Genomic DNA, 461,373 nt, shown 5'->3' with positions numbered 1-461,373 from the left:
ATGCGTGATCGACAAAATGGGCTGAAACGCGCTGTCGAGCGTATAGCCGTGCCAGTGGGCGCTGAAGCCGTCCTGGTGCGGGCGCAGTTGCGCGAGCAGGCCCGTGATGGGAGTCGGCTCGGGAAGTAACTCGCTTGCCTTCGCGGGGGAGTTCGACATGGCGCGGCGCGGCGGTGAGGGTTGTCTTCCAGTGTACGCAACCTGGCGCGGGACCGACTATCGGCTATTACCTTGGGGCGATGACTCGCGGCGATCGCCGCGCCGCGTCCTTTGCCCGCTGGGGCCGGGCGGGTTTCAGTTACGCATGCGATATGCCCGTTGTGAGGTCATGCTGCGCCAGATCGACGGGAAAAGGTGTGCGGAGGCCCACGGAGTGCGCCCGGATGGCGCTTCGAGCAAGGCGGCGCGAGGCTGGCCGGCGCTCGAGGTGCGCACGGCGCTTTCGTGCGGCGAAGGAATGGCGGGAGGGGTGCGTGAAGACGACGGGCGTGGCCGTGCACCGGCCCCTTGCGCCCGCTCGCTTGCGGAGGAGCGGGCACTGGGCGAGGACGCCCGGTTAGGGACGCCCGGTCAGGGACGCCCGGCGAGGACGCCCCTGGCTGCGATCAGTGACGCGTGTCGGGCACGTCGAGGATCAGGATGATGGTCCAGTCGGCGTCGCCTTCATGGTGATACTGGCGTTCCGCGACGATGAACGGCTGCTGCTTGCCGGCCGGGCCGAGAAACAGCACGTCGCCTTCCATCGGCAGGCATTCGACGGGCGGCAGCGCGAGATACGCTTCCTGACTGCCGCCACGCGGCATCAGCTTTTCGATCTTGCGGGAAGCCGCTTCGGTCCATTCGATATCGAGCTGGATATTGCTCATAGAGGTTCTCCGCGCGTGGCGCGCACAAAAGTTGGGACGCGACGTTGAGTCATTTCGAGGTGCGCGACTTTAGCATACCGCGTCTCGGGCGCCTTACCGCAGCCGGGCGCGGGTCCCGCGACGGCGCGAACGGGCGGCGCAAGCTTCGCTACGGTCGATGGGAAACGGGCGACGCAGGCTCAACCAGCAGTGGGCGGCAAGCAGGCGCGGCAAAGGGCCGGCAAGCTGGCGACGATAAAAAAGCCGACGCGGGCAAGATCCCGGCATCGGCTTTTTCGTGCTGACGCGAACCGCGCCACGATGGGCGCGACGGTCGGTTGCGTGACTCGGCTGCGTGACTTATTGCGCAGCTTTCTTGTGATGCGGGTGGCCCTTGTGATGCTTCATGGGCGCTTCCTGCGGTGCCGACATGGACGCTTGCTGGCGCTGCTGCAGGTCCTGCGCGCGCTGCTCGACGTCGGCGGCGCGGGCCGGGTCGGTGCTCATCTGGATGCCGTTGTCCGACTGCGCGTAGGCCGCGCCTGTCAGTGCGGAAAGTGAAATCAGGACTGCGAGGGACACTTTTTTCATCACTACCTCCGAAGGAGCGGTTTATGGACCCAGCCGGTACCTGTCCAAGCAGGATGGACACCTCATTCTAACGATCAAATAGTTGCGTCAGATGACATCGGGTAAGACCGACGACGGTCTGTTACACACGCTTACATCTGCTGTCGCGTATCTGTCACGCTAGAACCATCCAATCATTCGATAGACATAAAACTGCGCGATACCGATCAACTCATGCAGCGCCGTCTCCGCGGCCACGAGATTTCGCCAACGCGGCAACAGGCCACGCCGAACACTGCGCACATTTGATACCGCGGGCAGCGGGTTCATGTCGAATCGGTGAAAATCGAGCATGGCGCGCGGCATGTGGTACGCCGACGTCACCAGCAGAATGATTTCGTTGTGCCGACGATGCACGAGCGCAGCCACGTTGCGGGCGTTTTGCCACGTCGTCAGGCTCTCGTTTTCGAGCACGAGCGCATCGCGCGGCACGCCGTCGCGCAGCAGGTAGGGGCCGTAGGTATCGGCTTCGGAACTGCGGTGGTGCTGCGGATTGCCGCCGCTCACGATCACGCGGCAGGTTCCGCCCGCCTGCGCGCACTGCGCGTAAAGCCGCGCCACGAGGGCGATGCGCGCATAGACGTCGTCTTTCGGCACGAGCTGGCCGTCGTGATACTCGGTGCCGCCGCCCAGCAGGACGATGGCCGTGTGGGCCCCGAAAGGCGCGGGGGAGTTCGTGCGCGCGAGATCGTAGGGAGTGCGATAGATCGGCGGCTGAGCCAGGTCGAGCAGCACGCCGCTCAGCCAGCCGGCCGCGAGCAGCCAGAACACGACGACCGTGGCCCCTGCGACACGCCAACGCGCACTGCGCCACAGCACACCAAGCGCAATAAATAGCGCAAACAAAACGATTAGAATCAATTTGAATGAGGTAACGTATTGTTTTCGGGAAGATGCGCGACTAACCGCACTTTGCGCCGCGAGCGTGGCGCCGCGGTGGCCGCGCGGGAAGCGGCCAGGCTCGCGCTTCTCACGGGGCCCGGATATCACCTGCCGTTTCGCACTGCACAATCTGCGGGCAGAACGTGCAGGCCCGCCGTTGGAAGCTTTACGGCATGTGCCTGTGTTGCGCCCGCGTAAGTGGTGTCAGTGCGGTCAGGCGCAACGATAGCAGGTCTGCATTTAAAGAAAGAAGTGAGATGACCACGTATTCCAACGAAGCAGTACTCGAAGCGCTGCGGCGCGTGCAGTATCGTCAGGTGCCGTGGGCGCGTGTTCCCAAAGTGTTCCCTTATTTACGCGATCTCGGTCTCATGGATATCGTGAGGCAACGCACGGTCGCACCCGCACCGGGCTTTCATGCGCCCGTGGATATCGCCGTACTCACCGATCGCGGTCGCGCCGAATTCAACCGGCTTTCGCGCGACGAGCGCGCGGTGGAATGGAGCACGCTGCGTGTCGCCGACTACGTGGTCGAGGGTGTCACGCAAGCGGGGCTGGAAGCCAGCTAGCGCGTCAACCGCCCGGTTGCCGGGTTCCGCTATACGCGGCGCGGCGCTGTCGCCCGCGCAATGTCCTGCAACTTATTTCCCGATCGACGAAAACCCGGCAAAGGAAGAGCAGGCCAAAAAAAAGCCCGTATCGAGATACGGGCTTACCGGAATTACTGCTGCCACGCTGTGCTTAATGGCAAAGATGTAGACCGCACAGTCACCGGAGTGGTTCCCGGAAGCAGCGTAACTGCGGAGGTCTCCTCACGATCAAACGGCATTCGGCTGGAATCGTGGTGAATCCGCGGTTCATTGAGTCCGCGCGGTGCGGCCATAGGCCTTGGGAACGACACGGACCGCAAGGGCCCATTGGCTCACCGGCGCTGCGATTCCGGGCGCGACGGCGCGCTACGACGGGCATTGTCGGCAATATCGCCCCGCAGGTCGCCTCGCGGCACGGGCTGATTGCCCGCGTCGGCGGACTCGGTGGTCGGCGGCCAGGCTCGGGCGCCGGTACGGGACATCGACCAGTTCGGCACGCTTGCATGCGGCGGTTGTGCCGCGGCGCTAAACGAGACAAACGACGCCGTCGGCGCGAAAAGAAGAAGGGCGGACAGCGAAACCATGATGCCCCGAATGAGCAGGTTCATGGATTTCATGGCGGCTTCCCGTCAATTACGAACATTGACGTTTATGGACATGCCTCTAAGCTAATCGCGACCGCGAAAGCACGCTGTAAATATTCGTAAAGAGATGTATCGCCGCTGGGCGGGACACTCGTTGCGTGCGCAGACAATCGGTGCTCGAATCCCGCCCGCAAATTGCCCACCAATCGTCCCGAAACCGCACTCAGATGGTGCTTCTCCGGTCATGGGCAGCATGCGGCCGCCACTGCTGCGTGGCAGAGGCAAGACGGAATAGACCGAAAGGTGATCCGGCTGCATTGGGCGCCGAACTGGGTCGGAACCTGCTTGTCGCGCCTGACAACGCCGTGGATGGCAAAGCGGGCGAAAAGTCGACGAAGCTCGCTTGACCGGGAGGGAGGTTGCCGCCGGGCGCGCGGCGCCCGGCAGGCAGGGTCAGTCAGGATAGCCGGCGAATGCGCGGCCCGGTCCGGGCCGCACGGGGAACGCTCAGGCCATCTTGACCGGCGCGCGCCACGATTCCGGATTGGTCCAGAACGCGCCGCGCAGGCGGTCACGGCTCGGCGGTGCGGGCGGCTTGGTCGCCGTCGCGCCAATGCGGCCGCGCAGGGAGATTTCGCGGCCGCTCGTGCCGAGTCGCTTGACGATCTCGGCGAGCGTGCCGTCAGCCTGCCATTCGTCGAAACGGCGGCGGCAGGTCGGCGGCGACGGATAGCGGCCCGGCAGCTTGGACCAGCCTTCACCCGTCGAAAGCACCCAGAGCACCGCGTTGACCACAGCACGCGCTTCGACGCGAGGCCGTCCGCGCCGCTCGCTCCGTGCCGGTTCGGCACAGAACAACGCCTCGACCAGCGCCCATTCGTTGTCTCTCAAATCGTCGAACAGCATCATGTTTCACCTCAGCGAAGCTATCTCCGGTGCGCTGCCCCGCGCTGCGCACTCTTCATGGACTCGCGGCCGGATGCCGGTGGTCCAGGCGGGATCGGAAGGGACGCCGGCGTTGCCTGATTCCGGAGCGTCCACCGAACCTGTACGTGCTGTAATGCGAGAACCGTGCCAGCACGCATCTCGTCGTCTTGAAGCCGCGTGGCGCCAAGCCCGCGCGGGAGATTGCCAGGGGCGTATGAGACTCGAAAAGTGACGTCAGGAGAATCGGGAGAATCACCAATCTTGTGCAAACAGGCCCGTCCGGCGTGCGTTTGCGCCTTATTGCTGCATTGCGGCGAACAATCTAAACGGTGATTCACACGGATGTAACGCCAAAAAATCGTCATACAATCCGTCATGAAATGAACGGATTCATGAGGGAACCGGATGAATGTGACGCTGCGGCAGTTGCGGGTCTTCATCGAAGTCGCGCGGCTGCAGAGCTTCAGCCGCGCGGGCGATGAAATCGGTCTCACGCAGTCGGCCGTGAGCCGTTGCGTGCGCGAGCTGGAGGCCGAGATCGGCGTGAAACTGGTCGACCGGACCACGCGCGAAGTGCAACTCACGGATGTCGGTGCGAATCTGATCGCGAGCATTCCGCGCCTGATCGGCGATCTCGACGACGCGCTGCGCGAGATTCGCGAGATCGGCGAGCAGCGGCGCGGGCGCGTGGTCGTCGCGGCGAGCCCGACGGTCGCGTGCCGCCTGATGCCGGAGGTCGTGGCCGCGTGCGGACGGCAGTTTCCCTACATCACGCTCGGCCTGCGCGACGACGTGCAGAGCGACGTGGTGCGCAAGATCCGCTCGGGCGAGGTGGACTTCGGCGTGATCATCGGGCCCTTTGCGGCCGAGGATCTCGAAACGCACTGCCTGACGACCGACTCGTTCTGCGTGGTGGTGCGCGGCGATCATCCGCTCGCCGCGCAGGAGCAGATCGCGTGGAAGGCGCTCGACGGCGAACGGCTCGTGATGCTCGACTACGCCTCGGGCAGCCGTCCGCTGATCGACGCCGTGATGGCCGAGCAGGGCGTGCGCGCGCGCGTGGTGCAGGAGTTGGGGCATCCGGCCACGGTGTTCGGGCTGGTGGAGGCCGGCGTGGGTATCAGCGTGCTGCCGTGGCTCGCGTTGCCGGTGCCCGCGGGCGCGTCGCTGTTGGCGCGGCCGCTCGTGCCGCGCGCCGAGCGCACCGTGGAACTGGTGCGGCGGCGCGACCGTTCGCTCTCGCCGGCCGCCGAGGCTGTCTGGGCGCTGATCCGCCAGCTTGCCGGGCGTCCCGAACCGGTGCACCAGGGCGCCTGGTAAAGCACGGCGGTAAACGAGCGGTCGCTGTAAACTTCGATTTCGGGTCAGAGTCCCGCGCGCTACACTTCACGCTTTCCCACATTTTGCGTCGCGCGCGAATCCCGATGAGCGATCTCGAAACGTCGTCCTCCGCAGTTCAGTCGCATGTCCCACCGCATGAAGCCGTCGATGGCGGCGCGCGTGCCGCCGTGCGTGCGCTGCGCGCCTCGCAGATCCGCGAAGTCGCCAATGCGGGCTTCGGCGTGCCCGACGTGCTGCCGTTCTGGTTCGGCGAGTCGGACCGCGTGACGCCGCCGTTCATCCGCGAAGCCGCCGCCGACGCGCTCGGCCGCGGCGACACGTTCTACACCCACAACCTCGGCATCGCGCCGCTGCGCGAGGCGCTCGCGCGTTACGTGAGCGATTTGCACGGCGCCACGCCCGTCGACCATCTCGCGGTGACGAGCGCGGGCGTGAACGCGCTGATGCTGGCGGCGCAGCTCGTGGTGGGCGCGGGCGACCGCGCGGTGGCGGTCACGCCGCTGTGGCCCAATCTCGTCGAAATTCCGAAGATCCTGGGCGCGAGCGTCGAAACGGTGGCGCTCGAATACGGCGAGCGCGGCTGGACGCTCGATCTCGATCGCCTGCTCGCGGCGCTCACGCCGGGCACGAAGCTGCTCATGATCAACTCGCCGAACAACCCGACCGGCTGGGTGATGACGCGCGACGAGCAGCGCGCGGTGCTCGAGCATTGCCGCCGCCACGGCATCTGGATCGTTGCCGACGAAGTCTACGAGCGGCTTTACTACGGCGCGGCCGGCGAGCGCACGGCGCCGTCGTTTCTCGACATCGCCACGCGCGACGAGCGGCTGATCTGCGTGAATTCGTTCTCGAAGGCGTGGCTCATGACCGGCTGGCGGCTCGGCTGGATGGTCGTGCCGCGCGCGCTCACCGACGATCTCGGCAAGCTGGTCGAGTACAACACCTCGTGCGCGCCGTCGTTCGTGCAGCAGGCGGGCATTGCCGCGCTCGAGCGCGGCGAAACGTTCACGCGCGAACTCGTCGCGGACTTGCGCGCGTCGCGCGACCATCTCGCGGCGGCGCTCGCGAAGCTGCCGGGCGTCGACGTCAAGGTGCCGCACGGCGCGATGTATCTCTTTTTCCGGCTCGCGGGCGCGCAGCACAGCCTCGAACTGTGCAAGGCGCTGGTGCGCGACGTGGGGCTCGGGCTCGCGCCCGGCAGCGCGTTCGGCCCGGAGGGCGAGGGTTACGTGCGCTGGTGCTACGCCTGCGATCCGGCGCGGCTCGACGCCGGCGTGGCGCGGCTGGCGCGCTTTCTGGACGCGACCGGTGCGCGTTAGCCGCGCTTGCGGGCAGCCATGAGCGGGGCGCGGCCGCCGTGGGCCGCCCGCTTGAGGTGAAGCGCGGACGTGCTGCTTTACGCACCCCGCGTTTTTGCGTAATATGGCGCTCAGTCACGCGAATCCCTACGGGATCTTTCGCTGCTCCGTCCGGCTGGGTCTGGCTCTGTGCCTGCATTTCGGCCCCCCGGTGCGTGCTCCCATCAATATGACCGATCAGAATCGGGCGAGCGCGTCTCCAGTTCCATTTCGTCTTTCGTCTGTCTGATCCGGTTCCTTGAACCTGATTTACCTTAACTAGGTCTGACCTGGCTGCATGAATACCCAAGAGGCGAAGATCGTCCTCGAGACTGCATTGATCTGCACGCAGGAGCCGCTGAAGATCGGTGATCTGAGAAAGCTGTTCGCCGACGATATTTCGGCCGATACGGTTCGTAACCTGCTCGAAGACCTCCGCAGCGAATGGTCCGGGCGTGGTGTGGAACTGGTCGGGCTCGCGTCGGGCTGGCGCTTCCAGAGCAAACCGGCCATGCGGACTTACCTCGACCGCCTGCACCCCGAAAAACCGCCGCGTTATTCGCGCGCGGTGCTCGAAACGCTCGCCATCATCGCGTACCGGCAGCCGGTCACGCGCGGCGACATCGAGGAAATTCGCGGCGTCACGGTCAACACGCAGGTCGTCAAGCAGCTCGAAGACCGCAACTGGATCGAAGTGATCGGTCATCGCGACGTGCCGGGGCGTCCGGCGCTTTATGCGACCACGCGGCAGTTTCTCGACGATCTGGGGCTGAAGTCGCTCGACGAACTGCCGCCGCTCGACGATCCGTCGAACCAGCTGGGCGAGCAACTGCTGGCGCAGCACGCGATCGAGTTTCCCGACAGCGAAGTGGCGCAGCTGATCGCGCAGGAGCCGGCGGTCGTGATCGCGGAAACGGTTGCCGATGCCGCGCAGACCGTCGAGGCGCAGGTCGCGATTGAATCGCAAGAAGTAGCAGGCGCGCACGTTGCGGAGAATGTCGACGGCGAGCTCGGCGCGTCGCAGCCGCGAGCGCCGGAAGACGCGCAGCGCGATTCAGCGCAAGCGTCACAGCAGGACACGCAGCAAGCGCATGCGGACCACGCCGAGCGCGGTCCCGATGCCGGCACGCATGCCACCGCGCACGCGGCCGAGGCGTCTGGCGCATTGCATGCAGAAAACGCAGAACACGAAGACCGCCGCGACGCGGCGCAGGACGACCCCGTCTCGACGACGGACGACGAAGCCGCTCCGCGCGGCCTCTGACGCAACACGCATTTTTGACGCGCCCCGCAAGCGGGCGCGCAACCTGACATTTTGAGGTTGTTTTGACTGATATCCACGATACCGATTCGACCGACGCGTCCGAATCCTCGCGCCGCGCTTCCGCGCGCGACGACGAACCGCGCGCTTCGCAGGTCGAAGGTGGCGAAGCCCAGGGTGGCGAGGGCGAGGACCGTCCGCGCCGCGGCCTGCGCCGTGGCCCGCGCAGCCTTATCGCGCGTCGCCGTGCGGGCGCGAAGGCGAAGACCGAGGGTGCCGAAGGCGCCGACTCCGCAGCGGCCGAAGCGCCGCAGGACGGCGTGGCCGCCGCGCCGGCGCGCGCGCCGCGCAAGGACGCGGGCGCGAACGCCAAGAAGGGCCGCCGCCAGAATGCGGCGCAGGGCGACACGCCCGGTGAAACGCGCGGTACGCGACAAGCGGGCGAAGCGCAAGGCGAGCGCCGCGGCGCTCGCCAGCAAGGCGCGGGCAAGCGTCAGAAGCCGCAGCAAGGCCGTGGCGAAGTGCGAGCACGCGGCGAAGCCCCCGCGGCCGCCGGCGAGTCGGCGGAAGATCTGTTCCTCTACGTCACGTCGCCGGCCTTCGACGCCGACAACGGTACCGGCTCGGGCGTAAACGCGCCGATGCTGCGCCGTGGCCGCGCCCCGCAGCCCAAGCGCGTGCTGAGCCCGGACGACGACGCGCCGAAGCTCCACAAGGTGCTCGCGGATGCGGGCATGGGTTCGCGCCGCGACATGGAAGAGCTGATCATCGCCGGCCGCGTGTCGGTTAACGGCGAGCCCGCGCACATCGGCCAGCGCATTCTGCCGACCGACCAGGTCCGCATCAACGGCAAGCCGATCAAGCGCAAGCTGCAGAACAAGCCGCCGCGCGTGCTGATCTATCACAAGCCGACCGGCGAAATCGTGAGCCACGCCGATCCGGAAGGCCGCCCCTCGGTGTTCGACGGCCTGCCGTCGATGAAAACGGCGAAGTGGCTCGCAGTGGGCCGTCTCGACTTCAATACCGAAGGTCTGCTGATGCTGACGACCTCGGGCGACCTCGCGAACCGCTTCATGCATCCGCGTTATAGCGTCGAGCGCGAGTACGCGGTGCGTGTGGTCGGCGAACTGAGCGAGGGCATGCGCCAGAAACTGCTCAAGGGCGTCGAGCTGGAAGACGGCCCCGCGAGCTTCCTGCGCATCCGCGACGGCGGCGGCGAAGGCACGAACCACTGGTATCACGTTGCGCTGGCCGAAGGCCGCAACCGCGAAGTGCGCCGTATGTTCGAGGCCGCCGGTCTGATGGTGAGCCGCCTGATTCGTACGCGCCACGGTCCGATCGCGCTGCCCAAGGGTCTCAAGCGCGGCCGCTGGGAAGAGCTCGAAGACAACGAGGTGCGCGGCCTCATGGCGGCCGTGGGCCTGAAGGCGCCGGCCGAAGAGAAGGGCGGTCGTGGCGGCAAGGAGCAGGAGCGTCGCCAGCCGGATCCCATGCAAACGTCGATGGGCTTCATCAACCGCGAGCCGGTGCTGAGCTCGCACGGCGCGATGGGTCAGCCGCGTCAAGGCGGCCGTCGCGGTGCGGCGGGCGGTTTTGGCGCGGGTAGCGGCGGCTTCGGCGGCGGTGCGGGTCTGGGCGGCGGCCGTGGCGGCAATCGCACGGGTGGCCGTGATGTCGACGGCAATCGCGCGCCCGCGGGTGGCAAGCGCGCCGGCGGCAACGCCAACGGTGGCGGCAATCGCGCCGGTGGCGCGGGCGGCCGTAATGGCGGCGGCAAGAACGCGGGCGGCAACGCCAACGGCAATCGCGCGGGCGGCGGCAACGCCGGCAACAGCCGCGGCGGCCCGCGCGGCGCGCCGCGCAACCGTACGCGCGGTCACTGAGTCTCTCGCGCTCGCGCGATTAGGTTAGAGCGGCGCCGGTTCGCTTCCTCGTGGGGCGGACCGGCGCCGTTTTGCATCGGGCGGCGGCAGTCTCGCGCGGCGATTGGCGCCGTAGCCGCGTTGACATTGGTCGTGCGTATCGCCGCGGCGCATGGAAATCGGCATGAAAACTGGAAATCCGGCCCGGAAGCGTCCAAATACCGGCAGATGGCCGCGCGTACCCGTCTCGCGATTGCGTTAATGTCCAAAAAAGGCTAGAATCACGGAGTCGCTGGGCGTGCGGCTTTTATCGCGCTCCCGATGCGGCCACCCGGTGAGAATGGGCAAGATGGGCGTCTAGCCCATTTTTTTTTGGTTCGACCGATTTGACTGATTTGCTGTGTCTGGTGCAGATCGCTGCGCTTTATGCAAATCGCTGCGCTGTGTGCGGCGGCAGTCCGGTTCGGTGCCAAAACGGTCCCGTGGGTGGTGCGTCGTCGTGGAGCCATGTGCAAGTAGTTGAAGCAGGGTGAAAGCGCGCGCGCTCACCTGGCGCGCGGCCCGCGAAAACCCAAGGCATTGGTGGTTGCTGGCCCGCTGCGCAAATTTTGGAGTGGGCATTGTGCAACTGACGGAACTGATTGAAACCACGGTCACCGGGCTCGGTTACGAGCTGGTCGACCTCGAGCGCACCGGGCGCGGCATGCTGGCCATCTACATCGATCAGCCCGCGGGTATCGCGATCGAGGACTGCGAGAAGGTCACGCGTCAGCTGCAGCACGTTCTGACGGTCGAGAACATCGACTACGAGCGCCTCGAGGTCTCGTCGCCCGGCCTCGACCGTCCGCTGAAGAAACTGGCGGACTTCGAACGCTTCGCAGGCTGCGAAGCGGTCATCACGTTGAAAAAGCCATTGGACGGACGGAAATCGTACCGGGGTATCGTGCATGCTCCCGAAGGCGAAACCATCGGTCTGGAATTCGAAGGGAAGGCGGGGCCCGCGATGCTGGATTTCACGCTCGCGGATATCGACAAAGCACGCCTGATCCCCAAAGTTGACTTTAGGAGCCGCAAACAATGAGTCGCGAAGTGTTGATGCTGGTGGACGCGCTGGCACGCGAGAAGAATGTCGACAAGGACGTGGTGTTCGCCGCCCTTGAAGCGGCGCTTGCGTCAGCCTCCAAGAAACTCTTCGACGAGGATGCGGATATCCGCGTGCACATCGACCGCGAAAGCGGCGAGCACGAAACCTTCCGTCGCTGGCGCGTGGTGCCGGACGAGGCGGGCCTGCAGGAGCCGGATCAGGAAATCCTCCTGTTCGAAGCGCGCGAGCAGGATCCCGAAGCGCAGATCGACAGTTTCGTAGAGCAGCCGGTGCCTTCGGTGGAATTCGGCCGCATTGGCGCGCAGGCCGCCAAGCAGGTCATTCTGCAGAAGGTGCGCGACGCCGAACGCGAGCAGATCCTCAACGACTTCCTCGAGCGCGGCGAAAGCATCATGACCGGTACGGTCAAGCGCATGGACAAGGGTAACTTCATCGTCGAGTCGGGCCGTGTCGAAGCGCTGCTGCGCCGCGACCAGCTGATTCCGAAGGAGAACCTGCGCGTGGGCGACCGCGTGCGCGCCTGGATCGGCAAGGTCGACCGCACCGCGCGCGGCCCGCAGATCGAACTCTCGCGCACGGCGCCCGAGTTCCTGATGAAGCTGTTCGAGATGGAAGTGCCGGAAATCGAGCAAGGCCTGCTCGAGATCAAGGCTGCGGCGCGCGATCCGGGCGTGCGCGCCAAGATCGGCGTGGTGGCTTACGACAAGCGCATCGATCCGATCGGCACCTGCGTCGGCATTCGCGGCTCGCGCGTGCAGGCCGTGCGTAACGAGCTCGGTGGCGAAAACGTCGACATCGTGCTATGGTCGGAGGATCCCGCCCAGTTCGTGATCGGCGCGCTCGCGCCGGCAGCCGTGCAGTCGATCGTTGTCGACGAAGAAAAGCATTCGATGGACGTGGTCGTCGACGAAAGCGAGCTCGCGGTCGCGATCGGCCGCAGCGGCCAGAACGTGCGTCTCGCCGGCGAACTGACCGGCTGGCAGATCAACATCATGACGCCGGACGAATCCGCGCAGAAGCAGAATCAGGAGCGCACGGTGCTGCGCGACCTGTTCATGGCGCGTCTCGACGTGGACGAAGAAGTCGCCGACATCCTGATCGACGAAGGCTTCACGAGCCTCGAAGAGATCGCCTACGTGCCGCTCAACGAAATGCTGGAAATCGAGGCGTTCGACGAGGACACCGTGCACGAGTTGCGCAATCGCGCTCGCGACGCACTGCTCACGCAGGCTATCGCGAACGAGGAAAAGGTGGAAAGCGCCGCGCTGGACCTGAAGAGTCTGGACGGCATGGACCCGGACCTGCTGGCGAAACTCGCTCAGCACGAAGTTCACACCCGCGACGAGCTCGCCGAGCTGGCCGTGGACGAACTTACCGAAATGACGGGAATGGAAGAGGACGCCGCCAAGGCGTTGATCATGAAGGCACGCGAGCACTGGTTCGAATAAGCCTTTCGAGGCACGAACCGGGGCGCGACGAGCAGGAAGCGACCATGACCCACTGAACTGATCGCGGCGGGGCCTTGCAATAGCCGGGCACCCACGGCCGCATGAACCGATGTCAACCGCAAGGAATCGGTCCTTGCATTAAGAGGAATGAATGGCGAGTAACAACGTAGCCCAATTTGCCGCGGAACTGAAGATGCCTGCTGGCGTGCTGCTCGAGCAGCTGCAAGCGGCGGGCGTCACGAAAGCGAGCGAAGCCGACTCCTTGTCCGAAACGGACAAGGCGCGTCTGCTCGACCACTTGCGCAAGTCTCACGGCTCGACTGATGCAGACAAGCGCAAGATCACGCTGACGAAACGGCATACGTCGGAAATCAAGCAGTCCGATGCGACGGGCAAAGCTCGCACCATTCAGGTCGAGGTGCGCAAGAAGCGTACTTTCGTCCGCCGCGACGAGAACGCCGACGAGGCGCAGGCACCGGATCATGCCGCCGACGCAGCAGCTGCCGCTGAAGAAGCGGAACTGCAGCGCCGCGAGGAAGAAGCACGCCGCGAGGCGGAGCTGCTCGAGCGTCAGGCTCAAGAACTGAAGGAGCGTCAGGAACTTCTGGCGCGTGAAGAGTCCGAGCGCCGTGCGCGCGAAGAGGCTGCCGAAGCCGAGCGCCGCCGCGCCGAGGAAGACGCAGCGAAGAAGAAGGCAGCGGCCGATACCGCTGCTCGCGAGCTTGCCGCCCAGGCCGTGGCAGCGCAGCGCAACGCCGAAGCGGAAGCGAAAGAAGTGAAGCAACAGCAGGACCAGCAAGACGAACAGCGCGCCGCCGCCGAGCGCGCCGCGCAACGCGAAGCGGCCCAGAAGGCCGAAGCCGCCGCGCGCGAAGCCGCCGACAAGGCGCAGAAGGAACAAGACGAAATCGCTCGTCGCCGTGCGGCCGCCGAGGCCGAAGCGCGCGCGATTCGCGAAATGATGAACACGCCGCGCAAGGCGCAGGTGAAGGCGCCTGAACCGCCCAAGCCGGTGGAAGCGCCGAAGCCCGCGGAAGCGAAGGGCACGCTGCACAAGCCGGCGCGTCCGGAAGGCGCAGCGGCACGTCCGGCGGCAGCCGGCGCGGCGGCGAAGAAGCCGGCCACGGCGGCGGCACCCTCGGCGCCGGGCGCCGGTGCCGGCGCGGGCGACCGCAACAAGAAGCCGGGCGCAGGCAAGGGCGGCTGGCAGGACGACGCCGCCAAGCGTCGCGGCATCAAGACGCGCGGCGACTCGTCGGGCGGCGTGGACCGCGGCTGGCGCGGCGGCCCGAAGGGCCGTGGCCGTCACCAGGACGCATCGACGTTCCAGGCGCCGACCGAGCCGATCGTGCGTGAAGTGCACGTGCCGGAAACCATCACGGTGGCCGACCTCGCGCACAAGATGTCCGTGAAGGCGTCGGAAGTCATCAAGGTGATGATGAAGATGGGCCAGATGGTCACCATCAACCAGATGCTCGACCAGGAAACGGCGATGATCATCGTCGAGGAACTCGGCCACAGTGCAGTGGCCGCGAAGCTCGACGATCCGGAAGCGCTGCTGGTCGAAGGCCAGACGTCGGCCACGGACGCCGAGCAACTGCCGCGTCCGCCGGTCGTCACGGTCATGGGTCACGTCGACCACGGCAAGACCTCGCTGCTCGACTACATCCGCCGCGCCAAGGTCGCAGCGGGCGAAGCCGGCGGCATTACGCAGCACATCGGCGCGTATCACGTCGAAACGCCGCGTGGCGTCATCACGTTCCTCGACACGCCGGGTCACGAGGCCTTCACGGCCATGCGTGCCCGCGGTGCGAAGGCCACCGACATCGTCATTCTGGTGGTGGCGGCGGACGACGGCGTGATGCCGCAGACGAAGGAAGCCATCGCTCACGCGAAGGCCGCGGGCGTGCCGCTCGTCGTCGCGATCAACAAGATCGACAAGCCGGATGCGAACCTCGACCGCGTCAAGCAGGAACTGGTCGCGGAAGGCGTGGTGCCGGAAGAGTACGGCGGCGACTCGCCGTTCGTGCCGGTGTCGGCGAAGACCGGCGCGGGTATCGACGACCTGCTCGAAAACGTGCTGCTGCAAGCCGAAGTGCTGGAACTGAAGGCACCGGTCGAAGCACCGGCCAAGGGCATCGTGATCGAAGCGAAGCTCGACAAGGGTAAGGGCCCGGTTGCCACGATCCTCGTCCAGTCGGGTACGCTCAATCGCGGCGACGTGGTCCTCGCAGGCAGTGCCTACGGCCGCGTGCGCGCCATGCTCGACGAAACGGGCAAGCCCACGAAGGAAGCGGGTCCGTCGATCCCGGTCGAAATCCAGGGTCTCTCGGAAGTGCCGGGCGCGGGCGAAGAAGTCATCGTGCTGCCGGACGAGCGCAAGGCGCGTGAAATCGCCATGTTCCGTCAAGGCAAGTTCCGCGACGTCAAGCTGGCGAAGCAACAGGCCGCGAAGCTCGAAAACATGCTCGAGCAGATGGCGGAAGGCGAAGTGCAAAACCTGCCGCTCATCGTCAAGGCCGACGTGCAAGGTTCGCAGGAAGCGCTGGTGCAATCGCTGCTCAAGCTCTCGACCAGCGAAGTGCGCGTGCAGATCGTGCACAGCGCGGTCGGTGCGATCAGCGAGTCGGACGTCAACCTGGCCACGGCTTCGAAGGCGGTCATCATCGGCTTCAACACGCGTGCGGATGCGCAGGCGCGTAAGGTGGCCGAGGCGAACGGCATCGACATCCGTTACTACAACATCATCTATGACGCAGTGGATGAGGTGAAGGCGGCCATGTCGGGCATGCTGGCGCCGGAGAAGCGCGAAACGGTCACGGGTATGGCGGAAGTGCGCCAGGTGATCCGCGTGCCGAAGGTCGGCCTGATCGCGGGCTGTATGGTCACGGACGGTTTCGTCAAGCGTTCGTCGTCGGTGCGCGTGATCCGCAACAACGTGGTGATCCATACCGGCGAACTCGACTCGCTCAAGCGCTTCAAGGACGACGTCAAGGAAGTCAAGCAAGGCTTCGAGTGCGGTATGTCGATCAAGAACTTCAGCGACATCGTCGAAGGCGATCAGTTCGAAGTGTTCGAGATCACCGAAGTCGCGCGTACGCTGTAAGTTTTCAGCGCATACGCAAGACGGGCGGGGCGGGCGCTGGCCAGCCCCGCCCGTTTGTTTTTATGCGGCCGCTTTTCGTTCGTTGCGATCCGTCGCACGGCAAGGCGCGCCGCCCTGAATGCCGCCTCAAGAGGTGGAACCATCATGCCGAAAAAACGTTCTTCTCCGAATCGCAACGTGCAGATCGCCGATCAGATCCAGCGCGATCTGTCCGAACTGATGCGTGAAGTGAAAGATCCGCGCGTGGGTCTCGTCACGATCCAGAGCGTCGAACTGACGCCCGACTACGCGCACGCGAAGGTCTACTTCACGACGCTCACGGGCGACCCCCAGGCCACCCAGGAGGCGCTCAATCACGCCGCCGGCCATCTGCACAATCAACTCTTCAAGCGCTTGCACATCCACACGGTGCCGACGCTGCATTTCCATTACGACGTATCGGTCGAGAAGGGCGTGGCGATGTCGCGTCTGATCGACGAGGCGAATGCCTCGCGTGCGAAGGACGACGAGTGACGCCGTTCGCATGACCGATTCCCCCCGTAAGTCTCAAGGCGCGAAAGACGCCGCGCGTCCCAAGGTGCCGCGCCGTCTGCTCGACGGCGTGCTGCTGCTGGACAAGCCGCTTGGCCTTTCCAGCAACGACGCGCTGATTCGCGCCAAGCGTTTGTATCGCGTGAAGAAGGCGGGCCATACGGGCACGCTCGATCCGCTCGCGACCGGCTTGCTGCCGCTGTGCTTCGGCGAGGCGACCAAGTTCTCGCAGGACTTGCTCGAGGCCGACAAGACCTATGAGGCCACCATGCGCCTCGGCATACGCACGACGACGGGCGACGCCGAAGGCGAGGCCGTCGAGACCCGCGCCGTGGCCTGCGACGAAGCCGCGGTGCGCGAGGCGATGGCGCGTTTTCTCGGCGACATCGTGCAGGTGCCGCCCATGTACTCGGCGCTCAAGCGCGACGGCAAACCGCTCTACGAATACGCTCGCGCGGGCCAGACGGTCGAGCGCGAAGGCCGCGAGGTCAAAATCCTCGCGCTGGACCTGCTCGCGTGCGCGCTGCCCGACGTGACGTTTCGCGTGACGTGCAGCAAGGGCACCTACGTGCGCACGCTCGCCGAGGATATCGGCGAGACGCTCGGCTGCGGCGCGCATCTCGTGATGCTGCGGCGCACGGGCGTGGGTGCGCTCACGCTCGAACACGCGGTGACGCTCGATGCGCTCACGGCCGTTGACGAAGCCGCGCGCGACGTGTGGCTGCAACCCGTCGACGCGCTGCTCTCCACCTTCCCCGCGGTCACGCTCGACGCCGAAGCCGCGCGCCGCTTCACGCACGGGCAGCGTTTGCCGCTCAACGCGCTCACGCTCGATCGCACGGCCTGCGAAGCGGCCGAACGCGTACGCGTGTACGACGCGGCAGGGCGTCTGCTCGGCGTGGCGAAGGCGGGCGTGGGCGTGCTCGCGCCGGAGCGGCTGCTGGTGAGCGGCTCGGAGTGAGCGGCGAAGGCTGAATGCGCGGCAGTGAGTCGAGCGCGGCGGCCGGTTCGCATCGTTCGCATCGACATGAAAAAACGGCACGCCGGTGATGAACCGGACGTGCCGTTTTTGTTGGGTCGCGTGTTTCGGGCGGGGTTAGTGCGCCGCCGAAGCCGCCGCGCCGGCATCCGCACTGCCCGCGCGCTCGGGGCGCGTGATCCAGATCAGCACGATCAGCACGATGAAGATCGCCGACGAGATGAAGAACAGATCGTTCACGCCGAGCTGCGCGGCCTGCTGCGAAAGCATGCGGTCGAACAGCCCGTGCGCCTGCGATGTATCCAGGCCCGCGGCGTTCTGCATCTGCTGGATCGACTGGTTGAAGATCGGGTTGGTCGGCGTGGCCACTTCGGTCAGGCGCGCGTGGTGATACGTGGTGCGGTGATCCCACGCGGTTTCGAAGATCGACGTGCCGATACCGCCGCACATGATCCGCACGAAGTTCGACAAACCCGACGCCGCCGGAATGCGATGCCCCGGCAAACCCGAGAGCGTGATCGAGACGAGCGGAATGAAGAGGCCCGCCATGCCGATGCCCTGGATCAGCGTGGGCAGCGTGAGCGACCACGTGTCGACGCCGGTGGTGTACTGCGAGCGCATCCAGAAGCACAGCGCGAACACGACGAACGCCGTGGTCGCGATGTAGCGCGGGTCGGTGCGCGGCAGCATCTTGCCCGTGATGGGCGAGAGCAGGACCGCGAAGAGCCCCACGGGCGCCATCACGAGGCCCGCGTCCGTGGCCGTGTAGCCGAGGTCGGTTTGCAGCCAGAGCGGCAGCAGCACGAGGTTGCCGAAGTAGAGTCCGTAACCGATCGAGAGCGCAATCGTGCCGCCCGTGAAATTGCGCCGCGCGAACAGCGAGAGATCGACCACGGGGTGCTCGGCGGTCAGCTCCCACACTACGAAGAACGCGAATGCGATGATGGCCGTGAGCGCGAGCACGATGATGGTCGTGGACGAGAACCAGTCGAGGTCCTTGCCCTTGTCGAGCATCACCTGGAGCGAGCCGACCCAGACGATCAGGAGCCCGAGGCCCACGCCGTCGATAGGCGCCTTGCGAATGGCCGAGTCGCGGTTGCGGAAGATCGCCCACGTGGCCCCGGCCGCCACGATGCCGACCGGAATGTTCACGTAGAAGATCCACGGCCACGAGATGTTGTCGGAGATCCAGCCGCCCAGAATGGGCCCCGCGACCGGCGCGATCAGCGTGGTCATCGACCACATCGAAAGCGCCATGGGCGCCTTCGCGCGCGGGTAGCTCGCGAGCAGCAGCGTTTGCGAGAGCGGGATCATGGGGCCGGCCACGGCGCCCTGCAGCACGCGCGAGGCGAGCAGGAAGGGCAGCGTGGGCGCGAGACCGCACATCCACGACGAGATCACGAACAGAATGATCGACGCCATGAACAGGCGCACCTGGCCGAAGCGCTGCGTGAGCCAGCCGGTGAGCGGCACGGAGATCGCGTTCGCCACGGCGAACGAGGTGATGACCCACGTGCCCTGATCCGACGAGACGCCGAGGTCGCCCGAGATCGACGGGATCGAGACGTTCGCGATCGACGTGTCGAGCACGTTCATGAACACCGCGAGCGACACCGCGATGGTGCCGATCACGAGTTGCGCGCCCTGTAGCGGCGGATGGACGTCGGGTTGTTGTGCTGCTGCCATTACATGCTTTGTGTGGTGTCGCTCGGGCGCGCGTTAGCTCTTCGCGCCGGTCTTGGCCGAATGCGCGTTCGACGAAACCTGCGCGTTCTTGTTGACGTTCGGGCCGGCGTTTTCGGAGATGATGCGCGCGATTTCCGCGTTGGCTTCGTCGCCGTACTTCGCGAACACGTCGGTCTGGTACACGGTGTTCTGTGCGTTGCCGAGCTGGCTGCCGCCATCGTCCTTGATGTTCACGTCGACCTGCATCGACAGGCCGATGCGCAGCGGGTTCTTCTGCAGTTCGTTCGGGTCGAGCGAGATCCGCACCGGCAGACGCTGCACGACCTTGATCCAGTTACCCGTGGCGTTCTGCGCGGGCAGCAGCGAGAACGCCGAACCCGTGCCCGCCGAGAAGCCGATCACCTTGCCGTGGTACGTCACCGACGAACCGTACACGTCGGCCGTCATTTCCACCGGCTGGCCGATGCGCATGTGCTTCAGCTGCACTTCCTTGAAGTTGGCGTCGACCCACACGGCGTTCAGCGGCACCACCGACATCAGCGGCGTGCCCGGCGAGACGCGCTGGCCGACCTGCACCGAGCGCTTCGCCACGTAGCCCGTGACCGGCGCGGGCAGCGTGTTGCGCGCGTTGTTGAGGTAGGCGTCGCGCACCTTGGCGGCGGCGGCTTCGACGTTCGGGTGATTCGCGATCGTCGTGTTGGCCGTGAGCGCGCGGTTCGCGTTGAGCTGTTGCTGCGCGGCGTCGAGCGCGGCCTGAGCGCTGCGCACGGTGTCGCGGGCGTGCGAGATTTCTTCCTGCGAGACGGCGCCCGTTTGCGCGACCTGCATGCGGCGGCGCAGGTCGTCCTGCGCGCGCGAGAGGTCGGCCTGACGCACGGCCACTTGCGCTTCGTACTGGCTGTCGTCGGCGAAGAGGCCGCGCACCTGGCGCACGGTCTGCGCGAGATTCGCTTCGGCCTGTTCCAGCGCGACGCGCGCGTCGGCCGGGTCGAGCAGCACCAGCGGGTCGCCGATGTTGACCGTTTGCGTGTCGTCGGCCTTCACCGAGATCACGGTGCCCGTGACCTGCGGCGTGATTTGCACGACGTTGCCGTTCACGTAGGCGTCGTCGGTGCCTTCGGTGAAGCGCGCGACGAGGAAGTAGTAAAGGCCGTAGGCGATCGCGGCAATCACGATCACGAGAACAAGCAGCGTCATCATGCGCTTGCGCTTGCCGTTGTTCGCGTTCGGCTGCGGATTGGCGGCCGGCTGCTGGGGGGTGCTCATGGAAGGATCTCCGGGTTCTTGCGTGCTGTTGCTTTGATTGGCGATGCTTATCGATTATTCGCGCGGTTCAGCGCGTGATTCAGTTCGCGGCGGCTTGCGAGGCGCCCGGCGTCGCGGTCGGCACGTAAGCGCCGTGCCACGGCGCGCCGTTCACGTCGCTCTGACCTTGCTGCGGGTGCTGCGCGGCGGTATTGGCCGCTGCGTTGCCTGCTTCGCTGCCCACCGCGACCGGCGGCACGAGGCCCGCGGTCTGCGCGTCGAAACCGCCGCCGAGCGCCTTGATCAGCGCCATCTGCTGGTCGGTGCGTTGCGACTTGAGCATCGTCACCGACTGTTCGGCGGCGAGGCGGTTCTGGTCCGCGCTCAACACCTGCAGTTGCGGCGAGAGGCCGGCCTTGTAGCGGATCACGGCGAGCTGGTACGCCTTCGTCGACGCGTCGAGCGCGTGCTGCGCGTCCACCATCTGCTTGTCGGACGAACGGATCGACGAGACTTGCGTGGCCACGTCCTGGAACGCGCCGATGAGCGTCTGGTTGTACGACGCGACGTCGCCTTCGAAGTCGGCGTAACGGCCCTTCAACTGCGCGCGCAGGGCGCCCGCGTCGAAGATCGGCAGATGCACGGCCGGCCCGATGTTCGCCTGACGGCTCGTGAAGTTGAGGAATTTGCCCCAGCCGAACGCGTCGAAGCCGAAGCCCGCCGCGAGGTTCACGTCCGGATAGAACTCGGCCTTCGCTTCCTTCACGTCGTGCATCGCGCCTTCGACCTGCCAGCGCGCGGCGACGATGTCCGGGCGACGCGCGACGAGGTCGGCGGGCAGGTTGTCGGGCAACGTGACGTTGACGTTGGGGTTGATGACGGGATTCGCGATCTGCAAGCCGCGATCCGGGCCCTTGCCGAGCAGCGCGCCCAGCTGGTAACGCACGCTTTCGATCTGGCCGTCGAGCTGCGAGAGGGTTGCCTGGCTCGTCGCGATGTTGCCGTTCGCGGTCTGGCGCTCGACGTTGGTGTCGAGGCCCGCCACCACGCGGCCGTTCGTGATCGTGCCGATGGTCTGGCGATTCTGGATCTCGCGCGAGGCGATGTCGCGCAGCGCGTACAGCTGCGCGAGCTGGTTGTAGGTGCGTGCGACCGAGGCGGCGAGCGTGATGCGCGCCTGCTGCATGTCGGCTTCGGCGGCGCGCTGCTGCGAGACCGCCTGCGCGAGACGCTGGCGATTCTTGCCCCACAGGTCGAGATCCCACGAGGCGCTCGCGAGCGCGTTGTTCTCGCTGTACCAGCTGCCGCCGTACGGCGGCGGGAACAGGCCGTTCGCCGAGTACAGCTCGCGCGTCCACGAGTAGCTCGCGTTGACCTTCGGTGCGAGCGCGGACTTCGAGGTGTCGATATACGACGAGGCCTTGGCGATACGCGCCTGCGCCTGCGCGATGGTCGGATTGCCGTCGAGCGCTTCGTCGATCAGCTTCGGCAGTTGCGGGTCGCCGAACTGCGTGGCCCAGTCGAGCGTCGGCCACTGGCCGCCTTGCGACGGCACGCTCTGCGAGGATTCGAATTGCTGCGGCTGCGCGATGGTCTTGTCGCTATGAATGCCGATGTAGTTCGCGCACCCCGAAAGGGCGAGCGCCGCGACCGCGGCAGCCAACGCCGCCCGGCCGGACAGCGCCCGCGCCGCCGGCGCAAACTCGGTTTGGGATGTCATTGCTCGTCTCGTTGCGTGAGAAGGTGATGTGATGCTGGACGATGCAGCTATTTTTTTGTCCGACGCTTTCAAATTTGCTTGTCCCGTCATGAATTGGCGGGCGGATTCTGGCTCGCGCTTTGCATAGCTTCGCAGCTATTGGCGAGAACCCGCCGCAACATGCTCTTCAGGAAGCCGATCTCTTCGGGTGAGAGACCCGCGCTGAGTTGTTCCGTCACGCTCTGGAAGATGGCCGGCATGCGGGCGGCGATCGCCGAGCCTTCGGGCGTGAGCGCGAGACGCACCGCGCGGCGGTCTTCCGAGCAGCGCACGCGCCTGAGCAGGCCGCGTTTCTCGAGCCGGTCCACGAGTCGCGTGACTGCGCTCGCGTCGATACCGTATTCGCGCGCCAGTTCGGCCGCGAGCAGGCATTTGCCGCTGCCGACCATGAACAGCACGCTGGCCTGCTGGCTCGTCACGCCCAGTTCCGCAACCGTGCGCTGCGTGATGAGGTTCGACAGCGTCGATTTCACCCGCGAAATCAGGTAGCCGACGCTTTCGCCAAAGTCGTAATCGAGCACTTCGGGAGGAAGCGGAGGAGTCGGATCCGTCATGATTCAGCTGCGACTGCAATGGTTGACCAGGCAGGAATTATAGGGTGCGGTAGTTGCCGCGACAAGGTTTTATTCTGCCTCCGCCGAGAAACCTTTGCAGCGTAGGGGCTTAATTCCGGGGCAGGGGGATGAGAAAATTCCGCGTGGCAGACGCGGCTGAAGGGCCTCTGATGGCCTGGCGTGACCTCGAATCGGCCATATGAACCGGCTATGTGAAGGCATGGATCGTGCGCGCCGGATGGCCGTGTCGCCTTCCTTCATCAGAACCCGTATTGTCTCGCGTAGGATCATTTCACCGACGCGTGCTATAATTTCAGGTTCCCAAAAGTGCGTCATGAAACTTGCTCGCCCGGATGGCCCGAAAGCCCTGTCATACAGGGCTGAACACAGGGCTCAGGCCGGTACCGAGGCGAGGAGTCCTGGCGCACTCAACTGTACCCAGGTTCCTATGTCCCGCGCCCTTCGCAATATCGCCATCATCGCCCACGTCGACCACGGCAAGACCACGCTCGTCGACCAACTGCTGCGCCAGACCGCAACGTTCCGCGACAACCAGCAGATCGCCGAACGCGTCATGGACTCGAACGACATCGAAAAAGAGCGCGGGATCACGATTCTCTCGAAGAATTGCGCCGTCGAGTACGAAGGCACCCACATCAACATCGTCGACACGCCGGGCCACGCCGACTTCGGCGGCGAAGTGGAGCGCGTGCTCTCGATGGTCGACTCGGTGCTGCTGCTGGTCGACGCCGTGGAAGGCCCGATGCCGCAAACGCGCTTCGTGACCAAGAAGGCGCTCGCGCTCGGTCTCAAGCCGATCGTCGTCATCAACAAGATCGACCGCCCGGGCGCGCGTATCGACTGGGTGATCAACCAGACCTTCGACCTGTTCGACAAGCTCGGCGCGACCGAAGAGCAGCTCGACTTCCCGATCGTCTACGCGTCGGGCCTGAATGGCTATGCCTCGCTCTCGCCGGACGCGCGCGAAGGCGACATGCGCCCGCTGTTCGACGCCGTGCTCGAACACGTGCCGGTGCGCGACGCCGACCCGGAAGGCGGCCTGCAGCTGCAAATCACGTCGCTCGACTACTCGGCCTACGTGGGCCGTATCGGCGTGGGCCGTATCAAGCGCGGTCGCATCAAGCCGGGTCAGCCGGTGGCGCTGCGCTTCGGTCCGGAAGGCCAGGTCATGAACCGCAAGATCAACCAGGTGCTGGCGTTCAGCGGCCTGGAGCGCGTGCAGGTCGAGTCGGCTGAAGCCGGCGACATCGTGCTGATCAACGGTATCGACGACATCGGTATTGGCGCGACCATCTGCGCGGTGGACAACCCCGAAGCGCTGCCGATGATCACGGTGGACGAGCCGACCCTCACGATGAACTTCCTCGTGAATTCGTCGCCGCTCGCCGGCAAGGAAGGCAAGTTCGTGACGAGCCGCCAGATCCGCGACCGTCTCACGAAGGAACTGAACCACAACGTGGCGCTGCGCGTGAAAGACACGGGCGACGAAACCACGTTCGAAGTGTCGGGCCGTGGCGAACTGCACCTGACCATCCTGATCGAAAACATGCGCCGCGAAGGCTACGAGCTGGCCGTGTCGCGTCCGCGCGTGGTGCTGCACGAAGTCGACGGCGTGAAGCAGGAGCCGTACGAAATGCTGACCGTTGACGTCGAAGACGCCAACCAGGGCGGCGTGATGGAAGAACTGGGCCGCCGCAAGGGCGAAATGCTCGACATGGCGTCGGATGGCCAGGGCCGTACGCGTCTCGAGTACCGCATTCCGGCGCGTGGCCTGATCGGCTTCCAGGGCGAATTCATGACGCTCACGCGCGGCACGGGCCTGATGAGCCACGTGTTCGACGCCTACGGTCCCGTCAAGGAAGGTACGCTCGGCGAGCGCCGTAACGGCGTGCTGATCTCGCAGGACGACGGCGCGGCCGTGGCCTACGCACTGTGGAAGCTGCAGGATCGCGGCCGCATGTTCGTGAAGCCGGGCGACGCGCTGTACGAAGGCATGATCATCGGTATCCATAGCCGCGACAACGACCTCGTCGTGAACCCGATCAAGGGCAAGCAGCTCACCAACGTGCGCGCCTCGGGCACCGACGAAGCCGTGCGTCTCGTTCCGCCGATCCAGATGTCGCTCGAATACGCCGTGGAATTCATCGACGACGACGAACTCGTGGAAGTCACGCCGCAGTCGATCCGTCTGCGCAAGCGTCACCTGAAGGAACACGAGCGTCGCCGCGCAAGCCGCGAAGCCGAGTAAGTCGTTTTTTGCTCTCTTTTGCGCGCTGCAATGCAAACAGATCAACAGGAAAGCCGCCGCTTGATGGGCGGCTTTTTTGCGTCTGGCGGGGATTGCACTGCGGTGCGGAAAGAGAGTGTTACGAATGCCGCAAAGGCCCGGTTTGAAAGGCTTTCGTGCGGTATTCGGCCGCATTGCGTCCTATGGGGAGTTGCGCATATGCGCTATACTCCGCGGATGCATGATTTAGGTCCTTCCAAGCAGACTTGATTCGCAATCCGCTAAACGGTCAGGCCGTGGCGCGGAAGGTTGAGTAACCCGCTATTTCTCGCGAAGCGCGAAGAAAGGTGAGCGTAAATGTCGGAAACAATGAAGCAATTCCAGCTGAACTCGTATTTGTTCGGCGGCAATGCTCCGTATGTCGAAGAGCTATACGAAGCATATCTTGACAACCCTGCGTCCGTTCCGGACACCTGGCGCGAGTACTTCGACGCACTGCAAAACGTGCCGTCGTCGAGCGGCACGGCTGACAACGACATCGCCCACGGGCCGATCGTCGAGTCGTTTGCCCAGCGCGCGAAAGCCAACGCATTCGTTCCCAAGGGCGGCGGTGAAGACCTCGCCACGGCACGCAAGCAGGTCTACGTTCAGTCCCTGATTGGCGCGTATCGCTTCCTCGGCTCGCAATGGGCCAACCTCGACCCGCTGAAGCGTCGTGAGCGTCCGGCTATCCCCGAACTCGAACCTGGTTTCTACGACTTCACCGAAGCCGACATGGACCAGACGTTCAGCGCCACGAACCTGTACTTCGGTTTCGAGCGCGCCACGCTGCGTGAGATCGTCAAGGCACTGCGCGACACGTACTGCGGCACCATCGGCGCCGAGTACATGTACATCAGCGACCCGGAACAGAAGCGCTGGTGGAAGGAGCGTCTCGAGTCGATCCGCTCGACGCCCAACTTCTCGAACGACAAGAAAAAGCACATTCTGCAGCGCCTGACGGCCTCCGAAGGCCTCGAGCGCTTCCTGCACACCAAGTACGTCGGCCAGAAGCGTTTCTCGCTCGAAGGCGGCGAGTCCTTCATCGCCGCGATGGACGAAGTCGTCCGTCACGCAGGCGCGAAGGGCGTGCAGGAAATCGTCATCGGCATGGCCCACCGCGGCCGTCTGAATGTGCTGGTCAACACGCTCGGCAAGATGCCGGCGGACCTGTTCGCCGAATTCGAAGGCAAGCACGTCGACGACCTGCCGGCCGGCGACGTGAAGTACCACAAGGGCTTCTCGTCGGACGTCGCAACCGAAGGCGGCCCGGTCCACCTGTCGCTCGCGTTCAACCCGTCGCACCTCGAAATCGTCAACCCGGTGGTCGAAGGTTCGGCGAAGGCCCGTATGGATCGCCGCGGCGACGAAAACGGCCTGCAGGTGCTGCCGGTGCAGATCCACGGCGACGCGGCCTTCGCAGGCCAGGGCGTCGTGATGGAAACGCTGAACCTCGCGCAGACGCGCGGTTACGGCACGCACGGCACGCTGCACATCGTCATCAACAACCAGATCGGCTTCACGACGTCGGACCCGCGCGATGCGCGCTCGACGCTGTATTGCACGGACGTGGTCAAGATGATCGAAGCGCCGGTGCTGCACGTGAACGGCGACGATCCGGAAGCGGTCGTGCTGGCCATCCAGCTCGCAGTGGAATTCCGCATGCAGTTCCACAAGGATGTCGTGGTCGACATCATCTGCTTCCGCAAGCTGGGTCACAACGAGCAGGACACGCCGGCGGTCACGCAGCCGCTGATGTACAAGACCATCGCCAAGCACCCGGGCACGCGCGCGCTGTACGCTGAAAAGCTCGTGCAGCAGGGCGTCATCACGGCGGAAGACGCGGACAACTACGTCAAGGCGTATCGTGCCGCGATGGACGAAGGCCACCACACGGTCGACCCGGTGCTCTCGAACTACAAGAGCAAGTACGCGGTGGACTGGGTGCCGTTCCTGAACCGCAAGTGGACCGACGCCGCCGATACGGCCGTGCCGCTCGCGGAACTCAAGCGCCTCGCCGAACGCATCACCACGATCCCCGAGAACTTCAAGGTTCACCCGCTGGTCGAGCGCGTCATCAACGACCGCCGCGCGATGGGCAAGGGCGAAGCGAAGCTCGACTGGGGCATGGGCGAGCATCTGGCGTACGCATCGCTGGCCGCTTCGGGCTACGCGGTTCGTCTGACGGGTCAGGACTCGGGCCGCGGCACGTTCACGCACCGCCACGCCGTGCTGCACGATCAGAACCGTGAGCGCTGGAACGACGGCACGTACATTCCGCTGCAAAACGTGGCCGAGAACCAGGCGCAGTTCACGGTGATCGACTCGGTGCTGTCGGAAGAAGCGGTGCTGGGCTTCGAATACGGTTACTCGACGGCCGAGCCGAACACGCTCGTCGCGTGGGAAGGCCAGTTCGGCGACTTCGTCAACGGTGCGCAGGTCGTGATCGACCAGTTCATCTCGTCGGGCGAAGTGAAGTGGGGCCGCGTTTCGGGTCTCACGATGCTGCTGCCGCACGGCTACGAAGGTCAAGGTCCGGAGCACTCGTCGGCGCGTATCGAGCGTTTCCTGCAACTGTGCGCCGAGCACAACATGCAGGTCGTTCAGCCGACCACGCCGGCACAGATCTTCCACGTGCTGCGCCGCCAGATGATCCGTCTGTTCCGCAAGCCGCTGATCATCTTCACGCCGAAGTCGCTGCTCCGCCACAAGGAAGCCGTGTCGGATCTGTCGGAACTCGCGAAGGGTTCGTTCCAGCCGGTCATCGGCGAAGTGGACGAAGCCATCGACGCGAAGAAGGTCAAGCGCGTGGTCGCCTGCTCGGGCCGCGTGTACTTCGACCTCGTCGCGCATCGCCGCGAAACCAAGGCGAACGACATCGCGATCATCCGTATCGAACAGCTCTATCCGTTCGCGCACAAGCAGTTCGAAGCGGAGCTGAAGAAGTACGACAACGCGACCGAAGTGGTCTGGGTGCAGGACGAGCCGCAGAATCAGGGCCCGTGGTTCTACATCGAGCACCATCTGCGCGAAGGCATGAAGGAAGGCATGAAGCTCGCGTACAGCGGCCGTCCTGCTTCGGCTTCGCCGGCAGTCGGTTACTACGCGAAGCACTACGAGCAGCAGAAGGCGCTGATCGAAGGTGCATTCGGCCGCCTGAAGGGCGCGCAGGTCGCGAAGTAAGCACAACGAGCAATCGAACCGGGAAAGCGGGTGACATAACCACGCGCTTTCCCGCGCTCAGGTGCGCGACCGGTTCGCTATAGATACGTATTCAGGAAAATCACATGGCTATTGTTGAAGTCAAGGTCCCCCAGCTTTCGGAGTCGGTTTCGGAAGCCACGATGCTCCAGTGGAAGAAGAAGCCGGGCGAAGCAATCGCTCAGGACGAAATCCTGATCGAGCTGGAAACGGATAAGGTCGTTCTCGAAGTGCCCGCACCGGCCGCCGGCGTGCTGGCCGAGATCGTCGCCAACGACGGCGACACCGTCGTCGCGGATCAGGTGATCGCACGCATCGACACGGAAGCCAAGGCTGGCGCCGCCGCCGCTCCGGCCGCCGCCGCCGCGCCGGCTGCCGCTCCCGCCGCTGCCCCGGCTGCCGCACCGGCCGCTGCCGCCGCCGCATCGACGTCGAGCAGCAACGTTGCTTCGCCCGCCGCCACCAAGCTGATGGCCGAGAAGGGCCTGTCGGGCGGCGACGTCGCCGGCACGGGCCGCGACGGCCGCATCACGAAGCAGGACGTGCTGGGCGCAGGCGCGCCGAAGGCCGCTCCGGCCGCCGCACCGGCGGGCAAGCCGGCCGCCGCCAAGCCGTCGCTGCCGCAAGTCAGCGCACCGGCTTCGGCTGCGAACTGGCTCAACGACCGTCCGGAACAGCGCGTGCCGATGTCGCGTCTGCGTGCGCGTATCGCCGAACGTCTGCTCGAGTCGCAGCAAACCAACGCCATCCTCACGACGTTCAACGAAGTGAACATGGCGCCGGTCATGGATCTGCGCAACAAGTACAAGGACAAGTTCGAGAAGGAACACGGCGTGAAGCTCGGCTTCATGTCGTTCTTCGTGAAGGCCGCGGTTCACGCCCTCAAGAAGTTCCCGCTCGTGAACGCCTCGATCGACGGCAACGACATCGTCTATCACGGCTACTTCGACATCGGTATCGCCGTCGGTTCGCCGCGCGGTCTCGTGGTGCCCATCCTGCGTAATGCAGACCAGATGAGCCTCGCCGACATCGAGAAGAAGATCGCCGAGTTCGGTCAGAAGGCCAAGGACGGCAAGCTCTCGATCGAAGAAATGACGGGCGGCACGTTCTCGATCTCGAACGGCGGCGTGTTCGGCTCGATGCTGTCGACGCCGATCATCAACCCGCCGCAGTCGGCGATCCTCGGCGTGCACGCGACCAAGGAACGCGCCGTGGTGGAAAACGGCCAGATCGTGATCCGCCCGATGAACTACCTCGCCATGTCGTACGACCACCGCATCATCGACGGCCGCGAAGCCGTGCTGTCGCTGGTCGCGATGAAGGACGCGCTGGAAGATCCGGCTCGCCTGCTGCTCGACCTGTAATGGTCCTCGCGTGATGGCGCGCGCGGCTTGAAAGCGCGCGCCGCCGTCACGATATAGGCATTACGTCGAGACAGTCTTTCGAGGCAGTCCGTCTGTTGCATTTCCGCAGTACCGAAGCCACGCGCGCCGCGAAGCGCGGCCGCGTGGCTTAGCCATCAAAGGGATAGTCATGTCCAAAGAATTCGACGTCGTCGTGATCGGCGCCGGCCCCGGCGGCTACATCGCGGCGATCCGCGCGGCCCAGCTCGGCAAGTCGGTTGCCTGTATCGAAAAGTGGAAGAACCCGGCCGGCGCGCTCAAGCTCGGCGGCACCTGCCTGAACGTGGGCTGCATTCCGTCGAAGGCGCTGCTCGCCTCGTCGGAAGAGTTCGAAAACGCGTCGCATCACCTGGCCGACCACGGCATCAGCGTGAACGACGTGAAGATCGACGTCACGAAGATGCTCGCCCGCAAGGAAGGCATCGTCGAGAAGATGACGAAGGGTATCGAGTTCCTGTTCCGCAAGAACAAGATCACGTGGCTCAAGGGCCATGGCAAGTTCACCGGCAAGAACGAAGCCGGCGTGCAGATCGAAGTCTCGGGCGAAGGCGAAACCGAAGTCGTCACGGCGAAGAACGTGATCATCGCGACGGGCTCGAAGGCGCGTCATCTGCCGGGCATGCCGGTCGACAACAAGATCATCGCCGACAACGAAGGCGCGCTCTCGTTCGACACCGTGCCGAAGAAGCTGGCCGTGATCGGCGCCGGCGTGATCGGTCTCGAACTCGGTTCGGTGTGGCGCCGTCTGGGCGCTGAAGTCACCGTGCTCGAAGCGCTGCCGGAATTCCTCGGCGCCGCTGACCAGGCGCTCGCGAAGGAAGCCGCCAAGCTCTTCAAGAAGCAGGGTCTCGACATTCACGTCGGCGTGAAGGTCGGCGAAGTGAAGGCCACGGACAAGAACGTCACGATCAACTACACGGACAAGGACGGCAACGCGCAAGTGCTCGAAGCCGACCGCCTGATCGTGTCGGTTGGCCGCGTGCCGAACACCGACAACCTCGGTCTCGAAGCAATCGGTCTGAAGACCAACGAGCGTGGCTTCATCGACATCGACGACCACTGCGCCACGGCAGTGCCGAACGTGTACGCGATCGGCGACGTGGTGCGCGGCCCGATGCTCGCGCACAAGGCCGAAGACGAAGGCGTGCTGGTGGCCGAAATCATCGACGGTCAGAAGCCGCACATCGACTACAACTGCATTCCGTGGGTGATCTACACCGAACCGGAAATCGCATGGGTCGGCAAGACGGAGCAGCAGCTCAAGTCGGAAGGCCGCGAGATCAAGACGGGCCAGTTCCCGTTCATGGCGAACGGCCGCGCGCTCGGCATCAACAAGGCCGACGGCTTTGTGAAGATGATCGCCGACGCGAAGACCGACGAACTGCTCGGCGTGCACATCATCTCGGCGAACGCATCGGACCTGATCGCGGAAGCCGTGGTGGCGATGGAGTTCAAGGCGGCCGCCGAAGACATCGGCCGCATCTGCCATCCGCACCCGTCGCTCTCCGAAGTCATGCGCGAAGCCGCACTCGCTGTCGACAAGCGCGCGCTGAATATGTAAGCGCACGCGGGCAGGGCGCCGGATCTCGATGGTCCGCGCCCGGCCTCGTTTGATCCGGCATCACCGGGAGGCGGGTGGGTTCGATCCCACCCGCCTTTCTTTTTTCCGCTCGCATCGACCGCCTGGCGGCCCACGAAATGAACGTCACCGAATACTACGAAAAAGAACTGCAGAACCGCGGATACAAGCCCGACGCGGCGCAACGCGTCGCGATCGAGCGGCTGCAACGGTGCTACGACGAATGGGTCGAATACAAGTCGCGCCGTACGAACGCGTTCTGGAAGCTCATCAACCGGCCCGAGCTGCCGCGCGGCGTGTACATGTGGGGCGGCGTGGGCCGCGGCAAGAGCTTCCTGATGGACAGCTTCTACGCGGTCGTGCCGGTGCAGCGCAAGACGCGCCTGCACTTTCACGAGTTCATGCGCGAAGTGCACCGCGAACTCGAAGAACTGAAGGGGCAGGCCGATCCGCTCGACGAGCTGGCGCGCCGCATCGCGAAGCGTTACCGCCTGATCTGTTTCGACGAGTTCCACGTCTCCGACATCGCCGACGCGATGATCCTGTACCGCCTGCTCGACGGTCTCTTCAAGAACGGCGTGCAGTTCGTGATGACGTCGAACTACGATCCCGACCTGCTGTATCCCGACGGTTTGCATCGCGACCGCATGCTGCCCGCGATCGAACTCATCAAGAGCAAGCTCGACGTGCTGAACGTGGACGCGGGCATCGATTATCGCCAGCGCACGCTCGCGCAGGTCGAGGTCTATCACACGCCGCTGGGGGCCGACGCCGACCGCAAGCTGCGCCACTCGTTCGCGCAGCTCGCCGCTGTGCCCGACGAGAGCCCGATCCTGCATATCGAGAAGCGCGAGCTCAAGGCGTTGCGCAAGGCCGACGGCGTCGTCTGGTTCGATTTTGCGACACTGTGCGGCGGTCCGCGCTCGCAAAACGACTATCTCGAACTGGCGAGCCGCTTCCACGCGGTGATCCTTTCCGAGGTGCCGCAGATGACGCCGCGCATGCAGTCGGAGGCGCGCCGCTTCACGTGGCTCATCGACGTGTTCTACGACCACAAGGTCAAGTTGCTGATGTCGGCTGCGGTGCCGCCGGAGCAGCTGTACACGGAAGGGCCGATGGCGAACGAGTTCACGCGCACGGTGTCGCGTATCGTCGAAATGCAGTCGAAGGAGTATCTGGAAACGCCGCGCCGGATCGTCGACACGGCGTTGACCTGAGCGCGGAGAAGGGGCTCGAGCAGGGCTCGGGCGCCGAAGTTCGATCGCTCATATCGCGACGCAATATCGCAAAAATAGCGTCGCAAGCGCTTTTTCAAGATTCGGACTCGTCTGATATGGACGGCGAAAGCAAGGGGATATCGTTTGTCAGACCCCCCTCTGACAAAGGAATATCCCATGACTCCGCATCGCGATATCACCGACGAAGAATGGCAGCGCGTGATGCTGCTCCTGCCTGAACTGCGGCCGCGTTCCGAACTGCGCGGCCGGCCGCTCGCCAACACGCGCTCGGTGCTCAACGGCGTGTTGTGGGTCATGTATAGCGGTGCCACGTGGTCGGCCATGCCGCGCCGCTACCCTTCGTATCAGACCTGTCATCGCCGCTTCAAGACCTGGCACGACAACGGCGTGCTCAAGCGCATCATGGCGGAACTGTTCGGGGAAGAGGGCGCCGCGCTGTGCGACACCATCGAGTCGCGCATGCGCAAGCACGCGAGCCGTGCGGAAAAGGCCGCGCGCCGTCAGGAAGCGCCGCGCAGCGTGCCGCGCAATTCGCCGTTCGCGCCGCAACCGGCCACGCCTTCGGCGGCGCAGCCGTTCAACTATCCGGTGTTTCGCCATACGGCGTAAGACCGCCGGAACTCGACTCACTCAAACGCCACCGGCCGAAGCGAACGAAATCCGCTTCGGCCGGTGGCGTTTGAGCTTCGATTTTTATCGAATACGTCGAGCGGTCACGCTCATTGCTGGCGCACCCAGGTCTGCGAACGCCCAAGCAGCGAAATGCCCAGGTAGCCGCGCACCTCGAGCTTCTGGCCGCCGTCTTCGAGCCGCATCTTGCAGCGGTACACCTTGCCGTTTTCGGGGTCGAGAATGTGGCCGTCGTCCCAGCCTTCGCCCGACTTCTTCATGCCGTCGATGATCGTCATGCCAAGGATCAGTTGATCCTTGCGCGCGTCGGTGCAGGCCGAGCAGCGCCGGTCGGGCTGGTCGTTCGCGCCCAGACCCTTGATGACCTTGCCGTCCAGGCTGCCGCTGCCGTCGTCGGTGATCTTCACGAGCGCCTTGGGCTGGCCCGTGTGGTCGTCGACCGTTTGCCATACGCCCACGGGCGAATCCGTTTGTGCGTGCGCCGCGACCGCGCCGGCGAGCAGCGCGCTCGCGAGCGCGGCATGGCGTGCCGCCCGGCTCAAGAAACCGTTCATGTCGTCCTCCACTGATGTTGTTTGTGATGGCGATGCAGACCGCGCGGCACGCCTGGCGTGTCGCATGGTCAGGGCAGGATACTGGAAAGCACCGCGCGCGTTTGGGAGAAGGGACTCTAGTCAGGCGCGCGCGGGCGAGGGTATCCGGGCATGTCAATTGAGCTGATACGAGAACGTCGCGTTCACGCGCGGGCTGCGCGAGGGGCTTTCGACGGGCGCGTCGGCGAGGGCTTTGGCAACCGACAGATCGAGGCTGTAGTACTTGCCGTCCGTGATACGAAAGCCGATGGACGCCGAAGACAGCCGCGAAGGCGCGGGCGTGCCTGCATGCAGATACACGCGCGCCATGTCGAACGAGACGTACGGCGTGAGCGTTTGCAGCCACGCACGGCCGATCGCGAACGGGTGATTGAGTTCGAGCGAAGCGCCCCAGCCCGAGTCGCCCGACGCCTCGCCCGGCTGATAGCCGTTCGCGAAACGCTGCGCGCCGAACGCGATCTGCTCCGAGGTGGGCAGCGAGTTGGGGCTGAACTGGCCCGTCATCGCGATCGCCGTGCCGAAGCCGAACGGCCAGTCGTTGGTCTGCGAGAACGACGCGTTGGTGCGCACGAAATTCAGCGAGACGGGGTTAGTCAGCGTCAGCCCCGCAATATTCGTGTCCGCACCTTTCGACGCGCCGAGGATGTTGAAGGCCTTCGCCACCGCGACGCTGGCTTTGCGCACCTGTCCCGGCTTGACTTCGGCGTAATCGGCCTGTAACTGCAGGACGCGCACCTGTGATGTCTCGCCATACTCGAGCCCGTTGAGGTTGTTGTGGTAGTGGTCCTCGTCGTGCGCCGCATACGCGCTCACCGTGCCCACCACGCTGCGCGTGTTGTTCAGCAGCAGCGGATACGACAGCGCGCCCGTGATCTTGTCGCTGATGACGGTGCGCCCGACGTAGGAGGGCAGTCCCGGGTTATCGACGGGATTGCCGCGGTAGTGCGTCGCATCGACCTTCGCGACGAGACCGTCGCTCGCGATCGGCACGGCCGCGTGCGCCGCGAGATACGTGACGTTGTCGCGACCCTTCGGCAACAGCGCCGAAAAGCTCAACTGCTCGCCGAACGGCGTGAGGCCGTTCTCGGTGAGCGTGAGCAGACCCTGCACGCCCGGATGATTGAAGTCGATGCCCGTGCTCACGTCGTAAGCCTTGTGCTGCGCGTCGAGTTCGAGCGTGGTCGCGCCGTCGGTGCTGGTGGGCGGCGGCACGTTCGCCGAAACCTTCAGGCCCGGCAGCAGGCCCAGCACGTTGATGTAGCGCTGGAACGTGGCCGTGCGCAGCGGCCGGTCCGCGACGATATGGGCGGCAACCGCGCGGATCTTGTCCTCGAGCGCGCCCGGCTTGCCCGTGATCTTCACGTTCGACACGTAGCCTTCCACCACCGTGATGCGCACGACGCCATCGGCGAAATCCTGCGCGGGCACGAACGCGAACGAGAGCGCGTAGCCGCGTTCCTGATACAGCTTCGTCACGCCGTTCGCCGTTTCGATCAGCTCGCCGATGGTGATGTCGCGATGCGCGAGCGGGGCGAAGCGCCTGGCGACATCGTCGAATGGAATGGACTTCACGCCTTCCACCTTGAACGTCGATGGCGTGATATGCGTGGCCAGCAGTTGTTGCAGCTGCGGCGCCTGTTGCTGCACCTGAACACTGACGCTCGGCGCTTTTTGCGGCGCATTGATCTGCGGCAGGGCGTCCAGCGGATTCCCGCTCGATGCCGGCCGGCTCTGCGCGCAAGCCACCCCCGTCAACCCAGCGCCCGCAACCAACCCCGTCGCAGCGAGCGCGACCCAACCTGCGTATCCGCGTTTCATGGGACTACCCTCGGACTGATTGGGCGATGCGCGCCGGCGCCCTCTCACGCGCCGGCGCGACCACCTCTCGTGCCGCCTTTTCGGCGGTCTGTGGGCTCCCTGATTGCCCGTCGTTTCACTTGCCTGGTACTGCGAATTCTCTACCGTGGTGCCCCGCGCGGGCGACGAATCGTGTCGTCGCGATGCGCGTCGTGGGCTTTGCCTCTCACTGCTCTCGCTGCTCCTGCCGGTACCGCCTGTGCGCAAGCGCTGCCGCGCGAAGGTTACTTGTGCAACAGGCCGCTCAGCAGTCCTCCCGAACTCGTCGTGCCGCCCGATTGCGCGCTGCCGCCCAGCGCGCCCGTGACCGAGCTGACGAGTCCCGTGACGGGTTGCAGCAGGCCGCCCGCGGCGCTGCTGGTGAGCGGCGTGGCGGACGCCGTGGTGGTGGTCGCGCCGTTCGACGCGGTGGTGGCGGCCGGTGCGGCGCCGCCGATCGTGACGGCGCCCGACAGCAGCACGCCGATCACGGGCACGCCGTTGAGCGCGCCGCCGGACGAACCCGTGGTGCCGCCCGCGGCGCCCGTCAGGCCGCCCAGGCCGAGGCTGGAGAGCGTCGACGTGAGCGGCGCGAGCGGATTGGTCGAGCCCGTGGGCGGCCCGTTCGCCACCGAGACGTTGTTGCTGCCGACGAGGCTCGTGATCAGGCCGGGTATCGGCGCGGCGCCGTTGGGGCCGTTCGGATTGACGAGGCCGCCCGCGTTGGTGACGGTGTTGCCGAGCGAGCTCACGAGCGTGCCGACATCGGTGCCCAGCGGGGCGAGGGCCGTGGTCGCGCCGCCGAGACCGGTGGTGCCCGGCAGGGAGACCGGCAACAGCGAGGTGAGGCCGCCGAGCGCGCTGCCCGTGCCGCTGCTGGCCGAGCCGCTGGTCGCCGAGGCGACCTGCGCGCCGGCCGACGACAGCGCGCCGCCCACCTGCGAGAGCAGACCCGAGACGGGCGTGCCGAGGCCCGTCGCGGTGCCCACTTGCTGCGTGACGAGACCGGCCGTGGTGACGATCGGCGTGATCGCGCTGCTCAAGGGCTGCGTGACCTGCTGCACCGGCGCCGAGGCGAGGGCGGTGCCGAGCGCCTGGCCGCCGGCGTCGACGGCTTGCGCGGTCTGGTTCAGCAGGGAGGCCACGGGGGTGGTGACGGGCGCGAGCGCCGAAAGCTGGCCGGCGCCGAGACCGCCGACCGTGGTCGAGAGTCCGCCCACCACGCCGCTCGTCGCGCTCACGACGCTGCCGAGGCCGGCCACCGTGGTACCGACGGGATTCGCGGTCGTGCCGGTCTGGCCGAGGCCGCTCGCCACGGCGTTCGAGAGCGCGTTGACCACGCCGCCCGTGCTCGTGACCGTGCTGCCGAGCCCTTGCGTGACCGTGCCGTCGACGCCCGGCACCGAGGTCGAGCCGATCGCGGTGCCCAGGTCGCTGGCCGTCTTCGCCACGCTGCTGACGACGCCCGTGGTGCCGGTGGTGGTGGTGCCGGTGCTGCCGTTGCCGCCGGTGTCGCCCGTGGTCGTCGTGCCGGTGCCGCCGCCCGTGCCCGTGCCGGTGCCGGTGGTCGAGCCGCTCGTGCCGGTGCCGCCGCCCGTGGAGGCGGACGGCGGGGTGTAGCCGCTACCGCCGCAGGCGGCGAGCGTGCAGGCGACGGCGGCTGCGAGCGCCGTGAGGCGCAGGCCGCGTACGAGTGCGCCGGAGCGCGCGGGGACTTGCGCGCAAGATGCGCTGGAGGGGGTATTCATGGTGATGGCTCCCAAAATGTCGATCGGAAGGGTCACTGGGTGGTCACTGGATAATCACTGCGGGATCACTTCTTGAGGCCGCCGAGCAGGCCGCCGACGAGCGAGGTGACGCCCGCGAGCGGGCCCGTCGCGCCGCCGCCGCTCGTGCCGCCGCTCGACGAGGCGAGCGCGAGGCCCGGCGTCGCCGTGCCGGCGGTCGAAGGGGTCGCGGCGGGCGTCGAAGTCTTGCTGGCCGTGACGGTGGCGCCCGCGCCAACCGAGGCGCCGAGGCCCGTCACGCTGCCCACGGCATTGGTGGCGCCGCCGACCACGCTCGAGACGAGGCCGGTGACGGGGGCGAGCGGGCCGGTGCTGCCGCCCGTTGCCGAGGTGAGGGAGCTGGTCACCGAGTTCAGCGCCGTGGTGACCGGGGCGAGCGGGCTCGTGCCGCTGGTCGTGCCGGCGCCCGCCGTCAGGCCGAGCACCGCGCCGAGGCCGACGCCAGCCGTGCCGGTCGTGCCCGTGCCGCTGGAGCCCGTGGTGCCGCCCGCGGCGCCAGTGAGGCTGCCCAGCACGCCCGTGAGCGGTGCGAGCGGATTGGTGCCGCTGGCCGTGCCGCCCGTGAGCAGGTTGCCCGCGGTGGCGACGGTCGTGCCGGTGTCGGAGACGAGGTTGCCCACGCCGGCGGTGACGGGGTTGCTGCCGCCGCTTTGCGAGACGAGCGCGCCGCCTTTCTGCAGGCCGCCGCCGAGCGTCTGGAGCAGGCCCGCGACGGGCGCGCCGATGCCGGTCGTGTTGCCGATGGTTTGCGTGGTGGACGCGAGCGTGGAGGTGATCGGCGTGATGGCCGTGCTGAGCTGCTGCGTGACTTGCTGAACCGGCCCCGTGCTGAGTGCCGTGGTGAGCGAGTTACCCGCGTTGGTGACCGCGCCGCCGACCGTGCCGACCGCCGCGCCGAGCGGCGTGGTAAGCGGGGCGAGCGGCGAGAGCGAGCCGGTGCCGAGACTCGTCACAAGCGCGCCGGTGCTGGTCACCGCCTTGCCCGCGTCGCTCACGACGCCGCCCGTGCTGGAAAGCGTGGTGCCCACGGGGTCGCTGCTCGAGCCGAGTTGGCCAAGGCCTTGCGACACGCCGCTGCCGAGCGTCGAAACCGCGGCGCCGACGTTTTGCACGATGCCGCCTGCGGCTTGCGTGGTTTGCGCGCTCACGCCCGGTACGGACTGCGAAGCAATCACGCTGCCGATGCCGGAAACCGTTGAGCCGGTATCGCCGACGACGGTACCCGCGCTGTTCGCGACCTGACCCACGGCGTTCGCCGCGACAACGGGGCCAGTACCCGTGCCGGTGCCCGTACCCGTACCCGTTCCCGTGCCGGTGCCCGTTCCGGTACCCGTGCCGGTCGAACCGGTGGTGGTGGTGCCGCCGTTGCCGGAGCCGTCGCTGCCCGTGGTCGTGCTGCCGCTGGTGCCCGTGCCCGTGTCGCCCGAGGTGCCGCTGCCGGAGCCCGTGGTGCCGCCGCTCGTTTGCAGCGCGCCGCCGCTGCCCGTACCGCTGCTCAGCGATCCTGAGCCCCCGCAGGCGCTCAGTGCCAATGCGGTGGCGACGCTGGCCGCGATCAGCGTGAGTCGTGTGACGTCCTTGAATTGCGCGTGTTTCATGATGCCCTCGTCTCGTATGCTCTGTTGTGTATGTTTTGATGACCTGCGCACTCATAACTGCAACAGGTGTGCCAATTCGAAACGAGAGGTCCGAAGACGCGGCCAAACTATGCCAATGCGATACGCCGAGCGCGTGCTGGCGTGTGTTTGAGGCGGAAGGGCTTCGCATCGATTCGAGGTTCGCGCGATGGGACGTCACGAGCGCGAGTGCGTGACGTCACGTAACGCGCCCTGCGTGACGTTACGCAGCCCTGCGTAACGACGCATTCGTCACTCATCCGCGAAATTCACTCGGCAAACTCACTCTGAAAAAGTCACTCCATTCACTACGTATTGACGACGAATGACTGCAACTCACTTGCACTTGCATGCGGAATGAATCGATGCGGAAAGGGAAATCGAAAATAGCGCGAGTGTTACTAAACAAACTATGGTTTTCCCGAATAAACGGCGGGAGCAGGATGTCGATAATGCGAGTACAGATGCGGCGATTGCGTAAGAAGTTTGGTACGCTATCGACCACACAGATGAGTCGGACGTATGCATCGCGAGGGGATCGCATGCGATTCGACCAGTTCGTAGGCGGGCTGTCATGGCAGCCCCGCGCGGATGGACCGGATACGTTAGCGCTCATGCGTGCAGCATGGACGCATGAAGAGCGCCGGCGTAAATCAGCGTTAATGCGAAATAAAGAGAGAGAGGGCCGAAAAATGAACAAGCTGTTCCATCACTTCGTGAAGTCGGAAGACGGCGTCACCGCACTCGAATACGGGCTCATCGCGGGGGTCATCGCACTCGCTATCGGCTCAACGGTGCTGACGTTGGGCACTCAACTTACGTCCGTGTTCTCGGACATATCCAGCACGCTTTCCACGGCGCTTCCCAAGACGACGGGCACGGGCGGCAGTACCTGAACATCCGCCATCCGCCAATTCGTTACCTGGGACTACCAGGCGATTCACTGCCGCTGTAGGCCGCGCAAGCGGGCTACGCGGCGTGATCGCTCGCGTCTGACTGCGATGACTCTCTACGTCCTTGGTTGCCTCGCGTTCGGCGCATGGGCGGCGGCCGTTGCCGTGTGCGACGTCCGCTCGCGCCGTGTGCCCAACGCGCTCGTGCTGGCAGGCTTCGTTGCGGCGCTCGCCGCGGCGTGCGCTCGCGCCGGCCCTTTGCATATCGATCTCGGCGCGGCGCTGGTTGCGGCCGCGCTGGGCTTCGTCGCGCTCCTGCCGTTTTATTTGCTGCGTGTCATGGGCGCCGCCGACGTAAAGGTATTCGCCGTGCTCGGCGCATGGTGCGGCAAGGAAGCGCTCATCGCGCTGTGGCTCGTGGCGAGCGTCGCGGCGCTCGTGCACGTGCTGGCCTTGTTGATCGCCACGCGTGCACGGCGTGCGCATACTTCCAGCGATGGCCGGCGCGCGCGCGTGATCGCCGTGGGCGCGCGACGCGGCACGCCGTTCGCCACCTGTCTCACGGCGCCCGCGCTGGCGTGGCTGGTGTTGCAGCTCGTTGCCGGAGGTGTGCGATGAGCCGCCACGCAACCCGCTCGCGAGCGCTTCCGCGAACGTACCTGCGCAGACGCCGGCAACGCGGCAATGCGGCCATTGAATTCGCGCTCGTGTTCCCCGTGTTCTTCCTGATTCTCTATGCGATCGTCACGTACAGCATGGTGTTTCTCGTGCAGCAGAGCCTGACGGCCGCGGCGGGCGAGGGCGCGCGCGCCGCGCTCGCGTATCGCAGCAACACCGACCCGCTCGCCGCGCTCAACGACCGCGCCTCGCAGGCGTGCCTGCGTGCGCTTGCCGTGGTGAGCTGGCTGCCGGGCGCGGGCAGCGCCACCGGCGGTCCCACGAGCTGCACGCCGGCCGTGAACATGGCGCCCGCGGGCTGCACCAACAATGCGAGCATGGACTGCATCCAGATCACGCTGAGTTACGCGTACGCCAACAAGCCGCTCGTTCCCACCTTGCCTCTGCTCGACATTGCGATTCCGCCGTCGTTGACGGGGCAGGCCACGGTCCAGATCGATCCGGAGAACCTGTTGTGACGCGCATCGTCGGCTCCTTCGTGTCGTTTTTTGCCATCGTCTCGATGGCGCATTCCAGCGGCGACTGCTCATGGCCAATCTGACCAAAGTGTTTGCAGGACTCCTGATCGCCGGGGCGTTGCTGCTCGGGCTGTTCGCGTTGATGCTCGCGCGCCGCGAGCCGCCCGCGGCCGTGGTCGCGCAACCCGTGGCGGGCGAGACCCAGGCGCTCACGCCCGTCGTCGTCGCAACGCGCACGCTCGCGGCCGGCCAGCCCATTCCCGCCGACGCGCTGCACGTGAAGCCCCTGCCGATTCATCCGGCGGGTTCGTACAGCGACTCGGCCATGGTCGCCGGCCGCGTGCCGCTCACGGACGTCGCCGCCGACACACCCGTGCTCGACACGCAACTCACTTCGAGCCTCGCCGCGAGCCTCGCGCCGGGCGAGCGCGCGGTGGCCGTGCGGGTCGACGAAACCAACGCCGTGGGCAATCAGTTGCGCGCGGGCAACGTCGTCGACGTGTTCTTCACGCTGCACCGCGATGGCACGGCGCAAAGCGGCGAGATCGGGCGCACGCAAACGCGGCTTTTGATCTCGAAGGCGCGCGTGCTGGTATTCGGGAATCCTGACGATGCCGCGAAAGTGGGCGCGCCGCGCACCAGCACGTTCGGCGCGCAGGCAGCGGCGCCGCGCACGGCTGTGATCGCCGTGCCGCTCGCCGATGTCGATACGCTCGCGCTCGCGCAAAGCCAGGGCCAGCTGCTGTTCGCGCTGCGCAATCCCACCGACCCCGACACGCTCGACCCCGCCGCATTCGGGCCGCAGCCGGGCGTACTCAAGGTGGTGGCGCGCGACGGCGCGCAAGCCTCCACCTCCACGCACGCGGCGGCGGGCATCGCGCTCGATCAACTGGCGGGCGGCACCGCGCCGCATGCGGCGAGCGTCGCGCCGTCGCGCGCGCCGGGATCGACGCTGCAGGCGTCGCGGGGCGGTCTGGAAGTGATACGGGGCGGACAAGCCGAACGCGTGGCCTGGTGAGCGCGCGATGCGGCGGCGCGACCACGCAGGCGCTGCTGCAAACGCAAACGCAGACGCAAACGCAGGCGAATCGCAGCCGCGCGGGAAGCGGTTCGATCAATCGGCAACGACAACAACAGCAAGCATGCAAAACCACATGACCAAAACGAGGATTGTTGCCATCACCGTCGCCGTGGCGATGTGCGTGGGCGTGCCGGGCAGCGGCGCCGTCGCACTCGCGTGGGCCGCGCCGCCGGTGACGCAGCAGACGCAAGCGGGGAATCCGGAGGCGGCGGCCTTGCCGTCGAGCATCGACATCGCCGTGGGCGAGCAGCGCACGCTCGCGGTGCCCGGCACGCTCACGCGCGTCGCCGTGGGCGACCCGGCCGTGGCCGACGTGCTCGTGGTGCGCGGCGACCGGCGCGGCGGCCTGCTGCTCGTGGGCAAGGGCGCGGGCACGACCAACGTGATGCTGTGGGCGGGCGGCGGCGAGCCGCGCACGCTCACCGTCAACGTGACGACGCCCGCCGCGCGCGCCTTGCTCGACGGCGACACGCCCGGCGTCAAGGTGCTCGGCGACACGGCGCTTATCACGGGCAGCGCGCCGACGATGGAAAGCCACCAGCGCGCCGTGGCGGCGGCGCGCGGTTCCGTCGGCAAGAACGGCAAAGGCGGCACCGGCGGCAAGAGCGCCAATGTGCTCGATACCTCGACGATCGCGACGCGCTCCGTCGTGCAGGTCGACGTGCGCGTGGTCGAATTCAGCCGCTCGGTGCTCAAGCAGGTCGGCTTCAACTTCTTCCGCCAGAACAACGGTTTTTCGTTCGGCTCGTTCGGGCCCACCTCGCTGGCCTCGGGCGCCAACAACACCAATGCCTCGACGGCGCTCAACGGCATCACGCCGATTTCGTCGGCGTTCAATCTCGTGTTCTCTTCGGTGTCGCACGGTTTGTTCGCCGACCTGAGCCTGATGGAGACCAACAATCTCGCGCGCGTGCTCGCCGAACCCACGCTGGTCGCGTTGTCGGGGCAGAGCGCGAGCTTCCTCGCGGGCGGCGAGATTCCCGTGCCGGTGCCCGAAGGCCTCGGCACCACGTCGATCGAATACAAGCCTTACGGTATTGGCCTGTCGCTCACGCCGACCGTGCTCTCGCCGCAGCGCATCGCGCTCAAGGTCGCGCCCGAGGCGAGCCAGCTCGACTTCACCAACGCGGTGACGATCAGCGGCGTGTCGGTGCCCGCGATCACCACGCGCCGCGCCGAGACGACCGTCGAACTCGGCGATGGCGAGAGTTTCGTGATCGGCGGCCTGATCGACCGCGAGACGGCGTCGAACGTCAACAAGGTGCCGCTGCTCGGCGATCTGCCCGTGATCGGCGCGTTCTTCAAGCAGCTCTCGTATCAGCAGAACGACAAGGAACTCGTGATCATCGTCACGCCGCATCTCGTTTCGCCGCTCGCGAAGGACGCCAGGCTGCCCAGCACGCCCGGCGAGCAGGCCGAGCAGCGCAATGCGCCGGTGTGGCGGTCGTTTCTGGGCGGTGCGGCGTCGCACGACGCGGTGCCGGGGTTTTCGCAGTGAGCGCGCGCAAGCAGGCCGGTGGGCCGGGCGAGCGCGCAGGCAAGTTAGTGCAGCAGAAGGAGAAGCAGGATGAACGCGAGAACGCACAGCGCGCCGCCATCGACGGTCATGTCCGGTGAGCGCGCGGCGGCAGGCGCCGCCGATTCGTTCGTGTTCGCTTCGGCGAGCGAGGCCAACGCGCGCTGGCTCGCGCGCGCGCTCGCGGCGGCGGGCCGGGTCGAGACGGTCGGTCTCGAAGCGCCGCTCGTCGCGCAGCGCATTGCCGCGAACATCGCGCAGCAGATGCCCTCGCTGCTGCTGGTCGACTTTTCGCACGGCCACGCGGCGGGCGCGAGCGCCGTGGCGGCCGCCGCGCATGCGAGCTTCGCGGGCCTGCAGGTGATCGCCGTGGGCACGCTCGCCGAGCCCGAAAGCGCGCTCGCGGCGTTGCGCGCGGGCGTGCGCGATTTCATCGACGTGGCGGGCGACGCCGGCGAGGCGCTGCGCATCGTGCGCCAGGTGCTCGACAACCGTATCGAACCGGTGAGCCGTCACGGTCGTCTCACGGCGCTCGTGGGCGCGCGCGCCGGCGTGGGCGTGACGACGCTCGCCGTGCATCTGGGCGCGCTGCTCGCGCGCGGCGGCGCGGCGCACAACCGCCACACGGCGCTACTCGATCTCGGTCTGCCCGCGGGCGACGGCGCGCTCATGCTCAACGCGCAGGAAGGCTTCGGTTTCGTCGATGCGGTGCGCAATCTGCGCCGCTTCGATCAGACCTTCGTGCACACGGCGCTCGCGCGCCACGCGAGCGGTCTCGCGCTCACGACCTTGCCCGCCGATCTCGGCGCGCTGCGCGAAGTCTCGTATCAGGCCGCGGTCGCGCTGCTCGCGCGGCTGCGGGCGTTTTTCGATCAGCAGATCGTCGATCTCGGCGGCTTTTCGAACGCCGAGTTCGTCGCGCAAATCGCGCAGTCCGCCGACCGTGTGTGGCTCGTCTGCGACCAGAACGTGGCGTCCATCGTCGCGGCGGCGCGTCAGCTCGACGCGCTGCGCGATGGCGGCGTGGAGACCGCCAACATCCGGCTCGTGCTCAACCAGCACGAAGCCGGGCTCGACCCCGCGCCCGCGCAGATCGCCGGGCGTCTCGAACTCGAGCTGGCGGCGGTGCTGCCCGCGCGGCGCCTCGCGCTGTGCCAGGCCGCGAACCGCGCCGAACTGCTGATCGACACCGCGCCGCGCGACCCGTACGTGCGCGCGCTCGAGGCGCTGGCCGCGCAGCTCGACGGCGAGCACGCGGCCGCGCGCGTTCACAAAGGGCCCAAGCCGCTCGACGCGCTCAAGCGTTTTTTCCCACCTTCATCGAAGCGTTCGTAGACCATGGCGGATAACATCGAGTTTGCCGACGACGCGCCGCTGTTCGCGCATAGCCAGCAATTCCAGGACATCAAGAACGCGGCGCACGAACATCTGCTCACGCGCATCGAGGAACTGGGCGCCGAATTCGGCCGCTGGTCGCGTCAGGCGATCAACCAGTTCGTCGATCTGGAAATGGACAGCTTCGTGCGGCTGCGCCACATCCCGATCAACGAGAGCGAAGTGCGCGCGATTGCCGAAGCGCTCACGAAAGAACTCGCGGGCTTCGGGCCGATCGAGGACCTGCTTTCGGACCCGGCCGTCGAGGACATCCTCATCAACGGCTTCAGCGACGTGTACGTGTCGCGTCACGGCATCCTCGCGCGCATTCCCGTGCGCTTTTCCGACAACGGTCATTTGCTGCGCATCGTGCGGCGCATTCTCGCGCCCATCGGCCGGCGTCTCGACGAATCGAATCCGATGGTCGATGCGCGCCTGCCCGACGGTGGGCGCATCAACGTGGTGATCGAGCCGCTGTCGCTCGCGGGCCCGATCGTGTCGATCCGCAAGTTCCGCAAGGACCCGCTGCGCCCCGACGACCTGCTCGGCAACGGCACCTTCGGCGCGGAGATCGGCGCGCTGTTCGAAGCGGCGGTGCAGTCGCGCTGCAATATCCTGGTGTCGGGCGGCACGAGTTCGGGCAAGACCTCGCTGCTCAACGCGCTCGCGTTCCACATTCCCGAAGTCGAGCGCGTGGTGACGATCGAAGATACCGCCGAACTCTCGCTCAACCACCCGCACGTGGTGCGCCTCGAAAGCCGGCCGGGCGGCTTCGACGGCACGGGCGTGGTGTCGATTCGCGACCTCCTGCGCAACACGCTGCGGATGCGGCCCGACCGCATCATCGTCGGCGAAGTGCGCGGCGGCGAAGTGCTCGAAATGCTGCAGGCGATGAACACGGGCCACGACGGCTCGATGGCCACGGTGCACGCGAGTTCGCCGCGCGAATGCCTGTATCGCCTCGAAATGCTCGCGGGCTTCGCGGGGTTTCAGGGCACCGAGAACAGCTTGCGCCGCCAGATCGCCAATGCCATCGACTTCATCGTGCAGATCGGCCGGCTCTCGAACGGGCGCCGCCGCATCATGTCGGTGACCGAGGTCACGGGTCTCTCGGACAACATCATCGCGACGCAGGAGCTGTACCGCTACGAGCCGGTAATGACGCCCGAGGGCGAAGAACTCGACCGCTGGGAGTCGCTCGGCATTCATCCGCATTCGCCCAAGCTCGCGCGCTTCCGGCAGGCGCTGGCCGCCTCGATGAACACGTCGACGAACTTCGGCTTCGGCGGCGGCGGGCGTGACGGAGGCTTCAATGTCTAGCGTCGGCGCGCCCGCGCTGTGGCTGGCCGCGCTTGCCATGCTGCTGGCCGCGGGCGGCCTCGTGCTGTGGCGGCGGGCGCAGGTGCGCGCCGCGCGCTCGCGGGTGGCGAAAGTGGTGGATCAGCGGCTGGGCGGTGCGGCGGCGGCCGCGATGCCGGGTCAGCCGCAGGTTGCGCTGGCGGCGGCGGGCGCGCTGCGCGCGGGCGCGGCACCGATGCCTTCGCCCACGCGCGGCGCGTCCGCGGCGCCTTCGGCAGCGTCGGCGGGGACGACATCGGCCGCGGCTTCGGCCGCACCCCCGGCTGGCCGCGCCGCCGAGCCGGCTGCGCGCGCGTCTCACGCTCGTCATGCAGCACACCATGAGCCGCACCGGCATCGACGACTTGCGCAAGCCCGCGCTGATCGTCGGCATGCTCGCCTGCGCCGCGTCGCTGTGGGCATGGCGGCTCGGCGGCGTGCTCGCGGTGTTCGTCGTGCTCGCGACGCTGCTGTGCGCGGCCGCCTTCCTCTTGTCGTTGCGCGCGCAACGACGTCGCGCGAAGCTCGTCGCGCAACTGCCTTCGTTTCTCGACGGCATCGTGCGGCTCATCGTGCTCGGCAACAGCGTGCCGGCCGCGTTCCAGGCCGCGCTGCTCACGACCGAGGCGCCGCTGCGCGAATGTCTCGATCACGTCTCGCACATGCTGCGCACGGGCGTGGAGATCGACCGCGCGCTGCATCAGGTGTCGCTCGTCTATCGCGCGCGCGAGCTCGAACTCGTGGGCGCCGTGCTGCGGCTTTCGGTGCGTTACGGCGGCCGCGCCGACGTGATGCTCGAACGCATGGCCACCTTCATGCGCGATCTCGAACAGGCGCAGCGCGAACTCACGGCAATGTCGGCGGAAACGCGGCTCTCGGCGTGGGTGCTCGCCTTGCTGCCGTTTCTGATCGGCGGCTTTCTGATCGTGACGAATCCCGATTATTTCGCGTCGATGTGGAACGACGTCACGGGCCGCAAGCTCGTCTGGCTCGCGCTCGTATTGCAGGCGACGGGCGCGTTCCTGCTGTATCGGCTCACCCGTTTGCGGAGCGTGCTATGAACCCCGCGCAACTCGGCGCACTCGCGTTGCTGCTCGGCGCGCTCGGCTGCGCGCTGTTCGCGGCGCTCGCGTGCCTGCGGGTCGCGGCGCAGCGGCGCAGTGCGCGCACGCTCGAAGGCGCGCTGGCGGTGCAGGCGGCGGCGAGCGAAGCGCGCGCGGCGGCCATGCGAACGGCGATGGCTTCGGCGGCGGCCTCGGGGCCGTCCGCGGCCTCCATGGCCGCGCCGGCCGGCCAGGCGCGCGCGCCCGGCGCGTTCGACGGTCTCGCGCGCCTCGGCACGCGCTGGCTCGACACGTCGTTCGGCAAGATGGCCGTGGCGGAGGAAGACCGGCGCCTGCTCGACCAGTGCGGTTACACCGACGCGCGTTCGCGCAGTCTGTTCCTCGTCGCGCGGCTCGTGCTCGCGTGCGTGCTGGCCGCCGTGGTGGCGTGGATCGCGGGCACGCGGGCGAGCGCGCATCCGTTCGTGTGGGCGTGCGCGGGACTCGTGGCCGGCTTCCTCGTGCCCAAGTTCGTGCTGCGCCGGCGCGCGGCCGCGCGGCTCGAAGCGGTCGCCGACGAACTGCCGATGCTCGTCGATCTGCTGCGGCTGCTGCAAGGCGTGGGTTTGTCGCTCGATCAAAGCGTGCAGGTGCTGCTCAACGAATTCCGCAACGTGCTGCCGGTGCTCGGCAGCGAGCTCGAAATCGCGCAGCGCCAGTTCGTGACGGGACGCACGCGCGAGCAGTCGCTGCAGCGCATGGCGACCATCTACGAAAACGAGGACCTGCGCGCCGTGATCCGCCTGCTGGTGCAGGTCGACCGGCACGGCGGCGCCGTGCAGGAGCCGCTACGGCAATTCGGCGACCGGCTGCGCGAGTTGCGGCGCGCGACGCTGCGCGAGCGCATTGGCCGCGTGACCGTGAAGATGACCGGCGTGATGGTGCTCACGCTGCTGCCCGCGTTGCTGATCGCCACGGCCGGTCCCGGCGCCGTCGCCGTGATGCATTCGCTTTCCTCGATCCATTCGCTCCACCATCGGCCATGAAGATGCGCACACGACACACGCTCGCGCCGCACGCGCGCCGGCTCGCCAGAACGGCGTTGCTCGCGGCCGCCTGCCTTGCGCTGCTGGCGCTCGGCGCCTGCGCGACGAAAACCGGCTACGGCGTCGGCCCGCAGGCGGAAGCCGAACAGCAGATGCGCGCCGCCGTGCAGGACCCCGCGCCCGACACGCCCGGCATGTATCTCGGCTTGATCGAGCGCATGCAGGGCGAAGGGCTCTATTACGCCTCGCTCGCGCATATCGACGCCTACGAGCATCAGTACGGCACGAGCCCGCAGTCGATCCTGCTGCGCGCCGACGCGTTGCGCTCCACTGGCCAGAGCGTCGCGAGCGCGGCGGCCTACGCGCAGCTGATCGGCACGCCGCTCGAAGGGCGCGGCCATCGCGGGCTCGGCTTGCTGGCGGGCGGCGCGGGCGACTTCCACAAGGCGGCGCAGGAACTCGCCGCGGCTTCGGCGCTCGCGCCCACGGACGCCGCGACGCTCTCGGACCTCGGCTACGCGCTCCTGCGTGACGGCGACGTGGCCGGTGCGCGCGTGCCGCTCCTCAAGGCGATCGAACTCGATGCGCACAATCCGCGCATCGCGGCCAACGTCGCGCTGTATCTCGTCGCGAGCGGCAACGCCGACGGCGCGCGCAACCTGATGGCGCAACAGAATCTGCCGCCCGAAGCGCGCGCGGCCATCGCGCGCGATGCGCGCAAGGTCGAGCAGGCGCAGCGCACGCGCGAAGTGTCCGATGCCCCGGTGCCCGTGCCGAAGTCCGCCGCCGCGTTGCTGCCCGCGCCGCATGCGTTGGCCGATGCGGCTGGCGCGAACGCGAATGCACCGGGCGCGTGGGGCGGCGAGGGGCAAGGGCGCCTCGTCGGGCGGCTGATGCAATAGCGGCGCGCGCGGCCGGCCGCGCTGCCGTCGCGCTGCGTCGCAAGCCGCCGGGCCATCATCGAACGCCATCGACACGACACGACACGACATCGACATCGAAAAGAAAAGGGGAACGTCATGAAACCGCCGATTTTTACCGCCGCGCGCCCCACGCGCGCCGCGCAACCGCTGGGCCGCTCGCGCAGTCCGCGCCGCCATGCGCCGCGGGCCGCCGTGCTTGCCGCCTTTCTCGCCGCCTTGTTCGCCGGCGCGGCGCACGCGCAGCAAGACGCCGCGCCCGCTTCGCCACAGGAGGCCGCCATGACCGCGAGCGAAGTCGGCCATTCGACGCATGCGTGGCTCGCGCTGCAGGCCAGCAATCGCGAGGCGGCGCCCGCGCTGCCCACGCTCGGCGCGGAAGCCGGCTACGCCTACGACCGTTATCTCGATTCGTTCAAGACGGCGATTCCCGCGAGCTTCGGCTCTTCGGTGCAGTCGAGCAGTTCGGGCGGCGCGAGCGGCTCGGGCGGTGCGCCGGGCGGCGCGCCCGGCATGAGCCCCGGCGCGCCCGCGGGCGGCGCGTACTGAGATGCGCGCTCGCTCACGCGCCACGCTCTCGCGCTTGCGCCGCGCCGCTGCGCGTCGCCGCGCGCGCGGTTCGATCGCCGTGATGGCGACGCTCGCGATCGCTTTCGCGGTTGCGGCGCTGGGCGTGCTCGATCTCGCGAATCTCTACAGCGCGCGGCGCTCGCTGCAAAACGTCGCCGATTTCGCGGCGCTCGCGGGCGCGCAGCAAATGGACGACAGTTGCGCGCAACCTACGGCCACGGCCACGGCCAACGCGGCGACCAACGGTTTCGTCGCGCAGGCGGGTACGAGTTCGCTCACGGTGGTGTGCGGGCGCTGGGATCAAACCGGCCAGCAAGCGACCACGCCGCCCACGATGAGCTTCACGCCCAACGGCTCGACGCCCTGGAACGGCGTGGCCGTGACGGTCACGAACACGGTGCCGTACTTCTTCGTCGGACCGGCGCGCGAGATCAGCGTGAGCGCGACGGCGCAGGCGACCGTGGTGGGCGCGTTCTCGCTCGCGACCACGCTCGTGCAGGCGAATCTGCTCAACGGCATGCTCGGCTCGCTGCTCGGCGGCACGGCGGTCAATCTCGATCTGGTGTCGTGGAACGGCATCGCCAACGCCAACATCAAGGTCGCCGATCTGGCCGCCGTGGCCACCGACGCGGGCACCGTCGACGGCTTGCTCAACACGCAGGTCACCGTGGGCCAGCTCGCGAACCTGATCGCGCAAGCCGTGCAGAAGGACGGTCTGTTGACCGCCAACGTGCAGACCGCGCTCAACGGCCTCAATCTGGTCGCGAGCGCGGCCGCGCAGAACACGACGATCAATCTCGCGAGCCAGACGGGCGCGCCCGCGCTGCTCTCGCTCGGGCTCGCGAACGCGCAGTCGGCGGCCAATGCGACCGTCAACGCGCTGCAGATGCTGATTGTCGCGGCCGAAATCGCGCAGACGGGCAAGCCGCCCGTGAGCGTGCAGCTCAATCTGTCGCAGGTGCCGGCGCTGAGCAGCGTGCTCTCGGCGGGCGTCTCGCTCGGCGTGAACGTGCTCGCGCCGCCGACGATCGCGGTGGGCGAGGCCGGGCCGAATCCGCCCAACCCGCCGCCATGGCGCACCGAGGCGCACAACGCGCAGATCGTCGTGCAACTCGCGCTCGATCTCGGCAGCCAGTCGCTCGTGGGCCTCTTGGGCGACGTGCAACTGCCGCTCTACGTGGAAGTCGCGCAGGCAACGGCCGGTCTCGACGCGGCGCAGTGCGCGCCCACGCGCGAGGACAGCCGCATGGCGATCAGCGTCCAGCCGGGTATCGCCAATCTCTGCGTGGGCACGCCGGGCACGACGCCGGGCACGCTCAAGCAAGGCCAGTGCAGCGGCTCGACCGCGGCGCTGGTGAAACTGCTGCCGAACCCGAATACGGCGCAGGGCGGCAGCCTGCTGTCGATCAACGGCTCGCTGTCCGTGCCGCTCGTGAGCCCGACGACGACCCAACTGACCTTCGACGGCAACGGCACGCCGCTCGCGGGCAACTCCGCCAATACCAACCAGGTCGGCGGCGCGCTCGCGAACGCGCTTTCCTCGGTCGTGAGCCAGCTCGGCAACGGCACGCTGCAAGTGAGCCTGCTCGGGCAGAACGTGCCGCTCGGCCAGAACACGCTCGTGAGCGGGCTGCTGAATTCGCTCGGGCTGAACGCGCTCGGGCTGGGTTCGCTGCTCAACCTGCTCGGGCTCGCGCCCACCGTGGACCAGCTCGTGAGCAGCCTGCTCAAGCTCGTCACCACCACGCTTACCGCCAACACGCTCAACGTGCTCGACCAGGCACTCCTCGGCCCGCTGCTGCAACTGCTCGGCGTTCAGGTCGGTGTCGCCAATGTCAGCGCGTTCCCGCTTACCTGCGGCGTCTCGCAACTCGTTCAATAGCAATAACCGAAAGTCACACGATGCGAACCACTACCCCCATCGAGGAACTCGACCTCTACGTCTGGGAAGGCAAAGCCGATATCGTCGAGCGAGTCGCGCGCTGCATGGCGAGCCTCGATGTCGAAGTGATCCGCGCCGACGACACGCCCGTCAATCCGCAACGCCTCGCCGCGCGCGCGTCGATCGCCGTGGTGAGCGTGAGCGCCATCGACACCAGCGCGCTCGTGCTGCGCGACTGGCAGGCCACCCACGGCATGCCCGTGATCTGGGTGGGCGCCGCGCCGCGCGACAACGATCCGGCCATGTATCCCGCCGAATATTCGTACATCCTGCCGCTCGATTTCACCTGCGCGGAACTACGCGGGCTGGTCTCGAAGCTCGTGCTCCAGTTGCGCGCGCACTCGGCGCAGACGGCGGGCGCCGACGCGCTGGTGGCCGAATCCGAGCCGATGCGCGCGCTCATGCGCGAGATCGAAACGTTCGCCGACTGCGACACGAGCGTGCTCGTGCACGGCGAAACCGGCACGGGCAAGGAGCGCATCGCCGAGCTCCTGCACCGCAAGCACAGCCGCTATGGCGGCGGCCCGTTCGTGGCCGTGAACTGCGGCGCGATCCCCGACGGCCTGTTCGAGTCGCTTTTTTTCGGCCACGCGAAGGGGTCGTTCACGGGCGCCGCGCTCGCGCACAAAGGCTACTTCGAGCAGGCCGACGGCGGCACGCTGTTTCTCGACGAAATCGGCGATCTGCCGCTCTATCAGCAGGTCAAGCTGCTGCGCGTACTGGAAGACGGCACGGTCACGCGGATCGGCTCCGCCACGCCGATGAAGGTCGACTTCCGGCTCGTGGCCGCGACCAACCGGCAACTGCCGAACCTCGTGAAGGAGGGCAGCTTTCGCGCCGACCTCTATTACCGGCTCGCCGTGATCGAGTTGATCGTGCCCTCGCTGGAGGAGCGCGGCGCCATCGACAAGATCGCGCTCTTCAAGGCGTTCATTGCGACCGTGGTGGGCGCGGAGCGGCTCGACGGGCTGCCGGAACTGCCATACTGGCTCGCCGATTCGGTCGCGGCTATGCGCTTTCCCGGCAACGTGCGCGAACTGCGCAATCTCGCGGAGCGTATCGGCGTGACGGTGCGCCAGACCGGCACGTGGGACGCGACGCGCCTGCGGCGTCTCTTGGCGGGCGCGCTGGGCGCGCAGGCGAGCGCGCCGGCGGATAGCGCGCTGCAGCCCGTGGTGGATCGCAGCAAATGGGACATGGCCGAGCGCAGCCGGCTGCTTGCCGCGCTGGACCAAAATGGCTGGCGGCGCAAGGACACCGCGCAATTTCTGGGCATCAGCCGCAAAGTGTTGTGGGAAAAGATACGCAAATACCAAATTTTTGATGAAGAGCCCGAAACGCGCGAAAGTGAGTAATAATTGTGCCGATTTGTAAAAATAGAACGGTTCTAGCCAGATACTCATGAGCGATAAGTGGAGAGTTCGTCGGACCGCCCTGGCGTGTCTGATGGTGATCGGGGGGATGGGTACGGGTTGCGCGCAGCCTCTGCCGGCCAACATGAAGCCCGCGGCAGCGAGCACGGCCAATGCCGGCGCGGCGCAATCGACCGGAGCCCCCGCCGTACAGGATGCGCCTGGCGCGGCGGCACAGCCGTTGCCGGCGAGCCAGGCGAACGCCGGCGCGAGCGCGCTCACGCCCGACGAAGCGAAGCAGAACGCGGCCGGCAACGTCGCGGAACTGCAGCGCATGATTCGCGGTTCCGAGCTGAACGAGCTGCGCACGACCTACAACGGTACGTACGGCGCGAGCTTGCTGTTCTATGGCAAGGAAATGACGTATTACGTCGCGCTGTTCCAGAACAAGACGTTCTGGCGTGTGATCAAGACCGTCGACGAAACCCGTGCCGAGGCGATCTACCGCGACTTCGCGGCCAAGACCGGTCAACTGGCCGAGGTCGAGATTCGCCGCACGCGTCTCGAGGCGCAGAAGGCGTACACGCAGCACCTGATCGAGCTGACGCAGGAGCATGCGGACCGTCTCCAGGCCGACCTCGCCGTGGCGCGTCAGCAGCAGGCCGTCGTCGCGAATCAGCAGAAGCAGACGAGCGATCAGGCCAACGCGCTGCAAGCCGAGAAGACCGCGGCGCAGAACCAGTTGCGCGACATGCAGCGTCAGGTCACGGAACTGCAACGCCAGGTGGAAGGCGGCTTGCCGACCCGTTGACCGGTGCCGCGATCGCTGCCGCTACGCGGCGCGCGTCGAAAATAGCCAAGGCGGAACGTCGCGAGACGTTCCGCCTTTTTTCATGCCGATGCAAAACCGGTGGCGGCGCGCGAGCGTGGGTGGCGCTCAGTGCTTGCCGTGGCGATGCGTTTCGCCGTGCTTGCGGTGTTCGTCGGCGGGGAGGGGCGGGGGCGTGGACGGCGACGGATCGATGGCGATCGGGTCGCTGGCCGGGAAGGTTTCCTCGAGGGCCTCGTCGAGCGAGTCTTCCTGCGGGGCTTGCGGTGCGGGCGGCTTGGATGCGCTCATGGCGTTCTCCCGTGGCGTAGATGACCTGTCAGCGGTGTCTGTATGCGAGTGACTCGACATCAGAATAACGCAAAGGCCGGGCCCACGATCGCAACGCGTTGACGGGTGCCCGGCCGGCCACGCGGCACATTCGGACACATTTCCGCGATCCAGACGAAAAGGCGCGCCGAAGCGCGCCTGTCTCGACGTTGCCGGCCGGGTTGTGACCCGGCCCGGCACACGGCTGGGCTTAATGGTTGCCCGAGCCGTCGTTGCCGTTGCCGCCGTTGTTCACGGCGCCGTACAGACGGCGGCGGCGCGTGACCACGACCGGACCGTCCGCGGACTGCGATGACGAAGGCGACGACGTGCGCTCCGGGCGATCGCCCGACGGCGCCGACCAGGACTCGCGCGGTTCGCGCGGTTCTCTCGACTCGCGCGGGCCGTGATTGCCGTAGGAGCCATGACCGCCACCACCGTGGCTGCCGTGCGGGCCGCGGCTCGTGTGCTCGCCATGCGGGCGGCCGCCGCCCGGACGCGGACCGGGACGCGTGCCCGTGTCGAGCTGGATGGTCGAAATGGCGCGTTTGTAGATGCCTTGCAGGCCGACGGGCGTGCGCAGCATCACCAGGTACTGATCGAACGACTCGATGCAACCGGTCAGGCGAATGCCGTTGACCAGATAGATCTCGACGCGCTTTCTTTCCTTTCGCGCGGCGTTCATGAAGTCGTTTTGCGGGTGCGATTCTGCGGAAGGCATGGACTAGATTTGGCCAGGCGGCGCAATGCCGCAATCAGTTGGAAACGTTTGCTCGCCGCGATTCTACCTTGTGTGGTCGAACCACGCGTGCGGCAAGCTGCTGGAACTAGCACTATACCGGGTCGCGACCGCGGTCGCAGTTTGGCGAAAAACAAAGCGGCGTTGCGTCCCTTGTCGGTGGCCGGGCTTCACGGCCCGCACCGCAGCCAATACTTCGGCACCTGCGACGCGGCTCGACGATGCGCGCCCGCCGATGCAGCCCGTGACGCTTTGCCTCACTCGCTTCGCCGCTTGCCGCGATCCGTTCTCTACAGCGTAGCGCATGAAGACGCGCCGTGCCGAGCCGATTTGCGTATCTCCGCCATTCGGCCAGGTCTTTCGCCGTGTCGGTCCCGCGCGGCGGGCTTGCCAAAACGCACGGCTTGCTTCGATTGTCGCGGCTCGCGTGCGCGTCGTTCCGTGCGGCGGCGCACGCGTTTGCCGTGCGACGTGGCGTGAACCGGTTCGTAGCGGCGCAAAAATGCCGGTCGCGCGGAATAAGCACAGCAGGGGCAACGTTAATGACATCAGGACATCGCACCCAGCGATGCGCGTGGTGCTGGACGTTTGCAAAGCCTGTTTGAATGCGCGGGTTCGCGCACGCCTGTCGATCAAAACAATCGGGTCATGGCGGTGTTCGGGCGATCGCGCGGGCGTTTGCCAGCGCATGTTCCGGCGGATCGGCCGGTTGAGCGAGCCTTATCGGAGGAGACCATGAAGCGATATCGCAAAGGACTGGCGGGTTTCGCGTATGCGGGACTCGCGGCATGCGGCGGCATGAACGCGTGCGACGCGATTCGATATGACGCGACCCGGTCTGGCCCGACCCGCTCAGGCGCGACCCGCTCGGGCTCGACCCGTTCCGGTGCTCCGGCTAGCGGCCGCGGCCACTGAGCGCGCCGCGTGTTCCGTCGTCCGTCGAAGGAGTTCGAAGCGCAGGTCGTGGCGCAGCTCGCGACGATGCGCCGCTACGCGCGCGCGCTCACGGGCGACGCCGCGTGGGCCGACGACCTCGTCCAGGACGCCGCCGAGCGCGCGTTGTCGCGCTGGTCCTCGTTCAAGCCCGAGAGCAATCTGCGCGCGTGGCTGCTCACGATCCTGCGTCATCTGTATATCGATCAATTGCGCGGGCGCCGCGAGATCGCCGTCGACGACGATGCCGCGCCGTGGCGCACGCTCGAGGCGCCGCGCGGCGAAGTGGATGGCCTCGTGCTGCGCGATCTGCAGCGCGCGCTCTACCGGTTGCCCGCCGCGCAACGCGAAGTGCTGCTGCTGGTCTGCGTGGAGGAACTGAGTTATCACGAGGCATCGGCCGTGCTCGGCGTGCCGAGCGGCACGGTGATGTCGCGTTTGTCGCGGGCGCGCGAGCATTTGCGCGCGCTGCTCGACAGCGATCCGGCGCAGGATCCGGCGCGGCGCACCGCGCCGCTCAAGGTGGTGGGGACGATGCGATGAACGACGACGATCTCGACCGCACGGGCAAGCCAGATGCCGACGCCCGTGCCGATGCGCCGGATCCGCGCCTCGAGCGCATCGAGCGCACCGGCGATCGGCAAGACGGCGCGCGAAGCGCGGAACCGCGCGCAACACCGCGCAACCCGCAGCGCGACGCACCGGGGAGCGCTCCCGATGGCGCCGCCGATCTCCCGCACGCGCCGGCCGAGGATCTCGCGATGCTCGGCGCCTACGTGGACGACGAACTGCCGCCGCCCGAACGAGCCGCCGTCTACGCGCGCCTCGCGGCCGATCCGCAGGCGGCGGCACGCGTCGCCGCGTGGCGCACGCAGAAAGCCGCGTTGCAGATGCTCTGCGAAGGGTTGCGCGTGCCCGGCGATTCGTCGCCCGGCGGGCCGTCGCGCGAGCCAGACGAGCCGCCCGCCGTACTCGTGTTGCGTGCGCGCGAGCCGTGGTGGTGGCGCGCGGGCGTGGCGGCCTCGTGGATGGCGGCGGGCGCGGGCGTGGTGGTGCTGGCGGCCGCGCTGCTGCCGCGTCTCGCGCCGGACGCGGCGCAGGGATTGCTCGCGCGCGCGCCGCATTCGACGCCTGGCCGCACGCCGTTGGCCGAAATGGCTGCCGCGCCCGATACGCCCGATACGCCCGAGGCGTTCGCGCGGCGCGCCGACGTGGCCTATGCCGTGTATTCGCCGGAGCAGCGTCATCCCGTGGAGGTCGCCGCCTCCGACGAAACGCACCTCGTCGCCTGGCTCTCGAAGCGGCTCGGCAAACCGCTCTCGGTGCCGTCGCTGGCGGAGTACGGCTATGCGCTCGTGGGCGGGCGGCTGCTGCCCGGCAACGCCGAACCGGCCGCGCAGTTCATGTACGAAAACGACGCGGGCGAGCGCCTCACGCTCTACGTGGGGCGTTCGGGCAGCGATCGCGACGCCGTGCGCCTCCTGCGCGACGGCACGCGCCGCACGTTCTACTGGAGCACCCAACGGACCGGCTACGCGCTCTCGGGCCCGCAAACCGAGCCGAAGCTGCGCGAGATCGCGCTCGACGTGTGCAGCGCGCTCGGCGGCCAACCCGGCCAGTGGTGAGGCGTGGCCGGTCTAGAACCGATAGTCGGGATTGCGCGCGTCGAAGGTGAGGATGCCGAAGCGTTTGGGCTCGATGTGCTCGATCACCACGTCTTCGAGCGGGCGGCCCGCGCCGTCGTACGACTGCACGGTACGAAACCAGGCGTGCCGCAGGTCGAGGCCGAGCGTTTCGCGGGCCGCCGTTGGGCCGTTCGCGTTGCCGCGCGTTTCGTCGCTCGCGTTGCCGCTCGCGTTGTCGTCCGTTTCGCTGGGCGTGACCCACGTGAGCGCGACCACGCGCACGCCGTCGCGCGTCTGCACGGCGATGCGCGACGGTTTTGCCGCGCCCGCCGCCGCCAGACGCGGGAAGCCGTCGAGAAACCGGCGCGCGATCGCCTCGGTGCCGAGATCGGTAAGCCGGTGATGCGATTGCGAACGTGCGAACGCGCCGTCGAGCGGCGTCCATATCGACATCAGACCGAACACGCCGCCCGCGTGGCCGTACAGGGCGTCGGGGCGAGACGCCGCGTCGTAGAGCACTTCCTGCCCCGCATGGGCGCCGTCGGGCAGCCAGCGCGCGTAGAGCCGCAGCGGATCGTGCGCGAGCCGCACGAGCAGATGGTCGGCGGTTGCCGGCCAGCGCATGCCCACGCGTTCGCGATGCCGCAGCGTGAATTCGTATTCGCCGTAGCCGTTCGGGCCCACCGCGATATAGCGTTCGAGCGTGCGCGGATCGAGCGCGGCGAACAGGGCGACGAGTTGCGCGTCGTCGAGTCGCGCGAGGGCGCCGTCGCGCGCGGCATGCTGGAGCCAGTGCAGTTGCGCCTGGAGGTCGAGCGCGCCGACACTCGAGGGCGGTGCCGCGTCGGCGTCTTGCGCATGCGCGGGTATCGCCGACATCGTCAGGATGCCGAACAGAATTGGCGTGACGGCACGCAGACCGGCAGGCGCGCATGCCGCGAGCCAGGCGCCACACGATAGCGAATCTCGCGTGAAGCGAAACGTCATCGGCAACATCTCCCGCGTGAGCCGAGCCAAGGCGAAGCGCGGCGCGCGACCCTTGACGGTCGCGCACCGCCGTATCGCATCAACGGATCACGAGGGCGTTTTCTTCCCTTCCTGCGCGTGAAGTTTGGCGATTTCCTCGTCGCGCAACTCGCGCCGCAGGATCTTGCCGATGTTGGTTTGCGGCAGCGCCGCGCGAAACTCGACGAGGCGCGGCACCTTGTAAGCCGTGAGATGCTCGCGGCAAAAGGCGATCACGGCGTCTTCGGTGAGCGCCGGATCGCGCTTCACGACGAACACCTTCACGCGCTCGCCCTGGCGCGCGTCGGGCACGCCCACAGCGGCGGCTTCGCGCACGCCGGGGTGCATCGTCAGCACGTCTTCGATCTCGTTCGGATAGACGTTGAAGCCCGAGACCAGGATCATGTCCTTTTTGCGGTCGATCAGCCGAATGAAGCCGCGCGCATCCATCACGCCGATGTCGCCCGTCGCGAACCAGCCGCCGTTCACGAACGCCCCGGCGGTTTCGTCGGGGCGGTTCCAGTAGCCGCGCATCACCTGCGGTCCCTGCACGCAGACTTCGCCGGTTTCGCCAATGTTGGCCCACGTGCCGTCGTCGCGGCGCAGACGCACGCGCGTGGAGGGCGCGGGCAAGCCGATCGAGCCCGCGAATTCGGCGAGATGCGCGACATCGACGGGATTCATCGCGACGATCGGCGAGCATTCCGTGAGGCCGTAACCTTCGACGATGGGCTTGCCCGTGACCGCGCGAAAGCGTTCGGCCACGGCATGCTGCGTGGCCATGCCGCCCGCCATCGCGAGCTTGAGGCCGGAGAAGTCGCGCGCGCGAAACGTGTCGTTGTCGAGCAGCGCGGCATAGAGCGTGTTGACCGCGCTGATGCAACTGAAGCTCTCGTGGCGCAGGATCTTCATCACGCGCGGCACGTCGCGCGGGTTGGCGATCAGGATATTGCGGCCGCCGAGCGCCATGAAAATGAAGGCGTTCACGGTGAGCGAATAGATGTGATAAAGCGGCAGCGGCGTGAGCACGGTTTCGGCGCGCGCGGCGGGATCGTTCGGGTCGGCGTCGAACTGCGTGCCGACCCACGCCTTCGCCTGCTGCACGTTGGCGAGCACGTTGCCGTGCGTGAGCATCGCGCCCTTGGCCACGCCCGTGGTGCCGCCGGTGTACTGGAGAAACGCGAGGTCGTCGGCTTGCGTCGTGACGGGCGCACGCGGCTCGCGCACGCCGCGTTCGAGTGCGTCGAGCAGCGCCACGGCGTGCGGCAGATGGTAGGGCGGCACCATTTTCTTCACGTGGCGCAGCATGAAGTTGATGAAGCGGCCCTTGAGGTTGAGGCCTTCGCCCAGCAGGTCGCCGAGCGCGGTCACGACCACGTGCTCGACCTGCGTACCAGGCAGCGCCTTTTCGAGCGTGGCCGCGAAATTCTCGAACACGACGATCAAGCGCGCGCCGCTGTCCTGCAACTGATGCGCGAGTTCGCGCGCGGTATAGAGCGGATTCACGTTGACAACGACAGCGCCCGCCTTGAGCGCGCCGAACAGCGCCACCGGATACTGGAGCGTATTCGGCAGCATGATCGCGACGCGTTCGCCAGGCGCGATACCCGTGTTCTGCAGCCACGAGGCGAACGCGGTGGCCTGGCGCGCGAGCGTGCCGTAGGTCATCGGCGAACCGGCACTCACGTAAGCCACACGGTCGCGAAAGCGCGTGGTGCAGTCGTCGAAGAAGCGCGCGAGCGAGGCGGTGGCGGCCGGGGCGCCGTCGCCCGTGCCGAAATGCGCGTCGATCTCGTGCGGGACGCCGGGCGGGTAGGAGGCGTACCAGATGCCGTCGGTGTCGGGCGCGCGGGTGGCGTCGGCGGGGACCCCCGCGGCGGAATGGAGCGCGGGATCGGCGGACTGGGTCGGATCAGGCAGCGGCGTGTCGCTCATTCCGGTCCTCCTGGCAAGGAATGATCGTCATCATGCCGCTTTGCGCGCCGTGCCCGCAACCGGTGTTATCCGCAACGCCGCGCGGCGCGGGCAACCCGCCATCGGCATGAAAAAAGGCCGTGCGGGCGAGCCCGGCACGGCCTTGTGTCACGACGTCAGTGCGTCATGAGCGGGTCGCAACCCACGCGCCTCACGCGTTGGCCGAGACCTCTTTCGCGGTCTGCGTCATGTCGATCCCGCGGCGCTCGCGGCTGAACAGGATCAGCACGGCGATCACCACGGCCACGGTGCCGGCGACGATCGCCATGGCCATGCCGTAGTTGTTGTCGTGCGACTCGGCGAGCGACGCCTGCATGGTGGCGTTGACCGAGGCGAACAGGTTGCCGAGCTGGTACACGAGACCGGGGAAGGTCGCGCGAATTTCGTCGGGCGAGATTTCGTTGAGGTGCACGGGAATCACGCCCCACGCGCCTTGCACCGAGATCTGCATGAGGAACGCGCCCAGCGCGAGCAGCACGGGACCTTGCGAGAACGCCCACAGCGGCAGCACCGGCAGCGCGATCAGCGCGGCGATGAAGATGGCGCGGCGGCGGCCGATCTTCTCCGACATCGAGCCGAAGAACAGACCGCCCACGATAGCGCCGATGTTCAGCACGATCGTGATGAGCGAAACCGTATGCGGGTCGAAGTGGTGCTGCTCGCGCAGGAAGGTCGGATACAGATCCTGCGTGCCGTGCGAGAAGAAGTTGAACGCCGTCATCAGCACGATGGCGTAGATGGACAGCGCGGCGTTGTGCTTGAGCGTGGCGAGCAGGCTCGGGCGCTGGCGCTTTTCCATTTCCTTCCAGGCCGGCGACTCGGGCACGTGCGCGCGCACATAGAGCACCAGCAGCGCGGGCAGCACACCGACGAAGAACATGCCGCGCCAGCCAATGTACTGATACAGCACGCCGAACACGATCGATGCGAGCAGATAACCGCTCGGATAACCGGCCTGCAACAGACCCGAGACGAGGCCGCGTGCCTTGGGCGGAATGGTTTCCATCGTGAGCGCCGAACCCACGCCCCATTCGCCACCCATGGCGATGCCGAACAGCGCGCGCAGCGTGATGAAGGTCGTGAGATTGGGCGAGAAACCCGAGAGCAATTCGAGCAGCGAATAACACGCGATATTGACCATCAGCGTGGGACGGCGGCCGTATTTATCGGCGAGCCGGCCGAATATCAGCGCGCCGAGCGGACGCATGGCGAGCGTCAGCGTAATGGCGAATGCCACGGCGGGAATCTTCGTGTTGAATTCGGTGGCAATGTCTTTCAGAACGAAAACCGTCAGAAAGAAATCAAAGGCATCCAGCGTCCACCCCAAATACGCCGCGATCGTGACGTTTTTCTGTTCTCGCGTCCAGCTCATGTTGTTTGTTCTCCTTGGATACGGGGCAATGCCTTGTCTCCCGGCATTGCTTCGTGTGGCTTGGCAGACCCCGCTGCGGGCCTGCCCGGAGTGTACGCCCGGCATTAAACATTTGCATGCATGACGGCTGCAACCCGGTACTAATCCCTGGAGAACGCGTGTATGGATTGAAAGTATTTTGTTTTAATCGTAATTAAAATGTAATTATATTGAAGGAGTCGGGTCGGTTTGAAATCGCTTTAAAAGAAAACTAACGTCGGAATGGCGAATCGATTATGCGCGCGTAAGCGTGGGCGTATTAAGCGCCCGGTCCTGGCGCGAGTAACCAACCCGTGGCCTGCGAAATGACGTCACGCCAGTCGCCCATTTCGGTCTGGCGCAGCACCGTGACGCCGGTCATCCACGGCGAGCGCGCGCCGCTGGTCGCCGCATGGCCCCAACGCCATTCGCCCGTGGGGTTCGCCAGCACGGCGGTGGGTTTGCCGGACATCGCGCCGAGATTGGCGAGCGCCGCGTCCACGCTGATAACGGCGTCGAGCTGTTCGAGACACGCGGCGGTGTCGGCGAATGTCGCGATGCCGGGGCCGTAGTGCGAAATCGCGCCGCGTGGCGTGCCGCTCTGCATCTCGGCGGCCGGATGGTGGAGACTCACGAATTCCACCTCACGTGCGAGTGCCGGGTCCAGCGTGAGCCGCTCGATTTGCGCGAGCGGCACGCTGCGCAAGCCCGCCCAGCAGCGCTCCTTGCTGCCGTTGCTGGCGACGCGATGCTGCGCGCAGTCCCAGAAGAGCCCGGCGAGCCGCTTGCCCGGACGGCGCGCGCGCAGCGCTTGCGCCCATGTGGCGGCGCGAGCGCGCGCATCTTCGGGGGCGCGCAGATACGCGGGGAAAAAGGGCGTGGGCGGCGTGCTGTCGTGTTGGGTGAGCAAAGGCAGATGCAGCAGCGTGGCCTGCAATGTAGGCGCGAAAGCACGCGCGGCCGCGAGTGCTTCGGGCGGCAAGGTCGTGGCGACCGCGAGCGGACGTTCCGTCGGCACCACTGTGCAGTCAGGCCACGATGCCTGCAGCAAGCCGTGAATGGGCGGGTCGCAGGTGAACATGACGGTCGCGCCCGCGTCGAGCCAATGACGCAGGCTCGCGTACAGCAGGAACTGGTCGCCGTAACCCATCTGATGCGTGACGAGCACGCGTTCGCCGCGCAGGTCGCGCTGGCCGTTCCACATGGGCGCTTCGGCGTAGCGGTAGCTGCCGCTGTCGCCGCGATTGCGCGCGAGCCAATGCGTGAAGCCCGCGGGGTCGCCGGTCGCGAGCAGCGCTTCGGCAAGCCACTTGCGCGCCTTCTGCGCGTCGCGTTCCTCGCTGTCGCCCGCGGTACGCACGGCCTCGCTCAGGAGTTCGATCGCGCTCGCGATCTCACCGCTGAGATAGAGGTCGCGGCCAAGCCGCGTTTCGCAATAGAGCGGCGGCCAGGCGAGCGAGCGATGCGCGCGCCAGCTTGCCGCGGCTTCGGCGTGACGGCCGAGCAGGCGCAGTGCGTGAGCGCGTGCGTAAAGCAGCCCACAATGCGTGGGTTCGAGCGCGAGACCCTTGTCGGCCCATGGCAGCATTTGTTCGTTGCGGCGCACGTGGATCAGCGCGTTGCAGATTTCGACGAGGCGATCGACGTTTTCAGGCGCGTGGGCGTGCGCTTGCAAGGCGGCGAGCAGCCGCTGTTCGGAAGAGGCGGGCATGGGAGAGGGTCATCGGCGAACAAAGGATGAGGAAAATTCTTACAGCCGTGCTCCCGTAAATGAATCGGACAATTCTGAGATGTATCGACCTCCAGCCCGCCGCGCGCGGCCGGGCGATGCATGGCGCGTTTTATGGAACGATCGTGCTTTTCCTTATTGTCCTCGGCGAAGCAGGTCGCTAGAATCGTTTGTCCATCGACGAATTTCGCATCATGAAATTCCGCGATCAACGAGACAATGGAGACGAGAACATGCGGGTCAGGGAATTGTTCGATCTGGACGGGCAGGTGGCGCTCATCACGGGCGGCTCGCGCGGGCTGGGTTTGCAGATGGCGCAGGCGCTCGGCGAGATGGGCTGCCGCGTCGTCATCACGGCGCGCAAGGCCGACGAACTCGCGCAGGCATCGAGCCAGTTGCGCGAACTCGGCGTGGACGCCACCACGATCGTGAGCGACCTGCAAAACCCGGCCGCCGTTGCGCCGCTGGTGGACGCCACGCTCGCCGCGCGCGGCCAGATCGACATACTCGTGAACAACGCGGGCGCCACGTGGGGCGCGCCCGCCGAGGACTATCCCGACGAGGCGTGGCACAAGGTCATGAACCTCAACGTGAACGCACCGTTCTTTCTCGCGCGCGAGGTGGGCAAGCGCAGCATGATCGCGCGGCGCCACGGCAAGATCATCAACGTGGCGTCCATCGCCGGTCTCAAAGGCTCGCTCGGGCCCATGCAGACGATCGCCTACAACACCTCGAAGGCGGCGGCCATCAATTTCACGCGCGCGCTGGCGGCCGAATGGGGCAAGTACGACATCAACGTGAATGCGATCTGCCCGGGTTTCTTTCCCTCGAAGATGACGGCGGGGTTGCTCGACAAGCTCGGCCAGACCGTCGTCGAGCAGACGCCGCTGCATCGTCTCGGTGACGACGACGATCTCAAGGGCGCCGTGGTGTTTCTCGCGAGCCGCGCGTCGCGGCACGTGACGGGGCAGTATCTGGCCGTCGACGGCGGCGCGAGCGTCGTTTGAGCGATATCGCCGTGCGAGACGCGGGCGCATGCGGTGGCGTGCCCGCGCCGCGTGATTCACGCAAGATTCCGGAGACGAGAAGCTGCCATGTTCAGGTCCACTCATACGCATTCCGAACTATCGACGGCGCATGTTTCGCCACATTGGCCGCCGCAGCTCTCACGGCACCTGAGCATTCCGCAAACGAACCTGTTCTATAACGCCGAAGTCTCGGCGGCGCGCTATCCCGACAAGCCCTTTCTGGTGTTCTACGACACGCCGGTGACGTTCGCGCAGTTCAAGGACGAAGCGGAGCGCGTGGCCGGTTATCTGCAGCAGCAGTGCGGCGTGAAGGCGGGCGATCGCGTGCTGCTCTATCTGCAGAACAGTCCGCAATGGGTCATTGCCTACTACGGCATTCTGCGGGCGAACGCCGTGGTCGTGCCCGTGAACCCGATGAATCTCACCGACGAACTCGCGCACTACGTGGCAGACAGCGGCGCGACGACGGCCTTCGTCGCGCAGGATCTCTATGCGCGTATCGCGCCGCTCGTGCGCACGCGGGACGAGGCGGGCGAGGGGTTGCGCCACCTGATCGTCGCGACGTACCGCGACTATTTGCAGCGCGAGCCGTTCGCGCCGCCGCCCGAATTCGTGAGCGCGCCGCGCAGTGTGAACGGTCCGGGCGTCGCGCACTGGGCCGACGTGCTCGAGGCGCGTCATGCGCCCGGCGCGCTCACGGCCGGCCCCGACGACCTGTGCGTGATGCCTTACACCTCGGGCACCACGGGCAAGCCGAAGGGGTGCATGCATACGCATCGCAGCGTGATGTGCACGGCCGTGGGCGGCTGCAACTGGTTCGGCACCCAGCAGGACGCGGTGCAGTTGTCGGTGCTGCCGCTCTTTCACGTGACAGGCATGCAGGGTGGCATGAACAGCCCGCTCTACAACGGCTCGACCGTGGTGCTGATGCCGCGCTGGGACCGCGACGCGGCTGCGCGCGCGATCGAGCATTACCGCATTACGGGCTGGCAGGCGATCTCGACGATGGTGGTCGACTTCATTTCGAATCCGCGCATTGACGAATACGATCTGTCGAGTCTCAAGGGCATGCGCGGCGGCGGCGCGACCATGCCGGACGCCGTCGTGAAGAAGCTCAAGGATCTGACCGGCCTCGACTTCGTGGAAGGCTATGGCATGTCGGAGACAATGGCAGCCACGCACATCAATCCGCCGCAGCGGCCCAAGCCGCAATGTCTCGGCATTCCGGTATTCGACGTCGACGCGCGGGTGGTCGATCCCATCACGCTCGAAGCGGTCGCGCCCGGCGAGTCCGGCGAACTCATCATGCATGCGCCGCAAGTGATGCAAGGCTATTGGCGCAATCCCGCCGCCACGCACGAAGCGTTCGTCGAACGCGACGGCAAGCGCTTTCTGCGCACCGGCGACCTCGTGCGCCGCGACGAAGAAGGCTATTACTTCATGACCGACCGCCTCAAGCGCATGATCAATGCGTCGGGCTTCAAGGTCTGGCCCGCGGAGGTCGAGGCGTTGATGTATCGCCATCCGGCCATCAAGGAGGTGTGCATCATCGGCGCACAGGACGCGCGGCGCGGCGAGACCGTCAAGGCCGTGGTCGTGCTCGATCCCCAGCACCCCGGCGGTGTGACCGAGGCGGACATCGTCGCGTGGGCGCACGAGAACATGGCGAGCTACAAGGCGCCGCGCATCGTGCAGTTCGTCGAGCAATTGCCGAAGTCGGGCAGCGGCAAGATTCTCTGGCGCAAGCTTCAGGAAGACGAAGCCGAGGCGCGCGGCGGCGCATAAGCGTTGCGCGGATCGACCCTTTGCATCGACCCCTCGCATCCACCCTTCGCATCGATCGATAGCTAACGCGTCTGGATCGCACGTTTCGCGCGCCGATCCAGACGGGCTTCGTCTTCATGCGCCCGCGAGTGCGGGCAGTCCGGCTTCGTGCCAGCCCTGGGTGGCGTTCGCCGCGTAAGTGGTGCCGCGCGCGAGCGGCCATTCGCCAGGCGCTTGCGCATTCTTGCGCGCGAGAATCGCCTCGCACAAAAACTCCATCGTGTAAGCCTTCAACAGATGCGCGTGATGCATCTCGATGTAAGCGGCCACGCGCGCCTGTTCGCCGTGGAGCGACGCGAGCGCGTTGAGCGTCTGCGCGTCCCAGCGAAAGCGCAACCCCAGTTCGGCGAAAGCGCTGTTGAAGGCGCACAGTTGCGCGTCGAGTTGCGGGTCGTGCGCGGCGATCGAGTGGCTCATGGCGGTCTCCTGTCGATGAAGGGGAGTGACATGAGGACAGCGTAGAAGTCGCGAACGATAAACGATAGTTAAAGTTTTTTTCGATAAAAATAAATCATCATTTATGGATTGGAGGGGATGCGTGGTTGCGCGTAAACCCGGCGTAGCGCTTCTCGAATCACTGATATATTGTATTTGAAATAAGAAATTTTCTAGCGCAGCGACGGCTACACAGAACGTTGGAGACACACGACCGATGTCCGCCGAAAACCACGAAGTTGCCGGAGCCCTTCCCATCACGTTGGCGCTCGAACCGATCAACGCGAGCGCGTCGCTGCGCGATCAGGCTTATGCACGGCTCAAGCAGGCGATTGCGGAAACCGACATCTATCGCTCGCGAGACGAAATTCGTCTCGATGAGAAAGAGTTGACCGAGAAGCTCGGCGTGAGCCGCACGCCGGTGCGCGAGGCCATGACGCTGCTGGAACAGGAAGGGTTTCTGCGCACGGTGCCGCGGCGCGGCGTGTACATCCTGCGCAAGACGCGCAAGGAGATCGTGGAGATGATCTATATGTGGGCGGCGCTCGAGAGTATCGCGGCACGCCTCGCCACGCAGCGTGCCTCCGACGACGACATTGCGAATCTGCGCTACATGTTCGCCACTTTCGACGATGCCACGCCTTCCGAGCATATCGAGGAGTACTCCGAAGCGAACATCATGTTCCACCAGTCGCTCGTGGAGTTGTCGAAGTCGCCCATCATCGTCGACACCATCAAGAACATCTTCATGCATGTGCGCGCGATCCGGCGCATGACGATCGCGCAGAGCGATCGGGCGTCGCGTTCGATCGTCGATCACATGCGCATTATCGAGGCGCTCGAAGCACGCGATACCGAGCGGGTCGAGCGGCTCGTGCGACAGCACTCGATCGACCTGGCGCTGTTCGTGGAAGCGAACTGCGACTTCCTCGATTGAGCGGCATTCAGACCTCGTACGCATGAGCGAGGTGCATCGATAGCGTGGTCGTCTGAATCGCTTCGGCAAGACGAAAGGAATATTACGGAGTCCGTATCAAAAAGTGTCGGGACGTCATGTGAAGCGGGAAAAAACGTCTTGACTAATATTGTGTGTGGAATATTGTATATCACGACTCGCTAGCCCAGATCGAGTACTCACAAACGCCCCGCCAAAGAGGAGACGTCATGGCAGAAGCAGGCATCAACGAGGCGCAGCAGGACGCGCCGCAAGCGCAGCAAACGACCGATGGTTTTCACCTCGTCATCGACGCGCTGAAACTCAACGATATCGACACGATCTTCGGTCTCGTCGGTATTCCCATCACCGACCTCGCGCGGCTCGCGCAAGCGGAAGGCATGCGCTTCATCGGGTTCCGTCACGAGCAGAACGCCGGCAACGCGGCGGCGGTGGCGGGCTATATGACGAAAAAGCCGGGCATCTGCCTGACGGTCTCGGCACCGGGCTTTCTCAACGGCCTGACCGCGCTCGCCAACGCGACCACGAACTGCTTCCCGATGATTCTCATCAGCGGCTCGAGCGAGCGCGAGATCGTCGACCTGCAGCAGGGCGATTACGAAGAGATGGACCAGCTCAATGCCGCGAAGCCGTATGCGAAGGCCGCGTATCGCGTGCTGCATGCGGAGGACATCGGCATCGGTGTGGCGCGTGCGATTCGCGCGGCGGTTTCGGGGCGCCCGGGCGGCGTGTATCTCGACTTGCCCGCGAAGCTGCTCGCGCAGACGATCGACGCCGTGAAGGCCCAGCAGTCGCTCGTCAAGGTCGTGGATGCCGCGCCGCGTCAGCTGCCCGCGCCCGACTCGGTGCAGCGTGCGCTCAATGTCATCAGGAGTGCGAAGCGTCCGCTGATCCTGCTCGGCAAGGGCGCGGCCTACGCCCAGGCCGACGCGCAGATTCGCGAACTGATCGAAAAGACCGGCGTGCCGTATCTGCCCATGTCGATGGCGAAGGGTCTGCTGCCCGATACGCACGAGCAGTCGGCGTCCGCCGCGCGCTCGTTCGTGCTCGCGGAGGCCGACGCCGTGGTGCTGATCGGTGCGCGCCTGAACTGGCTGCTCTCGCACGGCAAGGGCAAGACGTGGGGCGCGGCGGCCGGGCCGAAGCAGTTCGTGCAGATCGATATCGCGCCTACCGAGATCGACAGCAATGTGGCGATCGAAGCACCCGTGATCGGCGATATCGGCTCGTGCGTGGAAGCGCTCGTCGCGGGACTGGGCGCGAACTTCCCGCAGCCGCCCGCTGAATGGATCGCGGCCATCGCCGAGCGCAAGAACAAGAATCTCGAGAAGATGGCCGCAACGCTGGCGAAGAATCCCTCGCCGATGAACTTCCACAGTGCGCTGCGCGCGATACGCGACGTGCTCAAGACGCGCCCCGACATCAATGTGGTCAACGAAGGCGCCAACACGCTCGACTACGCGCGCAGCATCATCGACATGTATCAGCCGCGCAAACGCTTCGACTCGGGCACGTGGGGGATCATGGGGATCGGCATGGGCTTCGCGATCGGCGCGGCGGTCACGAGCGGGACACAGGTTGTGGCGATCGAGGGCGACAGCGCGTTCGGCTTCTCGGGCATGGAACTCGAGACGATCTGCCGCTACGACCTGCCGGTGTGCACGATCGTGTTCAACAACAACGGTGTGTATCGCGGCACCGACGTGAATCCGACCGGCGGCGCGGACGTCGCGCCCACGGTATTCGTGAAGGGCGCGCGCTACGACAAGATGATCGAGGCGTTCGGCGGCATCGGGCACAACGTCAGTACGCCTGAAGAATTGACCGAAGCGCTGCTTGGCGCGATCGCCTCGGGCAAGCCGACCTTGATCAACGCCGTCATCGACGAGTCGGCCGGGACGGAGAGCGGCCGGCTCACGAACCTCAATCCGCAAAGCGCGGCCATGAAGAAATAAGTCCGATCGATCAGACCAATCCAGACAGACCAGGAGATACGAGAATGAGCAAGCCCCTCGAAGGTATCAAGATCATCGACTTCACCCACGTTCAGGCAGGCCCGGCGTGCACGCAGATGCTCGCGTGGTTCGGCGCGGACGTGATCAAGGTGGAGCGTCCCGGCGCCGGTGACGTGACGCGCTCGCAACTGCGCGACATCCCCGAGGTCGACGCGCTGTACTTCACGATGCTCAATAGCAACAAGCGCTCGATCACGCTCGACACGAAGAAGCCCGAAGGCAAGGAAGTGCTCGAAAAGCTGATTCGCGAGTCGGACGTGATGGTGGAAAACTTCGGCCCCGGCGCGCTCGACCGCATGGGCTTCACGTGGGAACGCATCAAGGAACTGAATCCGAAGATGATCGTGGCCTCGGTGAAAGGCTTCAGCGAAGGTCACCATTACGACGACCTCAAGGTCTACGAAAACGTCGCGCAATGCGCGGGCGGCGCGGCCTCGACCACCGGCTTCTGGGACGGCCCGCCGACGGTGAGCGCGGCCGCGCTCGGCGACAGCAACACGGGCATGCACCTCGCCATCGGCATCCTCACGGCGCTGATCGGCCGCGACAAGACCGGCAAGGGGCAGAAGGTGGCCGTGTCGATGCAGGACAGCGTGATCAACCTGTGCCGCGTGAAGTTGCGCGACCAGCAGCGCCTCGATCGCGTGGGTTATCTGGAGGAGTACCCGCAGTATCCGCACGGCGAATTCAGCGACGTCGTGCCGCGTGGCGGCAACGCGGGCGGCGGCGGTCAGCCGGGTTGGGTGCTCAAGTGCAAGGGCTGGGAAACCGATCCGAACGCGTATATCTACTTCACGGTGCAGGGGCATGCGTGGGAGCCGATCTGCCGCGCGATCGGCAAGCCGGAGTGGATCGACGATCCCGACTACATGACGGCGCAGGCGCGCCAGCCGCATATCTTCGAGATCTTCAACACGATCGAAGCGTGGCTGTCCGACAAGACCAAGTTCGAAGCCATCGACATCCTGCGCAAGTTCGATATTCCTTGCGCACCGGTGCTCAGCATGAAGGAGATCGCCGACGATCCTTCGCTGCGCGCGAGCGGCACCATTGTGGAAGTGCCGCACAAGGAACGCGGCTCGTATCTCACGGTGGGCAGCCCGATCAAGTTCTCGGACCTGAAGCCGGAAATCACGGGTTCGCCGCTGCTGGGCGAGCATACGGACGAAGTGCTGGCGGATCTCGGCTATACGCCGCAGCAGATCGCGGCGCTGCATGAAACGCGCGCGGTTTGACGTTCAGCGCTAACGCCAGGGCGGACGCGCGATGCGGCGCGTCCGCGGCAAAACAATAATTGGTTGTTCTTCCCACGATCACGCCCATGTCATCCGCCATCGATTTCGAGCAGCTGGTCAACGCCATTGGCGACGCCGTCGTTATCTCCGATGCCGCTGGCGACATCACCTTATGGAATCCCGCGGCGGCACGCATGTTCGGCTATACGCAGGAAGAAGCGCTCGGCAAGACGCTCGATCTGATCATTCCGGAGCGCTTGCGCGGGCGTCACTGGGAGGGGTATCACAAGACCATGGCGACTGGCCAGACGCGCTACGGTAATGACGTGCTGCGCGTGCCGGCCGTCGATAAGGCGGGCCGTGCGCTCTCGATCGCGTTCACGGTCGCGTTATTGCATGCGCCGCAAGGCGAGATCACCGGCATCGTGGCCGTGATCCGCGACGAAACCGCGCGCTTCCAGGAAGAGCGCGCGCTCAAGAAACGCATCACCGAACTCGAAGCTCAAGCCCAGCAATCCTGATCTGCGGAGATGTCGATGCACACCGAAACTCTCGGGCATTACGAGGTCGAACTCTCGGCCCGGCAATTGATCCACAACGGCGGCTGGGCGGCCTTCGCGGCAATTCATGCTCGCGCGGAACCCACGGACGATGGCGCGAGCACGCCGTTTTCGCGCGAATGGAGAGTCGACGAAACGGTATTCGCGAGCGAAGCGGCGGCAATCGAAGGCGCGCGTGTGGCCGCGCTGGCCTTTCTCAAGAGCGGCAATGCTTTTGTTGTCTAATTTAATCAGGATATCGAATTAAATCGGCAGCGATAAAAATTCAAACACGAGGTGGGCGGAGGGCGCTGAAGCGTCGAGGCCTGCCGGCACAGGAGACGTTTCATGATGTCGTGGCCACGCTTACGGCGCACCAGCTTGCTGGGTGCGCCGCCGCTCCCGTTTTGTCGTTTGCACGATGCGCCTGCGACCGCGCGGGGAGACGTCGCATGCCGATGACCATTGGTGTTCCGCGCGAGACGTTCGCGGGCGAACGGCGCGTCGCGGCGACGCCCGAAAGCGTCGCGCAATTGATCAAGCTGGGTTATGCCGTCGACGTGGAGGCCGCGGCGGGCGTGCAGGCATCGTGCGCCGACGACGCGTATCGTGCTGCCGGCGCATGTATCGTGGAAGATGCCGCCGCACTGTGGCGCGAGGCGGATATCGTCGTGAAGGTGCGGCCGCCTTCGCTCGACGAAGCGGCATCGCTCAAGCGCGGTGCCACCTTGATCGGCTTCGTGTGGCCCGCGCAAAACGCGGCGTTGCTCGAGGCGCTCGCCGCGCGCGAGGCGACCGTCCTCGCCATGGATTGCGTGCCGCGCATCTCGCGGGCGCAAAAACTCGACGCGCTGAGTTCGATGGCGAATATGGCGGGCTACCGCGCCGTGATCGAGGCCGCGCAGCATTTCGGCCGTCTCTTCACCGGCCAGATCACGGCGGCGGGCAAGATGCCGCCCGCGAAAGTGCTGGTGATCGGCGCGGGCGTCGCGGGCCTTGCGGCGATCGGCGCGGCGCGCGGACTCGGCGCGATCGTGCGCGCGTTCGACACGCGTCCCGAAGTCGGGCAGCAAGTCGAGAGCATGGGCGCGGAATTCCTGAGCGTGGATATCGAAGAGGAAGGCGGCGGCTCGGGCGGCTACGCGAAGCAGATGAGCGCGAAGTTCATCGAAGCGGAAATGGCGCTGTTCGAGGCGCAGGCGCGCGAAGTCGACATCATCATCACGACCGCGCTGATTCCGGGCAAACCGGCGCCGCGCCTCATCGACGCGAAGACGGTCGCGTGTATGCGCGCAGGCAGCGTCATTGTCGACATGGCGGCGGAGCAGGGCGGCAATTGCGAACTCACGCGGCCGAACGAGGTGGTGAACGCGAACGGCGTGACGGTGATCGGCTACACGGATCTGCCGAGCCGCATGGCGAACCAGTCGAGCCAGCTTTACGCGACCAATGTGCGGCATCTGCTCACCGATCTCACGGCGGCGAAAGACGGCGAACTCAGGCTCGACATGGACGACGTCGTGCAGCGCGGCACCACGGTGATGCAACGCGGCACGCTGTGCTGGCCGCCGCCGCCCGTGCAGGTCTCGGTTGCGCCGCAAACCGTGGCGCCTTTGCAGGCCGCGATCGTTAAGGATGCCGAAGCGAAGCACGAGCGCCGGAGCGGGAAGGGATCGCTGGTGGCGCTCGTGATCATCGCGGTGGCGTTGCTCGCGCTCGGTGCGGTCGCGCCGCCTTCGTTCGTTGCGCACTTCACCGTGTTCGTGCTGGCGGTGTTCGTCGGTTATCAGGTGGTCTGGAACGTGACCCCCGCGCTGCACACGCCGCTCATGAGCGTGACCAATGCCATCAGCGGAATCATCGTGATCGGCGCGCTGCTGCATCCGGCCAATGCGGGGGTGATGGTGAGCGTACTCGCGGGCATTGCGCTCGTGGTCGCGACCATCAACATCGCGGGTGGCTTTCTCGTCACGCAGCGCATGCTGAAGATGTTTCAACGGACCTGAGGAGACGTCATGCTCAACGGAATCGGCAACATGGCGTGGCTCGGCGCGGCGACGCTCTTCATCCTCAGCCTGCGCGGGCTGAGTCATCCGGCCAGCGCGCGGCGCGGCAATCTCTACGGCGTGTGCGGCATGATCGTCGCGGTGCTCGCCACGCTGCTCGTCACGGGCGGTTCGGGCTTGCAGGTCGCGTTGCTCGCGGCGCTCGTGGGCGGTGGACTCGGCGCGTTGCTCGCGAAGCGCGTGGAGATGACGCAGATGCCGCAACTCGTGGCGGTCCTGCACAGCTTCGTGGGTCTCGCCGCCACGTTGATCAGCTTTGCTAACTATCTTTCTCCCGCTGCGGCGATGAGCGGCGTGGAACGCGCGATTCACGAGACGGAAATCTACGCGGGCGCGTTCATCGGCACGGTTACGTTCAGCGGTTCGATCGTCGCGTTCCTGAAGCTGCAGGGCACGCTGAGCGGCAAGCCGCTCGTGCTGCCCGCGCGCCACTGGCTCAATGCGGTCGTGCTGGGCGCGTGTATCGCGCTGGGCTATCGTTTCGTGAGCGCGCCCGACGGCGCCGACGCGCTCTACGCGCTGATCGTGATGTGCGTTCTCGCGGCGGCGCTGGGCGTGCATCTCGTGATGGCGATCGGCGGCGCGGACATGCCGGTGGTGGTCTCGATGCTCAACAGCTATTCGGGCTGGGCCGCGGCCGCGACGGGCTTCATGCTCGACAACGATCTGCTGGTTACGACGGGCGCCCTGGTGGGATCGAGCGGCGCGATTCTGAGCTACATCATGTGCCGCGCGATGAACCGCAGCTTCGTTTCCGTGATCCTGGGCGGCTTTGGCGCGACCAGCGGCACGGCGAGCGCGGCGCCGCAAGGCGAGGTCGTGGCGACCACCGTCGACGAAGTGGGGTCGTTGTTGCGCGATGCCACCGAGGTGGTGATCGTGCCGGGCTACGGCATGGCCGTCGCGCAGGCGCAGAGCACCATCAGCGAAATCACGCGGCGGCTGCGGGCGCTAGGCGTGCGGGTGCGCTTCGGCATTCACCCGGTGGCGGGGCGGCTGCCCGGTCACATGAACGTGCTGCTCGCCGAGGCGAAAGTGCCGTACGACATCGTGCTCGAGATGGACGAGATCAACGACGACTTCACGAGCACCGACGTCGTCCTGGTGATCGGCGCGAACGATATCGTGAATCCGGGCGCGCAGGAAGACGCGGGGAGCCCGATCGCGGGAATGCCGGTGCTGGAGGTGTGGAAGGCGCGGACGGTCGTCGTGTCGAAACGCAGTATGGCGACCGGCTACGCGGGCGTCGACAATCCGCTCTTCTACAAAGACAACACGCGGATGCTGTTCGGCGATGCGAAGGGCAGCGTCGACGCGTTGCTGAGGCAACTCGAAGCGGCCTGACGGCGGGGGTTCATGCGATGCGGATTGATGCTCAGGAGCCCGAATCACTGGATCGGGTCATATCCATGACTCAAGCGCGGCGCTTGTCCTGGCGCTCGAGCGCGCAGTCGGCGGCCGTCTGCGCGCCATGGCGCTGGCGCAGCGTTCGCATCATCTGCGCGGCGCGCTGAATCTGGCGGCGTGCATTGGCCCGGCGTACGCGGCGTGCGTCGGTGCGCGCCTGCATGCGGGGCGGCTCGGCCTCGTCGGGTTGCGTTTCGTCGATGCCGAGGTGCGCGTAGCGGCCTTCGCTGGCGCTACGTTCGAGCCAGCTCTCGGGCAGGCGCGTCGCCAACAGCCAGGTCGCGGCGGCGCCAAAGCTGACGGCGACGATCGCGGTGACGACGACGAATTCCATCTGGTCTCCTTGCTTCCTGTGTCTTGATGCGCAAACGCATGCCGCGTGCCTCGATGAAAGGCAGCGGCTAACCGCTCCTGCAAAAGCAATGTATACCACGAAACATATCGCCGGGCAGGGCGGTGAAAGCGTGATGCGTGCGGCATTTGCGGTGGTCTTGCGCGCGTTCGTCGCTAAACTCGATGGATGGCCGTGCGAGCAGACGGCGCCAACCTTCAGGAGAGACGCAGCGCATGACCTACGCGGATATTGGCGGGCGACGTCTGGCGTACCGGGCGAGCGGCGCGGGCAGCCCGAGCGTGGTGCTGGAAACCGGCCTCGGTGCGGAAAGCGCCGGGTGGCAGGCCGTGCAGACCGCGCTCGAGGGCGCGCATCGCGTGTTTCGCTACGATCGCGCCGGGCGCGGTCAAAGCGAACCGGCGCCCACGCCGCGCAACCTCGCGCAGATCGTCGATGACCTGAGCGCGCTGCTCGACGCGGCGCACATTCCGGCGCCGTATCTGCTCGTGGGGCACTCGTTCGGCGCGTTGATCGTGCGCTCGTTTGCGCATCGATATCCGCAAACGGTGTGCGGCATGGTGCTCGTCGAGCCCATGCACGAGGTCCAGTTCGAGCGGCTCGGTCCGGCTTTTCCCGCTGCGTCCGCCGACGATTCCGCCGCGCTCAGCCGCATGCGTGATCTCTGGACGACGGGCTGGCGCGATCCCGCCACGACGCCCGAGTCGATCGATTTTCCGGCCAGCTTTCGCATGGCGCGCGAAGCGGCATTGCCGGAAGGGCTGCCGCTCACGGTGTTGACGGCGGGGTCGTTTCGCAATGCGTCGATGTTTGCGCAGGAGCAGCGGCTGGCGATGCAGGAAACGTGGGAGCAGATGCACGCCGAATGGCTGACGCTGTCTGCTTGTTCGAAGGCGGTGAGTGTGCCTGGGAGCGAACACTTCGTGCAGCGCGACGCGCCCGAGGCGATCGTCGAAGAGATCGAGGCGATGGTGCGCTTGCTGCCGCGCTCGTTGCGAGTAGCGAGCGCGACGCCGATGCAGCGCGGTTAAGGAGAAAGCGCGCCGGAAAACAAAAAAGCCCGCGATTGCGGGCTTTTTCGATGAATCATTTAGCAGGAAGAGCGTGGTGCCCAAGAGAGGACTCGAACCTCCACAGTGTTGCCACCGCCAGGACCTGAACCTGGTGCGTCTACCAATTTCGCCACCTGGGCACGTCTTCAAGCTAGAAAGAAATTATGGCGCGAATTTGAAAACGTGTCAACAGATGTTTTCGAAGTCTCAGCGTTTCGAGGGAGAATGATGCGAAGCGGGGCGATCGATCCGCGCAGGCGCTTTGCTTCTCAGACCGGGAAAGGGAGGCGTAGATATGAAAAAAGGCCGACTAAAAGCCGGCCTTTTCTTTGAATCTTGGTGCCCAAGAGAGGACTCGGTCACACGGGCGCGACCCCGACATCGCTTGCAAGCGATGTCCTTCGAGTCCCCACGCAAAGCGCGCAGGCGCTCTGCTTCCTGGGCAAAGAAATGAGAAAAGGCCGACTAAAAGCCGGCCTTTTCTTTAAATCTTGGTGCCCAAGAGAGGACTCGAACCTCCACAGTGTTGCCACCGCCAGGACCTGAACCTGGTGCGTCTACCAATTCCGCCACCTGGGCAAGGTGTCGTTTGCTGCCAACTGCGTCGAGCAGCAAAGACCGAAATTATAGCGGGCCGATCGAGCCTGTCAAGCGCTTTCTGAAAAAGCGTGAACGCATCCCGCCGGCGTGCAGCCGAAGCCCGGCCAACCCGCGCCCGAAGCTTGCCGGGGGCCGCGCAGGCGGGTATTTCTGTGGGGTACGAATGTTAGAATGCCTGGCAGTAGTCCCGCCGGTGTAAGCCCGCCAGGCGCGGCAGTGCGAGCGAGCGCGGAGGCAATCCGCGCAGTCCTTGCGGGCCGGCAGGTTGCAGCACTCGAAGACCGGGCGCCGCCCGCATGCATTGCACGTGCCGAACCGGGCATGCAGCAGTCCATACGAGCCGCGCGAAATCCGACGACCACGCAACGAGAACCACCATCGACAAGCCCTTGAGCAAATACCCGTACCCGATTCCCAGCCGCGAAGAAATCCTCGGCGTGCTGCGGACCAGCGACTCGCCCTGCACCGCGAACGATATCGCCGAAGCGCTTTCGATCAAGCGTCAGGAGCGCGAAGGGTTCTTCCGGCGACTCGCCGCGATGGAGCGCGACGGGCAGATCCGGCTCGACTCGCGCGGTCACTATCAGCTGGCGCACCCGTCGAACTTCGTGGCGGGCCGCGTGCAGGGACATCGCGACGGCTACGGCTTCCTGATTCGCGACGACGGCCAGGACGATCTCTTCTTGCCGCAAGGCGAGATGCAGAAAGTCATGCACAACGACCGCGTACTCGCACGTATCGTCGGCTATGACCGGCGCGGCCGTCCGGAAGGCCATATCGTCGAGGTCACGGACCGCGCGAACCGCAGCGTGATCGGGCGCCTGCTGAACGAAAACGGCGCGCTGATCGTGGCGCCCGAAGACAAGCGCATCGGTCACGACATTCTCGTCACGCAGAACACGAAGAAGGCGAAGGTCGGCCAGGTGGTCGTGGTCGAACTGACCGACTTCCCGAGCCGCCATTCGCAGCCCACCGGGCGCGTGCTCGAAGTGCTCGGCGATATCGACGACCCCGGCATGGAGATCGAAATCGCCGTGCGCAAGTACGGCGTGCCGCACGAGTTCAGCAAGCCCGCGCTCGACGAAGCCGCGAAGCTGCCCGACGCCGTGCGTCCCACCGACATCCGCTATCGCGTGGATCTGCGCGACGTGCCGCTCGTCACCATCGACGGCGAAGATGCGCGCGACTTCGACGACGCCGTGTATTGCGAGCCCATGCAGGTGGGCAAGGGCGAGGGCTTCCGCCTGATCGTCGCGATCGCCGACGTCTCGCACTACGTGCTGCCGGGTTCGGGGCTCGACGTGGACGCCATCGAGCGCAGCACCTCGGTGTACTTCCCGCGCCGGGTGATCCCGATGCTGCCGGAGAAGCTGTCGAACGGGCTGTGCTCGCTCAATCCGCACGTGGACCGCTGCGTGCTCGTCTGCGACATGGTGATTACCGCGCGCGGCGAGATCAAGGCGTATCAGTTCTATCCGGGCGTGATGCACTCGGCGGCGCGGCTCACCTATACCGAAGTCGCGGCCGTGCTCACCAATACCAAGGGTCCGGAAGCCACGCGCCGTGCGGCGCTGCTGCCGCAGCTGCAAAACCTCTACGGCGTGTACAAGTCGCTGTTCGCGGCGCGCCAGAAGCGCGGCGCGATCGACTTCGACACCACCGAAACGTATATCGTCTGCAATGCGCAGGGCAAGATTGAGCAGATCGTGCCGCGCCAGCGCAACGACGCGCACAAACTGATCGAGGAGTGCATGCTCGCGGCCAACGTGTGCGCCGCCGACTTCATGAAGCGCCACAAGCATCCGGGCCTGTATCGCGTGCACGCGGGCCCGAGCGCCGAGAAGCTCGAAAACCTGCGCACCTTCCTGCGCGGCATGGGGCTTTCGCTCGGCGGCGGCGACACGCCTCACGCGAGCGATTACGCCGCGTTGATGGCGCACATTCGCGACCGGCCCGACGCGCAGATGCTGCAAACCATGCTGCTGCGCTCGATGCAGCAGGCCGTGTACAGCCCGGACAACATCGGTCACTTCGGTCTCGCGTACGAGGCGTATGCGCACTTCACGAGTCCGATCCGCCGCTATCCCGACCTGCTCACGCACCGCGCGATCTACGCGATCCTGCAAGGCAAGAAGTATCAGCCGGCCGCGCCCGAGGGCGTCGAGCTGAACACGGCGCTCTCGCCGCGCGCGCGTGCGATGCAGGCCGAGGACGAAGAGAAGCGCGGCCCGCGCAGCAAGCGTGGCGGCAACACGGCGATCTGGGAAGAACTGGGCCTGCATTGCTCGGCGAACGAGCGCCGCGCCGACGAAGCCTCGCGCGACGTCGAAGCCTGGCTCAAGTGCTATTTCATGCGCGACAAGCTCGGCGAGGAATACGGCGGCATGGTGAGCGGCGTGACCTCGTTCGGCATTTTCGTGCAGCTCGACGCGCTCTTCATCGAAGGTCTCGTGCACGTGACCGAACTGGGCTCGGATTATTTCCAGTACGACGACATCAAGAACGAGCTGCGCGGCGAGCGTACCGGCATTCGCTACCGTCTCTCGGACCGCGTGCGCGTGCAGGTGAGCCGTGTCGATCTCGACGCGCGCAAGATCGATTTCCGTCTCGTGCGCGATACGCCCGTGAAGCCGGGCGGCGCTCGTCCGATGCCGGCCGACAAGGGCGTGACCGAAGGCGGTCCGCGTCTGCGTCCGCTGCCGGGCGGCGAGGATCCGCGCCGCAAGAAGGCGGCGGCGGCGCCGAGCGCGTCGGTGAAGGAAGCGCGCGCGGCGCGCGGCGCGGCCAAGACCGCGAAGAAGCGTCCGGCCGCGAAGGCGCCGGCGAGGAAGCAACCGGCCGCGCGCAAGAAGCGCTAGGCGCCGGCACGGCTCGCGGCGCGCATCGGCGGGATCGAGCGCGTGCCGCGAACATCATCATCCGGGCGGCGCCTTCGTGCGCGCGCCCGGTTTTTCACATTGGCGCGCGAGCATGCGCGCAACGGCCGCGGCGGCCGACGGGTGATCGACGGATCGCCGGGCGGTCGTCGGCATCGGGCCGGTACCAGGTTGGAAGCGGCGCAGCGTGTGCGCCGCCAACCGTTTATCAGGGGTTGTCTCAGTCATGTCACGTCTTAAGGTTCTTTACGGGTTTCATGCGGTGACCGCACGTATGCGGCACGACGCGTCCACGGTCGAGGATGTCTATTACGACACGACGCGGCGCGATCGCCGCATGCAGGAATTCCTGCACGCCGCGAAAGAAGCGGGCGTGCGCATCATCGCCGCCGACGAGACGCGCCTCTGGGGTCTCGCGCACACCGAGCGCCATCAGGGCGTGGTCGCGCGCGTGCACGACGTGCCGCTCGCGCAGAATCTCGCGGAACTGCTCGACGGCATTCAGGGCGCGCCGCTCCTGCTCGTGCTCGACGGCGTGACCGATCCGCATAATCTCGGCGCGTGCCTGCGCGTGGCCGACGCCGCCGGCGCGCACGCCGTGATCGCGCCGCGCGACCGCGCCGTGGGTCTGAACGCCACGGCCGCGAAGGTCGCGAGCGGCGCCGCCGACACCGTGCCGTACATCACCGTGACGAATCTGGCGCGCGCGCTGCGCGAACTGAAGGACGCGGGCGTGTGGGTCGTGGGCACGTCCGGCGACGCCAAGGCGGGCCTCTACGAAACGAAGCTCGACGGTCCCGTGGCGCTCGTGATGGGCGCCGAAGGCGAGGGCATGCGCCGCCTCACGGGCGAGACCTGCGACGAAATCATGCGGATCCCGATGGCGGGCACGGTGGAAAGCCTGAACGTGTCGGTGGCGTCGGGCGTGTGCCTGTTCGAAGCGGTGCGCCAGCGCGCCGTGAAGCGCTAAGCGCGCCTCGCTTATCGAGCGTCTTCGCTTCAATGCAGTGAATCGTTTTTCGCGCGGCGCGCCCAGACGGGCGGCCGCGCGGGACGCGCCGGCAACTCCGGTAAACTGGCGTCTTCCCAGATATTTCCGCGTTTTCTCCTCCTCGGGCAGTACTCCCATGACTCAAGACGAACTCAAGCAACTAGTCGGCCAGGCCGCCGCCGACTATGTCAACGCGAACGTGCCGGAAGGCGCCGTGATCGGCGTCGGCACCGGCTCCACCGCGAACTGTTTCATCGACGCACTCGCGGCGAGCAAGGCCCGCTATCGCGGCGCCGTGTCCAGCTCGGTGGCCACCACGGCGCGGCTCGAGTCGCATGGTTTCAAGATTTTCGATCTCAACGAAATCGAATCGCTGCCCGTGTATGTCGACGGCGCCGATGAAATCGACGGCGAAGGCGCGATGATCAAGGGCGGCGGCGGCGCGCTCACGCGCGAGAAGATCGTCGCTTCGGTGTCGGACGTGTTCGTCTGCATCGCCGACGCGAGCAAGCGCGTGGATGTGCTCGGCAACTTCCCGCTGCCGATCGAAGTCGTGCCGATGGCGCGCACGGCCATCGGCCGCCGCGTGACGGCGCTCGGCGGCGTGCCGGTGCTGCGCGTGACGAAGGACGGCGCGCCGTTCATCACCGACAACGGCAACGAGATTCTCGACGTCAAGGGCCTGCGCATCAGCGATCCGCGCACGCTCGAAGCGCACGTGAACGCCTGGCCGGGCGTGGTCACGGTCGGTCTGTTCGCCACGCGCGGCGCGGACCTGTGCCTGATCGGCGGTGAGGCGGGCGTCGAGCGCGTCGAGTACCGCAAGGCGTAAGCGCTTAAGCGCCTTCTCGCGTCGATCACCACGCGGGACCCGAAAACGGCAGTGCCAGCACGCGAATGCGTGCGGCGCTGCCGTTTTTTTTCGTCCGTATGCGGCGCGCGCGGGGCTTGCCCGACGGACTTACGCGACCGTTTCGGCCTGACGCAGCCGCGGCAGCAGGCGGTCGAACTCGCTGCGCACGAGACCGTAGCATTCGCAGGCGCGCGCTTCGAGACCGGCGCGATCGAGCACGCGGATCCGCCCGCGGCTGTGGTGGATCAGGCCGTCGTTGTGCAGCTTGCCCGCCGCCTCGGTCACGCCTTCGCGGCGCACGCCCAGCATGTCGGCGATCAGCTGTTGCGTGACGGCCAGATCGTTCGACGCCACGCGATCCACTTCGATCAGCAGCCAGCGGCACAACTGCTTGTTGAGCGAATGATGGCGATTGCACGCGGCGGTCTGCGCCACCTGCGTGAGCAACGCGTGCATGTACAGCATCATCAGGCGACGCAGGAAGTCGGAGCGCGCGAACTGCTGGCGCAGGCTCTGCGCGCTCATGCGATACGCGAAGCCGGCGCATTGCACCTGCACGCGGTTCGGCATGGTTTCCCCGCCCGTGATGACGGGCACGCCCGTCATGCCTTCGCGGCCCACCGCGGCGATCTCCACCGAGCTGCCGTCTTCCATCGTCGAGAGCAGCGAGATGATGGCCGTGGTCGGAAAGTACACGTGGTGAATGCGCTGGCCGGAATCGCAGATGAGCTGTTCGGTACGCAGATGCACGAGTTCGAGATGCGGGGCGAGTGCTTGCCACTCGCTCGCCGGCAATGCGCCGAGCAGGTGGTTGCCGTGCAGATCGGATTGAAGGGTAAGCATGACTGGTCCTCGGTGGAGGCGGCGTAAGCCGCCCCTTGTTCTTCGATTCCGACTGCCGAACTATGGTTGTGCGCCGTTTCCCGTACGGCTTTGTTGTTCGTCGCGCCGGCCCCATGGTCGCGTTGCGTGTGCGCCGGTTGTCTTCCGTGCGCATACACGCATGTGTGGCGCGCTTTTCTTAGCAGGGTGTGTGCCAGCGCACACCAAAACGAGCACCGATGCGGCTTCCCGGCGACCTCGCACGGATCGAGCTTGCCGCAGTGCGGCGAGACCGCGCGTTTTTGTTTCACTTTTGTACGCCGCGCGACGTGCTCCAGCCTGAAAACGGCCAATTCGTATCGGTCTAGATCGTTGAAATGAATACGAATTTCATCGATTGAAAGGACTTTGTCAGAAATGAATCCAGCCTGAAACATCGGCGCGACAAGGCGCGGGCGCGGGCGCGTGCGCAGCGCTTCCCAGGCGCGTTTTGATTCATTTTTGTTGCGCTGCTTTTAGCGCGCGTGCGAGGCGCGCGAAAAAGCGTTCGGCGGTGAAACATCGCCGCGCGGCCCGTCGGCGTGGGGTCGCGCATCGTTATGAAAGGTGCGGCGGCCAGTGTGGGTGTGCGTACAGAGCGATGCGCCGCGGTTTGTTTCAATGGGGCATCAACGAAACGTTCGGACGAATCCGTACGCGCGCATCCGACAGATCAGCGCGAGGTGTGTGCCGAACCCCACCACAACAAATGCACACACGGATAGCCATCGGGGAGTGAACCGCATGAATCAGCTCGTGACGTCTGCGCGCCCGCGGGCCGCAGCGAACGAAGGCGAAGCCGCGTTCGCCGTTCATCAATCCGGAGCCCGACACTGACATGAGCCACCCGAACGATTTCGACAGCATGCCGACGTCCAACGCCGGTAACGCAGGCGCCTCTGAGAGCGGCGCGCCTTCCCTGCATTTGACTTACGAAAATGGCGGCAACGTACCGTCATCGAAGCAAGCCATGGCGAATTCCAGAGAATCGAATGAGAACAGTTCGCTTGCCACGCAAAGATCACGTCAGGAGATATCCTGGCTGGCGACTTATGCAAACAGCATGGCAACGTACGATATCAATTCGACGACGCACGAGGGCCCAGGTAGCAACCGGCAAACAGGGGCGATTTCGCCGCATCGGGGGAGTAGGGTCATGGAACTGGGTAACAAGGAACGCTCGCTCGTCAGTAAGGTCATGGACGGGCTGATTTCGGGCATCGTCGAGGAACGTTACGGGGCGATTCTGCCGCCGCAGGACGTGTTGTCGAAGGAATTCGACGTCAGCCGCACGGTGATGCGCGAAGCGCTCTCCATGCTGCTCGCGCGCCACATGCTGGACGTACGGCCGAAGATCGGCACGCGTATCCGGCCCATGCGCGACTGGCGCATGATCGACGAAGACGTGGTGAACTGGCGTTTTCGCGCGAAGCCCGACAACACGTTTTTGCGTGACGTGATCGAGTTTCGCGGCTCGATCGAACCGGCCGCGTGCGCGTTGGCCGCCGAACGCGCGAACGCGGCGGATATCGCCGGCATCCGCGATGCGTTCGAGGCGCTGCGCCAGATCGACGTCAACGATCCGGGCTTCCAGACCGCGGACGCGCTGTTGCATACGCGCATCCTCGCGGCGAGCGGCAATCAGTTTTATCAGCAGATGGCGGCCATCATGCGCGGCGCGCTCTCGCTCGTGAATCCGATCATCAACGCCCGCGAGGGCGGCTGGGAGAACGTGCTGGCCGCGCACGAGCGCGTGGTCGACGCGATCGAGCGGCGCGCGCCGAAGGAAGCCGAGGCGGCCGCGCGCGCGATGATCGAGTTCACGGCCGAGGAGTTGAGCCACGCGTTCGCGCCGAACGCGCTGCCGCATCACGAGCAACCGCTCGAACAGCGTTAGCGAACGTCGCGCGCGACGTGCGCGCGAGATGCGCACGAGAGGCGCAATTTCGTTGCCGGGGATCGCCGGGCGGCCTCGCCCGGCGCGGGTGGAGAGAATCAAAGACACTCGACTTGAACCGGCGAGCTTCAGCGAGCTTCGGCGAGTCGATTGCTAACGTCGATCAAACCATCGGGCATGATCGCGCGCCTGCCGATTGCGGCGCGGCGCGGCCACCGGTATCGTGCGTGTCTTTGGGCGCGCCGTGCGCGACGTCTTGCCGATGTGGCGTCGATATTGCATCGGCGATCAGGCGATCCGACGATCAGGCGACTCGCGCCGAGGTCTAGCCGGTCGCGCGGATCTCGCAGCACGGCGCCCCGGACCCTCACGCCGGAGCGCGCAACCCATGAACTCAGCTTCCCCCGACTCGCACGACGCACCCGGCACGATCCGCTGGGGCGTGATCGGCGCGGGCCGCATCGCCCATCGTTTCGTGCAGGGCGTCGCGCACGTGCCCGGCGCGCGCGTGGCGGCCGTCTGGTCGCGCCGCGCGGAACCGGCGCAAGCGCTCGCGCAAACCTGCGGCGCACAGACCTGCGAAAGTGTGGAGGCGTTGTTCGCGAGCGGCATCGACGCCGTCTATATCGCGACGATGCAGGACAGCCACGCGCACTACGCGATCGCCGCGCTCGACGCCGGCGTGCCCGTGCTGTGCGAAAAGCCCGCCACCGTGAACGGCGCGCAACTGGAGCGCGTGCTCGACGCCGCGCAGCGCAACGAGCGTCTGTTCATGGAGGCGATGAAGCCGCCGTTCTATCCGCTCTACCGTGCCTTGCGCGCGCATCTGGCCGCCGACCCGATCGGCCCGGTCGGGCTCGTGCGCGCGGGTTGTTCCGTGGCGAGCGTGCCGGCCGATCACCCGTCGCTGTCGTTCGAGCACGCGGGCGGGGCACTGCTCGACATCGGCGTGTACGAGATGTTTCTGGCCGTGGACTGGCTCGGCGCGCCGCGCGAAGTGCAGACGTTCGGCCGCCTCGGCGCGACCGGCGTCGACACGTTCGCGAGCCTGAACTGCGAGCACGAGCACGGCATCGCGCAGCTATTTTGCGGGCTCGATCTGCACGGTTTCGGCGACGCGCTGCTGGCGGGCCCGCTCGGCAACGTCACGATTCACGCGAACTGGTGGAATCCGGCGCGCGCGACGATCCGCTACGTGGATGGCCGCGTGGTGGAACTGGACGAACCGTTCGAGGGCGGCGGCCTCAATTACGAAACCGCGCATTTCTGCGAGCTGCTGCGCGCGGGCGAACTGGAAAGCCCGCTGATGACGCACGACACTTCGCGCCAGATGCTGGAGATGGCCGACGCGGCGCGCGCGGCGCTCGGTTTGCGCTTTCCCTGCGAGTTTTGATCCGCGCAGTCTCGTTGCGTTACCGATGCGACGCAACGTCGACGCAACCTCAGCGCAACTTCAACGCAACTTCAATGCCGCGAAGGCAGGGCGAGCTTCTTTTCGTACCAGTGCTGGACCCATTCGAGCACCTGGCACAGTACCCAGTAGATAGCGGCCGCCGCGAGATAGAGCGGCAGCGGCTGATAGGTCGACGCGATGATTTCCTGCGCGCTGCGCAGCAGCTCCGTCACCGTGATAACCGACACCAGCGAGGTGTCCTTGATCAGGCTGATGAGACTGTTCGAGAGGCTCGGCACGGCAATGCGCAGCGCCTGCGGGGCGATCACGTAGCGCAGCGTCTGGCTGCGCGAGAGCCCGAGGCTGTAGGCCGCGAGCCATTGGCCGCTGTGGATGCCGAGAATCGCGCCGCGCATGCTTTCCGAGAGATACGCCGCCACGTTCGCGGAGAGCGCGATCACGCCCGCGGGCGTGGGGTCGAGCGAAATGCCGAGGCTCGGCAAACCGTAATAGATCACGAAGATCTGCACGAGCAGCGGCGTGCCGCGCATCAGGCTCACGTACACGCGCGCGATGGCCACGAGCGGGCGGTTCGAGCTGATGCCCATGAGCGCGAGCACGGCGCCGCCCACGAGCCCGAAGATCATCGAAAGCACGGCGAACTTGATCGTCAGCACCGCGCCCTGCGCGAGCACCGGCAGCGACTGGATGATGAGCGTGTAGATGGGCATGGGCGTGAGGACGTGGTTAGCGGTTGAGCGTGGGGCGAGCGGTTGCGTTGCAAGCACTGGCCGCCGCGCAAAAACGAAGGGCGGCATCGTGCGATGCCGCCCCGTGCGTCATGCGGGCCGCGCGAGAATCGAGGCCGTCACGAGCGTTGCGATCATTGCGAAATCGGCTTGGACACGTCGATGCCGAACCATTTGTCCGAGATCTTCGCGAAGGTGCCGTCGGCTTCGAGTTGCGTCATGGCGTCGTCGATGGCCTTCGCGAACTTCGGATTGCCCTTCTTGAACGGAATGCCCGACGGGTTGCCCGCGCCGACGTTCGAACCCGTGCGCAGCGGCAACTGCGAGTTCTTGAGCAGATAGGCGAGCATCAGGCGGTCGTTGAGCGCGGCGTCCAGACGGCCGGCGGCGAGATCGCGCAGATATTCGGGGGCGCCCGGGTACGTCTTCACGTCGATACCCGGCACCGACTTCGCCATGTCCATGTAGTTCGTGCCGAGACCCACGCCGAGCTTCTTGCCCTTGAGGTCGTCGAGCGTCTTGAACTGGCGCGTGTCGTCCTTGCGCTGGATCAGCTGTGCGGCCGAGTACGTGTACGCCGGCGAGAAGTCGAGCACGGCCTTGCGCTGGTCGGTGATGCCGACCTGGTTCACGATCACGTCGAACTTGCCGGCTTGCAGACCGGCGATGATGCCGCTCCATTCGGTCGTGACGAACTCGGGCTTCAGGCCCATTTTCGCGGCGACGGCCTTGGCGATGTCGACGTCATAGCCGACCAGTTCGCCGTTGGGCGCCTTCGAATTGAACGGGGGGAAGGTGCCTTCCAAGCCGATGCGCAGCGTGCCGCGCGCCTTGACCTGGTCGAGCAGGTCTTCGGCGTGCGCGCTGGCGGCGACGAACGATGCGCCGACGAGCGCGAGTGCGAAGAGTTTTTTCAGCAAGCCGGATTTCATGTTTTCCTCTTGTTCAGCTGCGATTTGTCTACCGTAGCCACGGCGCCTCCGATGCGCCATGACTAGCCCGTGACTATAGCTTTACGCGCGGCCCGAAGCCAGCGCCCGCGCGCAGTCGGCGACCAGCGCTGGGCCGCGATAGATGAAGCCCGTGTAGATCTGCACGAGCGCGGCGCCTGCCGCGATCTTTTCGCGCGCGTCCTCGCCCGAGAAGATGCCGCCCACGCCGATGATCGGCACCTGCTCGCCGAGTTCGGCGCGCAGCTTGCGGATCACGTTGTTCGAGGCTTCGAAGACCGGGCGCCCCGAGAGGCCGCCGGTTTCATTGGCGTTCGGCAGGCCTTCCACGGCGGCGCGCGAGAGCGTGGTGTTGGTCGCGATCACGCCTTCGATCTGGTGGCGCAGCAGCGTGTCGGCGATTTCCTTGATCTGTTCGTCGTCGAGATCGGGCGCGATCTTGAGCGCGAGCGGCACGAGCTTGCCGTGCAGGTCGGCGAGACGCTGCTGCTTGTCCTTGAGCGCGGCGAGCAGGGCGTCGAGTTCGCCGCCGCCTTGCAATTGACGCAAGTTCTTCGTATTCGGCGACGAGATGTTGATCGTCACGTAGCTCGCGAACGGATAGACGCGCTCGAGGCAGAAGAGGTAGTCGTCGGCGGCGCGCTCGATCGGCGTATCGGCGTTCTTGCCGATGTTCAGGCCGAGAATGCCGCGATAGCGCGCGGCCTGCACGTTCTTCACGAACTGCTCGACGCCGTGATTGTTGAAGCCCATGCGATTGATGATGCCGCCCGCCTGCGGCAGCCGGAAGATCCGCGGACGCGGGTTGCCGGGCTGCGGACGCGGCGTGACCGTGCCTACTTCGATAAAGCCGAAACCGAGCGCGGCGAAGCCGTCGATGGCGGCGCCTTCCTTGTCGAGACCCGCGGCGAGACCCACCGGATTGCGGAACGTCAGGCCCATGACGGTGCGCGGCGAATCGGGCACGCGCGGCGCAAGCAGGCTGGCCATGCCGGTGCGGCCGGCCGCGCCGATCATGCGCAATGAGAGATGGTGGGCGTCTTCGGCGTCCATGCGAAAGAGCTGATCGCGGACGAACGGATAAAGGGTGCTGAACACGGGAGGAAGGCGCGGGCGCCGGGAAAAATGGGAACCCGCTATTTTAGCGGCAACGGGCGCGGCGGGCGACGCGACGAAAATCGGATGCGCTCACGCGGCGATGCGCAATGGATGCGCCGACGGGCCGAGAGCGAGTGCCAGCGCGGCTTCGCGCGTGCGGCAAGCCGTGGCAAGCCGCGTTAGCCTTCGGTTTCGAGCGCCGTCCAGGCGCCGTCGAACAGGCCTTCGAGCGGCTGGAAGCGCGCCTTGTACGCCATTTTCGGGCTTTCGCGGATCCAGTAGCCGAGATAGACGTAGGGCAATTGCAGACTGCGCGCCTGCTCGATCTGCCAGAGGATGTTGTAGGTGCCGTAGCTCGTATGCGGCGCGTCGGGCTCGAAGAACGTGTACACCGACGACAAACCGTCGCCGAGGATGTCGATCATGCTCACCATGCGCAGCACGCCGGGCGCGCCGGCTTGATCGGCCGGCTCGCGAAACTCCACGAGCCGTGAATTGATCCGGCTCTGCAGCAGGAATTGTTCGTACTGGTCACGGCTGTCGCGGTCCATGCCGCCGCCCGCATGACGCGCCGACTGGTAGCGCATGTAGAGCGCGTAGTGCGTTTCGTCGTAGTGGAGCGGCGCGACCGTCGCGACGAGATCGCCGTGCTGCTTCCAGGCGCGCCGCTGCGTGCGGTTCGGCGTGAAGCGCTCCACGGGCACGCGCACCGGCACGCACGCGCGGCAGCCGTCGCAATACGGGCGGTACGTGAATACACCCGAGCGGCGAAAGCCCGCTTTCACGAGGTCGGTATACACGTCGGAATTGATGAGGTGACTGGGCGTGGCCACCTGCGAGCGCGCGATGCGCCCCTCCAGATAACTGCAGGGGTAGGGCGCCGTTGCATAGAATTGCAGCGCGGAAAGCGGTGAAAGCGGCAGCTCGTTGGGATGCGTCACGTTGGCAGCTCTCGTAGCAGTTCGGATCGTCGCGAGGTGCGAGGCGTGGTGCGCAGGCGCGAATGGCAAGCGCCACGGTCGCTTGCGGCGCGGCGTTCTGGTCGCCGCATGCCGCGTGCCAGCGCGGGCGCGACGGCTTCTGACTTGAGTCTAACATTGACGCCGAGCAGGTATCCATCGAATTGAACCCGCCTCGGCGGCGCAGTCGCGAACCCGCGACACGCCCGCCGCGCGAGGCTCCGGCCGCTCAGGCCGCCGGCAACACGGCGCCCGGCGCGCCGTGGCCGCCGGTCCAGTCGGCGAGCACCTGCTTGTCGAAGCGCCATGCGATGGGCGCGCCGCGCACATGCGTACGCACGTGCGCGATGAAGGCTTTGCGCGCGATTTCGCGACCGCCGAGCGATGCGAGATGCGCCGTGTTCTGCTGACAGTCGATCAGCTCGACGTGATGGCGGCGCAAATGCGCGACGAGCGCGGCGAGCGCGATTTTCGAGGCGTCGGTCATGGAGGCGAACATCGATTCGCCGAAAAACATCGTGCCGAGCGCCACGCCGTAGAGGCCGCCCACGCGCTGGCCGTCGTGCCAGGCTTCGACGCTGTGCGCGTCGCCCACGCGATGCAGCGCCGAATAGGCGTCGATCACGTCGGCGGTGATCCAGGTGCCGCGCTGGCCGTGGCGCGGCGCGCTCGCGCACGCGCGCATGACGGCGGCGAAGTTATCGTCGACACGGATTTCCCAGGCGTCGTCGCGCAACACGCGTTTGAGCGTTTTTTTCAGCGATGGCGAGACCTTGAACTCGGCGGGACGCAGGATCATGCGCGGGTCGGGACTCCACCAGAGCACGGGCTGGCCGTCGGAGTACCACGGGAAGATGCCGTGCCGGTAGGCGTCCAGCAGACGCGAGGGCAGCAGGTCGGCGCTGGCGGCGAGCAGGCCCGGCGCGCCGCTCGCTATGCCAAGGGCGCGTTCGACCGGCGGAAACGGGTCGTCGGGCGCGAGCCAGGGAACCATCGCGGCGCGCGAGCCCGGTCAGCCTTCGCGCAGCGGGCGCAGCACGTCGCCCGTGTGTAGCCCGAAGCTGCCCGATTCGCGATCGGCAAAGAAAAAGCGCAGCGTTTGTCCGACCGTGGGAAACGCGATGTCGTCCCACGGAATTTCGTGCTCCTCGAAAAGGCGCACTTCGAGGCTTTCCTCGCCGGCTTCGATGTCGAGATCGAGCATTCGCGCGAGGTAGAACATATGCACCTGATGCACACGCGGCACGTTCAGCAGCGAGTAGAGATTTTGCACTTCGACGCGCGCGCCGGCTTCTTCCAGCGTTTCGCGTGCGGCGGCCTCGGCCGTGGTTTCGCCCATTTCCATGAAGCCGGCGGGCAGCGTCCAGTAGCCGTAGCGCGGCTCGATGGCGCGGCGGCAGAGCAGGACCTTGTCCTCCCAGACGGGAACAGTGCCCACCACATTACGCGGATTCTGATAATGGATGGCGCCGCAACTCGCGCAGACGTAGCGTTCGCGATTGTCGCCGGGCGGAACGAGCAGGCTGACCGCCTGACCGCAAGTCGAGCAGAATTTCATGGGCACGCCAGGGAAATGGGTGTTGCGAGTTTATCACCGGACGGGCGGCTGTCGGAGTCGTCCGATCGGGTTAGGAAATGACGATACGCGCATAAGCGCGGCAGGATGGTGACGGGCTGGCGGTTCGTTGAGCGGTTCGCCGGGGGCGGCTGCAATGGTTCTTTCGGCTGATTCGCGAACGGTTCGGCATCGCCGCTTTGGGGTGTTCGGACGCCGGGAGAACGGTGGGCCACCGCGGCATACCCCGAAGTCGCTCGTGCCAGCGGGATGGATTGCCGTGCCCCATCTGGTGCGGCAATCGGCCAGGGTTGCGGCCTGCTCCCTCTGCACTGGCCTCAGCGAGTGCTTTTACGGCTTGCCAGCCCGGGCAACGCTGGATTGCCTGGCAGCGCGTGGGCGAAGCGCTACGTTTCGATTTATCGCGCATGAAATTGTTCAGACGTTTCCGAAACGCCGGCGCGCTAACGTTCTTTGACACCTATTTTTCGGGCCCCGCAAGAATCGCGAGCTAAATTCTTGCGGGGTGGGTTCGATGCATCGGGGTGACCGGCTGGTCTATAGCCGTTCGCGGAACATGCTCGTGGCTATCGGGGAAACGGCGACGGCATCGGGCCAATCCGGGGAGGCACGCGGGGCGCGACGGTCGGGCAATAGTCGCTTACTGCAGTGTCTTGTCCCTGCTGCATTGCTGGCACTCGCGCCGATGCTCGCGTTTGCGCAGATCGTGGCAGGCGGTGCGCACGCGCCTTGTCATCCAGACGCCGACCTGACGGCGACGGGCGCGGACATCAATCTCGCAGGCGGTGGCACTCTCGCCGCAAACGGAAATGTGACCTTGCAGGCTGCAAAGGCTACGTCGACCACGGACAGCAACAGTTCGGGAAGCGACAGCCACGGCAGTTACTCGGAGTCCTTGCACCGGTCGGACGACGCGCTCACGGCAACCACGCTTAACGCGGGCAATTCGCTGACCGTGGCATCGGACAAGGACATCAACGTCACGGGCAGCGCAATCAGTCTCGACAAGGGCACCGCTACGCTCGCGGCGACGGGTAACGTCAACGTCGGCGCGGCGACGGAAGCGCACCGGGAACGGACAGGAGCAGCACAGGCACAGCAACGTCGTAAGCGGCAAGGAAGTCGCGAGTTCGAGCAACACCACGGCCACGCTCTCACAGGGCAGCATGGTTTCGGCCGATGCCGTGACCATCGCCAGCGGCAACGCATCAACGTGAAAGGCAGCACGATTGTCGGCACGAATGACGTCGCGCTTCCGCGGTTACGAGCGGCTGAATGAATGACCTTTGCGAAGAGTTGGGGGCGGCGGCCGTACTCACATTTTCGGCTGTCATATGCATCAGGTCACTCTTGTAATTCCGCCCGTATTGCGTCGTCACATTCGAAACGGTGTGAGCGTGTCGAATCATTTGCCACGCTCACCCGTTCTTCCCATACTTCCCAATCCAATATGCGCACTGTTGCGGCCGGCTCAATTGCCCAAGCTTGGTTCGGCTCGACCAGTGGTGGCCGCGAATAGCTCACAAGCAACTCTCTTTATATTAATAAGAGACGCACCCGGTCGTTCGTACAGTCAGATGGATAGCCGTCGACGCCTCATTGTGGTCAGGTAAGCCCGATCTTCGTTTGCCTCTCAACAGTAAGAGCTTGCAAACGAGACGCCACGCGCTTTATTACTGACTGCCAGTCGCCTGGTTTAGGCTGTCGAACCATCGTCACGCTGTCATACCATCGCTGCGATTCGCCGGTTCCCCACGCCCATTGCGAAACGTGATCTAACATGCCGATGACCGGTACGCCGAGCGCGCCACCGAGATGCAAAGGAGCACTGTCGATCGTGACGACCGCATCAAGCGCGGTCATATGGGCCGCTACGTCTTCGAAGCCGTCGTTGTAAAGTCCTGTCAAGTCACACTGCGGCACGGTGCTGGGCAGCGACTCGGAGCCCGGTGTTAGCGGATGAAAAGTCACGCCGGGTCCTGTGCATCCTGCTGATGCGGCGTTTCTCTTTTGTTCATCGCTCAGCCCGCGGTCCACGCCATGTTACGATCCGCAGCATTCAAACGAGCGTGCGAGAGGCGAGCGGTCGTGACTGACAAGAAGATTGACGAGAAGGATCTCAAGGAAAAGAAGAGCTGGAAGAACAACCTGTTGTCCTCCAGCGTGCCAATGGAATTCGAGGTATCCAAAATATTGGTGAAGCATGGCTTTTCCACCAGTGCCGACTATTCCTATACCCGGCACGGTGCTCAGGGTAGAGATGACTTTTCGGTTGACCTTCACGCGTCGACCTACCTGCCGTATCGCCGGCCGAACGAGATCACAACAGAATTCCATCTGTTGATAGAGTGCAAGCATAGGCATCGGAACAACAAGTGGTTGTTCTTTCCAGACCCGAACCTCGGCGAATTCTCCTCATTTACCTTGGGCCATACACTGCGGGTCGTAGATGATTTTGCTCCCGTGATGCTGGAAGACCAGCCTTCTACCTCTTTTGACAGTAAGGCGAATTTCTGTCTGAAGGGTGTGGAGATCGACCTGAACAACGGAACGGTGCATGACGCCGAAATAAGAAGAGGCTTAGCGCAACTTCAATACGCTCTGCCGCGCCTGCTTACGGAAGCGATTGAGTGGAACTTGGGCATGTTCCAGGAAGAGTGCTATCCCTTCCTCTTCTGTCCTATCCTGCTGACGACATCGGAAATACTGGTCGCAAAAGCCGACACTACAATTGCAAGCGTGGAGAGTGCAGACGCGCTTGCGGACCTTGCAACACCCGCCCCTTGGGTTGTGGTCCACTGCGAGCAGACGCAGGACTTTCAGCGGCATCGTCAGATCGCTTGCGACGCATTGTCCGGGCTGGTCGAGTCGGGTGCTACTGACTGGGTAGACGCAGTGAGGAAAGAGGCCGGAGTTCACGAGTACGGTCTTCCTTCTGCCGCTTGTGAAGAACTGACCGACGGATATTCACGCGGAAGACTCGGCAAATACTTCGGACAGTTCATCGTCTGCTCATTGCCGCACTTCGAGTCGCTGCTAAGCAAGCTGAAGGCAGTCGCCGGCAAGACTGACAAGAGTCGAAAGTTACTCTGGGCAAACCCTCCGGCAGAAGCGGCGGAATGATGCCCGTTGCCCACTCCGAGCGGCCTGGGAGGGGCGGGGCGAAAGTCGGATTTGAAACAAACGAAACACCCTTCCCTTCGTTTCTTTCGCAAAAAGTCGACTTTTCGCGTGGGGTTCCCCCCGCAACCTTTAGGGGCGTGATCGTCTAAATAGGCATGTTCGGGTCAAGCTCTGGGTTCGAACTAGCGTCTGGTTCCCGCAGGAGTGATCCAGTTTCGAGCAGGTGCTTCGAGCGCCGGTCAAGGTCGTTCGGAAAGTAGCGCATCCGCAGCCCAAAAGCCCAGTTCGGCCACCGTCTAAATACGAACCTGTCGAGGTAATAGTTCGCAAGCGTTGCGTGCTCCACGCTGCGTTCCCATGCCCACGTTGTTTTTGCAACCTGAAGGTCCAGCTTAAACTCGGCTGCTTCAGCGTCGTCTGGCGAGGCGTGCGGGGCTCGGGCTTCATTGCGCGCTTCGCGGTAACGCTCAAGAGCTGGCTCAAATTGCTCATGCATCCAATGTGCATGAAAGAGATGGCTGTAGACCCGCGCGTCAATATCGTAGAGTTGGGTGATGACCGGACTATGCAGAGTGGTGAGAGTTGGGCGCGCCCTGAGAAGCATGTCACAGACGAGACGTGCTTTGCCACGCCTGTCTCGGCGGCTGACCTTCTTGGCCTTATCAATCTCATCGTTGCAGGCTCGGAGGCTCATAACTTCGGGAAGCACCGTACTTGCCGCTATGCGCCGCTCTCTTCGCGTAGCGCGTGCCGCCACGATGAGCGCGCCGGTAACACCCATCAGGCCACCGATTACGGCGCCAGCCAAGTCTTGCCAGTCGTGAAGTGTGGCGATGAAGTCAAAGCTTTGGGGAATTGGCAGCTGCGAGCAGATGAGTGCGGCCGCTTGAGTGATCTGGAACACATGCGCATCTGTGGCCAAGGTCTGCCCCTCTTGTTTTCTTCCCGCTAGTCTACCAACCCTTTTTCACACGGATAGTCGCGAACCAGTGCGGGTGCACAGGCCTGATTCGACCCGTGGGCAGGCTGGAGAGGGGTGGCAGGTGTGAGAGAAGAGACAAGGACGGGAAGCCCTCAGAGGCCCAGAAACACAAAAACCCGCCTAAGCGGGTTCTTTGTTGCTGACTGTTTGCTGCCGAATTCTTGCCAGTTTTGCCCACCTATTGCGCAAATCCGGGAAAGGCAAGAACTGCCCAAAACTTCAGAATTCCTGCAAAGCCTTACTAGGCTTTGGTTGCGGGGGTAGGATTTGAACCTACGACCTTCGGGTTATGAGCCCGACGAGCTGCCAGACTGCTCCACCCCGCGTCCGTCGAAGAAAAGATTATAGGACACTTCTCGCCGCATTGCAACAGTGAAGTGACAAATGCCTTTCCGACCGGTTGCAACGCGCGGCCACCCGGTGCTCCAGGCGCGCACGCAGGCCAAACGCAAGAAATCGCCAGGATAGAATCGGGCACTGAATCGGCTGAACAACCCGGCTCGTTAATCCGACTCAAGCCTGACTCAAGCCCGACTCAAGCTCTGACTCGAGCAGGCCATCAGCGAGCCCCCGGCGGCCTCAAAAAGCGCAAGCACTGCCGCGCAACGCCGCGCCGCCCACGCTCCACCTCCGCAAACTTTCTCGCACGCCCATCCATGGACATCACTCTCGATCTGCAGTCGATTGCCGCGCAGGAACATGCGCTCGTGTTTCCCCGTTTCGACGCCGATCGCGCCTGGCAACTCGGCTCGCATCTGCATGAACTCGCGCGGGCGCGCTCGCTGCCGATCGCCATCGACATTCGCACGTTCGGCCAGCAACTCTTTGCGTGCGCACTGGAAGGCGCCACGCCCGACAACGCCGACTGGGTGCGTCGCAAGTCGCGCGTGGTCGAGCATTTCCGCCGCAGCTCGTACGCGATTGGCCTGCGCATGCAGCAAACGGGGAGTTCGCTCGCCGAAAAGCACGGTCTGCCGATCGGCGATTACGCGCCGCACGGCGGTTCGTTTCCGCTGACGGTGGCGGGCGCGGGTGTGATCGGGTCGATCACGGTGTCGGGCATGCCGCAGCGCGCCGATCATGAACTCGTGGTCGAGGCGCTCTGCGCGCAACTCGACGCCGACTACGGTCAACTCGCCCTTGCGAAGGCCTGAGGCGATGCGGCTGTCTCCCTGGACCTGGCTCGCCCTTTCCATCGTCGCCGAGGTCATCGCCACCTCGGCGTTGCGCGCGTCGGACGGCTTCACGCGTCTCGTGCCGTCGGCCATCGTGATCGCGGGCTACGGAATCGCGTTTTACGGGCTCTCGCTCACGTTGCGCAGCTTGCCCGTCGGCATCGTCTATGCGGTGTGGTCGGGCGTCGGTATCGTGCTCATCACGCTCGTCGCGATCGTGCTCTATAAACAGGTGCCTGACCTGGCCGCGGTGTGCGGGCTCGGGCTGATCGTCGCCGGTGTGCTCGTGCTCAATCTGTTTTCGAAAATGCAGGCGCACTGAAAGCGCCTGGCGCGAGCCGCGCGACGCCAGCGTGTTGTTCGGCCGCCGCAAGACTCAAGGTCGGCAAGCATCGGCCGCGCGCGGTCTCAGCAATCCGGCGGCAGGATGCGTATGCCGGCTGCCGCCACCGTTTCGCGGCTGCGTTCGCCTTCGAGCGTCGCCGCGTCCTCCCACACGCTGATCGCGCGCGAGACGTCGACGTCATGTTCCTGCGCGTAGCGGAACCAGCGGCTCGCGGCCTGCTGTTCCGTGATTTCCTTGTCGGCCACGTAGTAGCGGCCGTTGAGCCGGGTCGTCGTTGTCATGGGATGAATGTCGGTAGAAGTCGGGAGAAAAGGGCACGTATCGCGCAGCGTGTAGCAGTTTTCGTGCGCGCACAGGTTCGCGTCAGCGCTAATGCGTCGCGCGTAACATGTGCGGGCAATCCCGCCGTCCGCCGGTGAGACTTTCATTCTGCTGAATTTGCCAACGGGGCTGCCATGATTATCCGCTTTCCCGCCGATGCGCCGCTGTACCGCGACGCGAACCTGACCGTGGTGTTTCCGGCCCTCGTCGACGGCGCGCGCGTGCCGTGCGCGATTTCCGTCGAGGCGCTCGAGGATCACTTCGGCGCGTTGCCCGCGAGCCGCGATGCGTGGATGCAGGCGTTCGACGAAGGCCGCGCGCGCATCGAAGCGGTGGCGCGCGCGCATCTCGAGCTGAGCAACGGCACGCCGGTGCTGCTCAAGAGCGGCCATTTTCCGCCAGGCCGGCTGGCGTCCTGACATCGCCGGGCTGCCAGCCGCCGATGTCGTTTTTTGTCGATGTGTGCTGTTGCGAGCGATTTTGCGTGTGACGTTGCGCGTCAAGTCGCGCTTCATGTCGACGGGCATCGCCGCCCACCCAGGTCACGAGCATTGCCTTCATGAGTCTCGCCGAACGCAAAGCGCGTCGCGCATCGAAGCCGCCCGAGTCGCATGCCATGCCCGCGCGGCACGATGAACACGCGCGCGACGCGCACGCGCAGCAGCAACGCGAGCGCATTCTCGACGCCGCGCGCCGCATCGTCTTGCGCGAGGGGATCGACGCGCTTTCGATGCGCAAGATCGCCGATGCGATCGGTTATTCGGCCGCGTCGCTCTACCTGTATTTCGAGGGCCGCGACGAGATCGCGCGTGCGCTCGGTCGCGACGGGCTCGCGCAATTGCTCGCGCATCTCGCCGGTCCGGCGCAAGTCGCCGAGGCGCGTGCGCGACTGCACGCGCTCGCGCACGCCTATGTGGCGTTTGGCTGCGAGCACGCGCAAACCTACGCGCTGATCTTTGCGGCGCCGCCTGCACCGGCAACGCCGTCGAAGCGCCCACGCGCGCGCGCAGAGCGGGAAGGCCGTGAGGCGGCACCCTGCGCCGAATGCGTCGCGGCGATCGCGGAAACCTGCGGCGCCGAGTTGTTCGCCCCCACGCTCGCGCAACTGGATGCCAGCTTCGACGCCGTGGTCTGCGAGACGCTCGCGCACGCGTTATGGGCCACGCTGCACGGCGTCGTCATGCTGTGCCATGCGCATGCCACCGGTTTCGATCGCGAGGCACGCGGTCCGCTGATCGATGCGGCGCTCGACGCGTGGTTCGGCGCGCACGCGTCTCACGCTGCCCGCGCCGGCGACGCCGCCCGCAGCGACGTGATAGCCTCGTAAGCCTTGACTTTGCGCGCCACGCCGCCGATCGCCATGTCAAATCCTCGCCAGCCCGACCTGCAGCCCGACTCGCAGCCCCAGGCTCAGCCCGAACCCCAACCGCCCGCCGCCGATCCCGAAACGCACGTGCTCACCCGCGTCGCCAACGGCATCGGCTATCTCGAACTCGATCGTCCGCAGGCGCTCAACGCGTTGACCACCGCAATGGTGCGCGCGCTGCGCACGGCGCTCGAACGCTGGCGCGACGATCCGGCCGTGCTGGCGGTGATCGTGCGCACGCCGCATCCGCGCGCGTTTTGCGCGGGCGGCGACGTACGCTATCTCTACGCGTCGTATCGCGCGGGCGACCAGGCCGCCGTCGACACCTTTTTCACCGACGAATATCGCCTCAATCACGCGATCGCCACGTATCCCAAGCCGTATCTCGCGTTTCTCAACGGCGTGGTGATGGGCGGCGGCATGGGCATTTCGCAGGGCGCGCATCGCACGGGCGGCCTGCGCGTGGTGGGAGCGAGCGCGCGGCTGGCGATGCCGGAGACGCGCATCGGCCTCTTTCCCGACGTCGGCATGGGCTGGTATCTCGCGCGCACGCCGGGCGCGCTGGGCCGTTATCTCGCGGTGACGGGCGAAACCATCGACGCGGCCAGTGCGCTTTACGCCGGTCTCGCCGACGTGTCGCTCGACGAAGCCGCGTGGCCCGAACTGTTCGCCGCGCTCGAACGCGAGCGTTTCGCCTCGGGCGCACAGGTCGTCGAATTCGTGCGCGACGCCGCGCGTTCCGCCGACGACACCCGGCGTCTCGCCGACGCCTCCGCGCTCGCACTCGCGCGCGCATGGATCGACACGCACTTTTCTCTGGACGATGTGAATGCGGTACTCGCTTCGCTCGAAGCGGCGCAGCGCGCGGGGCAGGGTAGCGAAGCCGAATGGGCCGGGCAGACGGTCGGGGTGCTACGCGAGCGCTCGCCGTTGTCGATGGCGGTATCGCTCGACGTGGTGTCGCGCGCGGAAAGCACGATCTCGGACTGCCTGCGCCGCGACCTCGATCTGACGCGTTCGAGCTTCGCGACCGGCGACGTGATGGAAGGCATTCGCGCGCGCCTCATCGACAAGGACAATCGTCCGCACTGGCGTATCGCGCGGATCGAAGACGTGCGCCGCGACGAGGTGGACGCCATGTTCGCGAGCCCGTGGCGTCCCGCGGAGCATCCGTTGCGCGGGCTCAATGGCTGAACAACCCGGAGGCTGGGCCACGCGGCGGCCAGGCGTCTGAAGCGGAAGCGGCCGCCGCGCCAACCCGAACGCGCGGGGTTTCAGTCTTCGTCGGTTTCGTTCATGAAGGCGCGCATGAAGACGAGCGCGCCCCAGCCCCACATGGCGTTCGAGCCGAAGCCCATGGCGAGGCGCGGCAGCATGTTGCCGCTCGGCCAGATACCGCGCAGCGGATCGACGACGAACACGGTGGCCGCCGTCAGCACGAGGCCGCCGAACACGAATGCCTGCACCCACGGCGCGGGCCGCGAGGGCGACACGCGCAACAGCCACGCCATCAGCACCGCCCAGAACGCGCTCCAGATCGCATTGACGAGAAACTCGGGCAGGCCGAGCGGTTGAAACGGATCGGTCGAGAAGCCCGCCGCGTCGATGACCTGCGCGGCGTGCAGGAGGGCGAGCGTCGCTTCGCGAAAGAACAGCGACGCGAGAAAGCCGGAGACGAACGGCAGAATGATCTTTTGCATGTAGAGCGAGAGTGCGAGGCTTCGGCGCGAGGGGCAGTGCGGCGAGCCGGAAGGGTTGTGGTGCGTGCGCCATTATATCGGCGGCTGCGGCGCATGGGCGCGGCTGTGCGGGGCGTTTCTCGCGTCGCGCGCGCCCGGATCGCGTGCGAGGCCAACGTGCGCTTCGTATGCTAAAGCGTCGGGCAAAGCACGAAAGTGGAAAACCTAAGCTCAAAAAAATCGTTCTAAAGGCCTGAGGCCATCCCTAGACTGATTCCCCATGCAGACGGCGCGGTCGCGCCGCTTTGGTTCGGCGCAACACGTGCGCCGCCGACATCCCGACAAACCCTTCATGAACGGTGCGCCCGCGCGCCGGGCACGAACACGCCTGTTTCAACGGGGTTTGCTCGATACGCGTGTCGAGCCGCATTCGCGCATCCCAACAAAATCGCAGGCAGGAGCAACGCATGAATGTGTTCTGGTTCATTCCGACCCACGGCGACAGCCGTTATCTGGGCACCACGGCAGGCGCGCGCGCCACGGACCTCGCGTATTTCCAGCAGATCGCCGTCGCCGCCGACACGCTCGGCTACGAGGGCGTGCTGCTGCCCACGGGCCGGTCGTGCGAGGACGCCTGGGTGGTCGCGTCGAGCCTGATCGCGGCTACGCGGCGCCTGAAGTTTCTGGTGGCGATTCGCCCCGGTCTGTCATCGCCGGCATTGTCCGCGCGGATGGCCGCGACCTTCGACCGGCTGTCGAACGGGCGCCTGCTCATCAACGTCGTGACGGGGGGCGACACGACCGAACTCGAAGGCGATGGTTTGTTCGTCGATCACGACACGCGCTACGAGATCACCGACGAATTCCTGCACATCTGGCGCAAGCTGCTCGCGGCCTCGCACACCAACGAGGCAATCGACTTCGAAGGCCAGCATTTGCGTTCGGTGGGCGGCAAGGCGCTGTATCCACCGGTGCAGAATCCGCATCCGCCGCTGTGGTTCGGCGGGTCGTCGCCGGCCGCGCACGCCATGGCGGGCGAGCACATCGACACCTATCTCACGTGGGGCGAACCGCCCGAAGCCGTTGCGAAGAAGATCGCCGACATTCGCGCGCGCGCCGCCGGGCATGGCCGCACGATTCGCTTCGGCATACGCCTGCACGTGATCGTGCGCGAGACGGAAGACGAGGCGTGGGCCGCCGCCGACAAGCTCATCAGCCATCTCGACGACGCCACCGTGGCGCGCGCCCAGGCGGCGTTCGGCAAGATGGACTCGGAAGGCCAGCGCCGCATGGCCGCGCTGCACGGCGGCAAGCTGGGCTCGCGCCAGGATCTGGAGGTGTATCCGCACCTGTGGGCGGGCGTGGGTCTCGTGCGCGGCGGCGCGGGCACGGCGCTCGTGGGCAATCCCCAGCAGGTCGCGGCGCTCATGCAGGAATACGCCGCTCTCGGCATCGAGACGTTCATTCTCTCGGGCTATCCGCATCTTGAGGAATCCTACCGTTTTGCCGAACTCGTGTTTCCGCTGCTGCCGGGGCGCGGCGCGAAGGGCGTGAACGGCGCGAACGTCGGAAGCGTGCCGCTCTCGGGGCCGTTCGGCGAGGTGGTCGGCAATCACTATTTGCCGAAAGTCAGCCAGAGCTAAGACGCGGGAGGACGCAAACGATGACTCAATCCGCACTTTCCACGGCGCGTTCGACCACGGCGGCGGCAGCGAGCGTGCCCCAACCCGTTGCCCGGCCGCGTTCGGCTCGCGCCATCGCACGCAAGCGTTTCGCGCGCCTCGCGCCGTGGCTCGTGCCGCTCGCGATTCTTGCGCTGTGGGAGATCGGCGCGCGCATCGGCGTGATCTCGACGCGCGTGCTGCCCGAACCGGTCGCGGTGTTGCGCGCGGCGTGGACGCTGATCGAATCGGGCGAAATGTGGCAGGACGTGCGCGTGAGCACGTGGCGCGCGCTTTCGGGCTTCGCGATCGGCGGGGCGGTCGGGCTCGTGCTTGGGCTCGGCACGGGCCTCTTCAAGCCAGTCGAAACCGCGCTCGATTCGACCGTGCAGATGGTGCGCAACATTCCCGCGCTCGCGATGATTCCGCTCGTGATTCTGTGGTTCGGCATCGGGGAGGAAGCAAAGGTGTTCCTCGTCGCGCTCGGCGTGTTTTTTCCCATCTACGTGAACACGTTTCACGGCATTCGCTCGGTCGACGCCAATCTCGTCGAGATGGCGCGCAGCTACGGGCTCAAGGGTTTCGCGCTGTATCGCGAGGTGATTTTGCCGGGGGCGTTGCCGTCGATTCTCGTCGGCGTGCGCTTCGCGCTCGGGCTGATGTGGGTGACGCTGATCGTCGCCGAAACGATTTCCGCGCAATCGGGCATCGGCTACATGACGATGAACGCGCGCGAGTTCTTGCAAACCGATGTGGTGGTGGTCGGCATTCTGCTCTATGCCGCGCTCGGCAAACTCGCCGACTGGCTCGCGAAGCGGCTCGAACGCGCCGCGCTGCGCTGGCACCCCGCGTATCAACAGGAGGGCGACGCATGAGTGCGAGCCAACTGGCGCCGGCGTACGGCGAAGGGCTGAAGGGCTTCGAGCGCGCGCCGTCGCGCGAACGCGGTGATGTCGCGCTAACGCGCGACGCCGCTGCGTTGCGCACGCACGAGCGTGCCGGCGACGCCGCGGTGGCATTGCACGGCGTGGGCAAGCGCTTCGGCGAGCGTACCGTGCTGAGCGACTTCGATCTGTCGATCGAGCGGGGCAGCTTCGTGTCGATCGTCGGCCGCAGCGGCTGCGGCAAGTCCACGCTGCTGCGTCTGATCGCGGGCCTGGAGACGCCCGATGCGGGCGCGGTGGAGCGTCGCGGCGTGGGCGGCGCGGCGCTAGAGACGCGCATCATGTTTCAGGACGCGCGCCTGCTGCCGTGGAAAACGGTGCTGCAAAACGTGATGCTGGGCCTGCCGCGCCATGCTCGCGACGACGCGCGCGCGGTGCTCGACGAAGTGGGCCTGCTCGCACGCGCCGACGACTGGCCCGCGCAACTCTCGGGCGGTCAGCGTCAACGCGTGGCACTCGCGCGTGCGCTCGTGCATCGGCCGAGCCTCCTGCTGCTCGACGAACCGCTCGGTGCACTGGACGCGCTCACGCGCATCGAAATGCACGCGCTCATCGAACGGCTGTGGCGCGAGCACCGCTTCACGGCACTGCTCGTCACGCACGATGTGCACGAAGCCGTGGCGCTCGGCGATCGCATTCTGCTCGTGGAGGCCGGGCAGATCGCGCTCGATCAGGCGGTGCCGCTGGCGCGGCCACGTGCCCGCGTGGACGCGCGTTTCGCCGAGCTCGAAGAGCGCGTGTTGCAGCGCGTGCTTGGCAACGGCGCGGCCGCCGCGGTCTGAGCTTCGACACTTCTTCAGTACCCGTACTCAGTACACCTCATTTCAACATTCGAATCGTGGAGCAAGAACCATGGGCATTACTGCTATCAATGTGCGCAACCAGTTTCGCGGCAAGATCAAGGAGATCATTCGCGGTCCCGTGGTATCGGAAGTCGATGTGGATACCTCGTTCGGTATCGTCACCTCGGTGATCACCACGCGCTCCGTCGACGAACTCGAACTGAAGGTGGGTTCGGAAGTGGTCGCGCTGGTCAAGTCGACGGAGGTGTCGATCGCGCGCCTTTGACGCGGTAAGCGTGCTTGCGCCGTTTAGCCGTGTCGCGCGCGAATGTGCCAGGATGGATCGTCAGGCTAGAGCGAAGAGGGCGATCATGGAGCCGAAGGGCATCGACATGGGCGACTACGAGGAGCGCTACAAGGACTGCGACATCGAAGTCGCAGTCGAGCAGGTGCTCACGGGTGTGAAGGCGCATTGGCGCGTACAGCGCGGGGGCACCTTGCTCGTCGACTGGCAACTGGTGCATATCGACCGGTTATGGTCGACGGAGCGCGCGGCGGCCGAGGCGGGTTTCGAGGCAGCGCGCAGGTGGATTGATGAGAGGGAGAATTGAGCGAAGCGGTGAGAGCGCTCGAAATGCAAAAAGCCCAGTCGGAAGACTGGGCTTTTTGTTCGAAAACGTTTATTGAACTGTCAGGGTGATTCTCTTTTGATAGCTGCATCGCTATTGAACTGCTTTGACACGACAAAGACATCCACGCTACCCATCGAACATTCTTTTGACGACGCCTGACTGTTCGTTACCACCTCGATGGATTGCCCGCCTTTTTCGTGGAATGTGATTCGATAGATCTGTTGATAGAGGTCCCTGCCGATCTGTTCCGACGCAAGCCGTACTGCCGTCGTCTTGGCGTCGTCGAGCTTTTCGGACGCGGTGAGGCCGGCTTCCGTGAGCACCGCTTCGGCCATTTTCATTGGCCAATGCGAACAGGGCGGCGACTTTGCGAAACACAGCGCGGGGGCGGTGAGTGAGAGGGCGAGGAGGACGCGCTTCATCGCGTGACCTCAAGCGTGTGATCGCCGCTTGACCATATCTGGTCGCGCAAGTGGCGATTCAAGATGACGCAGCCTTGCGATGCGGTGCCTGGGCGCGCAATGCTGTCGCCGTGGATCATCAGGCCGTTTCGACCGTGCGTGTTCGTTCCTTCGGCCGGCGTCAGGCGCATCGTGTTGCTGCCCGAATGCGGGTGGGTGAACGGTGCGCCAATCGTATAAGTTCCGACCGGGATGGGTCCGGTGTTGGGTGTGCGCTCCATTGCCGGGTTGTCGCGGCCTGTGCCGTGGCCGGAATAGCCCCGCCCGTAAAGCGCACCGTCGCGGCTGAGTTGGCCCGTTCGCTGGTTATAGCTCCATGGCATTGATTTGGCTTCCTTAGTGGTTTAGGAACGCCGATCGTAGTGCCGTGTGAATCTTGAAATTGTTGGACGACGGGTGGGTTTGCGTTACGTCTAAACCAGTGGCGAAAATTCTTATTCGATTTTGCCGGTGTTTTCAGGGGGGATCGCTGTGTTTCGCGAAGAAGGAATGTAGCCGCACTGCGGCTCGCTTGGCGGTTGATCAGAGCGCGCTTCCCGATAGTGCCGTGTTGGCATAAGTGTTTGCCGTTGGTGGCCAGCAGCAGCGCGTTGATCGACTCGTCGTCGCCGCCCACGGCCGTCATTCCGCCGCAAGCCCGTCATGGGCCGACCTCGATCTGCTTGCCGAGGTGCTCGGGCGGCCTGACGAGCGTGCGGGAGAGTTGGCAAAAATGGCTGACGATGCCCGCATCGCCAGCGAGCAGTGTGAGCGCGACTACGACGCGCTAGTGCGAAGACAGTCAGACGCCGACTGAGTGGGCCAGTCACGCTTGGCGTGGGTTCGGCTGCACGCCTATCCTGACAACGCCGTCGATAGTGTAGGAGGAAGTGTGGATCTCAAGAAGCCCGCTTATACGTATCTGCACGGCCTCGTTTTCGGCGACTGTCTCTCGCCACTCATCGACTGCTCGGATCATGTCGTTGCAGAAGTCCGCTACGACGAGGACAAGATGATCCCGACCGTTCACGTTAACACGGCCTCTATGTGGACCAGCGGATGCAAACGAGACGCGATGAAGAACGTCTTTCACCTCGTCGGCACGTAGCTGCGCACTGCCGTCGTGAACGATTGCGTTTCTCAACTTCCACGCGTCGTTTGCATTTAGAAACACGGTGCGCTGCGGAGGGTGACCGATCTCCTGCGTGTAGATCGGGCTTAGAAACCTGCTACACCAGCGCATGTAGCGCGGCCCGTTCCTCTCTTCTGGTTGCTCAAGCGCGCCGCAGATATCCGGCAGAGTCAGCGCCAGAACCAGAGCGCCGTACCAGTTTTCTTCGCGGACTGCGGCGCGCACCGCGTCTGTTAAATGTTCCACTTGGCCCCCGAATTTGCGTCCGCTTAATTTGCGATCAATTCCGCGTGGTCAACAACTAGGTTGGAGTCGAAATGCAATACGACGTGGACGTGGTTGAAGCTGGTCGCGGTACCGAACGTAACTCCGCCGCCTTTGTGTTCGATGCGAATTTTTCCAGCAAGCGGACCGGCGATACTTTGCCGCCACTTCTCAGCTTCTGACGATTCGATGTTGGGCAGTTCCAAGGCAAAGGATGGGTTGGGTTTGGCGGCTGCGCTTCGACATGCCGTCACCAACGTGAAGCGCTGCTCCTTCGTCATGCATGCCGCAAATCGTTCGCGCAGGACTTCGCCTAGCGTGTATTTGGCTTCAAATTTTCGGATCTCTTCCGCAAGTTCATTGAAATCCGTTCGGAGGTCCGCGTTGACTCCTAATGCTTTCTGTAGCGAACGAAACGCGAATTCAAGCCCGGACGCTTCGTTTGCGCGTATGCCGTTAAGAACGTTCAGCGGCGCGGGTAGAGCCGATGGTTTCGCGCCGGAATGACAGACCGGAAGGGCGGTGAGCCGCGCTCCGCCGTTGGCCTTGCTGACCGCACCTCTGATCCACATCGCGCCCAGCTCGAAGTTAACCCAAGGTCTGGTAACGGATTTGGGGCTGATCAAATACAGTGCGCCGACGCACCGGGTAAGCGCACCTTCAACGGCCTCTAGAAAATGCGCGCCTGCGTTGATGCTTGCTCCGTCGGATGAAACGAACACCTCCACAAACCCGCTGAACTCTTTTCTGAGAGCCGTTTGCAGTATCACTGCGAGCTCCGATTCTTCATGAATGTGCGAAACAAAAAGCAGCGGCTGTGAGGACATCTGTACTCCGCGATGAACAGGCAATGGCAAGGATGAACGCAAAAAAGCCCGCAACAAAGTGCGGGCTTGATTCCGAAATTTCGATCTTCGTTCCGAATTTCTCTATGTGAAATCTTCGGTAGCGGCTAAGCGCTTGATACTGCTGAATTCTTTGGGGTGGCTGATGGGACTCGAACCCACGACGACAGGAATCACAATCCTGGACTCTACCAACTGAGCTACAGCCACCGCTGTTTTTCTCAATCAACTTAGCTGCGAGAGCGGCGTCAATCAAGAAGCAAGATTATATACATACCTTTGCGGACTTGCCTAGTCCCTTATTCAAAAATATCGGCCGGAACGCGCAGATGTTCGCGTGCCGTCTCGAAAATGGAGAGATCGCCCTTGGCCAGTTCGCGGCTGTCCGACAGCACACGACGCCAGCCGCGTGCGCCGGCCACGCCGCGATAAAGCCCCAGCGCGTGACGCACGATCGACCCGAGATACGTGCCGCGCGCGATTTCGCTCGCGCAATAGTCGATGAGTTTGGCTTCCACTTCCTCGCGCGTGAGCGCGGCGCCGGTTGCGCCGTAGAAGCGCGCGTCGACATCGGCGAGCACGTAGGGGTTGTGATAAGCCTCGCGGCCGAGCATCACGCCATCCACGTGCTGAAGGTGCTGCTCGACTTCGTCGAGCGTCTTGATGCCACCGTTGATATGGATCTCGAGTTGCGGGAAATCGCGCTTAAGACGGTACGCGTAGTCGTACTTGAGCGGCGGAATCTCGCGATTTTCCTTCGGGCTCAAGCCTTTGAGGATCGCGTTGCGCGCGTGCACGATGAACACCTCGCAACCCGCCTCCGCGATCGTGCCGACGAAGTCGCGCACGAATTCGTATTCCTCGACCGCGTCGACGCCAATGCGGTGCTTCACCGTCACCGGCACGGACACCGCGTCGCGCATCGCCTTCACGCAATCGGCAACGAGCTGCGGCTCCTTCATCAGACACGCGCCGAACGCGCCGCGCTGCACGCGCTCGGAAGGGCAACCGCAGTTCAGATTGATCTCGTCGTAACCCCATTGCTCGCCGAGTTTCGCGGCGCGCGCGAGGTCGTCGGGTTCGCTGCCGCCGAGTTGCAGCGCGACCGGGGCTTCGGCGGGCGAAAACGCCAGATGGCGCGGCACGTCGCCGTGCAGGAGCGCGCCCGTCGTGACCATCTCCGTATACAGCCAGGTGTGCTTCGAAATGAAGCGATGCAGCGAACGGCAATGCCGATCGGTCCAGTCCATCATGGGCGCGACGGAAACGCGGCGCGGGCTGATGGGGCGGTCGGGCAGGGCGGTAACAGACATGGTTTCGGCGATGAATGCGGGAATCAACCTTCAATTTTACCGTATCGGCCTCGCTCCCATGTGGCCCCTTGCGCAGCGCGGCAACTGGCGCGCAACACGTGCGGAAGCGCTTCCAGCCGGTTTCCTCGCCCGAAAGACCCTTCCGGCGTTATGTAATCCCCATCCAATTTTTGTGCGTCGCGCAAATATTTTTGGAGCGCTTTTTAGGGTCTGTTCGTCGCTCAGGCAGGCCAGCTATGGCTCAGCGGATTGTTTCCGATCGCGGAATAGTAAATTCGGATTATCGCGATTATTTTCCGATAGTAGGTGTATACACTAGGTTTCGTTGACGGCGCACTTGGGCATGACCTCCCAGTCGCGGCGCCAAACCGAACCGCAGTTGAACCTCACATTGGAGTCCACCATGAAGACCAAACTGATCGCAGCGCTGCTGGTCGCAGCTTCCGCTTCTGTTGCCGCTCCGGCGTTCGCCAGCGGCTACGGCCCGGCACCGTTCTATCGCCCGAGCGTCGGCGCACCGGCATCGCAGCAAGGCCAGAACGCCCACACCGTGGCCGTCGAGCGCGCCCAGGAACAAGCCAACACCGCCTACGGCGGCGTGAACTCGGGTTCGCAGTCGGGCAGCCACGCCAAGACGACCGGCCCGCAATCGGTCTACTTCGGCAACTAAGCGGCCGAAGGGCGCCGGCCCTCATTCAGGGCGCGGCAAGCACCGGAAAACGCCGGATGTCCACGAGACATCCGGCGTTTTGCATTTCTGCGCCGGCGATCGACAGATCGAGGCCGACAAGTCAGCGAGCTTTCAAGGCGTGTCGCTGATGCCCGCGCGCTTGTCGATGAATTCGCGCATGCAGTCGAACGCGGCGTCGAACGCGTTGTCCTGCGCCGGGAAACGGCCGGCGGCAACGCCGTCGACGGGCACGCTGCCGTGATCGCCGTCGGTCAGGCTCTGCACGAGTTGCGTCGAAACGAAAAACCCGGCCGTGTGATCGCCATCCACGCCCGCGGTCATGTTGAAGCCCATGTATTCGTAGCTGCGTCGGTTTTCCATGCGGATCTCTCCTCGCGTCCTGTGCCCGATTCTGGCATGACTGCGGGACGGCGCGGCGCCGGCGTGTCACGGGCGCTTACCTGGCGCTCACGGGCGCGCCGAACCGGCGTTTCGATCTCCTGTACTACCATGATTGGCGCAGGAAGCGTCGTGGCTTCCTCGCGTAACGGCTTCCCAGGAGATGAAGAATGAAGAAACGCTTCGTGCTTCTCGCCGCGCTCGCCTTGCCCGCGATGCTCTCGGCGCCCGCCTTCGCGCAACAGCCGCCGCCGCGTCCCGGACCGAACGAGTATCGCGGCGGTCCGCCGCCGGATCGTCCGCCGCCGCCCGACATGCCACCGCCCGCTTGGCACAAGGGCGACCGCTTGCCCACCGAATATCGCGACCGCCAGTATGTGATCGACGACTGGCGCCAGTACCACCTCAAGCCGCCGCCGCGCGGCTATCACTGGGTCGGCGCGGGTGGCCAGTACTATCTGGTGCGCAATTCGGGCTGGGTGGTCGAGCGCGTCGGGCCGTAGCGTGGAGTAACGTCGAACCGGAAGCGATGCGCGCTAGTGCGGTCGAGCAAGGCAAGGTGCCGTCGAGCGCGGCGCCGCCGTAAGCCCCGCGAAAACTTCGTGCCGATTGCGCCCGGCCGCGCGCGCATCGCTTTGTCATCGTCCGAAATGCAGCGGATTCAGCGGTTCCTGAAAAAATTCCGGCGCCGTGGTAGTTTCGCCGTTCCCCAACCGCACAGATGGATAAGGACACCGTTTCGATGGAATACCGCACACTCGGCGATACCGATGTCAAAGTGAGCCTGATCGGGCTCGGCACGATGACGTGGGGCGAGCAGAACACGGAGCAGCAAGCGCACGAACAGATCGATTACGCGCTCGACCAGGGCGTGACGCTGATCGACGTCGCGGAGATGTATCCGGTGCCGCCGCGCCCCGAAACCCAGGGTCTCACCGAGCGCTATATCGGGACCTGGCTCGCGCAGCATCGCGCCGCGCGCGATCGCATCGTGCTTGCGACCAAGATCGCCGGTCCGGCGCGCCAGCCGCATAATCCGCAGCACATTCGCGGTCCGCAAAACCAGTTCGATCGCAAGAACCTGACCGAAGCCATCGACGGCAGTCTCAAGCGCCTGCAGACCGATTACGTCGATCTGTATCAACTGCACTGGCCCGACCGCAGCACCATGACGTTCGGGCGCAGCGCCTATCCCTATCTCGACGACGCCTACACGGTGCCGATCGAGGAAACGCTCAGCGTGCTCGCCGAATTCGTGAAGGCGGGCAAGGTGCGCCATATCGGCGTGTCGAACGAGACGCCGTGGGGCGTGGCGCAATTCCTGCGCGCCGCGGAAAAGCTCGGGCTGCCGCGCATCGTCAGCATCCAGAATCCGTATAGCCTGCTCAATCGCACGTTCGAGGGCGGCCTTTCGGAGTTCTCGCACCGCGACGGCGTGGGCCTGCTCGCGTATTCGCCGCTCGCGTTCGGCTGGCTCTCGGGCAAGTACGAGGGCGGGGCGCGTCCGGAAGGCGCGCGCATCACGCAGTTCGAGCGCTTCAAGCGCTACAGCAAGCCCGAAGCCGTGGCCGCCACCTCGCGCTATGTGGCGCTCGCGAAGGAGCACGGCCTGACGCCCGCGCAGTTCGCGCTCGCCTTCATCAACAGCCGCCCGTTCGTGACGAGCAACCTGATCGGTGCGACCTCGCTCGCGCAGCTCAAGGAGAACATCGGCAGTGTCGACGTAACGCTCTCGCCCGAAGCGCTCGCGCAAATCGACGCGCTCCACGAGCAGCAGCCGAACCCGGCGCCCTGATCGCGAGCGGCAACAAAACGGCGGCCTGAGCACGCGGGTCCGGCGTGGTGTCATGTCGATGGAAAAGCGGTGCGGTCGTACGAAACCGCACCGCTTTTGCGTTTCTGGCACGGCAAATCGTTGGCGATTCGCAAGGCATACACTACGATCCAGCTTGCGTCAGCGCGCGACCCACGGCCAAGGTTCGGCGGTCTTCATCTTGTGTCGCGCCTGATTTCCGCTGCTTTTTGCATCAACGGAGAAATTCCATAATGACGAGCGCACGTCCCGCGCCATCGCCGCCCTCGTATGGCTGGGCCATCTTCATCCTGCTGGCGGTGGCCGGCCTCTTCTACGTGAAGTGGTTTCCGTACTATCACCGTGCGTTCACGGCCGAGTCGACCCATTCCATCGGCAAGTCGATCCTGACGGGCGGCGCGGCCGCCGCGCCCGCGCCCTCGCTCACGGCGGCGCTCGATTACGCGCTCGCCTACGGCAAGGCGATCTGGCAGGCGATGGTGCTCGGCCTGCTGCTCGGTTCCGCCGTGCAGGCGCTCCTGCCCGTGCAATGGGTCGCGCGCGTGCTCGGCCGGCGCGGCTTTGGCAGCGTGGCCGCGGGCGGCTTGCTGGCCGTGCCCGGCATGATGTGCACGTGTTGCGCGGCGCCCGTGGTCGTGGGCCTGCGTGCACGCAATGCCTCGGCGGGCGGCGCGATCGCGTTCTGGCTCGGCAACTCGGTGCTCAATCCCGCCACGCTGGTGTTCATGGGCTTCGTGCTCGGCTGGCAGTGGAGCGCGCTGCGTCTCGCGCTGGGCGTGCTGATGGTGTTCGGCCTCGGCTGGCTCGCCAACCGGCTCATCACGCCGGAGGAAAGCCGGGCCGCCGACGACCGCCTCGCCCAACTCGCGCAAGCGCAGGCCGAGGGCGGTAACGTGTTCGCGCGCTGGCTGCGCATTTTCGCGCGCATGGCCGTGCGGCTCGTGCCGGAGTACATCGTGCTCGTGCTGCTGCTGGGCGCGGCGCGCGCGTGGCTCTTTCCGCACATTGGGCCCGACGTCACGAGCAGCATCGGCTGGATCGTGGCGTTCGCCGTGGCCGGTATGCTGTTCGTGATTCCCACGGCCGGCGAAGTGCCCATCATCCAGGCGATGCTTGCGCTCGGCATGGGCGTGGGGCCGGCCGGCGCCTTGCTGATGACGCTGCCGCCCGTGAGCGTGCCGTCGTTCGCAATGCTGGCGGGGTCGTTCCGGCCGCGCGTGCTCGCGCTCGTCGGCACGGTCGTCGTGCTGTTCGGCATCGTCGCGGGGCTCGCGGCGGTCGCGTTCGGCTTCTAGCGCACAGGCCCGCTGGTGCCGGAAATTCGCGCCGACGCGCTGCGCGACGCCCGCTGACGGTAGACTCTGCGTAGCGTCCCTTTTGTCTCGACGATGTCGGCGATTGCGACGGTATCGACCCAAGCCAGCCTGTGCGCGCGACGCCCTGACGCGCAGGCGCCGGTTCGAACCGTTTGCCGTTTTATTTTCCTATTTCACGTCCGGACGGTTTTCCGTTTGCACAGGAGCGGGCTGCGGCCCGAAACCAGCATGGCTCAGAAAAAAACCCATCCGAAACTCGAACAGGCGCTCACGCGCGGCGATCTGGCGATTCGTCAGGCCAATTCGGCACGCGCGACGGCGGTGCTGCGCGCGCTCGGCAAGATGATTGTCGAGGCGTCGGCGACGATCGGTGTCGAGGCTCATACGTCGATTCCCGACGGCGACCGCATTTACGATCCGGCCGACGGCCTGTGGCCGCAGTCGCTGCTGGTCTCGCTCGACGATCCCGTCGAGGAGGCCGATCCCGAGGAGATCCGCACCGTGCGCCTGCTCGCGCAGACGCAATCGACGATCTTCCGCGTGGAATGGCATCGCGCCGACGGCAAGATTGGCCGCCAGGAAGGCGGTCCGTTCGCGACCGTCGCGTTCATTTCCGACGTCGATATTCCCTGGGGCGACGACGAAGACTGAGCCTGGGCCAGAGCCGTTCGCCACGCGCGCTGGCCGCCTGCCGCTGTCCGTATTCAGGCCGCGGCATGGCGCGCCGTTTCAACGGTCGAACGGTCGTCTTGCCGCGTCGTGCCGATGTCGTGCCGATGTCGTGCCGATGTCTTTGCGAAGCGCGCTTGCCCGCCTCGTTCAACGCATCATGCGGCGGCGGAACAGCACCGTGGCGATCGCGAACGGCACGATCACGTAGAGCGCCAGCACGATCAGGTGAAGGACGGGCGCATCGACGGGGCGATCGAGCATCGCGGGGCGAATCAGCGCGACCGCGTGCGCGAGCGGCAGCATCAGCGTGATGTGCTGCGCGGCGGCGGGCAGTTGCGTGATGGGGAAGAACACGCCCGAAAGCAGCAGCATCGGCGTGAGCACGAGCGTCTGATAGAACATGAAGAAGTCGTACGACGGCGCGAGCGCGGTGACGATCATCGCGCAACTCGCGAAGGCGAGGCCCGCGAGCACGATCACGGGCAGCGCGAGCAGCATCGACGGAAAGCTCGCGTAGCCGAGCAACCCCGCCACGATCATGATGGCCGCGCCCGAGAGCACCGATTTGCTGGCGGCCCACACCACCTCGCCGAGTACGACGTCGCCCAGCGACAGCGGCGTGTGCATGATCGCTTCCCACGTGCGCTGCACGTGCATGCGTGAAAAGCCCGAGTACATCGACTCGAAGCTCGCCGACATCATCACCGACGACGACACCGTGCCCGCGGCGAGAAAGGCGATGTAGGACACGCCGTCCACATGGCCCACCATCAGGCCGAGCCCGAAACCCAGCCCGAACAGATAGATCATCGGATCGGCGAGATTGCCGAACATGGACGCGATCGCGAGCTTGCGCCAGACCAGATAATTGCGCCGCCAGACGGCGATCCAGTTGCTGGCGTTCGAAGGCAGCGCGGCGCGCGGTTCGCGGGCGGTCGCGTGGGCGGTGGGGCGAGAGACGTCGTGGGTGCGCGTTTGCATGGGTATCGTGCCGCTTCGGTCGTGCTTAGGTCGTGCCTCGGTCTGGTTCAGTCTTGCATCTCGCGGCCCGTGAGCCGCAGAAACACGTCCTCGAGATTCGCCGGGCGATGCAGATAACGCAGGTCCGAACGATGGCGCAGTCTGGCGTGGATGGGCGCCGGGTCGTCGACATAGCAAAAGAGCGTCTCGCCGCTAATTTCGGTGTGCTTGGCATCGGGCGCGAGTTCGTCGCGCAGCACGGCCGGCTCCGGACCGTAGACCTCGATCACGTCGCAACCGATCTCCGATTCGATCAGCGCTTTCGGCGCGCCCTCGGCGATCTTGCGGCCTTCTTCGATCACGCACACGCGATTGCACAGGCGCTCGGCTTCTTCCATGAAGTGCGTGGTGAGCAGGATGGTCTTGCCGCGCGCGAGCAGCGAGCGCAGCCGCTCCCAGATCAGATGGCGCGCCTGCGGGTCGAGGCCCGTGGTCGGTTCGTCCATCACGAGCACGTCGGGGTCGTTGACGAGCGCGCGCGCGAGCGTGAGCCGCCGGCGCATGCCGCCGGACAGCTCGCCCACGCGCGCGTCGGCCTTGCTTTCGAGGCGCGCGAATTCGAGCAGCGGCGCGACGAGATCGCGCGTCTCCCGCGCCGACAAACCGAAGTAACGGCCGAACACGAGCAGGTTTTCGCGGACCGTGAAGTCGGGGTCGAGATTGTCGAACTGCGGCACCACGCCCACGCGCGCCCGCGCATGACGCGCCCGCGCCGGCACCGGCTCGCCGCACAGGCTGATGCGTCCCGCGTCGGGTGCGACGATACCGAGCAGCATGCGCAGCGTCGTGGTCTTGCCCGCGCCGTTCGGGCCGAGCAAGCCGAAGCATTCGCCCGGTACGACATCGAACGAGAGACCGTTGACGACGGCGCGGTCCCCGTAGTGTTTGATGACCTGCTCGAATTCGATGGCGGCTGCGGACATAAACAGAGTGTGCGAAGGGCGGAACGCCGAGGCGGTCCATTCTAGTGCATCGCTGCGCCATGAGCGGGCGGCGCGCGAGACCCATCCAATGAAGATCCTGCGACGATGGCTGCGGCGATCAATGCCGCGGCAAACAATTTCCGCCGAGCAAGCGGCGTGCGTGACGCGGCGTTACAACACTGGCGGTTTTTTATGCTCACCTGGCGTTTTCCAACCCTTGCGTGCGACATTGCGGCGAACCATCATGAATACCGCACAGCCCGCATATATCGCGCGGGCGGGGAGAAAGGATCATGGCGAGCTACAAGAAAATTCTGCTCTGTTACGACGGCTCGCGCGAAGGCCGCAAGGCGCTGCGTTGTGGCGCCGATCTCGCGCTTGATCTGCAAGCGGAAACGCACTTGCTTTCGGTGGTGGACATGCGTTCGACCATCGCGCAAAGCGCCGGGCTGCTGACCGACGTGGCGTGCGGGCGCTTCGAGGAAACGGCGCGGGACATTCTGCAGGAAGGCGTGGAGTGGCTCACCGAACGCGGCGTGCGCGCGCAGGGGCATTTCGCGTTCGGCCATCCGATTGACGAGATCGCCAATCTCGCCAACGAGTTGAACGCGGATCTCGTGGTGGTGGGGCACCGTTGCCGCACCGGGCTGTCGCGCTGGTGGATGGGCGCGGGCAATACGCCGCTGCTCGATCGCGTGTCCTGCTCGATTCTGGTGGCGTGTTCCTCGGCCGCCGAAGACAAGCAGCAGCAAGCCGCTGCTTGATCGTTGGTGGATCGTTGGTTGATTGCCGCTTGACCTGTCGACTCTCGTCGATTCGGTGCGGGCATGCGCCGCGCGGTGCGGCGCATGCCTCAACGGCCGGGCGCATACGCAGTGAACTGCGCGACCGTGCGCCCTGACGAGGGCGCTCACTGGCGGCGCCTGGCCAGCGTGCTTCGTTAAGACGCTTCGTTACGGCGTATTCGCCGTATTCCCTTCGTTCAGCTCGACCGCCGCGAGCTTCCAGGAAAAGAGCCCATGACGCTGCAGAATGGCGGCATAGTGCTCGCCCGTCGTGCCGCGGTCCCACGTGAGCGCGAATTCATTGAGGCTGCGATAGCGCGCCGCCGTGACCGGACGTGATCCGGCCGCGGGTGGCGTTTGTGCTGCTTGCGGCGGCGCGGGCGGTGTGGCGGACGCGGGCACTGGCGGCGCGGGTGGCGCACCCGATTCGCCCAACTCGTTCGGCGCTTGCGGTGGCGGGGGCGCGGGATGTTCGCCGGGCTTGCCCGTGGGCGGCATGCCGTTGAGCAGGGCCGCCACGCCATCGGGCGTGGCATAGGCGTCCACTAGCGGCCCGATCAGTGCCGCGCCAATTACCGCGCCGAACAACAGTAGCGGATTACTGCTGTGCTGCGCGTGAATGCGCTGCTGCAACATGTCGCCCACTTGCTGCTTCAAGCTCATGCGCAACGCCGGGTAGTCGACGTATTCGTTGAGCGTGGCGGCGTCGCGTGCGTCGGCAGCCGCTTTCATGCGATTCGCGGCGATATACGGCGAAGCATAGCCATAGCCGATTACCGCGACCACGGCGATCACGGCAACGGTGATCGCAACGGGCTTCTTCCAGTTGGGCGGGTTCGTGCGGGATTCCGTCATAAGGTCAGCGTGAGGTTGCAATCACGGGTTGACCGCCGGAACGCGAAAACGATCCCGAAACCTGATTGAAGCCGCGCGAAAGCGCGAGAAACCGCCAGAACCTCCGCCAGAACCTGCGCCGGAATCCCGACGAAGCCGGACTGCACGGAATGCACACGAGGCACAGGCCGCAAACCGCGCGCCGACATCACGGCCAACCTTACTTTGCCAGCGCGGCCGGCAGATCGCTCGGCTGTTCGGCGATGCAACGGTCGATGGCGCGGCACACCGCGTCCACCGTGCCCACGAGAATCAGGCGCGAAGGGCCGTGATACACGCGTACCGGCGCGCGACGCGTGGGTTGTTCGACGTTGAGCGCGCTATTGAGCGAGACGCGCGCAAAAGCCGGTTGCGCCGAGGGCAGCGGCGGCAGGTCGGCGGCGCTGGTCGCCACGAGATCGGGCGTTTCGTCGATCTGGTCGAAGAGCGAGCCGTTGAGCGCGGCGGCCGTCGCGCGTACCTCGCGCGCCGCGCAAGATGCGATTCCGCGCAGGTGACGCAGGCGGCCGAATTGACGGAAGGGCAGCAGACGGGCAAGGCGTTCCATGACTCTCTCTCCAGACAGATTCCAGCGGATCGTTATCGAATCCCGCGGGCGATTTTCAGAATTCGGTAGGGCGAATCAGACCGACTGCGATGCCTTCGAGCGCGAATTCCGCGCTGCCGGCCTGGACAAAAATATTGTCGTAGTCGGGGTTTTCGGCGATCAGCTCGAGGCCGTTCGGACGGCGCTTGAGGCGCTTCACCGTGACGTCGTCGCCCAGACGGGCCACGATGATCTGGCCGTCTTTGGCTTCGGCCTTCTTCTGCACGGCCAGCAGGTCGCCGTCGAGAATGCCGGCGTCGCGCATGGACAGGCCGCGCACCTTCAGCAGGTAGTCGGGGCGGCTCGAAAAGAGCGCCGGGTCGCACATGTAGTTCTGCGAGATGTGCTCCTGCGCGAGGATCGGGCTACCCGCCGCCACGCGCCCGACCAGCGGCAGCGCCAGTTGCATGATGCTCGGGTGCGGCAGCGTGAATTGATGCGGCAGGTCGTCGGCCTGGGGCACGAGGCGGATGCCGCGCGAAGCGCCTGCCGCCAGTTCGATCACGCCTTTGCGCGCGAGGGCGCGCAGATGTTCCTCGGCCGAATTGGCCGAGCTGAAGCCCAGTTCCGCGGCGATCTCGGCGCGCGTGGGCGGGAAGCCCGTGCGCTCGATCGCCCGGCGGATCAGATCGAAAACCTGCTGTTGTCGTGCGGTGAGTTTGGTCATGGCGCCACTGTATGTTTAAACAGGTGACTGTATTTTTATACAGTACTCGCCGCTTTTCAAGTGTTACTTGAAGTTCTTCGTTTCGCCGCCGCTACAACAGCGCCGGAGGCGGTCCTGACAGACGAAATCGCGCTCTTGCAGCCAGATCGTCCGTCGCTTACCACTTTTGCGTATTAAAAAATGAATAAACATTATTTTTAATGATGTAAGCCTCTCGATAGACTGGCCTCCATCGTTAGCAGCAACCACACACGAGAACGGAGAACAGATAAATGGGCACCAATTCGGGGAAAGCGGGGCGCGCGAGCTGGCTGAAGTCGCTGGCGGCGAAACTGGTCATCGGCGTGGCGCCGCTGGTGGGCGTGGCGGCGATGGCGCCGGTGGCGGCGCACGCCGACACCGCGCTGCTCAACGTGTCGTACGACCCGACGCGCGAGTTCTATCAGGACATCAACGAGGCCTTTATCAAGCAGTGGAAGGCGAAGACCGGCGAAACGCTCACCATCAAGCAGTCGCACGGCGGTTCGGGCGCCCAGGCGCGCTCGGTGCTCGACGGCCTGCAGGCCGACGTCGTGACGCTCGCGCTGGCATGGGACATCGACGCGCTCGCCAACAAGGGTCTCGTCGCGAAGGACTGGCAAAAGCGCCTGCCCGACAACGCCTCGCCGTACACCTCGACCATCGTGTTTCTCGTGCGCAAGGGCAATCCGAAGCACATCAAGGACTGGGACGATCTGACAAAGCCGGGCGTCTCGATCGTCACGCCGAATCCGAAGACCTCGGGCGGCGCGCGCTGGAACTATCTCGCGGCGTGGGCCTACGCGCTGCATCAGCCGGGCGGCAACGAGCAGAAGGCCAAGGAGTTCGTGACGAAGCTCTACAAGAATGCAGGCGTGCTCGATTCGGGCGCGCGCGGCGCGACTACGAGCTTCGTGCAGCGCGATATCGGCGACGTGCTGATCGCCTGGGAAAACGAGGCGTTCCTCTCGATCAAGGAATTCGGTCCGGACAAGTTCGAGATCGTGGTGCCTTCGGTGAGCATTCTGGCGGAGCCGCCGGTTGCCGTGGTGGACAAGGTCGTCGACAAGAAGGGCACGCGCAAGGTCTCGGAAGCGTATCTGCAGTTCCTCTATAGCGAAGAAGGCCAGGAGATCGCCGCGAAGAACTTCTACCGTCCGCGTTCGAGCAAGGTGCCGGCCGCGCTCACGGCGAAGTTCCCGAAGCTCAAGCTGTACACGGTGGACGACACGTTCGGCGGCTGGACCAACGCGCAGAAGACGCATTTCGCGGATGGCGGTGTGTTCGACTCCATCTATCAGCCGCAATAACGTACGCAAAAGCAACGCAGTAACCGACGACGGCCGCGCAGATCGTAACGACGCGACCGCATCACCACGAAGCGCGCCCCCGGGCGCGCTTTTCGGCGCACCGATTCCATAAGAGAACGCGCGCAACCCATGTCTGGACGAAGAGCATGACGACGTTTCGATTACGCAAGCCCAGTGCGCTGCCGGGATTCGGCTTGACGCTCGGCATCACCGTGGCTTATTTGAGCCTCGTGGTGCTGATTCCGCTGGCCTCCACCTTCCTCAAGACGGCCACGCTCGACTGGAGCCAGTTCGTGCGCGCGGTGTGGTCGCCGCGCGTGATCGCGTCGTACCGGCTCACCTTCTTCTCCGCGTTCGGCGGCGCGCTCATCAACGCGGTGTTCGGCTTTCTGCTCGCGTGGGTGCTGGTGCGCTACACGTTCCCGTTCAAGCGCATCGTGGATGCGCTCGTCGATCTGCCGTTCGCGTTGCCCACGTCCGTGGCCGGTATCTCGCTCGCGGCCGTGTATGCGGGCAACGGCTGGATCGGCCAGTATCTGCAGCCGCTCGGGCTGAAGATCGCGTTCACGCCGCTCGGCGTGCTCGTGGCGCTCACGTTCATTGGCCTGCCGTTCGTCGTGCGCACGGTGCAGCCGGTGCTCGAAGAGTTCGAGCGCGAGCAGGAAGAAGCGGCCGCGTGTCTCGGCGCCTCGCGCTGGCTCGTGTTTCGCCGCGTGATCCTGCCCGCCGCGCTGCCCGCACTGCTCACGGGTTTCGCGCTCGCGTTCGCGCGCGCGCTGGGCGAATACGGCTCGGTGATCTTCATTGCCGGCAACGTGCCGATGAAGTCGGAAATCACCTCGCTGCTCATCATCACCAAGCTCGAACAATACGACTACGCAGGCGCGACGGCGCTGGCCGTGGTCATGCTCTGCGTGTCGTTCGTCATGCTCCTCATCATCAACACGCTGCAGTGGTATCTGCAACGCCGCACGAGCCGCGGCATCACGGGCGCGGGCGCGCCGCACGCCGCCGCCACGACCGCGAGCGGCGCGGCACTCGGCGGAGGTGCGCAATGAGCCCGTCCGCACAACGCAACGCCGGCCGCTCCTCCGCCGGGCGCCCGAACCCCGTCACGGAAGCCGCGTGGGTGCGCTGGTTCCTGACCGGCATCGCGCTCGCGTTTCTCGCGCTGTTTCTGGTGGTGCCGCTCGTGGCCGTGTTCTGGCAGGCGTTGAGCAAGGGCATCGGTTTCTATTTCGAATCGCTCGCCGACCCCGACGCGCTTTCGGCCATCAAGCTCACGCTGATCACGGCGGCGATCGCGGTGCCGCTCAATCTCGTGTTCGGTCTCGTCGCCTCGTGGACGATCGCCAAATTCGAGTTTCGCGGCAAGGCGCTGCTGACCACGCTGATCGACCTGCCGTTCTCGGTCTCGCCGGTGATTTCGGGCCTCATCTACGTGCTGATGTTCGGCGCGCAGGGCTGGATCGGACCGTGGCTCGAAGACCATAACGTGCAGATCATCTTCGCGGTGCCCGGCATCGTGCTCGCGACCATTTTCGTGACGTTCCCGTTCGTCGCGCGCGAACTGATTCCGCTGATGCAGGCGCAAGGCAGCGACGAGGAAGAAGCCGCGCACGTGCTGGGCGCCTCGGGCTGGCAGATGTTCAGGCGCGTGACGCTGCCCAACATCCGCTGGGGCTTGCTGTACGGCGTGATTCTCTGCAACGCGCGCGCGATGGGCGAGTTCGGCGCGGTGTCGGTGGTTTCGGGCCACATTCGCGGCCAGACCGACACGATGCCGCTGCACGTCGAAATCCTCTACAACGAATACAACTTCGCGGCCGCGTTCGCCGTGGCCTCGCTGCTCGCGCTGCTCGCGCTCGTGACGCTCGGCCTGAAGCTGCTCGCGGAACGGCACATGTCGAACGAGGTGCGCGACGCCGACGCGGTGCCCGCGCATCTCGGTCCGCCATCGGCGCAAACCGCGCAGGCCGCGTCGGCGGCACAGGCACAAACCGGTTCGCGACAAGGCGTGGCACGCCAATCGTCGCTGCAATGAGCATTCATGGGTTTCGTCGTGTGACGGCGCTCGAGCGCCCGCGCGAAACCCGCACAGGAGAGCTGTAAATCATGGGCATTACCGTCAGCAATCTGCAAAAGCGCTTCGGCGACTTCACCGCGCTCGACAACGTGTCGCTCGACTTTCCGCCGGGCGAACTCGTCGCGCTGCTCGGGCCTTCGGGCTGCGGCAAGACCACGCTGTTGCGCGTGATCGCCGGCCTCGAATACGCCGACGCGGGCCAGGTCGTGCTGCAAGGCCAGGACGTGGGCGAAGTGGGCGCGCGCGAGCGTCAGGTCGGGTTCGTGTTCCAGCATTACGCGCTGTTCCGTCACATGACGGTGTTCGAGAACGTGGCGTTCGGCCTGCGCGTGAAGCCGCGCAACGAGCGGCCTTCGGAAGCCGTGATCCGCGAAAAGGTGCATGAACTGCTCAAGCTCGTGCAACTCGACTGGCTCGCGCAGCGCTATCCGTCCGAACTCTCGGGCGGCCAGCGTCAGCGTATCGCGCTGGCGCGCGCGCTGGCCGTGGAGCCGAAAGTGCTGCTGCTCGACGAGCCGTTCGGCGCGCTCGACGCCAAGGTGCGCAAGGAACTGCGTTCGTGGCTGCGCCGCCTGCACGACGATCTGCATATTTCGACGATCTTCGTTACGCACGATCAGGAAGAAGCGCTCGAAGTGGCCGACCGCATCGTCGTGATGAATCACGGGCACGTGGAGCAGGTGGGCAGCCCGCAGGATGTCTACGATCACCCGCAAACGGCGTTCGTCTACGAATTCCTCGGCGCGGCGAACCGGCTGCGCGGGCGCGTGGAGTCGAGCGGTTTCGTCGCCGATGGCGCGGCGCAGGCGATCACGGTGCAGGCGGGCTTCGAAGGTCCGGCGCTCGCCTATGTGCGTCCGCACGATCTCCTGCTGCATCGTCAGGACTCGGCGGGCGCGGAGCATCGCGACGGCATCGTCGTGGACGTACGGCGCGTGGTGACGCTCGGCGGCTCGGTGCGCGTGGAACTCGAAAGCCGCACGGGCGGCGCGCTCGAAGCCGAACTCGACCGCGACGCGTGGCGCGCGCTCGGCGTGGCCGTGGGCGAGGGCGTGACGGCCGTGCCGCGCGGTCTGCGCGTGTTTCCGGCGCACGGCGCCTGAGGCTCGCGCAAGCACGTCAGCGCCTGGCATCGGCACATCGACATCGACATATCGACACATAACGAAAAACGGTCCGCAGTCTCGGAGAGAAGACCATGAATTTTCAGCAATTGCGTTTTGTCCGCGAAGCCGTGCGGCAGAACATGAACCTGACCGAAGTGGCGAACGTGCTGTACACGTCGCAGTCGGGCGTCTCGAAGCAGATCAAGGATCTGGAAGACGAACTGGGCGTGGATATTTTCATCCGCCGCGGCAAGCGCCTCACGGGCCTCACGGAGCCGGGCAAGGCCGTGCATCAGCTGATCGAGCGCATGCTGCTCGACGCGGAAAACCTGCGCCGCGTGGCGCGCCAGTTCGCCGATCAGGACAGCGGTCACCTCGTGGTCGCGACCACGCACACGCAGGCGCGCTACGCGCTGCCGAAGGTCGTGCACCAGTTCCGCGAGGTATTTCCGAAGGTGCATCTGGCGCTGCGCCAGGGCAATCCGCAGCAGATCGCGCAGATGATCATCAACGGCGAGGCCGATATCGGCATCTCGACCGAAGCGCTCGACCGTTTCCCCGACATCGTGACGTTCCCGTGCTACTCGTGGCATCACGTGGTGGTCGTGCCGAAGACGCATCCGCTCGTCGACCGCGAAAACCTCACGCTCGAAGACGTCGCGGAATACCCGATCATCACCTATGACCAGGACTTCACGGGCCGCTCGCATATCGACCAGGCGTTCGCGAAAGTGGGCGTGGTGCCCGACGTCGTGCTGACCGCCATCGACGCGGACGTCATCAAGACCTACGTCGAACTGGGCATGGGCGTGGGCGTGGTCGCGGCCATGGCTTACGACCCGAAACGCGACAGCGAACTCGTCGCGCTCGACACGCAACATCTGTTCGAGGCGAGCACGACGCGCGTGGGCTTGCGCAAGGGCGCGTTCCTGCGCCAGTACGCGTACAAGCTGATCGAGATGTTCGCGCCGCAACTCACCGAGGCACAGATCGCGAGCCAGTTGCGCGAGACCACGGTCTGACGCGTTTTACGCGGCCCTGCCGCCGCTGGCCGGACGTCGGCGGGACTTCCTATGCCATCCGGCCAGGTGGCGGCGCGCGGCGAATCGCTTAAAATCGCCGCCATGACTACCTCTCTTTCCCCTTCCTCCGCCGGCGCTTCGGGCCGGTTGCCGCGTATCGCCGTGCTTGCCACGGGCGGCACCATCGCGGGTTCCGCCCCCGACGCCACGAACACGGCCGGCTACCAGGCCGGCGTGATCGGCGTGGCGCAACTGCTCGCGGCCGTGCCGGGGCTCGACGCCATCGCCGCGATTCACGCCGAGCAGGTCGCGAGCATCGACAGCAAGGACATGTCGCTCGCGCTCTGGAGCACGCTCGCGCAGCGCGTGAACGCGTTGCTCGCCAGCGACGACATCGACGGCGTGGTGATCACCCACGGCACCGACACGCTCGAAGAAACCGCCTACTTCCTGCAGTTGTGCGTGAAAAGCGCCAAGCCCTGCGTGCTCACGGCGGCCATGCGGCCCGCTTCGGCGCTTTCGGCCGACGGCCCGCTCAACCTGCTCAATGCCGTGACGCTCGCCGCAAGCGGCGCGGCGGCCGGGCAGGGCGTGCTCGTCGCGTTCAACAACCGCATCCACTGCGCGCGCGACGTCGCGAAGTTCAGCACCTATGCCGTGGACGCGTTCCAGTCGCCGGAAATCGGCGCGCTGGGCTGGGTGCAGGACGGCCGCGTGGAGTTTCAGCGCAAGGCGCTGCGCCCGCATACCGTCGATACCCCGTTCGCGGCGGCGCAGGTCTGGCCGCAGGTGGACATCGTCGTGAGTTATGCGGGCGTGTCGCGCGTGGCCGTCGACGCGCTGGTGGCGGCGGGCGTGCGCGGTCTCGTGATCGCGGGCACCGGCAACGGCTCGATCCACGGCGCGGTGCAAACGGCGCTGGCCGAGGCGGCGGCGCAGGGCGTGGCCGTCGTGCGCGCGTCGCGCGTGGGCTCGGGGCACGTGATGCACAACGGCGCGGCGAAGGACGACGCGCTCGGTTTCGTTTCGGCGGGCACGCTGAGCCCGTACAAGGCGCGCGTGTTGCTGCTGCTCGCGCTCGCGGCCGGAACGAGCGGGAAGGAAGCGTTGCAGCGCGTGTTCGATACGTACTGACCACGCGGGAACCCACCATGAAAAAGGCCTTGCGGAGCGCTCCGCAAGGCCTTTTTGTTTGAACGCGCGCGGCTTATTGCAGCGGCGGAATCACCAGCACCTGACCCGGATAGATCTTGTCCGGGCTCTTGAGCATCGGCGTGTTGGCCTGGAAGATGACGTCGTTTTTCGCGCCGCTGCCGTAGTACTTCTCGGCGATCTTCCAGAGGTTGTCGCCCGCGACCACGGTGTGGTGCTGCGCTTCGGGCGCCGGATTGGTCACGCTCATCTGGTCGTTGACCTTGTCCACGTTCTGCACGTTGCCGGCGGCCACGAGGATCTTCTCCTTCGTGGGCTGGTCGGCGGCGGTGCCGGTCACGGTGACCGTGTGGGAAACGCCGTCGTAGGTGACGCCGAGGTTATCGGCATTCAGGCCTTGCGAGCGGATATAGGCGGCGATCGCGTCGCCGGCCTTCTGGTTCAGATCCGCGAGGTTGGCCGCCGGATCGGCGGCGGGGGTGGCGGCCGCGGCCGGCGTGGAAGCCGCGCCGAACAGTTTTTCGCCGGCTTCCTTGATGAAATTGATGATGCCCATCGCTCACACTCCTCTCGTGCTGGATTGACTGGTGGTCACGGTTGCGCGTCCACCTTGAGCCGTCTGCGTGACAGACGGATGAAAGCACGATTCTAGGAATGCGGTCGCGAAAGCGTCCATCGGGACCGTGTCAAGGAGTGTAAAAGGACGCGGAAGCGACGCGCAGACGCGAGGCAGGAGAGAAGAGACAAGGCGCGCGGCAACGCCAGGTGAGCGGCATCCGACGGGCGGACACCCGATGGCGACGTCTGACCGACCAAGGCTTCCTCGTCGTCACCGGGTGCCGCTTTCGGACCCCACTGGCCGCTCTCAGCCCAGAGCGGCACCGATTTGCCCCGCGGCGGTTGCCGCCGCCGCGAGGCGCCCCACAGTCGGCCCGCGTGCGCGGGCCCATTCGTCATACCTGTGCTGGTCCGCGCTTACGCCGCCTTGGCTTGCGCGGACGGTTGCGCGATCTCGAAGTTCGCCATCAGTTCGAGCGCGCGAATCATTGCCGAGTGGTCCCATGCCTTGCCGCCGTTCGCGGCGCAGACGCTGAACAATTGTTGCGCGCTCGCCGTGTGCGGCAGGGCGATACCGAGCTTGCGCGCGCCGTCGATGGCGAGGTTCAGGTCCTTCTGGTGCAGCTCGATGCGAAAGCCGGGATCGAAAGTGCGCTTCGTCATGCGCTCGCCGTGCACTTCGAGAATGCGCGAGGAGGCGAAGCCGCCCATCAGCGCGCGGCGCACGCGCTCCGGGTCGGCGCCCGAACGCGCGGCGAACAGCAGCGCCTCGGCGACGGCTTCGATGTTGAGCGCGACGATGATCTGGTTCGCGACCTTGCAGGTCTGACCCGCGCCGTTGTCGCCGATCAGCGAGATGTTCTTGCCCATCAGCTCGAACAGCGGCTTCGCCAGATCGAACGACTTCTGCGGACCGCCCACCATGATCGTGAGCGTGGCTTCGCGCGCGCCGACTTCGCCGCCCGAGACCGGCGCGTCGAGATAGTCGCAACCGAGCGCGTTGATCTGCTTCGCGAACTGCTGCGTTTCGAGCGGCGAGATCGAGCTCATGTCGATCACGAGCTTGCCCTTCGTGAGTCCTTTGGCGACGCCGTCGTCGGCGAACAGCACGTTCGCGACGTCGGGCGTGTCCGGCACCATGACGATGACGATGTCCGCGGCTTGCGCGACGGCCGTGGAGTCATCGACCACTTCGGTGCTCCCGCGCAGATCGTCGGGCACCGGATACTTGCCGTTCACGGTCAGCGTGTGGCCGCCTTTGAGCAGATTGCGCGCCATGTGCGCGCCCATGATGCCGAGTCCGATAAAGCCAATCTTTGCCATCTTGTGTGTCTCCGGGTAAGCGAATTCAGAGTGATTCCATGCATGCGCCGGGTTGCGTCGCGCCGTTACGCCCGTTTGTCACGCCCTTTCGTTACGCTCTTGCGTTACGCCAGTTCGGCCGTGCGCTGCTGCGCGCCGCGCAGCCAGCCGAGGCCTTCGGTGGTCGTCGTGCGTGGCTTGTACTCGCAACCCACGTAGCCCTCGTAGCCGAGCGTGTCGAGCAGATCGAACAGGAACGGGTAGTGGATTTCGCCCGTGCCCGGTTCGTTGCGGCCAGGGTTGTCGGCAAGCTGGATGTGCGCGATCTTCGCGAAGTGCTTCTTGATCGTCGCGGCCAGTTCGCCTTCCATGCGCTGCATGTGATAGATGTCGTACTGCAGAAAGAGGTTGTCCGAGCCGGTTTTCTCGATGACGTCGAGCGCCTCGGCCGAACGGTTCAGCGCGAAGCCCGGAATGTCGTAGGCATTGCACGGCTCGACGAGCAGGCGAATGCCTTCGCGCTTGAGTTCGCCGGCCGCGTAGCGCAGGTTGTCGACGATGGTGGCGCGTGCCGTGTCGCGATCGACATCGGCGCCCGGAATGCCCACGAGGCAGTTCAGTTGCGCAACCTTGAGCGCCTTCGCGTACTCGATCGCGCGCCCGACGCCTTCCTGGAACTCGCCACGGCGCGCGGGCAAACACGCGATGCCGCGCTCGCCCGCGTCCCAGTTGCCGGCGGGCAGGTTGTGCAGCACGAGTTTCAGGCCATGCGATTCGAGCCGTTCGGCAAGTTCGGCGGCCTTGTATGGATACGGAAACAGAAACTCCACGGCGTCGAAGCCCGCTTGCGCGGCCGCGGCAAAGCGGTCGAGAAACGGCACTTCGTTGAACAGCATCGTGAGATTCGCGGCGAATTTCGGCATGGTGTCTCTCGGGGCAGTGAGTGGAAATGCGGTGGCAGGCGATGCAGGCGCCGCGGTTCGCGAATCAGGGCTGAGTGCGAACGGCGGCGCGCCGACTAACCGTCAGGATTGCAGAGCAATGGCCGTGGGCGCGTGTTCGGGCTTCTCGGCAAGTTCCTCGAACTCGTTGATCGCGTCGATCTCGGCGCCCATCGATATATTGGTCACGCGCTCGAGAATCACTTCGACGACCACCGGCACGCTGAATTCGGCGGCGAGTTGCTGCGCCTGTTTGAACGCCGGCGCGATCTCCTCGGGCTTGAACACGCGCAGCGCCTTGCAGCCGAGGCCTTCGGCCACCGCGACATGATCGACGCCATAGCCGTTCACTTCGGGCGCGTTGATGTTCTCGAACGCGAGCTGCACGCAGAAGTCCATGTCGAACTGGCGCTGCGCCTGGCGGATCAGGCCGAGATACGAGTTGTTCACGACCACGTGCACGTAGGGCAGCTTGAACTGCGCGCCCACGGCGAGTTCCTCGATCATGAACTGGAAGTCGTAGTCGCCCGAGAGCGCCACGATGGGCCGCGCCGGATCGGCCGCGCGCACGCCCAGCGCCGCCGGAATGGTCCAGCCGAGCGGGCCCGCCTGACCGCAGTTGATCCAGTTGCGCGCCTTGTACACGTGCAGGAATTGCGCGCCCGCGATCTGCGAAAGGCCGATCGTGCTCACGTAGCAGGTGTCGCGGCCGAACGCCTTGTTCATCTCTTCGTACACGCGCTGCGGCTTGATCGGCGCGTTGTCGAAATGCGTCTTGCGATGCATCGTGGCCTTGCGCTGCTGGCAATCGGCGACCCATTCGCTACGGTCCTTGAGCTTGCCCGCGGCTTTCCATTCGCGCGCCACCTCCACGAACAGTTCGAGCGCCGCCTTCGCGTCCGAGACGATGCCGAGATCGGGGCCGAACACGCGGCCGATCTGCGTCGGTTCGATATCGACGTGCACGAACTTGCGGCCCTTCGTGTAGACCTCGACGCTGCCCGTATGACGATTCGCCCAGCGATTGCCGATGCCGAGCACGAAGTCCGACGCGAGCATCGTGGCGTTGCCGTAGCGGTGCGACGTTTGCAGACCGACCATGCCGGCCATGAGCGGATGGTCGTCGGCAATCGCGCCCCACGACATCAGCGTGGGGATCACGGGCACGCCGAGCGTTTCGGCGAACTGCACGAGCAGGTCTTCGGCCGCCGCGTTGAGCACGCCGCCGCCCGAGACGATGAGCGGCTTCTCGCTCGCGTTGAGCATTGCCAGCGCGGCTTCGATCTGCTTGCGCGTGGCCTTCGGCTTGTAGACGGGCAGCGGCTCGTACAGGTCGATGTCGAACTCGATCTCGGCGAGCTGGACGTCGATCGGCAGATCGACCAGCACCGGACCCGGACGGCCCGAGCGCATCAGATGAAACGCCTGCTGGAACACGCGCGGCACCAGCGCCGGTTCGCGCACGGTCACGGCCCACTTGGTGACGGGCTTGGCGATCGATTCGATATCGACGGCCTGGAAGTCTTCCTTGTAGAGCCGCGCGCGCGGCGCCTGGCCCGTGATCGCGAGGATCGGAATCGAGTCGGCCTGCGCGGAGTAGAGGCCCGTGATCATGTCGGTGCCCGCCGGGCCCGACGTGCCGATGCACACGCCGATATTGCCGGGCGCGGCGCGCGTGTAGCCCTCGGCCATGTGCGAGGCGCCTTCCACGTGGCGCGCCAGCACGTGCGTGATGCTGCCGGCCTTCTTGAGCGCGGAGTAGAACGGATTGATCGCGGCGCCCGGCACGCCGAAAGCGGTGTCGATGCCTTCTTTTTCGAGCACCAGCGCGGCGGCGTCGACGGCTCTCATTTTGGCCATGGAATGTCTCCTCAATGTCGCAAAAGCGGGAATAGGCGAAATGTCTCTGCGGTTGAGGATCACTGTAGAGTCGCAGGAAAGTTTTGATAAGATCGATCCAGGTCGCGATTTTCGAAACAAAAAGTATGGAATCGCGGTGTCACGGGCGTTGCGCGTGGCCGGCGCCTTCGGCGCAAGTCATGGGGGAGAGAGACATGGACCGCTTCAAGCAGATCGAAACCTTCGTGCGTGTCGCCGATGCGGGCAGTCTCGCGGCCGCCGCGCTCGAGGAAGGCGTGTCGCCGGTGATTCTCGGGCGCCGTATCGACGCGCTGGAAAAGCGCCTGGGCGTCAAGCTGATGTACCGCTCGACGCGGCGGCTCGTGGTGAGCGAGGAGGGCGCCGCTTTTCTCGAGCGCTGCCGCGGTCTGCTGACGGAATGGGATCAGGCGGAAAACGAGCTTTCCGCGGGGCGGCGCGTGGTGAACGGTCATCTGATCGTGTCCGCGCCGGCCGCTTTCGGGCGCAAGCACGTCGCGCCGCACGCGAGCGCGTTTCTCGCCGACAAGCCCGAGTTGCAGGTCTCGTTCAATCTCACCGACCGCGTGGTGGATCTCGTGCGCGAGGGCTACGATCTGTCGATCCGGATCGGCGGGGCGGTCGATCCGAACTTCGTTGCCGTGAAGCTGGCCTCGAACCGCCGCGTGGTGTGCGGCACGCCCGAGTACTTTCGCCGGCATGGCCGGCCGAAGTCGCTCGAAGACCTGCCGCAGCACAACTGCCTCGCGTTCAATCTGCAAGGCGGCCAGAACCGCGGCTGGTACTTCAACCGCAACGGCAAGCTCGTGACCGTGCGCGTCGGCGGCACGCTCGACTGCAACGACGGCGAGCTGCTGCATCGCTGGGTCAGCGAAGGACTCGGGATCGGCTGGCGTTCCACCTGGGAAATCGACGCGCAACTCGCGCGCGGCGAACTCGAAACCGTGCTCGACGAGTACGCGCTGCCCGAATACGACATCCTCGCGGTGTATCCGCAGCAACGCTACGTGCCCGCGCGGGTGCGTTATTTCATCGACTATCTGAAAGACGCCTACGCGCGGCCCGGCTACTGGACCGGCGCGTAGCGCGCGCGCAGCGGTGGCGCGCGACGTCTCAGCCGACCACGATCACGCCGTTCATCGACTCGTGGCCCGAGCCGCAAAAGATATCGCACAGGAATTGCACCGTGCCCGCTTCGCCGGCCGTGGCCGCCACCTTGACGACCGTACCCGGCGGCACGTCGGCGCGCACGCCGAACTGCGGGATCGAGAAGCCCATGAGCGTGTCGTCGGTGGCGATCTCGAACACCACTTTTTCGTGCGGCTTGATGGCGATGTGATCGGGCGTGAAATTGAAGCGGCGCGCCCGGATCTTGATGACGCGCGGCGTATCCGCGCGGGCGTCGAGGCGCAGGAGTGCCGCCGTCCCCGCGCTCGCGGCGAGCAGCCAGCGCCGGCGGGCGAGGCGAGCGCCATCCTGGGCACCGTTGCGCGCGCCGTCGTGCGGCGTGGCGGGCTTTCGATCGTGTTTCATGTTCATGTCGTGCTTCGTCATCGTGGGCTCCGGTTCGGCGGCGTTCAGGCGAGATCGCGGATCGGCTTTTCGCTGAGCGCGTACGCCTGCGGCGCGCCATCGACCTCGACGCTGCGCCAGCCCAGACCGCGATACGGCGCGGCGGCGTCCCACGGCACCGGCAGCCGCTGCGGCTGCGACATGGGCGCGGGCAACGGGAACATCAGCGAGCGCGCGGCGTGATGCGCGATCGCGCCTGTCATCGTGTGATGTTCCTGGTGGATGTGGCCGTAGAACACCGTCACGTAGGGACGCTGCTGGAGCAGCGAGATGGCGGCGGCGCCGTCGCGCGTCGCCCAGTCCCATTGCGGCGCGAGATCGAACAGCGGGCGGTGCGTGAACACGACGATGCGCGCGTCCTGCGGCTGGCGCTGCAGATCGTCGGCGAGCCAGGCGAGCTGGGTTTCGCCGATACGGCCGGCGGGATCGGACACGTTGTCGAGCACGATGAAATGCACGCCGCGATGCTCGAACGTGTAGTGCGTCTCGCCGAACAGTTCGCGAAACGCCGCGCCGTTGTCGAGTGCGGCGTCGTGTTCGCCTGGCATCAGGTACAGCGGTTTCACGCGCAGGCCCGCCACGATCTGCTGGAATTCGCGCATGCGCGCGCGGCGCACGGCGGGGTCGTCGGTGGTGTGGGTGAGATCGCCCGTGAAGACGACGAAATCGGGCGGCGTGGGCAGCGCGTTCACGGCGGCGATCGCCTTGGGCAGCGTGCCTTTCGCGTCGGGATTGATGGCCGGGCCTTCGAAGCCCCAGTGGGCGTCGGAAAGCTGCACGAAGAAGAAGTCGGCGTCGCGCGCCGTGGCGAAACCGGGCAGCGCCGAGGCGAACGCGGCGCCGCCGCCCGCCGCGGCGAGGCGCAGAAAGTCGCGGCGCTTGAGCGTGGCGCGGGTCGGCTGGGGCGAGGCAATCGTCATGGTGATCTCCATGGGTGGGACGTGCTTGTCGTACCGGTTTTGCGGGCCGCGCATTCCCGATTTATTTTTCGCGGAGGCGTGAAATAGCGGGAATAAACTGGCCGCACGGGTGGTAATGCGGGCAAGACGGGGGAAGCGCGAGCAGCGCAAAGGTCGCGGACATTAGCGACGGGTGATGGAAGCGGTGGAATCAGCGGAGGCTGCACTGGCGCTACGCGCGTGGCGCCGGTGCGGTGGCCGCGAGTAGAGCGCCGCTTGCGGCCGAGGCGTGAAGTCCGCTGGTCGTAGTCGTGGGCGAAACCAGCGGGAAGTGGCGCGAGCGCGCCCGAGCGGCATGAGTGTGATGGCCGAAGGTTCGGCGCTACCTGCACCCGGTGCGTGAAGGCCGCTGGCAGGAGCGATAAGCGAAACAAGTGCCGCGCGCAGCGCATGCGTCTGGGCCGCAAACCAGCGCGAGACGAGCGGCACAAGCGGCACAAGCGGCACAAGCGGCACAAGCGGCACAAGCGGCACAAGCGACACAAGCGACACAAGCGGCACAAGCGACACAAGCGCAAAGACAGCAGGCACAACCGGCCAGCACGGTCGGCAGGCAGCGCGGCGGAGGCGCAATCCGCCGCAACGACGCACGCGAGGAACCGACGTGGGCGAATCCGCGTACCAGCAGGGCGATGGCGCCAGAGCACACGACGACGCAAGCCACGCGGCCGGCGACGAGGCCGCGCGCAGCCGTCGCTTTCAGGCGCTCGCGCTGCCGCACCTCGACGCGGCGTACAACCTCGCGCGCTGGCTGTCGCGCAATCCGGGCGACGCCGAGGACATCGTGCAGGAAGCGTTTCTGCGCGCGTTCCGGTTCTTCGACGCGTTTCGTGGCGACGCGGCGCGGCCGTGGCTGCTCGCGATCGTGCGGCGCGTCTGGTATGACGAATGGCGGCGTCGCGCGGGCGCGGAGGAAGTGGCGCCGTTCGACGAGTTGCGCGACGACGCGCCGCTCGAAGGCTGGGAGACGGGCGGCGTCGACCCAGAAACGCTGGCGATCCGGGCGGAAAACGCGCGCCATGTGCAGGACGCGCTGTTGCGGCTGCCGGTCGAATATCGCGAAGTGCTGGTGCTGCGCGAGCTGGAAGACCTCGAATATCGCGAGATCGCGGCCATTGCCGATGTGCCGATCGGCACGGTGATGTCGCGGCTCGCGCGCGGCCGGCGTCGGCTCGCGGCGCTGCTCGCGCCGCACTCGGGATCGCGCAACGTGCCGCGCGCGCGCTTTCCTGCCGAGGCGCCAGGCAACGCCCAGGTCGGCGCGCAGGTTGGTGCGCCAGTCAATGAAGCGAAGCCGTGCAACACGATCCGCACGCCGCGCCGCGCGGACGACGCCGAACTCGGGGCGAGCAACGAAGCGTGGAGACCCTCCGGGCGCGACAGCCCGAGGCAAGACGTCCGGTTCCGCGAAACGCCGGACAGCGACGGCGGCGGAGGAGGCGGAGGCGGCTTGGGGCAACCCCCGCCAGTCCCGCCGCCCGCCGAGCCCATACCGTCCTCGAAGACTTCGCCGATACGCCGCGTGCATGTCGCTGGCGGGTCGCATCGCAACGCAGGTGCCAACACGGAGGCGCCGGATGAACTGTGACGAAGCGCGTCCGCTCGTCGACGCGAGCGTCGACCGGGAACTTTCCGCCGCCGACGAGTGGCGCGTGCGCGCACACCTGGCCGGCTGCGCGCACTGCCAGGCCGCTGCCGACGACGCGCAGGCAATCTCGCGCGTCATGCGTACGGCGCCCTATCATCGCGCCCCGGCGAATCTGGCCATGCGCATCGCCGCGGCGCTGCCGCCGGTCGAAGCGGAATCGAACGCGGGCGCGGCATCGGTTTCCGGCGCCGCCCGCGCGCCGCGCCGCCCACGCCGCCCCTGGCTCGAATGGCTGCGCGGGAGCGCCGGATTGGGTGGTGCGGGCGGTTTCGCCACACCCGGCGGTCCGCGCGGCGCGACGCTGGTGCGCTTCGGCGGCATGGCGCTCGCGCTGTGCGCGCTCGCCGTGGCGGTCACGCTGCACGCGACGCGTCCGCCGGCGAATGCCGCGTTGATCGACGATCTCGTCTCGAGCCACGTGCGCGCCGAGATCTCAGGTCGCGATGTCGACGTGATTTCCTCCGACCGCCACACCGTCAAGCCGTGGTTCAACGGCCGCATCGACTACGCGCCGCCTGTCGTCGATCTCGCGCAGCAGGGCTTTCCGCTCGCGGGCGGGCGGCTCGACTATGTGGGGCGCGAACGCGTGGCCGTGCTGATCTACCGCTATCGCAAGCACGTGATCGACGTCTACGTGTTCCCGCCCGGCGCGAATGGGCAAGCGGAGCGGGGCGGCGCCGCGCCCGCCGCGAGCGACGGCTACGCGCTGCTGCGCTGGCAGGCTGCGGGCATGACGTGGTGGGCGGTCAGCGACGCGGGCGCCGACGCGCTCGACGCGCTGCGTGCCGCGCTCGACGCTCGTCTCGCGGCGGGCGCGACCGAGGCCGCGAGCAGCTGACGCGCGTCGCGATCGCGCCGTTATTTCGTCCTGGCAGCCGCAAGTCGTTGAAAATACGCCCGAATCTTGCCGGCGATTAAGCGATCTGGCTTGCATTCATCGCCTGATCGCGCTATAGTCTTCGGCTTCTCACTTGCCGCACCGGTTCCGACGCCCGGGTGGCTTTAATCCATAAGGAGTGAACATGCGTCATTACGAAATCGTCTTCATCGTGCATCCCGATCAAAGCGAGCAAGTGCCCGCCATGATCGAGCGCTACAAGAGCACGATCACGTCGCACGGTGGCCAGATCCACCGCATCGAAGACTGGGGCCGTCGTCAACTGGCCTACATGATCGAGAAACTCGCTAAGGCTCACTACGTCTGCATGAACATCGAATGCGACCAAGCCACGCTCGACGAGCTGGAACACGCATTCAAGTTCAACGACGCCGTTCTGCGTCACCTCATCGTCAAGCAGAAGAAGGCCGAAACCGGCCCGTCGCCGATGATGAAGGAAGTGCAGCGCGAAGAAGCCAAGAAGGCGGCTGCCCAGCCGACCGAAGCGCAGGCTTAATACACCAAGCCATCAGGATTCAAGCTCATTGCTGATCTAGCCCCGTGAACAGGCTGCAACTTACGGCAAGCGTCGTCGAACGCGAGGCGGTGCGGTATACCCCCGCCGGCGTTCCGATCGCGAGCGTCACGTTGCAGCACCGCACGGAGGTCGTCGAAGCCGGCATTCCCCGCTTCGTCGAACTCACGATGCCCGCGGTGGCGGCCGGCAAGGCCTGCGGTCTCGTCGAAAGCTGCGAGTTGGGCGTGGAAGCGCTCTTCAGCGGTTTTCTGGCGAAAAAGCATCGCAATGCGCGAACCCTGGTGTTTCACATCACCGAAATGCAAGGCACAGGAAAGGACTAATCATGCCCCGCCCGACTGGTAAGAAATTCGACAAGCGTCGTCAGCAACAAAACCCGCTCTTCAAGCGCAAGAAGTTCTGCCGCTTCACGGCTGCAGGCGTCGATCAGATCGACTACAAGGACATCGAAACGCTGAAGGACTTCATCGGCGAAAACGGCAAGATCACGCCGGCTCGTCTGACGGGTACGAAGGCCCACTATCAGCGTCAGCTGGACACGGCTATCAAGCGCGCGCGTTTCCTCGCGCTGATGCCGTACACCGACCAGCACAAGGCCTAATAAGACGACGCGATAAGGAGCAATAGAATGCAGATCATTCTTCTGGAAAAAGTCGTCAACCTGGGTAACCTCGGCGACATCGTCAAGGTGAAGGACGGTTACGCACGTAACTTCCTGATCCCGAACAAGAAGGCACGCCGTGCTACGAAGGACGCAATCGCTGAATTCGAAGTCAAGCGCGCCGAACTCGAAAAGGCCGCTGCTGAAAAGCTGGCAGCCGCTCAGGCAGAAGGCGAAAAGCTGAACGGCTCGACCGTTCAGATCGCTCAGAAGGCAGGTGTCGACGGCCGTCTGTTCGGTTCGGTCACGAACGCCGACATCGCCGCTGCGCTGGCAAAGCAAGGCTTCGTGGTGGAAAAGGCGCAAGTGCGTCTGCCGGAAGGCCCGCTGAAGATGGTGGGCGACCACCCGGTGCAGGTTTCGCTGCACACCGACGTCCTCGTCGACGTCACGGTGTCGGTGCTGGGCGAGCACGCCTAAGTACCCGCGACAGGCTTGCGGCGGTCCGAAGGGGCAACCCAGATCGGGCTACGCAGGCCGGGCCGCGCAGGCCAAACCGTCGCACCGACGTATTCCAGAAAAGGCAGGAGCCGCAGGGCTTCTGCCTTTTTTGTTTGTCCGGCCCGAGAAAATTGCGCGTCAAACGCGCTTTCCGGACGGGCGCGCATGTCCGATAATTGCCCTCCATGAACGCTCCGAAAGATCCCCAACTCGAGTCGCTGAAAGTCCCGCCGCATTCGATCGAGGCCGAGCAGTCGGTGCTTGGCGGCCTGCTGCTGGATAATGCCGCATGGGACCGGATTGCCGACTTCCTCGCGCAAAGCGACTTCTATCGCTACGATCACCGCATCATCTTCGAGCATATCGGCCGCCTGATCGCGAGCAGCCGTCCTGCCGACGTGGTGACCGTATACGAAGCGCTCGGCACCTCGGGCAAGGCCGACGACGTGGGCGGGCTCGCGTACCTCAACGCGCTCGCGCAGAACACGCCGAGCGCCGCGAACATCCGCCGCTATGCCGAAATCGTGCGCGACCGCGCGGTGCTGCGCCGCCTGGTGTCCGTCGCCGACGAAATTTCCGCCGACGCCTTCAATCCGCAGGGCAAGGAAGTGCGCCAGCTGCTGGACGAGGCCGAGTCGAAGGTGTTCTCGATCGCCGAAGACGGCGCGCGCGGCACTCAAGGCTTCCTGGAAATTGGGCCGCTGCTCACGCAGGTGGTGGAGCGCATCGACACGCTTTATCACACGGCGAACCCGAGCGACGTGACCGGCACGCCCACGGGTTTCCTCGACCTCGACCGCATGACTTCGGGCATGCACGGCGGCGAGTTGATCATCGTGGCGGGGCGTCCGTCGATGGGTAAGACCGCGTTTTCGATGAACGTGGGCGAATACGTGGCGGTGGAGTACGGCTTGCCGGTCGCGGTGTTCTCGATGGAAATGCCGGGCACGCAGCTCATCATGCGTATGCTCGGCTCGGTCGGCCGCCTCGATCAGCACCGCATGCGCACGGGCCGCCTGACGGACGAGGATTGGCCGAAGCTCACGCACGCCGTGCAGAAGATGAGCGAGGCGCAGATTTTCATCGACGAAACCGGTGGCCTGAATCCGATGGAACTGCGCTCGCGCGCGCGGCGTCTCTCGCGCCAGTGCGGCAAGCTCGGGCTCATCATCATCGACTACCTGCAGCTGATGAGCGGTTCGTCCACGGGCGAAAACCGCGCGACCGAAATTTCGGAAATCTCGCGGTCGCTCAAGAGCCTCGCCAAGGAACTCGACGTGCCCGTGATCGCGCTCTCGCAGCTCAACCGCGGCCTGGAGCAGCGTCCGAACAAACGCCCGGTGATGTCCGATTTGCGCGAATCGGGCGCTATCGAACAGGACGCGGACGTGATCCTGTTCATCTATCGCGACGAAGTCTATAACCCGGACAGCCCGGACAAAGGCACGGCCGAAATCATCATCGGCAAGCAGCGTAACGGTCCGATCGGTCCCGTTCGGCTCACGTTCCACGGTCAATACACGAAGTTCGACAACTTCGCGGGTTCGCAGCACTTCCAGACCGACTAAGCTCAAACGCTGCCAATACGCAAGCGCGCGCACGCGTGGTGTTGCGCCGCAGTGGCACAAAAGCCGCTGCGGCGGTGGCGCGCGCGTGCGACCGACTCCCGGTAACGTTACAATATTGCCGTTTTATGACGGCCATATTGCTGTTTCGTGACGGCAATCCAAGACCAATTACCGGGATTCCAATGTTCGGTCGATTCATGCCCACCGAGGGCAAGTTTTTCGAAATTTTCAATGCGCACGCCCAGTGCATCGTTTCCGCCAGCCGCGAGCTGGAACTGTTGATCGATAACCTCGGCAATGCCGAGGTGCATAAGCAAAACGTGCAGAACGCCGAAAAAGCGGCGGACAAACTCACGCACGAAGCCATCGATCTGCTGCACAAGACCTTCATCACGCCGCTCGACCGCGACGAGATCCACAAGCTCATCACGACGATGGACGACTGTCTCGACCTCATGGAAGACGTCGCCACGGCCATTTCGCTCTATGACGTGCAGGCGGTCACCGCCGAGGCGAGCCAGCTCGCGCACGTGGTCACGGCCACGGCCGAGCGCGTGCAGTCGGCTGTCGCGCTGCTCTCCGACATGAAGCAGGCGCGCGAGATTCTCAAGGCCTGCGAAGACATCGACCGCCTCGAATCCGACGCCGACCGCCTGCTGCGCGGTGCGATCTCGAAGCTGTTCCGCGAAGAAGACAACGTCAAGACGCTGATCAAGCTGAAGGCCATCTACGAACTGCTCGAAGCCATCACGGACAAGTGCGAGGATGTCGCGAACATCATCGAAGGCATCGTGCTAGAGAACGCCTGAGTCCGACGCGATGCAATCGATACAACTCGCCCTTTGGGTGGTCGCGGCGCTGGTGGCCGTCGCGCTCATTTTCGACTTCATGAACGGTTTTCACGACGCGGCGAACTCCATCGCCACGGTCGTGTCCACGGGCGTCCTCAAGCCGCAGCAGGCGGTGGCGTTCGCGGCCATGTTCAACGTGATCGCCTACTTCGTCTTTCACCTCAAGGTGGCGCAAACGGTGGGCAAAGGCACCATCGACCCCGACATCGTCGATCACTACGTGGTGTTCGGCGCGCTGGTGGGGGCGATCGGCTGGAACGTGCTGACGTGGTACTACGGCATTCCGTCCAGCTCGTCGCACGCGCTGATCGGTGGTCTGGTGGGCGCGGCGCTCGCGAAGTCGGGCTGGCACTCGCTCAACTACGACGGCCTCATGAAGACCGTGGCGTTCATCTTCATTTCGCCGCTGCTTGGCTTCGTGCTGGGTTCGTTCTTCATGCTCACGGTGTCGTGGCTGTACTTCCGCACGCCGCCGAGCAAGGTGGACCGGCGCTTCAGGCGTTTGCAGCTGATTTCCGCAGGCCTCTACAGCCTGGGTCACGGCGGCAACGACGCGCAGAAAACCATCGGCATCATCTGGATGCTGCTGATCGCAACGGGTTACTCGGCCATCGGCTCTGACGCGCCGCCGATCTGGGTGATCGGCGGCTGTTATCTCTCGATGGGGATCGGCACGCTGTTCGGCGGCTGGCGCATCGTGCGCACAATGGGGCAGAAGATCACCAAGCTCAAGCCGGTGGGCGGTTTCTGCGCGGAAGCGGGCGGGGCGCTCACGCTCTTCACGGCTTCGTGGATGGGCATTCCCGTGTCCACTACGCACACCATCACGGGCGCCATTGTTGGCGTGGGCGCGACGCAGAAGCTGAGCGCGGTGCGCTGGGGCGTGGCCGGCAACATCGTCTGGGCCTGGGTGCTGACCATACCCGCTTCGGCCACGCTGGCTGCGGCCGGCTGGTGGCTTGGCCACCGTCTGATGTAAGCGATGTCACCGTTGCGGCGCCTGTGGGCGCCGCAAGTTTTTTGGGCCGCGTTTTTTGCGGGCCTGGCGATCAAAGGATCGGCGTGCTCGCGCCGTCCATGGGGATCAGCGCTCCGGTGACATAGCTCGCACGGTGGCTTGCCAGAAACAGAGCCACATCGGCGATTTCCTCGGGCTTCGCGTAACGGCCGAGCGGTACCTTCGCCTCGCCGCTCGCGAGCGCCTGCGCCGCGTCCACGCCCTGGCGTTGCGCTTCCAGTTGCACCGCTTCCTGGAGCCGCTCGGTGAGCGTGGAGCCGGGATTGATCGCGTTGATGCGGATGCCGTAGCGCGCGTGGTAGTGCGCGAGCCCGACGGTGGCCAGCATGAGCGCGGCATTGGCGGCGCCGCCCGCGATATGGATGTCGCTCGCGAATTTGCCGCCCATGCCGATGATGTTGACGATCGTGCCCGGCTCGGTGGTTTCGCCGTTCTTGACCCGCTGCACCATGCGCTTGAGCACTTCCTGCTGCGGATAGATGTAGGGAAAGTACTTCGCTTCCATGGTCGCCTTGAATGCGGCGGCGTCGAGCGTTTCCGGGTCGTAGCGGCGCGCCGCGCCCGAGCTGTTGACGAGCACGTCGATGGGACCCACGGCCGTGGACACTTCCTCGACCACGTCGGCGGCGCTGTGCGCCTCGTGCAGGTCGGCACGTGTGAGATGCACGTGCAGGCCTTCGCTCGCCAGTTGCTCGCGCGCTCGCGCGAGATTGGCGGGGTCGCGCGAGACGATCGCCACGCGCGCGCCTTCCTGCGCGAAGGCGCGTGCGCAGGCGAGACCGATGCCCTTGCTGCCGCCCGTTACCAGAACCACTTTCTTGCCAAGTCCGAGATCCATCGTCGCCTCGCTGCCAAAAAGTACCAAAACAGTACCCAAACCATAGCAGAGGCGCAGGGCGGCGAACACAAAACTGGCCTTCCGGCCAGGGGCAAGCAAGCGGAAAGCGACGCCCGAGGCCGTCGCGCGCGGCTCAATAGCTGCCGTTTGCGAAGCGCGCGATGGGGTCGTCGTTCGTCTGGGTGGGCGCGGAGGAGACGGTGCCCGCGGTCGAGGCGCGCATGATCTGCACGTTCTGGCCGTAGGGAGCGTTTGAAGCAGTTGGTGCGGCGCTTGGCACCGCGGTCGATCCGGCTTGCGCCGCCTGCCGCTCGGCGGCGCGGGCCACGGGCGGCGGCGGTTCGAACGCGTCGGCGGCGGCGTCGATCGCGTCGCGCGGAGCGGCGGTCTCGGCGCTGGCGGGCGTAGGACGGGCGGCGTAGGCGGGTGCGGCGCTCGTGGGCGCCGGGCCGCCGGGCGCCCGGAAGCCCGGCGCCGCAGTCGGTGCCACGGCGCCGGCGCCGCGCGACTGCGCTTGTGCCGCGTTGAGCGAAGCGGGTGGCGGCTCGAAGGCGTCGGCGGACGCGGCGGAGGCCGGGGCGGCCTGGGTCGGCACGTAGGCCGTTTGCGGCGCGGCCAGCGCGCGATTCTCGTTCGTTGCCGGTGCAACGCTCGCCGCCACGCGCGCGGGCGGCGGGGCCGCCGCGGCGGGCGCGCTGACCATCGCCCCTGCGACGACTGGCGTGCCACCCGTTGCGGCTGGCGTGCGTTCAGCGGGCGCTGACGCCTCGTAAGTCGGCGAATCGAACGGCGTGCGCTTGGGCGGCGCCATGCGGCGGATACCGTCGAAATGCTTGGCCCAGTACGGATTCGTCAAATAATCGAGCCGGACCGTACCGCCAGTCGACGGCGCGTTGACGAACCGCAATTTGCCGACGTAGATGCCCACGTGCGAATGCGGCCGCCCGGTCGTGTTGAAGAACACGAGATCGCCCGGGGCGATTTCGTCCGGCTCGATCGATTCGCCGCGCGTACTCATCTCCGCCGTGGTGCGCGGCAGATCGACGGATGCGGAGCGCAGCATCACGTACTTCACGAGGCCGCTGCAATCGAAGCCGCTGTCGGGCGTATTGCCGCCCCAACGATAGGGGATGCCGACAAGACCCATCGCCTGGATCGAAATTTCTTCGCGGCCCACGCTGTGATCGACGAAATTCGGAAAGCCGGGCGGTTTGGTGCGCCACGCGTTCTCACCACTCGCGCCACCGCCGCGCGCAACCCGTTGCGGCGCGCTAGAACAGGCGGCAAGCAGAACGACGATCAGAAACGGAAGCCAAAGTCGGCGCATGAAACAGGCGCGGAACACGCAAGGCATGCCCCGACGGAATAACGGTCATTGGCGGATGGTAGCCCGTCCATGGCGGCCCAGGCAAGAATTCTTCACAACTCACTTGAAGTTTACGCGCTAAGTGTTGTGCTCGCGGAACGACGTTTGTCGACGTAAATATGAAAAAAGGCCGCATCCGGTTGCCCGAATGCGGCCTTGCGCGAGGCTAGCTAACCCGCTGTTTTTACAGAATATCCGACGCGTAATCCGCAAGGCGCGAGCGTTCGCCGCGCGCGAGCGTCACGTGGCCGCTGTGCGCCCAGCCCTTGAAGCGATCCACCACATACGTGAGGCCGGAGCTGCCTTCCGTGAGGTACGGCGTGTCGATCTGCGCGATGTTGCCGAGACACACGATCTTCGTGCCCGGGCCCGCGCGCGTGACGAGCGTCTTCATCTGCTTCGGCGTCAGGTTCTGCGCCTCGTCGATGATCAGATACTTGTCGACGAACGTGCGGCCGCGCATGAAGTTCATGCTCTTGACCTTCAGGCGCGAGCGGATCAGTTCCTGGGTGGCGGCGCGGCCCCATTCGCCGGCGGCGTCGTCGGTTTTCTGGAGCACTTCGAGGTTGTCGTCGAAGGCGCCCATCCACGGCTGCATCTTCTCTTCTTCCGTGCCCGGCAGGAAGCCGATGTCCTCGCCCACGGGCACCGTCGCGCGCGTCACGATGATCTCGTTGTAGCGCTTCTCGTCGAGCACCTGCGCGAGGCCCGCCGCGAGCGCGACGAGCGTCTTGCCGGTGCCGGCCTGACCGAGCAGCGTGACGAAATCGCAGTCCGGATTCATCAGCAGGTTGAGCGCGAAATTCTGCTCGCGGTTGCGCGCCGTGATGCCCCACACGTTGTTCTTGTGGTGGCCGTAGTCACGCAGCGTTTGCAGCAGCGCCGTCTTGCCGTTGAGCTCGCGCACGATCGCATGGAACGCCGGTTCGCCGTTCTGCGGTTCGAGATAGACGAACTCGTTGACGAGCATCGAAGCGCACTCGGGACCCGTCACGCGGTAATACGTCGTGCCGGTCTTGGTGTCTTGCCACGACTCCATGCCCTTGGCGTGCTTGGTCCAGAAGTCCTGCTGGAGCGCGCGCACGCCCGAGTAGAGCAGGTCCTTGTCTTCGAGAACCTGGTCGTTGAAGTAGTCTTCGGCAGGCAGACCGAGCGCATGCGCCTTGATGCGCATGTTGATGTCTTTCGACACCAGCACGACGAGCCGATCCGGCCGGTCGCGCTGCAACGCGCGCACGACGCCGAGAATCTGGTTGTCGGCCTTGCCTTCGGGCAGACCGTCCACCGGCTCGATGTGCGTGAGCGTGGTCTGGAAGTAGAGACGGCCGAGCGCTTCGCGGCTGCCGAGGCGACCGAGCGAAATGCCTTCGGAGATCGGGCCGGCATTCGCGACCAGCTGGTCGAGCGTGCGGCTCACCTGACGCGCGTTGCGTGCGACTTCCGACATGCCCTTCTTGTGGTTGTCGAGTTCTTCCAACGTCATCATCGGCAGATAGACGTCGTGTTCCTCGAAGCGGAAGAGGCAGGTCGGGTCGTGCATCAGCACGTTCGTGTCGAGCACGAACAGCTTTTTGACTTCGGTCGCGTTGTCGGAATGCGCGCGCTTCTTCGAGCCGGCGCGCGGGCCGGGCGCGGCTGCGGCGCCCGGCGCTTTGGCCGAGGAGGCGGGTTTGCCGTCGCGCGCGATCGGGGCGGCGGGTGCGTCTTCCGTGCGGGCTTCGACAGGCTGCAAGAGCGCCGCCGTCTGCTTGCGTTTTCGTGCGGGCGCCGGCGCCACGGGCTCGAGCGCGGCCAGTTCGGCGGGAGTGCTCGAAAGCAACACGGTACGCAGCGTGGTGGCCGCGTTGGCGGCCGGTGTATTGGGCTCGGCGACGCTGCCCGGGCCGTATTCGGCGACATCGGCGGCGTCGTTCTCGCTGGCGGCCTTGCGCGTGCTACGCGTCGAGCGCGCGCGGGCCTTGTATTCCTCGGGCGGCAGCAGATTGCCGAGCTTGCTGGGGGGGGTAGGCAAAGGCATGGTGTCCCTCGAAAAAATCGGGTCGAGTGGTCGCGGGATAACCCAGTAAGGTGCGCTTTCGGGCGGTGGGAGCGGGTGCCGGGTAAGGCGCCCGCCGTTACCGCGCTGGGTGCGCGCTCGTTTCAGAAAATGCCGGTTCGCCTGGTTTTCGATCGGCTCCTTGACGTGAGCGCGCGCCGGGTCGCAACGCCGGCGCGACGGAGGGAGGACGGGATACCGCAAACAAAAAAGCCGCCGCCCCGGCTGACGAGGCAAGCGGCTTCACTTCGCTGATGGCCCGTTGCCCCGGATACGCCCGACCGGTCAGCCAGTGACCGGCAGCGATACCGCCGCAACGCGACGAAAAAATGGTTGGACAGGCACTCATTGCAGCCCAATATAACGCTCCTCAAAGCGCTTGTACAGCCTCCAGAACTTCCTCGACATGGCCCGGAACCTTGAGGCCTCGCCACTCCTGGCGCAGTACGCCATTCGCGTCGATGAGGAAGGTGGAGCGTTCGATTCCCCTTACTTCTTTGCCATACATTTTCTTCATTTTGATGACGCCGAAGAGCGCGCACAACGCTTCGTCGCCATCCGATACCAAGGTAAACGGCAATTCGAGCTTGGCCTTGAAGTTGTCGTGCGAGCGCACGCTGTCCCGCGAGACGCCCACGATGGTGGCGCCGGCCTTCTTGAACTTCGGAAACAGGTCGCGGAATTCCATGCCTTCGCGCGTGCAGCCCGGCGTGTTGTCCTTCGGATAGAAGTACAGCACGACCTTGGTGCCCTTGAGGCTCGAAAGCGTGAAGTCGCCGCCGGTGGCGGGCGCGGTGAAATCGGGAACGGGTTGATCGACTGCGATGGTCACGTCAGGCACGTGGCTCTCCCTTTGTTATTGGCTGGCGATGCCGCCGCGCGCTCCGTGGTGTCGACGGAGTTGCCGCGATGGTTCCAGGGCGGCGCAGCGTTGCCATGTTGCCGGGACGGCGCGTCGCGCGCAATGGCTGGATCGATCGGGGCCGGTGGCCGCTTCGATCCAGCAGGGCGCGAGGCGCCGGCGGCGGGTTCAGTCGGGCTGGACGATCAGCTGGCCGGAACGGCCTTCGATCTCGCCCCAGGTGACAGGGTACGATGGCAGCGAAGCCGGGTCCAGCGTCGCATGGTAGTCGCCCATCGTGGCAAACGTGTGGCCTTGCGCCTGCCAACCCGCCAGCAGTTGCTCGAACACGGGCGCGAGCTTCTGGCCTTCGAGTTCCGCGTGGAGCGTGAAGACCTGATCGTGCGGATTGTTCTCCGTGCGCTTGAGGAGCCAGGCGGCCACGGTATTCGTGTCGATGCCGTCCACGCCCAGCACTTCGTCGAGCGTGGGCAGCGTGGTGGGCATTTGCACGTGATCGAGCGTGCGCCCGTTCACGACCGGACGATACGGCGAATGGCCGCGCCCGTCGGACGCGTACCGCATGCCCCACGCGTCGATCTGCTCGAAAGCCGCTTCGTTCATCTGCCAGCCCGCCGCGCCATGCGTGACGGGCGGCGCGCCGAAGATCTGCGCGAAGCGCTCGTGGCTCTTCTGCATCTCGCGCACGGTCCAGTCGCGTTCGCGGTTGCGCACGTTGTCCTGCCAGTACACGTGGTCCCACGTATGGATGCCGCACTCGAAACCGGCCTCGTGGATCGCGCGCATTTCGGCCGCCGCGCGCACGCCCACGTCGGGGCCCGGCAGCAGGACGCCGTACATGAGCTGCTTCACGCCGTAATGCTCGACCACGGACGTACGCGACACTTTCTGCAGGAAACCCGGCCGGAACACGCGCCGCAGCGCCCAGCCCGTGTGGTCCGGGCCGAGGCTGAACAGAAAGGTGGCGCGCGCCTTGTAGCGGTCGAAAATGCGCGCGAGGTTCGGCACGCCTTCGCGCGTGCCGCGCAGCGTGTCGACGTCGATTTTCAGGACGATGCGAGCCAAGAGGCGAGGTCCTTCGCGTTACGCTTGCTGTTCGACCAGCGCGCGTGCTTCGGCCACGTGGCCGCGGTACGCTTCGAAGATCTTGCGCAGCGCTTCGTCGAAGGTCGACTTCGGCGCCCAGTCGAGTTCCTGCTTCGTGTTGTCGATCTTCGGCACGCGGTTCTGCACGTCCTGGTAGCCCGCGCCGTAGTACGCGCCCGACGACGTTTCCACGAGCTGCACCTTCTTCGCCATTTCCGCGTATTCCGGGAATTCGGCGGCGAGCGCCAGCATCTTGTGCGCGAGTTCGCGCACCGAGAAGTTGTTGGTCGGGTTGCCGATGTTGTAGATCTTGCCCGAGGCGACGCCGTCCTTGTTGTCGATGATCTTCATCAGCGCTTCGATGCCGTCGTCGATGTCGGTGAACGCACGCTTTTGCGCGCCGCCATCCACGAGGCTGATGTTTTCGCCGCGCACGATGTGGCCGAGGAACTGCGTGACCACGCGCGACGAACCTTCCTTCGGCGTGTAGATCGAGTCGAGGCCCGGGCCGATCCAGTTGAACGGACGGAACAGCGTGAAGTTCAGGCCTTCCATGCCGTAGCCCCAGATCACGCGGTCCATGAGCTGCTTCGAGCACGCGTAGATCCAGCGCGGCTTGTTGATCGGGCCGTAGGTGAGGGCGGACGCGTCCGGGTCGAACTGCTCGTCCGAGCACATGCCATAAACCTCGGACGTGGACGGGAAGACGAGGTGCTTGCGGTACTTGACCGCCGAACGCACGATCGGCAGGTTCGCCTCGAAGTCGAGTTCGAACACGCGCAGCGGCTGCTGCACGTAGGTGGCGGGCGTGGCGATCGCGACCAGCGGCAGGATCACGTCGCACTTCTTGACGTGGTACTCGACCCACTCCTTGTTGATCGTGATGTCGCCTTCGAAGAAGTGCATCCGCTCATGCTTGACGAGGTCGCCGAGGCGGTCCGTCTGCATGTCCATGCCGAACACTTCCCAGTTCGTGGTCTCGAGGATGCGCTTGGAGAGGTGATGGCCGATAAAGCCATTGACACCCAGGATCAGAACTTTTTTCATGGACGAGGGACAGATGAAATGAGGTCGGAGAATGCGGCCGGCGTGACGACGGTGTCTTGACCGTCTCGTTGATGCCGCAGCTCGTGGATCGCGATGGCGCGGCCGTCGCCGCAAAGGGCGAAAAGCGCATTATCGCTTACGTGGAGTCCGGGGGGCAATGCGCCGAGGGCGCGAACCCTTTCTGCATCTTGCGTGCCGGGACGCACGAGGCGCGCGCGCGCGATCACGAAACGCTCGCCGTGGAGGTCCGTAAACGCGCCGGGATAGGGCGGCGCGACCGCGCGCACGAGGTTGTAGACCTGCTGCGCGCTCTGCGTGAAATCGACGCGGCCGTCTTCGGGCTTGCGGCCGCCGTAGTAGCTGCCCTTTGTCAGGTCGTTCGGCAGATGCGGCGCCTCGCCCGCGAGCAGCGCGGGGAGCACGCGCCAGAGCGTTTGCTCGGCGGCCACCGTGGTCTTGTCGAAGACCTGCGCGGCGGTGTCGTCGGGCAGGATGGGCACGGGCGTTTGCGCGAGGATCGCGCCGGCGTCGGGCTTGGCGGCCATTTCGTGCAGCGTCGCGCCGGTTTCCGTTTCGCCGTGCAGCACGGCCCAGTTCGTGGGCACGCGGCCGCGATACTTCGGCAGCAGCGAGCCGTGCATGTTGTACGCGCCGCGCGCGGCGAGCGCGAGCAGGTCCACGGGTAGCATGTGCCGGTAGTAGAACGAGAAGATGAAATCGGGCTGCGCCGCGCTCACGGCGGCACGCAGTTCCGCGCTCTTCGGGTCCGCGGGCGTGACGACCTCGATGCCGTGTTCCTCGGCCACGCTCTTCACGCTGCCGAACCAGATGTTCTCGGTTGGGCTGTCTTCATGCGTCACGACCAGCGCGACGTCCACGCCGCGTGCGAGCAACACCTGCAGGCCGCGCACGCCGACGTTGTGATACGCGAAGACAACGGCGCGCGGCTTCATGAGCTCGCTCCTTCGTCGGCGGGCGTGGTGCCTTGCGCCGCGTCCTGCGTGGCGTTCGTGATCGCCCCGGACGCCGGGCTCGATACCGGGCTTGATACCGGATTCGATGCCGGATTTTGCAGCGAGGTCTGCGCGCTTTGCACCGCGGCCTGCGTGGCCTGCGCGAACGCGGCAGCCTGCACCACGTCCTGGCGCGGCGTGTCGACCACGGCGCGGCCGTTGCGTTCCTCGAGGATCGTTTGCACGAGATAACGCGGGCGTGCGCGCACCTGCTGATAAATCCGGCCGATGTACTCGCCGAGCAGGCCGAGCGCGAAGATGATCACGCCCAGCATGAAGAACGTGATGGCGAACAGCGTGAATACACCCTGAACTTCGGCGCCCAGCACGAAGCGGCGGATCAGCAGCAGCAGGAACAGACCCGCCGAGCCCAGCGAGAGAATCACGCCGATGAACGAGAGCCATTGCAGCGGCACGACGGAGAAGCCCGTCACGAGGTCGAAGTTCAGGCGGATCAGGCTGTAGAGCGAGTACTTCGATTCGCCCGCGAAGCGCTCTTCGTGCGCGACATCCACTTCGACCGGATTTTGCGCGAACGTGTAGGCGAGCGCCGGGATGAACGTGTTGATTTCGCCGCAGCGATTGATCGTATCGACGATATGACGGCTGTACGCGCGCAGCATGCAGCCCTGGTCCGTCATCTTGATGCGCGTGATGCGCTCGCGCAGACGGTTCATCGCCAGCGACGCCTTGCGGCGGAACAGGCTGTCCTGACGCTGCATGCGAATCGTGCCGACGTAGTCGTAGCCTTCGCGCATCTTCTCCACGAGCTTGCCGATTTCCTCGGGCGGATTCTGCAGGTCGGCGTCGAGCGTGATGATGATCTCGCCGCGCGCCTGTTCGAAGCCCGCGAGAATCGCCATGTGCTGGCCGTAGTTGCCGTTGAGCAGAATGGCGCGTGTGGTGTCGGGCCGCGCGCGGAACTGCTCGGCGAGCATCGCGGCGGAGCGGTCGCGGCTGCCGTCGTTGATGAAGATGACTTCGTAGGCGGCGCCGAGTTTGTCGAGCGCCGGATACAGGCGATCGAACAATGCCTTCAGACCGGCTTCCTCGTTGTAGACCGGAATGATGACCGAGACTTCCGGTGCATCCGGGGTCAAGGTGCGTTGTTCCGTTTGACTCATGTGTGCGTCTATTCCATCAAAAAAGGGTTGACCGGAGTGAAGGCCGGGCTCCGGTCCCATGCCCGAAGGCAGTGTGCCGCGCTGCTTCTGCTGACTTCGTGCTTACTTCGCGTACTGCGCGCAAATCTCGTTCACGGCGTCGCACACGCGCTCGACGTCGGCGTCGGTCATCTGCGTGAAGAGCGGCAGCGTGACCGTGGTCTTGCCGAGGCGTTCGGCCAGCGGGAACATGCCCGCCTTGAAACCGCGCTCGCGATACAGCGTGAAGAGGTGAATGGCCGGGTAGTGCACGCCCGAGCCAATGCCGCGTTCCTTCAGTTGCTCCATGAAGCCCGCGCGGTCGATCGAGAGTTGCTCGAGCGGCAGCGTGATCTGGAACATGTGCCAGTTGCAGTTATCGAAGTCGGCGACCGGCAGGCCCATGCCGAGCTTCACCGCCGCGCCGCCCTCGAACTGCGCGAAGTAGCGGCGGGCGAGCGCGCGGCGCTGGGCCGTGAAACGCTCGATGTGCTTGAGCTGGCCGAGGCCGACGCGCGCCGCCACATCCGTCAGATTGTACTTGCCGCCGAGCACGTCGCAGTCCATGCCGTCGATGCCGGTGCGCGTGATGCCCTGGAGGCGGTACTTCTGCGCCAGCACGGCTTCGGCTTCGTCGTTGAGGACGAGCGCGCCGCCTTCGATCGACGTGAGATTCTTGTTGGCGTGGAAGCTGAACGAGACGATGTCGCCGATCGCGCCGATGCGCTTGCCGTTCCAGCTCGCGCCGAACGCCTGCGCGGCGTCTTCGACCACGCGCAGCTTGTGCTGGCGGGCGATCGCATAGAGCCGGTCCATGTCGACGGGCAGGCCCGCGAGGAACACGGGAATGATGGCCTTGGTTTTCGGCGTGATGGCGGCTTCGAGCTTGTCGAGGTCGATGTTGCGCGTGACCGGGTCGATGTCGGCGAACACCGGCGTCGCGCCCACTTCGTAAATCACGTTGCTGGTGGAGACCCACGAGGCCGGCGTGGTGATGACTTCGTCGCCGGGACTGACGCCCGCGAGGCGCAGGCCGATTTCGAGCGTCGCCGTACCCGAGTTGAAGGTGCGCACGGGCCGGCCGCCGCAGTACGCGGAGAGCGCCGCCTCGAACGCCTGGTTCTGCGGGCCGGTCGTGATCCAGCCCGAGCGCAGCACGTCGACGACGCCCTGGATGGTTTCTTCGTCGATCTCGGGGCGCACGAACGGCAAAAACGGAACGGATGCTGACTGGGTCATGAGGGCTTGACTCTTGGCTCGTGAAGAGAGGGGCCGGTCGCAAGGGCGTGCGGCGCGCCTCGCGACAGGTTTCGAAACGAACGGCGCCGCAGGGATTGCACTGCGGCGGCCGCGGCAACTAGCTGCGCGCGAGAACGACGACGCCGATCAGGATGATGCCGATACCGACCAGCCGTTGCAGGCTCAGCACTTCGCCGAACAGGTACCACGCGGCGATCGCGTTGACCACGTAGCCGAGCGAAAGCATCGGGTAGGCGATCGAGACGTCCACGCGCGACAGGCCGACGACCCAGACCGCCACGCTCACCACGTAGCAGCCGAGGCCGCCGATGATGGGCAGTTGCGTCGCGAGCTTCCAGCCGATGGGCACGATGTTCGCACGGGTGAATTCGAAGTGTCCAACGGCATTGACACCGGCTTTGAGCAACAGTTGCGCGCAGGCGTTCAGGCCGACGCCCGCCAGGATGCAGATCAGGGAAATCGGATTCATCTGGAAATCGGTCGAATTTTTCGGATATGGGGGCGAATCGCCCGACTGCACGCCGCCGGGCGGCGCGAACGGGCGTGATTATCGCGCACCCGCGGCCTGCCGCCCCGATTCTGGAAGGCGCAGGCCGCGTGAAGGTTGCGGGCGCCGCGCTTACGGCTGCGGCTTTTCGACCACCACGCGCCGCGAATCGCGCGCGATCACCTGCATTGGCAGGCCTTGCGCGACGAATTCGTCGTAGCGCGAGACCGGCATCAGCGCGAGCGCGTCACGGTCGGTTTTCCAGCGCGTCACGAAGTCGGCGATGGTCGGCACCCATTTGTTCGGCTCTTCCTGAATGCCGAAGGCGAGTTCATCGGTGACTTCGACCATCGTCATGGTGTGGCGCACGTAGAACGGCATCGTGTGATCGAGCACGCCGACCGAGTAGAACGGCGTATCGGCGGGCAATCTGGCGATGGCGGCGCGCACGGCCGGCGCGAGCGGCGCGCCCGAGCTGAGCGTGCCGAACACGTCGTGGCCCGTGCCCGCGACCGTCGCGAGCAGCAGCCACGCCGTGCCGAGCGCGATTGCGGGCGCGCGCGCGCCGGTGTCGGGCGTGCGTTTCGCGCGATTCAGCCGCAAACCGGTCATCGTGCCGACGAAACCGACCGCGCCCGCGGCGAACACCCACACCTGGAACTCGCGGTACAGCGCGTTCGGGTTGCGCGCGTCGCCCTTGTGCAGCAGCACGAACGAGCCGGCCATGACCGCGACCGCGACCAGCGCGTAGCCGATCAAATGCCGGTTCCACTGCGCGCGCGTCATGAGCGGCAGATACATGGCGATCACGAGGGCGATGGGCGGGGCGATCGGCAGCGTGTACGAGATCAGCTTCGAGTGCGAGGCGCTGAAGAACAGGAAGATGAACGCCGTCCAGACCAGCATCAGCGTGACGGGCGCGAAACCGTTGGGCTGGCGCGGCGTGCGCCACGCGTGACGCACGCTCTGCACGCTCACCGAAAGCCACGGCAGGAAGCCGACCAGCATCACCGGCACGAAATACCAGAACGCGCCGGGGCGATTCTGCGCGGGCGTGAGGTAGCGCTGGAACTGCTGGACGATGAAGAAGAAGTTGAAGAACTCGGGGTTGCGGTCCTGGACCAGCGCGAACCACGGCGCGACGATCGCGAAAAACACGATCAGGCCGCTCACGAGGTAGAGGCGCTTCCAGAGCGCCCAGTCGCGCGCGACGAAGGTGTAGAGCACCAGCACGGCGCCCGGCAGGATCAGGCCGATCAGACCTTTCGAGAGCACGGCGAGCGCCATCGCGCCCCAGCAGACCCACATCCACAGCCGCACGTGGTTCTTCGGCAGATTGGGGCGCTGCGCGAGCAGCAGCGCGCAGAGCGTCAGCTCCATCCAGAACGACAGGCCCATGTCGAGCGTGTTGAAGTGGCCCATCAGGTTCCAGTACGGCGCGCAGGCGAGCACGACCGCCGCGAACAGGCCTGTGGCGGCATTGAACACGCGCGCGCCCGTGAAACCGATCAGCAGCACGCCCGCGAAGCCCGTGAGCGCCGTGTAGAGCCGCGCCTGCCATTCGCCGAGACCGAACGCCGCGAAGGTGAGCGCGTTCATCCAGGTTTGCAGCGGCGGCTTCTCGAAATACTTGTAGCCGTTGTAGCGCGGCGTGATCCAGTCGCCGGTTGCGAGCATCTCGCGCGCCATTTCGGCGTAACGGCCTTCGTCGCTCGGCAGCAGATGGCGCCAGCCGAGCGGCAGGAACCAGATCACGGCGAGCGCGAGGATCAGCAGCAGGATGGCGCTGCGGGTGAGCGGTAGCCGCGATGGCGTATCGTTCATGGGTTTCGGCCTGTTCTTCGTGCAGTCGTGGTCGGACGGGGAGCGCGGCGCGGCGCCGGTGGGCGCACGCGGTGCGCCGGACGGCGCGCGGTTCGCGCGGCGCGCAAGTGTACTACGCCGCCACCGGCCAACCTGAAGGCGAGCTTAAGAATGGGCGCGCGATCCGGCTGAGCGCAAGGTTTGTTCGGCGTTCGCCTGGCGTTCGATGAGGAGCGCGGCGGCGACGCGGCGGCCCTCGGCCATCAGAATGTTGTAGGTACGGCAGGCGGCCTTGAAGTCCATCGCTTCCACGCCGATGCGCTTCGCGGCGAGCGCCGCCGTCAGGCGCGGATGCGGAAAGCGCAGCCGCTCGCCGCTGCCGAACACCACGACTTCGGGTGCGAGCGGCAACAGCATGGCGAAAAGCTCGGGCGTGAGAGCGTCGAACGCGTCGACCGGCCACGCGACGACGGGCACTTCGGGCATCACGATCAGGCTGCCCGCATGGCGTTCGAGGTTCACTTCGACGTAATCGGCGCCGTAGCCGGTGACGGTGTTCAGCGCGCCGCTGGAGTCCTGGTGTAGTTTCAAAACGGGGTTCCGGTGTGTCGCGGTTCGGCAGGGCGCGGCCGTCTGGCGGGACGATGGCCGGCGCGCGGCAGGCTGGCGTCGCCGCCGCGCCGAAAGCCGCCGGTCAGCGCGGACGAGGGCGTGCCGCCACGGAATGCCGCGCGCAAGATGCCGTTTATTACCGAATATCCGCTGGATCTTCCCGCGATGTACGCAAGAAATACGCGTGGCGCCGGGTAGCGGCACCGCCTTGCGCATTGCGGAAGTTGGCCAAAATCCGCTAAATTATAACTTTTTAGCGGCTGCGGCGCCCCAGGTGCTCCCGGTTGCGCACCGGGTTTGCGAAGCGCGCGCCCATGGTGCGCGGCCTGCACGGGTTCCAGCAGCGCCCGCTTCGCGCCATCCGCCCGTGCCATCCCTCGAAGGGCGAACGCAGTCACAAGCTGCCAGGCCATCGCGTGCATCCAACGGTATTCGTTCGTGGGTACTCGTTCGCGCGCATGGATCGATCGATGCGAATTCGTCGATCGAGTCGCTGCCCGGCCCGCACACGCTGCGATCCTGCCGCTCCGCCTTCCGTCCGGCCGACCCCGTTTCAGCCGTTTTAGCCATTTAGACCGACAGCCCGCCGTGAAACCGATTCTCAAATCCAACAAGTTGCAAAACGTCTGTTACGACATCCGCGGGCCGGTTCTCGAACACGCGAAGCGCCTCGAAGACGAAGGCCATCGCATCATCAAGCTCAATATCGGCAACCTCGCGCCGTTCGGTTTCGACGCGCCGGACGAGGTCGTGCAGGACATGATCCGCAATCTGCCGGGCTCGTCGGGCTATTCGGATTCGAAGGGTGTGTTCGCCGCGCGCAAGGCGATCATGCATTACGCGCAGCAAAAGGGTGTTAAAGGCGTCGAACTCGACGACATCTACATTGGTAACGGCGCGTCCGAGCTGATCGTGATGGCGATGCAGGCGCTGTTGAACGACGGCGACGAAGTCCTGCTGCCGGCGCCCGATTATCCGCTCTGGACGGCTGCGGTGAGCCTGTCGGGCGGCACGCCAATTCACTACATCTGCGACGAATCGAATGCGTGGATGCCGGATCTCGACGACATCCGCGCGAAAATCACCCCGAACACGCGTGCTTTGGTCGTCATCAACCCGAATAACCCGACGGGCGCGCTGTATTCGGACGAATTGCTGCTCGGCTTGATCGAGATCGCGCGCGAACACGGCCTGATCCTGTTCGCCGACGAGGTCTACGACAAGATCGTCTACGACGGCAAGACGCACACGGCGCTCGGCTCGCTTTCGGAAGACGTCATCACCGTCACGTTCAATAGTCTCTCGAAGAGCTACCGCGCGTGCGGCTACCGCGCGGGCTGGATGTTCCTGTCGGGCATGACGGGCGCCAACCGCCGCCGCGCGAAGGACTACACGGAAGGCCTCGGCATCCTCGCCTCGATGCGCCTGTGCGCGAACGTGCCCGGCCAGTACGCGATCCAGACGGCGCTCGGCGGCTATCAGAGCATCAACGAGCTGATCCAGCCGGGCGGCCGCCTGTACCGCCAGCGCGAACTCGCCTATAACCTGCTCACGGCCATTCCCGGCGTGACCTGCGTGAAGCCCGAGGCGGCGCTCTACATGTTCCCGCGCCTCGACCCGAAGCTGTATCCGATCCAGGACGATCAACAGTTCATCCTCGACCTGCTGTTGCAGGAGCGCGTGCTGCTCGTGCAGGGCACGGGCTTCAACTGGAAGCAGCCGGATCACTTCCGGGTGGTGTTCCTGCCGAACATCGACGATCTGACCGATTCGATCAACCGCATCGCGCGCTTCCTGGACGGCTATCGCCAGAGGCACGGCAACTGAATGGCATCTGAGCGGCGTCGGGCAACACCCGGGCCGCACGCAACAACGCATTCCCTTTCACATATCTAGACGAACACACGCTGCATGGAACCGATCAAAGTAGGTCTCTTGGGCTTCGGCACGGTAGGCAGCGGCACCTTCACGGTACTGCGCCGCAACCAGGAAGAAATCAAACGCCGCGCGGGCCGCGGCATCGAGATCGCGCGCATTGCCGTGCGCAATCCCGCCAAGGCCACTGCGGCGCTCGGCGGCGAAGCCGGCTCGATCGAACTGACGACCGATTTCAACGCCGTTGTCGACGATCCGTCGATTTCGATCGTCGCCGAAATGATCGGCGGCACCACGCTCGCGAAGGAACTCGTGCTGCGCGCGATCGCCAATGGCAAGCACGTGGTCACGGCGAACAAGGCGCTGCTGGCGGTGCACGGCACGGAGATCTTCCAGGCCGCGCGCGCGAAGGGCGTGATGGTCGCGTTCGAGGCGGCGGTGGCGGGCGGCATTCCCATCATCAAGGCGCTGCGCGAAGGGCTCACGGCCAACCGCATCCAGTACATCGCGGGCATCATCAATGGCACGACCAACTACATCCTCTCGGAAATGCGCGAGCGCGGGCTCGACTTCGCGACCGCGTTGAAAGCGGCGCAGGAACTGGGTTACGCCGAAGCCGATCCGACCTTCGACATCGAGGGCGTGGACGCCGCGCACAAGGCCACGATCATGAGCGCGATCGCGTTCGGCGTGCCGGTGCAGTTCGACAAGGCCTACGTGGAAGGCATCAGCAAGCTCGACGCCATCGACATCAAGTACGCGGAAGAACTCGGCTATCGCATCAAGCTGCTCGGCATCGCGAATCGCACGGAGAAGGGCATCGAACTGCGCACGCATCCCACGCTGATCCCGGCCAAACGCCTGCTCGCGAACGTGGAAGGCGCGATGAACGCGGTGGTCGTGCACGGCGACGCCGTGGGCACCACGCTTTACTACGGCAAGGGCGCGGGCGCCGAGCCCACGGCTTCGGCGGTGGTGGCCGACCTCGTGGACGTGACGCGCCTGCATACGGCCGACCCGGAGCACCGCGTGCCGCACCTCGCGTTCCAGCCGGACAGCCTCTCGAACACGCCGATCCTGCCGATCGAGGAAGTCACGAGCGGCTACTACCTGCGCCTGCGCGTGGCCGACCAGACTGGTGTGATGGCCGCCATCACGCGCATTCTGGCCGACAGCGGCATCTCGATCGACGCGCTGCTGCAAAAGGAATCCGAGCAGATCGACGCGCAAGGCAAGGCGGAAACCGACATCATCCTCATCACGCATCGCACCGTTGAAAAGAACGTGAACGGGGCGATTGCGCAGATCGAGCAACTGGCGACGGTCAAGTCGTCGGTGACGAAGCTGCGCATGGAAGGACTGAACTAAGGAATCAAGGGCCAGGCAATGAATTACGTATCCACGCGCGGCGCTGGCGCCGGCGAACATCACTCGTTTTCCGACATCCTGCTCGGCGGTCTCGCGCGCGACGGCGGTCTCTATCTGCCCGCGCAGTACCCGCAGATCGGCAAGGAAGAACTCGCGCGCTGGCGCGGCCTGTCGTACGCGGACCTCGCGTTCGAAGTGCTCTCGAAGTTCAGCGACGACATTCCCGCCGACGACCTGCGCGATCTCACGCGCCGCACCTACACGGCCGCCACGTACTGCAACGTGCGCCACGGCGAGGACGCGAGCAAGATCACGCCGCTCACCACGCTCGGCGAGGAAAACGGCACGACGCTCTCGCTGCTCGAACTCTCGAACGGCCCGACGCTCGCGTTCAAGGACATGGCCATGCAGCTGCTCGGCAACCTGTTCGAGTACGCGCTCAAGAAGGCCGGCCAGCAGCTCAACATTCTGGGCGCGACGTCGGGCGACACGGGCAGCGCCGCTGAATATGCGATGCGCGGCAAAGAGGGCGTGCGCGTGTTCATGCTCTCGCCGCACAAGAAGATGAGCGCGTTCCAGACCGCGCAGATGTTCAGCCTGCAGGACCCGAACATCTTCAATCTGGCCGTGGAAGGCGTGTTCGACGACGCGCAGGACATCGTCAAGGCCGTTTCGAACGATCACGCGTTCAAGGCCCGGCACAAGATCGGCACGGTCAACTCGATCAACTGGGCGCGTGTCGTCGCGCAGGTCGTGTACTACTTCGCGGGCTACTTCGCGGCCACGAAGAGCAACGAGGAGCGCGTGTCGTTCACGGTGCCCTCGGGCAACTTCGGCAACGTCTGCGCGGGTCACATCGCCCGCATGATGGGTCTGCCGATCGAGAAGCTCGTGGTCGCCACCAACGAAAACGACGTGCTCGACGAGTTCTTCCGCACCGGCATCTACCGCGTGCGCGGCGCGGCGGAGACGTTCCACACGACCAGCCCGAGCATGGACATTTCGAAGGCGTCGAACTTCGAGCGCTTCGTCTACGATCTGCTCGGCCGCGATCCGGCGCGCGTGACGCAATTGTTCCGCGACGTGGAAGAAAAGGGCGGTTTCGATCTCGTGGCGAGCGGCGACTTCGCGCGCGTCGCGCAGTTCGGTTTCGTCTCGGGGCGCAGTGGCCACGACGACCGCATCGCGACGATCCGCGACGTCTACACGCGTTACAAGACGATGATCGACACCCACACGGCCGACGGCGTGAAGGTCGCGCGCGAAAACCTGCAACCGGGCGTGCCGATGATCGTGCTGGAAACGGCGCAGCCGGTGAAGTTCGGCGAGACGATCCGCGAGGCGCTGGATTGCGAGCCGGAGCGCCCGGCGGCATTCGACGGGCTCGAGGCGCTGCCGCAGCGCTTCGAGGTCGTGCCCGCGGATGCGCAGCGCGTGAAGGACTTCATTGCCGCGCATACGGCGGAATGAAGGTGCACTAACGGCGCACTCACGCCGAACCGGTCGCGCAAGGATCGCCGCAATGCCGATCCTTGCCGTCCCGCCGGGGCGCATTGCTGCCGCCCCGGCGTTTGCATCCCGCCCAATCGTCTCCCGTCTCCCGTTTCCCCGGGTCGCTCAGGCATGATCGGGTGCTGATCCCGGGCATCGGCCGCAGCCTCCCCCGCGCGCCGCTACAATACCGACAGACCAACCGCTGCTGGCGGCCCGCCGCCGTCTCCGAGACGCCTCGATGTCCACTCCCACGCCTCCTTCCGCCGCGCCCGCGCGCGCGCCGATGATCTCGACCGCCGACGCCCTCGCCACGCTGCTTGCCGCCGCGCAGCCGCTGTCCGGCACCGAAACGCTTTCGACCTTCGACGCGCTGAACCGCGTGCTGGCGGTAGACGTCGTTTCGCCGCTGGACGTGCCGCCCATGCACACGAGTTCGATGGACGGGTACGCCGTGCGCGTGGCCGATCTCGCGCAGGGCAGCCGCCATTTGCCGGTCTCGCAGCGCATTCCGGCCGGCCATGCGCCGCAGCCGCTCGCAGCGGGCACGGCGGCGCGCATCTTCACGGGCGCGACGGTGCCGCCGGGCGCCGACGCCGTGGTGATGCAGGAGCAGACCGAAGCCGCCGAAGGCGCGGTCAACATCCTGCACACGCCGAAAGCGGGCGAATGGATCACGGCGCAAGGCGCCGACATCCGCCAGGGCGCGGTCGTGCTGCCGGCCGGCACGCGGCTTTCGCCGGCCGCGCTCGGGCTCGCGGCGTCGGTGGGCTGCGCGACGCTCGCGGTCACCCGCCGCGTGAAAGTGGCCGTGTTTTTTACCGGCGACGAACTGACGATGCCGGGCGAGCCGCTCAAGCCGGGCGCCATCTACAACTCGAACCGCTTCACGCTCACGGGGCTGCTGCGCAATCTCGGCTGCGAAGTGACGGATTACGGCATCGTGCCGGATCAGCTCGACGCGACCCGTGCCACGCTGCGCGAAGCCGCGACCGACCACGACCTGATCCTGACTTCGGGCGGCGTTTCCGTCGGCGAGGAAGATCACGTGAAGCCCGCCGTGGAAGCGGAGGGTCGCATCGCCATGTGGCAGATCGCCATGAAACCGGGCAAACCGCTCGCGTTCGGTGCCGTAAGGCGGCCGGCCCAGGACGGCGCGGCGGCGCAGGGCGAAGCGTTCTTCATCGGCTTGCCGGGCAACCCGGTGTCGAGTTTCGTCACCTTCCTGCTGTTCGTGCGGCCGTTCCTGCTGCGTCTCGCGGGCGTCACGCACGTGGCGCCGCGCGCGCTCTCGCTGCGCGCCGATTTCGCGCAGGCGAAGAGCGATCGCCGCAACGAGTTCCTGCGCGCGCGCGTCAATCCGGCGGGCGGGCTCGATCTGTTCTCGAACCAGAGTTCGGCGGTGCTCACCTCCACCGTGTGGGGCGACGGCGTCATCGACAATCCGCCCAATCACCAGATCAGCGCGGGCGAGACCGTGCGCTTCATTCCGTTCACCGAACTGCTGTACTGAGTTGCCGAAGCAGGCTCCCACTCCATGAAGATCCAGTTGAAATTTTTTGCGAGCGTGCGCGAGGCGCTGGGCGTCGCGGACGAAACGGTCACGCTGCCCGAGAGCATCGTTACGGTCGGCGACGTGCGCGGCTGGCTGCGCGCGCGCGGCGGCGTCTGGGCGGAGACGCTCGCCGAGGGCCGCGCGCTGCGCATGGCCTGCAATCACGTGATGACCGACCCGCGCACGCGCATCACCGAGGGCTGCGAAGTCGCGTTTTTCCCGCCCGTCACGGGCGGCTGAGGACTCGACCATGCCGGTACGCGTGCAGACCGAGGATTTCGACCTCACGACCGAGGTTGCGCAACTGCGTGCGCACAATCCGGCGGTGGGCGCGGTGGCGTGCTTCGTCGGCACGGTGCGCGATCTCAACGACGGCAGCACGGTGGCTTCGCTCGAACTCGAGCATTACCCCGGCATGACGGAAAAGGCGCTGGAAGCGATCGTCGATACGGCGCGGCAGCGCTGGCCCGGCATCGAGGTGCTGATCGTGCACCGCGTGGGCAAGCTCGCGCCGCTCGACCAGATCGTGCTGGTGGCGACCACGTCGAAGCATCGCGGCGATGCGTTCGCGTCCTGCGAGTTCGTGATGGACTACCTCAAGACCGAAGCGCCGTTCTGGAAGAAGGAAGAGACGCCCGGCGGCGCGCGCTGGGTGGATGCGCGTGAAAGCGACGACGCGGCGCGGGCGCGCTGGGGCGTGGTCTCGGGGAACGGGCGAGAGAGCGGCGAGTAGGAGCGGTGGCGCGGTGGGTTAGGTCGCGCCACTCGCCGCAATTGATGGAAACACGCGCGTTTATCGTGATGCAACTAACGGCCCGAATTGGATCCGATTTGGCCCGATTGACGGCTGCACGCTGGTTTGAGCGATCGTCGTCGGGCTTCTCAGTCATGCGGCGGTTACGCGCTCAGTCAGGCAGTCAGGCAGGCGGTTAGTCAGGCGTCAGTGGAGCGTTGTCGAGCGCCGATCGGCAACCCGCGCTCATGGGCGGTCACCTTCAATGCGTCGATTCCCGGGCGCCTTCGTCTTCATCGGCAGCCACCGGACGGCCGATGATACGCGTGGGGAATGGCTCGCCCGTGGCGCGCTCCGGCAAATCGTGGCCGTGTCCCTTCGGGTGGCGGCGCGGCGCGATCTGGTCGAGGATCGCCTGTTGTTCCGGCGGAATCGTGTAATCCCAGCCGAAGCGGCTCAACTGCAAGCTTTGCGCGATGCGCAGCGCCGGCTCCATGAATTGCACGGCCGCGGCAGGCTCGAATCGTGCTTCCACCGTATCGAGGAAAAGATAAAGCCAGCGGCTGAAATGCCGCGGCTCGACACCCGGCACCGGATCGTGGGCCTGCTGTACGTTGCCGCGATAACTTTTGGCGCCCAGTACGATGCTCGACCAGAAGCGGCACATTTTCGGCAGATGTTCGTCCCAGCGGCCGGCCAGCAGGCTGTCGAAGAGCGGGCCGAGGTCGGCGTCGGCGCGTACGCGGTCGTAGAACGCGTAGACGAGTTCGCGAATGTTCGCTTCGGTGGGACGCGCGTGGCGTTCGGTGGGTGTCATCGGGGAAATCCGGTAAAGCCTGACAAGCAGCCTGGCGTGTACGAAGGGTGCGTGCAATGATCGTGCAGACTTCGGCGGCGAGCGATGCGGTCTGGCGTCGCGCTGGAGTGCGGCAAGCCGATTGGGCACACGATCGAACGTGAACTCCGGTGCGAGATTACGGCACGAAACAACGCGCAAAGCAACGCGCAAAACCGCACCCGATCGCCGCTTGACTGCCACCTGAACCCTCTCACTCGAAATGTCATCGCCATAAAAGCAACGCACGATCGAGGCGCAAACCCGTCGCACCACAAAAAGGCCATGATACCCAGGCTCACTAAAACCCGCATGCAATCTACATGTTATCGTATGGATTCTGCCCGCCGCGCTCCGCCGCGCCCTTGCTCATGAGATTGACCGATTACACCGACTATTCGCTGCGCGTGATGCTGTATCTCGCGCTGCGCCGCGACAGCCTCGCGACGATCCAGGAAATCTCCGACGCGTACGGCATTTCGAAGAACCATCTGATGAAAGTCGTGCAGCGGCTGGGCGAGCTCGGCTGGGTCGAGACGATTCGCGGGCGCAACGGCGGCTTGCGCATCGCGGCCAGTTCGCTCGGGCTGACGGTGGGTGCCGTCGTGCGCGAAACCGAGAGCGATTTCGCCCTGGTGAGCTGTTTTCCGGACGAAAACGGCGAGCGCCGCACGTGTGTCATCGAGCCGCAATGCCGTCTCAAGCATGCGCTGGCGGCCGCGCGCGATGCTTTTCTCGCCGAACTCGAGCGGCACACGATCGGCGAAATCGCGCAGCCGGCGAGCGAACTGACCGCGTTGCTCGGCCTGACGCCGGTGCGCTTCATGCCGCACGGGCAGCCGGCGCAAGCGGTGTCGTCGCGCGAGCATTGATCCCGGCGCGGGCGCGCTCCGCAGCGAAGTCGTCCGCGGGCGGCTCGTGGACTCCACCGGGTCGAACCCGTCGACGTAACACGGCGCGGCGCCATGCCGCGTCGTTTTCCCATCCCGCCGAATTCTCGCGAAGCCGCGCCAGATCGGGGCGCTGGCGCGCCTTCCACGCATCCGTCGCAAAAATCGGAAAAAATGACGGAAATAGCGCTTGAAACCCGCGCGATCCCCCTCAAATTTGGTGACAGTCCAGAAAACGGAGGTCTCGTTTTAAATGAGAATCGACAAACTCACCACCAAGTTCCAGGAAGCCATTGCCGACGCGCAGAGCCTCGCCGTCGGCCACGATAACCAGTACATCGAACCGGTCCATCTGCTCGCGGCGCTCGTCGCGCAGCAGGACGGTTCCGCGCGTTCGCTGATGTCGCGCGCGGGCGTGCAGGTGCAGGCGCTGCAAAACGCGCTCAACGACGCCATCAACCGTCTGCCGCAGGTGCAGGGCACCGACGGCAACGTCCAGATCGGCCGCGAACTCACGGGCCTGCTCAATCAGGCCGACCGCGAAGCGCAAAAGCTCAACGACACCTATATCGCGAGCGAAATGTTCCTGCTCGCCGTGTCCGAGGACAAGGGCGAAGCGGGCCGGCTCGCGCGTCAGCACGGGCTCACGCGCAAGGCGCTCGAAGCGGCCATCGTCGCGGTGCGCGGCGGCGCGCAGGTACATAGCCAGGACGCCGAAAGCCAGCGCGAGGCGCTCAAGAAGTACACCGTCGACCTGACCGAGCGCGCGCGTTCGGGCAAGCTCGACCCCGTGATCGGCCGCGACGACGAAATCCGCCGCTCGATCCAGATCCTGCAACGCCGCACCAAGAACAATCCGGTGCTGATCGGCGAACCGGGCGTGGGCAAGACAGCCATCGTCGAAGGGCTCGCGCAGCGCATCGTCAACGGCGAAGTGCCGGAAACGCTCAAGGGCAAGCGCGTGCTCTCGCTCGACATGGCGGCGCTGCTCGCGGGCGCGAAGTATCGCGGCGAGTTCGAGGAGCGCCTGAAGAGCGTGCTCAACGACATCGCGAAGGACGAAGGCCAGACCATCGTCTTCATCGACGAAATTCACACGATGGTGGGCGCGGGCAAGGCCGAAGGCGCGCTCGACGCGGGCAACATGCTCAAGCCGGCGCTCTCGCGCGGCGAGCTGCATTGCATCGGTGCGACCACGCTCGACGAATATCGCAAGTACATCGAGAAGGACGCGGCGCTCGAACGCCGGTTCCAGAAGGTGCTCGTCGAGGAGCCTTCGATGGAAGCGACCATCGCGATCCTGCGCGGCTTGCAGGAGAAGTACGAACTGCACCATGGCGTCGAGATCACCGACCCGGCGATCGTCGCGGCCGCGGAGCTGTCGCATCGTTACATCACGGATCGTTTTCTGCCCGACAAGGCCATCGACCTGATCGACGAAGCCGCTTCGAAGATCAAGATGGAAATCGACTCGAAGCCGGAAGAGATGGACCGGCTCGATCGCCGGCTGATCCAGCTCAAGATCGAGCGCGAGGCCGTCAAGAAGGAGAAGGACGAAGCGTCGCAGAAGCGTCTGCAACTGATCGAAGAGGAAATCGACCGGTTGAGCCTCGAATACAAGGATCTCGAAGAGATCTGGACCGCCGAGAAAGCCGCGGTGCAAGGCAGCGCGCAGATCAAGGAAGACATCGACAAGGTGCGCGCCGAGATCACGAAGTTCCAGCGCGAAGGCAAGCTCGAAAAGGTCGCGGAGTTGCAGTACGGCAAGCTGCCGCAACTCGAGGCGCAGTTGAAGCAGGTGACCCAGGCCGAGGCCAACGAGCAGAACAACCCGACGCGTCCGCGCCTGCTGCGCACTCAGGTGGGCGCCGAGGAAATCGCGGAAGTGGTCTCCCGTTCGACCGGCATTCCGGTCTCGCGCATGATGCAGGGCGAGCGCGAAAAGCTGCTGCTGATCGAAGACAAGCTGCATGAGCGCGTGGTTGGCCAGGACGAGGCGATCAATGCGGTGGCCGACGCGATCCGCCGGTCGCGCGCCGGTCTCGCGGACCCGAACAAGCCCTACGGCTCGTTCCTGTTCCTCGGGCCCACGGGCGTGGGCAAGACGGAGCTGTGCAAGGCGCTGGCGGGCTTCCTGTTCGATTCGGAGGAGCATCTCATCCGCATCGACATGAGCGAGTTCATGGAGAAGCACAGCGTCGCGCGCTTGATCGGCGCGCCGCCGGGCTACGTGGGCTACGAGGAAGGCGGTTATCTGACCGAAGCCGTGCGCCGCAAGCCGTATAGCGTGATCCTGCTCGACGAGATCGAGAAGGCGCATCCGGACGTGTTCAACGTGCTCTTGCAGGTGCTCGACGACGGCCGCATGACCGACGGTCAGGGCCGCACCGTGGACTTCAAGAACACGGTGATCGTGATGACGTCGAACCTCGGTTCGCATCTGATCCAGGCGATGGCGGGCGAGCCGCAGGAAGCGGTGAAGGACGCCGTGTGGAACGAGGTGAAGCAGCAGTTCCGCCCCGAGTTCCTGAACCGGATCGACGAAGTCGTGGTGTTCCATGCGCTCGATCGCTCGAACATCGAATCGATCGCGAAGATCCAGCTGCAACGCGTGCAGGAGCGTCTCGCCAAGCTCGACATGGAACTCGTGGTGTCGGACGAGGCGCTGGAGCAGATCGGCAAGGTGGGCTACGACCCGCTGTTCGGCGCGCGGCCGCTCAAGCGCGCGATCCAGCAGCAGATCGAGAATCCGGTCGCCAAGCTGATTCTCGCGGGCAAGTTCGGACCGAAGGACGTGATTCCCGTCGATATCCACGACGGCAAGTTCGTGTTCGAACGCGTCGTGCACTGAGTTGGGCCGGGTCTGCCGCGCAGGCGGTAGGCCTCGAGCAAAAAAGGGCAACGGAGTGATCCGTTGCCCTTTTTTATTGCGAGGCGGTTTATGGCTCGAGCCGCTTTCAGGCCGGCTTTGTGTCTGCTTTATGCCTGCTTTACGCTTGTTTGTTGCCGCCGAACAGCGAAACGAGACCGCCGAGCGTGCCGAGCACGCTTTCCGCGTTGATCTGGCCGCCTTGCGGCACTTCGCCGTTGGGCGTGCCCGCGTTGACGACGTGCGGCAGCACCTGCGCGAGCAGGCCGCCGACCTGATCGGGCTGGAGGCCGACCTTCTGCGCGAGGCCCGAGACGACGTCCGAACCGAGCACGTTGTGGATCTGATCGGCCGACACCGTCTGGTTCGCGCCGTTGCCGACCCACGACTGCACGACGTCGCCAAGGCCGCCTTGCTGGAACTTCTGGATCAGGCCGTTCAGGCCGCCGGGTTGATTGTTGACGAACTCGAGCGCGGTGGCGATCAGCGCGGCCTGGCCGCCGCCTTGTTGCTGCGACTGCGAGCCGAGCAGGGAACCGAGGGAATCTAGCAGACTCATGACGATCTCTCTGAAGAATGGCCGCGTCGGAGGACGGGGCCGGTAGATGAATGGCGCGCTCAGTGCCGCGCGCCGAACGATGCGGCTATGTCTGGCGCCGGGCTCAGGCCCCGGAAGCGGCCGCGTCCGAGGCGGCCTTGCTCTTCTTCGACTTTTTCGGCTTTTTCGCCTTGCTGTCCGACGCCGAGGCGGGTGCGGCAGCGGTGGCGCCGGCCGAAGCGGCGGCGGGCGCGCTCGCCGCCTCCGCGGCCTTGTCCTTCTTGCTCTTGCGCTTCGACTTGCCGGTGGCCGTGTCCGAGGCGGCTTGCGGTGCGGCGGGCGCGGCTGTCGGGGCCGCCGTACCGGCTGCCGGCTGCGTCTGTGCCATGGTCGGATTCGCCGTCGTGGCGGCGGGCGCGGCGCTCTTCATCGACTTCGAGGTTGCCGCGCTCTTCGCCGCGGGCGGCGCCGACGAGCCGTTGATGGTGAGCCCGGCCGCTTCGAGATTCTGCACCGACTTCGGGCCGATACCCTTCACGCGCGTGACGAGGTCGTCGGCGTCTTTGAACGGGCCGTTTTTGGCGCGTTCGTCGAGGATCGCCTTCGCGTGCGCCGGGCCGATGCCCTTGACCGATTCGAGCGCGGTTTCGTCGGCGGTATTGACTTCGACGGCCTGCGCGAACGCGGCCGACAGCGAGAAACCCAACGCAAGGCACAACAACAGCAGCTTCTTGAGCATGGCAATCACTCCATTGAGGGCAAGACAGTTAGCCGGAACGGACGACCCATCCAGTCGAATGGTGCTGCGGTACAAGAATAGGACAGTTGCCGCGTCCGTGAACGGGAGGCGCTCGATTTATACCGGCCGGTTCGTGGCAAGACAATCGCACCGCACAATGTTTAATACTTTTTTCATTCGCGGGCCGTGCGTCGTGCAACAGAACGTGGCGCGCGCAACGGCGTGGCCGGCGCGCTGGCGCCGCGTTACCGTCGATGCGGTGCCACGATGCCGTACTTCGCGATCCGCCGATACAGCGTCGCGCGCGAGATGCCGAGGGCGCGAGCGGCGTCGTTGGGATGCCAGCGATGCGCGGTCAGCGCCGCGGCGATGCGTTCGCGCTCGTCGGCGGGCGGCAACGCGGTGAGGGAAAAAGCGCTGAGCGCCGCGCTGGCGGGCGAATCGAGCGTGTCTTCCGGCAGACGGGCGGCCAGATCCGCGCTCAGATGCCGCGCGTCGACGAGCGCGGCGTCGCATACGGCGCACGCGTAGCGCATGGCGTTGCGCAACTGGCGCAGATTGCCGGGCCAGTCGAACGCGGCGAGGCGCGCCGCGAGCGCGCGGTCGAGCGCGAGCGGGCGGCCCGCGGCCTGCGCTTCCTCGGCGAACACGGTCTCGATCAGCATGGCGATGTCGTGCCGCTCGCGCAGCGGCGGCAGCGCGAGCACGGCGCCGCTCAACCGGTAGTAGAGATCGTCGCGGAACGTGCCCGCCGCGCTCATCTGCGCGAGATCGCGGTGCGTGGCGCAAATCACGTCGAGATTCACGCGCACCGGCGTTTCGCCGCCGAGCGGCAGCACTTCGCCTTCGGCGAGCACGCGCAGCAGGCGCGTTTGCAGCGCGAGCGGCATGTCGCCGATTTCGTCGAGAAACAGCGTGCCGCCGTCGGCCATCGCGATCTTGCCGCGCGCGCCGTGACGCCGCGCGCCCGTGAATGCTCCGGGCGCATAGCCGAACAGCTCGCTTTCGATCAGCGATTCGGGCAGCGCGCCGCAATTCACGGCGACGAACGGACGGTTGCGCCGCGCGCCCGACTCGTGAATCGCGCGGGCGAACACTTCCTTGCCCGCGCCGGTCTCGCCGAGCAGCAGGATGGGCAGGCGCTTGCCCGCCACGCGTTGCGCGACGCGCGCATTGCCGGCGACCCGCGCGTCGGTGCTGCGCAGAAACGGGCCGAGCGCGCTGCGATCGGTTTCCGGCGCGTAGGCGTGCGAAACGGGCGCGGCGGTGCCTCTGGGCGCGCTCGCGGGGCCGCTGCGGCCGAGTGGCGCGCGAATCCGCGCGTAAAGCATCGCGCCGGTGGCGCGCAGACGCAGTGCGGCGATCGCCTCGATACGACCGACGTCGCGCAACTGCACGTGCGACGAATCGAACAGCTCGTCGATATGGCGCGGGCCGTCGAGGCCGGGCACGCATTCGCGCGCGCGCCGGTTCGCCGCGACCACGTTGCCGCTCTCGTCGAAGGCAATCAGCCATTCCGGCTGGGCCTCGACGTAATTGCGGTTCTGATGGCCGAACAGCATCCAGCACGCCGCCGTGCGATGCAGGAAATAGCCGTCCTCGATGAGCGTCGCGCTCTGGCGCACGAGTTGGTTGACGATGCGCTGGCTCTCGCGGTTGTCGGGTGACTGCACCGCCGATGCGTCGAGCACGCCGATCAGTTCGCCGCCCGGCGCGAAGATGGGCGCGGCGCTGCAGGTGAGCGTCGTGAACGCCGCGCGAAAGTGATCGGTCTTGTGCACGGTGATCGGCGCGAGATCGGTGAGCACGGTGGCGATGCCGCAGGTGCCTTCCTCGCTCTCCGACCAGCACGAACCCATATGCAGACCGGCGTGCTTGAAGTCGTGACGGCGCTCGCGATCGATGCGGTAGTCGATGGTCACGCCGTGCGCGTCGGTGAGCATCACGCAGTAATCGGCCTCGCGCACCATGTCGTGCAGACGCGAGAGACATTGCCCCGAAGCGCGTAGAAAGGATTCCTCACGATCGCGGATCTCGCGCAATTCACCGGCGCCCAGTACGCGCGGGCCGATGACGGAACCGGGGTCCAGTTGATAGCGCTCGAACGAGCGTTGCCACGACGAAACGAGCCGCGACGAGTCGGACGGCGCCGGAATCCGGCCTTCGATGGCGCCGCGCACGCGTTCGGCGTGCCGGGTGGACGCAAGGGCGTAGGGCATGACGGTTCCAGACGGTTGCGGACGTTTGCAGACGCTGCTTGCATGACGCGCATGACGTGTTTTGCGATGCGCGAGCTGGCGGACTGCGTCGGACCGGAAAGCGTTCGGCGGGAGTTCGTTGTAGCACATCCTTCGCGCACGATCACACCGCAGCGCAGCACGCGAGACGCGTGAGACGAATGTCTCAGCGTGCGGTTTGGGGGTTTTTTTGCGTGAGGATTGGCGCGGTGCGGCTGGTGCGATAAGGCCTGGGCGGGCGAGGTCGGTGGTATTGCGTGCTGCGAAAGTATCTCAGGCGTGTCTCGTGAGCGAGGCGTGCGAGACGCGGTGCGAGACGTCGAGGTGTGGCTGCTGCTCCTGCCGGAGTGTCGACGATGGCGCGCGAAGCCGCGTCGCTCAAGCGCCTGCATCGAAACCGCATCGAACACTGACGAGTCGCATCGTGATTGGCATGACCTTTGCAGAATTTGCGGGAAATACAGGCGGTGGGACTAAGCGCTGAGGCGCCAAATCCCGCCGACGGCTTTGCCGACAGGAGACAACCTCGTGACGATGCCCGTGACCGTCGGTGTAATCGCGAACCCCGCGTCGGGGCGCGACATTCGCCGCCTCACCTCGCATGCCTCCGTGTTCCCGACCGCGGAAAAAGCGAACATGGTCGTGCGCCTGCTCGCAGGCCTCGGCGCGCTGGGCGTCGAACGCGTGCTCACGCTGCGCGACAACACCGGCGTGGCCGCGTTGCTGCTACGCGCCATCGAAACCCACGCCGCCGTGGCCGCGCACGAACGCTGGCCACGCGTCGATTTCCTCGAGCTGCCCATCACCGAAAGCGTCGCCGACACGCATACCGGCGTGGCCCTCATGGTGCGCGAGGAAGTCGCGCTGATCGCCGTGCTGGGCGGCGACGGCACGCATCGCGCGGTCGCGGCGCATTGCGGTACGACCCCGCTGCTCGCGCTGTCGACGGGCACCAACAACGCGTTTCCCGAGTTGCGCGAAGCCACCGTCGCGGGTCTCGCGGGCGCGCTCGTGGCAACCGGCGCCGTGCCCGCCGAGGCGGCGCTGGTGCGCAACAAGCGGCTCGTCGCGCGCTGTATCGAAGGACCGTCGCGCGGGCGCGAGGAAATCGCGCTCGTCGACATCTGCGTGGCGCGCCAGCCGTTCATCGGCGCGCGTGCGATTTCGGATAGTTCGGATATCGAATCGTTGCTCCTGACCTTCGCGCCGCCCGACGGCATCGGCCTGTCTTCGATCGGCGGCGCGTGGGCCCCCGTGAGCCGCGACGCCGCGCACGGGCTGCATCTGACGTTCGCATCGCCGGAGAGCCAGGGCGAAGGCGTGCCGCTGTTCGCGCCCATCGCGCCGGGCCGGATCGAGCGGCTCACGATGCGCACCTGCCAGCGGCTCGAAGAGGGTGTCGCGCTGCCGCTCGAAGCGGGACACGGCACGCTCGCCTTCGACGGCGAACGCGAGATCGAACCCGCGCGCGGCGACCGCTACGAGGTCTCGCTCGACTGGCATGGCCCGCTGACCGTCGATGTCGCGCGCACGCTGCGCTATGCGGCTTCGCATCAGTTATTGCGCGAGGCGGCGGCGCGAGGGTGACAGGCGCACGAGCGTCGATCGCCAACACCAACCAGGAGACACGCAAATGGATAGCCCTCTGAAGGACCAGGTCGCGATCGTGACCGGCGGCGCACGCGGCATCGGCCGCGGCATTGCGCTCGCGCTCGCGCAGGCCGGCGCCGACGTGCTCGTCGCCGACTTGCTGGAAGACCCGCTCGCGGCCACCGCCGAAGACGTACGCGCCCTTGGCCGGCGCGCGGCTATCTGCAAGGTCGACGTCACCCAGGCCGTGCAACTCGAAGGCATGGTGCGGCAGGCGATCTCGGAGTTGGGCGGCCTCGACATTCTCGTGAATTGCGCGGGCGTGATCTCCATTCAATCGGTGTCCGAACTAACGGAGCGCGACTGGGACTTCGTGATGGACGTGAACGCCAAGGGCACGTTTCTCAGCTGCAAGGCCGCGCTGCCGCATCTGCTCGCGCAGCAACGCGGCCGCATCATCAATGTCGCGTCGATCGCGGGCAAAGAGGGCTTCCCGAATCTCTCGCATTACAGCGCCTCGAAATTCGCGGTGGTGGGCTTCACCAATGCGCTCGCGAAGGAAGTGGCGCGCGCGGGCATCACCGTCAACGCGATTTGTCCCGGCATCGTGCGCACCTATATGTGGGACCGGCTTTCCGACGAATGGAAGAACGCGGGCGAGAGCGTCGAGGAGTCGTGGCAGCGCCATCAACTCACGCTGATTCCGCAAGGCCGGGCGCAAACGCCGGAGGACATGGGGCGGCTCGCCGTGTTCTTCGCGACCATGGACAACGTCACGGGGCAATCCGTGAACGTGGATGGCGGCTTCACCTTTCATTAGCCGATTGACTTCGCAGCAACCCACTCAGCGGTCGACCCAGGAGACAACCATGTCAGTCAACACGCAGTTGAACACCGAGCAGTTGCTCAAGGCGTATCGTTCGATGCGCACGATCCGCGAATTCGAGGAGCGTCTGCACACGGAATTCGCGACCGGCGAGATTCCCGGTTTCGTGCATCTCTATGCGGGCGAGGAGGCCTCGGCGGTCGGCACGATGAGCCATTTGAACGACAGCGACTACGTGGCCACCACGCACCGCGGCCATGGTCATTGCATCGCCAAGGGCGTGGACGTGCACGAGATGATGGCCGAGATCTACGGGCGCAGCACCGGGTCGTGCCGCGGCAAGGGCGGCTCGATGCATATCGCCGATCTCTCGAAGGGCATGCTGGGCGCGAACGGCATTGTCGGCGCGGGCGGGCCGCTCACCTGCGGCGCGGCACTCGCGGCGAAGCAAAAGAAGACCGGCGGCGTGGGCGTGTGCTTTTTCGGCGACGGCGCGTCGAATCAGGGCGTGATTTTCGAGTCGATGAATCTGGCTTCCGTGTGGCGTCTGCCCGTGATCTTCGTGGCCGAAAACAACGGCTATGCCGAAGCGACGGCCGCGACGTGGTCGGTGGCCGCCGACAACATCGCCGATCGCGCCAACGGTTTCGGCATGCCGGGCGTGATCGTCGACGGTTTCGACTTTTTCGCCACGTATGAAGCGCTCGGCGAGGCCATCGCCCGCGCGCGCAGCGGTGGCGGCCCGACGCTCATCGAAATGAAACTGTCGCGCTATTTCGGCCATTTCGAAGGCGACGCGCAAACGTATCGCGCGCCCGGCGAAGTGCAGAAACTGCGCGACGAAAAGGATTGCCTCAAACGCTTTGAAGAGCGCGTGGTGCGCGCCGAACTCGTGCGCACCGACGAATTGCGCAAGGTCGACGCCGAAGTGAAACAGTTGATCGACGACGCGGTGGCGAAGGCGAAGGCCGCGCCGCTGCCGCCCGCCGAGGCGCTGCTCACCGACGTGTACGTGTCGTATCCGTGAACCGCATCGGCATTTAATCAGGATTCCAGATCAAGGAGACGAAAATGGCACGGAAAATCACTTATTCGCAAGCCATCAACGAGGCACTGGCGCAGGAAATGGCACGCGACGAGAGCGTGATCGTGATGGGTGAGGACAATGCGGGCGGCGCGGGCGCGCCCGGCGAGCAGGATGCGTGGGGCGGCGTGCTCGGCGTGACGAAGGGGCTGTACGGCAAGTTTCCGGGGCGCGTGCTGGACACGCCGCTTTCTGAGGGCGGCTTCATCGGCGCGGCGGTGGGCGCGGCGGCGTGCGGCATGCGGCCGGTCGCGGAGCTGATGTTCATCGACTTCATGGGCGTGTGCTTCGACCAGATCTTCAATCAGGCCGCGAAGTTCCGCTATATGTTCGGCGGCAAGGCCGTCACGCCGGTCGTGATTCGCACGATGTGCGGCGCCGGTTTGCGCGCGGCGGCCCAGCACTCGCAAATGCTCACGTCGCTATTCACGCACGTGCCCGGTCTCAAGGTCGTGTGCCCGGCCACGCCGTACGACGCGAAAGGCCTGATGATCGAGGCGATCCGCGACAACGACCCGGTGATCTTCTGCGAGCACAAGCTGCTCTACACGATGGAAGGCGACGTGCCCGAGGAGTCGTATTCGATTCCCTTCGGCGAGGCGAACATCCTGCGCGATGGCGACGACGTCACGATCGTCACCTACGGCCGCATGGTGCATTACGCGCTCGACGCGGCGCAGAAGCTCGCGAAAGACGGCATCGAGGCGGACGTGATCGATCTGCGCACGACTTCGCCGCTCGACGAGGACACCATCCTCGAAAGCGTGGCACGCACCGGCCGCGTGGTGGTCGTGGACGAAGCGAATCCGCGTTGCTCGATCGCCACCGACATCGCGGCGCTGGTCGCGCAAAAGGCGTTCAAGTCGCTCAAGGCGCCCGTCGGCATGGTCACGGCGCCGCATACGCCGGTGCCGTTCGCGGCCTCGCTCGAAGACCTCTACATTCCCTCGGCGGACCAGATCGCCGCTGCCGCGCGTGCCGCAAGGAGCTGACGCAATGCCGATCCATATGATCACGATGCCCAAATGGGGTTTGTCGATGGAACAAGGCCAGGTGAACGGCTGGCTCAAGGCGCCGGGCGATCTGGTGAAGAAAGGCGACGAGTTGCTCGACGTGGAGTCGGACAAGATCGCGTCGGGCGTCGAGTGCGCGTTCGAAGGCATTTTGCGGCGGCAGATCGCGCAGGAGGGCGACACGCTGCCGGTGGGCGCGCTGCTTGGCGTGGTGGCCGATCCGGAAACGTCGGAGGCTGAAATCGACGCGGCAGTCGGCGAATTTCAGCGCGATTTCGTGCCCGCCAAAGCGGGCGATGCCGATGCCGGCCCGCAACCCGAAAAGGCGCAGATCGGCGGGCGCACGATGCGCTGGCTCAAACTCGGCGATGCCGAAGGCGTCCCCGTCGTGCTGATTCACGGCTTTGGCGGCGATCTCAACAACTGGCTCTTCAATCATGCCGACCTCGCGGCGGCGCGCACGGTCTGGGCGCTCGACTTGCCGGGCCACGGCGAGTCGGCCAAAGCCGTGGAGAGCGGCAGCCTCGACGAACTCGCGCAAAGCGTGCTGGCGTTCCTCGACGCGCAGCAGATCCCGCGCGCGCATCTCGTCGGCCATTCGCTCGGCGGGGCGGTGGCGATGACGCTGGCGCAACAGGCGCCGGAGCGCGTGGCGTCGCTGGCGTTGATCGCGAGCGCGGGGCTCGGCGCGGAGATCGATCACGCGTATCTAGAGGGCTTCGCCGCGGCCGCCAACCGCAATGCGCTCAAGCCGCACGTGGCGAAACTGTTCGCCGATCCGGCGCTGGTCACGCGCCAGCTCGTGGAGGATCTCGTGAAGTACAAGCGGCTCGAAGGCGTGCAGGCGGCGCTCGGCAAGATCGCGGGGCAGGTGCTTGAGGGCGGCGCGCAGCGGCGCGTGTTCCGCGACCGGCTCGCGACGCTCGCGCCGCGCGTGCTCGTGATCTGGGGCGAGGTCGACCAGATTATTCCGTCGCGTCATGGGCAAGGTCTCGCACCGGGCGTGCAGGTCGAGGTGATCGCGGGCAAGGGGCACATGGTGCAGATGGAGGCCGCGCAGGACGTCAACCGCCTGCTCAAGGCGTTCTTCGGCGCGGGAGCCTGATCTTGCCAACCCCGCTCGTGCCCAACCTGCCGCAAGGCGGAATGCGCAGTACGGCGTCGTCCACGACTGCGCTCGGCCAGCACGGCGCGCGCAGCCGCGACAAGCTCGCGCGCATTCCCGTGAAGATCGTGCCGCCCGCGAACGCCAGCGCCGTGCTGCCCAAGCCGCCATGGCTGCGCGCACGGCCGCTCATGAGCGAAACCGTTGCCAGCGTGGCGGCCGTGCTGCGCGAACACCGGCTGCATTCGGTGTGCGAGGAGGCGATGTGCCCGAACATTGGCGAATGTTTCGCGCAGCGCACCGCGACGTTCATGATCATGGGCGGCTTGTGCACGCGGCGTTGTCCGTTCTGCGATGTCGCGCACGGGCGCCCCGCGCCGCTCGACGCCAACGAACCCGCGCATCTCGCGAATGCCGTCGCTGCGCTCGGGTTGCGGCATGTGGTGATCACCTCGGTCGATCGCGACGATCTGCGCGACGGCGGCGCGGCGCATTTCGCGCGCTGCATCGCGCTCGTGCGCGAGCGCGTGCCCGGTATCGGCGTGGAGGTGCTGACGCCGGATTTTCGCGGGCGCATTGCGCGCGCGCTGGAGGCGTTCGAGGCGGCATCGGCGTGGCCCGACGTCTTCAATCACAACGTCGAGACCGTGCCGTCGCTGTATCGTGCGGCGCGGCCGGGCGCCGATTATCGCGGCTCGCTCGATCTGCTCGCGCGCGTGAAAGCGGCGCACGAGGAGATCGTCACCAAGTCGGGGCTGATGGTCGGACTCGGCGAAACGGATGCGCAACTGCACGCGACGATGCGCGACCTGCGCGAGCATCGCGTAGAAGTGCTGACGATCGGGCAGTACCTCGCGCCGTCGCGGTTTCATTTGCCGGTGCAGCGTTACGTGACGCCGGACGCATTCGCGGCGTTGCGCGCGGCGGGGCTGGCGATGGGCTTTCGCGAAGTGGTGGCGGGGCCGCTCGTGCGGTCGTCGTATCACGCGGCGCAGACGGTGGAGGCGGCGTTGCAGCGCGGATAATCGCGTCGATAAATTGCAACTAACAGCCCGCGCGTTTCCGTCATACGAAGGCTGCAGACGCGCTCCGTGAAAGGCTCGCGCGCGTTTCGCGAATCAGGCAGAAGCGTCTCGCAGATACCGCGTGCTCACACGCGACAGATACACCATCAAGCCCGCGCCCGCGAGCATCAGGCTCGTGAGATTGGCGATCCAGAAGCCGCGTGCGCCGGTGGCCCACGCGGGCAGTGTGCCGGTCACGTCGAAGCCGAGCGCGTAGCCGCCGCCGAGGCCCACGCCCCAGAGCGCGATCGCGTAGATCACGGTCGGCACCACGGCGACCTTGTAGGCGCGCAGCGCGAACGCCGTCGTGATCTGCAAGGCGTCGAACACGTGATAGAGCGTGACGATCGCCACGAGCGGCATCGCCGCCACGGCCACCGCGGGGTCGGGCGTATAGCCGCCGATGATGAGCGGCCGCAGCACGAACACGATCGCGCCATAGCAGCATGCGATCGCCACCGCCGTCGTCACGCCGTGGCGGGCGAGCGTACGCGCCTCGGCGGGACGATTGCCGCCCAGGGCCTGCGCGACCAGCGTCGAGGTGGCCACGCCGATCGAGAGCGGCGTCATGTAGAGCACGGCGCCCAGGTTGCCGGCGATCTGGTGCCCGGCGAGCGTGGTCGTCCCGAGCCGCGCGATGAAGATCGCCATGAACGTGTACGACGTCACTTCGATCAGGTACGAGAGGCCCATCGGAATGCCGAGCTTGAGCAATTCGGCCTGGCGCCTCCATTCGGGCCAGCAGAAATGTTTAAAGATTTCGAATGGCGCGAACACTTCGACGCGCGTGAGCGCGACGACGGCGCAGAGCGCGAGCGCCCAGTTGATCGACGTGCTCGCGAGCGCGCAGCCCGGACCGCCGAGCGCCGGCACGCCCAGGCCGCCGAAGATCAGCCACAGGTTGAGCGGCACCTTCACGACGAGCGCGGCCACCTGCAGAAACATCACGAGCCGCGGCCGTCCCACGGCGTTCGCGAGCGAGCTGTAGATACGGAACGCGAGGCTCGCGGGCAAGCCGAACGAAAGCAGGCGCAAATAGCCGATGGTGCGTTCGCGCAGCGCTTCGGGCGCATGGGCGAGATCGAGCAGCGGGCCCGGAAAGTAGAGAATCGCCACGCCAGCCACCATCAGCACGAGCGCGAGCCAGAACGCCTGGCGCACTTCGAGGCCGATTTCGGCGTCCTTCTGCGCGCCGTAGAGTTGCGCGGCCACGGGCTGCAACGCGGTGAGAATGCCGGTGAGCCCGATGTAGACCGAAATGTAGATCGACGACCCAAGGCCGAGCGCGGCGAGATCGAGCGCCGAGTAGCGGCCGACCATGGCCGTATCGATCACGCCGAACGCGATGATCGCGAGCTGGCCGATCAGCACGGGCCACGCGAGGCCGGCGATGCGCCGGACGTCGCCGAGGAAGGTGGGTGTCAATGTGACCTCAGTCGGGCCGCTTGCGCCAGGTGCGCTTCTTGATCGGCGGCTGCGGGCGGTCGATGCGCACGTAGAGGCGGAAGCGTTCGTCGCGGTCGGCCGCGCGGCGGCCTTCCCAGACCAGCTTCCAGACGAAGTTCGACATCGAACTCGGCTCGCCGAAGTCCTGGGTGTCCTGGCGCAGGATCACGTCGCAGTCTTCGTCGAACGAGAAATGCATCTTGCCGAAGTAGGCGAAGGTGGCGATCTGCGCGTCGCCGAGGCGCACCGGCGAGATGCACTGGTAGTCGGCGGGCAGGTGCGCGGCGATCTGCTGCGCGACGTCCTTGTAAGTCCGGCTGTAGTTCACGACCGGCAGCCAGAGCGTCATCAGCAGCACCCACATCAGCGTGGTGCCGCCGCTCGATAGCACGACGCTGCGCCACAGCACCTTGGGATGCCGCGCCACGCGCCATTGCACGAGCGCCATCCAGCAGAGCGTGACGGCCACGGCGCACACGAACGAGAGAATCTTGAACTGCGGCGCGAAGCCCGGCGCGAGACGCGCGAGGTTGCGCGCGAGCGGCGCCGGGAAACCCGTCATGCCCGCGAGCCACACGAGCCACACGAACGTGCCGAGGATCGTGAAGCTCAGCACCGCGAACCAGTCGATCGCGTTGATCGCGCCGCGCTTGAGCGTGGGCAGCGCGAAGGTCGCGAGCACGGTGAGCGCGGGCAGCACGAGCATGAAGAGACGATTGGTCTCGTGGCTCTGCACGATCACGAGGATCAGCAGCGGCACGATCACGGAAAGCGGAATCGCGATATGCGGTTTGCGGCGCAGGCCGGCCCAGCTCACCCATGCCCAGATCGCGAGCGGCCACGCGGGCCACGTGAAGAGCGGCAGATTCTTGGCGGCGTAGCGCAGCACGTTGCCCGGCGGCCCCGCGAACGCGTTGACGTCGGTGCGCGCCCACTGGTTGAGGAACCACACGGCGTCGTCGGGGTAGAGATGCAGCGCGATCATCGGCCACGATGCCGACACCACGAGCGCGACGGGCAAGCCCGCCACCAGCAGCCAGCGCGAGCGCGTTTCGGGCGCGACGGCGAGCATGGCGAGCGTGCCCACGAGCAGCGCGCCCACCAGCACCGGGCCGGCCGCGAGCATCACGACGCCGAGCGCGAGGCCCCACCAGAGCGCGCCCTGGATCGGTTTGTCGATGGCGCGCACGAGGCCGTACACGAGCATGGCGATGCCGACGAACTGCATGAGCTGCGGCGTGGTTTCGTGGCCGCGCTCGGCAAGGCCGAAGCACGCGAGCAGGATCAGCAGGGCGCCGTCGGCGAGCGTGCGGCCGTAGTCGCGCGGTTCCGGTTCGCCGCCGAACGCGTACTTGAACGGCTGCACCTCGGCGCGGCGGCCGAGCAGGTAGGCGCTGTACCAGACGAACGCGCAGGCGAGACAGAACAGCACGCCGGTGGCGATGCGCGAGGCATTGCTCGCGTCCACCCACGGCGCGAATACGCGGATGCAGATCGCGCCGAGCCAGTAGCCGAGCGGCCCGTTCTCGGTCACGTATTTGCCGACGAGATTCGGCAGCAGCCAGTCGTGCGACGTGCCGCCGGCCATCGTCCACATCACGCCGAAGCCCGCCGCGTCCTCGTTTTTCCACGGGTCGCGGCCGAACAGGCCGAACGCCGCGAAGACGATACAAATGGTCAGCAGCAGCCAGCGCGGCAGGGCGCTGGTGGCGGAGGCGGTCAGTCGAATGGCTGGCTTCATGCAATACGAGGGAAACGGGTAAGCGAGGCAGCGGCCTGGCGGCGGAGGGACGACGTGGCGTGCCGGGGCACCGCACGGGCAGGCGCGGCGCAATCCGCCATTTTAGCCGGGCCGCCTCGCGCGCGTCACATGACTCATCGTCGGCTTACGCCAGGATGTAGTGCGGCGGGGCGCGGGCGCGGGCCGCCGACCGTGGCGCGCGCAACAAAAAAGGGCAGCGTACGCTGCCCTTTTTGTGCGGGACCGGCCTGGTGGCCGGCGCGGCGAAGTCTTACTTGCCAGCCTTGCCCGAGGCGCGTGCGCCGAACTTCTTGTTGAACTTCTCGACACGGCCGGCCGTGTCCATGATCTTTTGCGTGCCCGTGTAGAACGGGTGCGATTCCGACGAAACTTCGATCTTGGCGAGCGGGTAGGTCTTGCCGTTGAATTCGGCGGTTTCGCGCGTCTGGATCGTCGATCGGGTCACGAAACGGAAGTCGTTCGAAACGTCGATGAACAGCACTTCGCGGTAATTCGGGTGAATGCCTTCTTTCATGGTCTTTCCTTGAATCTGACGGTAGCCAACTCGCGAGCCTCCGCTGCCCAATGCAGCCTGAGGCGCTTTTTCCTCGTTTTTATCCGACGGCGCGAGCCACTTGCCTAAGGTCGAAAAACGGCGATTATGCCAGAAAATCAGCCGGTTGGCGATTTTTTGGCGGTCGCGCGCAGGTTGTCACGGCATCGGGCCGTCGAGCGCGCCCACACGTGCCGGGTCCTGGCGGTAATAGCGCGCGAGCAGGCGATACAACTCGGGATATTCGGCCTCGAACGCCTGCGGTTTGACGAACAGCGCCTCGCTGCACACGGCGAAGAACTCGGACGGATGATCGGTCGCATAGGGATCGATCAGCGAATCGCGTTCGAAACGCGCCCAGCGGCGTTCCGGCACCGCATCGACCTTGTCGCAAAACTGGTCGTAGGCGTTGTCGAACACGTCGGCCCACGTCTGGGCGTCGAGCGGCGCGTGCCATCGACGAAAAAGGGGCGGATGACCGTCGGCTTCGCCGTTGAGCATGTCGATCTTGTGCGCGAATTCGTGAATCACGACGTTGTAGGCGTCGCTGCCGTCGGTCATCTGCGCGTCTTCCCACGAGAGGATGACCGGGCCGCCTTCCCATGCCTCGCCGCTCGCGTCGTGTTCGACTTCGTGCACGACGCCGTCCTCGTCCTCCACCGTCTTGCGGATCACGAATTCGCCGGGATAGACGATCACGCCCACCCAGCCCTTGTACAGGTCGAGCGAGAGATTGAGCACGGGCAGGCACGCCTGCGCGGCGATCGCCACGCTCATGCGGTCGGTCAATGCCAGTTCGTGCGCCGTGGAAAATTCCTTCTGCGCGAGAAAGCAACTCGTGAGGTCGCGCAGGCGCGCGAGACCGGCGGCGTCGAGGTGCGCGAGAAAGGGCAGGCCAGCGAGCGTGGCTTGCCAGAGCGTATCGTCGATGGCGTAGTCGCGCAGCGCCTTGTCGCGGCGGCGCGCGTCGAACCAGTGCGAGAGTTTCGAAAGCATCGGTGCGGCGTTGAGTCGGAGTTGAACGTTCAGTCGATCTGCTTTTGCCACGCGGCGAATATGCCACCGCACAGGGCCACGCCGATCACGAAGTAAAAGCCGTCGAGCGAACTCAGAAAGCTGGCTTGCTGCGCGACCATGCGGCTCAGTTGCGCGAGCGCGAGGCCGTGCGCTTCGCCGGGCGAGCGTCCCAGCAGCTCGAACGCGTGCGTCAGCGTCGCGAAGGTATTCTGAAATACCGGATTGAACGGATTCACGAATTCGACGAGACGCGTCTGATGCACGGCAAGGCGGTGTTGCTCGACGATGATAACCGTGGCCGTCGCGAACGATATCGTCAACTGCCGCACGATGTTTTTCAAGCGATAACCGTGCGTGAATTCCTCGATCGCGAAAATGCGGAACGTGAGATTGGCCACCGGCAGCACGATGAACAGCAGCAACAGGCCGCGCAGCAACAGCGGCACGATCAGCCACGACTCGCTGGCGTCGGGGGACAGACGCGTCATCCAGAACGCGATGAAGGCCGCGAGTGCGAAGCCGGGCACGATGAACCACTTCTTGTGCGTAATCCGCTTCGCGTAACGGAAATAGAAGAACAGCGCGCCGGCGGAAATCAGCGAAGTCATGCCGGTCAGGCGCCCCGCATTGTCGACGGGATAGTCGAAGCCGCCTTCGAGCAGCCGCGAGACGAGATAGCTGAGCGCGGTGCTCAGATAGTAATAGGCCATGTAGAGCAGCAGGCCCACGCGAAACGATTTTTCGCGCAGCGCGTGCAGCCGCATGAGCGGCTTCGGATGATGCCATTGCTGCCAGCCGAACCAGCCGAGCGCGAGGAGGCCGGCCAGTGTCAGCACGATGATCAGCGGCGACGTGGTGAAGCGTTCGAAGCGCACCTGCTGCATGGCGACCTGCAGAGCCCCTTGCGCGCACGCGAAGATCACGTAGGGCCAGAAGTGCGTATCGCCGCGTTCCTCGGGCAGCACGCTGCCCGAGTTGGGCAGCGCCAGCAGGGCGAGCACCGCGCAGATCACACCCGCGGGCGCGCAAAACGCGAACAGCGCGCGCCAGTCGAAATGCGCGATCAGCCAGCCGCCCATGAGCGGCGCGAGCGCGCTCGACAGCACGATGAGAATCAGGAACGCGCGTGTGGCCACCGGGCGTTGCTGCGGCGTGAAGCTGATCTGGATCAGAATGCGGCAGGTGCCCATCATGGGGCCGATGAAATAGCCCTGGAAGCCGCGCGCGAACGCGAGTTCGATCGACGACTCGCACAGCGTGGCCGCGATCGCGCCCGCGGCGTAGAGCAGCAGCGAGGCGCCCACGTAGCGCCGGTAGCCCACGCGTTCGACCCACCATTGCTGCTGGAGAATGCCGAGCACGGCGCATACGGCGTAGGCGCTCGACGACCACACGAGTTCGTCCGGCGACGCGTTGATGCCGCCCGCGATGTAGCTCGTGAAGAACGAGAACATCGTGTTGTCGTAGTAGTCGAGGCCGGTCGCGAGCGCCAGCACCCACGGGAAAAAGTCGCCACGCAGGCGCGCGGTGCTGAAGATCGGCTCGCGCGGCAGCGTGCTCATGCGGTGCCGTTGTCGTTGTCGTTGTCGCTGTCGCTGTCGTTCTCGTCGCCGCGTGCGGACGGCTGGGCAGGGGCTTTCGCCGCCTTGCTCCGTCGCTGCCGCGTGGCCGCGAGACGCTGCTCGATCAACTGATCCGAAGGCTCGCCGGCCAGACGGCGGCGCAGGTAATCGAGGTCCTCGGACAGTTCGGCGCGCACGCTCTGCGCTTCTTTCAATTCGCGGCGCACGGCGGCGATGCGCGCGTCGAGTGTGTCGACCTGTTGCGCGAGTGCGTCGGCGATCTGCTGCAACGAATCTTGCGAGTAACGCCGCCGTCCGTCGCCGAGCTGTTCGAGCGGCCGCTTGAGCATTTCGGTAATGCCATGCAGCGAGAAACCCAACGCGCGCAGCCGCAGGATGCGCGAAAACTGTTCGAGATCGTTTGCGTCGTAAAGCCGGTAGCGGCCTTCGCTGCGCGACGGTTGCACGAGGCCGCGTTCCTCGTAGTACTTGAGCGTGCGCGGCGTGACGCCGAGGCGCTCGGCGGCGTCACGCACGGTCAGCAGCGTGGGGGCATCTTTCGGCATCGCGAACTCTGTTGCCGCTTTCGGCGGTAGGGAATGTCGCGAAGTATAGATCAACGTGAACGTTCACGTACAGGTTGAAGCGGCGTTGAAACCCGCAATGATTTCGTGCCGAAAATGAAAAACGCCCGCGAAGGCGGGCGTTTCGATGGGCATCAACGGGGGCGTTTAGCCGCCGCGACGCATCATGTCGAAGAACTCGGAGTTGTTCTTCGTCTGGCGGATCTTGTCGAGCAGGAATTCCATGGCTTCGACTTCGTCCATGTCGTGGATGAACTTGCGCAGCACCCAGATCTTCTGGAGGATGTCCGGCTTGATCAGCAGTTCTTCGCGGCGCGTGCCCGACTTGTTCAGGTTGATCGACGGATAGACGCGCTTTTCGGCGAGACGGCGCTCGAGGTGCACTTCCATGTTGCCCGTGCCCTTGAACTCTTCGTAGATCACGTCGTCCATGCGGCTGCCGGTTTCGATCAGTGCGGTGCCGATGATCGTGAGCGAGCCGCCTTCTTCGATGTTACGTGCCGCGCCGAAGAAGCGCTTCGGACGCTGGAGCGCGTTGGCGTCCACACCGCCCGTGAGCACCTTGCCCGATGCCGGCACGACCGTGTTGTAGGCGCGCGCGAGACGCGTGATGGAGTCGAGCAGAATCACCACGTCGTGCTTCATTTCGACGAGACGCTTGGCCTTTTCGATCACCATTTCGGCGACCTGCACGTGACGCGCGGCCGGTTCGTCGAAGGTCGAGGCGATCACTTCGCCCGCGACCGAACGCTGCATTTCCGTCACTTCTTCCGGGCGTTCGTCGATCAGCAGCACGAACAGCACCACGTCGGGGTGGTTCTGCTTGATCGCGTGCGCGATGTGCTGAAGCATGACCGTCTTACCCGACTTGGGCGAGGCGACCAGCAGGCCGCGCTGACCCTTGCCGATGGGCGCGATCATGTCGATGATGCGGCCCGTGACGTTTTCTTCGCCGCGCATCTCACGCTCGAGCAGCAGCACCTTGTTCGGGTGCAGCGGCGTGAGATTCTCGAACATGATCTTGTGCTTCGAGGCCTCGGGCGGCTGGCCGTTGACCTTGTCCACCTTCACGAGCGCGAAATAGCGTTCGCCGTCCTTCGGCGTGCGCACTTCGCCTTCGATCGTGTCGCCGGTGTGCAGATTGAAACGGCGAATCTGCGACGGGCTGATGTAGATATCGTCCGTGCTGGCGAGGTACGAGGTTTCAGGCGAGCGCAGGAAGCCGAAGCCGTCCGGCAGCACTTCGAGCGTGCCGTCGCCGAAAATCGTTTCGCCCGTCTTGGCGCGCTTTTTGAGAATCGCGAACATCAGTTCCTGCTTGCGCAGGCGGTTCGCATTTTCGATCTCGAGGCCATTGGCCATCTCGATCAATTCAGACACGTGCAGAGACTTGAGCTCGGAAAGATGCATACGGAGAACCCGTCGGGGAGGAGTGCGACGAAAAGAGGGGGAAAAGAAGCGAGCGGAACCGCTCAAGAATTTTTTGCGTGAAACTTTGCCGGGAGCTGCGTGTAGCGATGCCTGGCTCGGGGCTTTCTGGCTTGAAACTTCGCCTGAATTTGCTAGAAACTAGCGCGAAACTTTTTAGTGGCGCCGGGTAGACGCTTTATGAATTCTAGCATAGCACACGCCAGAAGCCGTCAGTCTAGCGCAGCGGCTTGTCAGAACGTGTTTTTATCGGTGCGTGTTGTCGCATGACAACACGCACTTCAGGGACAACCGAGTGCGCTCAAAGCCGGCGCAATGCCTTGCCGGCCGAGGCGCGGCGCGGTTGGCGAGGCGAGGCCCGGCGAACCGCGCGAGGGGAATTACAGGTGGCTGTCCAGGAACGCGGTGAGCTGCGACTTCGAAAGCGCGCCGACCTTTTGCGCCGCGACGGCGCCGTTCTTGAAGAGGATCAGCGTGGGGATGCCGCGCACGCCGAACTTCACCGGCGTCGACTGGTGTTCGTCGACATTGATCTTGGCGATCTGCAGGCGGTCGCCGTAGTCCTTCGCGACTTCATCGAGAATCGGCGCGATCATTTTGCAGGGACCGCACCACTCGGCCCAGAAGTCCAGCAGCACGGGCTTGTCGGATTTCACGACGTCCTGTTCGAACGATGCGTCGCTGATATGCTTGATTTGTTCGCTCATTGTATGAATACCTCTTTCGATTCGAGGCTGACTGAATTGCTCGCCACGATACACCAAAACTGAAAACCCATCCGGGACCGCCAGAACGGCAAGACCCTTCAGGATCCAACCCTGACCGGCCGTAGTAGCCTGCCAGAACGCCTTGCCAGCAGGCGTTGCAGGCACCGATCAACGGATAGCCGCCGCCAGTGTAGCTTAAATCCCTATGCACTGCCGGAGCCGATAGTACTCACGCCGGAAGCAGGGTTTCAGTCTGCGAAGCCACATTGGCAGGGCAATCAAGCCAAAATCGGCGTGGCCGTCGCTTGCCTGCTCGAGGTCTATCTGGCGGTAAAGCGCGCGCTTGCAAGAGCGCACACGCGCATCTTTCTGGAATACACCTTCGGCTTTTTGCAGCGCAGCAGTCGCATTGCGCGGCGACCGATGTTAGAATGCTTCGTGACGGGCCTCCTCGCATGGAGGGGCGGTCAACCTGGTCAGGTCGGGAACGAAGCAGCCACAGCCGTTTTCCACCAGTGCCGAGGGTCAGGCTCGTCACCTTCGCTTTTCTGCGTTTCATATTGCTGCGTTTTTCTCTCTTCCGCGGTTTCTGTTTCATTCCCCTGGTTCTAATTCGGTCCGTACGAAAGTGCAGGGCGGAATTCGCACGTCTGTCGTTCGTCGTCTTCTCTTTTAGGCGCAATCCTTTGCGGCGTTGCTGCGGGCTTCGTCATATAAAAGCGTCGCGGAAATCGGCCGCGTGAATCGCCGGTGTTGTCGCGCGCGGCAGGTTGCCGCTCACATCTTGTGCCGGGCACGGAACGCCTCAACATAAGCGTGAGGCTGGCCCGCGCGCGAGCGCCGCGCGGCGGGCGTTTGCCGCTCGTCGATTCATCGGAACGCGCGGACGTTGCTGATACAATTTCCAGATGACCTATCAAGTTCTCGCACGCAAGTGGCGACCGAAGGATTTCGCTTCGCTCGTCGGACAGGAGCACGTGGTGCGCGCGCTCACGCATGCACTCGACGGCGGCCGCCTGCACCACGCGTATCTCTTCACGGGCACGCGCGGCGTGGGCAAGACGACGCTGTCGCGCATCTTCGCCAAGGCGCTCAACTGCGAGACCGGCGTGACGTCGAAACCGTGCGGCGTGTGCCGCGCGTGCCGGGAAATCGACGAAGGGCGTTTCGTCGACTATGTGGAAATGGACGCGGCGAGCAATCGCGGGGTGGACGAAATGGCCGCGCTGCTCGAGCGCGCCGTGTATGCGCCGGTCGATGCGCGCTTCAAGGTCTACATGATCGACGAAGTGCACATGCTCACGAACCACGCCTTCAACGCCATGTTGAAGACGCTGGAAGAACCGCCGCCGCACGTGAAGTTCATCCTCGCGACCACCGACCCGCAGAAGATTCCGGTCACGGTGCTGTCGCGCTGCCTGCAGTTCAATCTGAAGCAGATGCCGGCCGGTAATATCGTTGAGCATCTCACGCATATTCTTGGCGAGGAACAGGTCGAGTTCGAGCCGCAGGCGCTGCGGCTGCTCGCGCGCGCCGCCGACGGGTCGATGCGCGACGCGCTCTCGCTCACCGACCAGGCTATCGCCTATTCGGCCAATCAGGTTACGGAAGACGCGGTGCGCGGCATGCTGGGCGCGCTCGACCAGAGCTATCTGATTCGTCTGATCGAAGCGCTCGTGAGCGGCGACGGCGCGGGCGTGCTCGCCATCGCCGACGAAATGGCGCTGCGCAGCCTGTCGTTTTCCACGGCGCTGCAAGATCTCGCGAGCCTGTTTCACCGCATCGGCTGGGCGCAGTTCGCGCCGTCTTCCGTGCTCGACGAATGGCCCGAGGCCGACGACATTCGCCGTTTCGCCGAGGCGCTGAGTCCCGAGCAGGTGCAGCTGTACTACCAGATCGCGACGCTCGGCCGTGGCGAACTGGGTCTCGCCCCCGACGAATACGCCGGTTTCACCATGACGCTTTTGCGCATGCTCGCGTTCGAGCCTGCCACGGGCGCCGGTAACGTGGGCAGCGCACCGGCCTCGAAGCCGGCCGCGACGAGTTCGGGCGCGCGTGCGGCGGGTGCCGCTGCGGCGCCGGTGCGCGCGGCTGCGCCGAAGCTCGAGGCTGCCGCGTCGATTGCGCCTGCGCCGGTGCGCGTGGAAAGTCCCGCGCCCGTTGTTGCGCCGGTCGTTGCCCCAGTTGTTGCAGTGAAGCCCGCCGAGCCGGTGAAGGCGGAGGCGCCGCAGGCGAGCGCGCAAGCGGCGCCGGTCGCGGCCGCCGCCGAGGTGGCGGAACCGCAGCCCGAAGTGAAACCCGCGCCGAAGCCTGATGCGCGCATCGTGCCGCCTTGGGAAGACGAGGTCGAGGCCGCGCAAGCCGCGCCCGCACCGCTGGCCGCGGTTGCGCCAGTCGACGCGCCCGCCGTGTCAGCCCCGCCCGCAGCCGCGATCCCCGCGCAACGCGAAGCGGAACCCGAACTGACGCCGGAGCCGATCGCGGTCGCCACGCCGCCGGCCGGAGCCGCGTCAACGCCGTTGCCCGCATCGCACACTGAAGCGCCGGCCGAATCGGTCGATCCGGCGTCGCCCGCGCGCGGTCTGGCCGGCGGTGGCGCAAGCGCCGCCCTCGACGTGCTGCGCAGCAAAGGCTTGCGCGTGTCGCCCACGCGCGGTGCAACGCCATCCGCCAACGCCGCCACGCCCGCCGCCGCGCCGAAGGCCGCGCCGCGCATGGAGGTGAAGGTGCCGACGCCCGATCCGGCCCGCCGCGCCGCCGCCGCGCAGGAAGCGCAGGCGCGCCAGCCCGCGCGCAATGCGAACGCCAACGCGCAGGCCGACGCCTCGGGCGCGCCGCCGTGGGACGATATTCCGCCCGACGACTACATGCCGCTCAGCGCCGACGACGCGTATTTCTCCGCGCCTGACGATGGTTTCGGCTACGACAACGCGCCTTCGGCGCCGCGGGCCGCTGCGCCGGGCGTGCCGTCGCCGGCTGTCGTCGACGTGAGCAAGCTGCCGCCCGGCATTCCGCTCGACGCGATCGGTTTCGCGGGCGACTGGCCCGCGCTCGCCGCCACGCTGTCGCTCAAGGGCATCTCGTATCAGCTCGCGTTCAACAGCGAACTGACCGCGCTCGACGGCGCGCTGCTCAAGCTGAGCGTGCCGGTGCCGCAATACGCGGAAGCCTCGCAGGTGGCCAAGCTCAAGGCGGCGCTCGCGGAGCGGCTCGGCAAGCCGGTGGAAGTGAGCGTCGAAGTCGGTCCGGCGCGCCGTACCGCGGCCGCGCTCGATGCCGCCGACCGCGCGCAGCGCCAGCGCGAGGCCGAACGCGAGATCGGCGCCGATCCTTTCGTGCAGCAACTGATTCGCGACTTCGGCGCGAGCATCGTTCCGGGCTCGATCCGGCCGATCGCGTCCGACGTCGCAGCGGGCGGCCAGGCCGCCCATTGATCTGCGTCGCGCGCGGCATCGGCTGCATCGATTCGCGCCGACTCGAACACCCATGATCCAGAAGGAGCAGTGACTATGTTGAAAGGCCAACTCGCCGGGCTCATGAAGCAAGCCCAGCAGATGCAGGAAAACATGAAGAAGATGCAGGAGCAGCTTGCCCTCATCGAAGTCGAGGGGCAGGCGGGCGCCGGTCTCGTCAAGGTGACGATGACGTGCCGCAACGACGTGCGCCGCGTGTCGATCGATCCGAGCCTGCTCGCCGACGACAAGGACATGCTCGAAGACCTCGTCGCCGCCGCGTTCAACGACGCCGTGCGCAAGGCCGAAGCCACCTCGCAGGAAAAGATGAGCGGCATGACCTCGGGTCTGCCGATTCCTCCCGGCTTCAAGATGCCGTTCTGATCGTCGCCGGGCCGCGTCGCGCGTCATGCGCGCGGCGTGCCGGCATGCGGCGCCGCGCCTCGAAAAAAGCGCGGCGCCGCCGTATCGTTATTGGCGCGAGTTATCGGCGAGACGCTGCGTGTTTTCGCGCGTTCCGTCTCGCGCCCGCGAATGGCATTTCCCCGTGAGTGCCAGGCTTTTACGTGCTGAGTCCGCATCCGCATGAAACAACCTTCCGCTCTCGCCGCACTCGTCGAGGCGCTGCGCGCATTGCCCGGCGTTGGGCCGAAGTCGGCGCAGCGCATGGCATACCACCTGATGCAGCACGATCGCGACGCCGCCGAAAAACTCGGCAATGCGCTGCTGTTCGCGACCGACAATCTCAAGCACTGCGAGAAGTGCAACACGTTCACCGAGGCACAGGTGTGCGAAACCTGTCTCGACGAGGAGCGCGATCCCACGCTGCTGTGCGTTGTCGAAACGCCCGCCGACCAGATCATGCTCGAACAGACCATGACGTATCGCGGCCTGTATTTCGTGCTGATGGGGCATTTGAGTCCGCTCGACGGCATCGGTCCCAAAGAGATCCATTTCGACCGGCTCGTGAAGCGCGCGTCGGACGGCGTCGTCAAGGAGGTCGTGCTCGCGACCAACTTCACGAACGAAGGCGAGGCCACGGCGCACTACCTCGGACAGACGCTCAAGGCGCGCGGCCTGTCGGTCACGCGGCTCGCGCGCGGCGTGCCGGTGGGCGGCGAACTCGAATACGTGGACGCGGGCACGATCGCGCGCGCAATGCTCGACCGGCGTTCGATGTAACGCGAGGCGCGGCGGCCGTGCCAATCGGCGGCCACGCGCAGCCGCATAAAAGCGCTGCATCGAAGCGGCGCATAAAACGACAGGAGACGCCATGAGCGCAGCCCATTCTCCCGAATCGCAAGACGCATCGACAGAAACCGCTTCGAAGCCCGGGCAGGGCGCCGGGCCGCTCGCGGGCGTCAAGGTGCTCGAACTCGGTACATTGATCGCGGGCCCGTTCGCGGCGCGTTTTCTCGGCGAATTCGGCGCCGACGTCATCAAGATCGAAGACCCGAAGGGCGGCGACCCGCTGCGCAAGTGGCGCAAGCTCTATCCGGAGGCCGGCGGCACGTCGCTCTGGTGGGCGGTGCAGGCGCGCAACAAGAAGTCGGTTACGGTCAATCTCAAAGCCGAAGAAGGCAAGGAGATCGTGCGCCGGCTGGCCGCCGAAGCCGACATCGTGATCGAGAACTTCCGGCCCGGTCTGCTCGAGAAACTCGGGCTCGGCTACGACGTTCTGTCGAAAAACAATCCCGGGCTCGTGATGGTGCGGCTCTCCGGCTACGGGCAAACCGGGCCGTATCGCGACCGGCCCGGCTTCGGTGCGATCGCCGAGTCGATGGGCGGCCTGCGTCACATCACCGGCTATCCCGAGCTGCCGCCGCCGCGCATCGGCATTTCCATCGGCGATTCGATCGCGGCGCTGCATGGTGTGATCGGCGCGATGATGGCGCTGCATCACCGCAACATGAACGGCGGCAGCGGCCAGATTGTCGACGTGGCGCTCTACGAGGCCGTGTTCAACATGATGGAAAGCGTGGTGCCGGAATACGGCGTGTACGGCATGGTGCGCGAGCGCACGGGCGCGTCGCTGCCGGGCATCGTGCCGTCGAATACGTATCCGTGCCGCGACGGCAGCATCGTGATCGGCGGCAATAGCGATCCCATTTTCAAGCGCCTGATGACCGCCATCGAGCGCGCCGATCTCGCCAGCGATCCGGACCTCGCGCACAACGACGGCCGCGTGCCGCGCACCGCCGAGATCGACGGCGCGATTGCGCAGTGGCTGTCCACGCGCACCATCGACGAGGCGCTCGACGTGCTCAACGCCGCCGACGTGCCGGTGGGCCGCATCTACAGCGTCGCCGACATGTTCACCGACCCGCAGTTCGCCGCGCGCCAGATGATCCAGCAGTTTCGCTGGCAGGACGGGCGCGGGGAGGGCGTCGACGTCGCCTTGCCGGCCGTCACGCCCAAGCTCTCGGCCACGCCCGGCGACACGCGCTGGCTCGGTCCGGCACTGGGTGAACATACCGATGAAGTCCTGCGGACGCTGGGTTATGATGCAGAGCACATCGCACGGTTGCGCGAGCAACAAGTCGTGTAACGGCGGCGAATTGCGTTGGAAACGGCGCGGTTTTTCGCCCGCAGCGAGCCGCGCCGTGCAGCGGAAATAGCCAGTAAAAAGCCGTACCGCCTCGCGCGAAAAAAACACAACAAGCTTTGGAGACTCGCTCATGCAACGGAGAAGCTTTCTCGCCGGCACGGCTGCGCTCGCGGCCAGCACGCTCGGCGCCTCGCCGCTCGCTTTCGCCCAGCAAAACAAGCTCGAAACGAAGAAGGTCGCGATCGCCGTCGGCGGCAAAAACCTGTTCTATTACCTGCCGCTCACCATCGCCGAAAAGCGCGGCTTCTTCAAGGACGAAGGCCTCGACGTCGAGATTTCCGACTTCGCGGGCGGCTCGCAGGCGCTGAAGGCGGCCGTGGGCGGCAGCGCCGATGTCGTCTCGGGCGCGTTCGAGCACACCATCCTGTTGCAGGCGCAGCACCAGATGTTCCGCGAGTTCGTGCTGCAAGGCCGCGCGCCGCAGATCGTGCTGGCCATTTCGAAGAAGGCGATGCCGAACTACAAGAGCATCGCCGATCTCAAGGGCAAGAAGATCGGCGTGACGGCGCCGGGTTCGTCCACCTCGATCATGGCGAGCTTCGTGCTCGCGAAGGCCGGTCTCAAGCCGAGCGACGTGGCGTTCATCGGCGTGGGCGCGGGAGCGGGCGCGATCGCCGCGTTGCAGTCGGGCCAGATCGACGCGCTCGCCAATCTCGATCCGGTGATGACCAAGCTCGAGCGCGCGGGCGATATCCGCGTGATCTCGGACACGCGCACGCTGGCCGACACGCGTTCGGTGTTCGGCGGCAACATGCCGGCCGGTTGCCTCTACGCGTCCGAGAGCTTCATTACGAAGAATCCGAACACGACCCAGGCGCTCACCAACGCGATGGTGCGCGCGCTCAAGTGGCTGCAGGGCGCCACCGGCACGCAACTCATCGACACGGTGCCGGAAAGCTATCTGCTCGGCGACCGCGCGTTGTATCTCGCCGCGTGGGAACACGTGAAAGAGGCGCTTTCGCCGGACGGTCTGATGCCGGCCGACGGTCCCGGCACGGCGCTGCGCACGCTGCAATACGACGCGAACGTGAAGGGCAAGCCCATCGACATGTCGAAGACGTGGACCAACGACTTCGTGAAGAAGGCGCTCGCCACCGTCAAGTCCTGACCGGCCGGCACTCACGACGATGACCGCTTCTGCTTCCGCTACCGTTCCCGCGCTGGCGCTCGACGCCATCACCTGCACCTTCGCCTCGCGCGAGGATCGTGCGCAACGCTACACCGCCGTCGCGAATGCGACGCTGCATATCGCACCCGGCGAGTTCGTCTCGGTCGTCGGCCCGACGGGCTGCGGCAAGTCCACGCTGCTCAACGTCGGCGCGGGCTTGTTGCCGCCCACCTCGGGCACGGTGCGCGTGTTCGGCGAACCGCTGAACGGCCTCAACCGCCGCGCCGGCTACATGTTCCAGGCCGACGCGCTGATGCCGTGGCGCAGCGCGCTCGACAACGTGATGGCGGGGCTGTCGTTTCGCGGCGTGGCGGCGAGCGAAGCGCGCAAGCAGGCGGATGACTGGCTCAAGCGCGTGGGCCTCGGCGGTTTCGGCGACCGCTATCCGCATCAGTTGTCGGGCGGCATGCGCAAGCGCGTGGCAATGGCGCAAACACTCATTCTCGATCCCGACATCGTGCTGATGGACGAGCCGTTTTCCGCGCTCGATATCCAGACGCGTCAGCTCATGGAGAACGAGCTGCTCGCGCTGTGGGCCGCGCGCAAGAAAGCGGTGCTGTTCATCACGCACGATCTCGACGAGGCGATCGCCATGTCCGACCGCGTGGTGGTGCTTTCGGCGGGACCCGGCACGCATCCGATCGGCGAATTCACGATCGACCTGCCGCGTCCGCGCGACGTGGCCGAGGTGCGCACGCATCCGCGCTTCGTCGAACTGCACGCGCAGATCTGGGGCGTGCTGCGCGACGAAGTGCTCAAGGGTTATCAGCAACAGCTTGCAGCGGGCTGAAGCCTGCTCATACGCGGAATAAGAAACCATGTGGAAACGGCTGCGCCCGAACCGGGCCAACCTCGTCGTGTGGCAATGGCTGCTGCTCGTGGCGTGCTTCGCGCTCTGGTATGTGTTCACGAGCCCGACGCTGTTGCCGCCGATCTATTTCGACGATCCGAACAAGGCCGCGTTCTTCTTCGGCGAGCCGCAGAAGGTGCTCGTGCGCATCTGGGAGTGGTTCACGACCGGCGAGATCTGGCTGCATCTCTGGGTGACGCTCGTCGAGACCGTGCTCGCGTTCGCGATCGGCACGGTGAGCGGGCTGGGCGTGGGGCTGTGGCTCGCGCTCGCGCCCACGGCCAGCGCGCTTTTCGATCCCTATATCAAGGCGGCGAACTCGATGCCGCGCGTGATTCTCGCGCCCATCTTCGGCGTGTGGTTCGGGCTCGGCATCTGGTCGAAGGTCGCGCTCGGCGTGACGCTGGTGTTCTTCATCGTGTTCTTCAACGTCTATCAGGGCGTGAAGGAAGTGAGCCCCGTGGTGCTCGCCAACGCGCGCATGCTTGGCGCGAACCGCAAGCAATTGCTGCGGCACGTGTATCTGCCGAGCGCGACGAGCTGGGTGTTTTCGAGCCTGCACACGTCGGTCGGGCTCGCGTTCGTCGGCTCGGTGGTGGGCGAGTATCTGGGCTCGGCGAGCGGAGTGGGCTATCTGATCCTGCAGGCCGAAGGCACCTTCGACATCAACACGGTGTTCGCGGGCATTCTCGTCTTGACCGCGTTTGCGCTGATCCTCGACGGCATCGTCGGGCTCGCGGAGCGGCGGCTCATGAAGTGGCAGCCGAAGGCAGGCGAAACGGAACGGCTCTGAGCGTCGGCCAGGTCACGAAAACCCGCCGCAAAAAAACGGCTCGCGCTTTCTCGCCGCGAGCCGTTTTGCGTCGATCGCCTGATCGTGACGCGATCAAGGCTCGATGATGATCTTGCCCGTGACCTTGCGCGCGGCCATGTCCTTGAGCGCCTGCGCCGTGTCTTCCAGCCGATAGCGCTTCGACACATAGGGCTTGAGCTTGCCTTCGCCGATCCAGCCCGTCATTTGCGCGAAGGCCGCCGCGTTGCGCTGCGGTTCGCGGCGCGCGAAGTCGCCCCAGAACACGCCGACGAGACTCGCGCCTTTGAGCAGCGCGAGATTGAGCGGCAGCTTCGGAATCTCGCCGTTGGCAAAGCCCACCACGAGATAGCGCCCGCGCCAGCCAATGCTGCGAAACGCCGGTTCCGCATACGCGCCCCCGACCGGATCGTAGATCACGTCGGGGCCTTTGCCGTCGGTGAGCGCCTTGACGCGCTCGCGCAAGTCTTCGGTGCTGTAGTTGATGGTGGCGTCGGCGCCGAAGCGCTTGCAGACGTCGAGCTTCTCGTCGCTCGAGGCCGCCGCGATCACGCGCGCACCGAGCACTTTGCCGATCTCCACCGCCGCGAGACCCACGCCGCCCGCCGCGCCGAGCACGAGCATGGTTTCGCCGGCACGCAGCGCCGCGCGATCGACCACGGCGTGATGGGAGGTGCCGTAGGCGAGCGTGAAGGCCGCGGCCGTGGCGAAGTCGGCCGCCTCGGGCAGCGGCACGCAGGCGGCCGCCTCGGCGATCGCCTGGCTCGCGAACCCGCCGGTGCCCACGTACGCAACCACGCGCGTGCCCGGCGCGAGCTTGACGCCTTCACCCGCCGCGCGCACGACGCCCGCGAGTTCGGCGCCGGGCGTGAAGGGTAGCGGCGGCTTCATCTGATACTTGTTCTCGATGATGAGCACGTCGGGGAAATTGACGGCCGCGGCCTTCACGTCGATCACGACCTGGCCCGGGCCCGGCACGAGATCGGGCAAGTCTTCGAGCGTGAGCGTGTCGGGCGGACCGAACTGGGTGCAGCGGATGGCGCGCATCGTGTCTCCTGAAGGGTTTCGTATCGACGGAAAGTCAGCGGGACAGTGTACGGCAATCCGTGTTTATGCGAACGATCGTGCGGATTGTCTGACGAGGCGAACGCCTGGAATGCCGACGCGACACGCATCAGTGCGCCGTCGCGCCGAGGTGGGAATACGAGGCGCGCGGCGTAGGAAACTGCGCAGGGGCGCGTCCCCCGCTGTCGTTCGCGTGCCTTGTTGGCTAGGTTACAATCGCCCGATGCGAATACTACTCAGCAACGACGATGGTTATCTCGCTCCCGGTCTTGCAGCGCTCCACGAAGCGCTGAAGCCACTCGGCGAGATCACGGTGATGGCGCCCGAGCAAAACTGCAGCGGCGCATCGAACTCGCTCACGCTGTGGCGCCCGCTCTCGGTGTTGCGCTCGGCGAGCACCGGTTTCTACTACGTGAACGGCACGCCCACCGACTCGGTGCATATCGCGCTCACGGGCATGCTCGACCATCAACCCGATCTCGTGGTCTCTGGCATCAACAACGGCCAGAACATGGGCGAGGACACGCTGTATTCGGGTACCGTCGCCGCCGCCACCGAAGGCATCATGTTCGGCGTGCCGGCCATCGCTTTTTCGCTCGTCGACAAAGACTGGGTACATCTCGACTCCGCCGCCAAAGTCGCTGCGGAAATCGTTGCGCATTACCTCGAGAATCCGTTGCCGGGGCATCCGCTCCTGAACGTCAACATTCCGAACCTGCCTTACGAAGAACTGGGCGAGTGGCGCGTCACGCGCCTCGGCAAGCGCCATCCTTCGCAACCCGTGATCCGCCAGACCAACCCGCGCGGCGAGCCGATCTACTGGATCGGACCCTCCGGCAGCGCGCGCGACGCCAGCGAGGGCACGGACTTCCATGCAGCCGCGCACGGCCACGTGTCGATCACGCCGCTGCAACTCGACCTCACGCACACGCAGATGTTGCCTGCGACGCACGAATGGGTGCGGCGGGACGGCAGCGCTTCATGACGGGCGAGCGCACGAAGCGTTTTCCGCTGGGTCTCGCGGATCTCGTGCGCGAGCCGCGCCGGCGCGACGCGCGTCCCGGTGACGCGCGCACGCCGCTCGCCGGCACGGGCAGCGCCGGTACGGCGAAAACGGGCGTGAGCCCGGCTGTAAAGGGCGTGGCCAAGCCCGCCGCGCCCGCGCTGCAAAAAGCGCTTGCGAAGCCTGCTGTGACTCCCTCCGTGAAGCCGGCCGCCAAGCCGGTACTGAACGCCACCGCGAAGCCTGCTGCCAAACCCGCCGCCAAACCGGTTTCGCGTCCTGTTGCGAAACCCGCGAGCGGCCCCTTCAAGCCGTCGTCGCCGCTGGCCGCGAGCACCGCGAACGCGGGGCGCCCGGCGCTGAGCATCATGTCGACGAACGGCGCGGTCGGGGCGCCCGCCGTCGCGCTCAACGGCGCGCACGCGCTCACCTCGGAACGCGTCCGCGAGCGCATGGTCGAACGCCTGCGCGCGAACGGCATCACCGACCCGCGCGTGCTGCAGGCGCTTGCGGCCGTGCCGCGCCACATGTTCGTCGACCCCGGTCTCGCAACCCAGGCCTACGAAGATGCGGCGTTGCCGATCGGCCATCACCAGACGATCTCTAAGCCGTCCGTCGTCGCGCGCATGCTGGAACTCGCGGGCGTCGGGCGCGAACTGGAGCGCGTGCTCGAAATCGGCACGGGCTGCGGCTATCAAGCCGCCGTCTTGAGCCAGATTGCACGCGACGTGTATTCCATCGAACGCATCAAGCCGTTATACGAACGCGCGAAAACGAATCTTCGCCCGCTGCGTATTCCCAATCTGCGCTTGCATTACGGCGACGGACGGCTCGGTTTGCCGTCGGCGGCGCCGTTCGACGCGATCGTGATCGCGGCCGCGGGCTTCGACGTGCCGCAGGCGCTGCTCGAACAACTCGCGATCGGCGGCCGGCTGGTGGCGCCGGTCGCGGTGCAGGGCGCGGGTGCGCATGCCGGCGAAGCGACGCAGGTGCTCACGCTCGTCGAGCGCACGGGCCCCGCGCAATGGCGAGAGTCGCGGCTTGATCGCGTTTTCTTTGTCCCCTTAAAATCTGGAGTGATCTGAATCCGATGAGTATGTTGCGCGCGATGCAAAGAAACCGCATGAAAATCGACCTGACCGTAGCCGGGCGCGGCGCCTCGGTCATCGCGCTTTGCCTGCTGACGGCTTGCGCCACGCGACTCGACTCGGCGCCCGTCGTCGATCAGACCGCGCCGCTCGGCACGTCGGCGGGGCAGCCGCCGGTGCCGCTCGGGCCGCCGCCTCCGGGATATTACCGGGTGAAGCCGGGCGACACTCTCTATAGGATTGCGCTCGAAAACGGCCAGAATTATCGTGACATCGCGACGTGGAACAACGTCACGAACCCGAACCAGATCGAAGTCGATCAACTGTTGCGCGTGGTGCCGCCGGGCACGAATCCGTCGGCGGCTTACACGCCGGGCGTGGTGACCGCGCCGGTGCCGGGCATGGCGGCCACGCCGTCGGGCCAGCCGGGTGCGCCTGCCGCGCCGGCCGCGAGTGGTCCGGCCATGCCGCCGATCTACGGCTCGGGTGCCGCTGCGGGCGCAACGGCCGGTGCGATGGCGGGTGGCTCGGTGCCGCCGGCAGCCGTGCCGCCGCAGGCGGGCGCGAGCGGCGGCGAAATGGCCGCGGCGCCGAACGGCAGCATCTCGCTGGCGTGGCCGGCGCGCGGTCCGGTGCTCAACGGTTTCGACGACTCCAAAAACAAGGGCGTCAATATTGGTGGTGCGCCGGGCGATCCTGTCAAGGCCGCGGGCGACGGTCGCGTGGTTTATGCCGGAAATGGGCTGCGCGGATACGGCAATCTCATTATCATCAAGCATGACGCGACGTTTTTGACCGCGTACGCACACAACCGCGCTTTGATGGTAAAAGAAGGGGATGCGGTCACCAAAGGTCAAAAGATCGCCGAAATGGGCAATACCGATTCAGACCGGGTGATGCTGCATTTCGAAGTACGCCGTCAGGGTAAGCCCGTCGACCCACTGAAGTACTTGCCGCCGCAATAAAAAGCGAGCCGACCATGCCGAAATCGAAGCGCCGTCTGCAGCAATCCGAGTCTGACAGCCAAGCCGCCCAGGTTTCGGTGGAGGACGGCGCGCAGTCCGGCGACGACGAGGCCGAGCTCGACAGCGGCCGCTCCTACGACGAGCGCGAAGAGCGCGAGGAACAGGACGATCGCGAAACCGCTGCCGAGGAAGGCAGCGGTGAAAGCAACGCCACCGCCGCCGCGCCGGACGCCGACGATTTCCGCGCCATGCTCCAGGCCGAACTCACGGCCGACACCATCCAGCATTATCTGAACCGGATCAGCGTGAAGCCGCTCCTCACCGTCGAGGAAGAGCAGCGCTATTCGCGTCTCGCCAAGGCCGGCGAGTTCGAGGCGCGCCAGGTCATGATCGAGCGCAATCTGCGTCTCGTGGTGAGCATCGCCAAGGGTTATCTCAATCGCGGCGTGCCGCTGCTCGATCTGATCGAAGAGGGCAACCTCGGCCTCATGCACGCGATCGAGAAATTCGATCCTACGCGCGGTTTCCGTTTTTCCACTTATGCCACTTGGTGGATCCGTCAGAGTATCGAGCGCGCGATCATGAATCAGGCGCGCACGGTGCGTTTGCCGGTGCACGTGATCCGCGAGCTGAACCAGGTGCTGCGCGCCAAGCGCCATCTGGAGAAGAATTCGCTGAACGCCGACGCCGGTTCCGAGCGCCGCGACGCGAGCATCGACGACATCGCCTATCTCACGGGCAAGACCACCGAGGAAGTCACCGACATTCTCGCGCTCAACGAGCATACGGCCTCGCTCGACGCGCCGCTCGATCTCGATCCCGCGAGCAGCCTGCTCGACCTGCTCTCCGACGACCAGAGCCAGTCGCCGGACGCCGAAGTGCAGCACCGCGAACTGGAAACGCTCACGCGCGCGTGGCTCGGGCGGCTCTCCGACAAGCATCGCCACGTCATCGAACGTCGCTTTGGGCTGAACCATATCGAGCCGGCCACACTCGAAGAGCTGGCCGACGAAATGGGCCTGACCCGCGAGCGCGTGCGGCAAATCCAGCAGGAAGCGCTGGTGCGCCTCAAGCGCTTTTTCGCTTCGAACGGCGTGCGTAAGGACGCCGTTCTCTAACATCCCGCCGTTTTCCGATGACAGTCCCAGTTCTTGTATTCGACATCGAGACGATTCCCGATGTAGACGGTATTCGCCGTCTCGAAGACTTGCCCGCCTCGCTTTCCGACACCGAAGTCGCCGAGCACGCGTTCGCCGCGCGCCGCGAGAAAACCGGCAGCGATTTCCTGCCGCATCATTTGCAGCGCGTGGCCGCGATCTCGTGCGTGTTCCGCGACGGCCAGGGCTTTCGCGTGCGCTCGCTCGGCACGCCCGAAGACGGCGAGGCCAAACTCGTCGACTCGTTCTATCGCACGATCGAGAAGTATTCGCCGCAACTCGTTTCGTGGAACGGCGGCGGGTTCGATCTGCCCGTGCTCCATTATCGTGCGCTCGTTCATGGCATACGCGCGGTGCGTTATTGGGAAATGGGCGACGAAGACCGCGAGTTCAAGTGGAATAACTACATTGCTCGCTATCACACGCGTCATACGGATCTGATGGATCTGCTCGCGATGTACCAGGCGCGTGCCAATGCGCCGCTGGACGCGCTCGCGAAGCTGTGCGGTTTTCCCGGCAAGCTCGGCATGGATGGCGGGCAGGTGTGGTCGGCGTTCCAACAGGGTCGTATCGAAGAGATTCGCAACTACTGCGAAACCGACGTGGTCAACACGTACCTGCTGTATTGCCGTTTCCAGTTGATGCGCGGCGGATTCACGGAGCGCGAATACAGCGACGAAGTCGAGTTCGTGAAGCAGTCGCTCGCCATGGAAACCGCGCCGCACTGGAAACAGTATCTGGACGCATTCGGCAAGTAACGCGCGTCAACATCCGCAAAATTCCCGCTAGTTCAACTCCAGCACGATCGGCTGATGATCGGAGGCGCGCGTCGCGCCGTCGATCTCGCAACGGCGCAAGCGCGGCCGCAAGTCCTCGGTGACGAACACGAAGTCGCAGGTCAGCGGGCCATCCGGCCATTGCGCCGTGTCGTACACGCCCGCCGTGTGCGGCGGCGTCTCGCCTTCATGAAGCGCCGTCCACGCGTCGACGAAAGCGGGGCTGCCCGCGAGCGGCTCCAGCATGCGCGTGTACGCCTCGCTTTGCCACGCGCTGTTGAAGTCGCCGCAGACGATCGCGCTCACCGGGCGCGCTGTGCGGGCGAACGGCCCGGCGTCGTTTTCGGCGGGCGCGGGATGCGCGGCGTGATCGGCGGCTTCCTGTTGCAGGCGCCGCAGCGCATCCACCTGCGCAAGCCGCTGGCGCAACGAATAAAACTCCAGATGCGTGACCAGCACGCGCAGTGTGCCGCCCGGCGTAGCGACGCCCGACGTAGCGACGCTCGACGTGGCGACGCCCGACGTAGCGACGCTCGACACGTCCAGCACGGCTTCAAGCGCCACGCGCTGCATCGAGGGCGCGGTGGAATCGGCGGGCCAGGGCAGGGCGTGCCGAAACACCTGCTGCACGGGCAGGCGCGAGGCCAGCGCGTTACCGAACTGGCGGCGCGTGACGTTGCCTGACGTCGGTGAATGGCCTGGCGAGGCGGCGGCCGGTAAGTCGGCGCCAATCGCCTCGATCACCGTGTAACCGGGCAGCAGCGCGGCCAGCTCCGCGTATTGATCGTCGCTGGGTCCGCCCGGCAGCGTGCGAAAACCGCGCGTCACTTCCTGCAGGCACAGCACGTCGAAATCGGCGAGACGCTGCGCCTCGCGCACCGTGCGCGCGATATCAACCTCGCCGGACGCGTCGCGACCCCATTGCACATTCCAGCTCAACAGTTTCACGGCTCACTCCTCTTGCTTTCGATGATTGCCATCGAGGCTTCGCTGCGACGTGTTGTTTTACAAATGTCGCATTGAAAAGCTCGGTGTTTGCCCTGATTGGAGCCATTTAGCCCGCGAGTAGGGAGAAGAATACGTCTGTATGGCTTGACAAGCATCTTGTTGTATTACAACAATGCGTTCGAGCTGCGAGTTTGCCACGAAGTTGCCATACAGGCGCGATCGCAGACGTTTCACTTCGCTCCACGAAAGCCACGCAGCCCAACCCGCGCAGCAAAAACCGGTCTCGGCCGGCCACAACGATTTCAAGACAGGAGACAGCGTCACATGGCAAAGCACCGACTTCCGGATACCGACCGATCGACACGACCTCAAGGACTGCCAGGCATCGTGGATGCGCTCGCACCGGCATCTCCTTCACGACGCACCTTCATGATGCTGGCAAGCGCAACGGCGGGTGCCACGATGCTGTCCGCCTTGCCGGGCTGCGGCGGCAACAGCGGCAATGGCGCAAGTACGAGCAGTGGCGCGGCCACGGGCGGCTCGGGCGGCACCGTGGCCGAAGACCCCATCTGGGGCAGTTCGGGACTCGCCACGCAGATCATCAACTCGCTCTCGAACATCACGCAAGCGATGTTTCGTCAGGTCGATTTCAACGTGACGAGCTACGGCGCGCAGGCACTCACGACGCAGGTGCAGACCACCGTGAACCCCTACACGCAAACGCTGAGCCCCGGCGCCAGCACGTTCGTGAGCGCCTCGGTCACCGGCACCGCGTTCGACTCGTGCACGGCGTTCAACCGCGCGATCCAGGCGGCGAATCAGGCGGGCGGCGGCCGCGTGGTCGTGCCGGCCGGCAACTGGTATTGCGGCGGCCCGATCGTGCTGCTCTCGAACGTCAACTTCCATCTGGGCGCGGGTTGCGTGATCTACTTCAGCCCCAACCCGAACGACTATGCGGCGAGCGGCCCCGTCGATTGCGGCGCGAACGGCAAGCTGTTCTACACGCGCTGGCAGGGCAACGATTGCCTCAATTTCGGCTCGCCCGTTTATGCCTACCAGCAGACCAATGTCGCCATCACGGGCGAGGATCAGACCTCGATTCTCAACGGCCAGGCCATGACGCCGTTCGCGGGCAGCGGCAGCACGGCGACCTGCTGGTGGACGTGGAAGGGCTCGTCCGGGCAATACGGCTGTACCGGGTCGAGCACGCCTTCGCAGGCCTACGCGAATCCGAATAACGCGGCGCTCACGAGCAGCGACACGGCAACGCTCGCGCTCATCACCGGTTCGACGAAGGCGCCTTGGAATCAGGATCAGAACTATCTGCCGGCGCAATCGCAACTGGGCGTGCCGGTCGCGCAGCGTATCTTCGGCATCGGCCATTACCTGCGGCCGTGCATGGTCGAATTCGTCGGCTGCACGAACGTGCTGATGGAGAACTACCACACGCAGAACACGCCGTTCTGGCAGAACCATCCCACCGATTGCACGAACGTGGTGATTCGCGGCGTGTTCGCGGACAGCATCGGTCCGAACAACGATGGCTTCGATCCCGAGGCCTGCACCAACGTGCTGTGCGACACGGTCACGTTCAACACCGGCGACGACTGTATCGCGATCAAGTCGGGCAAGGCGCTCGACACCGAATTCGGCCCGGCGCAGAACCACGTGATCCAGAACTGCACGATGAACAGCGGCCACGGCGGCATCACGCTCGGCAGCGAGATGAGCGCGGGTGTCGAGAAAATCTACGCGCGCAAGCTCAACATGCTGAACCAGAACTGGGCGACGAATCCGCTCAACATCGCCATTCGCATCAAGACGAACATGAGCCGTGGCGGTTTCGTGCGCGACGTCTATATCGACACCGTCGATCTGCCCAATGGCGTGAATCTCACGGGCAGCGGCTACGGCAGCAGCAACATGCTGACGGGCAGCCCGATCACGGCCGCCGTGCCGCTCGGCACGACTTCGGCGGCGGGATCGAATCCGTCGGCGTCGCAAGGCGGCTTGATCACGTTCGATTGCGACTACTCGCCTGCGGGCGACGCGGTGCGCCAGAGCCCGCCCGTCGTGCAGAACGTGAACATTTCGAACGTGAACGCGAGCAACGTGACGCTGAACGGCACGACGGCGTCGTGCTATCAGGCGATCGTCGCGCAAGGGCCGGTGGCCTCGGACTACAACGGCGCCGCGCCCGCGCCGGCCGTAACGCCCATCACCGGGGTGACCATCACGAACTGCAATCTCGGCACGCCGGTGTGCAACGCGGCGGCGACGGCCACGACGCCCGGCCCGATCTACGTGAACAACGTCAACGCGATCGCGCTGAGCAACGTGGTGATCGGCACGACGACGTACACCACGTCGCTGACCGGCTAGGCGGTCAAGCCGTCATCGCACGAAAAAGCAGCCAGGCGGCGGATCGCGTAGCGCAGAGGTGGCAAGCGTTGCGGCGTCCGCCGTTTTGTCGATACGTCACGCCCTCAGACTGACGAGCGGCGTTCAACGAGCGGTGCGATCCGACTCGCTATGCGGCGCGCGATCAGCGGCGGCGTCCCTTGCACTCGCCGCGCACGGTGCCGGCCACCTTGTGGCTGTTGTCGAAGTAGACCGCGAACGGCACGTTGCCGTAGTTGCCGAGGTCGTAGCCGAAGCAGTCGCGGCCGTTGGCCACGTATTCGCGGTCGGGCGGTCCGATGCGCTTGTAAACTTCGTTTTCCGTCATGCCGGGCAGCACGGAGGCCATGACCTGATCGGGTTTCACGGTCGGGCCGCATGCCGCGAGGCTCACGAGCGCGGCGGCCGCGAACGCGCAAAGAGGGAGTTTGCTCACTGAAATTCCGTTGATTGACGTGGATGAAAGAGGCTGCAAAAGGGAGGCTGCAAAAGAGGTGCTATCGTTACCGCCCGCCTGGTCGACGAACCATCGGACGATTCTGAAAGTGTTCAATCGAGCAGGGCGCGTACGACCAGCAGCAGGGCGCCCAGCACCGCGATGGGCACCGCGAGACTCAGGAGCCCGAGCCGTAGCGGGCGACGGCGCGAGGTGCGGTGCGAGGTGCGACGAGTTGTGCGATCCGAATCCGGCGAGTCCGGCGAGTCCGGCGGGGCCGCGGCGATGGCGCCGGGCGAGATGACCGCGCATAACGCGAGCGCGACGAGCGAGGCAAGCGGCAGAGAGAAGAACGCGATCATGGTGGACTCCTTGCGCCAAGGCACGGCGCGACGGGAACCATGGTATTGAGACGGCCGGGCGACCGCGATCGCATAAATTCGAAAGGCGCAAGGCGGCGCGCCAGATCGAACGCAACGGAGGCCGCGGGAGTGCGGGTGCCGACTTCGACTACAATCTCGCCTTCCCCCCAATATTCATCGTTTGTCAGGAATCCGCTGGTGTCTCAAGCTGCCCCCGACCCTCAAGCCGCCGCCGTTCAGGCCGACGCGGCCCAAGCCATGCCCGCTGCGCCCGCCAAAAAGAAGAGCAAGCGCGAGAAGCGCGCCGAAAAACGCGCTTCGATGGAGGCTTCGGTTGCTAATGCCCCCATTCTCGAGATCGAATCGCTCGACATGGAAGCGCGCGGCGTCGGCCGCACCGTCACGGAAACCGGCGAGCCCGGCAAGGTGATCTTCGTGGAAGGCGCGCTGCCCGGCGAGCGCGTCACGTATCTGAGCTACCGCAGGAAGCCGACGTTCGAACAGGCGCAGGTCGTGAGCGTGCTGCGCGAAAGCGCGATCCGCACCAAGCCGCAATGCCAGTTTTTCGGCACTTGCGGCGGTTGCTCGATGCAGCATCTCGACGTGCGCGCGCAGATCGCCGTCAAGCAGCGCGTGCTCGAAGACAATCTTTCGCATCTCTCGAAAGTGCGTTCGGAAACCATGTTCCGGCCGATTCACGGGCCGTCGTGGGGCTATCGCTATCGCGCGCGTTTGACCGTGCGCAATGTGCCGAAGAAGGGCGGCGTGCTGGTCGGCTTTCACGAGCGCAAGAGCAGCTACGTGGCCGACATGACGAGCTGCGAAGTGTTGCCGCCGGAGGTTTCGGCGATGCTCGTGCCGCTGCGTCATCTGGTGTCGGCGCTGTCGATCTGCGATCGCATGCCGCAGATCGAGCTGGCCGTGGGGTCGAACGTGACGGCGCTCGTGCTGCGCATTCTCGAGCCGCTCACGGCCGGGGACGAAGCGCTGCTGCGCACTTTCGCCGACGAGCACAACGTGCAGTTCTGGCTCCAGCCGAAGGGCCCGGACACCGTATTCCCGTTTTATCCGCTCGACAAGTCGCTCGACTACACGCTGCCGGAATTCGGCATTCGCATGCCGTTCAAGCCGACCGACTTCACGCAGGTCAATCACCAGATCAACCGCGTGCTCGTGGGCCGCGCGCTGCGTCTGCTCGCGCCGCAAGCGGGCGATCGCGTGCTCGATCTGTTCTGCGGCATCGGCAATTTCACGCTGCCGCTCGCGCGGCTCGCGCGCGAAGTGGTGGGCATCGAAGGCAGCGACACGCTCACGGCGCGCGCGCTCGACAACGCCCGCGCCAACGGCGTGGACGGCCATACGTCGTTTGCCTGCCGCAACCTGTTCGAAGTCACCGCCGACGACATTCGCGCGCTCGGCCATTTCGATAAATACCTGATCGATCCGCCGCGCGAAGGCGCGCTCGCGGTGTCGCAGGCGCTTGCGGAAATCGCCAAGAGCGGCGAAGGTCCGCTGCCAAAGCGCATCGTCTATGTGTCGTGCAGCCCCGGCACGCTGGCCCGCGACGCGGGCGTGCTCGTGCACGAAGCCGGCTACCGGCTCAAGGGCGCAGGCGTCGTCAACATGTTCCCGCACACCTCGCACGTCGAGTCGATCGCGCTGTTCGAACGCGATTGAGTCCAGTCATGCCGATGCGGGCCGCGCGGCCTGCGTCGACACACGACATCCGCACCTCGGCGGGACGAAAAAAAAGCCACGGCATGCCGTGGCTTTTTTCTTGAGGCGCAGCGCGCTCAGGCGACGCTCACCAGAGCTGCCACCACGACTTCTCTTCCTTGCCGGCGCGTGCGTGACCCGTGATATACGGGCTGTCCGGGAAGGTGGCGGCGAGCACGCGGCGCGTGTCGTCGGCGAGTTGCGGCTGGTCGAGCTTCTGGTACGACAGCACCATGATGTGCAGCGCGTCTTCAATGGCCGGCGCGCTCTTGTACTGCGTGATGGCGAGCTGCGCGCGGTTGATGGCCGCGACATAGGCACCGCGACGGTAGTAGTAGTCGGCCGCGTGCACTTCGTGCGAAGCGAGCGCGTTCACGATGTAACGCATGCGCTGCGCGGCATCCGGCGCGTACTTGCTTTGCGGATACTTGGTGACCACGACGTTGAACGCGTCATACGACTCGCGCAGCGACTTCGGATCGCGCTCGCTCATGTCCTGGCCCGAGAAGCGGCCGAACAGCCCGAGGTCGTCGTTGAAGTGGATCATGCCCTTCAGGTAGTACGCGTAGGCGATGTCCGGGTGATCCGGGTGCAGCTGGATGAAGCGGTTGATCGCCTGGTCGGCGGCGTCGTTCTCGTTGTCCTTCCAGTTACAGTAGGCAACGTTGATTTGCGCCTGCTGCGCAAAGTGGCCGAACGGATCGCGGCCTTCGAGCTGTTCGAAGTACTTGGCGCACTTGCCCCAGTCGCTGCCGGAAAGCGCGTCCTGAGCCTCCGTATATAATTTGTTGTTGTTCCACGTTGCCGTTTCGTCGGTCTTTTCCGGCAGGCCGTGGCAGGCTGCAACCACCGCGAGCGCGGCGCCGCAAGCGGCGACGCGAACGAGGTTGCCAATCTTGCGGAGCAACGTTGCTTGCTCAGCCGAGTTTGCCGTATTTCGGGCCACCGCATGTTGGGCCAGTTTCGTAATCGTGTTCAAGGCTCGCATTTTCCAGTCCAGCTTCAGGTCCACAGGTGACCCAGACTCAATGACCCGTTCAGTTATTCCGGGGGCCGGCGCTCCCGGCGCCCAAAACAGCATCAGCGATTATAGCCTGGGCAATGCGCCCGATGACGCAGCGTCCGGCGACGCGTTCGACGACGAGCTTGCGGAAGCGGGCGTCGCCGGTGCTTCGCGCACGCGCGGCGAAGAAGCGCCGCGCACCGTGCAGGTCCCCGACGACCTCGCGGGCGAGCGTCTCGACAAGGTGCTCGCCAAAGTGTTTCCGGAGTTTTCGCGCAGCCGCCTGCAGGGCTGGATCGAAGAGCAGCGCGTGCGCGTCGACGGCAAACCCGCCAAGGTGCGCCAGCCCGTGCCGCTCGGCGCGACCATCGAACTCGTGCCCGACCTGCTGCCCGAACAGCTCGCGTTCACGCCCGAACCGGTGCCGCTCGACGTGATTTACGAAGACGAGGCCATTCTCGTCATCAACAAGGCGGCCGGCGTGGTCGTGCATCCGGCGGCCGGCAACTGGAGCGGCACGATCCTCAACGGCCTGCTGCATCGCTACGGCGAAGCGGCGGCGGGGCTGCCGCGCGCGGGCATCGTGCACCGGCTCGACAAGGAAACCTCCGGGCTGATGGTGGTCGCGCGCACGCTCGAGGCGCAAACCGACCTCACGCGCCAACTCCAGGCGCGAACGGTGAAGCGCCGCTATCTCGCGCTCGTGTGGGGCAACATGCCCGAGAAGGGCACGATCGACGCACCGATCGGCCGCGACCCGCGCGAACGCACGCGCATGGCCGTGGTCAAGGGCGCGTCGGGCAAGCCCGCGCGCACGCATTATCGGCGTATCGACAAGACCATCTGGCACAACCAGCCCGTGAGCGCGATCCATTGCGATCTCGAAACGGGCCGCACGCATCAGATTCGCGTGCACTGCGCGCACATCGGCCATCCGCTGCTCGGCGATCCGGTGTACGGCCATGCGCGCGGCAAGCGTTCGGTCGCGGCGCTGCCCGACGACTTCGCGCGCCAGGCGCTGCACGCGTGGCGCCTCGGCCTCATCCATCCGGTCACGGGCCGCGCGATGCAATGGCGCGCCGAAGTGCCCGACGACATGGACGCATTGATCGCCGCGCTCGGCTTCGGGGCGGAAGAGGAGGACGACGGCTTCGACGAGATGTTCGACAGCGCGTACACCGACGAAGGCTACGTGATCGGCAGCGACGAAGACGATTACGCCGACGAAGACGACGAAGAAGACGACGAAGAAGGCGGCGATCACGCGCACCCCGCCGACGACGCTCACGACGAACACGAAGGCGACGACGAAGGCGATGACCACCCCGACGAGGACAAGCCCGCATGACGACGCGCCCCGCATTGACCGAGGCTGATCTCGTTCTTCCCGGCTGGCAGGTCGCGCCGGGCGTGCGCGCGCTCGTGACCACGCGCGACGGCGGCGTGAGCGAGCCGCCGTACGGCCGTTGGCGCGCGGCGCGCGTAGCCAGTGCGAGCGCGGGTGCCGAAGCTGACGCTGACGCCGAAAGCGGTGCCGACGAACCCGGCGGGCTGAATCTCGGCCGCGGGTCCGGCGACGATCTGGAACATGTGGAAGCCAACCGTGCCCGCCTGGCCGGCTACACGGGCGTGCCGGCGGCGTGGCTGAAGCAGATTCACGGGCCGCGCGTGGTGGATGCGGCCGAGGCGCTCGCGGCCGCGCGCGCGGGCACGCCGCTCGAAGCCGACGCCAGCGTGACGGCCGAGCGCGGTATCGCCTGCACGGTCATGATCGCCGACTGCATGCCCGTGCTGATCGCCGACAGCGCGGGCCGGGCGGTCGGCGCCGCGCACGCGGGCTGGCGCGGTCTGGCGGCGGGCGTGATCGAGCGCACCGCGGAGCGCGTCATGGCGCTCGCCGGTTGCGGCGCCGCCGACCTGCACGTGTATCTGGGGCCGTCGATCGGCCCGGCGGCGTTCGAAGTGGGCGAGGACGTGCGCGAGGCGTTCCTCGTGCACGTCGGGTCCGCCGATGCCGCACAGCGCGAAGCCACCGCCGCCGCGTTCGTGCCGCGCGCGCAGGCGCCGGGCAAGTATCTCGCCGATCTGCCGGCGCTCGCGCGCTTGCGTCTCGCGGCGCTCGGCGTGCGCCATGTGAGTGGCGGCGATCTGTGCACGGTCACCCTGCGCGAACGCTTCTATTCGTATCGCCGCGATCGCATAACGGGCCGCATGGCCGCGATGATCTGGATCGAGCCCTAGGCCTCAGTGTAAATCCGGTCTGGCGCCGTCCGCACGGGAAAGTGCGGCGGCGCAATGCGATTTCGCGCGTTTTTTGCTGCATTGCATCGAAGGCTGTCACGGGCTCGGCTAAAACACCTTCGATCGATATGGGCAATGCGCGTATTGCGCCGCAAGCGCCCGTCGCCATGGCGCTTTTTTCGTTCCAGAGTACGCATGGTTGTGCGTCATGCCGATTAAACCCGCGATGACATCGGGAAAACGATAATTAAAAAAATATCGCAGTGCGGCAAAATCGGGCACAAGCATTGACACGCTTTGCAATGGGGAGCAAGAATGTCCTTCACCCACGGGACAGGACGTGACTGGGCGCAACGCAACAGCGCCCGTGTGCGACCCACCTGCCTCTCAACCAGTCCACCAGGACACATCGGTCAAAAGCAGGCATGACGGCATCTCAACGTTCCAGGACCAGCCCCGGCGCGGGCGCTTCAACCGACAGTGCATCGAGCTTCACTTCCGGTTCTTCTTCGTCCCCATCGTCCGCTTCCGCTACCTCGCAAGCCGCTGCCAATGCAGCCGGCATGCAGCAGTATCTCGACGCGTGGACGAACGCATGGCGCAGCGCACTGAATGCTGCGCAGCAATCCGGCGGCGCGGCGCAGCAAACGCCGTTCGGTGCGTTCCCCGGCTTCCCGGGCAGCGCGACGGCCGGCTTCCCCGGCCAGTTCGCGAATCCGTGGGCGGCCGCGGGCAACGGCGCGGCGAATCCGTTCGCGGCGGCGGGCAATCCTTTCGGCGCGGCGAATCCGCTCGGCGGTGCTTTCGGCGGTGCCAATCCCTTCGGCGGCGCTAATCCTTTTGGCGGTGCGAACCCCTTCGGCTCAACGAATCCCTTCGCGGGCGCAAATGCTTTCGCGGGCGCGAACCCCTTCAACGGCGCGAATCCGTTCGGCGCGACCAATCCGTTCGAAGGCCTGAAGCTGCCCACGGCGTCGATCGAACCCGCGCGGCTGCAGCAGCTGCAGTCCGACTACTCGCGCGACGCGATGGAATTGCTGCGCCAATCCACGGAAGCCACGCCGAAGGCGCCCGAGCTCAAGGATCGCCGCTTCAGCTCCGACGCGTGGAAGGCCACGCCCGCCTACGCCTTCACGGCCGCGTGGTATCTGCTGAACGCACGCTATCTGCACGAGCTCGTCGACGCCCTGCAGACCGATGCGAAAACGCGCGAGCGCATCCGCTTCGCCGTGCAGCAGTGGACGGCGGCGGCGTCGCCCAGCAACTTCCTCGCGCTCAACCCCGACGCGCAGAACGCCTTGCTCGAGACCAACGGCGAAAGCCTGCGGCAAGGCGTGATGAACCTGCTCGGCGACATGACGCGCGGCAAGATTTCGCAGACGGACGAGTCGCGCTTCGTGGTGGGCCGCAATCTGGCGACCACCGAAGGCGCGGTCGTGTTCGAAAACGCGCTGTTCCAGCTGATCCAGTACAAGCCGCGCACGGCGACGGTGCGCGAGCGGCCGCTCCTGATCGTGCCGCCTTGCATCAACAAGTACTACATCCTCGATCTGCAACCCGAGAATTCGCTGGTCGCGTATGCGCTCGAACAGGGTCAGCAGGTGTTTCTCGTGTCCTGGCACAACGGCGACGCCTCCATCGCCGAAAAAACCTGGGACGATTACATCGAGGAAGGCGTGCTCGCCGCTATCGACGCCACGCGCGCGATCAGCGGACGCGAGCAGATCAACACGCTCGGCTTCTGCGTGGGCGGCACGTTGCTCGCCACGGCGCTTTCCGTGGCGGCGGCGCGCGGCGAACATCCGGCTTCGTCGATGACGCTGCTCACCGCGATGCTGGACTTCTCCGATACCGGCGTGCTCGACGTCTTCGTCGACGAGGCGCACGTGCAGATGCGCGAGCAGACCATCGGCGGCAAGGGCGGCACGCCCGGTCTCATGCGCGGCGTGGAGTTCGCGAATACGTTCTCGTTCCTGCGCCCGAACGACCTGGTGTGGAACTACGTCGTCGACAATTACCTCAAGGGCCGCACGCCCGCCGCGTTCGATCTGCTGTTCTGGAACAGCGATTCGACGAGCCTGCCCGGCCCGATGTACGCGTGGTATCTGCGCAATACGTATCTGGAAAACAAGCTGCGCGAGCCGGGCGCGCTCAACGTGTGCGGCGAGGACGTGGATCTGTCGCGCATCGACGTGCCGACCTTCATCTACGGTTCGCGCGAAGATCACATCGTGCCGTGGCGCACGGCGTACGCTTCGGTGCCGCTGCTCTCGGGGCCGCTCAAGTTCGTGCTCGGCGCCTCGGGGCATATCGCGGGCGTGATCAATCCGGCGTCGAAGAACAAGCGCAGCTACTGGAGCGTCGAGGCGGACGCGAAGCATTTGCCCGACGAAGCCGAAGCGTGGTTCGCCGAAGCCGAGGAAAAGCCCGGCAGCTGGTGGCCCGCGTGGGCCGAATGGCTCGACCAGTACGGCGGCAAGAAAGTGAAGCCACGTGCGCAACTCGGCTCGGCGGAGTACCCCGAGATCGAGCCGGCGCCGGGGCGTTATGTGCAGCAGCGCGACTGACGCGTGCGCTGCGGGACCCGGTTGTTATTAACTTGAGGGCGAGCGCGGTCAAGCACGCGCTACGGACCCGGAGGAAATGAAGATGACTGACATTGTGATCGTTTCGGCCGCACGCACGGCGGTTGGCAAATTCGGCGGCTCGCTGGCGAAGATTCCCGCGCCGGAGCTTGGCGCCATCGTCATCAAGGCCGCGCTGGAGCGCGCGGGCGTCAAGCCCGAGCAGGTCAGCGAAGTCATCATGGGTCAGGTGCTCACGGCCGGTTCGGGCCAGAACGTGGCGCGTCAGGCGTCGATCAAGGCGGGGCTGCCCGCCTCGGTGCCGGCGATGACCATCAACAAGGTCTGCGGCTCGGGCCTGAAGGCCGTGATGCTCGCGGCCAACGCGATCCTGGCCGGCGACGCCGAGATCGTCGTGGCGGGCGGCCAGGAAAACATGAGCGCCGCGCCGCACGTGCTGCCGGGCTCGCGCGACGGCTTCCGCATGGGCGACGCGAAGCTCGTCGACACCATGATCGTCGACGGTCTGTGGGACGTGTACAACCAGTACCACATGGGCCAGACGGCGGAAAACGTCGCGAAGGAATACGGCATCACGCGCGAGGAGCAGGACGCATTCGCCGCGCTCTCGCAGAACAAGGCGGAAGCCGCGCAGAAAGCGGGCCGTTTCGCCGATGAAATCGTGCCGGTGCAGATTCCGCAGCGCAAGGGCGACCCGCTCGTGTTCGACACCGACGAGTTCGTGCGTCACGGCGTGACGGCCGAATCGCTCGCGGGCCTGAAGCCGGCGTTCAACAAGGAAGGCTCGGTGACGGCGGCGAACGCCTCGGGGCTCAACGACGGCGCGGCGGCGGTCGTGGTGATGTCGGCGAAAAAGGCCGAGGAACTGGGTCTGAAGCCGCTGGCGCGCATCAAGGCGTACGCGAACGCGGGCGTCGATCCGAAGGTGATGGGCATGGGTCCGGTGCCGGCGTCGAAGCGCGCGCTGGAGCGCGCGGGCTGGACGCCGAACGATCTCGACCTGATGGAGATCAACGAGGCGTTCGCGGCGCAGGCGCTGGCCGTGAACAAGCAGATGGGCTGGGACACGTCGAAGATCAACGTGAACGGCGGGGCGATTGCGATCGGTCACCCGATCGGCGCGTCGGGCTGCCGGATTCTGGTCACGCTGCTGCACGAAATGCAGAAGCGCGACGCGAAGAAGGGTCTGGCGTCGCTGTGCATCGGCGGCGGCATGGGCGTGGCGCTCGCGGTCGAGCGCGGCTGAGCGGGTGCGGCTCGCGCGGAATGCCGCTGAGCGTACGCACCTGAACGAACGCGGCAGGCCAGGCGCGATTTAGTCTGTCATGCGATAAACGCCGGAGCGGGTCGGCAGTGACCGCTGCGGCGCGCGGCCAGCGAGAGCGGGCCGCGCGAGGGAAGACACCGGGAAGGGGCGAGGCCGGAGCGGCCGGGCCGGACGAATCGAGGCGTGGGTCAGCCGGGCGGCCGGCGCGATCCGGCGGCGCTCCCGCAAAACGATAATGGAGTGTGTTTTATGTCAGAGCGTGTTGCGTATGTAACGGGCGGGATGGGCGGCATCGGCACGGGTATCTGCCAGCGCCTCGCCAGGAATGGCTTCAAGGTGGTCGCGGGCTGCGGTCCGAATTCGCCGCGCCGCGCCAAGTGGCTCGAAGACCAGAAGGCGCTCGGCTTCGACTTCGTTGCCTCGGAAGGCAACGTGGGCGACTGGGACTCGACGCGCCAGGCGTTCGACAAGGTGAAGGCCGACGTCGGCGAGATCGACGTGCTGGTGAATAACGCGGGCATCACGCGCGACGTGGTGTTTCGCAAGATGACGCGCGAGGACTGGACGGCCGTCATCGACACGAACCTCACGAGCCTCTTCAACGTGACGAAGCAGGTGATCGACGGCATGGTCGAGCGCGGCTGGGGCCGCATCATCAACATCTCGTCGGTGAACGGCCAGAAAGGCCAGTTCGGGCAAACCAACTACTCCACCGCCAAGGCCGGGATTCACGGCTTCACGATGGCGCTGGCGCAGGAAGTGGCCACCAAGGGCGTGACCGTCAACACCGTGTCGCCGGGCTATATCGGCACGGACATGGTGAAGTCGATCCGCCCCGACGTGCTCGAAAAGATCGTTGCGACCATTCCCGTGCGCCGCCTCGGCGCGCCGGAGGAAATTGCCTCGATCGTCGCGTGGCTCGCCTCGGAAGAGTCGGGTTTCGCAACCGGTGCTGACTTCTCGCTCAACGGCGGGTTGCACATGGGCTGATCCTCGCCGCCGCGCGTCATGCAGGGGGCGCGGCACGGGGATCGAGGACGGCAGCGAGGCCTGTTTGCTCACCGGGGCAGGCCGCGCTTCCGGGCTAGACCAGCGCGCGACGGCAGCGGCCCTCGCGCGTTGGCGCTAACAAGGGCGACACATGACGACTACAAAGAAAACCGCCGAACGACTCATCAAGAAGTATCCGAACCGTCGGCTGTACGACACGGAGACGAGCACGTACATCACGTTGACCGACGTGAAGCAACTCGTGCTGGATCAGGAGGAGTTCAAGGTCATCGACGCGAAGTCCAACGAGGATCTCACCCGCAGCATCCTGCTGCAGATCATCCTCGAGGAGGAGAGCGGCGGCCTGCCGATGTTCTCGTCGCCGATGCTGTCGCAGATCATCCGTTTCTACGGCCATGCGATGCAGGGCATGATGGGCACGTACCTGGAAAAGAACATCCAGGCGTTCATCGACATCCAGAACAAGCTCGCGGATCAATCGAAAGGCCTGTACGAAGGCAACGCGATGAACCCCGAGGTCTGGTCGCAGTTCATGAACATGCAGGCGCCCATGATGCAGGGCATGATGACCAGCTACATCGAGCAGTCGAAGAACATGTTCGTGCAGATGCAGGAGCAGATGCAGAACCAGGCGAAGAACATGTTCAGCACGTTTCCGTTCAAGCCCGTGACGCCGGGCGGCGCGGCGGCGCCCGCGCAAGGCGCGCCCGAAGGCGGCGAGGAAGAGAAGAAGTAAGCGCGGTGGCGTTGCGAGGAGTCGGCGCGGGAGTCGGCTTGCGACACGCGCCGCGCTTCGCACCGCGTGTTGTGGGTCGTTCGTAGAGGGTGGCAATGGCGCGCTGGGTCGCCCATGCGCGTCGCGCCGCCCGCAGCGGCCGCGCGCAGCCGCTTTCGCGGTGCCCGGCCGTATGCCTTACGCCGTATGCCGCGGCCCTTGCAATTTCCCTCTTCACGACTTCACGAGTCCGGCACGAGACCGAGCCCGTTTCTGTTTCCGCGCATCCCTCGGACGATATGCCGTAGCGCTGCTGCGTCGATCGCGGCCCAAACCGCATCCGACCCTCTGCGTCCGCGATGCCAACGCCCCACACTGCGCCGATCCCTACGCCGAACGGGTAAAATGGCGGATTGGCTGATCCTCGCGCGGCGCAACGAACGCCCAGCGCCCCACATCCGGACGTACACGTGAAAAACCCTGTTGAATCAACGACCTCCCGCAATCCTGCTCCGCGCGTCGGGATGGTTTCCCTCGGCTGCCCGAAGGCGCTTGTCGACTCCGAGCAAATCATCACCCAGTTGCGCGCCGAGGGTTACGAGATCTCGGGTTCGTACGACGGCGCGGATCTCGTGGTCGTGAACACGTGCGGCTTCATCGACGAAGCGGTGCAGGAGAGCCTCGACGCCATCGGCGAGGCGCTGTCCGAGAACGGTAAGGTCATCGTCACCGGCTGTCTGGGCAAGAAGGCGAGCGCGAGCGGCTCGAACCTGATCGAGGAAGTGCATCCCAAGGTGCTCGCCGTGACCGGCCCGCACGCCGTGGGCGAAGTGATGCAGGCGGTGCACAGCCATTTGCCGAAACCGCACGATCCGTTCGTCGATCTCGTGCCCGCGGCCGGCATCAAGCTCACGCCGCGTCATTACGCGTATCTGAAGATTTCAGAAGGCTGCAATCACCGCTGCACGTTCTGCATCATCCCGTCGATGCGCGGCGACCTCGTTTCGCGTCCCGTCGCCGAAGTCATGCTCGAAGCCGAGAATCTCTTCAAGTCGGGCGTGAAAGAACTGCTCGTGATCTCGCAGGACACGAGCGCCTACGGCGTGGACGTGAAGTACCGCACCGGTTTCTGGAACGGCAAGCCGATCAAGACGCGCATGACCGATCTCGTGAGCGCGCTCGGCGAACTGGCCGCGCAGTACGGCGCGTGGGTGCGCCTGCACTACGTGTATCCGTATCCGAGCGTCGACGAAGTCATTCCGCTGATGGCCGAAGGCGCGTTCAAGGGCCATGTGCTGCCGTATCTCGACGTGCCGTTCCAGCATGCGCATCCCGAAGTGCTCAAGCGCATGAAGCGTCCCGCGAATGCCGAAAAGGTGATGGAGCGCGTGAAGGCGTGGCGCGAGATGTGCCCCGACCTCACGATCCGCAGCACCTTCATCGCGGGCTTCCCCGGCGAGACGGAAGAGCAGTTCGAAACGCTGCTCGACTTCATCCGTGAGGCCGAACTCGACCGCGTGGGCTGCTTTGCGTACTCGCCCGTCGAAGGCGCGACGGCCAACGAACTCGACGGCGCGCTGCCGGACGAAGTGCGCGAGGAACGCCGCGCGCGCTTCATGGAAGTGGCGGAAGCCGTCTCGGCGAAGCGCCTGCAGCGCAAGGTCGGCAAGACGCTCAAGGTGCTGATCGACGAAATCAATGTCGATGGCGGCATCGGCCGCACGGCGGCGGACGCGCCCGAGATCGACGGCGTGGTCTACGTCGCGCCAGCGACCAAGGCTTCGAAGCGCTACAAGGTGGGCGATTTCGTCTCCGTGAAGATCACGGGCGCCGACGGTCACGACCTCTGGGGCGAGGTCTGAGCGGCATGACAAAGCCCGCGCCCGAGGTCGTCGCGCCCGAGGTGCTCGCGCTGGGCGAGGCGATGGTCGAGTTCAACCAGGCGTCGCCGGATCGTCCCGAGTATCTGCAAGGCTTTGGCGGCGATACGTCGAACTTCGCGATTGCCGCCGCGCGTCAGGGCGCTCGCACGGGCTTCGTGTCCGCCGTGGGCGACGATCACTTCGGGCGTTTGCTGCTCGATCTGTGGGCGCGCGAAGGCGTGGATACCGCCACCGTGCGGGTCGACGCCACGGCGCCCACGGGCGTCTATTTCGTCTCGCACGGCCCGGGCGGCCATGCGTTCGACTACCTGCGCAAAGGCTCGGCGGCGAGCCGCGTGACGCCGCGCGATCTGCCGCTCGAAGCCATCGCGGCCGCGCGCGTGCTGCATCTCTCCGGCATCAGCGTGGCGATCGGTGACAGCGCCTGCGACGCCGCGCTCGCCGCCGTCGAGCATGCGCGCGCGAACGGCGTGCGCGTGAGCTTCGACACCAATCTGCGTTTGAAGCTGTGGCCGCTCGCGAGGGCGCGCGCCGTGATGAACGAAGTGCTGCGCTTGACCGACATCTGCCTGCCGAGCTGGGACGACGTGGCCATGCTCACGGGCCTCGAAGACCGCGACGCCATTGTCGATTATCTGCTCACGCATGGCGCGCGCGTGGTCGCGCTCAAGCTTGGCAAGGACGGCGCCTACGTCGCCACGCCCGGCGAGCGGCGCGTGGTGCCGGGTCGCGTGGTGGCCGCCGTGGACGCCACCGGTGCGGGCGACTGCTTCGGCGGCGCGTATGTCGCGCGTCTCGCGGCCGGCGACGACCCGTTCGCCGCCGCGCATTACGCCAACGCGGCCGCCGCGCTCTCCACGCAAGGCTATGGCGCGGTCGCGCCCATTCCGTATCGTGAGGACGTCGAACGTTTCATGGCCGGCACGCCCTGACCGCCACGCAAGCGCACGTCCCATCGCAAGCACAACGAATCAATCAGAGAGACGAGGAGCAAGACGATGCAACGCGAAGTGGTGGTGGTGGCGGGTGTACGCACGGCAATCGGCGATTTCGGCGGCGGCTTGAAGGACTTTTCGCCGACCGATCTGGGCGCCCGCGTGGTGCGCGAAGTGCTCTCGCGCGCGAGCGTGGAGGGCGACGCGGTCGGTCACGTGGTGTTCGGCAATGTGGTGCACACGGAGCCGAAAGACATGTATCTCGCGCGCGTTGCGGCCCTCAACGGCGGCGTGGCGCAGCATGCGCCCGCGCTCACCGTGAACCGCCTGTGCGGCTCGGGCTTGCAGGCGATCGTCTCCGCGGCGCAAACCATTTTGCTGGGCGACGCCGACATCGCGATCGGCGGCGGCGCGGAAAGCATGAGCCGCGCGCCGTACACGATGCCGGCCGCGCGCTTCGGCCAGCGCATGGGCGACGCGCCGCTCGTCGACATGATGCTCGGCGCGCTGCACGATCCGTTTCAGACGATCCACATGGGCGTGACGGCCGAGAACGTCGCGAAGAAGTTCGGTATCACGCGCGAGGCGCAGGACGCGCTCGCGCTCGAATCGCACCGGCGCGCGGCGCAGGCGATCGCCGAAGGCCGCTTCAAGACGCAGATCCTGCCCGTGGCGATCAAGTCGAAGAAAGGCGAAACGCTGTTCGACACCGACGAGCACGTGCGCCAGGACGCCTCGCCCGGCGACTTCTCGAAGCTCAAGCCGGTGTTCGCGAAGGAGAACGGCACGGTCACGGCGGGCAATGCCTCGGGCATCAACGACGCGGCCGCCGCCGTGGTGCTCATGAGCGCCGACACGGCGCGCTCGCGTGGCGCGAAACCGCTCGCACGGCTCGTCTCGTACGCGCACGCGGGCGTCGATCCCGCCTACATGGGCATCGGTCCGGTGCCGGCCACGCAGAAGGCGCTGGAACGCGCGGGTATCACCGTGGCCGATCTCGACGTGATCGAAGCCAACGAAGCGTTCGCGGCGCAGGCGTGCGCGGTCACGCAGGAACTCGGGCTCGATCCGGCCAAGGTCAATCCCAATGGCTCGGGCATTTCGCTCGGCCATCCGATCGGCGCGACGGGCGCGCTGATCACCGTGAAGGCGCTGTACGAACTGCAGCGCACGGGCGGGCGCTATGCGCTCGTGACGATGTGTATCGGCGGCGGGCAGGGCATCGCGGCAGTATTCGAGCGTCTCTAACCGAGCGTCTCTGACCAAGCGTCTCTGACGCAGCAGACCCGCTCCGGACCGCGACGAAACCCCGCGAGCCGCACCGCGCAACAAAAGGAAACACGCAGATGAAAGTCATGAAGCCTACTCGACGGTCGCCGCGCGGTGCGATCGCCTCGTGGTTCGCACCGATGTTCGCACCGGGGCTGGCCGCCACGCTCGCGCTGGCCTGCGCGCTGCCGCTTACCGCGCAGGCGCAGGCACCCGGCGTGGATTCGTCGGCGTCGTCGGTGGCGTTGCCGCTCAAGCCAAACCCCGAGTTCGCGAATTTTCCGAGCTATTCGGGCATGCTCGGCAACCGCAAGATCGTCATGCGCCTCGGCGCGAAGAACGACAAGGACGACACCGGCGGCGTGCACGGCGAATACCAGTTCGCCGACACGGGCGAAGTCGTGCTGATCGCGGGCGACCGTGACGGCACGACGCTCGAGGCCGAAGATTCGCACGACGGCACGCATATCGCGGGCAACTGGGTCGGCACGTTCGGCGAGGACGGCACGCTCTCCGGCGACCGCATGAATCCCGACGACTCGAACCCCGTGCCGTTCGCGCTCAAGCCGCTCGCCGCGGGCGCGACGCCCAGCGCCGCGCCGCAGGTCATGCCGCCGGTGTCGGCCCCGTCGGCCAACGGTCAGGCCGTGAACGGCGTGAACAACCTCATCATCGGCAAGTGAAGGCCAAATGAACGTTCGAGCGGGCGCGCCGCCGCGCCCGCGAATGGTACGCTGTCGCTTCATCTCGCCGCTTCTTTCGTCACCTCTTTCGCCGCCTTTTTCGCCTCCCGCTCCGCCATGAAGAAAACCGATTCCCGCGCGTTGCAGACGCGCATCGTGCATCCGCAGGACGATCTCACGCCCGGCTTCGAGTCGTTCGCCGCGCCCGTCACGCGCGCCTCGACCGTGGTGTTTCCGAATCTCGCCGCCGTGCGCGCGCTCGACTGGCGCAACGACGCCCAGTGGCGCTACGGCCTGCACGCCACGCCCACGTCGACGATGCTGCAAAAGCGCCTCGCCGAGATCGAAGGCGGCGAGTACGCGCTGTTGCAACCCTCGGGCTTGTCGGCTATCTCGAACGTGTATTTCGGTCTCCTGAAGTCCGGCGACGACGTGCTGATTCCCGACAACGTCTACTCGCCCAACCGCGATCACGGCGACTGGCTCGCGCGCGATTTCGGCCTCACGGTGCGCTATTACGATCCGATGATCGGCGCCGGCATCGCCGACCTGATCCGGCCCGAGACGAAGCTGATCTGGCTCGAAGCGCCGGGCTCGGTGACCATGGAAGTGCCCGACGTGCGGGCGATCACGGCGGCGGCGCGCGCGCGCAACGTGGTCACGGCCATCGACAACACGTGGTCGGCGGGGCTCGCGTTCAAGCCGTTCGAGCACGGCGTCGACATCTCGGTGCAGGCGCTCACGAAATACCAGTCGGGCGGCAGCGACGTGCTGATGGGCGCGACCATTACCGCCGACCGCGAGCTGTATCTCAAGATCAAGGCGGCGCGTATGCGCCTCGGCATCGGCGTTTCGGTGGACGACTGCTCGCTCGTGCTGCGCGCGTTGCCGAGCATGAAGCTGCGTTTCGAGGCGCACGACCGCAGCGCGCTCGCGCTCGCGGGGTGGCTCAAGACGCGTCCGGAAATCGCGGCGGTGCTGCATCCCGCTTTCGCCGATTGCCCCGGCCACGAATTCTACGAGCGCGATTTCACCGGCGCGGGCGGGCTGTTCTCGGTGGTGTTCGACGAGCGCTTCAGCGCCGCGCAGATCGACGCGTTCTGCGAGTCGCTCGAACTCTTCGCGCTCGGCTGGAGCTGGGGCGGCGCGCATAGCCTCGCCATGCCGTACGACGTCGCGTCGATGCGCACGGCGGCGAACTGGCCGCATCGCGGCACGCTGGTGCGCTTCTACGTCGGGCTCGAAGAGGAAGCCGATTTGCGCGCCGACATCGAAGCCGCGCTCGCGAAGCTCGGCGCGTGACGACGCGTTCTCGACGCGCGTTTTAAACGGAAAGGCCGCTCGCGTGTACGACGCGAGCGGCCTTTATCGGCGCAACAAGGCAAGCCGCGGCAATCAGAACAGCCGCAGCAAGCCGTCGAGTCCCACGAAGTTGAACGCCACGCTCGCGGCTTCGCGCACCACGGGCTTCGCGCGGAACGCGACCGACAAACCCGCCACGCCCATCATCTTCAGATCGTTCGAGCCGTCGCCCATCGCGATCGCGCGGCTTGGCTCGATGCCGATCTGCGCGCAGGTTTCGGCGAGCGTGCGCGCCTTGACGTCCGCGTTGACGATCTCGCCGGTCACGCGGCCCGTGAGCTTGCCGTCGACGATTTCGAGCGTGTTCGCGCGCGTGTAGTCGAGGCCGAGACGCGTCTTCAGGCGCTCCGTGAAGAACGTGAAGCCGCCCGAGACGAGCAGCGTTTTGAGACCCGCGGCCTTCGCGCCCGCGAGCATGTTTTCCGCGCCCGGCGACAGCCGAAGCCGCTCTTCGTAGACGCGTTCGAGCGCGCTCGCCTCGAGTCCCGCGAGCAGCGCGACGCGGCGCGTGAGGCTTTCGTTGAAGTCCTTGATCTCGCCGCGCATGGAGGCTTCGGTGATTGCCGCGACTTCGGCCTTGAGGCCGCAGAAGTCGGCGATTTCGTCGATGCATTCGATCGTGATCAGCGTCGAATCCATGTCCATGGCCACGAGGCCGAAGTCACGCAGCGTGCGGCCCGCTTCGACGAACGCGTAGTCGAGCTCGTGCGTGCCGCAATACACGTCGAGGTCGCCGCGCTGGGCCGGTTCGGCGTTCTCGATGCGCAGCGCGAACTCGTCGATCGGCGTGAGACGGCTGCCGCGCGCGAGGCCGAGCAGCGGCTTGTGATGGACGGATTCGAGCGGAACGGGACTCTGGATGACGAGATTCATGGCGGAGGCGTCGAGGCCGGCGGGCGGCGTCGCGGAAGCGGTCGTGGAAAGGGAAACAGGTAAAAACAGGCGAAAACGGCGCGCGCGCGAGGCGCGACAAAGCTCGTCATTGTAACTTCTCCGTGCGCCGCGCCAGCGACTTCTCCGGCTTCGTTTAGCCGTGCCGATGTCGCCCCGTTTCTGCGCCCGGCACGCAGGACGCTACGCGAGCGCGCACGGTGAAATCGGCTGTCGCACGGGCTTCTCATCGCGATTTTCAAAATATGGCGATAAATGTTTTGGCGATTACGTGGCTTTTCAAAGGAAATCGCCAGGTCCAAGATGTGTTGCATCGGCGTGCGATACGCCACCCCAATGTCACCTTACTGAACCGGAGCCCGACATGAAAGCCGTCGCCCTCACGCGCTATCTCCCGATCGACAATCCCGAAGCGCTCGTCGATGTCGATTTGCCCAAACCGTCGCCCACGGGTCACGACATCCTCGTGAAGGTCGAGGCGATCTCGGTGAATCCCGTCGACTACAAGGTGCGCGCGCCCAAAGACAAGGTCGAAAGCGCGCCGCGCGTGCTCGGCTGGGACGCGGCGGGCGTGGTGGCGGCGGTCGGTCCCGAGGTCACGCTGTTCAAGACCGGCGACACCGTGTTCTACGCGGGCGACATCACGCGCCCCGGTTCGAACAGCGAGTTCCAGCTCGTGGACGAACGTATCGTTGGCCGCAAGCCCGCTTCGCTCGACTTCGCGCATGCCGCCGCGCTGCCGCTCACGGCCATCACCGCGTGGGAAGCGTTGTTCGCACGCCTGAACGTTTCGGCCGAAGGCAAGGACGCCGGCAAGTCCGTGCTGATCTTCGGCGGCGCGGGCGGCGTGGGTTCCATCGGCATCCAGCTCGCGAAGCAACTCGCGAAGCTCACCGTGATCGCCACGGCGTCGCGGCCCGCATCGTCGCAATGGGCGAAGTCGCTCGGCGCCGATCACGTGGTCGATCACTTCGGCGATATCGCCGCGCAGTTGCAGGCGATCGGCATTGACGGCGTGGATTACGTGCTGATCTTCAACGACACGGACGCGAATTTCCCGGCCGCCGCGCAGGCGCTCAAGCCGCAAGGCGGCATTGCGACCATCGTCGAGAACGACAAGCCGATTCCCGTCGAACTGCTCAAGGCCAAGAGCGCCGCGCTGCACTGGGAGTTCATGTTCACGCGCTCGATGTTCAAGACGCCCGACATGATCGAGCAGCACAAGCTGCTCAACGAAGTCGCGCGACTCGTGGACGCGGGCACGCTGCGCACGACCGTGGGCGAAGTGCTCGGGCCGATCAACGCGGCGAACGTGCGGCGCGCGCATCGGCTGCTCGAAGAAGGGCGCGCGATCGGCAAGCTGGTGCTGAGCGGTTTTTGAGCGCGGATCGGGCGATGGCGGCGCGCCTCGGCGGGCGGCCGCCATGCCGCATTGCAACGTACGGATTCGACACCGCGATGCGGGCTGAATGCGCGGCCCGCGCCGCATAGTGTGGCAAGCAATTTGCGCGTGCTGGCAAGCCGGACAATACCTGGTCCGCGCGATGCAAGCGCCCGGCGCAAGGCGGCGCGCGGCGCGCTAGACTGGAAGACAGATCCCGCCGTGCGGATCGCGCCGAACGTGCACAGGATTGATGTGCATCGCGAGCCGGACGTTCCCGCCGCCCGCGCCGAAATGCCAGGCTCGACGCCAAAGCGCGCGGCTGTTCCCGCCAGGAGGTGACGCATGCCTTGCCGCAGCTCCCGCTCCACACGCCGCCGCCGCGCGGCACTCGCTCCGTGTCTGCTCGTTGCTTCGTGTGCGCTCGCGTTGTCCGCGTCCGCCGCGTTCGCCTCGACGCCGATCAAGGTGACCTCGCAGGCCGCCACCGACGGGCCGATCCGTTACACCGTCAAGGTCGCGTCGAAGTCGTTCGGCAATGCGCAGGAAACGCGCACGCTGCGCTCCGGCGACACCGACGACTTCACGTGGCGCACGACGCCGCCGGGCGGTGCGGTTGCGACGCCGCAGGGCTGTCCCGACTATGCTTCGTTGCCGCTCGATGCGAACGGCGCGATGGTGCGGCAGACCCAGGTGCGCCTCGCGCCGATCGTGGCCGGCGACGGCACGGCAACGGTGCAGGTGAGCTTTCGCGCGCAGACGCCGCACGGCACGCAGTCGGTGTCGAACAACGGCGCGGCGCTCACGTGCCCCGCGGTGATCTCGCATAGCGAGGTCGCGCATCTGAAGATGCCGACGAATGGCTCGGCGAAGACGCTCACGCTCGGCGACGGCACGCAGATCACGATTTCGGCGCAGCGGTAAGGCACGGCGGATCACCGGCGTGCCGCGCAGCCGCGCCGTTTCGGCGGCGCGCGGCGTTGCTGTGCGCTCGCTGCGCCGTCGGCGGGTGGTCGCTTGGGCGTAGCCGGTTTTTAGCCGGTCGTGGTCAAGACCGTTTCTCTCGCTCGCGCAGCCGCGCCGCGAGAAAGCGGTGCTCGGGCGAAAAGAGCCGCCGGTACGCGAGCAGCACCGCGCCCACGGTGCCCAGCGCCGACGCCGCCGCAATCAGAAACATAATGACGATCTGATAGCGCACCGCCTGCAACGGCGACTGCCCCGCGAGCACCTGACCCGTCATCATGCCGGGCAAGCTCACCACACCCACCACGGCCATCTGGTTGAGCGTGGGGATCATGCCCGCGCGCACCGCCTCGCGCGCGCTCGCCTGTGCGGCTTCCCAGCGCGTCGCCCCGAGCGCGAGCGCGCTTTCCACGCGGTCGCGCCGCGCGGTCAGCTCCTGCATCATCCGCTCGACGCCCAGCGAGACGCCCGTGAGCGTGTTGCCGAGAATCATCCCGAGGATCGGAATCGCGTATTGCGGCTCGTACCAGGGGCGAATGCGGATCACGACGAACAGGCCGATCGCCGCGACGAGCCACGCGCTCAGCCAGATCGACACGATGCTGTCCACGCGCTGGCCGAAATAACTGCGCGCGCCGCGCTGCGCGCCCGCGAAACCGGCGATCAGCGTCATGAGCGCCATGAGCGGCAGCACCACGTACCAGCGGTTGAAGGCGAACACCCAGCCCAGCACGTAGCCGATCGCGAGCAGCTGCACCACGGTGCGCACGGCCGCCCAGGCGAGGCGGCGTTCGAGATCGAGCTTGAGCAGCACGGAGACCGCGCCGTTCACGAACACCAGCAACGCGGCAATGGCGACGTCGGCGAGCGAGAGGTTTTGCAACACGCCCGCGTTCATGGCATGGCTCCCGCAGGCGCGGCGGCCGCTTCGCTGAGCACGCCCGCGCGCATCGTGAGGTGGCGCGTGCCCACGCGTCCGGCTTGCGCGGGATCGTGCGACACCCAGACCGTGGCGCGCGCCGCATTCGCCCGCGCGTACCAGTCGGCGACCAGCGCTTCGACCGCGCGCGCCGATTCGGGATCGAGCGACGCCGTGGGCTCGTCGAGCAGCAGCGCCTCCGGATCGAGTTGCAGCACGCGCACGAGCGCGACGATCTGCGCTTCGCCGCCCGACAGTTCGCTCGCGAGGCGCGAGAAAAAATCGTCGCTGCGGGCCGCCGCCGCGAAGAGCGCCCGGGCGCGTCCGGCGTCGAAGCGCGCGTCGCGGTAGACGGCGAGCGTGTACGGATAGCGCAGGTTGTCCTCGACAGTGCCGTCGAGCAACGCGGGCCGCTGGCGCAGATAGGCGATCGCGCGCCGGTAGCGCACGATGCGCGTGCGCGTGACCGGTTCGCCGTGCCAGCGCACCTCGCCGCCGTCGAGCGGATCGAGCAGCGCGAGCGCGCGCAGGAACACGCTCTTGCCGGAACCCGAAGGGCCGGTCAGCACGGCGCGGTCGCCCGCGTGCAGCGTGAACTCGGTGGGCGCGAGCAGCGTCTGGCCGCGTTGTGCGTCGCGGCGAGTCAGCTGGTGCGCTTCGACGAGCGGGGCGTCGGGAGGGGGAGCGGTCGTCAAGTTTTGTGGATGTGAGGGGTCGAGCGACAGGTTTGTGACGCAAGCGGCAACCGGGACGATAGCAAACGACGCAGCGCCGCGATTCCGCCAATGACAGGCGATCCGGTCCGCATATCCTCGCGTTCGGTGCCAGAGCGGGCACGCTGACTGCTCCCTCGGTGCCCGTATTGCAGGCGTCTGCAGTCGAAACAACAACGCATAACAGGGAGTGCGCATGTCGTCACCGCAACCCGAAACAACGCAACCGAAGTCGCCCAAGGCACCTAAACCCAAGGCTCGCGGTCCCGGCCGCACGTTCGCCAGGATCATCGCATGGCTGGTTCTGATTGTCGTCGTGCTGATCGTTGCGCTGGTCGTTTTCATCGTCACGTTCGACTGGAATCGCGCCAAACCGTACGTGAACGAAAAGGTGAGCGAAGCCATCGGGCGGCAGTTCGCGATCGAGGGCGACCTCAAGGTGGGCTGGCGCAGGCCGCCCGGCGAAACGGGCTGGCGCGCGTGGGTGCCCTGGCCGCGCTTTTCGGCGACCAACATTCAGGTGGCGAATCCCGACTGGGCCAAGGTGCCGCATTTCGCCACGCTCGATGAAATCGATTTCGAAGTGGCCGTGCTGCCGCTGCTCGCGCACGACATCGTGATTCCGGCCATCAATCTCGTGAATCCGACCGTCGACGTGGAACGCCTCACCGACGGCCGCAATAACTACACGTTCAAGCTGCCCGCGTCGAGCGGGCCGTCCACGTGGAAACTCGATCTGCACGACATCACGTTTTCGAGCGGCAATATCGGCGTGAGCGACCAGAAGACCAAAACCGACGTGAAGATCGTCGTGAATCTGCTCGGTCACGGCATTCCCATCGGCAAGGTGATGGAGCAGCAGGAAACGGCGTCGCGGCAGAACTCGGCCCAGGTGGTGGGGCGCGCGGGCGCGAAACGGCTCGAGCAGCAAGCCGAGCGCGTGCAGGCGTCCGAAGCGGCGGCGGCCAGCGCGGCCAGCGAAGCCAGTGCCGCGAACGGCGCGAGCGGCGCGGCGGAGGCGAGCGCGGCGTCGTCGGGCATGGCGTCCAGACTCGCGGCGATCGGGGCGAGTTCGGCGAGCACGGCGAACGCGAATTCGGGCGGTCTCACCAACGAGCCGTTCTACGCGATCGGCTGGACCATCAAGGGCACTTACAACAAGACGGCGGTTTCCGGCGACGGCAAGCTCGGCGGCATCCTCGCGCTGCAGGATGCGAAGCGCCCGTTCCCGGTGCAGGCCGACGTGCGCGCGGGCGACATGCACATCGCGCTCGTGGGCACGGTCACCGATCCCGCGCATCTCGCGGCGGTCGATCTGCGCCTGTGGCTGCAAGGCCAGAGCATGGCGCATCTCTACAATCTCACGGGCGTGACGCTGCCCGAGACGCCGCCGTACGCAACCGAAGGCCGCTTCGTCGGCCAGTTCAAGCGGGGCGCGAGCGTGTTCCGCTACGAGAACTTCACGGGGCGCGTGGGCGGCAGTGACCTGAACGGCACGCTGGTGTATCAGCAGCGCACGCCGCGCCCGCTGTTGAGCGGCACGCTGGTCTCCAACCTGCTGCAATTCTCGGATCTCGCACCGATCATCGGCGCGGACAGCAACGCGAGCAAGGCCAAGCGCGGCGACACGAGCAAGCAGCCGTCCGACCGCGTGATTCCGGTCGAGCCGTTCAAGACCGACCGCTGGAGCGCCATCGACGCCGACGTGAAGTTCACGGGGCGCCGCATCATCAAGCAAGGCAGTCTGCCGATCCAGGACCTGTACACGCATCTGACGATGACGAACGGCGTACTCGGTCTCGAACCGCTGCAGTTCGGTGTGGCGGGCGGCACGCTGGCGACGCGCGTCACGCTCGACGGCGCGACCACGCCGCTCAAGGCGCGCGGCACGGCCGAGGCGCGCCATCTGAAGCTCAAGCAGCTGTTCCCGAACTTCAAGACCATGCAGTCGGCGCTCGGCGAAATCAACGGCGACGCCTCGCTCTCCGCCACCGGCAATTCGCCGGCCGCGCTGGCGTCGTCCTCGAACGGCGAGGTGAAGGCGCTCGTCACGCAGGGCGAGGTGAGTCGTCTGCTGATGGAAGCGGCGGGCCTGAACGTCGCGAACGTCGTCTACGAAAAGCTGTTCGGCAATCGCGACGTGAAGATCAACTGCGCGGCCGCCGATTTCGTGGTGACCAACGGCGTGGTCGATCCGCACGTGTTCGCGCTCGACACCGACGACGCGGTCATCAACATCGACGGGCCGATCAATCTGCGCGACGAGTCGATGGACATGAAGGTGCATCCGCACACGAAGGGCTTCCGCGTGTTCTCGCTGCGCTCGCCGCTCTACGTGAAGGGCACGTTCAAGAAGCCGCATGTGGGCGTGGACGTGGGCGCGCTCGCGCTGCGCGGCGGCGCGGCCGTCGGGCTCGGCCTGATCAACCCGTTTGCCGCGCTGATCCCGCTCATTGCGCCGAGCAACAACAAGCCGCTGCCGTGCGACGCGCTGTTCGCGCAGATGCAGACGCAGCCGGTCGCACCGCCGCCGGGGCAGAAGATGCGCGCGCCCGCGGGCGCCTCGATGCCGGCGGCGAACGACAGCAAAACGGGCAAGGGCGGCGCGGCGGACAAAGGCAAGAACGGTGCGCCGCGCACGCAGCCGACGCAAACCGGCCCGGCCACGCCCGCCAATTCGACGAATCTGTACAAGGGAAGCTAGCGCGGGGGCCCGCACGGGACGTGCACGACGCAAAAACGCCGGGAAACGATCCCGGCGTTTTTCATGCGGTGTTACGGATGGAGTGGCGTGCGCGCGTTCAGCGCAACGAACGCGGTGCCGTGTCGCCCGGCGCGTCCTGACCGCGCGTGACGCGCCGCGAAGACACGCCCGGCCGCTCCGCGCCGAATTCGTTGAGAATGCGCCCGCGCGCGCGGCTCGCGAAGATCAGAAAGCCGAAGCCGTCCGCCTCGTACCAGTAGCCGCCGTTTTCCAGCCCTTCGATGGGCTGCTCGAGTGCATGCGCGATCGATTCGATGCAGCGCTTGCGCAACTCGGTTGTGGCGGGATAGGGCGGATGCGCGCCGCGCATGCTGCACAGGAGCACGTCGAGTCCGGGCAGGACATGCGCGTACAGCACGGGCTCGTCCTGCGCGCGAGCGCGCGCAATCTTGGCGTCGAGCTGGCCAAACGGTTTGAAGTGATTGAGCACGGCAAGAAACGACTCATCGCCGTCTGCCTTCATGCGTTTGCGCTTTTTCGGGAAGGACATAAAAATTCGCCTGAAAAAGGTGGATTGCAAAACACTCAGCGTTCCCATGCGACCACTCCCGGACTGGTGCGCCGCACGTCGATCCTTTATAGCATAGGGATCCGCGGGATTCACGAAGGAGCGAAAAGGGACGGTTCGACGGCGCCGCATGGCGGCCCGCTACGGAAATGCCCCTGTTCGACCACCTCGTTGTCACCGCAAACCGAACGCTGGATCGCACGTTGCGCTCATGTAGGTATCCCGGCGCTCTACGCTTGTCTCCGGTCTCAATAATAGACCTGAGCGTAAGCCAAGTGTGACGTTTAGCTTTAAAAAAGCGGGTTTTCCACGAGACGATGAGCACGCGGCGTCGTGCGTTGTCATCCGGAAATAGCTCGCGGATAATATTCCGGCCGTGGCGCCGGCGACTCGCCCAATGCGCCGTTCAATCCGACCACGATGAAACTGTTCGCCAAGGGGCTCTTGCTGATCGCGATACCGAGCGTCATCGAACTGGCGCTGCTCGGCGTCGTGTTCGACACGCAAGGCAAGGCCGAGCAGGCGGCGCGACAGGCCGAAAGCAGCCAGCAGATTCTCTGGCAGGCGCGGAGTCTGATCGACCCGCTGTTGCGCGAAGCCGCGCGCGTGCGTACGGCCATCGTGCTCGACGACGCCTCGTTCATCGACCGCCGTGCCGTGTGGACCGAATTCTCCGATCGCATTGCCTTGCTCGCGCGCATGGTTGCCGACAATCCCGCGCAACGCGTGCGGGTCGACCAGATGCGCGCGGCCGCGTTCGCCTGGCGCAAGCAGGCGGGCGAGATCGCCGACGCGCTGCGCGCGGGCAAACCCGCGGCGTTCGCGCGCGCGGCGGGCGACGGCCTGCCGCCGGAAATCGACACGGTGCGCGGCGTGCTGGGCGAATTTGTCGACGAGGAAACCCGCCTCGACCAGCAGCGCGTGGCGTCGCTACGGGTGACGCGCGAGCGCCAGCAGGATGCGCTGATCGTCGCCGTGGCGGGGTCGATGCTGATCTGGGCGTTCACGGCCGTCGCTTTCGCGCGCAACGTGGGCGTGCGGCTCGCGGCGCTCGGCGCGAACGCGGACCGGCTGAGCGTGGGCGCGGCACTCGCGCCGCCGCTCGAGGGCGACGACGAAATCGCCGCGCTCGACGCCGTGCTGCACCAGACGAGCGCGCGTCTGCGCGTGGCGGACCGCGAGCAGGCGGCGCTCAAGTCGCAGTTGCAGGCCCGCGCGACCGACCTCGCGCGCGCCAACGAATATCTGCGTCAGGAAACCCAGGACAACGAGATGTTCATCTATAGCGTCTCGCACGACCTGCGTTCGCCGCTGGTGAATCTGCAGGGTTTTTCCAAAGAGCTCGAGGTGTCGTGCGCCGATTTGCGCAAGCAGATCGACGCGGCGGGCTTGCCCGCGCACGAGCACCGGACGATGGCGGTCGTGCTCGACAGCGACGTGGACGAGTCGCTGCAATTCCTGCGCCAGGCGGTGGCGCGCGCGGCGGCCATCATCGAAGCGCTGTTGAGAATTTCGCGCGCGGGGCGGCTCGAATACCGCTGGCAGCGCGTGAACGTCGCGCGCGTGGTGGAGCGCGTGCTGGGCGGCATCGAGCCGACGCTGGCCGGCGCGGCGCGCATCGAAGTGGGCGAGTTGCCGAGCGCGTGGGGCGACCCCGCCGCGCTGGAACAGATTTTCGGCAGTCTCGTCGACAACGCGCTGCGCCATCTGGATGCGGCCAGGCCCGGGCGCGTCGAGATCGGTGCAATCATGGCGCATGAAACAAGCGGCGAATTGCCGCCAATAGACGCCCAATCCCCCGCTAACGACGCGGAAAAGCCGCCCGCGGAGCGCACACGGACCTACTATGTGCGCGACAATGGCGTCGGGATTCCGCCAGCGTACGTGCCGAAGCTGTTCCGCGCGTTTCAACGGCTGCACAACGGCGAGTCGGCGGGGCAGGGAACCGGCCTCGCGCTCGCGCGGCGCATCGTGGAGCGGCACGGCGGGCGGATCTGGGTCGAATCGCAACCGGGCGCCGGCTCGACGTTTTTTGTCGCGTTGCCCGATCAACCCATGCATATGATTTGAGTCACGGGTTTGCCGCACAATACGCGTGGGAGCCCGCCAACCTGATTTCAAAAGAGACGACCGCCGCGCGCGGAGAGTGCCGACATGACGAACGGGGAACACGTCAGCATCGTGCTGATCGAGGACGACGACGGCCACGCCACGCTCGTCGAGCGCAATCTGCGCCGCTCGGGTATTTCGAACAGCTTCATGCGGTTCCGCGACGGCCAGGACGCGCTCGATTATTTTTTCGGCGATCCGCAGGCGCCCGCGGCGGGCGCGGGCGCGACGATGGCACGGCCGCCGCGCGAGACGCTGGCGAATTTCGTCGTGCTGCTCGACCTGCGCATGCCGCGCGTGGATGGTTTCGAGGTGCTGCGGCGGCTCAAGAGCGAACCGACCACGGCTGCGGTGCCGGTGATCGTGCTGACGACCACCGACGACCCGCGTGAGATCGAGCGCTGCTACGAGCTGGGTTGCAACGTCTACATCACGAAGCCGGTGGAGTACGACGCGTTTATCGAAGCGGTGCGGCGGCTGGGCTTTTTCCTCCAGGTGGTGAAGCTGCCGCCGGGGCACCGCTTCGCGCGGCCTTGAGCGCCGGCCGCGCCCGACCGGACAGAACCCGCGACGCTCAGGACCCATGACGCACAGGACCCATGGAATCGACACAACAGAATCACGCACCACGCATGAAACGACTTTGCCCGAATCGACGTGCGCAACCCGGTCCCGGGGGGACGTTTCGCGCATGACTGAAGACGCTACGCTGCTGGCCGGCGCGCATGTGCTCGTAGTCGACGACGACGAAGGCATCCTGCGCCTCGCCCGCAAATCGCTCATGCGCGCCGGCGCGCGCGTGGACACCTGCACCCGGGTTGCCGATGCGCGCGCGCTGCTCGCCGCGCAGCGCCCCGACGTGCTCGTGCTCGACTTCCAGCTCGACGGCGCGGAAACCGGCCTCGACTTCTTCCGCCGCCTGCGTGCCGACGAGGTGCGGGTGCCCGCCATCCTCGTCACCGGTTTCACCGACGAATCGCGCGTGATCGCCGCGCTGCGTGCCGGTGTCTCCGACGTGGTGCCGAAGTCGGGCGACTATCTCGACTACCTTCCCGAAGCCGTGGCGCGCGTGCTGTCGCAGGCCGAACTGCAGCGCGCCTCCGACGAAGCCTTGCTGCTGCGCGATCGCGAGGAGCATTACCGCACGCTGTCGGAAGCGCTGCCTCATCTCGTGCTCACTTGCGGCGCCGACGGCGAGTGCGACTTCCTCTCGAAGCAATGGCTCGACTACACGGGCGTGGGCGCGAACGAGGCGCTCGGCCTCGCGTGGCTCGACGCCGTGCATCCCGACGACCGTGAGGAAATCCGCCGCAGCTGGCTGCAGGCCGCGAAGAGCGGCGCCGCCGAATACCGGCACGAGCTGCGCATCCGGCGTCACGACGGCGCGTATCGCTGGTTCGACATCCGCATGATTGCCATGCGCGATCCGCGCGGCGGCTTGAACAAGTATTTCGGCAGTTGCACCGACATCGACGCCCAACGCGTCGCCACCGAAGAACGCGAGCGTTTGCTCGCATCCGAGCAGGCCGCGCGCCAGGCCGCCGAAGAAGCCAATCGCGCGAAAGACCGCTTTCTCGCGATGCTCTCGCACGAACTGCGCACGCCGCTCACGCCCGTGCTCGCGGGCACGCATCTGCTCGCGCAGATTCCCGGCCTGCCCGAGGCCGCGCGCGAAGGCGTGCTGATGATCCGCCGCAATATCGAACTCGAGGCGCGCCTGATCGACGATCTGCTCGATCTCACGCGGGTGGCGAACGGCAAGCTGAGCCTCACGCTCGACGCCGTGGACGTGCACGAAGTGATCGCCGCGGTGCTCGATCTTTTTCACAGCGAGATCCAGACGAAGCAGCAGGAAGTGCACGTCGATCTGCGTGCGGTCCAGCATTGGGTGCGCGGCGACCGCGCGCGCCTGCAACAGATGCTCTGGAATCTCGTGCGCAACGCCGCGAAGTTCACGCCCGACGGCGGGCACATTTTCGTGCGCACGCTCGACGAGCGCATGCAGGTGGAGATCGTGGTGGAGGACACGGGCATCGGCATCGCGCCCGAACAGATCGGCAAGCTTTTTCACGCGTTCGAGCAGGGCAGCCACAACCGCAGCCAGTTCGGCGGTCTCGGCCTCGGGCTCGCGGTCACGCGCGCGTTGACGGAAGCGCACGGCGGCCGCGTGAGCGCGAAAAGTCCGGGCGCGCATTGCGGCGCGACCTTCACGATCGTGCTGCCCACGGCGGCCGCGCCCGACATCGAGCCGACCATTGCCGACCTGCAGGTGCAACATCCTTCCGGCGCATTGAATATTCTGCTCGTCGAGGACCACGACGACACGGCCGAGGTGATGTCGCAGCTCATGCGCGCGCTCGGCCACGACGTGGCGGTGGCGGGCAGCGTCGCGGGCGCGCTGGCGCTTTCGTCGGCGGAGCGCTTCGACCTCGTCGTGAGCGATATCGGCTTGCCGGACGGCTCGGGCATCGACTTCATCCGCGCGTTCCGTACGAATTCGACGGTGCCCGCGATCGCGCTCACGGGTTTCGGCACCGACGACGACGTGCGCCGCAGCGTAGAGGCGGGCTTCACCGCCCATCTCACGAAACCCGTGAACTTCATCCAGCTCGAACGCCTGATCGAGCAGGCGGCGGCCACGCGCGCCGCGGCCGCGGAGCCCGACCGGGCGCCTTGAGCCGCACGGCGGCATGGAAAAAGCCCGCGCGGCCAGTTGGCGGCGCGGGCTTTTTTTTGCGGATGAAGCCTGGCGTGACGTTGCCGCGGCGTTGCCGCAACGTGGATAAGGCGCCGGCTTACACGCCTTGTCGCGGATTGTCCTTCAGCGAGTCGCGAATCTCGCGCAGCAGCAGCACGTCTTCCGGCGTGGGCGGCGGCGCGGCCGGTGCCGCGGCTTCCTCGGGCCTACGCAGCTTGTTGATGAATTTCACCATCAAAAAGATGATGAACGCGAGGATGATGAAGTTGATCAGCACGGTGATGAACGAGCCGTAGCCGAACACGGCCACACCGGCGCCTTGCAAATCCTTGTACGAATCGGGATTGCCCTTGAACGACGCGGGAATCGCACCGAGCCGGATGAACTGGTTCGAGAAGTCGAGGCCGCCGGTCACCACGCCGATCACCGGCATGATGAGGTCTTTCACGACCGAATTGACAATGCTGGAAAACGCACCGCCGATGATCACACCGACGGCGAGATCCATTACGTTGCCTTTGACGGCGAATTCCTTGAACTCCTTGATCATGCTCATGAGCGGGCTCTCCATGAAGGGGGCGGCACGGGTCTGGGGACAAAACGCCGCGTTCGCGCCATGATAGCGAACGCTCCCGTAACGCGGTAGCAATTTGACATTGCCCGATGTTTGCAAAGCATTGCGCGGCGCGTTTGCGGCTCGAAAAACCGCCTTCAGCACGGCCAAAAGACTCGGTGTTCGCACAACGAATGCATCGATCAGACGAATGTCAGGGTCGCATGTCGCGTGCCTGTTTCGCGTACGGTTCCGGGTGGCGTGAGTGCGACTGGCCGCCTGGCGCGGGCGAGTTGCTTATTGCGCGAGCGCGATGTGTTCGTGGAACGTGGCCGAGTCGGTATTGGTGCCGCACAAGAGCACACCCACGCGCTTGCCTTGCAGCGCGTCGCGCAACGGCCCGAGCAAGGCCGCCGTGGCGGCCGCGCACGCGGGCTCGACGGCGAGCTTGAGCTGCTCGAACAGCAGGCGCATGGCGTGGCGCAGTTCGTCGTCGGAGACCGTGACGATGCGCTCGATGTGGCTGCGGCACAGCGTATAGCTGTACTGCTCGGTGTGCGGCGACATCAGCGAATCGGCGATCGAATGCATGTGCGTCATGCGCACCGTGTGATTCGCGGCGAAGCTCTGGCGCATCGCGTCGGAGCCTTCCGGCTCGACTCCGTACACCTGCACGCGCGGATTCGCGAGACGCAGGGCCGTGGAGACACCGGCCGCGAGTCCGCCGCCGCCGATCGGCACGATCACGGCGTCGAGATCGGGCGCCTGGGTCGCCCATTCGTAGCCGAGCGTGGCCGTGCCGAGCACCGTGCGATAGCCGTTGAAAGGATGGACGTAGTAACGGCCTTCATCGGTTTCGATGCGGCGCACGATCTCAAAGGCTTCCACGCTGTTCGACGCCACGACGATTTCCGCGCCCAGACGGCGGCACTGCGCAATGCGCGCCTCGCTTGCCGTGCGAAACAGCACGACCTTCGCGCTGATACCGAGCCGCATGGCCGCGTACGCCACGGCAATCGCGTGATTGCCGCCCGAGACGCAGGTCACGCCCGCGCTGCGTTGCGCCGCGTCGAGCGCGAGCAGATGCGTGAACGCGCCGCGCACCTTGAAACTGCCGCTCGATTGCAGCAACTCGAACTTGAAGTTGACGAGCGTGCCTTCGACCGAGGGCACGTCGTGGCGATCGAACACGGGCGTGCGCACGACCCACGGCGCGAGCGCGAAGTGCTGCGAGGCGATCTCGTCGAGCGTGGGGATGGCCTCACCGTCGATGGTGTGGTCGGTGGGCAGCGGCGTGGCGGTGGACATGGTGCGGCTTCTTTGCTTGCGTGGTGCGTACCCGGTTGCGCGATTCAGTTCGCACGCGCATCGATCGACAACCCGCGCACCAGCTTGCGCAGGAAGTTCTCGCAGGCCGCGAGCTGATCGAGCGATACGAATTCGTTGGGCTTGTGCGCTTGCTGGATGTCGCCGGGGCCGCACACCACGCTGGGAATGCCGGCGTTCGCGAACAGGCCGGCTTCGGTGCCGTAGGCGACCTTGCGGCGAGCGTCGTCGGCGGTGAGGGCGCGCACGAGTTGCGTGATGGCGGCTTGTTCCGTGGCGTCGAGCCCCGGCGCCGCGGCGACCTTCGTGAACTCGATCGCACCTGCCGCGTTTTCGCGCTGCATCTTCGGCACGAGCGTCTCGCGTGCATATTGTTCGATGCGCGCGAAGATCGCGTCGGGGTCGAGGGTGGGCAGATTGCGGAATTCGAACGCGAAGCGGCATTCGGCCGGCACCGTGTTGACGGCGTTGCCGCCCTCGATCGTGCTGGTTTGCGCCGTGGTGAAGGGCACATCGTAGAGCTCGTCGAACGGACCGTTGGCGCGGAATTCGTCGGCGATATCGCGAATGTGGCAGATGAGGCGCGCCGCGTATTCGATCGCGTTCAGGCCGCGCGGCGTGAGCGACGAATGCGCCGCGTGACCGCGCACGCAGCACTGATACACGTTGATGCCCTTGTGCGCCACGATCGGCCGCATGCTGGTGGGTTCGCCCACGATGCAACCTTCCGGCTTCACGCCGCGTTTCATGAGTTCTTCGATCATGAGCGGTGCGCCCACGCAGCCCACTTCCTCGTCGAACGAGAGCGCGAAATGCAGCGGCTTCGCGAGTTTGACCTGCTGCATCTCGGGCACGAGCGAAAGCGCCGCGCCGATAAACCCTTTCATGTCGCAGGTGCCGCGGCCATAGAGCAGGCCGTCGCGAATCTCGGGCTTGAACGGGTCGCTGTCCCACTTCTGACCGTCCACGGGCACGACGTCGGTGTGGCCGGAGAGCACGATGCCGCCGTTGGTCTCGCCGTTGTGCGCGGGAATCGTGGCGAACAGATTCGCCCATTTGCCGTCGCGGCCGTAGGTGAGCGTGGCCTCGATGCCGCGGGCGCGCAGGTCGTCGCGCACGGTCTCGATCAGGCCGAGATTGGGGTGACGGCTGACCGTGTCCATCGACACGAGACGGGTGACCCAGGGAAGCGAGGCGGGAAGGGAGGCGGTGGACGGCGAAGACTGCGCGGCTTCAGCGTGGGACATGGTTTGGGCTCCGGCTTGCGTGTGCCGTTCATCTTACCCAAAAAGAATTGGGCGGGCTCATGTCACGGGCTTCTGATGCGGTGCAGCACGGAATGCACGGGCTCGGGCGAGGTCGGGCGAAACCGCGGCACACATCACGATGCGCAAGAAAAAGCCCGCGCGTACCGACGATACCGGCGATACGCGCGGGCTTTTTGCAAGACACCCGAGTCTCGGTGCATCGGCATCAACGCACCAGATTCAACACGCCGGCATCAACACATCGACCAATACGCCGGCCAACACATCGACCAACACGTCGACCTCAGCGCGCCGCGGCCGCACGAGTCGGTGCGCCCAACGCGCGCAGCGTCTCCTTCACCGTGGCCACGCGCACGGCGAGATCCGGGCTGCGCGTTTCGATGCGCAGTTTGTCCTGACCCGCGAGCTTGATGTGCTTGTGCTTCTGCACCATCTCGATGATACGCATGGCGTCGATCGGCGGATTCGGCACGAACTGCAAGCCAATCACGGCCTCGGCGGCGTCGATCTTGGTGATGCCGAGCGGCTTCGCGGCCAGCCGCAGGCGATGCGTTTCGATCAGCGCGTGCGCCTGCGGCGGCATCTTGCCGAAACGGTCGATCAGCTCTTCCTGGATGCCGTCGATCGAGTCGTCGTGCTCGCAGTTCGCGAGCCGCTTGTAGAGCGACAACCGCTCCTGCACGTCGCCGCAATAGTCGGCGGGCAGGATCGCGGGCGCGTGCAGGTTGATCTCCGTGGTCGCGGCGAGCGGCGCGTTCAGGTCGGGCTCGCGGCCGTCCTTGAGCGCCTTCACGGCGTCGTTGAGCATGTCGGTGTAGAGCTGGAAGCCGATCTCCTGGATTTCGCCCGACTGCTTGTCGCCGAGCACTTCGCCCGTGCCACGAATTTCGAGGTCGTGCATGGCCAGATAGAAGCCCGAGCCGAGTTCCTCCATCTGCTGGATCGCTTCCAGACGGCGCTGCGCCTGCTTCGTGAGCCCTTGCGGATCGTGCACGAGCAAATAGGCGTACGCCTGGTGATGCGAGCGCCCGACGCGCCCGCGCAACTGGTGCAATTGCGCGAGACCGAATTTATCGGAGCGGTGAATCAGGATCGTGTTCGCGGTCGGCACGTCGATGCCGGTTTCGATGATGGTCGTGCACAGCAGCACGTTCGCGCGCTGCCCCACGAAATCGCGCATCACGGCTTCGAGTTCGCGTTCGTGCATCTGGCCGTGCGCCACGGCGATGCGCGCCTCGGGCACGAGCGCTTCGAGCATCGCGCGGCGATTCTCGATGGTTTCGACTTCGTTGTGCAGGAAGTACACCTGACCGCCGCGCTTGAGTTCGCGCAGCATGGCCTCGCGAATCACGCTGTCTTCCTCGCGGCGCACGAAGGTCTTGATCGCCAGACGCTTTTGCGGCGCGGTGGCGATCACCGAGAAGTCGCGCAAGCCCTCGAGCGCCATGCCGAGCGTACGCGGAATGGGCGTGGCCGTGAGCGTGAGCACGTCCACCTCGGCACGCAGCGCCTTGAGCGTTTCCTTCTGGCGCACGCCGAAGCGGTGTTCCTCGTCGATGATCACGAGGCCGAGGCGTTTGAACTGCACGTCGGACGACAACAGCTTGTGCGTGCCGATGACGATGTCGACGCTGCCGTCGTTGATCTGCGTGATCGCGTTCGACACTTCCTTCGCGCTCTTGAAGCGCGAAAGCTCGGCGATGCGCACGGGCCAGTCGGCGAAACGGTCGGTGAAGGTTTGCGTGTGCTGCTCGGCGAGCAGCGTGGTGGGCGAAAGAATCGCGACCTGCTTGCCGCCCATCACGGCGATGAACGCCGCGCGCAACGCCACTTCGGTCTTGCCGAACCCGACGTCGCCGCACACGAGGCGGTCCATCGGCTTGCCGCTCGTCATGTCGCCGATCACGGCCGCGATGGCCGCCGCCTGGTCGGGCGTTTCCTCGAAGCCGAAGCTCTCCGCGAACTTCACGTAGTCCTTCGGTTCCAGTGCGAACGCGTGACCTTCGCGCGCGGCGCGGCGCGCGTAGAGGTTGAGCAGTTCGGCGGCGGTGTCGCGAATCTGCTGGGCGGCCTTGCGGCGCGCCTTTTCCCACTGGCCCGAACCGAGCGCGTGCAGCGGCGCGCTTTCCGGGTCGGCGCCGCTATAGCGCGAGATCACGTGCAGTTGCGACACCGGCACGTAGAGCTTGCTGCCGTTCGCATATTCGAGGTGCAGGAATTCGGTGTCGCCTTCGCCGAGATCCATCGTCACGAGGCCGTGATAGCGGCCGATACCGTGCTGCGCGTGCACGACCGGGTCGCCCACTTTCAGCTCGGAAAGGTCGCGCACCATCGAGTCGACGTTGCTCGCCTGTTCCTGGCGGCGGCGTCCCGCGCGGCGCGCGAGCGGGCCGTACAGCTCCGTTTCGGTGATGACGGCGAGGCCTTCGGCGGGCAGCGAAAAGCCCGTGGAAAGCGGCGCGACGCCGAGCACGAAACGCTCCTCGCTCGTGAGCCAGTCTTCGTAACTGTCGGCGGACGCGGGGCGCAGACGGTTCTCGGCGAGCAGTTGCGCGATGGTCTCGCGGCGGCCCGCCGACTCCACCGCGAACAGCACGCGGTTCTTCGTGGTGTCGAGATAGCCGCGCAACGAGGCGAGCGGGTCGTCGGCGTGACGGTTGATCGCGAGCGTGGGCAGCGGCGCGGCCCAGCCGCCTTCGCTCGCGGCGGGCAGCACGAGGCGCGCGAACGGCTTGGCGAGCGTGAAAAAGTCTTCGTCGGTCAGGAACAGCCGCTTCGGTTCGAGTATCGGCCGTTCGCGGTCGTGCGAGAGAAAGCTGTGGCGCTGCTTCGTGTCGTTCGTGAAGCGGCGGATCGACGCTTCGAGATCGCCGGAAAACACGAGCTGCGCGTTCTCGGGCAGATAGTGGAACAGTGTGGCCGTGTCTTCGAAAAAGAGCGGCAAGTAATATTCGATGCCCGCCGAGGGCACGCCGTTGCCGATGTCTTTATAGATGGTCGCGCGGCTCGGGTCGCCCTCGAACACCTCGCGCCAGCGGCTGCGAAATGCCGTGCGCGCGGCTTCGTCGAACGGGAATTCGCGGCCCGGCAGCAGCCGCACTTCCTTGACCGGATAGAGGCTGCGCTGGCTGTCCGGGTCGAACGCGCGAATCGAATCGACCTGATCGTCGAACAGGTCGATGCGGTAGGGCAGCGGCGAGCCCATCGGAAACAGGTCGATCAGCGAGCCGCGCACGCAGTATTCGCCGGGGCGCACCACCTGACTCACGTGCTCGTAACCGGCGAGCGTGAGCTGCGACTTGAACTTCGCTTCGTCGAGACGCTGACCCTGCGTGAATGAGAACGTGTAGGCCGCGAGGAACGAGGCGGGCGGCATGCGATACAGCGCCGTGGTGGCCGGGACGATCAGGATGTCGCAACGGCCTTCGCCGAGATCGTGCAGCGTGGCGAGCCGCTCGGAAACGAGGTCCTGGTGCGGCGAAAACGTGTCGTAGGGCAGCGTTTCCCAGTCGGGCAGCAGACGCACGCGCGCGTTCGGCGCGAAGAACGGGATTTCCTGCGCGAGCCGCTGGGCGTCCACGGCGCTCGCGCAGATCACGGCGAGCAGCGGCGGCTGGCCCGCGTTGCCCCGCGCGGCGTCGCGGTAACGGGCGATCAGGAGCGCATCGGACGAACCGTGCGTGCCGTCGAACGCGTAGCGCTGACCCGCCTTGACGACGGCGACGGGAGACGGTGCGGACGGGGACTGCGAGGAAGCGGCGATATCGGACATAGGCTACGGATGGATCGACCGCGCGCGACAATCGCTCGCGTGGACGCTCGTGGTTATATCGGCATCGTGTGCCAAAATCGGGACAGCTTGCCGGCGGCTGGGGCGAGGTGGGCCGCCTCGTGGCGCGCCGCAATTAGCCAGTTCAGTTTGGGGCCGGATTCTGCGCTTCAAGTGCAAAACGCGCTCGCAAACTGCACATTGCCGAATTTTTCGCGTATTTCGTCAGCAAATCGAAAGCATTCGCTCGAAAGCGCCGTCGATTCACCGCCCTGGCCGCTCCATCACCGCGCAAAACCGGTCGTGTACGGGTCGAATTCGATCGAAATCGACCGGATCGAGCGCGCGATTGCGGCCAAAGACCGTGCGGACAAGGGACCTATTATAAAATCCGTCCTTTACTTTGACTCATGCGGTTCGCGACTCCGTGACATCACGCCTTTTTGCCCTGATTCCGTGCGCCGGCACCGGCAGCCGATCGGGGTCGGCCATGCCGAAACAATATCGAATCGTCGCCGGACGTGACCTCCTGCACTTTACGCTTGCCGCCTTCGACGCTTGCGAGGAATTCGCGCAGACGTTGGTCGTGATTTCCCCCGACGACACGTATTTCGACGACGCGCGCTTCGACGGCCTGCGCTACGCCGCGCGCCGTTGCGGCGGCGCCTCGCGCCAGGCTTCGGTGTACAACGGCCTCAAGGCGCTCACCGAGTTCGGCGCCAACGACGACGACTGGGTGCTCGTGCACGACGCGGCGCGCCCCGGCATCACGCCCGGTCTGATCCGCACCCTGGTCGACACGCTGAAGGACGACGCCGTGGGCGGCATCATGGCGCTGCCCGTGGCCGACACGCTCAAGCGCGTCACCACCGAAGCCTGCGCCGCGCCCGGCGCGCGTATTGGCCGCACGGAAGCACGCGACGGCCTCTGGCAGGCGCAAACGCCGCAAATGTTCCGCATCGGCATGCTGCGCTCGGCGATCGAGCGCGCGCAGCACGAAGGGCACGATCTCACCGACGAAGCGAGCGCCATCGAATACGTGGGCCACACGCCGCGCCTCGTGCAAGGCAGCCTGCGCAATTTCAAGGTGACGTACCCCGAAGACTTCGCGCTCGCGGAAGCGATCCTGAGCGGTCCCGCGCAATGAGCGCGGGGGTCGCCCACTGAGCGCCTCGTCGCGCCTCACATTCATCAACCGGAACTCACACATGGACCTCAGAATCGGACAAGGCTACGACGTGCATGCGCTCGTGCCGGGACGCCCGCTCGTCATCGGCGGCGTGACGATTCCCTACGACCGCGGCCTGCTCGGCCACTCGGACGCCGACGTGCTGCTGCACGCGATCACCGACGCGCTGTTCGGCGCGGCCGCCCTCGGCGACATCGGTCGCCACTTTCCGGATACCGACACGCAGTTCTACGGCGCGAACAGCCGCGTGCTGCTGCGCGAATGCCTGCGCCGCGTGCAGGAAGCGGGCTTCACGCTCATCAACGTCGACACCACGGTGATCGCGCAGGCGCCGAAGCTCGCGCCCCATATCGAGTCGATGCGCGCCACCATCGCCGAAGATCTGCAATTGCCTGTCGACCGCGTGAACGTGAAGGCGAAGACCAACGAAAAGCTTGGCTATCTCGGCCGCAGCGAAGGTATCGAGGCGCAAGCGGCGGTGCTGCTCACGCGCGCCTGAGCGGGCTTTCGCGTGTTTTAGCCCTGATTTCAGGGGCTAAACGCGCGGGTCCCGCCAGTCAGGGCGCGCATTGGCAGCAGGCCGCGTGCCTGCTCGCCGCACCGCGCAGATCGTTGTATCTGCAACGATCTGCGAGTCTTTTTCTTGCCGATTAATTTCCTTTTTTGTCGTCCCATACTGGCTCCTTAACCGGAAGTGGGGAGGACAATGGCGGGAATCGAAAGACGCGTGAAAGGTCTCGACGGCCTGCGAGCGCTCGCGGTCGTGCTCGTGTTTCTCTCGCACAAGGCGCATGTCGATGCCGTCGACGTGGGCAAGATCGGTGTGTGGCTGTTCTTTCTGATCAGCGGCTATCTGATCATCGGCGAGCTGCATCGCAGCCGGCTGCGTATCGAAGAGCAGGGCGCGCGCCGTGCCGCGCTGCTGTACGTGTTCTTCATGAAGCGCGCGCTGCGCATCTTCCCCGTTTATTACCTGTTGCTCGTCGCGCTCACGATCGCGCATGCGAGCTTTTATCAACGCGATGTCGATCTCGGGCTCGCGTGGCATTTCGTATTCCTCTCGAATTACTGGATCGGCGTGGTGCATGACGGCTGGCCCGGCACGGTCTCGCATTTCTGGAGTCTCGCGGTCGAGCAGCAGTTTTATCTCGTCGCGCCGTTCGCGTTGCTGTTCGTGCGCGCCTCGCGGCATGGGCTGCTGTGCGCGCTCGTGATCGGCGCGGCGGCGCTCGCCCATCTCGCGCTCTATGCCGAGGGCGCGATCGAGCCGCTCGTGTACGCGTTTTCGCCGTGGAATTTCGCCATGCTCGCGCTTGGCGGCGCGTTGGCGATCGGCGGCTCGAGCGTGACGGTGCGCTCGCGGACGGCGAGCGCGGCGTGGCTCGTGGCGGCTTCGGCGGCGGTGGTGGGATGCGCGCTGGCCCGGGCGCAGTGCGCAGCGTGTGGGGCGGAGCCCGCGCAATCCATGGCCATGCTGCCAGGCGTGCTCGACATCGCGCTGGCACTTTCGCTCGGCGCGCTATTCCTGTGGCTCGTGCGCTGCCAGGACAGCCTGATCGTGCGTGCGCTCGAGGTGCGGCCGCTCGCGTATCTCGGCACGATCAGCTACGGCTTCTATCTGTTCCACAATCTCGTGCCGTCACGGCTGGGCGTCGCGCCTGGCTTCTACGCGCGCCTGCACGTGCCCGACGACGCGCAGACGCTCATCGCGCTCGCGCTGCAATTCGCGCTGGCCGTGCTGCTCGCGCATCTCTCCTGGCAACTGCTGGAAAAGCGTGTGCTGGAATGGAAGCGGCCGTGCGAAACGGCCATACGCAACCGTCTGCCCGCGCGCGCCGCGGCGGACCCAACCTGAGGCCGCGACGATGCACTCCAAACGCCGCGTTACAGCGTCGCGCCGCCGATTTCGCGGCCACCGGGGCACAATTCGCCGGTGCGCAGACCATCGAGCACGCGCAGGACTTCCTCGGCGCTACGTCCGACGTTCAGGTTGTTCACCGTGACGTGCTGGATCGTGTTGTCGGGATCGACGATGAAGGTCGCGCGTAACGCGACGCCGGCCTCCTTGTCGCGAATGCCGAGTTGATCGATCAGTTCGCCCTTGGTGTCGCCGAACGAGTGGTGATTAAGGCGGTCGAGTTCGGGATTCTCGCGGCGCCACGCGAGCTTCACGTATTCGTTGTCGCAGCTGCCGCCGAACACGACCGCTTCGCGATCCTCGAATTCCTTCAGGAGGCGCGCGAACGCCACGATCTCGGTCGGGCATACGAGCGTGAAGTCCTTCGGGTAAAAGTAGATGATCTTCCACTTGTCCGGGAAGCTCTGCTCGGTGAGTTCGACGAACGCCGACTCGCCGTTTTCGTCGGGATGATTGAAGCCGGGCTTCGCGGCCGTGACGGTGAACGCTTCGAGCTTGTCGCCGACGGTTTTCATGGTGGAGATCCTGAAGACGGGGATACGACCGGACGCATGCGCGCCCCCATGAACCGATTGTCGCAGGAGCGGGCGGCGCGTGCTGCGAGCGTGCGCCGCCCATGATGAAGCGATGAATTTGCGTTGAAGAGCGGCGTTGACGTTCGCGGGAGACCCGGCTTCAAAAACCGTCAGACCACGGTGCCCTTGGCGAGCGGAAACTCGATCGTGACCTCGAGGCCGGGACCGGGCAAGCGGTTGCGCAAACGCAGCGCGCCGCGATAGCGGCCCACGAGCCGTTGCACGATGGCCATGCCGAGCCCCGTGCCATTGGCCTGGGTGCGCGCCGTATCGACGCGATAGAACGGCCGCGTGACCAGCGACAATTGATCCTCGGGAATGCCGGGGCCTTCGTCCACCACCGAAAGCTCCACGCGCGAATGCGACACGCGCGTTTCGATCATGATGTGCGGAATGCCGTCGGTTTCGCTCGCGCCGTACTTGCGCGCGTTCTCGAGCAGATTGCCCACCACGCGGCGCATGTCGGTGTCGTCGGCTTCGACCATGGCCGAAGGCGCGAGCCGCGTGATGAGCCGCACGCCGTCTTCCGTGGCCATGCGCGCGGCCATCTCGCCCGCGATCACGGAGAGATCGACGCGCTCGGTCACGCGCTGCGAAGGCCGCGCGTAGTCGAGGAAGCGGCCGATGATCATGTCCATCTGCTCGATGTCGTCGATCATCGCGTCCTTGGTCGCCTGGTCCGACGGACTCATCTCGGTCTCGAGCCGCAGCCGCGCGAGCGGCGTGCGCAAGTCGTGCGAGATGCCCGCGAGCATCAGCGCGCGGTCGGCTTCCAGTTGCTCGAGATCGCGCACCATCTGGTTGAACGAGCGATTCGTTTCCGCCGCCACGCCCATGCCGCTTTCGGGCAACTGCGCGGGCGATTGCCCCGAGCCGACCATGCGCGCCGACATTGCCAGCCGCGCGAACGGCCGGTTCACGAGACTCGTGATGAAGGCCGCGCCGAACAGCGAAAGGGCGAGCGCGGACACGCCCCAGCCAACCCATTGCAGGCCCGTGACGTTGTCGAGCTGATCGCGGTCGAGCGCGACCCAGTAGTCGTCGTCGTCGATCTTGAAGCTGATCCACACGCCCGGGATCTCGTTCACGGACTGCGCGATGACGGTGTCGTCGCCGAGCCGGCCGCGAATGTCGTGTTCGATCAGCCGATTGAGCGACTCGTCGGGCTGGAGCTTGTACTTGTCCGTGGCTTCGCGCGGATACACGCGCACGCCTTCGTTGCTCTCCAGATCCTGGAGCAGCGCGCGGCGCAGATCGGGATCGGAATAGAGCAGCGCGGTGCGCGTGAGCTTGACCACGGCAACGAGCTGAAGCGCCACGCGCTGCGCGCGCGGCTCCCGCTCGATCACGCGGAAGCTCTGGAACCAGGCCGCGAGACTGACCGCGATAAGCAGCGCGATGAGCAGGAAGGTGCGCCAGAACAGGTCGCCGAACGCGAGCGTCAGCAGCCGCCGGTCAATCCGCATGAAACCTTCCTGTGAACTGATGAGCCCTGCGCGACGTTGGGCGTACCGCGGAGCCGCGGGCTCCGTGCTTCATGCCGCATCAGGCCGCGCCGTCGGGAATGAAGACGTAGCCGAGACCCCAGACCGTCTGGATGAAGCGCGGGCTGCCCGGATCGGGCTCGATGAGCTTGCGCAGACGCGAGATCTGCACGTCGAGGCTACGGTCGAACACTTCGTATTCGCGGCCGCGGGCCAGTTCCATGAGCTTTTCGCGCGAGAGCGGCTGGCGCGGATGACGCGCGAACACCTTGAGCACCGAGAATTCGCCCGTGGTGAGCGGAATTTCCTGGCCGGCCTTGGTGAGCGTGCGGGTGGCGAGGTTCAGCGCGAATTCGCCGAACTCGAATACCTCGGTGGTTTCCGAAGGCGCGCCCGGCAGTTCCGACGGCGCCTGACGGCGCAGCACCGCGTGAATGCGCGCGACGAGTTCGCGCGGATTGAACGGCTTGGGCAGATAGTCGTCGGCGCCCATTTCGAGGCCCACGATACGGTCGACGTCTTCGCCCTTCGCGGTGAGCATGATGATGGGCGTGCGGTCGTTGCTGCCGCGCAGACGGCGGCAGATCGACAGCCCGTCTTCGCCGGGCAGCATGAGGTCGAGCACGAGCAGGTCGAAGCGCTCGCGCACCCACAGCTTGTTCATGGCCGGTGCGTTTTCGGCGACGTACACGTTGAAGCCCTGTTCGCCGAGGTAGCGGCGCAGCAGGTCTCGCAGGCGGGGATCGTCGTCGACGACGAGAATTTTGGACGGGTTCTTGGTTTCCATGCCTGGCATCTTAGCGCGATTGGATAGGGGTGCGAGTTTGCACCGATTATGAGGTTACAGTCAGTTACAAAATTTACCCGTGCTGTGCTACGACATCAAGCACTGACAGATAGACTTCTTTACGTTCAGCGGCTGTTCGGTAGATACTTCATTCGATTTTAAATTCCAGCCCGTGAAAAAGCCGGGTTTGCACATGTATCCGAGGTAGCCGTTTGCCGCGTCAAGAAGGGAACAAAACGATGGGAGGGGTCAGGCCGAGAATGCGCCACACCATGCTCGCACTGGCGCTCGCCGGTGGCGTGGTCGCTGCATTCGAACCGGTGCCGGCCCGGGCCCAGCCCTCCGCAGACCGGTACGACCACTCCCTGTCCTATAGCCGCGCACCGGGCGGCAAGTTCGCCATGCGGCGCGTTCGCGGCGAGGCACCCCCGCGTCCCGCCTCGGACCTGAGCCTGCGCGCCGCCGTGCCGCCCGATCTCGATCAACGCCGCCGCGACGGCCACATGACGCCCGACGAACGCCGTCTGCTGCGCCAGCACATCGAAGACGCTGTGCGCGAACTGTACAAGCGCTGATTCCGCTTATCGTTCTCGCGGTTTGCGATTGCCGCCTCCCCGTTTCACTCTCCGCTGTCCACTTCTTCCCGCTGCGACTATTCCCGCGATTCGTGCCCGGCCGGCCGGTATCGGCATCGACGTTCATGACGCGCGTTCGAAATGCCAGTCGTGCGCGACCCCATGGCGCGTTACGTCGCATTACGTCGCATTACGTGGCATTAAGTCGATTTGCGTCGCATCAGGCAGCGTCCCGTGGCAACGCGATCGCCACGCTGAAAAATCCGGTTGCAATTTGCCAGGCCGGCACCGTCAACATTCGCTCGCGCGCGGCCGTTAAACCGCTACATTCGTGAATCGCGCATGCCGGTCGCGGCGCGCCCCCCAATCATGAGCGAAGCCAAACGCAATCCGACGCGCATCGTATCGCGAACCCGCGAATCGGGCGACGACGGCGTTCTCGTCGACGCCGACGACGCGCGCCATCTGCTCATCCGCACGGGCTTCGCGCCGCGCGCCGACGAAGTCGCGCCGTACGTCGGCCTCACGCGCGCCGACGCCGTGGCGCGCGTGCTCGCCACCGCGCGCGTCGAGCCGGTCACGCCCATGCCCGACTGGATCGCGCAAGCGCTGCCGAGCCGCGCGCAACGCCGCGCCTGGACGCCCGACGAGCAGCGCGCCGCGCAACGCGAACGCGCGCAGCACTACGACGCGCTGCGCGCCTGGTGGATGCGCGAAATGCTCGTCACGCCTTCGCCGGTCACGGAGCGCATGACGCTGTTCTGGCATGATCATTTCGCGTGCGGACAGGACAAAGTGGGCGAGCCGCAGTTGATGGCCGCGCAGAACGCCACCTTGCGGCGCGACGCGCTCGGCAGTTTTGCGTCGATGCTGCATGCCGTTGCGAAAGATCCGGCGATGCTGCTGTATCTCGATGGCGCGAGCAATCGCAAAGGCCGCCCGAACGAAAACTTCGCGCGCGAAGTGATGGAGCTGTTCACGCTCGGCGAAGGGCAGTACACGCAGCGCGATGTGTCGGAGGCGGCGCGCGCCTACACGGGCTGGAGTCTCGATCCCGATACTTCGGCGTTCGTCTGGCGCGCCGACCTGCACGACGACGGCGAGAAGACCGTGCTCGGCCGCGCGGGTGCCTTCGACGGCGACCAGGTGCTCGACATCCTGCTGGCTCAGCCGCAAACCGCGCATTACATCTGCACGAAACTCTGGCGCGAGTTCGTCTCGCCGCAACCCGACGATGCCCAACTCGACGCGGTGGCCGCGCGCTTTCGCGCCAGCGGCTACGACATCAAGACGGCGCTCGGCGCGCTGCTGCTCACGCCCGCATTCTGGGACGAAGCAAATCGCGGCGTGCTGGTGAGTTCGCCGGTGGAGTTCATCGTCGGCACGATGCGGCGCTTCGACGTGGCGTATGGCGACACGCTGCCGTTCGCGCAACGCTCGGCCGCGCTCGGCGAGAATCTGTTTTATCCGCCGAACGTGAAAGGCTGGCCCGGCGGCGCGACCTGGATCAACAGTTCGACGCTGCTCGCGCGCAAACAGTTTGTTGACGCCTTGTTTCGTGCTACAGAAGCCGCTCGGCCCATGAAGACGAGTAGTACAACGGGCGCGATGACGAAGATCGCCGCGCCGGCGAAGCCCAATGAAGCGGGCGCGTCCGCTTCGAACGCGATGACTGCGCCGGGCGCGGCGAAGCGCGTTCCGGCGCAAGGCGGCATGCGTTTCGATCTCGACGGCTGGCTCGCGCATTACGGTCTGGCGGCCGACGCCGCGCCGGGTCTGTCGGCGCAATTGCAGATGCAGCACGCGGTGCTGCCGCTCGCGCCCGTCGATGCGATCGCGGCGGGCAGCCGTGCCGGCGCGTATCTGCAGGCCTTGCTGATGGACCCGGTGTATCAGTTGAAGTGACAACTGGAAGGCAGGCCGAAATGCAAGCGCGAGCGACTACAACGTATTTTGGCGGCGCGACGAGCCGCCGTATCCATCAACGAGGTCATGCATGAAACGACGCGAGTTTCTCACCGCCGGCGCCATGGCCGCGACCTCGCTGTGGCTGCCGGGCGTGGCGCGTGCCCAGGGCGTTGCGCATCGGAGCGCAGGTGCGGGCTACGGCAATCTGCTGATCCTCGTCGAACTCAAGGGTGGCAACGACGGCCTGAATACCGTGATTCCGTATGCCGATCCGCTGTATCGCAGCTATCGGCAAAACATCGGCATCGCGCGCGAGCAGGTCGTGCAACTCGACGAGCGCACGGCGCTGCATCCGTCGCTCGCACCGCTCATGCCGATGTGGCGCGCGCACGAACTCGCGATCGTGCAGGGCGTGAGCTACGCGCAGCCCAATCTCTCGCATTTCCGCTCGATCGAGATCTGGGACACGGCCTCGCGCTCCGACGAATATCTGCGCGAAGGCTGGCTCACGCGCGCGTTCGCGAACGCGCCGGTGCCGCGCGGTTTCGCCGCCGATGCCCTCGTGCTCGGCAGCGCCGAGATGGGTCCGCTCTCGAACGGCGCCCGCGCCATCGCCCTCGTGAATCCCGCGCAGTTTGCGCGCGCCTCGCGCTTCGTCACGCCGGTCGCGTTGCAGGAGCGCAATCCCGCGCTCGCGCATATTCTCGACGTCGAGAACGACATCGTGCACGCCGCCGATCAACTGCGTCCGCGTGCCGGCGCGTATGGGTTGAAAACGTCGTTTCCGCAGGGCGCGTTCGGCGCGTCGATCAAGACCGCGATGCAGGCGCTCGCGTCGGGCGACACGGCCCAGGGCGCGCCGATACCCGACAAGGGCGTCGCGGCGATCCGCCTCACGCTCAACGGTTTCGACACGCACCAGAACCAGCCGCAACGTCACGCCGACCTGCTGCACCAGTTCGCCGACGGCATGGTCGCGATGCGCGCCGCGCTGGTCGAACTCGGGCGCTGGGATCGCACGCTCATCGTCACGTATGCGGAGTTCGGGCGGCGCGTGCGCGAGAACCAGAGCCGCGGCACCGATCACGGCACGGCGGCCGCGCATTTCGTTGCGGGCGGGCGCGTGGCGGGTGGACTCTACGGCGAAGCGCCACAACTCGCGCGGCTCGATGGCAATGGCAATTTGCCCGTGAGCGTCGATTTTCGGCAGATCTACGCGACCGTGCTCGGCCCGTGGTGGGGTCTCGACACGCAGGCGGTCCTGCAGCAGCGTTTCGCACCGCTGCCGTTGCTGCGCGCGTGATTTGTCGACGTACCAAGCGACGTACCAGACGACACGCCGAGCGACGCACGCGATCGATGCGTGCGAGGTGAGTCAGGCACGGCGCGCGGCGCGCCATGCAATCCACAGTTTGCGGATCGGCGTGAGCGCGATCTGCTGATGCAACACCTGAAACTGCTCGCGTTCCACTTCGTCGAGCAAGGCGAGTTCCAGGGCCGCGAGCGCGCGCAGGCAACGTTGATCGCGACGCGCGGCGGCCGGCATTGCGTCGAGCGCGGCGTGCACGGCTTCACGTGCGCGCGCCGTCTGGAATTGCATCAACTCGGTGAATTCGGGGCTGTAGCGGCGGTTGATGAGGTCGGCGGCGGTGACGTTGTAACGCTGCAATTCGTCGATCGGCACATAGATGCGGCCGTGGCGCGCGTCGTTGCCGAGCTCCGGCACGAACTGCGCCATCACGAGCGCCGTGCCGAGCGGCGCCGCCCAGCGCGCGGCGTCGCTGCGCTCCGCTTCGTTGCGGGCGCTCAGTTTCGCGACGAGCGTTGCGAACATGCCGCCCACGCCGTTCAGGTAGCGGCGCAGATTCGGCAGATCGAGATAGCGCGCCTGCTCGAAATCCATTTCGAAGCCCGCGAGTAGCGCCTGCAAATCGGCGTGAAATTCGGGATAGGTCGCACCGGCATCGTGCAGATGACTGGCGAGCGCCTTTGTGACCGGATGCGAGGGCGTGCCGGCGGCGAGCGCGGCCAGTTCTTTCTGCCACCAGGCGAGCTTCGTGCGGCCCACGGTAGGATCGCTGGTTTCCTTGGCGGTCTCTTCGAGTTCGCGGCGCAGCGCGAAAAGGGCGGTCAAAAGCGGCTGGCGCGCCGCGCTCGCCTGGCGCAGCGCGTAGTAAGTGCTCGATCCGGGAGGCGCCGCCTTTTGCTGGCAGTAATCGTCGAAATTCACGGCGTAGAAGTGTGGGGCGATGCTGCGTGCGCCGCGTCTGCGAAACGGCCGCAGCGCGCCGCGACCGCGGAGCCGCGATTCTAGCACCGTGGGATCGGGCGGCTCGCGCGGTCGGGCGCCGCTCGCGGGCTCGAAGGCGCGCTGGCCGGGCTTGGCGCGAGGCAGAACGTGGCGCCAACCGGGGTGCGGACAACGTGCAGACCGCGGTGCAGACAAGCGCCAGGCAATCGGTTAGAATCTCGCGCTTGGCGCTTTCGGGCCGCACTGGCGAGGACTCGCCGGGCGCGCGTGGAAAAAACAGGGCGCGCACGAAACAGGCAGCAAGCAGGCATCAAGCAGGCAGGAAAAACGCGGGAAATTGCGAGCCGGATTGTGGGCAGGGCGTAGAGCCTGGACGCGAGCGGTCGGCAGCGTGAAGCGCGAGAATTCGCGTGAGTGGCGAAATTGGTAGACGCACCAGGTTTAGGTCCTGACGCCCGCAAGGGTGTGCCGGTTCGAGTCCGGCCTCACGCACCACGAAGAAAGAAGGCCACGTACCCAACGGTACGTGGCCTTTTTGTTTTTACGCGCCGGATTTGTCGATGCGCAGACGAGGGCGGGAGCCGCGCCACTCATCGAATCTGTTTATCGCCTCGCACCGCTCAGTGTTCCGCGTGGATCGCCTCGATGACCTTGTCGAGCGCACGGGCGAGCGCGTCGCGTTCGCTCTCGTCGAGACTCGCGAACAGGTCCACGTTCCATTTGCGTGCGACCGGCATGACCTTGCGATACAGCTCGCGGCCGTCGGCGGTGAGCGAGACGAGCACGAGGCGGCCGTCCTGCTCGCTCGTCTCGCGGCTCAGCAAGCCACGGCGCATCAGCGCTTCCGCCGCGCGGCTCGCCTGGCTCTTGTCGAGACTCGCGTGACGCGCGAGCTCCATCACGGAAAACGGACCGAAAGCGCCGACCGCCGCGATGAGCCGCGCCTCGGGCAGCGTGATGCCGAGCTTCGACTGATAACGTTCGCTCGCGCCCCGTTCGGAGAGCTTGTTGAGGACATGCAGCCGATAGGTCAGGAATTGCTCGAGTCCGCCTTTGCTGGCCTTCATGGGAGTCCTGGTCTGGTCGCGGGAGAGGGCGCGATCGTGTCGCGATTGCGTGATTGTTGCCCCATCCCGCGCGCCGGTCAACGCGTCGAAACCCTTGTCCCGCCCCCGGCTGGCGCGCGTGGCGCCGTGCACGAATCTATTAATCGCTTACTGTGGATCGCGGTGAGAAGACGCGGCGCGAGGCGAGGTATCGCGAACCGCGTCATGCGCCGCTCAGGCGTACTTGAGCCGCGCCAGTTGTTCGGCTTCGTTCGCGAGCAGGCGCGCGGCGTCGCGGATTGCCGTGTCGAGCGTGATGGGGCCGGGCGCCGGCGAGAAGCAGCCGGCGAAGTGCTCGGCCAGACGCGGCAACGCGGCGGCGTCGACCGCGCCCGAGAGCAGCGTGGCCGGCACGCGCGCGGCCGCCGCGTGGCGGCAGGCGATGAAAGGCGCCTTGCCGTGCAGCGTCTGCACGTCGGAGCGGCCTTCGCCCGTGATGAGCCAGTTGGCGCCCGTGAGCGCTTCGTCCAGACCGATGGTGCGCGCAACCACTTCGGCGCCCGGTTCGAAGCTCGCGCCGAGCATGCGCAACGCGAAGCCGAGACCGCCCGCCGCGCCCGAGCCCGCTTCGTCGCGCACGCGACGGCCGAGCGCGGCTTCGAGCAGATCGGCGAAGCGGCCGAGCGCGGCGTCGATCGTTGCGACCTGGTCGGGCGTCACGCCTTTTTGCGGGCCGAACACGGCGGTGGCGCCGTGGTCGCCGGTGAGCGGATTGTCGACGTCGGACATGCCGACGAAGCTCGCTTGCGCGAGGCGGGCGTCGAGGCCCGACACGTCCACGCGCGCCACGCGCGCGAGCGCTTCGGGCGTGGGTTCGAGCGCGCGACCGTCGGCGTCGAAGAGGGCGAGGCCAAGGCCCGCGAGCAGACCCGCGCCGCCGTCGTTGGTGCTGCTGCCGCCGAGCGCCACGTAGAAACGCCGCACGCCTTCGTCGAGCAGCGCGCGAATCGCTTCGCCCATGCCGCGCGTGCTGCGCGCCGTGACCGGCGCGCCCATGCCCACGGGATCCGTGATGCCGACGATTTCGGCCGTCTCGACGATCGCGCTGCCGTCGTGGAGCAGACCGACCGTGGCGTCGCGGCGCGCGCGCGCGGCGCCTTCGACGTTCATGACGCGGCGCTCGCCGCCCACGGAAAGCATGGCGTCGAGCGTGCCTTCGCCGCCGTCGGCCATCGGGCGAATGCGGATGTCGGCGTCGGGGCGCACACGGCGAATGCCTTCGGCGATCGCGGCGGCGACCCCGTCCGCGCTCAGCGAGCCTTTGAAAGAATCAGGAGCAATGACGACAACGGGAGCGTCGGGCGACGTGTTCGGCATGGTGTCTCGTCTGGAAGAGTCGTGGAAGCGGCTGCGGCCGGCGGGGCGTCCGGCGCGAGCGTAAGCTTAACAGCCCGACCGGGCACGCCGGATACCCCGGGCGCGATAGCGCGCATCGCGGGCGCGTAGGGGCGCGAAGCGGCCGGTGTGCGAGCACGAGGTGGTCGCGGCGCGGGAGTCCGCAGGCGCCGCCGCTGCCGCCATGGCGGTCGCGCCGCACGTCGACACGCGGAAAACCGCGCTTTTCTTGTGCTTTTTCGCCGGTTTTTCACTGCTTTTTCATGGCGCTATGCGGCTAGAACGCCAATTCCTCGGGGCCGGGGAAATAGTTTGCTAAAATACTTGGCTCTTTTGACGGAACCGCACCGCAAACCGCCCCTTTCGGCGTTGTTGGCTGGGTAAAAGAACGGGTCGGGAACGGGCCGGCGGGCTGTTCGGAACGTGCGCCGCCAGAGCGAACAACGCTCGCGGCAAGCGCACCGGGACACAGGCGTTGCGGATCGCCGCATCGGGGTCGCCCCGGTACTGCGGCGCGCAAAGATCACAGATTACTGATTCGCTCGATAAATTTAGGACGATTGAAGCCATGGCTAACGTTGTTGAGAACCTCGGCAAGCTCGAACGCCGCGTGACGATTTCCCTGCCGAAGGATGCCGTGCAGAAAGAAGTCGATTCGCGCATTCGCCAACTCTCGAAGACCGTGCGTATGCCGGGCTTCCGCCCGGGCAAGGTGCCGCTCAAGATGGTCGCGCAGCAGTACTCGGGCCAGGTCGAGGCCGAAGTCCTGAGCGACAAGGTCGGCAAGGAATTCTTCGACATCAGCCGCGCCGAAAACCTGCGCGTCGCGGGTCAGCCGAGCTTCGCGCCGAAGGCCGAAGCCGCTGAAAGCGACTACGCGTTCGACGCGACCTTCGAGGTGTATCCGGAAGTGAAGCTCGGCGACGTCGCCACGGCCGAAATCGAGCGCACGACCACCGACATCACCGAAGCCGAAATCGACCGCACGCTGGACATCCTGCGCAAGCAGCGCGTGCATTTCCACGCACGCGGCGAAGCGGGCGAGCACGGTGACGGCGGCGCCGACACCGCAGCGAAGGAAGGCGACCGCGTGACGGTCGACTTCGTCGGCAAGATCGACGACGTCGCATTCCCGGGCGGCAGCGCGGAAGGCTTCGCGTTCGTGCTCGGCGAAGGCCGCATGCTGCCGGAATTCGAAAAGGCCGCACTGGGCCTGAAGCAAGGCGAGCAGCGCGAATTCGACCTGACGTTCCCCGAGGACTACCACGGTAAGGACGTCGCCGGTAAGACCGCGAAGTTCACGATCACGATGCAGCAGATCGAGTGGCCGCACCTGCCGGAAATCGACGCGGAATTCGCGAAGTCGCTCGGCATTGCCGACGGCGATCTCACGAAGATGCGCGGCGAAATCAAGGACAACCTCGAGCGCGAAGCGAAGCGTCGCACGCAGGCCATCGTCAAGAACCAGGTGATGGACGCGCTGCTCAAGATCGCCGAACTCGACGTGCCGAACGCACTGGTCGAGCAGGATCAGGAGCGCCTCGTCGAAATGGCGCGCGCCGACCTCGCGCAACGCGGTGTGCCGAACGCCAAGGACGCGCCGATCCCGGCCGAAATGTTCAAGGAACAAGCCGAGCGCCGCGTGAAGCTGGGCCTCGTGCTGGCCGAACTCGTGAAGGCCAACGGCCTCGAGGCGAAGCCGGAACAGATCCGCGCGGAAGTCGACGAATTCGCGAAAAGCTACGAAGACCCGAAGGAAGTCGTGCGCTGGTATTATTCCAACCAGCAGCGCCTGGCCGAAATGGAAGCCTACGTCGTCGAAGCGAACGTCGTGGATTTCGTGCTCGGCAAGGCCAAGGTAACGGACAAGCAAGTTAGCTTCGAAGAACTGGCAAGCGCCACGGCGCAGGCTTAAGTCTGCCCGCTACGGCGTGCCGGCTGTCGGGGCAACCGACGGTCAGCACGCCGTTTTTGTATCCGCGGTTTTTAGCCCTGTTGTTCGTGTGGTTGATTTGGCCGGGGTTCGTCGCCATACCGCTTATCAGGCTCTCCAGAATAACTTTTCCAGACAAGGATGCATCGCATGACCTTTCGCGCTCAATCGCTGGATACCTTGACGTCCCAGGCATCGCGGGACTTCGACCCGCAAGCGCTCGGCCTGGTGCCGATCGTCGTCGAAACGAGCGGCCGTGGCGAACGTTCGTACGACATCTATTCGCGGCTGCTCAAGGAACGCGTGGTGTTCCTGGTCGGTGAAGTGAACGACCAGACCGCGAACCTCGTCGTCGCCCAGCTCCTGTTCCTCGAGAGCGAGAACCCCGACAAGGACATCAGCCTGTACATCAACAGCCCGGGCGGTTCGGTGTCGGCGGGCATGGCGATCTACGACACGATGCAGTTCATCAAGCCCGACGTTTCGACCCTCTGCATGGGCCTCGCGGCCAGCATGGGCGCGTTCCTGCTCGCGTCGGGCGCGAAGGGCAAGCGTTTTGCGCTGCCGAACTCGCGCGTGATGATTCACCAGCCGCTTGGCGGCGCGCGCGGCCAGGCGTCGGACATCGAAATCCAGGCGCGCGAAATTCTGTACCTGAAGGAACGCCTGAACCAGTTGCTGGCGAACCATACGGGTCAGCCGGTCGAGCGCATCGCGCGCGACACGGATCGCGACAATTTCATGTCCGGCGACGACGCGCAGGCGTACGGTCTCGTCGACCAGGTTCTGCATAAGCGCCCGTAATTCCGCGCGAGCGACATTGCGCGTCGGACCCCACGGTCCGGCGCGGTAATTCAGGACGCTGAAGGAACAAAGGGACGTAAAGGAAAAAGCCGCCACCCCGTAGAAACGGGGATGGTCGGCGCCGCGCAGACCTTGTGAAATAATCGGCAAACGCGCTTCGCGGCCTGCGGCCCATCGCCGTCATAGCGGGCGGTTCACGCGGCTCCCAGCCCTGCTGGGGGAAACGGCGTATCATGTAACAGAGTGTCCGGAGGCTCATCTATCCATGGCGGACAAGAAAGGTTCTAACAGCGAAAAGCTGTTGTATTGCTCGTTTTGCGGCAAGAGCCAGCATGAAGTGAAAAAACTCATCGCTGGCCCGTCGGTGTTCATCTGCGATGAATGTATCGACCTGTGCAACGAGATCATTCGCGACGAAGCCGCCGGTGCGGGCGTCGACGCGGCGCTGTCGCGCTCGGACCTGCCGAGCCCGCAGGAGATCCGCGACATCCTCGACCAGTATGTGATCGGCCAGGAACGCGCGAAGAAAATCCTCGCGGTAGCGGTGTACAACCACTACAAGCGCCTCAAGCATCTCGACAAGAAAGACGACGTCGAACTGTCCAAGAGCAACATTCTGCTGATCGGACCCACGGGTTCGGGCAAGACGCTGCTCGCGCAGACGCTCGCGCGCCTTCTGAACGTGCCGTTCGTGATCGCCGACGCCACCACGCTGACCGAAGCCGGCTACGTGGGCGAAGACGTCGAAAACATCATTCAGAAGCTGCTGCAGAACTGCAACTACGAAGTCGACAAGGCCCAGCGCGGCATCGTCTATATCGACGAAATCGACAAGATCAGCCGCAAGTCGGACAACCCGTCGATCACGCGCGACGTGTCGGGCGAAGGCGTGCAGCAGGCGCTGCTCAAGCTCGTCGAGGGCACGATGGCCTCGGTGCCCCCGCAGGGCGGCCGCAAGCATCCCAACCAGGATTTCATCCAGGTCGACACGACCAACATCCTGTTCATTTGCGGCGGTGCGTTCGACGGTCTGGAAAAGGTCATTACGGATCGCACCGAGAAAACCGGCATCGGTTTCGGCGCGAGCGTGAAGAGCAAGCAGGAACGCGACACGGGTGAAGTGCTGCGTGAAACCGAACCGGAAGATCTGATCAAGTTCGGCCTGATTCCCGAACTGATCGGCCGTCTGCCGGTGGTCGCCACGCTCGGCAAGCTCGACGAAGCCGCGCTCATGAAGATCCTCGTCGAGCCGAAGAACGCGCTCGTCAAGCAGTACCACAAGCTCTTCAACATGGAGCGCGTGGAACTGGAGATCCGCCCGGCCGCGCTGCAGGCGGTCGCCCGCAAGGCGATTCGCCGCAAGACCGGCGCACGGGGCCTGCGCTCGATCCTGGAACAGGCATTGCTCGACGTGATGTACGAGCTGCCGACCATGAAGGGCGTGAGCAAGGTCATCATCGACGACAACGTGATCGACGGCGACGGCAAACCGCTGCTGATTTACGAAGACGCGCCCAAAGTCGCAGGGTCGAACTGATGGTGGTGATCGGCTAAAGAGTTCCGGAAAAAAGCCGTTCATACAATGAGATGAACGGCTTTTTCGTTTATCTTGAGGTCGATGGCGCACTATTTTGGAGTCACTGAACTTTTCCCACACGCGCGAGGCTTGCAATCGGTTAATCAGGCCTCAATTACCGAACGAACTGATTCCACTCATGGGGAAATGAAATGTCAGGAACCCAACTCCTCCCGCCGGAACGCATTACGCTCCCGCTGCTGCCGCTGCGCGATGTCGTAGTCTTCCCGCATATGGTGATTCCCCTCTTCGTGGGCCGACCGAAATCGATCAAGGCCCTCGAAGCGGCGATGGAAGGTGGCAAGCACATCATGCTCGTCGCCCAGAAGACCGCCGCCAAGGACGAGCCGACCGAAAAAGACATGTATGAAGTGGGATGTATCGCGAACATCCTGCAAATGCTCAAGCTGCCCGACGGCACCGTGAAGGTGCTCGTGGAAGGCCTGCAGCGCGCGAAGACGCTTTCCATCGAAGAACAGGAAACGCAGTTCTCGTGCGAGGTCATGCCGCTCGAGCCCGACCACGCCGACAGCGCCGAAACCGAGGCGCTGCGCCGCGCGATCGTCTCGCAGTTCGACCAGTACGTGAAGCTCAACAAGAAGATCCCGCCGGAGATCCTGACCTCGTTGTCGGGTATCGACGAGGCCGGTCGTCTTGCCGACACCATCGCCGCGCACCTGCCGCTCAAGCTCGACCAGAAGCAGCACATCCTCGAGATGTTCCCGGTCATCGAGCGACTCGAGCATCTGCTCGCGCAACTCGAAGCCGAGATCGACATTCTCCAGGTGGAGAAGCGCATCCGTGGCCGCGTGAAGCGTCAGATGGAAAAGAGCCAGCGCGAGTATTACCTGAACGAGCAGGTCAAGGCTATCCAGAAGGAACTGGGCGAAGGCGAAGAGGGTGCCGATCTCGAGGAACTCGAGAAACGCATCACGGCCGCGCGCATGCCGAAGGAAGCCAAGAAAAAGGCCGACGCCGAGCTGAAGAAGCTCAAGCTGATGTCGCCGATGTCGGCGGAAGCCACCGTCGTGCGCAACTACATCGACACGCTGATCGGCTTGCCGTGGCGCAAGAAGAGCAAGGTCAACAACGACCTCACGAACGCCGAATCCGTGCTCGACGAAGACCACTACGGTCTCGAGAAGGTGAAGGAACGCATTCTCGAGTATCTCGCGGTGCAACAGCGCGTGGACAAGGTCAAGGCGCCTATCCTGTGCCTCGTCGGGCCTCCGGGCGTCGGCAAGACCTCGCTTGGCCAGTCGATTGCACGCGCAACGAACCGCAAGTTCGTGCGTATGGCGCTGGGCGGCGTGCGTGACGAAGCCGAGATCCGCGGTCACCGTCGTACGTATATCGGATCGATGCCGGGCAAGATCCTGCAGAGCCTCACGAAGGTTGGCGTGCGCAATCCGCTCTTCCTGCTCGACGAAGTCGACAAGATGGGCATGGATTTCCGCGGCGATCCGTCGTCGGCGCTGCTCGAAGTGCTCGACCCGGAACAGAACCACACGTTCGCCGACCACTACATCGAAGTCGACTTCGACCTCTCGGATGTGATGTTCGTCGCCACGTCGAACTCGCTGAACATTCCGCCGCCGCTGCTCGACCGGATGGAAGTCATCCGTCTTTCGGGTTACACGGAAGACGAGAAGGTCAGCATCGCCCAGCGTTATCTCCTGCCGAAGCAGAAGAAGAACAACGGGTTGAAGCCGGGCGAGATCGAAGTGACCGAAGGCGCCGTGCGCGACATCATTCGCTACTACACGCGTGAAGCGGGCGTGCGTTCGCTCGAGCGCGAAGTGTCGAAGATCTGCCGCAAGGTCGTGAAGATGCTGCTGCTGAAGAAGGCCGACAAGGCCGTCACGGTGGACAGCGCGAATCTCGATACCTTCCTTGGCGTGCGCAAGTACGACTTCGGTCTGGCCGCGAAGGAAAACCAGATCGGTCAGGTCACGGGTCTCGCGTGGACGGAAGTCGGCGGCGATCTGCTGACGATCGAAGCGGCGGTCATGCCTGGCAAGGGCAACGTGATCCGCACGGGTTCGCTCGGCGACGTGATGAAGGAGTCGGTCGAAGCGGCTCGCTCGGTGGTGCGTTCGCGTTCGCGTCGTCTCGGTATCAAGGACGAAGCGTTCGAGAAGCAGGACATCCACATCCACGTGCCGGAAGGCGCGACGCCGAAGGACGGTCCGTCCGCCGGTATCGCCATGACGACCGCGCTGGTGTCCGTGCTCACGGGTATTCCGGTGCGCGCCGACGTGGCAATGACGGGCGAGATCACGCTGCGCGGCGAAGTGCTGCCGATCGGCGGGCTGAAGGAAAAGCTGCTGGCAGCGCATCGCGGCGGCATCAAGCTCGTGCTGATCCCGGAAGAGAACGTCAAGGATCTCTCCGAGATTCCGGACAACGTGAAGAACGCGATCGAAATCGTGCCGGTCCGCTGGATCGACAAGGTGCTCGAACTCGCGCTCGAACGGGTGCCGCAAGCGCTGCCGGAAGAAGAAGTGAAGGCCGACGACGCGAAAGCGCCTGTTGCCGAGTCGAAGGAAGCGCCCGAAGTGGTCAAACACTAAGCACGCTTGCTTCGTGCGAATCGCGCCTCGCGCGGTTCGCAACCCCAAAAAACCCGCGGCCTTGCCCGCGGGTTTTTTTATGGGCGCTCACGCTTGTTGACGTTGTGCGCGCAACGACCCTTATTACCGCCGGTTTCGCCTGCGCTCCACATTTCGGGATGACAGGCGGCGCGGGCGTGCGGCCGCGCACGATCCGGCGCAACCCCGCTTGACACCGTGCTTTCGGCCCCGTTAAATGAGCGAGCTTGTCATTTTGACAGCGTGATTTTTCCAATAAGTTGCTGTTTTTTCTTACGATTGCCCAAACCAAACATTCTCGGGGGCTGGAATGAATAAAACGGAATTGATTGACCACATCGCACAACAGGCCGACATCTCGAAAGCGGCGGCAGGACGCGCACTCGACGCCGTGATCGGCGGCGTCAAAGGCACGCTGAAGAAGGGCGGCTCGGTAACGCTCGTCGGTTTCGGCACGTTCGCCGTCGGCAAGCGCACGGCACGCACGGGCCGCAATCCGCGCACCGGCGCCGCCATCAAGATCAAGGCCGCCAAGGTGCCGAAATTCAGGCCTGGTAAAGCGCTCAAAGATGCGCTAAACTAGCGGGCTCGCTGCCTGATGAACCTTGTTGAGCGGTGTTAAACAGCGTTAAGCGGGTTGGGGCAGCGCAGCAGAAGTCGCAGTGCCGCGGCAGGAACGCAGCGCAGCGAATCACGATGCTGGGTGCTTAGCTCAGTTGGTAGAGCGGCGCCCTTACAAGGCGTAGGTCGGGAGTTCGAGCCTCTCAGCACCCACCACAGCATCGGATTCACTGGCGTAAAAGCGAGCCGCACGGTACTCGCGAAGTGCAGGAACCGCGTGGAGCGGTAGTTCAGTTGGTTAGAATACCGGCCTGTCACGCCGGGGGTCGCGGGTTCGAGTCCCGTCCGCTCCGCCAAGGATCTCTCGACAAGAAGGCGAACTCCGGTTCGCCTTTTTTGTTGGCCGCTGTTGTAATATCGGGCGTTCCGTTTTTTGGCGCCTCCAACGTCTGGTCACGCATGCTCGATTTTTTCCGCAATCACAAACGCCTGATGATGTTCATGCTGCTTCTGGTGATTCTGCCAGGGCTGGGCTTCGTCGGGATTCAAGGTTTCCGCGGCTTCTTCGATGAAAGCGCGAATGTCGCGAGCGTCAACGGACACAAGATCACGCGTGTCGAGTACGACAACGCCGCGCGCCAGCAACTCGATCAGGCGCGTCAGATCATGGGCGCGCAGTTCGACGCGAGCCTCTTCGACACGCCGCAGCATCGCAAGGACATTCTCGACGGGCTGATCCAGCAACGCGTGCTCGCCGACGAAACCCAGCGCCTGCATCTCACCGCGTCCGACGACGCCGTGCGCCGCGCGCTGCTCGCCGACCCGATCATCTCGTCGCTCAAGAAGCCCGACGGCTCGATCAATCTCGATCAGTACAAGCAGCTGCTCGCCATGCAGGGCATGACGCCCGAGCAATACGACGAGCGCGTGCGCTACAGCCTCTCGCTGCAACAATTGCCTGCGTCGATCATCAATAGCGCGTTCACGCCGAAGTCGCTCGCGCAGCAGCTGAGCGGTTTGTCGGAGCAGCAGCGCGACGTGCAGGGTCTCGCGTTCCACGCGAGCGATTACGCGCCGAAGATCCAGCCGACCGACGCGCAACTGCAGTCGTACTACGACGCGCACAAGAACGACTTCGCGACGCCAGCCACGGCGCAGATCCAGTATCTCGTGCTCTCGGCGGCCACGGTGGCCGCGAGCGTCCAGCCGAGCGACGACGATCTCAAGAAGTACTACAACGACAACATCGCGCACTACCGCACGCGTGAGGAAGTGCGCGCGAGCCACATCCTGATCGCGGTGCCGAAGGACGCGAACGCGACCGATCGCGCCGCCGCTAAGCAGAAGGCCGACGCGATCCTCGCCGAAGTGAAGGCGCATCCGGACCAGTTCGCGCAAATCGCGCAGAAGGATTCGCAGGATCCGGGTTCGGCGTCGAAGGGCGGCGATCTCGGCTACTTCGGCCCGGGCATGATCGCCGGCGGTCAGGCCTTCGACGACGCCGTGTTCAAGCTCAAGAAGGACGAGATCAGCGGCGTGATCCAGTCGGATTTCGGCTATCACATCGTCAAGGTCACGGACGTGAAGCCTTCGGTCACCAAGCCGTTCGACGACGTCAAGCCGCAGATCGCCACGGAAGTGAAGATCCAGCAGGCCGCCAAGGTACTCGCCGACGCGACCGACGGTTTCACGTCGACGGTCTACGAAAAGGCCAAGTCGCTGCAACCGGCCGCCGACAAGTACAAGCTCCAGATCCAGACGGCCACTGTCACGCCCAGGCCGAATGCCGCGCTGCCCGCCGACAGCCCGCTGAACAACCAGAAGTTCCTGGACGCCGTGTTCGCGAACGACTCGGTGAACCAGCACAACAATACGCAGGCGATCGACGTGGGCAGCAACACGCTGATCTCGGCGCGTGTCACGAGCTTCCAGCCGGCCGCTGTGCCCGCGTTCGCGCAGGTCAAGGACGCCGTGCGCGTGAAGGTTGTCGCTGAGCAGGCCGCCGACATGGCGCACAAGGACGGCGAGGCGAAGCTCGCGGCCCTGCAGAAGTCGAAGTCGACCGACGGTTTCTCGTCGGCGCTCAAGGTCACGCGCAACGACGCGCAGGGCTTGCCGCCCAACGCACTCTCGGCGGTGTTCAAGGCCGACGCGCAGAAACTGCCCGCTTACGTGGGCGTCGATCTGGGCAAGGACGGCTACGCGATCTATCGCGTGAACAGCGTGACCAACGGCACGGCGGTCGACGGTCCGCGTCTCGCCGCCGCGCAGCAGCAACTCGCGCAGGTGAGCGGCCAGGCGCAGGTGCAGTCGTACCTCGACGCGCTGCGCGAACGCTCCAAGGTCAAGCTGTACGGCACGCTGAGCCCGGCGGGCCAGTCGGCCGACGGCGACAACGACGGTCAGTAAGCGAAAATAAGCGAAAGTCAGCGAACTTTCGTTTTCGCCGCCATAAAAAAAGCCCCGCGATTGCGGGGCTTTTTGCATTCCGGAGAATGTCGAGCGAACTGCGAGGCGATTACAGGCAGCCGCTGATGTCGCTCGTGGCGTCGCCGCCCGCCGCGCCGCCGGCACGGTAGCCGACCCACGTCTTCGCGCTGGCGTTCCAGGCGGGACGAACGATCGCCGCGGCGCCGTTAGGCGGTTGCTGGCCCGGCACGTAGACGTCGATCGCCTGGTCGTTGGCGAGCGCGTCCTGCGAGACGACTTGTTGTTGCGACTTGTCTGCCCACTTGTGCGCGATACATTGCGCGACGGCAGCCGGCGGTTGCTGGCTCGTGCCAACGGATTGCGTTCCGCTCGGCATCGGCTGATTGGCGCACGCAGCCAACGCTGCGGTAACGACAATGAGAGGTAAATATTTCACGTTTTCTTCCTCCAGTCAGGGTCGGTCGGATGTTAGACAAGCAAAGCCTGTCTGGCGCAAACCGTGGCTGGGGCGTAAGGCACCACCGCCGTTGCCTGCCAGCAGGCGTCGCAACGTGCAGTGGATTCGCGAGAACAGGCGCCGGGCGGGGACGCCACAGCCACGTCAGTGCCGAACGCCGCCGTTATCGAGCAGCGGCTTGAGTGTCGGCCACACGTTAGCGAGGAGCAAGGGTTGTGCCTGTTGGGTCGGATGCATCTGATCCGCCTGGAAAAGCTCCGGTTTGTCGGCGAGACCGGCCAGCAGGAAGGGCACGAGCGGCACGTTCAACTCTTTTGCCAATTGCCCGTACAGTGCGTGGAATTTTTGCGTGTAATCCGGCCCGTAATTCGGTGGCACGTACATGCCGACAAGCACCGGTCGCGCGTTGCCCTTGCGCACCTGGGCGATGATGGCGCGCAGATTGCTCTCCGTCGTGGCGAGCGGCACGCCGCGCAGTGCGTCGTTGGCGCCCAGTTCGATCACGACGATGGCGGGCTTGATCCGCTGCATCACGAGCGGCAGCCGCGCGAGTCCGCCGCTGGTCGTGTCGCCGCTGATGCTCGTATTCGCGACGCTATAATCGATCCGCTCGCTGGCGAGGCGCTGGCGCAGCAACGCGACCCAGCCCGTATCGCGTGGCAGGCCGTATTCGGCGGAGAGGCTGTCGCCGAGCACGGCAATCGCGGGCTTCGCGGCGACGGCGGTACCCGGGGCCGCGTTGGCGGTGGGCGTGGCGGTGGCGGCAAGTGCGGCCTGCGGTGCGGCGCTCAAGGCGAGCGCGCAAGCGGCCGAAGCCACGGAGAACCAGAAGGCGGAGAGAGAAGTGCGGGCGGTGCGCTGCGAGGCGCGCTGCGGATTCACGGCTAACCTGTGCGTCATCATGTGCGAATGAATAGCGATCCAGTCATCGAAGTACGGGGTTTGAGCAAACGCGTCACCGACGCCACGGGTGAATTGACGATACTCGACGGCATCGATCTCACGGTCGAAGCGGGCAGCAGCGTGGCGATCGTGGGCGCCTCGGGTTCCGGCAAATCCACGCTGCTCGGCCTGCTCGCGGGCCTCGACAGCGCCAGTGCAGGTTCCGTGCGCCTGCTCGGCAACGAACTCACCGGCATGGCCGAGGACCAGCGCGCGGCGCTGCGCAACGGCTCGGTCGGCTTCGTGTTTCAGTCTTTCCAGTTGATGCCGCATCTCAACGCGCTGGAGAACGTCGCGTTGCCGCTCGAACTCCAGGGCGGCATTGCCACGCGCGAGGCGTTCGCCCGCTCGCGCGCGCTGCTCGAACGCGTGGGTCTCGCCGAACGCACCAGTCATTATCCGAAGCTGCTTTCGGGCGGCGAGCAACAACGCGTTGCGCTTGCGCGCGCGTTCGTCACGCGCCCAGCGGTTTTGTTCGCCGACGAACCTACGGGCAGTCTCGACGCCGCCACGGGTCATGCGGTAATCGACCTGATGTTCGAACTCAATCGCGCGAACGGCGCCACGCTCGTGCTCGTTACGCACGACATCGACCTCGCGCAGCGTTGCGATGCCATCGTGACGATCGAGGCGGGCCGTCGCGTGCCGAATGCGCCGCATAGCGTGCACGGCGCCGCTTCTTCCTACGACGCGAGCAAGGTCGAAGCCGGCCGCTGATTCAGCGTGCTGATCGCGCGCGCCGGCTTCGTGGTCGTCGCGTTCAGCGCTTGAGCGCCGCGCGGGCCCGCGCGATCAGCGCGGACGTCGACGAATCGTGTTGCTTGACTTCGGCGCCCGGCGCGGTGAGGTCGGCCTCGACCACCTTGCCGAGAATCTTGCCGAGTTCCACGCCCCACTGGTCGAACGAGTTGATGTCCCACACCGTGCCCTGCACGAGCACCTTGTGCTCGTAGAGCGCGATGAGCGCGCCGAGCGAACGCGCCGTGAGCGCGTCCACCAGCAGCGTGGTGGTCGGACGATTGCCGGGGAACATGATGTGAGGCACGAGTTCGGGCTTGTCCGGGCCGGCCACCTTGCGCGCTTCTTCCTCGGTGCGGCCGAGCATCAGCGCCTCGCTCTGCGCGAAGCAGTTCGCGAGCAGCTTGGGATGATGATCGCCAAGCGGATGCTCGGGCGTGAGCACCGCGATGAAGTCGATCGGCACGAGTGTCGTGCCCTGGTGCAGCATCTGGAAGAACGCGTGCTGGCCGTTCGTGCCCGGCTCGCCCCACGTGATCGCCGAGGTGGCGTAATCGACGAACTTGCCGTCGAGGCGCGCCTGCTTGCCGTTGCTCTCCATCTCCAGTTGCTGGAGATACGAAGGCAGGAAGTGCAGCGCTTCCGAATACGGCGCGACCAGATAGCTTTGCGAGCCGAAGAAGTTGCGATACCAGATGCCGATCATGCCGAGCAGCACCGGCAGATTCTTCTCGAGCGGCGCGGTGCGGAAGTGCTCGTCCATGTCGTGCGCGCCCGCGAGCAGTTCGTCGAACTGCTTCGGCCCAATCGCGATCATGATCGACAGACCCACGGCCGACCACAGCGAATAGCGGCCGCCGACCCAGTCCCACATTTCGAACACGTTGTCCCGGGCAATGCCGAACTTCACGACTTCGGCCGGATTCGCCGAGACGCCCACGAAGTGCTTCGCGAGATCGCCTTCGGGACAGCCGTGCTTTACGAACCAGTCGCGCATGGAGCGCGCGTTCGTCATGGTTTCGAGCGTCGTGAAAGTTTTCGAGACGATGATCGCCAGCGTTTCGGCCGGGTCGAGATGCTCGATGGTGCGCCAGAGGTCGGCGCCGTCCACATTCGAGACGAAGTGCGAGGTGATCTCGGGCAGCTCGAGATGCTGCAGCGCGTGCACGACCATCTTCGGGCCGAGATCCGACCCGCCGATGCCGATGTTCACGACGTGGCGAATGCGTTTGCCCGTGTAGCCGGTCCAGGCGCCGCTGCGTACGGCGTCGGCGAACTTCGCCATTTTCGCGCGCTCGGCGGTGATTTCCTTGTGGAACGGCGCGTTGGCTTCCGTCGCGCGCAGCGCGGTATGCAGCACGGCGCGGCCTTCGGTCGGGTTCACGATCTCGCCTTTGAACATGGCGTCGCGGCGTGCCTCGACGCCGGCTTCGCGCGCGAGTTGCACGAGCAGCTCGAGCGTGGCGTCGGTGATGCGGTTCTTCGAGAGATCGGCGCCAATGCCGCCGCCTGAGAACGTGAAGCGTTCGGCGCGCGTGGGTGCGGTGTCGTTGGCGGGCGCGAACCAGTCACGCAGCTTTTCGTCGCGGATCTGTTCGTAGTGCGTCTGTAGCGCGGACCAGGTGGGGAGCGGATTCGTCATGTTCGTCTAGCGAGGGATCACGAATGGAGGGCGGCGTGCGCAGAGCGCCGGTCAGGCGTTCGCGCGACGCGCGCCGCGGGGAAGCGCAGCGGCCTCGGATGAGAGGCGGGCAGCGAAGAGAGTCAGTATAGCGGTCTCGTGCGTCACTGCGCAGCGGTGGTGCCGCGGGCTCGCGAGTGGCGCGTCGAGGCATGCCGACCAGCAATCGACATGCCCCGCAGTCGACCCGCATCGGCATACGGCGATGTTTGCTGACGAGACGATGCGCGACGAGACCAGACGAAACGCGCGACGCTGACAAGGCGCCGACAAGACTGACGTTTCGTTATTCACGCTTCGTCATTCAGGCTTCGTCATTCAGGCTTCGGCGCGTAGAACAGGCGGTTCACGAGACGGCGCACCATCGGCGCGAGTTCGCCCGCCGTGAGTCCCGCGGGACCGTCGCCTTGCGCGCACAAGGTATCGGCGGCGAGGCCGTGCAGATACACGCCCGCGAGCGCGGCTTCGAACGGCGGCAGACGCTGCGCGAGCAATGCGCCGATCATGCCGCCGAGCACGTCGCCGGTGCCGCCCGTCGCGAGTCCGGCATTGCCGGTGGGATTGACCACGACGCGGCCGTCGGGCGCGGCGATCACCGTGCCGCTGCCCTTGAGCACGGCGACGGCCGCGTACCGCGCGGCGAGCGCGCGCGCCGCCGCGAGCCGGTCGCGCTGCACGGCGGCGGTGTCGCAGCCGAGCAGGCGCGCGGCTTCGAGCGGATGTGGCGTGAGCACGCAGGGCATGCCGCGCGCCGCCGCCGATTGCGCGACGTGCGCCGCGAGCGCTTCGTCGCGCGAAACGAGGTTGAGCGCGTCGGCGTCGAGCAGAACGGGCACCGGAAGTTGCACGATCGTATCGACGAGTTGCCGCGCCGACGCGCTGCCGCCCATGCCGCAACCGGCCGCGACGGCGTCCATCGCGTCGAGCGCGAGCGTGCGCGCGGCATGCAGCATCAGTTCGGGGTGGGGCGCGTCGTAGGGCGGCGCGTCGCTGCCGAGAAAGCCCACGTGAACTTTGCCCGCGCCCGTGAGCAAGGCGGCGCGCGCGGCGAGGATCGGCGCGCCGCACATGCCGGTGTCGCCGCCCACCACGGCGAGCGTGCCGAAGGTGCCCTTGTGGGTCGCGAAGTCGCGCGCGGGCAGCGCGGCGGCGAACAGCGCGGGCGCGTTCAGGCGTGCGGCGTTGTCGGTGTGATCGGCATGCAGCGCGGCATCCAGCCCGATCGGCGCGATCGTCACCGCGCCCGCGTAATCGCGCCCCACGCCCGTGTACAAACCGGGTTTCGCGGCGATGAACGTCACGGTATGGGTCGCGCGCACGGCCGGCCCCTCGCCGACGATCGTGCCCGTGTTGCTGTCCAGGCCGCTCGGCACGTCGAGCGCGAGCACGTGGCCGCCGCGCGCGGCGCGTTGCGAGAGCCGCGTGGCGATCCCGGCGAAGGTGCCGTCGAGCGCGCGTGCGAGGCCGATGCCGAACAGACCGTCGACGAGCCAGCCGTAAGCGTCGAACGAGGCGGGCGGCGCGGCGGCGATCGGCACGCCCGCCGCGCGAGCTACGCCCAGCGCCCAGCGCGCGTCGTCGGGTTTGACTTCGACGGGCATGCAGACTTCGACCGCCACGCCCGCGCGATGCAATTCCGTGGCGAGCACGAGCGCGTCGCCGCCGTTGTTGCCCGGACCGGCCGCGATCCACACGGGTTGCGTCGACACGGACGAGGGCGCGTGCGCGAGCCGTTCGCGCAGAAAATGCGCGGCAGCGGCGCCCGCGCGCGCCATCAGCGTATTGGCGGGCAGCGCGGCCTGAGCGGCGTGCTCGACCGCGCGCAATGGCTCGACGGCGAGCAGCGCGACGGCGCGATCATGGGGATTGACGAGCAGGGGCGGTGCGGCGAAATGCGCGGAGGAGGAAAACGGGGCGTCTGTCATGGCGAGCGACCGGGCTGAGCGTGAGCGGGCGAAGCGTGAGCGTGGATCGGCTTCGCAACGATACCCGAGCGGTTCGCAGCGGGCGTGCCACGCGCTCGCGGGTCGGTCGGCGAACGAGGGCGGTGGCGCCCCGCTCGCCGTTGTCGCGTGACGCGGCCGTGATGCCATACCGACTGCAATACCGAGGCGACTTCGTAACGCTCACGTCGCGACGCGCCGCGGCGTCACGGCATCGAACGAAATCCGGCCAGAGCCGGACTTAATCGCGCCCCGGCCAGAGCGCCTGAATGGTTTCGGCGGGCAGATCCGGCGCGCTGTTCGACACCTGCTGCGCGATCAGCTTCGCCGAGCCGAGCGCGAGCGCCCAGCCGGCCGGGCCGTGGCCCGCGTTCACGAAGAGGCGCGGGTGTCCCACGTTGCCGACCGCCGGCAGGCCGTCGGCGGACAGCAGCTTCACGCCTTCCCACGCGAGCGCGGCGGAAATGCGCGCGGCGCCCGGCGCCCAGTCGCGCGAGGCTTCCCCGAGCAGCGCCAGCGCGTCTTCGGTGACGGATTCGGGCAGCGCTTCGTCCACTTCCTTCTCGCGCAGCAGCACGGCCGCGCCCGAGATCCGCAGCCGGTGATTCATGCGCGTGATGACGATGCGCTTGCCCGCATCGACGATCGTGCCGTGCGGCACGCACTCTTCGTGCGCGACCGGCGAATTGAGTGTGTGCATGCGCAACGGGTACGCCGGCAGCTTGAGCCCGAATGGCGCGAGCAAATGCGGCGTCTGCGCGCCCGCCGCGACCACCACCGCGTCCGCCGACATGACGTCGACGTCGCGCGAGCGGCCGGCTTCGTTCGGCTGCGGTGCGAGATCGACGGCCGCGCGCTGGCTTTCCACGCGGATCGCCGTGACTTCGCGGCCGGTCACGAACTGCACGCCGCCCTGGGTGTCGAGCACCTGCTTGAGCAGCTTCACGAACAACGGGCAATTGGCCACGCGGCCGTTCTCGAAGCGCACGCCGCCCGCGAAAGGCGGATCGGCGGGAATCGCGGCGTCGAACGCCACGCATTCGGCGGGCGAGAGCGCATGGTGCGGCGTCTCGAACTGGCGCAGCAGTTCGAGCGCGGGCTGCGTGAGCGACCATTCGTCGTTGCCGCGCACGAGATAGAGCAGGCCGTCGCGCTGTTCGTATTCGAGCTGAAAGCGTCCGTCGATGTCGTCGAGTTCGGCCTGCGCCGAGTCGATCAGCGGCCGCAGCAACGCATAGCGCGCCTCGAAGGCTTCCGAGCCGTGCAGCGCGCCGAGCCGCTTGGTGAACGCGTGCGCCTGGCCGCGCCAGCCCGCCTTGCTGATGACGCCGCCCGACGACTGCCGGCCGTGGCGCAGGAAGGTGGGACCGAACCAGACGTCGAGCGGCGTGGGCAACACCACGCCGCTGTGGCCGTAGGTGGCGCCTTGCGCCACGGTGGCGTGGCGTTCGATCACGCAGACGCGATGCCCGGCCGCGCGCAGCTGGTAGGCGGTGGCGATGCCGGCGATTCCGCCGCCGATGACGATGACATCCATGACGATACGATCTGCAGGCAGGCGACGCGCGCTCGAACGAGGGCGACCGGCCGATGGTGGGGCATGCGGCGCGCGAGCGTTGCCGTGAACGCGCCGATCAGATGAAACGAAGTGCGCAATGATAGCAGCCAAACCGCCCCTATCGCCATGAAGCGGCAAGCGGGGCGCGGCTCAGGGGGCAGGCGCGGGTCCGCTTGTCGGCCGCGGCCCGGGCCGCGCGCCGCTCCTTTCATGCTAGTCGCATTTATCGCAAAACGGGAGCTATGCCGTGCGAGGCAGCGCGATACGGCCGTTGCATCGTCCCGAAATTAGGCCGCGAACGGGCTCCGAAAGCGCGCGCCGCGAGGCTGGCAGGGCGGTCAGGAAGGGGTATCCGGGTTATAATCGCGGTCTTCCTTCGCCTGACCTTCGCCGCCCGAGCGCGACGCATCGCCACCTTGCGACGCCCGCGCGCACCGCGAAGCCGCGACGCAACCCGACGCAAATCACGCAACGCCCCAGTCCATGGCCCACTTCTCGTGTTTCCCCGGTGCTTCGGCCCTTTCCGACTTCCGTCAGACCCGCCTGCTCGAAACGCTCCAGCGTATCGACGCCAACATCGTCGGCGTGCACGGCCAGTATCTGCATTTCGTCAATTCGGCCACGCCGCTTTCCGCTGAAGACAGCGCGAAGATCGAAGCGCTGATGCACTACGGCGCGCCGTTCGCGGCCCCGCAGGAGCGCGCCAACGCGGCGACCTTCCTCGTGGTGCCGCGCTTCGGCACGGTGTCGCCGTGGGCGAGCAAAGCCACCGACATCGCGCATCACTGCGGTCTGGAAGGCGTGCGCCGCATCGAGCGCGGCATCGAGTACACGGTGGAGCTGAAGTCGGGTCTGCTCGGCAAGAAAACGCTTTCGGACGAAGCGCGCGTCGCCGTGGCCGAAGCGCTGCACGACCGCATGACCGAAAACGTGGCGCCTTCGCGCGACGCGGCGCTGCATCTGTTCGACGAACTGCCGGCGCGTCCGATGCAGACCGTCGACGTGCTCGGCCAGGGCCGCACGGCGCTGGAAGCCGCCAACGGCGAACTGGGCCTCGCGCTCGCCGACGACGAAATCGACTATCTCGTGGACGCGTTCAGGAAGCTCGAGCGCAACCCGACCGACGTCGAACTGATGATGTTCGCGCAGGCCAACAGCGAGCACTGCCGCCACAAGATCTTCAACGCGAGCTGGACCATCGACGGCAAAGAGCAGGACATGTCGCTGTTCGCGATGATCCGCAACACGGAGAAGATGAGCCCGCAGGGCACCATCGTCGCGTATTCGGACAACTCGTCGATCATGGAAGGCGCGATCGCGGAACGCTGGTTCCCGCGCAAGGCTCATGAAGGCGGCAAGCCGGGCGAACAGTACGGCCGTCACACCGAACTCACGCACACGCTGATGAAGGTGGAGACGCACAACCACCCCACGGCGATCTCGCCGTTCGCGGGCGCGGCCACGGGCTCGGGCGGCGAAATCCGCGACGAAGGCGCGACGGGCCGCGGCGCGCGTCCGAAGGCCGGTCTCACGGGCTTCACGGTGTCGAACCTCGACCTGCCGGAAGCGCGCGAGTCGTGGGAAAACGCCCGCGACGCCGCCACGCCGCTCACGCACCGCAATCCCGCCGACGCGCAGGACGCGACCTACGGCCGCCCGGACCGCATCGCTTCGCCGCTGCAGATCATGATCGACGGCCCGCTCGGCGGCGCCGCGTTCAACAACGAATTCGGCCGCCCGAACCTCGGCGGCTACTTCCGCGTGTACGAGCAAAACGTGGCGGGCACGGTGCGCGGCTACCACAAGCCCATCATGATCGCGGGCGGCATCGGCAATATCAGCGCGCAGCACACGCACAAGCACGATCTGCCGGCCGGCACGCTGCTGATCCAGATCGGCGGCCCCGGCATGCGCATCGGCATGGGCGGCGGCGCGGCCAGCTCCATGGCGACCGGCACCAACACGGCCGAACTCGACTTCGACTCGGTGCAGCGCGGCAATCCGGAAATCGAGCGGCGCGCGCAGGAAGTCATCAACTCGTGCTGGCAGCTGGGCGAAGGCAATCCCATTCTGAGCATCCACGACGTGGGCGCGGGCGGTCTGTCGAACGCTTTCCCGGAACTCGTCGACGGCGCGGATAAAGGCGCGCGCTTCGAACTGCGCAAAGTGCAGCTCGAGGAATCGGGTCTCTCGCCGCGCGAAATCTGGTCGAACGAATCGCAGGAACGCTACGTTCTGGCGATCGCCCCCGCCGATCTGCCCGCGTTCGAGGCGATCTGCACGCGCGAGCGCTGCCCGTTCGCCGTGGTGGGCGTCGCCACGGCCGAGCGCGACCTGAAGCTCGTCGACACCGACGAAAAAGCGCTCGCCGCGAACGGCGGCCATCAGCCCGTCGACATGCCGATGGACATCCTGCTCGGCAAGCCGCCGCGCATGCACCGCGACGTCGAGCACGCGAGCGTCTCGCTCACGCCCGTCGACGTGACCGGCATCGCCTTCGAGGAAGTCGCGAAGCACGTGCTGCGCCATCCCACGGTCGGCAGCAAGTCGTTCCTCATCACCATCGGCGACCGCTCGGTGGGCGGCACCAGCGTGCGCGACCAGATGGTCGGTCCGTGGCAGGTGCCGGTGGCCGACTGCGCGATCACCACGCTCGACTACGCGGGCTACAAGGGCGAGGCGATGACGATGGCCGAGCGCACGCCGCTCGCCGTGATCGACGCGCCCGCATCGGGCCGCATGGCCGTGGGCGAGGCGATCACCAACATCGCCAGCGCGCCGATCCAGTCGCTCGACAAGCTCAAGCTCTCCGCCAACTGGATGGCCGCGTGCGGCGCGCCGGGCGAAGACGCCGCGCTCTACGACACCGTAAAGGCGATCGGCATGGAACTGTGCCCGGCGCTCGGTATCGGCATTCCGGTGGGCAAGGATTCGCTCTCCATGCGCACGAAGTGGAACGACGAGGGCGTGGCGAAGGAAGTGGTCGCGCCGGTGTCGCTCATCATCTCGGCGTTCGCGCCGGTGGAAGACGTGCGCCGCCATCTCACGCCGCAACTGCGCCGTGCCGACGAAGTGGGCGAGACCGTGCTGATCGGCATCGACCTGGGCCGCGGCAAGAACCGTCTCGGCGGCAGCATCTTCGCGCAGGTCACGCAGCAGGTCGGCGACGCCGTGCCCGACGTGGACAGCGCCGAAGACCTGAAGCAGTTCTTCACGGCCATCCAGCATCTGAACGCGAACGAGCAACTGCTCGCGTACCACGACCGTTCGGACGGCGGTTTCTGGGCCACGGTGTGCGAAATGGCGTTCGCGGGCCACACGGGCGTGTCGCTCAACGTCGACATGCTCACGCTCGACACCGACCACGAGTCCGATTTCGGCGACGCCAAGGACTGGGCGAAGCAAACGAGCGGCCGCCGCGAAGACCGCACGCTGCGCGCGCTGTTCTCGGAAGAACTCGGCGCCGTGATCCAGGTGCCCGCGCAACAACGCGACGCCGTGTTCGGCGTGCTGCGCCAATACGGTTTGTCGGCGTGCTCGCATGTGATCGGCGCGCTCAACGACCGCGACTCGGTCGAAATCTACCGCGACGCGAAGCGCATCTACGCCGAACCGCGCGCCGAGCTGCAACGCGCGTGGAGCGAAGTGAGCTGGCGCATCGCGCGCCTGCGCGACAACCCCGCCTGCGCCGACGCCGAATACGACGCACTGAAGGACGCCGCCGACCCCGGCATGCAGCCGCATCTCACGTTCGATTCGTCGGAAGACGTGGCCGCGCCGTTCATCGGCAAGGGTGCGCGCCCGCGCGTGGCGATCCTGCGCGAGCAGGGCGTGAACTCGCATCTGGAAACCGCGTATGCGTTCGACCGCGCGGGCTTCGACGCGCACGACGTGCACATGAGCGATCTGCTCGAAGGCCGCGCCACCCTTGCCGACTTCGCGGGCGCGGTGGCCTGCGGCGGCTTCTCGTACGGCGACGTGCTGGGCGCGGGCGAAGGCTGGGCCAAGACGATCCGCTTCAACGCGCAGCTCGCCGACATGTTCGCGGCGTTCTTCGCGCGCAAGGACACCTTCGCGCTCGGTATCTGCAACGGCTGCCAGATGCTTTCGAGCCTCGCTTCGATGATTCCGGGCGCCGAAGCCTGGCCGAAGTTCACGCGCAACAAGTCGGAGCAGTTCGAGGCGCGCTTCTCGCTCGTCGAAGTGCAAAGCTCGCCGTCGATCTTCTTCAACGGCATGGAAGGCTCGCGCATTCCCGTGGCGGTCGCGCACGGCGAGGGCTTTGCCGACTTCTCGCAGCAGGGCGATATCTCGAAGGTGGCGGTGGCCATGCGCTTCGTCGACCATCGCGGCCAGGCGACCGAAGGCTACCCGTTCAACCCGAACGGCTCGCCGCAAGGCATCACCTCGGTCACGACCGCCGACGGCCGCTTCACCGTGCTGATGCCGCACACCGAGCGCGTGCAGCGCACGGTCACGATGAGCTGGCACCCCGAAGCCTGGGGCGAGGCGAGCCCGTGGATGCGCGCCTTCCAGAACGCGCGCAAGTGGCTCGGCTAATGCCTTGACGTGCCGCTACGGCGACAACCCCGGCTGTGTCCTACGTGGATGCGCCGGGGTTTTTTCTTGGCCGACGACCAACCCGCGCGCCTCGTTGCGGTGAATCGCGCCCTTATTCGCCGCAAAAAACGCGGCGAATAAATGGCGTGTGCGGCGAATCCGCGGCATAATCACCGCATGAATCGCGGCGAATACACTTATCTCTGGGAAGCGAGCGACTGGCCCGCATGGCGCTACGACCTCGCGCAACTGGCCGGGCCCATGGCCGAGGCGAGTCGTGCGCAGGGTCTGCTGATGGGCCGGCTCGCCGACGTGGGCATGGCGTTGCGCGACGAGGCGAGTCTCGCGGCGCTCACCGAGGACGTCGTCAAGACCAGCGAGATCGAGGGCGAGCATCTGAACGTGGCATCCGTGCGCTCGTCCATTGCGCGGCGGCTGGGTGTGGACATCGGCGCGCTCGCGCCCGTGGATCGGCATGTGGAAGGTGTCGTGGAAATGGTGATCGACGCCACCACGAACAGCGCCGCGCCGCTCACGCGCGAGCGCCTGTTCGGCTGGCACGCGGCGTTGTTTCCCACGGGCTATTCGGGGCTCGCGCGCATCGACGTGGGCACGTGGCGCGACGACGCCAGCGGGCCGATGCAGGTGGTGTCCGGGCCTATCGGCCGCCAGCGCGTGCATTTCGAGGCGCCGCCCGCGCCGCGTCTGGAAGCGGAAATGCAGCGCTTTCTCGCATGGGTCAATGCGCGCGACACCACGAGCGCGAGCGAGCCGCCGCTGATCCGCGCGGGTCTCGCGCACCTCTGGTTCGTGACGATCCACCCGTTCGACGACGGCAACGGCCGCGTCGCGCGCGCGATCGGCGACCTGCTGCTCGCGCGGGCCGAGCACAGCTCGCAGCGCTTCTACAGCCTTTCCGCGCAGATCCAGCGCGAGCGCAAGGCGTACTACGAGATCCTCGAGCGCACGCAAAAAACCTCGATGGACGTCACGCCCTGGCTCGCGTGGTTTCTCGCCACGCTGCGCCGCGCCGTGGACGAGGCACAGCTCACGCTCGACGCCGTGCTCGCCAAGGCGCGGTTCTGGCAGCGCTGGGCCGCCACGCCGTTCAACGAGCGCCAGGCGAAACTCGTCAACAAGCTGCTCGACGGCTTCGAAGGCAAGCTCAACACGAGCAAGTGGGCCGCGATCGCGAGGTGTTCGTCGGACACGGCGCTGCGCGACATCAACGATCTGGTCGCGCGCGGCGTGTTGCGTAAGGCGGAAGGCGGTGGGCGCAGCACGAACTACGAGTTGAACGAAGCGCCGCCGCCGCAGTGATGGAGCCGGACGCCGGAATGCAAAAAGCCCCGCAAAAGCGGGGCTTTTTCAATCGTGACGCGCCGAAGCGTGCCGAAGCACGCCCGAGCAACGTTGGCGTTACTGAATCTTCGCTTGCTTGCGCAGATTCTCTTCGAACGCTTGCAGCTTTTCCTGCTGGATCTGCTGAACGATCTGCGGGCGCACCTGTTCGAGCGGCGGCGGCGTGACCGGGCGGATGTCGTCCACGCGGATGATGTGCCAGCCGAACTGCGTGTGCACCGGCGTATCCGTGATCTGGCCTTTCTGCAGATGCGTGGCCGCGTTCGCGAATTCCGGCACGTAGGCCTTCGGGTCCGACCAGTCGAGGTCGCCGCCGTTCTTCGCCGAGCCCGGGTCCTTCGAGTACTGCTTCGCGAGGTCTTCGAAGCTCGCGCCGGCCTTGATCTTCGCGATCAGATCCTTCGCCTGCTGCTCGTTGTCGACGAGGATGTGGTGCAGGTGGTATTCGTTGCCGCCCGCGTCCTTCGTCAGCTGGTCATAGCGCGCCTTGACTTCTGCGTCGGTGGGCACGTTGTTCTTCACGAAGTCTTCGATCAGCGCGCGCAGCACGACGGTCTGCTGCGCCACGGCGACTTGCGCCTTCACGTCCGGGCGATTCGGAATGCCGCGGCGCGCCGCTTCCTGCATGAGGATTTCGCGGTTCACGAGTTCTTCGCGCACCGCCGTTTGCAGCTGCGGCGAATCCTGCTGGCCTTGATGCACGAGTTGCTCGACGAGTGCGTCGGCGCGCGCTTTGGGAATCGGCGTGCCGTTCACGACGGCGATATTCTGCGCGAACGCGGGAGCCGCCGCGCAAGCAGCCAGCAACACCCAGAGACGGGTTTTCTTCAAGGTCATCGAAAAGTCCTAACTGAACAAGCGGGAACGTATGAAAAAAGCGAAGAGGCGATGTTAGCGCTGGGCTGCGGCTTCTTCAGGCGTGAGCGCCGTGATCGCGAGCGCGTGAATGCCGCGCTGCATGGCTTCGGCCAGCGCATCATACACCATGCGATGCCTTGCCACGCGGGCTTTCCCCGCGAATGCGGCGGCCACGATCGTGACACTGAAATGACCGCCCGCGGCAGCGCCGGCGTGGCCCGCGTGCTGCGCGCTGTCGTCGCTGATGGTGAGCGACTGGATGGGGGCGAGCGCGGCCGTGAGGCGCGTTTCGATCAGCGCGACGCGCTCGGCGGGACTGGCGTTGAGAAATACGTCGCTCATTCTTCTTCCTTCATGTAACGCGAAAGCCACAGGCTCTGGCCGACGATGAACACCACGAGAATGCCGGTGGCGCCGAACAGCTTGAAGTCGACCCACGCGTCGGTGGAGAAGTGGAACGCGACGAACAGATTGAGAATGCCGAGCAGCGCGAAGAAGATCGACCACACGAAATTGAGCTGCGTCCAGATGCGCGTGGGCAGCGAGATCTGCTTGCCCATCATCGCTTCGATGAGGTTCTTGCCGAACGCCAGTTGCGAGACCAGCAGCACGATCGAGAACGCCCAGTAGAGCACCGTGGGCTTCCACTTGATGAAGGTTTCGTCGTGCAGCATCAGCGTGGCGCCGCCGAACACGACCACGATGCCGAGCGAGAGCCACAGCATGGGGTCGACCTTGCGGTGACGGAAAGCGACCCACGCGATCTGCAGCAGCGTGGCGACGATCGCCACGGCCGTCGCGGTGAAGATGCCCCACACCTTGAACGCGACGAAAAAGAGGATGATCGGAAACAGATCAAACAGAAATTTCATTATCGGCCTGAAAGTAGACGAAAGAGCCTGACGCGTGCGATGCCTGCACGCCGCAAAAAAGGGCGCGACGCGCGAGAGGCGGCGTCGCGCCCTCGGGCGGGCGCTTGCGTGGCTTGCGCGTCGATCAACTCACTTGGGCTCGAATTGTAACGCAGCCGAATTGATGCAATACCGCAGGCCGGTCGGGGCCGGACCGTCTTCGAACACGTGGCCGAGGTGCGCGCCGCAGTTCTTGCAACGCACTTCGATGCGCAGCATGCCGTGCGAGCGGTCGGTTTTTTCCTCGATCACTTCGCCGTCGATCGGGCGGAAATAGCTGGGCCAGCCGCAACCGGCGTCGAATTTCGTGTCCGACTCGAACAGCGGCGTGCCGCAGCACACGCAGTCGTACACGCCGCGATCGAAGTGATCCCAGTACTTGCCCGTGAACGCGCGCTCGGTGGCCGCGTGGCGCGTGACCTGGTATTGCGTCTCGTCGAGCTTGTCGCGCCATTCGGCATCGGGCTGATGGCCGGGGTAGGCGGTGGAGTTGTGGTCGTCCTGGCTCATATCGGGTTCCTTTGACGAAGGGGAAACAGCGAAGACTCGTTATATGGGGGTGCGCTCACGAAGAGCAACTGACTTCGAGCGAACTCGCCCAGTCGGGCGGCAGCGCCGCGTACGAGGCGTGTTCGGGCTGCTCGTCGAACGGACGTTGCAGCACTTGCGCGAGGCGCTCGACTTCGCTGAAGTCCTTCTGCGCCGCGCGCTCGATGGCCGTTTGCGCAAGGTGATTGCGCAGCACGAATTTCGGGTTCACGCGATTCATGGCGGCGGCGCGCGCGGCGTCGTCGCGGGTTTCGTGCGCGAGGCGCGCGCGGTAGTCGCCGGCCCACGCGTCGAACGCCGCGCGATCGAGAAAGAGATCGCGCACCGCGCTGTCGCCGCTCGCATCGTGCTTCGACACGCGCGCGAGATGGCGGAACGTGAGCGTGAAGTCGGCGCGATTCGTGTGCATGATCTCGAACAGCTTGTTCGCGAGCGCGTCGTCGCCGTCCTGCGCGTGTTCGAGACCGAGCTTCGCGCGCATGCGGTCTTCGAGCGCGGGCGCGAAATGGCCCTTGAAGCGTTCGAGCGAGGCCTGCGCGTCGGCGACCACGCGTTCGCCGAGCTTTTTCTCGTCGGCGATGCCGTACTGCGCGCCGAACAGCGGCACGAGCGCCTGCGCGAGGCAAAAGAGATTCCAGTAGCCGATCTGCGGTTGCTGGCGATACGCGTAGCGGCCCTGCGTATCGGAGTGATTGCAGATGTGATTGGCGTCGAAGCCGTCGATGAAACCGAACGGGCCGTAGTCGATCGTGAGACCGAGTATCGACATGTTGTCGGTGTTCATCACGCCATGGCAAAAGCCCACGGCTTGCCATTCGACCATCAGCGCGGCCGTGGTGCGCACGGCTTCGTCGAGCAGCGCGAGATACGGGTCGTCGGCGTCGCGCAACTGCGGATAGAAGCGCGCGATCACGTGATCGGCGAGCGCGCGCAGCGCGTCCACGTCGTCTTGCGAATAGAAGTGCTCGAAATGGCCGAAGCGCACGAAGCTCGGCGCGACGCGCGTGACCACGGCCGCCGTTTCCAGCGTTTCGCGCCGCACCGGCAAGTCCGAACCCGTGACCGCGAGCGCGCGCGTGGTGGGGATGCCGAGGTGATGCATGGCCTCGGAGCAGAGGAATTCGCGGATCGACGAACGCAGCACCGCGCGGCCGTCGCCCATGCGCGAGTAGGGCGTGCGGCCCGCGCCTTTCAGCTGCACTTCATTGCGCATGCCGCCGTGCTCGACCTCGCCGAGCACGAGCGCGCGGCCGTCGCCCAGCTGGCCCGCCCACACGCCGAACTGATGCCCCGAATACACCGACGCGTACGACATCGTCGAGGGCGGACGTTCGCGCGTGAAATTACCGCTGAAGAGCGCCGCGAAGGCGGGATCGGCGGCGGCTTGCGGGGCGAGGCCGAGTTGCGCGGCGACCGGTTGCGACACGCCGATGACATACGGCGAGGGCAGCGGCGCACCGGGCAGCCGCGTGTAGAAACGCGTGCCGAGCGCCGCGAATGAATCCTCGCGCGGCACGGTAAGCGCACGCTCGAAGTCGGCGATCGGGCCGCTCGCGGGCAGCAGCGTTGCGGTGGACGAAGCGGCGGACGTGCCGCCGGAAGAATCGGTAGAGCCTGGTGAAAACGACATATTGAGGGCCTTTTGATTAGCCGATATTGTAAGTCGGCGCCCGCCGGCGTGCTGGAGAGGGCTTCGCCGGTGCAAGGACAATCCGGGACGAGGCAAGGCTTCCACCGCTTTCCCGGCTTTCATCACACAAGGAGAACGCGACCGATGAGTGCGCCGCTGCTGGGTCAAATGATGGACGTGCCGCTCACGGTGTCGTCGCTGATTGCGCACGCCGCGCGCCACCATGGCAGCACCGAAATCGTGTCGCGTCGTATCGAAGGCGATATTCATCGTTATACGTGGCGCGAGTGCGAAACGCGCGCGAAACAGCTCGCGCAGGCGCTCAGGGCGCTCGGCGTGGAGCCCGGCGAGCGCGTGGCCACGCTCGCATGGAATGGCTACCGGCACGTGGAGGCCTATTTCGGCGTGACGGGCTTTGGCGCCGTGTGCCACACCATCAATCCGCGGCTCTTTCCCGAGCAGATCGCGTGGATCGTCAATCATGCCGACGACCGCTACGTGCTGTTCGACACCACGTTCGCGCCGCTCGTCGATCTGCTCGCCACGCAGTGTCCGAATGTGCGCGGCTGGATCGCGCTTTGCGACGAAGCGCATCGCCCGGACCTGCGCACCGAAGTGCGCTGCTACGAAACGCTGCTCGACGCGCAGGACGGCCAGTACGCCTGGCCCGAACTCGACGAGAAGCAGGCCTCGAATCTTTGCTACACCTCGGGCACGACCGGCAATCCGAAAGGCGCGCTGTACACGCACCGCTCGTCGGTGTTGCACGCGTACGCCGCCGCGTTACCCGACGCCATGTCGCTCTCGGCGCGCGACGCCATTCTGCCCGTCGTGCCCATGTTCCATGTGAACGCGTGGGGCATTCCGCACGCCACGGCGCTTGCGGGCACGAAGCTCGTGCTGCCCGGCAAGGATCTCGACGGCAAATCGCTATACGAATTGATGGAAGCCGAACGCGTGACGGCGTCGGCGGGCGTGCCGACCGTCTGGCTCGGGCTGCTCACGTACATGCGCGACGCGGGCGTGCGCTTTTCCACGCTCGAGCGCACGGTGATCGGCGGCTCGGCGTGCCCGCCCGCCATGTTGCGCGCCTTCGAGGACGACTACGGCGTGCAGGTCATTCACGCGTGGGGCATGACGGAGATGTCGCCGCTCGGCACGCTCTCGAAGCTCAACTGGGAGCAGTCGCAGCGCCCGCTCGAGGCGCGCCGCGCGCTGCTCGAAAAGCAGGGCCGCGTGATCTACGGCGTCGACATGAAGATCGTCGGCGACGACGGCCGCGAACTGCCGTGGGACGGCGTCGCGTTCGGCGATCTGCACGTGCGCGGGCCGTGGGTCATCGACCGGTATTTTCGGCAGGACGGCGGCCATGAGAGCGGCCAGGACAGTGCACAGCGCGGCGCCTCGCCGCTCGTGGACGGCTGGTTTCCCACCGGCGACGTCGCGACCATCGACCCCGACGGCTTCCTGCACATCACCGACCGCAGCAAGGACGTGATCAAGTCCGGCGGCGAGTGGATCAGCTCGATCGATCTGGAGAATATCGCCGTGGCGCATCCGGGCATCGCGGAGGCCGCCTGCATCGCGTGCGCGCATCCGCGCTGGACCGAGCGCCCGCTGATCGTCGCCGTGAAGAAGCCGGGCGCCGCCGTCACGCGCGACGAACTGCTCGCGTTCTTCACGGGCAAGGTCGCGAAATGGTGGCTGCCCGACGACGTGACGTTCGTCGACGAATTGCCGCACACGGCCACGGGCAAGCTGCAAAAGCTCAAGCTGCGCGAGCAGTTCCGCGACTACGTGCTGCCCAGCGCGCTCGCGGTGGCGGGCTGTCCGCTCGACGATGAACCGGCGCACGCCGACAAGCCGCTGGCCCAGCGCGAATAGAACGAAGGCACGAGTCACGTACGCATCACGTACGCGTCACGTACGCATCACGCAGGTATTCACGCGCACCGGACCGTGCGCACCGCTTCTCCGGCGCAGCCTCTGGCTGCGTTTTTTTTGCCTGCGTTTTCATGCCGATGGCGCGAGCCACGGGCCCGCGCGCTCCAGCCGGACCGACACGCTCGGTACAAACCCTGGCGTGCGCAGTGCAGCATTGAAATTGAACGAACGTTCTTTTTTATGTATCCTGCCGTCTGACGGGGAATGTCGGACAATGAAGCCGACAACGCACACCGCGGCCCGCAAGCATGGAGGCAGCCCAATGGCATCAGATCCGGCAGTCAGCACGGCAGTGGATTACACGACACGCGACGGCGTTGCCGTCATCACGCTCAACAATCCGCCGGTGAACGGCCTGGGCCACGCCACACGCACCGGCATCGTCGAGGGCCTCGCGCGCGCGAACGCGGACACCGCGGTGCGCGCCATCGTCATCGCGGGCGCCGGCAAGGCCTTCTCCGGTGGCGCCGACATCACCGAATTCAACACGCCGAAAGCGACCCAGGAGCCCACGCTCCACACCGTCATCAACGAAGTGGAGAAAAGCGCGAAGCCGGTCGTGGCCGCGATCCACAGCGTGGCGATGGGCGGCGGCCTCGAACTCGCGCTCGGCGCGCACTATCGCGTGGCCGCGCCCGGCGCGCAGATCGCACTGCCCGAAGTCAAGCTCGGCATTCTGCCCGGCGCGGGCGGCACGCAGCGTCTGCCGCGCGCGATCGGGCTCGAAACCGCGCTCAACATGATCGTCACGGGCACGCCTGTGATGAGCGAAACGCTCGCGAATGCCGGGCTGTTCGACGCCATGGCGCAAGGCGATCTGCTCGAAGAAGCTATCGCGTTCGCACGCAAGGCCGGCGATAAAGCGGGCCCGCATCCGCTCGTGCGCCATCGCAAGATCGTGCACCCGAACGCCGAGGGCTTTCTGCAGTTTTCGCGCAACACGGTTGGGGCGATGGCGAAGCACTATCCGGCGCCGCTCAAATGCGTCGATGCCATCGCGGCTGGCGTGAAAGAGGGTTTCGACAAGGGCCTCGCGTTCGAGCGCGCGTGCTTCGTCGAACTCGTGCAGACGCCCGAAAGCCGCGCGTTGCGTCACGCGTTCTTCGGCGAGCGCGCCGCGAGCAAGATCCCCGACGTGCCGTCGAGCACGCCCACGCGCGATATCCGGCAAGTGGCCGTGATCGGCGCGGGCACGATGGGCGGCGGCATCACCATGAACTTCCTCAACGCGGGCTTGCCCGTCACGCTGCTGGAAACGAAGCAGGAAGCGCTCGATCGCGGTCTCGCGACCATCCGCAAGAACTACGAGGCGCAGGTCAGGAAGGGCAAGCTCACGGCGGAAAAACTCGAAGCGCGCATGGCGCTGATTCGCCCGACGCTCTCTTATGACGACCTCGCGCAGGCCGATCTCGTGATCGAGGCCGTGTTCGAAGAATTGAGCGTGAAAGAGCAGGTGTTCAAACGTCTCGACGAAGTCGCGAAGGCCGGCGCGATTCTCGCCTCGAACACCTCCACGCTCGACGTCGACAAGATCGCGGCGTTCACGAAGCGCCCGCAGGACGTGGTGGGCTTGCACTTCTTCAGTCCCGCGAATGTGATGAAGCTGCTCGAAGTCGTGCGCGGCAAGGCAACGGCCAAGGACGTGCTCGCCACGGTCATGCAGGTCGCGAAGAAGATCCGCAAGACCGCTGTGGTCTCGGGCGTGTGCGACGGCTTTATCGGCAATCGCATGGTCGAGCAATACATTCGCCAGGCGCTTTACATGCTCGAAGAGGGCGCGCTGCCCGCGCAGGTCGACCGCGCGATCGAGAAGTTCGGCTTTGCGATGGGACCGTTCCGCATGAGCGATCTCGCGGGCAACGACATTGGCTGGGCGATTCGCAAGCGCCGTTACCAGGAACAGCCCGAGCTCGACTATTCGAAGATCGCCGACCGCCTGTGCGAGCAGGGCCGCTTCGGGCAGAAGACCGGCGCGGGCTGGTACGACTACAAGGCGGGCGAGCGCAATGCGCTGCCTTCGAAGCTCGTTGACGAGATGATCGTCGCGTATTCGCAGGAAGTGGGCGTCGCGCGCCGCAAGCTGGCCGACGACGAAATCGTCGAGCGGCTGGTGTTCGCGCTCGTGAACGAAGGCGCGAAGATTCTCGAAGAAGGCATCGCCTCGAAAGCTTCCGACATCGACATGGTCTATCTCACGGGCTACGGTTTTCCGCTGTGGCGCGGCGGCCCGATGCTGTATGCCGATAGCGTGGGCCTCTACAACGTCGAGCGCGCGATGCGCCGCTACGCGCAGCAGCCCAACGGCGCGGCGTGGCAACCCGCGCCCTCGATTACCGAACTCGCCTCCCGGGGCGGATCTTTCAACTAGGTCTTTTCCAACGGACGACGCAACATGAGAAGCGCAAACGACGTGCTCCTGCTCATCGACCTGCAATACGACTTCATGCCGGGCGGTGCGCTGGCCGTCGCGCACGGCGACGAGGTCGTGCCGGTCGCGAACCGGCTCGCGCGCGAGTTCGGCCACGTGGTGCTCACGCAGGACTGGCACCCGGCGCAGCACGTTTCGTTTGCCGCCAATCACGCGGGCCGCGCACCCTTCGAGATGACCACGCTGCCCTACGGCGAGCAGGTGTTGTGGCCCACGCACTGCGTGCAGGACACCGAGGGCGCGGCGCTGCATCGCGATCTCGACGTGCCGCACGCGCGCGCCATTATCCGCAAGGGGCATCACGCCGACGTGGACAGCTATTCCGCGTTTCTCGAGGCCGACCGCAAGACGCCCACGGGACTCGCGGGGTATCTGCGCGACGTGGGCGCCCAGCGCGTGTATTGCTGCGGGCTCGCCACCGACTATTGCGTGGCGTGGTCGGCGCTCGACGCGCGCGCCGCGGGCTTCGAGACCGTGCTGATCGAGGACGCCTCGCGCGCGATCGATCTGAATGGCTCGCTGGCTGCCGCATGGGAGCAGTTGCACGCGGCAGGCGTGACGCGCGCGCAAACCGCCGACGTGCTCGCTGGCCGCGCTTGAGCCGCCAGATGCGCTAAATGCGCTCGTTCGATACGAAAGACGACTCACGACATCAGCAAGATAATCGCGACCCGCGCCCCCGCCGCGCAGGTCACAAGGAGACACCATGACCGACGCCGTAATCGTATCCACCGCCCGCACGGGCCTCGCCAAATCGTGGAAGGGCGCCTTCAACATGACGCATGGCGCCACGCTCGGCGGCCATGTCACGCAAGCCGCCGTCGAGCGCGCGAAGCTCGACCCCGCGCGCGTCGAGGACGTGATCATGGGCTGCGCGAATCCCGAAGGCGCGACCGGCGGCAACATCGCGCGCCAGATCGCGCTGCGCGCGGGCTTGCCCGTGAGCGTGCCCGGCATGACCGTGAACCGTTTCTGTTCGTCGGGATTGCAGACCATCGCGCTCGCGGCGCAACGCGTGATTGCTGGCGAAGGCGACGTGTTCGTGGCGGGCGGCGTGGAATCGATCTCGTGCGTGCAGAACGAGATGAACCGCCACATGATGGTCGAAGGCTGGCTCAACCAGCACAAGCCCGAGATCTACTGGAACATGCTGCAAACGGCCGAAAACGTCGCGAAACGCTATGAAATCTCGAAGGCGCGCCAGGACGAATACGGCGTGCAGTCACAGCAGCGCGCCGCGGCGGCGCAGGCCGCTGGCCTCTTCAACGACGAAATCGTGCCGATGACGGTGCTCGCCGGTATCGCCGACAAAGCCACGGGCCAGCTCGTCACGAAGGAAGTGACCATTGCCGCCGACGAAGGCATTCGCGCCGACACCACGCTCGAAGGCGTGGCGAAGATTCGCACGGCGTTGCCCGGCGGTGTGATCACGGCTGGCAACGCGAGCCAGTTTTCGGACGGCGCGAGCGCCTGCGTCGTGATGAACGCGAAGGTGGCCGAGCGCGAAGGCCTGCAACCGCTCGGCATTTTCCGCGGCTTCGCGGTGGCCGGCTGCGAGCCGGACGAAATGGGCATCGGGCCCGTGTTCGCGGTGCCCAAACTGCTCAAGCAGGCCGGCCTCAAGGTCGAGGACATCGGCCTCTGGGAACTCAACGAAGCGTTCGCGGTGCAGGTGCTCTATTGCCGCGACAAGCTGGGCATTCCCACCGATCGCCTGAACGTGAACGGCGGCGCGATCGCCGTGGGCCATCCGTATGGGGTTTCGGGGGCGCGTCTCACGGGCCACGCGCTCATCGAGGGCAAGCGGCGCGGCGCGAAGTTCGTCGTCGTGACGATGTGCATCGGCGGCGGGCAAGGCGCGGCAGGGCTGTTCGAAATCGCCTGACCGAGTGCGTGAATGGCGGCATGCGCGCTGTTCGCGCGGCCTTCGTGCAAGCGGTGCTGCGGGTATCATGACGGCTTCCGGCGTGGCGCTCGAAGCGATCGCCATGCCGTCCTCATGCAGACAGAAAGGTGAAATCGTGATTCGTCATATCGTGATGTGGAAGCTCAAGGAATCCGCCGAAGGCGCGTCGCGCGCGGAAAACGTCGCGAAGCTCAAGACGCTGCTGGAAAGCTGCCGCGACCTCGTGCCGGGCACGCTGCATCTCGAAGTGGGCGTGGCGGGCGAGGGCCTCGACTCGACGTTCGATATCGTGCTCGTGTCCGATTTCGCCGATAAGGCGGCGCTCGACGCCTATCAGGTGCACCCGGGCCATCTGGTGGTGAAGCAGTTCGCGAAGCTCGTGGTCGAGACGCGCCAGTGCGTGGATTACCTGGCCTGATGATGACGAGCACCATGACCGACGCCTCCGCAGACCCGCAGCAAACCCCGCAGACGATCATTGAAAGCCCGTTCGTCGATCACCTCGGCGCGCAACTCGTGAGCGCCCGCGACGGCGAAAGCGAAGTCGTGCTGCCGCTCGCCGCGCGTCACATGAATACGTGGGACGTCGCGCACGGCGGCGTGACCATGACGCTGTGCGACGTCGCGCTCGCCATGGCCGCACGCAGTGTCGCGGCCGACGGCGTGGGCGTCGTCACCGTCGAAATGAAAGTGAACTTCATGCAGCCGGGGCGCGGCGAGTTGCGCGCCACGGGCCGTGTGCTTCACCGCTCGACCACGATGGCCTATTGCGAAGGCGAGATTCGCGACAGCGAAGGCCATTTCGTCGCGAAGGCGCTCGGCACCTTCAAGTACATGCGCAGGCTTGCCGTGGGTCGCGACGTGACCCGCCAGCGTCTGCGCAGCGATCCCAGCGCGCGTCCGGGACCGAGCGACGGCTGATCGGCGCAAGTTTGCCGCAGCGGTTTCGCGCCGTTTTTCGTCGCTTTGATCTCTATTTTTTCGCGCGCTTTTTTGCCGTTCATCGCGCGGCCTGCTGATGTCGTCGCACGCCGCGCACTCCATGACGCATCACGCGACAGAGGCACGCCATGACTCAAACCAATCGCCAGATCCTGCTCGTTTCCCGCCCGCAAGGCGCGGCCAGCACCGACAATTTCCGCCTCGTCGAAACACCGCTCGCGCCGCTCGCGGAAGGCGAAGTACGCGTGCGCAATCACTTTCTCTCGCTCGATCCGTACATGCGCGGCCGCATGAACGACAGCAAGTCGTACGCGGCGCCGCAGGCGCTCGACACGGTCATGATCGGCGGCACCGTGGGCGAGGTGGTCGAATCGCGCAACGCGAAGTTCAAGGCCGGCGACAAGGTCGTGGGCATGGCGGGCTGGCAGGAATACGGCACGTCGAACGGCGCGGATCTGCGCGTGGTCGATACGACGCACGTGCCGCTTTCCGCGTATCTCGGCCCGGTTGGCATGCCGGGCGTGACGGGCTGGTACGGCCTGAACGGCATCATCAAGCCGCAGGCAGGGCAAACGGTCGTGGTGAGCGCGGCGAGCGGCGCCGTGGGCAGCGTGGTCGGCCAGTTGGCGAAGCGCGCGGGCTGCCGCGCCGTGGGCATCGCGGGCGGCGCGGAAAAGTGCCGCTACGTGACCGAAACGCTGGGCTTCGACGCGTGCGTGGACTACAAGGCCGGCAATCTCTATCAGGACCTCAAGACCGCGACGCCCGAGGGCGTGGACGGCTACTTCGAGAACGTGGGCGGCGCCGTGCTCGACGCCACCCTCGCGCGCATGAATCCGTTCGGCCGTATCGCCGTGTGCGGCATGATCGCGGGCTACGACGGCGAGCCGGTGCCGCTCAAGTTTCCGCAGCTGATCCTCACGCAGCGGCTGCTCGTGCAGGGCTTCATCGTCACCGAACATCTCGACGTCTGGCCGCAGGCGCTCACCGAACTCGGCACGCTCGTCGGCAAGCAGCAGCTCGTGTATCGCGAGAGCGTGGCCGACGGGCTCGAGAACGCGCCCGAAGCGTTCCTCGGCATGCTCAAGGGCCAGAATTTCGGCAAGCAGCTCGTCAAGCTGATCTGATCGCGGGTGACTCGCACATGACCGTACCGTTCGAATTCGACGGCCGCGTGGCCGTCATCACGGGCGCGGCGAGCGGCTTCGGCCGCGCGTTCGCGCAACACGCCGCCGCGCTCGGCATGAAGCTCGTGCTCGCCGACCTCGACGAAGCCCAGCTCGACGCCGCCGTGGCCGCGTTGCGCGAGAACGGCACGCAGGCGATCGGCGTGCGCACCGACGTGCGCGACCCGGCGCAGGTGGACGTGCTGGCGCAAACCGCGCGCGACGCCTACGGCAAGGCGCATCTGCTGTTCAACAACGCGGGCGTCGGCACCGGCGGCTTCGTGTGGGAAAGCAGCGCGCAGGACTGGGAGTGGGTGTTCGGCGTGAACGTGATGGGTGTCGCGAACGGCGTGCGCAGCTTCACGCCGATGATGCTCGCGCAGGGCGAGCGCGCGCATATCGTCAACACGGCTTCGGTGGCGGGTCTGCTTTCGCCGCCCGCGATGGGCGTGTACAACGCGTCGAAGCACGCCGTGGTCGCGCTCACCGAAACGCTTTATCACGACCTCAAGAACGTGACCGATCTCGTGAGCTGCTCGCTGCTGTGCCCGGCCTTCGTGCCCACGGGCATCGCCAACGCCGAGCGCAGCCGGCCCGACCATCTGCGCAACGCCGTGCCGCCCACGCGCTCGCAGCAGGCCGCCGACCTGCAACTGCAACGCGCGGTGCGTTCGGGCAAGCTCACGCCCGACGACGTGGCGAAGGCCACGTTCGACGCGGTGCGCGAAGGTCGCTTCTACGTGCTCACGCATCCGGCCATCCTCCCCTCGGTAAAGCTGCGTCACGAAGACATCGAAACGCAGCGCAATCCGGTCGATCCGCTTTCGCTGAAGCCCGACGTGAAGAAGCCGTCTTGATTCGCCGATTGAGCGGGCCGCATCACGCGATGACGCGAGGCCAACCCCGATGCCGCTGACCGCGAAGATGGCGCTCGTGCTGGAGATGGTCGCGCGCGGCGGCCGTCCGCCGTATCACGAGCAAACGCCGCAGGACGCACGCGCCTGGTATGAAAAGAGCGCCTCGGTGCTGGAGATCGATGCGGCGCCGCTGCACGGCGTCGACGATCTACGCGTGCCCGTGCGCGACGGCACGACCATCCGCGCGCGGCTTTATCGGCCCGTCGAGCCGCAGTGGAGCGAGCCGCTGCCCGTGCTCGTCTACTATCACGGCGGCGGTTTCACGACCGGCAGCGTCGACACGCACGACGCGCTGTGCCGCATGTTCGCGCGCGACGCGCGCTGCGCCGTGTTGTCCGTCGATTACCGGCTCGCGCCCGAGCATCGCTTCCCGACCGCCGTGCACGACGCGTTCGACGCCTATGCGTGGCTGCACGCGCAAGCGGCCGGGTACGCGCTCGACGCAACGCGGATCGCGGTGGGCGGCGACAGCGCGGGCGGCACGCTCGCCGCCGTGGTGGCCGTGCTCGCGCGCGACGCGGGCATCGCGCCCGTGCTGCAACTGCTGTTCTATCCGGCCGTGGCCGCGCGGCAGCAGAGCGAGTCGCATGAACGTCTCGCCGAGGGCTATCTGCTCACGGCGCGCACGATCCAGTGGTTCTTCCGGCATTACGCACGCAGCGACGCCGACCGCGACGACTGGCGTTTCGCGCCGCTCGACGGCACGCAATCGCCCGATGGCCGCGTGCCCGGGTTTCGCGACCTCGCGCCCGCGTGGATCGGCGTGGCGGAATTCGATCCGTTCGTGGACGAAGGCGAGGCCTACGCGCGCAAGCTGCGCGCGGCGGGCAACGCGGTCACGCTCGTGCGCTATGCGGGCGTGATCCACGAGTTCATCAAGATGGGTTCGTTCGTCGACGAAGCGCGCGAGGCGCATCGCGACGCCGCGCAGGCCTTGCGCGCGGCGTTTGGCACGGGCGATTGAACCCCGTGGATTGAACCCCGTGTCGCGTTGGTTTAACGCGCTTCGACGCTGAACGTTGCCTCGCGCACGAAGTCGCCGGGCCGGACGATGCGGTGCGTGCCGTCGTCGTCGCTGAGTTCCATCGCTGCCACTTCCAGCGCGCCATCGCGCACCGTCACGCGCAGCGCCGTCGTGCCGCGCGTGCCGTATTCGGGCGTTTCGATGAAGGCCGCCGAGAGCGCGCGCTCGCGTTCGAGCGAAATGCCCGTGGCGGGCAAGTCGCGGTCGGGGGCGATCTGCGGATCGCGCATCATTGCCACGAGTTGCGCGAGCGGCACGGGCTGAGCCGGCGTGGCGCCTTCCACCCGTTGCGCCAGTTCCGCGCGCTTGCGCACGAGCTTGGGCCACGGCGTGTCGAGCACGGCGTTCGAAATGCCGTGCGTGCCTTCGGGCAGCAGGGCGGGCGCCAGATCGGCGCGATTACAGTACCAGGCGAGTTCGCGCCGCGTCCAGTCGCCGATCACGAGATTGAAGCCGTTATAGAGATCGCCCGTGCGCGCGACTTCTTCGAGATAGCCGAATGGGGTATCTGCGATGTCGGGCGCACCCGTGAGCCAGCGCGAGACCAGCGTGCCGCGCGTGGGCGCGTCGGCGCGCGTTTCGTGCGGCGCGCGATAGTTGGTGAGGGCGGCGAAGCGGCCGCCGCGCGTCATGCCGAGCCACGTGCCGCCGCCCACGAGATCGCGGCCCGCGAGCACGTCCGCCGACGAGCCGCCCGAGGCGGCGGATCCGGCCGCGTCGGCGCCGGTCCACCAGTGCAGCGGGTCGGCGGTGCGGCGCAGGAATTCGTCGCGATTGGCGGCGAGCGTGAAGAGCGTGCCGGCGCTTGCGCGCGGACGCCAGTCGAAGACGATCAGGCACATGGCGGGAAACCTGGCGCGAGCGGGACGCCGCAGAAGTGAACGTGACAGCGAATGCGGGAGTGGCGCGCCGCACGCGGGCCGCAATGCGCAGGCTCGCGCGCGACGCCTGGCAACATCAGACTTCGGTGGGCAGCGCGTAGGGCAGCGGCAGCACGCGCAGCGCGGGGCCGTCGGCGGCGCCCAGATGCACGCTGCCGTTTTCGAGCGCCGCGAGCTTGATTTCGGCGAGCAGGTCGACGCCGCCATCGGGCGCGGCCGCCGCGTTCACGACCATGCCGCACGGCTGGCCCGGATCGTCGGAGTGGAACAGCTCGGCGCCCGCGCGCGCGAGGTCGAGCCCGGCCGCGACGCTCGCGAGCGCGGTGCGGCGCTTGATGGTGCCGCGGTACTGGCTGCGCGCGACGATCTCCTGACCCGGATAGCAGCCCTTGCGGAAATTCACGCCGCCGAGCACGTCGTAGTTCACCATCTGCGGGACGAATTGCTCGCTCACCGGCTGCGTGATGCGCGGTTCGCCCGCGCGAATGTCGAGCCAGTCCCACACGGCCGGCGAGACGCGCTTAAGCGCGCCGTCGAGTTTCGCGAGGCGCGCCTCGACCGCCTCCTTCGGGCCGACCCACAGGTAGCGCACGCGCTCCGCCGCGTCGGGCACGCGGATCAGCGTGCCGGCCGGGTCGTCGACCTTGACGTGGACACCGTCGGGCAGGGCGTCGAATTCGGCGGCCAGTGCGCCGCGCACGTCGCCCGCGAGGCCCACGACGAGCAGCTTGTCGCTGTCGTCGGTGAGCTTCGCCTTGGCGCGCAGCACGAACATCGACAGACGCTTTTGCACGGCGGGCTGCACGTCCTTCGCGATCAGCAGGCGGATGGTGTCGCCGGTCTTCCACGTGAGGAACGAGGCGAGCAGGCGGCCCTTCGGCGAGCAATACCCGGCCAGACGCGCACCGGCCACGTCGAGATGCTGGACGTCGTTGGTGAGCTGGCTATGCAGGAAGCTCGCGGCGTCGTCGCCGTTGGCGTCGATCACGCCGAACTGCGGCAGGATCGCGTAGGCACCGCCGTTGAGCACCGCGTCGAAGTCGGCGGCCAGGGGCGTGGTGGAGGAAGCGTTCTGGGAGGTGAGGTCGTGCGGGGAGTTCATGGATTCGGGGAACAGTCAATCCTGACTTTGGCGGGTTCGAACAGTTATTATATGAGGCTAACCAAAGTCGTGTTTCCATGTCCCTTCTGAAGAAATGCCTTGCCGCCGGCGCCGCGCTCGTCGTGCTTGGCGCCGCCGCCGCGGGCGGTGTCTGGCACTGGGCCACCACGCCGCTCACGCTCGCCGCTCCCCAGCTCGACGTCACCATCAAGCCCCACAGCACGGTGCGCAGCGCCACGGCGCAATTGCGGCGCGGCGGCGTGCCGGTCCAGCCGCAGCTTTTTGTGCTCATCACGCGCGCGCTCGGGCTGCAAAGTCAGCTCAAATCGGGCAACTACGAATTCAAGACGGGCGTGACGCCTTACGACGTGCTGCAAAAAATGGCGCTCGGCGACGTCAACGAGTCGGTGGCGACCATTATCGAAGGCTGGACCTTCAAGCACATGCGCGCGGAACTCGACGCGAATCCCGCGCTGCGCCACGACACGGCCGGCATGACCGACGCGCAGCTGCTCGCGGCGATCGGCGCGCCGCCCGCGCCCTACGGTAACGGCGAAGGGCTGTTTTTCCCCGATACCTATTTGTTCGACAAGGGTTCGAGCGATCTCGACGTGTACCGCCGCGCCTACAAGCTGATGCAGACGCGGCTCGACGAGGCGTGGACCGCGCGCGCGCCGGGGCTGCCGCTCAAGTCGCCATACGAGGCGCTCACGCTGGCCTCGCTGGTGGAAAAGGAAACGGGCCGCGCGGGAGATCGCGCGCTGGTCGCCGCCGTCTTTTCCAACCGGCTCAAAGTGGGCATGCCGCTGCAAACCGATCCGGCCGTGATCTACGGTCTGGGCGGCAATTACATGGGCCATCTGCACAAGCGCGATTTGCAGTCGGACACTCTTTACAATACCTACCTGCGCCTCGGCTTGCCGCCCACGCCCATCGCGTTGCCCGGCGTGGCGGCGCTTCAGGCGGCGCTCAATCCGGCTTCTACCGCGGCGCTGTACTTCGTGGCGCGCGGCGACGGCAGCAGCGTGTTTTCTGACAATCTCGTCGACCACAACAAGGCCGTCGACAAGTACATCCGGGGTAACTAAATGGCGCGGGGCCGATTCATCACGTTCGAAGGCATCGACGGCGCGGGCAAGACCACCCATCTCGCCTGGTTTCGCGACCAGCTCGCGCACAAGCTCGCGCCCACGGGCCGCCGCGTCGTCATGACGCGCGAGCCGGGCGGCACGCCGCTCGGCGAGGCCGTGCGCGACATCGTGCTCCATCAGTCGATGGATCTCGAAACCGAGGCGCTGCTGATGTTCGCGGCGCGCCGCGAGCATCTCGCCCAGGTGATCGAGCCGGCGCTCGCGCGCGGCGACTGGGTGCTCTCCGACCGCTTCACCGACGCGACCTTCGCGTATCAGGGCGGCGGCCGCGGGCTGCCGCGCGACAAGCTCGAAACGCTGGAGCGCTGGGTGCAGGGCGGCTTTCAGCCCGACCTCACGGTGCTGTTCGATCTGCCGCCCGACACCGCGAGCGAGCGACGCGGCGCGGCGCGCGAACCCGACCGCTTCGAGAGCGAAACCGACGCGTTTTTCACGCGCACGCGCGCCGAATACCTGCGCCGCGCTGAGGAAGCGCCGTACCGGTTTGCGATCGTCGATTCGTCGCAAGGTATCGACGCCATTCGTCAGCGCCTCGAACACGTGGTCGCCGAACTTTAAGCATCGCTTCAAGAACCTCGTCTAATCGATTGATTCACAAGATGATCTATCCCTGGCAAACCGACGACTGGCAACGGCTCCAGCAACTGCGCAGCCACTGGCCGCACGCGCTGCTGCTGCACGGCCAGGCGGGCATCGGCAAGCTCCAGTTCGCGCAGCATCTCGCCAAGGGGCTGCTGTGCGAGTCGCCGCAGGCGAACGGCGAGCCGTGCGGCGCCTGCGCGGCCTGCAACTGGTTCGCGCAGGGCAATCATCCCGATTACCGCATCGTGGTGCCCGAGGCGCTCGCGGGCGAGATCGGCCCGGCCGGCGGAGACGACGACGCCAAAGCCGCCAAAGCCGATAAAGGCGAGGGCGAGGAAGGCAAGAAGGGCCGCGCGCCGAGCAAGGAAATCCGCATCGAACAGGTGCGCGCGCTGCTCGACTTCGCCAATGTGGGCTCGCATCGCGGCGGCTTGCGCGTGGTCGTGCTGTATCCGGTCGAGGCGCTCAACGTGGCCGCCGCCAACGCGCTGCTGAAAACGCTGGAGGAGCCGCCTGCGAGCGTGGTGTTCCTGCTGGTCTCGGCGCGCATCGACCGTTTGCTGCCCACCATCGTCAGCCGCTGCCGCCAATGGCCGATGGGCACGCCCGCGCCGGATGCCGCCGCGGCATGGCTCGCGCAGCAAGGCGTGGCCGACGCCGCCGCATTGCTAGCCGAAGCGGGCGGCGCGCCGCTCGCGGCACTGGCGCTCGCGCACGACGAGAACCGCACGCTGCGCGACTGGACGCTCGCTCAACTCGCGTCCGGCCCGGCCTGCGACGCGTTCGCGTGCGGCGAGACCTTGCAGAAGCTGCCCGTGCCGCTCGTGCTCGGCTGGCTGCAACGCTGGGCCTACGACCTGCTTTCGCAGCGTACGGCGGGGCGGCCGCGCTATTTTCCGCAGGCCGCCGCGGCGCTGGCCCGCTGCGCGAACAGCGTCGATGCCGCGGCGCTGGCGCGCTACATGAAGACCGTCACGCGCCAGCGCGCCGTGGAAAACCATCCGCTGAATGCGCGCCTCGTGTTCGAGGAACTGTTTCTCGGCTATCGTGAATTGTTCGCCTGAGCGGTTTGCATCAGCGGTTTGCATCAGCGGTTTCCCTGAGCGTTTCGCCTGAGCGGGCTTTCGGCCGGTAGCGCACCGCGTGCGCGCTCGCGGCTTCATCCTGATGACGTGGGTTAAGCTCCGAGGCCGTGACGAACCCGCCCGGGCGTGACCGGATGGCTCGGGCGCCGTGGCGTCCGGCTCCTCATGCGCGGCCAGCGCCTTGGCCTGCGCGTCAGGCGCGACTGTTAACGTTCCCCTTTATTCATCGCAGGACCGCCCATGTTTGTCGATTCGCATTGCCACATCAACTTCGAGGGCCTCGCCGACCGGCTGCCGCAGGTGCTCGAAAACATGCGCGAGCAGGCCGTCACGCACGCGCTGTGCGTTTCCGTCGACCTGGAAACGCTGCCGGCCGTGCTCGATATCGCGAGCCGTCACGAGAACGTCTACGCGTCCGTGGGCGTGCATCCCGACCATGAAGACGTGCGCGAGCCCAGCGTGGCCGAACTGATCGAACTGGCCGCGCATCCGAAAGTGGTGGCGATCGGCGAAACAGGGCTCGATTACTACCGGCTCGGCGAGCGCACCATCGCCGACATGGAGTGGCAGCGCGAGCGCTTTCGCACGCATATTCGCGCGGCGCACGCCACCGGCAAGCCGCTCATCATCCACACGCGCGCCTCCGCCGACGACACGCTGCGCATCATGGAAGAGGAGCGCGCGGGTGAGCCGGGCGGCGTGATGCACTGTTTCACCGAAGCGTGGCCGATCGCCGAACGCGCGCTCGCACAGAATTTTTACATTTCGCTGTCGGGTATCGTGACATTCAAGAGTGCGACCGAGGTGCAGGACGTCGCGCGCCGCGTGCCCATCGAGCGTTTGCTGATCGAAACCGACTCGCCTTACCTCGCTCCGGTGCCATTTCGAGGCAAACCCAATGAACCTGCGTACGTGAGCCATGTCGGAAGATTCATTGCACAGCAGCGTGGGCTGCCGGACGCCGAACTCGGCGCTGCGACTTCGCAGAATTTTTTCCGGCTCTTCAAGATTCCGGCCACGGCCTGATCTCGACTCGCATGCTGTCAAAGGTGTTTGATATCAACGAGATAACAGATAACGTTAAGGCTTGACATGAACTCTAAAATGCTGGTTTCCACCGCTCGCTCCGCTCGCCGTACCGCCGCCGCGCTCCTGCTCGGCGTGGCTGCCACCGTGGTGGGCGCGGGCGTCGCGCACGCCGCGCCGATCGATTCGCTCGTCAAAAGCGTGAAATTCGACGACGACAAGGGCGTCGAAAAGGCGCTGGCCAACGGCATGGACCCGAACGCCACCGACGACCAGGGCATGCCGCTGCTCGTGCTCGCCGCGCGCGAAAAGTCGGACAAGGTCGGCGCCGTGCTGCTCGACAATCCGAAAACCACCATTAGCGCCGAAGACCGCGCGGGCGAAAATGCGCTCATGCTGGCCTCGCTCAACGGCGACGTCGACTTCGTGAAGCTGCTCATCACGAAGGGCGCCGAAGTCAACAAGAAGGGCTGGACGCCGCTGCACTACGCGGCCGCGAACGGCAACGACGACGTCGCCAAGCTGCTGGTCGGGTATTCGGCCGACGTCAACGCGCCGTCGCCGAACGGCACCACGCCGCTGATGATGGCCGCACGCGGCGACCATCTCACGACGATCGACTTTCTGCTCCAGCACGGCGCCACGCTCGGCGCGAAGAACCAGATCGGCATGACGGCGCTCGATTTCGCGCGCCAGTACAAGGCGCCGGACGCGATCAAGGATCTCACGGCGCGCTTCACGCAGGCGGGTTTGCCCACGGCCAATATGGCGCCGCCGCAAAACAGTGCAAAATAATGGGGATTGGCGGCCGCATGCAAGACCGGACCACGCGGCCGCCTTCTACAACAAGACAAGGAGAACCATGCTGCGGGTTCTGATCTGTGCGGGCGCCATGGCGCTGCCGCTTTCGGCCTTCGCCTTCACGGCGAGCGACCTCAACCGGCTCTGCACGAAAACCGACGTCGCGTCGCGCAGCGCGTGCGCGGCCTATATCGAAGGCGCCGCCGACGGCATCTTCAACACCATCGACGCGATCGGCGGCACGACCGGCCCGCGCGTCGGCCAGTACTTCTGCCTGCCGGCCGATGCGCGCTCGGCGCAACTCACCGACGCGGTGCGCAAGTACATCGCCGACAACCCGAACGTGGCCGGCTACAACGCGAGCACGGCCATCTCGCTCGGGCTCGGCAAGGCGTTCCCCTGCAAGACCGGCAGTTGAGCCGCACTGCGCGGCTTGAGCCGGTCGATCGGCTCGATCGGCTCGATCGGCTCAAGCCGATTCGCCTGCCCCTGACGTAACGCGCGCGGCGGACTTCGTCCGCCCGCCCACCACGCGATGCGCCCCGCGCGCACCGTCGTGCGACGCGGCCGCCGACCCGCCTGCCTGTGTGGGGACGGCTCCCGCCGCGTCACCCCAGGCGCTCCAGCACCGCGAGGCGCGCCGCCTCGCACCAGGCGCCGCCTTCGTCCGCGGGACTCGCGCCCGTGCCGCTTCCCCGTGTTGCCGCAACGCTCCGGAGGACCTGGCCGCAGATGCCGACTTTCGACGACTTTTCCCGCCTCGCCGACGGGCCATTGGAAAACTGGCTCGGTACCTTGCTCGTGAGCGCCTGCGCGCTCGTTGTCGCCGTGGCCGTTCATTGGCTCGGCGGCCGCGTCGCGCGGCGCATCGCCCGGCCGTATCCGCGCGTGAGCGTGTTCGTGCGCTACGTGCAGAAACCCGCGCTCGCCGTCCTGGCCGTGCTCGCGGTCGAATCCGTCTGGTGGCAGGCGCCCGACACGCTGCGCTTTATCGGCGGTCTGCGCGAACTGTGCGCGTTCGCGCTGATCGGCGCCATCACGTGGCTTTCGGTGCGCTGCGCGGCGGCTATCGGCGAGGCCATCGTGGCCGCGCATCCGCTCGATATCGCCGACAACCTGCAGGCGCGCCGCATCCACACGCAGGCGCGCGTGCTGGCGCGAACGGTGATGGTGCTCATCATCATCGCCGGGGTGGGCGCGGCGCTCATGACCTTCCCGAACGTGCGGCAGATCGGCGCGAGCCTGCTGGCTTCGGCGGGCGTGGCCGGTCTGGTGGCCGGTATCGCGGCACGCCCCGTGCTTGGTAATCTGATTGCCGGTTTGCAGATTGCGATTTCGCAGCCGATCCGTCTCGACGACGTCGTGGTGATCCAAGGCGAGTGGGGCCGTATCGAGGAAATCACGGGCACGTACGTTTCCGTGCGGATCTGGGACCAGCGGCGCTTAATCGTGCCGCTTCAATGGTTTATCGAGAATCCGTTCACGAACTGGACGCGCAGCAGCGCGCAGATCATCGGTTCGGTGTTTCTGTGGCTCGATTTCCGCATGCCGCTCGCGCCGCTGCGCGAGGAACTGGCGCGCATCGTGGAACACGCGCCCGAGTGGGACAAGCGCGTGCAGGTTTTACAGGTCACCGACACGAGCGAGCGCGCGATGCAGTTGCGCGTGCTCGTGAGTTCCGGCGACTCGGGGCTCAACTGGGACCTGCGTTGCCGCGTGCGCGAAGGGTTGCTCGATTTCGTCAACGAGCACTATCCGCAGTTCCTGCCGAGGGCGCGTGCGGAACTCGCGGCCGAACTCGAAAGCAGCGCGGGCGAGGTGCCGGCATTCGTGCGGCGTCCGGCGCGGCAGGCGGCGTCCAGTACGGCCGCGCATACCGAGGCCGATCCGGTCGCGCATGGCGGTCGCGGCGCGTTGAGAGCGGTGCCGGCCAGCACGCCGGGAAGCGCGGCGGGAAGTACGGCGCGGCGCGATGCGAGCGATCACGCCGCGCAGGCTGACGACGACCGCGAAGCGTGCGAAGCCGTCGCCGAAGGGCGCCGCGAGGGCGGTTGACGACAGTGACAGGCGAAGGCGACCGAAGAAGGCGATCGACGCCGGTAGCCGGGAAACGAAGCCAATATCGAGAGCGGTTGCGCGAGGTCCGGGGCGAACGCAGGCACGACCGGCAGCCGGATATAACAAGCGGAGGTAGAGCAAGATGGGCAGATTGATAGTCGTCTCGAATCGCGTGGCCACGCCGACCGAAACCAAGGGTTCGGCGGGCGGTCTGGCGGTTGGCGTGTTTGGCGCACTGAAGGACGCGGGCGGCGTGTGGTTCGGCTGGAGCGGTGACGTGGTGAGCGAAACGGTGGCGAATGCCGGGCCGCAACTCGTCGAGGAAGACCCGGTTACGTTCGCGACGGTCGGCCTCACGCGCAAGGACTACGACCAGTACTACCGCGGTTTTTCCAACGCCACGCTGTGGCCCGTCTTTCACTATCGCAACGACCTCGCGCGCTACGAGCGCGACGAGTACGCCGGTTACCGGCGCGTGAACGCGTGGCTCGCGCACAAGCTCAAGAAACTCATCGAGCCCGACGACAACATCTGGATTCACGACTATCACCTGATTCCGTTCGCCGAGGCGCTGCGCTCCGAGGGCGTGAAGAACCGCATTGGCTTCTTCCTGCACATTCCGTTTCCGTCGCCGCAGGTGTTGCAGACCATTCCGCCGCACGAGGAACTCGTGCGCTCGCTGTGCTGCTACGACCTGCTCGGTTTCCAGACGCGCAACGACCAGCAGGCGTTTCACGACTACATCGCGCGCGAGGCCCACGGCAAGGTCGTGGAGAGCGGCGAGAACAAGGAGCACGGCGAGATCGAGGCCTACGGGCGCAAGCTGCGCACGGGCGTGTACCGCATCGGCGTGTTCCCCGACGAGATCGCCGAGCAGGCCGCGCGCTACGAAAGCCGCCAGCATGTGCTCGACCTCAAGCAAAGCCTGGAAGGCCGCAAGCTCATCATGAGCGTGGACCGGCTCGATTACTCGAAGGGGCTCGTCGAACGCTTCCACGCCTTCGAACAACTGCTCGAGCAGGCGCCCGATTGGCGCGGCAACGTCACGCTCGTGCAGATCGCGCCGCCCACGCGCTCGGACGTGGCGAGCTACAAGGCGATCCGCGAGGAACTGGAGCGGGAGGCGGGGCGCATCAACGGCCGTTTTTCGGGCCTCGACTACACGCCCATCCGCTATCTGAGCCAGCAATACGACCGCTGGAAGCTGATGTCGCTGTTTCGCGAATCGCAGATCGGCTTCGTCACGCCGCTGCACGACGGCATGAATCTCGTCGCAAAGGAATACGTGGCCGCGCAGAATCCGAACGATCCGGGCGTGCTCGTGCTGTCGATTTTCGCGGGCGCGGCGGCCGAGTTGTCGGGCGCGCTGTTCGTGAATCCGCACGATTCGGCGGGCATGGCCGAGGCGCTGCAAACGGCTCTCGGCATGCCGCTCGACGAACGCAAGGCGCGCTATCACACGAACATGGAAGCGCTGCGGCGCAACGATCTGGGCGTGTGGCGCGACACCTTCCTGAGCGATCTCGCCTCGGTGCCGCAGCCGACCTGACGTGTCCAACCGATGCGCCGGTGAATTACCGGCGACATGCTGGCCCGGCGCATCGTGGCGCCCATCGGCGGCCGCGAGTTGCGTATGATCGAGCGTTCCGCGCCATGACGCGCGCTCACGACGCCCTCGCATGCTAACCACGCTCGCCATTGCCAACTACCGCTCGCTGCGCGAACTCATCGTGCCGCTCGGCGCGCTGAACGTCGTCACGGGGCCGAACGGCAGCGGCAAATCGAATCTCTATCGCGCATTGCGCCTGCTCGCGCTCACCGCGCGCGGCGGCGTGATTCCGTCGCTGGCGCGCGAGGGCGGCCTGCCATCGACGCTCTGGGCCGGTCCGGAACGCTTTTCGCGCGCCGTGCTCGCGGGCGAGCAGCCCGTGCAGGGCACGGTGCGCAAGGACGCGGTGAGCCTGCGTCTCGGCTTCGCGGGCGACACGTTCGGTTATGCCATCGATCTGGGCTTGCCGCCGCCTTCGACCACCTCGCAGTTCACGCTCGATCCCGTCATCAAGCGCGAGTGCATCTGGAGCGGCCCTGTGCTGAGACCTTCAGCGCTGCTGGTGGACCGCCAGGGACCGGCGATCCGGGTGCGCGACCCGGAAGGCGAGTGGAATACGCTCGCGCAGCCCGTGGCCAGCTTCGACAGCATGATGACCGAGTATGCCGACCCGCGCGGCGCGCCCGAGATGATCGCGGTGCGCGAGCAGATCCGCTCGTGGCGTTTTTACGATCATTTCCGCACCGACCAGCACGCGAGCGCGCGCCAGGTGCAGATCGGCACGCATTCGCCCGTGCTCGCCGACGACGGCGCGAATCTCGCCGCCGCGTTGCAGACGATCCGCGAGATCGGCGACGCCGAGGCGCTCGATCATGCGATCGGCGACGCCTTTCCGGGCGCGCGCGTCGAAATCGTCAATCACGAAGGGCGCTTCGAAGTGGCCCTGCGCCAGGAGGGGCTGCTGCGGCCGTTGCGCGGCGCGGAGTTGTCGGACGGCACATTGCGTTATCTGCTGCTCGCGGCGGCGCTGTTGAGCCCGCGGCCGCCCGGTCTGATGGTGCTCGACGAACCCGAGACCAGCCTGCATCCGGACCTGCTGCCGTCGCTGGCGCGGCTGATCGCGCGGGCTTCGGCGCAATCGCAGGTGGTGGTGGTTTCGCACGCGGCGCGGCTGGTCGCGGCGCTGGAGCGCGAGGCGTCGAGTCAGTCGATCGTGCTCGAACGGCGGCTGGGCGCGACCGGTTTCGCCGACCCCGATGCGATCGACAGCCCCGCCTGGAAGTGGCCGTCAAGATAGGCAAACCTCGGTTGTTTCGGCATGTAACACCGTATAGAAATTGAAAGACCGGCGGCGCGAGGGCGCGGTATGCCGAATAATGGGATAGCTGCGGCGACGTTGGCTTTGGGTTTGGCTTGGGTTTGACTGGCTTCAAACCCGGATCCGCCGTGTTCCGGCGCGATTTCCGAGGGCGGTGCTGGAAGGCCACCGCAAGGCACGCCGGGTGCTTCAAGCTGGAACAGATTCGCCCCGACGTTCGATAACGACGTTCGATGAAACGTGCAGGCTCGACCGCCGCACGACCCTGCACGACCAAGCGGCCCCGTTTTCTGGAGACTCCCGATGAGAATTGCGCAGATCGCCCCGCTGACCGAATCGGTACCGCCCAAACTCTATGGCGGCACGGAACGCGCCGTGTCGTACATCACCGAAGCGCTGGTCGATCTCGGGCACGACGTCACGCTGTTCGCCAGCGGCGATTCGGTCACGCGCGCCAAACTCGAACCCGTGTGGCCGCGTGCGCTGCGTCTCGATCCGAGCATTCGCGACCGTATCGCGCCGCACATGCTGCTCATGGAGATGGTGCGCCGCCAGGCCGAGCAGTTCGACGTGTTGCATTTTCATATGGACTACTACTCGTTCTCGGTGTTCAAGCGCCAGGACACGCCGTTCGTGACGACGCTGCACGGCCGTCTCGATCTGCCCGAGCAGCAGCCCGTGTTCGACACGTTCAACACCGCGCCCGTGATCTCGATCTCGAACGCCCAGCGTCAGCCCATGCCGCAAGCGCGCTGGCTGCGCACGGTCTATCACGGCCTGCCCGAGGACCTCTACACGCCGCAGCCCGTCGAGCAGCGTTATCTGGCGTTTCTCGGCCGCATCTCGCCCGAAAAACGCGTGGATACCGCCATTCGCATTGCCGGGCGTTGCGGGCTGCCGATTCGCATCGCCGCGAAGGTCGACGAGGCCGACCGCGAGTATTTCGAACGCGAGATCCGGCCGCTGCTGGACTTGCCGCACGTGGAGTTCGTGGGCGAGATCAACGACAACCAGAAGGCGGAATTCCTCTCGGGCGCGCATGCGCTGCTGTTCCCGATCGACTGGCCGGAGCCGTTCGGTCTCGTGATGATCGAGGCAATGGCGTGCGGCACGCCGGTGGTCGCGTTCAACCGCGGCGCGGTGCCGGAAGTCGTGGACGACGGCGTTTCGGGTTACATCGTCGAGGACGAGATCGGCGCGGTGGCGGCCGTCAATCGCATCGCCCGCATGTCGCGCGCGGGCGTGCGCCGCCGCTTCGAAGAGCGCTTCACGTCGCACCGCATGGCGCAGGAATATGTGCAGGCGTATCAGGCCGTGATTCGTGCGAACAAGCGTTCGCGCTTCAAGGTGATCGACACGTCCACGAGTTGAGCTTCGTGCACGTGCCGCACAGGGCATCCGTCGCGCCTAAAGATCGAGCTTGTTGATCTTCGTGCCGCCGAGCGAGAGATCGCCGATCAGGCCGCTGTTGGTGAGCACGAAGACTTCCACGGGTTTGGTGGCCGTGGTGGTATCGATGGAACCGTTCGCGCCGATCTTTACGAGCGCGACGGAGGCATCGCCGCCCGCCGACCAGCCGTTCGAGGCGCGGAATTTATCGAGCGCGTCCTGCGTCATGAACAGATAGACGACCGACTTCGACTGCACGCCGAGCGTGGCGCCGATCGAACCCGACGTCGTGCTGTAGTAGCCTGCCGTGTTGCCTGCCACGCGCAGCGCGCCGTCGCCGTGCTCGCCGCCTACGCCGATGCCCGCCTGAATCACTCTCGGAAACACCAGAATGCCGCGCGCCTTGCCGACCAGGTCCTGCGAGCCCGGCACGGTCTGATAAAGGCGCGAGAGGGTGCCGTCCACGCCCGCGTCGATGGCCTGGGCGCGCGAGGCGTTTTCGGAAGCGTCGGGGGCCTGGCGACCCGTCATGGTGCAGCCGGCAAGGGCGGCACCTGTTAGCGCGATCGCGACAGAAGCTTTCAAAATGAAGCGAGATGCGGTCATCTTGTTCTCCATTTGGGTTCCGGGCGCCGTGGGTTGCGGCGCTCATCCGCATGGTACCGAGATTCGATCCGCCTCTCGCGATAACCGGGCAAGGTGTCGTTCAGCACCACCCGGTTCCTTCGTCTTCGCTCAGTGCTCCGCGGCCGTGGCAGGCTTGGGCGCAGGGCGGCGCAGCGCGCGTTTGACGCCGCCGAGCACGATGCCGATACCGAGCAGCACCAGCGCCGGCACGACCCAATAACCCACGAAGGCATGCCAGAGATAGCTCGCGAGCGTGGCGCGGCGCACCTGATACTCGCGTTCGGCTTCTTGCTGATGCGGCGCGTTGGCGGCAAGCACTTCGGCGGGGCAGCCCGCCGCGCGCGCCGTTTCCGGCGTGCCATGGCAGCGCAGCGGGGCACCGGCGTTGCGTTCGGCGTCGGTGAACGTCCAGCTGGTGAGCGCGCGTTGCAGGTCCGCGCGGTTATACGCCATTTCGTCCTGAATCTCGCGTACGGCAACGATCATCACCGGCACGAGCCAGAAGACCATCACCAGCATCCAGCGCCGAAACCAGCGGTTCTTGTGTCTCCATGCCATCTACGCCTCCGTTCGATGCGGTTCGTATCGACGTCGAGCATCCTGTGAAGGCGGCGGCCCGATGGCTTATGCATGCATGTAGATAGTGAAGGGACCGCCGCTTGAGTCATCATAGGTGAAAAACGGCGTGCACGATGCGGGTGAAAATGCGTGTAAATCGGCGGGATTCATGACGGCGGCCGAATCGTTCGGACACCGGAATATCACGGGGCGCGATCGTCGCAATGCACAAAAAAATACGCCGCAGCGATTGCTGCGGCGCACGGTGTTCGACGCGCTGAGCGAGAAGCGACGCTTATTGCAACATGACGGGATAACTAACGTTGGCGCGCGTCGAGATCGGTGGGGGCGATACGCGTGCGGCTCAGCTCTTCGTCGACAGACACTGCTTCATGAAGGCCTTGCGATCGTCGCCTTTCTTGCCGGTGGCTTGCGTGTTGCACGACTTCATGCGCTCCTGCTGCGTCATGGTCGGCGCCGGGGCGCCCGCGGCCGAGAGACACTGCTTCATGAAGGCCTTGCGGTCGTCGCCTTTCTTGTCGGCGGCCTGTGTGTTGCAGGTCTTCATCTTGTTCTGCTGGCTATTGGTAGCGGGGGCAGCAGGGGCAGCGGTCTGGGCGAAAGCCGGCGCGGCCAGCACGCCGCCCAGCACGACTGCAGCAATGAGGGATTGCATCTTCATCGTTGGACTCCCATGGGATTTGGACGTTGTCGGTAGACGTGCGGCCAGGCCGAAGTGCCGGTGTTGCGCCTCGCGCGGTCACCATTATGGCAAAGCCGCCCTTAAAACGATGTGGCAGCGGCTTCGGTTGACGCGGCGCTGCTGCACAATGCGCATTGGCCTTCGCGCGGCGCCAGCGTGGTGCCGGCCAGGCATACGCGCCACGTGCACCCCATGCGCCCTATGCGCGCGCCCAATCCTCAGAGGAGAACGCCCATGCATTACCTGCTGATGTACGAACTCGCCGACGACTATCTCGAGCGCCGCGCGGCGCATCGCCACGCGCATCTCGCGCTCGCGTGGGCGGCGGCGGAGCGCGGCGACCTGCTGCTCGGCGGCGCGGTTGCCGATCCCGTCGACACCGCGCTGCTGCTGTTTCAGGGCGACAGCCCGGCTGCGGCCGAAGCCTTCGCGCAGGCCGATCCCTACGTGCACGCCGGGCTCGTGAAGCATTGGCGCGTGCGGCCGTGGCAGACGGTGGTGGGCGAGGGCGCATCGAACCCGGTGCGTTGAGGCGCTGGCGCACGGCCTGCCCAGCGGATGCGCCGGTGAAAACCCCGCGCCTCGTGTGACGTTTCCATTGCACGCGCAGGGTCATTTGCATACGCGGATTTCTCGTTTGGCGCGTGCGTGCCGGCTCGCTACGATGGCGGCATCCGCCACCGAAGAGGCTCCGTCATGTCCGAATCCGTTGCCTTCAACCCGCGTGTGATCGAACCGGTCGTGCCCGATGCGCCCGATGGTCTGGGCCTCGCCGTCGAGTTATGGCTCGCGCGTCCCGTGGACGGCATCGCGGGGCGCGCGGTGCGGATTCATCTGCGGCACGGCGCGCGCATGGAGCAGGCCGAAACGCTGCGCGATCTGCTGCATGCCGTGGCGATCGATCTCGTGGTGTCTTGACGCGCGGCGCCCGGCCGACCCGCGCGGGCGCCCCCAGCGAAGGGTCAATCGAGCGCCGTGGCGAACAGCGCGTCGAGCAGATTGGACGTGGATGGGTCGGCGAGCCGCGTGAGCGACTCCACCATGCGCACCTGGCAATCCACGAGCGGCAGCATGCGAATGCGGCGCGACTCGCCGAATTCCGCGTGCGCGATCACGCCCACGCCCACGCCTTGCGCCACGGCCGTTTGCAGCGCCTCGCGGCCATCCACGTAAAGCACCGGCTGCACCTGCAGCCCCTTGCGCACGAGTTCGGCTTCGAGCAATTGCTGCGTGACCGACTGCGCCTCGCGAAACACCATGGGCTCGCGCACGAGTTCCTCGTAGGTGATGCGGCGTTTTTTGGCCGCGGGACTGTCGGCGGGCACCACGGCAACGAGCGGTTCCTCGCGCAGCACGCGCGCCTGCAGGCGGCTGTGCACCTGGCGCGCGGCCGTGATCGCGGCGTCGGCCTCGCTCGCGAGCACGCGGCGCATGCACTCGGTCGCGTTGGCAATGGCCAGTTTCACGACCACGCCGGGGTAGCGCCGCCGGAACGCGCCCACGAGCTGAATGGCGAGATCGGGCGCGTCGGCGACCAGCGCGAGTTCGCCCGATTCGAGCGCGCCCGCCGCTTCGAGCAGGCGCCGCGCATCGCGCTCGCAGCCCACCATTTGCCGCGTCACCGCGAAGAGCCTGCGGCCGAGATCGGTCAATTCGACGCCGCGCGGCGCACGCTCGAACAATTTCACGCCGAAATCCTGCTCCAGCCGCCGCACGTGGTCGGACACCGCCGGCTGCGTGAGCGAGAGCGCCTGCGCGGCGCGCGAAAAGCCGCCGTGCTCGGCCACCGCATGAAAAGCCCGCAACTGCGCATATTGCATGGCGGCGCACTCCCATAAGTTTTGTCGATATCGACATCGATTATATCGATTTTACCGATGCAATCCGCTGCGCTACCGTGTCGGCATCCACGTCACGACCGCCGCACGGAGCCACCGCATGACCCACGCCGAGCCGTATCTCCTCACCCCCGGACCGCTCACCACCGCCGTTTCGACCAAAGCGGCCATGCAGCGCGACTGGGGCTCGTGGGACGCCGACTTCCGCGCCATGACCGCCCAGCTGCGCCGCATGCTGCTCGATATCGCCGGCGACGTGCACGGCGACTACGACTGCGTGCCGCTCCAGGGCAGCGGCAGCTACTGCGTGGAGGCCATGCTCGGCAGCTTCGTGCCGCGCGACGGCCACGCACTCGTGCTCGCGAACGGCGCGTACGGCAAGCGCATCGCGACCACGCTGCGCTATCTGGGCCGCCGCCATACGGTGCACGACACGGGCGACTACCTGCCGCCGCGCGCCGCCGACGTCGAGCGCCTGCTGCTCGCGCAGCGCGACATCACCCACGTCGTGGTCGTGCACTGCGAAACCAGCTCCGGCATTCTCAATCCGCTCGAGGAAATCGCGGCCGTGACCGCGCGCCATGGCCGCCGTCTGCTGATCGATTCGATGAGCGCGTTCGGCGCCGTGCCGCTCGACGTGCGCACGCTGCCATGCGACGCGTTCGTGTCGTCGGCGAACAAATGCATCGAGGGCGTGCCGGGCTTCGGTTTCGTGATCGCGAAACAGGAGGTGCTGCGCGCGGCGAAGGGCGTGAGTCATTCGCTCGCGCTCGACGTGCACGATCAATGGGAGACGATGAACCGCACGGGCCAATGGCGCTTCACGCCGCCCACGCACGCCGTGGCGGCGTTCATCGAGGCGCTGCGTCTGCATGCGCTCGAAGGCGGCCAGCCGGGCCGCCTCGCGCGCTACACGCGCAACCGCGACGTGCTGGTCGCGGGCATGCGGGCGCTCGGTTTCGAGCCGCTGCTGACCGAGCAGTGGCGCTCGCCGATCATCGTCACGTTCTTTTCTCCGGCCGATCCCGCCTTCGATTTCACGCGCTTCTACGAGCGCATGAAAGCGCAGGGTTTCATCATCTATCCGGGCAAGCTCACCGACGTGGAGAGCTTTCGCATCGGTTGCATCGGCGCGCTCGACGCCGACGTCATGCGCGGCGTGGTGGCCGCCTGCGCCGACGCGCTGAAGGCGCTGGGCGTGCGGCACGCCGCACCCGCCGCCGCCGATGCCGGCGCACGCGCCGCGCTGGACACTTCGCTGGCCGACTCGTCAGGCACGCCGCCGGCGACTTCGCTCGCCGCCTGATTTTCACGCTTACTTTTCACGCTCATTTTTCGCAGGACGACCGCAATGAAACACGTCAAGGCAGTGATTTTCGATTGGGCCGGCACCGTGGTGGACTACGGTTCGCGCGCGCCGATGGGCGCCTTCGTCGAAACCTTCGAACAGTTCGGGGTGCCAATCACCATCGAGGAAGCACGCGGGCCGATGGGCATGGCCAAGCGTCCGCATATCGCCGCGCTGATGGCGTTGCCGCGCGTCGCGGCGGCGTGGCGCGAGCACTACGGCCACGCGCCCGGCGAGGCCGATATCGACGCGGTCTACGACGTGTTCGTGCCGAAGAACGTGGCCGTGGCCGCGCACTACAGCGACGTGATTCCGGGCGTTGCCGCCGTGACGGCGCGGCTGCGCGCGGACGGCGTGCGCATTGGCTCGACCACGGGCTACACGCGCGAAATCATGGAGCGGATTCTGCCGGGCGCGGCCGCGCAAGGCTTCGAGGCGGACAGTCTCGTGTGCACCGGCGACACGCCCGAAGGCCGCCCCTCGCCGTACATGATCTATCGCACGCTGCCGCAACTGGGCGTCTGGCGCGCGCGCGACGCGATCAAGGTGGACGACACCGAAGTAGGCATCGAAGAGGGCATCAACGGCGGCACGTGGGCCGTGGGCGTGGCGGTGAGCGGCAATGCGTTCGGTCTTTCCGAAGACGAAGTCCACGCGCTCGCCCCCGACGAATTCTCGCGCCGCCGCAGCGCGGCCGTGGAACGCCTGCGCGCGGCGGGCGCGCATTACGTGATCGACAGCGTGGCGGACCTGCTGCCCGTGGTGGGCGAGATCGAGGCGCGTCTCGCGCGCGGCGAGCGGCCCTGAGTTCCCTGTCTGGCACGACCGCACGCGAGCCGTGCGGTAACATGGGCGCCCCGTCAAAACGCCGTTGCCCATGAAGACGTTTCTGCTGTTCGTCGTCACCGCACTCGCCGAGATCGTCGGCTGCTATTTGCCGTGGCGCTGGTTGCGCGAAGGCGCGAGCGCCTGGTGGCTGATTCCCGCCGCGGCCTCGCTCGCGCTGTTCGCATGGCTGCTCACGCTGCATCCCACGGCGGCGGGGCGCACCTACGCCGCGTATGGCGGTGTTTACGTGTGCGTGGCGATCCTCTGGCTCTGGGGCGTCGAGGCGATCCGGCCCAGCGCGTGGGATTGGGCCGGCATGGCCTTCACGCTCGCGGGCATGGCGCTCATCGCGTTCCAGCCGCGCTGATACGGCGCATTTCTCGGCGCGACGCCGCGTGCTTCCTCACGCCAGCGCATTCACCTGCGGAAACTTGTCGCGGAACGCCTGCGGCATCGGCACGACTTTTTTCGCCTCGTAGTCGAAGAACACGAAGCCCGATTTCGCCATGGCGATGAGCGTGTTGTCGGCCGGGCGCGTAATGCGAAAGATGATGTCGCCGCCGTACTTGTTGAAATCCATGATGCCGACTTCGAAGGCGAGTTCGTCGCGCGCATAGGCTTCGGCGCGATAGGTCGTGGCGAGATCCGTGACGATGATGCTCACGTGGGCCGCTTTCATGTCCTCGATGCCCGCGTCGAACAGAAAGCGGGCGCGTGCTTCGGAGATCATCGAAATCATCGAGTCGTTGGCGAGATGATTCGCGAAGTTGATGTCGGTGACGCGCACCGTGAGATGCGTCGTGTAAAAGAACTGATCGTCGGGAAACTGCAGATGGATGCGGGCCATGATGCGTTGCGCGAAAGAGGGAAGGTGAGCCGCGAGGCGGCGTGCCCGCGATTGTAAAGGCGGAGAACGCCGATGGGGCGTCGCGCACGCAGGCGTGCACGTCGTCGATCGAACGCTTCCAGGCCCGCGCGTTCCTCTTTGCGGCACGCCATCTGCTGGAGAAGCGCGTACCGGCAACGCCTTTCTTCAGGAGAACGCCATGACCAGCACGCTCGACCCCGATAACGACGACGACATCGCGCCGGCCAACGCCCCGGGCCACGACGTGGATTCGCTCGGCCCCGGCGATTCCTCGGACAGCGGCAGCGATACGCGCGGTGCGAAGCGCCACGACTTCGACCGCGATACGGAACTCGATAACCACGCGCTCGAAGAAGGCGTGGACGAGGCGATGAGCGACACGGATCGCTCCGGCACGGGCGAACGTGCTTCCGCCGACGGCGACGGCTCGCTCGAACCCGACAGCGACGTGTTGCCCGATCGCATCGAGCAACTGCCGCTTGCCGACAACTTCGAGGATCTCGATCTCCCCGACGACGAAGACGAGATGCCTTAACCGTTCATCTTCGCGGCTCGCCGCTCATGCCAGCCGCTCCGGCGGCGCATCGTTCGGCGGATCGCCCTCGGGAATCGGGGGCGGCTCCGTGTCCGGCACAGGCGGGATTTTCGGCTGCTGTGGCGTGTCGTTGGGCTCCTCGGTGGGCAAGTGCGCGCGGTACACCAGCATGGAATCGAAACGCATGGAATTCTCCGGGTGCGGCTCGCGCGCGGCATCCACGGATTGCGCTGGACGACGTACGCGCGCGGGCGAAAGAATGGTGTACGTACCCTCGCCAAGCAATCGGCGTGCCGTTGTCTTCGAGCTTGCACGGTGCGACCGTTCGAGCGGTCAGGGTTCCGCGCTGGGCGAGGTTTCCGACGATGAAGGGCATGCGTGGAACATGAGTTGCGGTGTAGTCGTCGACGCTTTGCACAGGAGAGGTTCGATGAAGCACCGTGGCAGCCTGATCGCCTTTGGCGCGTGTTGCGTGACCGCACTCGTCACGGCGACCACCGCGATCGGCACGCGCGCCCAGGACAACACCGGCGCGGACCGGCCCACGACCGCACCCGCCACGCAAACGGGCGGCGCCACGTCCGGCCGCGCTGCGCCGGTGCCCAGCACCGCGGGCGTTAGCGCAGCCAGTGCAACGCAGCCAGGCAACTCGCGCGCCGGACCCGGCGGGGCGAACGCCTCGCCGTCGACGCATTCCGGATCGACGCATTCCACTCACCACGCGGCATACGCGAAACACAACACGCTGTCCGCCAGCCAACCGGCAAGTCTGCCGGCCGGCCGCGACGCGAAGGGGCAATGACGATGCAAGAAAATCGCGCTTTCCATTTTCCACGTCACGCGCGCACCGAGCGCACCGCGTCGCGCGAGAGCAGCGTCGAGACGTTTCATCTCGCGCCGCATAGCTGGGTGCCCAACAACGCGCGGCTACCCGTGATCCTTTACCGGCGCGCCATGACGCCCGGCAAGCAGGATATGGCGCAGGCCTTCAACGAACGCTTCGAGGCGAACGACTGGCCCGTGCAGTGGCACGACGGCGTGTTCGACTATCACCATTTCCACTCCACGGCCCACGAAGTGCTCGGCGTATTCGCGGGCACGGCCGAGTTGATTCTCGGCGGCCCGGGCGGGCGCGTCGTGCGCGTGCATGCTGGCGACGCGCTGTTGCTGCCCGCGGGCACCGGTCACTGCCTGCTCTCGCTCGCGGGCGGCTTTCGGGTGGCGGGCGGTTATCCGCGCGGGCAGCAGTGGGACATTCGCCGCGACGCGCTCACGCCCGCCGAGTTGCGCGCGATGCAGGCGCTGCCGTTTCCCGCGAAAGATCCGATCCTGGGCGCACAAGGGCCGCTGATCGAACACTGGCTTGCGCAGGCGTGAATCCCGGTGTGGGCAGAAAGTGGCAAGGCGTTTCAGGCTCGCCTGGAACGCGCGCGGCAGGCACAGCGCTTGCAATTGCGAGAGTCTCGCGACGACGCAAAGCAAGGAGAAAATTATGAAAACACTGCATAGCATGCCGCGCCTTTCGCGCCATACGAAAACGCGCGCGACGCGTACCTTTATGTCGATGACGGTGGCGCTAGCCTGCGGTCTGGGCGCGGTCTCGGCCGCGCAAGCGCAAGGCGCGCCGCAATCGATCGCCGTGCAGCGCATGGCGACCGTGCAGTCGGGCATCGGTTTCCGCGCCTCCAAGCTCGTGGGTTCCGACGTCTACGACAACAGCGGCAGCAAGATCGGCGCCATCGACGACATCGTGCTCGAGTCGCCCAATCAAGGCGCGTTCGCCATTCTCTCGGTGGGCGGTTTCCTCGGCATGGGCAAGCATCTCGTGGCGGTGCCGTTCAACGATCTGCAGATCAGCGCCAAGCAGATCGTGCTGCAAACCGACAAGACCCAGTTGAAGGCGATGCCCGAATTCAACTACGCCCACGACTGATGCGCGCCTGATGCGCTTTGAACACGACCGGTGCGCGATGCGTCGCGCATCGTCGTAGACCGTGCCGGACGCGCAGAGCGCAATGCCTGCCAGGCGTTCGGCACGGTTCCGATGGTTTCCCGCAATTGTTCGCCGTGCGGCGGCTTTGGCACCATGGGCGCGTACGAGCCCAACGTGACCGCCCCGCATCGACATGAACGACATCGCACCCGCCTGGACGCCCACGCCGCAGCAGATCGAAGCGGCGCGCATCACGCAATTCACGCGCTGGCTCGCGCAATCGCGCGGCCTGCAGTTCGACGATTACGACGCATTGTGGCGCTGGTCCGTCGACGACGTCGACGGCTTCTGGTGCGCGTTCTGGGACTGGGCGGACATTCGCGCGAAACACGCGCGCGGCGTGGCGCTCGCCGATGCGTCGATGCCGGGCGCGCAATGGTTTCCGGGCGTCGAACTCAATTACGTCGATCAGGTGTTCCGGCACGCGGACGCGTCGCGTCCGGCCATCGTCGCGCGGAGCGAAAGCGGTGCGACGCCCGGAATCATTCGCGAAGTCAGCTGGGCCGAATTGCGTCAGCAGGTGGCCGCCTGCGCGGCCACATTGCGGCGGCTCGGCGTGCGACGCGGCGATCGCGTCGCGGCCTACCTGCCGAATACGGCCGATACCGTCGTGGCATTTCTGGCCACCGCGAGCGTGGGCGCGATTTGGTCGGTGTGCTCGCCCGACATGGGGCCGCTCGCCGTGCTCGACCGCTTTCGCCAAATCGAGCCGAAAGTGCTGATTGCCGTGGATGGCTATCGCTACGGCGGCAAGGCCCACGATCGCCGCGACCTGATCGCGCAACTGCTGCGCGACTTGCCGAGCGTCGACCATCTCGTGCTCGTTCCGCAACTCGACATCGATGCGCGCGCAACCGATTTTCCCAATGCGATCGCGTGGCAAGACGCCATTACGGCCGAAGCGCCGCCCGGCGGCGGGGCGCTCGAAATTGAAGCGGTGCCGTTCGATCATCCGCTGTGGATCGTCTATTCGTCGGGCACCACGGGCCTGCCGAAAGCCATCGTGCATTCGCACGGCGGCGTGGTGCTCGAACACGTGAAGATCATGGCGCTGCACCTCGACCTGCACGCGGGCGACCGCTTTCTCTGGTACGCGAGCACGAGCTGGATCATGTGGAATTGCCAGCTGGGCGGCCTGCTCGTGGGCGCGACGCTGTGCCTCTACGACGGCAATCCCGGCTATCCGCAGGCGGATTCGCTATGGCGCTTCGTGGGCGAGGCGGGCGTGACGTTCTTCGGCGCGGGCTCCGCGTATTTTCAGGGTTGCCTCAAGGCCGACGTCGCGCCGCGCGCCGCCGCCGATCTGTCGCGCTTGCGCGCCGTGGGCGCGACCGGTTCGCCGCTGCCGCCCGAATGCTATACGTGGATCCTGGAGCGCGTCGGCCCCGTGTGGATCGACGCGATCTCGGGCGGCACCGACTTCGCGGGCTGCTTCCTGGGCGGCTTGCCGACCTTGCCCGTGCGGCTGGGCGAAATGCAGTGCCGCTGCCTCGGCGCGCGCGTGGAGGCATTCGACGAAGCCGGGCGGCCGCTCATCGACGAAGTGGGCGAACTCGTCTGCACCGTGCCCATGCCTTCGATGCCGCTGTACTTCTGGCGCGACACGGACAACCGCCGCTATCGCGAGAGTTACTTCGACACGTATCCCGGCATCTGGCGCCACGGCGACTGGCTGCGCATCACGCCGCACGGCGGCGCGATCATCTACGGCCGCTCGGATGCGACGATCAACCGGCACGGCATCCGCATGGGCACGAGCGAGCTGTATCGCGCGGTGGAGTCGCTGCCCGAGGTGCTGGACAGCCTCGTGGTCGATCTGGAGTACCTCGGGCGCGCTTCGTCGATGCCGCTCTTCGTGGTGCTGCGGCCCGGCGTGCAACTCGACGAGGCACTCACCGCCGCGATTCGCACGCGGGTGCGCGAGGCGCTTTCGGCGCGGCACGTGCCCGACGAAGTGCATCAGGTCGCCGCCGTGCCGCGCACGCTCTCGGGCAAGAAGATGGAGATTCCGATCAAGCGCCTGCTGCTCGGTCAGCCGCTCGACAAGGTGGCGAATCCGGACACGATGGCCAATCCGGAAAGCCTCGCGTGGTTCGCCGATTTCGCGCGCGTTCGCGAGGAACAGCGCGAAGCGCAGGGCGGGGCGGCGTGAGGAGGCTTTAGAATGGCGCGCTGAACCCGCTCGCCCATTCGCATTAGCGGCTTTCGCGCCGCGCCTGCGCGTCCCTGCGCGTCCCGTTCGGCTTACGGCGCGAGGTACCGCGCAACGTCCACGCGAGACCGCGCACGCCGACCCACCCGCCCGCCCGCCCGCTCAAGCATGCCATCGCCCAGCGCCACCGTTCCCATTTCGCTCGTCAACGGCTTTCTCGCCGGTGCGGGCGCGCAGCCCGCCGTGATTCGCCGCTATCTCAAGGAGGCGGGCATCGCGCCGGAATTGCTCGCGAAACCGGGCGGCCGCGTGACGGAAGAGCAATTCTCGACGCTCTATCGCACGCTCGCGATCGAACTGGACGACGAGATGCCCGGCATCTTCAGCCGGCCGTTTCGCAGCGGCACGCTCAAGTTTCTCTGCCTGAGCCTGCTCGACGCGCGCAACCTCGAAACGGCGCTGCATCGCTTCGATCAGTTCTTCCACATCGTTCTAGACGATTTTCGTCTCGATTCGCGCCGCAACGGGCTGGTCGCGCAAGTGGCGTTGCGCGCGAATCCCGCGTTCGGCGCGCTCGGGCCGCTCGGCCAGGAGCTGATGCTCAAGCTCGCGCACGGCGTGTGTTCCTGGCTCATCGGGCAGCGCATTCCGCTGTTGCAGGTGGATTTCGCGTGCCCGCAACCGGCGCATGCGCTCGATCATCGCTACTTCTTTTCCGGGCCCGTGCACTTCGGCTGCGAGGCCACGCTGATGCGCTTCAGCGCCGCGTATCTCGACATGCCGATCCGCCAGAGCAAGCGCAATCTACGGGCGTTTCTCGCGCGCTCGCCCGGCGACTGGATCTTCGAATCGTTCAGCGAGCAACTGGTGAGCCATAACGTGCGGCAGTTTCTCGCGGCGCAACTGCCCGGCTTGCCGACCATCGAAGCCGCCGCGCGCCATCTGCATTGCTCGGTGCGCACGCTGTGCCGCCGTTTGGCCGCGGAAGAGACCACGTTTCAGGCGCTCAAGGACGAATTGCGCCGCGACGTGGCGATCCAGCGCCTCACCGACACGCAGGACACCGTGGCCGCCATCGGCAGCGACCTCGGTTTCGACGACCCGAGCGCGTTCCACCGGGCCTTCCGTCACTGGACCGGCAGCACGCCCGGCACCTACCGCAAGCAGCCCTGACCCCCCGCAACGGGTGGCCAAGTGCGCAAACGGCGTGGCCAGATTTGTCACTATGTGGTCCGGTTTCGACACCCGGTTTGCGGGCGATTGACGCTACGATGCGTGCTGCCACGCCGGCCACCGGCGCTTACCTGACTCGCGTATTCGACTGGAACAACGACCATGAGCTATCTCGCCCCCGTCAAGGACATGCTGTTCGTGCTGAAGGAACTGGCCGGCATCGAGGCCGTCGCGGCCTTGCCCGGCTTCGAAGAGGCGGGTTTCGATACCGCCCAGGCCGTGCTCGACGAATGCGCGAAGCTCGCGGGCGAGGTCATCGCGCCGCTCAACGTGGAAGGCGACCGCGCGCCCAGCACCTGGCGCGACGGCGCCGTGACCGCCACGGCGGGTTTCGCGGCGGCATTTCGCCAGTTCGTGGAAGGCGGCTGGCAAGGTCTGCAACATCCCGCCGAATACGGCGGCCAGGCGCTGCCCAAGCTCGTCGCCACGCCGTGCATCGAAATGCTCAACGCCGCGAACCTCTCGTTCGCGCTGTGCCCGCTGCTCACCGACGGCGCGATCGAAGCCCTGCTCACGGCGGGCACCGAAGCGCAGAAGATGCGTTACGTGCCCAAGCTGATCTCGGGCGAGTGGACCGGCACGATGAACCTCACGGAACCGCAGGCGGGCTCCGATCTCGCGCTCGTGCGTTCGCGCGCCGAACCGCAGGGCGACGGCACGTACCGCGTGTTCGGCACGAAGATCTTCATCACCTGGGGCGAGCACGACATGGCGGAGAACATCGTCCATCTCGTGCTCGCGCGCACGCCCAATGCGCCCGAAGGCGTGAAGGGCATTTCGCTCTTTATCGTGCCCAAGTTCCTCGTGAACGAAGACGGCACGCTGGGCGCGCGCAACGACGTGCACTGCGTGTCGATCGAACACAAGCTCGGCATCAAGGCGAGCCCCACGGCGGTGCTGCAATACGGCGACCACGGCGGCGCGACCGGCTACCTCATCGGCGAAGAAAATCGCGGCCTCGAATACATGTTCATCATGATGAACGCCGCGCGCTTCGGCGTGGGCATGCAGGGCGTGGGTGTTGCCGATCGCGCGTACCAGAAGGCCGTGGCCTACGCGAAGGAACGCGTGCAGAGCCGCCCGGTGGACGGTTCGCTGAAAACTTCGGCGACCATCATTCATCATCCGGACGTGCGCCGCATGCTCGGCACGATGCGCGCGCTGACCGAAGGCGCGCGGGCGCTCGCGTATGTCGCGGCCGCGCATAGCGATCTCGCGCACGGTCACGCCGACGCCGACGTGCGTGCGCGCCATCAGGCCATCTACGAATTCCTCGTGCCGATCGTGAAGGGCTGGAGCACGGAAATGGTCAACGACGTGGCGAGTCTCGGCGTGCAGGTGCATGGCGGTATGGGCTTTATCGAGGAAACCGGCGCCGCGCAGTATTACCGCGACGCGCGCATTCTCGCCATCTACGAAGGCACGACGGCGATCCAGGCGAACGACCTGATCGGCCGCAAGACGGTGCGCGACGGCGGCGCGGTCGCGAAGGCGCTGCTCGGCGAGATCGCGCAGACCTGCGAAGCGCTCGGTCAAGCGGGCAGCGCGGCGGCGCAGTCGTTGCGCGCGCAACTGGAGAAGGGCGCGCAGTCGCTCGCCAATGTCGTCGATTTCGTGCTGGCCAACGTCAAGCGCGACCCGAACGCCGTATTCGCGGGCAGCGTGCCGTATCTGAAGCTCGCGGGCATCGTGCTGTGCGGCTGGCAGATGGGCCGCGCATTGCTCGCGTCGCAGCGCGAATTCGAGCAGGACCTCGAATTCCACGGCGCGAAAATTGCGATCGCCCAGTTCTACGGCGAGCACGTTCTCGCCCAGGCAGGCGGTCTCGAAACGGCGATCCTGAGCGCCAGAGGCGATGCCAGCGTGCTCGCGTTGAGCGAAGTGCAGTTCTGATCGTTGCCCGCGCAAGGCCGCGATCCATAACAAGGAATACGAAATGTCCCCGAATGAAGCACTGATCGAGCAATACGGTCCCCGCGAGTCGATGGAATACGACGTGGTAATCGTCGGTGGCGGCCCGGCCGGGCTCTCCGCGGCGATCCGCCTGAAGCAACGGGCGGCAGAACAAGGCGTCGAGATCGGCGTGTGCGTGCTCGAGAAGGGCTCGGAAATCGGGGCGCATATCCTCTCGGGCGCGGTCATGGACCCGCGCGCCATCACCGAACTCTTCCCCGACTGGAAGGAAAAAGGCGCGCCGCTGAACGTGCCCGTGGCCGAAGACAAATTCCTGTTCCTCTCCGAAACGGGCGCGAAAGCCGTGCCGAACTGGGCGCTGCCCGATAACTTCAAGAACCACGGCAACTATGTGATCAGCCTCGCGAACGTCACGCGCTGGCTCGGTCAGCAGGCCGAGGCGCTGGGCGTAGAGATCTTCCCGGGCTTTCCGGCCGCCGAAATTCTCTTCGACGAAAACGGCGCGGTGAAAGGCGTCGCCACCGGCAACATGGGCGTGGGCAAGGACGGCGAACCCACCGAGAATTTCCAGCTCGGCATGGAACTGCACGCGAAATACACGCTGTTCTGCGAAGGCGCGCGCGGGCATCTGGGACGCCAGCTCAACGAAAAGCTCAAGCTCGACCGCGACGCCGATCCGCAGGTCTACGGCATCGGCATCAAGGAACTGTGGGAAATCGATCCGTCGAAGCACCAGCCGGGCCTCGTGATCCACACGGCCGGCTGGCCGCTCGAAAGCGACACGTACGGCGGCTCGTTCCTGTATCACATCGACAATAACCAGGTGATGGTGGGTTTTGTCGTGGGCCTCGCGTACCAGAATCCGTATCTCTCGCCGTTCGAGGAATTCCAGCGCTACAAGACGCACCCCGAGATCCGCAAATATCTCGAAGGCGGCAAGCGCGTCTCGTACGGCGCGCGCGCGATTACGGCGGGCGGCCTGATGTCGCTGCCCAAGCTCGTGTTCAAGGGCGGCGCACTCGTTGGCGACGATGCAGGTTTTCTCAACGTCTCGCGCATCAAGGGTTCGCACGCGGCGATCAAGACCGGCATGCTCGCCGCTGACGCCGCGTTCGACGCCGTGCAGGCAGGGCGTCAGCAGGACGAACTCGCGGCGTATCCGGAAGCGTTCAAGCAGTCGTGGCTTTACACCGAGCTTTACAAGGCGCGCAATTTCAAGCAGTGGATGGGCAAGGGCCTGTACCTCGGCACGCTGATGGTGGGCATCGAGCAGAAGCTCATGGGCGGCAACGTGCCGTGGACGCTGCATCACCAGCATCGCGACAACGAAATGCTGAAACCCGCGTCGCAGTGCAAGCCGATCGAGTATCCGAAACCCGACGGCAAGCTCACGTTCGACCGGCTTTCTTCGGTGTTCATCTCGAACACAAATCACGAAGAGAACCAGCCCGCGCACCTCACGCTGAAAGACGCGAAGGTTCCCGTCGATGTGAACCTGCGCACGTATGCGGGTCCCGAGGCGCGTTTCTGCCCGGCGGCGGTGTACGAGTTCGTGAAGAACGACGACGGCAGCGATCGTCTGCAGATCAACGCGCAGAACTGCGTGCACTGCAAGACCTGCGACATCAAGGACCCGACGCAGAATATCGTGTGGGTCACGCCGGAAGGCGGCGGCGGGCCGAACTATCCGAACATGTAAGCGCGCACAGGTACGCGCCGTTCGGAAGTCGAGATAAAAAAGCCGCTTCGGTTGAGAAACCGGAGCGGCTTTTTTGCATTGGCGCGCGTTCGACCCACCGAACGCGGGGGGTTCTTTCCGCCACGCGCTCGCGTATGTTCGTCCGACGATCACGAACGGAGACACGAAACATGGGCGTTTTGAGCGGATTTCGCGTGCTGGAGTTCGAGGCGATCGGCCCGGCGCCGTTCGGCACGATGCTGCTGGCCGACATGGGCGCGGACGTGATCCGCATCGACCGTCCCGTCGCGCCCGACGATCTCGGGCCGAAGCGCGAGGGCGCGCGCGCGGACGTGACCGGGCGAGGGCGGCGCTCGCTCACGCTCGACCTCAAGCGTCCCGAAGCGGCGCAGGCCGCGCTCGATCTGATCGCGGAAGCCGACGTGCTCGTCGAGGGCTTTCGGCCCGGCACCATGGAGCGCCTCGGCCTCGGTCCCGAAGCCGCGCTCGCGCGCAATCCCAGGCTCGTCTACGGGCGCATGACGGGCTGGGGGCAGAGCGGGCCACTCGCGCAACGCGCCGGGCACGACCTCAATTACATCGCGCTCTCGGGCGTGCTGTCGGGCATCGGCCGCGCGGGCGAGGCGCCGGTGCCGCCGCTGAATCTCGTCGGCGATTATGGCGGTGGCGGCATGCTGCTCGCGCTCGGCGTGGTCGCGGCGCTCTGCCACGTGCAGCGCGGTGGCGCGGGCCAGGTGGTGGACGCGGCCATGGTGGAGGGCGCCGCGCAACTCGGCTCGGTGGTGTGGGGCTTGATGGCGTCCGGGCATTGGCGCGAGTCGCGCGAGAGCAATCTGCTCGATGGCGGCACGCCCTGGTACGACAGCTATCGCACGAAAGACGGCCAGTACATGACGGTCGGCGCCGTGGAGGCGCGCTTCTACGCGCAGTTCATCGACGGACTCGGCCTTGCCGATGCCGGTCTGCCGCCCCAGCACGACCGCGCGGGTTGGCCCATGTTGCGCGAGCGTTTTACGGCTGCCTTCGCTTCCCGCACGCGTGACGAATGGTGCGCCGTGTTCGACGGCCGCGACGCGTGCGTGGCGCCCGTGCTCGGGTTTTCGGAAGCGCCCGCGCATGCGCACAACGCCGCGCGCGGCAGTTTCGTGGAGGCGCACGGCGTCGTGCAGCCTGCGCCCGCGCCGCGCTTTTCGGGCACGCCGTCGGCGCTCGGGGCGAGGGCGCCCGCGCGCGGCGAACGTGGGTTATCGGCGCTGCTCGACTGGGGTTTCGACGAGGCCGCCATCGCCCGCATGCGCGAAAACGGCCTCGGCTATGTGATGTAAGCCGTTACGCCTGACGGTCAGGCGAATCTCAGGCGAACGCCGGCTCGCGCAGACGGAACGCGGCCACCGCCTCGCGCAGCGCGTGCGCCTGCTCGGCGAGCGCATGCGCCGCCGCCGAGGCTTCCTCGACCAGCGCGGCGTTCTGCTGCGTGACTTCGTCCATTTGCGTGACGGCCACGTTGACCTGCTCGATGCCGGTGGATTGCTCGCGCGAGGCCGTCGAGATTTCGCCGACGGTGGTCGTCACGCGGTGCACGGAGCCCACGATCTCGTCGATGATCTGGCCGGCGTTCGCCACCAGCGTCGAGCCCGCTTCCACGCGCTGCGCCGACTGCGCGATCAGCTCCTTGATCTCGCGCGCCGCCGCCGCGCTGCGCTGCGCGAGCGTGCGCACTTCCCCCGCGACCACGGCGAAACCGCGGCCTTGTTCGCCCGCGCGCGCGGCTTCCACGGCGGCGTTGAGCGCCAGAATATTGGTCTGGAATGCAATGCCGTCGATCAGGCCGATGATCTCGCCAACTTTGTTCGAGCTGTCCGCGATCGACTGCATCGTGCCAACGACTTCGCGCATCACGACGCCGCCGCGCGAGGCCGTTTGCGCGGCCGTGCCCGCGAGTTCGGTCGCGTGCTGGGCGTTTTCGGCGTTCATGCGCACGATCGACGTGAGTTCTTCCATGCTCGCGGCCGTTTCTTCGAGCGACGCGGCCTGTTCCTCGGTGCGCGAGGAGAGATTCAGATTGCCGCTCGCGATCTGCGCGCTCGCCGTGGCGACGCCTTCCGCGTTGCCGCGCACTTCGCTCACCACGCGCGCGAGGCTCGCCTGCATTTGCGCGAGCGCGGCCAGCAGTTCGGCGGTCTCGTCGTCGCCGTGGGCGTGCAGGTCGGTCGACAGATCGCCGTTCGCGACGTCCCGCGCGAAATCGACGGCGCGGCCGAGCGGGCGCGTCACCGCGCGGCTGAACAGCACGCCGCCCGCGAGCGCGAATACGAACACGGCAACCATGAGCAGGGCGCTCACGACGATCGCGCGCTGGGCGTGGCGCGCGGCATCGGCGACGACCTCGGCGTTGTCGGCGGCAATCGTATGCGCGGCTTTGTCGAGCAGATTGGCGGGCGCGCGGTCGACGCCGGCCACCTGAGCGTCGCCCGCGGACGGATCGGCGCCGGCCGCCTTGAACGCCTCCAGACCCTTGCGATAGCCCTGGCCCATGGCCGTGTGCGCGGCGGCGAACTGCGTCACGAGCGTGCGTGCTTCGCCGTCGGGCAATTTCGCCTGCAACGTGGCCGCGAGGTCGTCCACGGTGCGTTCGCGCTGCTGGAATTGCCCCCAGTACTTGTCGAGCTTGGCCGGATCCTTGCCGCGCAGGAGCGTGTCTTTCCATTCCTGCACCTGCAACTTGAATTCGACGAGCGTGGCCGACGCCATGCGTTCGTTGGCGGCCGAGGCCTGCACGTTGACGCGATACGTGTCGATGGCCTGATTGAGCGTGTGAATGCCGTAGAACGCGCCGGCCGACATCAACGTGAGCGACGCGGCGAACGCGAGCGGAATCTTGCGACTGAGTTTCATGGGGGCGAATGACGATGTTCAATGACGGAGATCCGCCGATCCACGTATTACGGCGCAGCGTGTGGGTTCTTGAGCAGGCTTACAAAGGGCTCGATCCGCCGCCGCCAGTTTTATCGATAATTTATCTTATGTAAAATTATGAATTCGACGGAGTCGGAAGCTTACAACGGCGAGCCGGTTCTCCCGCTCTGTTTCCTCTGCGGAAAAACCGGCTCGCCTCGCATCTGGTTCAGCGCGGCGCCGTCACTACGACATATTGAACCGCCGTGCCCACGTATATCGGCTGATACCACGTCGCGCCGCATTGCTCGTAGGTCACGCCGCCGATCATGACCGCGCTGCAGGCCGGCGGCAGCGTTGCGACCATCGAGCCGACCACGGCCGCGGTGACGCCCACCGTGACCGCCGCCGCAACGGGATCGACGTACCAGCCGCCGCCCCAGTAGCCGGGTGGCGGAGGCGGAGGCGGCGGTCCGGGTGGATGCGGGCCCGGTCCCGGTGGTGGTCCCGGAGGCGGTCCAGGCGGCGGACCCGGTGGATGCGGCCCGGGACCGGGTTGAGGTCCAGGCGGTGGTCCGGGCGGCGGCCCCGGAGGGCGCGGACCCGGATTCGGTCCAGGTCCAGGCCCCGGATGATGCTGCTCGCCGCCGCCGTTGAAACCCGGCCGCCCGAGCGACTGCCCTGCACCGCCCAGCGGATGCACGCTCGTGCGCGCCATGCCGCGAAACGCGCTCGCATCCTGCGCCGCGACGGCTAGCGCCAGAAACAGCGCCGCCGGAACCCTCCGCCGCCTGGCATCGAAGCTCATTGCGCCTCCTCGAACGAAGGCCCGCTTTCCGCCGGTTTCAATTCGATTTCCTTCGCGCCGGGCTTGGGCCGGTATGTGAACGTCGAGGCATTGAACGCCGGCGCCAGGTTCCAGTGATACGTCACCACGTGGCGCGGCAGCGTGGGCTGCGTCGTATCGGCGATCACCATGTGGCACGGCAGCGGTCGCCGCCCCTGCTCGATCCACAGTTCCCAGTCCGCGCCCGCCTGCTGATACACATAGTGCGTGCACCAGCGCGTATCGACCTTTTCCACGCCGAGCACCTGCGCGGCCGTGATCGACGCGTCGTCGTTCTTGTCGCTGCCCCAGTAGAACAGGTCGGCGAGCGGCGTTTCGATATGCCACGTGGTGGCGAGATCGCGCACGAGGCCGTCGAGCGTCGGCGGCGCGTCGTTGCGCGTGTAGTAGCCCTTCTTCTCATTGAAGATCGTGAAATGGCGGCCGTCGTAGACGAGCCCGCGCGTGTTGCCGTTGCCCGTGACGTCGGCGCGCAGGCGGTCGGGGCGCTTCACCTTGAGCACCGTCTGGCGCAGCAGCGCCGCGTTCTGGCCGTTGTCGAGCACGACGTCGGTCGACGTCTCGGCGCTCACCTCGAACTGGCGCAGCGTGCGCAGATAGGCGCCCATCGCGTCGAGCGCATCGGTCGCGCGCGGATCGACGGCGGTGAGCGGCGCGTTCGCGTTCTCCGCGTCGAAGGTGCCGTTCTCGAGTTCGGTCAGCGGCGAAGGCACATTGGATTTCGACGGCTCGGCGGCGTGTTGCGGGTTCGGCGCGTTGGCGCAGCCGCCCAGCGCGAATACGGCGGCCAACGCCATGCCGACGCCAGCCCGGCGGGCATGAAAGCGCGAACGAAGAAGCCGAAAGCGAAGCGGAATGTGAAGCGGAATGTGAAGCGGAACGTGAAGCGCTGCAGGGAAGACATTTTTATTCACGACGTCTCCTGACTGACGTGCGCCCGATCGGTCGGGATGGCCGCGGCGCTGAAACGGATTCAAGCCAAATCCACTGCGCAAATTCACTGCCGGAATGCTCGTCGACGCGGCGAGGCGCATGCATCGGCCTCGCCCATCTTCAGGATCACCCACCGAGATTACCAGCGTTGCCCCCCCGATGATGCGAACGCGCCGTCGTCAGTCGCTCGCCGTTCGCGGCGCACCACGCCCGTTTCCCGCCTCCGTAAAAGCCCTGGGTCGGTGGGTTACCGCCTGCGCAGTATCATGGGTTCATTATTTCAGAACGACGTTCTATTGGATAGAACGAAAACAAATTCAGGAGATGACGATGTCCAGCCTGCCGGTCGACGCGACCCATGCGTCGCAAGAAGACCTCGCCGCGTTAGCGGGCGCGGCCCAGATCAACGCGCGTATCGACCGCCTGCCGGCCACACGCGCGATCTGGTCGCTCGTCCTGCTGCTGTCGCTGGGCGGCTGGTTCGAGTTCTACGATCTCTTTTTCACGGCATACGTGGGGCCGGGCCTCGTGAAAAGCGGCCTGTACTCGACCACCACGGCATCGTTCTTCGGTTTCTCAGGGTTGGGCGCATTCGTCGCGGCGTCGTTCGCGGGGCTCTTCATCGGCACGTTCTGTCTCACCGGTCTCGCCGACCGCTACGGCCGCCGCACGATGTTCACGGCGTCGCTGCTCTGGTATTCGGTGGCGACCTGCATCATGGCGCTGCAGACCAGCGCGCCCGCGATCAACCTCTGGCGGCTCATCGCGGGCATCGGCGTGGGCATCGAACTCGTCACCATCGACACCTACGTGAGCGAACTCGTGCCCAAGCACATGCGCGGGCGCGCCTTTGCGTTCGTGCATCTCGTGCAGTACACGGCCGTGCCCGCCGTCGCGCTGCTCGCGTGGTGGTTCGTGCCGCAGGCGCCGCTCGGCTTCGACGGCTGGCGCTGGGTCGTGATGATCGGCGCGCTGGGCGCATTGATCGCGTGGGCCATTCGCCGCCGCGTACCCGAAAGCGCGCGCTGGCTCGCGCAACGCGGCCGTACCGAGGAAGCCGCACGCGTACTGGCGCGACTCGAAGCGCGGGTCGAGCGCGAATATGGCCGCCGCTTGCCTACGCCCGCGCAAGAAACCCACGCCGCGCCCACGGCCAGGAAAGCGCGTTTCGCCGAACTCTGGCAGCCGCCGTATCGCCGCCGCACCGTGACGCTGCTGGTGTTCAACCTGTTTCAGGCGATCGGGTTTTACGGCTTCGCGTCGTGGGTGCCCACGCTGCTCGTCTCGAAGGGCGTGACGATCACGCACAGCCTGCTCTACTCGTTCGTGATTGCCGTGTCGAATCCGTTCGGGCCGCTCATCGGCATGGCGGTCGCCGACCGTATCGAGCGCAAGACGCTCGTGGTGCTCTCCGCGCTCGCCATCGCCGTGTGCGGCGCGCTGTTCGCCATGCAGACTTCCGCCGCCATGCTGATGCTGCTCGGCGTGCTCATCACGCTCGGCGGCACCCTGCTTTCCGTGGGTTACCACGCGTACCAAGTCGAACTGTTCCCCACGCGCATGCGCGCCACGGCGGTCGGCTTCGTCTATTCGATGTCGCGGCTTTCGGCCATGTTCTCGGGCTTCATGATTGCGTTCGCCTTGCGTCACTTCGGTGTGCCAGGCGTGTTCGCACTGATCACGGGCGCGATGATCGTGGTGATGGCCGCGATCGGTCTGTTCGGGCCGCGCACGAAGAATCGCGCGCTCGACGACATTTCACGCTAATCCTTTCTCTCTTGGAACGAGGTTTCATCGTCATGCTTCCACTTACCGGCGTGCGCGTTCTGGATCTGTCGAATGTGCTCGCGGGTCCGTTTTGCGCGTATCAGCTTGCGCTATTCGGCGCCGAAGTCACCAAGGTCGAACATCCCGAAGGCGGCGATCTCGCGCGACGTCTGGGCGCCGACAAGGACGCCGCCGCGCGCAACATGGGCGCGTCGTTCGTGGCCGTGAACGCGGGCAAACGCTCGATCACGCTCAATCTCAAGGACCCGCGCGGCAAGGCCATTCTGCGCGATCTCGTGCGCGACGCCGACGTGCTGGTCGAGAATTACCGGCCCGGCGTGATGGATCGGCTCGGGCTCGGCTACGATCAGTTATCCGAAGTGAATCCGCGCTTGGTCTATTGCGCCATTTCCGGTTTCGGCGACGACGGCGCCCTCTCCCGCCGCCCCGCCTACGATCAGATCATTCAGGGCATGGCGGGCGTGATGAGCGTGACCGGCGACGGGGAAAGCGCGCCGCTGCGCGTGGGCTATCCCGTCTCCGATACCGTGGGCGGACTCACGGCCGCGTTCGGCATATGCGCCGCGCTGCTCGACGCGCGCACGAGCGGCCGCGGGCGGCGGCTCGACGTGTCGATGCTGGAAAGCACGCTCGCCACCATGGGCTGGGTGGTGTCGAACTATCTGAACGCGGGCGTCGAACCCACGCCCATGGGCAACGAAAATTTCACCGCCGCCCCTTCGGGCACGTTCCGCACGGGCGCAGGACTCCTGAACATCGCCGCGAACGAAACGCGTCAGTTCGAAAGCCTGTGCGAAGTCATCGGCCGGCCGGAGCTGGCGCGCGACGAACGCTTCGCGGCGCGCCATCTGCGCAAGCTGCATCGCGAAGCGCTCAAGGCCGAGATCGAAACCGCACTCGCCGCCGACACCGCCGCGAACTGGGAAACACGTTTGCTGGAGCGCGGCGTGCCCGTGGGGCGTGTGCTCTCGGTGCCGGAAATCCTCGCGCACCCGCATCTGGCCGAACGGCGTTTCGTACGCGAACTCGCCACGGGCGACACCACGCAAGGCGCCGCGCCGCAGCGCGTGACACGCGCGGGCCTGCGGCTCGCCGACGCCGACGCCGCGCCCACCACGCCCGCGCCCACGCTCGGCGCCCACACGCAGGAAACGCTCGCGCAACTCGGCTACGACGCCGCGGCCATCGAAGCGTTCAAGCAAGACGGAGTGATCTGACATGACCGACAAGACAGCCGGGAAGGCCACGCAACGCCCCAACCCCGCCGCGCCCGACCTCGCCGCGCTGTGCGCCGACTATTGGAGCACCTCGATCATCGACATTCATCCGGGGTCGATCAAGGTACGCGGCTATCCGATCCAGGAACTGATCGGCAACGTGAGCTTTCCGCAGATGATCTGGCTGATGCTGCGCGGCGAATTGCCGAACGAAGACGAAGCCACGCTGCTCGAGGCCGCGCTCGTGGCCTCCGTCGATCACGGCCCGCACGCGCCTTCCATCGCCATTTCGCGCATCGCCACGAGTTGCGGTTTGCCGATCAACGGCGCGATGGCCTCGGCGCTCAACGCGCTCGACGACGTGCACGGCGGCGCGGGTCAGCAGGCCGTGGAGCTTTACGCCGATATCGCCGCACGCATCGACGCGGGCAGCCCGCTGCAAGACGCCGTGGAAGCCGGCGTGGACGCGTTCATCGCCACGCAAGGGAAGTATCTGCCGGGATTCGGCCATCGTTTTCATCCCGTCGATCCGCGCGCGGGACGGCTGCTCGAACTCGTCGACGCACGCGTGGCCAGCGGCGCGATTCGAGGCCGTTACGCGGCTATCGCGCGCGGGATCGAAGCGCTACTGCGCGCGCGCAAGGATCGCCCCGTGCCGATGAACATCGACGGCGTGACGGCCGTGATCTATGCCGAACTGGGTTTCGCGCCCGAACTCGCGCGCGGCGTGTTCTGTCTGTCGCGCGCCGTGGGCATCCTCGCGCATGCGTGGGAGCAACGCGGGCGCGGCGAGCGCAACAAAGGCCCGATGCCGCGCCAGATCGCCTATGCCTACACGGGCGCGCCGGAACGGCATCTCGGCGAGGCGTAACGCTTCAGGCGAAGCTCAACCGCGCGCGCGTTGCGCTTCACGCAGCGCGCGCGAGTTGCCGCCCAGCGCGTCGGTGGCGCGCGCGGCGCAGTCGAACAGCGCGCTCAGGTTGCGCTCGACGAACGCCGCATCCACGCGCGAACTCGGACCCGCCAACGTAATCACGCCGCGCAACGTATCCTGCACGCCGAACACCGGCATCGACATGCCCGCCGTTTCGCGGTCGCGCTCGCCCACCGAGACGCAATAAAAGTCGCGGCGAATCTGCTCGTAGACTTCGCCGGGCTCGCCGCCGAACGCCAGCAGCGCACGGCCGCCCGAACCGCTTTCGAGCGGCAGCACGTCGCCCTCGCGCACGTGATGGCGCACCATGTGCTGCGAATCCACGCGATGCAAACACACGCGCACGGCGTTGTCGCGCACATAGAACGACACGCCCTCGCCGCTCGCAATGGCAAGCTCGCGCATGAGCGGCAGCAGGATGCCGCCGAGATTGAGGCTGCGTTGATAGAGCGCGCCCAGCGCGAACGTGGCCGGCCCGAGTTGATAGCGGCCGTCTTCGAGGCGCAGCAGCAGGCGATGCTGCATCAGCGCGCCCGCGAGGCGCAACAAGGTGCTTTTATAGAGGCCGGTGCGCGCGGCGAGTTCGGCGAGCGTGAGCGCGTTGTCGCCGGGACGAAACGCGAACAGGATCGCGCACGCGCGGTCGATAACGGCGACACCTTCTTCCTTCTTGGCCGGAGCGACCGGATCTTGCGCGGGCATGACGTTGAGCGATGAAAGCGGTTGAGAACCCGCCGATTTTACCGTCTCTCACGCGTGCGCCGCAGCTTGCGCCGTTTCGCCGCTCAGACTTTCGCGCGGGCGACCGAGGCGCGCATTGTCACGCTCACGGGAAACGTGCGTTCGATATCCCACTGCGTGCCGTAGCACCGGTTGATGAGCCAGCGCACCGCGTTGCGCGTGAGTTCGGCCGTGGGGATATGCACCGAGGTGAGCGCGGGCGCCATATAGGCCGTCGAGTAATCGTCGTCGTAACCGATCACGGAAACGTCGTCGGGCACGCGCAGGCCCGCGTGCTGCAGGCAGGCGAGCGCGCTCATCGCCATGGTGTCGTTCGCGCAAAAGAGACCCGTGAACGGGCGCTTCATCGCGAGCAGCGCCCGTGCCGCCGCGTAGCCGCCTTCGGGCGAAAAGTCGGAGGCGACGAGCGCCACCGCGTCGCGCGGGATGCCATGGCGCGCCAGTTCGGCGAAGAACCCGGCGAGACGCGTGGCGTTGTCGGACGACGTTTCGGGACCGCCGATCACGGCAATCGCACGATGACCGTGATCGATCAGCGTGCGCGCCGCGAGTTCGCCGCCGTGAAAGTGGTCGGCGCAAAACGAGGCGTCGGGCGCGCCTTCGTAGAGGCGATTGAGGAACGCCATGCGCGGATGCATGCCGTACAGCATGTGCAGATCGTCGTCGTGCAGATCGTGGCTGATGACGGCCACGCCGTCGCAGTCGCGGCCAATCAGAAAGCGCACCGCCTCGATGGCTTGTTCGCGCGGCGAGGCCTCGCCGCAGCCCGTTGCGACCACCACGTGACGGCGCACCGCGCGCAGTTGGGTATCCGTTTCCTTGAGGATCGTGCCGTAGTACGAGCCGAAAAACGTGGGCACGAAAATGCCAATGATGCCGAGCGATTGCGTGGCCATCGCGCGCCCGATCGACGAAGGCCGGAAGTTCAGTTGCTCGATGGCGGCTTGTACGCGCGCCGCCGCTTCGGCCGAAACCGGCCCGTTGCCCGAGATCGCGCGCGAGGCCGTCGAAAGGCCCACGCCGGCCAGCGCCGCCACGTCTTTGAGAGTCGCCACGGTTCGCTCCTCTTTCATTGGCTCAGCATGGGTTGGTTGGCATTACAGGCGCGCGCCCGTGGCTTCGTCGAACAGCGAAACCTGCGCGGCGTCGATGGTGAACGGCACGTTCGCGCCCGTCGCGAGCGGCGCTTTGTCCTGATCGATCGAGGCGATCGGCGCGCCGCGATGCTCGAGCCACAACACGCGATGGTTGCCCATCGGCTCGACCAGGGTCACGCGCCCTTCCCGCACGGCGTCACGATCGCGCACGGCCGTACCCGCGTGCACGTCTTCCGGCCGCACGCCGAGCACGCAAGGCCGCGTGGGGTCGGGTACGCCCTTGAACGCATAAGCCGAAACGTCCACCTCGAGCTGCGCGCCGCGAAAGCGCAAGCGGCCCTCGTCGGCTTCCAGCGCGCCGTGCAAGAGGTTCATGGGCGGCGCGCCGAGGAAGGTCGCGACGAACAGGTTCTCGGGCCGCGCATAGACTTCGGCGGGCGTGCCGAACTGCTGGATCGCGCCGCCCTTCATCACGGCCATACGCGTGGCGAGCGTCATCGCCTCGACCTGATCGTGCGTCACGTAGATCATGGTCGCACCGAGTTGCTGATGCAGTTGCTTGAGTTCGCGGCGCAACTCGGTGCGCAGCTTGGCGTCGAGATTCGAGAGCGGTTCGTCGAACAGAAAGACGTCGGCTTCGCGCACCAGCGCGCGCCCGATCGCCACGCGCTGGCGCTGGCCGCCCGAAAGCTGCGAGGGCTTGCGCGCGAGCAATGGCCCGAGTTGCAGCATCTCGGCGGCGCGCTTCACGCGGCGCTCGATCTCGGCCTTGGGCGTGCCATTGATTCGAAGTGCGAACGACAGGTTGCGCTCCACATTCATGGTCGGATAGAGCGCGTACGACTGGAACACGAGCGCCACGCCGCGATCCTTCGGGTCGGCCCACGTCATGTCCTCGCCGCCAATCTCGATGCTGCCGTCGCTCACGTCCACGAGGCCCGCGATGCTGTGCAGCAAGGTGGATTTGCCACAGCCCGACGGCCCGAGCAGCACCACGAATTCGCCCGCGCGCACGTCGAGATCGAGATCGTCGATGATGGTGTTCGCGCCCAGCTCGATGCGCAGGTTGCGCACGGCCACGTTGGTGAGATTGCCCATGGTTCGCTCCTAGCCTTTCACCGCGCCCGACGCGATACCGCGCACGAACCAGCGTCCCGAGACGAAATAGATCGCGAGCGGCACGAGCGAGGTGAGGATCGTGGCCGCCATGTTGACGTTGTAGAGCCGCTCGCCCGTGGTCGTGTTGATGATGTTGTTGAGCTGCACCGTCATGGGCAGATTGCGCGTGCCCGCGAACACGAGGCCCAGAATGTAGTCGTTCCAGATGCCCGTGACCTGCATGATGATCGCCACCACGATGATAGGCACCGACATCGGCAGCATGAGCTGTGTGAAGATGCGCCAGAAGCCGCCGCCGTCGATGCGCGCGGCCTTGAACAATTCCTGCGGCAGCGAGGCGTAGTAGTTGCGAAACAGCAGCGTCATCACGGGCATGCCGAAGATCGTATGAATGATGACGATGCCGGGCAGCGAGCTGAACAGATGCACGAACGCCAGCACGCGCACGAGCGGATACACCATCACCTGCACGGGAATGAAGGCGCCCGCGAGCAGGATGGCGAACAGCACGCCCGCGCCGCGCGGCCGCCAGAACGACAGCGCATAGCCGTTCACCGCGCCCACGGCGATGGAAAAGAACGTGCTCGGCACGACAATGCGCACCGAGTTCCAGAACCCCACGCGAATACCGTTGCAGTCGAGCCCGGTGCACGCGGACGCCCATGCGTCGCGCCACGGCGCGAGGGTCAGGTGCGCGGGCAACGCGAGCAGATGGCCGAGGCGAATCTCGTCCATGGGCTTCACGGAGGTCACGAGCATCACGTAGAGCGGCAGCAGAAAAAACAGCGCGGCCGTGAACAGGAATGCGTAGACGCCCAGGCGCGCGGGCGTGAAGCGTTGGCGCGGCTTGCGCCGGGCCGACCGCGCCCGCGCCGGGTTCGCCGCGTTGCCGGAGAGCGTGCTCATGCGTGACCTCCCTTCAGCGCCATGCGGCTGCGCGCGTAGAAGAACGGCGCGAGGATCGCGAGCACGGTGGCGAGCAGCACGATCGACGCCGCCGAGGCCAGGCCGATGTTCGCGCGATTGAACAGGTAGTCCATGATGAATTTCGCGGGCACTTCGCTCGCGGTGCCGGGACCGCCCTGCGTCATGGCGACCACCGCGTCGTAGAGCTTCACCACCATCACGAACAGCAGCACGAACGCCGTGGAGAGCGAGGTGCGCAGCATCGGCACGACGATGCTGGCGTACACGCGCCAGCGTGGAATGCCGTCGAGCCGCGCGGCCTTCCAGATCTCCTCGTCGATGCCGCGCAAGCCCGCGAGCATGAGCGCCATCACGAGACCCGAGGCCTGCCACACGGTCGCGATCACGAGCGTATAGATCGCGAAGCGTTGCGAGACGATCCAGTCGAATCGCGCATGCGTGAAGCCGATATCGCGCAGCACCGCCTGAATGCCGAGTTCGGGGTTGAGGATCCACTGCCACACGAGCCCCGTTGCCACGAACGACATCGCGTACGGATAGAGAAACACCGTGCGCAACGCGCCTTCGGCCGCCACGCGCTGGTCGATGAGGATCGCCAGCAGCAGCCCGATCGCGACGCACGCCACGATGAAGCACACGCCGTAAATCACGAGGTTTTGCAGCGAGACGAGCCAGCGGTCGTTGTCGAACAGCCGCACGTATTGCGTCACGCCCGCGAAGGTGTTGGACGGCAGCGAGCGCGAAAAGCTGAGCGAGACGCGCGCCGTCCAGAGCATCGTGCCGAGATACGCGAACACCACCGTCGCGGCCATCGGCAGCAGCGCGATCCACGCGGCGAGCGAGAGCCGCCGGCTCAAGGGACGCAATGGCCGCAACGAACGCGCGTCGCCGGCGTGACGTTTGGCGGGCTGCAGTTTGGCCGCGTACATGGCGCCGCTCAGCTCTTGAGCGCCGAGGCGAAGGCCTTTTGCGCGTCGTCCACCGACTGGTTCTTGTTCCAGAAGTTCGTGATGACGTCCTGGAGCGCGCCCTGCACGTCGGGCGGAATCAGCATTTCGGGATTCGGCAGTTGCCGCGACTTGTCCTTCATGATCGCCATGCCCTCCTTCGCGCAGATGTCGAAGCCCGCCATGTCGACGTCGGGGCGAATCGGAATCGAGCCCTTGCGCTGGCTGAACGCCGCCTGCGCCGCGGGCGACGTCATGACCGTGGCGAGCAGTTGCTGCGCCTTCACGGCCTCGGGCTTGTCGGTCTTGGGGAACACGAACACGTCGCCGGCCACCATGTACGGCGACTTCGGCCCGAAGCCGGGGAAGCAGCCGAAGTCCTTGCCGGCCACCTGCTTCGCCGCCGAGAACTCGCCCTTGGCCCAGTCGCCCATGATCTGCATGCCCGCCTTGCCGGAGATGACGAGCGCCGTGGCGTCGTTCCAGTTGCGGCCCGGCGAGCCCGCATCGACGTAATTGTGCAGGCGTTTGAAGGTCGTGAGCACGTTGCGGAACGCGGGCGAATTCACGGCGTTCGCGTCGCGGTCGCGATAGACCTTCATGTAGAGATCGCGGTCCATGTCGGCGAAAATCGCGTCGAAGGTGATCTTCTCCTGCCACGCCTGGCCGCCCAGCGCGAGCGGGATGACGCCCGCGGCCTTGAGCTTGTCGAGATCGGCGAACAGTTCGTTGAAGTTCTGCGGCTCGCCTTTCAGGCCCGCTTTCGCGAACGCGGCTTTCGAGTAGAAGAACCAGTCCTGCATGTGAATGTCGACGGGCGCGGCGTAGAAATGGCCGTTCACCTTGATCGCGGTGAGGATCGACTCGGGGAAGATGCCGTTCCAGTTCTCTTTCGCCGCGACCGCATCGACATTATTCAGGAGTCCCTGGTCGATGAGATCGTGGAACTGCTTCGAGGTGTTGAATTGCGCCGCCGTGGGCGGATCGCCACCCACGATGCGGTTGATGGCCGTCGCGCGCGCCTGGTCGGCGCCCGCGATCGCGTTGTCCACCCACTGCCCGCCCGCCTGATCGTAGGCCAGCGCGAATTGCTTGATCGCGGCCGACTCGCCGCCCGAGGTCCACCAGTGAATCACGTTGGCCTTGAGCGGCTCGGCAGCGTGGGCCGCGAGCGCGCCGGCCAGTGCCAGCGCGGCCGCGATACCGCGCAGAACGGGTGCATGGTGCTTCATTGCGTCTCCTGGTCGGTCGGCATGGGCGCTCGGGCCCAGTGTGCCGATCCCTGCAAAGCCCGGTGGTTCCGGGTTGATCTGCAACGGCTGCGAGAGGCGAAACGCGAAACGCGTGATGCTTTGTTATATCGGATGAAAACGACGGCCGCGTCACGCCACGTCGAGCGCGCGGCGCTGCGCGAGGAAGCGCGCGATCAGTTCCGCACTGCGCTTGGGTGTGCGCACCTGCGTGCCGTAGTCGACGTGCACGACGCCGAAGCGCCGCTCGTAGCCAAACGCCCACTCGAAGTTATCCAGCAGCGACCAGACGAAATAGCCGCGTATGTCCACGCCCGCGTCCATCGCCTCGTTGACCGCCGCGAGATGGCGCTTGAGGAACGCGATGCGCTGCGTGTCGTCCACGCGGCCGTCGCGCACGCTGTCGTCGGACGCCATGCCGTTTTCGGTGATGTAGATCGGCGGCAGGTTGTCGTAGGTGCGCGCGAAGCCGGTCAGCAGATCGCGCAGGCCGTCCGGGTGGACTTCCCAACCCATCTGCGTGCGCTCGACGCCTTCGGGCGGCGCCTCGACGAACCCGTGCGCGCCGTCGCTCTTCACGTTGGTGCGGAAATAGTAATTGATGCCGAGAAAATCGAGTGGTGCGGCGATCGTTTCCATGTCGCCGTCGAGCACGAGCGGTTCGGTGCCGGGCCAGAGTTCGAACAATTCGCGCGGATATTCCCCCTTGAGCAGCGGGTCGAGAATCCACGCGTTGTGCTGGACCTCGAAGCGGCGTGCGGCGCGTACGTCCGCTTCGGATGGCGAATCGGCCGTGCCGCGCCCGACGTTCGCGACAATGCCTTTCGCCGATGCCGGGTCGTTCGCGCGCAGCACGGTTACCGCGAGCCCGTGGCCGAGCAGCAGATGATGCATCGCCTGGGTCGCGTAGCGGCCGTTCGCGAGACCGGGCGCATGGTGGCCGTTGCCATAGCCGAGATACGCGGAACACCACGGCTCGTTGAGCGTCATCCACGAATCGACGAGACCCTTGAGTTCGCGGCTCATGAGGTCGGCGTAATCGGCGAAACGGTACGCGGTATCGCGATTGAGCCAGCCGCCGCGATCTTCGAGATGCTGCGGCAAGTCCCAGTGATAGAGCGTGGCGAACGTGCGGATGCCCTTCTCTTTCAGGCGCTCCAGCAGCCGCCGATAGAACGCGATGCCCTTCGCATTGGGTCGCCCGGCTTCGTCCATCACGCGCGGCCACGCGATCGAAAAGCGGTACGCCTCGAAATGCAGTTGCGTGAGCAGGTCGAGGTCGGCTTCCCAGCGGTGGTAATGATCGCAGGCGGTTTCGCCCGTGTCGCCGGCGAGCACCTTGCCGGGCGTCGCGCTGAAGGTGTCCCAGATCGACGGCAGCCGGCCGTCTTCGCGCACCGCGCCCTCGATCTGATACGCGGCCGTGGCCGCGCCGAGCAGAAAATCGCGCCGCCACAGCGCGGAGGTCGCGGGCGGCGTGAACGGATCGGCTTGCGAAGCCGGGGGCGCTGCGAATTGCGCTGCGGCGGCTGTGTCCTGAGTCACGAAACCTCCTGCACGGGTGCGCCGGCGCGAGTTTGCATCGCAAGCCGGATTATGTGGGTGGAAGCGCTTCCACAGCGCATCTGGCGCACGATATCAGTGCGCAAATCGCCAGGGCAATCGGGGTTTGTCTGGACGCCTCGTGACATTTTCCGGCGCACGCGTGCTGGCATCGGCCACGTAAAGCTTGCCTGATAACGCCTGCGCAATCGATCAGGACTCCCGCCGATTGCGCGTCCTCCTGCTTCACTTGCGTCAACCTTCCGATTTCGATTCGAGGTCGGGCCGCACCGCCGCGAGCGCTTCGTGCAGCGTGGGGAAAATGTGCTTCTCGCCGACCACGGCCGTGATGCCGTGGCGATCCATATCGGCGCGCAAATAGCGGTTCACGCGACCGAACAGCACCTGCACGCCGCGCTCGGCGAGTTCCGCGCACAGGTCGATCACGCTGCGCCCCGCCGAATAATCGAGGTCCGTGATCGCCGCCGCATCCACCACGAACGAGCGCACGGGCGTGGGCGCACGATCGATCAGCAGACGCACCTCGTCGACGAACAAGTGATCGTTCGCATAGAACAGATCCGCGCCGAAGCGGTAGACGATCAGGCCGGCCGCCGTGAGTTGGCCCGCGCGCGTGGGCTCGGGCATCCACTCGCCGGCGTCGTTGGGCACGAGCACCATCGTGTGCGGCCGGTAGCTATGGCGCACGTGGCGCAGCAGCGAAAGCCCGATCGCGATGAGAATGCCGTTTTCCACGCCGATCACGACCACGGCGAGCGCCGTCGTGACCGCGAGGCGGAATTCGCCGGGGCTTTCACGCCGGATGTCGACGAGCTGGCGCAGATTGACCAGTCCCGCCGCGATCGTGAAAACGATGGCCGCGAGCACGCAGTGCGGCAGATATTGGAGCAGGCGGCTCAGGAACAGCAGCACGACCACCACCACGCCCGCGAACACGAGTTGCGCGAACTGGCTGCGCGCGCCAGCCTGATCGGCCATGGCCGTTTGCGTGAGGCTGCCGTTCACGACGAACGCGCCGCTCAGCGAAGCGGCCGCATTCGCGGCGGCCAGCCCGAGCAGGTTCTGGTCTTCGTCCACGCGTTCGCCGTAGCGCTGCGCGAACGCGCGGCTCGTGGCGGCGCTCTGCGCGACGATGATGACGAAGCACGACGCCGCCACCTGCAACAGGTCGATCATCTGAAACCAGCCGACCGCGGGAAAACCGATATGCGGCAAACCACCGGCCACGGGGCCGATCACCGCAATGCCATGACCCGCGAAGCCGAACGCGGCGCTCGCCGCAATGCTCGCCACCACCGCGACGAGCGGCACGGGCCAGCGCGGCCGCACGCGCTTGAAGACCAGGATCGCGGCCACCACGGCCACGGAGATCGCGAGCGTGGGCCAGTGAATGGCGGGCAATTGCAGCACGATCTGCTTGATCTGCAAGACCGTGCGGCGCGAATTCACGTCGAGGCCGAGCATGTCGCCGAGCATGGCCACGCCCACCTGCACGCCCACGCCCGTGAGAAAGCCCACCAGCACCGTGCGCGAGAGAAAGTCCGCGAGAAAGCCGAGCCGGAACACGCGCGCGATCAGCAGCAAAACGGCGGTGAGCAAGGCCGTCATGCCCGCGAGCGCGACGTATTCGGCGCTTGCAGGCGCGGCCATGGTCGTGAGGCGGCTCGCGAAGATCGTGGCCGTGGCCGAGTCGGCGGCCACCACGAGATGACGCGACGCGCCGAACAACGCGAACGCGATGAGCGGCAGGAAGCCCGTGTACAGGCCGGTCACGGCCGGCATGCCCGCGATGCGCGCGTAGCCCAGCAATTGCGGCACGTTCATCGAGGCGAGTTGCAGGCCCGCGAGCGCGTCGCGGATCGCCGCGGCCTTCGTGAGCGGCCGCACGCCGCGAAACAGTTCAAATGCCATGCCGCTTCCCTTTCACATACCGCATCCGCGTGCGCTCCTTCGTTTCGGGTTTCTATGAGTTGCTGGCGCAGTATGGTAGCGCGGCGCGCTGCTCTGGCACGACTTCGCGCGCAGTTCCGCCTTGCGCGCGCGAAAACGAAAAAGGCCAGCCCGGAGGCTGGCCTTGCAAGCTGACGATACGCCGACGACGCCTGACGATATGCCGTAGTTAAATCACAGCGACATCATGCGCGAATGGGCGGCGGCATGTAACGGCATTCATAGCGCTTCCTCACGGTGCCGTTTTCATCGACGCTCTCCAGATACACGTCGAATTGCCACAGGCGCGCCATGTGCCGCAGCACTTCCTCGGTGTCGCCGGAAAGATGGCGGTTGTCGCTCATGAAGTGGCGCAGCGTGAGACTGCGGTCGCCGCGCGTGTTGACCGACCACACCTGGATGTTCGGCTCGCGGTGATGCATGTCGTACTGCCGCGACAGCGCCTGACGCACATACTGGTAACCGCTGTCGTCGTGGATGGCCGAGACTTCGAGCGCGTCGCGCATGTCGTCGTCGAGCACCGAGAACAAGCGCATTTCACGGATCAGATGCGGCGACAGATACTGCGCGACAAAGCTCTCGTCCTTGAAGTTGCGCATGGCGTAATGCAGCGCCTTGAGCCACGGGCTGCCGGCCAGTTCCGGGAACCACTTGCGGTCTTCGTCCGTGGGGTTTTCGCAGATGCGGCGGATATCGCTCATCATCGAAAAACCCAGCGCATACGGATTGATGCCGCTGTAATACGGCTTGGTCACGGGCGGCTGGTAGATCACGTTGCTGTGCGAGTGCAGGAACTCCATCATGAAGCCGTCTTCGAGCTTGCCCTGCGCATACAGCGTATTGAGCAGCGTGTAATGCCAGAACGTGGCCCAGCCTTCGTTCATCACCTGAGTCTGGCGCTGCGGGTAAAAGTATTGCCCCACCTTGCGCACGATGCGAATGACTTCGCGCTCCCACGGTTGAAGCAGCGGCGAGTTCTTTTCCGCGAAATAGAGCAGGTTTTCTTGCGGCTCGGGCGGAAAGCGGTCGTCCGGATCTTCGGCAATGGGCTGCTGCGTCTTGGGCAGCGTGCGCCAGAGTTCGTTGACCTGCGATTGCAGATACGCCTCGCGCTCGCGACGCATGGCGGCCTCGCGTTCGAGCGAGAGCTTCTGCGGGCGCTTGTAGCGATCCACGCCGTAATTCATGAGCGCGTGGCACGAGTCAAGCAATTCCTCCACGCGATCGAGACCGAAGCGCTCTTCGCATTCGGCGATGTAATTCTTCGCGTAGACGAGGTAGTCGATGATCGCGTGCGCGTCCGTCCAGAGACGGAACAGGTAATTGCCCTTGAAGAACGAGTTGTGCCCGTACGCCGCGTGCGCGATCACGAGTGCCTGCATCGTCATGGTGTTTTCTTCCATGAGATACGCAATGCAGGGGTTGGAATTGATCACGATCTCGTACGCGAGCCCCATTTGCCCGCGCCGGTAGCTTTTCTCCGTGGAGAGAAAATGCTTGCCGAACGACCAGTGACGATAATTCACGGGCATGCCCACCGAGGCATACGCGTCCATCATCTGTTCGGCGCTAATCAGCTCGAGCTGAATGGGGTACACATCGAGTTCATATTGCTCCGCAACATGCGAGATGTGCGTGTCGTATTCCTCGATGAGTTCGAAGGACCAGTCGGATGGGCACGGCAACGGCCGTCTGTCGGCTACGTTCATGTGTACTTCCCTTTGCTGGGCGAGCCCATGCTCCTTGTGGCGAGCCGCGGCGGCGGGCTCGGGCGTACCGGCGGAATCCACCCCGCCATGCTGCCCTGCCTCGGACCCGGCTTCCTGCCCTGTCTCGTGGCCGTCATGCTTCCGGCGCTCCGGCTCGTAGCCGCGCGCCTCGTTGTGCAGATGGCGTGTCGTCATGAGCGCTCCACCTGCTTTTCGAACAACTCCCGGAACACCGGGTAAATATCCGCGGCCGTGTCGACTTTCTTCATGGCCAGCGCCGGCTCGGAAAGCGCGAGTTGCGCGTATTCGAGCCACAGATTCTGCTCTTCCGGCGTGACTTGAATATAGGCGAAATACCTGACCTGCGGCAGGATGTCTTCCGCCAGGATCTTGCGGCACTTGGGCGAGTCGTCGGTCCAGTTGTCGCCGTCCGAAGCCTGCGCGCCATAGATGTTCCAGTCGCTCGGCGAATAACGGTCTTCGATCACTTTTTTCATCAGCTCCAGCGCGCTCGACACGACCGTGCCGCCGCTTTCCGTCGAATGGAAAAAGGTGTCTTCGTCCACCTCTTCCGCACGCGTATGGTGGCGGATGAACACCACCTCGATCTTCTCGTAGTTACGCTTGAGAAAGAGATACAGCAGGATGAAAAAGCGCTTGGAGAGATCCTTGCGCTGCTCGTCCATCGACCCGGATACGTCCATCAGACAGAACATCACGGCCTGACTCGACGGTTGCGGCTGCTTCACGCGATTCACGTAACGCAGGTCGAACGGGTCGATGAACGGAATGCGCCAGATGCGTCCGCGCAAGTGATGGATCTGCTCTTCGAGCAGCGCGATCTCCTGGCGCCGGTCGGCGGTGTCGGCCTTGAGCGCCTCGAGTTCGGCTTCGAGCGCGTGCAACTCGTTGACGAGCGGCGCACCGAGCGCGATACGGCGCCCCAGCGCACTGCGCAGCGAACGCACGACGTCGATGTTGTTGGGCGTGCCCTCGGCGGCCCAGCCCGCGCGGATGCTCTTCCACGTGGGCACGGCCATGAGATGGGTTTTGACGAGACGCGGCAATTCGAGGTCGTCGAAGAAGTACTGCATGAACTCTTCACGCGACAGCTCGAATACGAAGTCGTCCTGACCTTCGCCTTCGTTGCTCGCCTGACTTCCGCCGCCGCCACCGCCGCCCTGCGGGCGAGGAATGCGGTCGCCGCGAATGTAGTCGGCATTACCGGGATGCACCATTTCGCGCCGCCCGCCCGGGCCGTGCCGGAACGAGGGCTCCGCAATGTCCTTGCGTGGAATGGTGATGCTCTGGTTGCTCTGAATGTCTTTGATACTACGGTCACGTACCGCTTCCGAGACGGCGTGACGAATGTAGTTTTTCACGCGGCGCAGGAAGCGCTCGCGATTCGCAATGCTCTTGTTCTTGCCGGCCAACCTGCGGTCGATGATTTGATGAAGCACATCCAGTCTCCCGCTCCAGTTTCAAATGAGCGAGGTGCAGTGTCACGTGCCGCTGCCGTGGCGTTTGTCGCCATCGTGCGTGCCGCGTTCACCCGCTCACGGCCACGCGGCCTGCGCCCCGCCGGAGGTCCTCGCGCGCCGCCGCGAAACGCATGCGGCGGCGCAGGAAGACGGTACAGCCTCTTCGGTCATGACGACTTGCGCACCCGCAGATACCAGTCGCAGAGCAACCGGACCTGCTTCGGCGTATAGCCCTTCGCCACCATGCGGTTGACGAAGTCTTCATGCTTGCGCTGTTCTTCCGCCGACCCTTTCGCATTGAACGAGATGACCGGCAAAAGTTCTTCCGTATTCGAGAACATTTTCTTCTCGATCACCACGCGCAGTTTCTCGTAGCTGATCCAGGCCGGGTTTTTGCCGGCATTGGCCGCACGCGCGCGCAGCACGAAGTTCACGATCTCGTTACGGAAGTCCTTGGGATTGCTGATGCCCGCGGGCTTCTCGATCTTTTCCAGCTCCGCGTTCAGCGCCGCGCGGTCGAAGCTCTCGCCCGTGTCGTGGTCGCGGAACTCCTGATCCTGAATCCAGAAGTCGGCGTACGTGACGTAGCGATCGAAGATGTTCTGGCCGTACTCCGAATACGACTCCAGATACGCGGTCTGAATCTCCTTGCCGATGAATTCCGCGTAACGCGAGGCCAGCACGTCCTTGATGAACGAAAGGTACTTCTGCTCGGTTTCCGGCGGGAACTGTTCGCGCTCGATCTGTTGTTCGAGCACGTACATCAGATGCACCGGATTCGCAGCCACTTCGGTCGAGTCGAAGTTGAACACGCGCGAGAGAATCTTGAATGCGAACCGGGTGGAGACCCCGTTCATGCCTTCGTCCACGCCCGCGAAGTCGCGATACTCCTGATACGACTTCGCTTTCGGGTCGGTGTCTTTGAGGTTTTCGCCGTCGTACACCTGCATCTTCGAAAAGAGGCTCGAGTTTTCGGGCTCGGCCAGACGCGTGAGCACCGACATCTGCGCCATCATCTTGAGCGTGCCGGGCGCGCACACCGCCTCCGCGAGCGACGAGTTGCGCAGCAGCTTCTCGTAGATCTTCATCTCTTCCGAGTAGCGCAGGCAATACGGCACCTTCACCACGAAGATACGATCGAGCAGTGCCTCGTTGTTGCGGTTGTTGCGGAATGCCTTCCACTCCGACTCGTTCGAGTGCGCGAGGATGATGCCGTTGAACGGGATTGCGCCGAAGCCTTCGGTACCCTTGAAGTTACCTTCCTGGGTGGCCGTGAGCAGCGGGTGCAGGACCTTGATGGGCGCCTTGAACATTTCGACGAATTCGAGCAGGCCCTGATTCGCGAGACACAGGCCGCCGGAATAGCTGTACGCGTCGGCGTCGTCCTGCGCGTACTGTTCGAGCTTGCGAATGTCGACCTTACCGACAAGCGATGAGATGTCCTGATTGTTCTCGTCGCCCGGTTCGGTCTTCGCAATACCGATCTGCCGCAGGATGGAAGGATAGCGGCGCACCACGCGGAACTTGCGGATGTCGCCGTTGTACTCGTGCAGGCGCTTGACGGCCCACGGGCTCAGGATGCCTCTCAGATACCGGCGCGGGATGCCGTACTGTTCTTCGAGAATGGGACCGTCTTCGTCGTAGTCGAACAGACCGAGCGGCGACTCGTTCACGGGCGAACCCTTGATCGAGTAGAACGGCACGCGTTCCATGAGCTGTTTGAGACGCTCGGCTATGGAGGACTTACCGCCGCCCACCGGGCCCAGCAAGTAGAGAATCTGCTTCTTTTCTTCGAGTCCTTGCGCCGCATGGCGGAAGTACGAGACCACCTGCTCGATCACGTCTTCCATGCCATAGAACTCGCGGAAAGCGGGATAAACCTTGATGACCTTGTTCGCAAAGATGCGCGACAGGCGCGGATCGTTGCGAGTATCGATCTGTTCGGGTTCGCCGATTGCCGTCAGCATGCGTTCGCCCGATGTAGCGTACGCACTGGGATCTTCTTTGCAGAGCGCGAGATACTCCTCGAGCGAGAACTCCTCCTCTCGCGTTTTTTCGAAGCGGGTCGCGAAGCTGCTATAGATATCCATGCTACCTCCTCGCCGAGATTCTGGACCGATGTCGTGCGCGGCGCGCTATTCGGAAACGACATCGCTCAAATTCATCCTAAACCCTTTTGAAATTTTTCGCACCGATAAATCGCGCCGGATGTTGCCACTGTGTTGCCGTTCAAGACGCGCATTTTTTGAGTGCTTGGAAGACCGCAAGACTACGACTTACAATGATCTTCCCCGCTGGTGCAAATTTCAGACCGGGCTCTCCGGTTTTCTCTCCTTAACACCCCTAAGGTCCTTAACACCTTTCACATCGTTCGCGTTATCGCGTACGTCGTTACCCTTATTACGTCGATTTGTCCGGCACGTGCGCGACATAACGTGCTTTCTCATCCAACGCATCAGCGCAACGACGGTGTACACGCAGTGTTTTTATTTTGTTCGCGACTGCTGAACGTTCGCGGTTCGACGGGTTCGCGACCGATTTGCGACACATCGAATCATGCTGTCGCGAGCATGCGTGGGCATTTAATTTTTTCCCGTTTTACGCGTCGATTTCACCGTCGTCGGTGACCTGCCGCGCATTGCATTCGCGCAGCGCATTCCCTTACGTATTGCCATGTGACAGCGACTCATGACACCCATGACGTCAGTAGTGGTTTTCCCGCTCTGGCACGAGACACGACATCGGCAAAGACCATGACGCGCGTGACAGTGTGCGCGCATATCGGCGCGCGCATGCATGAAAAAATAAAAGCCGCGGCGCGCGATGCGCCAGCGGCTTTTTCTTCGTTGCGATGAGCGTGGTTGCTGCGATTGCGCGGTACCTGCCGCGTCATGCGGGCTCGACGCCTGCCTTTGCGCGCGAACGTGATCCACGCATGCGACGACCTAAACGAATTCGATTTCCACTTCGCCGAGACCGTCGATGGCGCCGTGCAGGACACCCGGTGCATCGATTCGGTGCGCGCCCGTATAGGAGCCCGTCGTGATCGTCCATTCGGGCTCGATCGTGATACCCATGGCGGCGCAATGGTTGACGAACCACACCAGCAATTCGCGCGGGTCGCCCGCGGGATTGCCCGGCGCTTCCGGCAAGATCGACACGCCGTCGAACGCCAGCGTCAGTTCGGGGGCCACGAAGTCGAGCGAGCGAGCGAGCGTCGGGTAAGGCTGCGCATGGCCCGTCACGAGTGCGCCGTTGTTCTGCGAGTCGGCGAGCTGGGCGAGCGGCGCGACGTTGGGCCATTCGCCAAACCGGCTGTCGACAATTTCAATGGCGGGCAGCACCTGCCCCACGCGTGCGAGCACTTCGTCACGCGCGTAAGCTTCGGCGCGCGGCGCGATGGGTTCGGAAAAGCGGAAGGCGATTTCCAGCTCCACCAGCACGCGAAAAAACGTACCGCGTTCGAGCCGCGCCGGCGAGGCCTGCACGAGCGTCGCGGGAAGGGGCGCGCCCGAGGTCGCGCCGCCCGGCGTTCGTGCGCCAATTTTCCAGCCGCCCGTGGTGGTGCCGAGCCCGGCAATCACGGCCTGCTGGATCGCGTAAGCCGTGGCCGCATCGGGCGGCAGGCGTTCGGGCTCCAGCGTTTCGATCAGCTGATGCTGGCGGCGCGCACTCACGAGGCGTTGCGCGAGATCGTCATGCGTCATGTCTGCTTCCTTTTTTGTGCTGTCTTGATGCCCTGGCGTCGCCTGCGCTGCGACCGGCTACGTTCTGCACCGTATCCCGGCTGCCGGCTGCCGGCTGCGACGATTGCGCGCTGCCGCGCCGCCCGCCCGGCGGCTTTCGCAATCCGTCTCGCATGGCGCGGCGCGCCCTCCCTTGGCTGGCTACGCGCATCGGCTCATGGAGCCCATGCGTGCGCCCGTGTTCCCGCGGCATCGTCCGCCCGGTCGAAGCCCGTTTGACCGGCGTGACGCTCGCGGTGAACGAGTCTGGCACGCCGCTGCGGCCGTGCGCGTGACACGGCTGACAATGTACCGTAACCGCGCCTGCGTGGCGCGTGGCAAGGCCGACGGCGGGGTCAAAGTCGCAAAAAAAGCCGCTGTGGAGGCAGCGGCTTGCGGGTCGAGTCGACGAACCGGGGAGGCGAAGCGCGACACGCGCCGCGCCCGATTGATCAGAAGGTTTCCCAGTCGTCGTTCGAGGCGGCGACGGCGGCCGGCGCGGCCATGACTGGCTCCGCCACCTTCGCAGCGGGCTTCGCGGCCGGTGCGGCGGACGATCGCGGCGCAGGCGCGCTCACGGACCGCCTGGCGGCCTTGACGGCGCTAGCGGCAGCGGGACGCCCGAGCGGCTTCACCGGCGCCACAGCCGCCGCCTTGAACCCCGCCGATCCTGTTGATACCGTGCCTTCGTCGAGCGTGAACACGGACACCGCCTCGCGCAGACGCCCCGCCTGGTCTTCGAGCGACTGCGCCGCGGCGGCCGCCTCCTCGACCAGTGCCGCGTTCTGCTGCGTCACCTCGTCCATCTGCGTGACGGCGCGCGCGACCTGCTCGATGCCGCCCGACTGTTCCTGCGACGCCGCCGCGATCTCGCCCATGATGTCGGTCACGCGCTGCACCGCGCCGATGATCTCGTTCATCGTGCGGCCCGCTTCGTCCACGAGGGCGGACCCGGCTTGCACGCGCTCGACCGAGGTGTCGATGAGCCCCTTGATCTCCTTGGCCGCCGCCGACGAGCGTTGCGCGAGGCTGCGCACCTCGCCCGCCACCACGGCGAAGCCGCGCCCTTCCTCGCCCGCGCGCGCCGCTTCCACGGCCGCGTTGAGCGCGAGAATATTGGTCTGGAACGCGATGCCTTCGATGATCGTGATGATTTCGGCGATCTTGGCCGAACTCTGGTTGATGTCGCCCATTGTGCCGACCACCTGATTCACCACCGCATTGCCCTTGTTGGCGATCTCCGAGGCGTTCGCGGCGAGCGCGCTCGCCTGGCGGGCGTTATCGGCGTTCTGGCGCACGGTGCCGGTCAGCTCTTCCATGCTCGATGCGGTTTCCTGCAGCGCGCTCGCCTGCTCCTCGGTGCGCGAGGACAGGTCGGTGTTGCCCGCCGCGATCTGGCGCGTGGCCGTGGCGATCGATTCGGTGCCCGAACGCACCGAGCGCACCGTGTCCGTCAGGCTGCGCTGCATCTGCGCGACGCCGCCCAGCAATTCGCCCATTTCGTCGTGACGGCGCACCACCACGGGACGGCGCAGGTCGCCCGCGGCGATCGCCTGAAACGCGCCCAGCGCCTCGCCGAGCGGTTCCGCGATCGCGCGGCGCAGCGAGAGAAACGAGAACACCGCCGCGCCAATGCCAACCAGCAGCGCGACGATCGCCGCGATGCGCAGTTCGGCGAACGCATCCTGCGCGTCCTCGAAACCCTTGCGGGCCTGCTCCATCTGCAGCTTGTCGAGCGCTGCGTCGGCCTTGGAGAGACCGTCGTAGGCGTTCTTGAGCGCCTTGGCGCCTTCGAGCACCTTGGCCTGATCGCCGGCCGCGACCGTTGCCGCGAACTGGTCGGCGATCTGATGCAGCGTGTCGCGCTGCGTGATCACGTCCTGCGCGAGGCGCTGTTCCTCGGCGCCGCGCGGCAGCGCCATGTACTTCTTCCAGAACTCGTCGGAGACGCCGCGCATCTCCTTCGCGCGATCGAGCGTCGCGGCCGCGTCGGGCGTGCCGAGCTGGAACGCCGCGCGGTCGAGTGCGAGACGCTCGCGTGCCGCGTAGATCTCCGCGAGATTGACCGCGTGCGAACTGGGCATCTGATTCGTGAACGTATCGCGATACGCGTCGTTCGAGCGCGTGAGGCCGAGCAGCCCCAATGCGCTGATGGCGACGATCAACGCCGCGAGAAAACCCATCGTGAGGCCGATGCGCGCCTTGATGCTGATGCCCTTTTTCATGTGTGTCCCGTACTTGCAATGGAAGGAACGTTGTCGCCCGGTGTTGAGCGCTGACCCTTGCCTGACATTAACGGCACACGATTTCGCGGACTTGAAATATGTATACGGTATGAGGATTGATCTACGAAATGTAGGAAGTATTTACAACTAAACGAAGTAACGAGACGATCCCGGATGCTGGTGCGAATTGCGCCGCTTCACAGCTCGTCGAGCGTGGGAATCGAAGGCTGCGCGCCCGCGCGCGTGACCGAAATCGACGCGGCCCGCAGCGCGAAAGCAATCGCGCGCGGCGGCGCCTCGCCTGCCGCGAGACGCGCGGCCAGCGCTCCAATGAAGGTGTCGCCCGCCGCCGTGGTATCCACGGCCTGGACGCTGGGCGCGGGCAGATGCGTGGGCGCGGTGCCGTCGAGCAGCGCGCAGACGCCTTGCGCGCCGAGCGTCACGAGCACGTTGCGCGCGCCCGCATCGCGCAGCGCGAGCGCGGCGCGCGCGGCGTCCTCGGGCGTGCTCGCGGGCAGGCCCGTGAGCGTCGCGGCTTCGAGTTCGTTGGGGACGAGGTAGTCGATGAGCGGCAGCCATGCCGCGGGGAGCGGCCCGGTGGCGGGCGCCGGATTGAGGATGGTGAGCTTGCCGAACCGGCGCGCGGTCTGGAGCGCGGCCGCCACGGCGTCGAGAGGCGTTTCGAGCTGGCAGACCACGACGTCGGCCTGGGCGAGCACCGCTTCGTGGCGCGCGATGGTGCGCGGCGTGACTTCGCCGTTGCTGCCCGCGACGATGACGATGGCGTTCTGGCTCGCGTCGTCGACCACGATCAGCGCGACGCCCGTGGGCGCGTGCTGCGAGGTTTCGAGGCCGCCGCAGTCGATACCTTCGGCGGTCAGACCGGCGCGCAGGATGCCGCCGTTGCTGTCGGAGCCCACGCGGCCGATCATCGAGACCTCCGCGCCAAGCCGTGCGGCCGCGACAGCCTGGTTGCCGCCCTTGCCGCCCGGCACCTGCGCGAACGCGCTGCCCGCGAGCGTTTCGCCGGGACTCGGCAAGCGCGGCGCGCGCGCGACGAGATCCATGTTGAGGCTGCCGACTACGGCGACACGCGCCGTCTTTCCCGCATCTCTCGCCACGATCGCGCTCCTCGCGTTGTCTCCTGCCGAATGTCGGGTCTGTCTTTACGTCTCTTTTGCGCCGGCTGGCCACGCCGTATCACGAGGACGGCGCGCCAGGCCCGCCGCCACACCTTACGCCGATCGTGGCGCCGATGGCCCGAACCGCGCGCGGCTTCAGGCAGCCAGCGCCGAGCGATCTTCCTCGCCGCTCCACGGCGCCGTCGACTCACGCGGATACAGCGTCGCCGGCATCACGCGGCGGCGCACCTTCTGACCTTCCTTACGCTCGGTGCCGATGCGCTCGATCAGCGTGAGCGCGGCCATTTCGCCAAGCGCGCGGGCCGGCTGGCCCACCGTCGAGAGCGCCGGCCACGTGAAATTGCCGATCTCGATATCGTCGAAACCGATGATCGAGCAGTCGCCCGGCACGCGCAAACCGCGCTCCGCGGCCGCGCGCAAGGCGCCGATCGCCATCATGTCGTTACCCGCGAAGATCGCGGTCGGCTTGATGGTCTCGAACAGTTCGGCCGCCGCGCGATAACCGCCCGCGCCCGAAAAATCGCTCTCGACGATCGCGCCTTGCGGGATCTTGATGCCGCGCTCCGAGAGCGCGCGCAAAAAGCCGTGCATGCGCATCGCGCTCACCGCCGCCGTGACCGGACCGGTGATGCAACCGATGCGCACGTGGCCGAGTTCGAGCAGATGGCGCGTGGCGAGCCAGGCGCCGCGTTCGTGGTCGATCTGCACGAGGTCGGCGTCGAGGCCTTCGATGTTGCGATCCACCACCACGATCGGCTCGCGCGTGTCGGCGAGCGTCGCGGCCAGCACGTCGTCGTCGCCGGCCGAAGCCACGATCAAACCGTCGATACGCTTTTCCTGCAGCACGCGCAGATAGTTGCGCTGCTTGACCGGATCGTCGTCCGAGTTGCAGAAGAACACGCAGTAGCCTTTGCGCGCGCAGGCGTCTTCAACGCCGCGCGCCAGCTCGGCGAAATACGGGTTGGTGCCGTTCGGCACGAGCAGACCCACCGTTGCGGTCGCGCGCGCCTTGAGCGAGCGCGCCACCGCCGACGGCACGTAGTTGAGCTCGCGGATCGCGCGCTCGACCTTCGCCCGCACGTCCGCCGACACCGGACGCGAGTTGTTCACCACATGCGACACCGTCGTGAAAGACACCCCCGCCACGGCGGCCACATCCTTGATCGTCGCCATATTCGTTAATCCCTGCCTTGGTCCCAGCCTGTTGCTTTCCGGCCTGCCGCGCGTCCGTAGTTGGAATAGTCAGACGCCGCACATTCCGGTGATTACTCTCGACGGCCCCTTGCTGCGAGCCGCGCCCTCATCTGCCTGTTTGCTTCTTATGTCCTGTTGCCCTTGCGGGTCCGGCGCCGGCTGCGATACGTGTCGAGCACGACCGCCACCACGATCACGGCGCCCGTGATGATGCGCTTGGTCGGCTCGTTCGCGCCGATCTGCGCGAGCCCCGCCGCGAGCACCGAGATGATCAGCACGCCGAAAAACGTACTGATGACCGAACCGCGCCCGCCCATCAAACTCGTGCCGCCGATCACCACGGCCGCGATCACCTGCAGTTCCAGCCCGACGCCCGCGTTCGGGTCGGCGGCTTCGAGCCGCGAGATCTGGAACAGCGCCGCGAGCCCGGAAAGCGCGCCCATCAACGCGAACACGATGATCTTGTAAGGCCGCGGATCCACGCCCGCGAGCCGCACCGCTTCCTCGTTGGTACCGATACCCACCAGATAACGGCCGAACACCGTGCGCGTGAGCGTCAATTGCGCGATCACCATCACCGCCACCGCGATCAAAAACGCCGGCGAAATGCCGAACGCGATCGGGTTCGAGAGGAAATCGAACGCATCGCCGATATACGCCGTGCGCGAATTCGTCATCTGGTACGCGAGGCCGCGCGCCGCTTCCAGCACGCCGAGCGACACGATGAACGACGGAATGCGCCAGCCCACCGTCACCGCGCCCGTGAGCGTGCCCGTCGCCGCCGCGGCCAGCAGGCCGGCCACGGCCGCGGGCAACGCGCCCCAGCCCCACTTGAGCGCGGCCACGCTCACCACCGAAGCGCCTAGCGCAAGCACCGAGCCCACGGAGAGGTCGATGCCCGCGATGATGAGCACGAACGTCATGCCGACCGACATCACCACGAGATCCGGAATCTGGTTCGCGATGGTACTGAAGGTATCGTAGGTAAGAAAGTGCGAACTCAGGAGCGAGAACAGCACGATCATCGCGACCAGCGCGAGCGCGAGACCCAGATAGTTCGACAGCCCGAAACGCGTGCCGGCGGGCTTGCCGCTCGCGGTGGCCGGAGTGTTGCCCGCGCCCGCGCCGGGCGCACTGGTTCGTTCACCTTCCGGTTGTCCGCGCAACGGTTCGTTCGTCATGAAGCGCTCCCTCGTGGGCCGTCTTGGCCTTCGTGCCGGTCCCGCGCCGCGTCGCTGCGCTCCGGCTTCGTCTCCTGATCGATCTCAGGCAGGTCCGCGGCGTCGGCCAGCAGCGCGTCCTCGGCGCGCAAGCCGGCGAAGGCCGCGGCCAGCAGCTTGTCCTGGGTCCATTCGTCGCGGCCGAACACCGCCGTCATCCGCCCCGCCGACATCACGCCGATACGGTCGCAGATCAGCATCAGCTCGCGCAGATCGCTCGACACCACCACGAGCGCGCGGCCCTCGCGGGCGAGCGCGCCCATCAGCGCATAAATGTCGAACTTCGCGCCGACGTCGATGCCGCGCGTCGGTTCGTCGAACAGCACCACGCGCAACGGGTGACCGATGTCGCGCGCGAGCCAGCGGCCAATCACGACCTTCTGCTGATTGCCGCCCGACAGCTCGCCGACCGGTTGCGCCGGGCCCGCCGTGCGAATGCGCAGCGCATCGATCTGCGTGCGCGCGAGCGTGCTTTCGCGCGCCGCGTCCACCACGCCGTAGCGCGAGACGGCGCCCACGTTGCCGAGCGTCACGTTCGCCGCCACCGGCTGCGGCAGCAAGAGGCCTTCGCCCTTGCGGTCCTCGGTGATGAGCGCGATGCCGAGCTTCACGGCGTCGCGGGGCGAGCCGATCTCCACGGTCGCGGGCGCGGCGCCCGGCTGCGGCGCGAGCGCCACGCTGCCGGCGTCCTTCGCGTCGGCGCCGTAGATGAGCCGCATCAGCTCGGTGCGGCCCGCGCCGATCAACCCCGAGACGCCGAAAATCTCGCCCGCGCGCACTTCGAACGACACCTCGCGCACGACCTTGCCGCGCGTGAGGCCGTCGACCTTCAGCAAGGGCGCGCCGATCCGGCGCTGGCCGAGATCGATGCGCTCGCCCAGCTCGCGCCCGACCATCAGCGCGACAATGCGCTCGGGCGTGAGGTTCGCCATGGCGTCCACGCGGACGAGCTTGCCGTCGCGCAGCACCGCCACGCGTTGCGCGATGCGTTCCAGTTCCTCGAGGCGGTGCGAGATATAGACGATCGCCACGCCGCGCGCCTTGAGCCGCGCGATCTGCTCGAACAGCAGCTCGACCTCGCGGCCGGTGAGCATGGCCGTGGGCTCGTCGAGGATCAGCACGCGCATGTCCGCCGATCCGGTTGCCGCCTCACCATCGGACGCACCGGATCCGCCGCTCGTGCTACCGATCAGGTTGCGCGCGATCTCCACGAGCTGCTGATGCCCGATGCCGAGCTCGCCCACGAGCGTATCGGGATCGATTGCGTCCAGCCCGACCTGGGCCATCGCCGCGCGCGCGTCGGCGCGCAGCCGCGAACGGTCGATCCAGCCAAAGCGCAACCGCCCCGCCTGCGGCAAGCGGTCGAGAAACAGGTTTTCGGCGACGGTCAGCGTGGGCAGGAGATTGAGTTCCTGCATCACCATGCGCACGCCCAGCGCCTCGGCCTCGCGGCGGCTGGCCGGCGCGTAAGGCGCGCCCAGCAGCGTCATGGCGCCCGTGCTGGGCGCCGTGAGCCCCGCGACGATGCGCGACAGCGTGCTCTTGCCCGCGCCGTTTTCACCCGTGAGCGCGAGCACCTCGCCCGCGTGCAGCGCAAGGCTGACGTCGGCGAGCACCGGCTGCTCGTAGGTCTTGCCCACGCCGGACACCGTGAGCACGGCGGGCGCGGAAGACGCTACCTCGGGGGCAATTGCATCCATCACGATCCTGTAGTCGCGAGCCGCGCCGCCGGCGCTTCCCGCCGGCATGATCCGGCACGGGGCAGCCGCGCGCAAACCGCGGGTCCGCGCCGCCGCGGGCCTCGTATGGCTGGCGGCGGGCGGCGCGCCGCGAGGTCGAATGTTCCGTCTCGTCCTGCGGTGTCGACGGCCGCCCATGCGGCCTACCCGGTACTCATAACGGCCGCGCGGCGCAATTCTTGAGCGTTTGTTTAGTTGCGCCCTCAAATATCGCCGCGGACCGCCCCGGACTTACTTCGTGACCAGCACCACGGGCGTTTCGACGATGCCCGACAGCTCGGCTTGCTTCTTGTGTTCCTTGATCGCCTTGAGCGCGGTGTCGATGCCGAACACGGCTTGTTTAGCGGCGTACTGGTCGGCGGTGGCGAGCACGCGGCCGTCCTTGAGCATGGGCTTGATGGCGTCGATGTTGTCGTAGCCGACCACGTACACCTTGCCCTGCTTGCCCGCCGCGCGCACCGCCGACACGGCGCCGATCGCCATGTTGTCGTTGCCGCACAGGAGCGCCTTGAGGTCGGGATACTCGTTGAGCATGGCCGAAGCCACCGCGTTGCCCTTGTCGATTTCCCATTCGCCCGACTGGGTGGAGACGATCTTCGCGTTGATCGCCTGCATGGCGTCCTTGAAGCCTGCCGTGCGCTGCTGGGCGTTGGTCGTGGTCGAGACGCCCTCGACAATGCCGACCTGATCGCCCGCCTTGAGCTTCTTCGCGAGATAGTCGCCCACGAGCCGCGCGCCCTTCTTGTTGTCCGGGCCCACGAACGGCACGTTCAGGTCCTTCGACTTGAGCACGTCGGGGTCGAGCCGGTTGTCGATGTTGACCACGATGATGCCCGCGTCCACGGCCTTCTTCACGACCGGCACGAGCGCCTTCGAGTCCGCCGGCGCGAGCACGATGGCGTCGACCTTCGAGACGATCATCTGTTCGACGATCTGGATCTGCGCGGAAGTGTCGGTTTCGTTCTTGATGCCGTTGGTGACGAGGTCGAACTGCGAAGCATTGTGCTTCTGGTAGTCCTTCGCGCCGTTCTCCATGGTGAGGAAGAACTCGTTGGCGAGCGACTTCATGACGAGCGCGACCTTGGGCTTCTGGCCGGTTTGCGCGCGCGCGGCGAGCGGCAAGGTGCCGGTGATCGCGGTCGTGGTGAGCGCGCTGGCGGCGAGGAGAATGCGGCGGCGAATGCGGGAGTTCATCGATGTTGTCTCCGGGTGGCGGGCCCCGGCGCAAGGACGGGACCGTTCTTGTGGTTATGCGCAAACGTTTGCTGCGGGCTCATTCTCGGCGCTGATCGTTCGCGGTGTCAATGCCGGCAAGGCGCAACGCCGTGCCGCGCCGCAGCACGCCGGGGGCCCGCGATGCGCGCCGCAGCAGACGCGCGAGGCGAACGCGACGGCGCAAACCGACCCACCGGACCGTCCGGATCGACCGGACCAGAACGCGCGCGCGATCCCGCCACGCGCCAGCGCCGCGTCAGAGCCAGCCGATGCGGCGGAACAGGAAAAACAGGAACACGTCGATGACGGCCATCATCGCAAGACAGGTTTCGTAGCCGTACTTGTAATGTAGCTCGGGAATGTGCTCGAAGTTCATCCCGTAGATACCCGCAATCATCGTGGGCACGGCGAACAGCGCCGCGAACGAGCCGAGCCGCTTGGTCACCTCGTTCTCGGCGAGGGAGATCATGCCGAGATTGACGGAAATGGCCGTGACGATCATTTCGCGGCGCGCGTCGATCATGTTGGAAACGCGAGTCAGATGATCGTAGACATCGCGGTAATACGCCTGCATGCCCACGCAGATCTGCGGCACGCGGCCGCCCACGAGCTTGCCGACGGCGTCCACGAGCGGCGTGATGTGATGCGCGAGGATCACGAGGCGGCGCTTGAGCGAATACAGATCTTCGATGATGGCGCGCGAGCCCGCGAGATCGTGCTTCTCGAAGATGCGGTCTTCCAGCTCCTCGATCTCGGTGGCGAGCGTTTCGAGCACCGGGCCGTAGCGGTCGACGATGCTGTCGAGGATCGCGTAGAGCACGAAGCCCGAGCCTTCGCGGAGCAATTCGGGCTCGCGCTCGCAGCGGGCGCGCACGTCCTGGAGGCCTTGCAGCGCGCGGTGACGCACGGAGATCACGAAATTGGGGCCGGCAAACACATTGACCTGGCCGAGGATGATCTCGCCGTCGTCGCCCATTTCGATCGTGTGGATCACGCTGAACAGCGTGTCGCCGTAATCCTCGATCTTGGGGCGCTGGTTGCCGATCATCACGTCTTCGATGGCGAGATCGTGCAGGCCGAATTCTTCCTTCATCGCGGCCATTTCGCCCGCGTCGGGCTCCTTGAGCGCCACCCAGACGAAGCACTCGGGCTTCGCCAGATAATCGCTGATGGACTCGACCGAAATGTCGGCCAGCTTCTTGCCGCCTTGATACGCGACGCAGTTGATGAGCATGTCGTAGTCTTCGCGCGGCGGGCCGGACCCGCCCCGCTTCGTGTTGAACCGGTTGGCAAGTGTAAGGCGTCCGGCTAACCGGGAGCTTGCAGATGGTTGGCGCGCGGTTCGCGCGGATCGCCTCGCGCGCCGCGTGCGGAGCCGGCGCCAGATCGAGGCGGCGGCGCACCGCGTATGCCCGAGGCTTGCGGATCGATTACTGCGCGACCCGCCGGATACCGATCCGATGATCCTTGTCGAATGTGACGCTGGCGCGATTGGTGTAGCGCGGATCGACGAGAAACCGCAGTTCGACCACGGGATCGAATTGCGTCGATACGCCGATGCGGTGCACGCCCGGCTTGAGATAGAACGTGACGTGCTCGCCGTCCATGAGATCGGTCACGCGCTCGCCGTCGAGGTACACGGGCGCGTCGCGGAACTTGACGATCACGTTGCGTGTGCGCTCGCGGCGCACGTCCACGGCCACGAGCCCCTCGCCCGGCTGTGTCAGGCCCGGCGCGAGCAGGCGCTCCGCGGGCACCGGCTTGAACGGCTGCGGTTGCGGCTGCTCCTCGGCGCACGCGCCCACGAGCAAAGCCGCCGCCGCGGCCAGACCTGCGATCAACGCGCGCGATGGCATAAGCGCTGTCCCCTTGTTTTATCGCCCGACCGAGTGTGGCGCCATGATAACCGCGCGGGCCTGCGCCCATCATGGGTGCGATAAGCTGGCGGGACTGCGCGCCAGCGCGCGTAACCTCGCACAAGGAGCCCTGCCCGGGATGCGCACTCCAGACTGGACGATACGAGCACTGACCAGCAAGGCGCGGCGGCCATGACGCGTCTCGTGTTCTTTTGCGGTCACGCCGGCTGCGGCAAGACCACGCTCGCCAAACGCCTCCTCGCGCCGCTCGCGCGCGCGACGGGCGAACCGTTCTGCCTGCTCGACAAAGACACGCTCTACGGCCGCACGAGCCCGGCGGCCTTGAGCGCGCTCGGCCAGGATCCGAACGACCGCGACAGCCCGCTGTTTCTCGAGCATCTGCGCGACCCGGAATATCTCGGGCTCGTCGATACGGCGCGCGACAATCTCGCGCTCGGTACGAGCGTGCTCGCCATCGGCCCGTTGTCGCGCGAGGTGCGCGAGCGGCGCCTGTTCGATCGCGCCTGGCTCGGCGTGGCGCCGGAAGTCGGGCTGACCGTGGTGTGGGCGCATACGGCGGAAGCCACGGCGCACGCCCGTATCGTGGCGCGCGGCCATCCCGCCGACGCCTACAAGCTCGCGCATTGGGACGCGTACCGCGCGCGCCGCTTCATGCCCTCGGGCGACGCGCTCGACGGTCTGCTGCTGTTCGACACCACGGCGCCCACGTCAGCCGACTACGACGCGCTGCTGCAACGCATCGTGGCGGCCACGTCATCGGCGTAGGTCAAGCCAGCGCCCTGGCGCGCTGGTCGAGCGTCGCGCCTTCGTACACCTGCCCGAAACGGTTCGCGAGGAACGACTCCAGCGACACCTGCTCCTGCCGAACGAAGCCCGCTTGCGGCAGCTTCTGCTCGCGAAACAGGTCGAGCACCGCGCACATCGAACCGGCCGTGGTGATCTGGATCGCGCTCATCGGCACGCCGCAGACCGTTTTCGCGAAGATCTTGCGCGTGAACACTTCCTGCACGAGTTCGCCGTCGCGCATGCCGGTGACGGTCATGAAGATCAAGACGACGTCCTGCTCGGTGGCGGGCACGGCGCGGCGCAGGATCGACTTGAGCGTGTCGCGGTCGCTCGCGAGGCGCAGGTCTTCGAGCAGGAACTGCATCAGCCCGCGATGCCCCGGGTAACGCACCGACTTGTAATCGAGCGACTCCACGCGGCCCGCGAGCGTTTCGCACAGCGTGCCGAGCCCGCCCGAGGTGTTGAACGCCTCGTACTCCACGCCGTCGAGCGAAAAATGTTCGAGGCCTTCGAGCGGCTGCACCCACTGCGCGCGACCGTCGCGGATCGCCTCGCAAGGTTGGCAATATTCGTTGATGAGACCGTCCACGCTCCACGTGAGATTGTATTTGAGCGCGTTGGTCGGAAACTGCGGCAGCGCCCCCACGCGCATCTTCACTTCGCGAATCTCGGTGAAGCGGCTCGCGAGCGCATGCGCCGCGATGCCGATGAAACCCGGCGCGAGCCCGCATTGCGGCATGAACGCGTGACGCGCGCCGTCGGCGAGCGCACGGATCGCGTGGGTCGCGCGCACGTCCTCGGTGAGATCGAAGTAATGCACGCCCGCGCCTTTCGCCGCCGACGCTACGTTCACGGCGAGGTAATACGGCAGCGCGTTGACGAGCACGTCGTAGCCGTCGAGCGCGCCGCGCAGCGCGGCCGCGTCGCCGGAATCCACCCGCGCCGTGGGAATGCCCTGCGCGGCGAGCGGCTCGAGCGCCCTGGCGTCGCGGTCGAATGCGGCCACTTCGTAGTCGCCGGTTTCGCGCAGCATGTGGGCAATGGTATGGCCGATAAGACCGGCGCCTGCGATCGCGACTTTCATGGACATCTCCTGTTGATTTTCTGTGGTCCGCCGCGAGCGAGGCCCGCGTACGTTTCCAGTCTAGGGAGAGTCAAAAACGGATCATAGGCACAAAACGATGCGTTTCGACGCCGGTTTTCGTCATTCTGACGATAGTTTTCGCCGATATGACGAAGTACGTCGAAAAGCATCGATGCCGCGCGCGGGCGACAAGGCCGTTATCAGCCCGTGACGGAGCCGCGATCCACCTTGCGCGCGAGCACGATCGACGTGGTCGTGCGCTCGACACCCGGCATGCCGCCGATGATGTCGAGCAGGTCGTTGAGGCGGTCGGGCGAATCGGCGCGCAGCCAGGCCACATAGTCGTATTCGCCGCTCACCGCGCACAGCAGTTGCACCTCGGGCATCTTGCCGAGCCGCTTCTGCACGTCGGGACCGTGGCGCGGCGCGATGATGAGACCGACCCACGCCTGCAGGCTCGCGTCGAGCACGTCTTGACCGAGCCGCACGCCGTAGCCGGCAATGACCTCGGTGCGCTCGAGCCGCGCGATGCGCGCGAGCACCGTGGTGCGCGCCACGCCGAGCCGGCGCGCGAGATTCGCCACGCTTTCGCGCGCGTTTTCCTGCAGCAGCGCGACGAGGCTGCGATCGAGGTCGTCGAGTTGGTCGAGGCGCGGAGGTCTCATCGTCGATGGAATGGCGCAGGTGGCCGAAGCTGGCAATGACCGCATTATCGCCCGCCCTTCGAGCCTGGCCCAATCAGGCAATGCGAGCCCCTGCGCGCAAACCGGTGCGGCTCGTCGCGCGCGAAAAAGCGCTATGCGCAAGGCGTTTCCACGCGTTTCGTTTGTAAGCAAGTGTCGCAGCCGGGGCGCGCGGACACGATAACGTGGTACTAATACCGCCTGCAGCCGCTCAGGCTCTGCTACCCGCTACGACACGATTCGAGGAGTCACAATGAAGAAAGCTTTCGTCGCCCTTGCCGCCACGCTCGCCATGAGCGGTGCGTTCGCTCAATCCGGTACGCCGGCAGCGGCCGCTTCGTCGACAAGCGCAACGGCACCGGCCGCCGCCGCCGCATCGAGCGCCGACGTGCGCATCGCGCAGCATCAGCAGCGCGTCGAGGAGCGCATCACGTGGCTGCATACGCAGCTGAAGATCACGCCGGAGCAGGAACCGCAGTGGAAGGCCTTTGCCGACGTCATGCGCAGCAACGGCCAGGCCATGGGCGATCTGTATCGTCAACGCGCCGAAGGCGAAAACACGCGTAACGCGCTCGACGACATGAAGCAATACGCGCAGATCTCGCAGGCCCACGCCGAAGACATGCAAAAGCTCGTCACGGCGTTCGAGCCGCTCTACACGAGCCTCTCGCCGGAGCAGAAGAAGCTCGCCGACCAGACCTTCCGCCACAACGGCCGCGACCACGGCCCGGCTGGCAAGAAGCCGGCGCATCCGAAGCACAAGAGCAAGGCCAAGCCCGCCGCGGGCGCGGCAGCCAGCGAAGCCGCACCGGCCAGCACGCCGGCGGCTCAGTAAACCGCGAGACCGAACGCCGGATTCCGGCGTGATCCGGCCGCCGCGCGACGTTACGACGAACGCGTGGCGCAACCGCCGGATTCACGGTACGCTTGCGAACCGCGCGACGGCCGGGCACCATTGCCCGGCCGTCGTTTTATTTGCAGCACGTTGTTTTGCAACGATTTTTCTGGCCGTATTCCGGCCACATTCAGGCCGCACCCACCATGATTGAACTGACCCAGCTCGACCTGAGCGCCGACGCCGCGGCCCAACGCGTCGTCAAGGACGAAACCGTGAGCGTGGCATTCGCGGCGCAGGCGGGCGAACTGATGAGCCTCGAAGGCCCGAACCGCTACGCGAGCGGCGACGCCATCATCACCGGTGCGACGGGCGAGCGCTGGGTCGTGTCGCGCGAACGCTTCGACGCGAAATATCGGCCTGCGCAAGGCGCGCTTTCGCATGGCGAGGCGGGCGATTATCGCAACCTGCCCGTGGTCGTCCTGGCCAAACGCATGGACGCGCCCTTCACGTTGCTGCGCTCCGCGGGCGGCGACCGCCTGACCGGCGCGGCCGGCGACTGGGTGATGCAGTACGCGCCCGGCGACTACGGCGTCGTCAAGGCCGAGCGCTTCGCGAAGGTGTATCGGCAAGCGGACTGACGCTCGTTGAGCGGCGCGCGTTTTTCAGGCGCGACGCCGCGCGAAAATCCCATCGATCACGCGAATTCCTCGTCGAGCGGAATGGTCACTTCGCGCGGCACGTCTTCCCCTTTCGCGTGCTGTTCTTCGAGCGATTCGATCGTCGCTTCCACGTAGGCGCGCAGCACCGCGAAACTGCGGCCGCGCATGCGCGCCGGCAATGCGCGATAGCGCGCGAGCGCGGCGGGCGCGATCGCGATCGTGAGGACCATGCGGCGCGCCTTCGCACCGAAGCGCATCGCGACCCAGTGCACCACGAGTTGCGGCACGCCGATCTCGTCGGGTTCCTCGGCAAAGCGCGTTTGCTCGGGAAAAACATCGGCGATGACGCGGGCGAGCTCGTCGAATTCCGGGCTCGCGCATTCGAACAAATAGGCTTCCATGAATGCCAGAAAAAGAAGGATGAGCGCTTAAACGGCGCGCGCGACGGACCGCTCGCTGCGGCACGTCCTGAAGAGCACGATGGCGACGACCACGGCCGCCACCACGTAGAGCGTATCCACGGCGACGAGCGGCACGAGCTGGGCCTGATACATCGCCGCGGGCACGTCGACGATCGCGTGAGCGGCGATGGCAATCGGCAAGATGCTTTTCGAGCCGGCGCGCACGCCGCGCCACATCAGCACCGACAAGCCCACCTGGAACACGAATGCCGCGATGCGTTCGATCGCGAACACGCCCGCGAACAGCGGCGAGAGGCTCGCGAGAATCAGATGCACGCGCAGCACCGAATCCATCGTGAGATTCGACAGATGCTGGTCGAGCTGGCCGCGATTGGCGAGCACCGCGAACACGATCCACTGCAACTGCACCAGCACGCCGACGAACCAGGCTTCCGCGCCGCCGTGGCCGATGCCGTAGGCGAGACCGCTGCCCTCGAGCGGCGCATTGGGCGTGCGCGGCGCGCGCCGCGCGATGATGCGCATGGCGACATAGCGGCCCACTTCCTCGCAGACGCCCGCCACGAGCGCGCCATAGATCACGAATGCGACCGGATTCGAGAGCGCTTGCGCGAAATCGGCGTTTTCGTGCAGCACGTAGTCGTTGAGCGCACGTTCCAGCACGGTGGCGAACAGCGCGAACACGGCGATGCCCGCGACCGTATCGCGCCAGTCGAACGCGAACGGCTTGCGCCAGCGCCGGTAGAGCGAGATCGGCAGGAGCGCGACGAACAGCGTCGCGAGCGACAGGCAGACCAGCGTGAGCGGGGGGACGGACATGGGCTTCCTTGTGACGATCGGCACGCGTGGGCGCGCGCCGCAGCCCGAATCATCTCAGATATCGGGGGTGGCGCGCAGCCTTGACCGCGCCGTGCCGTCGGAAAACCGCAAGGATGATGTGGCGAGCGGCACGGCTGGCGCGCCCTCACCCCAATGTCGACGCCCTCACCACCAGTTCGCCCGCGAACGCCGCCGCGCGCGCCGCCGGCGCCGCGCCTTCGATGCGTTCGTGCAGGAACTCCACCGCGCGATAGCCGATCTCGCGGGTCGGCTGGCGGATCGTCGTGATGCCGGCGAGCGCGGCCCATTCGGGATCGTCGATGGCGATCAGCGCCACACGCTGCTGCCACTGCTCGCCGAGCGCCGCTTTCAGGTGCAGCGCGAGCCGCAGCGCCACCGGCGCGTTCGCCGCGAACAGCGCGCAGCGCGCGCCGCGTTCGGCCGCCTGCGCGATATGGGCGTCGAGCGTGGCCAACGCGGCTTCCGTGGTCGCCTCGTCGTGCAGGTCGAGCACGTGGGTCGCGCCGCGCGCGGCGCCCTTCGTGCCTTGCATGGACGCGCGAAACGCCGCCTCGCGCTCGCGCCGCGAACTCACCTGCTCGAACGGTTGCACGACGAACACGAGGTCGTCGTAGCCGCGCGCGAGCAGATGTTCCGTGCCGAGTCGCACCGCCGCCGCGTTGTCGAGCCCGACCACGTCGGCGTCGAGACCGTCGACGGTACGGTCCACCAGCACCGCCGGAATGCCGCCGCTGCCCACCGGCTTGAGCATGGTCTCGCGCACGCCGAGCGCGTTCACGATCACGCCTTCCACGCGGTAAGTGGTGAGCAGTTGCAGATAGCGGCGCTCCATGTCGACTTCGTTCGCCGCGTGGCAGATCAGCGGCATGTAGCCGAGCGCGTGGCACGCGGCCTCCACGCCTTGCAGCACTTCCACCGAATAGGGATTCGCGAGATCGGCGAGCAGCAGCCCGAGCAGACGGTTGCGCCCGCGTTTCAGGCCGCGCGCCATCTGGTTCGGCCGATAGTCGAGGCGCTCGATGGCCGCCTCGATGCGCGTGCGCAAGTCCGGCGACAGCACGCCGAATTCGCCGTTCAGATAGCGCGAGATGCTGGTCTTGCCGGTGCCGGCTTCGCGCGCGACGTCGCTGATCGTCGCGCGGCGCGGCGCGTTCGCGGGCGCGGCCGCCGTGCCCGAGGTGCCTTCGGGGCCGTCGCTCATCGCGCAAGCACCTCGCGATTGACGACGTTGTGGGCGAGCGTGCCCGCGAGCGCCGCGACGAGGTTTTCCGCCGCGCAGCGCGCCATCGCGTGACGCGTTTCGTGCGTGGCCGAGCCGATATGCGGCAGCGCCACCACGTTCGGCATGCGCAGCAGCGGCGAAGCCGGATCGACGGGCTCCTGCGCGAACACGTCGAGACCGGCGCCGAGTATCGTGCGCGCTTCGAGCGCCGCGATCAGCGCGGGTTCGTCGACGGTCGCGCCGCGCGACGCGTTGATGAAGATCGCGCCCGGCTTCATCTTCGCGAACTGCGCGGCGCCCATCAGGTGACGCGTGGCGTCCGTGAGCGGCACCTGCAGGCAGACGAAATCGGCCGTGGCGAGCAGTTCGTCGAGTTCGACGCGGCGCGCGCCGTAGTCGCGCTCGGCCGCTTCGTTCGCGCTGCGGTTCGTGTACAGCACGCGCATGTTGAAGCCGAGCGCCGCCCGCCGCGCGACCGCGCCGCCGATGCGCCCGAGCCCCACGATGCCGAGCGTCTTGCCCTGCACGTCCACGCCGAATTGCGCCGGCCCGACGCTGCCTTTCCAGTGCCCGGCCTTGACCCAGTCCGCGAGTTCGACCACGCGGCGCGCGCTCGCGAGGATCAGCGCGAACACGGTGTCGGCGGTCGATTCCGTGAGCACGTCGGGCGTATGCGCGAGCACGATGCCGCGCCGCGTGAGATCGGCCACGTCGAACTGGTCGAAGCCCACCGAGATCGTCGACAAGGCTTTGACGCGCGTGCCGTCGAGCATCGCGGGCGTGATCTTGACGCTGGCGCCGAGCGCGCCGTCGGCGTCCCTGAGCGCGGCAGCCAGCGCCTGGGCGTTCGAACCGTCGACATCGACGACCTCGGCATGCTCGCGTAGATACGCGGCGACATCGTCGGGAACGGGTTTGTAGACAACGATTTTCTGCTTCATGGGTCGGCGTGCTCGATGAGATTGAAGGCGTTATTTTCCGTGAATCGGCGCGACATAGCCGTGGCGCGCTTCGCGTTGCGGCTTGACCGCAAGCGTCAGGCCCACCGAAACCACGAGCGCCGCGCTCATGAACGCATAGGATGCCGCAGGCGAGCCGGTCGCGCCGTTGAGGTAGCCGACCACGTAGGAGCCCACGAACGAGCCGAGCGCGCCCATGCTGTTGATGAGCGCCATGGCCCCGCCCGAGACGTTCTTCGGCAGCAGTTCCGGCACGATCGCGAAGAACGGGCCGTACGGCGCGTACATGGCCGCGCCCGCGACCACGAGCAGCACGTACGAGATCCAGAAGTGCGCGGCGCCCAGCGCGTAGGAAGCGGCGAACGCGAGCGCGCCGATCAGCAGGAACGGCCAGACGAAGGCGCGCCGATTGTCGAGTTTGTCCGACGCCCACGAGGCGGCGAGCATGGCGATGGTGGCCGCGAGATACGGCAGCGCGGTGAGCCAGCCGGTTTCGACCATGCCGAGCGCCGAGCCGTTCTTCACGATCGAGGGCAGCCACAGCACGAAGCCGTACACGCCGATACTCCAGCAAAAATATTGCGCCGAAAGCAGCATCACGGCGGGCGTGCGGAACGCTTCGGCGTAGTTGCGCACCGGTTTGATGGCGGCTTGCTCGGCGCGCATGGCGGCGTCGAGCGCGCGCTTTTCGTCTTCCGCGAGCCACGTCACCTGGGCGGGCTTGTCGCGCACGAGGAACCACCAGCAGACGGCCCAGATCACGGCGGGCGCACCTTCGGCGATGAACATGTGGCGCCAGCCGAACGCGTGCACGAGATAGCCCGACACCACCGACATCCACAGCACCGTGACGGGATTGCCGAGGATCAGGAAGGTGTTGGCGCGCGAGCGCTCGGTCTTGGTGAACCAGTTGCTGATGTAGATGAGCATGGCCGGCATCACGGCGGCCTCGACCACGCCCAGCACGAAGCGGATCGCCATGAGCGAGGGAATATTCGTGACCACGCCCGTGAGCGCGGCGCAGCCGCCCCACAGCACGAGGCTCACGAACACGAGCTTGCGCACGCTGCGGCGCTCGGCGTACACGGCGCCCGGCAGCTGGAAGAAGAAATAGCCGAGGAAGAACAGCGCGCCGATCAGCGAAGAGAGTCCCGGGCTGATGCCGAGATCGCGATTGATGCCGGCCGCCGAGGCGAAGCCGTAGTTCGCGCGATCGAGATACGCGAGGCTGTACGTGATGAACACGATGGGCATGATCGCCCACCAGCGGCGCGGTGCGAGCGAGTTGGTGGTCATCTGTGTCTCCTTCTCCGGTTTGTTCCTGCGGGTTCCCGCCTGTTCCTGCCTGTTCCTGCGCTTCTGCCTGCCAGCGTGAAGTGAGTTAAGCCGACAAAGCCGTCACGTCCGCTTCCATCGCGTCGAGCTGCGCGCGCGTCGGCAAGCCTTCCGAATCGCCGATCACCTGCACGGCCAGCGCGCCGATGCGATTGCCGCGCGCGACCGCCTGCGCGACCGTGCGGCCTTCGAGCAGCGCGCTCACCACGCCCACCGCGAAGCCGTCGCCAGCACCGACCGTGTCGACCACGCGCTCGACGCGCGCCGCCGCCACGTGGCCATGCGCGCCGTCGGCGGTGGCGTGGTACGCGCCCTGGGCGCCCAGCTTGACGATCACGCCGCGCGCGCCGCGCTCCAGATAGAAGCGCGCGATGACGGCGGGATCGTCGGAGCCCGTGAGCACGCGGCCTTCGCCCACGCCGGGCAGCACCCAGTCGGCGAACCCGGCAAGTTCGTTGAGCGTCGCGACCATCTCGGCTTCGGAGCCCCACAACGTCGGGCGCAGGTTCGGGTCGAACGTGATCGTGCGGCCCGCGGCGCGCATCTCGCGCGCGAGCTTGAACGCGAGTTCGCGCGACGACGCCGAAATCGCGGGCGCCACGCCGCTCAAATGCAGATGGCGCGCGCCCAGCACGTAGTCGTCGCGATAGTCGTGGAGCGAGAGCCGGCTCGCGGCCGAGCCGCTGCGGAAATATTCGATCGCCGGGTCGCTGCCGTCGTCGTTTTTCGACTTGAGCTGGAAGCCGGTCGGATAACGCGGGTCGGTGGTCACGCAGCGCGCGTCGATGCCCTCGTGCGCCAGCACGTCGCGCACGAACTGGCCGAACGAATCGGCGCCCACGCGGCTCATCCAGCCCACCTTGAAGCCGAGGCGCGCGAGCCCCGTCGCCACGTTCAACTCGGCGCCCGCCGCGCGCTTCGTGAACTGCCCGACCTGGGCGAGCGGGCCGGCCTCGGTGGCGACGAACATCGCCATCGCTTCGCCGTAGGTCATGACATCGAGGGAGTCGTTCATGGCATGCGTTCCTGCTAAATCAAAAATAAGTCGATGCGGATCGTGCCGCGCTCAGGCCGCGCCGAGCCATTCGACGTAATGCGCGGCGTCCGCGTCGAGGCGCGCGGGATCGAACGGAAACTCGATGCCGCGCGGCACGTGCGTTGGCAGCAGCGCGAGCGCGGCGCGCAAGGTCATGTCGTCGTCGCAAGGCGCGGCGGCGAAGCGTCGCGCGCCCTCGCCCGCCACGGCCTTGCAATGGATGTATTCGACGTGCGGCGCGAGCGCGGCGGCCGCGAGCAGCGGCGGCTCGCCGGGCCATTGCCAGTTGCCGATGTCGAAGGTCATGCCGATCACGCCCGCCGCGCCGCTGTCGCGCAGCGCGTTGAACAGGCCCGTGAACTGGGCGAGGCGCCCGCCTTGTTCGAGTTGACCGTTCTCCACGACCACGCGCGGTCCGTCGCCCACGTCGCCCGTGCGCGCACCGCATGCTTCGAGCACGGCCACGAGCCGCGCGGCGTGCGCTTCGCCCGCGAAGCCGCCCAGTTGCAGCTTGACGATGCGCGCGCCGAGCGCGCGGCCGGCCGCGATGGCCGCGCGCAGCGCCGTTTCGTCGAGCGCGCCCGCGTCGTCGTAGAGCGAATCGGGCGTCGACCAGACACGCCACAGGCCCTCGCGAGCCAGCGCCGTGCCGAGCGCGAGCAGCGCCTCGGGGACCGCCGCGGCGTCTTCCATCAGCTCGCGCCGCACTTCGAATGCCTGCGCGCCCGCGCGCCGCGCCGGGATGCTCCACGCCGCGTGGCCGTCACGCCAGATTGATTGCGCGCCAAACGCGCTCGCCACGATTGCGACTTCCGCCATTGCCTCGGTTCCACTTCAGTTTCAATTGCCGCCCGCCGCCTGCCTATTTTTTGGAACCGGTTCCAAACGAGGTTCGAAAAAAAGCGCCTGCGCGCCGTCGATAAGAGCGGATACTGCGCGCCGCCGCCAAAGCGCGCCATTGTGGAATGCCCTGGGTCAGGCGCCGGGAACCTCGCTTGGGGGAAGCTCGCCGAGACACAACGCCAGGAAGCGCTGCGCCACGCGCGACGCCGCGCCCGCATGGGGGACGAGAATCGAGAAACGCCGCGCGAGCGCTTGCGGGCCTAAGCGAATCTGTCGCAAGGCGCCGTTTTCGTGCCGCATCGACATTGCCGAGACGAAACCGATGCCCATGCCCGCGCGCACCGCCTCTTTCACGCCCTCCACGCCCGCAATTTCGAGCGCGACGCGCATGGGCGCGCCCGCGCGCGCGAACGCGCGTTCCACGACCTGACGCACGCCCGAGCCGTCTTCGCGCAGCACCAGCGGCCATTGCGCGAGGTCGCCGATGGCGACGCGTTCGCTCGCCGCTCCCCCTTCCCCCGCGTCCGCCGCGTCGAATAGCGCGTGGCCGCGCGGCACGATCGCCACGATCTCGTCCTCGAGCCACGGATGCACGGCCGTGTCGGGCGGCAACTGCTCGCCCACCGGCCCTTCGATCAGCGCGATGTCGACGTTGCCCAGCATGCCGACGACATCCGTCGTATTGCCGCTCGACGTTTCCAGCTTCACCTCGGGATAGCGCGCGTGGAACTGCGCCACGAGATACGGCAGCCGGTAGCTCGCGGGCGTGGTGGTCGCGCCGATGCGCAGCGTGCCGCGCTCCAGCCCGCGCAAGGCGTCGCGAAACGCCAGCGCGTCGCGCCAGGTGTCGCGCAGGCGGCTCGCATAGCCGGCGAGTTGCTCGCCCGTGGGCGTGAGGCGCACGCCGCGCCCGTCACGCAGATACAGCGGCTCGCCGAATTCCTCCTGCAGCAGCTTGAGCTGTCCGGAGACGGCGGGCTGCGACAGATGCAGCGCGAGCGCCGCCCGGCTGATGTTGCGATGTTCGGCGACGGCGGCGAAGGTTATCAGTTGTTCCGGGGTCATCGGCGTGAATTATAGGCTTTGCTGATAGTTTACTTCGTAAATGACGATTTTTCATATCGATATATTCAATTTAGGATTAGACCATTCGATCGCTAGCCGATCTTCAAGTCCAACTCAGCAGAGAGAGGCCGAGATGTCCGCCGCACCGTCATCCACCGTCGCATCGCACTCGCCGCCGTCCACGCGCGGCCAGCTCAACGGCGTGCTGTTCGTCGCGCTGTTCGCGGCGGCCGTCACGAGTCTGTCGTCGCTGCCCGCCATCGCGAAGCTCGGCATGAGCCCGCTGATCGTCGGCATCGTCGCGGGCGCCATTTATGGCAATGCGCTGCGCGACGGCATGCCGGAAAGCTGGGCGGCGGGCGTGAACTTCTCGGCGCGCAAGCTGCTGCGCATCGCCGTGGGCTTTTTCGGCTTGCGCGTGAGCCTGCAGGAAATCGCGCAGGTGGGCGTGCCGGGGCTGGTCGAATCGGCGGTGATCGTCGTGAGCACGCTCGTGATCGGCACGTGGGTCGGCACGAAAATCATGAAGCTCGACCGCGACACGGCGCTGCTCACCGCCGCCGGCAGCGCAATTTGCGGCGCGGCCGCCGTGCTCGCGTTCGAATCCACGCTGCAATCGAAGCCGCACAAGAGCGCGATGGCCGTGGGCAGCGTGGTGCTGTTCGGCACGCTCTCGATGTTCATGTATCCGGTGGTGTATCGCGCGGGCTGGCTGCACCTCGACACGCTCGGCGCGGGTCTCTTCTTCGGCGGCACGATTCACGAAGTCGCGCAGGTCGTGGGCGCCGCGAGCAACGTGAGCCCGGAAGCCACGCATATCGCCACCATCGTCAAGATGACGCGCGTGATGTTGCTCGTGCCGGTGCTGCTGGTGCTCGGCATGTGGCTCAACCGCACGGCGCGCGGCACCTCGGCGCAGAAAACCGGGGCGCGCAAGGTCGCGGTGCCGTGGTTCGCGCTCGGCTTCCTCGCGCTCGTGGTGGTGAATTCGCTGCACGTGCTGCCCGAAGTCGCGACCCACACGATCAACACGCTCGACACCTTCGCCTTGACCATGGCCATGACGGCGCTCGGCATCGAAACGCGCGTCTCGCAGATTCGCGAAGCCGGTCCGCGTGCGCTCTCCGCCGGTCTGATCGTGTATCTCTGGCTGACGATCGGCGGCCTCGGCATCACCTGGGGCGTGGAGCGTCTGTTTGGTTGAAACGCGCATGCGCGACCGCCACGCGGCCCCGCGCCGCCCCCTCGCCCTCAGCCCCGCACCGCGCGGGGCTTTTTGCGTTTCCGGGCGTCGTCTCGAGGGCGTTGCAATCGAGGTCGACCGGAACCGGCGCGGCCGCTGCATCGGCACCCGCCGCCGCGTTGGCATCGCCCTTCGCACTCGCCGCGCCTTGCAGGCGCGCCGGTTGCGCGCGCTGATCCGCGCCGCTGCCCGCCGCGTGGACAGCGGCCGCGCAAGCCGTGGCGCGCACGGCAACCGACGCAAGGACACGACCGATGGCATACGAGCTCTATTACTGGGACGGCCTGCAAGGCCGCGGCGAATTCGTGCGGCTCGCGCTCGAAGAAGCGCAGGCGCCTTACGTGGATGTCGCGCGCGGCGCGAAAAAGAACGGTCTCGGCACCGACGCGTTACTGGCCGCGCTCGACACCGAGGCGCCCTATCCGCCTTACGCGCCGCCCTTCCTCAAGGACGGCGATCTGACGATCGCGCAAACCGCCAACATCCTGTTCTACCTCGGGCCGAAGCTCGAACTCGCGCCACGCGACGAAGGCTTGCGCTACGTGGCGAACGGCCTGCAACTGACGATCGCCGACCTCGTGACCGAGGCGCACGACACGCATCACCCGATCGCGAGCGGTCTTTACTACGAAGAGCAGAAAGCCGAGGCGAAGGCGCGCGCGACCGACTTCATCGACAACCGCATCCCGAAGTTCATGGGCTATTTCGAGCGCGTGCTCGCGCAGAATCCGCACGGCCCGAAGCATCTGGTCGGCGGCGCGCTCACCTATGTCGATCTCTCGCTATTCCAGATCGTCGAAGGCTTGCGCTACGCGTTTCCGAAAGCCACGAAGCATTTCGCGGATCACTACCCGCATTGCGTCGCGCTGCACGACGCGGTGGAAACGCGCCCGCATATCGCCGCGTATCTGGCCTCGCCGAGACGCATTCCGTTCAACGAGACCGGCATCTTCCGCCACTACCCGGAACTCGACAAAGCGAAGCGCTGAGCCCGCGCGCCCGCGCGACGCTTGCCCGAGCCGCGCGCGTCGCGACTTTCGTCAAGTTTTCCGCCGATTCCGCCCGCGCCGCGCCTCTGTCGCGGCGCGCGAGTTTGTGTTCCCGCCGCGCGTCGCGTACCCTGCACGCGCGGCTTTCCTTTCCCTCTCACCCGAACCGCCTGCCGTGCTGTCATTCCTGCTGAAACTGCGCACCCGCGCCCGCGATCTCTTCCGTCTTTCCGACGCCCACACGATGCTGATCTGGTCGGTCATCGTGGGCGTGGCGGGCGCGTTCGCGACCGTGCTGTTCCGCGAGGGCATCGCGCATCTGCAGATTCTGTTCACGGGCAGCGAAGGCAGTTTCGTGGAGATGGCGCGGCGCCTGCCGTGGCCCATGCGCGTGGGTTTGCCGACGGCGGGCGGTTTCGTGGCCGGCTGCATTCTGCTGATGGCGAAGCGCAAGTCGAGCGGCGACGCGGGCGGCAAGCCGATCCACACCGACTACGTGGAAGCCGTGGCGATCGGCGACGGCGTGATGCCGGTCGGCAAGAGCCTGTGGCGCAGCATTTCCTCGTTGTTCACGATCGCGAGCGGCGGTTCGATCGGCCGCGAAGGCCCGATGGTGCAACTGGCCGCGCTCGCGGCCTCGCTGATCGGCCGCTGGGTGCACTTCGATCCCGCGCGCCTGCGCTTGCTGGTCGCGTGCGGCGCGGCCGCCGGTATCACCTCCGCGTACAACGCGCCCATCGCGGGCGCCTTCTTCGTCACCGAAATCGTGCTCGGCTCGATCGTCATGGAGAGCTTCGGGCCGATCGTGGTGGCGTCCGTCGTCGCCAATATCACGATGCGCGAATTCGCGGGCTACAAACCGCCTTACGAGATGCCGGTGTTTCCCGCCGTAACGGGCGTGGAAGTGCTGCTGTTCGTCGCGCTCGGCCTGCTGTGCGGGGTGCTCGCGCCGCAATTCCTTTCGATGATGGATCGCGCCAAGACCGGTTTCACGCGCCTGAAGGCGCCGCTGCCCGTGAAGCTCGCGCTCGGCGGCCTCGTGTGCGGCGTGCTCTCCGTGCGCACGCCCGAGGTATGGGGCAACGGCTACAGCGTGGTGAACTCGATCCTGCATTCGCCGTGGACGTGGACCGCGCTCGCCACGGTGCTGGTGTTCAAGCTCGTTGCCACGGCCGCCACGGTCGGGTCGGGCGCGGTGGGAGGCGTCTTCACGCCCACGCTGTTCATGGGCGCCGTGCTCGGCTGCCTGTTCGGCCAGGGCATGCACGCGCTCTGGCCGCACGGCACCTCGGCGCCGTTCGCCTATGCGATGGTGGGCATGGGTGCGTTTCTCGCGGGCGCGACCCAGGCGCCGCTCATGGCGATCCTGATGATTTTCGAGATGACACTGAGCTATCAGGTGGTGCTGCCGCTCATGCTCTCGTGCGTGGTGGCATATTTCGTGGCGCGCGCGACCGGCAAGGCGTCGATGTACGAGATCACGCTGCACCGCAACCGCGAGGAAGCCGAACGCCTGCGGCTGCGCATGACGCAAATGCGCGAGCTGATCCGCCCCGCCGATACCGTGGTGCAGGACAACGCCACCGTGCAGGACATGACGCGCGTGTTTCTGGAATATCCGGTGAAATATCTTTATGTCACCGACGAAACCGGCCGCTTCCTCGGCGCAGTCGCCCTCGCCGACATCACCTCCGACCTGCTGCAAAAACGCGATACCTCGGCGAAACGCGCCTGCGACTACCTCAAGCCGACCTTCGACGTGCTTACGCCCGACATGCCGCTCGCCGTGGGCCTGCAGCACTTCATGTCGTTTCAGGGCGAGCGCCTGCCGGTGATCGAAAGCACGCGCGAGCCCAAGCTCGCGGGCGTCGTCTACAAGACGTCGCTGCTCGATGCGTACCAGCGCATGAACGCGGCGCGATAAAGCCTTCGCGCGACGAAGGCTGTAATCGGGGCGTGATCGCCAGATTCCGAAAAAGCACCGACGTGCGATGCGCGCCCGCGCAAATCCTGCCATGATGGGAAGTACCGTACGCGCCCGTGCGTGCCCGCTGTCAGCCTGCGTCATTCATGCCGGCCGGCCGTGCACATTCGGCGCAGCGGCGCGCCGGCGCCATGCCGGACGGTCGCGGTACGGGCCTTGCTGTGGCCAGTGGGCCGCATGAGAAAGGAGGTCGAGCGATGAAAACCTCGACAGTGTTGACCACCGTGCTGTTGTCGGCATCGTGCTTTGCCGCTCCGGTACGCACCGCGCAGGACGCGCCCGCCACGCGGGTCAGCGTTGCTGCACCCCACGTTCCAATGCAGGCCGACGTGCCGGTGGCGCCGCCTGCGCCCGACGTGCCGGTTTCCGCCTCGACCGGTCCGCAGCGCTGGGAATACCTCACGATACCCAAGTCGCATCGGCTGGATAAAACGCTCAGTCCCGATATTCATCAGCAGACTTGAGCGTTTGCGGAAGATCCCGGCACAGATTGATGCGCGGCGCGCTCGAATGCCGCCGCGACCGTTGCGTGTTGCGCTGTGAACGCCGCACGTCGCTGAGCGCGCGCATGCGATCGTCGGGGCGAATTGGGTATGCTCGATCCGTTACACCGCGCGTGCCAGATCGCTTTCGCAATTCGCATCGGCTCGATTCAACACGGCAAGCGCCCAGGCAGCGGCGTCAACCCGTGATCAACGCACCCAAGGACACCCCTCCATGCCCGCTTCCAGCATTCCCGACGAACCCATCGACCTGCAATTCGCCGATGTCCTGCGCGAAGTGCACTGGCCCGCGAACAAGGATGAACTCGTGGACGCCGCGCAGTCGGCGGGCGCGAGCAACGAAGTGCTCGCGATCCTCGACGGCATGCCCGAGCAGGATTATCAGGACGTGGCGTCGGTGACGCGGCTGATCGGCAGCAATTACGGGCCGGGCGTAGGCGCCTGACCGCCACCGGCGTACCGGGATCGGCGGAAAATCGGCGAAAAATCAGGGCGCGCGGCCGAACACCACGCGCGCGAAGAATTGCCCCAGTACCGCCTCCACGAGCGGCGGCGTGACATGTTGCGGATCGGCGGTCGCGAAAAACTGCACGCCGTCGCACAAGCCGATCAAACCCACCACCAGCAGTTCCGGATCGAGCGGCACCGGCGTACCCACGCGCGCCGAAAATTCCTCGATATACGCGGCGAGCCGTTCGCGCTTCTCTTTCATGAACGCGTTGAAGCGCACGCGAAAGCGCGCGTCGCGCGCGGCCAGGAGTTTCGCTTCGACCCAAAGCAGGAACAGCTTGTTGTCCTGCGGCATGCGGCTGTAGAAGCTCAACACCCGCGCTTCCATCTCCTCGCGCGTGGCCTCGCCCTCGAAGATCGCGCGCAGCTGCACCTGCATGGCGTCGTGATCGCGCCGCAGCAGTTCGACGAGCAACTGGGACTTGCTCGAAAAGTTGGAGTAGAACGCGCCGCGCGTGTAGCCCGCGGCCAGCGCAATGTCCTCGACGCTCGCGCCCACGAAGCCCTTCTTCATGAACATGGCCTGCGCGGCGTCGAGCAGGCGCGCGCGCGTCTGGTCGCGGCTCTGCTCGCGGGTGAGTCGGGTGCGCTTCATTGCGTGGGGGACGTTAATTCGAAAAACGATTCGATTGGCATTGGCGCGAGTCTAGCACTGAATCATTCCTCGGATTCAAATCCGCACTCAGATACAACTGTGTATTAGAATTCAGTGCACTATCCCAGCCCGGACCCGTGTGCATGACGCGCGGTCCGCGGCTCAACGGCAGCGCAAACGGAGACGCCCACGGCCTCGCGGCAAGCGAGCCGCGCCGCGCCTGCATGCGCGCAAGGCGTCGAGGTCCAGGTGAATCGTTGCGTTCGTGGCGCATCCCGCAGGTTGCGCAGTGGTTCCGGTGAGTTCAGGCGCGCCGCGCGGTGGCATGGCGCAGCGCGCGCCTCCGCGCAGACCGTTGTCCAGGTTTGCGCTGTGCTCGGTTTCGCGTTGCTCGCCGCCTGCGGCAAGCAGAAAGAGGCGCCGCCGCAGCCGCGCCCGGTCGTGTCGATGACGATCCACGCGAACGGCAACGGCGGTACCGCCGCCGCGCGCAGCCGCTATCCCGGCGAAGTCCAGGCGCGCAACGTCACGCCGCTCTCGTTTCGCGTGAACGGCAAGATCGTCGAGCGCAGCGTGCGGCTCGGCGACAGCGTCAAGGCCGGCCAGACGCTCGCGCGCCTCGATCCGGGCGATTACGACAAGAACGCCGCGAGCGCGCAGGCCCAATACGACGCCGCGCAGCATCGCTATCAGTTCGCGAAGCAGCAACTCGATCGCGACACCGCGCAGGCGCAGGCCAATCTCATCGCCCGTGCGCAACTCGAACAGACGCAGGACGCTTACGCCTCGGCCGCGGCGCAGCGCGCTCAGGCGCAGCAGCAACTCGCGCTCGCGCAGGATCAACGCCGCTACACGCAACTCGTGGCCGATCACGCGGGTGTCATCACCGCCGAGAACGCCGACACGGGCCAGAACGTGCAGGCGGGCCAGGCCGTGTATCAACTCGCGTGGACCGGCGAAGTCGACGTGGTGAGCGACCTGCCCGAAGCCGCCATCGCGGGCCTGCACACCGGCGACACCGCAGAGGTCACGCTCGCCGCGCTGCCCGGCCGGAAGTACGCCGCGCGCTTGCGCGAACTCGCCGCCGCGGCAGACCCGCAAAGCCGCACGTGGCGTGCGAAGCTCACGCTCGAACACCCCGACACCGACGTGCGCCTCGGCATGACCGCCGACATCGCCTTCGCCGCCGCGCCCCAGCCAAATGCCAGCGCGAGCTTCACCGTGCCCGCCACCGCCCTCTTCCACGACGGCACCGCGCCCGCGATCTGGGTCGTGCACGCGCCCGACAACGTGCTGCAACTGCGCCGCGTGAGCATTGCGAGCTACGGCGCGCGCACGGTCACGCTCACGGGCGGCCTGCAGGACGGCGAGCGCATCGTGCTGCAAGGCGTGCACACGGTGCATGCGGGCCAGCAGGTGCATCCGGTCGCGCCGCTGCACCCCGAGGACTTCGCGTCATGAGCGCAGTACCCGGTTCCGATCACGAAGAAGGCCGCTTCAATCTTTCCGCGTGGGCGCTGCGGCATCGCGCGCTCGTCACCTTTATCGTTGCGCTCGCAACTATTTTTGGCGCGCTCGCCTACACGCGTCTCGCGCAGTCCGAAGACCCGCCCTTCACGTTCCGCGTGATGGTGATCCAGACCTTCTGGCCCGGCGCCACCGCGCGCCAGGTCGAGGACGAAGTCACGAGCCGCATCGGTCGCAAGCTGCAGGAAACGCCGTACATCGACTTTTTGCGCAGCTACTCGCGACCCGGCGAATCGCTCGTCTTCTTCACGATGAAGGACTCCGCGCCCGTGAGCGAGGTGCGCGAGACGTGGTATCAGGTGCGCAAGAAAGTGGGCGACATCGCGCCCACGCTGCCGCAAGGCGTGCAAGGCCCGTTCTTCAACGACGAGTTCGGCGACGTCTACACCAACCTCTACGCGCTGGAGGGCGACGGCTTTTCGCCCGCCCAGCTGCACGATTACGCCGACAAACTGCGCGAGCAACTGCTGCACGTGCCGGACGTGGGCAAGGTCGATTATTTCGGCGACCAGAAGGAGCGCATCTACATCGAGATTCCGAACACGCAGCTCACACGCCTCGGCATTTCGCCCACGCAGCTCGGCCAGGTGATCGGCGCGCAGAACAGCGTCTCGCCCGCGGGCACGCTCACCACCGCGGACGACCGCGTGTTCGTGCGCCCGAGCGGCCAGTTCGACGATCTCAACGCAATCGCCAACACGCTGGTGCGCGTGAACGACCGCACCTTTCGCCTGGGCGACATCGCCACGATCCGGCGCGGCTACGACGATCCGCCCGCCACGCAGATGCGCTTCCAGAACCAGGCCGTGCTCGGCATCGGCCTGACGATGCAGCCCGGCGGCGACGTGATCCGCCTCGGCAAAGCGCTCGACACGCGTATTGACCAGTTGCGCGCGCAACTTCCCGTGGGCCTCAAGCTCGTCGAAGTGTCCAGCATGCCGCACGCCGTATCGCGTTCAGTCGACGACTTCGTCGAGGCCGTGGCCGAAGCCGTGGGCATCGTGCTGCTCGTGAGCCTCGTCTCACTGGGCGTGCGCACGGGCATGGTGGTCGTGATCACCATTCCCATCGTGCTCGCCGTCACCTCGCTCGCCATGTATCTGTTCGGCATTGGCCTGCACAAGGTGTCGCTCGGCACGCTCGTGCTCGCACTGGGCCTGCTCGTGGACGACGCCATCATCTCCGTAGAAATGATGGCCGTGAAGCTCGCGCAAGGCTGGAGCCGCGCGAGCGCCGCCGCGTTCGCCTACACCAGCACGGCGTTCCCCATGCTCACGGGCACGCTCGTGACCGTGTCCGGTTTTCTGCCGATCGTGCTCGCAAAGTCGAGCACCGGCGAATACACGCGCTCGATCTTCCAGGTCTCCGCCATTGCGTTGATCGCCTCGTGGTTCGCCGCCGTCGTGCTGATTCCGCTGCTCGGCTATCGCCTGCTGCCCGAGCGCAAGGCCGACCCGAACGCCGCGCACGACGCCCACCCTGAACACCACGAGCACGAGATCTACGACACGCGGTTCTACGGCCGTTTGCGCGGCTGGATCGGCTGGTGTATCGAGCGCCACGTGATCGTGCTCGTCCTCACGCTCGTGCTGTTCGTGATCGCGCTCGCGGGCTTCACGCTCGTGCCGCAGCAATTCTTCCCGAGTTCGGACCGGCCGGAATTGCTCGTCGACGTGAGGCTGCCCGAAGGCGCCGCGTTCGACGCCACGCTGCGCGAGACGAAGCGCCTCGAAACCCTGCTCAAAGGTCGCCCCGAGATCGATCACGCGATCGATTTCGTCGGCACGGGCGCGCCGCGGTTTTATCTGCCGCTCGATCAGCAATTGCAGCAGCCCAACTTCGCGCAGTTCGTCATCACGACGAAGTCGATCGACGATCGCGAGAAGCTTGCGAGCTGGCTCGAACCGCGTTTGCGCGACCAGTTCCCGGCCGTGCGCACACGCATTTCGCGGCTGGAAAACGGGCCGCCCGTGGGCTATCCCGTGCAGTTTCGCGTGAGCGGCGACGACATCGCGACCGTGCGCGGCATTGCCGATCGTGTGGCCGCCACGCTGCGCGCCGACTCGCGCACCGACAACGTCAACTTCGACTGGGACGAACCCGCCGAGCGTTCGCTGCATTTCCAGATCGACCAGCAGAAGGCGCGCGCGCTCAACGTCTCCACCCAGGACATCGCCAACTTCTTGCAGATGCAGTATTCGGGCTACACGGTCACGCAGTATCGCGAACGCGACAAGCTCATCAGCGTGGATCTGCGCGCGCCGGCCGCCGAGCGCGTCGATCCCTCGCGGCTCGTCACGCTCGCGATGCCCACGCCCAACGGTCCCGTGCCGCTCGGGGCGCTCGGCCACCTCGCCAACGACCTCGAATACGGCGTGATCTGGTCGCGCGACCGGCAGCCCACCATCACCGTGCAGTCGGACGTGCGCGCGGGCGCGCAAGGCATCGACGTCACGCACACGCTGGAGAAGAAACTCGACGCGATCCGGCGCACGCTGCCCGGCGGCTATCGCATCGAAGTGGGCGGCTCGGTGGAGGAAAGCGCGAAGGGTCAGGCGTCCATTTATGCGCAGTTGCCGATCCTCGCGATCGCCGTTCTCACGCTCCTGATGATCCAGCTGCAGAGCCTCGCGCGCGTGATGATGGTCGTGATGACCGCGCCGCTCGGGCTGATCGGCGTGGTGATCGCGCTGCTGCTGTTCCGGCAGCCGTTCGGCTTCGTCGCCATGCTCGGCGTGATCGCCATGTTCGGCATCATCATGCGCAACTCGGTCATTCTCGTGGACCAGATCGAAACCGACATCCGCGCGGGACACAAGCGCTTCGACGCCATCGTGGGCGCGACCGTGCGACGCTTCCGCCCGATCATGCTGACGGCCGCCGCCGCCGTGCTCGCGCTCATTCCGCTGTTGCGCTCGAACTTTTTCGGGCCGATGGCGACGGCGCTGATGGGCGGCATCACCATCGCGACCGTGCTCACGCTGTTCTTCCTGCCCGCGCTCTACGCCGCCGCGTTCCGCGTGCGCAGCAGCGAGACCGATGCGAACGACGCGGGCGAAGCCGGCGCGGCGCGAGGACACGCCTCATGAACACGCTCAAGCCCATATTGACTGCGATGGCGCTCGCGCTCGCGGGTTGCGCGCTGGGCCCGACGGGCGAACCGCCCGCCATGCCGCAGCCCGACCATTACGGCGCGCAGCCCCAGCCCGCGCAGACCGTCGCGGCCGGGGGCGTCGCGCAGCAGTTCGTGACGGGCGCGCACCCGGTGCCGCAGTGGTGGACGCTCTATCGCTCGGACGCACTCGACGCGCTCGTGAACGAAGGCCTCGCGAACAGCCCCAACCTCGCCGCCGCCGACCACGGTCTGCAAGGCGCGCGCGAGCAGCTGCGCGGCCAGATCGGCAGTTCGTTGCTGCCCACGGTGGATGCGCTCGGCACGGCGCAACGCCAGCGCGCGCCGGGCGTGCCGCAACTCGGCATCGACAAGCTGCAATACGCGCTGTTCGCGGGCTTGATCGACGTGCGCTATACCTTCGACGTGTTCGGCGCGACGCGCCTGAACAACGCCGCGCTCGCCTCGCGCGTGAACGTGCAGGCGTTCCAGTACGAGGCGGCACAGCGCGCGCTCGCGGCGAACATCGTGACGAGCGCGATCGGTGCGGCTACGCTGCATGCGCAGATCGACACGACGGAACAACTCATCGCGCTCGCCAACGCGCAGGCCAGCGACGTGCAGCAGCGCTATGCGCTCGGCGCGGTGTCGCGCACCGACGTGCTGAGCGCCCAGCAGAGCGCCGCGGCGCTTTCGGTGAGCCTGCCGGGTTTGCAGCAGCAATGGACCGCCATGCGTCATGCGCTCGCCGTGCTGCTCGGCCGCACGCCCGACCAGGCGCCGCCCGACCTCGATCTCGCGAGCCTCACGCTGCCGGCGCAGGTGCCCGTGGTGGTGCCGTCCGACCTGCTGCGCACGCGCCCCGACATCGCCGCCGCCGAGGCCACGCTCGTGGCCGCCGCGGCCGAAGTGGGCGCGGCGACCGCACAGATGTATCCGAGCATCACGCTCTCGGCGGCACTCGGCCAGGGCGGCTTCAACTGGCCGATCGCCACCTCGGGCGCGGGCGCGCTGTGGGCGATCGGCGCGTCGCTCACGCAGCCGATCTTCCACGGCGGCGCGCTCGTCGCGCAGCGGCGCGCGGCGCTGCAATCGTACGAAGCCGCCAACGACACCTACAGGCAGACCGTGCTCACGGCGTTCCAGGACGTCGCGGACCGGCTCGCGGCGCTCGACCACGACGCGCAGGCGCTCGACGCGGCCAGCACCTCGGCGGGCACCGCGCAAGGCGTGTACGACGACACCCAGGCGCGCTACCGCCTCGGCGCGGTGCCGCTCTATGCGGTGCGGCAAAGCGAGCAGCAATGGCGCAATGCGCGGCTCGACGAAGTGCGCTATCGCGGCACGCGGCTCACGGACACGGCGGCGCTCTTCCAGGCGATGGGCAACCCGCCGGTGAATCCGGCAACGGTGGGCAATCGCGGCGCGAAAGCCGCTTCGGAGGAGACGCCCGCCGCGGCAGCCCCGGCGGCGGCGCGTTAAGCGCGTCCGCAAGCGAGTACCATAGACGAATCGCGACGGCGCGCTCCGGCGCCGCGCGTGCCCAAGGAGTCGTCGCCATGACCGCGCCCTCCCTCGACTTCTGGTTCGACCTCGCGAGCCATTACAGCTACCTGAGCGCCATGCGCATCGACGAACTCGCCACGCGCGCGGGCGTGACGGTGCGCTGGCGCCCGTTCCTGCTCGGCCCGATTTTCGACGCGCTCGGCTGGGAGGCGCCGCCCTTCGTCGCGCAGAAGGAAAAAGGCGTGTACGTGATGCGCGACATGGAGCGCCAATGCCGCAAATACGCGCTGCCGTGGGCGCCGCCCTCGGAGTTTCCGCGCCGCGCGCTCCTCGCGACGCGCGTGGCCGTGCTCGCCGCCGACGAACCGTGGCTGCCCACGTGGTGCCGCGCGGTGATGCTGCGCAATTTCGGCGAAGATCGCGAAGTGGATTCGCCCGAGGCGATCAGCGCCATGCTCGAGGCGCGCGGCGTGGAAGCGGCACCGGTCCTCGCCCTCGCGCTCGCCGAGGACAACCGCCAACGCCTGCGTGAGCGCACGCAACGCGCACGCGCGCTCGGCATTTTCGGCGCACCGACGTTCTTCGTCGGCAAGGAAATGTTCTGGGGCAACGACCGTCTCGAAGACGCCATCGTAGAAGCGCTCTCCACCGCGCCATAAAGCGTGCGCGTCGCCGTTCTCCGTGCGGAATCCTGCAACTCTGACAGGATTTTCTGACCCCATTTTTTAGGACTAAGCTGATAGACTCCGGCCTAAATCGGCAATAACTGAGTTCGACCAATCAATTTAATGCGGAGTCCTGCGTAATTTTGATGGGAACCCGGGCCGAGAGGTCGGCGCGCACGAGACGGCATCAGTCGCAAACGCGCGAGGCTAACTACCTGAGAGATGACGATCATGGGATATCACGTCAATTGCGTGAAACGGGCTGCGTGTGTCGCCCTGCTCTGTCTTGCGAGTGCCGGCGCGCACGCGAGCCTCGACTGCGCGGGCTCACGTGGCGGCTTTCGCATTCAGAACGGCGACAGCTGGACGGGCACCGACAAGCTTGAACACTTCGCGGTTTCCGCGCCCTTCGGCGCGATCGGCGGCTGGCTCGCGCGCGACACGGATCATCCCGTGGTCTACGGCACGCTGATCGGCACGGTGCCGGGGCTCCTGAAGGAAACCTTCGACGGCACCTGCCGCACCGACGGCTTCTCGTACAAGGATCTGTTCGCCGACGCACTGGGCGCGTTGACGGGCGCGTGGCTCGCGCACTGGGCGGTGACCTACACGCGCGGCTCGAAGGCGAGAACGTTCGGACTGCGATACGACGACGTGTTTTGAGCCGGCCGATTGCTTCGGTGTGCTGTGCGCTTGCCCCATTCGTGACGCACGCGTGATACGGGCGCGCAATGGCTTTGGGATCAGGGAGTTAAGTTCGGTATCCCAGGGTTATGAACAGGGGCATCAACAGAAACTGTGGACAACGTCGGCGTGCGGGTTGTCCACAGTTTTTGTTCACAAGCCTGGGGATAAGCGTGGAACACACGGCGTTCGGCCTTGTTTCGTATGGCTTTTATGGCAGCGCATCGGGGAAATCCACGTCGCTTGAAGACGGCGGATGATTCGGCGAAACGGCATTCGAAGCTTTTCGATATCACCGTGCCTCATACGGGTTCAGGATGTCTCACAACAGCGCCGGATTGTCCGGGCGCAAGGAGCCTGACGAATGAACACCCGTAAGCAAGCCATCAACAACGAACGGCCCAACGCCACAGGTGCGGAGCAAGATCGCCCGGCTCAAAAGCCGGTTGGCGCGATCTTCGTGGATGCCTTGGCACTTTCACGCGCAACCCGCAAGCAAACCGCCCAAAGCTCCGTCACCAACCTGACGTTTCACACCGGCGCGACCGTGACGATCCATCTCAAGGACGGCGTATTCGACATCGACACGAAAGAATGCATAGCGTCGATGATCGACTCGAACGATGGAGCGAGTGTCGTCATCATGCTGAGTCCCGCCCCTTCGGCCGCGTGAACTGCGTGAGCTATCGAAACGGGAAGCCGCTCGCGCGACAAGCCGGTGCGATGCCGTTGCCGTTGCCGTTGCCGTGAACAGGCACCGATGTTCGTGTGCCATTTGTTGACGGATCACAGATTCTGCGCGCAAAACTTGTCCACAGTTTTTGTTCACAGCCCTGTGCAAAACCCCTGGACATCCTCACCAACGCCTTGCCGCACAACAACTTTCCCCGCGCAATAAAAAACACGGCGCGCCGTTGCCGACGCGCCGTGCTGTTTTCCTCGCCGCCTTGCTAAACCAAAACCCTCAAGGCTTGTTGGATTCGAACAGATCCATGATCTGCTGCTTCTCCGAGTTCGTCACGCTCGGCGGCGTCATGCCGCCCGGCCCCATCGAGCCCGTCGCGCCGCTCGCGTCGCTGGCCGCGCCCGCGGGATTCGCGGAATCCAGACCGATCGCCGAAACAAAACCGTTGCCCGGCGTCATGTCGGAGAAGTACAGCTCACCGTTGAGCGTGGTGAGACCCTCGGGCATGGCCGGCTCTTCCTGCGGCACGCCGCGCAGCGCGCGCTGCATGTACTCGACCCAGATCGGCAGCGCGAGCTGCGCGCCGAATTCGCGGCTACCGAGACTCTTCGGCTGGTCGTAACCCATCCACGCCACCGCCACGAGCGAACGCTGATAACCGGCGAACCAGCCGTCGTGCGCGTCGTTGGTCGTACCCGTCTTGCCTTGCAGGTCGTTGCGATGCAGGACATTGGTGCCCGCGCCCGTCCCCGCCGTCGCCACCGAATGCAGCAGGCTGTTCATCACATACGCGTTGCGCGGCGAGAGCGTCTGCGGCGCGTTGCGACCCGCCACGAGCGGCGTCGCGCGCAGGATCGGCTGACCGTGCGCATCGTCGACTTCGGCGATGAGATACGGGTTGATGCGATAGCCGCCGTTGGCGAACACGCTGTACGCGCCCGCCGACTGCAACGGCGTGACGAGGCCCGCGCCGAGCGCCATCGGCAGATACGGCGGCGTTTTGTCGGCATCGAAACCGAACCGCTGCGTGACGTAGTCCTGCGCGTACTTCGTGCCGATGTACGAGAGGATGCGGATCGACACGAGGTTCTTCGACTTCTGCAACGCGAGACGCATGGGCATCGGACCATCGGGCTGGTCGTCGTCCTTCGGTTCCCACGCATCGCCGCCGGGCGTGCTGGGCGGGAAGTACAGCGGCGCGTCGTTGATGATGGTCGCCGGTCCCAGGCCCTTTTCGAGCGAGGCCGAATAGATGAACGGCTTGAAGCTCGAACCCGGCTGGCGCCAGGCTTGCGTCACGTGGTTGAACTTGTTCTTGTTGAAGTCGAAGCCGCCGATCAGCGCGCGAATCGCGCCGTCCTGCGGCGTGAGCGAGATCAGCGCGCCTTCCACCTGCGGCAGTTGCGTGATCTGCCAGTTGCCCTTGGCGTCGGCCATCAGGCGCACGATCGAACCCGGGCGAATGCGCAGCGCCTGCGAGGCGCGCGACGACAGCCCGGCCGCGACGAAGCGCAGGCCCTCGCCCGTCACCTTGATGCTGGTGCCGTCGAGCAGTTGCGCGGTCACCGCCTTCGGGCCCGCGTCGGTCACCACGGCCGAGACGATGTCGCCGTTGTCGGGGTGATCGGTGAGCGCGTCGTCGATGGCCTGATCGCGGTCGTCGCCGGCTGCCGGCAGTTGCACGAAGCCTTCCGGGCCGCGATAGCCGTGACGGCGCTCGTAGTCCATTACGCCCTTGCGCACGGCGGCGTACGCCGCGTCCTGATCGCCGGAATCGATCGTCGTCGTGACCGTGAGACCGCGCGTGTAGGTTTCGTCCTTGTACTGCGCGTACATCATCTGACGCACCATTTCCGCGACATATTCCGCGTGCACGTTGTACTCGGTGCCGGCGGTCTTCGTCACGATGGGTTCCTTCATCGCTTCGTCGTACTGCGCCTGGTTGATGTAACCGAGATCGAGCATGCGCTTGAGGATGTACTCCTGGCGGATCTTCGCGCGGTGCGGATTGACGATCGGGTTATACGCCGAAGGTGCCTTCGGCAAGCCCGCGAGCATCGCGGCCTGCGCCAGCGTGATGTCCTTGAGGTCCTTGCCGAAGTACACGCGCGCCGCCGCCGAGAAGCCGTACGCGCGCTGCCCCAGATAAATCTGGTTCATGTACAGCTCGAGAATCTGGTCCTTGGTGAGCGCGCGCTCGATCTTGTACGCGAGCAGCATCTCGTAGATCTTGCGCGTGTAGGTCTTCTCGCTCGAGAGGAAGAAGTTGCGCGCGACCTGCATGGTGATCGTGCTCGCGCCCTGCGAGGCGCCGCCGTGCATCAGGTCGGTGACGCCCGCGCGCAGGATGCCGACGAAGTCCACGCCGCCGTGTTCGTAGAAGCGATAGTCCTCGATCGCGAGCACCGCTTTCTTCTGCACGTCGGGGATGTCCTGGAAGCGCACGAGTTGACGGCGCTCTTCGCCGAACTCGCCGATCAGCACGTGATCGGCCGTATAGATGCGCAGCGGCACCTTCGGCTGATAGTTCGTGAGCGCGTCGAGCGACGGCAGCTGCGGTCCCATGACGACGAGCGCGTAGCCTACGACGAGCGCACCCACCACGCCGCACGCCGCGATGATGCCGACGAACCACAGCGCGATCGAGGCGCCGAGCGAGCGCCGGCGCGGACCGCGGCCGTTGCCGGAAGCGCCGGCGCCGCCCGGGCTACCTCCGCCGCCGTTCCCGCCCGATGGCGGTTCGTTGCGGCGCGGCGGCTGGCGTCCGGTGTTGAAGGAAGGTTCCCGATCGTCGTTCGGGTACTGCGGTGAAGGCGGTCGTTTGATGATAGGCATGACTGGAATGATTGGCGCGTCTTCGCACGCCGTCTGCGCGATGGTCGCGCGCATGGATCTCGATCATGGCGTCATGGCGCCAGTACGGCACGGCGCCGCCGGCCTGGCCGACGACGCGGCGCGACCGGCAACGCCCCCGTCCGGTCACGCGGCACGCCAGACGGCGCGCCCATTCGCGGTATCGCCTTGCTGCGGGCAACATCGCGAAATGTAACAGCGCATTCTAAAGAATTCAGGGTCTTGGGGTCGCGCTTTTTTTGTAAGAGTTTCCGTTACACGCCATCGCGCCCGTTTTTTTAGCGATTCGCGGCATAGCCTTGCGTGAACGGGAACTTTATGCGCGGAAAGTTTCGTAGCGAGCGGCATGCAAACGGTCATGTATCGCGCGCAGAATCGATTTTGGCAGATCGTTGCGTGGAAACGCCGCATCGAACCTCAGCTTTCGGTTGCGCATCCCCGTACCGGCTTTATGATGAAAGATCTGCTGCCGCCCCTGTCAGACAAATCGGGAAAAATTGCGAGAAAGCTTTCATTTTTCTTTTGTCGACGCAGACAGGCCCGACCTACTCGCAGTATGAAAGCCGCTTGTCGGCGCGCCGATCATGAACAAGCCCAGCGAACGCATCGTCGTCTTCGTCACGCCCGCACAGAAACGCGCCATTTCCGCCACCGCCGAGGAACTCGGCATCAGTCTCAGCGAACTGATGCGGCGCGCCGTGATCGCATTCAGCGCGACGAGCGATCAGGTCAAGGCGGCAAGCATCGTCGATCGGCTCAACGCGCCGCGTCAGCCCGACGCGCTCGCGCAAGTGCTCGCGAAGGCGTCGAAGCCGCTGCGCGCGGGACGTTTGGCGCGGCCCGCGGCGGCGATCCCCGAGCTTGACGATACCGCGCCGAACCCGGCGCCGGCTTCGGAGGTCGGAGCCTCCGCCGAACTTATCGTCGACGAAGCTCGCGCACACGACGCCGCGCGCGAGATCGCCCAGGCGGTCGGACGTTTGAACGCCGAGGCCGAAGCGGAAGCGAATGTCGAAGCGAATGCGCAAAACGCGTTGCGGCCCGCATTGCCAGACGTGCCCTTCGCCGTCGACCGGTCCGAGCCATCCCCATCGAATCCTGTGCCGCAGCAGCAGTTGCGCACTGGCGGTTTTCTGAACCGCCGCCGCGAAATGCTCGAGGCGCGCGGCGACGACGCGCGCCTCGACGACACGGCACCCGAAGGCGGCAAATTCGCCTGACGCGGCACGCGCTGTCGCAATCGAAGGTGACCCGACAACCGTCACAGGCATCGTGCAAACTAGCCGCGCGAGCGTACGCGCGGAGCGCTGCGAGAAAGTGCGCAAGGCCACGACGAATCGGCGTCAGCGCCCTTCAGCGCGGCTTGCGTGCGGCCGCTGAGCGGCATCCCTTTAAGTCCCTTTTAAGACGGCCCGTGGTGTAATATCCGCGAGCGATGACAGCCGTGTCTGAGGCGGTTTCGACCCGCACAGCCAGCGTCATTGCGAGAAACGCACGAATGCGAAAATCCGCGCTTGCCTGGCCTTCTGGCTCTTGCAATCGCGGCACTCGCCCCGATTTGCGCGCTGCATGCGCGACGAGCGCAAAGCGGCGTAAGCTGGGAATCGTTCGAGACCGAACGCCCTCTCCGGCACGCGTCGCCGTGAAGCGAACGTCGCATGCACGCACCTCGGCTCACAGGAGCCGATCTCAATTCACCGGAGGAATCCATGTCGCTTTTCGACTCCATCTCCCGCACGGTCAAGGGCCTGCTCAACGACGCCGCCGACTCGGTCCAGGACCCGTCGCGCGACGCGCGCCAGATCGTGCGCGAGCTCGACGACAGCATCGGCCGCGCCGAGAACTCGCTCGTCGAAATCCAGGCACAGGTCGCCACGCAGCAAAGCAAGCGTGACGTGGCCGCCGACAAGGCGAAGAAGTACGAAGACGGCGCGAAGCGCGCGCTGCAATCGGGCGACGAAGCCCTCGCCCGCGAAGCGCTCGGCGCGCAGCAAACGGCCGAAGCCGAGCGCGACGCGCTCGCGGCCGAACTCGCGAAGCTCGAACCGTCGGTCGACCAGCTCAAGCAGCAGATCGACGACATGCGCGCGCGCCGCAACGACCTCAACGCGCGTTCGAACATCCTGCAGGCGAAGCAGCAGATCGCCCAGGCGAAGGACGTGGCGGCCACGGCGCTCGGCGGTATCGGCGGCAAGAATCTGTCGGCCGATTTCGACAAGCTCGAAGACAAGGTCAACCTGTCGAACGCCCGCTCCGACGCGCGCCTGAATTCCGCCGATACCTCGAGCGGCAAGGCGCTCGACGACAAGCTCGCGGCGCTCAACAAGGGTCCGTCCGTGGACGAGCGCCTCGAAGCGCTCAAGAAGCAGTTGAACACGCCGGCGCAGTAACGCCGGAGTGCCGGATGCGGCGCGGCATGCGCCGTGCTTGCGATCATGCACGCCGCATCCCCGTATCGAATGCCATGGAGACGGGCGTCAATCCGCCCGGCCTGCAACATGAAAAAGTTTCTCGCCGCCGCCGGCGTCGCGCTTGCCGTTTCGCTCACCGCAGCGAGCGGCGTGGCGTTCGCCGTGCCGAGCCTGCAGCAGATCGACGCCGCGATGTCGCAAAGCGACTGGCAACGCGCCGACTCCGAACTGACCGAAGTCCTGCAGGCGCATCCCGACAGCGCTCGCGCGCACTATCTCTACGCGCAGGTGCTCAATCGCGAAGGCCGTTATGCCGACGCCGTCACGCATGTCGAAAAGGCCAAGGCCCTCGACCCGCAAGTGCGCTTCACGCAGCCGCAGCGCTTCGCGCAGGTCGAAGCGAAACTGCGCGCCGACGCCGCGCGCGTGAACACCACCACCCCGAGCCGCACGGGCAATCCGTTCGCGCAGCAGCAAACGGCCGCCATGGCGGCGCCCGTCGCGCCGCAGCGCCATGGCCCGGGCATGGGCTTGTGGATCGGTCTCGCCATCGTCGTGATCGGCGTCGCGCTCGTGCTGCGCTGGACGCTGCGCCGCGCGAAATCGACGGAAGACGCCAAGGCCGGCGACGATCGTCGCGATCAGCTGAAACGCGCCACGGAACTGCTCAACGGCGTGCGCTCGCTCAAGCTCGACGTGCGGCTTTCCACGGCGCCTGGTCACGAAGCGCTCCAAAAAGAAGTGGAAGGCCTCGAAGCGCAGTTGCGCACGATGGTCGAAACGCTGTCGAACAGCACGAACCCGCGGCCGCCCTACGAGATCGAGGATCTCGAACGCCAGTTCGCGAGCCTCAAGGCGCGCGCCGAAGGCCGTCCCGACCCGAACGCGCAACCGGCCCCCGGCCTGGACTACGGCAGCAATTCCAGCTACGCGCGTGAAGCCGACGCCGCGTTCGGGCGTCAGCCGCAATATCCGCCGGTGCAGCAGCCGCAGCAACCGCCGCAAGTCATCGTTCAGCAAGGCGGTGGCGGCATGATGGGTGGCATGGGCGGCCTGCTCACGGGCGTGCTGCTCGGCGAGGCGCTGAACTCGGGCCGCGACCGCGTGATCGAGCGCGATGTTTATGTCGACGACGAAGGCCGCCGGCTTCCGCGCGACGACGGCGGCAACGGTATCGATCTCGGCCAGGGCACGGGCTGGGACGACAACTCGGGCGGCGGCATGGATCTCGGCAGCAACGACAGTTCCGACGACTGGAGCAACTCGTAAGCACGGCACGCCGCGTTACCGCCAACACGACGGGCTCCCGCTGGGAGCCCGTTTTGCATCGGCGCTCGACCTGGCGCTGAAAACATCGGCCGGCCACCCCGGCCGGCAACATCCGAAACACGACGGACGCCCTCATGGCCACTCCACGCATCGCCATTATCGGCAGCGGCTTTTCGGGCATCGGCATGGCCATCGCGCTGCGCCGCATGGGCATCGAGTCGTTCACGCTCTACGAAGCCGCCGCGAGCCTCGGCGGCACCTGGCGCGATAACGCCTATCCCGGCGCGGCCTGCGATATTCCTTCGCACCTCTATTCGTTTTCGTTCGAGCCGAATCCGGGCTGGACGCGCACCTACGCGCCGCAACGCGAGATTCTCGACTACTTGCGCCATTGCGCGCGCAAATACGACGTCGAGCGCTTTATCGCGTTTCGTTCGCGCGTGCGCGCGGCGCGTTTCGACGAAGCATGCTGCGTCTGGCAAGTCGAAATCGAACGCGACGGCGCGCTCGCTACCCTCGAAGCCGACATCGTGATCGCCGCGAACGGACCGCTGTCGCGTCCGGCGTGGCCGTCCATTCCGGGCCTCGATCGCTTCGAAGGCGAGCGCTTTCATTCGGCGCGCTGGAACCACGGTTACGCGCTCGACGGCAAGCGCGTGGCCGTGATCGGCACCGGCGCGAGCGCGATCCAGTTCGTGCCGCAAATCCAGCCACGGGTGTCGCAACTCGCCGTGTTTCAACGCACGCCGCCGTGGATCATGCCGCGCCGCGACCACGCGATCGGCGAGCGCGCCCGCTGGCTGTATCGACATTTGCCGTTCGCGCAGCGGGCCGCGCGCGCCGCGATTTACTGGCAACTGGAATCGCGCGTGCTCGGCTTCGCGGTCGAACCGCGCCTCCTGAAAGCGCCGACGAAATTCGCGCGCAGTTATCTCGCGCACAAGGTGAAGGACGCCGCGCTGCGCGCGCGGCTCACGCCCGGCTACGCGCTGGGCTGCAAGCGCGTGCTGCTGTCGAGCGACTACTACCCGGCACTCGCGAAGCCGAACGTCGCGCTGGTGACGGGCCCGATACGCGAGATCGTCGCCGACGGCATCGTCACGGCCGACGGGGTGCATCGCGCCTTCGACGCGATCATTTGCGGCACGGGCTTCGAGGTCAACGACGTGGACGCGCCGTTCGAAGTCACGGGCACGGGCGGGCGCGATCTCGGCGCAACGTGGCGCCGCGACGGCCCCGAGGCCTATCTCGGCGCGAGCGTCGCGGGCTTCCCCAACCTCTTCTTCGTGATCGGACCGAATACGGCGCTCGGGCACAACTCGATGGTCTTCATGATCGAGTCGCACATTCGCTATATCGCCGACTGCATTCGCACGCTGCAACGCGAAGGCGCGCGCACGATGCAGGTGCGCCCGGACACGCAACGCGAGTGGAACGCGCGCCTGCAAACGCGCTTCGCGCGCACCGTGTGGCAGTCGGGCTGCCGCAGCTATTACCTCACGCAGGCCGGCAAGAACACGGCCCTGTGGCCCGGTTTCACGTTCGCGTTTCGCCGTCTCACGCGACGCGTGCGGCGCAGCGACTACACGTTCACGCGATAAGGCCGCGCACTCGCACGCGGCTACGTTCCGGCGCGCACCGGCCGCCCCGCATACACGCGCGTTTCATAGGCGAAGTTCACGCGGCCGTCCTGCTGGGTCGTATCGAACAGTTCGCGCAGCGCGGCGAGCATGGGTGCGTGGCGCGCGTCGCCGGGTTGCGGCGCATACGACGACGACATCAGCCGCCCGCTCAGGCCGTCGAAATCGAGTAACTGCGCGTTCGGAAACACCGTCTGGTGCTCGAAGCCTTCGCCGAACCAGTGCGCCATTGCCGCGGCGTCGGGATAGGTTTCGGCAACCTGGGCGTAATCGGCGCAAAACCGCTGCAGCAGCGCTTCGTAGCCCTCCAGAAACGCGGAGCCCTCGAGCAGACGGCTGTTCCAGAACAGCACGATCTTGCCGCGCGGCTTGAGGATGCGCGCGAACTCGCGCCGCGTCTCGTCCTTGCGGAACCAGTGAAACGCCTGCGCGGCGCTCACGAGGTCCACGCTGGACTCGGCGAGCGTCGTGGCTTCGGCCGTGCCCGCAACGCTGCGATAACGCCCGTCCTGCGCGTAAGCGGCGAGAAACGCATCGGCGGCTTCGCGCATGGCGGCGTTCGGCTCGACGGCCGTGACCGGATGACCGGCATCGAGAAAGAGCTTCGTGGAAAGCCCCGTGCCCGCGCCGATATCGGCCACCGCCGCGCCCGGCGCGACGCCCAGTTCCACCTGCGCGAAGGTCGCCACTTCACGCGGATAGGCGGGACGGAATTTCACGTAGTCTGCGACCCGGTTGGTGAAGCGCCGGGTGGAATCGTCGATCATCGTTCGCCCTCGTCACGTGCTGCTACGAGCCGCCGCCGAGGAGCATCAGCAGTCCCCAGAGGAAACGGCACACCATCACGATCAGCTCCCAGAGCTGGATCAGTTGCTGCCAGAGCACGGCTGGCGTGGCCTGGCCCAAAAATGCTTCGATCATGTGAATTCCGCGGCTGTGTCACGCCGCTCTGACAGCGTCCCTGAGCCCCGATCATAACGTGCGGCGCCCTGGCGGCGCGAAAGCGGCCCCGGATGCAAAAACGGCGCGCGAACCGTTGCGGTCCGCGCGCCGTATCCGGCCAAGGCTGGCGTCCGAGGGCTCAGACCGCCATCTGCATGCGTTTGCGCTCGGCGCGCTGCATGAAGTAATTGCCGACGATCACGCCCACCGTCACCACGGCGATAAAGAGCGTGGCGAGCGCGTTCATCTCCGGATTCAGGCCGAGACGCACGCGCGAGAACACCACGAGCGGCAGCGTGGTCGAGCCGGGCCCCGAGAGAAACGCCGAGAGCACGAGGTCGTCGATCGACAGCGTGAACGACAGCAGCCAGCCGGCCGCGAGCGCCTGCGAGATGAGCGGCAGCGTGATCTGGAAGAACACCTTGAACGGCGTCGCGCCGAGATCGAGCGCGGCCTCTTCGAGCGACGGGTTCAGTTCGCGCACGCGCGACTGCACGATGATGGCGACGTACGAGATGCAGAGCATGACGTGGCCGATCCAGATCGTGAAAACACCGCGCCCCGCGGGCCAGCCGAGCAGCTTGCCCATTTCCACGAACAGCAGCAGGAGCGAAATGCCCTGGATCACTTCGGGAATCACGAGCGGCGCGTTGATCATGCCCGTGTAGAGCGTGAAGCCGCGGAAATTGCCCATGCGCGCGAGCACGAAGCCCGCCCACGTGCCGATGATGACGGAGGCGAACGCCGTCATCAGCGCGACGCGCAGCGAAAGCCACGCGGCGGCGATGAGTTCGTCGTCCTGCAGCAGCGCGGCGTACCAGCGCGTGGAAAAGCGCGTCCACACCGTGACGAGCTGCGACTCGTTGAACGAATAGACGATCAGGCTGACGATGGGGATATAGAGGAACGCGAAGCCGAGGCCGAGCGCGATCCAGCGCAATACGGGATTCGGTTTCATTTGCCGCGCTCCTCCAGTTCCTTCGCCTGGAAGTGCTGGAACAGCGCCATCGGCACGAGCAGCAGCAACACCATCGCGCAGGTCACGGCGGAGGCCATCGGCCAGTCGGCATTGTCGAAGAACTCGTTCCACATGACGCGGCCGATCATCAGCGTATTCGCGCCGCCGAGCAGCTCGGGAATCACGTACTCGCCCACCGCCGGAATGAACACCAGCAGGCAGCCCGCGATGATGCCGTTCTTCGAGAGCGGCAGCGTGATCTCGAGGAACGCGCGCCACGGTTTCGCGCCCAGATCGTAGGCGGCTTCGAGCAGCGTGAGGTCCATCTTCACGAGATGCGCGTAGAGCGGCATCACGAGGAACGGCAAATACGAATACACCATGCCGATATAAACCGCCGTATTCGTGTGATACAGCTCCAGCGGCGAATGGATGATGCCGATCGACATCAGGAAGTTGTTCAGGAGTCCGTTGTTCTTGAGAATGCCGATCCACGCATACACGCGAATCAGGAACGAGGTCCAGAACGGCAGCATCACGGCCATCATGAGGATGTTGCGCGAGGCCGGATTCGAGCGCGCGATGTAATACGCCATCGGGTAACCGATGAGCAGGCACAGCAGCGTCGAGATGCCCGCCACGACCACCGAATTCACGTAGGTCGCGAAGTACAGGCTGTCCTGGAACAGAAACGCGTAGTGCGAAAAATCGAGCGCGACGTGCAGGACGCCATCGGCGAACGAGGTGAGTTCCGTGTACGGCGGAATGCCGAGCTGCTGGTCGGCGAAGCTGATCTTCACCACCAGGATGAACGGCACGAGGAAGAACAGCAGCAGCCAGAAGAACGGCCCCGCCACCACCGCCGTGCGGCCGGTCAGATTGAAGCGCTTGACCGGCCAGTGCAGGAGATTCCTGAGCGTGCCGGTCATGACGTCAGCACCACCCCGGCCGAGGCGCTCCAGCGCACGTAGACCTCGTCTTCCCAGGTGGGCGAGTCGATCTCGGAGAGCGCGAGGCTCGACATGTTCGCGACCACGGTTTTGCCCGAGTCGAGCTTCACGTGATAGAGCGAATAGCCGCCCATGTAAGCGATGTTCTTGACGATGCCGCGGCCCCAGTTGAAGGTGCCTTCGGGCGGCTTGCGCGTGAGCGCGATGCGCTCGGGGCGCACCGAGATCGTCACGGGCATGCCGAGCGGCCCGGTGATGCCGTGGTTCACGTAGAGGCGCACGGGCAGATCCGGCGACTCCACGAACACGTGATCGGGCTCGTCTTCCACCACGTTGCCGTCGAACAGGTTCGTCGAGCCGATGAATTCCGCCGAAAAACGGCTGTTCGGATATTCGTAGACTTCGTTGGGCGTGCCGAGCTGCACGATCTGGCCTTCGCTCATCACGGCGAGGCGCCCCGCCATCGTCATCGCCTCTTCCTGATCGTGCGTGACCATGATGCAGGTAACGCCCACTTTATCGAGGATGTTGACGAGTTCGATCTGTGTGCGCTGGCGAATCTGCTTGTCGAGCGCCGACATCGGCTCGTCGAGCAACAGCAGCTTCGGGCGCTTCACGAGCGAGCGCGCGAGCGCCACGCGCTGCTGCTGACCGCCCGAAAGCTGATGCGGCTTGCGCTTCGCGAACCGCGACATCTGCACGAGTTCGAGCGCATTGGCCACGCGCTCCTGCAACTCGGCTTTCTTCACGCCTTCCTGACGCAGCCCGAAACCGACGTTCGACTCGACCGTCATGTGCGGAAAGAGCGCATACGACTGGAACATCATGTTGACCGGACGGCGATACGGCGGCAGCGCGGCGAGGTCCTCACCGTCGATCAGGATCTTGCCCGACGTGACGGTTTCGAGGCCCGCGAGCATGCGCAGCAAGGTGGACTTGCCGCAGCCCGAACTGCCGAGCAGCGCGAACAGCTCGCCCTTTTTTACCGAAAGATTGACGCCCTTGACGGCCGTCGTCTCGCCAAACTTCTTGACGACGTCGACAACCTGCACGAAGTTGTCCGCGGCGGAATCGGCGCTACTGGCCGCGGCGAAGCCCGAAGGCGACGCACCGGCTGCTGCCGGCACGCTCGACTGGTCACTCATGATTCTCTCTGCCCTGCCTTGTTGCTGGTCGGGTGTTGACGAACAAAGCCCCCGGCGGCATGCCGAGGGCTCGGGTAAAACGCTCAGGCGGCGCGCCCGCGCCTTGCCGGCCGCGCCTCGCCTCGTGGGTCACATCAGCGGCCCGACTTGAACTCGGTCCACAGACGCGTTTGCAAGCGCTGGATTTCCGGCGGCAGCGGCTTGAGCAGGAACAGCGTCTTGAGCACTTCCGGCGACGGATACACGGCCGGATCGTTGGCGATGTCCTTGTCCACGTACTTGCGTGCTTCGGCGTTCGCGCTCGGGTAGTACACGGCGTTGGTGATCGCGGCGTGGACCTGCGGCGTTTCGATGTAGTTGATCCACTGTTCGGCCGCGTCCTTGTGCTGCGCGTCCTTCGGAATCACCATCACGTCGAACCAGATCGGCGCGCCGCCCTTCGGGATGTAGTACTCGATCTTGTACGGCTTCTTCGCCTCGATCGCGCGATGCTTGGCGATCACGACGTCGCCCGACCAGCCGTACGCGAAGCAGACGTCGCCGCCAACCATGTCGTTGATATAGCCCGACGAGTTGAACTGCGTGATGTACGGGCGGATCTTCTTCATCATCGCGAGCGCGGCGCGATAGTCGTCCGGATTCGTCGAAAGCGGATCCTTGCCGATGTAGTGCAGCGCCGCCGCGAACATCTGGTCCGGCGCGTCGAGCACGGAAACGCCGCAAGCCTTCAGCTTCGAGATGTTCTCGGGCTTGAAAAGGATGTCCCAGTTATCCAGCGGCACGTTCTTGCCGAGGATCTGCTGCGCCTTGGTGACGTTGTAGGCAAGACCCGTGGTGCCGTAGGCCCAGGGCACCGCGTACTTGTTGCCCGGGTCCGCGCCGGCGACCAGCGCCATCAGTTGCGGATCGAGATACTTGAGATTAGGGATCTTCGACTTGTCGAGCGGCGCGAAGATATTGGCGGCGATCTGCTTGCCCGCGTAGTTGCTGGTGGGCACGACGATGTCGTAGCCCGAATTGCCCGCGAGCAGCTTGGCCTGCAGCGTGTCGTCGCTGTCGTAGTTGTCGTACTTGACGTTGATGCCGGTTTGCTTCGTGAAGTTCGGAATCGTGTCTTTGGCGATGTAATCGGACCAGTTGTACACGTTCAGCTGCGTGTCTTTCGCCACCGACGACAGCCACGGCGCCGCGCACAGCGCGACCACGGCCAGTTGCGCCACCACCCCTTTCTTCATTCCGTTCTCCGATCCTTTCCGGCCCCAGCCGGACGCCTGCCTCGCTTGATACCGCGCTCGATGCCGCGCCCGTGCGCGACCCCCAGAATTTACCGAACCTACCATCAAACCCGCTACCCGACAAAAAAAACGCCGCTGTGTCGCGCCGCTGTGTCGCGCAAACGGAACACGTCTGAAACACGTGCCGCGCGCGACTCCGGCGGGTTGCGCGTCGACGGTAAATCGCGCGCAATTTTAGCCGTTTCCGGGCCCGTGTCCATAAAAAACCGTTGGAACGGCGCATCGGTTCGACCGCTTTCCTGGCCCGGGCCGCTTCATCGCCGCGCGGCACGATCGGCGCAGCCCTTGCGAACGCGGCAAGTTATTGCGCATAGCTTGCAGCCGGCTTTCTTTCGGGCATGGACTGCGCCCGTGGGGACAGCGGGTTGCCGATGCGGGGTCGATGCGGTGTCAACGGTAGGTCGCTGGGTGTCGAGGGGTATCGGCGGGCATCGGCAGCGTTTGAGTTAACATAGCGGGGTTTCGCTGCGCTTTTGTTCCTGCTTTCGCCGCTACCGCCCGCTCGCCGCGCGGCATGCCGGCATCCCGCCCCAAGGCTTTCCGATGGCATCCAATCTTCACGAACTCCCCGACAGCCCGTGCATCGGCGTTTGCTCGACGCTCTTCGACGACATCTGCAAAGGCTGCGGCCGCACCGCGATGGAAGTGTCCAACTGGGTGTTTCTGAGCGACGAGGAAAAACAGGCCGTCTGGGACCGCATCCAGCGCGAAGGCACGGCCATGCGGTTCCAGAAAGACGGCGCCTGAGCGCTTCCCGGCAATAAAAAACGCCGGACAGCGCCGGCGTTTCAGAAGAGGTCAAGCGGCGCTCAGAATTTCATGCCGACGCCGAGACCCACCACGAGCGGATCGATATGCAGCGTACCGAGCGGCGTTCCCCCGAGCGACGCGTCGGTGTGCATCCAGATCTTCTTGATATCCGCGTTCACGAACACGCGCTTCGTGACCTGAAAGTCGATACCGAACTGCAGCGCCGGACCGAAGCTGTGGTTGTTGATCGACACCGACTCGCCGCCGGCGTGCAGACCGTTGTTGTAGAACAGCGTGTAGTTCAGGCCCGCGCCCACGTACGGCCGCACTTTGCCCGCGTTGTTGAAGTGGTATTGCAGCAGCAGCGTGGGGGGCAGCACGCCAACTCCGCCGAGCGCGCCGATCTTCGAGGTGACCTGGTTGCGCGACGTGCCCAGAATCAGCTCCACGCCAATGTTGTTCGTCGCCATGTAGGTGAAGTCCAGCTCGGGCACGAGCGCGTTGTTCACGTTGGTACCGAGCGTATTGAGCGTGGCGCTCGAGCGCGCGTCCGGCATGATGTCGATGGCACGCAGGCGCACGAGCCAGTCGCCCGCGTAGATGCCCGAGTCGGGCGAACCGGCTGCGCTGGCCGGCGCCGCGAACATGGCCGCGCCCATGGCAAGAGCCGCGGCAGCGGCGATTTTGGTAATGACTTGCATCGAAATTCCCCGTTCCTGTTGGTCGCTTCTGTACGCTTTGTGACTACCTGCAAATTGTCAGAGACGGGGTGCGGCGCAGCATTGAGTTTTATCAAGCGAGCGCGAACGCCGCCCGCGCTGCGACCGCCGGTCGCGCAGCACCGGTGAGCAGCAGTTCCAGCAGGTCGCGCACGCTGCGTATGGCGTTGCCGAACGGCAACGCTTCGCGGCCGCGGAAGAAGAGACCATTGGCGACGTCGCCGCGCAACGCTGCCGCCAGACGCGTGTCGATGCAGAAGTGCCCGAACTTTTCGATGCCGTCGCGCAGGCCGCACGCGGAAAGACATTCGAGGCTCGTCGGGCAGGCGAGCTTGAGCGAGCCGATCTTCTGGCGGATGCGCGACTCGTTGCGCAAGTAGCGCTCGAGCCACGGCGTTTTCACGGCGCGCGCGGGCAAGCCGGTAACGCTCACGAATTCGACAATGTCTTCCGGCTGCGCGCCGGCGAGCACGCGCTTGAAGTCGGGGTGCGCGTCGCCCTCTTCCGTCACCGCGAACGGCGTGCCGATCTGCACGCCGTTCGCGCCCGCTTCGAGCCACTGGCGCACCGCGTCATGACTGTTGATGCCGCCCGCCACCACGAGCGGCACGTCGCGCCGCGTGATGCCGAGCGAGGCGTAGACGCCTTCGAGTTCTTCGAAGATCTTCGCGAACTCGAAGCGTTCGTTGCCCATGTCGGCGATGTCGGTCACGCCCAGGTGGCCGCCCGCGTGCGCCGGATGCTCGATCACGATGGCGTCGGGCAAACGGCCCTTCTTCAGCCACTTCTTGAGCACGAGCGCCACGCCGCGCGCATCCGAGAGTATGGGCACGAGCGCGATATCCACGCCCGCCGTGAGGTCGGGCAGATCGAGCGGCAGGCCCGCGCCCATGACGATGGCGTCGGCGCCGTGCTCGCAGGCGGCGCGCACGTAGTCGGCATGCGCGTTCACCGCCTTCATCACGTTCACGGCGATCATGCCGTTGCCGCCCGCGACCTTGCGCGCCGCGGCGATCTCGCGGCCGAGCGCGATCAGGTTCGCGCGGGCGAGCGTGTCGTGCGAGGGATCGGCGCGGCACATCTCCATGAGGTCCGCGTGATGATGACGCAGGTCGATGCTGGCGATGGTGCCGAGCGCGCCCTCACGCGCGACGCTGCCCGCGAGCCGGTGCGCCGAAATACCAACGCCCATGCCGCCTTGCACGATGGGCAGCAGCTGACGGCCGCGAATCTCGAGTGGCGCGAAGGAGTGTGTAGGAAACATGGTGACCCGCCTGGCTTTAGTCGATGACAAAGCGCTAATGGTCGCTTGCCATCGCCGGAAATTTTTGCCTTTTCTCAAGACAACTGCCCAGCGGCGCGGCGGGTTTAAGACTGCGTGATTTTTATCAACACGTCGATTAAAAGGATTTGCGAATGCGGGGCGCCTTGCCGAAGCCTTTCGGTCGCGCGCTTATACTCGTGCGCTCCTCCACTCGCTCTCGCGTTCATGAACCGCACGCTCATTGGCCTCGCCGCCCTGCTCGTTCCCGCGCTCGCGCACGCGGGCTGCGAAGACCACTACGCGCAATGGACGCAGCAGCTGCATCCGGGCCGCACGCTCGACACCGAACACGCGGCCTGCAAGGTCTGGCCGGCGAACGAGGCGCTCACGATCGCGGCGCTGCCGCTGCCGCAAAAGGGCAACAGCGAGGATCAGGGCAGCGACGATCTCGAAGTGCTCGTCGCGGACACGAAGACGGGCGCGATCGTCGCGCATCGGTTCCAGCCGGCGGCGATCACGTACGACGCGATGCGCTTCGAGAAGCTCGAGCTCGACACGGCGCGCTACCAGCTCACGCCCGCGAGTCGTGCATTCGGAGTGCGCGTGTCGCACGGTGGGTCGTCGCGCGTCAGCCCCTACGACGCGACCGCGTTGAGCCTGTACGTGATCGACGGCGGCAGCCTGCGCGTCGTACTCGACCGTCTGGTAATGAGCGAGTCCACGGGCGACTGGGACGGCAATTGCGCGGGCAGCTTCGACGCCACGACGCGCACGCTCGATCTCGGCCCGGCGGGCAAGGACGGCTATGCGGCGCTCAAGGTGACGGAAAAGTCGGTGCACACGATCAACACGCCCACCAAGGACGATTGCGCAAGCAAGGATCAGCCCGCGAAGCGCGTGAGCGTCACGCTCGGATACCGCAACGGGCAATACGGTGTGCCGAAGGGCATGCAGTACAGCGATTGACGTTGGTTTGCGCGACATAATGAAAAACGGGCGACGTGGTTAGCGTCGCCCGTTTCATTTACCGCAATCAGCCAACACTCAATGCAGACCCTGGCTCGCCAGGAAGTCTTCGTAATTGCCGCTGTAGTCGTTGATCTTGCCGTCCGTCTTCACTTCGATAATGCGGTTCGCGAGGCCGTTCACGAATTCGCGGTCGTGCGAAACGAAGATCAGCGTGCCTTCGAACTTTTCCAGCGCGATCTGCAGCGACTCGATCGATTCCATGTCCATGTGGTTGGTGGGCTCGTCCATCAGCAGCACGTTGTGGCGGCCGAGCATCAGCTTGCCCCAGATCATGCGGCCCTTCTCGCCGCCCGACAGTACCTTGACCGACTTGCGGATGTCGTCGGCGTTGAACAGCAGGCGGCCGAGCGTGCCGCGCACGGACTGCTCGTCGTCGCCTTCCTGGCGGTACTGGTCGATCCAGTCCATCAGCGTGACGTCGCTCGGGAACTCTTCGTACGTGTCCTGCGGCATATAGCCGATGCTCGCGTTTTCGGCCCACTTCACCGAGCCGTTATCGACCGCGACATTGCCCAGCAGCGAGCGCAGCAGTGTGGTCTTGCCCGCGCCGTTTTCGCCGATGATCGCGATACGCTCGCCCGGCTGCACGCTGATCGTGAATTTGTTGAAGATGCGGCGCTCGTAGGTCTTCGTGATCTCGTCCGCGACCACGACGATGTTGTGCAGCTTCTTCTCGAACTCGAAACGGATGAACGGGTTCTGACGCGACGACGGCTTGAATTCCTCGATCTTGATCTTGTCGATCATCTTCAGACGGCTGGTGGCCTGACGCGCCTTCGACTTGTTCGCCGAGAAGCGGCGCACGAAGTCTTGCAGGTCCGCCACGCGTTCTTTCGCCTTGGCGTTGGCGTTCTGCTGGCGCTCGCGCGCCTGCGTGCTCGCCAGCATGTAGTCGTCGTAGTTGCCCGGATAGACCTTGAGCGTGCCGTAGTCCATGTCCGCCATGTGCGTGCAGACCTGGTTCAGGAAGTGTCGATCGTGGGAAATGATGATCATGGTCGAGTTGTACTCGTTCAGAACATCTTCCAGCCAACGGATCGAGTTGATGTCGAGGTTGTTGGTCGGTTCGTCGAGCAGGAGCACGTCCGGCTTCGAGAACAGCGCCTGTGCCAGCAGCACGCGCAGCTTCCAGCCCGGCGCCACGCCGCTCATCGTGCCGTTGTGGAATTCCGTGTCGATGCCGATGCCGAGCAGCAGTTCGCCCGCGCGCGCCTCGGCCGTGTAGCCGTCGTACTCGGCGAATTTCGCCTCGAGTTCGGCGGCGTGCATGTAGTCGTCGTCGGTGGCCTCGGGGTTCGCGTAGATCGCGTCGCGCTCGCTCATTGCGGCCCACATTTCGGTGTGGCCCATCATGACGACGTCGAGCACGCGCACGTCTTCGTAGGCGAACTGATCCTGGCGCAGTTTGCCGAGACGCACGTTCGGTTCGAGGATGACGTTGCCCGAGCTTTGCTCGAGGTCGCCGCCCAGGATTTTCATGAACGTGGACTTGCCGCAACCGTTCGCGCCGATCAGGCCATAGCGGTTGCCTTCGCCGAATTTGACCGAGATGTTCTCGAACAAGGGCTTCGGCCCGAATTGCATGGTGATGTTGGCGGTAGAGAGCACAGCGCGTCCCGAAAGTAGATCGACGAAAAACCTGTAATTTTAGCAGGTTATGGTGCACAGCGCGTGAGCGCGGGCTGGTCAGGCGGCCACGGCGACGCGCTTTCGCGACAACGCGACGCCCCGCGACTCCCGATATCCGGCGAATGCGCCGGAAATGCCGGTTGCGCATCGCGCGTGCGTCCCACGCGGTGCGCGGGCGGTCCCGTGTCCGAAAAAAGGGGCGCGGATCGCGCCGGCGCGCCGCTCGTCCGCCGAGCATGCCACGCGCGAATGTGGGCAATGTGAATACCGGCGACGTCGCCGATCACGACGACGATGCGAAAACGCATGCGAAACGCGTGCCAAACACCGCGCGAGCTGGCGCGGTGGCGGCGAGTTCTCGCCCGAACGCCCGCCCTATCGCCCGTCCGGCCGTTCAGGCGCCGCCGCGCGGCGTTTGCAGGATCTCGACGAAACCGGAAAAGTCCGCGTCGGCGAGTCCCATTGCGGCGCCGAGTCGCAAAATCTGCTGGACCGCACCCGAAACGGGCATGGGCGTGCCGGTCTGGGCCGCGGCCGCCGCGATCGTCTCCACGTCCTTCTGGAATGTGCGGAGCGCGCCGATGGGTTCGAGCCCGTCCTGCGTCATGCGCGGCACGAAGGTGCGCAATAGCGTCGAGTCGGCCCAGCCGCCCGCGAGCGCCTCGGGCAATTTGGCGGCGTCGATGCCGCTGCGGCGCGCGAGGCTCACCGCCTCGGCGATCGCACATACGGTTGCCGTGACGATCGCCTGATTGCAGAGCTTGGTGGTCTGACCCGCGCCCACCGCGCCCATGTGCGTCACGCGCGCCGCATAGGCGCTCAGGATGGGCGCCACCGCTTCGACGTCGGCGGCCGCCCCGCCCGCCATGATCGCGAGCGTGCCGTTCTGCGCGCCCGCCACGCCGCCCGAGACCGGCGCATCGACCCATGCCACGCCCAGCGCCGCCGCGCGTTGCGCGAGCGCACGCGTGACGTCGGGCGGAATGCTCGAATGATCGACGATGCAACGTGTGCGTACCGCCGCGCCCGCGCCGAGCAGCCCCTGTTCGCCGAACACGACCGCTTCCACCGCGGCCGCGTCGGCCACGCACAGCAGCACCACGTCGGCGTTCACGGCGAGCGCGCGTGGCGCCGGCGCGACGCTGGCGCCTGCCGCAACCAGCGCTTCGGCCTTGGCCGGCGTGCGGTTCCAGACTTGCACCGCGTGACCCGCGCGCAACAAATGCCCGATCATCGGCGCGCCCATCAATCCCGGTCCGCAAAAGCCCAGCGCCTGCCTGTCCATCTCCCGTCTCCTGTGTGGTCGTTGCCCGCGCGCGCCGTCACGCGCGCCGCCATGATACCGACGCCACGACGCCAGGGTTTGCTTTACCTAGGCGTCGGCATTCTGATCCGCTATCTATACTCCGTTGGCGCCTGTTTCCCTCGTCGGGCGCCCCACTCGCGCCCCCGCGGAGACCCTGTCATGAGTGACCACGTCTACAAGCAGATCGAACTCACCGGCTCGTCCAAGGTGTCCAGCGACGACGCCATTCGCTGCGCCATCGCCCGCGCCTCGAAAACGCTGCGTCAGTTGCACTGGTTCGAGGTCGTGGAGACGCGCGGGCTGATCGAGCACGATCAGATCTCGTTCTGGCAGGTCACGATCAAGGTCGGCATGCGACTCGACGATTGACGCGTTTTCTCGTCTTCGAGCGCGACCGCCAAAACGAAACGGCTGCGCGAACCCGCAAGGGTCGCGCAGCCGTTTTGCGTCCGACGGCTGAAATCGTCGGAGGAAAGCCGGCGCGCCGCAACTGAACGGCGCATCGGCCCAACGTCAACTTACTTCGGCAGCGAGCCGTCCACGCCTTCCACGTACCAGTTCAGACGCTGCAGTTCCGGGTCGGTGAGCGTCTTGCCGGCCGGCACCTTGACGGCGCCCGACTGATCCTTGATCGGGCCCGTGAACACGTCCCACTTGCCGCCCGCGATGGCTTCGCGCTTCGCGGCCACGGCCTTCTGCGCGTCGGCGGAGAGATCGGCGGTGTTCACGTCGCCGAGATCGACGGCCTTCTGCGGAATGCCCCACCACACGGGATCGTTCTTCCACTTGCCGTCGAGCACCTGCTGGATCACGGCCGTGTAGTACACGCCCCAGTTCGCTTCCACCGAGCCGAGGTGCGCGTGCGGACCGAACTTCTTCATGTTCGAATCCCAGCCGAACGCGTGCACGTGCTTCTCTTCGGCGGTGGCGAGCGTGGCGCTCGAGTCGGTGTTTTGCAGCAGCACGTCGGCGCCCTGCCCGATCAGCGTTTCGGCGGCCTGCTTTTCCTTGCCCGGATCGAACCAGCTGTTGATCCAGATGACCTTGGTGTGGACCTTCGGATTCACCGAGCGCGCGCCCAGCGTGTAGGCGTTGATGTTGCGCACGACTTCGGGAATCGGCACCGACGCCACGAAGCCGAGCGTGTTCGTCTTCGTCGCATAACCGGCCGCGACGCCCGCGAGATACGCGCCCTGATACATGCGCACGTCATAGGTGCCGAAGTTCGGCGCCTTCTTGTAGCCGGTCGCGTGCAGGAAGACCGTGTCGGGGAAATCCTTGGCGACCTTGAGTTCGAAGTCCTGATAACCGAAGCTCGAACCGAAGATGATCTTGTTGCCCTTGCTCGCGAGATCGCGGAACACGCGTTCTGAGTCCGCCGATTCCGGCACGTTTTCCACGCGCGTGATCTTGATCTTGTTGCCGAACTTCTGCTCGGCCATCTTCGAGCCCTGATCGTGCGCGTAGGTCCAGCCGGCATCGCCCGGATTGCCGAGGTAGACGAACGCGACGCCCGGCGCGTCGGCGGCCTGCGCCGTGCTCGCGAGCGCCGCCGTGCCGCACGCGGCGGCAACGGCGAAAGCGGTCAGGATGGTTTTTTTCATCGTGGATCTCCTGTCGTAAATAGATAAAGCGGCGAATGCAATCAATGACCTGGGCGGCCCCACCTGGGCGGCCCCACCTAGGCGGCGCCAAAGAACGGCTTGCCGAGCGAGGCCGGCGCGTTCAGTCGAATGGTGTTCGGGTTGCGCGAGATGAGCACGAGCACCACCACGGTGGCGACGTACGGCAGCATGGCGAGGAACTGCGTGGGCACCGGCACGCCAATGGCCTGCGCATAGAACTGCGCGCCCGTGACCGCGCCGAACAGCAGCGCGCCGATCAACAGGCGGCCCGGACGCCACGTGGCGAACACCACCAGCGCGAGCGCGATCCAGCCGCGCCCGGCCGTGATCTGCTCCTGCCACAAATGCAGTTGCACGACCGAGTAATAGCTGCCCGCGAGCCCGGCCATCGCGCCGCCGAATGCGGTCGCGCCGTAGCGCACGCCGATCACGGGAAAGCCCACCGAATGCGCGACCTGCGGCGACTCGCCAACGGAGCGCAGCACGAGCCCGGCGCGCGTGCGATAGAGGAACCAGCCGACCACGGCGAACATGACGAACGCGAGATAGTCCACCGGCGTGAGGTTGAACAGCGCGGGCCCGAGCACGGGCAGGTGCGAGAGGCCCGGAATCGGCCAGGCGGCGATCGTTGCCGAGGTCGCGGCCGAGGTGTACGGCTTGCCCACGTACGCGGACAAACCCACGCCGAAGATCGTCAGCGAAAGCCCGGTGGCGACCTGGTTCGCCAGCATGGTAAGCGTGAGAAAGCCGAACAGCAGCGCCATCGCCACGCCCGCGCCCATGCCCGCGAGCAGGCCGAGCCACGGACTGCCCGTGATCGTGGTGACGGCGTAGCCGGTCACGGCGCCCATCAGCATCATGCCTTCGACGCCGAGGTTGAGCACGCCCGACTTTTCCGTGACGAGTTCGCCCACGCCCGCGAACATCAGCGGAATGGCGGCGGTGACGGCGCTCGACGCGAGCGAACTGGCTTGCTGGATATCCATGGCGTTAGGCTTGTTTCGTGGTGGTGTCGATGAGGGCATGACGGCGGCGCACGCGATAGTTCACGAACAGATCCGCGCCCAGCAGGCAGAAGAGCAGCAAGCCCTGGAACACGCCCGAGAGCGCCTGCGGCAGTTGCAGCGAGGTCTGCACCGCTTCGCCGCCGAGATAGAGCAGCGCCATCAGCAGACTCGCGAGCACGATGCCCACCGGATGCAGCCGCCCGACGAACACGACGATGATCGCCGTGAACCCGTAGCCCGGCGACCACGTGGCCTGCAACTGGCCGATCGGTCCCGCGATCTCGCCCATGCCCGCGAGCCCCGCGAGACCGCCCGAGAGCAGCAGCGACGTCCAGATGGTTTTCTTCTCCGAGAAACCGGCATAGCGCGCGGCCAGCGGCGCGAGACCGCCTACGCTCATGCGATAACCGGCGAAGCTGCGGCGCATGAACAGCCACACGAGCGGAATGGCCGCGAGCGTGAGAAAAATCGACGCGTTCAGGCGCGTGCCGCGCAGCCAGTGAATACGCCAGTCGCCGCCGAAGGTGGGATACAGCGCGTCGCCGCTGAACATCTCCGAAAGCGGAAAGTTCATGCCCTGCGGATCGCGCCACGGACCGCTCACGAGCCAGATCAGCAGTTGCGTGGCCACGTAGGTGAGCATCAGGCTCACGAGAATTTCGTTGGTGTTGAAGCGGCTTTTGAGCCAGGCGGGAATCGCCGCCCATGCCATGCCGCCGAGCACGCCCGCGATCATCATGAGGAACAGGATCCACCAGCCCGAGGCCTGGTCGAAGTAAATCGCCACGCCGCTCGCCGCGATGCCGCCGAGCACCATCTGGCCTTCCGCGCCTATGTTCCAGACGTTCGCGCGATACCCGGCCGCGAGACCGAGCGCGATCAGGCAAAGCGGCGACGCCTTGAGCAGCAGTTCGCTCCAGCCGTTGACGCTCGAGAGCGGTTCGATGAAGAACGCGTGCATCGCCTGCACGGGATCGCGGCCCACGAGGCCGAAAATCAGGAAGCCGATGGCGAGCGTGAGCGCCGCGGCAATCAGCGGCACGGCAATGCGCACCGTGCGCGAGGGCGCCGTGCGAGCTTCGAGTCGATACGGAAAGATCATGGCGTGCAGTGGGTGGTCGGTCTTGTGATTCAGTCGTGCCCGAATTCAGGCGTGCGCGACGGATTGCGCAGGCGGTTCGTTATCCTGACGATTGCCCGGGCCGCCGTCCTGCGCCGCGCGCTCGCCGAACAGCCCCGCCATCCAGCGGCCGATTTCCTCGGCGTTGGTCTCGCCCGTCAAGCGCGCCGGGGAGAGACGTCCGCCCGCGAGCACGGCAATGCGATCGCAGATGTCGAACAGTTCCTCGAGTTCTTCGGAGATCACGAGAATCGCCACGCCGCGCGCCGAGAGATCGAGCAACTGCTGGCGAATGAACGCCGCCGCGCCCACGTCGACGCCCCACGTGGGTTGCGCGACCACGAGCACTTTCGGCGTTTGCAGGATCTCGCGGCCAACAATGAACTTCTGCAGATTGCCGCCCGACAGACTTTGCGCGAGCGCATCGGGGCCGCCGCAGCGCACGTCGAACGCGCCGATGCAGCGCTCGGCGAACGCCCGCATCGCACCGGTCTTGAGCCAGCCCGAACGCACCATGCCTTCGCGATGCGCCGTGAGCAGCGCGTTTTCCGAGAGCGACATCGCCGGGACCGCGCCGCGACCGAGCCGCTCTTCCGGCACGAACGCGAAGCCGAGCTTGCGCCGCGCGCCCGCCGGGAGACGGCCCGCGGGCTTGCCGCAGATCGTCACGGCGCCGGCGGCCACGTGATGGCGGCCCGCCTGCGCTTCGCCCGAAAGCGCGGCCAGCAATTCGGCCTGACCGTTACCCGATACGCCGGCAATGCCCAGAATTTCGCCCGCGTGCACGCCGAACGAAACGCTGGCGAGCGAGGTGCCGAACGGGTCGTCGCTCGGCATCGACAGATCCTTCACGTCGAGCAGCACGTCGCCGGGCGTGTGGGCGCGGCGTGTGTAATCGGGCAACTCGCGGCCAACCATGAGCCGCGCGAGCGACGCGTGAGTTTCGTCGCGCGGCGTGACGTGGCCCGTGACCTTGCCGCCGCGCAGCACCGTGGCCGTGTCGCAGAGTTCCTGAATTTCGTCGAGCTTGTGGCTGATATAGAGAATGCTGCAGCCTTCCGAGGCGAGCCGCCGCAGCGTGCCGAACAGCTTGCGCACCGCCTGCGGCGTGAGCACGGAAGTGGGCTCGTCCATGATGAGGAGCCGTGGGTTTTGCAGCAGGCAGCGCACGATTTCCACGCGCTGGCGCTCGCCCACGGTGAGGCTGTGCACGTGGCGCTGCGGATCGACGTCGAGCCCGTACTGCCCCGACACCTCGCGAATGCGCGCGGCCAGCGCCTTGAGATCGAACGGCTCGTCGAGCGAGAGCGCGATGTTTTCGCCCACCGTCAGCGTTTCGAACAGCGAAAAATGCTGGAACACCATGCCGATGCCGAGCTTGCGCGCGGCCGCCGGGCTCGCGATCTCCACCGGCTGGCCTTCCCAGCGGATCTCGCCCGCGTCGGGCCGCACCGCGCCGTAGACGATCTTCATGAGCGTGCTCTTGCCCGCGCCGTTTTCGCCGAGCAACGCGTGGATCTCGCCGGGCGCGACCGTGAGCGTCACGTCGTCGTTGGCGCGCACGGCGGGATACTGCTTCGTGATGCCGGTGAGCGCGAGCCGCGGGACGCTATTGCGCCGCGTTTCGGCCGATGCCGCGTCTAGAGAAGAATCGCCCATGAAGTTCCGCCGTAGTACGTTATTGCTGTTCGCTTGCCGTTTTTCTTGCAGCCGTTCGCGTGGTTTCCCACAGAAGCGCGGCCGTGCCGGGTGACGATACCTGTTGGGTACCAGAACGTCGAGCCATCAAAAATCCGCGTTGCCGCAAGGCACGCATCGCGCATCGGCACGGCGCGTATCCGTAGAAAGCCCCGCTTGACGGCCCTTTTTGTCCATATTAAAAACCATATACCCACGAAGCCCATCGATCAGCCAGAACATATAATTCGGAGAGTTCATGAGTCAGCAACGCGAGGCGATCGACACGTATCTTTTGCGCGTCTTGCACACCCTTCTGATGGAGCGCAGCGTCACCCGCGCCGCCGTCAAGCTCAACCAGTCGCAACCCGCCATCAGCGCCGCCTTGCGGCGCCTGCGCGACATCACCGGCGACCCGCTACTCGTGCGCGGCAAGTCCGGCATGGTGCCCACGGAGTACGGCCTGCGCCTGCTCGAACCAGTGCAGAACGCGCTGCGCGAAATCGAGCGCATCCGCTTCCAGCAGCACAATTTCGATCCGGCCACGTCTATCCGCTGTTACCGCATCGGCTGCCCCGACTATCTCAACGTGCTGTTCGTGCCCACCGTGGTCGAGCGCTTCCGCCAGGCCGCGCCCAATGCCACGCTCGAATTCCATTCGCTCGGGCCCGCGTTCGACTACGAACTCGCGCTCGAGGAGGGCAAGCTCGACATCGTCATCGGTAACTGGCCCGAACCGCCCGAGCAGCTGCACCTCTCGAATCTGTTCGTCGACCAGATCGTGTGCCTGATGAGCAACACGCATCCGTTCGCCAAGCGCGGCGGCCTCACGCTCGACCAGTACCTCAACGCGCCGCATCTCGCGCCCACGCCCTACTCCGTGGGCCAGCGCGGCGCCATCGACGTGCATCTCGCGCGCGAGCGCCTCAAGCGCCACGTGGTCGTCACGCTGCCGTACTTCAATCTCGCGCCGTACGTGCTCATCAAGTCGGATCTGATCTTCACGACCACGCGCCTGTTCGCCGATCACTACGCGCGCTTCCTGCCGCTCACGGTCGTGCCGGCGCCGCTCGACTTTCCGCCGATGCAGTACTACCAGCTGTGGCACGAGCGCTGCCATTACTCCGACGAAGTGCGCTGGCTGCGCAGCCTCGTCGCCGAGGCCACCAAAACGCTGATCGACAAGCCTTGATCCGCCCGCAAGAGCCGCCTGAGCGCGGCTCTTTTCACAGGCGCGGCGGGTTGCGCGCGAAACGCTCCCCTTCCCGCTAACGCGCCAGATTCGCGAGCTGCGCGGCGAGCCCGTTGTGCCGCTCGATCACCGGCCCGAGTTCCAGCGTTTGCAGCACGCCGTCCTTCACCACCACGCGGCCGTCGATCACGTTCAGCGCGACCTGTGACGGCGCGCAGAACACCAGCGCCGCGACCGGATCGTGCAGCGCGCCCGCGAACTGCGGCGTGCGCAGATCGAACGCCACGAAGTCGGCGGCCATGCCGGGCTCGAGCGCGCCGATATCGTCGCGGCCCAGCACCCGCGCGCCGCCCCGCGTGGCGATCTCGAGCGCTTCGCGCGCCGTCATCGCGTCGGGGCCGAAGCCCACGCGCGCGAGCAGCATGGCCTGACGCGCCTCGCCGATCATCTGCGCACCGTCGTTCGAGGCCGAGCCGTCCACCCCGAGGCCGACCGGCACGCCCGCGAGCCGCATCTTCTTCACGGGCGCAATACCCGATGCAAGCCGCATGTTCGAGCACGGACAATGCGCGATGCCGGTGCCCGTGCGCCCGAACAGGCCGATGCCGTGATCGTCGAGCTGGACGCAGTGCGCATGCCACACGTCGCGGCCGACCCAGCCGAGGTCTTCGGCATATTGCGCCGGTGTCATGCCGAACTTCTCGCGGCTATAGGCGATGTCGTTGACGTTCTCGGCGAGATGCGTATGCATCGATACGCCGTAGTGCCGCGCCAGCACCGCCGACTCGCGCATCAGGTCGCGGCTCACCGAAAACGGCGAGCACGGCGCGACCACGACGCGCAGCATCGCGTAACGGCCCGCGTCGTGATACGTCTCGATCAGGCGTTGCGTGTCGGCGAGAATCGCGTCCTCGCGCTCGACCACCGAATCGGGCGGCAAGCCGCCGTCCTTCTGCCCGACGCTCATGCTGCCGCGGCTCGCATGAAAACGCATGCCGATGCGCTGCGCGGCGCGAATGCTGTCGTCGAGACGGCTGCCGTTCGGATAGATGTAAAGATGGTCGCTCGACGTGGTGCAGCCCGAGAGCAGCAATTCCGCCATCGCCGTGAGCGTCGACACCTCGATCATCTCGGGCGTGAGATGCGCCCACACCTTGTACAGACTCGTGAGCCAGCCGAACAGCTCGGCGTCCTGCGCGGCGGGCACGGCGCGCGTGAGGCTCTGATACATGTGGTGATGCGTGTTGACGAGGCCCGGTGTGACGATCAGGCCGCTCGCGTCGATCACCTCGTCCGCCGTGGCGGGCAATTCGCTCGTCGGTCCAACCGCGACAATGCGGTTGCCTTCGATATAGAGGCCGCCGTCGCGTATCTCGCGCCGTGCCGCGTCCATCGTCAACAGCATGGCGGCGTTTTTCAGCAGCAGCGTTCGCGCGCCGCCTGGCGCCGCTTGTGTGCGTGTGTGTTCCATCGTCCTCATTCGCTCCGTGTCGTGCCGCGCGCCCTGGATCGACGCGCGCAGCCTGTGAAGGACGCCCTTGCCACACCGACGGCTCATCCGAAATCCGGCGCCGACGCGTCCTGGCAAGGACGCCGCAGGCCCGGTTACCCGGCGCACGGTGAAACACCGCTGCGCCGTCTTCGGGACGCGCAGCACGCGCTGCGCATGACCGCTACGATCGGTAGCCAAAAAAATCGTGGCAATTCGCGCCGTTGCGATACCCACATTCACGCCACGCATATAAAGGTCGATTTTTGGCGGCGCTACGATCGGGTCATGGCATCAAGAATGTGGGGCGCAATGGCGCTGCCGGGCGGCGCGCCTCCGGCACAACCCTTATGCGGCGAGTCTTATCTTTCCTATCGCTCGCGCCCGGCGGCAACGATCGTTCTTAAAATGCGTTCACGGCGCTCGCTTCGATCCGCCGACGGGTATGTAGCCACTGACGTGGAGCCTCGATCCGCCGCCGATGCAGTTTTTTGCATCGAGGGATCGGGCGCCGCCGAAACCTCGCAATCGCACAAGCACTGACCAAGGAAAACTGCGAATGGGCAAGCTGACTACCCACGTGCTCGACACCGCAAACGGCCGCCCCGGCGCGGGCATCAAGGTCGAGTTGTACGCGCTCGACGGCGACGCGCGCCGCGCGCTCAAGACCGTCACCACCAATCACGACGGCCGCTGCGACGCGCCGCTGCTCGAAGCCGAAGCGCTGGTCGCGGGCGAATACGAACTCGTGTTCCATGCCGGCGCCTACTTCGCCGCGCTCGGGGCGAACGTGCCGGAACCGCGCTTCGTCGATCGCGTGGTGCTGCGCTTCGGCATCGCCGACGCGGCCGCGCACTACCACGTGCCGCTGCTGGTTTCGCCGTGGTCGTACAGCACGTATCGCGGCAGTTGAGCGACTGCGTCCAGGCACGCATTTCTATCGATACCAACAACAACGGCAGCGCTTCGGCCCACGTCAAACCGTGAGCGGCCCGGCGCGCCTACCCCGCGATTCGCGCGGTCTTGTTCGCGCGCGCAATGCATCAGGAGTGGAGGAGTTTCATGGAAGGCTTTATCACCGACTGGCTGAACCTCGCGCTGCGCTGGTTCCACGTCATCGCCGCGATCGCCTGGATCGGCGAATCGTTCTATTTCGTCGCGCTCGACAACAGCCTCAAACCGCCCACGGACCCGAACCAGCGCCGCCGCGGCGTGTTCGGCGAACTGTGGCATGTGCACGGCGGCGGCTTCTACAACATGCAGAAGTACACCGTCGCGCCGCCCGAAATGCCCGACGATCTGCACTGGTCGAAATGGCCGTCGTACACCACGTGGCTCTCCGGCGCTTCGCTGTTCACGGTGCTGTACCTGATGGCGCCGAACACGTATCTCATCGACAAGAACGTGCTCGACATGGGTCCGGTGGTGGCGATCTTCTCGGCGCTCGGCTTCCTCGCCGCGGGCTGGATCGTGTACGACTCGCTGTGCCGCATGCTCGGTGCGAAAGACAGGCTGCTCGGCGTGTGCGTGGGCATTTACGTGGTGATCGCCGCGTATCTCGCGTGCCACATTTTCTCGGGCCGCGCCGCGTATCTGATCATGGGCGCGATGCTCGCGACGATCATGTCGGCGAACGTGTTCTTCGTCATCATTCCGGGCCAGCGCAAGATGGTGGCGGCCATGCTCAAGGGCGAGGTGCCGAACCCCATCTACGGCAAGCGCGGCAAGCAGCGTTCGGTGCACAACACCTACTTCACGCTGCCCGTGGTGTTCGCGATGCTCTCGAACCACTACGCCATGACTTACGCGCATGCGTACAACTGGGCCGTGCTCGTGGTGATCATGCTGGCCGGCGCGCTGATTCGCCAGTTCTTCGTGATGCGCCATCGCGGCCAGCAGCTCTGGTATCTGCCGATCGGCGGCGTGGCGCTGATGTTCGTCGCGCTCGTATGGACGCTGCCGCGCCCGGTCGTGCCGCAAGCCGAAGCCGCGAACATGCCGGCCGTCAAGCTCGCCGACATCCAGCCGATCCTGCAACAGCGCTGCGTGGCCTGTCACTCCGCGCATCCGACGATGATGGGCGCCGCGCCCGCCGGCGTGATGTTCGACACGCCCGCCGAGATCTCGCAGAACGCGCAGCGGCTGTATCAGCAATCCGTGACGCTCAAGGCTATGCCGCTCGGCAACGTGACGCACATGACCGACGATGAACGGCAGAAGATCGCCGCGTGGTTCCAGGGCGGCGCGAAGGTGGAATAACGCGTTCGCCGCTCGACGAGAAGGCCCGAAGCCGGTTGCGCTTCGGGCCTTTTTTCATGGCGGTTCAGGGGACGATAGGCGCGTAGGTGGACGGCGCCGCGGACGCGGCGGGCAGTATCTCCGCCGAGGTCGGCACGGGCGGCGCCTGCTTCACTGTGGGGACCGGCGCGGCTTGCGTCATTAGCGGCACTGGTGGTGCTTGTTTCACTGGCGGCACCGCCGTCACTTGCGGCGCAGCGCGCGCGACGGCTTGCGTTGTGGGAACCGGCCCCACAGCGGCAGCGGTCGCGCGCGGGACGACGGCCTCGCGCTTCGCGGGCGCGACCGGCATCCGCACCGGCGTCTGAACCGGCGGCGGCTCGCTTCGTGCCGCGCCGCCCGCGAACAACTGCGTGTTGATGCGCGCGACTTCGTCGAGATCGAGCGTCGCCGTTTGGGCCAGCAAACGCAGCAGCGCGAGCACCGCGTCGTAGCGCGCGCGGATCGCGTCGCGCCGGCTCGCATAGAGCGCTTCAGTCGCGCGCAGGATGTCGGTGCTGGTGCGGCTGCCCGCGCCGAACCCGATGCGCGTCGCCTCCAGCGAGGTCTCGTTGCGCTGAACGAGTTGCGCGAGCGTGGCGACGCGCTCTCGCCCCATTGCCACGCGCAGCCAGCCGTCGCGCGCATTCGCGGCGGCGTCGCGCGCGGCCGCTTCGAGTTCGTCGCGCGCCTTGTCTTCGAGCGCCTTCGCTTCGTTCACGCGCGCCGTGGTCTCGCCGCCGCTGAACACGGGAATCGTGACGAATGCCATGCCCGTGGTCGTGGTGGTCGGGCGCGAGTAGCCGCCGCCCGCGCCCGCCGGCGTGTGCGTGATCTGCAGGTCGACGCTCGGAAAGTGGCCCGCGCGCGCTTTTTCGGTATCGAACTTCGCGATCGTCAGCGCGACGTCGGCGACCTGAACGGCGTAACCGTGCGCCTCGGCCTGCGTGACCCACGGTTCGACGTCGGCGGGCTGCAGCGCGGGTGCGCTCGCCTGCGCGGGCAAGCGCGCGAGCGCTCCGGCATTCGCGCCCGCGAGACGCTCGAGCGCGGCGCGCGCGAGACGCAACTGGCTTTGCGCGTCGAGCCTCTGCAACTGCGCCTGCGCGCGGCTCGCCTCGCCTTCGCGCACGTCGACGAGCGTGGCCTCGCCCGCCGCCTTCGCGCGCTGTATCAGCGCGAGATGCGCGTCGAGCGCATGCAGATAGTCGCTGGCGCGCGCGAGTTCGTCTTCGGCCGCGAGCACGTCGAAGTAGGCTTGCGACGCCGCGAGGATCGCGTCCTGCATCGCGCTCGCCGCCTGGAGCGTGCCGCGCGCGGCCACGTAATCGGCCTGCCGGTAAGCCGTCCAGCGCGACCAGTCGAAGAGCGGCTGCGTGAGCGCGACCGTCCAGCCGTTCTGCCAGTAGTGCGTGGTCGGGAAATCGTCCATCGCGATGCGGTTGTACGAGCGGCCCCAACCGCCCTGCACGCTCGGCAGCAAACCCGCACGCGCTCTCGGCACGGCTTGCTGCGCCGCGCGGGCGGCATCGCGCGCCGCCGCGAGCGTGGCATCGCGATCGAGCGTGGTCTCGACGATACCGAGCAGATCGGCGGCATGGGCATGGGCCGCCGGCCACGCCCAGACGAGCAGCGCCGATAAGGCCATGGCGTGCAGCCGCGTCATGCCGGCACCTCCATGACCGCGCTCGCATGGCGCGGATCGACGGGCACGAACGCGCCGTCGACGAGCCGGTAATGGCGGTCGAAGCCTTCGGCCATCGCCGTGTCGTGCGTGATGACGACGACCGTGCGATCGAGCCCGCGCAACAGCGCCGCGATCTGCCTCACCGCGACGGGGTCGAGATTCGAGGTGGGTTCGTCGAGCAGCAGCAATTCGCGCGGCTGATACAGCGCGCGCGCCAGCAGCAGACGCTGGCGCTGCCCCGCCGAAATATTGGCGGCGGAGTCGCTGATCATCGTGCGCGTGCGCATGGGCAGACGCATGACGTCGTCGAGCAGACCGACGGCTTCTAGCAGCGCGTGGATGCGCGCTTCGTCGGCGTTGCCTTCGAACAGCGAGACGTTGTCGGCGATCGAGCCGTACAGGATGATGTCGCCCTGGCGCATATGCGTGGCGTGCCGGCGAATTTCGTCGACGGACAAATTCGGCCACGCAATGCCGTTGAGCCGCAACTCGCCCGCTTGCGGCGCCTCGGCCGCCGCGAGCAGCTTGAAGAGCGTCGACTTGCCCGCGCCCGAGGGACCGGTGATCACGATTTTGTCGCCGCGGGCAATTTCCATGCTCGCGTGCTTGAGCACCGGCTGATCGGACACGCCATAAGCGAACGTGACGCCGCGCACGCTGATCCGCTCGAAGCGCCGCACCTCGACGGTCTTGTGCATGTCGGCGAGCGGCGTGTAGCGTTCAGCTTCGGTTTGCGCGATGTCGTCCACGCGCGCGACCGGTACGCTCAGCATGAAATACGAAAATCCCGTGTTGATGGCATGCGCGAACCGCTCCGAAAACAGCGTCTTGTAGATCATGAACGAATAGAACACGCCCACCGAGATCGCGCCGCCCAGCATGAGCCGCGCGGCCAGCCACGCGACCAGCAGCGTTTCCGCGTAGCCGATCAACTTGAGCACGGCGTCGCGCGTGGCGCTCAGCCGGTTGCTGCGCAACGCCACCGACGCATAGGCGCGGAACTGCTCCATATAGCGCGCGACGCGGCGCGTTTCGCCTTGCGACAGCTTGATGAGCGAGGCGGACCGCACGGTTTCGATCAGCGCGTCGTCGCAGCGCGCGGCTTCCTGAAACACGCGCGCGTGGATCTCCCACATCGACGCGAACATCGCCCCCGACACCAGCAGATACAGCGCGAAGACGCCGAGCACGACGAACGAGAGCTGCGCGCTCTGCACGAACATCAGCAAGGCGGCCAGCAAGCCCACGGCCACGTCGATATAAAACGACACGGCCGCGCGCGTCGCGAAACCGTTGACTTCGTCCTGCGCCTTGACGCGCGCGAACACGTCGCCCACGTGACGCTTTTCGAAGTAGGCGATCGGCACGCGCAGCAGGTGCGCGAGCAGCCCTTGCCTCGCGTTCACGCTCACGAGCGCATGCAGCAGTTCGACGAGCGTGCCCTGCACGTACTGGCTGATCGCGCCGATCGCGAAGATACCCGCGAAGGTGAGCACGAGCACGTTGAGCAGATTCAGGTTGTCTTCGGCGACCACGTTGTCGAGCACGAAGGCGCCCAGATACGGCTGTGCGAGGATCGCGAACTGGCTGCCGAGCGCGACGAAGAGAATCTTCGCCACCTGCCCGTGCATCTGCGGGTTGAGCTGGCGCAGCCGCGCGAGCGCGGCGGGCACGCGCATGGGCTTCTTGATGCGCGGCAGCGCCGCCGTGGGCGCGCATTCGATCAGATAGCCCGAGACATTGGCGAGAAACACGTCCATCGCGATGCGCCGGCGCCCCACCGCCGGATCGATCAACTTCACGTAGTTGCGCGTGCAACGTTCGATGACGATGAAATGCGCGCCGCCGAAATGCACGATCGAACCGCGCTTGATCTGCGTGACCTGCGCGGGCTCGAAGCGGAACGCCTGCACGTCGAGGCCGAAGTCGATGGCCACGTCGTACAGGTCCATCAGCGTGAGCCCGTTGGCCGAGATCGGCCGAAAGGCGGACAGTTCGCGTACTTCGGTGGCGCGCCCGAAGTGCGCGAGCACCATCGCGAGGCACGCGTAACCGCATTCGGCCACTTCATTCTGGTATATGACGCGCATCTCAGCCTCGCATGATCTTGAAGAGCGGTTCGAGCACCCATTCCGCGATCGTGCGGCGTTCGACGACAATGCTCGCCGTCGCCTGCATGCCCGGCAGAATGTCGAACCGTTGGTTGCCGTAATCGAATGTGCGGCCGCGCAGCGTGACCCATGCAACGTACGCGTCGCCTTGATCGGCGGCGTCCGCGCCCGGTTTTGCCGCGGCGTCCACGCCCGGCGTGGGGGCTGGCGCCGCGGCGCCGACCGTCGTGCGCGAGATCGAGTCGATGCGCGCTTCGTAGCTGCCGAATTTGGCGTAGGGAAACGCGTCGAACTTCAGATGCACGATTTGCCCTTCGCGCACGAAGCCGCGACGACGCGACGGAATACGCAGCTCCGCGCGCAGCGGCTGCGCCGAGTCGGTGACGATCACCATGGCGATGTCGGAGGCTTGCAGCATGCTGCCCGGCACGAGCCGCGAGAACGTGACGACGCCGCGCTTCGGCGCGGAAATGGTGGCGTCGCGGCGCGTTTGCTCGAAGCGCGCATCGGCATCCTGAAGATCGCGCGCGTGACCCGCCTCGAGCTCACCCAGTTGCGCGGTGAGCGCCGTTTGCGTGTTGCGCAGATCGGCGATGGCGGCAAGCGTCTGCTGACGGCGCGCCGCCGACTCCGCGCGCGCGATGTGGCTTTGATGCAAATCTGCGCGTGCCTGCTCGATCCGGTCGGCCGTGACGTAATCCGACACCGTGGAGAGCCGCGCCAGCTTGCGCCCGGATTCGGCGATCAACTGCACGTTTTGCGCGCCTTGCACGTCGAGCTCGGCAAGCTCCGCGCGGCGGCTCGCTTCGCCCGAACGCGCCGTTGCGAGTTGGGCGTTCAGGTCGACGCGTTGCTGCGCGTAGCGCGCGTCGGCGGCACGGCGAGCTTCGTCGCGAACCTGGGCGTCGAAGGCGTCGCGACGCAGGCCGCCGCGGGCGAGCGACAAATCGCGTTCGAGCCGGAACAGCGGCTGTCCGGCTTCCACGCGCGCGGGCGGTTGCACGTAGATCGCGGCGACCAGCCCGCTCTCGCCCTGCACCTTGATCTCGGAAGGCGAGACGATTTCGCAGCGTACGTCCTGCTTGCGTTCGATGTCCTGCGTGAATGCGAACGCCGTGCCGAGCACGACGAGCGCCGAGGCGCCATAGCCGATCCAGCGCCAACGGATGTCCCGGAACTCGGGCAGATAGGTCGGTTCCATGTTGATACGGTCCCCGCGGCCGGTGGATCCGGCCTTGCGTGTGATGGATGCTTTTTTATCGAAACGGCGTGCCGCGCCAGGCTCAGCGCGTTGGCGCGAAGTGATAGGTCGAGGGATGCCCCGCGAACAGCCAGTGCGGGTAGTTTTCGCGGCACGCTACGACTATGTTGTCGGCTACGCGCTGCGGTGCGTCGTCATGGGCGAGCGCGACGGGATCGAACACGCGCACACCGAAGCGCCGTTTCTCGAAGTGCAGATAGAACGGCAACAACCAGGCGTCGAACGGCGCGCCGAGCCGGAACACGCCGTTGTGGATGCGCGCATGACGGCCTCGCATCGTGACGCCGACGGTTTCCATCGGAAATTTTGCAAAGGCGAACGGCGGCACGTCGGCGAATATCACGGCCACCCCGTCGCGGCGCAGCGCGCGCGCCACACGCAGCCCCAGTCCGTTACGGCTTTCCTTGCCATTCTCGTCATAGGTGTACAAGACCTGCACCGAGGGAATCATGGCCGCGTCATTGCCGTAGACGTCGCGTGGCACGCCCGACACGACCGAGATCGTTTCGAGCCCGAGCCGCCTGCGCACTTCGTCGATCACGTAAATGTTGGCGTACTGCGAGAGGTAGTGAAACGGCGAGAGGATCACGGGCCGTGTGGGGTCGGCGCGGCGGATTTGCCGGATGCGCGCGGCAAGCTCGCCCGCGGCGGCGCGTAAGTCGGGCCACGCGTCGCGCTGGAGTTGGCGGCCGGCATACAGCCGTTCGTCGAACAGGGCTTCGCGCACGTTGGCGCTCATGGTGCGCAATGCCTCGCGGCGCGCCAACGCCACGTCGGCGAGACCGGCCTCGTAGCGCGCGATACCCGCTGAGCGGCGGCGCGCGTCGAAGACGGCGCGGACGAGCCAGCTCGCCAGCGCGATACGTTCGACGACGGAAAACGGCAGACGCGCGAACACGTTGCGACGCGCGAGGCTCACGATGCGCGCGGCACGCTCGCGCAGGAGAAACAGGCCGCGCCGAAGCGCCGCGGAGAAAGACGACATGACGAAAGCCGAAAAGCGTGCGGCCAGGCACGACAAAGACAACAGAGGGGCCTCAGCCCCTCTGTCCGTTACCCGAACCGATTAACGCGGAACCGGTGCCGGCGGTGCCGGCGGCTTCGGTGCGGGTGCGCGGCAGCACTTGCAGCAGCCGCCTGCGGCTTGAATGTCAGCGAGTTGGTTACGATCGATTTTTTGCATGATTAGCTTCCTTTTTAAGGTTTTAGCACCTCATTGCTGAGGGCGAGCCGATCATAACAACGCGACTTCGCATCGCGTTTTCTCCTTTGCACATTCACTTGGATCATTGACTAATTCCCAAAATATAAATCTATAATTGAGAATAAACTCATCCAAAATCTTATTTCCAATATATCGCCAACGGCGTCCGCGGAAATTCGAAAATTCGCTCGAAAATCAATGCGTGATTGGAGCGAAGTTTCGGAAAAGTCGTATTCAGTTTCCGACATACCCCAACTAAAGTGGTCACACGCGCAAACGGAAAGACGGATTCCCGATTCATTCAATTAATTCGTTATCCAAAATATATTACGCGAGACGATCACCACTCACCTTCGGGGTAATTAGATGAACAGAAGCTATCGTTCCGTCTGGAATCACGGCAGTCAAACCTGGGTTGCCGCGCCCGAGACCAGCAAAGCCCGCAGCAAATCCGCGCGTTGTATCGCCCTGCTCGCAACCGGCGCGGCGGGAATCGCGGCAAGCCTCGCACCGGCTATGGTGGCGGCCGCTACGCCGGGCACCGTCGGCAAGGGATCGCTTCAGCTGTGTTCGGGAGCGAGCGGCTACGCGTGGGGCAACTCGGGCGGCAACGAAGCGCTCGACTGCTCGACCGACGGCAAAGGTACGACGGACGGCATGACGTTCTCGCTGAACAACGCGGGAGACGGCAAGGGTGGCTACGGCTTCGGCGCCTCCACCGCGCGCGTTACCGGCTATCAGAACGGCACGCTCGCACTCAAAGGCGCGAGCATCATGGTGTACGGTCCTACGACCTTCGACAGCGTTGTCACCATGAGCAACCAGAAGATCGTGCAGCTTGCGCCGGGCCTGCTCGCGGCCAGCAGCACGGAAGCGGTCAACGGCTCGCAGCTTTACGCCACGAACGAGAACGTCACGAATCTGAGCAACACGATCAATAACTTTATCAACAAAGGGGTCAAGTATTTCCACGTGAATTCGACCGGCGCCGATTCTTCGGCGACGGGTGTGAACGGTACGGCAATCGGCACGGCGGCGCTCGCATCGGGCACCAACTCGGTGTCGATCGGCTCGACGTCGACGGCAGCGGGTCAAAGTTCAGTGGTGCTTTCGTCGAATGCCAAGGCGCTGGGCGACTGGAGCGAAGCGATGGGCAACGGGGCCATCGCCAACAAGCTGGGCGACATGGCCTTGGGCGCGTCCTCCAATGCATCCGGCGGTGGCACGGTCAACCAGTACGCGACAGCCGTAGGCACGAATGCGACGGCCAGCGCTGCGGGCACGGTGGCGGTGGGCTCGAACGCGGGCGCGACGGGCGGCTACGCCACGGCGATCGGCTCCGCGGCACGAGCCTCGGGCCCGAGCGCGATCGCGCTCGGTCAATCGGCGAATTCGAGCAGTACGAACGCAATTGCGATCGGCAACCAGGCCAATGCGACTGGCTTCAACTCCGCTGCACTCGGCGCTTCAGCGCAGACGCTGAGCAACGGCGACGCGGCATTCGGCACCAACGCGTACGCAAATGGTACCGGTGCGGCCAGCAGCGCTGCCGCAATGGGCTACGCGGCAACGGCTTCGGGCACAAGCGCGAGCGCTATCGGTGGCAATTCGAAGGCGAGCGCAGCAAAAGCCACGGCGCTCGGTCAGGCTGCGCAAGCGACGGGGGCGAATTCAACGGCGCTCGGTCAGGGCGCGCAAGCTTTGGCCGCCAGTTCGATCGCGCTGGGCGAGGGTTCGGTCGCCAACACCACGGGCGTGGCCACGGCAAACGGCGTGATCGGCGGAACGACCTACACTTATGCGGGCGGCGCCCCCGTTGGCGTGGTGAGCGTTGGCACGACCACGGCAGCGCGTCAGATCACGAACGTGGCGGCAGGCCAGGTGACGGCGGCCAGCACGGATGTGATCAATGGTTCGCAACTGTTTGCGACCAACAGCAAGGTCACGCAGAACACGACCGACATTTCCAGTCTGGATAGCGAGATCACGAACATCAATGGTCAGATGACCGATGTCGTGAAATACGACTCGTCGGCGCATACCACGGTGACGCTGGGCGGCGTGGGGTCGCCGGCGGTCGCGCTGACCAATCTCAAGCCGGGTGAGCTGAGCGCGTCGAGCACTGACGCAGTGAACGGCGCGCAGCTTTACGGCGTGAGCCAAACGGTCACCAACGTCTCGACCGACATCACAAAGATCCACAATACGCTGGTGACTTCCGGCTGGGGTGCGCAAGCGCAGTCGTCCGATCCGACCGCCTTTAAAATGGGCGGCTACATCATGGACGCCAACGGCAATGTGAGCAATCCGTCGGTCCTGTACGTCCCGAATACCATTGGCACGGCCAACGCACACATCGTGCTCGATCCGGGCCAAGGCAACAGCAACTATTTTGTCGATCCCACCGATCGTAGCTCGGGTGCCCTGCCGCGCGGCACGGTCATCAGCAACGTCGCTGACGGCATTCTGGATACCGATGCCACGAACGTCGGTCAAGTGGAAGACCTGATCTCAAAGAAGAGCGGCGTTTCCGACCTCCATGTTTCGTCGCCGATGTTGCTGAAGGCAACCGGCGGAGTCGGCGCCGCCGCCCCGGGCTCCGGCGTCGATCTCACGGATGCGGACGGCGGAGCCTACCGGACCGCCGCCTATTATTCGCAGGTACGCGGCGCGACCAATGCGGTGGGGTCGAGCGCGCCGACCGACATGGCTCGCGCAAACGCCGCAGGCAGTATCGCCATCGGCTCGAACACGGAAGCGAACGGCGGCGGCAGCGTGGCGCTCGGCATCCAGTCGCTCGCCAATGCGAACGACTCGGTGGCGTTGGGTTCGGGTTCCGTGGCCAATCAGGACAACACGGTTTCGGTCGGCAGCAACGGCACGAGCCAGCGTCTCGTCGTCAACCCGGACGGCTCCGTCAGCACGATCCAGAGCCAGCTCAATACGCGCCGCATCGTCAACATGGCGGCTGGCCAGGACGACACTGACGCCGTCAACGTGAGCCAGTTGCGTAGCGTCGCGGGTGCGCTGGGCGGCGGTGCCGGCATCAACGCCGCGGGCGCGTTCATCGCCCCGTCCTACGCGGTGGGCGGCACGACGGTCAACACGGTCGGCGACGCCATCGCCAACCTCGACAATCGCGTGACGCAGAACACGGCTGACATCGCGGCGCTCAACAACGGCATCGCAGCATCGGACAGCACGGCGGTACAGGCGTCGAGCCCCCGCGTGCTCGCCGCCGCTCGACCGCTCCTCGCGGCCGGCGACACCGCTGACACGGCGACCGACGCGAACGCGGTCCACTACGACTCCAATGCGCACGATACGGTCACGCTCGCCAGCACCGCGGGCGGCAACGTCAAGCTGAGCGGTCTGCAAGACGGCTCGCTCGACGCGGCCAGCACCGACGCCGTGACGGGCAAGCAACTCTATGCCACGAACCAGCAGGTCGCCACGATCAACCAGATGGTGCAGAACATTGCCACGACGGGTTCGACGGCGGTCGCGGTGAACTCGGACAGCGGCCCTGCCGCCGCATCGGGTGCAAGCGCGTTCGCGGCGGGCGGCGGCGCGGTCGCCACGGGCGCCAGTTCGACCGCGATCGGCGACAAGGCCAATGCGTCGGCAACGAACTCGGTGGCCATCGGCGCGAACTCGATCGCGAACCGCGACAACGCGGTCTCGGTCGGCGCGGAAGGCGCGGAGCGTCAGATCGTCAACGTCAAGGCGGGCACGTCCGGCACAGACGCCGTCAATCTTAACCAGATGAACAGCGCCATGACGCAGCAGTCGAACGTGTTCAACCAGCAGATCTCGTCGCTGCAAAGCTCGATCAATACGGTCTCGAAGAACGCCTACGCGGGCGTGGCCGCCGCCATGGCCATGCCGAACCTCACGCCTTCGGGTCCGGGCCGCACCGTGGTCGCGGCCGGCGGCGGCTACTACAAGGGCGGCAGCGCCGCAGCGGTCGGCGTGACGTATCGCTCGACCAGCATGCACTGGCTCATGAACGGCGCGGTATCGGTCACGAGCACGGGCGACGCGGGCGTGCGCGCACAGGTCGGCTACGAGTTCTAACCGGCGTGCCGAACGATGCGGTCACCGCACCGCATCGTTCTTCGTTTCGCGGCATCACAAACGCAAAAGCCACGGCAAACGCCGTGGCTTTTTTCGTTGCGGCTTGCCGCCGGGTGCGATGTGGCTCAGCGCAAACCGGCGTCCATGGCTTCCTGCGTCAACCAGAACGACTCCGGCAAGTCCTGCTCGTTGAGATTGAGCCCCTCGCCGCCACGGTCGACGACGACGAAATCGCTGACCTCGCCCAATGCGATGAGCGGATGATGCCAGACGCCCTTCGCGTAGTTCACGCCTTGCCAGCCGCGCGAGACGAACGCACGCATCTTCGTCACATCGAGGTCGCCCGCCGGCGCGACCACGACGAGGTACGGCTTGTCGTTGAGCGGCACGAATGCCTGGCTGCCCAGTGGATGCCGTTCGAGCATCTTCACCTCGAACGGCAACACGCGCGGCTGACCGCGAAACAGGTTCACGAGCGTGCGGCCGCCCTCTTCCGTCACGTCCACTTTCGCGAGATCGTGAAAGCGGATCGTCGTGCCGAGGTTGATCGGAATCTGCTTCGCGCCTTCGAGTTCGATCACGTCGCCGAACGGCGCGAACGCCTCGCGCGTGAGCGGTTCGATCGTCAGGGTGGTTTTCACGTCGCTCATGCTGGCCTCATTGGCGAATTGCTTATCACGCGAGCGTCCCCCACAGACGTACGCGCGACACGCCGCCGTCCGGGAAGATGTTGAAGCGCACGTGCGTGACCGGGCCGAGCGAAGCCAGCTCGCTCTCGTAATCGTGCTGATTGTCCATCTGCAGCTTTTGTTCGCCGAGCAGCACCGGCCAGAACATGGCCTGCGTCACCAGCGACGAATCCGTGCCGCCCGTCACGCGCGCCGCCTGGAACGAGCAGCGGTCGGGATAGTTGCCCTTGAAGTGCGCCGTGTCGACTTCGATCTTCTTGATGATGCCCGGCTGCGCGAGCGCGATGATCGCCCAGTCGTTGCCCGGCTCGCGACGGCGGCGCGTTTCCCAGCCATCGCCCATGTTCACGCCGCGACCCGGCATGAGCAAAGTGGACGCCAGGCCGAAATGCTGATTGTTCGCACCCACGAGATACGCACCGTTTTCCATGGCCGCGAGATCGAACAGCTCCGTGCGGCTCGCGCCCTGCCAGTCCATCTGCGGCTGGCCGTAGACGCGCAGACGCGCGATACCGCCGTCGGGATAGATATTCACGCGCAAGTGCGTATAGGGCTGCTCGCTCGTGACGTCGACGTAATGATGGCTGTTGCCGTTGAGCGAGGTCGACGGCACGATCTCAGTCCATTGCGTCGAGCCGTTCGGCGCGCCATCGGCGACGTACGCGGCTTCCACCGAGGCCGCGGGAGGATAGTTGCCCGTGAAGTGGCTCGTGTCGAGATCGAGCCCCTTGATCACGCCGGGACGCGCCAGCTTGACGACGCACCAGTCGTAACCCGAGATGCGTTTGCGGCGCGTTTCCCAGCCGTCCATCCACTTGCCGTGATCGTCGTACTTGCCGGGGATGAAGACGGCCGGCTCCGGGTTGAGCATGCGCTCCTTCGGCGCGAAGAAGTCGTCGCTCGCCTCGAGCGCCTGCGCGCCCAGACGCGGGTCCGCGAGATTCACGTAGCGGCGCGTGAAGTCAGGAGCGTTGGGATCGAGAGTCGGAATGGCCATCTTGTCTTCCTTGGTTCTTTTCGGTGGATCAAACCGGCGCGCCGCGCAAGTTGCACGCGGCGCACCGACGTACGGCATTACGCGTCGATCAGCTCGTCGAGCCGAAAGCGCGCAATGCGATAAATCTGGTCGAGACTCGCGCGCACTTCCTGCGCGCGGTCGTTGTTCACGCGCGACTCGAAGTTCGCGATGATGCCGTGGCGATCGTAGCCGCGCACCGCGAGGATGAACGGAAAGCCGAACTTCTCGCGGTACTGCCGGTTGAGCGCGTGCAATTTATCGAACTCTTCCTGCGTGCATTGGCCGAGGCCCGCGCCGCTCTGCTCGCGGGTGGATTCGGCGGTGAGTTCGCCGCGCACGGCGGCCTTGCCCGCAAGCTCCGGGTGGGCATTGATGAGCGCGAGCTGCTTCGCTTCGCCCGCGGCTTCGACGATCTGCGACATCGCGCGATGCAGCGCTTCGATGCTCGCGAACGGCCGCTGTTGCGCGGCGGCTTCCGCGACCCACGGCGAATGCTCGAAGATGCCCGAAAGCGCGGCGACGAACGCGTCGGCCGATGCGTGATTCAGTTGTTCGAGGGTGTAGTGCATGGCCTTCATGCGGTCGCCCCGCGGTCGTTCTGCTGCGGTTGATAAGGATGATGTTCGCGCCAGTGACGCGCGATGTCGACGCGTCGCGTCACCCACACGCGCTCGTGGTTTTCGATGTGATCGAGAAAGCGCTGCAGCGCGCGAAAACGCCCCGGGCGGCCGAGCAGGCGGCAATGCATGCCGATCGACAACATCTTCGGCGCTTCGTCGCCTTCTTCGTAGAGCACGTCGAACGCGTCGCGCAAGTACGTGAAGAAGTGATCGGCCGTATTGAACCCTTGCGGCGTGGCGAAACGCATGTCGTTGGTGTCGAGCGTGTACGGCACGATCAGTTGCGGCGAGCGTTTGCCACCCGAAACTTCGACGTCCATCCAGAACGGCAGGTCGTCGCCGTAATAGTCGGAGTCGTAGAGAAAGCCGCCGTATTCCGCAACGAGACGATGCGTGTTCGGGCTGTCGCGGCCCGTGTACCAGCCGAGCGGCCGCTGGCCCGTGATGCGCTCGATCGCTTCCATGCCGAGCTTCATGTGTTCGGCTTCACGCTCGGGCGTGGCGTCCTGATAGTGAATCCAGCGATACCCATGGCACGCGATCTCGTGACCGAGTTCGACGAACGCGCGCCCGAGATCCGGATACCGCTCGATCGCCATGCCCACGCCGAACACGGTGAGCGGCAGCCCGCGCTTCTCGAACTCGCGCAGGATGCGCCACACGCCCGCGCGCGAACCGTACTCGTAAATCGACTCCATGCTCATATGGCGCGCGGGATACGCCGCCGCGCCAACGATCTCGGAGAGAAACTGCTCGGAGGCCGGGTCGCCGTGCAGCACGCAGTTCTCGCCGCCTTCTTCGTAATTGAGCACGAACTGCACCGCGACGCGCGCCCGGCCGGGCCAGTTGGCCTGCACCGGATGCCGGCCATAACCGATCAGATCGCGTGGATAGTGGGGATCGAGTGGCATGCTGGTCGATTCAGTCGAATGGAAGGAAATGTCGATGCACGGACACGGACCGCTAGCGCCCGTCCGGCCTGCCGTGCGGGACTTTTAGCGGAGCATGGCGAGCCACCGACAGGACCGGTCCAGTGTAGCGAAATCGTCCTGGCGCGCCCATACGCGCACTCAGATAGTGCGGGTCAAGCGAGGTGTATGTGCCGTGGGCGCCTCGCTCTACCGCATGACGCATGATTTACGCGTTTACCCGCAGTTTTGGCGAACGTGGGCATTGGCGGCTAGCCGTAGCGCAGCGGCCGCACTGGCGGCGGTTCCGTCGCGCTCGCCGGGTTGGTCGGGCTGAAGCGGGCGAACTCGCCCTCGTAGCGCTTCGCGAGCGGCCGGGCGAAGTCGCCGCGCTTGGCGGTGGTCAGACGCAGCGCGACCAGCGCCTCCACCCACTTGACGGCCGCCGTCACGCCGTCGACCACCGGCACGCCCAGCGCGTCCTCCACCTGCGCGCACAGGCTCGTCATGCCCGCGCAGCCGAGCACGATGGCGTCGGCGCCGTCCTGTTCGAGTGCGCGCCGGCATTCGTCGACAATGGCCCGCCGCGCGGCCGAACCCGGTTCGTCGAGTTCGAGCACGGCCACCTCGATGGCGCGCACGTTGCGGCAAAAGCGCGTCATGCCATAACGCTCGGCGAGATGCCACGCCATCGTCCGCGTGCGCGCGAGTGTCGTGACCACCGAGAAACCCGGCGCGAGCACGCTCGCCGCGTGCATCGCGGCTTCGGCAATGCCCACCACGGGACCGCGCGCCAGCTCGCGCGCGGCGTAGAGGCCCGGGTCGCCGAAACATGCGATCACGTAGCCGTCGAAACCGTCGCGCTCGCCCGCTTCCACTTCGGCGAGCAGGCCGGGCGTGGCGAGCGCTTCGTCGTAATAGCCTTCGATGGACGGTGGACCCATGGTCGGGCTCACCGCCACCACTTCCGTGCCCGGCGCGATCACGGCGCGCGCGCACTCCTCCATCGCCACGGTCATGCGCTGCGTGGTATTCGGGTTAATGAGCTTGATACGCATGATGTCTCCTCCACGTAGGGCTTCAGGCCTTGGCGCGCGCGCGTTCGCCGAACGTGAACGCGCGATAGAACAAGGCGCCCAGCCCCGCGCCGATGAACCACGAGAAGTTCGCCGCGCCGCCGAACGACGGCACCATCACGCAGATCACGGCAATCACGGCGGCCGGCAGCAACGCCGCGACCGCACGCCAGTTCACGCCATTGCGATACCAGTACGCGCCCGACGTCGACATGGAATACAGGTCGCCCACGGCGAGACGGCCGCGCTTCACGAGGTAGAAGTCGACGATCAGGACGCCGTACAACGGACCGATGAACGCGCCGAGCACGTCGAGCGTGTAGTGGATCACGGCCGGATTGTTGAAGAGATTCCACGGCGTGATGAAGATCGACGCCACCGCGGCCAGCATGCCGCCCGCACGCCAGCTGATGAGACGCGGCGCGACGTTGGAGAAGTCGAACGCCGGCGAAACGAAGTTGGCGACGATGTTGATGCCGATGGTCGCGATCGTGAACGTGAGCGCGCCGAGGATCACGGCCGTGGGATGGTCGATGCGGCCCACCGTTTCGACCGGATCGGTAATCAGTTGTCCGAACACGGGCAGCGTAGCCGAGGTCGTGATCACCGTGACGAGCGAGAACGCGAGGAAGTTGACCGGCAAGCCCCAGAAGTTGCCGCGATGCACGCTCTTGAGCGATTTGCCATAGCGTGAGAAGTCGCCGAAATTCAGCATCGGGCCCGAGAAGTACGATACGACGAGCGAGATCGCCGTGATCATAACGGGAATCACTTCCGTGCCGTGATACTTCACGCCGCCGAGATTGAGGCCGATGTTTTGCCAGCCCGCGCGATAAACCATGTAGCCCGCGAGCGCGAACATCACGACATAGACGGCCGGCCCCGCGAAGTCGATGAACTTCTTGATCGTGTTCATGCCGTTCCAGAACACCAACGCCTGTAACACCCAAAGCGTCATGAAACCGGCCCAGCCGATGGCGGACAGCCCGAGCATGCCGTGCTTGTGCACGTCGGCGTAAGGCATCAGTTGCGGCACGAATTTGAGCACGACGATAACGAGCGCGCTCGACGCGAGATAGGTCTGAATGCCGTACCACGCGACGGCGATGAGACCGCGAATTACGGCGGGAATATTGGCGCCGAGCACGCCGAAGGTACCGCGACACGCGACCGGATACGGCACGCCATGACGCTGGCTCGGGCGCGCGATGAGATTGCAGAGTACGTTGACGATGGAGATGCCGACGATCAGCGCAACGAGCACTTGCCAGCTCGTGAGGCCGAGTGCGAACAAGCTGCCCGCGAACACGTAGCCGCCGACGCTGTGCACGTCGGACATCCAGAACGCGAAGATGTTGTACGCGCCCCAGGTTTGCTCGCGTAGCGGCGCGAGGTCTTCGTTGTACAAGCGCTCGCTGTAAACGCCGCCGGGCAGGCGCAGGTCTGCTTCGGCGGAATCGAAGTCGGGCACTGCGGGACTGCCGGGTGATGCGCTGAAATGAGCCATGATCCGCTCCTTGGGATGGATACGCCGACGGAAAAAAGACGCGTGAGAACGCCTTGAAACGCATGCGGACCGCCATTAACCGCGGCCGCCGCGATGTCTGCGACTGGCTCGGCACCGCAGGCGCGGCGCCGGTCGCCGCTTGCGCGCGCCCTGTTCGCCCTGCCCGCCGTACCTTGCCGATACCGCGCCCTGGGGCGGGCGCGGTCACTCCATCTGTTTCAGCCGTGGCGCGCGGTATTCGACGAATCAATCTGAATTCGCGCGCGCCGCGTCTTGCCAACCCTGATCGCTGGAACTTCGCTTCGGAATCCTCAGCGTACGAGCACGCCCGCTTCGCGCACTCCGAATACGTCCTGCAAATCCACCGAGGCGCCCGCGGGCCGGTCGAGCATGCGCAGCTCGACGCCCTGCAAGTGCCGCATCATCAAATCGGCGGCGGTCTTTTCGTCGCCCGCTTCGAGGGCTTCGATGATCTCCGCGTGGTCGTCGAACGAGCACGGGCTGCGACCCGGCGATTCGTAGAGCGCCGAAATCAGCGTCGAGCGCGCGACGAGGCCGTTGAGGCAATCGCACAGCACGGTGTTGCCGGTGAGCGTTGCGAGCGCCGTGTGGAACTCGCCCGAGAGGCGGATCCACGTGGGGAAATCGCGGCTCTCGAACGCCTTGCGCTCGCGCCGGATCGTCTCGCTGATGCTCTTGAGCCGACGATTTCCGTGCTGCGCGCTGCAGATGCGCCCCACCACCGCCAGTTCGATGATCCGCCGCATCTCGAACACCTCGTGCACTTCCTGAAGCGACGGGCTGGCGACGAACGCGCCGCGATTCGGCTCCAGGTCGACGAGGTGATCGGTCGCGAGCAACGCGAGCGCCTGGCGGATAGGGCCGCGCTTCACGCCAAAAACTTCGCACAACTGCGCTTCGGTCAGCTTCGCGCCGGGCGGCAAACGGTGCTCGAGGATCGCGGCGCGGATACGCGCGGCAATCGCTTCGGGTTTCGTACCGGTTGCTTCGGCGTCCATGGCGGTCTTGGGCATGACGTGATCTCTATGTTCGGTATGCTAGGTTGGACATAAACATTGTCAACAATTTTATCGGCAAACCTGGGGAAGACACCCACGTCCAGTACTGGGCATGAATGCCTCTCCACGGTGAAAAACGCATCGAATCAGGGAATTTCGCACCGACTCGGGGATTCATCGCCGTGAAATCACAAGATTTTTTGTCAACAATCTGGCGCGCTGCCGGTCGTGGGAACATTCGATGGTGCAGCAATTATCTGGCCGTTAGTTGCGAATATGGTCAATTAAAAAGACGCCGTAAAGACGTCTTGCTGGCGACGAAAAACCGTCGAAATGGCTCAGCCGAGATGCGGATAATCGCTCACGTTGAGTTCGAAGCCGTGCTGCGTGGCCTCGAGTTGCGCCTGCGCGCCCATCGGCAGCGTGACCATATCCGGAATATGGCCGAACGGCAGACCCGTGATCACCGGAATGCCGATCACCGAACGGATCTGCTCCACCATCTCGCGCAAATCGTAGCCGTTGTCGTAGTCGTAGGACTTGCCGCCGGAGAAGTCGCCGAGCACGAGCGCTTGCTGGCGCGCGAGGATGCCCGACAGATGCAGCTGATAAATCATGCGTTCCACGCGGAACGGCTGCTCGTTGACGTCCTCGACGAAGAGGATGCCGCCTTCCACGGGCGGCATGTACGGCGTGCCGATCAGCGACGTGAGCACCGCGAGATTGCCGCCCCACAACGGCCCGGCCACACTCGCCGCGCGGGTCTGCGGCGCGTTCACCTTGAGCGTGAAGTTCGGCTTCGAGAGCGCGTCCCAGAAGTGATGCATGGTGAAACTGCTGAGATTTTCCGCGCCGAAATCGCTTACAAGCATCGGGCCGCCGAAGGTCTTGAGCCCCGAGCGCGCGAGCAGCGCGAGCTGGATCGCCGTGAAGTCGCTGTGGCCGACGAACGCGATCGGCTGATCGCGCAACCGGCTCTGCAGCCCTTCGTAATCGAGCCCGTGCAGGATGCGCGTGGCGCCGTAGCCACCGCGTACGGCCAGCACGATATCGGGCAGATCGCGCGACGGATCGGCGAGCCGGTTGATCTCGGCGGCGCGCTGACCGTCGGTGCCGGCGAAACGCTGATAACGGCGCTCGGTCGCCTCGACGCCGCTGACGCGATGGCCTTGCGCGCGCAACCGCGCCAGCGCGCGATGCACGACGGCCGGGTCCTGCGGATAGCCTGACGGCGCGATCAGTTCAATGTGGCGATGTGTAGTCATGTCGATGCGAAGTTAGCCTGAAGCGGGATTCCGGCTTCGTCGGATTGGCCGGGCTGGCGCTTGCCTGGGCCGGTCGCGCCCAGGCGACCCTGCCCGGCCAGCCGTGCCAGGTCGGCCGCACCTAACCGGCCGGACCTGACCGGCCGTACCTAACCGGCCGTATCCGGGTTCGGTCCGTGCTTGTCGGCGGTTTGGGCGCCCGCGAGTTGCGCCTGCCGGGCCTCGCGGCTCGCGCGGCGGCGTTCGGCGAAGAACGCGCGCAAGGCCGCGCTGCACTCGTCCGCCAGCACACCACCGGCTACGCTCGTATGGTGATTGAGCTGCGCGTTGGCGAAGGCATCGACGACGCTGCCGCAAGCGCCCGTCTTGGGATCGTGCGCGCCGAACACGACGCGCGCGATGCGCGCATGCATGATCGCGCCCGCGCACATGAGGCAGGGTTCGAGGGTCACATACAGTTCGCAGCCGGGCAAGCGGTAGTTTCCCAGCGCGAGCGCGCCGGCGCGCAAGGCGGCCATTTCGGCGTGCGCGGACGGATCGTGCGTACCGATCGGATGATTGAAGCCCTTCGCGATCACTTCGTCGCCGCGCACGAGCACGGCGCCCACGGGCACTTCGCCGGCCGCGCGCGCTTCTTCGGCAGCGGCCTGCGCGAGGCGCATGAAATGGCGGTCGCGTTCGCTGAGGGGTTCGGCGGAAAGTTCGGGTTCCGGCGCGGCAGGCGGCACGAGTGCGTCGTCCAGCGCGGAATCGGCAGAGGAATCGGCCGGAGCGGTATCGGTGGGTTCGACGCTGGACGGCGCCGCGGGTTCGGGTTGCGTCTGCGCACCCTCGCCGCTCGCGCCTGCGCCAGTCGAGCCGCTCGAGCCGTCGTGTGCGGGCAAGCCCGTCACGCGGCCCCCGCGGCAAGCCCGGACGAATCCATGTCGAGCGCAGCGCGCTCGGACAGGCGCTCGGCAATGCGGCGGCGGTATTCCTGCGGCACGACCATCGGTCCGCCGCGCAGCGATTCGAGCGCCATGTCGAGCGCGAGCATTCGCGCGCGCAGGCGGCAGCGCGCGGCTTTGTCGCCTTCCTGGGCGAACGCCTGCTCGAGATCGCGCAGCGCACGCAGTTGTTCCACGGCGGGCGGCACGAATCCGGCGTTCTTCAGGATGCGGTTGGCTACGCGCACGGCTTCGGGCACGAGCTGGTCGTCGAGTTCCTGCGGCGTTCCGGCACCCGGCAGGTCGTCGAAGTCACCGCGCGCAGCTGCGGCGGCAATCCGTTGTTCGACGAGGGCATCAAGCAATTTCATCGGCAATCCACTACGTTGCGGCCCACGCATTCTATCAGGGTAATTCCTGAAAAACCGCCCGCTTCCCGCCACACTTCTGACATGTGCGTCATCTGCTTCTGACAACTTGACAACCCTGACGATTGATGCCAAATGATTCGTGACGCATCGTTTCGCCGTCGAAACCTGGAATCGTCCGATGGAACCGCTCGCGCAATAGGCGTAGCCTGAACCGCTCTGCGCAATTTTCCGGTGCTCGACGATGAACCCACGCCCTTCCCTAACCGCCATCACGCTGCGCCACCTGCGCCTCGCCGCGCTCGGCCTGCTCGTAGCCGCCAGCCTCACGGGCTGCGGCGTCTTCTGCGGCGGCGCCGGCGCGAGCGGCGGCGGCTTCTTCGGCGGATGCGGCACCAGTTTCCGCTTCTGAACGCAACAACGCCGCTGATGAACCCGCAACTTCGCGGGCCGCCAGCGGCGTTTCCAGCTTTCGTCGATCGAGGGCCGCGTCACGAATCACGAAGCCCTCGCCTTTAGATCGCTCAGTCCTTCATCACCTTGCCGACCGCGTCCACGACCACGCTCACGTTCTTCTCGTTGAGACCGGCCACGCACATGCGGCCCGAACGCAGGATGTACACGCCGAACTCTTCCTTGAGACGCTCGACCTGCTTCTCGCTCAGGCCCGTGTACGTGAACATGCCGCGCTGCTTCACGTAACGCGCGAGCGCCGCTTCGCTCGCGTGCGCGCGCAGGCCGTCGTGAATCGCCACGCGCATGCGCGCGATGCGCTCGCACATGGCCGTGAGTTCCTGCTCCCACGACTGCTTGAGCGCCGGCGTGCTCAACACGCGCGTGACGATCTTCGCGCCGTGCGTGGGCGGATTGCTGTAGTTCGAGCGCACGGAACCCGTGAGCTGACCGAGCACGCGGTCGGCCGCTGCCGCGTCTTCGCAGATCACGTGCAGGCCGCCGCAGCGCTCGCCGTAGAGCGAGAAGTTCTTCGAGAACGAATTGGCCACGAACGCCGGCACGCCACGCTTCGAGAGTTCGCGCACCGCGAAGGCGTCGTCGTCGAGACCCGCGCCGAAGCCCTGGTACGCCATGTCGACGAACGGCAGCAGGTCGCGCTTTTGCAGCACGTCGATCAGTTGCTCCCACTGCGCGCGGTCGAGATCGACGCCGGTGGGGTTATGACAGCACGCGTGCAGCAGCACGATGCTCTTCGCGGGCAGCGCGTCGATGGCCGAGAGCATCGCGTCGAACTTCAGCCCGCCGGTCGCCTCGTCGTAGTACGGGTAGGTGTTCACCGTGAAGCCCGCGCGCTCGAAGATGAAGCGATGGTTTTCCCACGTCGGGTCGCTCACCCACACCTGGCTCGCCGGGAAATAGCGCTTGATGAAATCGGCACCCACCTTGAGCGCGCCCGAACCGCCGAGCGTCTGCACGGTCGCGATACGGTTGGCCGCGCGCGACGGGCACGCCGCGCCGAACACGAGTTGCTGCACCGCGTCGCGATACTGCGCGAAGCCCGCCATCGGCAGATACGGTTTCGCGCCCGGTTCTGCGAGCAGCGCGGCCTCGGCTTCGTGAACGGCCTTCATGACCGGCAGACGGCCTTCGTCGTCGAAATAGATGCCAATGCTCAGATTGACCTTGTTCTGACGCGGGTCCTTCTGGAAATTCTCGTTGAGCGAGAGGATCGGGTCGCCGGGATAGGCATCGATATGTTCGAACATGCTGTCAGCTCTTCAGGAAGAAAATCGGTTCACTCGGTTCAATCGGTTCACTGCGCGACGCGAGGTACGGTGCAGCCTGACGCTGCCGGGCGCTGCGCCCGCGAGGTCGACATCGCCATCGACACTTGGCGTGGTGCAGCGCGGCGCGAATCCAGGCTCAGCGCGCGGGCATGCCGCGTTGCAGCGTTGGCGCGGCCTTGCGGCACCACAGGCGGTACGCCACCGCCAGCACGCCCAGCCACACCGGAATCAGGTACACGGAAATCCGCAAATCCGGAATCAGATACATTACAACGAGAACGCCCGCGAGGAACACGAGACACACGTAATTCGTGAGCGGATAGCCGAGGCTGCGGAACGCGGTCGTCTCACCGGCGCGCGCCTTGTCGCGGCGGAACTTCAGATGGATCAGGCTGATCATCGCCCAGTTGATGATGAGCGCCGATACCACGAGCCCCATCAGCAGTTCGAACGCCTTGCCCGGCATGAAGTAGTTGATGACCACGCAGGCCGCCGTGGCGAGAGCCGAAACGCCGAGCGCCGCCAGCGGAATGCCGCGCCGGCTGACCTTGAGCAGCGCCCTGGGCGCGTTGCCCTGCTGCGCGAGACCGTAGAGCATGCGGCTGTTGCAATACACGCCGCTGTTGTAGACGGAAAGCGCGGCGGTGAGCACGACGAGATTGAGCACGTTGGCCACGAGTTCGCTGTTCATCGCGTGGAAGATCAGCACGAACGGACTGCCGCCCGCCACCACCTTCTGCCACGGATACAGCGAGAGCAGCACGCCGAGCGCGCCGATGTAGAAAATCAGGATGCGGTAGATGACCTGATTGGTCGCGCGCGGGATGCTGTGCGAGGGATCGTCGGCTTCCGCGGCGGTGATACCGACCAGTTCGAGCCCGCCGAACGAGAACATCACGACCGCCATCGACATGACGAGACCCGTGACGCCGTGCGGGAAGAAGCCGCCGTTGCGCCACAGGTTCGACACGCCCGCTTCCGGACCGGCCGAACCCGACACCAGCAGCCAGCCGCCGAAGCCGATCATGCCCACGATGGCCAGCACCTTGATGATGGCGAACCAGAACTCGAGCTCGCCGTACGACTTCACGCTCGTGAGGTTAATGCCGTTGATGACGACGAAGAACACCAGCGCCGAAACCCACGTGGGGAGCGCCGGCCACCAGTAGTGCATGTAGATGCCGACCGCCGACAGCTCCGCCATGCTCACCAGCACGTAGAGCACCCAGTAGTTCCAGCCCGAGAGGAAGCCCGCGAACGGGCCCATGTATTTGTCGGCGAAATAGCTGAACGAACCGGCCACGGGCTCGTCCACGACCATCTCGCCCAGTTGCCGCATGATGAAGAACGCGACGATGCCCGCGAGGCCGTAGCCGAGCAGCACCGAGGGGCCGGCCGTCTGGATGGTTTGCGCGATGCCGAGAAAGAGGCCCGTGCCGATCGCGCCACCCAGCGCGATCAGCTGGATGTGGCGATTCTTCAGGCCGCGTTTGAGATGGCCGCTGCGCTCGTCAGGCAGGTCGTGCGTGGTCTGGGGGTCACGCTTGTCGTCTGAAACCATGTGTCTCTTCCTGTCTCCGCTCTATCGAAACGACGTCGAAGCATCCGGGTAGAACGCTCGCACCGCTTCGTGAAATAAAATTGCGCGCGCAACCTTGTGCGCCGGCGCGCGTTGTTGCCCGTCGGAATAGGCCGACAGCCCGACGGAGTGCGCCCAGTGTAGCGTCGGCGCTAAAAAATAAGATTTCATCTGGTACGCTGACAAACCCTCATTGGTACAATTTGTTCTCGCTTTGAACCCGTTTCAGGCAAGATAAATGCAAAACCTCTCGCTCGACGCGATCGACATGCGGCTCCTCGCCGCGCTTCAGGAGCACGGTCGCGCCTCCAACCTCGACCTCGCGGCCGCCATCAAGCTTTCGCCCGCGCAAACGCTGCGGCGTCATCGCCGGCTGGAAGAACTCGGCGTGATCCGGCGCTACGAAACGCGGCTCGACGCCCAGGCGCTCGGCTTTGGCGTGGTGGCGTTCATTCAGGTGACGATGGAGCGCGGGCAAATGCGCGAGCTCGTCAAGTTCAAGGAACTGGTCGCGACGTTGCCGCAGGTGCAGGAGTGCTATTCGGTGACGGGCGATATCGACTACGTGCTGAAGGTGGTGGCGCGCGATCTCAAGGCGCTTTCCGAATTCCTGCTCGATACGTTGATGCGCGCGCCCGGCGTGAGCAGCGCGCAGTCGATCGTCTGTCTCGACGAACTCAAAGGCACGAGCGCCATGCCGCTCGAGGCCTGAACGCGCGGCGCCGATCCTGCTCGATCCCGGCCAAAGCCCGGCTAGCGCGGCGCTTCGGCCAAAACGCAATTTTATCTCATCGACGGCCCGCCAGCAGCCTCGCCCGCGGCCCGAATGAAATAGTCTTGCTAAAAGCCCCGGCGTGCTCTAAAAAATATCCTGATCAGCACGTCTATCGGCCGTCCCGCCCGCGTTGCAATCGCCGGCCGGCCCCACGAGAGCGAGCGCGACAGTCCATGAGTCTTCTTGAGCTCCGAGGCGTTTCCCGGCATTTCGGCGCGATCCACGCGCTGAACGACGTGACCTTGAGCCTGGAGCCGGGCCAGGTGGTCGGGCTCATGGGCGACAACGGCGCCGGCAAGTCCACGCTCGTCAAGGTCATCGCGGGCAACTTTCCGCCCTCTCACGGCGACATCCTCATCGACGGCGCGCCCGTCCATTTCCACAAGCCCGTCGACGCCCGCGCCAAAGGCATCGAAGTCGTCTATCAGGATCTCGCCCTCTGCGACAACCTCACGGCGGCCGCCAACGTCTTTCTCGGCCGCGAGCCGCGCATCGGCATCTGGCCGTTCCGCGTGCTCGATCACGCGGCCATGTACCGCCGCGCGGGCGAGCTGTTCAAGGAACTCAAGTCGGAGACGCGCCCGCGCGATCTCGTGCGGCAGATGTCCGGCGGCCAGCGCCAGGCCGTGGCGATCGCGCGCACGCGCTTGTCCGACGCGCGGCTCGTCATCATGGACGAACCCACGGCCGCGATCAGCGTGCGCCAGGTCGCCGAAGTGCTCGAACTCATCAAGCGACTCTCCGAGCATGGCATCGCCGTGATCCTCATCAGCCACCGCATGCCCGACGTGTTCGAGGTGGCGCATCGCGTGGTGGTCATGCGGCGCGGCCGCAAGGTCGCCGACAAGCTCACCGCGGCCTCGTCGCCGGAAGAAGTCACCGGCCTCATCACGGGAGCGATCGCCGCCGCCTGAAGCGCGCCGATTGCCGTTGATGGTTGCCGACTGTTGCCGATATTTGCCGATAACGCTGAACCCGGCCGCCCGCCAGCGGCGAACGAGGCGCCCCCGAGGAGACGAATCAATTGAACGATGCGCCGGAAAGGCCCGGTTCCATGCCGACCCTGCTCGACGACCCGCAGGCCGCGAAAACCCACACGCGCTGGACGCAGATGCTCGCGAGCCAGGTGTTCTGGGTCGTGCTCGCGACCGTCGTCGCGTGCGTCGTGCTGTCGTTCGCGACCAGCAGTTTCGCGACGCAGCAAAACCTCTTCAACGTTACGCGCAATTTCGCGTTCGTCGCCATCGTCGCGCTGGGGATGATGGCGGTGATCGTCACGGGCGGCATCGACATTTCGGTGGGCTCGACGATCGGCATCAGCGGCATCGTGCTCTCCGTCGTGATGAACGCGGGCTGGCCGCTGTGGGCCGGCATCGGCATGGCGCTGCTCACCGCCGGACTCGTCGGACTCGTGAACGGCGTGCTGATCGCCTATCTCGACATGCAGCCCTTCGTCGTCACGCTCGGCATGCTGAGCGTGGGCCGCAGCCTCGCGCTGGTGATCTCGCGCAGCCGTACGATCTTCGACTTCGGCCCCGACGGCAGCAAGCTGCTCGCGCTCGGCGGCGGCTCGACGCTCGGCGTGGCGAATCCCGTGTGGTTTCTCATCGTCCTCGCCCTGCTGTTCTGGTTCGCGTTCACCTACACGCGCTGGGGCCGGTATGTATTCGCGGTTGGCGGCAACCGGCACGCGGCCCGGCTCACGGGCGTGCCGGTGCGCGGCGTGATCTGTTCCGTCTACGTGCTCGGTGGCCTCATGGCGGGCGTGGCGGCGATCCTCGAAGTGGGCTGGCTCGGCGCGGTGACCACGGGCCTCGGCACCGGCGACGAGTTGCGCGTGATCGCGGCGACCGTGATCGGCGGCACGAATCTGATGGGCGGCATCGGCAGCGCGTTCGGCACCGTCGTGGGCGCGGCGCTCATCGAAGTCATCCGCAATAGCTTGATCCTGCTCGGCGTGGACTCGTTCTGGCAGGGCACGGTCGTCGGCTCGTTCATCATCGTCGCGGTGCTGTTCAACCGGCTCGGCGGCGACCGCGAGCGCAGTTAGCAGGACTCCGTGCGCGGCGCGCCTTGCGCTTCGCGTGCGGTGGGAGGCGCAGCATGACCGGGCGGCGAATCCGGTCGCGGCAAGAGAAGTCGATCGACGATACAACTTCACGACATCACGAAAGCGCAACGAGACACGCGTGCCGCTCACCGCGGCGCCGAACCGGAGGAAGCCATGAGGAAGACGTGGATGTGCATTGCTGCGATCGGAGGGCTCGCCATGCTGGCCTCCTCCGCGTTCGCCGCCGACAAGACCCTCGCACTGGTCGTGAAGGGCCTCGACAACCCCTACTTCGACCTGATGCATCAAGGATGCGATCGCGCCAACAAGGAGCTGAGCAAGCAAGGCTTCACCTGCTACTACACGGGTCCGGCGACCGCCGCCGACGAAAGCGCCGAAGTGCAGATCATCGACGACCTGCTGACGAAAGGCGTTTCGGCGATCGCGATCTCGCCGTCGAACGCGCCCGCGATTGCCGAAGTGATCCGCCGGCGCAACACGAAGATCCCGATCATCACCGCCGACGCCGATCTCCTGCCCAAGGACCAGTCGCTGCGCAAATCGTACGTGGGCACCGACAACTACGAACTCGGCGTGAAGCTCGGCGAGCAACTCAAGGCGCTGATGCCGAAAGGCGGCAACATCTGCCTCGTGATGGGCAACCCGGCGGCCGAAAACATCAACCAGCGCGCCCAGGGCACGCGCGACGCATTGAGCGGCAAGAAAGGCGTGACCAAGCTCGCTGGCGAGAACAACTGGCGCGAGATCAGCGCGTGTCCGCTCTATGTGAACGACGACGCCGCCAAGGCCAATCAGATGATGCAGGACACGCTCACGGCGAATGCCAGCGGGCTCGACGCGTTCGTGTTCGAAGGCGGCTGGCCATTATTCGCACCGCAGGCGTACTCGCAGGTGGTCGCGCCGATCATGGACAAGATCGCGAGCGGCAAATTCGCGATCGTTTCGGCGGATACGCTCGGGCCGGAATTGCAGGCGCTCAAGGACCACAAGGTCAACGCGCTCGTTGGGCAGCGGCCGGAGGAAATGGGTTATCAGGCCGCGATGGTGATGCGCGATCTCGCCGAGGGCAAGACGGTGAAGCCGATCGTTCACACGGGCCTCGACATCTGCACGTGGAAGAATGCGGATACGTGTTTGAAGCATTGAGGGCGGCGGCGACTGGGCAGGCGGTTTAGTCGGCGGGATGAACCGCCTGTTTTATTGCACGTTACCCGTTCAACGGGAAGCGCCCTTTGTACTCGTAATGCGTTTCGCCCTGCAAGCTGTCGATCAGCACGAACTCGCGAACCGTCCACGTGATCGGTTCGATCTCGCGCGTGGGGAATTTGCGTTTGTGGTAAAGCAGCGTGAGATGCGGCGTGAAGTGTGCGTTGCGGGTTTTCAGATGCGATTGCTTGAGCAAACTGTCGAGTTTTTGCTGAAAGTCGATCAAGGCTTCGAGGCCGGTGCTGGAGGTCAGCACCCACTGTCGACCGAAGTGAGCCAGGCGGTCGAACGTGACTTCGAACGGCGCTGCATTCAGACTTGCCGCGACCGCCCGTGCGCGGTCAATCAACTGCTGTGGCAAGTACAAGTCTGCGCCGAGTACATTCAGCGTGATGTGAAAGCGCTCGGTGCGCAGCAGCCGGGCTTTCACGTCCATTTCGGACTGCCAATGACGTGCGCATGCTTCGATCTTCGCGGCGGTGTTCGCGTCGGGCATTACCGCGAAAAACAACTGATGCACGACATCGGAGGGCGGCGCTTCGAATCCCGGTAGTGCGAGTTGAGCGAGTGGGTACACAACGACCTCAGCGTACGCGTGAGCACGAGTTGCCATGATGCGCCGCTAAACGTAAGCGCGCATAAAAAAGCCCGGCAGGACGACGCCCGCCGGGCTTTTTACTTCATGCGTTCCCGCCATCAGCGGCGAACGCTTATTCCCACTCGATCGTCGCCGGCGGTTTGCCCGAGATGTCGTACACCACACGATTGATCCCGCGCACCTCATTGATGATGCGGTTGCTCACGTGACCCAGCAGGTCGTGCGGCAGATGCGCCCAGTGCGCCGTCATGAAGTCGAGCGTCTGCACCGCGCGCAGCGCGACGACATACTCGTAGGTGCGGCCGTCGCCCATCACGCCCACGCTCTTCACCGGCAGGAACACCGCGAACGCCTGGCTCGTGAGGTCGTACCACGACTTGCCGGTTTCCTTGTCGATGGTGGTGCGCAGCGTTTCGATGAAGATGGCGTCGGCGCGGCGCAGCAGATCCGCGAAATCGCGCTTCACTTCGCCCAGAATGCGCACGCCGAGGCCGGGGCCCGGGAACGGATGGCGATACACCATGCTGTGCGGCAGGCCGAGCGCCACGCCCAGTTCGCGCACTTCGTCCTTGAACAACTCGCGCAGCGGTTCGAGCAGCTTGAGGTTCAGCGTTTCCGGCAGGCCGCCCACGTTGTGGTGGCTCTTGATCGTGTGCGCGGCCTTCTTGCCCTTGCCCGCCGACTCGATCACGTCCGGGTAGATCGTGCCCTGCGCGAGCCACTTCGCGTCGGTCAGCTTGCCCGCTTCGGCCTGGAACACTTCGACGAATTCCGCGCCGATAATCTTGCGCTTCGCTTCCGGGTCGGTCACGCCCGCGAGCTTCGACATGAAGGCTTCGCTGGCGTCGACGTGAATCACCTTCACGCCGAGGTTGTCCGCGAACATCGACATGACCTGCTCGGCTTCGTTCAGACGCAGCAGACCGTGGTCGACGAACACGCAGGTCAGCTGGTCGCCGATCGCGCGATGCAGCAGCGCCGCCGCCACCGACGAATCCACGCCGCCCGACAGGCCAAGAATGACGTGCTCGTTGCCGACCTGCTTGCGGATGTTCTCGACGGCTTCGTCGATGTAGTGGCCCATTTCCCAGTCGGCCTTCGCGTGGCAGATACCCAGCACGAAGCGCTCGAGCATCGCGCGGCCCTGCACCGTGTGCGTGACTTCCGGGTGCCATTGCAGGCCGTAGAAGTGGCGCGCCTCGTCGGCCATCGCCGCGATCGGGCAGGATTCCGTCGACGCCATCAGTTGGAAGCCTTCCGGCATTTGCGTGACCTTGTCGCCGTGGCTCATCCACACCTTGAGCATGCCGTGGCCTTCGCTCGTGCGGAAATCCTCGATGTCCTTGAGGAAGCTCGTGTGGTTGCGCGCGCGCACTTCGGCGTAACCGAATTCGCGCACGTGGCCGCCGTCGACCTTGCCGCCCAGTTGTTCGGCCATCGTCTGCATGCCGTAGCAGATGCCGAGCACCGGCACGCCCAGTTCGAACACGGCTTGCGGCGCGCGCGGCGTGTCGAGGTCGGTGACGGAGTTCGGGCCGCCCGAGAGGATGATGCCCTTCGGCGCGAATTCGCGAACGAACTCGTCGCTGACATCGTACGGATGGATTTCCGAATAAACGTGGGCTTCGCGCACGCGACGCGCGATGAGTTGGGTGACTTGCGAGCCGAAGTCGAGAATCAGGATTTTGTCGTGCATGGCAGCGGACGAGACCTATAAAGAACGGATACAGAAAGCCGCGCGGGTAACACACACGCGCGGCGTGAATTCATCGGGACCGGCAGGCGAAGCCGCGTGGCTTCGGCGTGACCTTCTCCAGGCGTTGCGGTCTTTGCGACGGGCGCATTCCGGCTGACGATGCGAGGGCCGGTTTCGCGCGCATCAGCCACGCAGCGGCGGCCTCGGCGCGTCGGCGGCCTCTTCGCGGGCGGCACTGCGCGCCGTGTCGTGCGTCGCGCTGTATGTCGTGCCATGCGTCGCACCACTTTCCGGCGCTATCGACGATGCGGGTGCTTCCGGCATCACCGGTTTCACCGCGGGCGAAACGGCCGGAGCCACGGCGGGTTCCACCGGCTCCACGACCGTGGCCGTGTCGCGCGCCTTGCCCCATGGCATCGAACGCAAGAAACCCGGCTTCGCGTACAGCACCGGTTCGTCGCGGCGCGCCTTCGCGGCTTCCCGCGCCTCGCGCGCCTGCATGGCGGCTTCGGCCGCCAGCACGCGGTCGCGCTTGCGCACCGCGCCGCCGAGCCTGGCACCGCCGAAGCCCAGCACGATCAGCCAGATGCCGACCGCACCGGCCGCGAGCTGGCCCAGCGTGGTGAGCTGCGGCGTGTGCAGCCCGATCAGCCACACCAGCATGAGCACGCCCGCGATCCAGTTCACGTGACCAATGGCACGCGCGACCGGCACGGTCATCGCGCCGTCGAACGCCGCGCGCAGCGCCACCCAGGCCAACCCGAGCAGCACCACGCCGAACGCCTGCCCAACGAGCGCCGGCTGCGCCTGCACGAGTTGCAGCGCGTTGTAGAGCAAGGTCCAGGGCGTGAGAACGAACAGCACGCCAAAACCGAGCAACGTCAACGCATCGACAATCAGCAGCACGCGCAGCAGCGGCTTCATCGTGTTTTAGTCCACGTGGTAGTTGGGGGCTTCCTTCGTGATCTGCACGTCGTGCACGTGCGACTCGTTCAGGCCGGCGCCGGTGATCTGAACGAATTCCGCCTTGTCGTGCAGTTCGTCGATCGTGCGGCAACCGCAGTAGCCCATGGACGCGCGCACGCCGCCGATCATCTGGAACAGGATCGCGTTGATCGGGCCCTTGTAGGCCACGCGACCTTCGATGCCTTCCGGCACGAGCTTGTCGATGTTCGCCGAATTGTCCTGGAAGTAGCGGTCCGCGGCGCCGTCCTTCATTGCGCCGACCGAGCCCATGCCGCGGTACGACTTGTACTGGCGGCCTTGATACAGGAACACGTCGCCCGGCGACTCTTCCGTGCCCGCGAACATGCTGCCCATCATCACGGCGTTGGCACCGGCGGCCAGCGCCTTCGAGACGTCGCCCGAGTAGCGCACGCCACCGTCGGCGATGCACGGCACGCCCGTGCCCTTGAGCGCTTCCGAAACGTTCGAGATCGCGCTGATCTGCGGCACGCCCACGCCCGCCACGATACGCGTCGTGCAGATCGAGCCGGGGCCGATACCGACCTTCACGCCGTCGGCGCCGTATTCCACGAGCGCACGCGCGGCATCCGCCGTGGCGATGTTGCCGCCAATCACTTCCACATGCGGGAAGTTCTTCTTGACCCAACGCACGCGCTCGAGCACGCCTTTGCTGTGGCCGTGCGCCGTGTCGACCACGATCACGTCCACGCCGGCCTGCACCAGCAGTTCGACGCGCTCTTCGTTGTCCGCACCCACGCCCACGGCCGCGCCCGCGCGCAGCTTGCCGTGCTCGTCCTTACAGGCGGCCGGATGCTCGGTTTGCTTGGTGATGTCCTTCACGGTCATGAGGCCGCGCAGTTCGAACGCATCGTTCACGACCAGCACGCGTTCGAGGCGGTGGCTGTGCATGAGCGACTTGGCTTCGGCGAGCGGCGTGCCTTCCTTGACGGTGACGAGGCGTTCGCGCGGCGTCATGATCGAGCGCACCGGCTCGTCCAGACGCGTTTCGAAACGCAGGTCGCGGTTCGTGACGATACCCACGAGCTGGGCGCCTTCGACCACGGGGAAGCCCGAAATGCCATGCTGCTGCGAGAGCGCGATGACGTCGGCGACTTTCATCTGCGGCGGCACCGTGATCGGATCGCGCACCACGCCCGATTCGAAGCGCTTCACCTTCGCGACTTCACGCGCCTGTTCGACCGGCGTGAGGTTCTTGTGGACGATACCGACGCCGCCCTGCTGCGCCATGGCAATTGCCAGACGGCCTTCCGTGACGGTATCCATGGCGGCCGACACGAGCGGAATGTTCAGGGAGATATTGCGGGTCAGCCGGGTTTTCAGGCTGGTGTCGCGCGGGAGAACGTCGGAGAAGGCGGGGACGAGGAGCACGTCATCGAACGTGAGTGCTTTCTGGATCAGACGCATGGCAAATCCTATAGGCGCAAAAGCAGATTATACGCGATAGCGCCCTGGAAATCATCAGTGCGAACAGGAGCTTAGCGGCGATTTTGAGACGAATGCCGCGCTGGCTGACCCTGTTCGCACAACACGGCGGGCATGGCGCATGCAATAACCCCGACCCGAATTTCGTCGGTGGCGTGGTTTCGTCCGCGTGCAGAATTGAACAAGACGCGCGCGGCGCGCGAGCTTAAGCTGCGGGCATCATCATCACCGGTGCTCTTGCGCGCGCCGTTTCCGGAGTTTTATCGATATGCAGCGTGGTGTGTTGTACGGCGTACTCGCCGGCGCGTTATGGGGCACCGTGTTCGTCGCGCCCCGTCAGCTCGCGGAGTTTTCGCCTCTGCTGCTCAGCGCGGGCCGCTACGTGATGTACGGCCTCGTTTCGCTCGCCGCGCTCGTGCCCATGGCGCGCCGCGTCTGGCCGCGCCTCACGCACGCCGATGTCGTCGCGCTCGTGAAGCTCGCGCTCATGGGCAACGTGCTCTATTACCTCTTTCTCGCGAGCGCGATCCATCTCGTGGGCATCGCGCCCGCTTCGCTGATCGTGGGCGTGCTGCCCGTGACCGTTACGCTGCTAGGCCGGCGCGATCACGGCGCCGTGCCGATCGCCCGCCTCGTCTGGCCGCTCGCCATGATCGCGGCCGGTATCGTGTGCATCAACGTGGATGTGTTCACCGCCGGCGCGGCGGGCGCGCAGGCAAGCGTGCTCACGCGCATCACGGGGCTGGCGTGCGCCGTGGGCGCGCTCGTCTGCTGGACGTGGTTCGCCGTTGAAAACGCGCGCTATCTGCACCGCAACGCGCATTTCAGCGGCAACGAATGGTCGGTGCTGTGGGGCGTGGTCACGGGTGCGCTGGGCGGCGTGTTGTGGCTCGGCGTGCTCGCGTTGCCCTCGGGCTGGGTGCAGGACGCCGTGCCCGCGGCGCGCTGGACCACGTTCTGGCAGCTCAATCTGGCGTTGGCGATCGGCGCGTCGTGGCTCGGCAACGGGCTTTGGAACGCCGCGGCCAAGCGTCTGCCGCTCACGCTTTCGGGGCAAATGATCGTCTTCGAGACGCTGTTTGCCCTGCTGTACGGTTTTATTTACGACCATCGCCTGCCGCGCGCGCTGGAAATCGCGGCCATCGGCCTGCTCGTTGCCGGCGTGAGCTGGTCGGTGCGCCAGCATGCGAACGGCCCCGAAGACACGGCGCACGGCGACGGCATCGTGCCCGACGGCGAGTTGCCCGGCATCGACGACCCCGCGAAGTGCGAAGCTCAAGCACGCGGGAATGAAAATTGCGGCAATATGCGCGATGACGGCTCGCGCCGACATCGCGCCGCCTCCTGACGTTATCGAGGTCTCACGAATTCATCCGAGGGCGGCAACCAAGCTGGGAACCTGAGAGCAAGCAAGAAAATGTGCCTCACCAGAGGCCGAATGGGCGGGTCAGCTTACGCTGCCCGCCCATTACGTTTTACGCGCCGTTTTTACGCACTGACTTGAAAAACCGGCGTTAGCGCGAATCTTTGTTCTGCCACTTGCGCCCTTCGATCGAGCCGGCCTTGCGGCTTTTGTCGACGCGACGCTGGCGCGCCGCCTTGGGATCGACGATCAGCGGCCGGTAGATCTCCACGCGGTCGTGGTCGGCGAGCACCGTGTCGAGCGGTTTGAGCTTGCCGTACACGCCCACCTTGAGCGTGGCCAGATCGATTTCCGGGTGGCGCGCGAGAATACCGCTCGCGTCGATCGCCTGCTGGACGGTCGCGCCGGGCGGCAAGGCCACCGGAATGAGGGTTTGCGCCTCGGGCAGCGCGTAGCAGACGTCTACCGAGAGTGGCGCGCTCATGGCTTGCCGTAGCGCTGGTCGGCGCGCTTCACGAAAGAATCGACAAAGGTGTTCGCAATATGATGGAACACCGGCCCGATGATCTTTTCGAGGATGATGTTGGCAAATTCGTAGTGCAGCGCGAATTCGATCTTGCAGGCATCGGCGCGCAGCGGCGTGAAGCGCCAGTAGCCCGTGAACTTGCGGAACGGGCCGTCGGCGAATTCCATGTCGATGCGCTCCGGCCGCTTTTGCGAGTTGCGCGTGGCGAAGTGCTGCTTGATGCCCTTGAAGTTGATGTCGATCTTCGCCTCCATGCCGTGCTCGTCCTGGCGACGAATTTCGATGCCGCCGCACCAGGGCAGGAAGTTGGGGTAATCGGCCACGTCGGTGACGAGGTCGAACATCTGTTCCGCCGAATGGCGAATCAACACGGTTTTCTGGACATCCGCCATAGATTGCGCAATGCGTGGCAAGGGTGAATGCGCGGCGGGCTTTCGCGAGCCCGCTTTGCTAAAATCGTAATTTTAAACGAGTTGGGCGTTTCCCATTTTCCTATGAGCATCATCGACAACAGAAAAGCCTTCTTCGATTACTTCATCGAAGAGCGCCACGAGGCGGGGCTCGTGCTCGAAGGATGGGAGGTCAAGGCCATGCGCGCCGGGCGAGCCAACATCAAGGAAGCGTACGTCGTCATCAAGGACGGCGAGCTTTACCTGATCGGCACGCACATCAGCCCGCTGCCCGAAGCCTCGACGCACATCAATCCCGACCCCACGCGCACCCGCAAGCTGCTCCTGCACCGCGAGGAAATCGACAAGCTCATCGGCAAGGTCGAGCAGCGCGGCTTCACGCTCGTGCCGCTGAATTTTCATTACAAGGGCGGCCGGGTAAAGTGCGAAATCGGCCTCGCCAAGGGCAAGAAGCTGCACGACAAGCGCGAAACCGAGAAGCAGCGCGACTGGCAGCGCGAAAAGGCGCGCCTGATGCGCACCCCGACCTGATCCACCGCGCTGTTTCGTCGCGCTGTTTCGTCACGCTTTTTCGTCACATGAAGCACAAACGGGCCGCAGATGCGGCCCGTTTTTCATTCATTGCACTTCGCGGTGTGGCGACCGTTCAGGCGCCCCGGATCGGCGAGGCGGGCGGCGTGCTCAGCTGACCTTCGGTGATGCCGGCGCGGTTCACGATCGTCATCGCCGAGGCGATCATCGAACTCATGTCGCCCAGATTGCCGGGCACGATCAGCGTGTTGCCCTGCTTCGCGAGATTCGCGAATGCGCTCACGTACTGTTCGGCGACCTTGAGGTTGACCGCGTCCATGCCGCCGTGCGTCTGGATCGACGCGCCGATCTTCTGGATCGCCTGCGCGTTCGCCTCGGCCACGGCCAGAATTGCCGCGGCCTGCCCCTGCGCCTGGTTGATCGCCGCCTGGCGCTCGCCCTCGGACTTCTGAATGGCCGCTTCGCGCGAACCGGCCGCCAGATTGATCTGTTCCTGCTTGCGACCTTCCGAGGCGGCGATCAGCGCGCGCTTCTCGCGCTCCGCGGTGATCTGCGCCTGCATGGCGTGGAGAATCTCCTTCGGCGGCGTGAGGTCCTTGATCTCGTAACGCAGCACCTTCACGCCCCAGTTCGCAGCCGCCTCGTCGAGCGAGGACACCACGCTATGGTTGATGAAATCGCGCTCCTCGAAGGTCTTGTCGAGCTCGAGCTTGCCGATGACCGAGCGCAGCGTGGTTTGCGACAGCTGCGTGATGGCGAACACGAAGTTGCTCGATCCATACGACGCCTTCATCGGGTCGGTCACCTGGAAATACAGCACGCCGTCCACCTGCAACTGCGTGTTGTCGCGCGTGATACAGACCTGGCTCGGCACGTCGAGCGGAATTTCCTTGAGCACGTGCTTGTACGCCACGCGATCGACGAACGGCAGCACGATCGTGAGCCCCGGCGTGAGCGTCGCGTGGTAGCGTCCGAGCCGCTCGAGCACCCAGGCGTGCTGCTGCGGCACGATCTTGACGGTCTGCGCGACCAGCACGACGACAATCACGAGCAATATCAGGCCGACGACTGGGACTTGCATGCGGAACCTCCGTTCGCTTCGATGGATTCGTGGGTGTTGGCGCGACAGCACGCGCGCATTGAAAAGATTGAATGAGCGAAATGACGTGTATCAAACGTGATGCGCGGCGTGCCCCGCATCCGCGTGACGCTCGCGCCGGGCCACGAGCACGAGGCAGTTGCCGCGCACGGCTCTGATTTCGTAAAGCGGCGCGTTTTCCGGCTCGCCGGGCGCCAGCTCGACGTCCCACTCGGCGCCGCGATACATCGTGCGCGCGCGCCCGTCATGCCACGCGGCCACGGTGAGCGTTGCGCCGATGTCGAGATTCACGCCGGGATCGGTCGAAGCATCGGTCGTGCGGCGGCGTCGCCCGAAGCGCGAGCGCCGCAGCGCGACGACCGCCGCGAGCGCGACCACGGCCGCGACGACCAGTTGCCATTCGAGCGGCGCGTTCAGCTCGAACGCCGCTACGCCCGCCAGAAAGCCGAGCGCGATCATCAAGAGGTAGAACGTGCCCGTCATCAGTTCCGCGACGATCAACACGCCCGCGCCTATCCACCAGAACAAACCATGCGGACCCACGACGACCTCCTGTACAAAAACACCGCGCACAACGAAAAACACCCCGGAATGACCGGGGTGTTATAGCACGAAGCCGACACGTTTTTCCGCCGCGTGCGAAGCGCACCGGAAGCCGCATCAAGCTTCGCGGGCGAGAACTTCCATTCTCGCCTGCGCACGGCTTCGAACGCTTACTTGGCCTGCGACTTCGCCAGCGCCTGCCACGTCTCGACGATCGTGTCCGGGTTCAGCGACATCGAAGCAATGCCCTCTTCCGCGAGCCACTGTGCGAAGTCCGGGTGATCGGACGGGCCTTGACCGCAGATACCGACATACTTGTTCAGGCGGCGGCAGGTTTCGATCGCGCGCTTGAGCATGAACTTGACGGCCGGATCGCGTTCGTCGAAGTCGACGGCCAGCAGTTCCATGCCCGAGTCCCGGTCGAGGCCCAGCGTGAGCTGCGTGAGGTCGTTCGAGCCGATCGAGAAACCGTCGAAGTACTGCAGGAACTCTTCGGCGAGGATCGCGTTCGACGGCACTTCGCACATCATGATGAGCTTGAGGTCGTTCACGCCGCGCTTCAGGCCGAACTTCTCGAGCAGGCCGACCACGCGCTCGGCTTGCTTGAGCGTGCGAACGAACGGCACCATGATCTCGACGTTCGTGAGACCCATTTCTTCACGCACGCGCTTGAGCGCCAGGCACTCCATTTCGAACGCTTGCGCGAAGTCTTCGGCGATGTAGCGCGAGGCGCCACGGAAACCCAGCATCGGGTTTTCTTCGTCCGGCTCGTAACGCGAACCACCGATCAGCTTCTTGTACTCGTTCGACTTGAAGTCGGACAGACGCACGATCACGGGCTTCGGATAGAACGCCGCCGCGATCGTGGCGATGCCTTCCGTGAGCTTGTCGACGTAGAACGCGCGCGGCGAAGCATGACCGCGAGCCACGCTTTCCACGGCCTTCTTCAGGTCCGCGTCGACGTTCGGGTACTCCAGAATCGCCTTCGGGTGAACGCCGATGTTGTTGTTGATGATGAACTCGAGACGCGCGAGGCCAACACCCGCGTTCGGCAGCTGCGAGAAGTCGAACGCCAGTTGCGGGTTGCCCACGTTCATCATGATCTTGACCGGGATAGCCGGCAGCTCGCCACGCTGAACTTCGCTGACTTCGGTTTCGAGCAGACCGTCGTAAATACGGCCTTCGTCGCCTTCCGCGCACGACACGGTCACCAGCGCGCCGTCCTTCAGCACGTCGGTCGCGTCGCCGCAACCCACCACGGCCGGCACGCCCAGCTCACGCGCGATGATGGCCGCGTGGCAGGTACGGCCGCCACGATTCGTGACGATGGCCGAAGCGCGCTTCATCACCGGCTCCCAGTTCGGGTCGGTCATGTCGGCGACCAGCACGTCGCCCGGCTGCACGCGTTCCATTTCGGACGGATCGTGAATCACCTTCACGCGGCCCGCGCCGATCTTCTGGCCGATGGCACGGCCCGTTGCCAGCACCTGCGATTGGCCCTTGAGCTTGAAGCGCTGCTCGACCTTGCCCGCCGACTGGCTCTTCACGGTTTCCGGACGCGCCTGGAGAATGAAGATCTTGCCGTCGAGACCGTCCTTGCCCCACTCGATGTCCATCGGACGCTGGTAGTGCTTTTCGATGATGACGGCGTACTTGGCCAGCTCGATCACGTCTTCGTCGGTGATCGAGAAGCGGTTGCGCTGCTCGTGCGAGACGTCGACCGTCTTCACGCGGCCCGGCTCGCCCGGCTGCGTGAATTCCATCTTGATGAGCTTCGAACCGATCGAGCGGCGGATGATCGGTGCCTTGCCTTGCGCGAGCGTGGTCTTGAAGACGTAGAACTCGTCCGGATTCACCGCGCCCTGCACCACGGTCTCACCGAGGCCGTAGCTCGACGTGATGAACACGGCTTCCTTGAAGCCCGATTCCGTGTCCAGCGTGAACATGACGCCCGCGGCGCCGCGATCCGAACGGACCATGCGCTGCACGCCCGCCGACAGCGCGACTTCGGCGTGGGTGAAGCCCTTGTGGACGCGATAGGAAATGGCGCGGTCGTTGTAGAGCGACGCGAACACGTGCTTGAGGCGGTCGAGCACGTCTTCGACGCCCACCACGTTCAGGTAGCTTTCCTGTTGACCGGCGAACGAGGCGTCGGGCAAGTCTTCGGCCGTTGCCGACGAACGCACGGCAAACGAGAGTTCCGAAGGCGAACCGGCCTGCAGCGTTTCGAAGCCCGCGCGGATATCCGCTTCGAGCTGCGGCTGCAACGGCGCGTCGACGATCCATTGACGGATTTCCTTGCCAGCCTCGGCCAGCGCCTTGACGTCGTCGACGTCGAGCGTTTCCAGGCGAGCGGCGATCCGTTCGGTCAGGTTGTTATGTTTCAGGAAGTCGCGGAAAGCGAGCGCGGTCGTCGCGAAACCCGTGGGTACGCGCACGCCAGCCTCAGCCAACTGGCTGATCATTTCGCCGAGCGAGGCGTTCTTGCCGCCCACGATCTCGACGTCGGTCATCCGCAACTGCTCGAAAGGCACTACATAAGCCTGATCCTTGGCAACGGTGTTAGTCATACAAGCCCCTAAGTGTGAAAAAAATTCACGATTGCGCAAGTGGGCTCGAACGCGATCCACCTATTGGAGGCGGATTCGCGTCTTGCGCAACCTGTTGGAGAAGCAATCGCCAACCGCCCAGGCGAAAAAACGCTTGAACGGAATAGCGCGGAGTTGCGCGCGATTGCATGCAGTTAGAACGAAACGCAGCGACTTGACACCAGAATGCGCCACGATGGGCGCCCGTTTGATGCGCGTTCGGCGCGGTTGCCTTGCAATTGCTTATCCAACAGGTTGCCGCTATTCTACCGTGCCGACCCGCGATTTGTGTCAGTCGGCGAGAATTGCGTCCCGGAGCTTGCCGCGGGCGTTTTTCGGGCGCCCGCGCCTGCCCCAGAGCGGCTTAGCAGCTCACGTACCCAGCCTCAACCGATGCCGCCCACCGTATTCATCGTTTCCGACGGTACCGGGATCACTGCCGAAACCTTCGCGCATTCGATCCTTTCCCAGTTCGACCAGAAATTCCGGCTCGTGCGCGTGCCGTTCGTCGATTCCAGCGACAAGGCGTTCGCCACCGTCGAGAAAATCAACGAAGCCGCCGTACAGGAAGGCCGCCGCCCGATCGTCTTCACGACGCTCGTGGACAGCAACTCGAACGAGATCGTGAAGCGCTCAAACGCGCTCGTGCTCGACATGTTCCAGACCTTCGTCGAGCCGCTCGAACAGGAACTGGAGCTGAAGTCGAGCCACGCGATGGGCCGCGGTCACCAGAACGCGGATACCGACGAATACAAGAACCGCATCGAGGCGATCAACTTCTCGCTCGCGCACGACGACGGCCAGTCCGACCGCAACCTGGCCGACGCCGACGTGATCCTCGTGGGCGTGTCGCGCAGCGGCAAGACGCCAACCAGCCTCTACCTCGCCATGCAGTACGGCGTGAAAGCGGCCAACTATCCGCTGATCCCCGACGACTTCGAGCGCGGCAAGCTGCCGAATTCGCTGCTTTCGCATCGCGGCAAAATCTTCGGACTGTCGATCGATCCGCAGCGCCTGACCGAAATCCGCAACGAGCGGCGCCCCGGCAGCAAGTACGCCGCGCTCGAAAACTGCCGCTACGAAGTGAACGAAGCCGAAGCCATGATGCGCCGCGAAGGCATCAAGTGGCTCTCGTCCACGCACAAGTCGATCGAGGAAATCGCCACGACCATCCTGCAAGAGATTCGTATCGACAAACCGTCGTACTAAGGCAGCGCGTTTCTCGCACGTTTGACGCACGCATGAAAAAAGCCCGCGAATCGCGGGCTTTTTTATTTCGCGGCAACGCTGGCCGATTTCAACGCGCATGCCGCTGCTGCCGGCACTGCTCGAACACGCACACGGCCGCCGCCGCCGCTACATTGAGCGACTCCATGCCGCCCGGCTGCGGAATCGTCACGCGCAACGTGGCCGCGTCGCGCCACACCTGCGAGACGCCCGCGCCTTCGTTACCGAACACCCACGCGAGCGGGCCCGTGAGGTCGCTTTCGTCGATGGCTTGAGCGCCGTGCGAATCGGTAATGACGATGGGCGTCGCGAGCAGGCCGATGAGGGTTTGCGGTTCGACGTTTTCATACACGTGCAGCAGGAAGTGCGCGCCCATCGCCGAGCGCAGCACTTTCGACGACCACGCGTACGCCGTGCCCGGCGTGCAGAACACGTGCTCGATCCCGGCCGCGGCCGCGCTGCGCAGGATCGAGCCGACATTGCCCGCGTCCTGCAGGCCGTCGAGCACGAGACAGGTCGATGCGACGCGCTCCGGCAGTGCCGGCTCCGGCATGTCGACGAGCAGCAGCAAACCCGCGCCATGCACGACATTCGATAGTTGTCCGAACAAGGCGTCGGGCAGCGTGATGACGCGACGCTCGTCCACGCGCGCGACGATCGCCTGCGCTTCGTCGTGGGCGAGCGCGCCTTCGGTCACCACGCAATACTCCGGCTGCGCGCCGCCGTCGAGCCACGCGCTCGCGAGATGGAAGCCTTCGAGCAGCGCCTGATGCGCGCGGCGTTGCTGATGCGTCGAGCCGGCCAGCGCCTTCAGGCGCTTGTAGAGCGGATTGTCGCGCGAGGTAATGGCTTTCACGGGCGGCCTGGCGTTGAATGGGTTATCGATGAAAAGAAAACGGCGCCGCGTGAAGCAGGCGCCGGCTGATTCGCGTGCCGATCAGAACTGGCCGATCACGCTGGCGCGAACGCGTCGCCGTCGAGATCGGCGACTTCCGTCACCAGCACCGTGGCGCCGCCAACCGCGACGCCGTGCAGCGCATACGCCTCGCGCACGGGCGCGAACGAGCGCCGGTGATGCTCGCACGGACCGTGGTCGCGCAACGCGGCGAGATGCTGCGGCGTGCCGTAGCCCGCATGCGCGTCGAAGCCGTAATGCGGAAACGTCTCGTGCAGTTCGAGCAGCATGCGGTCGCGCGTGACCTTCGCGATGATCGATGCCGCCGAGATGCTCGGCACCAGCGCGTCGCCGCCGATCACGGCCTCGCTGCGTACCGTCATGACCGGGCAGCGATTGCCGTCGATCTTCGCGAGCGTGGGCACGACGCTCAAGCCTTCCACGGCGCGGCGCATGGCCAGCATCGTCGCGTGGAGGATATTGAGCGTGTCGATTTCTTCGACCGTGGCCGAGGCCACGCACCACGCGAGCGAGCGCTCGACAATGCGCTCGTAGAGCGCGTCGCGCGACTTCGCCGTGAGCAGCTTCGAGTCGTTGAGGCCGCGAACAGGCCGCGCCGGATCGAGAATCACGGCGGCCGCGACCACCGGACCCGCGAGCGGACCACGCCCCGCTTCGTCCACGCCGCAGATCACGTCGTCGGGCGATTCGAACAGCAAACCGGCTTGCTTCGCGAGCTTGCGGCGCGCGGCGATCTTGAGCGCGGCCTGCGAAGGCGGCTTTTTGACGCCCGACTTCGCCGCCGGTGCCTTTACCCGCTTTTCGCTGCTCTCGCTCATACCTGTCCCCTGCGGCTCTCGACGATCCGCGCGACCACTTCGGCCGCGCGCTCCGCCGTGTTCTGGCGCAGCGCGAGATGCATCTGCGTGAACACTTCCGTGAGAGTGCGCCGGTTCGCCTCGTCGTGCAACTGCGTGAGCGTGGCGTCGGCGAGCGCTTCGGGCGTGGCGAAGTGCTGGAGAATTTCGGGCACGACGAAGCGGCCCGCGAGAATGTTCGGCAGTCCCACGTACGGCAGATAGCCCTGGCGGCGCATGATCTGGCCCGTGAGCCAGGGCACCTTGTACGAGATGACCATCGGCTTCTTGAGCAGCGCCGCTTCGAGCGTCACGGTGCCGCTCTTCACGAGGATCGCGTCGGCGGCCGTCATGGCGAGTTGCGACTGGCCGTCGATGATCGTGAGCGCGAGACCTTGGTGCGAATTCGCCAGCTCCTGCAACTGCGCGTGGATCGCGGGCGTCGCCGCTGGCATCACGAACCGCAGCGACGGCTCGCGCTGCTGCATGATCTGCATCGCATCGAAGAAGGTCGGGCCGATCAGATTGATCTCCGAACGACGGCTGCCCGGCAACACGGCGATCACGGGACCGCTTTCGGGCAGGCCGAGCGTGCGGCGCGCGCCGGGCACATCGGGCTCGAGCGGAATCTCGTCGGCCAGCGGATGGCCCACGTACGACGCGGCAACGCCGGCTTTCTCCAGCAGCGCCGTCTCGAACGGAAACACGCAGAGCATGTGATCCACGGCTTTCTGGATCTTCTTGATGCGACCGCCACGCCACGCCCAGATCGACGGGCAGACGAAATGGATCGTGGGAATGCCCGCCGCGCGCAGCGGTTGTTCGAGACCGAAATTGAAGTCGGGGGCGTCCACGCCAATGAAGACGTCGGGCGGTTCCGCGAGCAGTTGATGCTTGAGTTCGCCGCGAATGCGCAGGATCTCGGGAATGTGCCGGAGCGCCTCGACATAGCCGCGCACCGAGAGCTTTTCCATCGGCCAGTGCGCGTCGAAGCCCATCGCCATCATGCGCGGGCCGCCAATACCGTAGTACTGCGTCGTTTCCGGCAGGCGCGCCTTGAGACCGGCCAAGAGCGAAGCCGCGAGCAGATCGCCGGACGGCTCGCCGGCGACCATCGCGAGGCGCAGCGGACGCGTTTGCAGCGCCATCGGTTAGCGGATGATGCCGCGCTGCGACTGCTCGACGAAGTCGAGCAGCGCCTTCACGTGCGTGTCGCCGTCGCCGCCGGCCTGCGCGAGTTCGGCGAGCTGCACCTTCGCTTCTTCGAGCGAAAGGCTGTTCTTGTAGAGCGTGCGATAGGCCGCGCGCAACGCCGAAATCGCGTCGGGCGAGAAGCCGCGGCGGCGCAGACCTTCGACATTGATACCGTGCGGCACCGCCTTGTTGCCAGCGGCGATCACGAACGGCGGCACGTCCTGCACGAGCGCCGAAGCGCCGCCCACCATGGAATGCGCGCCGATGCGCACGAACTGGTGCACGCCCGTCATGCCGCCGACGATCGCGTGATCGTCCACGATCACGTGGCCCGCGAGCTGCGCGTTGCTCGACATGATGACGTTGTTGCCGAGGCGGCAATCGTGGCCGACGTGCACGTAGGCCATGATCCAGTTGTCGTCGCCGATGATCGTGACGCCGGTGTCCTGCATCGTGCCCGTATGCAGCGTCGTGAATTCGCGGATCGTGTTGCGGTTGCCGATCACGAGCCTGGTGGGCTCGCCCTTGTACTTCATGTCCTGCGGGCGACCGCCGATCGACGCGTAATGGCCGATCGTGTTGTCTTCGCCGATCGTGGTGTGGCCTTCGATCACGCTATGCGAACCGATCGTGGTTCGCGCGCCGATGACGACATTCGCACCGATGACAGCGTACGGGCCGATTTCGACCGATTCGTCGACTTGCGCGCCCGGCTCGACGATCGCAGTGGGATGGATCCTGCTCATTCGTCCTTGCTCTCCGATTCAGTTACCGCGCCGCGGCGCCTCGCTCACGAGTCGCCCGACGGCATGCGGCGGCGCCGCTTACTGCGCCGCGTCCATTTTCTTGACGGTGCACATGAGCTCCGCCTCACAGGCGACGGCGCCCTCCACTTCGGCCACGGCCTTGAACTTCCAGATGCCGCGCATGTAGCGCTCGAACGTGACGTTCAGGATCAGCTGGTCGCCCGGTTCGACCACGCGCTTGAAGCGCGCACCGTCGATGCCGACGAAGTAGTACAGCGTGTTCTCGAAGTCCTGCTCTTCTTCCGAGAACGTGAGCAGCGCGGCGGTCTGCGCCAGCGCTTCGAGAATCATCACGCCGGGCATGACCGGACGTTGCGGGAAGTGGCCCGTGAAAAAGGGCTCGTTGACCGTCACGTTCTTCAACGCCTTGATGCTCTTGTGCGGCTCGAGCTCGAGAACCCGGTCGACCATGAGGAACGGGTAACGGTGCGGGAGCAGCGTGAGGATCTTGTGGATGTCGAAGTTGAGTTTTTCGATGTTCATGATGGTTCTGCTCACGCAGGAATTGCGCGTGTGACTGTCGATTTCGATATTCGCGGCGCCCGGCATGCCCTTTGGGTTCCCCGTTTGGGTGCCCCACTCGGGGTGCCCGGTTCAGGCAACCGTGATCGGCAAAATGGCCCGCGCTGAGGCGCAGTATGCGCCACCGGCGCGATCCCGTGCATGCGGATTGGCCCGAGCGAATCCTTCTTTGTTGCGGTTCCCGCGCCCCGCCATGCGGCGCGAAACCCCGCGCGGCGCATGAAAACCGCCTGGCCGTTCGCGTCGGCGAGGCCGGCCCGGCCGGCCACCGGACGCGACCCGGCGGAACCGCGTCAGGCGTCTTCGCCGTCCTGCGACGGCTGCGCGGCGGCCGCCTCGAGCGCCTTGATGCGTTCGCGCAGCTTGTCGATGTTGCGCAGGAGCGCGGCGCTCTTGTTCCACGAGGCGTGATCGACGGCCGGGAAAGCGCTCGTGTAGATGCCCGCCTTCGGCAGCGACTTCGACACGCCCGACTTGGCCGTGACGATCACGTAGTCGCCGAGCGTGACGTGCCCGGCAATCCCCACGGCGCCGCCGATCATGCAATGCCGGCCGATGGTCGTGCTGCCCGCGATACCCGCGCAACCCGCGATGACCGTGTACGCGCCGATCTTGCAGTTGTGGCCGATCTGCACGAGGTTGTCGATCTTGACGCACTCCTCGATGATCGTGTCGGCCATGGCGCCGCGGTCGATCGTGGTGTTCGCACCGATCTCGACGTCGGGGCCCGTGTTCACGCCGCCCACCTGCGGAATCTTGACCCAGCTACCCGTGCGCGCATCGCCTTCGCCCGTGAAATCGGGCGCGAAGCCGAAACCGTCCGAGCCGATCACGGCGCCCGAATGCACGATGTTGCGCGCGCCGAGCTTGCAGCCGTGGTAGACGCTCACGCCGGGGTACAGGTGCGAGCCTTCGCCCACCTGAGTGCCGCGGCCGATGAAGACGTTGGCGTCGAGACGCACGTTCTCGCCGATCACCGCGCCCGCTTCCACCGTGACGTTCGGGCCGATCACCGCGCTCGCGGCGACCTTCGCGCCCGCGTCGACATGCGCGCTCGCATGCACGCCCGGCTTGGCCTTCGGCGTGGCGAGGTCGATGAACGCCTGCGCGACGCGCGCGAAGTAAGCATACGGGTTCGGTGTGACGATGAAGTTGCGACCTTCGCGCGAAGCCAGCTTGTCGAGGTCGGCCGGACTGATGAGCACGGCGCCCGCGCGGGTCGACTCGACCTGCGCGAGATACTTCGGATTGGCGAGGAACGCGAGTTGTTGCGGACCGGCCTGATCGAGCGGCGCGAGCGAACCGACGCGTTGCGTCGCGTCGCCTACGACTTCGCCGCCGAACTGCCCGACGAGTTCCTCAAGCGTGAATGCCATGCGCGTGCTGCTCCTGCTCAAAACTGCTGCATTAGTTGCTGCTGGTGCCCGACGACGAAGCGAGCGCCTTCAGCACCTGGTCGGTGATGTCGATGCGCGGGCTCACGTACACCGCTTCCTGCACGATCAGATCGTAGTGCTGCTGCTCGGCGATCTGCTTGATGACCTTGTTCGCGCGATCGAGCACCGCCGCGAGTTCTTCGTTGCGGCGCTGGTTCAGGTCTTCGCGGAATTCGCGCTGCTTGCGCTGGAAGTCGCTGTCGAGCGCGGAAAGGTCGCGCTGCTTCTGCGCACGGTCGGCGGGCGCCATCGACGGACCATTCTTGTCGAGCGCGTCGGACATCGACTTCAGGCGCTGCGCCATGTCCTGCAGATCTTTGTCGCGCTTGGCGAATTCCGCTTCGAGCTTGGTCTGCGCGGCCTTGGCCGGAGCGGATTCGCGCAGGATGCGATCGGAGTTCACCGCCGCGATCTTCGCCTCCTGCGCCTCTGCCGCCGTGGCGCCAAAAGCGAGCAGTGCCAGCGATACCGTCATCGCTCCGATCGTTCGTCTGGAAAACATACCCGTTAGCAAAGTCATCCTCTCGTTTCTTGGGAAGCCGGCGCCGCGCTTCGCGGCACCGGGCTGCTGTACACCGGTCAGAATGCCGTCCCGATCTGGAACTGGAACTTCTGGTACTGGTCCCCGTCGTGCTTGACGAGCGGGAAGCCCAGGCTCAGCTTGAGCGGGCCGATCGGCGAGATCCACGCGAGACCGAAACCGTAGCTGTAACGTAGGCCGTTCGAGCCGATGCTCGTGCCTTCGTCGCCCCAGACGTTACCACCGTCGACGAACGTGAAGACGCGCAGCGTGCGGTCGTAGCCCGTGCCCGGCAGCGGGAACGTCAGTTCGATGTTGCCGACCACCATCTTCGAGCCGCCGATCGGGTCGTTCGTCGTGCGGTCGCGCGGGCCCAGCGAGCTAGGCTCGTAACCGCGCACCGAACCGATACCGCCGGCGTAGTAGTTCTTGAAAATCGGGTACGGCTTGCCGCTCAGCCCGTTGCCGTAGCCGCCTTGCAGGTTCAGGCCCAGCACGAAGCCGCGCGCGAACGAATAGTAGTACTGCGCCTGCACGTCGGCCTTGTAGTACTGCGTCGCGCCGACCGGCGTGCCGTATTCGGCGTTGGCCTGCGTGAAGTAGCCACGGCTCGGCACGAGCGCGCTGTCACGCGCGTCGCGCGACCAGCCAATCGTGAGCGGCACGTTGTTCGACACGCGGCCGAACTGGTTCACGTAGTCGATATAGCTCTGCGGCGTGGCCGAGTCGATGTCGAGACGGTCCTGCTCGAAGCCCACGCCGAAGAACACCGTGTCCACTTCCGAGAACGGAATGCCGAACTTCAGGTCGCCGCCCGCCGTGATGATGCGGAAGCTCGAATCGGTCGAGTAGTACAGCGGCTGATACGTGCGGTAGTAGACGTCGGTGATGCGCTTGATGCCGTCCACCGTGAAGTACGGGTCGACCTGCGTGACGGCCAGCGTACGGTACGTCTTGGCGGTATTCACGTTCACCGAGAGCGACGTGCCCGAACCGAACACGTTGTCCTGCGAGACACCCGCCGAGAGCACCACCTTGTCCGTGGACGAGAAGCCCGCGCCCAGCGTGATCGCGCCGGTCGGCTTTTCGGCCACCTTCACGTCGACGTCCACCTGGTCGGCCGTGCCTTCCACGGGCACCGTGGTCACGTCGACGTCGGTGAAGTAGCCGAGACGGTTGATACGGTCCTTCGAGAGCGCGAGGCGGTTCGAATCGAACCACGAGCTTTCGAGCTGGCGCATTTCGCGGCGCACGACTTCGTCGCGCGTGCGCGTGTTGCCCACCACGTTGACGCGGCGCACGTACACGCGGCGGCTCGGATCGACCTGCAGCGTGAGGTCGACCGTGTGATGCGTCTGATCGATCTGCGGCAGCGCGTTGACGGTCGCGAACGCGTAGCCGTACTCGCCGAGCTTGTCGACGATCGCCTTGGTCGTGGCCTGCAGCTTCTCAGCCGAGAAACGATCACCGGCCTTGATCTTGATCAGCTTGTTGAGTTCGGCTTCGCGGTCGAGCAGATTGCCCGCCAGATGAATGCCCGAAATCTTGTACGGCTCGCCCTCGTGCAGCCCGATCGTGAGGTACATGTCCTTCTTGTCGGGCGAGATCGAGACTTGCGTCGAGTCGATGTTGAACTCGAGGTAGCCGTGATTCAGGTAGTACGAGCGCACGTTCTCGAGGTCGCCCGTGAGCTTTTCCTTCGAGTAGAGGTCGTTCTTCGTGTACCACGAGAACCAGTTCGGCGTGGACAGCTGCATTTCGCTGAGGAGCGTGCCGCTGCTGTAGGCCTTGTTGCCGATGAAGTTGATCTGGCGGATCTTCGCGCTCGGACCTTCGACAACCGAGAACAGCAGACCGACGCGATTGCGGTCGATCGGCGTGACGGTGGTCGTGACCTCGGCGGCGTAGAAGCCGCGCGTGAGGTACTGGCGCTTGAGCTCCTGCTCCGCCTTGTCGACGAGCGCCTTGTCGTAGTAGCGGCCTTGCGAGAGGCCGACCGCGCGCAGCGCCTTGGTCAGATTGTCCTTGTCGAATTCGTGGATGCCCGCGAAGTCGATCGTGCCGATGGCGGGACGCTCCTGCACCTGCACCACGACGACGCTGCCTTCGGTGGCGATACGCACGTCGTTGAAGAAGCCCGTTGCATACAGTGCGCGGATCGCCTCGGATGCCTTGTCGTCGGAGAACGTGTCGCCCTGCTTGATCGGCAGATAGGCGAACACCGTGCCCGGCTCGACGCGTTGCAGCCCTTCGATGCGGATGTCCTGAACCACGAAAGGCGTCGTTGCTGCGTGGGCAACGAGTCCATGTGCGGCGATCGCCGCGGCCGCAACCGTTTTTGGAACCAAGCGATGAGGTCTAAACAACGTGCTTCCCCAATTATCTATAGCTGCATCAAGTCAGGCGGCCCGCCCGCCCTCGGACGCCGCCAGACATCTTTAAAAATGGATTAACCGAGCCAGATCGTTGAACAACGCAATCGCCGACAGCGCGACGATGCAGGCCAGCCCCGCTCGCTGCAGTACGAGCTGCCAGCGATCCGATACGGCTTTGCCTGTTACGGCTTCAACCAGATAATATAACAGATGACCCCCATCCAATACCGGAATTGGGAGCAGGTTGAGTACGCCAAGGCTAATACTGACAAGGGCGAGGAACGAAAGAAAGGCCGAAGGACCCAATCTGGCGCTCTTTCCGGCATAGTCAGCGATCGTCACCGGCCCCGAAAGATTCTTCAGCGACGCTTCGCCCGTGATCATGCGGCCGAACATGCGCAGCGAGTACGCCGCGATATCCCACGTGCGATACGCGCCCAGCCGCACGCTTTCCAGCGGGCCGTAACGCACGTCAACGGAAGGCGTTTGCGCCGAGAGCGCCGCGCCGATCCGCCCCACTTCCTGGCCGGTCTGTTCGTCGCGCTGCATCGCGGGCGTGATCGTCAGCGTGAGCGTTTGCAGCGAAGCCTGCGGGGTTGCCTGCGTCTGCGGCGCGCGCTGCGCAACCGTGTCGCGTGCGACCGTGAGTTGCACGGGCTTGCCCGCATGGGCCTTCACGTAGTTGATGAACGTGCTCGCGCTATCCACCGGACGGCCGTCGATCGCCTTGAGCTGATCGTTCTTCTCGAGGCCCGCGTGTTGCGCCGCACTATCGGGCTCGACCGCCGCCACGCGCAGCGTGCCGCCGCCGGCTTCGAGGCCGAGCTTCGACATGAAGTCGTCGTCGAGATCCTTGCTGGTGAGGCGCGAGAGGTCGAGCGGGAAGTCGTAGGTGGCGCCGCCGTCGCGCGCGGCCAGCACCACGCGGCCCTGATCGAACGCGGCCGAGAGCAGTTTCCAGCGCAGGTCGGTCCACGAGCGCACACTGCGCGTGTCGCTGCCGTTCGCATCGGAGACGGAAAGTACGGTTTCGCCGCCCTGCAAGCCGGCGCGCGCGGCCGCCGACTGCGCGGGCGGCGCGGCCACCACGGCCGCGGGTTCGCTCACGCCGCTCGCATAGAGCACCGCGAACAGAACGACCGCGAGCACGAAATTGGCGATGGGCCCGGCCGCGACGATAGCGATGCGCTTGAACACGGGCTGACGATTGAACGCGTGCGGCAAGTCGCTCGCGGGAATTTTCTCCGCCGATTCGCGCTCGTC

General features: G+C 65.9%; 401 protein-coding genes, 7 tRNA genes, 1 other RNA gene and 8 pseudogenes (2 of these 417 cut by a window edge). 217 read left to right on the top strand and 200 right to left on the bottom strand.

Translation table 11 applies throughout. The features are described from left to right. The 4 genes from FAZ98_RS08270 to FAZ98_RS08255 all read right to left on the bottom strand — a co-directional run. Positions 1-159, bottom strand: the start of a protein-coding gene (locus tag FAZ98_RS08270; RefSeq protein ID WP_158950525.1) for a sensor domain-containing phosphodiesterase. It extends 1,158 nt beyond the left edge of the window; only the first 159 of its 1,317 coding nucleotides appear in the window; its start codon is at positions 157-159; the stop codon falls past the left edge of the window. 446 nt (positions 160-605) lie between these two features. Beyond that, on the bottom strand, positions 606-866 hold the full coding sequence (locus tag FAZ98_RS08265; protein WP_158950523.1) for a DNA-binding protein: 261 nt from the start codon (positions 864-866) through the stop codon (positions 606-608). Positions 867-1,205: 339 nt separating this feature from the next. Next, positions 1,206-1,436 (bottom strand): hypothetical protein, encoded by a 231-nt coding sequence (locus FAZ98_RS08260; RefSeq protein WP_158950521.1) that lies wholly within the window; start codon positions 1,434-1,436, stop codon positions 1,206-1,208. A gap of 159 nt (positions 1,437-1,595) precedes the next feature. After that, positions 1,596-2,336 carry a YdcF family protein gene (locus FAZ98_RS08255; protein WP_325072385.1) on the bottom strand — a complete coding sequence of 247 codons (741 nt, stop codon included), beginning with the start codon at positions 2,334-2,336 and terminating at the stop codon, positions 1,596-1,598. Positions 2,337-2,614: 278 nt separating this feature from the next. Between FAZ98_RS08255 and FAZ98_RS08250 the strand changes: the two genes are divergently transcribed. Further along, the gene (locus tag FAZ98_RS08250) at positions 2,615-2,926 is read left to right on the top strand and encodes a hypothetical protein (RefSeq protein WP_158950519.1); all 312 of its coding nucleotides are present in this window, start codon (positions 2,615-2,617) and stop codon (positions 2,924-2,926) included. Positions 2,927-3,279: 353 nt separating this feature from the next. Here the strand turns inward: FAZ98_RS08250 and FAZ98_RS08245 are convergent, their stop codons facing one another. Continuing rightward, entirely contained in the window at positions 3,280-3,564 is a 285-nt protein-coding gene (locus tag FAZ98_RS08245; protein ID WP_158950517.1) for a hypothetical protein, read from the bottom strand. Between the two features lie 477 nt (positions 3,565-4,041). After that, positions 4,042-4,437: pseudogene (locus FAZ98_RS08240) on the bottom strand (transposase); the annotation flags it as partial. 426 nt (positions 4,438-4,863) lie between these two features. Between FAZ98_RS08240 and FAZ98_RS08235 the strand changes: the two are divergent. The 9 genes from FAZ98_RS08235 (at position 4,864) to truB (ending at position 17,410) form a co-directional block, all read left to right on the top strand. After that, positions 4,864-5,778, top strand: a complete 915-nt coding sequence (locus tag FAZ98_RS08235; RefSeq protein WP_158950515.1) for a LysR family transcriptional regulator — start codon at positions 4,864-4,866, stop codon at positions 5,776-5,778. A gap of 104 nt (positions 5,779-5,882) precedes the next feature. Continuing rightward, complete coding sequence (locus FAZ98_RS08230) at positions 5,883-7,118, top strand: pyridoxal phosphate-dependent aminotransferase (RefSeq protein WP_158950513.1); 1,236 nt, start codon at positions 5,883-5,885, stop codon at positions 7,116-7,118. A gap of 316 nt (positions 7,119-7,434) precedes the next feature. After that, positions 7,435-8,400: an SMC-Scp complex subunit ScpB gene (gene scpB, locus FAZ98_RS08225; protein WP_158950511.1), complete on the top strand. Its 966-nt coding sequence runs from the start codon at positions 7,435-7,437 to the stop codon at positions 8,398-8,400. 62 nt (positions 8,401-8,462) lie between these two features. After that, complete coding sequence (gene rluB, locus FAZ98_RS08220) at positions 8,463-10,280, top strand: 23S rRNA pseudouridine(2605) synthase RluB (protein ID WP_158950509.1); 1,818 nt, start codon at positions 8,463-8,465, stop codon at positions 10,278-10,280. A 601-nt stretch (positions 10,281-10,881) separates the two neighbouring features. Beyond that, the gene (gene rimP, locus FAZ98_RS08215) at positions 10,882-11,340 is read left to right on the top strand and encodes a ribosome maturation factor RimP (RefSeq protein WP_133193817.1); all 459 of its coding nucleotides are present in this window, start codon (positions 10,882-10,884) and stop codon (positions 11,338-11,340) included. Then, positions 11,337-12,812, top strand: coding sequence for a transcription termination factor NusA (nusA, locus tag FAZ98_RS08210; RefSeq protein WP_158950507.1), 1,476 nt, complete (start codon positions 11,337-11,339; stop codon positions 12,810-12,812). The genes rimP and nusA overlap by 4 nt, the downstream gene beginning before the upstream one ends. 151 nt (positions 12,813-12,963) lie before the next feature. Beyond that, positions 12,964-15,918 carry a translation initiation factor IF-2 gene (gene infB, locus FAZ98_RS08205; RefSeq protein ID WP_158950505.1) on the top strand — a complete coding sequence of 985 codons (2,955 nt, stop codon included), beginning with the start codon at positions 12,964-12,966 and terminating at the stop codon, positions 15,916-15,918. A 144-nt stretch (positions 15,919-16,062) separates the two neighbouring features. After that, positions 16,063-16,431: a 30S ribosome-binding factor RbfA gene (rbfA, locus tag FAZ98_RS08200; RefSeq protein ID WP_158950503.1), complete on the top strand. Its 369-nt coding sequence runs from the start codon at positions 16,063-16,065 to the stop codon at positions 16,429-16,431. Between the two features lie 10 nt (positions 16,432-16,441). Further along, entirely contained in the window at positions 16,442-17,410 is a 969-nt protein-coding gene (gene truB, locus FAZ98_RS08195) for a tRNA pseudouridine(55) synthase TruB (RefSeq protein ID WP_158950501.1), read from the top strand. Positions 17,411-17,545: 135 nt separating this feature from the next. On the opposite strand, the gene FAZ98_RS08190 is transcribed toward truB, so the two are convergent. The 4 genes from FAZ98_RS08190 to FAZ98_RS08175 all read right to left on the bottom strand — a co-directional run bounded on the left by FAZ98_RS08190 (position 17,546) and on the right by FAZ98_RS08175 (position 22,672). Next, the gene (locus FAZ98_RS08190; RefSeq protein ID WP_158950499.1) at positions 17,546-19,114 is read right to left on the bottom strand and encodes a DHA2 family efflux MFS transporter permease subunit; all 1,569 of its coding nucleotides are present in this window, start codon (positions 19,112-19,114) and stop codon (positions 17,546-17,548) included. Positions 19,115-19,147: 33 nt separating this feature from the next. After that, positions 19,148-20,380, bottom strand: a complete 1,233-nt coding sequence (locus FAZ98_RS08185) for an EmrA/EmrK family multidrug efflux transporter periplasmic adaptor subunit (RefSeq protein WP_158950497.1) — start codon at positions 20,378-20,380, stop codon at positions 19,148-19,150. 79 nt (positions 20,381-20,459) lie between these two features. Next, positions 20,460-22,079: an efflux transporter outer membrane subunit gene (locus tag FAZ98_RS08180; protein ID WP_158950495.1), complete on the bottom strand. Its 1,620-nt coding sequence runs from the start codon at positions 22,077-22,079 to the stop codon at positions 20,460-20,462. Positions 22,080-22,165: 86 nt separating this feature from the next. Further along, positions 22,166-22,672, bottom strand: coding sequence for a MarR family winged helix-turn-helix transcriptional regulator (locus tag FAZ98_RS08175; protein ID WP_158950493.1), 507 nt, complete (start codon positions 22,670-22,672; stop codon positions 22,166-22,168). A gap of 448 nt (positions 22,673-23,120) precedes the next feature. Here FAZ98_RS08175 and typA point away from each other — a divergent pair, with 448 nt between their 5' ends. From typA to FAZ98_RS08145, 6 genes are all read left to right on the top strand, one after another. Continuing rightward, on the top strand, positions 23,121-24,941 hold the full coding sequence (typA, locus tag FAZ98_RS08170; protein WP_158950491.1) for a translational GTPase TypA: 1,821 nt from the start codon (positions 23,121-23,123) through the stop codon (positions 24,939-24,941). A 336-nt stretch (positions 24,942-25,277) separates the two neighbouring features. Next, complete coding sequence (locus FAZ98_RS08165; RefSeq protein WP_158950489.1) at positions 25,278-28,142, top strand: 2-oxoglutarate dehydrogenase E1 component; 2,865 nt, start codon at positions 25,278-25,280, stop codon at positions 28,140-28,142. 104 nt (positions 28,143-28,246) lie between these two features. Beyond that, positions 28,247-29,524: a 2-oxoglutarate dehydrogenase complex dihydrolipoyllysine-residue succinyltransferase gene (gene odhB / locus FAZ98_RS08160; protein WP_158950487.1), complete on the top strand. Its 1,278-nt coding sequence runs from the start codon at positions 28,247-28,249 to the stop codon at positions 29,522-29,524. Between the two features lie 169 nt (positions 29,525-29,693). Then, the gene (lpdA, locus tag FAZ98_RS08155) at positions 29,694-31,124 is read left to right on the top strand and encodes a dihydrolipoyl dehydrogenase (protein ID WP_158950485.1); all 1,431 of its coding nucleotides are present in this window, start codon (positions 29,694-29,696) and stop codon (positions 31,122-31,124) included. Between the two features lie 137 nt (positions 31,125-31,261). After that, on the top strand, positions 31,262-32,359 hold the full coding sequence (zapE, locus tag FAZ98_RS08150) for a cell division protein ZapE (protein WP_158950483.1): 1,098 nt from the start codon (positions 31,262-31,264) through the stop codon (positions 32,357-32,359). Positions 32,360-32,536: 177 nt separating this feature from the next. After that, positions 32,537-32,989 carry a transposase gene (locus FAZ98_RS08145; RefSeq protein ID WP_158950481.1) on the top strand — a complete coding sequence of 151 codons (453 nt, stop codon included), beginning with the start codon at positions 32,537-32,539 and terminating at the stop codon, positions 32,987-32,989. 110 nt (positions 32,990-33,099) lie between these two features. On the opposite strand, the gene FAZ98_RS08140 is transcribed toward FAZ98_RS08145, so the two are convergent. The 4 genes from FAZ98_RS08140 to FAZ98_RS08125 form a co-directional block, all read right to left on the bottom strand. Next, positions 33,100-33,564, bottom strand: a complete 465-nt coding sequence (locus FAZ98_RS08140) for a DUF2147 domain-containing protein (protein WP_158950479.1) — start codon at positions 33,562-33,564, stop codon at positions 33,100-33,102. 153 nt (positions 33,565-33,717) lie between these two features. After that, positions 33,718-35,421, bottom strand: coding sequence for a ShlB/FhaC/HecB family hemolysin secretion/activation protein (locus FAZ98_RS08135; protein ID WP_158950477.1), 1,704 nt, complete (start codon positions 35,419-35,421; stop codon positions 33,718-33,720). 263 nt (positions 35,422-35,684) lie between these two features. Then, positions 35,685-37,187: a collagen-like triple helix repeat-containing protein gene (locus FAZ98_RS08130; RefSeq protein ID WP_158950475.1), complete on the bottom strand. Its 1,503-nt coding sequence runs from the start codon at positions 37,185-37,187 to the stop codon at positions 35,685-35,687. A gap of 65 nt (positions 37,188-37,252) precedes the next feature. Continuing rightward, entirely contained in the window at positions 37,253-38,824 is a 1,572-nt protein-coding gene (locus FAZ98_RS08125; protein ID WP_158950473.1) for a collagen-like triple helix repeat-containing protein, read from the bottom strand. A 710-nt stretch (positions 38,825-39,534) separates the two neighbouring features. Here FAZ98_RS08125 and FAZ98_RS08120 point away from each other — a divergent pair. The 14 genes and pseudogenes from FAZ98_RS08120 to FAZ98_RS08055 all read left to right on the top strand — a co-directional run bounded on the left by FAZ98_RS08120 (position 39,535) and on the right by FAZ98_RS08055 (position 53,864). Further along, complete coding sequence (locus tag FAZ98_RS08120) at positions 39,535-39,738, top strand: Flp family type IVb pilin (protein WP_158951915.1); 204 nt, start codon at positions 39,535-39,537, stop codon at positions 39,736-39,738. Positions 39,739-39,843: 105 nt separating this feature from the next. Then, positions 39,844-40,353, top strand: a complete 510-nt coding sequence (locus FAZ98_RS08115; RefSeq protein ID WP_158950470.1) for an A24 family peptidase — start codon at positions 39,844-39,846, stop codon at positions 40,351-40,353. Next, positions 40,350-40,871 (top strand): TadE family protein, encoded by a 522-nt coding sequence (locus FAZ98_RS08110; protein ID WP_158950468.1) that lies wholly within the window; start codon positions 40,350-40,352, stop codon positions 40,869-40,871. Before FAZ98_RS08115 ends, FAZ98_RS08110 begins: the two co-directional genes overlap by 4 nt. 70 nt (positions 40,872-40,941) lie before the next feature. After that, a complete protein-coding gene (gene cpaB, locus FAZ98_RS08105; RefSeq protein WP_158950466.1) occupies positions 40,942-41,889 on the top strand; it encodes a Flp pilus assembly protein CpaB in 948 nt (315 codons plus the stop codon). 178 nt (positions 41,890-42,067) lie between these two features. Further along, positions 42,068-43,450 carry a type II and III secretion system protein family protein gene (locus FAZ98_RS08100; RefSeq protein WP_158951914.1) on the top strand — a complete coding sequence of 461 codons (1,383 nt, stop codon included), beginning with the start codon at positions 42,068-42,070 and terminating at the stop codon, positions 43,448-43,450. 69 nt (positions 43,451-43,519) lie between these two features. Beyond that, entirely contained in the window at positions 43,520-44,803 is a 1,284-nt protein-coding gene (locus FAZ98_RS08095) for a P-loop NTPase family protein (RefSeq protein WP_407672000.1), read from the top strand. A gap of 3 nt (positions 44,804-44,806) precedes the next feature. After that, positions 44,807-46,162: a CpaF family protein gene (locus tag FAZ98_RS08090; protein WP_158950464.1), complete on the top strand. Its 1,356-nt coding sequence runs from the start codon at positions 44,807-44,809 to the stop codon at positions 46,160-46,162. After that, positions 46,155-47,241 (top strand): annotated as a pseudogene (locus tag FAZ98_RS08085) (type II secretion system F family protein). Before FAZ98_RS08090 ends, FAZ98_RS08085 begins: the two are co-directional and overlap by 8 nt. Next, positions 47,238-48,269, top strand: coding sequence for a type II secretion system F family protein (locus FAZ98_RS08080; protein ID WP_158950460.1), 1,032 nt, complete (start codon positions 47,238-47,240; stop codon positions 48,267-48,269). The pseudogene FAZ98_RS08085 and the gene FAZ98_RS08080 overlap by 4 nt, the downstream one beginning before the upstream one ends. A gap of 2 nt (positions 48,270-48,271) precedes the next feature. After that, positions 48,272-49,171, top strand: a complete 900-nt coding sequence (locus tag FAZ98_RS08075; protein ID WP_199272252.1) for a tetratricopeptide repeat protein — start codon at positions 48,272-48,274, stop codon at positions 49,169-49,171. Between the two features lie 117 nt (positions 49,172-49,288). Beyond that, positions 49,289-49,738: a DUF3613 domain-containing protein gene (locus FAZ98_RS35340; protein WP_199272251.1), complete on the top strand. Its 450-nt coding sequence runs from the start codon at positions 49,289-49,291 to the stop codon at positions 49,736-49,738. Position 49,739: 1 nt separating this feature from the next. Beyond that, complete coding sequence (locus tag FAZ98_RS08065; RefSeq protein ID WP_158950458.1) at positions 49,740-51,641, top strand: TadG family pilus assembly protein; 1,902 nt, start codon at positions 49,740-49,742, stop codon at positions 51,639-51,641. A gap of 20 nt (positions 51,642-51,661) precedes the next feature. Continuing rightward, on the top strand, positions 51,662-53,056 hold the full coding sequence (locus FAZ98_RS08060) for a sigma 54-interacting transcriptional regulator (protein ID WP_158950456.1): 1,395 nt from the start codon (positions 51,662-51,664) through the stop codon (positions 53,054-53,056). Between the two features lie 46 nt (positions 53,057-53,102). Next, entirely contained in the window at positions 53,103-53,864 is a 762-nt protein-coding gene (locus FAZ98_RS08055) for a DUF2968 domain-containing protein (RefSeq protein ID WP_158950454.1), read from the top strand. Between the two features lie 126 nt (positions 53,865-53,990). On the opposite strand, the gene FAZ98_RS08050 is transcribed toward FAZ98_RS08055, so the two are convergent. After that, a complete protein-coding gene (locus FAZ98_RS08050) occupies positions 53,991-54,173 on the bottom strand; it encodes a hypothetical protein (RefSeq protein ID WP_158950452.1) in 183 nt (60 codons plus the stop codon). Positions 54,174-54,402: 229 nt separating this feature from the next. Further along, complete coding sequence (hfq, locus tag FAZ98_RS08045; protein WP_158950450.1) at positions 54,403-54,912, bottom strand: RNA chaperone Hfq; 510 nt, start codon at positions 54,910-54,912, stop codon at positions 54,403-54,405. A gap of 999 nt (positions 54,913-55,911) precedes the next feature. On the opposite strand from hfq, the gene FAZ98_RS08040 reads away from it, so the two are divergent. Together FAZ98_RS08040 and FAZ98_RS08035 are read left to right on the top strand one after the other, a co-directional pair. Further along, entirely contained in the window at positions 55,912-56,406 is a 495-nt protein-coding gene (locus tag FAZ98_RS08040) for a sigma-70 family RNA polymerase sigma factor (RefSeq protein WP_158951911.1), read from the top strand. 218 nt (positions 56,407-56,624) lie between these two features. Next, a complete protein-coding gene (locus tag FAZ98_RS08035; protein ID WP_158951910.1) occupies positions 56,625-57,488 on the top strand; it encodes an anti-sigma factor family protein in 864 nt (287 codons plus the stop codon). A 12-nt stretch (positions 57,489-57,500) separates the two neighbouring features. Here the strand turns inward: FAZ98_RS08035 and FAZ98_RS08030 are convergent, their stop codons facing one another. The 4 genes from FAZ98_RS08030 to FAZ98_RS08015 form a co-directional block, all read right to left on the bottom strand. Beyond that, complete coding sequence (locus tag FAZ98_RS08030) at positions 57,501-58,475, bottom strand: DUF1571 domain-containing protein (RefSeq protein ID WP_158950448.1); 975 nt, start codon at positions 58,473-58,475, stop codon at positions 57,501-57,503. Positions 58,476-58,562: 87 nt separating this feature from the next. After that, positions 58,563-60,428 carry an AMP-binding protein gene (locus tag FAZ98_RS08025; RefSeq protein ID WP_158950445.1) on the bottom strand — a complete coding sequence of 622 codons (1,866 nt, stop codon included), beginning with the start codon at positions 60,426-60,428 and terminating at the stop codon, positions 58,563-58,565. 190 nt (positions 60,429-60,618) lie between these two features. Then, the gene (locus FAZ98_RS08020) at positions 60,619-61,839 is read right to left on the bottom strand and encodes an MFS transporter (RefSeq protein ID WP_158950443.1); all 1,221 of its coding nucleotides are present in this window, start codon (positions 61,837-61,839) and stop codon (positions 60,619-60,621) included. A 298-nt stretch (positions 61,840-62,137) separates the two neighbouring features. Beyond that, on the bottom strand, positions 62,138-63,568 hold the full coding sequence (locus FAZ98_RS08015; protein WP_158950441.1) for a glycosyltransferase family protein: 1,431 nt from the start codon (positions 63,566-63,568) through the stop codon (positions 62,138-62,140). A 251-nt stretch (positions 63,569-63,819) separates the two neighbouring features. On the opposite strand from FAZ98_RS08015, the gene FAZ98_RS08010 reads away from it, so the two are divergent. Together FAZ98_RS08010 and FAZ98_RS08005 are read left to right on the top strand one after the other, a co-directional pair. Continuing rightward, entirely contained in the window at positions 63,820-64,593 is a 774-nt protein-coding gene (locus FAZ98_RS08010) for an SDR family oxidoreductase (protein ID WP_158950439.1), read from the top strand. Positions 64,594-64,680: 87 nt separating this feature from the next. Next, a complete protein-coding gene (locus FAZ98_RS08005; RefSeq protein ID WP_158950437.1) occupies positions 64,681-66,399 on the top strand; it encodes a long-chain fatty acid--CoA ligase in 1,719 nt (572 codons plus the stop codon). A 114-nt stretch (positions 66,400-66,513) separates the two neighbouring features. Here the strand turns inward: FAZ98_RS08005 and FAZ98_RS08000 are convergent, their stop codons facing one another. Beyond that, positions 66,514-66,855 carry a hypothetical protein gene (locus FAZ98_RS08000; RefSeq protein WP_158950435.1) on the bottom strand — a complete coding sequence of 114 codons (342 nt, stop codon included), beginning with the start codon at positions 66,853-66,855 and terminating at the stop codon, positions 66,514-66,516. Between the two features lie 235 nt (positions 66,856-67,090). Here FAZ98_RS08000 and FAZ98_RS07995 point away from each other — a divergent pair, with 235 nt between their 5' ends. The 7 genes from FAZ98_RS07995 to FAZ98_RS07965 all read left to right on the top strand — a co-directional run bounded on the left by FAZ98_RS07995 (position 67,091) and on the right by FAZ98_RS07965 (position 75,027). Beyond that, the gene (locus FAZ98_RS07995) at positions 67,091-67,810 is read left to right on the top strand and encodes a GntR family transcriptional regulator (protein ID WP_158950433.1); all 720 of its coding nucleotides are present in this window, start codon (positions 67,091-67,093) and stop codon (positions 67,808-67,810) included. Positions 67,811-68,037: 227 nt separating this feature from the next. Continuing rightward, entirely contained in the window at positions 68,038-69,783 is a 1,746-nt protein-coding gene (gene oxc / locus FAZ98_RS07990) for an oxalyl-CoA decarboxylase (protein WP_158950431.1), read from the top strand. 44 nt (positions 69,784-69,827) lie between these two features. Continuing rightward, a complete protein-coding gene (gene frc / locus FAZ98_RS07985; RefSeq protein ID WP_158950429.1) occupies positions 69,828-71,078 on the top strand; it encodes a formyl-CoA transferase in 1,251 nt (416 codons plus the stop codon). A gap of 86 nt (positions 71,079-71,164) precedes the next feature. Then, a complete protein-coding gene (locus tag FAZ98_RS07980) occupies positions 71,165-71,599 on the top strand; it encodes a PAS domain-containing protein (protein WP_158950427.1) in 435 nt (144 codons plus the stop codon). 15 nt (positions 71,600-71,614) lie between these two features. Further along, positions 71,615-71,863: a hypothetical protein gene (locus tag FAZ98_RS07975; protein ID WP_158950425.1), complete on the top strand. Its 249-nt coding sequence runs from the start codon at positions 71,615-71,617 to the stop codon at positions 71,861-71,863. Positions 71,864-72,069: 206 nt separating this feature from the next. Then, entirely contained in the window at positions 72,070-73,623 is a 1,554-nt protein-coding gene (locus FAZ98_RS07970; RefSeq protein WP_158950423.1) for a Re/Si-specific NAD(P)(+) transhydrogenase subunit alpha, read from the top strand. 9 nt (positions 73,624-73,632) lie between these two features. Beyond that, positions 73,633-75,027: an NAD(P)(+) transhydrogenase (Re/Si-specific) subunit beta gene (locus tag FAZ98_RS07965; protein WP_158950421.1), complete on the top strand. Its 1,395-nt coding sequence runs from the start codon at positions 73,633-73,635 to the stop codon at positions 75,025-75,027. A 70-nt stretch (positions 75,028-75,097) separates the two neighbouring features. Here the strand turns inward: FAZ98_RS07965 and FAZ98_RS07960 are convergent, their stop codons facing one another. Then, a complete protein-coding gene (locus FAZ98_RS07960; RefSeq protein WP_158950419.1) occupies positions 75,098-75,424 on the bottom strand; it encodes a hypothetical protein in 327 nt (108 codons plus the stop codon). A gap of 233 nt (positions 75,425-75,657) precedes the next feature. Between FAZ98_RS07960 and FAZ98_RS07955 the strand changes: the two genes are divergently transcribed. Further along, complete coding sequence (locus FAZ98_RS07955; protein WP_158950417.1) at positions 75,658-76,473, top strand: alpha/beta fold hydrolase; 816 nt, start codon at positions 75,658-75,660, stop codon at positions 76,471-76,473. A gap of 74 nt (positions 76,474-76,547) precedes the next feature. On the opposite strand, the gene FAZ98_RS07950 is transcribed toward FAZ98_RS07955, so the two are convergent. Together FAZ98_RS07950 and FAZ98_RS07945 are read right to left on the bottom strand one after the other, a co-directional pair. Continuing rightward, positions 76,548-76,634: transfer RNA gene (locus FAZ98_RS07950), tRNA-Leu, on the bottom strand. Between the two features lie 352 nt (positions 76,635-76,986). Next, positions 76,987-77,073: transfer RNA gene (locus FAZ98_RS07945), tRNA-Leu, on the bottom strand. A gap of 410 nt (positions 77,074-77,483) precedes the next feature. On the opposite strand from FAZ98_RS07945, the gene rnr reads away from it, so the two are divergent. From rnr to rpiA, 3 genes are all read left to right on the top strand, one after another. After that, positions 77,484-79,952: a ribonuclease R gene (gene rnr / locus FAZ98_RS07940; RefSeq protein ID WP_158950415.1), complete on the top strand. Its 2,469-nt coding sequence runs from the start codon at positions 77,484-77,486 to the stop codon at positions 79,950-79,952. A gap of 244 nt (positions 79,953-80,196) precedes the next feature. Beyond that, positions 80,197-80,940: a 23S rRNA (guanosine(2251)-2'-O)-methyltransferase RlmB gene (rlmB, locus tag FAZ98_RS07935; protein WP_158950413.1), complete on the top strand. Its 744-nt coding sequence runs from the start codon at positions 80,197-80,199 to the stop codon at positions 80,938-80,940. A gap of 157 nt (positions 80,941-81,097) precedes the next feature. After that, positions 81,098-81,793 carry a ribose-5-phosphate isomerase RpiA gene (rpiA, locus tag FAZ98_RS07930; protein WP_158950411.1) on the top strand — a complete coding sequence of 232 codons (696 nt, stop codon included), beginning with the start codon at positions 81,098-81,100 and terminating at the stop codon, positions 81,791-81,793. 129 nt (positions 81,794-81,922) lie between these two features. Here the strand turns inward: rpiA and FAZ98_RS07925 are convergent, their stop codons facing one another. After that, positions 81,923-82,657, bottom strand: coding sequence for a Crp/Fnr family transcriptional regulator (locus FAZ98_RS07925; protein ID WP_158950409.1), 735 nt, complete (start codon positions 82,655-82,657; stop codon positions 81,923-81,925). A gap of 1,174 nt (positions 82,658-83,831) precedes the next feature. On the opposite strand from FAZ98_RS07925, the gene FAZ98_RS07920 reads away from it, so the two are divergent. Next, entirely contained in the window at positions 83,832-84,572 is a 741-nt protein-coding gene (locus tag FAZ98_RS07920; RefSeq protein WP_158951909.1) for a FadR/GntR family transcriptional regulator, read from the top strand. A gap of 388 nt (positions 84,573-84,960) precedes the next feature. After that, a complete protein-coding gene (locus tag FAZ98_RS07915; protein ID WP_158950407.1) occupies positions 84,961-85,965 on the top strand; it encodes a Gfo/Idh/MocA family protein in 1,005 nt (334 codons plus the stop codon). A gap of 71 nt (positions 85,966-86,036) precedes the next feature. Here FAZ98_RS07915 and FAZ98_RS07910 read toward each other — a convergent pair whose 3' ends face one another. From FAZ98_RS07910 to FAZ98_RS07885, 6 genes are all read right to left on the bottom strand, one after another. Continuing rightward, positions 86,037-86,696: an amino acid ABC transporter permease gene (locus tag FAZ98_RS07910; RefSeq protein WP_158950405.1), complete on the bottom strand. Its 660-nt coding sequence runs from the start codon at positions 86,694-86,696 to the stop codon at positions 86,037-86,039. Positions 86,697-86,848: 152 nt separating this feature from the next. Then, entirely contained in the window at positions 86,849-87,646 is a 798-nt protein-coding gene (locus FAZ98_RS07905; RefSeq protein WP_158950403.1) for a cystine ABC transporter substrate-binding protein, read from the bottom strand. An 81-nt stretch (positions 87,647-87,727) separates the two neighbouring features. Beyond that, positions 87,728-88,762: a quinone-dependent dihydroorotate dehydrogenase gene (locus FAZ98_RS07900; RefSeq protein ID WP_158950401.1), complete on the bottom strand. Its 1,035-nt coding sequence runs from the start codon at positions 88,760-88,762 to the stop codon at positions 87,728-87,730. A 179-nt stretch (positions 88,763-88,941) separates the two neighbouring features. Next, positions 88,942-89,703 (bottom strand): arginyltransferase, encoded by a 762-nt coding sequence (locus tag FAZ98_RS07895; protein ID WP_158950399.1) that lies wholly within the window; start codon positions 89,701-89,703, stop codon positions 88,942-88,944. A 247-nt stretch (positions 89,704-89,950) separates the two neighbouring features. Then, the gene (gene aat, locus FAZ98_RS07890) at positions 89,951-90,715 is read right to left on the bottom strand and encodes a leucyl/phenylalanyl-tRNA--protein transferase (RefSeq protein WP_158950397.1); all 765 of its coding nucleotides are present in this window, start codon (positions 90,713-90,715) and stop codon (positions 89,951-89,953) included. Positions 90,716-90,733: 18 nt separating this feature from the next. Then, positions 90,734-91,279: an NUDIX hydrolase gene (locus tag FAZ98_RS07885; protein ID WP_158950395.1), complete on the bottom strand. Its 546-nt coding sequence runs from the start codon at positions 91,277-91,279 to the stop codon at positions 90,734-90,736. Between the two features lie 703 nt (positions 91,280-91,982). Here FAZ98_RS07885 and FAZ98_RS07880 point away from each other — a divergent pair. Further along, complete coding sequence (locus FAZ98_RS07880) at positions 91,983-92,576, top strand: hemagglutinin repeat-containing protein (RefSeq protein WP_407671999.1); 594 nt, start codon at positions 91,983-91,985, stop codon at positions 92,574-92,576. Positions 92,577-92,902: 326 nt separating this feature from the next. Here FAZ98_RS07880 and FAZ98_RS07875 read toward each other — a convergent pair whose 3' ends face one another. Beyond that, positions 92,903-93,268 (bottom strand): glycosyltransferase family 9 protein, encoded by a 366-nt coding sequence (locus tag FAZ98_RS07875; RefSeq protein WP_325072301.1) that lies wholly within the window; start codon positions 93,266-93,268, stop codon positions 92,903-92,905. Between the two features lie 117 nt (positions 93,269-93,385). Here FAZ98_RS07875 and FAZ98_RS07870 point away from each other — a divergent pair, with 117 nt between their 5' ends. Further along, the gene (locus FAZ98_RS07870; RefSeq protein ID WP_158950391.1) at positions 93,386-94,420 is read left to right on the top strand and encodes a Rossmann-fold NAD(P)-binding domain-containing protein; all 1,035 of its coding nucleotides are present in this window, start codon (positions 93,386-93,388) and stop codon (positions 94,418-94,420) included. 145 nt (positions 94,421-94,565) lie between these two features. Here the strand turns inward: FAZ98_RS07870 and FAZ98_RS07865 are convergent, their stop codons facing one another. Both FAZ98_RS07865 and FAZ98_RS07860 read right to left on the bottom strand, forming a co-directional pair. Next, entirely contained in the window at positions 94,566-95,324 is a 759-nt protein-coding gene (locus tag FAZ98_RS07865; RefSeq protein ID WP_158950389.1) for a hypothetical protein, read from the bottom strand. Between the two features lie 327 nt (positions 95,325-95,651). Then, a tRNA-Met gene (locus FAZ98_RS07860) sits at positions 95,652-95,728 on the bottom strand. 330 nt (positions 95,729-96,058) lie between these two features. On the opposite strand from FAZ98_RS07860, the gene FAZ98_RS07855 reads away from it, so the two are divergent. Together FAZ98_RS07855 and FAZ98_RS07850 are read left to right on the top strand one after the other, a co-directional pair. Then, complete coding sequence (locus FAZ98_RS07855; protein ID WP_158950387.1) at positions 96,059-96,556, top strand: heme-degrading domain-containing protein; 498 nt, start codon at positions 96,059-96,061, stop codon at positions 96,554-96,556. Positions 96,557-96,560: 4 nt separating this feature from the next. Beyond that, a complete protein-coding gene (locus FAZ98_RS07850) occupies positions 96,561-96,899 on the top strand; it encodes a DMT family transporter (protein WP_158950385.1) in 339 nt (112 codons plus the stop codon). A gap of 86 nt (positions 96,900-96,985) precedes the next feature. Here the strand turns inward: FAZ98_RS07850 and FAZ98_RS07845 are convergent, their stop codons facing one another. Next, positions 96,986-97,204, bottom strand: coding sequence for a hypothetical protein (locus tag FAZ98_RS07845; RefSeq protein ID WP_158950383.1), 219 nt, complete (start codon positions 97,202-97,204; stop codon positions 96,986-96,988). 174 nt (positions 97,205-97,378) lie between these two features. Between FAZ98_RS07845 and FAZ98_RS07840 the strand changes: the two genes are divergently transcribed. The 3 genes from FAZ98_RS07840 to FAZ98_RS07830 all read left to right on the top strand — a co-directional run bounded on the left by FAZ98_RS07840 (position 97,379) and on the right by FAZ98_RS07830 (position 99,804). Beyond that, the gene (locus tag FAZ98_RS07840) at positions 97,379-97,663 is read left to right on the top strand and encodes a DUF1488 family protein (RefSeq protein ID WP_158950381.1); all 285 of its coding nucleotides are present in this window, start codon (positions 97,379-97,381) and stop codon (positions 97,661-97,663) included. 140 nt (positions 97,664-97,803) lie between these two features. Next, positions 97,804-98,571: a TetR/AcrR family transcriptional regulator gene (locus tag FAZ98_RS07835; RefSeq protein WP_158950379.1), complete on the top strand. Its 768-nt coding sequence runs from the start codon at positions 97,804-97,806 to the stop codon at positions 98,569-98,571. A 33-nt stretch (positions 98,572-98,604) separates the two neighbouring features. Beyond that, positions 98,605-99,804, top strand: coding sequence for an enoyl-CoA hydratase/isomerase family protein (locus FAZ98_RS07830; RefSeq protein WP_158950377.1), 1,200 nt, complete (start codon positions 98,605-98,607; stop codon positions 99,802-99,804). Positions 99,805-99,884: 80 nt separating this feature from the next. Here the strand turns inward: FAZ98_RS07830 and FAZ98_RS07825 are convergent, their stop codons facing one another. Then, positions 99,885-100,310 (bottom strand): hypothetical protein, encoded by a 426-nt coding sequence (locus FAZ98_RS07825; protein ID WP_158950374.1) that lies wholly within the window; start codon positions 100,308-100,310, stop codon positions 99,885-99,887. A 446-nt stretch (positions 100,311-100,756) separates the two neighbouring features. Here FAZ98_RS07825 and ssuD point away from each other — a divergent pair, with 446 nt between their 5' ends. The 5 genes from ssuD (at position 100,757) to FAZ98_RS07800 (ending at position 104,287) form a co-directional block, all read left to right on the top strand. After that, a complete protein-coding gene (gene ssuD / locus FAZ98_RS07820) occupies positions 100,757-101,932 on the top strand; it encodes an FMNH2-dependent alkanesulfonate monooxygenase (RefSeq protein ID WP_158950372.1) in 1,176 nt (391 codons plus the stop codon). Between the two features lie 20 nt (positions 101,933-101,952). Continuing rightward, positions 101,953-102,825 (top strand): aliphatic sulfonate ABC transporter permease SsuC, encoded by an 873-nt coding sequence (gene ssuC, locus FAZ98_RS07815; RefSeq protein ID WP_158950370.1) that lies wholly within the window; start codon positions 101,953-101,955, stop codon positions 102,823-102,825. Further along, positions 102,822-103,676, top strand: a complete 855-nt coding sequence (locus tag FAZ98_RS07810) for an ATP-binding cassette domain-containing protein (RefSeq protein WP_158950368.1) — start codon at positions 102,822-102,824, stop codon at positions 103,674-103,676. Before ssuC ends, FAZ98_RS07810 begins: the two co-directional genes overlap by 4 nt. A gap of 70 nt (positions 103,677-103,746) precedes the next feature. Next, complete coding sequence (locus FAZ98_RS07805; protein ID WP_158950366.1) at positions 103,747-103,962, top strand: TOBE domain-containing protein; 216 nt, start codon at positions 103,747-103,749, stop codon at positions 103,960-103,962. Positions 103,963-104,047: 85 nt separating this feature from the next. Then, entirely contained in the window at positions 104,048-104,287 is a 240-nt protein-coding gene (locus tag FAZ98_RS07800) for a hypothetical protein (protein WP_158950364.1), read from the top strand. Between the two features lie 80 nt (positions 104,288-104,367). On the opposite strand, the gene FAZ98_RS07795 is transcribed toward FAZ98_RS07800, so the two are convergent. Beyond that, complete coding sequence (locus FAZ98_RS07795) at positions 104,368-104,730, bottom strand: hypothetical protein (RefSeq protein ID WP_158950362.1); 363 nt, start codon at positions 104,728-104,730, stop codon at positions 104,368-104,370. After that, positions 104,727-105,092 carry a tlde1 domain-containing protein gene (locus FAZ98_RS07790; protein ID WP_158950360.1) on the bottom strand — a complete coding sequence of 122 codons (366 nt, stop codon included), beginning with the start codon at positions 105,090-105,092 and terminating at the stop codon, positions 104,727-104,729. The genes FAZ98_RS07795 and FAZ98_RS07790 overlap by 4 nt, the downstream gene beginning before the upstream one ends. Positions 105,093-105,334: 242 nt before the next feature. Between FAZ98_RS07790 and FAZ98_RS07785 the strand changes: the two are divergent. Then, positions 105,335-105,565 (top strand): annotated as a pseudogene (locus tag FAZ98_RS07785) (DUF2514 family protein); the annotation flags it as partial. Positions 105,566-105,574: 9 nt separating this feature from the next. Here the strand turns inward: FAZ98_RS07785 and FAZ98_RS07780 are convergent. From FAZ98_RS07780 to dusA, 4 genes are all read right to left on the bottom strand, one after another. Further along, positions 105,575-106,126, bottom strand: coding sequence for a hypothetical protein (locus FAZ98_RS07780; RefSeq protein ID WP_158950356.1), 552 nt, complete (start codon positions 106,124-106,126; stop codon positions 105,575-105,577). Between the two features lie 23 nt (positions 106,127-106,149). Next, a complete protein-coding gene (locus FAZ98_RS07775) occupies positions 106,150-106,971 on the bottom strand; it encodes a toll/interleukin-1 receptor domain-containing protein (protein ID WP_158950354.1) in 822 nt (273 codons plus the stop codon). A gap of 152 nt (positions 106,972-107,123) precedes the next feature. Then, a tRNA-His gene (locus tag FAZ98_RS07770) sits at positions 107,124-107,199 on the bottom strand. An 89-nt stretch (positions 107,200-107,288) separates the two neighbouring features. After that, positions 107,289-108,302, bottom strand: a complete 1,014-nt coding sequence (gene dusA, locus FAZ98_RS07765; RefSeq protein ID WP_158950352.1) for a tRNA dihydrouridine(20/20a) synthase DusA — start codon at positions 108,300-108,302, stop codon at positions 107,289-107,291. A gap of 403 nt (positions 108,303-108,705) precedes the next feature. Between dusA and FAZ98_RS07760 the strand changes: the two genes are divergently transcribed. Next, positions 108,706-108,972 carry a hypothetical protein gene (locus tag FAZ98_RS07760; RefSeq protein WP_158950350.1) on the top strand — a complete coding sequence of 89 codons (267 nt, stop codon included), beginning with the start codon at positions 108,706-108,708 and terminating at the stop codon, positions 108,970-108,972. A 132-nt stretch (positions 108,973-109,104) separates the two neighbouring features. On the opposite strand, the gene FAZ98_RS07755 is transcribed toward FAZ98_RS07760, so the two are convergent. Beyond that, the gene (locus FAZ98_RS07755) at positions 109,105-109,353 is read right to left on the bottom strand and encodes a hypothetical protein (protein ID WP_158950348.1); all 249 of its coding nucleotides are present in this window, start codon (positions 109,351-109,353) and stop codon (positions 109,105-109,107) included. Between the two features lie 188 nt (positions 109,354-109,541). On the opposite strand from FAZ98_RS07755, the gene FAZ98_RS07750 reads away from it, so the two are divergent. The 4 genes from FAZ98_RS07750 to FAZ98_RS07735 all read left to right on the top strand — a co-directional run bounded on the left by FAZ98_RS07750 (position 109,542) and on the right by FAZ98_RS07735 (position 113,151). After that, positions 109,542-109,874: an RcnB family protein gene (locus tag FAZ98_RS07750; protein WP_158950346.1), complete on the top strand. Its 333-nt coding sequence runs from the start codon at positions 109,542-109,544 to the stop codon at positions 109,872-109,874. Between the two features lie 239 nt (positions 109,875-110,113). Beyond that, positions 110,114-111,166, top strand: a complete 1,053-nt coding sequence (locus tag FAZ98_RS07745; protein ID WP_158950344.1) for an NADP(H)-dependent aldo-keto reductase — start codon at positions 110,114-110,116, stop codon at positions 111,164-111,166. A gap of 251 nt (positions 111,167-111,417) precedes the next feature. Further along, a complete protein-coding gene (locus FAZ98_RS07740) occupies positions 111,418-112,479 on the top strand; it encodes a permease (protein WP_158950342.1) in 1,062 nt (353 codons plus the stop codon). Positions 112,480-112,728: 249 nt separating this feature from the next. Further along, positions 112,729-113,151: a hypothetical protein gene (locus FAZ98_RS07735; RefSeq protein ID WP_158950340.1), complete on the top strand. Its 423-nt coding sequence runs from the start codon at positions 112,729-112,731 to the stop codon at positions 113,149-113,151. 168 nt (positions 113,152-113,319) lie between these two features. On the opposite strand, the gene FAZ98_RS07730 is transcribed toward FAZ98_RS07735, so the two are convergent. Both FAZ98_RS07730 and nodI read right to left on the bottom strand, forming a co-directional pair. Continuing rightward, complete coding sequence (locus FAZ98_RS07730) at positions 113,320-114,153, bottom strand: ABC transporter permease (protein WP_158950338.1); 834 nt, start codon at positions 114,151-114,153, stop codon at positions 113,320-113,322. 47 nt (positions 114,154-114,200) lie between these two features. After that, positions 114,201-115,115 (bottom strand): nodulation factor ABC transporter ATP-binding protein NodI, encoded by a 915-nt coding sequence (gene nodI / locus FAZ98_RS07725; protein WP_199272250.1) that lies wholly within the window; start codon positions 115,113-115,115, stop codon positions 114,201-114,203. Between the two features lie 293 nt (positions 115,116-115,408). Here nodI and FAZ98_RS07720 point away from each other — a divergent pair, with 293 nt between their 5' ends. Next, positions 115,409-115,879: a universal stress protein gene (locus FAZ98_RS07720; RefSeq protein ID WP_158950336.1), complete on the top strand. Its 471-nt coding sequence runs from the start codon at positions 115,409-115,411 to the stop codon at positions 115,877-115,879. 189 nt (positions 115,880-116,068) lie between these two features. On the opposite strand, the gene FAZ98_RS07715 is transcribed toward FAZ98_RS07720, so the two are convergent. The 3 genes from FAZ98_RS07715 to lexA form a co-directional block, all read right to left on the bottom strand. Continuing rightward, positions 116,069-116,755 carry a DUF2939 domain-containing protein gene (locus FAZ98_RS07715; RefSeq protein ID WP_158950334.1) on the bottom strand — a complete coding sequence of 229 codons (687 nt, stop codon included), beginning with the start codon at positions 116,753-116,755 and terminating at the stop codon, positions 116,069-116,071. Positions 116,756-116,954: 199 nt separating this feature from the next. Next, on the bottom strand, positions 116,955-117,341 hold the full coding sequence (locus tag FAZ98_RS07710; protein WP_158950332.1) for a hypothetical protein: 387 nt from the start codon (positions 117,339-117,341) through the stop codon (positions 116,955-116,957). Positions 117,342-117,396: 55 nt separating this feature from the next. After that, positions 117,397-118,047: a transcriptional repressor LexA gene (gene lexA, locus FAZ98_RS07705; RefSeq protein WP_158950330.1), complete on the bottom strand. Its 651-nt coding sequence runs from the start codon at positions 118,045-118,047 to the stop codon at positions 117,397-117,399. Between the two features lie 272 nt (positions 118,048-118,319). Between lexA and FAZ98_RS07700 the strand changes: the two genes are divergently transcribed. The 6 genes from FAZ98_RS07700 to FAZ98_RS07675 all read left to right on the top strand — a co-directional run bounded on the left by FAZ98_RS07700 (position 118,320) and on the right by FAZ98_RS07675 (position 124,723). Further along, entirely contained in the window at positions 118,320-119,375 is a 1,056-nt protein-coding gene (locus tag FAZ98_RS07700) for a sulfate ABC transporter substrate-binding protein (protein WP_158950328.1), read from the top strand. A 146-nt stretch (positions 119,376-119,521) separates the two neighbouring features. Then, a complete protein-coding gene (cysT, locus tag FAZ98_RS07695) occupies positions 119,522-120,433 on the top strand; it encodes a sulfate ABC transporter permease subunit CysT (protein ID WP_158950326.1) in 912 nt (303 codons plus the stop codon). Further along, positions 120,430-121,419: a sulfate ABC transporter permease subunit CysW gene (gene cysW / locus FAZ98_RS07690; RefSeq protein WP_158950324.1), complete on the top strand. Its 990-nt coding sequence runs from the start codon at positions 120,430-120,432 to the stop codon at positions 121,417-121,419. Before cysT ends, cysW begins: the two co-directional genes overlap by 4 nt. 71 nt (positions 121,420-121,490) lie before the next feature. Further along, a complete protein-coding gene (locus FAZ98_RS07685) occupies positions 121,491-122,564 on the top strand; it encodes a sulfate/molybdate ABC transporter ATP-binding protein (protein ID WP_158950322.1) in 1,074 nt (357 codons plus the stop codon). A gap of 95 nt (positions 122,565-122,659) precedes the next feature. Continuing rightward, a complete protein-coding gene (locus FAZ98_RS07680) occupies positions 122,660-123,589 on the top strand; it encodes a CysB family HTH-type transcriptional regulator (RefSeq protein ID WP_158950320.1) in 930 nt (309 codons plus the stop codon). A 102-nt stretch (positions 123,590-123,691) separates the two neighbouring features. Further along, positions 123,692-124,723, top strand: a complete 1,032-nt coding sequence (locus FAZ98_RS07675; protein WP_158950318.1) for an asparaginase — start codon at positions 123,692-123,694, stop codon at positions 124,721-124,723. Positions 124,724-124,796: 73 nt separating this feature from the next. On the opposite strand, the gene lysM is transcribed toward FAZ98_RS07675, so the two are convergent. The 4 genes from lysM to gcl form a co-directional block, all read right to left on the bottom strand. Continuing rightward, positions 124,797-125,297: a peptidoglycan-binding protein LysM gene (gene lysM / locus FAZ98_RS07670; protein ID WP_158950316.1), complete on the bottom strand. Its 501-nt coding sequence runs from the start codon at positions 125,295-125,297 to the stop codon at positions 124,797-124,799. A gap of 419 nt (positions 125,298-125,716) precedes the next feature. Beyond that, the gene (locus FAZ98_RS07665) at positions 125,717-126,622 is read right to left on the bottom strand and encodes a 2-hydroxy-3-oxopropionate reductase (RefSeq protein ID WP_158950314.1); all 906 of its coding nucleotides are present in this window, start codon (positions 126,620-126,622) and stop codon (positions 125,717-125,719) included. Positions 126,623-126,726: 104 nt separating this feature from the next. Next, positions 126,727-127,524, bottom strand: coding sequence for a hydroxypyruvate isomerase (gene hyi, locus FAZ98_RS07660; protein ID WP_158950311.1), 798 nt, complete (start codon positions 127,522-127,524; stop codon positions 126,727-126,729). Between the two features lie 102 nt (positions 127,525-127,626). Then, positions 127,627-129,402: a glyoxylate carboligase gene (gene gcl, locus FAZ98_RS07655; protein WP_158950309.1), complete on the bottom strand. Its 1,776-nt coding sequence runs from the start codon at positions 129,400-129,402 to the stop codon at positions 127,627-127,629. 194 nt (positions 129,403-129,596) lie between these two features. Between gcl and FAZ98_RS07650 the strand changes: the two genes are divergently transcribed. Continuing rightward, positions 129,597-130,505: a substrate binding domain-containing protein gene (locus FAZ98_RS07650; protein WP_158950307.1), complete on the top strand. Its 909-nt coding sequence runs from the start codon at positions 129,597-129,599 to the stop codon at positions 130,503-130,505. A 28-nt stretch (positions 130,506-130,533) separates the two neighbouring features. On the opposite strand, the gene FAZ98_RS07645 is transcribed toward FAZ98_RS07650, so the two are convergent. Next, entirely contained in the window at positions 130,534-130,953 is a 420-nt protein-coding gene (locus FAZ98_RS07645) for a cupredoxin domain-containing protein (RefSeq protein ID WP_158950305.1), read from the bottom strand. Positions 130,954-130,997: 44 nt separating this feature from the next. After that, complete coding sequence (locus FAZ98_RS07640; RefSeq protein ID WP_158950303.1) at positions 130,998-131,912, bottom strand: metallophosphoesterase family protein; 915 nt, start codon at positions 131,910-131,912, stop codon at positions 130,998-131,000. 643 nt (positions 131,913-132,555) lie between these two features. Between FAZ98_RS07640 and FAZ98_RS07635 the strand changes: the two genes are divergently transcribed. The 9 genes from FAZ98_RS07635 to FAZ98_RS07595 all read left to right on the top strand — a co-directional run bounded on the left by FAZ98_RS07635 (position 132,556) and on the right by FAZ98_RS07595 (position 139,514). Further along, positions 132,556-133,539 carry an RNA polymerase sigma factor gene (locus FAZ98_RS07635; RefSeq protein ID WP_158950301.1) on the top strand — a complete coding sequence of 328 codons (984 nt, stop codon included), beginning with the start codon at positions 132,556-132,558 and terminating at the stop codon, positions 133,537-133,539. After that, entirely contained in the window at positions 133,529-134,437 is a 909-nt protein-coding gene (locus tag FAZ98_RS07630) for a zf-HC2 domain-containing protein (RefSeq protein ID WP_158950299.1), read from the top strand. Before FAZ98_RS07635 ends, FAZ98_RS07630 begins: the two co-directional genes overlap by 11 nt. Before the next feature lie 184 nt (positions 134,438-134,621). Further along, positions 134,622-134,993 (top strand): 30S ribosomal protein S6, encoded by a 372-nt coding sequence (gene rpsF / locus FAZ98_RS07625; protein ID WP_158950297.1) that lies wholly within the window; start codon positions 134,622-134,624, stop codon positions 134,991-134,993. Between the two features lie 44 nt (positions 134,994-135,037). Continuing rightward, positions 135,038-135,337 (top strand): primosomal replication protein N, encoded by a 300-nt coding sequence (gene priB / locus FAZ98_RS07620; protein ID WP_158950295.1) that lies wholly within the window; start codon positions 135,038-135,040, stop codon positions 135,335-135,337. A 2-nt stretch (positions 135,338-135,339) separates the two neighbouring features. Next, positions 135,340-135,615 (top strand): 30S ribosomal protein S18, encoded by a 276-nt coding sequence (gene rpsR / locus FAZ98_RS07615; RefSeq protein WP_028216787.1) that lies wholly within the window; start codon positions 135,340-135,342, stop codon positions 135,613-135,615. A 27-nt stretch (positions 135,616-135,642) separates the two neighbouring features. Then, positions 135,643-136,095 carry a 50S ribosomal protein L9 gene (rplI, locus tag FAZ98_RS07610; RefSeq protein WP_158950293.1) on the top strand — a complete coding sequence of 151 codons (453 nt, stop codon included), beginning with the start codon at positions 135,643-135,645 and terminating at the stop codon, positions 136,093-136,095. A 206-nt stretch (positions 136,096-136,301) separates the two neighbouring features. Next, the gene (locus FAZ98_RS07605) at positions 136,302-137,684 is read left to right on the top strand and encodes a replicative DNA helicase (protein ID WP_158950291.1); all 1,383 of its coding nucleotides are present in this window, start codon (positions 136,302-136,304) and stop codon (positions 137,682-137,684) included. A gap of 182 nt (positions 137,685-137,866) precedes the next feature. Next, on the top strand, positions 137,867-138,493 hold the full coding sequence (locus FAZ98_RS07600; RefSeq protein WP_158950289.1) for a DUF47 domain-containing protein: 627 nt from the start codon (positions 137,867-137,869) through the stop codon (positions 138,491-138,493). Between the two features lie 10 nt (positions 138,494-138,503). Further along, positions 138,504-139,514: an inorganic phosphate transporter gene (locus FAZ98_RS07595; protein ID WP_158950287.1), complete on the top strand. Its 1,011-nt coding sequence runs from the start codon at positions 138,504-138,506 to the stop codon at positions 139,512-139,514. Positions 139,515-139,584: 70 nt separating this feature from the next. Here FAZ98_RS07595 and FAZ98_RS07590 read toward each other — a convergent pair whose 3' ends face one another. The 12 genes from FAZ98_RS07590 to FAZ98_RS07535 form a co-directional block, all read right to left on the bottom strand. Further along, entirely contained in the window at positions 139,585-140,391 is an 807-nt protein-coding gene (locus FAZ98_RS07590) for an SDR family oxidoreductase (RefSeq protein WP_158950285.1), read from the bottom strand. Positions 140,392-140,524: 133 nt separating this feature from the next. Then, complete coding sequence (locus tag FAZ98_RS07585; protein ID WP_158950283.1) at positions 140,525-141,718, bottom strand: C40 family peptidase; 1,194 nt, start codon at positions 141,716-141,718, stop codon at positions 140,525-140,527. A 223-nt stretch (positions 141,719-141,941) separates the two neighbouring features. After that, entirely contained in the window at positions 141,942-143,774 is a 1,833-nt protein-coding gene (locus FAZ98_RS07580) for a PhoH family protein (RefSeq protein ID WP_158950281.1), read from the bottom strand. A 388-nt stretch (positions 143,775-144,162) separates the two neighbouring features. Then, complete coding sequence (locus tag FAZ98_RS07575; protein ID WP_158951907.1) at positions 144,163-144,624, bottom strand: peroxiredoxin; 462 nt, start codon at positions 144,622-144,624, stop codon at positions 144,163-144,165. A 198-nt stretch (positions 144,625-144,822) separates the two neighbouring features. Further along, on the bottom strand, positions 144,823-145,719 hold the full coding sequence (locus FAZ98_RS07570; RefSeq protein ID WP_158950279.1) for a polysaccharide deacetylase family protein: 897 nt from the start codon (positions 145,717-145,719) through the stop codon (positions 144,823-144,825). An 18-nt stretch (positions 145,720-145,737) separates the two neighbouring features. Then, the gene (locus FAZ98_RS07565; protein ID WP_158950277.1) at positions 145,738-146,787 is read right to left on the bottom strand and encodes a bifunctional UDP-4-keto-pentose/UDP-xylose synthase; all 1,050 of its coding nucleotides are present in this window, start codon (positions 146,785-146,787) and stop codon (positions 145,738-145,740) included. Further along, a complete protein-coding gene (locus FAZ98_RS07560) occupies positions 146,784-147,740 on the bottom strand; it encodes a formyltransferase (RefSeq protein WP_158950274.1) in 957 nt (318 codons plus the stop codon). Before FAZ98_RS07560 ends, FAZ98_RS07565 begins: the two co-directional genes overlap by 4 nt. Then, entirely contained in the window at positions 147,737-148,924 is a 1,188-nt protein-coding gene (locus FAZ98_RS07555; protein WP_233272581.1) for a glycosyltransferase, read from the bottom strand. Before FAZ98_RS07555 ends, FAZ98_RS07560 begins: the two co-directional genes overlap by 4 nt. 102 nt (positions 148,925-149,026) lie before the next feature. Then, positions 149,027-150,181: a DegT/DnrJ/EryC1/StrS family aminotransferase gene (locus FAZ98_RS07550; RefSeq protein ID WP_158950272.1), complete on the bottom strand. Its 1,155-nt coding sequence runs from the start codon at positions 150,179-150,181 to the stop codon at positions 149,027-149,029. Positions 150,182-150,299: 118 nt separating this feature from the next. Beyond that, positions 150,300-150,671: an SMR family transporter gene (locus FAZ98_RS07545; RefSeq protein ID WP_158950270.1), complete on the bottom strand. Its 372-nt coding sequence runs from the start codon at positions 150,669-150,671 to the stop codon at positions 150,300-150,302. 150 nt (positions 150,672-150,821) lie between these two features. Beyond that, positions 150,822-152,513 carry a glycosyltransferase family 39 protein gene (locus FAZ98_RS07540; protein ID WP_158950268.1) on the bottom strand — a complete coding sequence of 564 codons (1,692 nt, stop codon included), beginning with the start codon at positions 152,511-152,513 and terminating at the stop codon, positions 150,822-150,824. A 144-nt stretch (positions 152,514-152,657) separates the two neighbouring features. Further along, a complete protein-coding gene (locus FAZ98_RS07535; protein WP_158951906.1) occupies positions 152,658-153,083 on the bottom strand; it encodes an Mth938-like domain-containing protein in 426 nt (141 codons plus the stop codon). A gap of 609 nt (positions 153,084-153,692) precedes the next feature. Between FAZ98_RS07535 and FAZ98_RS07530 the strand changes: the two genes are divergently transcribed. The 6 genes from FAZ98_RS07530 (at position 153,693) to moaE (ending at position 160,126) form a co-directional block, all read left to right on the top strand. Next, positions 153,693-154,931 carry a pyridoxal phosphate-dependent aminotransferase gene (locus FAZ98_RS07530; RefSeq protein WP_158950266.1) on the top strand — a complete coding sequence of 413 codons (1,239 nt, stop codon included), beginning with the start codon at positions 153,693-153,695 and terminating at the stop codon, positions 154,929-154,931. Between the two features lie 84 nt (positions 154,932-155,015). Next, a complete protein-coding gene (locus FAZ98_RS07525; RefSeq protein WP_158950264.1) occupies positions 155,016-156,347 on the top strand; it encodes a homoserine dehydrogenase in 1,332 nt (443 codons plus the stop codon). A gap of 18 nt (positions 156,348-156,365) precedes the next feature. Beyond that, positions 156,366-157,817: a threonine synthase gene (gene thrC, locus FAZ98_RS07520; RefSeq protein WP_158950262.1), complete on the top strand. Its 1,452-nt coding sequence runs from the start codon at positions 156,366-156,368 to the stop codon at positions 157,815-157,817. 307 nt (positions 157,818-158,124) lie between these two features. Further along, positions 158,125-159,351 (top strand): molybdopterin molybdotransferase MoeA, encoded by a 1,227-nt coding sequence (locus FAZ98_RS07515; protein ID WP_407672055.1) that lies wholly within the window; start codon positions 158,125-158,127, stop codon positions 159,349-159,351. A 24-nt stretch (positions 159,352-159,375) separates the two neighbouring features. Then, the gene (gene moaD / locus FAZ98_RS07510) at positions 159,376-159,633 is read left to right on the top strand and encodes a molybdopterin converting factor subunit 1 (protein ID WP_158950258.1); all 258 of its coding nucleotides are present in this window, start codon (positions 159,376-159,378) and stop codon (positions 159,631-159,633) included. A gap of 10 nt (positions 159,634-159,643) precedes the next feature. Next, positions 159,644-160,126, top strand: a complete 483-nt coding sequence (moaE, locus tag FAZ98_RS07505; RefSeq protein WP_158950256.1) for a molybdopterin synthase catalytic subunit MoaE — start codon at positions 159,644-159,646, stop codon at positions 160,124-160,126. A gap of 262 nt (positions 160,127-160,388) precedes the next feature. On the opposite strand, the gene FAZ98_RS07500 is transcribed toward moaE, so the two are convergent. Continuing rightward, on the bottom strand, positions 160,389-160,943 hold the full coding sequence (locus FAZ98_RS07500) for a group III truncated hemoglobin (protein ID WP_158950254.1): 555 nt from the start codon (positions 160,941-160,943) through the stop codon (positions 160,389-160,391). Between the two features lie 389 nt (positions 160,944-161,332). Between FAZ98_RS07500 and FAZ98_RS07495 the strand changes: the two genes are divergently transcribed. After that, positions 161,333-161,833: an Rrf2 family transcriptional regulator gene (locus FAZ98_RS07495; protein WP_158950252.1), complete on the top strand. Its 501-nt coding sequence runs from the start codon at positions 161,333-161,335 to the stop codon at positions 161,831-161,833. Positions 161,834-162,104: 271 nt separating this feature from the next. Beyond that, positions 162,105-164,702 carry an ATP-dependent chaperone ClpB gene (gene clpB / locus FAZ98_RS07490; RefSeq protein WP_158950250.1) on the top strand — a complete coding sequence of 866 codons (2,598 nt, stop codon included), beginning with the start codon at positions 162,105-162,107 and terminating at the stop codon, positions 164,700-164,702. Positions 164,703-164,841: 139 nt separating this feature from the next. Here the strand turns inward: clpB and FAZ98_RS07485 are convergent, their stop codons facing one another. The 3 genes from FAZ98_RS07485 to FAZ98_RS07475 form a co-directional block, all read right to left on the bottom strand. After that, positions 164,842-165,279 carry a YidB family protein gene (locus tag FAZ98_RS07485; RefSeq protein ID WP_158950248.1) on the bottom strand — a complete coding sequence of 146 codons (438 nt, stop codon included), beginning with the start codon at positions 165,277-165,279 and terminating at the stop codon, positions 164,842-164,844. 103 nt (positions 165,280-165,382) lie between these two features. After that, positions 165,383-165,997, bottom strand: coding sequence for a ComEA family DNA-binding protein (locus FAZ98_RS07480; RefSeq protein ID WP_158950246.1), 615 nt, complete (start codon positions 165,995-165,997; stop codon positions 165,383-165,385). Positions 165,998-166,242: 245 nt separating this feature from the next. After that, positions 166,243-168,216 (bottom strand): sigma-54-dependent Fis family transcriptional regulator, encoded by a 1,974-nt coding sequence (locus FAZ98_RS07475; RefSeq protein WP_158950244.1) that lies wholly within the window; start codon positions 168,214-168,216, stop codon positions 166,243-166,245. A 546-nt stretch (positions 168,217-168,762) separates the two neighbouring features. On the opposite strand from FAZ98_RS07475, the gene FAZ98_RS07470 reads away from it, so the two are divergent. The 6 genes from FAZ98_RS07470 to lipA are packed head-to-tail and all read left to right on the top strand — an operon-like array spanning position 168,763 to position 174,877. Then, positions 168,763-169,821 carry an ATP-NAD kinase family protein gene (locus tag FAZ98_RS07470; RefSeq protein ID WP_158950242.1) on the top strand — a complete coding sequence of 353 codons (1,059 nt, stop codon included), beginning with the start codon at positions 168,763-168,765 and terminating at the stop codon, positions 169,819-169,821. A gap of 46 nt (positions 169,822-169,867) precedes the next feature. Continuing rightward, entirely contained in the window at positions 169,868-170,644 is a 777-nt protein-coding gene (locus tag FAZ98_RS07465) for an SDR family NAD(P)-dependent oxidoreductase (RefSeq protein WP_158950240.1), read from the top strand. A gap of 49 nt (positions 170,645-170,693) precedes the next feature. Further along, complete coding sequence (locus FAZ98_RS07460; RefSeq protein ID WP_158950238.1) at positions 170,694-171,677, top strand: thiamine pyrophosphate-dependent dehydrogenase E1 component subunit alpha; 984 nt, start codon at positions 170,694-170,696, stop codon at positions 171,675-171,677. 44 nt (positions 171,678-171,721) lie between these two features. After that, positions 171,722-172,726 carry an alpha-ketoacid dehydrogenase subunit beta gene (locus tag FAZ98_RS07455; protein WP_158950236.1) on the top strand — a complete coding sequence of 335 codons (1,005 nt, stop codon included), beginning with the start codon at positions 171,722-171,724 and terminating at the stop codon, positions 172,724-172,726. A 4-nt stretch (positions 172,727-172,730) separates the two neighbouring features. Next, entirely contained in the window at positions 172,731-173,852 is a 1,122-nt protein-coding gene (locus FAZ98_RS07450; RefSeq protein WP_158950234.1) for an acetoin dehydrogenase dihydrolipoyllysine-residue acetyltransferase subunit, read from the top strand. A gap of 41 nt (positions 173,853-173,893) precedes the next feature. Continuing rightward, positions 173,894-174,877, top strand: coding sequence for a lipoyl synthase (gene lipA / locus FAZ98_RS07445; RefSeq protein ID WP_158951905.1), 984 nt, complete (start codon positions 173,894-173,896; stop codon positions 174,875-174,877). 93 nt (positions 174,878-174,970) lie between these two features. Here lipA and FAZ98_RS07440 read toward each other — a convergent pair whose 3' ends face one another. The 8 genes from FAZ98_RS07440 to trxA all read right to left on the bottom strand — a co-directional run bounded on the left by FAZ98_RS07440 (position 174,971) and on the right by trxA (position 183,954). Beyond that, the gene (locus FAZ98_RS07440; RefSeq protein WP_158950232.1) at positions 174,971-176,341 is read right to left on the bottom strand and encodes an MATE family efflux transporter; all 1,371 of its coding nucleotides are present in this window, start codon (positions 176,339-176,341) and stop codon (positions 174,971-174,973) included. Between the two features lie 7 nt (positions 176,342-176,348). After that, positions 176,349-178,103, bottom strand: a complete 1,755-nt coding sequence (locus FAZ98_RS07435) for an ArnT family glycosyltransferase (protein WP_158950230.1) — start codon at positions 178,101-178,103, stop codon at positions 176,349-176,351. Between the two features lie 271 nt (positions 178,104-178,374). Then, on the bottom strand, positions 178,375-178,638 hold the full coding sequence (locus FAZ98_RS07430) for a type B 50S ribosomal protein L31 (protein WP_028204933.1): 264 nt from the start codon (positions 178,636-178,638) through the stop codon (positions 178,375-178,377). A 177-nt stretch (positions 178,639-178,815) separates the two neighbouring features. Then, positions 178,816-179,652, bottom strand: a complete 837-nt coding sequence (locus tag FAZ98_RS07425) for a M90 family metallopeptidase (protein WP_158950228.1) — start codon at positions 179,650-179,652, stop codon at positions 178,816-178,818. Between the two features lie 29 nt (positions 179,653-179,681). Further along, positions 179,682-181,235 (bottom strand): MFS transporter, encoded by a 1,554-nt coding sequence (locus tag FAZ98_RS07420; RefSeq protein WP_158950226.1) that lies wholly within the window; start codon positions 181,233-181,235, stop codon positions 179,682-179,684. Continuing rightward, on the bottom strand, positions 181,232-181,801 hold the full coding sequence (locus FAZ98_RS07415; protein ID WP_158950224.1) for a MerR family transcriptional regulator: 570 nt from the start codon (positions 181,799-181,801) through the stop codon (positions 181,232-181,234). The genes FAZ98_RS07420 and FAZ98_RS07415 overlap by 4 nt, the downstream gene beginning before the upstream one ends. Before the next feature lie 165 nt (positions 181,802-181,966). After that, on the bottom strand, positions 181,967-183,229 hold the full coding sequence (gene rho, locus FAZ98_RS07410) for a transcription termination factor Rho (protein ID WP_027818379.1): 1,263 nt from the start codon (positions 183,227-183,229) through the stop codon (positions 181,967-181,969). Positions 183,230-183,627: 398 nt separating this feature from the next. After that, entirely contained in the window at positions 183,628-183,954 is a 327-nt protein-coding gene (gene trxA, locus FAZ98_RS07405; RefSeq protein ID WP_027797264.1) for a thioredoxin TrxA, read from the bottom strand. A 440-nt stretch (positions 183,955-184,394) separates the two neighbouring features. Between trxA and ffs the strand changes: the two genes are divergently transcribed. From ffs to FAZ98_RS07365, 8 genes are all read left to right on the top strand, one after another. Next, an RNA gene (gene ffs / locus FAZ98_RS07400) (signal recognition particle sRNA small type) lies at positions 184,395-184,493 on the top strand. Positions 184,494-184,862: 369 nt separating this feature from the next. Then, positions 184,863-187,388 (top strand): DNA polymerase III subunit gamma/tau, encoded by a 2,526-nt coding sequence (locus FAZ98_RS07395; RefSeq protein WP_158950222.1) that lies wholly within the window; start codon positions 184,863-184,865, stop codon positions 187,386-187,388. Between the two features lie 75 nt (positions 187,389-187,463). After that, positions 187,464-187,790, top strand: a complete 327-nt coding sequence (locus FAZ98_RS07390) for a YbaB/EbfC family nucleoid-associated protein (RefSeq protein ID WP_158950220.1) — start codon at positions 187,464-187,466, stop codon at positions 187,788-187,790. 201 nt (positions 187,791-187,991) lie between these two features. Then, positions 187,992-188,588, top strand: a complete 597-nt coding sequence (gene recR / locus FAZ98_RS07385) for a recombination mediator RecR (RefSeq protein WP_158950218.1) — start codon at positions 187,992-187,994, stop codon at positions 188,586-188,588. Between the two features lie 91 nt (positions 188,589-188,679). Then, entirely contained in the window at positions 188,680-189,954 is a 1,275-nt protein-coding gene (locus FAZ98_RS07380; RefSeq protein WP_158950216.1) for a CaiB/BaiF CoA transferase family protein, read from the top strand. 130 nt (positions 189,955-190,084) lie between these two features. Next, entirely contained in the window at positions 190,085-191,122 is a 1,038-nt protein-coding gene (locus FAZ98_RS07375; RefSeq protein WP_158950214.1) for an ABC transporter substrate-binding protein, read from the top strand. Between the two features lie 19 nt (positions 191,123-191,141). After that, a complete protein-coding gene (locus tag FAZ98_RS07370) occupies positions 191,142-191,972 on the top strand; it encodes an ABC transporter ATP-binding protein (RefSeq protein ID WP_158950212.1) in 831 nt (276 codons plus the stop codon). 28 nt (positions 191,973-192,000) lie between these two features. After that, positions 192,001-192,825 (top strand): ABC transporter permease, encoded by an 825-nt coding sequence (locus FAZ98_RS07365; RefSeq protein WP_158950210.1) that lies wholly within the window; start codon positions 192,001-192,003, stop codon positions 192,823-192,825. Positions 192,826-192,918: 93 nt separating this feature from the next. Here the strand turns inward: FAZ98_RS07365 and FAZ98_RS07360 are convergent, their stop codons facing one another. Then, positions 192,919-193,890: an NADPH:quinone oxidoreductase family protein gene (locus tag FAZ98_RS07360; protein ID WP_158950208.1), complete on the bottom strand. Its 972-nt coding sequence runs from the start codon at positions 193,888-193,890 to the stop codon at positions 192,919-192,921. 241 nt (positions 193,891-194,131) lie between these two features. Between FAZ98_RS07360 and surE the strand changes: the two genes are divergently transcribed. Genes surE through FAZ98_RS07335 form a run of 5 tightly spaced genes read left to right on the top strand, consistent with a single transcriptional unit; the run spans position 194,132 to position 198,879 of the window. Then, complete coding sequence (gene surE, locus FAZ98_RS07355; RefSeq protein ID WP_158950206.1) at positions 194,132-194,893, top strand: 5'/3'-nucleotidase SurE; 762 nt, start codon at positions 194,132-194,134, stop codon at positions 194,891-194,893. Next, the gene (locus FAZ98_RS07350) at positions 194,890-195,996 is read left to right on the top strand and encodes a protein-L-isoaspartate(D-aspartate) O-methyltransferase (RefSeq protein WP_158950204.1); all 1,107 of its coding nucleotides are present in this window, start codon (positions 194,890-194,892) and stop codon (positions 195,994-195,996) included. Before surE ends, FAZ98_RS07350 begins: the two co-directional genes overlap by 4 nt. A gap of 5 nt (positions 195,997-196,001) precedes the next feature. Then, positions 196,002-196,964 carry a peptidoglycan DD-metalloendopeptidase family protein gene (locus FAZ98_RS07345; RefSeq protein ID WP_158950202.1) on the top strand — a complete coding sequence of 321 codons (963 nt, stop codon included), beginning with the start codon at positions 196,002-196,004 and terminating at the stop codon, positions 196,962-196,964. Between the two features lie 14 nt (positions 196,965-196,978). After that, positions 196,979-198,082: an RNA polymerase sigma factor RpoS gene (gene rpoS, locus FAZ98_RS07340; protein WP_158950200.1), complete on the top strand. Its 1,104-nt coding sequence runs from the start codon at positions 196,979-196,981 to the stop codon at positions 198,080-198,082. A gap of 17 nt (positions 198,083-198,099) precedes the next feature. Beyond that, the gene (locus FAZ98_RS07335; protein ID WP_158950198.1) at positions 198,100-198,879 is read left to right on the top strand and encodes a 3'-5' exonuclease; all 780 of its coding nucleotides are present in this window, start codon (positions 198,100-198,102) and stop codon (positions 198,877-198,879) included. A 27-nt stretch (positions 198,880-198,906) separates the two neighbouring features. Here the strand turns inward: FAZ98_RS07335 and FAZ98_RS07330 are convergent, their stop codons facing one another. Beyond that, positions 198,907-199,845 carry an endonuclease/exonuclease/phosphatase family protein gene (locus FAZ98_RS07330; RefSeq protein ID WP_158950196.1) on the bottom strand — a complete coding sequence of 313 codons (939 nt, stop codon included), beginning with the start codon at positions 199,843-199,845 and terminating at the stop codon, positions 198,907-198,909. 429 nt (positions 199,846-200,274) lie between these two features. Between FAZ98_RS07330 and FAZ98_RS07325 the strand changes: the two genes are divergently transcribed. Continuing rightward, on the top strand, positions 200,275-202,227 hold the full coding sequence (locus FAZ98_RS07325; RefSeq protein ID WP_158950194.1) for a glycoside hydrolase family 28 protein: 1,953 nt from the start codon (positions 200,275-200,277) through the stop codon (positions 202,225-202,227). Between the two features lie 163 nt (positions 202,228-202,390). Here the strand turns inward: FAZ98_RS07325 and FAZ98_RS07320 are convergent, their stop codons facing one another. Continuing rightward, positions 202,391-202,681: a hypothetical protein gene (locus FAZ98_RS07320; protein ID WP_158950192.1), complete on the bottom strand. Its 291-nt coding sequence runs from the start codon at positions 202,679-202,681 to the stop codon at positions 202,391-202,393. A 113-nt stretch (positions 202,682-202,794) separates the two neighbouring features. Beyond that, positions 202,795-203,043 carry a hypothetical protein gene (locus FAZ98_RS07315; RefSeq protein WP_158950190.1) on the bottom strand — a complete coding sequence of 83 codons (249 nt, stop codon included), beginning with the start codon at positions 203,041-203,043 and terminating at the stop codon, positions 202,795-202,797. A 321-nt stretch (positions 203,044-203,364) separates the two neighbouring features. Here FAZ98_RS07315 and rlmD point away from each other — a divergent pair, with 321 nt between their 5' ends. Further along, positions 203,365-204,720, top strand: a complete 1,356-nt coding sequence (gene rlmD / locus FAZ98_RS07310) for a 23S rRNA (uracil(1939)-C(5))-methyltransferase RlmD (RefSeq protein ID WP_158951904.1) — start codon at positions 203,365-203,367, stop codon at positions 204,718-204,720. Between the two features lie 127 nt (positions 204,721-204,847). Here the strand turns inward: rlmD and FAZ98_RS07305 are convergent, their stop codons facing one another. Then, positions 204,848-205,666 (bottom strand): outer membrane protein assembly factor BamD, encoded by an 819-nt coding sequence (locus FAZ98_RS07305; protein ID WP_407671998.1) that lies wholly within the window; start codon positions 205,664-205,666, stop codon positions 204,848-204,850. A gap of 121 nt (positions 205,667-205,787) precedes the next feature. Between FAZ98_RS07305 and FAZ98_RS07300 the strand changes: the two genes are divergently transcribed. The 11 genes from FAZ98_RS07300 to FAZ98_RS07250 all read left to right on the top strand — a co-directional run bounded on the left by FAZ98_RS07300 (position 205,788) and on the right by FAZ98_RS07250 (position 219,653). Continuing rightward, entirely contained in the window at positions 205,788-207,110 is a 1,323-nt protein-coding gene (locus FAZ98_RS07300) for an RluA family pseudouridine synthase (protein WP_158950185.1), read from the top strand. Continuing rightward, positions 207,107-208,003, top strand: a complete 897-nt coding sequence (pgeF, locus tag FAZ98_RS07295) for a peptidoglycan editing factor PgeF (RefSeq protein ID WP_158950183.1) — start codon at positions 207,107-207,109, stop codon at positions 208,001-208,003. Before FAZ98_RS07300 ends, pgeF begins: the two co-directional genes overlap by 4 nt. 563 nt (positions 208,004-208,566) lie before the next feature. Further along, on the top strand, positions 208,567-210,570 hold the full coding sequence (gene phaC / locus FAZ98_RS07290; protein ID WP_158950181.1) for a class I poly(R)-hydroxyalkanoic acid synthase: 2,004 nt from the start codon (positions 208,567-208,569) through the stop codon (positions 210,568-210,570). A gap of 82 nt (positions 210,571-210,652) precedes the next feature. Continuing rightward, positions 210,653-211,834, top strand: a complete 1,182-nt coding sequence (locus FAZ98_RS07285; RefSeq protein ID WP_158950179.1) for an acetyl-CoA C-acetyltransferase — start codon at positions 210,653-210,655, stop codon at positions 211,832-211,834. 270 nt (positions 211,835-212,104) lie between these two features. Next, entirely contained in the window at positions 212,105-212,845 is a 741-nt protein-coding gene (locus FAZ98_RS07280) for a 3-ketoacyl-ACP reductase (RefSeq protein WP_158950177.1), read from the top strand. A 151-nt stretch (positions 212,846-212,996) separates the two neighbouring features. Continuing rightward, on the top strand, positions 212,997-213,602 hold the full coding sequence (gene phaR, locus FAZ98_RS07275; protein WP_158950175.1) for a polyhydroxyalkanoate synthesis repressor PhaR: 606 nt from the start codon (positions 212,997-212,999) through the stop codon (positions 213,600-213,602). A gap of 503 nt (positions 213,603-214,105) precedes the next feature. Continuing rightward, positions 214,106-215,443 carry a 30S ribosomal protein S12 methylthiotransferase RimO gene (gene rimO / locus FAZ98_RS07270; RefSeq protein WP_199272249.1) on the top strand — a complete coding sequence of 446 codons (1,338 nt, stop codon included), beginning with the start codon at positions 214,106-214,108 and terminating at the stop codon, positions 215,441-215,443. Positions 215,444-215,448: 5 nt separating this feature from the next. Next, entirely contained in the window at positions 215,449-216,396 is a 948-nt protein-coding gene (locus FAZ98_RS07265) for a sugar kinase (RefSeq protein WP_158950171.1), read from the top strand. A gap of 66 nt (positions 216,397-216,462) precedes the next feature. Continuing rightward, positions 216,463-217,647 carry a beta-ketothiolase BktB gene (gene bktB, locus FAZ98_RS07260; RefSeq protein ID WP_158950169.1) on the top strand — a complete coding sequence of 395 codons (1,185 nt, stop codon included), beginning with the start codon at positions 216,463-216,465 and terminating at the stop codon, positions 217,645-217,647. 98 nt (positions 217,648-217,745) lie between these two features. Beyond that, the gene (locus FAZ98_RS07255) at positions 217,746-218,351 is read left to right on the top strand and encodes a hypothetical protein (RefSeq protein ID WP_407671997.1); all 606 of its coding nucleotides are present in this window, start codon (positions 217,746-217,748) and stop codon (positions 218,349-218,351) included. A gap of 117 nt (positions 218,352-218,468) precedes the next feature. Next, on the top strand, positions 218,469-219,653 hold the full coding sequence (locus tag FAZ98_RS07250) for a cystathionine beta-lyase (RefSeq protein ID WP_158950167.1): 1,185 nt from the start codon (positions 218,469-218,471) through the stop codon (positions 219,651-219,653). A gap of 93 nt (positions 219,654-219,746) precedes the next feature. On the opposite strand, the gene serB is transcribed toward FAZ98_RS07250, so the two are convergent. Next, on the bottom strand, positions 219,747-220,586 hold the full coding sequence (gene serB / locus FAZ98_RS07245; protein ID WP_158950165.1) for a phosphoserine phosphatase SerB: 840 nt from the start codon (positions 220,584-220,586) through the stop codon (positions 219,747-219,749). 382 nt (positions 220,587-220,968) lie between these two features. Between serB and FAZ98_RS07240 the strand changes: the two genes are divergently transcribed. After that, positions 220,969-221,985, top strand: coding sequence for a zinc-binding alcohol dehydrogenase family protein (locus FAZ98_RS07240; protein WP_158950163.1), 1,017 nt, complete (start codon positions 220,969-220,971; stop codon positions 221,983-221,985). 345 nt (positions 221,986-222,330) lie between these two features. Then, a complete protein-coding gene (locus tag FAZ98_RS07235; protein ID WP_233272580.1) occupies positions 222,331-222,909 on the top strand; it encodes a DUF6013 family protein in 579 nt (192 codons plus the stop codon). A gap of 124 nt (positions 222,910-223,033) precedes the next feature. Here FAZ98_RS07235 and FAZ98_RS07230 read toward each other — a convergent pair whose 3' ends face one another. After that, entirely contained in the window at positions 223,034-223,846 is an 813-nt protein-coding gene (locus FAZ98_RS07230; RefSeq protein WP_158950161.1) for an ABC transporter permease, read from the bottom strand. Next, entirely contained in the window at positions 223,843-224,562 is a 720-nt protein-coding gene (locus FAZ98_RS07225) for an ABC transporter ATP-binding protein (protein WP_233272579.1), read from the bottom strand. The genes FAZ98_RS07230 and FAZ98_RS07225 overlap by 4 nt, the downstream gene beginning before the upstream one ends. Before the next feature lie 214 nt (positions 224,563-224,776). Between FAZ98_RS07225 and FAZ98_RS07220 the strand changes: the two genes are divergently transcribed. Continuing rightward, on the top strand, positions 224,777-227,284 hold the full coding sequence (locus FAZ98_RS07220) for an AsmA family protein (RefSeq protein WP_158950157.1): 2,508 nt from the start codon (positions 224,777-224,779) through the stop codon (positions 227,282-227,284). Between the two features lie 97 nt (positions 227,285-227,381). Here FAZ98_RS07220 and FAZ98_RS07215 read toward each other — a convergent pair whose 3' ends face one another. Next, positions 227,382-227,882 (bottom strand): hypothetical protein, encoded by a 501-nt coding sequence (locus FAZ98_RS07215; protein WP_158951901.1) that lies wholly within the window; start codon positions 227,880-227,882, stop codon positions 227,382-227,384. Positions 227,883-228,272: 390 nt separating this feature from the next. Between FAZ98_RS07215 and FAZ98_RS07210 the strand changes: the two genes are divergently transcribed. From FAZ98_RS07210 to FAZ98_RS07200, 3 genes are all read left to right on the top strand, one after another. Beyond that, entirely contained in the window at positions 228,273-229,922 is a 1,650-nt protein-coding gene (locus tag FAZ98_RS07210; RefSeq protein WP_158950155.1) for a sensor histidine kinase, read from the top strand. Positions 229,923-230,006: 84 nt separating this feature from the next. Then, positions 230,007-230,498 carry a response regulator gene (locus tag FAZ98_RS07205; protein WP_158950153.1) on the top strand — a complete coding sequence of 164 codons (492 nt, stop codon included), beginning with the start codon at positions 230,007-230,009 and terminating at the stop codon, positions 230,496-230,498. Positions 230,499-230,652: 154 nt separating this feature from the next. Then, positions 230,653-232,638 carry a hybrid sensor histidine kinase/response regulator gene (locus FAZ98_RS07200; protein ID WP_158950151.1) on the top strand — a complete coding sequence of 662 codons (1,986 nt, stop codon included), beginning with the start codon at positions 230,653-230,655 and terminating at the stop codon, positions 232,636-232,638. A 118-nt stretch (positions 232,639-232,756) separates the two neighbouring features. Here FAZ98_RS07200 and mscL read toward each other — a convergent pair whose 3' ends face one another. The 4 genes from mscL to mfd all read right to left on the bottom strand — a co-directional run bounded on the left by mscL (position 232,757) and on the right by mfd (position 239,578). Next, the gene (mscL, locus tag FAZ98_RS07195; protein ID WP_158950149.1) at positions 232,757-233,215 is read right to left on the bottom strand and encodes a large conductance mechanosensitive channel protein MscL; all 459 of its coding nucleotides are present in this window, start codon (positions 233,213-233,215) and stop codon (positions 232,757-232,759) included. A gap of 294 nt (positions 233,216-233,509) precedes the next feature. After that, positions 233,510-234,520, bottom strand: a complete 1,011-nt coding sequence (locus FAZ98_RS07190) for a threonine/serine dehydratase (RefSeq protein WP_158950147.1) — start codon at positions 234,518-234,520, stop codon at positions 233,510-233,512. A gap of 44 nt (positions 234,521-234,564) precedes the next feature. Next, positions 234,565-235,785: an acetylornithine deacetylase gene (gene argE, locus FAZ98_RS07185; protein ID WP_158950145.1), complete on the bottom strand. Its 1,221-nt coding sequence runs from the start codon at positions 235,783-235,785 to the stop codon at positions 234,565-234,567. Positions 235,786-236,089: 304 nt separating this feature from the next. Continuing rightward, a complete protein-coding gene (gene mfd, locus FAZ98_RS07180; protein WP_158950143.1) occupies positions 236,090-239,578 on the bottom strand; it encodes a transcription-repair coupling factor in 3,489 nt (1,162 codons plus the stop codon). Positions 239,579-240,002: 424 nt separating this feature from the next. On the opposite strand from mfd, the gene ispD reads away from it, so the two are divergent. The 3 genes from ispD (at position 240,003) to FAZ98_RS07165 (ending at position 242,619) form a co-directional block, all read left to right on the top strand. After that, on the top strand, positions 240,003-240,722 hold the full coding sequence (ispD, locus tag FAZ98_RS07175) for a 2-C-methyl-D-erythritol 4-phosphate cytidylyltransferase (RefSeq protein WP_158950141.1): 720 nt from the start codon (positions 240,003-240,005) through the stop codon (positions 240,720-240,722). A gap of 61 nt (positions 240,723-240,783) precedes the next feature. Next, complete coding sequence (ispF, locus tag FAZ98_RS07170; protein WP_158950139.1) at positions 240,784-241,263, top strand: 2-C-methyl-D-erythritol 2,4-cyclodiphosphate synthase; 480 nt, start codon at positions 240,784-240,786, stop codon at positions 241,261-241,263. Between the two features lie 207 nt (positions 241,264-241,470). After that, on the top strand, positions 241,471-242,619 hold the full coding sequence (locus FAZ98_RS07165; RefSeq protein WP_158950137.1) for an acyltransferase family protein: 1,149 nt from the start codon (positions 241,471-241,473) through the stop codon (positions 242,617-242,619). 29 nt (positions 242,620-242,648) lie between these two features. On the opposite strand, the gene FAZ98_RS07160 is transcribed toward FAZ98_RS07165, so the two are convergent. The 3 genes from FAZ98_RS07160 to ompR form a co-directional block, all read right to left on the bottom strand. Beyond that, positions 242,649-243,197, bottom strand: a complete 549-nt coding sequence (locus FAZ98_RS07160; RefSeq protein WP_158950135.1) for a peroxiredoxin — start codon at positions 243,195-243,197, stop codon at positions 242,649-242,651. Between the two features lie 170 nt (positions 243,198-243,367). Then, positions 243,368-244,723, bottom strand: a complete 1,356-nt coding sequence (locus FAZ98_RS07155; protein ID WP_158950133.1) for an ATP-binding protein — start codon at positions 244,721-244,723, stop codon at positions 243,368-243,370. A 79-nt stretch (positions 244,724-244,802) separates the two neighbouring features. Beyond that, positions 244,803-245,537 carry an osmolarity response regulator transcription factor OmpR gene (gene ompR, locus FAZ98_RS07150; RefSeq protein ID WP_027814652.1) on the bottom strand — a complete coding sequence of 245 codons (735 nt, stop codon included), beginning with the start codon at positions 245,535-245,537 and terminating at the stop codon, positions 244,803-244,805. 263 nt (positions 245,538-245,800) lie between these two features. Between ompR and FAZ98_RS07145 the strand changes: the two genes are divergently transcribed. The 3 genes from FAZ98_RS07145 to FAZ98_RS07135 all read left to right on the top strand — a co-directional run bounded on the left by FAZ98_RS07145 (position 245,801) and on the right by FAZ98_RS07135 (position 249,314). Further along, positions 245,801-246,103: a hypothetical protein gene (locus FAZ98_RS07145; protein WP_233272577.1), complete on the top strand. Its 303-nt coding sequence runs from the start codon at positions 245,801-245,803 to the stop codon at positions 246,101-246,103. 369 nt (positions 246,104-246,472) lie between these two features. Continuing rightward, positions 246,473-248,008, top strand: coding sequence for a DUF1800 domain-containing protein (locus FAZ98_RS07140; RefSeq protein WP_158950129.1), 1,536 nt, complete (start codon positions 246,473-246,475; stop codon positions 248,006-248,008). A gap of 91 nt (positions 248,009-248,099) precedes the next feature. After that, positions 248,100-249,314 (top strand): DUF1501 domain-containing protein, encoded by a 1,215-nt coding sequence (locus tag FAZ98_RS07135; RefSeq protein WP_158950127.1) that lies wholly within the window; start codon positions 248,100-248,102, stop codon positions 249,312-249,314. A 72-nt stretch (positions 249,315-249,386) separates the two neighbouring features. Here FAZ98_RS07135 and FAZ98_RS07130 read toward each other — a convergent pair whose 3' ends face one another. After that, positions 249,387-250,241, bottom strand: a complete 855-nt coding sequence (locus FAZ98_RS07130) for a squalene/phytoene synthase family protein (protein ID WP_158950125.1) — start codon at positions 250,239-250,241, stop codon at positions 249,387-249,389. 429 nt (positions 250,242-250,670) lie between these two features. Here FAZ98_RS07130 and FAZ98_RS07125 point away from each other — a divergent pair. Then, positions 250,671-250,757: transfer RNA gene (locus FAZ98_RS07125), tRNA-Leu, on the top strand. A gap of 125 nt (positions 250,758-250,882) precedes the next feature. On the opposite strand, the gene FAZ98_RS07120 is transcribed toward FAZ98_RS07125, so the two are convergent. Together FAZ98_RS07120 and FAZ98_RS07115 are read right to left on the bottom strand one after the other, a co-directional pair. Then, entirely contained in the window at positions 250,883-251,329 is a 447-nt protein-coding gene (locus tag FAZ98_RS07120) for a MarR family winged helix-turn-helix transcriptional regulator (protein ID WP_158950123.1), read from the bottom strand. Between the two features lie 213 nt (positions 251,330-251,542). After that, positions 251,543-252,685, bottom strand: a complete 1,143-nt coding sequence (locus tag FAZ98_RS07115) for a glycerate kinase (protein ID WP_158950121.1) — start codon at positions 252,683-252,685, stop codon at positions 251,543-251,545. 586 nt (positions 252,686-253,271) lie between these two features. On the opposite strand from FAZ98_RS07115, the gene tig reads away from it, so the two are divergent. The 8 genes from tig to FAZ98_RS07075 all read left to right on the top strand — a co-directional run bounded on the left by tig (position 253,272) and on the right by FAZ98_RS07075 (position 262,577). Further along, the gene (gene tig, locus FAZ98_RS07110) at positions 253,272-254,618 is read left to right on the top strand and encodes a trigger factor (protein ID WP_158950119.1); all 1,347 of its coding nucleotides are present in this window, start codon (positions 253,272-253,274) and stop codon (positions 254,616-254,618) included. A gap of 168 nt (positions 254,619-254,786) precedes the next feature. Further along, positions 254,787-255,440, top strand: a complete 654-nt coding sequence (gene clpP / locus FAZ98_RS07105; RefSeq protein ID WP_158950117.1) for an ATP-dependent Clp endopeptidase proteolytic subunit ClpP — start codon at positions 254,787-254,789, stop codon at positions 255,438-255,440. A gap of 265 nt (positions 255,441-255,705) precedes the next feature. After that, positions 255,706-256,977 carry an ATP-dependent Clp protease ATP-binding subunit ClpX gene (gene clpX / locus FAZ98_RS07100; protein ID WP_112176364.1) on the top strand — a complete coding sequence of 424 codons (1,272 nt, stop codon included), beginning with the start codon at positions 255,706-255,708 and terminating at the stop codon, positions 256,975-256,977. A 191-nt stretch (positions 256,978-257,168) separates the two neighbouring features. Continuing rightward, a complete protein-coding gene (gene lon, locus FAZ98_RS07095; RefSeq protein ID WP_158950115.1) occupies positions 257,169-259,589 on the top strand; it encodes an endopeptidase La in 2,421 nt (806 codons plus the stop codon). A 328-nt stretch (positions 259,590-259,917) separates the two neighbouring features. Next, a complete protein-coding gene (locus FAZ98_RS07090; RefSeq protein ID WP_007585907.1) occupies positions 259,918-260,190 on the top strand; it encodes an HU family DNA-binding protein in 273 nt (90 codons plus the stop codon). 118 nt (positions 260,191-260,308) lie between these two features. Next, positions 260,309-260,384 (top strand) — tRNA-Val (locus FAZ98_RS07085). 63 nt (positions 260,385-260,447) lie between these two features. Further along, positions 260,448-260,524 (top strand) — tRNA-Asp (locus tag FAZ98_RS07080). A gap of 103 nt (positions 260,525-260,627) precedes the next feature. Beyond that, on the top strand, positions 260,628-262,577 hold the full coding sequence (locus tag FAZ98_RS07075; protein ID WP_158950113.1) for a SurA N-terminal domain-containing protein: 1,950 nt from the start codon (positions 260,628-260,630) through the stop codon (positions 262,575-262,577). 109 nt (positions 262,578-262,686) lie between these two features. On the opposite strand, the gene FAZ98_RS07070 is transcribed toward FAZ98_RS07075, so the two are convergent. Both FAZ98_RS07070 and FAZ98_RS07065 read right to left on the bottom strand, forming a co-directional pair. Further along, positions 262,687-263,034, bottom strand: a complete 348-nt coding sequence (locus FAZ98_RS07070; protein ID WP_158950111.1) for a hypothetical protein — start codon at positions 263,032-263,034, stop codon at positions 262,687-262,689. Between the two features lie 165 nt (positions 263,035-263,199). Then, positions 263,200-263,958 (bottom strand): arylesterase, encoded by a 759-nt coding sequence (locus tag FAZ98_RS07065; protein ID WP_233272576.1) that lies wholly within the window; start codon positions 263,956-263,958, stop codon positions 263,200-263,202. Positions 263,959-263,964: 6 nt separating this feature from the next. Here FAZ98_RS07065 and FAZ98_RS07060 point away from each other — a divergent pair, with 6 nt between their 5' ends. After that, complete coding sequence (locus FAZ98_RS07060) at positions 263,965-264,714, top strand: ABC transporter ATP-binding protein (RefSeq protein WP_158950109.1); 750 nt, start codon at positions 263,965-263,967, stop codon at positions 264,712-264,714. A gap of 43 nt (positions 264,715-264,757) precedes the next feature. Here the strand turns inward: FAZ98_RS07060 and pgi are convergent, their stop codons facing one another. From pgi to FAZ98_RS07045, 3 genes are all read right to left on the bottom strand, one after another. Beyond that, positions 264,758-266,377: a glucose-6-phosphate isomerase gene (pgi, locus tag FAZ98_RS07055; RefSeq protein ID WP_158950107.1), complete on the bottom strand. Its 1,620-nt coding sequence runs from the start codon at positions 266,375-266,377 to the stop codon at positions 264,758-264,760. A 353-nt stretch (positions 266,378-266,730) separates the two neighbouring features. Next, the gene (locus FAZ98_RS07050; RefSeq protein WP_158950105.1) at positions 266,731-268,341 is read right to left on the bottom strand and encodes an NAD(P)H-hydrate dehydratase; all 1,611 of its coding nucleotides are present in this window, start codon (positions 268,339-268,341) and stop codon (positions 266,731-266,733) included. Positions 268,342-268,600: 259 nt separating this feature from the next. Then, on the bottom strand, positions 268,601-269,896 hold the full coding sequence (locus FAZ98_RS07045; protein ID WP_158950103.1) for an FAD-dependent oxidoreductase: 1,296 nt from the start codon (positions 269,894-269,896) through the stop codon (positions 268,601-268,603). A 504-nt stretch (positions 269,897-270,400) separates the two neighbouring features. On the opposite strand from FAZ98_RS07045, the gene purL reads away from it, so the two are divergent. Both purL and FAZ98_RS07035 read left to right on the top strand, forming a co-directional pair. Then, positions 270,401-274,477, top strand: a complete 4,077-nt coding sequence (gene purL / locus FAZ98_RS07040; protein ID WP_158950101.1) for a phosphoribosylformylglycinamidine synthase — start codon at positions 270,401-270,403, stop codon at positions 274,475-274,477. A gap of 177 nt (positions 274,478-274,654) precedes the next feature. Next, positions 274,655-275,797 (top strand): Fic family protein, encoded by a 1,143-nt coding sequence (locus FAZ98_RS07035; protein ID WP_158950099.1) that lies wholly within the window; start codon positions 274,655-274,657, stop codon positions 275,795-275,797. Between the two features lie 99 nt (positions 275,798-275,896). Here FAZ98_RS07035 and FAZ98_RS07030 read toward each other — a convergent pair whose 3' ends face one another. The 5 genes from FAZ98_RS07030 to FAZ98_RS07010 all read right to left on the bottom strand — a co-directional run bounded on the left by FAZ98_RS07030 (position 275,897) and on the right by FAZ98_RS07010 (position 279,787). Further along, complete coding sequence (locus tag FAZ98_RS07030; RefSeq protein WP_158950097.1) at positions 275,897-276,676, bottom strand: peptidylprolyl isomerase; 780 nt, start codon at positions 276,674-276,676, stop codon at positions 275,897-275,899. Positions 276,677-276,730: 54 nt separating this feature from the next. Further along, a complete protein-coding gene (locus tag FAZ98_RS07025) occupies positions 276,731-277,039 on the bottom strand; it encodes a BolA family protein (RefSeq protein ID WP_158950095.1) in 309 nt (102 codons plus the stop codon). After that, a complete protein-coding gene (locus tag FAZ98_RS07020) occupies positions 277,036-277,569 on the bottom strand; it encodes a septation protein A (RefSeq protein ID WP_158950093.1) in 534 nt (177 codons plus the stop codon). Before FAZ98_RS07020 ends, FAZ98_RS07025 begins: the two co-directional genes overlap by 4 nt. Positions 277,570-277,698: 129 nt before the next feature. After that, positions 277,699-278,118 carry a peptide-methionine (R)-S-oxide reductase MsrB gene (gene msrB / locus FAZ98_RS07015; protein WP_158950091.1) on the bottom strand — a complete coding sequence of 140 codons (420 nt, stop codon included), beginning with the start codon at positions 278,116-278,118 and terminating at the stop codon, positions 277,699-277,701. Between the two features lie 55 nt (positions 278,119-278,173). Continuing rightward, entirely contained in the window at positions 278,174-279,787 is a 1,614-nt protein-coding gene (locus FAZ98_RS07010) for a protein adenylyltransferase SelO (protein WP_158950089.1), read from the bottom strand. A gap of 144 nt (positions 279,788-279,931) precedes the next feature. Between FAZ98_RS07010 and FAZ98_RS07005 the strand changes: the two genes are divergently transcribed. The 9 genes from FAZ98_RS07005 (at position 279,932) to FAZ98_RS06965 (ending at position 290,054) form a co-directional block, all read left to right on the top strand. Next, positions 279,932-281,671, top strand: a complete 1,740-nt coding sequence (locus FAZ98_RS07005; protein ID WP_158950087.1) for a 3-(methylthio)propionyl-CoA ligase — start codon at positions 279,932-279,934, stop codon at positions 281,669-281,671. Positions 281,672-281,993: 322 nt separating this feature from the next. Beyond that, positions 281,994-284,099, top strand: a complete 2,106-nt coding sequence (locus FAZ98_RS07000) for a 3-hydroxyacyl-CoA dehydrogenase NAD-binding domain-containing protein (protein WP_158950085.1) — start codon at positions 281,994-281,996, stop codon at positions 284,097-284,099. Between the two features lie 24 nt (positions 284,100-284,123). Beyond that, complete coding sequence (gene pncA / locus FAZ98_RS06995) at positions 284,124-284,759, top strand: bifunctional nicotinamidase/pyrazinamidase (protein WP_158950069.1); 636 nt, start codon at positions 284,124-284,126, stop codon at positions 284,757-284,759. 106 nt (positions 284,760-284,865) lie between these two features. After that, on the top strand, positions 284,866-286,044 hold the full coding sequence (locus tag FAZ98_RS06990; RefSeq protein WP_158950067.1) for an acetyl-CoA C-acyltransferase: 1,179 nt from the start codon (positions 284,866-284,868) through the stop codon (positions 286,042-286,044). 136 nt (positions 286,045-286,180) lie between these two features. Next, positions 286,181-286,483: a Dabb family protein gene (locus FAZ98_RS06985; RefSeq protein WP_158951899.1), complete on the top strand. Its 303-nt coding sequence runs from the start codon at positions 286,181-286,183 to the stop codon at positions 286,481-286,483. A gap of 14 nt (positions 286,484-286,497) precedes the next feature. Next, positions 286,498-286,986 (top strand): PaaI family thioesterase, encoded by a 489-nt coding sequence (locus FAZ98_RS06980; RefSeq protein ID WP_158950065.1) that lies wholly within the window; start codon positions 286,498-286,500, stop codon positions 286,984-286,986. A 149-nt stretch (positions 286,987-287,135) separates the two neighbouring features. Beyond that, the gene (locus FAZ98_RS06975; protein WP_158950063.1) at positions 287,136-288,134 is read left to right on the top strand and encodes an NADP-dependent oxidoreductase; all 999 of its coding nucleotides are present in this window, start codon (positions 287,136-287,138) and stop codon (positions 288,132-288,134) included. A 17-nt stretch (positions 288,135-288,151) separates the two neighbouring features. Beyond that, positions 288,152-289,030, top strand: coding sequence for an SDR family oxidoreductase (locus FAZ98_RS06970; protein ID WP_158950061.1), 879 nt, complete (start codon positions 288,152-288,154; stop codon positions 289,028-289,030). A 49-nt stretch (positions 289,031-289,079) separates the two neighbouring features. After that, positions 289,080-290,054 (top strand): alpha/beta hydrolase, encoded by a 975-nt coding sequence (locus FAZ98_RS06965; RefSeq protein WP_158950059.1) that lies wholly within the window; start codon positions 289,080-289,082, stop codon positions 290,052-290,054. A gap of 32 nt (positions 290,055-290,086) precedes the next feature. Here FAZ98_RS06965 and FAZ98_RS06960 read toward each other — a convergent pair whose 3' ends face one another. Together FAZ98_RS06960 and ygfZ are read right to left on the bottom strand one after the other, a co-directional pair. Beyond that, positions 290,087-290,956: an NRDE family protein gene (locus tag FAZ98_RS06960; protein WP_158950057.1), complete on the bottom strand. Its 870-nt coding sequence runs from the start codon at positions 290,954-290,956 to the stop codon at positions 290,087-290,089. A gap of 115 nt (positions 290,957-291,071) precedes the next feature. Further along, positions 291,072-292,097: a CAF17-like 4Fe-4S cluster assembly/insertion protein YgfZ gene (gene ygfZ / locus FAZ98_RS06955; protein WP_158950055.1), complete on the bottom strand. Its 1,026-nt coding sequence runs from the start codon at positions 292,095-292,097 to the stop codon at positions 291,072-291,074. A gap of 77 nt (positions 292,098-292,174) precedes the next feature. On the opposite strand from ygfZ, the gene mltG reads away from it, so the two are divergent. The 10 genes and pseudogenes from mltG (at position 292,175) to FAZ98_RS06905 (ending at position 303,038) form a co-directional block, all read left to right on the top strand. Then, a complete protein-coding gene (gene mltG, locus FAZ98_RS06950; protein WP_158950053.1) occupies positions 292,175-293,185 on the top strand; it encodes an endolytic transglycosylase MltG in 1,011 nt (336 codons plus the stop codon). Continuing rightward, positions 293,186-293,806 carry a dTMP kinase gene (gene tmk / locus FAZ98_RS06945; RefSeq protein WP_158950051.1) on the top strand — a complete coding sequence of 207 codons (621 nt, stop codon included), beginning with the start codon at positions 293,186-293,188 and terminating at the stop codon, positions 293,804-293,806. A 41-nt stretch (positions 293,807-293,847) separates the two neighbouring features. Continuing rightward, the gene (locus FAZ98_RS06940) at positions 293,848-294,894 is read left to right on the top strand and encodes a DNA polymerase III subunit delta' (protein ID WP_158950049.1); all 1,047 of its coding nucleotides are present in this window, start codon (positions 293,848-293,850) and stop codon (positions 294,892-294,894) included. Positions 294,895-295,155: 261 nt separating this feature from the next. Continuing rightward, the gene (locus FAZ98_RS06935) at positions 295,156-295,941 is read left to right on the top strand and encodes a TatD family hydrolase (protein ID WP_158950047.1); all 786 of its coding nucleotides are present in this window, start codon (positions 295,156-295,158) and stop codon (positions 295,939-295,941) included. Positions 295,942-296,007: 66 nt separating this feature from the next. Beyond that, on the top strand, positions 296,008-296,736 hold the full coding sequence (locus tag FAZ98_RS06930; protein WP_158950040.1) for an ankyrin repeat domain-containing protein: 729 nt from the start codon (positions 296,008-296,010) through the stop codon (positions 296,734-296,736). A gap of 67 nt (positions 296,737-296,803) precedes the next feature. Next, the gene (locus FAZ98_RS06925; protein ID WP_158950038.1) at positions 296,804-297,160 is read left to right on the top strand and encodes a Rap1a/Tai family immunity protein; all 357 of its coding nucleotides are present in this window, start codon (positions 296,804-296,806) and stop codon (positions 297,158-297,160) included. A gap of 314 nt (positions 297,161-297,474) precedes the next feature. After that, positions 297,475-298,632: pseudogene (locus FAZ98_RS06920) on the top strand (mechanosensitive ion channel family protein); the annotation flags it as partial. Positions 298,633-298,942: 310 nt separating this feature from the next. Then, positions 298,943-300,349 (top strand): alpha,alpha-trehalose-phosphate synthase (UDP-forming), encoded by a 1,407-nt coding sequence (otsA, locus tag FAZ98_RS06915; RefSeq protein ID WP_158950034.1) that lies wholly within the window; start codon positions 298,943-298,945, stop codon positions 300,347-300,349. Between the two features lie 130 nt (positions 300,350-300,479). Further along, positions 300,480-301,646, top strand: coding sequence for an AAA family ATPase (locus tag FAZ98_RS06910; RefSeq protein WP_158950032.1), 1,167 nt, complete (start codon positions 300,480-300,482; stop codon positions 301,644-301,646). 324 nt (positions 301,647-301,970) lie between these two features. Further along, positions 301,971-303,038, top strand: coding sequence for a glycosyltransferase family 4 protein (locus FAZ98_RS06905; RefSeq protein ID WP_158950030.1), 1,068 nt, complete (start codon positions 301,971-301,973; stop codon positions 303,036-303,038). Positions 303,039-303,074: 36 nt separating this feature from the next. On the opposite strand, the gene FAZ98_RS06900 is transcribed toward FAZ98_RS06905, so the two are convergent. The 3 genes from FAZ98_RS06900 to FAZ98_RS06890 all read right to left on the bottom strand — a co-directional run bounded on the left by FAZ98_RS06900 (position 303,075) and on the right by FAZ98_RS06890 (position 304,923). Further along, positions 303,075-303,662: a BPSL1445 family SYLF domain-containing lipoprotein gene (locus tag FAZ98_RS06900; protein ID WP_158950028.1), complete on the bottom strand. Its 588-nt coding sequence runs from the start codon at positions 303,660-303,662 to the stop codon at positions 303,075-303,077. Positions 303,663-303,791: 129 nt separating this feature from the next. Continuing rightward, the gene (locus FAZ98_RS06895; RefSeq protein ID WP_158950026.1) at positions 303,792-304,241 is read right to left on the bottom strand and encodes a hypothetical protein; all 450 of its coding nucleotides are present in this window, start codon (positions 304,239-304,241) and stop codon (positions 303,792-303,794) included. A 364-nt stretch (positions 304,242-304,605) separates the two neighbouring features. After that, complete coding sequence (locus FAZ98_RS06890) at positions 304,606-304,923, bottom strand: PsiF family protein (RefSeq protein WP_158950024.1); 318 nt, start codon at positions 304,921-304,923, stop codon at positions 304,606-304,608. A gap of 255 nt (positions 304,924-305,178) precedes the next feature. Here FAZ98_RS06890 and FAZ98_RS06885 point away from each other — a divergent pair, with 255 nt between their 5' ends. Continuing rightward, on the top strand, positions 305,179-305,475 hold the full coding sequence (locus tag FAZ98_RS06885; RefSeq protein WP_158950022.1) for a YciI-like protein: 297 nt from the start codon (positions 305,179-305,181) through the stop codon (positions 305,473-305,475). 165 nt (positions 305,476-305,640) lie between these two features. Further along, positions 305,641-305,862 carry a hypothetical protein gene (locus FAZ98_RS06880; RefSeq protein ID WP_158950019.1) on the top strand — a complete coding sequence of 74 codons (222 nt, stop codon included), beginning with the start codon at positions 305,641-305,643 and terminating at the stop codon, positions 305,860-305,862. 44 nt (positions 305,863-305,906) lie between these two features. On the opposite strand, the gene FAZ98_RS06875 is transcribed toward FAZ98_RS06880, so the two are convergent. Continuing rightward, the gene (locus FAZ98_RS06875; protein WP_158950017.1) at positions 305,907-306,764 is read right to left on the bottom strand and encodes a LysR substrate-binding domain-containing protein; all 858 of its coding nucleotides are present in this window, start codon (positions 306,762-306,764) and stop codon (positions 305,907-305,909) included. A gap of 118 nt (positions 306,765-306,882) precedes the next feature. On the opposite strand from FAZ98_RS06875, the gene FAZ98_RS06870 reads away from it, so the two are divergent. The 3 genes from FAZ98_RS06870 (at position 306,883) to FAZ98_RS06860 (ending at position 309,325) form a co-directional block, all read left to right on the top strand. Continuing rightward, positions 306,883-308,088: a 2-aminoethylphosphonate--pyruvate transaminase gene (locus tag FAZ98_RS06870; RefSeq protein WP_158950015.1), complete on the top strand. Its 1,206-nt coding sequence runs from the start codon at positions 306,883-306,885 to the stop codon at positions 308,086-308,088. Positions 308,089-308,133: 45 nt separating this feature from the next. After that, the gene (gene phnX / locus FAZ98_RS06865) at positions 308,134-308,937 is read left to right on the top strand and encodes a phosphonoacetaldehyde hydrolase (RefSeq protein WP_158950012.1); all 804 of its coding nucleotides are present in this window, start codon (positions 308,134-308,136) and stop codon (positions 308,935-308,937) included. A 70-nt stretch (positions 308,938-309,007) separates the two neighbouring features. Then, a complete protein-coding gene (locus FAZ98_RS06860) occupies positions 309,008-309,325 on the top strand; it encodes a YnfA family protein (protein WP_158950010.1) in 318 nt (105 codons plus the stop codon). A gap of 36 nt (positions 309,326-309,361) precedes the next feature. Here FAZ98_RS06860 and FAZ98_RS06855 read toward each other — a convergent pair whose 3' ends face one another. Then, a complete protein-coding gene (locus FAZ98_RS06855) occupies positions 309,362-309,805 on the bottom strand; it encodes a thioesterase family protein (protein WP_158950008.1) in 444 nt (147 codons plus the stop codon). A 199-nt stretch (positions 309,806-310,004) separates the two neighbouring features. Here FAZ98_RS06855 and FAZ98_RS06850 point away from each other — a divergent pair, with 199 nt between their 5' ends. Continuing rightward, positions 310,005-310,361, top strand: coding sequence for a chemotaxis protein (locus FAZ98_RS06850; RefSeq protein ID WP_158950006.1), 357 nt, complete (start codon positions 310,005-310,007; stop codon positions 310,359-310,361). Between the two features lie 24 nt (positions 310,362-310,385). Here FAZ98_RS06850 and FAZ98_RS06845 read toward each other — a convergent pair whose 3' ends face one another. Continuing rightward, the gene (locus FAZ98_RS06845; RefSeq protein ID WP_158950004.1) at positions 310,386-310,547 is read right to left on the bottom strand and encodes a hypothetical protein; all 162 of its coding nucleotides are present in this window, start codon (positions 310,545-310,547) and stop codon (positions 310,386-310,388) included. Positions 310,548-310,791: 244 nt separating this feature from the next. Here FAZ98_RS06845 and FAZ98_RS06840 point away from each other — a divergent pair, with 244 nt between their 5' ends. The 8 genes from FAZ98_RS06840 (at position 310,792) to FAZ98_RS06805 (ending at position 320,677) form a co-directional block, all read left to right on the top strand. Next, a complete protein-coding gene (locus FAZ98_RS06840; RefSeq protein ID WP_158950002.1) occupies positions 310,792-311,163 on the top strand; it encodes a hypothetical protein in 372 nt (123 codons plus the stop codon). Continuing rightward, positions 311,160-311,738: a cupin gene (locus FAZ98_RS06835; RefSeq protein WP_407672046.1), complete on the top strand. Its 579-nt coding sequence runs from the start codon at positions 311,160-311,162 to the stop codon at positions 311,736-311,738. Before FAZ98_RS06840 ends, FAZ98_RS06835 begins: the two co-directional genes overlap by 4 nt. A gap of 115 nt (positions 311,739-311,853) precedes the next feature. Next, entirely contained in the window at positions 311,854-312,294 is a 441-nt protein-coding gene (locus tag FAZ98_RS06830; RefSeq protein WP_233272681.1) for a PRC-barrel domain-containing protein, read from the top strand. A 193-nt stretch (positions 312,295-312,487) separates the two neighbouring features. Beyond that, positions 312,488-314,506 (top strand): acetoacetate--CoA ligase, encoded by a 2,019-nt coding sequence (locus FAZ98_RS06825; protein ID WP_158950000.1) that lies wholly within the window; start codon positions 312,488-312,490, stop codon positions 314,504-314,506. Positions 314,507-314,674: 168 nt separating this feature from the next. Further along, entirely contained in the window at positions 314,675-315,679 is a 1,005-nt protein-coding gene (locus FAZ98_RS06820; protein ID WP_158949998.1) for an AraC family transcriptional regulator, read from the top strand. Between the two features lie 162 nt (positions 315,680-315,841). Then, positions 315,842-317,632, top strand: coding sequence for an acyl-CoA dehydrogenase (locus FAZ98_RS06815; RefSeq protein ID WP_158949996.1), 1,791 nt, complete (start codon positions 315,842-315,844; stop codon positions 317,630-317,632). Positions 317,633-317,675: 43 nt separating this feature from the next. After that, positions 317,676-319,352 carry an electron transfer flavoprotein-ubiquinone oxidoreductase gene (locus FAZ98_RS06810; protein ID WP_158949994.1) on the top strand — a complete coding sequence of 559 codons (1,677 nt, stop codon included), beginning with the start codon at positions 317,676-317,678 and terminating at the stop codon, positions 319,350-319,352. 170 nt (positions 319,353-319,522) lie between these two features. Then, positions 319,523-320,677, top strand: coding sequence for a CaiB/BaiF CoA transferase family protein (locus FAZ98_RS06805; RefSeq protein WP_158949992.1), 1,155 nt, complete (start codon positions 319,523-319,525; stop codon positions 320,675-320,677). 28 nt (positions 320,678-320,705) lie between these two features. Here the strand turns inward: FAZ98_RS06805 and FAZ98_RS06800 are convergent, their stop codons facing one another. The 3 genes from FAZ98_RS06800 to FAZ98_RS06790 all read right to left on the bottom strand — a co-directional run bounded on the left by FAZ98_RS06800 (position 320,706) and on the right by FAZ98_RS06790 (position 323,891). Continuing rightward, positions 320,706-322,247, bottom strand: coding sequence for a methyl-accepting chemotaxis protein (locus tag FAZ98_RS06800; RefSeq protein WP_158949990.1), 1,542 nt, complete (start codon positions 322,245-322,247; stop codon positions 320,706-320,708). A gap of 229 nt (positions 322,248-322,476) precedes the next feature. Beyond that, positions 322,477-322,644, bottom strand: coding sequence for a DUF6515 family protein (locus tag FAZ98_RS06795; RefSeq protein WP_199272306.1), 168 nt, complete (start codon positions 322,642-322,644; stop codon positions 322,477-322,479). Between the two features lie 407 nt (positions 322,645-323,051). Next, on the bottom strand, positions 323,052-323,891 hold the full coding sequence (locus tag FAZ98_RS06790; protein ID WP_158949988.1) for a DUF2092 domain-containing protein: 840 nt from the start codon (positions 323,889-323,891) through the stop codon (positions 323,052-323,054). A gap of 466 nt (positions 323,892-324,357) precedes the next feature. Between FAZ98_RS06790 and FAZ98_RS06785 the strand changes: the two genes are divergently transcribed. From FAZ98_RS06785 to FAZ98_RS06775, 3 genes are read left to right on the top strand one after another with little or no spacing between them, the layout of a single operon-like run. Continuing rightward, entirely contained in the window at positions 324,358-325,794 is a 1,437-nt protein-coding gene (locus FAZ98_RS06785) for an MFS transporter (RefSeq protein WP_158949986.1), read from the top strand. A 32-nt stretch (positions 325,795-325,826) separates the two neighbouring features. Beyond that, positions 325,827-327,032, top strand: coding sequence for a CaiB/BaiF CoA transferase family protein (locus tag FAZ98_RS06780; RefSeq protein WP_158949984.1), 1,206 nt, complete (start codon positions 325,827-325,829; stop codon positions 327,030-327,032). 1 nt (position 327,033) lies between these two features. Further along, positions 327,034-327,903, top strand: coding sequence for a citryl-CoA lyase (locus FAZ98_RS06775; RefSeq protein WP_158949982.1), 870 nt, complete (start codon positions 327,034-327,036; stop codon positions 327,901-327,903). A 15-nt stretch (positions 327,904-327,918) separates the two neighbouring features. Here the strand turns inward: FAZ98_RS06775 and FAZ98_RS06770 are convergent, their stop codons facing one another. The 20 genes and pseudogenes from FAZ98_RS06770 to FAZ98_RS06675 all read right to left on the bottom strand — a co-directional run bounded on the left by FAZ98_RS06770 (position 327,919) and on the right by FAZ98_RS06675 (position 355,066). Further along, positions 327,919-328,668: an IclR family transcriptional regulator gene (locus FAZ98_RS06770; protein ID WP_158949980.1), complete on the bottom strand. Its 750-nt coding sequence runs from the start codon at positions 328,666-328,668 to the stop codon at positions 327,919-327,921. An 83-nt stretch (positions 328,669-328,751) separates the two neighbouring features. Further along, complete coding sequence (locus FAZ98_RS06765) at positions 328,752-329,762, bottom strand: substrate-binding domain-containing protein (RefSeq protein ID WP_199272305.1); 1,011 nt, start codon at positions 329,760-329,762, stop codon at positions 328,752-328,754. A 42-nt stretch (positions 329,763-329,804) separates the two neighbouring features. Next, positions 329,805-330,902, bottom strand: a complete 1,098-nt coding sequence (locus FAZ98_RS06760) for an ABC transporter ATP-binding protein (protein ID WP_158949962.1) — start codon at positions 330,900-330,902, stop codon at positions 329,805-329,807. Between the two features lie 9 nt (positions 330,903-330,911). Beyond that, a complete protein-coding gene (locus tag FAZ98_RS06755; protein ID WP_158949960.1) occupies positions 330,912-331,829 on the bottom strand; it encodes a carbohydrate ABC transporter permease in 918 nt (305 codons plus the stop codon). Further along, positions 331,826-332,662 carry a carbohydrate ABC transporter permease gene (locus FAZ98_RS06750; RefSeq protein WP_407672054.1) on the bottom strand — a complete coding sequence of 279 codons (837 nt, stop codon included), beginning with the start codon at positions 332,660-332,662 and terminating at the stop codon, positions 331,826-331,828. The genes FAZ98_RS06755 and FAZ98_RS06750 overlap by 4 nt, the downstream gene beginning before the upstream one ends. A gap of 125 nt (positions 332,663-332,787) precedes the next feature. Beyond that, complete coding sequence (locus FAZ98_RS06745) at positions 332,788-334,029, bottom strand: ABC transporter substrate-binding protein (RefSeq protein ID WP_158949956.1); 1,242 nt, start codon at positions 334,027-334,029, stop codon at positions 332,788-332,790. 150 nt (positions 334,030-334,179) lie between these two features. Next, entirely contained in the window at positions 334,180-335,592 is a 1,413-nt protein-coding gene (locus FAZ98_RS06740; RefSeq protein ID WP_158949954.1) for a GH1 family beta-glucosidase, read from the bottom strand. 252 nt (positions 335,593-335,844) lie between these two features. Beyond that, the gene (locus FAZ98_RS06735) at positions 335,845-337,521 is read right to left on the bottom strand and encodes a SulP family inorganic anion transporter (protein ID WP_158949952.1); all 1,677 of its coding nucleotides are present in this window, start codon (positions 337,519-337,521) and stop codon (positions 335,845-335,847) included. Between the two features lie 224 nt (positions 337,522-337,745). Continuing rightward, positions 337,746-339,326 (bottom strand): annotated as a pseudogene (locus FAZ98_RS06730) (SpoVR family protein); the annotation flags it as partial. A gap of 134 nt (positions 339,327-339,460) precedes the next feature. Next, complete coding sequence (locus tag FAZ98_RS06725) at positions 339,461-340,729, bottom strand: YeaH/YhbH family protein (RefSeq protein WP_158949948.1); 1,269 nt, start codon at positions 340,727-340,729, stop codon at positions 339,461-339,463. A gap of 188 nt (positions 340,730-340,917) precedes the next feature. Continuing rightward, complete coding sequence (locus tag FAZ98_RS06720; protein ID WP_158949946.1) at positions 340,918-342,840, bottom strand: PrkA family serine protein kinase; 1,923 nt, start codon at positions 342,838-342,840, stop codon at positions 340,918-340,920. An 855-nt stretch (positions 342,841-343,695) separates the two neighbouring features. Beyond that, positions 343,696-344,457: a 2-keto-4-pentenoate hydratase gene (locus tag FAZ98_RS06715; protein WP_158949944.1), complete on the bottom strand. Its 762-nt coding sequence runs from the start codon at positions 344,455-344,457 to the stop codon at positions 343,696-343,698. 470 nt (positions 344,458-344,927) lie between these two features. After that, positions 344,928-346,700, bottom strand: a complete 1,773-nt coding sequence (locus tag FAZ98_RS06710; protein WP_158949941.1) for a methyl-accepting chemotaxis protein — start codon at positions 346,698-346,700, stop codon at positions 344,928-344,930. A gap of 197 nt (positions 346,701-346,897) precedes the next feature. Further along, positions 346,898-347,767, bottom strand: coding sequence for a ribokinase (gene rbsK, locus FAZ98_RS06705; protein WP_233272680.1), 870 nt, complete (start codon positions 347,765-347,767; stop codon positions 346,898-346,900). Positions 347,768-347,977: 210 nt separating this feature from the next. Then, entirely contained in the window at positions 347,978-349,015 is a 1,038-nt protein-coding gene (locus tag FAZ98_RS06700; protein ID WP_158949937.1) for a LacI family DNA-binding transcriptional regulator, read from the bottom strand. A gap of 146 nt (positions 349,016-349,161) precedes the next feature. Next, entirely contained in the window at positions 349,162-350,217 is a 1,056-nt protein-coding gene (locus FAZ98_RS06695; protein ID WP_158949935.1) for an ABC transporter permease, read from the bottom strand. Continuing rightward, positions 350,214-351,956, bottom strand: a complete 1,743-nt coding sequence (locus tag FAZ98_RS06690) for a sugar ABC transporter ATP-binding protein (RefSeq protein WP_158949933.1) — start codon at positions 351,954-351,956, stop codon at positions 350,214-350,216. The genes FAZ98_RS06695 and FAZ98_RS06690 overlap by 4 nt, the downstream gene beginning before the upstream one ends. A gap of 270 nt (positions 351,957-352,226) precedes the next feature. Next, positions 352,227-353,189, bottom strand: a complete 963-nt coding sequence (locus FAZ98_RS06685; protein WP_158949931.1) for a sugar ABC transporter substrate-binding protein — start codon at positions 353,187-353,189, stop codon at positions 352,227-352,229. A gap of 277 nt (positions 353,190-353,466) precedes the next feature. Beyond that, positions 353,467-354,444, bottom strand: coding sequence for a magnesium/cobalt transporter CorA (gene corA, locus FAZ98_RS06680; protein WP_158949929.1), 978 nt, complete (start codon positions 354,442-354,444; stop codon positions 353,467-353,469). A gap of 196 nt (positions 354,445-354,640) precedes the next feature. Beyond that, positions 354,641-355,066, bottom strand: a complete 426-nt coding sequence (locus FAZ98_RS06675) for a hypothetical protein (RefSeq protein WP_158949927.1) — start codon at positions 355,064-355,066, stop codon at positions 354,641-354,643. 192 nt (positions 355,067-355,258) lie between these two features. Between FAZ98_RS06675 and FAZ98_RS06670 the strand changes: the two genes are divergently transcribed. Continuing rightward, positions 355,259-355,852 (top strand): AAA family ATPase, encoded by a 594-nt coding sequence (locus FAZ98_RS06670; RefSeq protein WP_158949925.1) that lies wholly within the window; start codon positions 355,259-355,261, stop codon positions 355,850-355,852. A gap of 1 nt (position 355,853) precedes the next feature. Here FAZ98_RS06670 and FAZ98_RS06665 read toward each other — a convergent pair whose 3' ends face one another. Both FAZ98_RS06665 and FAZ98_RS06660 read right to left on the bottom strand, forming a co-directional pair. Next, the gene (locus tag FAZ98_RS06665; RefSeq protein WP_158949923.1) at positions 355,854-356,957 is read right to left on the bottom strand and encodes a saccharopine dehydrogenase family protein; all 1,104 of its coding nucleotides are present in this window, start codon (positions 356,955-356,957) and stop codon (positions 355,854-355,856) included. Positions 356,958-357,157: 200 nt separating this feature from the next. Continuing rightward, positions 357,158-357,622 carry an Lrp/AsnC family transcriptional regulator gene (locus FAZ98_RS06660; RefSeq protein ID WP_158949921.1) on the bottom strand — a complete coding sequence of 155 codons (465 nt, stop codon included), beginning with the start codon at positions 357,620-357,622 and terminating at the stop codon, positions 357,158-357,160. A gap of 271 nt (positions 357,623-357,893) precedes the next feature. Between FAZ98_RS06660 and FAZ98_RS06655 the strand changes: the two genes are divergently transcribed. Both FAZ98_RS06655 and FAZ98_RS06650 read left to right on the top strand, forming a co-directional pair. Then, the gene (locus FAZ98_RS06655; RefSeq protein WP_158949919.1) at positions 357,894-358,475 is read left to right on the top strand and encodes a Spy/CpxP family protein refolding chaperone; all 582 of its coding nucleotides are present in this window, start codon (positions 357,894-357,896) and stop codon (positions 358,473-358,475) included. Between the two features lie 206 nt (positions 358,476-358,681). Continuing rightward, positions 358,682-359,116 carry a PGDYG domain-containing protein gene (locus FAZ98_RS06650; protein ID WP_158949917.1) on the top strand — a complete coding sequence of 145 codons (435 nt, stop codon included), beginning with the start codon at positions 358,682-358,684 and terminating at the stop codon, positions 359,114-359,116. A gap of 56 nt (positions 359,117-359,172) precedes the next feature. On the opposite strand, the gene FAZ98_RS06645 is transcribed toward FAZ98_RS06650, so the two are convergent. The 8 genes from FAZ98_RS06645 to FAZ98_RS06610 all read right to left on the bottom strand — a co-directional run bounded on the left by FAZ98_RS06645 (position 359,173) and on the right by FAZ98_RS06610 (position 366,856). After that, entirely contained in the window at positions 359,173-359,538 is a 366-nt protein-coding gene (locus tag FAZ98_RS06645) for a DUF3022 domain-containing protein (protein ID WP_158949915.1), read from the bottom strand. 27 nt (positions 359,539-359,565) lie between these two features. Beyond that, a complete protein-coding gene (locus tag FAZ98_RS06640; protein WP_158949913.1) occupies positions 359,566-360,375 on the bottom strand; it encodes a YhfC family intramembrane metalloprotease in 810 nt (269 codons plus the stop codon). Between the two features lie 145 nt (positions 360,376-360,520). After that, a complete protein-coding gene (locus tag FAZ98_RS06635; protein WP_158949911.1) occupies positions 360,521-361,597 on the bottom strand; it encodes a LacI family DNA-binding transcriptional regulator in 1,077 nt (358 codons plus the stop codon). Next, a complete protein-coding gene (locus FAZ98_RS06630) occupies positions 361,594-362,559 on the bottom strand; it encodes a 2-hydroxyacid dehydrogenase (protein WP_158949909.1) in 966 nt (321 codons plus the stop codon). The genes FAZ98_RS06635 and FAZ98_RS06630 overlap by 4 nt, the downstream gene beginning before the upstream one ends. Before the next feature lie 30 nt (positions 362,560-362,589). After that, the gene (locus tag FAZ98_RS06625) at positions 362,590-363,873 is read right to left on the bottom strand and encodes an MFS transporter (protein ID WP_158949907.1); all 1,284 of its coding nucleotides are present in this window, start codon (positions 363,871-363,873) and stop codon (positions 362,590-362,592) included. Between the two features lie 85 nt (positions 363,874-363,958). Next, positions 363,959-364,927, bottom strand: coding sequence for a sugar kinase (locus tag FAZ98_RS06620; protein WP_158949905.1), 969 nt, complete (start codon positions 364,925-364,927; stop codon positions 363,959-363,961). A gap of 51 nt (positions 364,928-364,978) precedes the next feature. Further along, positions 364,979-365,767: a TIM barrel protein gene (locus FAZ98_RS06615; protein ID WP_158949903.1), complete on the bottom strand. Its 789-nt coding sequence runs from the start codon at positions 365,765-365,767 to the stop codon at positions 364,979-364,981. Between the two features lie 156 nt (positions 365,768-365,923). Then, positions 365,924-366,856, bottom strand: coding sequence for a LysR family transcriptional regulator (locus tag FAZ98_RS06610; RefSeq protein ID WP_158949901.1), 933 nt, complete (start codon positions 366,854-366,856; stop codon positions 365,924-365,926). Between the two features lie 133 nt (positions 366,857-366,989). On the opposite strand from FAZ98_RS06610, the gene FAZ98_RS06605 reads away from it, so the two are divergent. From FAZ98_RS06605 to FAZ98_RS06585, 5 genes are all read left to right on the top strand, one after another. Then, the gene (locus FAZ98_RS06605) at positions 366,990-368,060 is read left to right on the top strand and encodes a YeiH family protein (protein ID WP_158949899.1); all 1,071 of its coding nucleotides are present in this window, start codon (positions 366,990-366,992) and stop codon (positions 368,058-368,060) included. A 293-nt stretch (positions 368,061-368,353) separates the two neighbouring features. Beyond that, a complete protein-coding gene (locus tag FAZ98_RS06600) occupies positions 368,354-369,088 on the top strand; it encodes a glutathione S-transferase (protein ID WP_158949897.1) in 735 nt (244 codons plus the stop codon). A gap of 175 nt (positions 369,089-369,263) precedes the next feature. Further along, on the top strand, positions 369,264-371,012 hold the full coding sequence (locus FAZ98_RS06595) for a ClcB-like voltage-gated chloride channel protein (RefSeq protein ID WP_158949895.1): 1,749 nt from the start codon (positions 369,264-369,266) through the stop codon (positions 371,010-371,012). Positions 371,013-371,269: 257 nt separating this feature from the next. After that, complete coding sequence (locus FAZ98_RS06590) at positions 371,270-371,536, top strand: hypothetical protein (RefSeq protein WP_158949893.1); 267 nt, start codon at positions 371,270-371,272, stop codon at positions 371,534-371,536. Between the two features lie 253 nt (positions 371,537-371,789). Further along, the gene (locus FAZ98_RS06585) at positions 371,790-372,020 is read left to right on the top strand and encodes a DUF2795 domain-containing protein (protein WP_158949891.1); all 231 of its coding nucleotides are present in this window, start codon (positions 371,790-371,792) and stop codon (positions 372,018-372,020) included. 42 nt (positions 372,021-372,062) lie between these two features. Here the strand turns inward: FAZ98_RS06585 and FAZ98_RS06580 are convergent, their stop codons facing one another. After that, complete coding sequence (locus tag FAZ98_RS06580) at positions 372,063-372,680, bottom strand: TetR/AcrR family transcriptional regulator (RefSeq protein ID WP_158949889.1); 618 nt, start codon at positions 372,678-372,680, stop codon at positions 372,063-372,065. 372 nt (positions 372,681-373,052) lie between these two features. Here FAZ98_RS06580 and FAZ98_RS06575 point away from each other — a divergent pair, with 372 nt between their 5' ends. The 6 genes from FAZ98_RS06575 to FAZ98_RS06550 all read left to right on the top strand — a co-directional run bounded on the left by FAZ98_RS06575 (position 373,053) and on the right by FAZ98_RS06550 (position 380,847). Next, positions 373,053-374,141, top strand: coding sequence for an efflux RND transporter periplasmic adaptor subunit (locus FAZ98_RS06575; RefSeq protein ID WP_233272679.1), 1,089 nt, complete (start codon positions 373,053-373,055; stop codon positions 374,139-374,141). After that, complete coding sequence (locus tag FAZ98_RS06570; protein ID WP_158949887.1) at positions 374,138-377,296, top strand: efflux RND transporter permease subunit; 3,159 nt, start codon at positions 374,138-374,140, stop codon at positions 377,294-377,296. The genes FAZ98_RS06575 and FAZ98_RS06570 overlap by 4 nt, the downstream gene beginning before the upstream one ends. After that, entirely contained in the window at positions 377,293-378,801 is a 1,509-nt protein-coding gene (locus FAZ98_RS06565; RefSeq protein ID WP_158949885.1) for an efflux transporter outer membrane subunit, read from the top strand. The genes FAZ98_RS06570 and FAZ98_RS06565 overlap by 4 nt, the downstream gene beginning before the upstream one ends. 77 nt (positions 378,802-378,878) lie before the next feature. Beyond that, positions 378,879-379,484: a 2-hydroxychromene-2-carboxylate isomerase gene (locus FAZ98_RS06560; protein ID WP_158949883.1), complete on the top strand. Its 606-nt coding sequence runs from the start codon at positions 378,879-378,881 to the stop codon at positions 379,482-379,484. Between the two features lie 237 nt (positions 379,485-379,721). Then, positions 379,722-380,153, top strand: coding sequence for a hypothetical protein (locus FAZ98_RS06555; protein WP_158949882.1), 432 nt, complete (start codon positions 379,722-379,724; stop codon positions 380,151-380,153). 385 nt (positions 380,154-380,538) lie between these two features. Next, a complete protein-coding gene (locus FAZ98_RS06550; RefSeq protein WP_158949880.1) occupies positions 380,539-380,847 on the top strand; it encodes a hypothetical protein in 309 nt (102 codons plus the stop codon). Positions 380,848-381,138: 291 nt separating this feature from the next. On the opposite strand, the gene FAZ98_RS06545 is transcribed toward FAZ98_RS06550, so the two are convergent. Further along, on the bottom strand, positions 381,139-383,694 hold the full coding sequence (locus tag FAZ98_RS06545) for a penicillin-binding protein 1A (protein ID WP_158949878.1): 2,556 nt from the start codon (positions 383,692-383,694) through the stop codon (positions 381,139-381,141). 602 nt (positions 383,695-384,296) lie between these two features. Here FAZ98_RS06545 and FAZ98_RS35570 point away from each other — a divergent pair. The 3 genes and pseudogenes from FAZ98_RS35570 to FAZ98_RS36165 all read left to right on the top strand — a co-directional run. Next, positions 384,297-384,932: a hypothetical protein gene (locus FAZ98_RS35570; RefSeq protein ID WP_233272678.1), complete on the top strand. Its 636-nt coding sequence runs from the start codon at positions 384,297-384,299 to the stop codon at positions 384,930-384,932. Positions 384,933-385,421: 489 nt separating this feature from the next. Next, complete coding sequence (locus FAZ98_RS06535; protein WP_158949876.1) at positions 385,422-386,102, top strand: PspA/IM30 family protein; 681 nt, start codon at positions 385,422-385,424, stop codon at positions 386,100-386,102. 45 nt (positions 386,103-386,147) lie between these two features. After that, positions 386,148-386,423 (top strand): annotated as a pseudogene (locus FAZ98_RS36165) (hypothetical protein); the annotation flags it as partial. A gap of 190 nt (positions 386,424-386,613) precedes the next feature. On the opposite strand, the pseudogene FAZ98_RS36160 reads toward FAZ98_RS36165, so the two are convergent. After that, positions 386,614-386,798 (bottom strand): annotated as a pseudogene (locus tag FAZ98_RS36160) (hypothetical protein); the annotation flags it as partial. A 303-nt stretch (positions 386,799-387,101) separates the two neighbouring features. On the opposite strand from FAZ98_RS36160, the gene FAZ98_RS36155 reads away from it, so the two are divergent. Both FAZ98_RS36155 and FAZ98_RS06525 read left to right on the top strand, forming a co-directional pair. Next, entirely contained in the window at positions 387,102-387,392 is a 291-nt protein-coding gene (locus FAZ98_RS36155; RefSeq protein ID WP_407672044.1) for a hypothetical protein, read from the top strand. A 134-nt stretch (positions 387,393-387,526) separates the two neighbouring features. Beyond that, positions 387,527-388,993 (top strand): flavin-containing monooxygenase, encoded by a 1,467-nt coding sequence (locus FAZ98_RS06525; protein ID WP_158949872.1) that lies wholly within the window; start codon positions 387,527-387,529, stop codon positions 388,991-388,993. A 20-nt stretch (positions 388,994-389,013) separates the two neighbouring features. On the opposite strand, the gene FAZ98_RS06520 is transcribed toward FAZ98_RS06525, so the two are convergent. The 6 genes from FAZ98_RS06520 to FAZ98_RS06500 form a co-directional block, all read right to left on the bottom strand. After that, complete coding sequence (locus FAZ98_RS06520) at positions 389,014-389,799, bottom strand: class I SAM-dependent methyltransferase (RefSeq protein WP_158949870.1); 786 nt, start codon at positions 389,797-389,799, stop codon at positions 389,014-389,016. A 22-nt stretch (positions 389,800-389,821) separates the two neighbouring features. After that, positions 389,822-389,953, bottom strand: coding sequence for a hypothetical protein (locus FAZ98_RS35925; protein ID WP_267904837.1), 132 nt, complete (start codon positions 389,951-389,953; stop codon positions 389,822-389,824). Positions 389,954-390,113: 160 nt separating this feature from the next. Continuing rightward, positions 390,114-390,932 carry an ABC transporter permease subunit gene (locus FAZ98_RS06515; RefSeq protein WP_158949868.1) on the bottom strand — a complete coding sequence of 273 codons (819 nt, stop codon included), beginning with the start codon at positions 390,930-390,932 and terminating at the stop codon, positions 390,114-390,116. Next, a complete protein-coding gene (locus FAZ98_RS06510) occupies positions 390,929-391,861 on the bottom strand; it encodes an ABC transporter permease subunit (RefSeq protein WP_158949866.1) in 933 nt (310 codons plus the stop codon). The genes FAZ98_RS06515 and FAZ98_RS06510 overlap by 4 nt, the downstream gene beginning before the upstream one ends. After that, on the bottom strand, positions 391,858-393,027 hold the full coding sequence (locus FAZ98_RS06505; RefSeq protein ID WP_158949864.1) for an ABC transporter ATP-binding protein: 1,170 nt from the start codon (positions 393,025-393,027) through the stop codon (positions 391,858-391,860). The genes FAZ98_RS06510 and FAZ98_RS06505 overlap by 4 nt, the downstream gene beginning before the upstream one ends. A gap of 134 nt (positions 393,028-393,161) precedes the next feature. Continuing rightward, on the bottom strand, positions 393,162-394,262 hold the full coding sequence (locus FAZ98_RS06500; protein ID WP_158949862.1) for a polyamine ABC transporter substrate-binding protein: 1,101 nt from the start codon (positions 394,260-394,262) through the stop codon (positions 393,162-393,164). A 603-nt stretch (positions 394,263-394,865) separates the two neighbouring features. Between FAZ98_RS06500 and FAZ98_RS06495 the strand changes: the two genes are divergently transcribed. Then, the gene (locus FAZ98_RS06495) at positions 394,866-395,069 is read left to right on the top strand and encodes a DUF1289 domain-containing protein (RefSeq protein WP_158949860.1); all 204 of its coding nucleotides are present in this window, start codon (positions 394,866-394,868) and stop codon (positions 395,067-395,069) included. Between the two features lie 62 nt (positions 395,070-395,131). Here the strand turns inward: FAZ98_RS06495 and FAZ98_RS06490 are convergent, their stop codons facing one another. Next, positions 395,132-395,773 carry an OmpW/AlkL family protein gene (locus FAZ98_RS06490; RefSeq protein WP_158949858.1) on the bottom strand — a complete coding sequence of 214 codons (642 nt, stop codon included), beginning with the start codon at positions 395,771-395,773 and terminating at the stop codon, positions 395,132-395,134. Between the two features lie 91 nt (positions 395,774-395,864). Beyond that, positions 395,865-397,055: an NAD(P)H-dependent flavin oxidoreductase gene (locus FAZ98_RS06485; protein ID WP_158949856.1), complete on the bottom strand. Its 1,191-nt coding sequence runs from the start codon at positions 397,053-397,055 to the stop codon at positions 395,865-395,867. A gap of 225 nt (positions 397,056-397,280) precedes the next feature. Between FAZ98_RS06485 and FAZ98_RS06480 the strand changes: the two genes are divergently transcribed. Next, positions 397,281-398,021: a PA3715 family protein gene (locus FAZ98_RS06480; RefSeq protein ID WP_158949854.1), complete on the top strand. Its 741-nt coding sequence runs from the start codon at positions 397,281-397,283 to the stop codon at positions 398,019-398,021. 78 nt (positions 398,022-398,099) lie between these two features. Here the strand turns inward: FAZ98_RS06480 and FAZ98_RS06475 are convergent, their stop codons facing one another. Next, a complete protein-coding gene (locus FAZ98_RS06475; protein WP_158949852.1) occupies positions 398,100-399,692 on the bottom strand; it encodes an ABC-F family ATPase in 1,593 nt (530 codons plus the stop codon). A gap of 415 nt (positions 399,693-400,107) precedes the next feature. Beyond that, complete coding sequence (locus FAZ98_RS06470; protein ID WP_158949850.1) at positions 400,108-400,998, bottom strand: NAD(P)-dependent oxidoreductase; 891 nt, start codon at positions 400,996-400,998, stop codon at positions 400,108-400,110. Positions 400,999-401,178: 180 nt separating this feature from the next. Between FAZ98_RS06470 and FAZ98_RS06465 the strand changes: the two genes are divergently transcribed. Beyond that, the gene (locus tag FAZ98_RS06465) at positions 401,179-401,388 is read left to right on the top strand and encodes a dodecin (RefSeq protein WP_158949848.1); all 210 of its coding nucleotides are present in this window, start codon (positions 401,179-401,181) and stop codon (positions 401,386-401,388) included. A 149-nt stretch (positions 401,389-401,537) separates the two neighbouring features. On the opposite strand, the gene FAZ98_RS06460 is transcribed toward FAZ98_RS06465, so the two are convergent. From FAZ98_RS06460 to FAZ98_RS06445, 4 genes are all read right to left on the bottom strand, one after another. Beyond that, positions 401,538-402,623, bottom strand: a complete 1,086-nt coding sequence (locus FAZ98_RS06460; RefSeq protein WP_158949846.1) for a BMP family ABC transporter substrate-binding protein — start codon at positions 402,621-402,623, stop codon at positions 401,538-401,540. 77 nt (positions 402,624-402,700) lie between these two features. Beyond that, positions 402,701-403,630, bottom strand: coding sequence for an ABC transporter permease (locus FAZ98_RS06455; RefSeq protein WP_158949844.1), 930 nt, complete (start codon positions 403,628-403,630; stop codon positions 402,701-402,703). A 4-nt stretch (positions 403,631-403,634) separates the two neighbouring features. After that, positions 403,635-404,753 carry an ABC transporter permease gene (locus tag FAZ98_RS06450; protein WP_158949842.1) on the bottom strand — a complete coding sequence of 373 codons (1,119 nt, stop codon included), beginning with the start codon at positions 404,751-404,753 and terminating at the stop codon, positions 403,635-403,637. Between the two features lie 45 nt (positions 404,754-404,798). Then, complete coding sequence (locus tag FAZ98_RS06445; RefSeq protein ID WP_158949840.1) at positions 404,799-406,430, bottom strand: ABC transporter ATP-binding protein; 1,632 nt, start codon at positions 406,428-406,430, stop codon at positions 404,799-404,801. Positions 406,431-406,707: 277 nt separating this feature from the next. Here FAZ98_RS06445 and FAZ98_RS06440 point away from each other — a divergent pair, with 277 nt between their 5' ends. Continuing rightward, the gene (locus FAZ98_RS06440) at positions 406,708-407,640 is read left to right on the top strand and encodes a LysR substrate-binding domain-containing protein (protein ID WP_158949838.1); all 933 of its coding nucleotides are present in this window, start codon (positions 406,708-406,710) and stop codon (positions 407,638-407,640) included. 76 nt (positions 407,641-407,716) lie between these two features. On the opposite strand, the gene FAZ98_RS06435 is transcribed toward FAZ98_RS06440, so the two are convergent. After that, positions 407,717-409,111, bottom strand: a complete 1,395-nt coding sequence (locus FAZ98_RS06435) for an 8-oxoguanine deaminase (protein WP_158949836.1) — start codon at positions 409,109-409,111, stop codon at positions 407,717-407,719. Positions 409,112-409,306: 195 nt separating this feature from the next. Between FAZ98_RS06435 and FAZ98_RS35335 the strand changes: the two genes are divergently transcribed. From FAZ98_RS35335 to FAZ98_RS06425, 3 genes are all read left to right on the top strand, one after another. Beyond that, on the top strand, positions 409,307-409,672 hold the full coding sequence (locus FAZ98_RS35335) for a hypothetical protein (RefSeq protein ID WP_199272343.1): 366 nt from the start codon (positions 409,307-409,309) through the stop codon (positions 409,670-409,672). Positions 409,673-409,688: 16 nt separating this feature from the next. Further along, positions 409,689-410,042 carry a hydroxyisourate hydrolase gene (gene uraH, locus FAZ98_RS06430; protein WP_158949834.1) on the top strand — a complete coding sequence of 118 codons (354 nt, stop codon included), beginning with the start codon at positions 409,689-409,691 and terminating at the stop codon, positions 410,040-410,042. A gap of 149 nt (positions 410,043-410,191) precedes the next feature. Further along, positions 410,192-411,388 carry a urate hydroxylase PuuD gene (locus FAZ98_RS06425; RefSeq protein WP_158949832.1) on the top strand — a complete coding sequence of 399 codons (1,197 nt, stop codon included), beginning with the start codon at positions 410,192-410,194 and terminating at the stop codon, positions 411,386-411,388. A 64-nt stretch (positions 411,389-411,452) separates the two neighbouring features. Here FAZ98_RS06425 and FAZ98_RS06420 read toward each other — a convergent pair whose 3' ends face one another. The 4 genes from FAZ98_RS06420 to FAZ98_RS06405 all read right to left on the bottom strand — a co-directional run bounded on the left by FAZ98_RS06420 (position 411,453) and on the right by FAZ98_RS06405 (position 417,450). After that, positions 411,453-413,072, bottom strand: a complete 1,620-nt coding sequence (locus FAZ98_RS06420; protein WP_233272677.1) for a TolC family outer membrane protein — start codon at positions 413,070-413,072, stop codon at positions 411,453-411,455. Next, positions 413,069-415,183, bottom strand: a complete 2,115-nt coding sequence (locus tag FAZ98_RS06415) for a peptidase domain-containing ABC transporter (protein ID WP_158949830.1) — start codon at positions 415,181-415,183, stop codon at positions 413,069-413,071. The genes FAZ98_RS06420 and FAZ98_RS06415 overlap by 4 nt, the downstream gene beginning before the upstream one ends. 1 nt (position 415,184) lies before the next feature. Further along, positions 415,185-416,405 carry an HlyD family efflux transporter periplasmic adaptor subunit gene (locus FAZ98_RS06410; protein WP_158949828.1) on the bottom strand — a complete coding sequence of 407 codons (1,221 nt, stop codon included), beginning with the start codon at positions 416,403-416,405 and terminating at the stop codon, positions 415,185-415,187. 82 nt (positions 416,406-416,487) lie between these two features. Beyond that, on the bottom strand, positions 416,488-417,450 hold the full coding sequence (locus FAZ98_RS06405) for a hypothetical protein (protein WP_158949826.1): 963 nt from the start codon (positions 417,448-417,450) through the stop codon (positions 416,488-416,490). A gap of 585 nt (positions 417,451-418,035) precedes the next feature. Here FAZ98_RS06405 and FAZ98_RS06400 point away from each other — a divergent pair. Beyond that, positions 418,036-421,746: a YadA-like family protein gene (locus FAZ98_RS06400; protein WP_158949825.1), complete on the top strand. Its 3,711-nt coding sequence runs from the start codon at positions 418,036-418,038 to the stop codon at positions 421,744-421,746. A gap of 125 nt (positions 421,747-421,871) precedes the next feature. Here FAZ98_RS06400 and FAZ98_RS06395 read toward each other — a convergent pair whose 3' ends face one another. The 10 genes from FAZ98_RS06395 to FAZ98_RS06350 form a co-directional block, all read right to left on the bottom strand. Further along, positions 421,872-422,396, bottom strand: a complete 525-nt coding sequence (locus tag FAZ98_RS06395; protein WP_158949823.1) for an ureidoglycolate lyase — start codon at positions 422,394-422,396, stop codon at positions 421,872-421,874. 25 nt (positions 422,397-422,421) lie between these two features. Beyond that, positions 422,422-423,432 carry an allantoicase gene (alc, locus tag FAZ98_RS06390; RefSeq protein WP_158949821.1) on the bottom strand — a complete coding sequence of 337 codons (1,011 nt, stop codon included), beginning with the start codon at positions 423,430-423,432 and terminating at the stop codon, positions 422,422-422,424. Between the two features lie 77 nt (positions 423,433-423,509). After that, positions 423,510-424,031 (bottom strand): 2-oxo-4-hydroxy-4-carboxy-5-ureidoimidazoline decarboxylase, encoded by a 522-nt coding sequence (gene uraD / locus FAZ98_RS06385; RefSeq protein WP_158949819.1) that lies wholly within the window; start codon positions 424,029-424,031, stop codon positions 423,510-423,512. Continuing rightward, the gene (gene puuE / locus FAZ98_RS06380; protein ID WP_158949817.1) at positions 424,028-424,984 is read right to left on the bottom strand and encodes an allantoinase PuuE; all 957 of its coding nucleotides are present in this window, start codon (positions 424,982-424,984) and stop codon (positions 424,028-424,030) included. The genes uraD and puuE overlap by 4 nt, the downstream gene beginning before the upstream one ends. A 269-nt stretch (positions 424,985-425,253) precedes the next feature. Then, entirely contained in the window at positions 425,254-426,039 is a 786-nt protein-coding gene (locus tag FAZ98_RS06375; RefSeq protein WP_158949815.1) for an aspartate/glutamate racemase family protein, read from the bottom strand. Between the two features lie 22 nt (positions 426,040-426,061). Next, positions 426,062-427,564 carry an NCS1 family nucleobase:cation symporter-1 gene (locus tag FAZ98_RS06370; RefSeq protein ID WP_158949813.1) on the bottom strand — a complete coding sequence of 501 codons (1,503 nt, stop codon included), beginning with the start codon at positions 427,562-427,564 and terminating at the stop codon, positions 426,062-426,064. Positions 427,565-427,875: 311 nt separating this feature from the next. Continuing rightward, positions 427,876-428,598 carry a GntR family transcriptional regulator gene (locus FAZ98_RS06365; protein ID WP_199272304.1) on the bottom strand — a complete coding sequence of 241 codons (723 nt, stop codon included), beginning with the start codon at positions 428,596-428,598 and terminating at the stop codon, positions 427,876-427,878. A 323-nt stretch (positions 428,599-428,921) separates the two neighbouring features. Next, positions 428,922-429,848 (bottom strand): muramoyltetrapeptide carboxypeptidase, encoded by a 927-nt coding sequence (gene ldcA / locus FAZ98_RS06360; RefSeq protein ID WP_158949811.1) that lies wholly within the window; start codon positions 429,846-429,848, stop codon positions 428,922-428,924. Between the two features lie 149 nt (positions 429,849-429,997). Then, positions 429,998-430,591, bottom strand: a complete 594-nt coding sequence (tadA, locus tag FAZ98_RS06355) for a tRNA adenosine(34) deaminase TadA (protein ID WP_158951893.1) — start codon at positions 430,589-430,591, stop codon at positions 429,998-430,000. Between the two features lie 146 nt (positions 430,592-430,737). Beyond that, positions 430,738-431,145, bottom strand: a complete 408-nt coding sequence (locus FAZ98_RS06350) for a DnaJ family domain-containing protein (protein WP_158949809.1) — start codon at positions 431,143-431,145, stop codon at positions 430,738-430,740. A 241-nt stretch (positions 431,146-431,386) separates the two neighbouring features. Between FAZ98_RS06350 and FAZ98_RS06345 the strand changes: the two genes are divergently transcribed. Next, a complete protein-coding gene (locus tag FAZ98_RS06345) occupies positions 431,387-431,554 on the top strand; it encodes a hypothetical protein (protein WP_158949807.1) in 168 nt (55 codons plus the stop codon). 112 nt (positions 431,555-431,666) lie between these two features. Here FAZ98_RS06345 and FAZ98_RS06340 read toward each other — a convergent pair whose 3' ends face one another. Next, positions 431,667-432,863, bottom strand: a complete 1,197-nt coding sequence (locus FAZ98_RS06340) for an amino acid aminotransferase (protein WP_158949805.1) — start codon at positions 432,861-432,863, stop codon at positions 431,667-431,669. Positions 432,864-433,020: 157 nt separating this feature from the next. Further along, positions 433,021-434,445, bottom strand: coding sequence for an amino acid permease (locus tag FAZ98_RS06335; RefSeq protein ID WP_158949803.1), 1,425 nt, complete (start codon positions 434,443-434,445; stop codon positions 433,021-433,023). A 256-nt stretch (positions 434,446-434,701) separates the two neighbouring features. Here FAZ98_RS06335 and FAZ98_RS06330 point away from each other — a divergent pair, with 256 nt between their 5' ends. The 4 genes from FAZ98_RS06330 to FAZ98_RS06315 all read left to right on the top strand — a co-directional run bounded on the left by FAZ98_RS06330 (position 434,702) and on the right by FAZ98_RS06315 (position 438,455). Next, on the top strand, positions 434,702-435,175 hold the full coding sequence (locus FAZ98_RS06330) for an Lrp/AsnC family transcriptional regulator (protein WP_158949801.1): 474 nt from the start codon (positions 434,702-434,704) through the stop codon (positions 435,173-435,175). Between the two features lie 236 nt (positions 435,176-435,411). Beyond that, positions 435,412-436,152 carry an ATP-binding cassette domain-containing protein gene (locus FAZ98_RS06325; protein ID WP_158949799.1) on the top strand — a complete coding sequence of 247 codons (741 nt, stop codon included), beginning with the start codon at positions 435,412-435,414 and terminating at the stop codon, positions 436,150-436,152. Positions 436,153-436,292: 140 nt separating this feature from the next. Next, positions 436,293-437,288: an ABC transporter permease gene (locus FAZ98_RS06320; RefSeq protein ID WP_158949797.1), complete on the top strand. Its 996-nt coding sequence runs from the start codon at positions 436,293-436,295 to the stop codon at positions 437,286-437,288. 219 nt (positions 437,289-437,507) lie between these two features. Next, entirely contained in the window at positions 437,508-438,455 is a 948-nt protein-coding gene (locus FAZ98_RS06315) for a sugar-binding protein (RefSeq protein WP_233272676.1), read from the top strand. A gap of 61 nt (positions 438,456-438,516) precedes the next feature. Here FAZ98_RS06315 and thpR read toward each other — a convergent pair whose 3' ends face one another. From thpR to guaB, 4 genes are all read right to left on the bottom strand, one after another. Continuing rightward, positions 438,517-439,128, bottom strand: coding sequence for an RNA 2',3'-cyclic phosphodiesterase (gene thpR / locus FAZ98_RS06310; RefSeq protein ID WP_158949792.1), 612 nt, complete (start codon positions 439,126-439,128; stop codon positions 438,517-438,519). A 97-nt stretch (positions 439,129-439,225) separates the two neighbouring features. Continuing rightward, positions 439,226-440,809, bottom strand: a complete 1,584-nt coding sequence (guaA, locus tag FAZ98_RS06305; protein ID WP_158949790.1) for a glutamine-hydrolyzing GMP synthase — start codon at positions 440,807-440,809, stop codon at positions 439,226-439,228. A 183-nt stretch (positions 440,810-440,992) separates the two neighbouring features. Then, positions 440,993-441,733: a hypothetical protein gene (locus FAZ98_RS06300; RefSeq protein WP_158949788.1), complete on the bottom strand. Its 741-nt coding sequence runs from the start codon at positions 441,731-441,733 to the stop codon at positions 440,993-440,995. A gap of 6 nt (positions 441,734-441,739) precedes the next feature. Next, positions 441,740-443,200 carry an IMP dehydrogenase gene (gene guaB / locus FAZ98_RS06295; RefSeq protein ID WP_158949786.1) on the bottom strand — a complete coding sequence of 487 codons (1,461 nt, stop codon included), beginning with the start codon at positions 443,198-443,200 and terminating at the stop codon, positions 441,740-441,742. Positions 443,201-443,486: 286 nt separating this feature from the next. On the opposite strand from guaB, the pseudogene FAZ98_RS06290 reads away from it, so the two are divergent. Further along, positions 443,487-444,410: pseudogene (locus FAZ98_RS06290) on the top strand (DMT family transporter); the annotation flags it as partial. Positions 444,411-444,732: 322 nt separating this feature from the next. On the opposite strand, the gene FAZ98_RS06285 reads toward FAZ98_RS06290, so the two are convergent. Both FAZ98_RS06285 and FAZ98_RS06280 read right to left on the bottom strand, forming a co-directional pair. Next, a complete protein-coding gene (locus FAZ98_RS06285; RefSeq protein ID WP_158949782.1) occupies positions 444,733-445,065 on the bottom strand; it encodes an RnfH family protein in 333 nt (110 codons plus the stop codon). Next, a complete protein-coding gene (locus FAZ98_RS06280; protein ID WP_158949780.1) occupies positions 445,062-445,499 on the bottom strand; it encodes a type II toxin-antitoxin system RatA family toxin in 438 nt (145 codons plus the stop codon). The genes FAZ98_RS06285 and FAZ98_RS06280 overlap by 4 nt, the downstream gene beginning before the upstream one ends. A gap of 102 nt (positions 445,500-445,601) precedes the next feature. Here FAZ98_RS06280 and smpB point away from each other — a divergent pair, with 102 nt between their 5' ends. Then, the gene (gene smpB, locus FAZ98_RS06275) at positions 445,602-446,048 is read left to right on the top strand and encodes an SsrA-binding protein SmpB (RefSeq protein WP_158949778.1); all 447 of its coding nucleotides are present in this window, start codon (positions 445,602-445,604) and stop codon (positions 446,046-446,048) included. Positions 446,049-446,163: 115 nt separating this feature from the next. On the opposite strand, the gene FAZ98_RS06270 is transcribed toward smpB, so the two are convergent. From FAZ98_RS06270 to ppsA, 3 genes are all read right to left on the bottom strand, one after another. Beyond that, positions 446,164-447,129: an SPFH domain-containing protein gene (locus tag FAZ98_RS06270; RefSeq protein ID WP_158949776.1), complete on the bottom strand. Its 966-nt coding sequence runs from the start codon at positions 447,127-447,129 to the stop codon at positions 446,164-446,166. Positions 447,130-447,219: 90 nt separating this feature from the next. Next, complete coding sequence (locus tag FAZ98_RS06265; protein ID WP_158949774.1) at positions 447,220-447,690, bottom strand: NfeD family protein; 471 nt, start codon at positions 447,688-447,690, stop codon at positions 447,220-447,222. 170 nt (positions 447,691-447,860) lie between these two features. After that, the gene (gene ppsA, locus FAZ98_RS06260) at positions 447,861-450,260 is read right to left on the bottom strand and encodes a phosphoenolpyruvate synthase (protein ID WP_158949772.1); all 2,400 of its coding nucleotides are present in this window, start codon (positions 450,258-450,260) and stop codon (positions 447,861-447,863) included. Between the two features lie 411 nt (positions 450,261-450,671). Here ppsA and ppsR point away from each other — a divergent pair, with 411 nt between their 5' ends. Continuing rightward, positions 450,672-451,487, top strand: a complete 816-nt coding sequence (gene ppsR, locus FAZ98_RS06255) for a posphoenolpyruvate synthetase regulatory kinase/phosphorylase PpsR (protein WP_158949770.1) — start codon at positions 450,672-450,674, stop codon at positions 451,485-451,487. Positions 451,488-451,575: 88 nt separating this feature from the next. Here ppsR and FAZ98_RS06250 read toward each other — a convergent pair whose 3' ends face one another. The 9 genes from FAZ98_RS06250 to rseP form a co-directional block, all read right to left on the bottom strand. Continuing rightward, positions 451,576-452,361 carry a TrmH family RNA methyltransferase gene (locus FAZ98_RS06250; RefSeq protein ID WP_158949768.1) on the bottom strand — a complete coding sequence of 262 codons (786 nt, stop codon included), beginning with the start codon at positions 452,359-452,361 and terminating at the stop codon, positions 451,576-451,578. Positions 452,362-452,456: 95 nt separating this feature from the next. Further along, positions 452,457-453,239, bottom strand: coding sequence for a ribonuclease HII (gene rnhB, locus FAZ98_RS06245; protein WP_158949766.1), 783 nt, complete (start codon positions 453,237-453,239; stop codon positions 452,457-452,459). Continuing rightward, entirely contained in the window at positions 453,236-454,405 is a 1,170-nt protein-coding gene (lpxB, locus tag FAZ98_RS06240) for a lipid-A-disaccharide synthase (RefSeq protein WP_158949764.1), read from the bottom strand. Before lpxB ends, rnhB begins: the two co-directional genes overlap by 4 nt. A 3-nt stretch (positions 454,406-454,408) precedes the next feature. Continuing rightward, positions 454,409-455,197 carry an acyl-ACP--UDP-N-acetylglucosamine O-acyltransferase gene (lpxA, locus tag FAZ98_RS06235; RefSeq protein ID WP_158949762.1) on the bottom strand — a complete coding sequence of 263 codons (789 nt, stop codon included), beginning with the start codon at positions 455,195-455,197 and terminating at the stop codon, positions 454,409-454,411. A gap of 78 nt (positions 455,198-455,275) precedes the next feature. Further along, complete coding sequence (gene fabZ, locus FAZ98_RS06230; RefSeq protein ID WP_158949760.1) at positions 455,276-455,740, bottom strand: 3-hydroxyacyl-ACP dehydratase FabZ; 465 nt, start codon at positions 455,738-455,740, stop codon at positions 455,276-455,278. A 332-nt stretch (positions 455,741-456,072) separates the two neighbouring features. After that, entirely contained in the window at positions 456,073-457,155 is a 1,083-nt protein-coding gene (gene lpxD, locus FAZ98_RS06225; protein ID WP_158949758.1) for a UDP-3-O-(3-hydroxymyristoyl)glucosamine N-acyltransferase, read from the bottom strand. 31 nt (positions 457,156-457,186) lie between these two features. After that, the gene (locus FAZ98_RS06220; RefSeq protein WP_158951892.1) at positions 457,187-457,729 is read right to left on the bottom strand and encodes an OmpH family outer membrane protein; all 543 of its coding nucleotides are present in this window, start codon (positions 457,727-457,729) and stop codon (positions 457,187-457,189) included. Between the two features lie 65 nt (positions 457,730-457,794). Then, positions 457,795-460,101, bottom strand: a complete 2,307-nt coding sequence (gene bamA / locus FAZ98_RS06215; RefSeq protein ID WP_158949756.1) for an outer membrane protein assembly factor BamA — start codon at positions 460,099-460,101, stop codon at positions 457,795-457,797. Positions 460,102-460,173: 72 nt separating this feature from the next. Continuing rightward, positions 460,174-461,373: the 3' portion of an RIP metalloprotease RseP gene (gene rseP / locus FAZ98_RS06210; protein ID WP_158949754.1), read on the bottom strand. Its footprint extends 219 nt past the window's final position; only the last 1,200 of its 1,419 coding nucleotides appear in the window; its start codon lies beyond the right edge, outside the window; the stop codon is at positions 460,174-460,176.

Origin of the sequence: Paraburkholderia acidisoli (assembly GCF_009789675.1) — a bacterium.
GTDB classification, from domain to species: Bacteria; Pseudomonadota; Gammaproteobacteria; order Burkholderiales; family Burkholderiaceae; genus Paraburkholderia; species Paraburkholderia acidisoli.
This window is presented reverse-complemented; position numbering and strand designations above follow the sequence as displayed.

Coding starts and splice junctions, on each gene's coding strand:
- FAZ98_RS06300 (WP_158949788.1), bottom strand. CDS start 441,733: ATGAAGCCGCTGCTGCGCGTGCTGCTGATTGTCGATGCGTTGACGTTG.
- gcl (WP_158950309.1), bottom strand. CDS start 129,402: ATGGCCAAAATGAGAGCCGTCGACGCCGCCGCGCTGGTGCTCGAAAAA.
- FAZ98_RS06735 (WP_158949952.1), bottom strand. CDS start 337,521: ATGGCATTTGAACTGTTTCGCGGCGTGCGGCCGCTCACGAAGGCCGCG.
- FAZ98_RS06750 (WP_407672054.1), bottom strand. CDS start 332,662: ATGGCCGCGACGGTGGTGTTCGCGTATCTCGGCACGATGCTCTGGACG.
- FAZ98_RS08055 (WP_158950454.1), top strand. CDS start 53,103: ATGAGCGATAAGTGGAGAGTTCGTCGGACCGCCCTGGCGTGTCTGATG.
- FAZ98_RS07730 (WP_158950338.1), bottom strand. CDS start 114,153: ATGCAAACGCGCACCCACGACGTCTCTCGCCCCACCGCCCACGCGACC.
- FAZ98_RS07835 (WP_158950379.1), top strand. CDS start 97,804: ATGAGTCTCGCCGAACGCAAAGCGCGTCGCGCATCGAAGCCGCCCGAG.
- FAZ98_RS07810 (WP_158950368.1), top strand. CDS start 102,822: ATGAGTGCGAGCCAACTGGCGCCGGCGTACGGCGAAGGGCTGAAGGGC.
- FAZ98_RS06880 (WP_158950019.1), top strand. CDS start 305,641: ATGTCCGAATCCGTTGCCTTCAACCCGCGTGTGATCGAACCGGTCGTG.
- odhB (WP_158950487.1), top strand. CDS start 28,247: ATGGCTATTGTTGAAGTCAAGGTCCCCCAGCTTTCGGAGTCGGTTTCG.
- FAZ98_RS07005 (WP_158950087.1), top strand. CDS start 279,932: ATGAGTGCGCCGCTGCTGGGTCAAATGATGGACGTGCCGCTCACGGTG.
- FAZ98_RS06815 (WP_158949996.1), top strand. CDS start 315,842: ATGAGCTATCTCGCCCCCGTCAAGGACATGCTGTTCGTGCTGAAGGAA.
- FAZ98_RS08245 (WP_158950517.1), bottom strand. CDS start 3,564: ATGAAATCCATGAACCTGCTCATTCGGGGCATCATGGTTTCGCTGTCC.
- FAZ98_RS07760 (WP_158950350.1), top strand. CDS start 108,706: ATGAAGACCAAACTGATCGCAGCGCTGCTGGTCGCAGCTTCCGCTTCT.
- FAZ98_RS07220 (WP_158950157.1), top strand. CDS start 224,777: ATGTCGTCACCGCAACCCGAAACAACGCAACCGAAGTCGCCCAAGGCA.
- FAZ98_RS06800 (WP_158949990.1), bottom strand. CDS start 322,247: ATGAAACTCAGTCGCAAGATTCCGCTCGCGTTCGCCGCGTCGCTCACG.
- FAZ98_RS06550 (WP_158949880.1), top strand. CDS start 380,539: ATGAACACCCGTAAGCAAGCCATCAACAACGAACGGCCCAACGCCACA.
- FAZ98_RS07905 (WP_158950403.1), bottom strand. CDS start 87,646: ATGAAATCCGGCTTGCTGAAAAAACTCTTCGCACTCGCGCTCGTCGGC.
- FAZ98_RS06375 (WP_158949815.1), bottom strand. CDS start 426,039: ATGCGTATCAAGCTCATTAACCCGAATACCACGCAGCGCATGACCGTG.
- FAZ98_RS07365 (WP_158950210.1), top strand. CDS start 192,001: ATGTGGAAACGGCTGCGCCCGAACCGGGCCAACCTCGTCGTGTGGCAA.
- FAZ98_RS07550 (WP_158950272.1), bottom strand. CDS start 150,181: ATGACCCAGTCAGCATCCGTTCCGTTTTTGCCGTTCGTGCGCCCCGAG.
- FAZ98_RS07525 (WP_158950264.1), top strand. CDS start 155,016: ATGGAACCGATCAAAGTAGGTCTCTTGGGCTTCGGCACGGTAGGCAGC.
- FAZ98_RS07700 (WP_158950328.1), top strand. CDS start 118,320: ATGGGCACCAATTCGGGGAAAGCGGGGCGCGCGAGCTGGCTGAAGTCG.
- FAZ98_RS06855 (WP_158950008.1), bottom strand. CDS start 309,805: ATGGCCCGCATCCATCTGCAGTTTCCCGACGATCAGTTCTTTTACACG.
- FAZ98_RS07630 (WP_158950299.1), top strand. CDS start 133,529: ATGAACTGTGACGAAGCGCGTCCGCTCGTCGACGCGAGCGTCGACCGG.
- rbfA (WP_158950503.1), top strand. CDS start 16,063: ATGCCGAAAAAACGTTCTTCTCCGAATCGCAACGTGCAGATCGCCGAT.
- FAZ98_RS06510 (WP_158949866.1), bottom strand. CDS start 391,861: ATGACCGGCACGCTCAGGAATCTCCTGCACTGGCCGGTCAAGCGCTTC.
- FAZ98_RS06325 (WP_158949799.1), top strand. CDS start 435,412: ATGAGTCTTCTTGAGCTCCGAGGCGTTTCCCGGCATTTCGGCGCGATC.
- FAZ98_RS08080 (WP_158950460.1), top strand. CDS start 47,238: ATGAACCCCGCGCAACTCGGCGCACTCGCGTTGCTGCTCGGCGCGCTC.
- FAZ98_RS07380 (WP_158950216.1), top strand. CDS start 188,680: ATGAGCGCAGCCCATTCTCCCGAATCGCAAGACGCATCGACAGAAACC.
- FAZ98_RS06615 (WP_158949903.1), bottom strand. CDS start 365,767: ATGGCGGAAGTCGCAATCGTGGCGAGCGCGTTTGGCGCGCAATCAATC.
- rbsK (WP_233272680.1), bottom strand. CDS start 347,767: ATGGATCTCGTCGCGCGCGCGCCGCGCTTGCCGAGTCCCGGCGAAACG.
- FAZ98_RS06890 (WP_158950024.1), bottom strand. CDS start 304,923: ATGAAGATGCAATCCCTCATTGCTGCAGTCGTGCTGGGCGGCGTGCTG.
- FAZ98_RS06425 (WP_158949832.1), top strand. CDS start 410,192: ATGGAAGGCTTTATCACCGACTGGCTGAACCTCGCGCTGCGCTGGTTC.
- FAZ98_RS06925 (WP_158950038.1), top strand. CDS start 296,804: ATGCTGCGGGTTCTGATCTGTGCGGGCGCCATGGCGCTGCCGCTTTCG.
- FAZ98_RS06315 (WP_233272676.1), top strand. CDS start 437,508: ATGCTGGCCTCCTCCGCGTTCGCCGCCGACAAGACCCTCGCACTGGTC.
- thrC (WP_158950262.1), top strand. CDS start 156,366: ATGAATTACGTATCCACGCGCGGCGCTGGCGCCGGCGAACATCACTCG.
- FAZ98_RS08100 (WP_158951914.1), top strand. CDS start 42,068: ATGTGCGTGGGCGTGCCGGGCAGCGGCGCCGTCGCACTCGCGTGGGCC.
- FAZ98_RS07370 (WP_158950212.1), top strand. CDS start 191,142: ATGACCGCTTCTGCTTCCGCTACCGTTCCCGCGCTGGCGCTCGACGCC.
- FAZ98_RS06620 (WP_158949905.1), bottom strand. CDS start 364,927: ATGAACGACTCCCTCGATGTCATGACCTACGGCGAAGCGATGGCGATG.
- FAZ98_RS07280 (WP_158950177.1), top strand. CDS start 212,105: ATGTCAGAGCGTGTTGCGTATGTAACGGGCGGGATGGGCGGCATCGGC.
- ompR (WP_027814652.1), bottom strand. CDS start 245,537: ATGCCAGGCATGGAAACCAAGAACCCGTCCAAAATTCTCGTCGTCGAC.
- FAZ98_RS07800 (WP_158950364.1), top strand. CDS start 104,048: ATGGAGCCGAAGGGCATCGACATGGGCGACTACGAGGAGCGCTACAAG.
- moaD (WP_158950258.1), top strand. CDS start 159,376: ATGAAGATCCAGTTGAAATTTTTTGCGAGCGTGCGCGAGGCGCTGGGC.
- FAZ98_RS07850 (WP_158950385.1), top strand. CDS start 96,561: ATGCGGCTGTCTCCCTGGACCTGGCTCGCCCTTTCCATCGTCGCCGAG.
- FAZ98_RS06820 (WP_158949998.1), top strand. CDS start 314,675: ATGCCATCGCCCAGCGCCACCGTTCCCATTTCGCTCGTCAACGGCTTT.
- FAZ98_RS07020 (WP_158950093.1), bottom strand. CDS start 277,569: ATGAAATTTCTGTTTGATCTGTTTCCGATCATCCTCTTTTTCGTCGCG.
- FAZ98_RS06460 (WP_158949846.1), bottom strand. CDS start 402,623: ATGAAAAAAACCATCCTGACCGCTTTCGCCGTTGCCGCCGCGTGCGGC.
- FAZ98_RS08230 (WP_158950513.1), top strand. CDS start 5,883: ATGAGCGATCTCGAAACGTCGTCCTCCGCAGTTCAGTCGCATGTCCCA.
- FAZ98_RS06910 (WP_158950032.1), top strand. CDS start 300,480: ATGCTAACCACGCTCGCCATTGCCAACTACCGCTCGCTGCGCGAACTC.
- FAZ98_RS06660 (WP_158949921.1), bottom strand. CDS start 357,622: ATGAGACCTCCGCGCCTCGACCAACTCGACGACCTCGATCGCAGCCTC.
- bktB (WP_158950169.1), top strand. CDS start 216,463: ATGCAACGCGAAGTGGTGGTGGTGGCGGGTGTACGCACGGCAATCGGC.
- FAZ98_RS08140 (WP_158950479.1), bottom strand. CDS start 33,564: ATGAACGGTTTCTTGAGCCGGGCGGCACGCCATGCCGCGCTCGCGAGC.
- FAZ98_RS06590 (WP_158949893.1), top strand. CDS start 371,270: ATGAAAACCTCGACAGTGTTGACCACCGTGCTGTTGTCGGCATCGTGC.
- FAZ98_RS07645 (WP_158950305.1), bottom strand. CDS start 130,953: ATGAAACACGATCGAAAGCCCGCCACGCCGCACGACGGCGCGCGCAAC.
- FAZ98_RS07030 (WP_158950097.1), bottom strand. CDS start 276,676: ATGACCTTGAAGAAAACCCGTCTCTGGGTGTTGCTGGCTGCTTGCGCG.
- FAZ98_RS07205 (WP_158950153.1), top strand. CDS start 230,007: ATGACGAACGGGGAACACGTCAGCATCGTGCTGATCGAGGACGACGAC.
- FAZ98_RS07540 (WP_158950268.1), bottom strand. CDS start 152,513: ATGAACGATACGCCATCGCGGCTACCGCTCACCCGCAGCGCCATCCTG.
- FAZ98_RS06840 (WP_158950002.1), top strand. CDS start 310,792: ATGAAGCACCGTGGCAGCCTGATCGCCTTTGGCGCGTGTTGCGTGACC.
- FAZ98_RS07335 (WP_158950198.1), top strand. CDS start 198,100: ATGACAGTCCCAGTTCTTGTATTCGACATCGAGACGATTCCCGATGTA.
- FAZ98_RS08075 (WP_199272252.1), top strand. CDS start 48,272: ATGCGCACACGACACACGCTCGCGCCGCACGCGCGCCGGCTCGCCAGA.
- FAZ98_RS06640 (WP_158949913.1), bottom strand. CDS start 360,375: ATGTCCGTCCCCCCGCTCACGCTGGTCTGCCTGTCGCTCGCGACGCTG.
- FAZ98_RS06280 (WP_158949780.1), bottom strand. CDS start 445,499: ATGGCGGATGTCCAGAAAACCGTGTTGATTCGCCATTCGGCGGAACAG.
- FAZ98_RS06370 (WP_158949813.1), bottom strand. CDS start 427,564: ATGGCTCATTTCAGCGCATCACCCGGCAGTCCCGCAGTGCCCGACTTC.
- pgeF (WP_158950183.1), top strand. CDS start 207,107: ATGACGACGCGCCCCGCATTGACCGAGGCTGATCTCGTTCTTCCCGGC.
- FAZ98_RS08040 (WP_158951911.1), top strand. CDS start 55,912: ATGCGCCGCTACGCGCGCGCGCTCACGGGCGACGCCGCGTGGGCCGAC.
- FAZ98_RS06580 (WP_158949889.1), bottom strand. CDS start 372,680: ATGAAGCGCACCCGACTCACCCGCGAGCAGAGCCGCGACCAGACGCGC.
- FAZ98_RS06610 (WP_158949901.1), bottom strand. CDS start 366,856: ATGACCCCGGAACAACTGATAACCTTCGCCGCCGTCGCCGAACATCGC.
- FAZ98_RS06970 (WP_158950061.1), top strand. CDS start 288,152: ATGACCGTACCGTTCGAATTCGACGGCCGCGTGGCCGTCATCACGGGC.
- FAZ98_RS06645 (WP_158949915.1), bottom strand. CDS start 359,538: ATGGAAGCCTATTTGTTCGAATGCGCGAGCCCGGAATTCGACGAGCTC.
- FAZ98_RS06780 (WP_158949984.1), top strand. CDS start 325,827: ATGCTTCCACTTACCGGCGTGCGCGTTCTGGATCTGTCGAATGTGCTC.
- dusA (WP_158950352.1), bottom strand. CDS start 108,302: ATGTCTGTTACCGCCCTGCCCGACCGCCCCATCAGCCCGCGCCGCGTT.
- rlmD (WP_158951904.1), top strand. CDS start 203,365: ATGGAGGCTTCGGTTGCTAATGCCCCCATTCTCGAGATCGAATCGCTC.
- guaB (WP_158949786.1), bottom strand. CDS start 443,200: ATGCGTCTGATCCAGAAAGCACTCACGTTCGATGACGTGCTCCTCGTC.
- FAZ98_RS06520 (WP_158949870.1), bottom strand. CDS start 389,799: ATGATCGACGATTCCACCCGGCGCTTCACCAACCGGGTCGCAGACTAC.
- FAZ98_RS06900 (WP_158950028.1), bottom strand. CDS start 303,662: ATGACCGCATCTCGCTTCATTTTGAAAGCTTCTGTCGCGATCGCGCTA.
- FAZ98_RS06960 (WP_158950057.1), bottom strand. CDS start 290,956: ATGTGCCTGATCGTCTTCGACTGGCGTCCGCGCGCAAGCGCCGGCACG.
- FAZ98_RS06760 (WP_158949962.1), bottom strand. CDS start 330,902: ATGGGCAATCTCACCAACGTGGCCGTGCGCAACCTGCGCATCGAGCTG.
- FAZ98_RS07300 (WP_158950185.1), top strand. CDS start 205,788: ATGACCCGTTCAGTTATTCCGGGGGCCGGCGCTCCCGGCGCCCAAAAC.
- FAZ98_RS06850 (WP_158950006.1), top strand. CDS start 310,005: ATGACCAGCACGCTCGACCCCGATAACGACGACGACATCGCGCCGGCC.
- FAZ98_RS35925 (WP_267904837.1), bottom strand. CDS start 389,953: ATGATCGAAGCATTTTTGGGCCAGGCCACGCCAGCCGTGCTCTGGCAG.
- lpdA (WP_158950485.1), top strand. CDS start 29,694: ATGTCCAAAGAATTCGACGTCGTCGTGATCGGCGCCGGCCCCGGCGGC.
- otsA (WP_158950034.1), top strand. CDS start 298,943: ATGGGCAGATTGATAGTCGTCTCGAATCGCGTGGCCACGCCGACCGAA.
- FAZ98_RS06685 (WP_158949931.1), bottom strand. CDS start 353,189: ATGAACTCCCGCATTCGCCGCCGCATTCTCCTCGCCGCCAGCGCGCTC.
- FAZ98_RS07735 (WP_158950340.1), top strand. CDS start 112,729: ATGGCTCAGAAAAAAACCCATCCGAAACTCGAACAGGCGCTCACGCGC.
- FAZ98_RS07455 (WP_158950236.1), top strand. CDS start 171,722: ATGGCACGGAAAATCACTTATTCGCAAGCCATCAACGAGGCACTGGCG.
- FAZ98_RS07065 (WP_233272576.1), bottom strand. CDS start 263,958: ATGATGACGCACAGGTTAGCCGTGAATCCGCAGCGCGCCTCGCAGCGC.
- FAZ98_RS07995 (WP_158950433.1), top strand. CDS start 67,091: ATGTCCGCCGAAAACCACGAAGTTGCCGGAGCCCTTCCCATCACGTTG.
- FAZ98_RS35570 (WP_233272678.1), top strand. CDS start 384,297: ATGAACAAGCCCAGCGAACGCATCGTCGTCTTCGTCACGCCCGCACAG.
- serB (WP_158950165.1), bottom strand. CDS start 220,586: ATGAATCTCGTCATCCAGAGTCCCGTTCCGCTCGAATCCGTCCATCAC.
- FAZ98_RS08135 (WP_158950477.1), bottom strand. CDS start 35,421: ATGAAACGCGGATACGCAGGTTGGGTCGCGCTCGCTGCGACGGGGTTG.
- fabZ (WP_158949760.1), bottom strand. CDS start 455,740: ATGAACATCGAAAAACTCAACTTCGACATCCACAAGATCCTCACGCTG.
- FAZ98_RS06270 (WP_158949776.1), bottom strand. CDS start 447,129: ATGCAAGTCCCAGTCGTCGGCCTGATATTGCTCGTGATTGTCGTCGTG.
- FAZ98_RS35335 (WP_199272343.1), top strand. CDS start 409,307: ATGACCGCTACGATCGGTAGCCAAAAAAATCGTGGCAATTCGCGCCGT.
- FAZ98_RS07495 (WP_158950252.1), top strand. CDS start 161,333: ATGAGATTGACCGATTACACCGACTATTCGCTGCGCGTGATGCTGTAT.
- FAZ98_RS07235 (WP_233272580.1), top strand. CDS start 222,331: ATGCCTTGCCGCAGCTCCCGCTCCACACGCCGCCGCCGCGCGGCACTC.
- FAZ98_RS08175 (WP_158950493.1), bottom strand. CDS start 22,672: ATGACGGATCCGACTCCTCCGCTTCCTCCCGAAGTGCTCGATTACGAC.
- FAZ98_RS07680 (WP_158950320.1), top strand. CDS start 122,660: ATGAATTTTCAGCAATTGCGTTTTGTCCGCGAAGCCGTGCGGCAGAAC.
- FAZ98_RS08145 (WP_158950481.1), top strand. CDS start 32,537: ATGACTCCGCATCGCGATATCACCGACGAAGAATGGCAGCGCGTGATG.
- FAZ98_RS07545 (WP_158950270.1), bottom strand. CDS start 150,671: ATGAATCCGATTTCCCTGATCTGCATCCTGGCGGGCGTCGGCCTGAAC.
- FAZ98_RS06495 (WP_158949860.1), top strand. CDS start 394,866: ATGGCATCCAATCTTCACGAACTCCCCGACAGCCCGTGCATCGGCGTT.
- FAZ98_RS07720 (WP_158950336.1), top strand. CDS start 115,409: ATGGCGAGCTACAAGAAAATTCTGCTCTGTTACGACGGCTCGCGCGAA.
- FAZ98_RS06365 (WP_199272304.1), bottom strand. CDS start 428,598: ATGCCCAAGACCGCCATGGACGCCGAAGCAACCGGTACGAAACCCGAA.
- ppsA (WP_158949772.1), bottom strand. CDS start 450,260: ATGACTAACACCGTTGCCAAGGATCAGGCTTATGTAGTGCCTTTCGAG.
- scpB (WP_158950511.1), top strand. CDS start 7,435: ATGAATACCCAAGAGGCGAAGATCGTCCTCGAGACTGCATTGATCTGC.
- FAZ98_RS06570 (WP_158949887.1), top strand. CDS start 374,138: ATGAGCGCAGTACCCGGTTCCGATCACGAAGAAGGCCGCTTCAATCTT.
- FAZ98_RS07160 (WP_158950135.1), bottom strand. CDS start 243,197: ATGAAAACCGTCGGCGACAAGCTCGAAGCGTTCACCGTCACGGCCGCG.
- FAZ98_RS07345 (WP_158950202.1), top strand. CDS start 196,002: ATGAGTATGTTGCGCGCGATGCAAAGAAACCGCATGAAAATCGACCTG.
- FAZ98_RS06885 (WP_158950022.1), top strand. CDS start 305,179: ATGCATTACCTGCTGATGTACGAACTCGCCGACGACTATCTCGAGCGC.
- puuE (WP_158949817.1), bottom strand. CDS start 424,984: ATGCCACTCGATCCCCACTATCCACGCGATCTGATCGGTTATGGCCGG.
- FAZ98_RS06335 (WP_158949803.1), bottom strand. CDS start 434,445: ATGGTTTCAGACGACAAGCGTGACCCCCAGACCACGCACGACCTGCCT.
- FAZ98_RS06625 (WP_158949907.1), bottom strand. CDS start 363,873: ATGACCACCAACTCGCTCGCACCGCGCCGCTGGTGGGCGATCATGCCC.
- FAZ98_RS07845 (WP_158950383.1), bottom strand. CDS start 97,204: ATGACAACGACGACCCGGCTCAACGGCCGCTACTACGTGGCCGACAAG.
- FAZ98_RS08265 (WP_158950523.1), bottom strand. CDS start 866: ATGAGCAATATCCAGCTCGATATCGAATGGACCGAAGCGGCTTCCCGC.
- FAZ98_RS06490 (WP_158949858.1), bottom strand. CDS start 395,773: ATGCAAGTCATTACCAAAATCGCCGCTGCCGCGGCTCTTGCCATGGGC.
- rimO (WP_199272249.1), top strand. CDS start 214,106: ATGGTTTCCCTCGGCTGCCCGAAGGCGCTTGTCGACTCCGAGCAAATC.
- purL (WP_158950101.1), top strand. CDS start 270,401: ATGGCCCACTTCTCGTGTTTCCCCGGTGCTTCGGCCCTTTCCGACTTC.
- FAZ98_RS07265 (WP_158950171.1), top strand. CDS start 215,449: ATGACAAAGCCCGCGCCCGAGGTCGTCGCGCCCGAGGTGCTCGCGCTG.
- FAZ98_RS06650 (WP_158949917.1), top strand. CDS start 358,682: ATGATTGAACTGACCCAGCTCGACCTGAGCGCCGACGCCGCGGCCCAA.
- FAZ98_RS07135 (WP_158950127.1), top strand. CDS start 248,100: ATGAAACGACGCGAGTTTCTCACCGCCGGCGCCATGGCCGCGACCTCG.
- FAZ98_RS07560 (WP_158950274.1), bottom strand. CDS start 147,740: ATGAAGCCGCGCGCCGTTGTCTTCGCGTATCACAACGTCGGCGTGCGC.
- FAZ98_RS06470 (WP_158949850.1), bottom strand. CDS start 400,998: ATGGACAGGCAGGCGCTGGGCTTTTGCGGACCGGGATTGATGGGCGCG.
- FAZ98_RS07000 (WP_158950085.1), top strand. CDS start 281,994: ATGGCATCAGATCCGGCAGTCAGCACGGCAGTGGATTACACGACACGC.
- uraH (WP_158949834.1), top strand. CDS start 409,689: ATGGGCAAGCTGACTACCCACGTGCTCGACACCGCAAACGGCCGCCCC.
- truB (WP_158950501.1), top strand. CDS start 16,442: ATGACCGATTCCCCCCGTAAGTCTCAAGGCGCGAAAGACGCCGCGCGT.
- cysW (WP_158950324.1), top strand. CDS start 120,430: ATGAGCCCGTCCGCACAACGCAACGCCGGCCGCTCCTCCGCCGGGCGC.
- FAZ98_RS08190 (WP_158950499.1), bottom strand. CDS start 19,114: ATGGCAGCAGCACAACAACCCGACGTCCATCCGCCGCTACAGGGCGCG.
- FAZ98_RS07145 (WP_233272577.1), top strand. CDS start 245,801: ATGCTCGCACTGGCGCTCGCCGGTGGCGTGGTCGCTGCATTCGAACCG.
- FAZ98_RS06965 (WP_158950059.1), top strand. CDS start 289,080: ATGCCGCTGACCGCGAAGATGGCGCTCGTGCTGGAGATGGTCGCGCGC.
- FAZ98_RS07925 (WP_158950409.1), bottom strand. CDS start 82,657: ATGCTTACCCTTCAATCCGATCTGCACGGCAACCACCTGCTCGGCGCA.
- FAZ98_RS07375 (WP_158950214.1), top strand. CDS start 190,085: ATGCAACGGAGAAGCTTTCTCGCCGGCACGGCTGCGCTCGCGGCCAGC.
- FAZ98_RS07045 (WP_158950103.1), bottom strand. CDS start 269,896: ATGGATGTCATCGTCATCGGCGGCGGAATCGCCGGCATCGCCACCGCC.
- rho (WP_027818379.1), bottom strand. CDS start 183,229: ATGCATCTTTCCGAGCTCAAGTCTCTGCACGTGTCTGAATTGATCGAG.
- surE (WP_158950206.1), top strand. CDS start 194,132: ATGCGAATACTACTCAGCAACGACGATGGTTATCTCGCTCCCGGTCTT.
- mscL (WP_158950149.1), bottom strand. CDS start 233,215: ATGAGCATGATCAAGGAGTTCAAGGAATTCGCCGTCAAAGGCAACGTA.
- mltG (WP_158950053.1), top strand. CDS start 292,175: ATGTCCCTTCTGAAGAAATGCCTTGCCGCCGGCGCCGCGCTCGTCGTG.
- FAZ98_RS06775 (WP_158949982.1), top strand. CDS start 327,034: ATGACCGACAAGACAGCCGGGAAGGCCACGCAACGCCCCAACCCCGCC.
- lysM (WP_158950316.1), bottom strand. CDS start 125,297: ATGGGCATCATCAATTTCATCAAGGAAGCCGGCGAAAAACTGTTCGGC.
- FAZ98_RS07790 (WP_158950360.1), bottom strand. CDS start 105,092: ATGCCATGGAGCTATAACCAGCGAACGGGCCAACTCAGCCGCGACGGT.
- FAZ98_RS07325 (WP_158950194.1), top strand. CDS start 200,275: ATGATGCTGGCAAGCGCAACGGCGGGTGCCACGATGCTGTCCGCCTTG.
- FAZ98_RS07740 (WP_158950342.1), top strand. CDS start 111,418: ATGACGAGCGCACGTCCCGCGCCATCGCCGCCCTCGTATGGCTGGGCC.
- FAZ98_RS07395 (WP_158950222.1), top strand. CDS start 184,863: ATGACCTATCAAGTTCTCGCACGCAAGTGGCGACCGAAGGATTTCGCT.
- FAZ98_RS06555 (WP_158949882.1), top strand. CDS start 379,722: ATGGGATATCACGTCAATTGCGTGAAACGGGCTGCGTGTGTCGCCCTG.
- FAZ98_RS06345 (WP_158949807.1), top strand. CDS start 431,387: ATGAACCCACGCCCTTCCCTAACCGCCATCACGCTGCGCCACCTGCGC.
- lpxD (WP_158949758.1), bottom strand. CDS start 457,155: ATGGCATTCACGCTTGAGGAACTCGTCGGGCAGTTCGGCGGCGAAGTC.
- FAZ98_RS06435 (WP_158949836.1), bottom strand. CDS start 409,111: ATGGAACACACACGCACACAAGCGGCGCCAGGCGGCGCGCGAACGCTG.
- FAZ98_RS07315 (WP_158950190.1), bottom strand. CDS start 203,043: ATGATCGCGTTCTTCTCTCTGCCGCTTGCCTCGCTCGTCGCGCTCGCG.
- FAZ98_RS06670 (WP_158949925.1), top strand. CDS start 355,259: ATGACGCGTCTCGTGTTCTTTTGCGGTCACGCCGGCTGCGGCAAGACC.
- FAZ98_RS07975 (WP_158950425.1), top strand. CDS start 71,615: ATGCACACCGAAACTCTCGGGCATTACGAGGTCGAACTCTCGGCCCGG.
- FAZ98_RS06500 (WP_158949862.1), bottom strand. CDS start 394,262: ATGAAGAAAGGGGTGGTGGCGCAACTGGCCGTGGTCGCGCTGTGCGCG.
- typA (WP_158950491.1), top strand. CDS start 23,121: ATGTCCCGCGCCCTTCGCAATATCGCCATCATCGCCCACGTCGACCAC.
- FAZ98_RS07565 (WP_158950277.1), bottom strand. CDS start 146,787: ATGAAAAAAGTTCTGATCCTGGGTGTCAATGGCTTTATCGGCCATCAC.
- FAZ98_RS06935 (WP_158950047.1), top strand. CDS start 295,156: ATGTTTGTCGATTCGCATTGCCACATCAACTTCGAGGGCCTCGCCGAC.
- FAZ98_RS06525 (WP_158949872.1), top strand. CDS start 387,527: ATGGCCACTCCACGCATCGCCATTATCGGCAGCGGCTTTTCGGGCATC.
- FAZ98_RS07025 (WP_158950095.1), bottom strand. CDS start 277,039: ATGAGCGACGTATTTCTCAACGCCAGTCCCGCCGAGCGCGTCGCGCTG.
- FAZ98_RS07285 (WP_158950179.1), top strand. CDS start 210,653: ATGACTGACATTGTGATCGTTTCGGCCGCACGCACGGCGGTTGGCAAA.
- FAZ98_RS06690 (WP_158949933.1), bottom strand. CDS start 351,956: ATGGATGCAATTGCCCCCGAGGTAGCGTCTTCCGCGCCCGCCGTGCTC.
- tmk (WP_158950051.1), top strand. CDS start 293,186: ATGGCGCGGGGCCGATTCATCACGTTCGAAGGCATCGACGGCGCGGGC.
- FAZ98_RS08095 (WP_407672000.1), top strand. CDS start 43,520: ATGAACGCGAGAACGCACAGCGCGCCGCCATCGACGGTCATGTCCGGT.
- FAZ98_RS07920 (WP_158951909.1), top strand. CDS start 83,832: ATGGAACTGGGTAACAAGGAACGCTCGCTCGTCAGTAAGGTCATGGAC.
- FAZ98_RS07970 (WP_158950423.1), top strand. CDS start 72,070: ATGCCGATGACCATTGGTGTTCCGCGCGAGACGTTCGCGGGCGAACGG.
- clpX (WP_112176364.1), top strand. CDS start 255,706: ATGGCGGACAAGAAAGGTTCTAACAGCGAAAAGCTGTTGTATTGCTCG.
- FAZ98_RS06975 (WP_158950063.1), top strand. CDS start 287,136: ATGACTCAAACCAATCGCCAGATCCTGCTCGTTTCCCGCCCGCAAGGC.
- FAZ98_RS07640 (WP_158950303.1), bottom strand. CDS start 131,912: ATGACGATTGCCTCGCCCCAGCCGACCCGCGCCACGCTCAAGCGCCGC.
- FAZ98_RS07210 (WP_158950155.1), top strand. CDS start 228,273: ATGAAACTGTTCGCCAAGGGGCTCTTGCTGATCGCGATACCGAGCGTC.
- FAZ98_RS07090 (WP_007585907.1), top strand. CDS start 259,918: ATGAATAAAACGGAATTGATTGACCACATCGCACAACAGGCCGACATC.
- FAZ98_RS06755 (WP_158949960.1), bottom strand. CDS start 331,829: ATGAGCACGCTCTCCGGCAACGCGGCGAACCCGGCGCGGGCGCGGTCG.
- FAZ98_RS08250 (WP_158950519.1), top strand. CDS start 2,615: ATGACCACGTATTCCAACGAAGCAGTACTCGAAGCGCTGCGGCGCGTG.
- FAZ98_RS07775 (WP_158950354.1), bottom strand. CDS start 106,971: ATGTCCTCACAGCCGCTGCTTTTTGTTTCGCACATTCATGAAGAATCG.
- alc (WP_158949821.1), bottom strand. CDS start 423,432: ATGGCCATTCCGACTCTCGATCCCAACGCTCCTGACTTCACGCGCCGC.
- FAZ98_RS07515 (WP_407672055.1), top strand. CDS start 158,125: ATGATCTCGACCGCCGACGCCCTCGCCACGCTGCTTGCCGCCGCGCAG.
- ssuC (WP_158950370.1), top strand. CDS start 101,953: ATGACTCAATCCGCACTTTCCACGGCGCGTTCGACCACGGCGGCGGCA.
- recR (WP_158950218.1), top strand. CDS start 187,992: ATGAAACAACCTTCCGCTCTCGCCGCACTCGTCGAGGCGCTGCGCGCA.
- FAZ98_RS07795 (WP_158950362.1), bottom strand. CDS start 104,730: ATGAAGCGCGTCCTCCTCGCCCTCTCACTCACCGCCCCCGCGCTGTGT.
- pgi (WP_158950107.1), bottom strand. CDS start 266,377: ATGACGAATCCGCTCCCCACCTGGTCCGCGCTACAGACGCACTACGAA.
- FAZ98_RS06340 (WP_158949805.1), bottom strand. CDS start 432,863: ATGTTCGAACATATCGATGCCTATCCCGGCGACCCGATCCTCTCGCTC.
- FAZ98_RS08180 (WP_158950495.1), bottom strand. CDS start 22,079: ATGACATCCCAAACCGAGTTTGCGCCGGCGGCGCGGGCGCTGTCCGGC.
- FAZ98_RS06285 (WP_158949782.1), bottom strand. CDS start 445,065: ATGAGCGCGCCACTCTCGGTAGACGTCTGCTACGCGCTGCCCGAGGCG.
- FAZ98_RS07435 (WP_158950230.1), bottom strand. CDS start 178,103: ATGAAGCCAGCCATTCGACTGACCGCCTCCGCCACCAGCGCCCTGCCG.
- FAZ98_RS08235 (WP_158950515.1), top strand. CDS start 4,864: ATGAATGTGACGCTGCGGCAGTTGCGGGTCTTCATCGAAGTCGCGCGG.
- FAZ98_RS06980 (WP_158950065.1), top strand. CDS start 286,498: ATGACCGACGCCTCCGCAGACCCGCAGCAAACCCCGCAGACGATCATT.
- aat (WP_158950397.1), bottom strand. CDS start 90,715: ATGGTTCCCTGGCTCGCGCCCGACGACCCGTTTCCGCCGGTCGAACGC.
- corA (WP_158949929.1), bottom strand. CDS start 354,444: ATGCTCATCAACTGCGTCGCGTATCAAGGCGGCAAGAAGCTGGCCGAC.
- FAZ98_RS07390 (WP_158950220.1), top strand. CDS start 187,464: ATGTTGAAAGGCCAACTCGCCGGGCTCATGAAGCAAGCCCAGCAGATG.
- FAZ98_RS07485 (WP_158950248.1), bottom strand. CDS start 165,279: ATGAGTCTGCTAGATTCCCTCGGTTCCCTGCTCGGCTCGCAGTCGCAG.
- hyi (WP_158950311.1), bottom strand. CDS start 127,524: ATGCCGAAATTCGCCGCGAATCTCACGATGCTGTTCAACGAAGTGCCG.
- FAZ98_RS07120 (WP_158950123.1), bottom strand. CDS start 251,329: ATGAAGGCCAGCAAAGGCGGACTCGAGCAATTCCTGACCTATCGGCTG.
- FAZ98_RS07590 (WP_158950285.1), bottom strand. CDS start 140,391: ATGGATCTCGGACTTGGCAAGAAAGTGGTTCTGGTAACGGGCGGCAGC.
- FAZ98_RS07035 (WP_158950099.1), top strand. CDS start 274,655: ATGAATCGCGGCGAATACACTTATCTCTGGGAAGCGAGCGACTGGCCC.
- FAZ98_RS07050 (WP_158950105.1), bottom strand. CDS start 268,341: ATGACAGACGCCCCGTTTTCCTCCTCCGCGCATTTCGCCGCACCGCCC.
- FAZ98_RS06905 (WP_158950030.1), top strand. CDS start 301,971: ATGAGAATTGCGCAGATCGCCCCGCTGACCGAATCGGTACCGCCCAAA.
- FAZ98_RS07825 (WP_158950374.1), bottom strand. CDS start 100,310: ATGCAAAAGATCATTCTGCCGTTCGTCTCCGGCTTTCTCGCGTCGCTG.
- FAZ98_RS06790 (WP_158949988.1), bottom strand. CDS start 323,891: ATGGCGTTGGCCGCCGTATTCGCGCTGGGCGGCTGCGCCAACGCGCCG.
- FAZ98_RS06745 (WP_158949956.1), bottom strand. CDS start 334,029: ATGAAGCACCATGCACCCGTTCTGCGCGGTATCGCGGCCGCGCTGGCA.
- FAZ98_RS06630 (WP_158949909.1), bottom strand. CDS start 362,559: ATGAAGCAGAAAATCGTTGTCTACAAACCCGTTCCCGACGATGTCGCC.
- FAZ98_RS06465 (WP_158949848.1), top strand. CDS start 401,179: ATGAGTGACCACGTCTACAAGCAGATCGAACTCACCGGCTCGTCCAAG.
- FAZ98_RS08000 (WP_158950435.1), bottom strand. CDS start 66,855: ATGAGCCACTCGATCGCCGCGCACGACCCGCAACTCGACGCGCAACTG.
- FAZ98_RS07075 (WP_158950113.1), top strand. CDS start 260,628: ATGCTCGATTTTTTCCGCAATCACAAACGCCTGATGATGTTCATGCTG.
- hfq (WP_158950450.1), bottom strand. CDS start 54,912: ATGCCTTCCGCAGAATCGCACCCGCAAAACGACTTCATGAACGCCGCG.
- argE (WP_158950145.1), bottom strand. CDS start 235,785: ATGTCCCACGCTGAAGCCGCGCAGTCTTCGCCGTCCACCGCCTCCCTT.
- smpB (WP_158949778.1), top strand. CDS start 445,602: ATGAGCATCATCGACAACAGAAAAGCCTTCTTCGATTACTTCATCGAA.
- FAZ98_RS06715 (WP_158949944.1), bottom strand. CDS start 344,457: ATGACGCATGACGATCTCGCGCAACGCCTCGTGAGTGCGCGCCGCCAG.
- FAZ98_RS07910 (WP_158950405.1), bottom strand. CDS start 86,696: ATGCCCATCTACACGCTCATCATCCAGTCGCTGCCGGTGCTCGCGCAG.
- lpxA (WP_158949762.1), bottom strand. CDS start 455,197: ATGAGCAGGATCCATCCCACTGCGATCGTCGAGCCGGGCGCGCAAGTC.
- FAZ98_RS06635 (WP_158949911.1), bottom strand. CDS start 361,597: ATGAGCGACGGCCCCGAAGGCACCTCGGGCACGGCGGCCGCGCCCGCG.
- FAZ98_RS07840 (WP_158950381.1), top strand. CDS start 97,379: ATGATTATCCGCTTTCCCGCCGATGCGCCGCTGTACCGCGACGCGAAC.
- FAZ98_RS06695 (WP_158949935.1), bottom strand. CDS start 350,217: ATGACGAACGAACCGTTGCGCGGACAACCGGAAGGTGAACGAACCAGT.
- FAZ98_RS08260 (WP_158950521.1), bottom strand. CDS start 1,436: ATGAAAAAAGTGTCCCTCGCAGTCCTGATTTCACTTTCCGCACTGACA.
- FAZ98_RS07165 (WP_158950137.1), top strand. CDS start 241,471: ATGGCGGGAATCGAAAGACGCGTGAAAGGTCTCGACGGCCTGCGAGCG.
- FAZ98_RS08060 (WP_158950456.1), top strand. CDS start 51,662: ATGCGAACCACTACCCCCATCGAGGAACTCGACCTCTACGTCTGGGAA.
- FAZ98_RS06455 (WP_158949844.1), bottom strand. CDS start 403,630: ATGGATATCCAGCAAGCCAGTTCGCTCGCGTCGAGCGCCGTCACCGCC.
- FAZ98_RS07650 (WP_158950307.1), top strand. CDS start 129,597: ATGGACCGCTTCAAGCAGATCGAAACCTTCGTGCGTGTCGCCGATGCG.
- frc (WP_158950429.1), top strand. CDS start 69,828: ATGAGCAAGCCCCTCGAAGGTATCAAGATCATCGACTTCACCCACGTT.
- FAZ98_RS06870 (WP_158950015.1), top strand. CDS start 306,883: ATGACCCACGCCGAGCCGTATCTCCTCACCCCCGGACCGCTCACCACC.
- FAZ98_RS06770 (WP_158949980.1), bottom strand. CDS start 328,668: ATGCCCGCGCAAGATCCGGTCGCTCCGGCCAAGAAGGAAGAAGGTGTC.
- FAZ98_RS06860 (WP_158950010.1), top strand. CDS start 309,008: ATGAAGACGTTTCTGCTGTTCGTCGTCACCGCACTCGCCGAGATCGTC.
- FAZ98_RS06700 (WP_158949937.1), bottom strand. CDS start 349,015: ATGGCGACGATCAAGGATGTGGCCGCCGTGGCGGGGGTGTCTTTCACG.
- FAZ98_RS07460 (WP_158950238.1), top strand. CDS start 170,694: ATGTCAGTCAACACGCAGTTGAACACCGAGCAGTTGCTCAAGGCGTAT.
- FAZ98_RS08125 (WP_158950473.1), bottom strand. CDS start 38,824: ATGAAACACGCGCAATTCAAGGACGTCACACGACTCACGCTGATCGCG.
- FAZ98_RS06830 (WP_233272681.1), top strand. CDS start 311,854: ATGAAAACACTGCATAGCATGCCGCGCCTTTCGCGCCATACGAAAACG.
- FAZ98_RS08020 (WP_158950443.1), bottom strand. CDS start 61,839: ATGAGCTGGACGCGAGAACAGAAAAACGTCACGATCGCGGCGTATTTG.
- FAZ98_RS07360 (WP_158950208.1), bottom strand. CDS start 193,890: ATGCGCGCCATCCGCTGCACCCAGTTCGGTCCGCCCGACACGCTCACG.
- uraD (WP_158949819.1), bottom strand. CDS start 424,031: ATGAAGGCCATGCACTACACCCTCGAACAACTGAATCACGCATCGGCC.
- FAZ98_RS07415 (WP_158950224.1), bottom strand. CDS start 181,801: ATGCCGAAAGATGCCCCCACGCTGCTGACCGTGCGTGACGCCGCCGAG.
- ssuD (WP_158950372.1), top strand. CDS start 100,757: ATGAATGTGTTCTGGTTCATTCCGACCCACGGCGACAGCCGTTATCTG.
- FAZ98_RS07500 (WP_158950254.1), bottom strand. CDS start 160,943: ATGACACCCACCGAACGCCACGCGCGTCCCACCGAAGCGAACATTCGC.
- FAZ98_RS07450 (WP_158950234.1), top strand. CDS start 172,731: ATGCCGATCCATATGATCACGATGCCCAAATGGGGTTTGTCGATGGAA.
- FAZ98_RS06560 (WP_158949883.1), top strand. CDS start 378,879: ATGACCGCGCCCTCCCTCGACTTCTGGTTCGACCTCGCGAGCCATTAC.
- lpxB (WP_158949764.1), bottom strand. CDS start 454,405: ATGGCGCTGCAAACGCGTCCGCTGCGCCTCGCGATGGTCGCCGGCGAG.
- FAZ98_RS07955 (WP_158950417.1), top strand. CDS start 75,658: ATGACCTACGCGGATATTGGCGGGCGACGTCTGGCGTACCGGGCGAGC.
- FAZ98_RS06515 (WP_158949868.1), bottom strand. CDS start 390,932: ATGAAACCGAATCCCGTATTGCGCTGGATCGCGCTCGGCCTCGGCTTC.
- FAZ98_RS07685 (WP_158950322.1), top strand. CDS start 121,491: ATGGGCATTACCGTCAGCAATCTGCAAAAGCGCTTCGGCGACTTCACC.
- FAZ98_RS06505 (WP_158949864.1), bottom strand. CDS start 393,027: ATGAGTGACCAGTCGAGCGTGCCGGCAGCAGCCGGTGCGTCGCCTTCG.
- lexA (WP_158950330.1), bottom strand. CDS start 118,047: ATGACCAAACTCACCGCACGACAACAGCAGGTTTTCGATCTGATCCGC.
- FAZ98_RS06785 (WP_158949986.1), top strand. CDS start 324,358: ATGTCCAGCCTGCCGGTCGACGCGACCCATGCGTCGCAAGAAGACCTC.
- FAZ98_RS08025 (WP_158950445.1), bottom strand. CDS start 60,428: ATGAGCGACACGCCGCTGCCTGATCCGACCCAGTCCGCCGATCCCGCG.
- ygfZ (WP_158950055.1), bottom strand. CDS start 292,097: ATGAACTCCCCGCACGACCTCACCTCCCAGAACGCTTCCTCCACCACG.
- FAZ98_RS06440 (WP_158949838.1), top strand. CDS start 406,708: ATGAGTCAGCAACGCGAGGCGATCGACACGTATCTTTTGCGCGTCTTG.
- FAZ98_RS07675 (WP_158950318.1), top strand. CDS start 123,692: ATGACTACCTCTCTTTCCCCTTCCTCCGCCGGCGCTTCGGGCCGGTTG.
- FAZ98_RS07830 (WP_158950377.1), top strand. CDS start 98,605: ATGTCAAATCCTCGCCAGCCCGACCTGCAGCCCGACTCGCAGCCCCAG.
- FAZ98_RS07750 (WP_158950346.1), top strand. CDS start 109,542: ATGAAGAAACGCTTCGTGCTTCTCGCCGCGCTCGCCTTGCCCGCGATG.
- guaA (WP_158949790.1), bottom strand. CDS start 440,809: ATGCACGACAAAATCCTGATTCTCGACTTCGGCTCGCAAGTCACCCAA.
- FAZ98_RS07230 (WP_158950161.1), bottom strand. CDS start 223,846: ATGAACGCGGGCGTGTTGCAAAACCTCTCGCTCGCCGACGTCGCCATT.
- FAZ98_RS07480 (WP_158950246.1), bottom strand. CDS start 165,997: ATGCTCAAGAAGCTGCTGTTGTTGTGCCTTGCGTTGGGTTTCTCGCTG.
- rpoS (WP_158950200.1), top strand. CDS start 196,979: ATGCCGAAATCGAAGCGCCGTCTGCAGCAATCCGAGTCTGACAGCCAA.
- infB (WP_158950505.1), top strand. CDS start 12,964: ATGGCGAGTAACAACGTAGCCCAATTTGCCGCGGAACTGAAGATGCCT.
- tig (WP_158950119.1), top strand. CDS start 253,272: ATGGCTAACGTTGTTGAGAACCTCGGCAAGCTCGAACGCCGCGTGACG.
- rplI (WP_158950293.1), top strand. CDS start 135,643: ATGCAGATCATTCTTCTGGAAAAAGTCGTCAACCTGGGTAACCTCGGC.
- FAZ98_RS07980 (WP_158950427.1), top strand. CDS start 71,165: ATGTCATCCGCCATCGATTTCGAGCAGCTGGTCAACGCCATTGGCGAC.
- FAZ98_RS06990 (WP_158950067.1), top strand. CDS start 284,866: ATGACCGACGCCGTAATCGTATCCACCGCCCGCACGGGCCTCGCCAAA.
- lipA (WP_158951905.1), top strand. CDS start 173,894: ATGCGCAGTACGGCGTCGTCCACGACTGCGCTCGGCCAGCACGGCGCG.
- FAZ98_RS06565 (WP_158949885.1), top strand. CDS start 377,293: ATGAACACGCTCAAGCCCATATTGACTGCGATGGCGCTCGCGCTCGCG.
- ldcA (WP_158949811.1), bottom strand. CDS start 429,848: ATGACTACACATCGCCACATTGAACTGATCGCGCCGTCAGGCTATCCG.
- FAZ98_RS07115 (WP_158950121.1), bottom strand. CDS start 252,685: ATGCCGAACACGTCGCCCGACGCTCCCGTTGTCGTCATTGCTCCTGAT.
- FAZ98_RS06545 (WP_158949878.1), bottom strand. CDS start 383,694: ATGCCTATCATCAAACGACCGCCTTCACCGCAGTACCCGAACGACGAT.
- FAZ98_RS06480 (WP_158949854.1), top strand. CDS start 397,281: ATGAACCGCACGCTCATTGGCCTCGCCGCCCTGCTCGTTCCCGCGCTC.
- FAZ98_RS07605 (WP_158950291.1), top strand. CDS start 136,302: ATGAACGCTCCGAAAGATCCCCAACTCGAGTCGCTGAAAGTCCCGCCG.
- FAZ98_RS07915 (WP_158950407.1), top strand. CDS start 84,961: ATGAACTCAGCTTCCCCCGACTCGCACGACGCACCCGGCACGATCCGC.
- FAZ98_RS07855 (WP_158950387.1), top strand. CDS start 96,059: ATGGACATCACTCTCGATCTGCAGTCGATTGCCGCGCAGGAACATGCG.
- FAZ98_RS06675 (WP_158949927.1), bottom strand. CDS start 355,066: ATGCCATCGCGCGCGTTGATCGCAGGTCTGGCCGCGGCGGCGGCTTTG.
- FAZ98_RS06810 (WP_158949994.1), top strand. CDS start 317,676: ATGTCCCCGAATGAAGCACTGATCGAGCAATACGGTCCCCGCGAGTCG.
- FAZ98_RS06450 (WP_158949842.1), bottom strand. CDS start 404,753: ATGATCTTTCCGTATCGACTCGAAGCTCGCACGGCGCCCTCGCGCACG.
- moaE (WP_158950256.1), top strand. CDS start 159,644: ATGCCGGTACGCGTGCAGACCGAGGATTTCGACCTCACGACCGAGGTT.
- FAZ98_RS07010 (WP_158950089.1), bottom strand. CDS start 279,787: ATGTCGTTTTCACCAGGCTCTACCGATTCTTCCGGCGGCACGTCCGCC.
- FAZ98_RS06605 (WP_158949899.1), top strand. CDS start 366,990: ATGTCCGCCGCACCGTCATCCACCGTCGCATCGCACTCGCCGCCGTCC.
- FAZ98_RS07140 (WP_158950129.1), top strand. CDS start 246,473: ATGAGCGAAGCCAAACGCAATCCGACGCGCATCGTATCGCGAACCCGC.
- ispF (WP_158950139.1), top strand. CDS start 240,784: ATGGACCTCAGAATCGGACAAGGCTACGACGTGCATGCGCTCGTGCCG.
- nusA (WP_158950507.1), top strand. CDS start 11,337: ATGAGTCGCGAAGTGTTGATGCTGGTGGACGCGCTGGCACGCGAGAAG.
- cysT (WP_158950326.1), top strand. CDS start 119,522: ATGACGACGTTTCGATTACGCAAGCCCAGTGCGCTGCCGGGATTCGGC.
- rpsR (WP_028216787.1), top strand. CDS start 135,340: ATGCCCCGCCCGACTGGTAAGAAATTCGACAAGCGTCGTCAGCAACAA.
- FAZ98_RS07595 (WP_158950287.1), top strand. CDS start 138,504: ATGCAATCGATACAACTCGCCCTTTGGGTGGTCGCGGCGCTGGTGGCC.
- FAZ98_RS07965 (WP_158950421.1), top strand. CDS start 73,633: ATGCTCAACGGAATCGGCAACATGGCGTGGCTCGGCGCGGCGACGCTC.
- FAZ98_RS06535 (WP_158949876.1), top strand. CDS start 385,422: ATGTCGCTTTTCGACTCCATCTCCCGCACGGTCAAGGGCCTGCTCAAC.
- FAZ98_RS06350 (WP_158949809.1), bottom strand. CDS start 431,145: ATGAAATTGCTTGATGCCCTCGTCGAACAACGGATTGCCGCCGCAGCT.
- rnhB (WP_158949766.1), bottom strand. CDS start 453,239: ATGAGCGAGAGCAGCGAAAAGCGGGTAAAGGCACCGGCGGCGAAGTCG.
- FAZ98_RS06585 (WP_158949891.1), top strand. CDS start 371,790: ATGCCCGCTTCCAGCATTCCCGACGAACCCATCGACCTGCAATTCGCC.
- FAZ98_RS06845 (WP_158950004.1), bottom strand. CDS start 310,547: ATGCGTTTCGATTCCATGCTGGTGTACCGCGCGCACTTGCCCACCGAG.
- FAZ98_RS06330 (WP_158949801.1), top strand. CDS start 434,702: ATGCAAAACCTCTCGCTCGACGCGATCGACATGCGGCTCCTCGCCGCG.
- FAZ98_RS06445 (WP_158949840.1), bottom strand. CDS start 406,430: ATGGGCGATTCTTCTCTAGACGCGGCATCGGCCGAAACGCGGCGCAAT.
- rpiA (WP_158950411.1), top strand. CDS start 81,098: ATGACTCAAGACGAACTCAAGCAACTAGTCGGCCAGGCCGCCGCCGAC.
- FAZ98_RS07710 (WP_158950332.1), bottom strand. CDS start 117,341: ATGGAACGCCTTGCCCGTCTGCTGCCCTTCCGTCAATTCGGCCGCCTG.
- FAZ98_RS07425 (WP_158950228.1), bottom strand. CDS start 179,652: ATGCTTTCGAAACTCTCGCACTGGTTCGACGCGCGCCGCCGCGACAAG.
- lon (WP_158950115.1), top strand. CDS start 257,169: ATGTCAGGAACCCAACTCCTCCCGCCGGAACGCATTACGCTCCCGCTG.
- FAZ98_RS06420 (WP_233272677.1), bottom strand. CDS start 413,072: ATGACGCGGCTGCACGCCATGGCCTTATCGGCGCTGCTCGTCTGGGCG.
- FAZ98_RS07255 (WP_407671997.1), top strand. CDS start 217,746: ATGAAAGTCATGAAGCCTACTCGACGGTCGCCGCGCGGTGCGATCGCC.
- FAZ98_RS08090 (WP_158950464.1), top strand. CDS start 44,807: ATGGCGGATAACATCGAGTTTGCCGACGACGCGCCGCTGTTCGCGCAT.
- FAZ98_RS08015 (WP_158950441.1), bottom strand. CDS start 63,568: ATGCCCGCCTCTTCCGAACAGCGGCTGCTCGCCGCCTTGCAAGCGCAC.
- FAZ98_RS06655 (WP_158949919.1), top strand. CDS start 357,894: ATGAAGAAAGCTTTCGTCGCCCTTGCCGCCACGCTCGCCATGAGCGGT.
- rlmB (WP_158950413.1), top strand. CDS start 80,197: ATGTCACGTCTTAAGGTTCTTTACGGGTTTCATGCGGTGACCGCACGT.
- mfd (WP_158950143.1), bottom strand. CDS start 239,578: ATGTCCGATATCGCCGCTTCCTCGCAGTCCCCGTCCGCACCGTCTCCC.
- FAZ98_RS08065 (WP_158950458.1), top strand. CDS start 49,740: ATGCGCGCTCGCTCACGCGCCACGCTCTCGCGCTTGCGCCGCGCCGCT.
- FAZ98_RS07465 (WP_158950240.1), top strand. CDS start 169,868: ATGGATAGCCCTCTGAAGGACCAGGTCGCGATCGTGACCGGCGGCGCA.
- FAZ98_RS06415 (WP_158949830.1), bottom strand. CDS start 415,183: ATGCGCGTCATATACCAGAATGAAGTGGCCGAATGCGGTTACGCGTGC.
- FAZ98_RS07715 (WP_158950334.1), bottom strand. CDS start 116,755: ATGACGGAATCCCGCACGAACCCGCCCAACTGGAAGAAGCCCGTTGCG.
- FAZ98_RS06930 (WP_158950040.1), top strand. CDS start 296,008: ATGAACTCTAAAATGCTGGTTTCCACCGCTCGCTCCGCTCGCCGTACC.
- FAZ98_RS07240 (WP_158950163.1), top strand. CDS start 220,969: ATGAAAGCCGTCGCCCTCACGCGCTATCTCCCGATCGACAATCCCGAA.
- FAZ98_RS07215 (WP_158951901.1), bottom strand. CDS start 227,882: ATGGGAACGCTGAGTGTTTTGCAATCCACCTTTTTCAGGCGAATTTTT.
- FAZ98_RS06400 (WP_158949825.1), top strand. CDS start 418,036: ATGAACAGAAGCTATCGTTCCGTCTGGAATCACGGCAGTCAAACCTGG.
- FAZ98_RS07755 (WP_158950348.1), bottom strand. CDS start 109,353: ATGGAAAACCGACGCAGCTACGAATACATGGGCTTCAACATGACCGCG.
- FAZ98_RS07745 (WP_158950344.1), top strand. CDS start 110,114: ATGGAATACCGCACACTCGGCGATACCGATGTCAAAGTGAGCCTGATC.
- FAZ98_RS06710 (WP_158949941.1), bottom strand. CDS start 346,700: ATGAAAAAGGGCATCAGCATCAAGGCGCGCATCGGCCTCACGATGGGT.
- msrB (WP_158950091.1), bottom strand. CDS start 278,118: ATGAGCCAGGACGACCACAACTCCACCGCCTACCCCGGCCATCAGCCC.
- FAZ98_RS08110 (WP_158950468.1), top strand. CDS start 40,350: ATGAGCCGCCACGCAACCCGCTCGCGAGCGCTTCCGCGAACGTACCTG.
- oxc (WP_158950431.1), top strand. CDS start 68,038: ATGGCAGAAGCAGGCATCAACGAGGCGCAGCAGGACGCGCCGCAAGCG.
- rpsF (WP_158950297.1), top strand. CDS start 134,622: ATGCGTCATTACGAAATCGTCTTCATCGTGCATCCCGATCAAAGCGAG.
- FAZ98_RS08115 (WP_158950470.1), top strand. CDS start 39,844: ATGACTCTCTACGTCCTTGGTTGCCTCGCGTTCGGCGCATGGGCGGCG.
- FAZ98_RS07190 (WP_158950147.1), bottom strand. CDS start 234,520: ATGTCCACCGCCACGCCGCTGCCCACCGACCACACCATCGACGGTGAG.
- FAZ98_RS06665 (WP_158949923.1), bottom strand. CDS start 356,957: ATGAAAGTCGCGATCGCAGGCGCCGGTCTTATCGGCCATACCATTGCC.
- FAZ98_RS07960 (WP_158950419.1), bottom strand. CDS start 75,424: ATGGAATTCGTCGTCGTCACCGCGATCGTCGCCGTCAGCTTTGGCGCC.
- FAZ98_RS06395 (WP_158949823.1), bottom strand. CDS start 422,396: ATGAGCGACGTGAAAACCACCCTGACGATCGAACCGCTCACGCGCGAG.
- nodI (WP_199272250.1), bottom strand. CDS start 115,115: ATGTCCGCAGCCGCCATCGAATTCGAGCAGGTCATCAAACACTACGGG.
- thpR (WP_158949792.1), bottom strand. CDS start 439,128: ATGGCAACTCGTGCTCACGCGTACGCTGAGGTCGTTGTGTACCCACTC.
- FAZ98_RS07420 (WP_158950226.1), bottom strand. CDS start 181,235: ATGAGCACGCTGCCGCGCGAGCCGATCTTCAGCACCGCGCGCCTGCGT.
- FAZ98_RS07350 (WP_158950204.1), top strand. CDS start 194,890: ATGACGGGCGAGCGCACGAAGCGTTTTCCGCTGGGTCTCGCGGATCTC.
- FAZ98_RS07430 (WP_028204933.1), bottom strand. CDS start 178,638: ATGAAAGAAGGCATTCACCCGAATTACCGCGAAGTGCTGTTCATCGAC.
- FAZ98_RS08120 (WP_158951915.1), top strand. CDS start 39,535: ATGAACAAGCTGTTCCATCACTTCGTGAAGTCGGAAGACGGCGTCACC.
- clpP (WP_158950117.1), top strand. CDS start 254,787: ATGACCTTTCGCGCTCAATCGCTGGATACCTTGACGTCCCAGGCATCG.
- FAZ98_RS07200 (WP_158950151.1), top strand. CDS start 230,653: ATGACTGAAGACGCTACGCTGCTGGCCGGCGCGCATGTGCTCGTAGTC.
- FAZ98_RS08035 (WP_158951910.1), top strand. CDS start 56,625: ATGCTCGGCGCCTACGTGGACGACGAACTGCCGCCGCCCGAACGAGCC.
- FAZ98_RS08165 (WP_158950489.1), top strand. CDS start 25,278: ATGTCGGAAACAATGAAGCAATTCCAGCTGAACTCGTATTTGTTCGGC.
- FAZ98_RS06405 (WP_158949826.1), bottom strand. CDS start 417,450: ATGTCGTCTTTCTCCGCGGCGCTTCGGCGCGGCCTGTTTCTCCTGCGC.
- FAZ98_RS06825 (WP_158950000.1), top strand. CDS start 312,488: ATGAACGACATCGCACCCGCCTGGACGCCCACGCCGCAGCAGATCGAA.
- FAZ98_RS06410 (WP_158949828.1), bottom strand. CDS start 416,405: ATGGAACCGACCTATCTGCCCGAGTTCCGGGACATCCGTTGGCGCTGG.
- FAZ98_RS07600 (WP_158950289.1), top strand. CDS start 137,867: ATGTTCGGTCGATTCATGCCCACCGAGGGCAAGTTTTTCGAAATTTTC.
- FAZ98_RS08010 (WP_158950439.1), top strand. CDS start 63,820: ATGCGGGTCAGGGAATTGTTCGATCTGGACGGGCAGGTGGCGCTCATC.
- ppsR (WP_158949770.1), top strand. CDS start 450,672: ATGCCGCCCACCGTATTCATCGTTTCCGACGGTACCGGGATCACTGCC.
- FAZ98_RS08005 (WP_158950437.1), top strand. CDS start 64,681: ATGTTCAGGTCCACTCATACGCATTCCGAACTATCGACGGCGCATGTT.
- cpaB (WP_158950466.1), top strand. CDS start 40,942: ATGGCCAATCTGACCAAAGTGTTTGCAGGACTCCTGATCGCCGGGGCG.
- FAZ98_RS07665 (WP_158950314.1), bottom strand. CDS start 126,622: ATGGCAAAGATTGGCTTTATCGGACTCGGCATCATGGGCGCGCACATG.
- FAZ98_RS07580 (WP_158950281.1), bottom strand. CDS start 143,774: ATGCCTTTGCCTACCCCCCCCAGCAAGCTCGGCAATCTGCTGCCGCCC.
- FAZ98_RS08130 (WP_158950475.1), bottom strand. CDS start 37,187: ATGAATACCCCCTCCAGCGCATCTTGCGCGCAAGTCCCCGCGCGCTCC.
- FAZ98_RS35340 (WP_199272251.1), top strand. CDS start 49,289: ATGAAACCGCCGATTTTTACCGCCGCGCGCCCCACGCGCGCCGCGCAA.
- FAZ98_RS07060 (WP_158950109.1), top strand. CDS start 263,965: ATGAATAGCGATCCAGTCATCGAAGTACGGGGTTTGAGCAAACGCGTC.
- FAZ98_RS07585 (WP_158950283.1), bottom strand. CDS start 141,718: ATGCGCCGACTTTGGCTTCCGTTTCTGATCGTCGTTCTGCTTGCCGCC.
- FAZ98_RS06805 (WP_158949992.1), top strand. CDS start 319,523: ATGGGCGTTTTGAGCGGATTTCGCGTGCTGGAGTTCGAGGCGATCGGC.
- FAZ98_RS06895 (WP_158950026.1), bottom strand. CDS start 304,241: ATGGCATGGAGACACAAGAACCGCTGGTTTCGGCGCTGGATGCTGGTG.
- FAZ98_RS07250 (WP_158950167.1), top strand. CDS start 218,469: ATGAAGAAAACCGATTCCCGCGCGTTGCAGACGCGCATCGTGCATCCG.
- FAZ98_RS06600 (WP_158949897.1), top strand. CDS start 368,354: ATGGCATACGAGCTCTATTACTGGGACGGCCTGCAAGGCCGCGGCGAA.
- phnX (WP_158950012.1), top strand. CDS start 308,134: ATGAAACACGTCAAGGCAGTGATTTTCGATTGGGCCGGCACCGTGGTG.
- FAZ98_RS08050 (WP_158950452.1), bottom strand. CDS start 54,173: ATGAGCGCATCCAAGCCGCCCGCACCGCAAGCCCCGCAGGAAGACTCG.
- FAZ98_RS07555 (WP_233272581.1), bottom strand. CDS start 148,924: ATGAGTCAAACGGAACAACGCACCTTGACCCCGGATGCACCGGAAGTC.
- pncA (WP_158950069.1), top strand. CDS start 284,124: ATGAGAAGCGCAAACGACGTGCTCCTGCTCATCGACCTGCAATACGAC.
- trxA (WP_027797264.1), bottom strand. CDS start 183,954: ATGAGCGAACAAATCAAGCATATCAGCGACGCATCGTTCGAACAGGAC.
- FAZ98_RS07805 (WP_158950366.1), top strand. CDS start 103,747: ATGGGCATTACTGCTATCAATGTGCGCAACCAGTTTCGCGGCAAGATC.
- FAZ98_RS08030 (WP_158950448.1), bottom strand. CDS start 58,475: ATGACGTTTCGCTTCACGCGAGATTCGCTATCGTGTGGCGCCTGGCTC.
- FAZ98_RS06720 (WP_158949946.1), bottom strand. CDS start 342,840: ATGGATATCTATAGCAGCTTCGCGACCCGCTTCGAAAAAACGCGAGAG.
- FAZ98_RS06835 (WP_407672046.1), top strand. CDS start 311,160: ATGACGATGCAAGAAAATCGCGCTTTCCATTTTCCACGTCACGCGCGC.
- FAZ98_RS07475 (WP_158950244.1), bottom strand. CDS start 168,216: ATGCCCTACGCCCTTGCGTCCACCCGGCACGCCGAACGCGTGCGCGGC.
- FAZ98_RS07880 (WP_407671999.1), top strand. CDS start 91,983: ATGCTCGCGTTTGCGCAGATCGTGGCAGGCGGTGCGCACGCGCCTTGT.
- FAZ98_RS06320 (WP_158949797.1), top strand. CDS start 436,293: ATGCCGACCCTGCTCGACGACCCGCAGGCCGCGAAAACCCACACGCGC.
- clpB (WP_158950250.1), top strand. CDS start 162,105: ATGAGAATCGACAAACTCACCACCAAGTTCCAGGAAGCCATTGCCGAC.
- FAZ98_RS07885 (WP_158950395.1), bottom strand. CDS start 91,279: ATGAAATTCTGCTCGACTTGCGGTCAGGCGGTCAGCCTGCTCGTTCCG.
- phaR (WP_158950175.1), top strand. CDS start 212,997: ATGACGACTACAAAGAAAACCGCCGAACGACTCATCAAGAAGTATCCG.
- FAZ98_RS06485 (WP_158949856.1), bottom strand. CDS start 397,055: ATGTTTCCTACACACTCCTTCGCGCCACTCGAGATTCGCGGCCGTCAG.
- FAZ98_RS08185 (WP_158950497.1), bottom strand. CDS start 20,380: ATGAGCACCCCCCAGCAGCCGGCCGCCAATCCGCAGCCGAACGCGAAC.
- phaC (WP_158950181.1), top strand. CDS start 208,567: ATGCAGCAGTATCTCGACGCGTGGACGAACGCATGGCGCAGCGCACTG.
- zapE (WP_158950483.1), top strand. CDS start 31,262: ATGAACGTCACCGAATACTACGAAAAAGAACTGCAGAACCGCGGATAC.
- FAZ98_RS07155 (WP_158950133.1), bottom strand. CDS start 244,723: ATGCGGATTGACCGGCGGCTGCTGACGCTCGCGTTCGGCGACCTGTTC.
- FAZ98_RS06940 (WP_158950049.1), top strand. CDS start 293,848: ATGATCTATCCCTGGCAAACCGACGACTGGCAACGGCTCCAGCAACTG.
- FAZ98_RS06875 (WP_158950017.1), bottom strand. CDS start 306,764: ATGCAATATGCGCAGTTGCGGGCTTTTCATGCGGTGGCCGAGCACGGC.